Origin of the sequence: Mycobacterium sp. 3519A (assembly GCF_900240945.1) — a bacterium.
GTDB lineage: Bacteria > Actinomycetota > Actinomycetes > Mycobacteriales > Mycobacteriaceae > Mycobacterium.
Window position 1 is genome coordinate 515,328 of record NZ_OESG01000013.1, and the last position, 455,654, is coordinate 970,981.

The 455,654-nt window shown below is 66.7% G+C and carries 444 protein-coding genes, 5 pseudogenes and 2 riboswitches (2 of these 451 cut by a window edge); of the genes and pseudogenes, 257 read left to right on the forward strand and 192 right to left on the reverse strand.

All coding sequences use genetic code 11. The features are described 5' to 3' along the window. Positions 1-360, forward strand: partial view of a UDP-glucuronate decarboxylase gene (locus C1A30_RS10310; RefSeq protein WP_101948181.1) — the 3' portion only. The gene continues 1,947 nt to the left of window position 1, outside the view; only the last 360 of its 2,307 coding nucleotides appear in the window; its start codon lies off the left edge, out of view; its stop codon occupies positions 358-360. 60 nt (positions 361-420) lie between these two features. Beyond that, entirely contained in the window at positions 421-1,860 is a 1,440-nt protein-coding gene (locus C1A30_RS10315; protein WP_235009812.1) for a sugar transferase, read from the forward strand. A 77-nt stretch (positions 1,861-1,937) separates the two neighbouring features. Here the strand turns inward: C1A30_RS10315 and C1A30_RS10320 are convergent, their stop codons facing one another. After that, complete coding sequence (locus C1A30_RS10320; protein WP_235010043.1) at positions 1,938-2,699, reverse strand: WecB/TagA/CpsF family glycosyltransferase; 762 nt, start codon at positions 2,697-2,699, stop codon at positions 1,938-1,940. 41 nt (positions 2,700-2,740) lie between these two features. Then, positions 2,741-3,811 carry an NAD-dependent epimerase/dehydratase family protein gene (locus tag C1A30_RS10325; RefSeq protein ID WP_101948186.1) on the reverse strand — a complete coding sequence of 357 codons (1,071 nt, stop codon included), beginning with the start codon at positions 3,809-3,811 and terminating at the stop codon, positions 2,741-2,743. Between the two features lie 548 nt (positions 3,812-4,359). On the opposite strand from C1A30_RS10325, the gene C1A30_RS10330 reads away from it, so the two are divergent. Both C1A30_RS10330 and C1A30_RS10335 read left to right on the forward strand, forming a co-directional pair. Further along, entirely contained in the window at positions 4,360-5,349 is a 990-nt protein-coding gene (locus tag C1A30_RS10330) for a glycosyltransferase family 2 protein (protein WP_160112729.1), read from the forward strand. A 74-nt stretch (positions 5,350-5,423) separates the two neighbouring features. Further along, on the forward strand, positions 5,424-6,239 hold the full coding sequence (locus C1A30_RS10335; RefSeq protein ID WP_235009814.1) for a family 16 glycosylhydrolase: 816 nt from the start codon (positions 5,424-5,426) through the stop codon (positions 6,237-6,239). 51 nt (positions 6,240-6,290) lie between these two features. Here the strand turns inward: C1A30_RS10335 and C1A30_RS10340 are convergent, their stop codons facing one another. Both C1A30_RS10340 and C1A30_RS10345 read right to left on the reverse strand, forming a co-directional pair. Beyond that, positions 6,291-7,517 carry a glycosyltransferase gene (locus C1A30_RS10340; protein ID WP_101948192.1) on the reverse strand — a complete coding sequence of 409 codons (1,227 nt, stop codon included), beginning with the start codon at positions 7,515-7,517 and terminating at the stop codon, positions 6,291-6,293. A gap of 85 nt (positions 7,518-7,602) precedes the next feature. Beyond that, a complete protein-coding gene (locus C1A30_RS10345; protein ID WP_101948194.1) occupies positions 7,603-9,141 on the reverse strand; it encodes an oligosaccharide flippase family protein in 1,539 nt (512 codons plus the stop codon). Between the two features lie 343 nt (positions 9,142-9,484). Between C1A30_RS10345 and C1A30_RS10350 the strand changes: the two genes are divergently transcribed. Next, the gene (locus C1A30_RS10350; RefSeq protein WP_160112731.1) at positions 9,485-10,714 is read left to right on the forward strand and encodes an O-antigen ligase; all 1,230 of its coding nucleotides are present in this window, start codon (positions 9,485-9,487) and stop codon (positions 10,712-10,714) included. Between the two features lie 112 nt (positions 10,715-10,826). Here the strand turns inward: C1A30_RS10350 and C1A30_RS10355 are convergent, their stop codons facing one another. The 5 genes from C1A30_RS10355 to C1A30_RS10375 form a co-directional block, all read right to left on the reverse strand. Beyond that, complete coding sequence (locus tag C1A30_RS10355; RefSeq protein WP_101948198.1) at positions 10,827-13,559, reverse strand: LuxR family transcriptional regulator; 2,733 nt, start codon at positions 13,557-13,559, stop codon at positions 10,827-10,829. A 116-nt stretch (positions 13,560-13,675) separates the two neighbouring features. Continuing rightward, positions 13,676-13,999 (reverse strand): hypothetical protein, encoded by a 324-nt coding sequence (locus C1A30_RS10360; protein ID WP_101948200.1) that lies wholly within the window; start codon positions 13,997-13,999, stop codon positions 13,676-13,678. A 48-nt stretch (positions 14,000-14,047) separates the two neighbouring features. Next, positions 14,048-15,004, reverse strand: coding sequence for an endonuclease/exonuclease/phosphatase family protein (locus tag C1A30_RS10365; protein WP_101948203.1), 957 nt, complete (start codon positions 15,002-15,004; stop codon positions 14,048-14,050). Next, positions 15,004-16,227, reverse strand: coding sequence for an RNA polymerase sigma factor (locus C1A30_RS10370; protein ID WP_101948205.1), 1,224 nt, complete (start codon positions 16,225-16,227; stop codon positions 15,004-15,006). The genes C1A30_RS10365 and C1A30_RS10370 overlap by 1 nt, the downstream gene beginning before the upstream one ends. Positions 16,228-16,235: 8 nt before the next feature. Continuing rightward, complete coding sequence (locus tag C1A30_RS10375; RefSeq protein WP_101950110.1) at positions 16,236-16,937, reverse strand: YciI family protein; 702 nt, start codon at positions 16,935-16,937, stop codon at positions 16,236-16,238. Between the two features lie 154 nt (positions 16,938-17,091). Here C1A30_RS10375 and C1A30_RS10380 point away from each other — a divergent pair, with 154 nt between their 5' ends. Together C1A30_RS10380 and C1A30_RS10385 are read left to right on the forward strand one after the other, a co-directional pair. After that, on the forward strand, positions 17,092-18,663 hold the full coding sequence (locus C1A30_RS10380) for a PE-PPE domain-containing protein (RefSeq protein WP_101948207.1): 1,572 nt from the start codon (positions 17,092-17,094) through the stop codon (positions 18,661-18,663). A gap of 72 nt (positions 18,664-18,735) precedes the next feature. After that, positions 18,736-20,250, forward strand: a complete 1,515-nt coding sequence (locus C1A30_RS10385) for a PE-PPE domain-containing protein (protein WP_101948209.1) — start codon at positions 18,736-18,738, stop codon at positions 20,248-20,250. Positions 20,251-20,307: 57 nt separating this feature from the next. On the opposite strand, the gene C1A30_RS10390 is transcribed toward C1A30_RS10385, so the two are convergent. The 5 genes from C1A30_RS10390 to C1A30_RS10410 form a co-directional block, all read right to left on the reverse strand. Beyond that, complete coding sequence (locus tag C1A30_RS10390; protein WP_369974113.1) at positions 20,308-21,204, reverse strand: cyclopropane mycolic acid synthase family methyltransferase; 897 nt, start codon at positions 21,202-21,204, stop codon at positions 20,308-20,310. A 127-nt stretch (positions 21,205-21,331) separates the two neighbouring features. Next, positions 21,332-22,228, reverse strand: a complete 897-nt coding sequence (locus tag C1A30_RS10395) for a cyclopropane mycolic acid synthase family methyltransferase (RefSeq protein WP_101948212.1) — start codon at positions 22,226-22,228, stop codon at positions 21,332-21,334. Between the two features lie 164 nt (positions 22,229-22,392). Then, complete coding sequence (locus C1A30_RS10400; protein ID WP_101948214.1) at positions 22,393-23,262, reverse strand: cyclopropane mycolic acid synthase family methyltransferase; 870 nt, start codon at positions 23,260-23,262, stop codon at positions 22,393-22,395. 130 nt (positions 23,263-23,392) lie between these two features. Beyond that, positions 23,393-24,295 carry an alpha/beta fold hydrolase gene (locus C1A30_RS10405; RefSeq protein WP_101948216.1) on the reverse strand — a complete coding sequence of 301 codons (903 nt, stop codon included), beginning with the start codon at positions 24,293-24,295 and terminating at the stop codon, positions 23,393-23,395. After that, on the reverse strand, positions 24,296-25,642 hold the full coding sequence (locus C1A30_RS10410; RefSeq protein WP_101948218.1) for an AarF/ABC1/UbiB kinase family protein: 1,347 nt from the start codon (positions 25,640-25,642) through the stop codon (positions 24,296-24,298). A gap of 262 nt (positions 25,643-25,904) precedes the next feature. On the opposite strand from C1A30_RS10410, the gene C1A30_RS10415 reads away from it, so the two are divergent. After that, complete coding sequence (locus C1A30_RS10415) at positions 25,905-27,206, forward strand: MFS transporter (RefSeq protein ID WP_101950111.1); 1,302 nt, start codon at positions 25,905-25,907, stop codon at positions 27,204-27,206. 90 nt (positions 27,207-27,296) lie between these two features. Then, positions 27,297-27,572, forward strand: coding sequence for a hypothetical protein (locus tag C1A30_RS10420; protein ID WP_101948220.1), 276 nt, complete (start codon positions 27,297-27,299; stop codon positions 27,570-27,572). A gap of 63 nt (positions 27,573-27,635) precedes the next feature. Here the strand turns inward: C1A30_RS10420 and C1A30_RS10425 are convergent, their stop codons facing one another. Beyond that, positions 27,636-28,625, reverse strand: a complete 990-nt coding sequence (locus C1A30_RS10425) for an oxygenase MpaB family protein (RefSeq protein WP_101948222.1) — start codon at positions 28,623-28,625, stop codon at positions 27,636-27,638. A gap of 74 nt (positions 28,626-28,699) precedes the next feature. Between C1A30_RS10425 and C1A30_RS10430 the strand changes: the two genes are divergently transcribed. Further along, the gene (locus C1A30_RS10430; protein ID WP_101948224.1) at positions 28,700-29,296 is read left to right on the forward strand and encodes a TetR/AcrR family transcriptional regulator; all 597 of its coding nucleotides are present in this window, start codon (positions 28,700-28,702) and stop codon (positions 29,294-29,296) included. A 3-nt stretch (positions 29,297-29,299) separates the two neighbouring features. On the opposite strand, the gene C1A30_RS10435 is transcribed toward C1A30_RS10430, so the two are convergent. Together C1A30_RS10435 and C1A30_RS10440 are read right to left on the reverse strand one after the other, a co-directional pair. Beyond that, entirely contained in the window at positions 29,300-30,469 is a 1,170-nt protein-coding gene (locus tag C1A30_RS10435; RefSeq protein WP_101948226.1) for an acyl-CoA dehydrogenase family protein, read from the reverse strand. 57 nt (positions 30,470-30,526) lie between these two features. Continuing rightward, positions 30,527-31,447: an alpha/beta fold hydrolase gene (locus tag C1A30_RS10440; RefSeq protein ID WP_101948229.1), complete on the reverse strand. Its 921-nt coding sequence runs from the start codon at positions 31,445-31,447 to the stop codon at positions 30,527-30,529. Between the two features lie 107 nt (positions 31,448-31,554). Here C1A30_RS10440 and C1A30_RS10445 point away from each other — a divergent pair, with 107 nt between their 5' ends. After that, positions 31,555-34,698, forward strand: coding sequence for a TIM-barrel domain-containing protein (locus C1A30_RS10445; protein WP_200828234.1), 3,144 nt, complete (start codon positions 31,555-31,557; stop codon positions 34,696-34,698). Here C1A30_RS10445 and C1A30_RS10450 read toward each other — a convergent pair. Both C1A30_RS10450 and C1A30_RS10455 read right to left on the reverse strand, forming a co-directional pair. Next, positions 34,685-35,296 carry a DinB family protein gene (locus tag C1A30_RS10450; protein ID WP_101948231.1) on the reverse strand — a complete coding sequence of 204 codons (612 nt, stop codon included), beginning with the start codon at positions 35,294-35,296 and terminating at the stop codon, positions 34,685-34,687. The genes C1A30_RS10445 and C1A30_RS10450 overlap by 14 nt on opposite strands. Positions 35,297-35,298: 2 nt before the next feature. Continuing rightward, positions 35,299-35,829 (reverse strand): DinB family protein, encoded by a 531-nt coding sequence (locus C1A30_RS10455; protein WP_101948233.1) that lies wholly within the window; start codon positions 35,827-35,829, stop codon positions 35,299-35,301. Positions 35,830-35,890: 61 nt separating this feature from the next. On the opposite strand from C1A30_RS10455, the gene C1A30_RS10460 reads away from it, so the two are divergent. Continuing rightward, positions 35,891-36,844, forward strand: a complete 954-nt coding sequence (locus C1A30_RS10460) for a YafY family protein (RefSeq protein WP_101948235.1) — start codon at positions 35,891-35,893, stop codon at positions 36,842-36,844. Here the strand turns inward: C1A30_RS10460 and C1A30_RS10465 are convergent. Further along, positions 36,841-37,404: a nucleotidyltransferase gene (locus tag C1A30_RS10465; protein WP_101948237.1), complete on the reverse strand. Its 564-nt coding sequence runs from the start codon at positions 37,402-37,404 to the stop codon at positions 36,841-36,843. The genes C1A30_RS10460 and C1A30_RS10465 overlap by 4 nt on opposite strands. A 24-nt stretch (positions 37,405-37,428) precedes the next feature. Between C1A30_RS10465 and C1A30_RS10470 the strand changes: the two genes are divergently transcribed. The 5 genes from C1A30_RS10470 to C1A30_RS10490 all read left to right on the forward strand — a co-directional run bounded on the left by C1A30_RS10470 (position 37,429) and on the right by C1A30_RS10490 (position 45,355). Further along, on the forward strand, positions 37,429-38,196 hold the full coding sequence (locus C1A30_RS10470) for an endonuclease/exonuclease/phosphatase family protein (protein WP_200828336.1): 768 nt from the start codon (positions 37,429-37,431) through the stop codon (positions 38,194-38,196). 102 nt (positions 38,197-38,298) lie between these two features. Beyond that, positions 38,299-42,468, forward strand: a complete 4,170-nt coding sequence (locus C1A30_RS10475) for an NEW3 domain-containing protein (RefSeq protein ID WP_101948241.1) — start codon at positions 38,299-38,301, stop codon at positions 42,466-42,468. Then, positions 42,465-43,046 (forward strand): malonyl CoA-ACP transacylase, encoded by a 582-nt coding sequence (locus C1A30_RS10480; RefSeq protein WP_101950113.1) that lies wholly within the window; start codon positions 42,465-42,467, stop codon positions 43,044-43,046. The genes C1A30_RS10475 and C1A30_RS10480 overlap by 4 nt, the downstream gene beginning before the upstream one ends. Continuing rightward, entirely contained in the window at positions 43,046-43,966 is a 921-nt protein-coding gene (locus C1A30_RS10485; protein ID WP_101948243.1) for an ROK family protein, read from the forward strand. The genes C1A30_RS10480 and C1A30_RS10485 overlap by 1 nt, the downstream gene beginning before the upstream one ends. Before the next feature lie 105 nt (positions 43,967-44,071). Further along, a complete protein-coding gene (locus C1A30_RS10490) occupies positions 44,072-45,355 on the forward strand; it encodes a hypothetical protein (protein ID WP_101948245.1) in 1,284 nt (427 codons plus the stop codon). Here C1A30_RS10490 and C1A30_RS10495 read toward each other — a convergent pair. From C1A30_RS10495 to C1A30_RS10505, 3 genes are read right to left on the reverse strand one after another with little or no spacing between them, the layout of a single operon-like run. Continuing rightward, positions 45,297-45,908 carry a hypothetical protein gene (locus C1A30_RS10495; protein WP_101948247.1) on the reverse strand — a complete coding sequence of 204 codons (612 nt, stop codon included), beginning with the start codon at positions 45,906-45,908 and terminating at the stop codon, positions 45,297-45,299. The two genes, C1A30_RS10490 and C1A30_RS10495, sit on opposite strands and share 59 nt — an antisense overlap. Further along, positions 45,905-46,477, reverse strand: coding sequence for a hypothetical protein (locus C1A30_RS10500; RefSeq protein WP_101948249.1), 573 nt, complete (start codon positions 46,475-46,477; stop codon positions 45,905-45,907). Before C1A30_RS10500 ends, C1A30_RS10495 begins: the two co-directional genes overlap by 4 nt. Next, the gene (locus C1A30_RS10505) at positions 46,474-47,106 is read right to left on the reverse strand and encodes a hypothetical protein (protein ID WP_101948250.1); all 633 of its coding nucleotides are present in this window, start codon (positions 47,104-47,106) and stop codon (positions 46,474-46,476) included. Before C1A30_RS10505 ends, C1A30_RS10500 begins: the two co-directional genes overlap by 4 nt. Positions 47,107-47,516: 410 nt before the next feature. Here C1A30_RS10505 and rplJ point away from each other — a divergent pair, with 410 nt between their 5' ends. The 5 genes from rplJ to C1A30_RS10530 all read left to right on the forward strand — a co-directional run bounded on the left by rplJ (position 47,517) and on the right by C1A30_RS10530 (position 52,789). Beyond that, complete coding sequence (gene rplJ / locus C1A30_RS10510) at positions 47,517-48,089, forward strand: 50S ribosomal protein L10 (RefSeq protein WP_067804225.1); 573 nt, start codon at positions 47,517-47,519, stop codon at positions 48,087-48,089. 45 nt (positions 48,090-48,134) lie between these two features. Next, entirely contained in the window at positions 48,135-48,527 is a 393-nt protein-coding gene (gene rplL, locus C1A30_RS10515; RefSeq protein ID WP_101948252.1) for a 50S ribosomal protein L7/L12, read from the forward strand. 231 nt (positions 48,528-48,758) lie between these two features. Next, entirely contained in the window at positions 48,759-49,838 is a 1,080-nt protein-coding gene (locus C1A30_RS10520) for an ABC transporter ATP-binding protein (RefSeq protein ID WP_101948254.1), read from the forward strand. A 3-nt stretch (positions 49,839-49,841) separates the two neighbouring features. Then, positions 49,842-52,019 (forward strand): molybdopterin-dependent oxidoreductase, encoded by a 2,178-nt coding sequence (locus tag C1A30_RS10525; protein WP_101948255.1) that lies wholly within the window; start codon positions 49,842-49,844, stop codon positions 52,017-52,019. 2 nt (positions 52,020-52,021) lie between these two features. Then, positions 52,022-52,789 (forward strand): SDR family NAD(P)-dependent oxidoreductase, encoded by a 768-nt coding sequence (locus tag C1A30_RS10530; RefSeq protein WP_101948257.1) that lies wholly within the window; start codon positions 52,022-52,024, stop codon positions 52,787-52,789. Positions 52,790-52,792: 3 nt separating this feature from the next. Here the strand turns inward: C1A30_RS10530 and C1A30_RS10535 are convergent, their stop codons facing one another. Beyond that, complete coding sequence (locus C1A30_RS10535; protein ID WP_101950114.1) at positions 52,793-56,245, reverse strand: serine/threonine-protein kinase; 3,453 nt, start codon at positions 56,243-56,245, stop codon at positions 52,793-52,795. A 182-nt stretch (positions 56,246-56,427) separates the two neighbouring features. Here C1A30_RS10535 and C1A30_RS10540 point away from each other — a divergent pair, with 182 nt between their 5' ends. The 4 genes from C1A30_RS10540 (at position 56,428) to C1A30_RS10555 (ending at position 67,086) form a co-directional block, all read left to right on the forward strand. Beyond that, the gene (locus C1A30_RS10540; protein ID WP_101948259.1) at positions 56,428-58,098 is read left to right on the forward strand and encodes an alpha/beta hydrolase; all 1,671 of its coding nucleotides are present in this window, start codon (positions 56,428-56,430) and stop codon (positions 58,096-58,098) included. Between the two features lie 413 nt (positions 58,099-58,511). After that, complete coding sequence (locus C1A30_RS10545) at positions 58,512-61,997, forward strand: DNA-directed RNA polymerase subunit beta (protein ID WP_369974114.1); 3,486 nt, start codon at positions 58,512-58,514, stop codon at positions 61,995-61,997. Positions 61,998-62,049: 52 nt separating this feature from the next. Further along, entirely contained in the window at positions 62,050-66,003 is a 3,954-nt protein-coding gene (locus tag C1A30_RS10550) for a DNA-directed RNA polymerase subunit beta' (protein WP_101948264.1), read from the forward strand. Positions 66,004-66,123: 120 nt separating this feature from the next. Further along, positions 66,124-67,086, forward strand: coding sequence for a calcium/sodium antiporter (locus C1A30_RS10555; RefSeq protein ID WP_101948266.1), 963 nt, complete (start codon positions 66,124-66,126; stop codon positions 67,084-67,086). A 3-nt stretch (positions 67,087-67,089) separates the two neighbouring features. Here the strand turns inward: C1A30_RS10555 and C1A30_RS10560 are convergent, their stop codons facing one another. From C1A30_RS10560 to C1A30_RS10570, 3 genes are all read right to left on the reverse strand, one after another. Next, the gene (locus C1A30_RS10560; protein ID WP_101948268.1) at positions 67,090-68,028 is read right to left on the reverse strand and encodes an NmrA family NAD(P)-binding protein; all 939 of its coding nucleotides are present in this window, start codon (positions 68,026-68,028) and stop codon (positions 67,090-67,092) included. A 17-nt stretch (positions 68,029-68,045) separates the two neighbouring features. After that, a complete protein-coding gene (locus tag C1A30_RS10565; protein ID WP_101948270.1) occupies positions 68,046-69,026 on the reverse strand; it encodes a zinc-dependent alcohol dehydrogenase family protein in 981 nt (326 codons plus the stop codon). 108 nt (positions 69,027-69,134) lie between these two features. Then, positions 69,135-69,944, reverse strand: a complete 810-nt coding sequence (locus tag C1A30_RS10570) for an acyl-CoA thioesterase II (RefSeq protein ID WP_101948272.1) — start codon at positions 69,942-69,944, stop codon at positions 69,135-69,137. Positions 69,945-70,001: 57 nt separating this feature from the next. On the opposite strand from C1A30_RS10570, the gene C1A30_RS10575 reads away from it, so the two are divergent. From C1A30_RS10575 to C1A30_RS10605, 7 genes are all read left to right on the forward strand, one after another. Next, positions 70,002-70,577 (forward strand): TetR/AcrR family transcriptional regulator, encoded by a 576-nt coding sequence (locus tag C1A30_RS10575; RefSeq protein WP_101948274.1) that lies wholly within the window; start codon positions 70,002-70,004, stop codon positions 70,575-70,577. 38 nt (positions 70,578-70,615) lie between these two features. Next, the gene (locus C1A30_RS10580) at positions 70,616-71,368 is read left to right on the forward strand and encodes a deoxyribonuclease IV (protein WP_101948277.1); all 753 of its coding nucleotides are present in this window, start codon (positions 70,616-70,618) and stop codon (positions 71,366-71,368) included. Between the two features lie 77 nt (positions 71,369-71,445). After that, positions 71,446-72,540 carry a phosphatase PAP2 family protein gene (locus tag C1A30_RS10585; protein ID WP_101948279.1) on the forward strand — a complete coding sequence of 365 codons (1,095 nt, stop codon included), beginning with the start codon at positions 71,446-71,448 and terminating at the stop codon, positions 72,538-72,540. A 17-nt stretch (positions 72,541-72,557) separates the two neighbouring features. After that, positions 72,558-74,186: an acyl-CoA dehydrogenase family protein gene (locus C1A30_RS10590; RefSeq protein WP_101948281.1), complete on the forward strand. Its 1,629-nt coding sequence runs from the start codon at positions 72,558-72,560 to the stop codon at positions 74,184-74,186. Positions 74,187-74,274: 88 nt separating this feature from the next. Beyond that, the gene (locus C1A30_RS10595; RefSeq protein ID WP_101948284.1) at positions 74,275-75,213 is read left to right on the forward strand and encodes a crotonase/enoyl-CoA hydratase family protein; all 939 of its coding nucleotides are present in this window, start codon (positions 74,275-74,277) and stop codon (positions 75,211-75,213) included. 4 nt (positions 75,214-75,217) lie between these two features. Then, the gene (locus C1A30_RS10600) at positions 75,218-75,949 is read left to right on the forward strand and encodes a PaaX family transcriptional regulator C-terminal domain-containing protein (protein ID WP_101948286.1); all 732 of its coding nucleotides are present in this window, start codon (positions 75,218-75,220) and stop codon (positions 75,947-75,949) included. Next, complete coding sequence (locus C1A30_RS10605; protein WP_369974115.1) at positions 75,946-76,713, forward strand: crotonase/enoyl-CoA hydratase family protein; 768 nt, start codon at positions 75,946-75,948, stop codon at positions 76,711-76,713. The genes C1A30_RS10600 and C1A30_RS10605 overlap by 4 nt, the downstream gene beginning before the upstream one ends. On the opposite strand, the gene C1A30_RS10610 is transcribed toward C1A30_RS10605, so the two are convergent. Both C1A30_RS10610 and C1A30_RS10615 read right to left on the reverse strand, forming a co-directional pair. Then, the gene (locus C1A30_RS10610; RefSeq protein ID WP_101948290.1) at positions 76,710-77,108 is read right to left on the reverse strand and encodes a DUF3060 domain-containing protein; all 399 of its coding nucleotides are present in this window, start codon (positions 77,106-77,108) and stop codon (positions 76,710-76,712) included. The two genes, C1A30_RS10605 and C1A30_RS10610, sit on opposite strands and share 4 nt — an antisense overlap. 1 nt (position 77,109) lies before the next feature. Beyond that, positions 77,110-77,487, reverse strand: coding sequence for a DUF3060 domain-containing protein (locus C1A30_RS10615; RefSeq protein ID WP_101948292.1), 378 nt, complete (start codon positions 77,485-77,487; stop codon positions 77,110-77,112). An 87-nt stretch (positions 77,488-77,574) separates the two neighbouring features. Here C1A30_RS10615 and C1A30_RS10620 point away from each other — a divergent pair, with 87 nt between their 5' ends. The 10 genes from C1A30_RS10620 (at position 77,575) to C1A30_RS10665 (ending at position 87,919) form a co-directional block, all read left to right on the forward strand. Further along, positions 77,575-78,117, forward strand: a complete 543-nt coding sequence (locus C1A30_RS10620) for a DUF3558 domain-containing protein (protein ID WP_101948295.1) — start codon at positions 77,575-77,577, stop codon at positions 78,115-78,117. 2 nt (positions 78,118-78,119) lie between these two features. Next, entirely contained in the window at positions 78,120-78,653 is a 534-nt protein-coding gene (locus tag C1A30_RS10625; RefSeq protein WP_200828235.1) for a DUF3558 domain-containing protein, read from the forward strand. A 58-nt stretch (positions 78,654-78,711) separates the two neighbouring features. Further along, a complete protein-coding gene (locus tag C1A30_RS10630; protein ID WP_101948297.1) occupies positions 78,712-79,299 on the forward strand; it encodes a TetR/AcrR family transcriptional regulator in 588 nt (195 codons plus the stop codon). Positions 79,300-79,663: 364 nt separating this feature from the next. Then, positions 79,664-80,038: a 30S ribosomal protein S12 gene (gene rpsL, locus C1A30_RS10635; protein ID WP_007167812.1), complete on the forward strand. Its 375-nt coding sequence runs from the start codon at positions 79,664-79,666 to the stop codon at positions 80,036-80,038. Further along, positions 80,038-80,508, forward strand: coding sequence for a 30S ribosomal protein S7 (rpsG, locus tag C1A30_RS10640; RefSeq protein WP_066986953.1), 471 nt, complete (start codon positions 80,038-80,040; stop codon positions 80,506-80,508). The genes rpsL and rpsG overlap by 1 nt, the downstream gene beginning before the upstream one ends. Positions 80,509-80,580: 72 nt before the next feature. Further along, the gene (gene fusA / locus C1A30_RS10645) at positions 80,581-82,686 is read left to right on the forward strand and encodes an elongation factor G (protein ID WP_101948299.1); all 2,106 of its coding nucleotides are present in this window, start codon (positions 80,581-80,583) and stop codon (positions 82,684-82,686) included. Between the two features lie 88 nt (positions 82,687-82,774). After that, complete coding sequence (tuf, locus tag C1A30_RS10650) at positions 82,775-83,965, forward strand: elongation factor Tu (protein WP_101948301.1); 1,191 nt, start codon at positions 82,775-82,777, stop codon at positions 83,963-83,965. Between the two features lie 511 nt (positions 83,966-84,476). Further along, entirely contained in the window at positions 84,477-85,769 is a 1,293-nt protein-coding gene (locus C1A30_RS10655) for a hypothetical protein (RefSeq protein WP_101948303.1), read from the forward strand. A 113-nt stretch (positions 85,770-85,882) separates the two neighbouring features. Continuing rightward, on the forward strand, positions 85,883-86,839 hold the full coding sequence (locus C1A30_RS10660; protein WP_101948305.1) for a hypothetical protein: 957 nt from the start codon (positions 85,883-85,885) through the stop codon (positions 86,837-86,839). A gap of 147 nt (positions 86,840-86,986) precedes the next feature. Continuing rightward, complete coding sequence (locus C1A30_RS10665) at positions 86,987-87,919, forward strand: cutinase family protein (RefSeq protein WP_101948307.1); 933 nt, start codon at positions 86,987-86,989, stop codon at positions 87,917-87,919. 65 nt (positions 87,920-87,984) lie between these two features. Here the strand turns inward: C1A30_RS10665 and C1A30_RS10670 are convergent. After that, a pseudogene (locus C1A30_RS10670) lies at positions 87,985-89,115 on the reverse strand (MFS transporter); the annotation flags it as partial. A 133-nt stretch (positions 89,116-89,248) separates the two neighbouring features. Here C1A30_RS10670 and C1A30_RS10675 point away from each other — a divergent pair. From C1A30_RS10675 to C1A30_RS10690, 4 genes are all read left to right on the forward strand, one after another. Beyond that, positions 89,249-90,076: an SHOCT domain-containing protein gene (locus C1A30_RS10675; protein WP_101948308.1), complete on the forward strand. Its 828-nt coding sequence runs from the start codon at positions 89,249-89,251 to the stop codon at positions 90,074-90,076. A gap of 73 nt (positions 90,077-90,149) precedes the next feature. Next, entirely contained in the window at positions 90,150-91,592 is a 1,443-nt protein-coding gene (locus C1A30_RS10680; protein ID WP_101948310.1) for a basic amino acid/polyamine antiporter, read from the forward strand. 25 nt (positions 91,593-91,617) lie between these two features. Next, complete coding sequence (locus C1A30_RS10685) at positions 91,618-92,859, forward strand: arginine deiminase (RefSeq protein ID WP_101948312.1); 1,242 nt, start codon at positions 91,618-91,620, stop codon at positions 92,857-92,859. A gap of 67 nt (positions 92,860-92,926) precedes the next feature. After that, the gene (locus C1A30_RS10690) at positions 92,927-93,781 is read left to right on the forward strand and encodes a mycofactocin-coupled SDR family oxidoreductase (RefSeq protein ID WP_101948313.1); all 855 of its coding nucleotides are present in this window, start codon (positions 92,927-92,929) and stop codon (positions 93,779-93,781) included. On the opposite strand, the gene C1A30_RS10695 is transcribed toward C1A30_RS10690, so the two are convergent. From C1A30_RS10695 to ddaH, 4 genes are read right to left on the reverse strand one after another with little or no spacing between them, the layout of a single operon-like run. Continuing rightward, on the reverse strand, positions 93,778-94,659 hold the full coding sequence (locus tag C1A30_RS10695; RefSeq protein WP_101948314.1) for a universal stress protein: 882 nt from the start codon (positions 94,657-94,659) through the stop codon (positions 93,778-93,780). The genes C1A30_RS10690 and C1A30_RS10695 overlap by 4 nt on opposite strands. After that, the gene (locus C1A30_RS10700) at positions 94,656-96,191 is read right to left on the reverse strand and encodes an amino acid permease (protein WP_101948315.1); all 1,536 of its coding nucleotides are present in this window, start codon (positions 96,189-96,191) and stop codon (positions 94,656-94,658) included. The genes C1A30_RS10695 and C1A30_RS10700 overlap by 4 nt, the downstream gene beginning before the upstream one ends. An 18-nt stretch (positions 96,192-96,209) precedes the next feature. Further along, complete coding sequence (gene rocD / locus C1A30_RS10705; protein WP_369974116.1) at positions 96,210-97,484, reverse strand: ornithine--oxo-acid transaminase; 1,275 nt, start codon at positions 97,482-97,484, stop codon at positions 96,210-96,212. Continuing rightward, positions 97,457-98,269, reverse strand: coding sequence for a dimethylargininase (ddaH, locus tag C1A30_RS10710; protein WP_101948316.1), 813 nt, complete (start codon positions 98,267-98,269; stop codon positions 97,457-97,459). The genes rocD and ddaH overlap by 28 nt, the downstream gene beginning before the upstream one ends. Before the next feature lie 113 nt (positions 98,270-98,382). On the opposite strand from ddaH, the gene C1A30_RS10715 reads away from it, so the two are divergent. Together C1A30_RS10715 and C1A30_RS10720 are read left to right on the forward strand one after the other, a co-directional pair. Continuing rightward, positions 98,383-98,829 carry an Lrp/AsnC family transcriptional regulator gene (locus C1A30_RS10715; protein ID WP_101948317.1) on the forward strand — a complete coding sequence of 149 codons (447 nt, stop codon included), beginning with the start codon at positions 98,383-98,385 and terminating at the stop codon, positions 98,827-98,829. 56 nt (positions 98,830-98,885) lie between these two features. Continuing rightward, positions 98,886-100,061, forward strand: a complete 1,176-nt coding sequence (locus C1A30_RS10720) for an NAD(P)/FAD-dependent oxidoreductase (protein WP_101948318.1) — start codon at positions 98,886-98,888, stop codon at positions 100,059-100,061. Here C1A30_RS10720 and C1A30_RS10725 read toward each other — a convergent pair. The 3 genes from C1A30_RS10725 to mftR are packed head-to-tail and all read right to left on the reverse strand — an operon-like array spanning position 100,058 to position 102,537. Further along, the gene (locus C1A30_RS10725) at positions 100,058-101,350 is read right to left on the reverse strand and encodes a VOC family protein (RefSeq protein WP_101948319.1); all 1,293 of its coding nucleotides are present in this window, start codon (positions 101,348-101,350) and stop codon (positions 100,058-100,060) included. The genes C1A30_RS10720 and C1A30_RS10725 overlap by 4 nt on opposite strands. Further along, entirely contained in the window at positions 101,347-101,868 is a 522-nt protein-coding gene (locus C1A30_RS10730; RefSeq protein WP_101948320.1) for an RNA polymerase sigma factor, read from the reverse strand. Before C1A30_RS10730 ends, C1A30_RS10725 begins: the two co-directional genes overlap by 4 nt. A 42-nt stretch (positions 101,869-101,910) precedes the next feature. Next, a complete protein-coding gene (gene mftR / locus C1A30_RS10735) occupies positions 101,911-102,537 on the reverse strand; it encodes a mycofactocin system transcriptional regulator (RefSeq protein ID WP_101950117.1) in 627 nt (208 codons plus the stop codon). A 90-nt stretch (positions 102,538-102,627) separates the two neighbouring features. Here mftR and mftA point away from each other — a divergent pair, with 90 nt between their 5' ends. From mftA to mftG, 7 genes are all read left to right on the forward strand, one after another. Continuing rightward, positions 102,628-102,720 carry a mycofactocin precursor MftA gene (gene mftA / locus C1A30_RS10740; RefSeq protein ID WP_082965088.1) on the forward strand — a complete coding sequence of 31 codons (93 nt, stop codon included), beginning with the start codon at positions 102,628-102,630 and terminating at the stop codon, positions 102,718-102,720. Beyond that, complete coding sequence (gene mftB / locus C1A30_RS10745) at positions 102,705-103,010, forward strand: mycofactocin biosynthesis chaperone MftB (protein WP_369974117.1); 306 nt, start codon at positions 102,705-102,707, stop codon at positions 103,008-103,010. Before mftA ends, mftB begins: the two co-directional genes overlap by 16 nt. Next, a complete protein-coding gene (mftC, locus tag C1A30_RS10750) occupies positions 103,007-104,173 on the forward strand; it encodes a mycofactocin radical SAM maturase (protein ID WP_101948322.1) in 1,167 nt (388 codons plus the stop codon). Before mftB ends, mftC begins: the two co-directional genes overlap by 4 nt. Positions 104,174-104,176: 3 nt before the next feature. Continuing rightward, positions 104,177-105,370, forward strand: coding sequence for a pre-mycofactocin synthase MftD (mftD, locus tag C1A30_RS10755; RefSeq protein WP_101948323.1), 1,194 nt, complete (start codon positions 104,177-104,179; stop codon positions 105,368-105,370). Between the two features lie 135 nt (positions 105,371-105,505). Then, the gene (gene mftE / locus C1A30_RS10760) at positions 105,506-106,249 is read left to right on the forward strand and encodes a mycofactocin biosynthesis peptidyl-dipeptidase MftE (protein ID WP_101948324.1); all 744 of its coding nucleotides are present in this window, start codon (positions 105,506-105,508) and stop codon (positions 106,247-106,249) included. Next, entirely contained in the window at positions 106,246-107,658 is a 1,413-nt protein-coding gene (gene mftF / locus C1A30_RS10765) for a mycofactocin biosynthesis glycosyltransferase MftF (protein WP_101948325.1), read from the forward strand. Before mftE ends, mftF begins: the two co-directional genes overlap by 4 nt. Before the next feature lie 7 nt (positions 107,659-107,665). Further along, positions 107,666-109,087, forward strand: coding sequence for a mycofactocin system GMC family oxidoreductase MftG (gene mftG / locus C1A30_RS10770; protein WP_101948326.1), 1,422 nt, complete (start codon positions 107,666-107,668; stop codon positions 109,085-109,087). On the opposite strand, the gene C1A30_RS10775 is transcribed toward mftG, so the two are convergent. Beyond that, a complete protein-coding gene (locus tag C1A30_RS10775) occupies positions 109,077-110,648 on the reverse strand; it encodes an MFS transporter (RefSeq protein WP_101948327.1) in 1,572 nt (523 codons plus the stop codon). The two genes, mftG and C1A30_RS10775, sit on opposite strands and share 11 nt — an antisense overlap. A 95-nt stretch (positions 110,649-110,743) precedes the next feature. Between C1A30_RS10775 and C1A30_RS10780 the strand changes: the two genes are divergently transcribed. After that, a complete protein-coding gene (locus tag C1A30_RS10780; protein WP_101948328.1) occupies positions 110,744-111,364 on the forward strand; it encodes a TetR/AcrR family transcriptional regulator in 621 nt (206 codons plus the stop codon). On the opposite strand, the gene C1A30_RS10785 is transcribed toward C1A30_RS10780, so the two are convergent. After that, entirely contained in the window at positions 111,349-112,599 is a 1,251-nt protein-coding gene (locus C1A30_RS10785; protein WP_101948329.1) for a cytochrome P450, read from the reverse strand. The two genes, C1A30_RS10780 and C1A30_RS10785, sit on opposite strands and share 16 nt — an antisense overlap. 119 nt (positions 112,600-112,718) lie before the next feature. Here C1A30_RS10785 and C1A30_RS10790 point away from each other — a divergent pair, with 119 nt between their 5' ends. From C1A30_RS10790 to rpsQ, 13 genes are all read left to right on the forward strand, one after another. Next, positions 112,719-114,299 (forward strand): carboxylesterase/lipase family protein, encoded by a 1,581-nt coding sequence (locus C1A30_RS10790; RefSeq protein ID WP_101948330.1) that lies wholly within the window; start codon positions 112,719-112,721, stop codon positions 114,297-114,299. 5 nt (positions 114,300-114,304) lie between these two features. Continuing rightward, a complete protein-coding gene (locus C1A30_RS10795; protein WP_200828237.1) occupies positions 114,305-114,661 on the forward strand; it encodes a nuclear transport factor 2 family protein in 357 nt (118 codons plus the stop codon). A 561-nt stretch (positions 114,662-115,222) separates the two neighbouring features. Further along, a complete protein-coding gene (gene rpsJ / locus C1A30_RS10800) occupies positions 115,223-115,528 on the forward strand; it encodes a 30S ribosomal protein S10 (protein WP_003883485.1) in 306 nt (101 codons plus the stop codon). A gap of 12 nt (positions 115,529-115,540) precedes the next feature. After that, positions 115,541-116,194: a 50S ribosomal protein L3 gene (gene rplC, locus C1A30_RS10805; protein WP_101948332.1), complete on the forward strand. Its 654-nt coding sequence runs from the start codon at positions 115,541-115,543 to the stop codon at positions 116,192-116,194. Continuing rightward, positions 116,194-116,850: a 50S ribosomal protein L4 gene (gene rplD / locus C1A30_RS10810; RefSeq protein ID WP_101948333.1), complete on the forward strand. Its 657-nt coding sequence runs from the start codon at positions 116,194-116,196 to the stop codon at positions 116,848-116,850. The genes rplC and rplD overlap by 1 nt, the downstream gene beginning before the upstream one ends. After that, the gene (rplW, locus tag C1A30_RS10815; RefSeq protein ID WP_067804093.1) at positions 116,850-117,152 is read left to right on the forward strand and encodes a 50S ribosomal protein L23; all 303 of its coding nucleotides are present in this window, start codon (positions 116,850-116,852) and stop codon (positions 117,150-117,152) included. The genes rplD and rplW overlap by 1 nt, the downstream gene beginning before the upstream one ends. Before the next feature lie 23 nt (positions 117,153-117,175). Then, on the forward strand, positions 117,176-118,018 hold the full coding sequence (rplB, locus tag C1A30_RS10820) for a 50S ribosomal protein L2 (RefSeq protein ID WP_101948335.1): 843 nt from the start codon (positions 117,176-117,178) through the stop codon (positions 118,016-118,018). A 10-nt stretch (positions 118,019-118,028) separates the two neighbouring features. Then, entirely contained in the window at positions 118,029-118,310 is a 282-nt protein-coding gene (gene rpsS, locus C1A30_RS10825; protein ID WP_010908582.1) for a 30S ribosomal protein S19, read from the forward strand. Further along, positions 118,307-118,831, forward strand: coding sequence for a 50S ribosomal protein L22 (rplV, locus tag C1A30_RS10830; RefSeq protein ID WP_101948338.1), 525 nt, complete (start codon positions 118,307-118,309; stop codon positions 118,829-118,831). Before rpsS ends, rplV begins: the two co-directional genes overlap by 4 nt. Continuing rightward, positions 118,831-119,688, forward strand: coding sequence for a 30S ribosomal protein S3 (gene rpsC / locus C1A30_RS10835; protein ID WP_101948340.1), 858 nt, complete (start codon positions 118,831-118,833; stop codon positions 119,686-119,688). The genes rplV and rpsC overlap by 1 nt, the downstream gene beginning before the upstream one ends. A gap of 3 nt (positions 119,689-119,691) precedes the next feature. Continuing rightward, positions 119,692-120,108, forward strand: coding sequence for a 50S ribosomal protein L16 (gene rplP, locus C1A30_RS10840; RefSeq protein ID WP_067804081.1), 417 nt, complete (start codon positions 119,692-119,694; stop codon positions 120,106-120,108). After that, on the forward strand, positions 120,108-120,341 hold the full coding sequence (gene rpmC, locus C1A30_RS10845) for a 50S ribosomal protein L29 (RefSeq protein WP_067804078.1): 234 nt from the start codon (positions 120,108-120,110) through the stop codon (positions 120,339-120,341). Before rplP ends, rpmC begins: the two co-directional genes overlap by 1 nt. A gap of 2 nt (positions 120,342-120,343) precedes the next feature. Then, the gene (gene rpsQ / locus C1A30_RS10850; RefSeq protein WP_101948342.1) at positions 120,344-120,655 is read left to right on the forward strand and encodes a 30S ribosomal protein S17; all 312 of its coding nucleotides are present in this window, start codon (positions 120,344-120,346) and stop codon (positions 120,653-120,655) included. 48 nt (positions 120,656-120,703) lie between these two features. On the opposite strand, the gene zwf is transcribed toward rpsQ, so the two are convergent. Genes zwf through C1A30_RS10870 form a run of 4 tightly spaced genes read right to left on the reverse strand, consistent with a single transcriptional unit; the run spans position 120,704 to position 123,760 of the window. Continuing rightward, positions 120,704-122,209 (reverse strand): glucose-6-phosphate dehydrogenase, encoded by a 1,506-nt coding sequence (zwf, locus tag C1A30_RS10855; RefSeq protein ID WP_101948344.1) that lies wholly within the window; start codon positions 122,207-122,209, stop codon positions 120,704-120,706. Continuing rightward, positions 122,206-122,691, reverse strand: a complete 486-nt coding sequence (locus C1A30_RS10860; protein ID WP_101948346.1) for a nitroreductase/quinone reductase family protein — start codon at positions 122,689-122,691, stop codon at positions 122,206-122,208. The genes zwf and C1A30_RS10860 overlap by 4 nt, the downstream gene beginning before the upstream one ends. A 13-nt stretch (positions 122,692-122,704) precedes the next feature. Further along, on the reverse strand, positions 122,705-123,025 hold the full coding sequence (locus tag C1A30_RS10865; protein ID WP_101948348.1) for an antibiotic biosynthesis monooxygenase: 321 nt from the start codon (positions 123,023-123,025) through the stop codon (positions 122,705-122,707). Between the two features lie 39 nt (positions 123,026-123,064). Then, a complete protein-coding gene (locus C1A30_RS10870) occupies positions 123,065-123,760 on the reverse strand; it encodes a TetR/AcrR family transcriptional regulator (protein ID WP_101948350.1) in 696 nt (231 codons plus the stop codon). Between the two features lie 45 nt (positions 123,761-123,805). Here C1A30_RS10870 and C1A30_RS10875 point away from each other — a divergent pair, with 45 nt between their 5' ends. The 15 genes from C1A30_RS10875 (at position 123,806) to C1A30_RS35605 (ending at position 133,324) form a co-directional block, all read left to right on the forward strand. Further along, a complete protein-coding gene (locus C1A30_RS10875; protein WP_101948352.1) occupies positions 123,806-124,444 on the forward strand; it encodes a DUF2306 domain-containing protein in 639 nt (212 codons plus the stop codon). A gap of 29 nt (positions 124,445-124,473) precedes the next feature. Continuing rightward, positions 124,474-126,825: an arylsulfatase gene (locus tag C1A30_RS10880; protein ID WP_101948354.1), complete on the forward strand. Its 2,352-nt coding sequence runs from the start codon at positions 124,474-124,476 to the stop codon at positions 126,823-126,825. After that, entirely contained in the window at positions 126,825-127,514 is a 690-nt protein-coding gene (locus C1A30_RS10885; RefSeq protein WP_101948356.1) for a hypothetical protein, read from the forward strand. The genes C1A30_RS10880 and C1A30_RS10885 overlap by 1 nt, the downstream gene beginning before the upstream one ends. A gap of 5 nt (positions 127,515-127,519) precedes the next feature. After that, positions 127,520-128,395, forward strand: coding sequence for a formylglycine-generating enzyme family protein (locus C1A30_RS10890; RefSeq protein WP_101950119.1), 876 nt, complete (start codon positions 127,520-127,522; stop codon positions 128,393-128,395). 268 nt (positions 128,396-128,663) lie between these two features. Next, positions 128,664-129,032: a 50S ribosomal protein L14 gene (gene rplN, locus C1A30_RS10895; protein WP_015305035.1), complete on the forward strand. Its 369-nt coding sequence runs from the start codon at positions 128,664-128,666 to the stop codon at positions 129,030-129,032. Further along, complete coding sequence (gene rplX / locus C1A30_RS10900; RefSeq protein WP_101948358.1) at positions 129,033-129,350, forward strand: 50S ribosomal protein L24; 318 nt, start codon at positions 129,033-129,035, stop codon at positions 129,348-129,350. Between the two features lies 1 nt (position 129,351). After that, a complete protein-coding gene (rplE, locus tag C1A30_RS10905; protein WP_101948360.1) occupies positions 129,352-129,915 on the forward strand; it encodes a 50S ribosomal protein L5 in 564 nt (187 codons plus the stop codon). A 4-nt stretch (positions 129,916-129,919) separates the two neighbouring features. Continuing rightward, positions 129,920-130,105, forward strand: coding sequence for a type Z 30S ribosomal protein S14 (locus C1A30_RS10910; RefSeq protein WP_067804051.1), 186 nt, complete (start codon positions 129,920-129,922; stop codon positions 130,103-130,105). 91 nt (positions 130,106-130,196) lie between these two features. Further along, positions 130,197-130,595: a 30S ribosomal protein S8 gene (gene rpsH, locus C1A30_RS10915; RefSeq protein WP_101948362.1), complete on the forward strand. Its 399-nt coding sequence runs from the start codon at positions 130,197-130,199 to the stop codon at positions 130,593-130,595. Positions 130,596-130,608: 13 nt separating this feature from the next. Then, on the forward strand, positions 130,609-131,148 hold the full coding sequence (gene rplF / locus C1A30_RS10920; RefSeq protein WP_067804044.1) for a 50S ribosomal protein L6: 540 nt from the start codon (positions 130,609-130,611) through the stop codon (positions 131,146-131,148). A 38-nt stretch (positions 131,149-131,186) separates the two neighbouring features. Beyond that, positions 131,187-131,555 carry a 50S ribosomal protein L18 gene (gene rplR / locus C1A30_RS10925; protein ID WP_197518703.1) on the forward strand — a complete coding sequence of 123 codons (369 nt, stop codon included), beginning with the start codon at positions 131,187-131,189 and terminating at the stop codon, positions 131,553-131,555. Between the two features lie 25 nt (positions 131,556-131,580). Continuing rightward, a complete protein-coding gene (gene rpsE / locus C1A30_RS10930; protein WP_197518689.1) occupies positions 131,581-132,246 on the forward strand; it encodes a 30S ribosomal protein S5 in 666 nt (221 codons plus the stop codon). Between the two features lie 2 nt (positions 132,247-132,248). Then, on the forward strand, positions 132,249-132,431 hold the full coding sequence (rpmD, locus tag C1A30_RS10935; protein ID WP_101948365.1) for a 50S ribosomal protein L30: 183 nt from the start codon (positions 132,249-132,251) through the stop codon (positions 132,429-132,431). Beyond that, positions 132,428-132,868 carry a 50S ribosomal protein L15 gene (rplO, locus tag C1A30_RS10940; protein WP_101948366.1) on the forward strand — a complete coding sequence of 147 codons (441 nt, stop codon included), beginning with the start codon at positions 132,428-132,430 and terminating at the stop codon, positions 132,866-132,868. The genes rpmD and rplO overlap by 4 nt, the downstream gene beginning before the upstream one ends. Before the next feature lie 273 nt (positions 132,869-133,141). After that, complete coding sequence (locus C1A30_RS35605; protein WP_160112732.1) at positions 133,142-133,324, forward strand: hypothetical protein; 183 nt, start codon at positions 133,142-133,144, stop codon at positions 133,322-133,324. Position 133,325: 1 nt separating this feature from the next. On the opposite strand, the gene C1A30_RS10950 is transcribed toward C1A30_RS35605, so the two are convergent. Continuing rightward, entirely contained in the window at positions 133,326-134,258 is a 933-nt protein-coding gene (locus C1A30_RS10950) for an LLM class flavin-dependent oxidoreductase (protein WP_101948367.1), read from the reverse strand. A 63-nt stretch (positions 134,259-134,321) separates the two neighbouring features. Here C1A30_RS10950 and sppA point away from each other — a divergent pair, with 63 nt between their 5' ends. Together sppA and C1A30_RS10960 are read left to right on the forward strand one after the other, a co-directional pair. Beyond that, positions 134,322-136,118 carry a signal peptide peptidase SppA gene (sppA, locus tag C1A30_RS10955; protein WP_101948368.1) on the forward strand — a complete coding sequence of 599 codons (1,797 nt, stop codon included), beginning with the start codon at positions 134,322-134,324 and terminating at the stop codon, positions 136,116-136,118. A gap of 85 nt (positions 136,119-136,203) precedes the next feature. Beyond that, a complete protein-coding gene (locus tag C1A30_RS10960; RefSeq protein ID WP_235009817.1) occupies positions 136,204-137,457 on the forward strand; it encodes an IS30 family transposase in 1,254 nt (417 codons plus the stop codon). Between the two features lie 49 nt (positions 137,458-137,506). On the opposite strand, the gene C1A30_RS10965 is transcribed toward C1A30_RS10960, so the two are convergent. The 6 genes from C1A30_RS10965 to C1A30_RS10990 form a co-directional block, all read right to left on the reverse strand. Further along, complete coding sequence (locus C1A30_RS10965; RefSeq protein ID WP_101948369.1) at positions 137,507-139,135, reverse strand: cation acetate symporter; 1,629 nt, start codon at positions 139,133-139,135, stop codon at positions 137,507-137,509. Then, on the reverse strand, positions 139,132-139,485 hold the full coding sequence (locus C1A30_RS10970) for a DUF485 domain-containing protein (protein WP_101948370.1): 354 nt from the start codon (positions 139,483-139,485) through the stop codon (positions 139,132-139,134). The genes C1A30_RS10965 and C1A30_RS10970 overlap by 4 nt, the downstream gene beginning before the upstream one ends. 147 nt (positions 139,486-139,632) lie before the next feature. Then, a complete protein-coding gene (locus C1A30_RS10975) occupies positions 139,633-141,366 on the reverse strand; it encodes a cation acetate symporter (protein ID WP_101948371.1) in 1,734 nt (577 codons plus the stop codon). Beyond that, positions 141,363-141,731 carry a hypothetical protein gene (locus C1A30_RS10980; protein WP_101948372.1) on the reverse strand — a complete coding sequence of 123 codons (369 nt, stop codon included), beginning with the start codon at positions 141,729-141,731 and terminating at the stop codon, positions 141,363-141,365. The genes C1A30_RS10975 and C1A30_RS10980 overlap by 4 nt, the downstream gene beginning before the upstream one ends. Then, positions 141,724-142,509 carry a LytTR family DNA-binding domain-containing protein gene (locus C1A30_RS10985; RefSeq protein ID WP_101948373.1) on the reverse strand — a complete coding sequence of 262 codons (786 nt, stop codon included), beginning with the start codon at positions 142,507-142,509 and terminating at the stop codon, positions 141,724-141,726. Before C1A30_RS10985 ends, C1A30_RS10980 begins: the two co-directional genes overlap by 8 nt. After that, on the reverse strand, positions 142,506-143,711 hold the full coding sequence (locus tag C1A30_RS10990) for a sensor histidine kinase (RefSeq protein WP_101948374.1): 1,206 nt from the start codon (positions 143,709-143,711) through the stop codon (positions 142,506-142,508). The genes C1A30_RS10985 and C1A30_RS10990 overlap by 4 nt, the downstream gene beginning before the upstream one ends. A 123-nt stretch (positions 143,712-143,834) precedes the next feature. Here C1A30_RS10990 and acs point away from each other — a divergent pair, with 123 nt between their 5' ends. Further along, on the forward strand, positions 143,835-145,799 hold the full coding sequence (gene acs / locus C1A30_RS10995) for an acetate--CoA ligase (RefSeq protein ID WP_101948375.1): 1,965 nt from the start codon (positions 143,835-143,837) through the stop codon (positions 145,797-145,799). 1 nt (position 145,800) lies between these two features. Here the strand turns inward: acs and C1A30_RS11000 are convergent, their stop codons facing one another. Beyond that, entirely contained in the window at positions 145,801-146,646 is an 846-nt protein-coding gene (locus C1A30_RS11000) for an AraC family transcriptional regulator (protein ID WP_101950121.1), read from the reverse strand. A gap of 73 nt (positions 146,647-146,719) precedes the next feature. On the opposite strand from C1A30_RS11000, the gene C1A30_RS11005 reads away from it, so the two are divergent. Then, entirely contained in the window at positions 146,720-147,385 is a 666-nt protein-coding gene (locus C1A30_RS11005; protein ID WP_369974118.1) for a class I SAM-dependent methyltransferase, read from the forward strand. Here the strand turns inward: C1A30_RS11005 and C1A30_RS11010 are convergent. Both C1A30_RS11010 and C1A30_RS11015 read right to left on the reverse strand, forming a co-directional pair. Beyond that, complete coding sequence (locus C1A30_RS11010; RefSeq protein WP_101948376.1) at positions 147,382-148,038, reverse strand: L-fuculose-phosphate aldolase; 657 nt, start codon at positions 148,036-148,038, stop codon at positions 147,382-147,384. The two genes, C1A30_RS11005 and C1A30_RS11010, sit on opposite strands and share 4 nt — an antisense overlap. After that, positions 148,035-149,009, reverse strand: a complete 975-nt coding sequence (locus C1A30_RS11015; protein WP_101948377.1) for an NAD(P)-dependent oxidoreductase — start codon at positions 149,007-149,009, stop codon at positions 148,035-148,037. The genes C1A30_RS11010 and C1A30_RS11015 overlap by 4 nt, the downstream gene beginning before the upstream one ends. A 30-nt stretch (positions 149,010-149,039) precedes the next feature. On the opposite strand from C1A30_RS11015, the gene C1A30_RS11020 reads away from it, so the two are divergent. Further along, the gene (locus C1A30_RS11020) at positions 149,040-150,350 is read left to right on the forward strand and encodes an FGGY-family carbohydrate kinase (protein ID WP_101950123.1); all 1,311 of its coding nucleotides are present in this window, start codon (positions 149,040-149,042) and stop codon (positions 150,348-150,350) included. Here C1A30_RS11020 and C1A30_RS11025 read toward each other — a convergent pair. Genes C1A30_RS11025 through C1A30_RS11040 form a run of 4 tightly spaced genes read right to left on the reverse strand, consistent with a single transcriptional unit; the run spans position 150,326 to position 153,979 of the window. Next, positions 150,326-151,225 (reverse strand): class I SAM-dependent methyltransferase, encoded by a 900-nt coding sequence (locus C1A30_RS11025; RefSeq protein ID WP_101948378.1) that lies wholly within the window; start codon positions 151,223-151,225, stop codon positions 150,326-150,328. The two genes, C1A30_RS11020 and C1A30_RS11025, sit on opposite strands and share 25 nt — an antisense overlap. Before the next feature lie 9 nt (positions 151,226-151,234). Beyond that, positions 151,235-152,134, reverse strand: a complete 900-nt coding sequence (locus C1A30_RS11030; RefSeq protein ID WP_101948379.1) for an SAM-dependent methyltransferase — start codon at positions 152,132-152,134, stop codon at positions 151,235-151,237. 10 nt (positions 152,135-152,144) lie between these two features. After that, positions 152,145-153,047, reverse strand: coding sequence for a class I SAM-dependent methyltransferase (locus tag C1A30_RS11035; protein WP_101948380.1), 903 nt, complete (start codon positions 153,045-153,047; stop codon positions 152,145-152,147). Then, on the reverse strand, positions 153,044-153,979 hold the full coding sequence (locus tag C1A30_RS11040; RefSeq protein ID WP_101948381.1) for a class I SAM-dependent methyltransferase: 936 nt from the start codon (positions 153,977-153,979) through the stop codon (positions 153,044-153,046). Before C1A30_RS11040 ends, C1A30_RS11035 begins: the two co-directional genes overlap by 4 nt. A 279-nt stretch (positions 153,980-154,258) precedes the next feature. Between C1A30_RS11040 and secY the strand changes: the two genes are divergently transcribed. From secY to C1A30_RS11090, 10 genes are all read left to right on the forward strand, one after another. Next, the gene (gene secY, locus C1A30_RS11045; RefSeq protein ID WP_101948382.1) at positions 154,259-155,596 is read left to right on the forward strand and encodes a preprotein translocase subunit SecY; all 1,338 of its coding nucleotides are present in this window, start codon (positions 154,259-154,261) and stop codon (positions 155,594-155,596) included. Further along, positions 155,593-156,141, forward strand: coding sequence for an adenylate kinase (locus tag C1A30_RS11050; protein WP_101948383.1), 549 nt, complete (start codon positions 155,593-155,595; stop codon positions 156,139-156,141). Before secY ends, C1A30_RS11050 begins: the two co-directional genes overlap by 4 nt. Before the next feature lie 32 nt (positions 156,142-156,173). Further along, positions 156,174-156,971, forward strand: coding sequence for a type I methionyl aminopeptidase (gene map / locus C1A30_RS11055; protein WP_101948384.1), 798 nt, complete (start codon positions 156,174-156,176; stop codon positions 156,969-156,971). A 106-nt stretch (positions 156,972-157,077) separates the two neighbouring features. Continuing rightward, positions 157,078-157,572 carry a sigma-70 family RNA polymerase sigma factor gene (locus C1A30_RS11060; protein ID WP_232004651.1) on the forward strand — a complete coding sequence of 165 codons (495 nt, stop codon included), beginning with the start codon at positions 157,078-157,080 and terminating at the stop codon, positions 157,570-157,572. Continuing rightward, positions 157,569-158,309, forward strand: coding sequence for an anti-sigma factor (locus C1A30_RS11065; protein ID WP_101948385.1), 741 nt, complete (start codon positions 157,569-157,571; stop codon positions 158,307-158,309). Before C1A30_RS11060 ends, C1A30_RS11065 begins: the two co-directional genes overlap by 4 nt. Before the next feature lie 73 nt (positions 158,310-158,382). Next, entirely contained in the window at positions 158,383-160,038 is a 1,656-nt protein-coding gene (locus C1A30_RS11070) for a thiamine pyrophosphate-binding protein (protein ID WP_101948386.1), read from the forward strand. Continuing rightward, complete coding sequence (locus C1A30_RS11075) at positions 160,019-160,684, forward strand: SRPBCC family protein (protein WP_101948387.1); 666 nt, start codon at positions 160,019-160,021, stop codon at positions 160,682-160,684. The genes C1A30_RS11070 and C1A30_RS11075 overlap by 20 nt, the downstream gene beginning before the upstream one ends. Positions 160,685-160,691: 7 nt before the next feature. Continuing rightward, the gene (locus C1A30_RS11080; RefSeq protein ID WP_101948388.1) at positions 160,692-161,699 is read left to right on the forward strand and encodes a 3-oxoacyl-ACP synthase III family protein; all 1,008 of its coding nucleotides are present in this window, start codon (positions 160,692-160,694) and stop codon (positions 161,697-161,699) included. Beyond that, complete coding sequence (locus tag C1A30_RS11085) at positions 161,699-162,739, forward strand: histidinol-phosphate transaminase (protein ID WP_101950124.1); 1,041 nt, start codon at positions 161,699-161,701, stop codon at positions 162,737-162,739. The genes C1A30_RS11080 and C1A30_RS11085 overlap by 1 nt, the downstream gene beginning before the upstream one ends. A gap of 53 nt (positions 162,740-162,792) precedes the next feature. Further along, the gene (locus C1A30_RS11090) at positions 162,793-163,296 is read left to right on the forward strand and encodes a MarR family winged helix-turn-helix transcriptional regulator (RefSeq protein WP_101948389.1); all 504 of its coding nucleotides are present in this window, start codon (positions 162,793-162,795) and stop codon (positions 163,294-163,296) included. Here C1A30_RS11090 and C1A30_RS11095 read toward each other — a convergent pair. Both C1A30_RS11095 and C1A30_RS11100 read right to left on the reverse strand, forming a co-directional pair. After that, positions 163,293-164,516, reverse strand: a complete 1,224-nt coding sequence (locus C1A30_RS11095; protein ID WP_101948390.1) for a GAF domain-containing sensor histidine kinase — start codon at positions 164,514-164,516, stop codon at positions 163,293-163,295. The two genes, C1A30_RS11090 and C1A30_RS11095, sit on opposite strands and share 4 nt — an antisense overlap. Then, on the reverse strand, positions 164,513-165,178 hold the full coding sequence (locus C1A30_RS11100) for a response regulator transcription factor (RefSeq protein ID WP_101948391.1): 666 nt from the start codon (positions 165,176-165,178) through the stop codon (positions 164,513-164,515). The genes C1A30_RS11095 and C1A30_RS11100 overlap by 4 nt, the downstream gene beginning before the upstream one ends. A 106-nt stretch (positions 165,179-165,284) precedes the next feature. On the opposite strand from C1A30_RS11100, the gene C1A30_RS11105 reads away from it, so the two are divergent. The 3 genes and pseudogenes from C1A30_RS11105 to C1A30_RS11115 all read left to right on the forward strand — a co-directional run bounded on the left by C1A30_RS11105 (position 165,285) and on the right by C1A30_RS11115 (position 168,396). Next, positions 165,285-166,091: an HAD family hydrolase gene (locus C1A30_RS11105; RefSeq protein WP_101948392.1), complete on the forward strand. Its 807-nt coding sequence runs from the start codon at positions 165,285-165,287 to the stop codon at positions 166,089-166,091. 48 nt (positions 166,092-166,139) lie between these two features. Continuing rightward, positions 166,140-167,366 carry a serine hydrolase domain-containing protein gene (locus tag C1A30_RS11110; RefSeq protein ID WP_101948393.1) on the forward strand — a complete coding sequence of 409 codons (1,227 nt, stop codon included), beginning with the start codon at positions 166,140-166,142 and terminating at the stop codon, positions 167,364-167,366. Between the two features lie 50 nt (positions 167,367-167,416). Beyond that, positions 167,417-168,396 (forward strand): annotated as a pseudogene (locus C1A30_RS11115) (serine hydrolase domain-containing protein). Positions 168,397-168,405: 9 nt separating this feature from the next. On the opposite strand, the gene C1A30_RS11120 reads toward C1A30_RS11115, so the two are convergent. Next, entirely contained in the window at positions 168,406-169,221 is an 816-nt protein-coding gene (locus tag C1A30_RS11120; RefSeq protein WP_101948394.1) for an LLM class F420-dependent oxidoreductase, read from the reverse strand. 143 nt (positions 169,222-169,364) lie between these two features. Between C1A30_RS11120 and C1A30_RS11125 the strand changes: the two genes are divergently transcribed. Then, positions 169,365-170,792 (forward strand): HNH endonuclease signature motif containing protein, encoded by a 1,428-nt coding sequence (locus C1A30_RS11125; RefSeq protein WP_101948395.1) that lies wholly within the window; start codon positions 169,365-169,367, stop codon positions 170,790-170,792. Here C1A30_RS11125 and mmsB read toward each other — a convergent pair. The 7 genes and pseudogenes from mmsB to C1A30_RS11160 all read right to left on the reverse strand — a co-directional run bounded on the left by mmsB (position 170,789) and on the right by C1A30_RS11160 (position 176,872). Continuing rightward, positions 170,789-171,661, reverse strand: a complete 873-nt coding sequence (gene mmsB / locus C1A30_RS11130) for a 3-hydroxyisobutyrate dehydrogenase (RefSeq protein WP_101948396.1) — start codon at positions 171,659-171,661, stop codon at positions 170,789-170,791. The two genes, C1A30_RS11125 and mmsB, sit on opposite strands and share 4 nt — an antisense overlap. A gap of 8 nt (positions 171,662-171,669) precedes the next feature. Beyond that, entirely contained in the window at positions 171,670-172,836 is a 1,167-nt protein-coding gene (locus tag C1A30_RS11135) for an acyl-CoA dehydrogenase family protein (RefSeq protein ID WP_101948397.1), read from the reverse strand. Next, on the reverse strand, positions 172,837-174,354 hold the full coding sequence (locus tag C1A30_RS11140; protein ID WP_101948398.1) for a CoA-acylating methylmalonate-semialdehyde dehydrogenase: 1,518 nt from the start codon (positions 174,352-174,354) through the stop codon (positions 172,837-172,839). Positions 174,355-174,547: 193 nt separating this feature from the next. After that, a complete protein-coding gene (gene rfbC / locus C1A30_RS11145) occupies positions 174,548-175,150 on the reverse strand; it encodes a dTDP-4-dehydrorhamnose 3,5-epimerase (protein ID WP_101948399.1) in 603 nt (200 codons plus the stop codon). Continuing rightward, positions 175,147-176,142, reverse strand: coding sequence for a dTDP-glucose 4,6-dehydratase (gene rfbB / locus C1A30_RS11150; RefSeq protein ID WP_101948400.1), 996 nt, complete (start codon positions 176,140-176,142; stop codon positions 175,147-175,149). The genes rfbC and rfbB overlap by 4 nt, the downstream gene beginning before the upstream one ends. Positions 176,143-176,165: 23 nt before the next feature. Then, complete coding sequence (locus C1A30_RS11155) at positions 176,166-176,426, reverse strand: J domain-containing protein (RefSeq protein ID WP_101948401.1); 261 nt, start codon at positions 176,424-176,426, stop codon at positions 176,166-176,168. Between the two features lie 145 nt (positions 176,427-176,571). Continuing rightward, positions 176,572-176,872 (reverse strand): annotated as a pseudogene (locus C1A30_RS11160) (hypothetical protein). Between the two features lie 97 nt (positions 176,873-176,969). On the opposite strand from C1A30_RS11160, the gene C1A30_RS11165 reads away from it, so the two are divergent. Further along, a complete protein-coding gene (locus tag C1A30_RS11165) occupies positions 176,970-177,293 on the forward strand; it encodes a heat shock protein transcriptional repressor HspR (RefSeq protein WP_101948402.1) in 324 nt (107 codons plus the stop codon). Positions 177,294-177,297: 4 nt separating this feature from the next. Here the strand turns inward: C1A30_RS11165 and C1A30_RS11170 are convergent, their stop codons facing one another. Genes C1A30_RS11170 through C1A30_RS11185 form a run of 4 tightly spaced genes read right to left on the reverse strand, consistent with a single transcriptional unit; the run spans position 177,298 to position 182,239 of the window. After that, entirely contained in the window at positions 177,298-178,146 is an 849-nt protein-coding gene (locus C1A30_RS11170; protein ID WP_101948403.1) for an LLM class F420-dependent oxidoreductase, read from the reverse strand. 12 nt (positions 178,147-178,158) lie between these two features. Further along, positions 178,159-179,004 carry an LLM class F420-dependent oxidoreductase gene (locus C1A30_RS11175; RefSeq protein ID WP_101948404.1) on the reverse strand — a complete coding sequence of 282 codons (846 nt, stop codon included), beginning with the start codon at positions 179,002-179,004 and terminating at the stop codon, positions 178,159-178,161. Positions 179,005-179,032: 28 nt separating this feature from the next. Beyond that, positions 179,033-180,526 carry an ATP-binding protein gene (locus tag C1A30_RS11180; RefSeq protein ID WP_101948405.1) on the reverse strand — a complete coding sequence of 498 codons (1,494 nt, stop codon included), beginning with the start codon at positions 180,524-180,526 and terminating at the stop codon, positions 179,033-179,035. Positions 180,527-180,538: 12 nt separating this feature from the next. Then, positions 180,539-182,239, reverse strand: coding sequence for an FAD-dependent oxidoreductase (locus C1A30_RS11185; RefSeq protein ID WP_101948406.1), 1,701 nt, complete (start codon positions 182,237-182,239; stop codon positions 180,539-180,541). A 259-nt stretch (positions 182,240-182,498) separates the two neighbouring features. On the opposite strand from C1A30_RS11185, the gene infA reads away from it, so the two are divergent. From infA to truA, 8 genes are all read left to right on the forward strand, one after another. Then, positions 182,499-182,720 carry a translation initiation factor IF-1 gene (gene infA / locus C1A30_RS11190; protein ID WP_003418601.1) on the forward strand — a complete coding sequence of 74 codons (222 nt, stop codon included), beginning with the start codon at positions 182,499-182,501 and terminating at the stop codon, positions 182,718-182,720. Between the two features lie 31 nt (positions 182,721-182,751). After that, entirely contained in the window at positions 182,752-182,865 is a 114-nt protein-coding gene (gene rpmJ, locus C1A30_RS11195) for a 50S ribosomal protein L36 (RefSeq protein ID WP_003879483.1), read from the forward strand. Positions 182,866-183,042: 177 nt separating this feature from the next. Beyond that, positions 183,043-183,417 (forward strand): 30S ribosomal protein S13, encoded by a 375-nt coding sequence (gene rpsM, locus C1A30_RS11200; protein ID WP_101948407.1) that lies wholly within the window; start codon positions 183,043-183,045, stop codon positions 183,415-183,417. Between the two features lie 4 nt (positions 183,418-183,421). Continuing rightward, positions 183,422-183,835, forward strand: coding sequence for a 30S ribosomal protein S11 (gene rpsK / locus C1A30_RS11205; RefSeq protein WP_101948408.1), 414 nt, complete (start codon positions 183,422-183,424; stop codon positions 183,833-183,835). A 14-nt stretch (positions 183,836-183,849) separates the two neighbouring features. After that, positions 183,850-184,455 carry a 30S ribosomal protein S4 gene (rpsD, locus tag C1A30_RS11210; protein WP_067794477.1) on the forward strand — a complete coding sequence of 202 codons (606 nt, stop codon included), beginning with the start codon at positions 183,850-183,852 and terminating at the stop codon, positions 184,453-184,455. A gap of 76 nt (positions 184,456-184,531) precedes the next feature. Next, positions 184,532-185,584, forward strand: coding sequence for a DNA-directed RNA polymerase subunit alpha (locus C1A30_RS11215; protein ID WP_067794475.1), 1,053 nt, complete (start codon positions 184,532-184,534; stop codon positions 185,582-185,584). 76 nt (positions 185,585-185,660) lie between these two features. After that, positions 185,661-186,242 carry a 50S ribosomal protein L17 gene (gene rplQ, locus C1A30_RS11220; protein WP_101948409.1) on the forward strand — a complete coding sequence of 194 codons (582 nt, stop codon included), beginning with the start codon at positions 185,661-185,663 and terminating at the stop codon, positions 186,240-186,242. 7 nt (positions 186,243-186,249) lie between these two features. Continuing rightward, the gene (truA, locus tag C1A30_RS11225) at positions 186,250-187,119 is read left to right on the forward strand and encodes a tRNA pseudouridine(38-40) synthase TruA (RefSeq protein ID WP_101948410.1); all 870 of its coding nucleotides are present in this window, start codon (positions 186,250-186,252) and stop codon (positions 187,117-187,119) included. Here truA and C1A30_RS11230 read toward each other — a convergent pair. From C1A30_RS11230 to C1A30_RS11245, 4 genes are all read right to left on the reverse strand, one after another. Continuing rightward, positions 187,116-187,766 carry a cutinase family protein gene (locus C1A30_RS11230; protein WP_369974152.1) on the reverse strand — a complete coding sequence of 217 codons (651 nt, stop codon included), beginning with the start codon at positions 187,764-187,766 and terminating at the stop codon, positions 187,116-187,118. The genes truA and C1A30_RS11230 overlap by 4 nt on opposite strands. A 99-nt stretch (positions 187,767-187,865) precedes the next feature. Beyond that, complete coding sequence (locus C1A30_RS11235; RefSeq protein WP_235010049.1) at positions 187,866-188,516, reverse strand: cutinase family protein; 651 nt, start codon at positions 188,514-188,516, stop codon at positions 187,866-187,868. Positions 188,517-188,546: 30 nt separating this feature from the next. After that, positions 188,547-189,215: a cutinase family protein gene (locus C1A30_RS11240; RefSeq protein WP_101950126.1), complete on the reverse strand. Its 669-nt coding sequence runs from the start codon at positions 189,213-189,215 to the stop codon at positions 188,547-188,549. A gap of 25 nt (positions 189,216-189,240) precedes the next feature. Then, entirely contained in the window at positions 189,241-190,239 is a 999-nt protein-coding gene (locus tag C1A30_RS11245) for a DMT family transporter (protein WP_101948412.1), read from the reverse strand. A 75-nt stretch (positions 190,240-190,314) separates the two neighbouring features. Here C1A30_RS11245 and C1A30_RS11250 point away from each other — a divergent pair, with 75 nt between their 5' ends. Beyond that, positions 190,315-190,869: a CGNR zinc finger domain-containing protein gene (locus tag C1A30_RS11250; protein WP_101950127.1), complete on the forward strand. Its 555-nt coding sequence runs from the start codon at positions 190,315-190,317 to the stop codon at positions 190,867-190,869. Positions 190,870-190,874: 5 nt separating this feature from the next. Here C1A30_RS11250 and C1A30_RS11255 read toward each other — a convergent pair whose 3' ends face one another. The 9 genes from C1A30_RS11255 to C1A30_RS11295 all read right to left on the reverse strand — a co-directional run bounded on the left by C1A30_RS11255 (position 190,875) and on the right by C1A30_RS11295 (position 203,473). Next, complete coding sequence (locus tag C1A30_RS11255; protein WP_101948413.1) at positions 190,875-193,823, reverse strand: FAD-dependent oxidoreductase; 2,949 nt, start codon at positions 193,821-193,823, stop codon at positions 190,875-190,877. Continuing rightward, the gene (locus C1A30_RS11260) at positions 193,820-194,224 is read right to left on the reverse strand and encodes an SCP-2 sterol transfer family protein (RefSeq protein WP_101948414.1); all 405 of its coding nucleotides are present in this window, start codon (positions 194,222-194,224) and stop codon (positions 193,820-193,822) included. Before C1A30_RS11260 ends, C1A30_RS11255 begins: the two co-directional genes overlap by 4 nt. Continuing rightward, entirely contained in the window at positions 194,217-195,236 is a 1,020-nt protein-coding gene (locus C1A30_RS11265) for a hypothetical protein (protein WP_101948415.1), read from the reverse strand. The genes C1A30_RS11260 and C1A30_RS11265 overlap by 8 nt, the downstream gene beginning before the upstream one ends. Beyond that, positions 195,233-195,514, reverse strand: coding sequence for a hypothetical protein (locus tag C1A30_RS11270; RefSeq protein WP_101948416.1), 282 nt, complete (start codon positions 195,512-195,514; stop codon positions 195,233-195,235). Before C1A30_RS11270 ends, C1A30_RS11265 begins: the two co-directional genes overlap by 4 nt. Further along, positions 195,511-195,969, reverse strand: a complete 459-nt coding sequence (locus C1A30_RS11275) for a hypothetical protein (protein ID WP_101948417.1) — start codon at positions 195,967-195,969, stop codon at positions 195,511-195,513. The genes C1A30_RS11270 and C1A30_RS11275 overlap by 4 nt, the downstream gene beginning before the upstream one ends. After that, positions 195,966-197,150 carry a polyprenyl synthetase family protein gene (locus C1A30_RS11280; RefSeq protein WP_101948418.1) on the reverse strand — a complete coding sequence of 395 codons (1,185 nt, stop codon included), beginning with the start codon at positions 197,148-197,150 and terminating at the stop codon, positions 195,966-195,968. Before C1A30_RS11280 ends, C1A30_RS11275 begins: the two co-directional genes overlap by 4 nt. Beyond that, a complete protein-coding gene (locus C1A30_RS11285) occupies positions 197,131-197,949 on the reverse strand; it encodes a hypothetical protein (protein WP_101948419.1) in 819 nt (272 codons plus the stop codon). Before C1A30_RS11285 ends, C1A30_RS11280 begins: the two co-directional genes overlap by 20 nt. A gap of 78 nt (positions 197,950-198,027) precedes the next feature. After that, on the reverse strand, positions 198,028-202,329 hold the full coding sequence (locus C1A30_RS11290) for an AAA family ATPase (RefSeq protein ID WP_101948420.1): 4,302 nt from the start codon (positions 202,327-202,329) through the stop codon (positions 198,028-198,030). 136 nt (positions 202,330-202,465) lie between these two features. After that, on the reverse strand, positions 202,466-203,473 hold the full coding sequence (locus C1A30_RS11295) for a DUF4331 family protein (protein ID WP_101948421.1): 1,008 nt from the start codon (positions 203,471-203,473) through the stop codon (positions 202,466-202,468). Positions 203,474-203,566: 93 nt separating this feature from the next. Here C1A30_RS11295 and eccB point away from each other — a divergent pair, with 93 nt between their 5' ends. After that, complete coding sequence (gene eccB / locus C1A30_RS11300) at positions 203,567-204,925, forward strand: type VII secretion protein EccB (protein WP_101948422.1); 1,359 nt, start codon at positions 203,567-203,569, stop codon at positions 204,923-204,925. On the opposite strand, the gene mycP is transcribed toward eccB, so the two are convergent. Continuing rightward, positions 204,890-206,251 (reverse strand): type VII secretion-associated serine protease mycosin, encoded by a 1,362-nt coding sequence (gene mycP, locus C1A30_RS11305; RefSeq protein ID WP_101948423.1) that lies wholly within the window; start codon positions 206,249-206,251, stop codon positions 204,890-204,892. The genes eccB and mycP overlap by 36 nt on opposite strands. After that, positions 206,248-207,555: a type VII secretion integral membrane protein EccD gene (gene eccD / locus C1A30_RS11310; protein ID WP_160112733.1), complete on the reverse strand. Its 1,308-nt coding sequence runs from the start codon at positions 207,553-207,555 to the stop codon at positions 206,248-206,250. Before eccD ends, mycP begins: the two co-directional genes overlap by 4 nt. A 108-nt stretch (positions 207,556-207,663) precedes the next feature. On the opposite strand from eccD, the gene eccCa reads away from it, so the two are divergent. The 4 genes from eccCa to C1A30_RS11330 all read left to right on the forward strand — a co-directional run bounded on the left by eccCa (position 207,664) and on the right by C1A30_RS11330 (position 213,128). Beyond that, complete coding sequence (eccCa, locus tag C1A30_RS11315; protein WP_101948425.1) at positions 207,664-211,314, forward strand: type VII secretion protein EccCa; 3,651 nt, start codon at positions 207,664-207,666, stop codon at positions 211,312-211,314. A 38-nt stretch (positions 211,315-211,352) separates the two neighbouring features. Continuing rightward, on the forward strand, positions 211,353-212,411 hold the full coding sequence (locus C1A30_RS11320; RefSeq protein WP_160112734.1) for a type VII secretion-associated protein: 1,059 nt from the start codon (positions 211,353-211,355) through the stop codon (positions 212,409-212,411). 85 nt (positions 212,412-212,496) lie between these two features. Further along, positions 212,497-212,820: a WXG100 family type VII secretion target gene (locus tag C1A30_RS11325; protein ID WP_101950128.1), complete on the forward strand. Its 324-nt coding sequence runs from the start codon at positions 212,497-212,499 to the stop codon at positions 212,818-212,820. Positions 212,821-212,831: 11 nt separating this feature from the next. Continuing rightward, positions 212,832-213,128 (forward strand): WXG100 family type VII secretion target, encoded by a 297-nt coding sequence (locus C1A30_RS11330; protein ID WP_067794458.1) that lies wholly within the window; start codon positions 212,832-212,834, stop codon positions 213,126-213,128. Positions 213,129-213,195: 67 nt separating this feature from the next. On the opposite strand, the gene C1A30_RS11335 is transcribed toward C1A30_RS11330, so the two are convergent. Beyond that, positions 213,196-213,357 carry an excalibur calcium-binding domain-containing protein gene (locus tag C1A30_RS11335; protein ID WP_369974119.1) on the reverse strand — a complete coding sequence of 54 codons (162 nt, stop codon included), beginning with the start codon at positions 213,355-213,357 and terminating at the stop codon, positions 213,196-213,198. A 238-nt stretch (positions 213,358-213,595) separates the two neighbouring features. Between C1A30_RS11335 and C1A30_RS11340 the strand changes: the two genes are divergently transcribed. The 13 genes from C1A30_RS11340 to C1A30_RS11400 all read left to right on the forward strand — a co-directional run bounded on the left by C1A30_RS11340 (position 213,596) and on the right by C1A30_RS11400 (position 225,905). Continuing rightward, complete coding sequence (locus C1A30_RS11340) at positions 213,596-214,864, forward strand: GAF domain-containing protein (protein ID WP_101948428.1); 1,269 nt, start codon at positions 213,596-213,598, stop codon at positions 214,862-214,864. Positions 214,865-214,959: 95 nt separating this feature from the next. Continuing rightward, entirely contained in the window at positions 214,960-216,483 is a 1,524-nt protein-coding gene (gene adh / locus C1A30_RS11345) for an aldehyde dehydrogenase (protein ID WP_101948429.1), read from the forward strand. Positions 216,484-216,535: 52 nt separating this feature from the next. Beyond that, a complete protein-coding gene (gene adhP, locus C1A30_RS11350; RefSeq protein WP_101948430.1) occupies positions 216,536-217,597 on the forward strand; it encodes an alcohol dehydrogenase AdhP in 1,062 nt (353 codons plus the stop codon). A 163-nt stretch (positions 217,598-217,760) separates the two neighbouring features. Further along, on the forward strand, positions 217,761-218,204 hold the full coding sequence (gene rplM, locus C1A30_RS11355) for a 50S ribosomal protein L13 (protein WP_067794451.1): 444 nt from the start codon (positions 217,761-217,763) through the stop codon (positions 218,202-218,204). Between the two features lie 5 nt (positions 218,205-218,209). Further along, positions 218,210-218,668, forward strand: a complete 459-nt coding sequence (gene rpsI, locus C1A30_RS11360; RefSeq protein WP_197518505.1) for a 30S ribosomal protein S9 — start codon at positions 218,210-218,212, stop codon at positions 218,666-218,668. A 224-nt stretch (positions 218,669-218,892) separates the two neighbouring features. Beyond that, positions 218,893-219,315: a hypothetical protein gene (locus C1A30_RS11365; protein ID WP_101948431.1), complete on the forward strand. Its 423-nt coding sequence runs from the start codon at positions 218,893-218,895 to the stop codon at positions 219,313-219,315. Positions 219,316-219,644: 329 nt separating this feature from the next. After that, positions 219,645-220,202 carry a hypothetical protein gene (locus tag C1A30_RS11370; protein ID WP_142392589.1) on the forward strand — a complete coding sequence of 186 codons (558 nt, stop codon included), beginning with the start codon at positions 219,645-219,647 and terminating at the stop codon, positions 220,200-220,202. A gap of 112 nt (positions 220,203-220,314) precedes the next feature. Next, positions 220,315-221,652: a phosphoglucosamine mutase gene (glmM, locus tag C1A30_RS11375; protein ID WP_101948433.1), complete on the forward strand. Its 1,338-nt coding sequence runs from the start codon at positions 220,315-220,317 to the stop codon at positions 221,650-221,652. A gap of 44 nt (positions 221,653-221,696) precedes the next feature. Then, on the forward strand, positions 221,697-222,002 hold the full coding sequence (locus tag C1A30_RS11380; RefSeq protein WP_101948434.1) for a type VII secretion target: 306 nt from the start codon (positions 221,697-221,699) through the stop codon (positions 222,000-222,002). A 3-nt stretch (positions 222,003-222,005) separates the two neighbouring features. Continuing rightward, positions 222,006-223,349, forward strand: coding sequence for a hypothetical protein (locus C1A30_RS11385; protein WP_101948435.1), 1,344 nt, complete (start codon positions 222,006-222,008; stop codon positions 223,347-223,349). 24 nt (positions 223,350-223,373) lie between these two features. Further along, positions 223,374-223,943, forward strand: a complete 570-nt coding sequence (locus C1A30_RS11390; protein ID WP_160112735.1) for a DUF6624 domain-containing protein — start codon at positions 223,374-223,376, stop codon at positions 223,941-223,943. Between the two features lie 33 nt (positions 223,944-223,976). Then, positions 223,977-225,263 (forward strand): HNH endonuclease signature motif containing protein, encoded by a 1,287-nt coding sequence (locus tag C1A30_RS11395; RefSeq protein ID WP_101948437.1) that lies wholly within the window; start codon positions 223,977-223,979, stop codon positions 225,261-225,263. A gap of 36 nt (positions 225,264-225,299) precedes the next feature. Beyond that, entirely contained in the window at positions 225,300-225,905 is a 606-nt protein-coding gene (locus C1A30_RS11400; protein ID WP_101948438.1) for a DUF2878 family protein, read from the forward strand. On the opposite strand, the gene C1A30_RS11405 is transcribed toward C1A30_RS11400, so the two are convergent. Continuing rightward, positions 225,868-226,740, reverse strand: a complete 873-nt coding sequence (locus C1A30_RS11405) for a LysR family transcriptional regulator (RefSeq protein ID WP_101948439.1) — start codon at positions 226,738-226,740, stop codon at positions 225,868-225,870. The two genes, C1A30_RS11400 and C1A30_RS11405, sit on opposite strands and share 38 nt — an antisense overlap. A gap of 70 nt (positions 226,741-226,810) precedes the next feature. On the opposite strand from C1A30_RS11405, the gene C1A30_RS11410 reads away from it, so the two are divergent. After that, positions 226,811-227,527: an SDR family oxidoreductase gene (locus C1A30_RS11410; RefSeq protein WP_101948440.1), complete on the forward strand. Its 717-nt coding sequence runs from the start codon at positions 226,811-226,813 to the stop codon at positions 227,525-227,527. Here C1A30_RS11410 and C1A30_RS11415 read toward each other — a convergent pair. Together C1A30_RS11415 and C1A30_RS11420 are read right to left on the reverse strand one after the other, a co-directional pair. Further along, positions 227,524-228,561: an LLM class F420-dependent oxidoreductase gene (locus tag C1A30_RS11415; RefSeq protein ID WP_101948441.1), complete on the reverse strand. Its 1,038-nt coding sequence runs from the start codon at positions 228,559-228,561 to the stop codon at positions 227,524-227,526. The genes C1A30_RS11410 and C1A30_RS11415 overlap by 4 nt on opposite strands. 37 nt (positions 228,562-228,598) lie before the next feature. Next, positions 228,599-229,444, reverse strand: a complete 846-nt coding sequence (locus tag C1A30_RS11420) for a dienelactone hydrolase family protein (RefSeq protein WP_101948442.1) — start codon at positions 229,442-229,444, stop codon at positions 228,599-228,601. A gap of 55 nt (positions 229,445-229,499) precedes the next feature. On the opposite strand from C1A30_RS11420, the gene glmS reads away from it, so the two are divergent. Together glmS and C1A30_RS11430 are read left to right on the forward strand one after the other, a co-directional pair. After that, a complete protein-coding gene (gene glmS, locus C1A30_RS11425; RefSeq protein ID WP_101948443.1) occupies positions 229,500-231,368 on the forward strand; it encodes a glutamine--fructose-6-phosphate transaminase (isomerizing) in 1,869 nt (622 codons plus the stop codon). Then, a complete protein-coding gene (locus C1A30_RS11430; protein ID WP_235009819.1) occupies positions 231,368-232,249 on the forward strand; it encodes an alpha/beta fold hydrolase in 882 nt (293 codons plus the stop codon). Before glmS ends, C1A30_RS11430 begins: the two co-directional genes overlap by 1 nt. Here the strand turns inward: C1A30_RS11430 and C1A30_RS11435 are convergent. Then, positions 232,238-233,107, reverse strand: a complete 870-nt coding sequence (locus tag C1A30_RS11435; RefSeq protein WP_101948444.1) for an alpha/beta fold hydrolase — start codon at positions 233,105-233,107, stop codon at positions 232,238-232,240. The two genes, C1A30_RS11430 and C1A30_RS11435, sit on opposite strands and share 12 nt — an antisense overlap. A gap of 84 nt (positions 233,108-233,191) precedes the next feature. Between C1A30_RS11435 and C1A30_RS11440 the strand changes: the two genes are divergently transcribed. The 3 genes from C1A30_RS11440 to C1A30_RS11450 are packed head-to-tail and all read left to right on the forward strand — an operon-like array spanning position 233,192 to position 236,511. Next, positions 233,192-233,662 (forward strand): CGNR zinc finger domain-containing protein, encoded by a 471-nt coding sequence (locus C1A30_RS11440; RefSeq protein ID WP_101948445.1) that lies wholly within the window; start codon positions 233,192-233,194, stop codon positions 233,660-233,662. Positions 233,663-233,703: 41 nt separating this feature from the next. Then, complete coding sequence (locus tag C1A30_RS11445; protein ID WP_101948446.1) at positions 233,704-235,116, forward strand: NAD(P)H-hydrate dehydratase; 1,413 nt, start codon at positions 233,704-233,706, stop codon at positions 235,114-235,116. A gap of 12 nt (positions 235,117-235,128) precedes the next feature. Continuing rightward, the gene (locus tag C1A30_RS11450; protein ID WP_101948447.1) at positions 235,129-236,511 is read left to right on the forward strand and encodes a glutamate decarboxylase; all 1,383 of its coding nucleotides are present in this window, start codon (positions 235,129-235,131) and stop codon (positions 236,509-236,511) included. Here C1A30_RS11450 and C1A30_RS11455 read toward each other — a convergent pair. Next, positions 236,508-237,212 (reverse strand): TMEM165/GDT1 family protein, encoded by a 705-nt coding sequence (locus C1A30_RS11455; protein WP_101950131.1) that lies wholly within the window; start codon positions 237,210-237,212, stop codon positions 236,508-236,510. The two genes, C1A30_RS11450 and C1A30_RS11455, sit on opposite strands and share 4 nt — an antisense overlap. A gap of 351 nt (positions 237,213-237,563) precedes the next feature. On the opposite strand from C1A30_RS11455, the gene alr reads away from it, so the two are divergent. From alr to C1A30_RS11510, 11 genes are all read left to right on the forward strand, one after another. Continuing rightward, on the forward strand, positions 237,564-238,733 hold the full coding sequence (gene alr / locus C1A30_RS11460) for an alanine racemase (protein WP_101950132.1): 1,170 nt from the start codon (positions 237,564-237,566) through the stop codon (positions 238,731-238,733). Beyond that, complete coding sequence (locus C1A30_RS11465; RefSeq protein ID WP_235009821.1) at positions 238,730-239,851, forward strand: alpha/beta fold hydrolase; 1,122 nt, start codon at positions 238,730-238,732, stop codon at positions 239,849-239,851. Before alr ends, C1A30_RS11465 begins: the two co-directional genes overlap by 4 nt. Next, positions 239,844-240,311, forward strand: coding sequence for a tRNA (adenosine(37)-N6)-threonylcarbamoyltransferase complex ATPase subunit type 1 TsaE (tsaE, locus tag C1A30_RS11470; RefSeq protein WP_101948448.1), 468 nt, complete (start codon positions 239,844-239,846; stop codon positions 240,309-240,311). Before C1A30_RS11465 ends, tsaE begins: the two co-directional genes overlap by 8 nt. Beyond that, entirely contained in the window at positions 240,296-240,889 is a 594-nt protein-coding gene (gene tsaB / locus C1A30_RS11475; protein ID WP_101948449.1) for a tRNA (adenosine(37)-N6)-threonylcarbamoyltransferase complex dimerization subunit type 1 TsaB, read from the forward strand. The genes tsaE and tsaB overlap by 16 nt, the downstream gene beginning before the upstream one ends. Next, positions 240,886-241,338, forward strand: a complete 453-nt coding sequence (gene rimI, locus C1A30_RS11480) for a ribosomal protein S18-alanine N-acetyltransferase (protein WP_101948450.1) — start codon at positions 240,886-240,888, stop codon at positions 241,336-241,338. Before tsaB ends, rimI begins: the two co-directional genes overlap by 4 nt. Beyond that, a complete protein-coding gene (gene tsaD, locus C1A30_RS11485; RefSeq protein WP_101948451.1) occupies positions 241,335-242,360 on the forward strand; it encodes a tRNA (adenosine(37)-N6)-threonylcarbamoyltransferase complex transferase subunit TsaD in 1,026 nt (341 codons plus the stop codon). The genes rimI and tsaD overlap by 4 nt, the downstream gene beginning before the upstream one ends. Further along, entirely contained in the window at positions 242,357-242,818 is a 462-nt protein-coding gene (locus C1A30_RS11490) for a nuclear transport factor 2 family protein (protein ID WP_101948452.1), read from the forward strand. Before tsaD ends, C1A30_RS11490 begins: the two co-directional genes overlap by 4 nt. Before the next feature lie 182 nt (positions 242,819-243,000). Beyond that, the gene (gene groES, locus C1A30_RS11495) at positions 243,001-243,303 is read left to right on the forward strand and encodes a co-chaperone GroES (protein ID WP_015305122.1); all 303 of its coding nucleotides are present in this window, start codon (positions 243,001-243,003) and stop codon (positions 243,301-243,303) included. A gap of 78 nt (positions 243,304-243,381) precedes the next feature. Further along, positions 243,382-245,004, forward strand: coding sequence for a chaperonin GroEL (groL, locus tag C1A30_RS11500; RefSeq protein ID WP_101948453.1), 1,623 nt, complete (start codon positions 243,382-243,384; stop codon positions 245,002-245,004). 234 nt (positions 245,005-245,238) lie between these two features. Beyond that, on the forward strand, positions 245,239-245,499 hold the full coding sequence (locus C1A30_RS11505; RefSeq protein ID WP_101948454.1) for a cupin domain-containing protein: 261 nt from the start codon (positions 245,239-245,241) through the stop codon (positions 245,497-245,499). Positions 245,500-245,585: 86 nt separating this feature from the next. Then, positions 245,586-247,103: an adenylate/guanylate cyclase domain-containing protein gene (locus C1A30_RS11510; protein WP_101948455.1), complete on the forward strand. Its 1,518-nt coding sequence runs from the start codon at positions 245,586-245,588 to the stop codon at positions 247,101-247,103. Here the strand turns inward: C1A30_RS11510 and C1A30_RS11515 are convergent. The 3 genes from C1A30_RS11515 to C1A30_RS11525 all read right to left on the reverse strand — a co-directional run bounded on the left by C1A30_RS11515 (position 247,072) and on the right by C1A30_RS11525 (position 250,362). Next, a complete protein-coding gene (locus tag C1A30_RS11515) occupies positions 247,072-248,202 on the reverse strand; it encodes a M23 family metallopeptidase (RefSeq protein ID WP_235009825.1) in 1,131 nt (376 codons plus the stop codon). The two genes, C1A30_RS11510 and C1A30_RS11515, sit on opposite strands and share 32 nt — an antisense overlap. 77 nt (positions 248,203-248,279) lie before the next feature. After that, positions 248,280-249,218, reverse strand: a complete 939-nt coding sequence (locus tag C1A30_RS11520) for an alpha/beta fold hydrolase (protein ID WP_101948457.1) — start codon at positions 249,216-249,218, stop codon at positions 248,280-248,282. 13 nt (positions 249,219-249,231) lie between these two features. Beyond that, positions 249,232-250,362, reverse strand: a complete 1,131-nt coding sequence (locus C1A30_RS11525; protein WP_101948458.1) for a serine hydrolase — start codon at positions 250,360-250,362, stop codon at positions 249,232-249,234. 80 nt (positions 250,363-250,442) lie between these two features. Between C1A30_RS11525 and C1A30_RS11530 the strand changes: the two genes are divergently transcribed. The 3 genes from C1A30_RS11530 to C1A30_RS11540 all read left to right on the forward strand — a co-directional run bounded on the left by C1A30_RS11530 (position 250,443) and on the right by C1A30_RS11540 (position 251,983). Beyond that, positions 250,443-250,808, forward strand: a complete 366-nt coding sequence (locus C1A30_RS11530; protein WP_101948459.1) for a hypothetical protein — start codon at positions 250,443-250,445, stop codon at positions 250,806-250,808. Positions 250,809-250,984: 176 nt separating this feature from the next. Continuing rightward, on the forward strand, positions 250,985-251,425 hold the full coding sequence (locus C1A30_RS11535; protein WP_369974120.1) for a hypothetical protein: 441 nt from the start codon (positions 250,985-250,987) through the stop codon (positions 251,423-251,425). Between the two features lie 87 nt (positions 251,426-251,512). After that, positions 251,513-251,983 (forward strand): hypothetical protein, encoded by a 471-nt coding sequence (locus C1A30_RS11540; protein WP_101948461.1) that lies wholly within the window; start codon positions 251,513-251,515, stop codon positions 251,981-251,983. Positions 251,984-252,020: 37 nt separating this feature from the next. Here the strand turns inward: C1A30_RS11540 and C1A30_RS11545 are convergent, their stop codons facing one another. Beyond that, entirely contained in the window at positions 252,021-252,386 is a 366-nt protein-coding gene (locus C1A30_RS11545) for a cupin domain-containing protein (protein WP_101948462.1), read from the reverse strand. A 116-nt stretch (positions 252,387-252,502) separates the two neighbouring features. Between C1A30_RS11545 and C1A30_RS11550 the strand changes: the two genes are divergently transcribed. Continuing rightward, the gene (locus tag C1A30_RS11550) at positions 252,503-253,387 is read left to right on the forward strand and encodes a LysR family transcriptional regulator (protein ID WP_101948463.1); all 885 of its coding nucleotides are present in this window, start codon (positions 252,503-252,505) and stop codon (positions 253,385-253,387) included. A gap of 66 nt (positions 253,388-253,453) precedes the next feature. After that, a complete protein-coding gene (locus tag C1A30_RS11555; RefSeq protein WP_235009827.1) occupies positions 253,454-254,869 on the forward strand; it encodes a threonine/serine exporter ThrE family protein in 1,416 nt (471 codons plus the stop codon). On the opposite strand, the gene C1A30_RS11560 is transcribed toward C1A30_RS11555, so the two are convergent. After that, positions 254,847-255,293 (reverse strand): OsmC family protein, encoded by a 447-nt coding sequence (locus tag C1A30_RS11560; protein ID WP_101948465.1) that lies wholly within the window; start codon positions 255,291-255,293, stop codon positions 254,847-254,849. The genes C1A30_RS11555 and C1A30_RS11560 overlap by 23 nt on opposite strands. Before the next feature lie 91 nt (positions 255,294-255,384). On the opposite strand from C1A30_RS11560, the gene C1A30_RS11565 reads away from it, so the two are divergent. Further along, positions 255,385-255,909: a GNAT family N-acetyltransferase gene (locus C1A30_RS11565; protein WP_235009829.1), complete on the forward strand. Its 525-nt coding sequence runs from the start codon at positions 255,385-255,387 to the stop codon at positions 255,907-255,909. A 73-nt stretch (positions 255,910-255,982) separates the two neighbouring features. On the opposite strand, the gene C1A30_RS11570 is transcribed toward C1A30_RS11565, so the two are convergent. Next, complete coding sequence (locus tag C1A30_RS11570) at positions 255,983-256,273, reverse strand: WhiB family transcriptional regulator (RefSeq protein ID WP_015305128.1); 291 nt, start codon at positions 256,271-256,273, stop codon at positions 255,983-255,985. Positions 256,274-256,699: 426 nt separating this feature from the next. Here C1A30_RS11570 and C1A30_RS11575 point away from each other — a divergent pair, with 426 nt between their 5' ends. The 3 genes from C1A30_RS11575 (at position 256,700) to C1A30_RS11585 (ending at position 259,389) form a co-directional block, all read left to right on the forward strand. Further along, positions 256,700-257,479, forward strand: coding sequence for a hypothetical protein (locus C1A30_RS11575; protein ID WP_101948467.1), 780 nt, complete (start codon positions 256,700-256,702; stop codon positions 257,477-257,479). A 91-nt stretch (positions 257,480-257,570) separates the two neighbouring features. Further along, positions 257,571-258,149, forward strand: a complete 579-nt coding sequence (locus C1A30_RS11580) for a sigma-70 family RNA polymerase sigma factor (protein WP_101948468.1) — start codon at positions 257,571-257,573, stop codon at positions 258,147-258,149. After that, complete coding sequence (locus C1A30_RS11585; protein ID WP_101948469.1) at positions 258,142-259,389, forward strand: anti-sigma-D factor RsdA; 1,248 nt, start codon at positions 258,142-258,144, stop codon at positions 259,387-259,389. The genes C1A30_RS11580 and C1A30_RS11585 overlap by 8 nt, the downstream gene beginning before the upstream one ends. Before the next feature lie 8 nt (positions 259,390-259,397). Here C1A30_RS11585 and C1A30_RS11590 read toward each other — a convergent pair whose 3' ends face one another. Beyond that, entirely contained in the window at positions 259,398-259,802 is a 405-nt protein-coding gene (locus tag C1A30_RS11590) for a DUF5319 domain-containing protein (RefSeq protein ID WP_067794380.1), read from the reverse strand. Positions 259,803-259,949: 147 nt separating this feature from the next. Between C1A30_RS11590 and guaB the strand changes: the two genes are divergently transcribed. From guaB to phoU, 6 genes are all read left to right on the forward strand, one after another. Beyond that, the gene (gene guaB, locus C1A30_RS11595; protein WP_101950134.1) at positions 259,950-261,491 is read left to right on the forward strand and encodes an IMP dehydrogenase; all 1,542 of its coding nucleotides are present in this window, start codon (positions 259,950-259,952) and stop codon (positions 261,489-261,491) included. 25 nt (positions 261,492-261,516) lie between these two features. Beyond that, the gene (locus C1A30_RS11600; protein ID WP_200828240.1) at positions 261,517-262,644 is read left to right on the forward strand and encodes a GuaB3 family IMP dehydrogenase-related protein; all 1,128 of its coding nucleotides are present in this window, start codon (positions 261,517-261,519) and stop codon (positions 262,642-262,644) included. Positions 262,645-262,784: 140 nt separating this feature from the next. Then, positions 262,785-264,518: a GMC oxidoreductase gene (locus tag C1A30_RS11605; protein ID WP_101948471.1), complete on the forward strand. Its 1,734-nt coding sequence runs from the start codon at positions 262,785-262,787 to the stop codon at positions 264,516-264,518. Between the two features lie 107 nt (positions 264,519-264,625). Then, on the forward strand, positions 264,626-265,039 hold the full coding sequence (locus C1A30_RS11610; protein WP_101948472.1) for a hypothetical protein: 414 nt from the start codon (positions 264,626-264,628) through the stop codon (positions 265,037-265,039). Positions 265,040-265,096: 57 nt separating this feature from the next. After that, entirely contained in the window at positions 265,097-265,909 is an 813-nt protein-coding gene (locus C1A30_RS11615) for an alpha/beta fold hydrolase (RefSeq protein WP_101948473.1), read from the forward strand. 36 nt (positions 265,910-265,945) lie between these two features. Beyond that, a complete protein-coding gene (gene phoU / locus C1A30_RS11620; RefSeq protein ID WP_101948474.1) occupies positions 265,946-266,605 on the forward strand; it encodes a phosphate signaling complex protein PhoU in 660 nt (219 codons plus the stop codon). On the opposite strand, the gene C1A30_RS11625 is transcribed toward phoU, so the two are convergent. From C1A30_RS11625 to C1A30_RS36040, 6 genes are read right to left on the reverse strand one after another with little or no spacing between them, the layout of a single operon-like run. Then, positions 266,602-267,255, reverse strand: a complete 654-nt coding sequence (locus C1A30_RS11625; protein ID WP_101948475.1) for a DedA family protein — start codon at positions 267,253-267,255, stop codon at positions 266,602-266,604. The two genes, phoU and C1A30_RS11625, sit on opposite strands and share 4 nt — an antisense overlap. 31 nt (positions 267,256-267,286) lie before the next feature. Further along, positions 267,287-268,159, reverse strand: a complete 873-nt coding sequence (locus tag C1A30_RS11630) for a polysaccharide deacetylase (RefSeq protein ID WP_101948476.1) — start codon at positions 268,157-268,159, stop codon at positions 267,287-267,289. Further along, entirely contained in the window at positions 268,156-269,103 is a 948-nt protein-coding gene (gene speB, locus C1A30_RS11635; RefSeq protein ID WP_101948477.1) for an agmatinase, read from the reverse strand. Before speB ends, C1A30_RS11630 begins: the two co-directional genes overlap by 4 nt. Further along, the gene (locus tag C1A30_RS11640; RefSeq protein ID WP_101948478.1) at positions 269,100-269,864 is read right to left on the reverse strand and encodes an SDR family NAD(P)-dependent oxidoreductase; all 765 of its coding nucleotides are present in this window, start codon (positions 269,862-269,864) and stop codon (positions 269,100-269,102) included. The genes speB and C1A30_RS11640 overlap by 4 nt, the downstream gene beginning before the upstream one ends. Position 269,865: 1 nt before the next feature. Next, positions 269,866-270,537: an SDR family NAD(P)-dependent oxidoreductase gene (locus tag C1A30_RS36035; protein ID WP_235009830.1), complete on the reverse strand. Its 672-nt coding sequence runs from the start codon at positions 270,535-270,537 to the stop codon at positions 269,866-269,868. Beyond that, a complete protein-coding gene (locus C1A30_RS36040; protein ID WP_235009831.1) occupies positions 270,534-271,988 on the reverse strand; it encodes an amino acid permease in 1,455 nt (484 codons plus the stop codon). Before C1A30_RS36040 ends, C1A30_RS36035 begins: the two co-directional genes overlap by 4 nt. A gap of 249 nt (positions 271,989-272,237) precedes the next feature. On the opposite strand from C1A30_RS36040, the gene C1A30_RS11650 reads away from it, so the two are divergent. Together C1A30_RS11650 and guaA are read left to right on the forward strand one after the other, a co-directional pair. Further along, a complete protein-coding gene (locus C1A30_RS11650) occupies positions 272,238-273,737 on the forward strand; it encodes a PucR family transcriptional regulator (RefSeq protein WP_101948479.1) in 1,500 nt (499 codons plus the stop codon). A 29-nt stretch (positions 273,738-273,766) separates the two neighbouring features. Then, positions 273,767-275,326 (forward strand): glutamine-hydrolyzing GMP synthase, encoded by a 1,560-nt coding sequence (gene guaA / locus C1A30_RS11655; protein ID WP_101948480.1) that lies wholly within the window; start codon positions 273,767-273,769, stop codon positions 275,324-275,326. A 4-nt stretch (positions 275,327-275,330) separates the two neighbouring features. Here the strand turns inward: guaA and C1A30_RS11660 are convergent, their stop codons facing one another. The 5 genes from C1A30_RS11660 to C1A30_RS11680 are packed head-to-tail and all read right to left on the reverse strand — an operon-like array spanning position 275,331 to position 280,425. Beyond that, positions 275,331-276,230 (reverse strand): MerR family transcriptional regulator, encoded by a 900-nt coding sequence (locus C1A30_RS11660; RefSeq protein WP_101948481.1) that lies wholly within the window; start codon positions 276,228-276,230, stop codon positions 275,331-275,333. After that, complete coding sequence (locus tag C1A30_RS11665; RefSeq protein ID WP_101948482.1) at positions 276,227-277,690, reverse strand: NAD(P)/FAD-dependent oxidoreductase; 1,464 nt, start codon at positions 277,688-277,690, stop codon at positions 276,227-276,229. The genes C1A30_RS11660 and C1A30_RS11665 overlap by 4 nt, the downstream gene beginning before the upstream one ends. 1 nt (position 277,691) lies before the next feature. After that, complete coding sequence (locus C1A30_RS11670) at positions 277,692-278,609, reverse strand: reductase (protein WP_101948483.1); 918 nt, start codon at positions 278,607-278,609, stop codon at positions 277,692-277,694. Positions 278,610-278,617: 8 nt separating this feature from the next. Then, the gene (locus C1A30_RS11675) at positions 278,618-279,442 is read right to left on the reverse strand and encodes an SDR family NAD(P)-dependent oxidoreductase (protein WP_101950136.1); all 825 of its coding nucleotides are present in this window, start codon (positions 279,440-279,442) and stop codon (positions 278,618-278,620) included. 5 nt (positions 279,443-279,447) lie between these two features. Further along, on the reverse strand, positions 279,448-280,425 hold the full coding sequence (locus tag C1A30_RS11680) for an alpha/beta hydrolase (RefSeq protein ID WP_101948484.1): 978 nt from the start codon (positions 280,423-280,425) through the stop codon (positions 279,448-279,450). Between the two features lie 169 nt (positions 280,426-280,594). Here C1A30_RS11680 and C1A30_RS11685 point away from each other — a divergent pair, with 169 nt between their 5' ends. The 4 genes from C1A30_RS11685 to C1A30_RS11700 are packed head-to-tail and all read left to right on the forward strand — an operon-like array spanning position 280,595 to position 283,781. Further along, the gene (locus C1A30_RS11685) at positions 280,595-281,281 is read left to right on the forward strand and encodes a hypothetical protein (protein WP_101948485.1); all 687 of its coding nucleotides are present in this window, start codon (positions 280,595-280,597) and stop codon (positions 281,279-281,281) included. Between the two features lie 42 nt (positions 281,282-281,323). After that, positions 281,324-282,862, forward strand: coding sequence for a DNA polymerase Y family protein (locus tag C1A30_RS11690; RefSeq protein ID WP_101950137.1), 1,539 nt, complete (start codon positions 281,324-281,326; stop codon positions 282,860-282,862). A 53-nt stretch (positions 282,863-282,915) separates the two neighbouring features. After that, on the forward strand, positions 282,916-283,362 hold the full coding sequence (locus C1A30_RS11695; protein ID WP_101948486.1) for a MarR family winged helix-turn-helix transcriptional regulator: 447 nt from the start codon (positions 282,916-282,918) through the stop codon (positions 283,360-283,362). Beyond that, on the forward strand, positions 283,359-283,781 hold the full coding sequence (locus C1A30_RS11700) for an organic hydroperoxide resistance protein (protein WP_101948487.1): 423 nt from the start codon (positions 283,359-283,361) through the stop codon (positions 283,779-283,781). Before C1A30_RS11695 ends, C1A30_RS11700 begins: the two co-directional genes overlap by 4 nt. A 22-nt stretch (positions 283,782-283,803) precedes the next feature. Here the strand turns inward: C1A30_RS11700 and C1A30_RS11705 are convergent, their stop codons facing one another. The 3 genes from C1A30_RS11705 to C1A30_RS11715 all read right to left on the reverse strand — a co-directional run bounded on the left by C1A30_RS11705 (position 283,804) and on the right by C1A30_RS11715 (position 287,211). Next, positions 283,804-284,046, reverse strand: a complete 243-nt coding sequence (locus C1A30_RS11705) for a hypothetical protein (protein WP_101948488.1) — start codon at positions 284,044-284,046, stop codon at positions 283,804-283,806. Between the two features lie 84 nt (positions 284,047-284,130). Further along, complete coding sequence (locus C1A30_RS11710) at positions 284,131-285,120, reverse strand: nucleoside hydrolase (protein ID WP_235010052.1); 990 nt, start codon at positions 285,118-285,120, stop codon at positions 284,131-284,133. Between the two features lie 75 nt (positions 285,121-285,195). Further along, a complete protein-coding gene (locus tag C1A30_RS11715) occupies positions 285,196-287,211 on the reverse strand; it encodes an SDR family oxidoreductase (RefSeq protein WP_101948489.1) in 2,016 nt (671 codons plus the stop codon). Between the two features lie 79 nt (positions 287,212-287,290). On the opposite strand from C1A30_RS11715, the gene C1A30_RS11720 reads away from it, so the two are divergent. Together C1A30_RS11720 and C1A30_RS11725 are read left to right on the forward strand one after the other, a co-directional pair. Further along, entirely contained in the window at positions 287,291-288,160 is an 870-nt protein-coding gene (locus tag C1A30_RS11720) for a MaoC/PaaZ C-terminal domain-containing protein (protein ID WP_101948490.1), read from the forward strand. A gap of 49 nt (positions 288,161-288,209) precedes the next feature. After that, positions 288,210-289,097, forward strand: coding sequence for a universal stress protein (locus C1A30_RS11725; RefSeq protein ID WP_101948491.1), 888 nt, complete (start codon positions 288,210-288,212; stop codon positions 289,095-289,097). 11 nt (positions 289,098-289,108) lie between these two features. On the opposite strand, the gene C1A30_RS11730 is transcribed toward C1A30_RS11725, so the two are convergent. Then, the gene (locus C1A30_RS11730) at positions 289,109-289,672 is read right to left on the reverse strand and encodes a hypothetical protein (RefSeq protein ID WP_142392591.1); all 564 of its coding nucleotides are present in this window, start codon (positions 289,670-289,672) and stop codon (positions 289,109-289,111) included. A 293-nt stretch (positions 289,673-289,965) separates the two neighbouring features. Between C1A30_RS11730 and C1A30_RS11735 the strand changes: the two genes are divergently transcribed. Further along, positions 289,966-290,847, forward strand: coding sequence for a universal stress protein (locus tag C1A30_RS11735; RefSeq protein ID WP_101948493.1), 882 nt, complete (start codon positions 289,966-289,968; stop codon positions 290,845-290,847). Between the two features lie 33 nt (positions 290,848-290,880). Further along, entirely contained in the window at positions 290,881-294,174 is a 3,294-nt protein-coding gene (locus C1A30_RS11740) for an error-prone DNA polymerase (protein WP_101948494.1), read from the forward strand. Here C1A30_RS11740 and C1A30_RS11745 read toward each other — a convergent pair. Further along, a complete protein-coding gene (locus tag C1A30_RS11745) occupies positions 294,171-296,060 on the reverse strand; it encodes a cellulase family glycosylhydrolase (protein WP_160112736.1) in 1,890 nt (629 codons plus the stop codon). The two genes, C1A30_RS11740 and C1A30_RS11745, sit on opposite strands and share 4 nt — an antisense overlap. Positions 296,061-296,552: 492 nt before the next feature. On the opposite strand from C1A30_RS11745, the gene C1A30_RS11750 reads away from it, so the two are divergent. Next, positions 296,553-297,194 (forward strand): nitroreductase family protein, encoded by a 642-nt coding sequence (locus C1A30_RS11750; RefSeq protein WP_101948496.1) that lies wholly within the window; start codon positions 296,553-296,555, stop codon positions 297,192-297,194. On the opposite strand, the gene C1A30_RS11755 is transcribed toward C1A30_RS11750, so the two are convergent. After that, entirely contained in the window at positions 297,172-297,573 is a 402-nt protein-coding gene (locus tag C1A30_RS11755; protein ID WP_101948497.1) for a nuclear transport factor 2 family protein, read from the reverse strand. The genes C1A30_RS11750 and C1A30_RS11755 overlap by 23 nt on opposite strands. 51 nt (positions 297,574-297,624) lie before the next feature. On the opposite strand from C1A30_RS11755, the gene C1A30_RS11760 reads away from it, so the two are divergent. After that, positions 297,625-298,221, forward strand: coding sequence for a TetR/AcrR family transcriptional regulator (locus C1A30_RS11760; RefSeq protein ID WP_235009832.1), 597 nt, complete (start codon positions 297,625-297,627; stop codon positions 298,219-298,221). On the opposite strand, the gene C1A30_RS11765 is transcribed toward C1A30_RS11760, so the two are convergent. Beyond that, positions 298,218-298,682 (reverse strand): tRNA (cytidine(34)-2'-O)-methyltransferase, encoded by a 465-nt coding sequence (locus tag C1A30_RS11765; protein ID WP_101948498.1) that lies wholly within the window; start codon positions 298,680-298,682, stop codon positions 298,218-298,220. The two genes, C1A30_RS11760 and C1A30_RS11765, sit on opposite strands and share 4 nt — an antisense overlap. A 15-nt stretch (positions 298,683-298,697) precedes the next feature. Here C1A30_RS11765 and C1A30_RS11770 point away from each other — a divergent pair, with 15 nt between their 5' ends. The 6 genes from C1A30_RS11770 (at position 298,698) to C1A30_RS11795 (ending at position 304,218) form a co-directional block, all read left to right on the forward strand. Continuing rightward, positions 298,698-299,303: a bifunctional 2-polyprenyl-6-hydroxyphenol methylase/3-demethylubiquinol 3-O-methyltransferase UbiG gene (locus tag C1A30_RS11770; protein WP_101948499.1), complete on the forward strand. Its 606-nt coding sequence runs from the start codon at positions 298,698-298,700 to the stop codon at positions 299,301-299,303. A gap of 218 nt (positions 299,304-299,521) precedes the next feature. Beyond that, complete coding sequence (locus C1A30_RS11775) at positions 299,522-302,299, forward strand: ATP-binding protein (protein WP_101948500.1); 2,778 nt, start codon at positions 299,522-299,524, stop codon at positions 302,297-302,299. Beyond that, a complete protein-coding gene (locus tag C1A30_RS11780; protein ID WP_101948501.1) occupies positions 302,296-302,712 on the forward strand; it encodes a roadblock/LC7 domain-containing protein in 417 nt (138 codons plus the stop codon). Before C1A30_RS11775 ends, C1A30_RS11780 begins: the two co-directional genes overlap by 4 nt. A gap of 7 nt (positions 302,713-302,719) precedes the next feature. Next, on the forward strand, positions 302,720-303,094 hold the full coding sequence (locus tag C1A30_RS11785; RefSeq protein WP_101948502.1) for a DUF742 domain-containing protein: 375 nt from the start codon (positions 302,720-302,722) through the stop codon (positions 303,092-303,094). Further along, positions 303,075-303,656 (forward strand): ATP/GTP-binding protein, encoded by a 582-nt coding sequence (locus C1A30_RS11790; protein WP_101948503.1) that lies wholly within the window; start codon positions 303,075-303,077, stop codon positions 303,654-303,656. Before C1A30_RS11785 ends, C1A30_RS11790 begins: the two co-directional genes overlap by 20 nt. Positions 303,657-303,660: 4 nt before the next feature. Further along, positions 303,661-304,218, forward strand: a complete 558-nt coding sequence (locus tag C1A30_RS11795; protein ID WP_101948504.1) for a pentapeptide repeat-containing protein — start codon at positions 303,661-303,663, stop codon at positions 304,216-304,218. A 52-nt stretch (positions 304,219-304,270) separates the two neighbouring features. Here the strand turns inward: C1A30_RS11795 and C1A30_RS11800 are convergent, their stop codons facing one another. Further along, positions 304,271-304,699, reverse strand: coding sequence for a cupin domain-containing protein (locus tag C1A30_RS11800; protein ID WP_101948505.1), 429 nt, complete (start codon positions 304,697-304,699; stop codon positions 304,271-304,273). A gap of 314 nt (positions 304,700-305,013) precedes the next feature. Between C1A30_RS11800 and C1A30_RS11805 the strand changes: the two genes are divergently transcribed. The 3 genes from C1A30_RS11805 to C1A30_RS11815 are packed head-to-tail and all read left to right on the forward strand — an operon-like array spanning position 305,014 to position 307,564. Further along, on the forward strand, positions 305,014-305,373 hold the full coding sequence (locus C1A30_RS11805) for a hypothetical protein (protein ID WP_235009834.1): 360 nt from the start codon (positions 305,014-305,016) through the stop codon (positions 305,371-305,373). A gap of 53 nt (positions 305,374-305,426) precedes the next feature. Then, a complete protein-coding gene (locus tag C1A30_RS11810; RefSeq protein ID WP_101948506.1) occupies positions 305,427-306,701 on the forward strand; it encodes an amidohydrolase family protein in 1,275 nt (424 codons plus the stop codon). A gap of 35 nt (positions 306,702-306,736) precedes the next feature. Further along, complete coding sequence (locus C1A30_RS11815) at positions 306,737-307,564, forward strand: pyridoxamine 5'-phosphate oxidase family protein (protein WP_101948507.1); 828 nt, start codon at positions 306,737-306,739, stop codon at positions 307,562-307,564. On the opposite strand, the gene C1A30_RS11820 is transcribed toward C1A30_RS11815, so the two are convergent. Next, positions 307,557-308,141: a TetR family transcriptional regulator gene (locus C1A30_RS11820; RefSeq protein WP_101948508.1), complete on the reverse strand. Its 585-nt coding sequence runs from the start codon at positions 308,139-308,141 to the stop codon at positions 307,557-307,559. The two genes, C1A30_RS11815 and C1A30_RS11820, sit on opposite strands and share 8 nt — an antisense overlap. 86 nt (positions 308,142-308,227) lie before the next feature. Between C1A30_RS11820 and C1A30_RS11825 the strand changes: the two genes are divergently transcribed. Both C1A30_RS11825 and C1A30_RS11830 read left to right on the forward strand, forming a co-directional pair. Beyond that, positions 308,228-308,620 (forward strand): nitroreductase family deazaflavin-dependent oxidoreductase, encoded by a 393-nt coding sequence (locus C1A30_RS11825; RefSeq protein ID WP_101948509.1) that lies wholly within the window; start codon positions 308,228-308,230, stop codon positions 308,618-308,620. A gap of 31 nt (positions 308,621-308,651) precedes the next feature. Next, positions 308,652-309,818, forward strand: a complete 1,167-nt coding sequence (locus C1A30_RS11830; RefSeq protein ID WP_101948510.1) for an acyl-CoA dehydrogenase family protein — start codon at positions 308,652-308,654, stop codon at positions 309,816-309,818. Positions 309,819-309,876: 58 nt separating this feature from the next. On the opposite strand, the gene C1A30_RS11835 is transcribed toward C1A30_RS11830, so the two are convergent. Genes C1A30_RS11835 through C1A30_RS11845 form a run of 3 tightly spaced genes read right to left on the reverse strand, consistent with a single transcriptional unit; the run spans position 309,877 to position 313,891 of the window. Next, a complete protein-coding gene (locus tag C1A30_RS11835; protein WP_101948511.1) occupies positions 309,877-310,740 on the reverse strand; it encodes a hypothetical protein in 864 nt (287 codons plus the stop codon). 52 nt (positions 310,741-310,792) lie between these two features. Further along, on the reverse strand, positions 310,793-313,393 hold the full coding sequence (locus C1A30_RS11840; protein WP_101948512.1) for an FHA domain-containing protein: 2,601 nt from the start codon (positions 313,391-313,393) through the stop codon (positions 310,793-310,795). A gap of 54 nt (positions 313,394-313,447) precedes the next feature. Continuing rightward, on the reverse strand, positions 313,448-313,891 hold the full coding sequence (locus C1A30_RS11845) for a nuclear transport factor 2 family protein (RefSeq protein WP_369974153.1): 444 nt from the start codon (positions 313,889-313,891) through the stop codon (positions 313,448-313,450). Between the two features lie 75 nt (positions 313,892-313,966). On the opposite strand from C1A30_RS11845, the gene C1A30_RS11850 reads away from it, so the two are divergent. After that, the gene (locus C1A30_RS11850; protein WP_101948514.1) at positions 313,967-314,416 is read left to right on the forward strand and encodes a hypothetical protein; all 450 of its coding nucleotides are present in this window, start codon (positions 313,967-313,969) and stop codon (positions 314,414-314,416) included. Here the strand turns inward: C1A30_RS11850 and C1A30_RS11855 are convergent. Both C1A30_RS11855 and C1A30_RS11860 read right to left on the reverse strand, forming a co-directional pair. After that, the gene (locus C1A30_RS11855) at positions 314,399-315,028 is read right to left on the reverse strand and encodes a dihydrofolate reductase family protein (protein ID WP_101948515.1); all 630 of its coding nucleotides are present in this window, start codon (positions 315,026-315,028) and stop codon (positions 314,399-314,401) included. The two genes, C1A30_RS11850 and C1A30_RS11855, sit on opposite strands and share 18 nt — an antisense overlap. Before the next feature lie 30 nt (positions 315,029-315,058). Continuing rightward, positions 315,059-316,255 carry an NADH:flavin oxidoreductase gene (locus C1A30_RS11860; protein ID WP_101948516.1) on the reverse strand — a complete coding sequence of 399 codons (1,197 nt, stop codon included), beginning with the start codon at positions 316,253-316,255 and terminating at the stop codon, positions 315,059-315,061. 27 nt (positions 316,256-316,282) lie between these two features. Between C1A30_RS11860 and C1A30_RS11865 the strand changes: the two genes are divergently transcribed. Together C1A30_RS11865 and C1A30_RS11870 are read left to right on the forward strand one after the other, a co-directional pair. Continuing rightward, complete coding sequence (locus C1A30_RS11865) at positions 316,283-317,137, forward strand: bifunctional methylenetetrahydrofolate dehydrogenase/methenyltetrahydrofolate cyclohydrolase (protein WP_101948517.1); 855 nt, start codon at positions 316,283-316,285, stop codon at positions 317,135-317,137. Next, positions 317,134-317,427 (forward strand): DUF3017 domain-containing protein, encoded by a 294-nt coding sequence (locus C1A30_RS11870; RefSeq protein ID WP_101948518.1) that lies wholly within the window; start codon positions 317,134-317,136, stop codon positions 317,425-317,427. Before C1A30_RS11865 ends, C1A30_RS11870 begins: the two co-directional genes overlap by 4 nt. Before the next feature lie 65 nt (positions 317,428-317,492). On the opposite strand, the gene C1A30_RS11875 is transcribed toward C1A30_RS11870, so the two are convergent. Genes C1A30_RS11875 through C1A30_RS11885 form a run of 3 tightly spaced genes read right to left on the reverse strand, consistent with a single transcriptional unit; the run spans position 317,493 to position 318,840 of the window. After that, on the reverse strand, positions 317,493-318,134 hold the full coding sequence (locus tag C1A30_RS11875; protein WP_101948519.1) for a zeta toxin family protein: 642 nt from the start codon (positions 318,132-318,134) through the stop codon (positions 317,493-317,495). Positions 318,135-318,143: 9 nt separating this feature from the next. Then, entirely contained in the window at positions 318,144-318,494 is a 351-nt protein-coding gene (locus tag C1A30_RS11880; RefSeq protein WP_101948520.1) for a type II toxin-antitoxin system prevent-host-death family antitoxin, read from the reverse strand. Positions 318,495-318,528: 34 nt separating this feature from the next. Next, on the reverse strand, positions 318,529-318,840 hold the full coding sequence (locus C1A30_RS11885) for a hypothetical protein (RefSeq protein WP_142392593.1): 312 nt from the start codon (positions 318,838-318,840) through the stop codon (positions 318,529-318,531). Between the two features lie 130 nt (positions 318,841-318,970). On the opposite strand from C1A30_RS11885, the gene C1A30_RS11890 reads away from it, so the two are divergent. Beyond that, on the forward strand, positions 318,971-319,561 hold the full coding sequence (locus C1A30_RS11890; protein ID WP_101950140.1) for a TetR/AcrR family transcriptional regulator: 591 nt from the start codon (positions 318,971-318,973) through the stop codon (positions 319,559-319,561). Then, on the forward strand, positions 319,561-321,111 hold the full coding sequence (locus C1A30_RS11895; RefSeq protein WP_369974121.1) for an FAD-dependent oxidoreductase: 1,551 nt from the start codon (positions 319,561-319,563) through the stop codon (positions 321,109-321,111). The genes C1A30_RS11890 and C1A30_RS11895 overlap by 1 nt, the downstream gene beginning before the upstream one ends. Here C1A30_RS11895 and C1A30_RS11900 read toward each other — a convergent pair. From C1A30_RS11900 to C1A30_RS11910, 3 genes are read right to left on the reverse strand one after another with little or no spacing between them, the layout of a single operon-like run. After that, positions 321,080-321,811, reverse strand: a complete 732-nt coding sequence (locus C1A30_RS11900; RefSeq protein ID WP_101948522.1) for a class I SAM-dependent methyltransferase — start codon at positions 321,809-321,811, stop codon at positions 321,080-321,082. The genes C1A30_RS11895 and C1A30_RS11900 overlap by 32 nt on opposite strands. Next, positions 321,808-322,935, reverse strand: coding sequence for a homoserine O-acetyltransferase (locus C1A30_RS11905; protein ID WP_101948523.1), 1,128 nt, complete (start codon positions 322,933-322,935; stop codon positions 321,808-321,810). The genes C1A30_RS11900 and C1A30_RS11905 overlap by 4 nt, the downstream gene beginning before the upstream one ends. Then, complete coding sequence (locus C1A30_RS11910; protein WP_101948524.1) at positions 322,935-324,290, reverse strand: bifunctional o-acetylhomoserine/o-acetylserine sulfhydrylase; 1,356 nt, start codon at positions 324,288-324,290, stop codon at positions 322,935-322,937. The genes C1A30_RS11905 and C1A30_RS11910 overlap by 1 nt, the downstream gene beginning before the upstream one ends. 108 nt (positions 324,291-324,398) lie before the next feature. Beyond that, a riboswitch (SAM riboswitch) is annotated at positions 324,399-324,518 on the reverse strand. Positions 324,519-324,746: 228 nt separating this feature from the next. Between C1A30_RS11910 and C1A30_RS11915 the strand changes: the two genes are divergently transcribed. Together C1A30_RS11915 and C1A30_RS11920 are read left to right on the forward strand one after the other, a co-directional pair. Next, a complete protein-coding gene (locus C1A30_RS11915; RefSeq protein WP_101948525.1) occupies positions 324,747-326,984 on the forward strand; it encodes an NADP-dependent isocitrate dehydrogenase in 2,238 nt (745 codons plus the stop codon). A gap of 2 nt (positions 326,985-326,986) precedes the next feature. Beyond that, on the forward strand, positions 326,987-328,210 hold the full coding sequence (locus C1A30_RS11920; protein WP_369974122.1) for an NADP-dependent isocitrate dehydrogenase: 1,224 nt from the start codon (positions 326,987-326,989) through the stop codon (positions 328,208-328,210). Here C1A30_RS11920 and C1A30_RS11925 read toward each other — a convergent pair. Further along, entirely contained in the window at positions 328,203-329,057 is an 855-nt protein-coding gene (locus tag C1A30_RS11925; protein WP_369974123.1) for an alpha/beta fold hydrolase, read from the reverse strand. The genes C1A30_RS11920 and C1A30_RS11925 overlap by 8 nt on opposite strands. A gap of 65 nt (positions 329,058-329,122) precedes the next feature. On the opposite strand from C1A30_RS11925, the gene C1A30_RS11930 reads away from it, so the two are divergent. The 4 genes from C1A30_RS11930 to yhjD are packed head-to-tail and all read left to right on the forward strand — an operon-like array spanning position 329,123 to position 333,359. Next, positions 329,123-329,926: an exodeoxyribonuclease III gene (locus tag C1A30_RS11930; protein ID WP_101948526.1), complete on the forward strand. Its 804-nt coding sequence runs from the start codon at positions 329,123-329,125 to the stop codon at positions 329,924-329,926. Positions 329,927-329,935: 9 nt separating this feature from the next. Next, complete coding sequence (locus tag C1A30_RS11935; RefSeq protein WP_101948527.1) at positions 329,936-331,282, forward strand: NAD(P)/FAD-dependent oxidoreductase; 1,347 nt, start codon at positions 329,936-329,938, stop codon at positions 331,280-331,282. Between the two features lie 23 nt (positions 331,283-331,305). Further along, positions 331,306-332,319, forward strand: coding sequence for a tryptophan--tRNA ligase (trpS, locus tag C1A30_RS11940; protein WP_200828241.1), 1,014 nt, complete (start codon positions 331,306-331,308; stop codon positions 332,317-332,319). A 17-nt stretch (positions 332,320-332,336) separates the two neighbouring features. Beyond that, positions 332,337-333,359, forward strand: coding sequence for an inner membrane protein YhjD (gene yhjD, locus C1A30_RS11945; RefSeq protein ID WP_101948528.1), 1,023 nt, complete (start codon positions 332,337-332,339; stop codon positions 333,357-333,359). On the opposite strand, the gene C1A30_RS11950 is transcribed toward yhjD, so the two are convergent. Next, positions 333,356-334,063: a metalloregulator ArsR/SmtB family transcription factor gene (locus C1A30_RS11950; RefSeq protein WP_101948529.1), complete on the reverse strand. Its 708-nt coding sequence runs from the start codon at positions 334,061-334,063 to the stop codon at positions 333,356-333,358. The genes yhjD and C1A30_RS11950 overlap by 4 nt on opposite strands. Positions 334,064-334,145: 82 nt before the next feature. Between C1A30_RS11950 and C1A30_RS11955 the strand changes: the two genes are divergently transcribed. After that, positions 334,146-334,565 (forward strand): DoxX family membrane protein, encoded by a 420-nt coding sequence (locus C1A30_RS11955; RefSeq protein ID WP_101948530.1) that lies wholly within the window; start codon positions 334,146-334,148, stop codon positions 334,563-334,565. On the opposite strand, the gene C1A30_RS11960 is transcribed toward C1A30_RS11955, so the two are convergent. The 4 genes from C1A30_RS11960 to C1A30_RS11975 all read right to left on the reverse strand — a co-directional run bounded on the left by C1A30_RS11960 (position 334,558) and on the right by C1A30_RS11975 (position 338,324). Continuing rightward, positions 334,558-334,872, reverse strand: a complete 315-nt coding sequence (locus tag C1A30_RS11960) for a multidrug efflux SMR transporter (RefSeq protein ID WP_101948531.1) — start codon at positions 334,870-334,872, stop codon at positions 334,558-334,560. The two genes, C1A30_RS11955 and C1A30_RS11960, sit on opposite strands and share 8 nt — an antisense overlap. 14 nt (positions 334,873-334,886) lie before the next feature. Next, positions 334,887-334,954, reverse strand: a riboswitch (guanidine-III (ykkC-III) riboswitch). 90 nt (positions 334,955-335,044) lie between these two features. Beyond that, positions 335,045-336,256: a D-alanyl-D-alanine carboxypeptidase family protein gene (locus tag C1A30_RS11965; RefSeq protein WP_101948532.1), complete on the reverse strand. Its 1,212-nt coding sequence runs from the start codon at positions 336,254-336,256 to the stop codon at positions 335,045-335,047. 164 nt (positions 336,257-336,420) lie between these two features. Then, complete coding sequence (locus C1A30_RS11970) at positions 336,421-337,806, reverse strand: aspartate aminotransferase family protein (protein WP_101948533.1); 1,386 nt, start codon at positions 337,804-337,806, stop codon at positions 336,421-336,423. Further along, on the reverse strand, positions 337,803-338,324 hold the full coding sequence (locus tag C1A30_RS11975) for an Lrp/AsnC family transcriptional regulator (protein ID WP_067807227.1): 522 nt from the start codon (positions 338,322-338,324) through the stop codon (positions 337,803-337,805). Before C1A30_RS11975 ends, C1A30_RS11970 begins: the two co-directional genes overlap by 4 nt. Before the next feature lie 123 nt (positions 338,325-338,447). Here C1A30_RS11975 and C1A30_RS11980 point away from each other — a divergent pair, with 123 nt between their 5' ends. The 7 genes from C1A30_RS11980 (at position 338,448) to C1A30_RS12010 (ending at position 345,768) form a co-directional block, all read left to right on the forward strand. Further along, a complete protein-coding gene (locus tag C1A30_RS11980) occupies positions 338,448-339,953 on the forward strand; it encodes a gamma-aminobutyraldehyde dehydrogenase (protein WP_101948534.1) in 1,506 nt (501 codons plus the stop codon). A 44-nt stretch (positions 339,954-339,997) separates the two neighbouring features. Next, on the forward strand, positions 339,998-340,666 hold the full coding sequence (locus C1A30_RS11985) for a TetR/AcrR family transcriptional regulator (protein ID WP_101948535.1): 669 nt from the start codon (positions 339,998-340,000) through the stop codon (positions 340,664-340,666). 134 nt (positions 340,667-340,800) lie between these two features. After that, a complete protein-coding gene (locus C1A30_RS11990) occupies positions 340,801-341,652 on the forward strand; it encodes an ABC transporter substrate-binding protein (protein ID WP_101948536.1) in 852 nt (283 codons plus the stop codon). Positions 341,653-341,666: 14 nt separating this feature from the next. Continuing rightward, on the forward strand, positions 341,667-342,458 hold the full coding sequence (locus C1A30_RS11995) for an amino acid ABC transporter permease (protein ID WP_101948537.1): 792 nt from the start codon (positions 341,667-341,669) through the stop codon (positions 342,456-342,458). Further along, positions 342,455-343,219 carry an amino acid ABC transporter ATP-binding protein gene (locus tag C1A30_RS12000; protein ID WP_101948538.1) on the forward strand — a complete coding sequence of 255 codons (765 nt, stop codon included), beginning with the start codon at positions 342,455-342,457 and terminating at the stop codon, positions 343,217-343,219. The genes C1A30_RS11995 and C1A30_RS12000 overlap by 4 nt, the downstream gene beginning before the upstream one ends. 17 nt (positions 343,220-343,236) lie before the next feature. Continuing rightward, a complete protein-coding gene (locus C1A30_RS12005; RefSeq protein WP_235009836.1) occupies positions 343,237-344,823 on the forward strand; it encodes a gamma-glutamyltransferase family protein in 1,587 nt (528 codons plus the stop codon). A 9-nt stretch (positions 344,824-344,832) separates the two neighbouring features. After that, complete coding sequence (locus C1A30_RS12010; protein WP_101948539.1) at positions 344,833-345,768, forward strand: sigma-70 family RNA polymerase sigma factor; 936 nt, start codon at positions 344,833-344,835, stop codon at positions 345,766-345,768. Here the strand turns inward: C1A30_RS12010 and C1A30_RS12015 are convergent. After that, a pseudogene (locus C1A30_RS12015) lies at positions 345,707-346,321 on the reverse strand (carboxymuconolactone decarboxylase family protein); the annotation flags it as partial. The gene C1A30_RS12010 and the pseudogene C1A30_RS12015 sit on opposite strands and share 62 nt — an antisense overlap. Before the next feature lie 158 nt (positions 346,322-346,479). Between C1A30_RS12015 and C1A30_RS12020 the strand changes: the two are divergent. Beyond that, the gene (locus C1A30_RS12020; RefSeq protein WP_200828242.1) at positions 346,480-346,764 is read left to right on the forward strand and encodes a hypothetical protein; all 285 of its coding nucleotides are present in this window, start codon (positions 346,480-346,482) and stop codon (positions 346,762-346,764) included. Positions 346,765-346,801: 37 nt separating this feature from the next. Here the strand turns inward: C1A30_RS12020 and C1A30_RS12025 are convergent, their stop codons facing one another. The 4 genes from C1A30_RS12025 to sdhC are packed head-to-tail and all read right to left on the reverse strand — an operon-like array spanning position 346,802 to position 350,256. Continuing rightward, complete coding sequence (locus C1A30_RS12025; RefSeq protein WP_067807209.1) at positions 346,802-347,578, reverse strand: succinate dehydrogenase iron-sulfur subunit; 777 nt, start codon at positions 347,576-347,578, stop codon at positions 346,802-346,804. A 1-nt stretch (position 347,579) separates the two neighbouring features. Beyond that, positions 347,580-349,334: a succinate dehydrogenase flavoprotein subunit gene (sdhA, locus tag C1A30_RS12030; protein ID WP_101948541.1), complete on the reverse strand. Its 1,755-nt coding sequence runs from the start codon at positions 349,332-349,334 to the stop codon at positions 347,580-347,582. Positions 349,335-349,348: 14 nt separating this feature from the next. Further along, complete coding sequence (locus C1A30_RS12035) at positions 349,349-349,831, reverse strand: succinate dehydrogenase hydrophobic membrane anchor subunit (protein ID WP_101948542.1); 483 nt, start codon at positions 349,829-349,831, stop codon at positions 349,349-349,351. Continuing rightward, positions 349,828-350,256 carry a succinate dehydrogenase, cytochrome b556 subunit gene (gene sdhC, locus C1A30_RS12040; protein WP_101948543.1) on the reverse strand — a complete coding sequence of 143 codons (429 nt, stop codon included), beginning with the start codon at positions 350,254-350,256 and terminating at the stop codon, positions 349,828-349,830. Before sdhC ends, C1A30_RS12035 begins: the two co-directional genes overlap by 4 nt. A gap of 243 nt (positions 350,257-350,499) precedes the next feature. Between sdhC and C1A30_RS12045 the strand changes: the two genes are divergently transcribed. The 4 genes from C1A30_RS12045 to C1A30_RS12060 all read left to right on the forward strand — a co-directional run bounded on the left by C1A30_RS12045 (position 350,500) and on the right by C1A30_RS12060 (position 353,910). Further along, positions 350,500-350,925 carry a cytidine deaminase gene (locus tag C1A30_RS12045; protein ID WP_101948544.1) on the forward strand — a complete coding sequence of 142 codons (426 nt, stop codon included), beginning with the start codon at positions 350,500-350,502 and terminating at the stop codon, positions 350,923-350,925. Between the two features lie 81 nt (positions 350,926-351,006). Then, positions 351,007-351,492, forward strand: a complete 486-nt coding sequence (locus C1A30_RS12050; protein ID WP_101948545.1) for a DUF2231 domain-containing protein — start codon at positions 351,007-351,009, stop codon at positions 351,490-351,492. Between the two features lie 37 nt (positions 351,493-351,529). Further along, on the forward strand, positions 351,530-352,825 hold the full coding sequence (locus tag C1A30_RS12055; protein ID WP_200828243.1) for a thymidine phosphorylase: 1,296 nt from the start codon (positions 351,530-351,532) through the stop codon (positions 352,823-352,825). Next, positions 352,822-353,910 carry an adenosine deaminase gene (locus C1A30_RS12060; protein WP_101948547.1) on the forward strand — a complete coding sequence of 363 codons (1,089 nt, stop codon included), beginning with the start codon at positions 352,822-352,824 and terminating at the stop codon, positions 353,908-353,910. The genes C1A30_RS12055 and C1A30_RS12060 overlap by 4 nt, the downstream gene beginning before the upstream one ends. Here the strand turns inward: C1A30_RS12060 and C1A30_RS12065 are convergent. The 4 genes from C1A30_RS12065 to C1A30_RS12080 form a co-directional block, all read right to left on the reverse strand. Then, a complete protein-coding gene (locus C1A30_RS12065; protein WP_101948548.1) occupies positions 353,907-354,722 on the reverse strand; it encodes an alpha/beta fold hydrolase in 816 nt (271 codons plus the stop codon). The genes C1A30_RS12060 and C1A30_RS12065 overlap by 4 nt on opposite strands. Before the next feature lie 159 nt (positions 354,723-354,881). After that, a complete protein-coding gene (locus C1A30_RS12070) occupies positions 354,882-356,165 on the reverse strand; it encodes a primosomal protein (RefSeq protein ID WP_101948549.1) in 1,284 nt (427 codons plus the stop codon). A gap of 30 nt (positions 356,166-356,195) precedes the next feature. Continuing rightward, positions 356,196-357,425 carry an NRAMP family divalent metal transporter gene (locus C1A30_RS12075; protein ID WP_101950146.1) on the reverse strand — a complete coding sequence of 410 codons (1,230 nt, stop codon included), beginning with the start codon at positions 357,423-357,425 and terminating at the stop codon, positions 356,196-356,198. Continuing rightward, positions 357,422-358,267 (reverse strand): magnesium transporter, encoded by an 846-nt coding sequence (locus C1A30_RS12080; protein ID WP_101948550.1) that lies wholly within the window; start codon positions 358,265-358,267, stop codon positions 357,422-357,424. Before C1A30_RS12080 ends, C1A30_RS12075 begins: the two co-directional genes overlap by 4 nt. A 105-nt stretch (positions 358,268-358,372) precedes the next feature. On the opposite strand from C1A30_RS12080, the gene C1A30_RS12085 reads away from it, so the two are divergent. After that, a complete protein-coding gene (locus C1A30_RS12085; protein ID WP_101948551.1) occupies positions 358,373-359,350 on the forward strand; it encodes a hypothetical protein in 978 nt (325 codons plus the stop codon). 10 nt (positions 359,351-359,360) lie between these two features. On the opposite strand, the gene C1A30_RS12090 is transcribed toward C1A30_RS12085, so the two are convergent. After that, positions 359,361-360,236: a maleylpyruvate isomerase N-terminal domain-containing protein gene (locus C1A30_RS12090; protein ID WP_101948552.1), complete on the reverse strand. Its 876-nt coding sequence runs from the start codon at positions 360,234-360,236 to the stop codon at positions 359,361-359,363. 159 nt (positions 360,237-360,395) lie between these two features. Between C1A30_RS12090 and C1A30_RS12095 the strand changes: the two genes are divergently transcribed. Continuing rightward, complete coding sequence (locus C1A30_RS12095) at positions 360,396-363,713, forward strand: LuxR C-terminal-related transcriptional regulator (RefSeq protein WP_101948553.1); 3,318 nt, start codon at positions 360,396-360,398, stop codon at positions 363,711-363,713. A 7-nt stretch (positions 363,714-363,720) separates the two neighbouring features. On the opposite strand, the gene C1A30_RS12100 is transcribed toward C1A30_RS12095, so the two are convergent. Next, the gene (locus tag C1A30_RS12100; RefSeq protein ID WP_101948554.1) at positions 363,721-364,770 is read right to left on the reverse strand and encodes a C40 family peptidase; all 1,050 of its coding nucleotides are present in this window, start codon (positions 364,768-364,770) and stop codon (positions 363,721-363,723) included. Continuing rightward, the gene (locus C1A30_RS12105) at positions 364,770-365,069 is read right to left on the reverse strand and encodes a type VII secretion target (RefSeq protein WP_101948555.1); all 300 of its coding nucleotides are present in this window, start codon (positions 365,067-365,069) and stop codon (positions 364,770-364,772) included. The genes C1A30_RS12100 and C1A30_RS12105 overlap by 1 nt, the downstream gene beginning before the upstream one ends. A gap of 50 nt (positions 365,070-365,119) precedes the next feature. On the opposite strand from C1A30_RS12105, the gene upp reads away from it, so the two are divergent. Continuing rightward, positions 365,120-365,743 (forward strand): uracil phosphoribosyltransferase, encoded by a 624-nt coding sequence (gene upp, locus C1A30_RS12110; RefSeq protein WP_101948556.1) that lies wholly within the window; start codon positions 365,120-365,122, stop codon positions 365,741-365,743. Here the strand turns inward: upp and C1A30_RS12115 are convergent, their stop codons facing one another. From C1A30_RS12115 to C1A30_RS12125, 3 genes are all read right to left on the reverse strand, one after another. Further along, positions 365,744-366,715, reverse strand: coding sequence for a hypothetical protein (locus tag C1A30_RS12115; RefSeq protein ID WP_101948557.1), 972 nt, complete (start codon positions 366,713-366,715; stop codon positions 365,744-365,746). Positions 366,716-366,815: 100 nt separating this feature from the next. After that, positions 366,816-368,465 (reverse strand): phospho-sugar mutase, encoded by a 1,650-nt coding sequence (locus C1A30_RS12120; RefSeq protein WP_101948558.1) that lies wholly within the window; start codon positions 368,463-368,465, stop codon positions 366,816-366,818. Continuing rightward, complete coding sequence (locus C1A30_RS12125) at positions 368,462-368,914, reverse strand: MarR family winged helix-turn-helix transcriptional regulator (protein ID WP_101948559.1); 453 nt, start codon at positions 368,912-368,914, stop codon at positions 368,462-368,464. The genes C1A30_RS12120 and C1A30_RS12125 overlap by 4 nt, the downstream gene beginning before the upstream one ends. An 89-nt stretch (positions 368,915-369,003) precedes the next feature. On the opposite strand from C1A30_RS12125, the gene C1A30_RS12130 reads away from it, so the two are divergent. Next, positions 369,004-370,155, forward strand: a complete 1,152-nt coding sequence (locus C1A30_RS12130; RefSeq protein WP_101948560.1) for an AbrB family transcriptional regulator — start codon at positions 369,004-369,006, stop codon at positions 370,153-370,155. On the opposite strand, the gene C1A30_RS12135 is transcribed toward C1A30_RS12130, so the two are convergent. Continuing rightward, positions 370,062-370,856, reverse strand: coding sequence for a purine-nucleoside phosphorylase (locus C1A30_RS12135; RefSeq protein ID WP_101948561.1), 795 nt, complete (start codon positions 370,854-370,856; stop codon positions 370,062-370,064). The two genes, C1A30_RS12130 and C1A30_RS12135, sit on opposite strands and share 94 nt — an antisense overlap. Before the next feature lie 59 nt (positions 370,857-370,915). On the opposite strand from C1A30_RS12135, the gene C1A30_RS12140 reads away from it, so the two are divergent. From C1A30_RS12140 to C1A30_RS12150, 3 genes are all read left to right on the forward strand, one after another. Next, positions 370,916-372,097 (forward strand): M20 family metallopeptidase, encoded by a 1,182-nt coding sequence (locus tag C1A30_RS12140; RefSeq protein ID WP_101948562.1) that lies wholly within the window; start codon positions 370,916-370,918, stop codon positions 372,095-372,097. A 34-nt stretch (positions 372,098-372,131) separates the two neighbouring features. Then, positions 372,132-373,301: an amidohydrolase gene (locus C1A30_RS12145; protein WP_101948563.1), complete on the forward strand. Its 1,170-nt coding sequence runs from the start codon at positions 372,132-372,134 to the stop codon at positions 373,299-373,301. A gap of 145 nt (positions 373,302-373,446) precedes the next feature. Continuing rightward, positions 373,447-374,334, forward strand: a complete 888-nt coding sequence (locus C1A30_RS12150) for a DUF559 domain-containing protein (RefSeq protein ID WP_101948564.1) — start codon at positions 373,447-373,449, stop codon at positions 374,332-374,334. Between the two features lie 70 nt (positions 374,335-374,404). Here the strand turns inward: C1A30_RS12150 and C1A30_RS12155 are convergent, their stop codons facing one another. Then, a complete protein-coding gene (locus tag C1A30_RS12155) occupies positions 374,405-374,881 on the reverse strand; it encodes a gamma-glutamylcyclotransferase (RefSeq protein ID WP_101948565.1) in 477 nt (158 codons plus the stop codon). A 65-nt stretch (positions 374,882-374,946) separates the two neighbouring features. Between C1A30_RS12155 and C1A30_RS12160 the strand changes: the two genes are divergently transcribed. From C1A30_RS12160 to C1A30_RS12170, 3 genes are read left to right on the forward strand one after another with little or no spacing between them, the layout of a single operon-like run. Next, entirely contained in the window at positions 374,947-376,362 is a 1,416-nt protein-coding gene (locus C1A30_RS12160; RefSeq protein WP_101948566.1) for an NAD(P)H-quinone dehydrogenase, read from the forward strand. 55 nt (positions 376,363-376,417) lie between these two features. Next, a complete protein-coding gene (locus tag C1A30_RS12165) occupies positions 376,418-378,157 on the forward strand; it encodes a glycerol-3-phosphate dehydrogenase/oxidase (RefSeq protein ID WP_101948567.1) in 1,740 nt (579 codons plus the stop codon). Further along, positions 378,154-379,068, forward strand: a complete 915-nt coding sequence (locus C1A30_RS12170) for a pseudouridine synthase (RefSeq protein ID WP_200828244.1) — start codon at positions 378,154-378,156, stop codon at positions 379,066-379,068. The genes C1A30_RS12165 and C1A30_RS12170 overlap by 4 nt, the downstream gene beginning before the upstream one ends. On the opposite strand, the gene C1A30_RS12175 is transcribed toward C1A30_RS12170, so the two are convergent. Then, the gene (locus C1A30_RS12175; protein WP_101950147.1) at positions 378,989-380,809 is read right to left on the reverse strand and encodes a glycoside hydrolase family 2 protein; all 1,821 of its coding nucleotides are present in this window, start codon (positions 380,807-380,809) and stop codon (positions 378,989-378,991) included. The two genes, C1A30_RS12170 and C1A30_RS12175, sit on opposite strands and share 80 nt — an antisense overlap. Positions 380,810-381,299: 490 nt before the next feature. Between C1A30_RS12175 and C1A30_RS12180 the strand changes: the two genes are divergently transcribed. Both C1A30_RS12180 and C1A30_RS12185 read left to right on the forward strand, forming a co-directional pair. Then, complete coding sequence (locus C1A30_RS12180) at positions 381,300-382,208, forward strand: NAD(P)H-binding protein (protein WP_235009838.1); 909 nt, start codon at positions 381,300-381,302, stop codon at positions 382,206-382,208. A 5-nt stretch (positions 382,209-382,213) separates the two neighbouring features. Beyond that, complete coding sequence (locus tag C1A30_RS12185) at positions 382,214-382,984, forward strand: SDR family NAD(P)-dependent oxidoreductase (RefSeq protein WP_101948569.1); 771 nt, start codon at positions 382,214-382,216, stop codon at positions 382,982-382,984. On the opposite strand, the gene C1A30_RS12190 is transcribed toward C1A30_RS12185, so the two are convergent. Both C1A30_RS12190 and C1A30_RS12195 read right to left on the reverse strand, forming a co-directional pair. Next, positions 382,953-383,735, reverse strand: coding sequence for an enoyl-CoA hydratase/isomerase family protein (locus tag C1A30_RS12190; RefSeq protein ID WP_101950149.1), 783 nt, complete (start codon positions 383,733-383,735; stop codon positions 382,953-382,955). The genes C1A30_RS12185 and C1A30_RS12190 overlap by 32 nt on opposite strands. Before the next feature lie 10 nt (positions 383,736-383,745). Continuing rightward, positions 383,746-384,429: a TetR family transcriptional regulator gene (locus C1A30_RS12195; RefSeq protein WP_101948570.1), complete on the reverse strand. Its 684-nt coding sequence runs from the start codon at positions 384,427-384,429 to the stop codon at positions 383,746-383,748. A gap of 69 nt (positions 384,430-384,498) precedes the next feature. Between C1A30_RS12195 and C1A30_RS12200 the strand changes: the two genes are divergently transcribed. Together C1A30_RS12200 and C1A30_RS12205 are read left to right on the forward strand one after the other, a co-directional pair. Continuing rightward, positions 384,499-385,524 carry a ferredoxin reductase gene (locus C1A30_RS12200; protein WP_101948571.1) on the forward strand — a complete coding sequence of 342 codons (1,026 nt, stop codon included), beginning with the start codon at positions 384,499-384,501 and terminating at the stop codon, positions 385,522-385,524. A gap of 17 nt (positions 385,525-385,541) precedes the next feature. After that, complete coding sequence (locus C1A30_RS12205) at positions 385,542-386,639, forward strand: fatty acid desaturase (RefSeq protein WP_101948572.1); 1,098 nt, start codon at positions 385,542-385,544, stop codon at positions 386,637-386,639. A gap of 148 nt (positions 386,640-386,787) precedes the next feature. Here the strand turns inward: C1A30_RS12205 and nei2 are convergent, their stop codons facing one another. The 6 genes from nei2 to C1A30_RS12235 form a co-directional block, all read right to left on the reverse strand. Beyond that, positions 386,788-387,549, reverse strand: coding sequence for an endonuclease VIII Nei2 (gene nei2, locus C1A30_RS12210; protein ID WP_101948573.1), 762 nt, complete (start codon positions 387,547-387,549; stop codon positions 386,788-386,790). Next, entirely contained in the window at positions 387,542-388,474 is a 933-nt protein-coding gene (locus tag C1A30_RS12215; protein WP_101948574.1) for an SDR family NAD(P)-dependent oxidoreductase, read from the reverse strand. The genes nei2 and C1A30_RS12215 overlap by 8 nt, the downstream gene beginning before the upstream one ends. Continuing rightward, on the reverse strand, positions 388,471-389,424 hold the full coding sequence (locus tag C1A30_RS12220; protein ID WP_101948575.1) for a nitronate monooxygenase family protein: 954 nt from the start codon (positions 389,422-389,424) through the stop codon (positions 388,471-388,473). The genes C1A30_RS12215 and C1A30_RS12220 overlap by 4 nt, the downstream gene beginning before the upstream one ends. A 336-nt stretch (positions 389,425-389,760) precedes the next feature. Continuing rightward, on the reverse strand, positions 389,761-391,488 hold the full coding sequence (locus tag C1A30_RS12225; RefSeq protein ID WP_101948576.1) for a glycerol-3-phosphate dehydrogenase/oxidase: 1,728 nt from the start codon (positions 391,486-391,488) through the stop codon (positions 389,761-389,763). Positions 391,489-391,539: 51 nt separating this feature from the next. Further along, complete coding sequence (glpK, locus tag C1A30_RS12230) at positions 391,540-393,057, reverse strand: glycerol kinase GlpK (RefSeq protein WP_101948577.1); 1,518 nt, start codon at positions 393,055-393,057, stop codon at positions 391,540-391,542. A 38-nt stretch (positions 393,058-393,095) separates the two neighbouring features. Further along, positions 393,096-393,941: an MIP/aquaporin family protein gene (locus tag C1A30_RS12235; protein WP_101948578.1), complete on the reverse strand. Its 846-nt coding sequence runs from the start codon at positions 393,939-393,941 to the stop codon at positions 393,096-393,098. Between the two features lie 251 nt (positions 393,942-394,192). On the opposite strand from C1A30_RS12235, the gene C1A30_RS12240 reads away from it, so the two are divergent. Both C1A30_RS12240 and glpK (C1A30_RS12245) read left to right on the forward strand, forming a co-directional pair. After that, entirely contained in the window at positions 394,193-394,957 is a 765-nt protein-coding gene (locus tag C1A30_RS12240) for an IclR family transcriptional regulator (RefSeq protein WP_101948579.1), read from the forward strand. Further along, positions 394,954-396,477 carry a glycerol kinase GlpK gene (glpK, locus tag C1A30_RS12245; protein WP_101948580.1) on the forward strand — a complete coding sequence of 508 codons (1,524 nt, stop codon included), beginning with the start codon at positions 394,954-394,956 and terminating at the stop codon, positions 396,475-396,477. Before C1A30_RS12240 ends, glpK (C1A30_RS12245) begins: the two co-directional genes overlap by 4 nt. On the opposite strand, the pseudogene ligC reads toward glpK (C1A30_RS12245), so the two are convergent. The 5 genes and pseudogenes from ligC to C1A30_RS12275 all read right to left on the reverse strand — a co-directional run. Continuing rightward, positions 396,456-396,716 (reverse strand): annotated as a pseudogene (ligC, locus tag C1A30_RS36045) (ATP-dependent DNA ligase); the annotation flags it as partial. The gene glpK (C1A30_RS12245) and the pseudogene ligC sit on opposite strands and share 22 nt — an antisense overlap. A gap of 552 nt (positions 396,717-397,268) precedes the next feature. Then, positions 397,269-401,807, reverse strand: coding sequence for an ATP-dependent helicase (locus tag C1A30_RS12260; protein WP_101948581.1), 4,539 nt, complete (start codon positions 401,805-401,807; stop codon positions 397,269-397,271). Positions 401,808-401,839: 32 nt separating this feature from the next. Next, positions 401,840-402,850 carry a sulfotransferase gene (locus C1A30_RS12265; protein ID WP_101948582.1) on the reverse strand — a complete coding sequence of 337 codons (1,011 nt, stop codon included), beginning with the start codon at positions 402,848-402,850 and terminating at the stop codon, positions 401,840-401,842. A gap of 61 nt (positions 402,851-402,911) precedes the next feature. Further along, complete coding sequence (locus tag C1A30_RS12270) at positions 402,912-404,057, reverse strand: FAD-dependent oxidoreductase (protein WP_101948583.1); 1,146 nt, start codon at positions 404,055-404,057, stop codon at positions 402,912-402,914. Between the two features lie 216 nt (positions 404,058-404,273). After that, entirely contained in the window at positions 404,274-404,957 is a 684-nt protein-coding gene (locus tag C1A30_RS12275; protein WP_101948584.1) for a TetR/AcrR family transcriptional regulator, read from the reverse strand. A gap of 53 nt (positions 404,958-405,010) precedes the next feature. Here C1A30_RS12275 and C1A30_RS12280 point away from each other — a divergent pair, with 53 nt between their 5' ends. Further along, positions 405,011-405,925, forward strand: coding sequence for a ribonuclease Z (locus C1A30_RS12280; RefSeq protein ID WP_101948585.1), 915 nt, complete (start codon positions 405,011-405,013; stop codon positions 405,923-405,925). 1 nt (position 405,926) lies between these two features. Here the strand turns inward: C1A30_RS12280 and C1A30_RS12285 are convergent, their stop codons facing one another. The 6 genes from C1A30_RS12285 to C1A30_RS12310 form a co-directional block, all read right to left on the reverse strand. Then, positions 405,927-407,093, reverse strand: coding sequence for an RtcB family protein (locus C1A30_RS12285; RefSeq protein ID WP_101948586.1), 1,167 nt, complete (start codon positions 407,091-407,093; stop codon positions 405,927-405,929). A 32-nt stretch (positions 407,094-407,125) separates the two neighbouring features. After that, positions 407,126-409,507, reverse strand: coding sequence for a glycoside hydrolase family 65 protein (locus C1A30_RS12290; protein WP_101948587.1), 2,382 nt, complete (start codon positions 409,505-409,507; stop codon positions 407,126-407,128). Continuing rightward, the gene (locus C1A30_RS12295; RefSeq protein ID WP_101948588.1) at positions 409,504-410,247 is read right to left on the reverse strand and encodes a beta-phosphoglucomutase family hydrolase; all 744 of its coding nucleotides are present in this window, start codon (positions 410,245-410,247) and stop codon (positions 409,504-409,506) included. Before C1A30_RS12295 ends, C1A30_RS12290 begins: the two co-directional genes overlap by 4 nt. Positions 410,248-410,251: 4 nt before the next feature. Then, positions 410,252-410,677 carry a hypothetical protein gene (locus tag C1A30_RS12300; RefSeq protein WP_142392594.1) on the reverse strand — a complete coding sequence of 142 codons (426 nt, stop codon included), beginning with the start codon at positions 410,675-410,677 and terminating at the stop codon, positions 410,252-410,254. 67 nt (positions 410,678-410,744) lie between these two features. Beyond that, positions 410,745-412,319, reverse strand: coding sequence for an aldehyde dehydrogenase family protein (locus C1A30_RS12305; RefSeq protein ID WP_101948590.1), 1,575 nt, complete (start codon positions 412,317-412,319; stop codon positions 410,745-410,747). Then, complete coding sequence (locus C1A30_RS12310) at positions 412,316-413,548, reverse strand: 2-oxoadipate dioxygenase/decarboxylase family protein (RefSeq protein WP_101950150.1); 1,233 nt, start codon at positions 413,546-413,548, stop codon at positions 412,316-412,318. The genes C1A30_RS12305 and C1A30_RS12310 overlap by 4 nt, the downstream gene beginning before the upstream one ends. Before the next feature lie 30 nt (positions 413,549-413,578). Between C1A30_RS12310 and C1A30_RS12315 the strand changes: the two genes are divergently transcribed. Then, the gene (locus C1A30_RS12315) at positions 413,579-414,031 is read left to right on the forward strand and encodes an Lrp/AsnC family transcriptional regulator (RefSeq protein ID WP_101948591.1); all 453 of its coding nucleotides are present in this window, start codon (positions 413,579-413,581) and stop codon (positions 414,029-414,031) included. A gap of 52 nt (positions 414,032-414,083) precedes the next feature. After that, the gene (lat, locus tag C1A30_RS12320) at positions 414,084-415,409 is read left to right on the forward strand and encodes an L-lysine 6-transaminase (protein WP_101948592.1); all 1,326 of its coding nucleotides are present in this window, start codon (positions 414,084-414,086) and stop codon (positions 415,407-415,409) included. Here the strand turns inward: lat and C1A30_RS12325 are convergent. Beyond that, the gene (locus tag C1A30_RS12325) at positions 415,393-415,959 is read right to left on the reverse strand and encodes a restriction endonuclease (protein WP_101948593.1); all 567 of its coding nucleotides are present in this window, start codon (positions 415,957-415,959) and stop codon (positions 415,393-415,395) included. The genes lat and C1A30_RS12325 overlap by 17 nt on opposite strands. A gap of 92 nt (positions 415,960-416,051) precedes the next feature. On the opposite strand from C1A30_RS12325, the gene C1A30_RS12330 reads away from it, so the two are divergent. The 4 genes from C1A30_RS12330 (at position 416,052) to usfY (ending at position 418,238) form a co-directional block, all read left to right on the forward strand. After that, entirely contained in the window at positions 416,052-416,732 is a 681-nt protein-coding gene (locus C1A30_RS12330) for a PAS and ANTAR domain-containing protein (RefSeq protein WP_101948594.1), read from the forward strand. A 72-nt stretch (positions 416,733-416,804) separates the two neighbouring features. Further along, on the forward strand, positions 416,805-417,182 hold the full coding sequence (locus C1A30_RS12335) for a hypothetical protein (protein WP_101948595.1): 378 nt from the start codon (positions 416,805-416,807) through the stop codon (positions 417,180-417,182). Between the two features lie 44 nt (positions 417,183-417,226). Then, positions 417,227-417,853, forward strand: coding sequence for a flavodoxin family protein (locus C1A30_RS12340; RefSeq protein ID WP_101948596.1), 627 nt, complete (start codon positions 417,227-417,229; stop codon positions 417,851-417,853). 76 nt (positions 417,854-417,929) lie between these two features. Further along, entirely contained in the window at positions 417,930-418,238 is a 309-nt protein-coding gene (gene usfY / locus C1A30_RS12345) for a protein UsfY (protein WP_101948597.1), read from the forward strand. Positions 418,239-418,288: 50 nt separating this feature from the next. Here usfY and C1A30_RS12350 read toward each other — a convergent pair whose 3' ends face one another. The 6 genes from C1A30_RS12350 to C1A30_RS12375 all read right to left on the reverse strand — a co-directional run bounded on the left by C1A30_RS12350 (position 418,289) and on the right by C1A30_RS12375 (position 421,249). Next, positions 418,289-418,528, reverse strand: a complete 240-nt coding sequence (locus C1A30_RS12350) for a CsbD family protein (protein WP_101948598.1) — start codon at positions 418,526-418,528, stop codon at positions 418,289-418,291. 98 nt (positions 418,529-418,626) lie between these two features. Beyond that, a complete protein-coding gene (locus C1A30_RS12355) occupies positions 418,627-418,965 on the reverse strand; it encodes a PRC-barrel domain-containing protein (RefSeq protein ID WP_101948599.1) in 339 nt (112 codons plus the stop codon). Further along, positions 418,952-419,347 (reverse strand): hypothetical protein, encoded by a 396-nt coding sequence (locus C1A30_RS12360; protein ID WP_101948600.1) that lies wholly within the window; start codon positions 419,345-419,347, stop codon positions 418,952-418,954. Before C1A30_RS12360 ends, C1A30_RS12355 begins: the two co-directional genes overlap by 14 nt. Further along, positions 419,344-420,573 carry an Nramp family divalent metal transporter gene (locus tag C1A30_RS12365; protein ID WP_101948601.1) on the reverse strand — a complete coding sequence of 410 codons (1,230 nt, stop codon included), beginning with the start codon at positions 420,571-420,573 and terminating at the stop codon, positions 419,344-419,346. Before C1A30_RS12365 ends, C1A30_RS12360 begins: the two co-directional genes overlap by 4 nt. Beyond that, complete coding sequence (locus C1A30_RS12370) at positions 420,573-421,037, reverse strand: hypothetical protein (protein ID WP_235009840.1); 465 nt, start codon at positions 421,035-421,037, stop codon at positions 420,573-420,575. Before C1A30_RS12370 ends, C1A30_RS12365 begins: the two co-directional genes overlap by 1 nt. Positions 421,038-421,048: 11 nt before the next feature. Beyond that, a complete protein-coding gene (locus tag C1A30_RS12375) occupies positions 421,049-421,249 on the reverse strand; it encodes a hypothetical protein (protein ID WP_101948602.1) in 201 nt (66 codons plus the stop codon). A 143-nt stretch (positions 421,250-421,392) separates the two neighbouring features. On the opposite strand from C1A30_RS12375, the gene C1A30_RS12380 reads away from it, so the two are divergent. After that, on the forward strand, positions 421,393-422,379 hold the full coding sequence (locus tag C1A30_RS12380) for a glycosyltransferase (RefSeq protein ID WP_101948603.1): 987 nt from the start codon (positions 421,393-421,395) through the stop codon (positions 422,377-422,379). Further along, positions 422,379-423,608 (forward strand): glycosyltransferase, encoded by a 1,230-nt coding sequence (locus C1A30_RS12385; RefSeq protein WP_101948604.1) that lies wholly within the window; start codon positions 422,379-422,381, stop codon positions 423,606-423,608. The genes C1A30_RS12380 and C1A30_RS12385 overlap by 1 nt, the downstream gene beginning before the upstream one ends. A gap of 5 nt (positions 423,609-423,613) precedes the next feature. Here the strand turns inward: C1A30_RS12385 and C1A30_RS12390 are convergent, their stop codons facing one another. After that, on the reverse strand, positions 423,614-424,483 hold the full coding sequence (locus tag C1A30_RS12390; RefSeq protein ID WP_235009842.1) for a glycosyltransferase family 2 protein: 870 nt from the start codon (positions 424,481-424,483) through the stop codon (positions 423,614-423,616). Positions 424,484-424,532: 49 nt separating this feature from the next. On the opposite strand from C1A30_RS12390, the gene C1A30_RS12395 reads away from it, so the two are divergent. From C1A30_RS12395 to C1A30_RS12435, 9 genes are read left to right on the forward strand one after another with little or no spacing between them, the layout of a single operon-like run. Continuing rightward, complete coding sequence (locus C1A30_RS12395; RefSeq protein WP_200828245.1) at positions 424,533-425,513, forward strand: NAD-dependent epimerase/dehydratase family protein; 981 nt, start codon at positions 424,533-424,535, stop codon at positions 425,511-425,513. 10 nt (positions 425,514-425,523) lie between these two features. Beyond that, positions 425,524-427,137, forward strand: a complete 1,614-nt coding sequence (locus C1A30_RS12400) for a carbamoyltransferase C-terminal domain-containing protein (RefSeq protein WP_101948607.1) — start codon at positions 425,524-425,526, stop codon at positions 427,135-427,137. Further along, positions 427,134-428,624 (forward strand): HAD-IIIA family hydrolase, encoded by a 1,491-nt coding sequence (locus C1A30_RS12405; protein WP_101948608.1) that lies wholly within the window; start codon positions 427,134-427,136, stop codon positions 428,622-428,624. Before C1A30_RS12400 ends, C1A30_RS12405 begins: the two co-directional genes overlap by 4 nt. Further along, positions 428,621-429,643: a glycosyltransferase family 9 protein gene (locus tag C1A30_RS12410; protein ID WP_101948609.1), complete on the forward strand. Its 1,023-nt coding sequence runs from the start codon at positions 428,621-428,623 to the stop codon at positions 429,641-429,643. The genes C1A30_RS12405 and C1A30_RS12410 overlap by 4 nt, the downstream gene beginning before the upstream one ends. Further along, positions 429,636-430,205, forward strand: a complete 570-nt coding sequence (locus tag C1A30_RS12415) for an SIS domain-containing protein (protein WP_101948610.1) — start codon at positions 429,636-429,638, stop codon at positions 430,203-430,205. The genes C1A30_RS12410 and C1A30_RS12415 overlap by 8 nt, the downstream gene beginning before the upstream one ends. Continuing rightward, positions 430,198-431,553 (forward strand): D-glycero-beta-D-manno-heptose 1-phosphate adenylyltransferase, encoded by a 1,356-nt coding sequence (gene rfaE2, locus C1A30_RS12420; RefSeq protein ID WP_101948611.1) that lies wholly within the window; start codon positions 430,198-430,200, stop codon positions 431,551-431,553. Before C1A30_RS12415 ends, rfaE2 begins: the two co-directional genes overlap by 8 nt. 18 nt (positions 431,554-431,571) lie before the next feature. After that, positions 431,572-432,270: an SDR family oxidoreductase gene (locus tag C1A30_RS12425; RefSeq protein ID WP_101948612.1), complete on the forward strand. Its 699-nt coding sequence runs from the start codon at positions 431,572-431,574 to the stop codon at positions 432,268-432,270. Next, the gene (locus tag C1A30_RS12430; protein WP_101948613.1) at positions 432,240-433,208 is read left to right on the forward strand and encodes a glycosyltransferase family 9 protein; all 969 of its coding nucleotides are present in this window, start codon (positions 432,240-432,242) and stop codon (positions 433,206-433,208) included. The genes C1A30_RS12425 and C1A30_RS12430 overlap by 31 nt, the downstream gene beginning before the upstream one ends. Then, positions 433,199-434,494 (forward strand): UDP-glucose/GDP-mannose dehydrogenase family protein, encoded by a 1,296-nt coding sequence (locus C1A30_RS12435; protein ID WP_101948614.1) that lies wholly within the window; start codon positions 433,199-433,201, stop codon positions 434,492-434,494. The genes C1A30_RS12430 and C1A30_RS12435 overlap by 10 nt, the downstream gene beginning before the upstream one ends. On the opposite strand, the gene C1A30_RS12440 is transcribed toward C1A30_RS12435, so the two are convergent. Continuing rightward, entirely contained in the window at positions 434,491-435,507 is a 1,017-nt protein-coding gene (locus C1A30_RS12440) for a DNA topoisomerase IB (protein ID WP_101948615.1), read from the reverse strand. The two genes, C1A30_RS12435 and C1A30_RS12440, sit on opposite strands and share 4 nt — an antisense overlap. Before the next feature lie 268 nt (positions 435,508-435,775). Here C1A30_RS12440 and C1A30_RS12445 point away from each other — a divergent pair, with 268 nt between their 5' ends. Together C1A30_RS12445 and C1A30_RS12450 are read left to right on the forward strand one after the other, a co-directional pair. After that, positions 435,776-436,207 (forward strand): ATP-binding protein, encoded by a 432-nt coding sequence (locus C1A30_RS12445; protein ID WP_101948616.1) that lies wholly within the window; start codon positions 435,776-435,778, stop codon positions 436,205-436,207. A 62-nt stretch (positions 436,208-436,269) separates the two neighbouring features. After that, entirely contained in the window at positions 436,270-436,995 is a 726-nt protein-coding gene (locus tag C1A30_RS12450; RefSeq protein ID WP_369974124.1) for an RNA polymerase sigma factor SigF, read from the forward strand. On the opposite strand, the gene C1A30_RS12455 is transcribed toward C1A30_RS12450, so the two are convergent. Beyond that, complete coding sequence (locus C1A30_RS12455; protein ID WP_101950152.1) at positions 436,966-437,406, reverse strand: STAS domain-containing protein; 441 nt, start codon at positions 437,404-437,406, stop codon at positions 436,966-436,968. The two genes, C1A30_RS12450 and C1A30_RS12455, sit on opposite strands and share 30 nt — an antisense overlap. Before the next feature lie 264 nt (positions 437,407-437,670). On the opposite strand from C1A30_RS12455, the gene C1A30_RS12460 reads away from it, so the two are divergent. Beyond that, positions 437,671-438,207: an NTP transferase domain-containing protein gene (locus C1A30_RS12460; RefSeq protein ID WP_101950153.1), complete on the forward strand. Its 537-nt coding sequence runs from the start codon at positions 437,671-437,673 to the stop codon at positions 438,205-438,207. Here the strand turns inward: C1A30_RS12460 and C1A30_RS12465 are convergent. Beyond that, complete coding sequence (locus tag C1A30_RS12465) at positions 438,204-438,515, reverse strand: hypothetical protein (protein WP_101948618.1); 312 nt, start codon at positions 438,513-438,515, stop codon at positions 438,204-438,206. The genes C1A30_RS12460 and C1A30_RS12465 overlap by 4 nt on opposite strands. Before the next feature lie 16 nt (positions 438,516-438,531). Here C1A30_RS12465 and C1A30_RS12470 point away from each other — a divergent pair, with 16 nt between their 5' ends. After that, positions 438,532-439,227: an SDR family oxidoreductase gene (locus tag C1A30_RS12470; RefSeq protein ID WP_101948619.1), complete on the forward strand. Its 696-nt coding sequence runs from the start codon at positions 438,532-438,534 to the stop codon at positions 439,225-439,227. Here the strand turns inward: C1A30_RS12470 and C1A30_RS12475 are convergent, their stop codons facing one another. Beyond that, a complete protein-coding gene (locus C1A30_RS12475; RefSeq protein WP_101948620.1) occupies positions 439,228-441,027 on the reverse strand; it encodes an acetyl/propionyl/methylcrotonyl-CoA carboxylase subunit alpha in 1,800 nt (599 codons plus the stop codon). A 199-nt stretch (positions 441,028-441,226) separates the two neighbouring features. Here C1A30_RS12475 and C1A30_RS12480 point away from each other — a divergent pair, with 199 nt between their 5' ends. Further along, the gene (locus C1A30_RS12480; protein ID WP_101948621.1) at positions 441,227-441,913 is read left to right on the forward strand and encodes a DapH/DapD/GlmU-related protein; all 687 of its coding nucleotides are present in this window, start codon (positions 441,227-441,229) and stop codon (positions 441,911-441,913) included. Here C1A30_RS12480 and C1A30_RS12485 read toward each other — a convergent pair whose 3' ends face one another. Both C1A30_RS12485 and C1A30_RS12490 read right to left on the reverse strand, forming a co-directional pair. Then, positions 441,914-442,330 (reverse strand): SufE family protein, encoded by a 417-nt coding sequence (locus C1A30_RS12485; RefSeq protein WP_101948622.1) that lies wholly within the window; start codon positions 442,328-442,330, stop codon positions 441,914-441,916. A gap of 28 nt (positions 442,331-442,358) precedes the next feature. Next, complete coding sequence (locus C1A30_RS12490; protein WP_101948623.1) at positions 442,359-443,246, reverse strand: sulfurtransferase; 888 nt, start codon at positions 443,244-443,246, stop codon at positions 442,359-442,361. Positions 443,247-443,366: 120 nt separating this feature from the next. Here C1A30_RS12490 and C1A30_RS12495 point away from each other — a divergent pair, with 120 nt between their 5' ends. Together C1A30_RS12495 and C1A30_RS12500 are read left to right on the forward strand one after the other, a co-directional pair. Further along, on the forward strand, positions 443,367-444,716 hold the full coding sequence (locus C1A30_RS12495; RefSeq protein ID WP_235009844.1) for a nucleotide sugar dehydrogenase: 1,350 nt from the start codon (positions 443,367-443,369) through the stop codon (positions 444,714-444,716). After that, positions 444,709-445,689: an NAD(P)-dependent oxidoreductase gene (locus C1A30_RS12500; RefSeq protein WP_101948625.1), complete on the forward strand. Its 981-nt coding sequence runs from the start codon at positions 444,709-444,711 to the stop codon at positions 445,687-445,689. The genes C1A30_RS12495 and C1A30_RS12500 overlap by 8 nt, the downstream gene beginning before the upstream one ends. A gap of 61 nt (positions 445,690-445,750) precedes the next feature. Here C1A30_RS12500 and C1A30_RS12505 read toward each other — a convergent pair whose 3' ends face one another. From C1A30_RS12505 to C1A30_RS12520, 4 genes are read right to left on the reverse strand one after another with little or no spacing between them, the layout of a single operon-like run. After that, entirely contained in the window at positions 445,751-446,401 is a 651-nt protein-coding gene (locus C1A30_RS12505; protein WP_101948626.1) for a nucleoside triphosphate pyrophosphatase, read from the reverse strand. Beyond that, complete coding sequence (locus tag C1A30_RS12510) at positions 446,398-446,640, reverse strand: acyl-CoA carboxylase subunit epsilon (RefSeq protein WP_101948627.1); 243 nt, start codon at positions 446,638-446,640, stop codon at positions 446,398-446,400. The genes C1A30_RS12505 and C1A30_RS12510 overlap by 4 nt, the downstream gene beginning before the upstream one ends. A gap of 54 nt (positions 446,641-446,694) precedes the next feature. Next, positions 446,695-448,335: an acyl-CoA carboxylase subunit beta gene (locus C1A30_RS12515; protein ID WP_101948628.1), complete on the reverse strand. Its 1,641-nt coding sequence runs from the start codon at positions 448,333-448,335 to the stop codon at positions 446,695-446,697. Between the two features lie 57 nt (positions 448,336-448,392). Next, the gene (locus C1A30_RS12520) at positions 448,393-449,193 is read right to left on the reverse strand and encodes a bifunctional 2-polyprenyl-6-hydroxyphenol methylase/3-demethylubiquinol 3-O-methyltransferase UbiG (protein ID WP_101948629.1); all 801 of its coding nucleotides are present in this window, start codon (positions 449,191-449,193) and stop codon (positions 448,393-448,395) included. Between the two features lie 676 nt (positions 449,194-449,869). Between C1A30_RS12520 and C1A30_RS12525 the strand changes: the two genes are divergently transcribed. From C1A30_RS12525 to C1A30_RS12535, 3 genes are read left to right on the forward strand one after another with little or no spacing between them, the layout of a single operon-like run. Further along, a complete protein-coding gene (locus C1A30_RS12525) occupies positions 449,870-451,009 on the forward strand; it encodes a glycosyltransferase (protein WP_235009846.1) in 1,140 nt (379 codons plus the stop codon). A 14-nt stretch (positions 451,010-451,023) separates the two neighbouring features. Further along, positions 451,024-451,707 carry an acyltransferase gene (locus C1A30_RS12530; RefSeq protein ID WP_101948630.1) on the forward strand — a complete coding sequence of 228 codons (684 nt, stop codon included), beginning with the start codon at positions 451,024-451,026 and terminating at the stop codon, positions 451,705-451,707. After that, positions 451,707-452,819, forward strand: a complete 1,113-nt coding sequence (locus C1A30_RS12535) for a glycosyltransferase (RefSeq protein WP_101948631.1) — start codon at positions 451,707-451,709, stop codon at positions 452,817-452,819. Before C1A30_RS12530 ends, C1A30_RS12535 begins: the two co-directional genes overlap by 1 nt. A gap of 4 nt (positions 452,820-452,823) precedes the next feature. Here the strand turns inward: C1A30_RS12535 and C1A30_RS12540 are convergent, their stop codons facing one another. Then, positions 452,824-453,507: a hypothetical protein gene (locus C1A30_RS12540; protein WP_142392595.1), complete on the reverse strand. Its 684-nt coding sequence runs from the start codon at positions 453,505-453,507 to the stop codon at positions 452,824-452,826. 417 nt (positions 453,508-453,924) lie between these two features. Between C1A30_RS12540 and C1A30_RS12545 the strand changes: the two genes are divergently transcribed. Beyond that, positions 453,925-455,097 (forward strand): lipopolysaccharide biosynthesis protein, encoded by a 1,173-nt coding sequence (locus C1A30_RS12545; RefSeq protein ID WP_067807270.1) that lies wholly within the window; start codon positions 453,925-453,927, stop codon positions 455,095-455,097. Beyond that, on the forward strand, positions 455,042-455,654 hold the 5' portion of the coding sequence (locus tag C1A30_RS12550; protein ID WP_101948633.1) for a glycosyltransferase. It continues 518 nt past the right edge of the window; the window shows 613 of its 1,131 coding nt (coding positions 1-613); it begins with the start codon at positions 455,042-455,044; its stop codon lies beyond the right edge, outside the window. The genes C1A30_RS12545 and C1A30_RS12550 overlap by 56 nt, the downstream gene beginning before the upstream one ends.

Sequence of the window (455,654 nt, forward strand, 5' to 3'; positions counted from 1 at the left end):
CGCCGAATCGCTCTGCTCGGTTTGACCTTCAAACCCGGCACTGACGATCTCCGCGACGCTCCAGCCCTCGACATCGCTCGACGGCTGATCGCGGCGGGCGCCGTTGTCTCGGCGTTCGATCCGGTGGTGAAGACGCTGCCCGAAGAATGCAAGGCAGTGCGACTGACTCGCGACGCCTACGATGCGGCCGACCGGGCGGACGCAGTTGTCATCACCACCGAGTGGCCGGAGTTTCGACTCCTGAAGGCTGCCGGATTGCGTCGTGTCATGCGCGGTGACCTCATTGTCGATGGCCGGAATTGCCTGTCGGAAGCCGACTTCGCCGGATCCGGACTCCGACTGGTCGGATTCGGCTGGTAACAGGGCGCCGATGAATCGCTGGGGGACAACATGACGATCGAAGCAACACCATCGACCTCGGTGCCTGAGGCCCTGAGTCCGGTCGGGGCGAAACTGTCGCAAGCCGCACAGGACACCAAGCCTCTGCCGATCGCGCCAACGCTCGGACGTCGCCATCGCTACATCCTCGAGATCTCCGACACAGTCACCCTGACGGTGTCGGCGATCCTCGGCGCGGTGACGCTGGTTCTCGTCAGCCCCGTGCGGGCCGGCCACCTCGGCGTCCTCAGCGTCGCCCTCATGGCGGTCACAATGGCAATTGCACTGCACGTGCATGGTCGATACCGCCGGCCCGCCGCCCGGCTCCGGCCGAGCGAGTGGTGGGGCCCTCCAGAAATCGCGCGCTGCATGCCCACTGCCGTCGTGCTGGCCCTTGCTGTCGACACATTCGCCTTCGGCGGAGGGCGAATGACCCTGACTGCCGCCGTCTCAATGACGCTGCCCGCCATTGTGTTGGTCCCGTATGGACGCCGGTTGATGGTACGGATGTTCGACCCGACGATCACCCGCATTTTGGTGGTCGGCACGGGACCGATCTCTGATCGGTTGACGTCGAGGCTGAAAAGATGCCCGGACACACTGGTGGTTGGCCACGTCGACGACAACGCCGCACCGGGCACCCGCGTCCTCGGCGGACTCGCGGATCTATCCGACGTATGCGCCGACTATGCGATTGACCGAGTGATCGTTGCATTTCCGAACACCAGCGATGCCATAGTGCTCGAGGCGCTGCGCACCTTGGAAGGACAAGTGCCGGTTTCGGAGATCCCGCGCTATTTCGAGATGCATAACTGGCGCACTGAAGCCGAGGAACTGCACGGCCTTACTCTGATGCATCTACCCACCGCGTCATTAGCAGTGAGCGAACGAATCATGAAGCGGCTCATGGACGTAACGATCGCGAGTTGCGCTCTGGTGGTCGTGTCCCCCGTCCTGCTTCTCACTGCGCTGGCGATCAAACTCGACAGCCGCGGTCCCGTGTTCTTCCGCCAGGAGCGGATGGGCAGGGCAGGCAAGCCGTTCCGGATCTTCAAGTTCCGCTCGATGGTCGCTGACGCGTGGCAACAACGCGAATTGGTCGCACAGCTCAACGAGGTCGACGGACCGCTTTTCAAGATGGAGAGAGATCCGAGGGTCACCCGCGTGGGGGCTTTCATACGGAGAACCAGCATCGACGAACTGCCCCAGCTCATCAATGTGGTCCGCGGCGAGATGTCGTTGGTCGGGCCGCGGCCGCTGCCGACTGAAGAGGCCAAACGCATCGATGGCGCCGCGCTGGCCCGTCTCGACGTCAAACCGGGAATCACGGGACTATGGCAGGTCTGCGGTCGCAGCGACCTTACCTACGCCGATCTTCAGCATTTGGACATGGTCTATGTCCGGTCATGGTCGTTGCGGTGGGACCTGCGGATCATGGCCCAAACGCCGAATGCCGTGTTCGGCCGCAGGGGAGCGTACTGACCCTCAACCGGGCGAAGGACCGCGGCGAAAACGACCGCTTTGTCGCGTGATTCGGCGCACGAAGTGGACTAGCCGATCTAGACCGGAAAATTCGTGAGCGATCCGGTGTCGGGCGCGGCTGGGACCGGCCGCCATAGGCGCGTCCACTGAGCCGCAAGCCGGGCCAGGTAGGCGGGATTGAGCAGAATATAGCGGCGCCAAAGGCGACTCGGCTCCAGCGCTAACCGCCACAACCACTCCAAGCCATATCGTTGCATCCACGGTGGGGGCGGCCGCAACGTGCCAGCGTGATAGTCAAAGGCGGCGCCCACCGCGAGTACAGGCATGTCGAGCAGGGGACGCATTGCGTATGCGAACTGCTCCTGCCGCGGACAACCCAGCCCAACCAACACCAACCGAGCGTCCGTGCCGCCTATCCGTTCCGCAATTTCTTGCGGCTCGCCCGGAGCTGCGAGGCGAAACTTGGACGGTTCCTTGCCGGCGATCTTCAGCTCGGGTAGTCGCTGTGTCAGCGCTGTCGAGAGCAGCTCCAGAGTGTCCTCCGTAGACCCGTAGAGATACACCGGAAGTCCATCGGCGGCTACGCTTTCGAGCACCCGCAAGGTCAGGTTTGGTCCGTACACCCGGTCGGAAAGCCCGGCCCGATGTAACAGGTTTAGCGCCCATCGAACAGGCTGTCCGTCCGGCGTCGCGAGATCGAAGGAGTTGAGACGAGCCGCGTGGTCGGGATCGCTCACTCCCGTCATCACCCCGTGTACGGCCAACGCGGTTACCGCAAAGGACTGACGGTTTCGGGCGGCAGTCAGGATGCGCGCCCCCGCCGCCTCGTAGTCGACCACGTCGATCAAGACACCCAAGACATTTCGCTTTCCGGCGTCTATCACCGGCGAACCCACGTTTCAGCGTTGGCTTCGTAAATCTCGCGCAGAATAGTCGGTATGTCATAGCTTTGCCGCCACTGCGGGTAGTCCGACTGGAATTTGGCCATGCTGCTGATCCACCACTGATGATCACCGACCCGTGCCTCATCAACGTAGTTGATGACCGCCTGCTCGCCGGTGATCTCTTCGGCCAGCCGGAAGGCCTCGATGTGTGAGACGTTGGCAAATCGGCCGCCGCCCAAGTTGTAGACCGCGCCCGGGCGCGGGTGGCGGAAGAACGCCTCGAAGGCCGTCAAGACATCGTGGGAGTGAATGGCGTCGCGGACCATCTTTCCCTTGTAGCCGTAAAGGTTATAGGTGCGTCCTTCCATGACGCATCGCATCAGATAGGCGAGGAAGCCGTGAAGCTCAGCTGCCGAGTGAGCCGGTCCGGTCAACGTGCCGCCCCGGAAACAAGCAGTGTTCATGCCGAAGTATCGCCCGTACTCCTGCACCATGACGTCGGCCGCCACTTTGGACACGCCGAAGATCGAGTGGAGGGAGCCGTCGATGGACATGTCCTCGGTAATCCCTTGCTCGTAAGTGTGGTTGGGCTCGATTTCGTACCGCGTCGCCAACTCCTGGAGCGGAAGCGAGTTTGGGCGGTCTCCGTACACCTTGTTGGTGGAGCAGAAAATGAATGCCGCCTCCGGGCAGTACAACCGGGTGTTCTCCAACACGTTCAGCGCACCGACCGCGTTGACGTCGAAGTCGGTAAAGGGTTCCTTGGCGGCCCAGTCGTGGCTAGGTTGCGCCGCTGTGTGGATCACAACCGCGATTTCTCGGCCGTACTTTTGGAAGACCTGCGAGAGCGCGTCGCGATCACGGATATCAATGCCGAAGTGCGTGTAGGACTGGCCCAGGTCGGCGGTGAGCCGCCGCAGGCTCCAAGCCGTGCTGCCGTCGTCCCCGAAGAAATACCGCCGTAGATCGTTGTCGATTCCGACGACGTCGAGTCCCAGTCCACCAAAATGGCGGGCCGCTTCCGAGCCGATCAGCCCCGCAGACCCGGTCACCAGCGCAATACCCACTGCCCCCCCTCACGTCTCGATATGAAACGGCGCAATTCTACGGGACGGAGCGGCGCGCCACGTCGTTAGTGGAGGTCTCCAGGCTTTCACAGCGGGTTGTGGAAAGAGACTTTGCTGTTACGGCTGTATGGTCCGCTGTCGTCGACTGCTAGTTCAGTTCCAGGACAGGCACACACTCACCTCGCGTGTCATATGAGTGAAGAATTTCCGACCCAACATGACGAAAACCCGCAACTCAGCACTCGGCCATCAATTCTGGCTCCGAAACGTCTCCGAAGTCGAGATGAGGAGTCGTTTGAAGTGCTCGCAATCCCAGCGAACGCGGGACGGGTCTGTTATCTTCGTTGCTGTTCCTACATCAACTCGATTTTGAACGCGCAAGGGTTGGTGGGGAGGCGATTCTGCAAGTCGGGTTGCTACTAAATGTGTGTGCGAACGAACAGCTTGCATAGAGGATTGTCCGCTTGTTGTGGGGGTAGCGATGACACCGTCTAGCGTGACCGCACGGCGCAATGCCCGCGAGTCGCGATTCGTATGTGTGGTGCTGCGTGGAAAGTGAACAGCAACTAAGTTCCGACGCTGAGCAGACGACCCCGTCGCCGACTGTGTCGGTGCTGCTGCCTGCGTACAACGCGGCCGATACCGTCGAGAAAGCGGCGGAGAGCATCCTAACTGGCAATGATGTGCCGCTCGAGTTAATTGTCATCGATGACGGCAGCACCGATGGCACCCGCGAGGTTCTCGAGCGCATTGCCCGAGACCCACGAGTTCGGGTGATTTCGCACCAGAATATGGGCTTGGCTGCATCACTGAACAAAGGTATTGCCGCGGCCACCGCTCCGTTCATTGCGCGGATGGACGCCGACGATATATCCGCACCGGGTCGACTGGACCGACAACTTCAATTTCTCCTCGGCCATCCTGATGTGGTTACGGTCGGTGGTCAAATTAGGCGCGTGGTGAATGAGCAGCCTAGGTCCACTTCCGACCTTCCACTTGATCATAGAGGAATCGTAAATTCGTTGCTCCACGGCCAACATGCAGTGTGTCATGCCTCGACTATGACCCGGAAATCGGCGCTCGAAGCGGTCGGCGGCTACTGGGAACAGGGCGTTTCGGAGGATTGGGATTTGTTTTTGCGGTTGTCGGAAGTAGGGAAACTCGCAAATCTCAATCGACACGTGTATGACATTGTGTATCACGAAACTGGAATTAATGCATCCGGCATGAAAAACGTCCGGACGAATATTTGTCTTGCCATTTGCAACTACCGCCGGCGGAGACGAGGTCTGGAGGAATTAACCCGGGAAGAATACTTGGATAATCTCTCGGCGTGGGAACGTGTCCGCATAAACGCGCAAACTCGAAGTCAGCAGGCATATCGCTATTCGATGTTACAACAAACGTCCCACCCCGCCGCCGGGAAGTTCTTGCTCGCAACGGCGGCAATGCTGTGGCCACCATTCGCACTGCGACGGATCGCCCACGGAATGTCGCGAAAACTCCCTCTGGTGCGCCGCCACTCTCGCCCGGTGTAAAAGCGCTAATGCACATTCGCATCGCCCGATGGAGGTCATTCGCACAATTGCCGCCTCGCCTCATAAGGGGACTTGTGATCGGCGCCCTTGTAGCCGCCGTCCTGGCTCTGAATGGCGGTGCGCTGCCGGCCTCGTCAGCCCAGGACGGCTGGTACACGACTTTTGCCGACGAATTCGACGGCACGACCGGATCGCCAGCAATCACCTCGGTCTGGTTACCCGATGTCGGCGAGCCTGGACGGGCTCACAGCGAACTGCAGTACTACACCGCCCGTGGGAACACATATCTCGATGGCGAGGGGCACCTGGTCATCGAGGCGAGGGAAGGGTCCGATGGGCACACTTGCTGGTACGGCAAATGCAGGTATACCAGCGGTAGGTTAACCACCCACAACGGGCAGCGAACCACATTCTCGCAGCGATACGGAAAATTCGAGGCACGAATCAAGTCCCCCGTGGGAAGAGGCACGTGGCCAGCTTTCTGGCTGGTCGGCGACGACTTCGACCGTGCCCCCTGGCCAACACCCGGCGAAATCGACGTCATGGAGGCGTTGGGGCAACAGGCAAATATTGTGCAGCAGTCGGCGCACGGCCCACAACTGACCTTTACCCAGCCCTACACCCTTCCCGACGGGCAATCAGTAGCGGACTGGCATACGTACTCCATCGAATGGACAGCTGATCTCATCGAGTGGCAAGTCGACGGGAATACAACGCGCAGTCTGGCCAGGAATGAGGCGCGGGAGGGCTGGGTATTTGACCATCCGTTTTTCATTCTTCTCAACCTGGCTATAGGCGGAGATTGGGCTGGCGACCCGGACGCGACAACGATCTTTCCGGCTCGAATGCTCATAGATTACGTGCGCGTGTACCAGAATGGTAATTCATAATGTGCACTCATGACGCGCATTGGCCCGAGTCCTTGGCGTCGTGCTGTGCACCTATTGAGCGAGCGCGCTTATGAGTGGGTCGAACATTCTTTCCTCGGAGTACAGGCCGCAATAGGAGTAGGCCCGCTGCTCATAAGCGGCAAGCTTTTGGGCATCGCGCATGAAGGTCAGCATCGCCGCCGCGAACTCCATTGGGTCATCGGAAACGACATAAGGCGGTCGGGCGCTTGGAGCCAAACCGCTTGCACCCTGAGCCGTCGAGACCACAGGCAGCCCGTGGCTGAAATAATCAAGCATCTTGATCTTGAGACCACTGCCCGCCTTCAGCGGACAAATTGCGACGCTTGCGTCGTGATACCGCGAGGTGAGATCACGAACGCGACCGTGTAGTTTGACGCCCGCCGGCGCTACGGAAACACTTGCGCAGACAAGGCCATAGACGTCGAGCCGTGCTTCCGGCTCCGCCGCGCGGACATGCGGCCAGACCTGCGCCAGAAACCACTGCAGCCCATCTGCATTGTGAGCTCCGTCCGACCCCACGAATACAGCTGCACGCTGATTCCGCGGATGTGAGGCTGGCCGAGGCATTGTGTAGACCGGCATGCTCGCCTCGATAATCGCAGCGCCGGGCAGCATGGCCTGCAGGGACTTCTTGTCCTCGGCGTTGATCGCGACGAGCAGATCGGCCGGACGGAGCAACGCTGTCTCCTGCGCGCACGTGAACTCTGTCGGCTCGACCCTGATGCCGCGATCGATGAGCGAGGAGTGGCGCAGATGAAAGACGTCATGCGTGACAACGACCACCTTCGGTCTGGGTGCCTGGATATGGCGAATAACCGGGCAGCGGAACACCGTATCGAGAAAGACGACATCGGGCCTGCCCGCGGAGATTGCGCGCGCGGCCCAGTCCATCTGCTTGGCTGAATCGAACTTGCCCAGTATGTCGCTTGCCGCGGGCGCCCGCCCGGTTCTCAGTCGGCCCACAAAGTTCTGAACCGGCACCGGCGCGGTTTCGACGATTTGTTTGGCGGCGAGCTTGACGATCGCCTGTGGCCGAGTTGCGAATATGACGTTGCCGACGCTCGTGATGCTCGGTCCCTCAACCGTGATGTGCGGGTACGGGTTGACGACGACCGGTCCCGGCATCCGCGGTGCAGTGAGCAGAATCGTCACTTTGTGTCCACGTGCGAGCAGGGCATTGATCACTGCCATATTGACGAGGTGATGACCGGCCACCTTACGAATCGGCAGTTCCTGTAACACGAAAAAGGCGCGCATATCGCCCAATTCTGCACGCCCCAATCGTCGCGAAACCGACGCCGCGACCCGCGTCGGGCGTCGCACCTCCCGTGGTCGCCCGGACTCACTCAGGTGCGGAGCGGTCCTTGGGAGATCGCGAGACCAGTTTCAGGACCCAGATAGGACCCCGCCTCATCCAGCCAGGCGCGTGGGTAGCGAGGTCATCGATCAGGAATGGGTCCAACATCGGGATCACCGCAAAGCTACGAAGGGCAATTAGAAAGACGAGTACTGCGGCCAGGATGGCCGCTACTAGCGACAAGATCCCGCCGAACGTCGTTGTTATGACGTGAGCAACGACTCCTTGTATTACAGCGGCCAGGGTAATTCCTCCCAGCGCCCGATACGGCGGCGCGAACCCAAGCCTGCGAGTGGCATACCAGATCTCGATCGCGACAACCGACACCTGCACGATGACGCGCGACCACGCTGCCCCCATGAGTCCGAACCGCGGTATAAGGAGGAAACCCAACGCGACCGTGCCCACAAGACCAAGGGCGTTAGAAATCAGCAGGATCCCGTTCTTCCCAGTGCTGGAGATGAGGTAGGCCGCGGCAGCACCAGAGCTGCTCACCGCTGCCGCGATGAGCAACGCCGCTGCGGCAGGGGCCGCGCCGGCAAACTGCACACCGAAGAGCAGGGGCACAAGCAGAGGAGCGATCGACGCCATGCCGATGCACAGCGGCACCACAGCCAGTGCAAGCAGCCCAGTCATCGTCCGGTAGAGACGAAGCATACGGTCGCGCGCGCCGAGCCCGTGCTGTTCACTGAAATAGGGAAGTAGGGCCGAGAGAAGGAGGCCCGGCAGCTGCACCACCACTTCGGTCAGCGTCGCTGCCACCGCGAACAAGCCCACCACGCCGATACCGGCATAGTGCTCGAGGAACACAATTTCCGTCCGGCCAAACACAAGGCCACTGATCACCGCCACCGCCCAGCCTTTCAGCGCGAAGCTGACGACACGGCGCCTGAGTTCTTGATCTAGCGTGGGTTTCTTGCGCAACAAGCGTCGAAAACGGGTCGCTGGTACGACATAGCCGGCGAGATAGCCCGCGAGTGCTCCGGCGACGCCAAACAGCCAGGCGCCCAAGGCGATTACGACCACCCTGATCAACGCGGAGAGTGTCGTCAGCGTGGCAAATTCACCGAACCGCTGCTCGCCTTTCAGATAATTCAAGTAGACGTCGGCCAATCTCCAACAAATGAACCACGCCAGGACGAGCAGAATCAGTGCTAAGGGCGACGTCCGCGAAGATGCGTTGACGGCGCTGCTTCCAGGCCAGTACAGCCAGCAGAACAGCAGTAAGGCTCCCACAATCGCGGCCAACACTGACAAGCGTGTGGTGGCGCCGACCATTCCTTCGGCCTCGTCGTGTTTGCCCTCGGCGCGCAGGTTGGGGATGAACCGCTGCAACACCATACCGATTCCCAAGCCGGCGACCGTCGTCGCGACCGTCACGCACCAGACGGTGTAGGCGATGACACCCATCCCCTCGGACCCGAGTAACCGAGCGGCGACCGCACCCCCGACCAGTCCAGCCAACGACACAGCAGCACCAGAGATGAGGCCGAGAAACGTGTTACGGGCAAATGCTGGTGGCATCAGCGTTCAGGTAATCGCACGGGCAACGGACACGAACCGTCAGGCATCGGAACCACGAAATGCAGCAAATTCGTCCAGCGACATGGAGGCATCTTAGTGCGATGGCGCACGATGCAGCGCGTGCTTCGACCCATCCGCGGCATCACGCTCGCAGCAGAACTCTTTGCGACAGTTCCGATGCAATGCCCGAACTGAAGGGTTATCGTTCACGCGAATGTCTACGTCAAACGGTGGCCCGACCGCATCTCGAATACATCGAGTCGCATCTCGAGTACCTGGGGTGAGGTTTGCTCGCCACTCCAGATCAGCGGTGACGGGTAGCGATGAGCACGGCAGGGCGCTCGTGGTCCTGATCGTCGCAGTAGTACTGATGGCGATACTTCCTGACCTGGTGCAATACCTGAGCGTCGGGCATGTACCGGAAACAGATCGTGTTATGCCGCCGAGAATCTCACCTTCGAAAGCGGCCATTGCGGCGACCTATGGTGCGTTGTTGCTCGTTTGTGCGGTTCTGGTCCTTATGCGCGGATATTCAGGCCGGAAAATTGCTGCGCTGTCTATTCTTCTGCTCGGCGTCATCTTTCCATACATTGTTCCCCCCGTCTGGCCTGGAACCGCGGATGCCATCCGCGTTGCTGTGGCCGCAGCGGTAACCGTTGCAGCATGGAATATCGGGGCACCCGTCGGCGGACTGAAATGGCTGTCGATAACCGGATCGTTAATTGGTGCATCCGCGATTGTAGCTGGCCTAATAATTCCTGAACATGCGATGTATATGAAAGGTTCGTCAACAACCATAATTATGGGTTGGCAGCTGGCGGGCCCGTTCGCGCATAGCAACGTGCTTGGTATTTACTGCGTACTTGCGCTTGCCTTTACCCCCCTCATCGTGACTCTCCGCTGGAGAATCACCCACGGTCTTATACTATGCGCAGCAATTATGGCGTCGGCATCGCGGACTGCGCTGGTGGCGGTCGGTGTCCTGGTTCTGTGGTGGATAGTTTGTCGTTTTCGATCAGTTATTTCGGTTCGTCTTGCGGGTACAGTATTGGTCGGCGTTTGCACGGCCACTATGGTTGTGGTCCCATTTCTGAGCTGGAAAGGAGTCGCCTTTACCGGCAAGGCTTTGAGCGGGCGGGGGCATATTTGGGCAACGTGCCTCAGCGCATGGGATGATTCTCCCATCGTCGGTTTGGGTGTTGATTGGTTCAAAAGGTCAGAAAACATCTGGTCGATGCTGGGCGGTTTTATACCCCCACACGGGCACAATCTTGTTGTCGACACACTCGTAAGGTCTGGTCTTGTGGGTGTCTGCATTGTAGGGCTCGTGCTGTTGGCGGCGACCCATGCGATACGGGCGTTTGACGTCTCGCGGGATCAGATTGCCTGCTTTGGATATCTGATCATGTTCCTTTTTGTATCGATTACCGAGGCCATTTGGCTTCTGCCAAACATGCAGCTGTTTCCAGTTGTTGGCCTAGCTATCGCAGTTGTGATCGTCGCGAGGTCTGATGTTCAGGAACCAGCCGCTGAACAGCCCCCCCTCGGCGCAGATGGTGTCGAGCAAAATTGAACTATCGGTTTTGGTTCCACCTGGTTCAGGGTGGGGTCGGTGACTCCCAGTTTGGAAGGTTCTGGCGCCGGCGATGCCGCGAGACTAGATCGTCGAGTCTCGTGACTCCCATTCAGCTCTCACCGATCACCCTCCCCAGTTCCGCCCGCGTCCTGATCCCGAGCTTGCGGTAAATCCGCCCAAGGTTTGCCTCGACGGTCTTCGGGCTGATGAACAACGCGGCCGCGACGTCTTTGTTCGTCATGCCTGACGCCGCCAACTCGGCCACGCGCTGCTCGGACGGCGTCAGCGCGAGATCACGCGTAGGGGCCACCTCGGCCCGCGCCAGCTCGGCCTCCACCCGCTTCGCCCACAGCGGCGTCCCCAACTCCTGGAACGTCTGCAGTGCCTCACGCAGCGTCGCGCGTGAACCCTCCTTCTGCCGTTGCCGCCGCTGCAACTGTCCGAGCAACAACTGCGTACGAGCCCGCTCGAACGGCATCGGCAGCCGATCGTGGTGCGCCATCGCCTCCTTCGCAGATTGCGCCGCGCCCTCGACATCCCCCTTGGCCGCCAGCCACATGCTGCGGCACCGCCCGCCGACGGCCAGCATCCACGCCCGGTGGAATCTGCGGCCGTTGCGTTCCAGCCGACGGATCAACTGCTCCGCGTCGTCGCTGCGGCCAAGGGAGATCATCGCCTCGACCGCATCGGGGATGAACGACGCCGTCATGATCTCCGTGCCCGGAATCGCCTTGAGGACGCGGCGCATCGGCGCCAGCACCGCCAGCGCCTCGGCGTAGTTGCCGACCGACACCTCCAGGAAGCCCATCGCCGTGACCGGCCACTGCGCCAACCGCGGCGTGGACCCACGATTCGCGATGTCGATGGCTGCTGTGGCCGCGGCCCGCGAATCCTCTTCCCGCCCAAGGTAAGCCGTCGCCAACGCCCGCATCGACAACGCGATCGCCAACGAACCGCTGCCTTGTTCGGCCCGTTCCATCGCCTCGTCGGCCAGCTTCTCGGCCGCCACGAAATCGCCCCGCCAGATCTCGACCAACGCGTCGCAACTCGCGACCGCGGTGACGTCGTTCTCCGCGCCGCGGTCCGCGCACCGCCGTTGCACGGCCTCCATCCTGTCGTGGGCCTCGTCCAACCGCCCCGTCCAGGCGAACATCAAGCCCTCGATCATGCTGGCGCTGAACGGCGACAGTGCCTCGAGGTCGAAATCCTCCAGTTCGATCGCCCGACGCAGATCCTCGTGATCGACACCGTTGCCGAACATGAAGTTCAACTGCACCGACATCGCCAACGCCCTACTGGTCAGCGCCGGATCGCCGAGATGCTCGGCGTAGGTCACGGCCTTGCGCGCGTAGAACAACGAGTCGTCGTACTTCGACATCATCCGTTTGCCGAACGCCAGCAGCACAAGCGTCCGTATCAACAACGGCGGATTGTCTTCGGCGTCGTCGAGTGCGTGCTCGAGTGCCGCGACGGCGTCGCCCCAGTTGTCGTCGTAAAGATGGATGCCGGCCATCAGATTGAGGGCCGCCGCACGCAGCGCCCGCGGCGCAGGCCCGTTGAGTGTCTTTTCGGCCAATGCGCGGGCCCGACTGTGATCACCCGCATGGAAATGCTGCTCCGCCGCGCGGATACGGCGCTCGGGCGCATCGCCACCCAACCCGATCGCCAACTCGATCAACTCAGCCGCCGCGGCCGGCGCACCGCGCGCCACCGCTTCGGAGGCCGCGGCATCCAGCGCGCTCAGCGTGTCGGCGTCGGCCTTGGCTGCCGCCAACGCCATATGCCTGGCCTTCAGTTCCGGCAGCGTCACCGCCTGCGCCAACGACCGGTGCATCGCCCGGCGCTCACGCGCGGTCGCATCGGCATAGACGCTCTGCGCCAACAGCGGATGGGTGAACCGCACCACGTTGCCGTCGATCACGACGATCCCCTTGGCTTCCGCCTCACCGAGCGACTCGATCGGCACGCCAGTGACCGCAGCCAACAACTCCACGGTCGGATTCGCCGCCGATGCCGCCGCCAACAACAGCGTGCGCGCGTCGCGTTCCAGCCGTCCGATCCGCAGCCTCATCAGCTCCGCCAGCGAGCTCGGCAGCCCCGTCAGTGAATTCGACGGGCCCGCGTCGATCGCCCGGGCCAACTCGAGTGCGAAGAACGGGTTGCCGCCCGAGATTTCGGCGATGCGCACCATCGTCGGTCGCGGAAACGACCGGCCCAGACGCCCCGAGATCAGCACATGCAGCCCACCCAGGCTCAGCGGCCCGACCCGCAACCGATCGATGCCGTCGGGCCTGGACAGCTGCAGCCAGGACACCGTGCTGCCGCCGTCTGCCTCCGACCTCTCGGTGAACAACAACGCGACCGGACCCTTGAACCGTCGGGCCGCATAAGCCACCACGTCGTGGCTGGACCTGTCGAGCCATTGCACGTCGTCGATCGCGATCAGCACCGGGGAGTCACCGGCCAGGCGGTCGAACACCGCCGCGAACGCCGCGGCCACCACCCGCTGATCGGTGGCGTGCTCGTCGCTGCTCGCCCGCAGCAGCACGCGGTCGACGGCCAGCTTCTGCACATCGGGCAGTTCGGCGACGGTGTCGGCGTCGACGTCGCGCAGCAAATCCGCCACCGCGGCGTACGCCAGCCCCGACTCGGCCTGCCCCACCCGCGCGGTGTACACCCGAAAGCCACTTTGCCGGGCCTGCTCGACGGCCGATATCCACAGCGTGGTCTTCCCGATGCCGGCTTCACCTTCGATGACGAGCGCAGCGGGCTGGTGTGCTGCTGACCGCAGGAAGTCCGAAACCGCACGGATTTCCAGCGGCCGGTCCACCACGCCCGGCATTCACGACACCCCCAATCGCACCCAGCAACTGAGAGTACATCGCACTTGCACCACTCGCGCAGCAATGCGCAATAGCGTTTTCCAGCTGAATCGTCGGATTATCGACGAGATCGCAACTAAACAGCGGCGCTATCGGCAACTTCGGCGACGGGGCTCGGCTGGATCCGGGCGCCGACGTCACCGGAAATCCGCTGGAACGGGACCCCCGCCTGGTCGCACGCCAACGACACGATATCCGGCGACGTTGCGCCGAACACCCCGTACAACACCTCGTCGGTCGGCACGGACAGCGTGACGACGAGGCGGACCCGTTTTTCGGCGTTGCTGACCGCCGCCGCGGCGGCATCCAGTTTGGCCACCATCTCATCGACCGAGGTGGTGGTCATCTCAGGGAGATACCACTCGGCGAGGAAGTACGCCAAGTCGTCGGTGGCCTCCATGACTCCGGACGGTAATGCCGACGCGCTGTTCCGGAATCGGGTGTTTCCCTATAGCTTCATCACGGTTTGGTCATCGGGACTGACGACCGCCAGCAGGGCGCGATGGTCCGAACCGGGGATGGCCGCGGTGCGCACCGTGGTGGCCGTCGCGCCGCGCAGCAAAAGGTGGTCGACCGCGAACACCGGGGGCAGCGCGATGTCGGCCGGGTGTGTTCTGGTCAGTCCGCCCCCAGCCTGCTCGGCGGCGTCGCGGTGGCCGCCGCGCAACAGCCGCGGAACCTCGCGCGCGTCGGGTGTCGCGTGCAGATCACCCGCCACGATCACCGGGCCCGGCGCCGACGCGCCGATCTCGCCGAGCACCTCCGCGAGCCTCGCAAGGTCGTCACGCCAACCCTGCATCGGATCCGGCCATGGTGCCGACATGTGCGTGCTCGCAACCGTGGCCTGCGCATCCAGGCCGGGCACCTCGACCCGTGCCGTGATCAGCCCGAGCCAGAATTCGTCGTAGTCGCGGCAGGCCGAGAGCGGGTATCGGCTCCAGATACCGACACCCGCGGGGCCCTCGCGCGCCCGCAAATAGCGATGGGGCAGCAGCGCGCCGATGCCCGCGGCCTCGATCAGCTCCGCCTTCTCCGGCGTAAGTTCCTGCACCGCAAGGACGTCCGCGTTGTCGGCCAGTCGGACGACGCCGACCGCATCCGCGCGTCCGTAGCGCAGGTTCGCCGAGACGACCCGGACGCGGACATCACCATCGGTCTTCGCCGCCACGTACCAGCGCCACCGGACCCACACGCTCGCAACCGTCAACGCGACCGCCACAACCACCCCGGCCCAGTTGCGGGTGAGTCCGAACAGCACCGCGGCGACGGGCGCACCGACCGCCAGATACGGCGACAGTGCCGCGGTCGCCAGGACTGCGCGGTGCACACCTGGCAGGTACCGGCTGGCCAACGCAAACGCGGCCACAGCGGTGGCCGCGACCGCGATGACGTCGAGAACGTCCATCAAGCGGTGCCGCCGCACTCGACGAGGCGGCGCTGGAGGAACTCCTGGGCAGCGGGGGAGCCGTTGCGCTGTAACGCAACCCGATAGCACTGCACCGCGTCCTCGTAGCGGCCTGCGCGGCGCAGCAGGTCAGCGCGGATCGTGATCACCGTGTTGGTGCCCGCCAGTCGCGGATCGTCGGCGACCGCGTCGAGGGCGGCCAGACCCGCGCCGAATCCGTCGCGAAAGCCGATGGCCATCGCACGGTTGGCGCGGGCGACGGGGGAGTCGGTGATCTCGATCAGCCGGTCGTATGCGGTGCAGATCGTCGTCCAGTCGGTGTCGCGCCAACTCGGCGCCGTCGCGTGCAGCGCTGCGATCACCGCCTGCGGTAGATAGGGACCCGTCGCGCCCTCGGCGCGAGCGAGCCGCTCCAGCCCGCGCGCGATCCTGCCGCGGTCCCACTGGGTGCGGTCCTGCTCGTCGAGCGGCACCAGCGCCCCGTCCGTGCTGAGCCGGGTCTGCCGACGTGAATCATGCAGCAGCACAAGCGCTGCCAACGCGTGTGCGTCGCGCTCGTCGGGCATCAGCGCGCACAACTCACCGGCCAGCCGCACTCCCTCGTCGCACAACTCGTCGCGGATCACCGACGGACCTGCCGTCGACCAGTACCCCTCGGTGAACACCGAGTAGATGCAGGCCAACACGTGCGGGGTGCGCTCAGCTAGCAGTTCGGCCGGCGGCACCCGCAGCGGGATGTTGGCGTGTCGGATCTTGTTCTTGGCCCTGGTGATTCGCTGTCCGACCGCGGCTTGCGACTGCATCAGTGCCCGCGCGATCTCCGCGACCGTCAACCCGGAGATCAGCCGCAGCGTCAATGCCAGCTGGGAGGCCGGGTCGAGCGCCGGATGCGCGCAGGTGAACATCATCCGCAGCTCGTCGTCGCGCACGGGATGCACGTCGACCCGGTCGGTGCGGGCCCGGATGTCGTCCACCACGGCTGCGAGTTCCTTTCCCGGGCGCACTGATTCGCGTCGCAGTCGGTCCCGCGCCCGGTTGCGGGCCACTGTCAGAAGCCATCCGCCCGGATTGTCCGGCACACCGTCGCGCGGCCACACCCGCAGCGCCTCGGCGAAGGCTTCCTGGACGGCGTCCTCGGCGACGCTGAGGTCACCCGACCAGCGGGCGAGCGCCGCGACGGCTGGCCCCCATTCGCGTCGAAAGACGCCGTCCAGGTTGGTCATCGACGCGGTTACAGCCCCGAGACGCCCATGAGTTGCCGAAGCTCCACCGTCGTCCCCGGGATCATCGACGCGACCTTGACGGCCTCGTCGCGGTCGGAGGCCGACAGCAGGTAGAAGCCGGTGGCGATCTCGGCGCTCTCCGGGAACGGGCCGTCGGTCAGCAGCACCTTGCTGTCGCGAACACGCACCGTCGTCGCCGACGCCGGCTCGTGCAACGCGGCGCCGGCCACGATGTGGTCGCCTGCGGCAGCGGCGAATTCGCCGTGTCGGGCCGCTTCGGCCAGCCACTCGGGCGTGTCGGGGGTGTGCGCGGAGGCGGGTGGTTCCAGCAGCAGCGCCAACCATTGGGCGCCGGCGCTCGGCCACGCCGGATCGAAGGTGTGGTAGATCGGCCGAACCTCGACCGCGCCGTGTTGGGCGGCCGGGACATCGCGGGCCAACGCCAGCGCCTCGTCGAGGTTGTCGGCCTCGAATACGTAGTAGCCGCAGGCCACCTCGGCGCTTTCGGCGAATGGGCCGTCGGTCACTGTCGGTGCATCGGGGCCGCCGGTGATGCGCACACCCGTCGCCGACGGGGTCAGCGCATCGCCCGCCAGGATCGCCGACCCGGCCTTGGCGTGCAGCGCCTGATATGCCGCCATTCCGGCGGCCTGCTCGTCGGGGGTCAGCGGTGTGGTGGGCTCGCCGAGCAGCAGCGCTAGGTAGTGCATGAGGGTCACCTTCCTGTCGCGGAGCGGAGCCGTCTGCTCCACTCTCTACCCGTCCGACGAACGGCGCCGCGCGAATCCGACATCACAAAAACTTTTGCGGAAACAAATTCTTTGTTCCGCTACCGAGCCGCGCTAACTATGTGATCGTTTACCCATGCGTAAGACGGCCCGCGCCTTCGTTCTGGTTCTTCTCGCCCTGCTCACCTCGGCCGTTCTCGGCATCTCGTCGGCCTTCGTCGCGGCATTCGCCCTTGGCGCCACCACGGCACTCATCGTGCCGGGCACGGGCACGCCGAACGCGAACAACGTGACGAACTACATGGAGAACGCCCGAAGCCGATACCTGGCCCCGTTCACCACCTGCACCGACGCCTCGTGCACCCTGGACGGCATCAATTACCCGGCGTCGTTCTACCCGCTGGGCTTCATCGGCAACTGGTGTCCAGGGTTCAAGTGCGACACGTGGAACAAGTCGGTCGGTACGGGCGTGGCGAACCTCGACACTGCACTGAGGAACCTGCTCGACAACACGACCGACAACGTCGTCATCTTCGGCTACTCGCAGGGCGGCGCGGTGGTCTCCGATGAGTTGGGCAATCTCGGTGACCTCACGCCGGAGCAGCGCGCCCGCATCCAAGCGGTGACGATCGGGAACGCCTTCAATCCCGACGGCGGAATCTTCACCCGGCTGGGCTTCTTGCCGACGATCCCGTTCCTGAACATCACGTTCGGTCCGAAAATGCCGACCAATACCGGGATTCCGATCACCAGCATCGGGTTCCAGTACGACCCCGTCATGTACGCCCCGACATTCTGGGGCAACCCGTTCACGATGCTGAACGCGTTGGCCGCGTTCGACAGCGTGCACGGCTACTACCTGACGCCCAACGGGAACGGGCCGACCGATCCGATCGCGTATGGCTACACGGATGCGCAGCTGCAGGCCATTTTGGCCACGCCGTGCCCTGGCCCGAACTGTCGCGTCGACGCGAACGGCAACAAGTACTACATGCTTCCGGCGAAGAGCCTGCCGATCGTGAACGCGGTCATGGCAGCAGTTCCCGCCGCGCTGCAGCCGGTGGCCAAGCCGGTCGCGGATCTGGTCACGCCGGTGCTGAAGGTGCTGATCGATCTGGGTTACGACTTCAGCGGCGATCCGGGCAAGGAGCGGTGGCTTTCGCCGTTGCCGTTCAACCCAATTCAGAATTGGCCCGCGGTGGGCGTGAACCTGGTCGCCGCCACGGTGCAGGGCGTCCAGGCGTTCGTCAAGGACCTCGGCGGGCTGGTTCCGAACCTCACCCCGGCGGTGCAGGCGCCCGTCACACCCGCACCGGTGTCGACGCTGGCGGCAGCGAAGACCACCGAAACGACCGAGCCGACCGACAAGACGACCGACAAGAAGCAACTGACCACGAAGCTGACAGCGGTCAAGGACAAGGACACCGGCACGGCGGCACAGCAGTCGGCCGACGACCCTGAGAAGACGACGGCTTCGAGCGAGGAAAAGCCCGCGACGAAGCCGGAGTCGACGACGGACGAGAAGAAGGCCGACGAGGGCAAGGCCGACGAGGGCAAGGCGGACGAGAAGAACACCGACGACAAGAAGACTGACGAGAAGAAGACCGACAAGAAGAAGACCGACAAGAAGAAGACCGACAAGAAGAAGGCCGAGAAGTCTGAGAAGACAGCGGCCGACAAGTCGGACGAGGGCAAGGCGGCGGCCTGACCGACGCCGTCCCGGCAAACTTTTTGGACAGTTTCGGCCACTTAGCTGACTGCCGCGTGTGATGGTTGACGCATGCGTAAATCGGTGCGGGCAATTCTCCTCGTGGTGCTGGCTCTGCTCAGCACGGTCGTCCTCGGTGTGGCCGCGGCGTTCACGTCGGCCCTCTCGCTCGCCGCCTCGACAGCGACGGTGCTGATCATGGGCGGCACCGGGACTCCGGACCCCGATGCGGAGCCCGGCTACGTCCCGAATGTGCTGAATTACTACGTCCTGACCAACACTCCGTGCACGGACCCGACCGTGGACTGCGTGCCTCTCGCGGTCGTCACCCCCGAGACGGCGTGGCCGCTGTACGGCGGGTTGTCGGCCCTGACCTGGAAGGATTCGATCAACCAGGGCGTCGAGGACCTCGACGCGGAGGTGCAGCCGCGGCTCGCGACGTTGAGCGCCGACAACCGCCTGGTGATCTTCGGCTACTCGCAGAGCGGCGCCATCGTCTCCATCGAGAAGCAGCGCCTCGCCGAGCAGCTGACACCCGAGGAGCAGGAATTCGTCAAGTGGGACATCATCGGGAACGTGTCGCGGCCTAACGGCGGCCTCAACGGCCGACTCCCCTTGACGCTGCCGATCGTCGAATTCCCTTACGGCCCAGTGACACCCACCAACACCTCGATGCAGACCGACGACATCGCGTTGGAGTGGGACATCATCGCCGACGCACCGCTGGTCGTGACCAACCCGCTCGCAATGTTCAACGCCTTGATCGGCGGTCCGGGTCTGGGGATCAACCACGGCACCTATCCGAACCCTGAAGGCAATCCGCCGTCGGGCTTGGTCGGCGGCTGGACGCAGGAGCAGTGGCAGGCGATCATGGACAACCCTGAGGGCTACGCCGCGACGAACCCGGACATCGTCAACGTGCAGCAGTACAACGACACCAGGTACATCACCGTCGCCCCGCGGGTGCTGCCGATGTTGGTGCCCCTGCACATGATCGGCCTCGGTTTCGTTGCCGATCTGTTCGAACCCGCACTGCGGGACATCATCGAGCAAACCGGTTACGACCGCTCCATCCCGTATGGCCAGCCGACCACGTTCCGGCTGATCCCGATCTTCAACCCGATCAAGCTGGCCATCGATCTCGTCCAAGACATCCCGAAGGGAATCCAGCAGGCGCTCAACGGCGGACCGCCTCCGCTGAACCCGCCGGAGACGCTCACCACGTCGACGCTGGCGAGGACGCAGGAAACGACGGAGCCGGCTGTTGAGCCGGGGAACAAGCGTTCGGCGCCCAAGCTGACGTCAGTCAAGGACACGACTCCCGCCGTCGAGCAGACCACCGCGGTGACGGAGGCGAAGCCTGAGGCCGTGACCGACGAGAAGCAAGCCGACGAGAAGAAGACCGACGAGAACACCGTCGACAAGAAGGTCGACACCAAGAAGACCGACCACAAGAAGGCCGGCGACAAGAAGAAGGTCGAGCCCAAGAAGGCCGACGCGACCAAGGTCGACACGCCCAAGGTCGATAACGAGAAGAAGGCCGACGCCGATAACAATGAGACGGAAAAGGCCGACGCTGCGGCCTGACCGAATAAGCGAATCCCCCGTCACATCAGGCAGTGGCGGGGGATTTCCTTTGCGTGCTCAGGCTGCGGCGCCCGGCTTCAGGTACGTGACCAGATGGACGTCGATGTACTCGTCGGCGAACTTCTGCGCGCAGCCGCGCAGGTACTGCATGTAGTTCGCGTAGACCGTCTCGGACTGCAGTTCGATGGCCCGCGCTTTGTTGGCCTCGAGTGCATCCGCCCACAGCGTCAACGTGCGCACGTAGTGCGACCGCAGCGACATCACCTCGTCGACGCTGAACCCGGCCGCCTCGCCGTGGGTCCGCATCATCTGCGTCGACGGCAGGCGCGCGCCGGGGAAGATGTCCGTCACCATGAACTTGATGAACTTGAGCACGTCGATCGACAGCGGGATGCCGCGCGCCCGGAACTCGTCGGGGTGGTAGCTGATGTTGCTCTGGATGGTCATCCGGCCGTCGTCGGGCAGGATCGAAAAGCACTTCTTGAAGAACTCGTCGTAGCGTTCGAATCCGAAATGCTCGAACGCCTCGATCGACAGAATGCGGTCGACCGGCTCGTCGAACTCCTCCCAGCCGCGCAGCAATATGCGCCTGCTGCGGTCGGTGTCCATTTCGTCGAGCAGTTTGACGCTGGCCGCGTGCTGATTGCGGCTCAACGTCAGGCCGACGACGTTGACGTCGTGCCGTTCGATTGCGCGTTTCAGCGTTGAGCCCCAGCCACATCCGATGTCGAGCACGGTCATGCCGGGCTCCAACTGCAGCCGGTCCAGGTGCAGGTCGACCTTCGCGTACTGGGCCGCCTCCAGGCTCAGATCCTCGGGCTCGAAATAGGCGCAGGAGTAAATTCTGCTGGGATCCTGAAACAGCCCGAAGAAATCATCGGAAAGGTCGTAGTGGGCGCCGATGTTGTCGAAGTTCCTGCGCATCTTTTCTGAGATGACTGCCGAATCCGACACCGCCCGCTACCTCCCGTGACCTTGATTTCAAGGTATATAACCGCAAATCCCCCGAGCGCGCCACACGCCGGGGGATTTGCTAACGAGTCCGAAACTAGGCTGGGTTGTATTGCCCGACTCCTCGTCGTCAGGCTGCCGCGCCCGGCTTCAGATACGTCACCAGGCTGACATCGATGCTGTCGTCGATGAAGTAGAACTGGCAACCCTTCAGGTAGCGCATGTACCGGTGGTAGTTCTCCTCATCGGTCGCCGCGATCGCCGCTTCCTTGTTGCGCTCGAGGCGGTCCGCCCAGATGCCGAGGGTCTTGATGTAGTGGTTGCGCAGGGAGATCGGCTCCGGCACGACAAAGCCGGCCTTCTCGCCGTGCTCGACCATCATCTGGGTCGTCGGGATACGGCCACCCGGGAAGATCTCGGTGATCATGAACTTGATGAACCGGGCCAGCTCGAACGTCAGCTTCTTGCCACGCTCGGCGAGGTCGTACGGGTGGTAGCCGACGCTGCTCTGGATCGTCATCCGGCCGTCGTCGGGCAGGATGTCGAAGCAGGTCTTGAAGAAGTCGTCGTAGCGCTCGAAGCCGAAGTGCTCGAAGGCCTCGATCGACACGATCCTGTCGACCGGGTTGTGGAACTGCTCCCAACCCTCCAACCGCACGTCGAACGTCCGGTTCGTGTCGATCTTGGACAGCAGCTGGTCGCAGTACGCCTTCTGGTTCTTGCTCAGCGTCAGGCCGATGACGTTGACGTCGTACTTCTCCATCGCCCGCTGCAACGTCAGGCCCCAGCCGCAGCCGACCTCCAGCAGCGTCATGCCCGGCTTCAGATCGAGCTTGTCGAGGTGCTGATCGACGTTGGCGATCTGGGCCTCCGACAGCGTGACATTGGGCCCGGTGAAGTACGCGCAGCTGTACTTGCGGGTCGGGTCCTGGAACACGCCGAAGAAGTCGTCGGACAAGTCGTAGTGCGCCTGAATGTCCTCGAAATGCGGCGTCATGTCCTTGGTGCCGGATGAGTTGTCAGACATATTTCCCCTGCTTGGCCTTCCGTCGTGACCATTGGTGCTGCGGCAAGCAGCCGTTCACGTATCAGTATTGCTGCGACCGTACCCCTGGCACGGTCCATCGACGTGCGAACACGCGTCTCAAGCCTGACACCCTAACGTTTCGCAGGGTCAGGACTGAAATCCGGCTACTTCTGCAGGGTGAATTGGTTGACGTCGATGTAGCCGACCCGGAAACCCTTGGCGCAACCGGTCAAGTAGTGCAGATAGCGTTCGTAGACCTCTTCGGACTGCACGGCGATCGCCTCGTCCTTGTGCGCCTGCAGCGCCTCGGCCCAGCAATCCAGGGTCCTGGCGTAGTGCAGTTGCAACGACTGGCGCCGGGTCAACTCGAAGCCGGCCTTCGCCGAATGCTCCTCGACCTTCTCGATCGACGGGATCCTGCCGCCGGGGAAGATCTCGGTCAGGATGAACTTGACGAACCGGGCGACGTCGAAGGTGAGCGGAATACCGCGCTCGGCCATCTGGGGGAATGTCAGCCCCGTGATCGTGTGCAGCAGCATCACGCCGTCGCGGGGCAGCAGGGCGTACGCCAGCTTGAAGAAGTCGTCATAGCGGTCGAATCCGAAGTGCTCGAAGGCGCCGATCGACACGATTCGATCCACGGGTTCGTCGAACTGCTCCCAGCCCTGCAGGAGCACCCGCTTACTGCGCGGACTGTCAGACGCCGCGAAAACTGTTTGCACATGCGCCATTTGGTTTTCGCTCAGTGTTAACCCGATGACGTTGACGTCGTAGCGCTCGATAGCGCGCATCATCGTCGAACCCCAGCCGCATCCGACGTCGAGCAGCGTCATGCCAGGCTGCAGACCGAGCTTGCCCAACGCGAGGTCGATCTTCGCGAGCTGGGCCTCTTCCAGCGTCATGTCGTCGCGTTCGAAGTACGCGCAGCTGTACGTCTGGCTGGGGTCCAGCCACAGCCGGAAGAAGTCGTCGGACAGGTCGTAATGAGCCTGGACGTCCGCGAAGTGCGGCGTCAATTCGGCTTTGTCAGCCATGCGTAATGCCTTCCTGGCAGTTTCAGAACCCAACGGTCGCCGGTGACGGCATTCAAGCCCTGAAGCACTCGACGTCAAAGAGCGTACGCGCCCCAGGATCGTCCGGCTTACTGCGGAGGTGTGCCAACCGTTACCAGGCTTCGGCGAACGTGGTCTTCAGCTCGCCGACGATGTCGTCCCACAATTCGCGGGGAAGGTCGTGGCCCATGCCGTCGAACAGCACCAACCGGGCGCCTTTGATAGCGCGGGCGACGGCGCGACCGCCGAACGGCCGCATCAGCTTGTCGGCCTTGCCGTGGATGACGACGGTCGGGGCGCTGATCTGGCGGTCGTAGCCGAGCAGGCTGCCGCTGCCGAGGATCGCCGCGAAATGCCTGCCGACGCCTGCCGGGTAGTAGGACCGTTCGTAACCCTCGATCGCCTCGGCGCGGATGCGGTCCTCCGGCGCCGGATAGCCGGGGCTGCCGGTGATGCGCGTGACCCGGATCGTGTTCTCGACGATCGCCTCGCGCGTGGCCTCCTTGGGTTTCTGCAGGATGGCCAGCAACTGCCGGGTTCCCGGCGGTGGCAGCAGCGGCTGGTTGTTGCTCGAGAAGATGACCGCGAGTGTCTTGGTGCGCGCGCTGTGCGCCGCCGCGAACACCTGCGCGATCATGCCGCCCATCGAGGCGCCGACGATGTGCGCGCTGTCGATCTCCAGGTGGTCCAGCAGCGCCGCGGCGTCGTCGGCGAAATCCTCGAGCGTGTAGGGCGCCGGGCTCTTCAAGCCCAGGAAGGAGCGGGCCATCCGTTTCGGTAACGCCATGCCGGTCGGTTGATGACTGACCTTCGACGACAGGCCGACGTCGCGGTTGTCGTAGCGGATGACCCGCAGCCCCTGGTCGACGAGCTTCTCGCAGAAGTCAGTGCGCCACAACAACAATTGCGCGCCAAGGCCCATGATCAACAGGACGGCGGGGTCGTTCGGGTCACCCATGTCCTCGTAGTAGATGTCCAGGTCGCCCGATTTGGTAGTGCCGGAACGGATTTGCACTTAGGCCTCGACTTCTTCGGTATGTTCGCGGCTGACCTCGACCATGAAGTTGGCGAAGTATCCGGTCAACTGCGGGTCGGACATCATCTGCCACTTCGGCGCCAGCAGCTTCATATAGCGCTCGACGTAGAGGAACTGCTTGCCGATCAGCACCAGCTCGCGGGGCAGCTTCACGTCGTACGCGTCAGCCAAAGCCGAGAGCTGGCGCCCGATTTCGGCATAGCTCAGGTCGCCGAGCGACTTCATTGTCAGCGGGGTGGCGAACTTCTCCAAGTCCTTGGCGGCCTCCGCCTCCGGCTTCATGGTGCCCACCGCGCCCATCAGCACGACGATCTTGCCCGCCGCGGCGTGGTCCTTCTTGACCAGCAGCGCGTACACCAATTCCCTCAGCAGCCAACGGGTCCGCGGGTCGATGCGGCCCATGATGCCGAAGTCGAAGAACACGATCTTGCCGTCGGGGTCGACGTACAGGTTGCCCGCGTGCAGGTCACCGTGGAACAGTCCGTGCCGCAGTCCGCCCTCGAAGACGCTGAACAGCAACGCCTTGACCAGTTCAGTGCCGTCGAAGCCGGCCTTGCGGATGGCGGCCGCGTCGTCGATGCGGATGCCCTGGACGCGCTCCATCGTCAGCACCCGCTCGCTCGTCAGATCCCAATAGACCTGCGGTACCCGGATGTTCTTGCCCAGCGGCGACGCGTGCATGTGCGACACCCAGGCGTCCATGGACTGCGCCTCGAGCCGGAAGTCCAGCTCCTCGGCCAGGTTGTCGGAGAAGTCGGCGACGACGTCCTGCGCGGACAGCCTGCGACCCAGCTTGGCCAGCTCGACGATCTGCGCGCCGCGCTTGAGGATCTGCAGGTCCGCGGCGACCCGGCGGCGGATGCCCGGCCGCTGGATCTTGACCACCACCTCTTCACCGCTGTGCAGCGTCGCGTAGTGCACCTGCGCGATGGAGGCCGACGCGAACGGCTTGTCCTCGAAGGTCTTGAACAGCTCGCTCGGCTCTTTTCCGAGTTCCTCGCGGAACAGCTTGTGGACTTCGTCGGCGTCGGCGGGCGGGACGGCGTCGAGCAGGCTGCGGAACTCGCGGCTCATCTGTTCGCCGAACGCGCCCGGGCTGGACGCGATGATCTGGCCGAACTTGACGTAGGTGGGACCGAGGTCGGCGAATGCCTGCGGAATCTCCTTGATGATCTTCTGCTGCAACGAGCCCTTACCGGCGAGCTTGGTGACGACTCGCGCGCCGGTGCGGGTTATCTGCCAACCCGTCGCGCCGATCCGGGCGGCCTCGACCGGCAACGGCACCCGGTCCAGCTTGGCCACCTCGCGGTGTTTAGTCGTACTCATGGTTGCAGTGTCTCAAACGGCGGGTTGACGAGTCTAAATCGTGTGCAGCGGCTCACAGTCCCCCCTTCCGCCGAAACGGCATTCCGGTACGCCTCTTCTCGCACTTTCCGTCCCGGAATGCCGTTTCGGCGGAAATGCGCAAAACCTCGAGAACGCTGGTTACCCCGGGCAGTGAGCACAACCGCGACGTGGCGGCAGCTGATCCATAGCTTCGGACGAAAACTACGTCTGAGGAGCAAATATGGCCACGCTGATCCCGGGTATGCGGCGGGTCGCGGCCGCGAGTTTCGTCGGGTCCGCCATCGAGTACTACGACTTCTACATCTACGGCACCGCCGCCGCGCTGGTGTTTCCCAAGGTGTTCTTCCCGCATCTGGGCACCGCCATGGCCACGGTCGCCTCCATGGCGACCTTCGCCGCGGCGTTTGCGTCCCGGCCGCTGGGCGCGGCGTTCTTCGGGCACTTCGGTGACCGCCTCGGCCGCAAGTCCACGCTGATCGCCACGTTGCTGACCATGGGTCTGTCGACGCTGACCGTGGGCCTGGTGCCCGGCACCGCGACCATCGGCATGGCCGCACCGCTGATCCTGCTGACCCTGCGCCTGGTGCAGGGTTTCGCGGTCGGTGGCGAATGGGCCGGCGCCGCGCTGTTGTCGGCGGAGTACGCCCCGGCCCACGCCCGCGGCCGCTACGGGATGTTCACCCAGATGGGCGTCGGCAGCGGCCTGGTGATGAGCAGCCTGCTGTTCCTGGCGGTGAACAAGACGATCGGGGAGTCGAGTTCCGCCTTCCTCGAATGGGGCTGGCGCATCCCGTTCTTGTTCAGCGCGGTGCTGATCGCGATCGCGTTGTACGTCCGGTTGAACGTCGCGGAGACGCCGGTGTTCGCCGCACAGGAGCCGCAGCGGGGCACGCCGTTGACGGCGCTGCTGACCGAACAGCGCCGCGAGGTGGTGCTGGCCGCTGGAAGCATGATCGGGTTCTTCGCGCTCGGCTATATGGCCAACGCCTACCTGATGAGCTACGCCCATACCCAAGTTGGCTTTTCGCCGGACCTGATCCTCGCGGTCGGCCTGCTCGGCGGTGTCGTCGTGGTGGTGTTCAACGCGCTGAGCGCCGTGCTGAGCGACACCTTCGGCCGCCGACGGGTCATCGTCGCCGCGCTGGTCGTCGGCGTTCCGTGGGCGTTTCTGGTGCTGCCACTGATCGACACGGGTAATCCCGCGTTGTTCGCGCTGGCGATGGCTGGCACGTACGCGGTCGCCGCCAGTTCCTACGGCCCGATGGCGGCGTTCATCCCGGAGATCTTCGGCACGCGGTATCGCTACAGCGGTGCCGGCCTGTCGCTCAACCTCGCCGGGTTGGTCGGCGGCGCGGTGCCGACCGTTGCCGCCGCGCCCCTTCAGGCGGCGTGGGGTGTGCCCGCCGTTGGCGCCATGATGGCCGCTGTCGTGGTGGTCAGCCTGGTGTGCGCGGCCTCCCTGCCGGAGACGAAAGGTGTTCCGCTGCAACAGGTGCAAGCACAATGCGCAAAACGTGGAGATCGCCTACAGCGCGGGTTGTGAGCACAACCGCGACACCGACACCCCCGGTCCGTAGTTTCGTTGATGTGACACCGTCACAATCCAAACACCAACTCACACAGGAGAATTCAAATGAACACCACCACCACCAAGTCCCGCTTCTTCACCCGGTTCGTCGTCGGCCCGATCGCCGCCGCAGGCATCCTGGGCGGTGCCGCAATGGGATTGGCCGCCGCCGCCAATGCCGACACCGGCCCATCGGATCACCCCAGCGGTGGCTACTCGACGGAGTACCGGCCCAGTCACGACTCGCGCGATTTCTACCGCGAGTTCCGCCCCTTCTTCTGGGATTTCTGGGGCTGGCACCACCACCGCGATCACGATTTCGGGTGGCGTCACGGCAGCTGATGCGGGCACACACACTGAACCCCTTCTCGACGTATCGAGAAGGGGTTCAGTGTGTTTGGCGTATCAGGCGAAGGTCAGCTCGACCTCGTCGCGGCTGCGCACAGGGTCGCTGCCGGGCACATGCGTCGGCACGGTGTGCGGGACGGTGGTGCCCGCCTTGACCCGCGCCTTGGCTTCCGCGAACTCCGGTGTCGGGCCGGACACCGCGCTCAGCCCGTTGATCACCGACCACACCGCCGCCCGGCGTGCGGTGCGCTCGACGACATTGGGGTCGCGATGCTGGATGAGTTGCTTGGCCCACCTTGGCATGGTGTCGCGGATCGCCCAGTCGATGACGCTGTGCGGCAACGGCACATTCGGGCCGGTGGCCATCGCGGTGCCATGAGTGACGGCCAGCCGGGGCAGGTAGGACTTCAGGCAGTCCAGCGTCTCGGCCTTGGTGGCGGGCAGGTCGGTACCACCGAGTGCGTGGCCGACCCGGACGAACTCGCCGTAGTACCGGTCGAGTTTCTTGCCGCGCAACGGGTTCGGGTGATACAGCTCGTGTGCGGTGGCCAGCCCCCACACCACCGTCGCATAGTTCCAGCGCAGCCACTCCGGATCGTCGGCGTCGTAGCGGGCGCCGTCGGGCCTGGTGCCCTTGATGGTGTGGTGCATGGCGCGCACGGTCTGCGCCAGCCGTTCGGCGGTCTCCGTCGACCCGTACGCCGTGCCGATGAAGAACGCCACCGAATGGCCGAGGCGCACCGCGGCACCCTTGGGATCGATCTCCGGTATCGCGGTGCCGTCGTCGTCGCGCTTCACCAGTCGCGAGTGGTGCATGCCCATCCAGTAGATCGACGGGTCGAGCCGCTCCAGGTAGGCCGCGCACTGCAACCCGAAGATCAGCGCATGCATGTGGGAATGCACGTGCCAGACGGCGCTGCCGGGACCGAACCATCCGGGGTCGCCAACCGGCGCGGCGAACTCCATGCCCCGGAAGAAGTTCTTGCGGACGGTCTGGTCGAACCGGTCGTTCAGCAGTTGCCCGACGAATTGGTGCGGAAGGAACACGTCAACCCTTTCTGGTCACAGCTGTAGCCAGAATACATTTTGGATACAGCTGTGACCAGATCTAGGCTGGAGGGATGTCGAGCCCGACCCGGTGGGCAGGCGTGCCGATCAAGGACCGCCGCGCCGAACGGCGTGTGTTGCTGGTCGACGCGGCGTACCGGTTGTTCGGCGACGGGGGCGAGGCCGCGGTCTCGGTGCGCTCGGTGTGCCGCGAGTCCGGGCTCAATAGCCGTTACTTCTACGAAAGTTTCTCCGGCACAGACGATTTGCTTGGTGCGGTATACGACGACGTGAGCGCTCAACTCGCGGTGGAGGTCGAGGCGGCCATCGGTCAAGCGGGTGACTCGCTGCGGGCCCGCACCCGCGCGGGCATCGCAGCGGTCCTCGGGTTCTCGTCGGCCGACCCTCGACGGGGCCGGGTGCTGTTCACCGACGCCAGGGCAAACCCGGTGCTGGCTGCGCGGCGGGCGGCGACGCAGGACTCGCTGCGTGAGAGCGTGCTGACGGAGGGTTTCCGGTTGCATCCGGGTTCGGATCCGGTGGCCGCGGAGGTCACCGCGGCGATGTACACCGGCGCGATGGCCGAACTGGCTCAGCAGTGGCTTGCCGGGCAGTTGGGCGACGACCTCGATCGCGTCGTCGCCCATGCCCTCGACTTCGTCCTGCGGTAGGCGTCAGACCATCATGCTGATGCGCTCGTCAACGTCGAGCAGGGCCTTGCCGTAAATCTCGTAGCCGACGAATTCGTTCAACCCGGCATGGCGTGCGGCGGTATTGGCGTCGCGCCAGTACTGCTGCATCAGGCTGCTTTCGGCGAAAGAGGCTGCGCCGTGGACGTTCAGCAGGATTTGAATGGCCTCCAGCACCTGCTGTGCGGCATAGCCGAACTGGGCTCGCGCCCGCGCCCGGTCCTCGTAGGAAAGATCGAACCGTTTGGCGACGACCTCGTCGAGGTCATCGGCGACGCCGAAGGCATGCAACTGGGCGGTTTTGAGCTTCAGCGCTGCTTGCGCCATCTGGATCTGTACGCCGACCGAATCGCTCCGTCGGGCAAAGACCGTGTGGTGCATCGACTTCAGCGGCGCCTGCTCGGTGGCCAGCGTGAGAGCCGCGCGCCCGACCCCGAGCATCGTGCCGGCCAGCGGCAATATCGCGACCTGCCCGAACGGCAACTCACCGCTGGCCGACCCCTCGGTCAGCGCGGCCAGCGAGATCAACCGGTGCTGGGGCACGAACACGTCGTTCGCGACATACGTATTGCTGCCCGTGCCACGCATCCCCACGGTGTGCCAGGTGTCCTCGAGCCGAAGCTCCGCGACGGGCACGATGCAGAAGTACGGTTCGGGCGGCTGATCGGGGCCGTCGGTGACCGCCGCCGCCAGAGCCGCCCACGTGGCGTGCGGAGATCCCGATGCGTACCCCCAGCGACCCGTCAAGCGCAGGCCGCCGTCGACCCGCTGGGCAGGACAGGGCATGCCGCTGCCTGCGAATCGGGCGTCGGGATCGGCGAAGATCTCCTGCTGCACCGCTTCCGAGCCGTGGGTGGCTGCCCATGCGGCGGTGGAGGCCAGCCCCACCACCCACCCGGCCGAGGCGTCGGCCTCGGCGAGGACTTCGGTGATCCGCAGAGTGGTCCGCAGATCGATCGGGTATCCACCGAATCTGCGTGGCTTGTTGAGTCTGAAGAAGCCGGCGGCGGTGAGCGCCGCGATCACCTCATCAGGTTGCTTGCGCTGAACTTCGCTGTCGGCGTGGGCTTTTCGCAACAGCGGCTGCAACTCCACCGCCCGGGCCACGAGTTCGCCTTGGGTGGGGTGGGCGTCGCGCTCGATCGTCGTCGTCATGCTCGGGTAAACCCTGACAACGTGTGTGCGCGTTCAATCAGGCCGTAGTGACATCCGTCACGATGCCGACGCCATGTTTTCTGTGAGGGCCTCGACGATCGGCCGCCACACCGGCGCGGGCAAATCGTGGCCCATGCCGTCGACGACCACGTAGCGGGCGCCCGCGATGGCGCGGGCGACGGTGCGGCCGTTGCGCGGACGCACCATCGGATCCTCCGAACCGTGCAGGACGACGGTGGGCGCGACGATGCGCCGGGTGTAGCGCATCAGGTTGCCGGTGCCGAGGATGGCGTCGAACTGGCGCAGCATGCCTTGCGGATAATGGCTGCGGGCGGTCAACTCCTCGACGCGGCGACGCAAATCCTGCTCTGGGGGAAGGAAATTCGGCCCATTGAAGATCGAGATGTTGCGTACCTCGCTGGCCAGCCTCTCCTCGGCGGGGGCATCGGTGCCTGGCGTGTCGAACGCCAGTTTGATCACCCGCCACTTCGGAATCGCCGACATCGGGCTGCCCGCGCCCGTCATGATCAGGCCCAGCGAGCGCACCCGATCGGGACGGCTGCCCGCAAGCACCTGGGCGATCATCCCGCCCATCGATGCGCCGACGACATGTGCGCGCTCGATGCCGAGATGGTCGAGCAGACCGGTGACGTCGCCGGCCAGGTCGACAAGCGTGTACGGGACCGCGCTGCCGCGACCCAGCAGGTACCGCAGCACCCGCGGATAGACCGAGCCATCGGCGCGCAGTCCGTGCATCTTGGTGGACAGGCCGGTGTCGCGGTGGTCGAACCGGATCACCCGGTAGCCGCGGTCGAGCAACCGCGCACAGAAGCCGTCCGGCCACATCGGCAATTGCGCGCCCACCCCCATGATCAGCAGCACGGGCGGATCGCCGAGGTCACCGAGGTCTTCGTAGTAAAGCTGCACCGGAGCCGACGGGCCGCCGCATTCGGCTTTGCCAACTCTGCGCTCTACCATCCAATGTCCTACCGTAGTTTGCTGATACACCGACAAAATCGGGCCCGTTGTGTCTAGGCTTACTTATTTGCTGTATTTGAAGCTTCTTGGGGAGGGAGGCTACCGCAGTGCGGACCCGTCCCGCCGCCCTGGCCATCGTGATGAGCGCCGTGCTCATACTCGCATTGGCGTGGGCCGCGGGATGCGCGGTGCGTCGCACCAACGGCGAACAGCACCATCGGATTCCGACCGTGACGTCGGGATCCGCCCGTTTCCAGGTGTTGTCCCCGACGCTGATCCGCACCGAGTACGCCAGTGACCGCAAGTTCGTCGACGGGCCGACGTTCAATGTGGTTGGCCGCAACGCCTTTCCGGTCACCGCGTACACAACGACTTCCGTCGACGGATGGCTGACGATCGCCACCAGCGCGATGACACTGCGCTACAAGACCGATTCCGGACCCTTCACGCCGCGCAACCTGATCGTGCATCTCAAGGCGGGCGGCCAAGACGTCACCGCCACCCCGTGGCAGCGACCGACCTGCGTCGTCGGCGTCGTCTGCGAAGCGGAGGACTTGACGCCCGTCGGCGCCCAAGCGGCCCACGACCACCCCGGCTATTCCGGCGCCGGTTACCTCGCGGGCGACGGGCTGGAGGCCGACGTCGACATCGAATCACCCGGCCGATATCAGTTCATCGTCCGCTATGCGAAGGCCGGCGTCGGCGCATTCACGCTCGGGGTCGATGGATACCCCGCCCAGACAACGAATTTGGCGCCGACCGCCGACTGGGCCACCGCCGCGGTTCCCCTCGACCTCGCCAAGGGTCACCACCAGTTGAGCCTGTCCGACTCCGGCCCGGTCGCCATCGACTCCGTCGCGCTGGTCGCCCCTGGCGCGCCCCCTCCGACGATGGTTCGGCATCCCCTCGTCGACTGCCAGTTCAACGTCACCTGTGAGGCCGAACGCCTCGGACGCAGCGGTGCCGCCGCCGTCGCCGGCGACCGGCCCGGCTACTCCGGGACAGGATTTGTCACGGGCCTGAATCCCAACTCGGACTTGTTGATTCGCGCCGTCGGCGTGCCGTCGGACGCGCGGTACACGCTGCACGTCCGCTACGCCAACGGCGGGCCCGTGACGCTCACCGTCGGCGGAGTCACCAGAACCGTTGCGCTGCCACCCACAGACGACCGGACCACGTGGGGCACCGCCAGGATCCCCGTGACCTTGCGGGCGGGCACCAGCGACGTCGCGGTCGGCTGTCCGGATGCCGAGGGCTGCGGTGTCACCGTCGACGCGGTCGCTGTCACGTCCGAAGGGGCGGGCATGCCTGCGCCGCACATCCCGCTTGGCGGGTACCGGCGCAGCCTCGATGGGGTGAACGGCGACAACGGTGCCCCGCTCACCACGCCCGGACTGTTGCACCGCGACGGCTGGTACCTGCTCGACGACTCGGCGTCTGCATTGTTCGACACGACGACCAACGAGCTTTCGCCGCGGCCGCAGAACCGCGGCGCGCATCTGGACGGATATCTCTTCGGCTACGGCGCCGACTACAAACGAGGTCTCTCCGACCTCGCGACCCTGACCGGTCCGCCCGCGCTGCTGCCGCCGTGGGCGTACGGCGTGTGGTACTCCGAGAACATCGACCGCACCGCCGACGAACTGCAGAACGACGTCGTGTCCCGCTTTCGGTCGGAGGGCGTACCGCTGGACGTGTTGGTCGTCGACACCGACTACAAGACGCCCGACCACTGGAACGGCTGGCAGATCGACACCGGGAAGTTCCCCGATCCCGAGGGCTTCTTCGACTGGGCCAAAACCCAAGGGCTGCAAACCGTTCTGAACGTGCATCCGAGCATCTCGAAGACCGATCCGCGATTACCCGAGGCGCAGGCCACCGCGCACAACCGGTTGCGATCCGCCGACTGTCCGGCGCCTGGCGGACGGCAGTGCTATGTGTTCGACTGGGCTGACCCCGACCAGTTGCAGGCCTACCTGAACCTGCAGCAGACGATGGAGCGGCTGGGCAACCACTATTGGTGGCTGGACTGGTGTTGCGAGGGCGCCGAGGTCTCGCCGCTGGGCGCGACGCCCGACGCGTGGATCAGCCAGCAGTACGCCGAAACCGCGGAGAAGGGCGGCAGGCGCGGTTTCGTGCTGTCGCGCACCTACGGCTCACCGCGCAGCGGTGCGTCGGGCATGCCGACAGGGCCGTGGGCGGACAAACGCACCACCATTCATTTCACCGGCGACACCTACTCGACATGGGGCACGCTCGCCGGCGAAGTCGGTTGGACACCAGCGGAATCCGTGGCGACCGGGCTGTCGGCGGTCAGCCACGACATCGGCGGGCAACTCGACACCGGTGGTCTGGCCGGATCCGAACTCGAGGCATACGGCCGACGCACCACGAAACTTTCGGATGACCTGTATGCCAGATGGGTGCAACTGGGCACCTTCCAGCCGATCGACCGGTTGCACGGAGACCACAGCGACCGCCTGCCATGGCAGTACGGCCCCGCTGCGCAGGCATCGGCGAAAAAATTCCTCAACCTGCGCGCGAGATTGGTGCCCTACCTCTACACCCTGGCCGACGCCGCGAACCGCACCGGTCTGCCCGTCGTTCGGCCGCTGTACCTGGAGTACCCGGACCAGCCGCAGGCGTACGCCTTCGCCGACACCGAATATCTGTTCGGCCCAGACGTTTTGGTGGCGCCGGTCACCACACCCGGCGACAGGGTGACCAGGACGGTGTGGCTGCCGCCGGGACAGTGGACGAACTTCTTCACCGGCGAGACGTTGCAGGGCGGCACCACGCATCAGGTCAGCAGCGGCCTCGACACGATGCCCGTGTTCGTGAAATCGGGCGCCGTCATTGCGACCCGAACCGACGACACCGCGAACAGCGCCGCGCCGTTGACAGGCGTCACGCTGAACGTCGCAGAAGGCGCGCCAGGGACCTTCACGCTCTACGAGGACGACGGCACCGGCGGCCGCAACCGCCGCGGAGCCACCACCAGGATCGACTACACCGAGTCGCCGGACGAGCACACCATCAGCATCGGCTCCACCGACGGCAGCTTCCGCGACCAGGCGGGCGAGCGCCAGTGGACCATCTCGGTGCTCAACACCGCCGCGCCGACCTCCGTCACGGTCAACGGGTCCGAGGTGGCGCCGTCCGACTACGCCTGGAACGGCGCCACCCGCAACCTGCGAATCACGCTGCCGGTCAGCAGCATTCAGGAGGCGGTGACCGTCAGCTACCGGTGACGTCGGCGGTCGGCCGCCAGCGCTTGATGAAATCGGTCTCCGGCCACTGTTCGTAGGCGGCCATCAACTCGTACATCGTCGCGCGGTCGATCGATTCGCGGATGATGTCGGCGTGCCCCGCGTGCCGGGTCAGTTCCTCGATCAGGTGCAGCGCGACCCAGCGCACCGACCAGTGGTCGATGTCCTGCGGGAACCACGGCACCTCATGCGGCACCGGCACCGGCGTGTCGAGATCGGCCTCGGCGAACACCCGCAGCGTCTCCTCGTTCTGCGCCCGCAACGCGTCGAGCAGGTCGGTGAGGGTGTCGTCGTCGTGCATCACGTACTGGTCGGCGTACTCGGCCATGATCTCCTCCATCGGACGGTCGTCACGCGGCGGGAAGTCCGGCGCGGCCGCGGCCCGTTGCACCCAACCCTTTTGCACACTCGTGGCGTGCTTGATCAGGCCGCCGATGGACAGCGAACTGACCGACGGGGTCGACCGGGCCTGCTCGTCGGTCAGCCCGTACGCCACCGAGAAGAACGCGTTCTGGTTGAACTTCAGGAACTCGAGCAAACTCTGCCGCTCGTCGGAGGCGGGCGGAGGCATTCCTGGCATGGCTACTTTCCCTCTCTTTTGGTGGTGTGCGCGTAAAGATCTCTAATACAAGCAATTTCGGCACCGTGGTGGATGGCTTCGCGATTGATGTGCAGAACGAGTTCGGCCATCGGGTGCTCGGCCCATGGGCCCTCCGCAGGGCCGATCGGGCGCGCCAGAGCCGCTGCGTCCAGTCGCCGCACTCCTGTGATCCATCCTTTGTACGCGTCATCGAGTTGCTGCAGGGCCGTCTGCGCATCGGTGGCGTAGTCCCACGACTGGTAGTCGGCGGCGGGCCCGCCGAAGTGCGAGTGGTTGCGCATCGCGAAGACGCCGACGATGACGTGGGCCAGCCGCCACGCGATGGTGGTGAACGGCGCGGGCTGCGGCGCGGGGTAGGCGAAGTCGATCGAGCCATCGGGGTGCACGGTCCAGCAGTCCGGGACCGGTTGCCAGAAGTACTCGTCGTCGGTCAATCCGTCGAGCCGGGGACGCAGTTGGTGCGTCCAGTGGTAGTCGAGTTGGTCGGCCAGTTGGGTCGTCACGTCACTCATGGGAACAGCGTGACATCCATATAGGACAGTTTCTGTCCTATAACTGTGTCAATCTGATCGGGTGTCCGAAACGACGAGCCGGCTGCTGCAGCTCCTTGGCTTGCTGCAGTCGCGCCGGGTATGGACCTCCGAGGAGCTCGCCCAGCGGCTGTCGGTGACCACCCGCAGCGTGCGCCGCGATGTGGAGCGGCTGCGGGACCTGGGCTATCCGGTGCACGCCAGCAAGGGGCACGGCGGCGGCTATCAACTCGGGGCGGGCGCGGCACTGCCGCCGCTGCTGCTCGACCCCGACGAGGCGGTCGCGATGGCGGTGTGCCTGCGCGTGGCCGCGGGCGGCAGCGTGGCCGGGGTCGGGGAATCGGCGTTGCGCGCGCTGAGCAAGCTCGACCAGGTGATGCCCGCCCGGCTGCGGTCGCAGGTGGCGGCCGTGCACGAGGCGACCGTCACGCTGCCGTCGAACTACTCGGACTCACCGGTCGAACCGGACGTGCTGATGACGTTGGCGCGCGCGTGCCGCGATCACGAACACGTCAACTGCGGCTACGTCGACATCCGCGGTAACGCCACCGATCGGCGCCTCGAGCCCTATCAGCTGGTGACCACCGGCCGGCGCTGGTATCTGCTGGCCTACGACCGCGACCGGCAGGACTGGCGCAGCCTGCGGCTGGACCGGATGGCCGACGTGCACGCGCTCGGCACCACGTTCACCCCGCGGGGGGCGCCCGACGCGGCCGCCTATGTGCGGCGCTCGATCAGCTCGTCGCCGTACCGCTACGTCGCCCGAGTGCGCTATCAGGCTCCCGAACATGTTGTGGCGCAACACTTTTCTGCCGCGTCGGTGACCATCGAACCTGATGGTCCCGACGCCTGCATACTGACCGCCGGTGCGGACGACCCCGACCGCATGGTTTTCTACCTGGCGCTGCCGGACTGCGAATTCGAAGTGCTCGAGCCGCCGGAGGTGATCAGGGCGGTGGGCGCATTGGCCGAACGACTGCGGCGCGCGGCGGGCTAGGCGGTGATCCCGAGCCGGTCGGTCAGGACCAGGAACGCGACCGCGAAGTCGTTGTCGGCGGTGCTTTCGCGGACCTGATTCCAGTTCACCTGCTCGCGGACGGCGCGCACGCCGGGCAGCAGCGCGGCGAAGTCGCAGTGGTGTTCGTTGAGCGAGGTCAGCTTCTCGGAGACCACCAGCGTCGGCGCCAGCACCGGCATCGCGATGGCGAGCACCTCGATGACCTCAGCGCCGCTGATGATGGCCGGGGTGACCGGCACGTCGTTGAGCCGATGCAGCACGTCGACGACGACGTCGTCGACGCAGGCCTTGAACAGCCAGTCCTCGGGCGGGCGATCCACCCGGAAGCCGGCTTCCGCCAGCGTCTTGGCGGCCGTTTCGGCGTCGTCTTCGGCGACGACGAAATCCACGTCGTGCACGGGTTCCGGGGCCCCGTGCACCCACAGCGCATAGCTGCCCGCGAGGGCGAAGTCGGGGCCCTGCGCCTTGAGGGCCGACGCCGCGCGCTTGAGCGCGTCGCGCAAATCGTCATTGCGGCCAAGCACATCGGAATCCGTCATCGTGGGTATGGAGTACCCATGGGGATCCGAATGGCCACCTTCAACATCCTGCACGGGCGCAGTGTCCACGACGGGGCGGTGCACCTGGACAGACTCGTGGCCGCGGTCAAGGAACTGGACCCCGACATCCTGGCGCTGCAGGAGGTCGACTGCGATCAACCGCGCTCGGGCATGGCCGACCTCACTGCGGTCGCCGCCGAGGCGATGGGCGCGGTCAGTCACCGGTTCGTCGCGGCGATCTCCGGAACCCCGGGCGCCACCTGGATGGCCGCCACCGGACGTGAGCAGCCCGGCACCGCCGCATACGGCATCGCGCTGCTGTCCCGCTACCTCGCCGAGAGCTGGCAGGTGGTGCGGCTACCGCGGATCCCAATGCGGTTCCCGATGTACCTTCCCGGCCCACGCCGCGTGCAGATCGTGCACGAGGAGCCGCGGGCGGCGATGGTCGGGCGGTTCGACACCCCGCTGGGACCGCTGACCGTCGCGAACACCCACCTGTCCTTCGTGCCCGGCTGGAACCGGGTGCAGTTGCGGCGGCTGATCCGGGATCTGCGCGGGTTTGACGGCCCGCGGTTCTTGATGGGTGACCTGAACATGACGCCGCCGACGCCGCGCCGGTGGACGCGGATGCGCCCGCTGGGGGAGGCGGCGACGTTTCCTGCCGACGGGCCGTGCAATCAGCTCGACCACATCCTGACCGACGATGCGTCGGTGCGGGTCGAGGAGTGCGCGGCGCCGAGGTTGCCCATTTCCGACCATCGGGCACTGGTTGTCGACATCTCGCAGGCGTGAGCCTGCGTTCAGGATTCCGTTCTGTGGATGAGCAACTCGCTGAGATCAAGGATCTGATCATCGAGGGCCGTAACAGCCGCTGAGCGCCGTAGTGTTGTTGGCGTGCAGGTCATCTCCGCGGAGTCGACGGAGCTATTCGTCGGTCCGGCCGACGATCCGCTGCAGATAGTGCGCGTCGGGTACACCGGCGGTGGCGGTGAAATCCTCGTCGAGGGCGACGGTCTCACAGGTCGCGTAGAAGTAGCGGCCGGCGACGGCAGCGTCGAGATCCCCGTCCGTGTCGACTCGCCGACGCCAGGAGAGCAGCGGCCGGCCCGCGCCGGTGACGCGTCGTTCGTGTTCACCGTCGCCGAGCCCGGCTGGACGCTGTACATGATCAGCCACTTCCACTACGACCCGGTTTGGTGGAACACCCAGGCGGCCTACACCAGCGTCTGGAGCGAGGATCCACCAGGCCGCTGCCGTCAGACCAACGGGTTCGAGTTGGTGCGCGCGCATCTGGAGATGGCCCGCCGGGAGCTGGAGTACAAGTTCGTGCTGGCCGAGGTCGACTATCTCAAGCCGTACTGGGACACCCACCCCGAGGACCGCGAGGATCTGCGCCGGTTTCTCGCCGACGGCCGCATCGAGGTGATGGGCGGCGCGTACAACGAACCGAACACCAACCTCACCAGCGCCGAGACCACCATCCGAAACTTCGTGCACGGCACGGGCTTTCAACGCGACATCATGGGCGCCGACCCGGCCACCGCATGGCAGCTGGACGTCTTCGGCCACGACCCGCAGTTCCCGGGGATGGCCGCCGACGCCGGGCTGACATCCAGTTCGTGGGCCCGCGGCCCGCACCATCAGTGGGGCCCGGTCGCCGGTGGTGGCGACCCCCGGCGCATGCAGTTCTCCAGCGAGTTCGAATGGATCGCGCCGTCCGGGCGCGGCCTGTTGACGCATTACATGCCCGCGCATTATTCGGCGGGCTGGTGGATGGACTCGTCGGCGACGCTCGCCGAGGCCGAGCAGGCGACCTACGAGTTGTTCGCCACGCTGAAGACGGTCGCGCTGACCCGCAACGTGCTACTGCCCGTCGGCACCGACTACACCCCACCCAACAAGTGGGTCACCGACATCCACCGCGACTGGAATGCCCGCTACACCTGGCCCCGGTTCGTCTGCGCGCTGCCCCGCGAGTTCTTCGCCGCCGTGCGCGACGAACTCCAGCAGCGTGGTCTGGCGGCGTCGCCGCAGACCAGGGACATGAACCCGATCTACACCGGCTGTCACGTGTCGTACATCGACACCAAGCAGGCCAACCGCGCCGCCGAGGACGCGGTGCTGGATGCCGAACGGTTCTCGGTGTTCGCCGGCCTGCTCGGCGGGGCGACGTATCCGCAGGCGGCGATGGCCAAGGCATGGGTGCAGTTGGCCTACGGCGCGCACCACGACGCGATCACCGGATCGGAATCCGATCAGGTGTACCTGGACCTGCTCACCGGATGGCGCGACGCGTGGCAGCTCGGCGTTACCGCGCGGGACAACGCGCTGCGGCTGCTGTCCGCGGCTATCGACGCGCCGGTGGTGGTGTGGAACCCGTTGGCGCACAAGCGCTCCGATGTGGTGACCGCTCGGCTGCCCCGCGCGCTGGCCGAGGGTGTTCGAGTGCTGGACGCCGACGGCACCGAGTTACCCGTGCAGGTCGAACACGGCGGCCGGTCGGTGAGCTGGCTGGCCCGCGACGTGCCGTCGGTCGGCTGGCAGTCCTATCGGCTGGCCTCGGGTGGCGGGTCCTCGGGCTGGGAACCGTTGGCAGGCACCAGCATTGGCAACGAGGCCTACCGGCTGACCGTGGATCCAGCCCGCGGCGGCGGGGTCAGCTCTGTCGTCGAGGTCGACTCCGGTCGCGAACTGATCGCCGACGGACGAGTCGGCAACGAACTTGCCGTGTACGACGAGTATCCCGCGCACCCGGAGGCGGGGGAGGGGCCCTGGCACCTACTTCCCAAAGGACCGGTCGTCGCGTCGTCGGCCGACCCGGCCTCGGTGCAGGCCTACCGCGGGCCGCTCGGCGAGCGGCTGGTGATCCATGGTCGCATCGGAGATCTGCTGCGCTACAAGCAAACCGTGACGCTGTGGCGGGGCGTGGCCCGGGTGGACTGTCGCACCACCGTCGACGAGTTCACCGGCGCCGACAAGCTGCTGCGGCTGCGGTGGCCGTGCCCTGTGCCTGGCGCGCTGCCGGTCAGCGAGGTCGGCGACGCGGTGATCGGCCGCGGATTCGGGTTGACGCATGAGCGGGGCGCGCTCGACGCGGTGGACGCGGCGCAGCATCCCTGGACGCTCGACAACCCGGCGTACGGTTGGTTCGGCCTTTCGTCGGCCGTACGTGTGCGCGTGGGTGCGGACCTGCGTGCAGTGTCGGTCGCCGAAGTGGTGGCTCCGACGGAATCGGTGTCGGCGCCGTTGGCGCGTGGCCTCATGGTCGCGCTCGTCCGTGCCGGTGTCACCGCCACCTGCAGCAGCGCGAACAAGCCGCGATACGGCGACCTGTCCGTCGACTCCAACCTGCCGGACGCGCGGATCACCCTCGGCGGCCCTGACGAAAACGATTTCACCGCAGCAGTTCTCGCGGACGCCGATCCGGTCTATGCCGAAGACCTGAAGCGGCAACTCGACACCTGCGGCACCGCCAGGGTGTGGGTGCCTGCCGTATCGCCGCTGGCGGACCAGTGGGTGCCGAGCGCCGATCTGCGCGCAGTGCGTGCGCTGCCGGTGCTGATCGTCGCTGGCGCGGCGCTCGAGGACGCCGTCGGCGCCGTCGTCGACGATCTCGCCGACTTCGAGATCGAGGTGAGCCAGACCGCGCCATCGGCGATCGAGCGGTTCGCGGATCGCACCGTCGCGGTGCTCAACCGCGGTATGCCCGGCTTCGCCGTCGATTCCGACGGCACGCTGCACATGTCGCTGATGCGCTCGTGTACCGGATGGCCGTCGGGCACCTGGATCGACCCGCCGCGGCGCACCGCACCAGACGGTTCGAACTTCCAATTGCAGCACTGGACACACACATTCGAGTACGCGGTGGTCTCAGGTGACGGAGATTGGCGGCAGGCCGATATTCCTGCTCGAAGCGCGGAGTTCTCCCGTCCGCTGCTGGCGGTGGCCGACAACGACCGACCGTTCGGCGGTCTGCCAGCGTGGGGGTCGCTGCTCGAGATCGAGCCCGCGGGCAAGGTGGCACTCGGGGCGCTGAAGACTGCGGGCAACCCGCTGGCGGCGGGCAGCGGGCAGCATGTCGACCCCGCGGACGGCGTCGCGCTGCGGCTGGTCGAAACATGCGGAGCCACCACCGATGTCGTGGTCCGTTCGGGGCTGAGGCGGATCACCGCGGCGTCGCGCGTCGACCTGCTCGAGCAGCCCCGACTGCAGGAGATGGCGTCGGATTCGTTGACGCTGCACGGCTATGAGATCGCCACCGTCCTGGCCCGGCTGAACATGCCGCGGGTGCTCGAGGCCGACCACGCCGAACTTGCCCCTGAGGCGGAAGCCGCGCAGCCGCTGTACGCCAGGTATTGGCTGCACAACCGTGGCCCCGCCGCCGTCGGCGGTCTGCCCGCCGTCGCGCACCTGCACCCGCAGCACGTCGACCTGTCACCGAATTCGGCAGTACCGCTTCGCCTTACGGTGGTCAGCGACAGCAGCGACGCGGCGCTGCACGGCAAGGTCCGGGTGCTGTGCCCGACCGGATGCAGCGTGGAACCTGCCGATCTGCCGTTCGTGCTGCCGCCCGGGGAGCACCTCGACGCCGAACTCACGCTGAGGGTGGCACCGGATGCGCCGCGCGGATTGCTGCCCGTGCGTGCCGAACTGGCCGTGACGGGCAGCGACGCGGCGACGATACCCCCGTCCTGGCGGCAGCTGGTCGAGGACGTGTGCGTGGTGTCGGTCGATGCCTCGGACGATCAACTGCTGAAATTGGTCAGCGATCCGGAGCCGGTGGAGTTGTCGCCGGGTGACACCGGGCGGCTGGCGGTCACCGTCGGCACCGACGCCTATGCCGATTTGGCGGTGGAGGCGCATCTGATCAGCCCGTGGGGAACCTGGGAGTGGATGGGACCCGCAGCGATCGGCCGCGAACTGCCCGCCCGCGGGACGCTCGAAATCGGCTTCGACGTTGCGCCCCCGGCGGGGCTGGAACCCGGCGAATGGTGGGCGCTGATCCGGGTCGGCTGCGCGGGCACACTGCTGTACTCGCCGGCGGTGAAGGTGACGGTGCGATGAGTTCAGCGAGAAGTGCAGACGGATCGCGCACATCCATCGCGGCGACGGTTGGGGGCGTGCCGGTGGCGATCGCCGAGGTCGACGCCCGCGAGGACCTGCTGCGCCGGTCACGGATCGCCTCGGCGCTGCCCCGCCGCGGCACGAGTGAGGGTCGACAGTTGCGCCGCTGGCTGACTCAGCTGCTCGTCACGGAGCGGGTGGCCGTGGCGGAGGCGGCGGCGCGTGGGCTGACCGCCGACGACGCGCCCGCCGAGGACGCGTTGCTGCCGGACACGACCGCACGGCTGGAGATCGGCAGCGTCGCGGCCGCCGTGCTGTCGCACCCCGCGGCGCGTGCGTTGTTCGTCGACGTGACCGCGTCCGTCGACATCGCCGAGGCGCAGGTGCGCGACTACCGTGACCACAACCCGCGGCGGTTCAGCAGCGACGCCGAGGTCGCCGACCACCTGCTCGGCGCCGCCCGGCGTCGCGCATTCCGGTTGTGGCTGGATGGGCGATGCGCCGAATTGGTCGAGCTTGCACCGGGTTACGAGCATCCCGGCGACCCCCGTCAGCCCGACAACACCCACCGGCACTGATGACGCTGGCACTCGTGCTCGACATCGGTGGCACGAAGATCGCGGCCGGGCTCGTCGACGGGGACGGGACGCTGGTGCACCACGCCAAGCTGCCGACACCGGACGGGGACGCCGAGGCGGTGTGGACGGTCGTCGAGGTGTTGGTCACCGAAACCCTCGCCTCGGCCAGGGGAGACGTGCGAGGCGTCGGGATCTCGTCGGCCGGTCCGATCGACCTGCCGAGCGGAACCGTCAGCCCCATCAATATCACGCAGTGGCAACGCTTTCCGATCGTCGACCGGGTGATGGCCCTCACCGGTGCGCCGGTCAGGCTCGGCGGCGACGGGCTGTGCATGGCCCTGGGAGAGCGGTGGCGTGGCGCGGGCCGCGGCGCCCAGTTCCTGCTCGGCATGGTGGTCTCCACCGGCGTCGGCGGTGGCCTCGTCCTCGACGGCGCCCCCTATGACGGGCGGACCGGCAACGCCGGCCACGTCGGCCACGTCGTCGTCGACCCCGACGGTGGCCCCTGCTCGTGCGGCGGCCGCGGCTGCGTCGAGACGATCGCCGCAGGACCGCGGATGGCCCACTGGGCTCGCGAAAATGGTTGGGATGCACCGGAAGAGGCTGACGCGAAGGAACTGGCGGACGCCGCCAATGCGGGCGACCCGGTGGCACTGCGCGCCTTTCGCCGCGGCGCGACGGCGGTGGCGGCGATGATCGCATCCGTCGGGGCGGTGTGCGACCTCGACCTCGTCGTCATCGGCGGCGGGGTGGCCAAGTCCGGCGGGTTGCTGTTCGACCCGGTCCGCGAAAAGTTGACCACCCTCGCCCGCCTCGACTTCATCCGCGATCTGCGCGTGCTGCCCGCCGAACTCGGCGGCGAGGCGGGCCTGGTCGGCGCGGCGGCGCTGCTGGACGCCTCGGATCAGCTAGCTACCTGACCACCACACCGACCTAACTCGGCCATCGGTTCTGATGGCCAGTCCATAATTCCATTGCGTTACCAAAACGTTATCTTGGCGTCGGCTGGCCTATACTCTGGCGACGTGAGCTCAGCGCGGGAGTTCGTGCGAGACGCCGGCGACCTGTTCGTCACTGCGGGACGGCTACTGGGTCGTCACTGGCCGGTGCTGCTCAGCCTGGCGCTCGCCGGTATGGCGTTCCGTGGCGCGGCGCTCTGGGCGGCCGTCGAGGTCAGCGATCACGTCAACTGGTTGGGCCACGGGTTGGTGATCCTCGCCCCGCTCGGGTTCCTGGTCGCGATGATCGTGATGTTGCGGGTGTTGCGCCGTGACCTGCCGAATGCCGAGCGAGTGCTGTCCAGCACCGCGCCTGCGGACGCGACGACCGGACGCGAACGCCGCCTGATCGACGTCACCACCTCGATGGTGGTGCCGTTCTTCGCGGTCTACGTCAGCGCCGGGTTGTTGAGCCAGGACGTCGCGCAGTTTCTCAACGAGGCCGGTGTCGACGAACTGAATCAGATCGACTTCTACGGCACGGGTACGGGCCCGGATTTCAGTCGCGTGTTCATCAACAGTGTGTACCTGGTGGCCGGCCTGGTGCTCGCGGCGTGGGTGCTGCGGTTCGCGATCGGTCGCGTCGAAAAGCGCTGGAAATTCCTCGGGTTCGCGGTTCTGGGCGCGCTGGTCGAGGTGTACTGGTCGGCGAATGTCGCCGGCTACATCGATGGGCAGAAGGCGGCGGTCAAAGACTGGCTGCAGAGCCGCGTCGCCGTCGCGCAGGTGACCGACGTCTACGACGGGGTGATCGATCAGTTGGGCCCGCTGTCCCACCCGGTGGATGCCGTCACGACGTGGCTTGTCGGACTTCTGGATTCGATCGACGCGGTGGTGATCCTGCCGTTGGCGTGGATCACCGTCGGCGCGGTGGTGCTCGGTCACAAGCTGGCCCCGCCGCCGCGTTTCGAGCATCCGTGGCTCGATCGGGCCAAGCGGGTGCCGAAGCCGGTGGTGAACACCATCGGCGGGGTAACCGCCGACGTCAGTTCACGTTTCACCGCCCTGTTCGAGGCGCTGCGCACGATGGCCAGGGCCGGTCTGGTGCCGATGCTGCTGTTCGGGCTGGCTTCGCTGGTGGCGCTTCGGATTCCTTACTTCGTCAGCGCGGTGTGGCGTGCGGTGGCCGGTCCCGTCAACAGTGACACGTACACGGCGTGGGCGCCGATCGAAGGCGCCATCGAGGGTGCGCTGATGTTGACGGTGTTGGCCGTGTTGCTGGCGGCCGGTGTGGATCGGATGCTGAAGGCCGTCAGTCCAGCTGCACCGCAAGGTAATTCGGGTTTTCCCACCACAGCAGCACCTGTGTGATCTGCGCGGTGCGTGGCACCACCACGACGGGTTGGGTGGTCCAATTCGGCGGCCGCTGTTCGCCGGGGAGCACGGTTCGCGGTTCGCCGGCGCTTATCGAGGGCGCCGGCCCGGGATGACCCTCCGGCACGCAGGGCCAGATGTTCTGGCTCAGGCCGTTGACGATCGGGCGGTACAGATAGCGGTTGCCGTCCGTGTCGAGCAGCGCCATCCTGCAACCGAACAGCACCTGATCGGGTGCCGCCTCGAAGTCCATGGTGACCCGGATGCCGGTGAGTTCGGACGGCAGTTTGAGCTTGGCCACCTCACCGCGGTCGGGCGGGTCGGTGGCGGTCACCTTGACGCGAAAGCTCCGGGTGCTCTCACCTGTGGCGTCGGAGAAGGATCCGGTCCACGTCACCCACTGGTCGAGGTCACCTGTGGCGGCGGCGTGCCGCAGGTCGGCATCCCACCAATAATCCTGCAGCCGTTGAGCATTCGCGCTGACGGCGAGCACGGCGGTGATCGGCAGGGCGATCAGGCCCCACCGGTTGCGGCGAAGCCAAGCCCTCACGACGCGTCCATCCCGGCCTGGCGGATCTCGACCGTCTCGACGGTGTCCCAGAGGCGTTCGACGTCGCCCGCTCCGATGCCGAGATCGATTCGCGCCACGTCGTCGCGGCGGCGGTCGTCGGCGCTGCGGGCGACCACCAACGTCGCGCCCTGCAGTCCATCTTTCGGCACCTCGAACGGCATCTGCACCCGCCACGGCACCCCGGTCGGCGCCGACTCCCAGCCGTAGCCCGACCTCGGGTCGATCAGGAAGGTGCGGCCGTGGGTGTCCTCGAGCGAGATCCCGGGTTTGGCCAGCGGGCGGCCGCGGGCCACCACGGTGGCGTCGACGATCAGCCACCGGCCCGGTGTGCCCACCTTGCCCCGCGGCGTGTCCAACGACTTTGCGGCATGCACGCCGTCGACGGTGACGTCGGCGTAGACCATGTGCACCCGGTCGCCGACCCCGGCGGAGTGCTCGAACGGCCTCGTGTCGGTGCGGTCGATGGGCAGTGCGGAGTCGATCGCCTGCCCGGCTGCGAGCACGGCCAGCACAGCGACGCCGGTGCCGATCCGAAGCGGCCAGCTCACGACGTTTCCTCGGTGGCATCCGCGACGGGCAGCGTCACCGTCGCGGCTTCGTCGGGATCCTGCCAAGCGAGTTCGTCGGGTGAGATGGTCTCGCCGCGCAGCGTCAACTCGGCCACGCCCAGGCGAAGCTGCCGCGGCGGCGGCCCGCTGAATTCCCATACGGCCGCAAGGTGATAGCTCAGCCCCGGGCTGAGCGTCGAGACGGCGACGTTCGAGTCGGCGTCATACACCGACGGTGTCGCGGGCGCCAGGGCGTCGTCGAGCGCCACCAGATTCCGGTTCAGGTACGACTTCGCGCGCGGCACCGGCGCCAGGTAGTAGGCGCCGACGGACTGGTCGCTGAGGTTCTCGGCGTCGAGGAGCAAGACCATCAAGTGATTGCCTGCGGTGAGCGGTTCGGCCACACCCTCGATCTCGTCGACTGCGACGGCCCGCTTGACGGTCAGCTTGAACGGCTGCGCGGTGATTTCGGTGCCGGGCTCGACGTCGTCGACCCGGTCGGCCAGCGGCACGTGGTCGAGTCCACCGAAGAAACCGGAGACACCCAGCAGTACCGCCGCGATGGGGACGCCGACGCGGGTCGCGGGGCTGGCGGCCAGCCACCGCGTGACGACCCGTCGCGCCCTCACAGCCTCATGACACCAAAACATTTGCGTTTTCACAAACGTCTGTCAGCGGCCCCAGAGACTCGTGAGCGACCGCAAAATGCCGCATTTTCGCGGCGTGTCGCTGTGCAGACACGGTCACTCGCGGGTGAAGAGCGGCCAGGGAGGCGCTGTTTTGGCTGATCGCGACGTGGTCCGCTATTCTTGACCGGTTCCACCAAAGACCGTCGGTCACCGAGTTATCGGTTGAAGGTCCGGACGTATCTGTTGTTCTTCGCGCAAGCGGCTCATCAGATACCCGGCGGCCCACGCAGGAGGACGAGGCTAGTAGCTGTTTCTGCGCGCCCCGACCTGTCTGCGTCGGGGCGTTCGTCATTTCCGGCCACCTTCGGTTGTAGGCGGGACAACCCGATACCAACACGAGGAGGCAATGCATGGCCAAGGCTGACAAGGCCACCGCGGTCGCCGACATCGCCGAGCAGTTCAAGGATTCGACGGCCACCCTGGTCACCGAGTACCGCGGGCTGACCGTCGCCAACCTCAAAGACCTGCGCCGCTCGCTCGGTGATTCCGCCACCTACACGGTCGCCAAGAACACGCTGGTCAAGCGTGCCGCGGCGGAGGCGGGCATCGACGGGCTCGACGACTTGTTCGTCGGCCCGACGGCGATCGCGTTCGTCAAGGGTGAGGCCGTCGACGCCGCCAAGGCGCTGAAGACCTTCGCCAAGGACAACAAGGCGCTGGTCATCAAGGGCGGCTACATGGACGGCCGCGCCCTGAGCGTCTCCGAGGTCGAGCGGATCGCCGATCTGGAGTCGCGTGAGGTGCTGCTGGCCAAGCTGGCCGGCGCGATGAAGGCGAACCTGTCCAAGGCTGCTGGCCTGTTCACAGCCCAGCAGGCGCAGGCAGCCCGGCTGTTCGCGGCACTGCAAGAGAAGAAAGCCGCCGAGGCACCCGCCGAGGCCGCATCCGAGAGCCCGGCGCCGTCCGACGACGCTGCCGAATAACCCGACCACCAACCCAGCACGTAAGTAAGTAAGGAAGGACCAATCATGGCCAAGCTGTCCACCGATGACCTGCTCGACGCGTTCAAGGAATTGACGCTGCTCGAGCTCTCTGAGTTCGTCAAGAAGTTCGAGGAGACCTTCGAGGTCACCGCCGCCGCCCCGGTCGCCGTTGCGGCTGCCGCTCCCGCCGCAGGTGGGGCCGCCGCCGAGGCCGCCGAGGAGCAGTCGGAGTTCGACGTCATCCTCGAGGGTGCCGGCGACAAGAAGATCGGCGTCATCAAGGTCGTCCGCGAGATCGTCTCCGGCCTGGGCCTCAAGGAGGCCAAGGACCTGGTCGACAGCGCTCCCAAGCCGCTGCTCGAGAAGGTCGCCAAGGAGGCTGCCGAGGAGGCCAAGGCCAAGCTCGAGGCCGCAGGCGCGACGGTCACCGTCAAGTAAGGGCAAACCCTTACGTCGGCTGAGCCGACAAAAACCCTTAGGGTGTGGGGCGGATCTGGCAAACAGGTCCGCCTCACATTCGTCTATGCGGGGTGGTTACGGTTCATCTAGAGACCATCACAATGTGACGGCAGACGTGTGTCGTGGTCAGAAGGCGTAAGCTACAGTGACTCAAGCCACAGGCGGGAGGGCATGTGGCGGGCAGCGTAATACTTGGCGGAAGGATCGCGCGTGGGCATCGGAATTCAAGTTGAGGGACTGACCAAGTCCTTCGGGGCCCAGCGAATTTGGGAAGACGTCACCATGGAGATCCCGGCCGGTGAGGTCAGCGTCCTGTTGGGCCCGTCGGGTACCGGCAAGTCGGTCTTTCTGAAGTCCCTGATCGGCCTGTTGCGCCCGGAGCGCGGCAAGATCATCGTCGACGGCACCAACATCATCGAGTGCTCGGCCAAGGAGCTCTACGAGATCCGCACGCTGTTCGGCGTGATGTTCCAGGACGGCGCGCTGTTCGGCTCGATGAGCCTGTATGACAACACTGCTTTCCCCTTGCGTGAGCACACCAAGAAGAAGGAAAGCGAGATCCGCAACATCGTCATGGAGAAGCTGGAACTCGTCGGCTTGGGTGGTGACGAGAACAAGTTCCCCGGCGAGATCTCCGGTGGTATGCGCAAGCGCGCCGGTCTGGCCCGCTCGCTGGTGCTCGATCCGCAGATCATCCTGTGCGACGAGCCGGACTCCGGTTTGGACCCGGTGCGTACCGCGTATCTGTCGCAGTTGCTGATCGACATCAACGCCCAGATCGACTGCACGATCCTGATCGTCACGCACAACATCAACATCGCCCGCACGGTGCCCGACAACATGGGCATGTTGTTCCGTAAGCACCTGGTCATGTTCGGTCCGCGTGAGGTGCTGTTGACCAGTGACGAGCCCGTCGTCCGCCAGTTCCTCAACGGCCGCCGGATTGGGCCGATCGGGATGAGTGAAGAGAAGGACGAATCGACGATGGCTGAAGAGCAGGCCATGGTCGACGCTGGTCATCACGACGGCGGTGTCGAGGAGATCGAGGGTGTGCCGCCGCAGATTCAGGCGACACCCGGTATGCCCGAACGCCAGGCCGTTGGTCGTCGTCAGGCACGGGTGCGCGAGCTGATGCACACGCTGCCGCCCAAGGCACAGGCGGCGATCCGCGACGACCTCGAGGGCACCCACCAGTACTCGGCGTCGGAGTTCGGTAATGAAGCGACCGCGCGGCACCGCAACATCGACGACGACGCCCCGACCGGGGCGATCCCTCGAGTCGAGAGGTAGCCGTTGACGGCAGAGCAAAAGATCACGTTCTGCCGTATCTGCGAGCCGCTGTGCGGCATGGTCGCGACCGTCGACGACGGTCGGCTGGTGTCGCTGCGCCCCGACAAGGACCATCCGCTGTCCGCCGGTTTCGCCTGCCAGAAGGGCATCGCGTTCACCGAGGTGGTCAGCGACCCCGACCGCGTCACGACGCCGCTGCGCCGCGGGCCCAATGGCTTCGAACCGGTCGGCTGGGACGAGGCGATGACCGACATCGCCGCCAGGCTGACCGACATCCACCGCAGGCACGGCGCAGGCGGTGTCGGCTGGTACTACGGCAATCCCGGTGCGTTCAGCTATTCACACACCCTGGGCCTGAACACCTTCATGCTCGGCCTCGGGCCGCACATGCACGTGTTCACCGCAGGCTCCCAGGACGTCAACAACCGCTTCGTCGCCAGCCAGCTGCTGTACGGCTCGCCGCTGGCGCTGCCGGTGCCCGACGTCCTTCGCACTGATCTGCTCGTCGTCATCGGCGCGAACCCGGTGGTGTCGCACGGCAGCGTGCTGACCGTGCCACGGATCAAGGACCGGATGCACGACATCGTCAAGCGCGGCGGCCGGGTGGTCGTCGTCGATCCGCGCAAGACCGAGACCGCCGCGCAGTTCGAATGGCTGGGCATCATTCCCGACGGGGACGCCTTCCTGCTGCTGTCGCTGTTGCATGTGCTGTTCGGCGAGAACCTCGCCGACCGCGCGACTCTGGGCCGCCAGGCCGACGGGGTGGCGTGGCTCGAGCAGTTGGCCGCGCCGTTCAGTCCGGAGGCCACCGAATCGCGCACCGGCATCGACCCCGACACCGTGCGCGCACTGGCCCGCGACCTGGGCCGCACCCCGCGGGCGGCGGTGTACGGCCGCGTCGGCACCAGCACCGGCGAAAACGGCACGCTGACAACGTATTTGCTCGACGCAGTGAACCTGGTCGCGGGCAACCTCGACCGGCCAGGCGGCAGCATGTTCGGCACCTTCGGCATGCCGGGGGAGCGTTGGGCGATGAAGGCCCTCGGCGCGCTGCTGCGAACCACCTACACCCGCAGACGGTCCCGGATCGGCGGCTTCCCGTCGGTGCTGCTGTCCGAGCCCGCAGGTGTGATGGCCAAGGAGATCACCACACCCGGCCGCGGCCAGGTGCGGGCGTTGTTCGTCAGCGCGGGCAACCCGGTGCTGTCGGTGCCCAACGGCGATGAACTGGAGACAGCGCTGGATTCCCTCGAGTTGATGGTCGGCATCGACCTCTACGTCAACGAGACGCTGGCGCACTGCGATTACGTGCTACCCGCCGCGACCATGTACGAACGCGATGACTTCCCGCTGCCGTTCCAGACGTTGCAGCTCACCCCGTTCCGCCAGGCCACCGAGGCCGTCGTCGCGCCTGCCGGGCAGGCCCGCGCCGAATGGCAGGTGATCGACGACCTGAGCCGCCGGATGTGGCGCCGCACGCCGGGACTGGCCGCGTTGGCGGTCGCCCGAAAGATGTTCGGGCTGTTCGGTGTTCGGCTGACGCCGCGGGTACTGGTGGACGCGGTGATCCGGTTGAGCGAGGGCGGCGACCTGTTCGGGTTGCGCCGCGGCGGGCTCACCTTCTCCCGGCTGACGGCCGAGCATCCGCACGGCAAGGTGCTGGCGCGCAACCTGCGCGACGGTGTGCTGCGCAAGGTCGTCGTGTATCGCGGCGCGAAGATGCGGCTGCGCCACGACGAGATCGCGGCCGAGGTCGCGGCGCTGACAAGCAGGCAGGTTCCCGACGGCTATCCCATGCGGCTGATCGGCATGCGCGAAACACGTTCGGAGAACACGTGGATGCACAATGCGCCGCTGTTGATGCGTGGCGAGCGCATCCAAGCCGCGCGCATGCACGTCGACGATGCCGCCGCGGCCGACATCGTCGACGGTGACAGGGTGCGGATCGCCTCGCCGCACGGTGAGATCGAACTGCCCGTCGTGGTCACCAAGGACATCGTCGCGGGCGTCGTCGCGGTGCCGCACGGCTGGGGCCACAAAGGCACCGGCGGTTGGCGCGTCGCCAACGCGGCGGGCGGCGCCAACGTCAACCGGCTGATGTCGAGTGCGCCGGAGGATCTGGAGAAGCTGGCGGGGATGGCCCGGTTGACCGGCGTGCCCGTACGGGTCGATCGCGCGTAGCCGTGGCCGCCGGACGCCTTGACGGTAAGTCGACCGTGATCACCGGCGCTGCGTTGGGCATCGGCAGGGCGACCGCCGAGGCCTTCGCTAGGGAGGGCGCACGGCTGGTCCTGACCGATGTGCAGGAGCAGCCTCTGCTCGGCCTGGGCGACGAATTACGTGCCCGCGACGCACAAGTCGAGACGGTCGTCGGCGACGTCTCGGTCGAGGCGGACGCGCGTCGGATGATCGCCGCGGCGGTCGATCGATTCGGTCGCCTCGACGTGTTGGTCGCCAACGCAGGCGTCATCCCGCTTGGCGACGCGTCGGAGATGACGACTGCCGACTGGGACAACGTGATGGCCGTCGACGGCCGCGGCATGTTCCTCACCTGCAAGTTCGCGATCGAGGCGATGGCGGCGGCCGGCGGTGGCGCCATCGTCTGCCTGTCGTCGATCTCCGGTGTGGCCGGGCAGAAGCGGCAGGCCGCCTACGGGCCTGCGAAGTTCGTCGCCACGGGGCTGACCAAGCATCTGGCCGTCGAATGGGCCGACCGCGGCATCCGGGTCAATGCCGTTGCCCCTGGCACGATCCGCACCGAGCGCGTCAGGCAACTCCGCGACGAACCGGGCGGCGCTGACTATCTCGCGCAGATCGAGCGGATGCATCCGATGGGCCGCATCGGCGAACCGGCCGAGGTCGCCAACGCCGTCGTCTTCCTCGCCTCCGCCGACGCCTCCTTCATCACCGGCGCCGTGCTGCCGGTCGACGGTGGCTACCTCGCACAGTAGCCGTCAAATTCGTTGTGCGACAGCGGCTTCCACCGCACGATCAAGGAATTCCTGCGGCACCTCCTGCCATTCGGTGCGCCACCAACCGGAGCGTTGGTCGGCTTGCAGTTCGGTCAGCACCGTGGCGACGTACGGGCCGCCGTCGACGAGGTAGCGCAGCATCTGCAACTGGGCGCACTGGGCGGCGACGGCAGCGATGACGACCTTGGCTTCGTCGACGTGGCCCGCCGCGGACAAGGCCGCACCGAGCAGGCGACGCGCGCGCAGCAGCGCCTGCGGCCGGTTGGGTGACGACGTCCGGTCGACCCACTCCTGCGCCCACCGGCAGGCCCGCTCCTTCGAGTCCTGATCGTCGGCGGCCATCAACACCCGGATCGCCGACGCCTCCTCGAACTGGACGGTGATCTCGTCGATCGCATCGACCGGTTGCCTGCGGTGTTCGTAGGAGGTCGCGGGCCACGGGGCGGCATCCGGAAGCGACACCAGCCCGAGGCGGGTGCGCTCGTGTTCGGCCATCGCGCGCAACCGGGGCAGCGAAAGGGTGCGGCCGATGCGGATGGCCTCGTCGAGGCGTTGCGACGCCGCATGCCGGTCGCCCTGCAGCGCCTTGATCCTGGCGGCGATCACGTAGCGCGCGATCTTGAAGTCGACCGAGCCACCCTCGGGACCGAGCTTGTAGCCCTCTTCCAGGAGGCGGTCGGCCTCCTCGAGATCGCCTCGCTCGTAAAGCAATTCGCCCAGCGCCGAGCTCGCCAACCTGGCGGTGTAGGAATGGCTGCCGCCTGACCGCTTCGCGATCTTGAGCGCCTTGCGGAAGCAGGCTTCAGCGGTCGGGTTGTCGAGCATCAATCGGTGCGCGAGCCCCGTGTAGCAGAGGCCGTGCACCAAGTTGAAGGTGTCGCCTTTGCGTTCGGCGTACGGCGCCGCCCACGCCTGGATCCGGTTCACCTCGTCGAGGTTGTAGTGATACGCCGCGGCGAAGGTCGACACGGTGGCCGCCACCCCGACGGCGAACGGGCGCTGGCTGTCCCGGCGCGCCAGACACAATGCGATGTGCTCGTCGATACCCGCGAGCCGGTCCGAACGCAGGTCGGCGACCCCGCGTACGACGCCGGCTTCCGCGCGCAGATCCGCGATCTCCTCGTCGCCGAAGCCACACTTCGTCAGCCCGGCTTCCATCAGCTCCAGCGCCTGGTTGGCCGCCGGGATCCGGTGCAGCACGATGTTCGCCCACGCCAGCGCCAGCTGCAGCCGCGGGTCGGTGCGCACTATCGCGGCGGGCAGCTTGCCGATCAACCCGATCAACGTCGCCATTTGCGAGTTCGCCACCAGATCGATGCCGTCGTTCTCGACGAGCTGCACCGCCCGCGCGTCATCACCGGCCGCCAACGCGTGATCGACTGCCTCGCTGACCATCTGGTGCTCGGCGAACCACGTCGACGCCACGGTGTGCAACCGGGTGACCCGCGCCGGATCGTCGCGGCTCAGCCGGTGCCGCAGGAAGTCGCCGAACAGTTGGTGGTAGCGAAACCATTGATCGTCGAGCCGACGCAGGAACAGGTCGCGCTCCTCGACCTGCTCCAGCATGGCCTGGCCGTCCGGCACACCGGACAACGCCGACGCCAGGCCGCCGCAGATCCGTTCGGTGATCGAGGTGGCGAGCAGGAAGTCGAGCATCGACGGTTCGAGGGTGTCCAGCACGTTCTCCGCGAGGAACTCGCTGATCGCGTGGTGGCGGCCCGTCATTGTGCCGATCAGTTGGACCGGGTCGTCGCGGCCGCGCAGCGACAGCGTCGCCAGTTGCAGCGCGGCGACCCAGCCGTCGGTCTTCGCGGTCAGCTCCTCGACGTCGGCGCGGTCGAGATCCAGCCCGCCCAGCTCCACCAGGAAGTTCTCCGATTCGGCCACGTCGAAACGCAGTGCGGTGGCGTCGATTTCGAGCAACTCGTCCTGCATCCGCATCCTGCTCATCGGCAAACCGCTCTGGCTGCGGCTGGTCACCACGACCGACAGGTCGTCGGAGGCATAGACGAGCAGGTACAGCAGCGCCCCGATGGTCGCCGGGTCGGTGACCCGGTGCCAGTCGTCGATCACCAGGGTCATCCGGGCGCCACTCTGGTGGATCTCGTTGATCAGCGACGTCAGCACGTACCTTTCGGCTTCGTCGCCGTGCTCTTCCAGCACCTCGCCCAATTCGCTTGCCAGCGTTGGCGTTACCGTGCGAATGGCCTCGATGAGATGAGACAGGAACCAGACGACGTTGTTGTCGTCGTGGTCGACGGTCAGCCACGCCACGTCCACACCCTCGGCGGTCAGCTGCTTGGCCCACTGCGCGGCGAGCGTGCTCTTCCCGAAGCCGGTCGGGCCGTGAATCACGGTGAGCTTCTTGTGTCGCCCGGCCCGCAACGCCTCGATCAGCCGGGCGCGATGGACCAACTCCTTCGTCGACACCGGCAGCTGGAACCGGGTGGCAGGCGCGGGTGGGGTCAGTACGCGCGCCGGGTAGCTCGGCGTGCCCGTCGAACGCGCCGGGTTGTAGCGGATGATCGGGGCGGGCGTCGGCACCGGCATGTCGTCGACGGGCAGGCCGTGCATCCGCTGCACCTCGCGCAACTGTTCGCCGAACGCCTCGGCCGTCGGCGGCCGATCCTCGATGTTGCGCGACATGGCCTGCTCGATCACCGCGCACACGTCGGTGGGCAGGCCGGAGTCGCGCAGGCTGGGCATCGGGTGCCTGGTGATCCGTAGGAACTGCGCGACCATCTGCTCGCCCTTGCGACGTTCGAACACCGCGTGGCCCGTGCCCGCGCAGAACAACGTCGCCGCCAGACTGTAGACATCCGACGTCGCGTCCGGTTGCTCCCCGAGCAGCACCTCCGGTGCGGTGTAGGCAGGCGAACCCATCACCGCACCGTCGCCCGTCTCGAATCCGCCGACGATGCGGGCGATTCCGAAATCCGTCAACGCCGGTTCGCCGTACTCGGTCAGCAGGATGTTCGCGGGTTTGACGTCGCGGTGCAGGGTTTCGCGTCGGTGAGCGGTTTCCAACGCGCCCGCGACCTTGACGCCGAGGTGCAGCGCGTCGGCCCACCCGAGCGGCCCGTTGTCGTGGATCTTGCCCTCCAGCGAACCGTGCGGGTGGTACTGCATCACGATGTACGGCCTGCCGGTGGCGGTCGTGCCGACCTGAAAGATGGTCACGATGTGCGGGTGCCCGGACAGCTTGCCCATCGCGACCTGTTCGCGCATGAACCGCTCCAGGTTGTCGCGCTCCAGATCCGCGGTCAGCACCTTCACCGCGACGACGCGATCCAGTTCGGGCTGACTGCAGCGATAGACGACACCGAAGCCGCCGCGGCCGATCTCCACGGGATCGGAGAAACCGGCAGCCATCAATTCCGCCGGCACCCCGGCGTGCACATCCCCCTGTGTTGGCAGTGGGTCGTTCGTGACCATCGGTCGTCCCGGTATCGGCGCCGCCACGACGTCGTCATGGCCGGTGACCTGAGCATAAACCGATCCGACCCGACCCGACCGAGGATGAGATAACGCCGGCTACGCAGTTGCTTCTGCAACAAACCGGCCCGCCGTCTGACAACGCGCGTTACCTTTGCGCGGACGGGGACAGGAGGCCGACGATGTCAGACCGGGTCCGCATGTGGTTGACCGCAAGCATGGTGAGCGTCGGGGTCGTCGCGGCACTGTTCGCCGGGGCGGGCACGGCGGCCGCCGACGATGCGCCCGGCAGCGACGACAAGGGCACCTCGTCCTCCGAACCGGCGAAACCCGCTGAGAACAAAGCAGATTCGGACACTGAAAGCGGCGCAGCCAAACCGAAGCCCGCGGACGACGAGACGTCGGAAGCGACCGAGCCCACCAGCGAGCCGTCCGCGCAACCAGCTGAGAAGAAGCCGACCACCGGCAAGAAGTCCAAGGCGACCAAGAAGGCACTGCCGAAACCGACCAAATCCGCCGCGGTAGCCGAAAAGCCGGCCGCCGCGCCGTCGGCCGAGCAGGCGGAGCCCGAAGCCGAAAAACCCGAACCTGTAAAACCGGCCACGGCCGACGCACCGGTCGCCGAGGTCTCGACGGCCGCCATACCGCTGACCCGCACCGCGACGAAGGCCAAACCCGTCGAATCGGCCGCGGTGGCGTTCGCGACTCCTGCCGCGGCTGAGATCACGTCGACAGCGAAAGCCTCTCCGCTGTCCGGGCTGCTCAGTGCGATCGGCACCATCGTGTTCAGCATCTACGGCCTGGCCACCCAGATTTTGGGCGGCCCGCCGATTCTGCCGCCGGGCAGCACCGTCACCGTCCGCACGTCGACACTGCACCTCGACTGCGGCTGCAACCCCGGCGACGGCGTCGACGTGCAGGCCGACTGGTACGTCCCGAAGACAGCCGAGGGCGCGCCTGCACCGGACCGGCTGATCTACCTCCAGCACGGGTTCCTGGCCCGTGGCCCCTGGTACAGCTACACCGCGGCGGCGCTCGCCGAGCAGACCCACAGCATCGTCGTCGCGCCGTCGATCACGTCGAACTTCCTGGCGGCCGATGCGTGCTGGCTCGGCGGCAGCGCGATGCACGAGTCGATGGCGCGACTGTTCGACGACGGCAACACCGCGCTCGCCGACAGCGCCGCGGCTGCCGGTTACGCGGGCGCGATCCCGGACCGCGTCGTGCTGATCGGACACTCGCTGGGCGGCGGCGCAGTGATCGGTATCGCGGGCGCGATGGCGGGCAAGCCTTCCGAGCAGAAGCTCGCCGGGGTCATCATGCTCGACGGTGTCCCGTTCGACCCCAAGGCCGCGGAGAAGATCGGGGACGTCGACGACAGCATCCCGATCTACAACCTGGCGGCGCCGCGGTACTTCTGGAACCAGTTCGGCGTCGGCACCGACGCGCTGCTCGCGGCGCGGCCGGGGAAGTTCATCGGCGTCACCCTGGTCGGCGGATCGCACGTCGATTCGATGCGTGGCGGCAACCCGCTGATCCAGTTCGGCCAGGAACTCGTCGCCGGGTTCGTCCGACCGGCCAACGGCGACGCGGCGCAGATGCTGATGATCGACTGGGCCAACGAGATGTTCGACGGCATCCAGCGGGACCCGATCACCGACCCGTTCACGATCGACACCCCGTCCGGCGTGGCCACCGCAATGCCGCTGCCCAACTCGTTGACCAAGCCCTTCATCCTCAATCCGTTGCAGTCGCTGGTGTCGCTGGGCACCGGTTACTTCACGATCGAACCTGCCTGCGTGCGGGAGTCGATTGCCGCGAGCGCCTGCACGTCGGAATCGGTCGCCGCATGACGAGTTACCGCTGGGGGGCGTACCAGACCCAGGTTTTGGCGTAAAACCTCACAGCAACACGGCGCTATCTCTTGACGGAAAGGGGTAAACGAGCCAATCTGTTGGGCAGCAATGTGTGTATGGGTTAGTGATCGAGTCGCCAGCCAGCGCCCGGTGAGTCCTGCATGCAGTGGTTGAGGAATACGCCGTCCTGCGGTACTGTTGGACGTTGCGCTGGCTGCATCCTGCCCACCTAAACCCGCACCTGACACCGATGTCCTGGCCTGAGCCCCGCTCAGTGACCTAGTCGCGTGCCGTGCGTTCGGGGAGTTTGTGGTCGAGAGAGGCCAGCCAAACCGACGCAGATAGCGACTATTCGGATAGGGCAAAGCCTGGCACCGAAACCGTCGCATGAGGTGCTGGAAGGATGCATCTTGGCAGGGTCCCGCCAGATCAAGTCAGCAGTAGCTAATCCCAATAACTCCGTTCCCGGAGCACCCAACCGAGTTTCTTTCGCCAAGCTTCGTGAGCCTCTCGAGGTTCCGGGGCTGCTTGACATCCAGACCGAGTCGTTCGACTGGCTGGTCGGCTCAGACTCGTGGCGCGAGAAGGCCAAGGCCCGCGGCGACGTCAGTCCCGTCGGCGGCCTCGAAGAGGTGCTGGCCGAGTTGTCGCCGATCGAGGACTTCTCCGGCTCGATGTCGTTGTCGTTCTCAGACCCGCGCTTCGACGAGGTGAAGGCTCCGGTCGACGAGTGCAAAGACAAGGACATGACGTACGCGGCTCCGCTGTTCGTCACGGCCGAGTTCATCAACAACAACACCGGTGAGATCAAGAGCCAGACGGTCTTCATGGGCGACTTCCCGATGATGACCGAGAAGGGCACGTTCATCATCAACGGCACCGAGCGTGTCGTGGTGAGCCAGCTGGTCCGCTCGCCGGGTGTGTACTTCGACGAGACCATCGACAAGTCCACCGAGAAGACGCTGCACAGCGTCAAGGTGATCCCCGGCCGCGGTGCGTGGCTGGAGTTCGACGTCGACAAGCGCGACACCGTCGGCGTCCGCATCGACCGTAAGCGCCGTCAGCCGGTCACCGTGCTGCTGAAGGCGCTCGGCTGGACCAACGAGCAGATCGTCGAGCGCTTCGGCTTCTCCGAGATCATGATGGGGACGCTGGAGAAGGACAACACCGCAGGCACCGACGAGGCGCTGCTGGACATCTACCGCAAGCTGCGGCCGGGTGAACCGCCCACCAAGGAGTCCGCGCAGACCCTGCTGGAGAACCTGTTCTTCAAGGAGAAGCGCTACGACCTGGCCCGGGTGGGCCGCTACAAGGTCAACAAGAAGCTCGGCCTGCATGCGGGTGAGCCGATCACCAGCTCGACGCTCACCGAAGAGGATGTCGTCGCCACCATCGAGTACCTGGTGCGCCTGCACGAGGGCCAGACCACGATGACCGTCCCCGGCGGTGTCGAGGTCCCGGTGGAGACCGACGACATCGACCACTTCGGCAACCGTCGTCTGCGTACCGTCGGCGAGCTGATCCAGAACCAGATCCGGGTCGGCCTGTCCCGCATGGAGCGCGTCGTGCGCGAGCGCATGACCACTCAGGACGTCGAGGCGATCACGCCGCAGACCCTGATCAACATCCGTCCCGTCGTGGCGGCGATCAAGGAGTTCTTCGGCACCAGCCAGCTGAGCCAGTTCATGGACCAGAACAACCCGCTGTCGGGCCTGACCCACAAGCGTCGTCTGTCGGCGCTGGGCCCCGGCGGTCTGTCCCGTGAACGCGCCGGCCTCGAGGTCCGCGACGTGCACTCCAGCCACTACGGCCGGATGTGCCCGATCGAGACGCCGGAAGGCCCGAACATCGGCCTGATCGGTTCGTTGGCGACCTACGCGCGGGTCAACCCGTTCGGGTTCATCGAGACGCCGTACCGCAAGGTCGTCGACGGTGTGATCACCGACCAGATCGACTACCTGACCGCCGACGAGGAGGACCGCCACGTCGTGGCGCAGGCCAACTCGCCGATCGACGAGAACGGCCGCTTCGTCGAGGAGCGGGTGTTGGTCCGTCGTAAGGGCGGCGAGGTCGAGTTCGTCTCGGCGACCGAGGTCGACTACATGGACGTCTCACCGCGCCAGATGGTGTCGGTCGCGACGGCGATGATCCCGTTCCTCGAGCACGACGACGCCAACCGTGCCCTGATGGGTGCCAACATGCAGCGCCAGGCGGTTCCGCTGGTGCGCAGCGAGGCTCCGCTGGTCGGCACCGGTATGGAGTTGCGCGCCGCGATCGACGCGGGTGACGTTGTCGTCGCCGACAAGGCGGGCGTCATCGAGGAGGTCTCGGCCGACTACATCACCGTGATGGCCGACGACGGCACCCGGCACACCTACCGGATGCGCAAGTTCGCCCGGTCCAACCACGGCACCTGCGCCAACCAGCGTCCGATTGTGGACGCCGGGCAGCGTGTCGAGGCGGGTCAGGTCATCGCCGACGGGCCGTGCACCGAGAACGGTGAGATGGCGCTTGGCAAGAACCTGCTCGTGGCGATCATGCCGTGGGAAGGACACAACTACGAGGACGCGATCATCCTCTCCAACCGCCTGGTAGAAGAGGACGTGCTCACCTCGATTCACATCGAGGAGCACGAGATCGATGCCCGCGACACCAAGCTGGGCGCCGAGGAGATCACCCGGGACATCCCGAACGTCTCCGATGAGGTGCTGGCCGACCTCGACGAGCGCGGCATCGTCCGCATCGGCGCCGAGGTCCGCGACGGCGACATCCTGGTCGGCAAGGTCACCCCGAAGGGTGAGACCGAGCTGACCCCGGAGGAGCGGCTGCTCCGCGCGATCTTCGGTGAGAAGGCGCGCGAGGTCCGCGACACGTCGCTGAAGGTGCCGCACGGTGAGTCCGGCAAGGTCATCGGCATCCGGGTGTTCTCCCGCGAGGACGACGACGAGCTGCCCGCCGGCGTCAACGAGTTGGTCCGCGTGTACGTCGCGCAGAAGCGCAAGATCTCCGACGGCGACAAGCTGGCCGGACGCCACGGCAACAAGGGCGTCATCGGCAAGATCCTGCCCGTCGAGGACATGCCGTTCCTGCCGGACGGCACGCCGGTCGACATCATCCTGAACACGCACGGTGTGCCGCGACGGATGAACATCGGCCAGATCCTGGAGACCCACCTCGGCTGGGCGGCGAAGGCCGGCTGGAAGATCGAGGGTTCCCCGGACTGGGCGGCCAACCTGCCCGAGGACATGCTGGAGGTCGAACCGAACAGCATCGTCTCGACGCCGGTGTTCGACGGTGCCCGCGAGGCCGAGCTTCAGGGTCTGTTGGCGTCGACGCTGCCAAGCCGCGACGGCGAGCAGTTGGTCGACGAGGACGGTAAGGCGAAGCTGTTCGACGGTCGCAGTGGCGAGCCGTTCCCGTATCCGGTGACGGTCGGCTACATGTACATCCTCAAGCTGCACCACCTGGTGGACGACAAGATCCACGCCCGTTCCACTGGTCCGTACTCGATGATCACCCAGCAGCCGCTGGGCGGTAAGGCGCAGTTCGGTGGCCAGCGGTTCGGTGAGATGGAGTGCTGGGCCATGCAGGCCTACGGCGCGGCGTACACGCTGCAGGAGCTGTTGACCATCAAGTCCGACGACACCGTCGGTCGGGTCAAGGTGTACGAGGCGATCGTCAAGGGCGAGAACATCCCCGAGCCGGGCATTCCGGAGTCGTTCAAGGTGCTGCTCAAGGAGTTGCAGTCGCTGTGCCTGAACGTCGAGGTGCTGTCCAGCGACGGCGCGGCGATCGAGATGCGTGACGGTGACGACGAGGACCTGGAGCGCGCTGCGGCGAACTTGGGAATCAACTTGTCGCGCAACGAATCTGCCTCCGTGGAAGATCTTGCGTAGTGGATTTGTCCTTCGAATTTGTTACTAATCCCGAAAGGGGAAAGGGAGTTACGTGTTAGACGTCAACTTCTTCGATGAGCTCCGGATCGGTCTTGCCACCGCCGACGACATCCGTAACTGGTCGTTCGGTGAGGTCAAGAAGCCGGAAACCATCAACTACCGCACATTGAAGCCGGAGAAGGACGGCCTGTTCTGCGAGAAGATCTTCGGACCGACTCGCGACTGGGAGTGCTACTGCGGCAAGTACAAGCGCGTCCGCTTCAAGGGCATCATCTGCGAGCGCTGCGGCGTCGAGGTGACTCGCGCCAAGGTGCGTCGTGAGCGGATGGGCCACATCGAGCTGGCCGCGCCCGTCACGCACATCTGGTACTTCAAGGGCGTGCCGTCGCGGTTGGGCTACCTGCTCGACCTGGCGCCGAAGGATCTCGAGAAGATCATCTACTTCGCGGCCTACGTCATCACCGCGGTGGACGACGAGATGCGGCACAACGAGCTGTCCACGCTCGAGGCCGAGATGGCCGTCGAGCGCAAGGCCGTCGAGGATCAGCGCGACGCCGACCTCGAGGCCCGGGCCCAGAAGCTCGAAGCCGATATGAAGGAGCTCGAGGACGAGGGCGCCAAGTCCGACGTCAAGCGCAAGGTGCGCGACGGCGGCGAGCGTGAGATGCGTCAGATCCGCGACCGGGCCCAGCGTGAGCTGGACCGGCTCGAGGAGATCTGGAACACCTTCACCAAGCTGGCTCCCAAGCAGCTCATCGTCGACGAGGTGCTCTACCGCGAGCTCGTCGACCGCTACGGCGAGTACTTCGAGGGCGCCATGGGCGCGGAGTCGATCAAGAAGCTCATCGAGACCTTCGACATCGACGCCGAGGCCGAGAACCTGCGCGAGGTGATCCGTAACGGCAAGGGCCAGAAGAAACTTCGTGCTCTCAAGCGGCTCAAGGTGGTTGCGGCGTTCCAGCAGTCGAGCAACTCGCCGCTGGGCATGGTGCTTGACGCGGTTCCGGTGATCCCGCCGGAGCTGCGTCCGATGGTGCAGCTCGACGGTGGCCGGTTCGCCACGAGCGACCTCAACGACCTGTACCGCCGCGTGATCAACCGCAACAACCGGCTCAAGAGGCTGATCGATCTCGGTGCGCCGGAGATCATCGTCAACAACGAGAAGCGCATGCTTCAGGAGTCGGTGGACGCGCTGTTCGACAACGGCCGCCGCGGCCGTCCGGTCACCGGACCGGGCAACCGCCCGCTGAAGTCGCTGTCGGATCTGTTGAAGGGCAAGCAGGGCCGGTTCCGTCAGAACCTGCTCGGCAAGCGCGTCGACTACTCCGGCCGTTCGGTCATCGTGGTCGGCCCGCAGCTCAAGCTGCACCAGTGCGGTCTGCCGAAGCTGATGGCACTCGAGCTGTTCAAGCCGTTCGTGATGAAGCGTCTGGTTGACCTCAACCACGCGCAGAACATCAAGAGCGCCAAGCGGATGGTCGAGCGTCAGCGCCCGCAGGTGTGGGACGTCCTCGAAGAGGTCATCGGCGAACACCCGGTGCTGCTGAACCGCGCACCGACGCTGCACCGCCTCGGCATCCAGGCCTTCGAGCCGCAGCTGGTGGAGGGCAAGGCAATTCAGCTGCACCCGCTGGTCTGTGAGGCGTTCAACGCCGACTTCGACGGTGACCAGATGGCCGTGCACCTTCCGCTGTCGGCGGAGGCGCAGGCCGAGGCTCGCATCCTGATGCTGTCGTCGAACAACATCCTGTCGCCTGCGTCGGGCCGCCCGCTGGCCATGCCGCGTCTGGACATGGTGACCGGCCTGTACTACCTGACGACGATGATCGAGGGCGACACCGGCGAGTACACGCCTGCCGCCAAGGATCGGCCGGAGACGGGCGTGTACAGCTCGCCTGCCGAGGCGATCATGGCGATGGATCGTGGTGCGCTGTCGGTGCGGTCCAAGATCCGGGTGCGGCTGACTCAGCTGCGTCCGCCCGCCGACGTCGAGGCCGAGTTGTTCGGCGATGCGGGTTGGAAGCCGGGCGACGCGTGGACTGCAGAGACCACGCTGGGCCGGGTGCTGTTCAACGAGCTCCTGCCGCTTGGGTATCCGTTCGTCAACGAGCAGATGCACAAGAAGGTGCAGGCCCGGATCGTCAACGATCTGGCCGAGCGCTACCCGATGATCGTGGTTGCGCAGACCGTCGACAAGCTCAAGGACGCCGGCTTCTACTGGGCCACGCGTTCGGGTGTGACGGTCTCGATGGCCGACGTCATCGTGCCGCCGGAGAAGCAGGAGATCCTCGAGCGTTACGAGGCCGAAGCGGACCGGATCGAAAAGCAGTACCAGCGTGGTGCTCTCAACCATGAGGAGCGCAACGGTGAGCTGGTGAAGATCTGGCAGAAGGCCACCGAAGAGGTCGGTGACGCGCTGCGGTCGCACTACCCGGCAGACAACCCGATCATCACGATCGTGGACTCCGGCGCGACGGGTAACTTCACCCAGACGCGAACGCTGGCAGGCATGAAGGGTCTGGTGACCAACCCGAAGGGTGAGTTCATCCCGCGTCCGATCAAGTCCTCGTTCCGTGAGGGCCTGACGGTGCTGGAGTACTTCATCAACACCCACGGCGCCCGAAAGGGTCTGGCCGACACCGCTCTTCGTACCGCCGACTCGGGTTACCTGACCCGTCGTCTGGTGGACGTGTCGCAGGACGTCATCGTGCGCGAGACCGACTGCGAGACCGAGCGCGGCATCACCGTCACGCTGGCCGAGTTGCAGGACAAGTCGCTGGTGCGCGATCAGCACATCGAGACTTCGGCCTACGCGCGGACATTGGCGGCCGACGCGCTGGACGCGAAGGGCAACGTGGTCGTCGAGCGCGGCCACGACCTTGGCGACCCGGCGATCGAGGCGCTGCTCGCGGCGGGCATCACCGAGGTGAAGGTCCGCTCCGTGCTGACCTGCACCACCGGTACCGGCGTGTGCGCGATGTGCTACGGCCGTTCGATGGCGACGGGCAAGCTCGTCGACATCGGCGAGGCGGTCGGCATCGTCGCCGCGCAGTCCATCGGTGAGCCCGGCACACAGCTGACCATGCGTACGTTCCACCAGGGTGGCGTCACCGGCGGTGGCGACATCGTCGGTGGTCTGCCTCGCGTGCAGGAACTGTTCGAGGCCCGCGTGCCGCGTGACAAGGCGCCGATCGCCGACGTCAGCGGCCGGGTGCGCCTCGAAGAGGGTGAGCGCTTCTACAAGATCACCATCGTCCCTGACGATGGTGGCGAAGAAGTGGTGTACGACAAGCTGTCTCGTCGTCAGCGCCTGAAGGTGTTCAAGCACGAGGACGGCACCGAGCGGCTGCTGTCGGACGGCGACCACGTCGAGGTTGGCCAGCAGCTGATGGAAGGCTCCGCCGACCCGCACGAGGTGCTGCGTGTCCAGGGCCCCCGCGAGGTGCAGATCCACCTCGTCAAGGAGGTCCAGGAGGTCTACCGCGCTCAGGGTGTGTCGATCCACGACAAGCACATCGAGGTGATCGTCCGGCAGATGCTGCGTCGCGTCACGATCATCGATTCGGGTTCGACGGAGTTCCTGCCCGGATCGCTGACCGAGCGCTCGGAGTTCGAGTCGGAGAACCGTCGGGTGGTTGCCGAGGGCGGCGAGCCCGCGGCGGGTCGCCCGGTGCTGATGGGTATCACGAAGGCGTCGTTGGCCACCGATTCGTGGCTGTCGGCGGCGTCGTTCCAGGAGACCACTCGCGTGCTGACCGATGCGGCGATCAACTGCCGCAGCGACAAGCTGATGGGTCTGAAGGAGAACGTGATCATCGGCAAGCTGATCCCGGCCGGTACCGGTATCAACCGGTACCGCAACATCCAGGTGCAGCCGACCGAAGAGGCGCGGGCCGCGGCGTACACGATCCCGTCCTACGAGGATCAGTACTACAGCCCCGACTTCGGCCAGGCCACCGGTGCCGCGGTGCCGCTGGACGACTACGGCTACAGCGACTACCGGTAAGCAATACGGAATTGCCCCCGCCTCGCGCGGGGGCTTTTTCGTTGGCTGGTCAATGCGCCGAACGTGGGTTACCGGCACGGTTCGCGTCCATTCCGCGTGATAGAAGCCCACACTCGACGGGTGGTGGCGAACGCGGCATGGTTCCTTGCGGGGTTGGCCGCGCTGGTCGTCGGCGCTGAGGTGATGGTGCGCGGAGGCGCGCGAGTCGCCGCGCGCTTCGGCATCAGCCCGATCGTCGTCGGTCTGACCGTGGTGTCGATCGGCACGAGCATGCCCGAGCTGGCGGTGGGTGTGGTCGCGGCGCTCGATGACAACGGCGCGCTGGCGGTCGGCAACATCACGGGCACCAACGTCGTCAACCTGCTGCTGGTGCTCGGGCTGAGCGCCTTGCTCGTGCCGCTGAGCCTGCAGATTCGCACGCTGCGGTTCGAGTTGCCGGTGATGGCAGGCGCGGCGGCGCTGCTGTGGCTGTTGGCGGCCGACGGTGTGCTTTCGCGATTCGACGGCCTCGTGATGGCCCTCGGCGCAGTCGTCTACACCATCGCGGTGGTGCGTGCGGCCCGACGTGAGAATCAGGATGTGACAACCGAATTCACCGAGGCCTTTTCGAAAGCGCGGTCAGAGCGCACCGGGTTACACGTCGGCATGACGCTGATAGGCATTGTGATCATCGTGCTGGGCGCCGAACGGCTTGTCGACGCGGCAGTCGGCATGGCTCGCGGTTTCGGGGTGTCCGATGCGTTGATCGGGCTCACAGTGGTAGCCGTCGGGACCTCCGCGCCCGAACTGGTCACCACCGTGGTGTCCACCGTGCGCGGTGAGCGTGACATCGCCATCGGGAACCTGCTCGGCAGCAGCATCTACAACATACTGCTAATCCTCGGCGTCACATGCCTGGTTCCCGCGCACGGTCTGACGTTGCCTCCGGAGATGGTGCGCATCGACATCCCGATCATGGTGGCCGTCGCCCTCGTCTGCGTTCCGATCTTCGTGTCGGGCCGACGGGTCAGCCGTTTCGAGGGCGGCGCGCTGGTCTGCGCGTACGCTGCATTCCTGGCCTTCCTGCTCCTGACGCAGACGTGACGATCAGATCGGTTGCCGCACTTGCGCGGTGAAGCCGTCCAGGTTGGCCTCGAGGAACTCGCGCATGGTGACCGGCTCGCGGCCGATCAGCGCGGCCAGCGCGGCGCTGTCGGCGGGCAGCGTACGCCCGGCTGTCGCGACCGTATGTCCGACCGCGGAGATGTGTTGTGCCATCGAAAGATTGACTACGTCCTGGCCGCCCGAGCGGGCCAATTGCTCGAGGTCGTAGCGCCATTCCTCCAGCGTGACAGGCTCGAACCGAACGCGGGAATCGGTGAGTTCGGTGAGCAACTCGGCGATGTCGGCGTGGCTGAACAGCTCCGACCCCTTCGCGTAGTAGATGGATTCGGCGAACCGCTCGGGATGCAGCAGCGCCGCCAGCCCCAACTCCGCGGCATCGCGGCCACTGATCCAGGCGACCTCGCCGGGACCGAACGAGTTGCGAATCAGTCCCTGTTGGCGGACCGAATCGCTGTGTAGGACAACAAGGTTCTCGTGGAACAACGCCACGACGCGAAGGATCAGCAGATCGAGGCCGGCCCACTGCAGAATCTCCTCGGCCAGCCACTGCGCGCGACCGAGACTGCTGAGGCTGCCGGGTTGGGCAGGCCCCATCGACATCACGACCGTACGGGGTTGCCGTCCCACCTCACGGACAGCCGCGGCGTAGTTGGCGGCGGCCGGGATGATGCCTGCGTCGATCGGATACGTGAAGTAGGCGAGGTCCACATCGGCCAAGGCGGGCAACAGTGTTCGGCGGTCGTGCAGATCCCCGATGACGATCTCGGCGCCGAGTTCCGCGAGCCGCTCGGTGCGCTCGCTGAGCGTGCGGGCCAGCACCCGCACTGGTCGGCCGTGCTCACGCAATCGTCGCACCAGGAATTCGCCGGTACCGCCGTGGCGCCCCGTCGCGCCGGTCACCAGAATCGGATTGTCAGCCATGCATCTCGTCTTTCGTGTCAGTCGAAGGTGAACAGAACTTTGCCGCCGCGCTCGGTGGTCTGGGCGTGCTCGAAGGCCTTGCGGTAGTCGCTCAAGTGATAGGTCGCCTCGACGGGCACCGACAATTCGCCGTCGGCCACCAAACCCGCGAGGTGGGAAAGCGTTGCGGCGACTTCCCGCCGCGGCGCGCGGGCATACCAGTTGCCCAGCCAGAATCCGGTGAAGCGAATTTCTTTGGAGAAAAGCGCGGCCGACGACGGGCCGGTCGGCGCGCCTGTCAACGAGGCGTACGTGACGGCCGTGCCGCCGAACTTCAACGCGCCGAGCAGATCCGAGGCCAGAGTGCCGCCGAGCGGATCCAGCACCAGGCTCAGCTGTTCGCCGTCGAGTGTGCTTTCGATGTCGGCGGCCAGGGTATCGCCACTGACCAGCACGACATCGCCTCCGGCGCTGCGGATCTCGGCCGCCGCGTCTTCACGGCGTACCACGTTGAGCGTCTTCAGTCCCCGCCGCTTGGCCAGCGCCACCACCAGCCTGCCGACCGCCGAGTTCGCCGCGGTCTGCCCGACCCAGTCGCCGACCTTCAGATCGGCGCGCTCGAGCAACAGGTGCGCGGTCGGTGGGTTGATGCTCACCATCGCCAACTGCAGCGGATCGGCGTCGGGCACCTCGACGATGTCGTTCGCGGCCACGATCACCTGTTCGGACCAGGTGCCGTATTGGTAGGTGGGGAGCACGATCACCCGCTTGCCGACGACGCCGCCGTCGACGCCGGACCCCGCAGCGTCCACGATGCCGACGCCCTCCGCGCCGACGGTCGCAGGCGGCGTAGGCCGTGCGAGGTATTTGCCTTGCACCAGCAGCAGATCGGACGGGTTGATCGCGGCGGCCTCGAGGCGAACCGACACCTGGCCGGGCCCTGGCGCCGCGTCGGAGCCGTCCACCAGGTGGACGGACGTGTCAGGTTGCCCGAATTCGGTCAGGACAAGGTGGCGCATGGAAACCTCCTACTTCGATGCTGCGCATCAAAGTACACCGATCGGTATCCAGAGCGCCAGACCTGGTGATATTCACGATATTCGGGAATACCGCTCGGTGTCGGGTAGTCAGCCGAAGGAGTTCTTGTAGTAGACGACCTGGTTGGACGTGGCCAGCAGGGTGCCGCTGCGCGACCACAGTTGGGCCCGCTGGTCGAAATAACCGCGCGCGAACTGCTGGCCCTGCGCGGTGGCCAGGATGTAGTCGTCGCCCACGTCCGCGAGTTCAGCGGCGTCGACGTGGAGGTACGTCGTCATCGAGATCGTGCCAGCCGGCACGGGCATGCCCCGACGCAGAAACACCCGCGGATAGAAGATATCGGACAGCGCGGCCAGGCCGCTGAAATCCAACTTCCGGGCGGGATCGTCGCGCACCCAGAGCGTGGTCGTCGACGATGACCTGGCGATGCCGTCGGCCGGCGGTGGACCGCTGACGAAGCGAAGGTCGAAGTTCTGCAGGAACACCACGCCTTCCGGCCCGGGCACCCGCTCGACGGACTCAGGCTGTGGCACATCGGGCAGCACCGCCTCGGTGCTCGACCAGGCATTGCGGCGGGTTCCGAAAACCGCTGTGGCGGTTGACATCACACCAGCAGACTGGGTGAGTGAGGCCGTCCAGTGCTGGTTGGAGCGGTTAGCGCGCACCAGTGTCGTTTCGATTCGGAAATCGCCGTCGGCGATCGGTGCGGCGAAGTTGACGGTGAGCGCCACCGGATCGCCGACCCGGTCGGGCTGCAACTCCATGGCGTGCAGCAGCACCGCCGCAGTGGTACCGCCGAAGGGGCCCACCGCATTGCCGTACTCGGGGATGGTGCGGCCGAGCATCACCCGCTCAGAATCTGGCTCGAGTCGGATCGCCGCGTCGAACGAGTGGACCATCAGACCGTCTCCTTCGTCGTCATCCGACGAAGGGTACCGATCGGTATACTCGGCGGCATGACCAGGGAGGCGGCCACGCGCAGCGGTGGCAGGGGAGCGCGCGAGCGGTTGGCCGCCGCAGCCGCCAAGCTGTTCTATCGCAACGGCATCAACGCCACCGGCATCGAGACCATCATCCAGCACGCCAAGGTGTCCAAACGGACGCTGTACCAACACTTCTCGACCAAGACCGAACTCGTCGAGAACTACCTCCGCACGCTCGATGAGTCGGGCACACCGATGGAGCATCCACTGGACCGGGCGGACCTGGCGCCCTGCGAGCGGTTGCTGGCGGTCTTCGACGTGCCACCGGTGGAACGCTTCCGCGGCTGCCCGTTCCACAACGCCGCGGTCGAATCGGCGGGCACCTGGACCGGCGTCGACGAGCTGGTCCGGTCGCACAAGCGCCGCTTCACCGAACGGCTGATCGCGGTGGCGCAGGAAGCCGGGGCCCGCGACCCGTACGCGCTCGGCAATCACCTGATGGTGCTGTTCGAAGGTGCGACGGCGTTGGCGACATCGCTCAACGACACCGCCGCGCTGCTGCACGCCCGATCCGCCGCCGCACAACTGATCGACGACGCGTGCCGCTGACCTGAGCGGTGTCGGGTGGCCCGCCTAGACTCGACCATGTGTTGATCGGTTCGCATGTGCACGGAGACGACCCCCTGGCCGACGCCGCGGCCGACGGTGCCGACGTGGTGCAGTTCTTCCTCGGCAACCCGCAGAGCTGGAAGAAGCCGAAGCCGCGGGAAGACGCCGCGGTGCTGAAGGCGTCGACCGTGCCGCTGTACGTGCATGCGCCCTACCTGATCAATGTCGCCTCGGCCAACAACCGGGTGCGCATCCCCTCGCGCAAGATCCTGCAGGACACCTGCGATGCGGCGGCCGAGATCAACGCCACCGCGGTGATCGTGCACGGCGGACACGCCGACGACAACGACTGGGAGGCCGGCTTCGAGCGCTGGCGCAAGGCGCTGGACTACCTGGAGACCGACGTACCGGTGTATCTGGAGAACACCGCGGGTGGCGACCACGCGATGGCCAGGCATTTCGACACCATCGCCCGGCTGTGGGACCACATCGGCGACAAAGGCATCGGGTTCTGCCTCGACACCTGCCACGCCTGGGCCGCGGGCGAAAAGCTCATCGACGCGGTCGAGCGGATCATGAGCATCACCGGCCGCATCGACCTGGTGCACTGCAATGACTCTCGCGACGCCGCGGGCTCGGGCGCCGACCGGCACGCCAACTTCGGCACCGGGCAGATCGATCCCGAACTGCTGGTCGCCGTCGTCACGGCCGCCGACGCGCCGGTGATCTGCGAAACCGCAGATGAAGGCCGCAAGGACGACATCGCCTTTCTGCGCGAGCACGTGGGATAGTCCGGCCCAAGGCACGGTTCGATAACCGAACGGTCACCTAACCTGCGGTAACCCCTCGGTGAACTACGCTGCATTGAGTGTCGGCAGTCGATGACTCGCCAATTGCCTTGGTCCGCCTCCAGGAAGCGGACCGTACGCGCAACCGCCGATTGACCATCGTGCGCCGCATCGCCGTCGCGATATGGGCCGCGGTCGTCGTCTATCGAACAATCACAACGGGTTTCGCGTTCAACCGCGAACTGCTGCTGCTGTACATCTGCACCGGGCTGCTGGCTGCCAGCATCGGTCAGGGTCGCCGCATGCTGTACGTCATCCGCGACTGGCTGCCGTTCGCGCTGGTGCTTGTCGCGTATGACCTGAGCAGGGGGGCGGCGACGCTGATCGGGCGGCCGACGATGTGGCATTGGCAGGTCGACGCGGATCGCTGGCTGTTCTTCGGCACGGTCCCGACGGTGTGGCTGCAGGAGCACCTGAAGCAACCGTTCCCGCCCTGGTGGGAAATCGTGATCAGCACCGTCTACATGTCGTTCTTCATCCTTCCGTACATCGTCGCCGCGGTGCTGTGGCTGCGCGATCGAGAAGAGTGGAAGGCGTTCGTCCGATTGTTCGTCGGGCTGTCGTTCACGGCGCTGCTCATCTACGCGCTGCTGCCCGCCGCACCACCGTGGGCCGCGGCCAGATGCACGGCCGCCGACGTCGACGGTGGTCCTGCGGGCCCGCGGTGCATGTTCCGGTCACCCCGTGGCGTGCCCGACGGCGGCCTGCTCGGCGCGATGCACACGACGCAGAACGGTGCCAACGACTGGGTCGAGCGGATCGTCGGCCGGGGCTGGGGCAAGCTCAACCTCCAAACGGCCAGCGCGTTGATCGACCAGGGGCAGGCCAGCGTCAACCTGGTGGCGGCCATCCCGTCGCTGCATGCGGGCCTGACCGCCGCGATCGCCGCGTTCCTGTGGACCCGGGTCTCACGCAAATGGCGTGCTCTGCTGGTGGCATACGTGCTGGTGATGGCGTTCACGCTGGTCTACACCGCCGAGCACTACTTCGTCGACATCCTGCTCGGCTGGCTACTGGCCGCCGTCGTGATGAGCGCCCTGCGGTGGTACGACTCCCGGCGGAGACGGCCTGCCGAACCGACGGCGGATGTTACAACTCTTGAGCAGCTGTCGTAAAACTGTAATATGAGGGCATGCCGGATACGCACGTCGTCACCAACCAGGTCCCGACCCTGGAGAACTACAACCCCGCAACCGCACCGGTCCTGACCGAGGCGCTGATCCGCGAAGGCGGTGAATGGGGGCTCGACGAGGTCACCGAACTCGGAGCGCTGTCGGGCAGCAAGCAAGCGGTGCGTTGGGGTGAATTGGCCGACCGCAACCAGCCGATCCTGCACACCCACGACCGCTACGGCTATCGCGTCGACGAGGTCGAGTTCGACCCCGCCTACCACGAGTTGATGCGGGCGGCCATCGGCCATGGCCTGCATGCCGCGCCGTGGGCCGACGACCGGCGCGGCGCTCACGTCGTGCGCGCGGCCAAGATGTCGGCGTGGACACCCGAACCCGGCCACGTCTGTCCGATCTCGATGACGTACGCCGTCGTGCCCGCACTGCGCCACAACTCCGAACTCGCGGCGATCTACGAACCGCTGCTCACCAGCCGCGAATACGACCCTGAGCTGAAGGTGCCCGACACCAAGGTGGGCATCACCGCCGGCATGTCGATGACCGAGAAGCAGGGCGGATCCGACGTCCGCGCGGGCACCACGCAGGCCACGCCGAACGGCGACGGCAGTTACTCGCTGCGCGGGCACAAGTGGTTCACGTCGGCACCGATGTGCGACGTCTTCCTGGTCCTGGCTCAGGCGCCCGGCGGCCTGTCTTGTTTCTTCCTGCCGCGGGTCCTGCCGGACGGCAGCCGCAACCGGATGTTCCTGCAGCGGCTCAAGGACAAACTCGGCAACCACGCCAACGCCTCCAGTGAGGTCGAATACGACGGCGCCACCGCATGGTTGGTCGGCGAGGAGGGGCGCGGCGTGCCGACCATCATCGAGATGGTCAACCTCACCCGGCTCGACTGCACACTGGGCAGCGCCACCAGCATGCGCAGCGGGCTGACCCGCGCCATTCACCACGCCCAGCATCGAAAGGCGTTCGGGCAGTATCTGATTGACCAGCCGCTGATGCGCAACGTGCTGGCCGACCTCGCCGTCGAGGCCGAAGCCGCCACCATCGTCGCGATGCGGATGGCGGGTGCCACCGACGCCGCGGTGCGCGGCGACGAACGCGAAACGCTGCTGCGTCGCATCGGCCTTGCGGCCAGCAAGTACTGGGTGTGCAAGCGCGCCACCCCGCACGCCGGCGAAGCGATGGAATGCTTCGGTGGCAACGGCTACGTCGAGGAGTCCGGGATGCCGCGGCTGTACCGCGAGGCGCCGCTGATGGGCATCTGGGAGGGTTCGGGCAACGTCAGCGCGCTGGATACGTTGCGCGCCATGGCAACTCGTCCAGAATGCGTCGACGTGCTGTTCGACGAACTCGGCAGGACCGCAGGCCAGGACCCCCGCCTGGACGCCCACGTCGCGGCGCTGCGGCCCGCGCTGGAGGACCTGGAGACAATCCAGTACCGCGCCCGCAAGATCGCCGAGGACATCTGCCTGGCCCTGCAGGGTTCGCTGCTGGTGCGCCACGGCCACCCCGCCGTCGCGGAAGCGTTCCTGGCCACCCGCATGGGCGGTGCCTGGGGCGGCGCGTTCGGGACCATGCCGACGGGGCTGGATCTCGCGCCGATCCTCGAACGTGCGATGGTCAAGGGCTGAGTTTCCACTGCCGAGCAGACGCAAAGTTGCCCATTTTGGCGGCTTTTAGGGCAACTTTGCGTCTGCTCGCCGAACCAGGGAGCGTTACATGACACACGCGATCAGGCCCGTTGACTTCGACAACCTGAAGACGATGACCTACGAGGTCACCGATCGCGTCGCCCGCATCACGTTCAACCGGCCCGAGAAGGGCAATGCGATCGTCGCGGACACGCCGCTGGAGTTGTCGGCGCTCGTCGAGCGCGCCGACCTCGACCCGGCAGTGCACGTCATCCTGGTTTCCGGTAGGGGAGAGGGCTTTTGCGCGGGCTTCGACCTGTCGGCGTATGCCGAGGGCTCGTCGTCGGCGGGCGGCGGCAGCCCGTACCAGGACACTGTGCTCTCCGGTAAGACGCAGGCGATCAATCACCTACCCGATCAGCCGTGGGACCCGATGATCGACTACCAGATGATGAGTCGGTTCGTCCGCGGGTTCTCCAGCCTGATGCACGCCGACAAGCCGACGGTGGTGAAGATCCACGGCTACTGCGTCGCAGGCGGCACGGACATCGCGTTGCACGCCGACCAGGTCATCGCGGCGGCCGACGCCAAGATCGGCTATCCGCCGACCCGGGTCTGGGGTGTGCCCGCGGCAGGTATGTGGGCGCATCGGCTCGGCGATCAGCGAGCCAAACGCCTTCTGCTGACCGGTGATTGCATCACCGGTGCCCAGGCCGCGGAGTGGGGGCTCGCGGTCGAGGCGCCGGGCCCCGACGACCTCGACGAGCGCACCGAGCGACTGGTAGAACGCATCGCGGCGGTCCCGGTCAACCAGCTCATCATGGTCAAACTCGCGATGAACTCCGCGCTGTACAACCAGGGCACCGCCAACAGCGCGATGATCTCCACCGTCTTCGACGGCATCGCCAGGCACACCCCCGAGGGGCATGCGTTCGTCGCGCAGTCCCGTGAGCACGGCTTCAGGGAGGCGGTCCGGCAACGCGACGAACCGTTCGGCGACTACGGCCGGAAGGCATCGGGAGTCTGAGGACATGCCCAGCCTGTCGCGGATGACGGCCCGATCGGTGGTGCTGAGCGTGCTGCTCGGCGCTCACCCGGCCTGGGCCACCGCGAGCGACCTGATCAAGCTGACAGCCGATTTCGACATCCGCGAGCCGACGGTGCGGGTCGCGTTGACCCGGATGGTGAGCGCCGGTGACCTCATCCGCTCCGAAGACGGTTACCGGCTCTCCGACCGACTGCTGGCCCGGCAACGCCGCCAGGACGACGCGATCAATCCGCGCAAGCGTAAGTGGGACGGCGGCTGGACCACCCTGGTGATCACCAGCATCGGCATCGACGCCAGGACCCGCGCGGCGCTACGAACCACCCTGCAGGAAAACCGGTTCGCTGAATTGCGCGAAGGGGTCTGGCTTCGGCCGGACAACCTGGACATCGAGCTGGGGCAAGATGTGTGCGACCGGGTGCGGGTGCTGCAGTCCCGCGACGAAGCGCCCGACGAGCTGGCCGCCCAGCTGTGGGATCTGCCGGACTGGATGCGGGTCGGCCGTGAACTTCTCGACGAAATGGCTACGGCCACAGATGTTCCCGGGCGGTTCGTCGCTGCCGCAGCTATGGTGCGCCACCTGCTGACCGATCCGGTGCTGCCCGACGAACTGCTGCCCGACGATTGGCCGGGCGACGCGCTGCGCAAGGCATATACGGACTTCGCCGCCGAACTGGTCGCGCGGCGCGATGGTGTCGAACTGATGGAGGCAACGTGACGAGTGGTGGCGTGCGCGTCGAACGCAATGGGCCGGTGACGACGGTCATCATGAACAGACCGGAGGCGCGCAACGCCGTCAACGGCGCGGCGGCGGCGGAGTTGTACGCCGCATTCGACGAGTTCGACAAGGACGATTCGGCGTCCGTCGCCGTGCTGTGGGGTGACAACGGAACATTCTGTGCCGGAGCCGATCTGAAGGCGATGGGCACACCGGAGGCCAACCCGGTGCACCGCAGCGGACCCGGTCCGATGGGTCCGAGCCGGATGGTGCTGTCCAAGCCGGTGATCGCCGCGGTCAGCGGCTACGCGGTCGCGGGTGGACTGGAGCTGGCGATCTGGTGCGATATGCGGGTGGTCGAAGAGGACGCGGTGTTCGGCGTCTTCTGCCGGAGGTGGGGCGTGCCGCTGATCGACGGCGGCACAGTGCGACTGCCGCGGATCGTCGGCCACAGCCGGGCAATGGACATGATCCTCACCGGCCGCCCCGTCGACGCCGCCGAAGCGCTGGCCATCGGGCTGGCCAACCGTGTCGTGCCGAAAGGTCAAGCGCGGCAACGGGCCGAGGACTTGGCCGCTGAACTGGCGAAGCTGCCCCAGCAGTGCATGCGATCCGATCGACTGTCGGCGTTGAACCAGTGGGGACGCTCCGAAGCCGACGCGATGGACTTCGAATTCGCCAGCATCTCGCGCGTGGCAGCCGAATCACTGCAGGGCGCAGCACGATTCGCCGACGGCGCAGGCCGCCACGGCGCGAACGCCTAGCCCTTGCTGATCTTGTTGTTCGACCCGGTGTCGTTGATCTTCGGGTCACCGTCTTTGTAGGTGACGGTGTTGTTGAGGCCGACGACGGACAGTTCCTTGTCGACCTTCTCGAAGGTGATCTTGTTGTCCGCGCCGCCGATGTTCACGTTGGCGCAGGTGCCTTTGACCGTCAGCGTGTTGTTCGAGCCGCCGACGTTGAGCGACTTCCCATCGGCGCAGTCGAGGTCGCCGGTGGTCCCGAACGACCCGTAGTTGATGGTGTTGCCGATCTCGATCTGCGCGCCTGACGATCCCGCGGTGGCCGTCGGCGAGTTGGTGTCCTTGCTTTCCGACCCGCAGGCAGCCAATCCGAACGCGACGACGGCGCAGCAGACGATGGCGGGCGCGACGCGCATGTCAGGCGGCGACCCTGTCGATGCGGTTGACCATGCCCAGTTCGCGGCCGCGGTCCCACACCACCGGATCCCCACTCTTGTAGAACACGCTCTGGTCGTTGCCGTACACGATGACGTTGTCGACGATGTTGTCGGCGATCACGACGTTCGAAGATCCTTGCAGCGTCACCGCCCAGCAGCTGCCCACGGCGTAGATCGTGTTGGCCGTGCCGTTGACGATCAGCGTCGACTGATTGCAGTCGATGGTCTGGTTGATGCCCTGTCCCGTGACGTGTGTATCGCCGTTGGCCGCTTGCGCCGCAGGCGCCCCGAGGCCGAACGCGACCGGGATTGCGAGCGCGCATGCCGCCAGCGTCCGACCCACAGCCTTCGATGTCATGCAGGGAGCCTACGACGGGCATCGGCGCTCGGGACAGTGGTTCGCATGAGTCGCTTCGGTGACAGTGCTGGGTTAGCGTGAGCACCGATGCGTTGGCGTGCCCGTTATTTTTCCGCGGTGGCCGCTGCCGCGGCCACAATGGTGGTGGCCGTTGCAGGGTGTGCTCAGACCGTCGACGGAACGCCGATTCGGGCGCAAGCGGATGTGCCCGATCCCGATCGCAGCTACGGCTATGTCAATGACCGGTGCGGCCTGTTGGTCGACGGCTCGATTCAGCAGACGATGGGCGCCGACCACATCGTCCGGCCGTACAGCGGTGCGGTGTGCCAGTACGTCCTCTCCCGCGGATCGGCCTTGGTGGACGTCACCTTCTCGTGGTACGAGGCGGGCAGCCTCGATCGCGAACGCGCGCTGGCGGCCGAGCGCGGCGCCACCATCACCGACAAGATCGTCGAACGGCATCAGGCCTTCCTCGCGCGTCGCGACACCACCGGCGCCGCCTGCTCGGCCACCGCAGCGGCAGGCACCGGGGTGCTCAGTTGGTGGGTGCAGTTGCGCGGCCAACGCAACGGCGACCCGTGCCCCGACGCCGAAAAACTGCTCACCGCCACCCTGCAGTCGGACCTGTGATCGTGGCGGCCAAAAACCCCGTCGTGGCGTGTGTTGCGGTCGCGGTCGCGGCGTTCGCGGTGGGCTGCGGTCCGGCGGATCAGCCCGCGCCGTCCACAGCGGCCTCGGCGCCGCCACCCGCAGGGGGGTTCCGCAGCGCCGACTGCAACGGTGTCACCGATGCCGACGTCGTCAAGGCCGTCGGCTCGTCGATGTTCACCAAGACAGTCGTCAGCGACGCCGGGTGCTTCTGGCAGGAGAACACCGTCCTCGGCACCTTCGGCCAGGGCATGGGCATCTCGACGTGGTGGTATCGCGGCAGCGACATGGACACCGAACGGACGCTCGAACAGCAGGCGGGCCGCACCCTGACCGAGTTGTCCGTCGACGGCAACAAGGGTTTCAAGGCGTACGACGCCAACGCCTGCAGCATCTACGTCGCCAAGGGCACCGACGTCATCACGTGGTCGATCCAGACGATGAATCCGGCGATGCTGCCCGATCTGTGCGCGATCACGGGGCAACTCGCCGCGCTCAGTCAAGAGCGCGTCAACTGATGCCTGGGAAACTAGAGGTGTTAGTTTTCCCTGATCAGTTCGACCGAAGGAGGGCGGCATGGCAGCTCCGCAGTCAGCGAGCGGCCGACGCCCCGCCCGGCTCAGCCGCGATTCCATCGTCAACGCTGCGCTGACGTTCCTCGACCGGGAAGGCTGGGACGCGTTGACCATCAACGCGCTGGCCGCCCAGTTGGGCACCAAGGGCCCGTCGCTGTACAACCACGTCCAAAGCCTGGAGGACCTGCGCCGCAGCGTGCGGATGCGGGTGGTCGGCGACATCATCGAGATGCTCAACACCGTGGGCCAGGGCCGCACTCGCGACGACGCGGTGATGGTGATGGCCAGCGCGTACCGCAGCTACGCCCACCACCATCCCGGCCGCTACTCGGCGTTCACCCGGATGCCGCTCGGCGGCGACGACCCGGAGTTCACTGACGCGACGAGGGCGGCCGCCGCCCCGGTCATCTCGGTGCTGGCGTCGTACGGCCTGGACGGCGAGGCGGCGTTCTACGCCGCACTCGAGTTCTGGTCGGCGATGCACGGTTTCGTGCTGTTGGAGATGACCGGCGCGATGACCGGGATCGACGCGGACGCCGTGTTCACCGACATGGTGATGAAGCTGGCGGCCGGCATGGAGCGGCGATGAGCGCTTGCGCGAAGAGCAGACAAGGCGGATGAGCGCTTGCGCGAAGAGCAGACAATGGCGATGAGCGCTTGCGCGAAGAGCGGGTAGCTTGAGCTAGGCCTGACCTGCGGTTAGGCCACCTAGCATGAGTTTGGAGGGGCTGCGGCCCTGCTGGTATTGTGGACGATCGTGCCTGGCAGATAAGGCGCTTGTCGACGTGAAACTCACAGGCATGCCTGCACGCCGGGCCAATTCGCGTGTCCACGAAGCCTAGTGAAAATCTAGCGGCGGGCGCATGCGACACACCCGATCGCGGGGTACGCGAATGGGTCATAACTGCAGTACAGAGACTTAAAAAAGAAGAAGCAACACAGAAAGCCGGTAGATGCCAACCATTCAGCAGCTGGTCCGCAAGGGTCGCCGCGACAAGATCGCCAAGGTGAAGACCGCGGCCCTCAAGGGCAGCCCGCAGCGTCGCGGAGTGTGCACTCGCGTGTACACCACCACCCCGAAGAAGCCGAACTCGGCGCTTCGCAAGGTCGCGCGCGTCAAGCTGACCAGCCAGGTTGAGGTCACCGCCTACATCCCCGGTGAAGGCCACAACCTGCAGGAGCACTCGATGGTGCTGGTGCGTGGCGGTCGTGTGAAGGACCTGCCGGGTGTCCGCTACAAGATCATCCGCGGTTCGCTCGACACCCAGGGTGTGAAGAACCGTAAGCAAGCCCGCAGCCGCTACGGCGCCAAGAAGGAGAAGAGCTGATGCCGCGCAAGGGCCCCGCACCCAAGCGTCCGTTGGTCAACGATCCGGTCTACGGGTCGCAGCTGGTCACCCAGCTGGTCAACAAAGTTCTCCTGCAAGGGAAGAAATCGCTGGCTGAACGCATTGTTTATGGTGCGCTCGAACAGGCTCGGGACAAGACCGGCACCGATCCGGTGGTCACCCTGAAGCGCGCTCTCGACAACGTCAAGCCCGCCCTCGAGGTCCGCAGCCGCCGGGTTGGTGGTGCGACCTACCAGGTTCCCGTCGAGGTGCGCGCCGACCGTTCCACCACGCTGGCCCTGCGTTGGCTGGTCAGCTTCTCGCGGCAGCGTCGCGAGAAGACCATGGTCGAGCGCCTGGCGAACGAGATCCTCGACGCCAGCAACGGCCTGGGCGCCTCCGTCAAGCGGCGTGAGGACACCCACAAGATGGCCGAGGCAAACCGCGCCTTCGCGCACTACCGCTGGTGATTCAGTCGCCCGGGGCAGTGCTGCACCGGGCGTAAAGACAACAGCAACGATCAAGCGAAAGAGAAGACTTCTGTGGCACAGAAGGACGTGCTTACCGACCTGAGCAAGGTCCGCAACTTCGGCATCATGGCCCACATCGATGCCGGCAAGACCACGACGACCGAACGCATCCTCTACTACACCGGTATCACGTACAAGATCGGTGAGGTTCATGACGGCGCCGCCACCATGGACTGGATGGAGCAGGAGCAGGAGCGTGGTATCACCATCACCTCCGCTGCGACGACGACGTTCTGGAAAGACAACCAGCTCAACATCATCGACACGCCCGGACACGTGGACTTCACCGTCGAGGTGGAGCGCAACCTGCGCGTGCTCGACGGTGCCGTTGCCGTGTTCGACGGCAAAGAGGGTGTGGAGCCGCAGTCCGAGCAGGTTTGGCGCCAGGCCGACAAGTACGACGTGCCGCGCATCTGCTTCGTCAACAAGATGGACAAGATCGGCGCCGACTTCTACTTCTCCGTGCGCACCATGGAGGAACGCCTTGGCGCCAACGCGATTCCGATCCAGTTGCCCATCGGCGCCGAGGGCGACTTCGAGGGCATCGTCGACCTGGTCGAGATGAACGCCAAGGTGTGGCGTGGCGAGACCAAGCTCGGTGAGACCTACGAGACCATCGAGATTCCCGCCGATCTGGCTGAGAAGGCCGAGGAGTACCGCACCAAGCTGCTCGAGACGGTCGCGGAGACCGACGAGGCGCTGCTCGAGAAGTACCTTGGCGGAGAAGAGCTTTCGGTCGAGGAGATCAAGGGTGCGATCCGCAAGCTGACGATCTCGTCCGAGATCTACCCCGTCCTGTGCGGCAGCGCGTTCAAGAACAAGGGCGTGCAGCCGATGCTCGACGCGGTTGTCGACTACCTGCCGTCGCCGCTGGACGTGCCGGCTGCCACCGGTCATCTGCCTGGCAAGGAGGACGACGAGGTGGTGCGCCACGCGACCACCGACGAGCCGTTCGCGGCGCTGGCGTTCAAGATCGCCACTCACCCGTTCTTCGGCAAGCTGACCTACATCCGGGTTTACTCGGGCACGGTCGACTCGGGCTCTCAGGTCATCAACGCGACCAAGGGCAAGAAGGAGCGGCTGGGCAAGCTGTTCCAGATGCACTCCAACAAGGAGAACCCCGTCGAACGGGCCTCCGCGGGGCACATCTACGCGGTGATCGGCCTGAAGGACACCACCACCGGCGACACGCTGTCGGATCCGAACCAGCAGGTCGTGCTGGAGTCGATGACCTTCCCCGATCCCGTTATCGAGGTGGCCATCGAGCCGAAGACCAAGAGCGACCAGGAGAAGCTGGGCACCGCGATCCAGAAGCTGGCCGAAGAGGATCCGACCTTCAAGGTGCACCTCGATCAGGAGACCGGCCAGACCGTCATCGGCGGCATGGGCGAGCTTCACCTGGACATCCTGGTGGACCGGATGAAGCGCGAGTTCAAGGTCGAGGCCAACGTCGGCAAGCCGCAGGTCGCCTACCGGGAAACCATCAAGCGGCCGGTGCAGAACGTCGAGTACACCCACAAGAAGCAGACGGGTGGCTCCGGTCAGTTCGCGAAGGTCATCATCAACCTCGAGCCGTTCACCGGCGAGGACGGTGCCACCTACGAGTTCGAGAACAAGGTCACCGGCGGCCGCATCCCGCGTGAGTACATCCCGTCGGTGGATGCCGGTGCGCAGGACGCCATGCAGTACGGCGTGCTCGCCGGCTACCCGCTGGTGAACCTGAAGGTGACGCTGCTCGACGGTGCCTACCACGAGGTCGACTCGTCGGAAATGGCATTCAAGGTCGCCGGCTCGCAGGTGCTGAAAAAGGCTGCGCAGCAAGCACAACCGGTGATCCTGGAGCCGATCATGGCCGTTGAGGTCACCACGCCCGAGGACTACATGGGCGATGTGATCGGCGATTTGAACTCCCGCCGTGGTCAGATCCAGGCCATGGAGGAGCGGGCAGGTGCACGCGTCGTCAAGGCGCATGTGCCGCTGTCGGAGATGTTCGGCTACGTCGGAGACCTTCGGTCGAAGACCCAGGGCCGGGCGAACTACTCCATGGTGTTCGACTCGTACGCCGAGGTTCCGGCCAACGTGTCGAAGGAAATCATCGCCAAGGCGACGGGTCAGTAACTGACCCGCCGTTCTGGCGGGACCACACAACTGCAAAGATCAACACTGCTTTACAACAAGCACCAACACAGTCCAGGAGGACAACACAGTGGCGAAGGCGAAGTTCGAGCGGACGAAGCCGCACGTCAACATCGGGACCATTGGTCACGTTGACCACGGCAAGACGACGCTGACCGCAGCAATCACCAAGGTTCTGCACGACAAGTACCCCGATTTGAACGAGTCGCGCGCATTCGACCAGATCGACAATGCGCCTGAAGAGCGTCAGCGCGGCATCACGATCAACATCTCCCACGTGGAGTACCAGACCGAGAAGCGTCACTACGCGCACGTCGACGCCCCCGGTCACGCCGACTACATCAAGAACATGATCACCGGTGCCGCCCAGATGGACGGCGCGATCCTGGTAGTCGCCGCGACCGATGGCCCGATGCCGCAGACCCGCGAGCACGTGCTGCTGGCCCGCCAGGTCGGCGTGCCCTACATCCTGGTCGCCCTGAACAAGGCCGACGCCGTCGACGACGAGGAGCTCATCGAGCTCGTCGAGATGGAGGTGCGGGAACTGCTCGCCGCCCAGGACTTCGACGAGGATGCTCCGGTCATCCGCGTCTCGGCGCTCAAGGCGCTCGAGGGCGACGAGAAGTGGGTCAAGAGCGTCGAGGAGCTCATGGATGCGGTCGACGAGTCGATCCCGGATCCGGTCCGCGAGACCGACAAGCCGTTCCTGATGCCCGTCGAGGACGTCTTCACCATCACCGGCCGCGGCACCGTTGTCACTGGTCGTGTGGAGCGTGGCGTCGTCAACGTGAACGAGGAAGTCGAGATCGTCGGTATCCGCCCCTCGACCACCAAGACCACGGTCACCGGTGTCGAGATGTTCCGCAAGCTGCTCGACCAGGGCCAGGCCGGTGACAACGTCGGTCTGCTGCTGCGCGGCATCAAGCGTGAGGACGTCGAGCGCGGTCAGGTCGTCGTGAAGCCCGGCACCACCACGCCGCACACCGAGTTCGAGGGTCAGGTCTACATCCTGTCCAAGGACGAGGGTGGCCGGCACACGCCGTTCTTCAACAACTACCGTCCGCAGTTCTACTTCCGCACCACCGACGTGACCGGTGTGGTGACGCTGCCGGAGGGCACCGAGATGGTGATGCCCGGTGACAACACCGACATTTCCGTCAAGCTGATCCAGCCCGTCGCCATGGACGAGGGCCTGCGCTTCGCGATCCGCGAGGGTGGCCGTACCGTCGGCGCCGGCCGGGTTACCAAGATCATCAAGTGATGATCTGATCTAGTACCGCGAAGCGGCGCTCACCTTCGGGTGGGCGCCGTTTTCGTATGCGCGATCCCGCGTCCAGGCCGGATGCGCCACCCTACTCGGTGCCGTCTGAGTTAACAACGGATTCGACAATTCTCGTCACGATCGCGAAGAAATTATATCGTCCTGTTAATTTGCTTGTGTAACAATTGACACACCCATAACGCAGCCGCAGAGGCGCCCTTGGCGCTATCTGTCCACGTCAACAGTGCTTTCGGCGCTGTTACGTGCTCTCAATTAGCTGGTGGTTGGTCATTCGCTCCTTAGCTAGTTCTGCGCAAATCGGATCGTTGCAAACCGCGTGTGACGCTTGACACAGTTGCTAGCAAAGTTTTAACGTGTCCGTCAAGCAACCTAGATCTTCCACTTCGGGTACGCGGAGGGAGGACATGGAATGAATCCAGGTTCAGGTGGCGGCAAGGGTCCGCTGCAAGCGAGGACAGCTGCCCACCGGCGGCCACAGAAGCGATCTCCGTTGACGCGCGTCGTCGTCGCCGGGGGCGCGGTCATCTGCATCGGCGCCGCTTACGAGGTGACGGCGCCCGCGGTGCATGCGTTGTCCATCGTGTTCCGTGCCCCGGACGGGAATGGCCACACGAACGAGACGCGGATCAACGTCTTACAGGGCAACATCTTCGATCCGCAGTTGGGGATTCTCGGCAGCAACGTCAGTCACAACTCGACGAGCGCCAACGGGACAACCAGCACGCTGAACAATCCGCTCGTCAACAACATCATCTTCAACAATCCGGTCACCCGGCTGGTCAACTCGGTGCTCAACTTCGAGCTCGTCATCGGCAGCGCGGCGTCGGGTCCGATCAACAACTCGATGCAGATCAGCTTCCTGTCGTTCAACATCTTCAACCCGCAGGCGAGCATCTTCGGCGGGAACCTGAGCAACAACACCGCCAACACCAACATCGCGTCCGGGTACGGCAACGGCGTCAACAGTTCGGTGACCAGCGTCCCCAACCTCTGGACGAGCTGGTTCGGCGGGATGGCCGGCAACGGAAACGTCATGCAGTTCGCGTTCTTCTCCGGCAACATCTTCAACCCGCAGTTCAGCATCTTCGGCCCCAACGTCAGCAACAACACCGCCATCACGAACTCCGCGACCAACAACGGCAACTACAGCCAGGCCAGCGGGGCGCAGCCCGGTGGCCTGCTGGGGGCGGTGGTCCGGCTGTTTCTCGGCGGCATGACCGGCAACGGCAACACCACTCAAACCGCGGTCGGTACCTCGAACATCACCAATCCGCAAGTGAGTCTTGGCGGTTCGAACCAGAGCGGCAACACAGCCGTCACCAACGAGGCCGCCGGTAACGGTAACGGCAGCCAGACCACGACCGGCGGAGTGGCGATCGGGACCACCGGCAACGGCAACACCACCCAGACCGCGGTCGGATCGACCAACATCGAGAACACCCAGGTCAGTGTCGGGGATATCGGATTGTCGCCTCGGCCAAGTGAACTCAGTGGCAGTCAGTCCACAACTCAGGTCACGTCCACCAGCACTACTCCGACCACCAGTTCGGTCAGCGCGACGCAATCACGGACCACAAATGAGGTGGGCACGTCCGGCGTAACGGGCTCCACCGGAACGTCTGCGCTTGAAACAGGGAGCGGCACAACGGGTTCCAACGGTGCTACCGGCACCAGCGGCACGACGGGCACCAGCGGTACGACGGGCACCAGCGGCGCTGGCGGTGCCGGAGAACCCGGTGGCTCCGGTGATCCAGGCGGTTCAGGGGGCTCAGGAGATGGATGAGGTGGGCAGGAGGTGCGAATGAGGTGAACGGAATGGGCAGTGTCGCCGCTCGGTGTCGCACTGCATCACATTCGACAACCGAAAGATACGTCGACACGAGAGGGACTTCAGGAATGAGTAAGTATCGCAGGGCGCGCAGTAGGACGATCGCGGTCAGCGCAATCGCCGGTAGCGCCATAGGATTTGGTGCGCTGTCGATGGTGGCCTCGCCGGCGGCGCACGCCGACTGGTGGTTGTTGAGTGGCAACGACACGTTGGGGCACAACAACACAGTGCTCGGTCAACAGGGCAACGGCAACAGTAACCAGTTTGCGCTCGGCACCGGCATCATCGGCAACGGACAGGTCAACCTCTTCAGCCTCGGCATCGCCACCGTGGTGAATGCCGCACCGGCGGTTGGCGGCGCCGCGGTGGGCGGCAGCGGTTTGAGCACCGCCGTCGAAGCGGGTGTACCGGTCGGCGGGTTGGCGCTCGGCGGCGCAGCGGTCAACCCGGCGGTCGGCATCAACCCGGCGCTGGGCGGTATCGGAGGACTCGGTGCTGCACTCGGTGGCTCGAACCTCAACGGGGCTACGGCAGGTGGGGCGACGATTCCGATCGCGACCGGTGGCATTGCCACAGAAGTCGCGGCAGCCCTGCAAGCCGCCAACCTGGGTCCGGTGGGCAACGCCGCTGCTGGCGGCCCGAACAGCGCCACGGGTGGCACGACCGGAACGGCCACCGGCGGTGAGGCTACGACCGATCAAACCGCAGGCGACGCGGACGCCACCGGCGGCGAAGGCGGCGAGGCGACCAGCGGCGATGTCACCAGCGGTAGGGCCACGGGTGGCAACGCAACGGGTGGTTCGGCCACCAACCGCGGCAGCGCCACCAGCGGACGCGCGACCGGTGGCACCGCCATCGGCGGCAACGCCACCACCAGCGCTTCTGGCGTCGGATCCGGCAATCTGTCGAACAACCACTCGAGCACGAACACCTCGAGCGGCAATGGGAACTCGTCGAGCACCAGCAACGGCGGAACCAGCGACGGCAGCAGCAGCGGCGGCAGCAGCAGCAACAGCGGCGGCTAGCCACAGATAACCACAGTCCGCGCTGGGCCGTCGACCGTACCGTCGGCGGCCCAGCGCCCCTTTTCTGCCGCGCGGTGTAACAGATGCGGCGAATGTGGCGATGAACCCCGCGTAGGTCCTGGTAGGGACCGAAGAAGGGTCGGGTTCATGTTTCGTCAGTTCACCACTGTCGCCTGCGCCACCGCGGTGGCCGGCGCCGCATTCGTCGGTCTGTCCACTGCCACCGCGTCCGCGGATCCCGCGTGCCCCGACGTGCACTGGATGGGCGCGGCCGGGTCCGGGGAGCGCACCGGCACCGATCTGACGACCTACAACGGCATGGGCCGGGTGGTGAACGAGTCGTTCAACGACCTGTCCACGCAGCTACAACTCGACGGCCGGACGATGACCGCCGAGGCGGTCGATTATCCGGCGGTGCCGGTGCCCGACGAGAACGGTGGTGTCGGGGCCTGGCTCGGATTCATGGGCAGCGTCGATGAGGGTGCGAAGGCGCTGGGCGAGCAATACGCGACCTTCGTCGCGCAGTGTCCGACCTCGAAGGTTGTGCTCGCCGGCTACTCACAGGGCGCAATGGTGGTCCACCGGAACCTGCAGGCGCTCGGCGCAAGCCCGAACCTGGCCGCCGTGCTGCTGATCGCCGACGGCGACCGGCGACCCGACGACCCCACCCTCAACCTGGGTACCGCGAGCGGGATCCCCGAGCGCGGCAAGGGCGTCGCGCAGGATTGGCCGATACTCGCGCACGCGCCCGCACCGCTGACCCCGGAGATTGGCGCCCGCACCATCAGCGTCTGCAATCTCAACGACGAGGTCTGCGACTACGACGAGGACGCCGACGACTCCGCGCCTGCCTACGCGCGGCGGGTGGCCGTGCACACCAGCTACGGTCTTGGCCAGACACAGAAGCTGGACTGGACGGGACCACTGTATTTCCTGCTCGGACCTGCCCCTCAGCCCTCGGCTTCCGAAATCGATACTCGCGCCGTGAACAGCACCACCGCCCCGGCGGACAGCAGCAGCGCCGCGAGCACGAACACGATGGCGTCGACGGCGCCCGCCGGCGACATCCCTTCGCGCTGAAGCATTTCCAGCACGGTTCCCGATACCGCGACACCGACCCCGGCCAGCGTCACCAAAGCGGTGAGCGTCACGCCTGCGGCCTCACCCGCCCGCTCAGGCCGGACGACCGCCTGGGTCGCAACCGTCGTGAACGCATAGACCAGGCCGAGTGTGAACCCGCACGCGGTCAGCGCGGGCAGGTACACCGCCCAGCCGTTCGACGCCGCCAGCGCCGCCAATGACACCGCAGCGGCAACGGTCACGGTGCCCATCACCAGCACCGGCGGCCTGCTCGCGGCGAGCCGGCCTGCCAACACGCCGCCCAGCGCGGCTCCTGCGGACGGCCCGAGGAACGCCAGGCCCGCTGTGAGCGGATCCAGTCCGCGCACCTGCTGCAGGTAGATTGTCGACAGGAAAATCATCACACCGTAGGCGACATTGGCCACGACGCCCGCGACGACGAGCGTGGTGAACCGCGGGTTGCGCATGAGCGACAGGTCGACGAGCGGCCACCGGACGCGGGCCTCGACGACGACGAACGCGACGAGCACCGCAACCGAACAACCGAACGCGACGACGGTCGGCCCCGACACCCATCCCCACGTAGGCGCGCGGTCAAATGCCAACGTGAACAAGCCGATTCCGACGGTGATCAGCGCCAGCCCTGCAATGTCGATGCGACGCGGCACGGACTCGTCAAAGGATTCCGTGACGTAGCGTGCGCCGATCGCCAGCACGCCCAGCGTCAGTGGCACGTTCAGCCAGAAGATCCACCGCCAGCCGACCGTTTCGGTGAGCAGTCCGCCAACCAGGGGACCGGCCGCATTGCCCAAACCCGCTATGCCGTAAGCCAACCCGATCGCGTGGCTCGCACGCACGGACGGAAAGGCGTTCGTCAGGACACTCACCGAAACCGGAAAGATCAGCGCGGCGCCGACGCCCTGCAGGGCACGAAAGGCGATGACGAGCGCGGCGGTGGGGGCCAACGCGCACAGCGCCGACGCCAGCCCGAACAGCGCGATGCCCGCGAGCAGCGCGCGCCGGCGGCCGAAGATGTCGCCGATGCGTCCGGCGGGGACCATGAACGCGCCAAGGGCCAGCATGTACACGCTGATCACCCATTGCAGATCAGGTGTGGTGGTGCCGAGGTCCAGCGCCATCCGCGGCAGCGCGAGATTCATGGCGAAGTAGTCGAGTTGGACGCAGAACAGCGCCATCGACACGCCCGCCAGGATCCACCGGGAACGCACAGGCTCTTCCGTAGCGGTCACGGCCTGACGATACGGCTCGCAACCGCCGGTTTGGCGCTAATCTGACACGCGTAGCTGGCAAACGACAGGAGCGTGGCAGATGTTGGCGCGATACCTCAAGGCCCAAATCATAGTGCTCATCTGTGGCGGTCTCGTCGGGCCCATCTTTTTGGTGGTCTACTTCGCCACGGGGCAGAGCACGTACTTGAAGTGGATGTTCTTCGTGGGCCTGCTCATCACCGCCGCCGACGTGCTCATCGCGTTGGCGCTGGCGAACTTCGGCGCAAAGTCCGCGGCCAAGACTCAGGCGCTCGAACAGCACGGCGTGCTGGCGCTGGCGCAGGTCGTCGGCATCCACGAGACCGGCACCCGCATCAACGAACAGCCGTTGGTGAAAATCGACCTGCAGATCTCCGGCCCCGGCATCGCGCCGTTCGCATCCCAGGACCGTGTCATCGCTTCGATCTCACGGTTGCCGATGATCACCAACCGTAAACTGGTGGCTCTCGTCGATCCCACCACCAACGAATACCAAATCGATTGGGAGCGAAGCGCATTGGTAGCCGGCGTGATGCCAGCGAACTTCACCATCGCCGAGGACAACAGGACCTACGACCTCAGCGGACAGGCTGGGCCGCTGATGGAGATCCTGCAGATCCTGAAGGCGAACGGGATCGGGCTCGACAACATGATCGATCTGCGCTCGAATCCCTCGGCGCGCGCGCAAGTGCAAGCCGTTGTCCGGCGTGCCGCGGCGGCCCAGCAAGCGCCCGCGGCCCAAGCGCCTGCGGGGGCACCCGCATACGCTCCTCCGCCCGAACCGAGCACGGCGCAGCGCCTGCAGGAACTGGAAACGCTGCGCGCCACCGGCGCTATCTCGGAGGACGAGTACAACGCCAAGCGCCAACAGATCTTGTCTGACCTTTAACGTCCAAACCGCAATGCGGTTCACCCGCAGTCGCATAGGCTTCGTGCGACCCCAGTGAATGCGGTGACGAATCGTGACGGCAACGGAGCAGCCTGAAAAGGTAACCGAAAAGGTCAGTCTGCCAACACTGACCGCGATGGTCGTCGGGTCGATGGTCGGGTCCGGTGTCTTTCTGCTGCCGCGCCGGTTCGGCGCCGAAACCGGCGTGCTGGGCGCCATCATCGCCTGGACTATCGCAGGCACCGGAATGTTGATGCTGGCCTTCGTCTTTCAGCGGTTGGCGATGCGTAAGCCGGACCTGGATGCAGGCATCTTCGCCTACGCCAAGGCGGGATTCGGCGACTACATGGGCTTCAACTCGGCGATCGGCTTCTGGGCATCGGCGTGTGCAGGCAACACCTCGTACTGGGTGCTGATCACCGCCACGCTCAGCGCGCTGATACCGGGCTTCGGCGCAGGCGATACCGTGCTCGCGGTCGTGGTATCGGCTGTGGGGGTGTGGCTGTTCGCCTTCCTCGTCATGCGCGGGGTCAGGGACGCGGCCGTGATCAACTACATCGTCACCATTGCCAAGGTGGTGCCGATACTGGTGTTCATCGTGATCGTGATCGTCGCGTTCAAGGCCGACGTCTTTGCGGACAACTTCTGGGGCGACAAGGATTACTCGTCGGCGTCCGTATTCGACCAGGCGACCGGCACCATGCTCATCACGGTGTTCGTGTTCCTGGGCATCGAAGGCGCGACCGTGTACTCACGGATGGCGCGCAAGCGTGAGGATGTCGGGCGGGCGACCGTCATCGGATTTCTCAGTGTGCTCGCCGTTTTCGCGATGGTCACACTGGTGTCGTATGGCGTGCTGCCCCAGGGCGAACTGGCGGGGGTGAGCCAGCCGTCCATGGCATCGGTGCTGGAGTCGATCGTCGGGCCGTGGGGGTCGATATTCATCCGCGTCGGCGTCATCGTTTCGGTGTTGGGCGCCTATCTCGCATGGACCCTGATGGCCGCCGAAATCCTCTACATTCCCGCCAAATCCGAGGATATGCCGCGATTCCTGGCGCGCACCAACAGTCACGGCGCACCGGTGACCGCGCTCGTCATGGCTGCGGGCCTGGTTTCACTGTTGTTGGTCGCGCTGCTGTTCGCTGCGGACGCGCTCGACTTCATGCTGGATCTGACCGCAGCGCTATCCCTCATTCCGTATTTCCTGGCTGCAGCCTACGCACTGAAGTTGACGCTCACGCGTGAGACTTACGGCGACAAATCCTCGCTTGTGCCGGACATGATCGTCTCCGCGGTGGCCACGGCGTACACGCTGTTCCTGCTCTACGCGGCGGGCGTCGACAAGTTGCTGCTGTCCTGCATCCTCTACGCACCGGCGGCCGCACTCTATTTCAAGGCGCGCCGCGAACGTGGTCTGCGAGTCTTCACCGTCACCGAGGCGGTGCTGTTCGGCGTGATCGTCCTCGGGGCGGTGGCGGGTGTGGTGTCTTTGGCAACCGGCGCGATCGAGATATAGCGCTTAACCGCGGGAAGGAGCGACGGTGACGAATGCGGCTGCCGCGTATGGCGTTCACTCTGAAGTCGGCAAGTTACGCAAGGTTCTGGTGTGCTCGCCCGGCCTGGCGCACGAGCGGCTCACCCCGACCAATTGCGACGACCTGTTGTTCGACGACGTGCTGTGGGTGCAGAACGCGCGTCGCGACCACTTCGATTTCATCGACAAGATGCGGGAGCGTGACGTCGAGGTCGTCGAACTGCACGATGTGCTCACCGAGACGATGGAGGATCCCGCCGCCAAGGCGTGGTTGCTCGATCGCAAGATCGTGCCCAACGAGGTGGGGCTCGGACTGGTTGACGACACCCGCGGCTACCTGGACTCACTTGCGCCGCGCCAACTCGCCGAGTTGCTGATCGGCGGGATGTCGACCCGCGACCTGCCCAAGGAACTACAGTCCGGCTACCGCGCACTGGCTCGCGAAAGCACCGGCGTCACCGAGTATCTGATGCCGCCGCTGCCGAACACGCTGTACACCCGCGACACCACCTGCTGGATATACGGCGGCCTGACGCTCAACCCGCTGTTCTGGCCTGCGCGCCACGACGAGACGCTGCTGATGAAGGCGATCTATGAGTTCCATCCGGACTTCGTCGGCTCCGAGGTCTGGTGGGGAGATCCCGAAACGCAATGGGGGATGGCCACATTCGAGGGTGGCGATGTGCTGGTGCCCGGCAACGGCGTGGTGATCATCGGGATGAGCGAACGCACATCGCGTCAGGCGATCACACAGGTGGCGTCGAGGCTGTTCGCGGAGGAGGCCGCGACTCAGGTGATCGTCGCGGGCATGCCGAAGCTTCGGGCGGCCATGCATCTGGACACCGTCTTCACCTTCGCCGACCGTGATGTGGTGACCATCTATCCCGGCATCGTCGACGCGCTGCAGACGTTCGTGCTGCATCCCAGCGACAACGACATCAGCGTCGAGGTGGAAGAGGCGACCAAACCGTTCGTCGAAGTGGTGGCCGCCGCACTTGGGGTCGGCAAACTACGGGTCGTCGAGACCGGCGGAACCGCCTACGACTCCGAGCGCCAACAATGGGACAGCGGCAACAACCTCGTCGCCGTCGAACCCGGGGTGGTGTTCGCCTACGACCGCAACACCCACACCAACACGCTGCTGCGCCGGGCCGGGATCGAGGTGATCACCATCGTCGGCGCCGAACTCGGCCGTGGGCGCGGCGGCGGCCACTGCATGACCTGCCCGCTGATCAGGGACCCGGCCTGACTCGACGTACTAGAACACGTTCCAGTTCTGCTGTTAGCCTGTCCGCAGGCTCACGAAAGGAACAGCGGTGACGGGTTCGAACGGCAGCCTGGACGGGCGAGTGGCATTCATTACCGGGGCGGCGCGCGGCCAGGGGCGGGCGCATGCGGTTCGGCTGGCCACCGAGGGGGCCGACATCATCGCAATCGACGTGTGCGGCCCGATCTCGGAGACCATCACCTATCCGCTGGGCACGTCGGAGGAGTTGGCCGAGACGGTGGCGGCTGTGGAAGCCACCGGCCGGAAGGCGCTGGCCAGACAGGTCGACATCCGCGACCTGGCCGCTCTGCAGCAGGTGGTCACCGACGGTGTGGAGCAGTTCGGCCGCCTCGATGTGGTCGTCGCCAACGCCGGCGTGCTGAGCTGGGGCCGGATGTTCGAGATGTCCGAAGAGCAGTGGGACACCGTCATCGACGTCAACCTCAACGGCACGTGGCGGACCATCAGGGCGGCGGTGCCCGCGATGATCGAAGCGGGCAACGGAGGGTCGATCATCGTCGTCAGTTCGTCGGCGGGTTTGAAGGCCACGCCGGGCAACGGCCACTACTCCGCGTCCAAGCACGGGGTGGTGGCGCTGACCAACGCGTTGGCGATCGAAGTGGGCGAGTTCGGAATTCGCGTCAATTCGATCCACCCGTATTCGATCGACACGCCGATGGTCGAGAAGGACGCGATGATGGCGATCTTCGCCAAGTATCCGCAGTACCTGCACAGCTTCGCGCCGATGCCCTACCACCCGGTGAACCACGAAGGGAAGAAGGGGCTGCAGGAATTCATGACCGCCGAAGAGGTGTCCGATGTCGTGGCGTGGTTGGCCGGTGACGGGTCAAGGACCATCTCCGGTAGCCAGATCGCCGTCGACCGCGGCACCATGAAGTACTAGCCCGGCAGCACCAGGACCGGGACGGGGCTGTGCCGCAGGATCTTCGAGCCCCGCGAACCCAGGAACACCCGCGCGATGCCACCCGCCGGCGACGTGCCGATGGCGAGCAGGTCACCGTCCTGCCAGTCGGCCGCGTCCAGCGCGTCGGCCCAATTGTTGCCGGTGACCACTTGCAACTCGACGTTCTCGCCGACCACACCGTCGGTCTTCAACTGCGCCAACGTCTTCCGGGCATGTGACGCCAGTTGTTCGAGGATGGAGTCCTCGGCGCTCAGCCCGACCTCCGGCGGATACATGGTGCGGCCGCGAACCGCGAACGTGACTACCCGCATCGGCACATTGAGTCGCTCGGCGAGCGCCGCTACGCGTTCCACGACGTGCAGTGTCTCCGGGGTGCCGGGATACGCCGCTGTGATCCGCGTCAGCCCACCGGATTTCGAGCCGCGGTAACCCCGGGGAGCGATGGCCATCGGCACCGGCGACGAGTGCAACAGGCTGTCGGCCGTCGATCCGATCACCACCTGGCCGAGCCTGCCCTCGGACGCGGAGCCCAGCACGAGCAACTCCGGCGCGAGTTCGGCCGCCGCCTCCAACAGCCCGCCGGAGGCGGAGCGGTGGGCCACCACATGGTAGTTGACATCGACACCGCGGCCGATCGCACCGATGAACTCTTCCGCCTGTTTCGCCGAGTCCATCGCCAATTGCTGCGCGTACTGGGAGTATTCAGCGTCGACGCGGGCCAGCGACGGAATCAACCACGGTCGCGGTACGACGGTGACGATGGTCAGCGTCGTGTTCAGCGTCCTGGCCGCCTCGACGGCCAGGTGCAGCGGTGCGCGGCCGCTCTTTCCCGCGAGGTAGCCGACGGCGACGCTCACGGCTCATCCTTGTGCGGGGTGACGTAATGGTGATCCGCCGGATGATCGACGAACATGACGTCGTCGTCGCCCGGCACGGCGGTGGGGATATAGCCGTCCGCGCCACCGGCATTGAGCGCACTGTGGTGGCGTCCCCAGGCCAAGTAGTACAGCAGCACGGCACCCACGCAGCCGCCGAACACCAGCCACGTCTCCCAGCGCAGACCAGACAGGATCCACACGCACGCGGCGACGGCGAGTACCGGCGTCACGGGATAACCGGGAACCTTGAACGGCCGCTCCAGATTCGGCTCGCGTACCCGCAGGATGATCACGCCGATCGACACCACGCTGAACGCGACCAAGGTGCCGATCGACACCGCATCCAGCAGCCAGTTCAGCGGGATGAACCCGGCCAGGATCGCGGTGACGATCGCGACGATGATCGTGTTGTTCACCGGGGTCATCGTCCGCGGGTTCACCTTGGCGAACATCGAGGGCAACAGTCCGTCGCGGCCCATCGCGAACAGGATCCTGGTCTGGCCGTACAGCACGACCAGCGTCACGGAGAAGATCGAAATCACCGCGCCCGCAGCCAGAACTGTGCTTGCCCAGGTGCCGCCGGTGATGTTCTCGAGGATCACCGAGAGCCCGGCCTCGGCCTGTTCGTCGGAACCGAACTCCGCTGCGTCCTGGGTGCCGAGACCCGCAAACGCCACCAGGATGTAGAAGGTCGTGACGATGATGAGGGCGGCGATGATGGCCCGCGGCATCGTCTTCTGTGGATTCTTGACTTCGTCGCCTGCCGTCGAGACGGCGTCGAGACCGATGAACGAGAAGAATATCATGCTCGCCGCCGCGGTGATGCCCGAGAAGCCCTTGTCCCAGAACCCTTGGAAGTGGTCGGCGTTGAAGGCCGTCAGCGCGATGACGATGAACATCGCGAGCACGCCCAGCTTGATGACCACCATGATGCTGTTGACGAGGGCCGACTCGCTGGCACCGCGGATCAGCAACAGCGCGCACATGAATATCAGCAGGACGGCGGGCAGGTTCACGACGCCGGGCGTCGAGTCCCATGGCGCCGCCGTGAGCGCCTGGGGCAACTGCCAGCCGAACAGGTTGTCCATCAACTTGTTGACGTATCCGCTCCAGCCCACCGCGACCGCGGAGATCGAAACGCCGTATTCGAGTAGCAGACATGCCGCGACGCCCATCGCGACGAACTCGCCGAGCGTCGTGTACGCGTACGAATAGGTGGACCCCGATACCGGTACCGAGGAGGCCATCTCGGCGTAGCAGAGCGCCGAAAGACCGGCGGCGATCGCGGCGATGACGAACGAGATGAGCACGGCGGGACCCGCTTCGGGCACCGCCGCCGACAGCACGAAGAAGATGCCGGTGCCCACCGTCGCGCCGACGCCGAACATCGTCAGCTGAAATGTGCCGATACTTCGCTTGAGGTGATCGGAGGCGCCGTGTGCGACCGGGGCGCCGGCAATGGGCCTGCGCCGCAGCAGTTGCTCGGAGAGGCTTAACGATGGAGCGGTCATGGCGCCTCCTGAGGGAGCCTAGATAGAACTACGGGTCAAGTGTGGACCTGTGTCCGCCAAAACGTCGGCGAACTGATCAACCGCCCAATCGATTTCCTCGGCCGTGATGACAAGCGGCGGAGCAAACCTCAGCGTCGAGCCGTGCGTGTCCTTGACCAGCACGCGGCGCTCGGCCAACTTCATGCTGATCTCTTTGCCGGTGGCCAGGGACGGGTCGATGTCGACGCCCGCCCACAGGCCCATGCCGCGTACCGCGATCACGCCATGGCCGATCAGCGCGCGCAGCCGTGCGTGCAGCACCTCACCCAATTGCGCTGCACGGGCCTGGAATTCACCGCGCTGCAGCATGCCGACAACAGTCGTTCCGATCGCGGCCGCCAACGGGTTGCCCCCGAACGTCGAACCGTGCTCGCCGGGGTGCAACACCGAAAGGATGTCCCGGTTTGCCACCACCGCCGACACCGGAACCACGCCGCCGCCAAGTGCTTTGCCGAGCAGATACACATCGGGAACCACCGACCAGTGGTCGCACGCGAACGTGCGTCCGGTGCGGGCCAGGCCGGACTGGATCTCGTCGGCGATCATCAGGACGTTGCGCTCGGTGCACAGTGCGCGCACCCGCGGCAGGTAGTCGTCGGGGGGCACGACGATGCCCGCCTCGCCCTGGATGGGCTCGATCAGCACGGCGACGGTGTCGTCGTCGATGGCGGCGGCCAGCGCGTCGGCGTCACCGAACGGCACCGCACGAAAGCCGGGGGTGTAGGGACCGAACCCGCGGCGCGCGGTCTCGTCGTCGGAGAAGCTGATGATCGTGGTGGTGCGACCGTGGAAGTTGTTGTGCGCCACGATGATGTTGCCCCGGCCTGCGGGGACGCCCTTCACGTCGTGACCCCATTTGCGGGCCACCTTGATGCCGCTCTCGACGGCCTCGGCGCCGCTGTTCATCGGCAGCACCATCTGCTTGCCGCACAGCGTGGCCAACGCCTCGCAGAACGGTCCAAGCCGGTCAGAGTGGAAGGCCCGGCTGACCAGTGTCACGGCGTCCAGTTGCGCGTGCGCGGCCGCGATGATCTCCGGATTGCGGTGCCCGAAGTTCACCGCCGAATAGGCGGCCAGGCAGTCGAGATAGCGGCGGCCCTCGACGTCGGTGATCCACGCGCCCTCGGCGCTGGCCGCCACCACCGGCAGCGGCGAGTAGTTGTGCGCGACGTAGCGATTGTCGAGATCGATCGCGGTGTCGGTCGCCGTCATGGAATCCAGAATGGTCACGGATGTACCTCCAGCGTGCAGCATTTGACGGACCCGCCGCCCTTGAGCAGTTCGGATAGATCGACGCCGACGGGCCGGAAGCCGGCGTGACGCAGTTGCTCGGCGAAGCCGGTGGCGGCGGCGGGCATCACCACGTTCAGACCGTCGGACACCACGTTGAGGCCCAGCACGTCGGCGTCGGCGTCGGCGACCTCGATCGCGTCGGGGAACAACTCGCGCAGCTTCGCGCGGGCGGCGGCGCTGAACGCGGGCGGGTAGTAGGCGATGGTGGTGTCGTCGAGTACCGCGAGCGCGGTGTCGAGGTGGTAGAAGCGCGGATCGACCAACTCGAGGCTCACCACCGGCATCTGCACCTGTGTCGCGATCTCGGCGTGGGCCTCGAGTTCGGTGCGAAAGCCGTAGCCCGCCAACACGATCGAGCCGACGACGAGCAGGTCGCCCTGCCCCTCGTTGACGTGCCGGGTGTGCGCAGGCTCGAAGCCGTGGCGCGTCATCCACTCGGCGTAGGCCGCCGACTCACCCGCGCGTTGCGGATAGGCGAACTTGGCGACCACTGCTTTGCCATTCACCAGCAGGCCGCCGTTGGCGGCGTAGACCATGTCCGGGAGACCGGAGACGGGCTCGACCAACTCCACGGTGTGGCCGAGTTCCTTGTACGTCTGCCGCAGGGTTTCCCACTGGTTCATGGCGACGTGGGTGTCGACGGATGTCGAGGTGTCCATCCACGGATTGATGGCGTACTCCACCGCGAAGAAGGTGGGCGCCGTCATGGCGTAGTGGCGAGGGCGTGCCGCGCGCGAAGTCGTCATGATTCAACGGTATAAGCAGCGCATTTTGCAAGCAATCGCCGTTTATTGCGTGTCGACCAGCGATCTGTTGTGCCAAACTGGGAATTGCGTCGGTTTGTTGTGCGGAGGTGGTCATGGAGCGGTTGGACGAGACGGACGAGCGGATTCTCGCTGAGTTGGCCGAGGATGCCCGGGCCACGTACGCCGAGATCGGCCAGCGGGTGAACCTGTCCGCGCCCGCGGTGAAACGGCGGGTCGACCGCATGTTGGACAGCGGGGTCATCCGCGGGTTCACCACCGTCGTCGACCGCAGCGCGCTGGGCTGGAACACCGAGGCCTACGTCCAGGTGTTCCGCCACGGCACGATCGCCCCCGACGAGTTGCGCAAGGCCTGGATCGACATTCCCGAGGTGGTCAGCGCCGCAACGGTGACCGGCACCGCCGACGCGATGCTGCACGTGTTGGCCCGCGATATGCGGCATCTGGAGGAGGCGCTAGAGCGGATCCGGTCGGCCGCCGACGTCGAGCGCAGCGAAAGCATTGTGGTGCTCACCAACATCATCGACAGGATGCGCGGCTAAGAGGTCAACCACAGGGTGGCGGACACAACGGTAAGGGCATCGTGTAAGAACTGCCCATGAGCATCAGTGGGGGCATCGTGATCGTCGGTGGCGGACTGGCCGCCGCGCGCACCGCCGAGCAACTGCGCCGCTCGGAATACACCGGAGAAATCACCATCGTCAGCGACGAGGACCACCTGCCGTACGACCGGCCCCCGCTGTCCAAGGAGGTGCTGCGCGCCGAGACCGACGATGTCACCCTCAAGCCCGCAGAGTTCTATGCCGAACAGAACATCACCCTGCTGCTCGGCAACGGCGCCCGCTCGGTGGACACCGAAGCAAAGACGGTGACCCTGGCGGACGGCAGCGTCGTCTCCTACGACGAGGTGATCATCGCAACGGGGTTGGTGCCCAAGCGGATTCCGTCGTTCCCGGATCTGCGGGGCATCCACGTGCTTCGGAATTTCGACGAGAGCCTCAAGCTGCGCAAGGAAGCCGACACCGCCCGCACCGCCGTCGTGGTCGGTGCGGGTTTCATCGGCTGCGAGGTGGCGGCCAGCCTGCGCAAGTTGGGCGTCGACGTCGTCCTCGTGGAACCGCAACCGGCGCCGTTGGCGTCTGTCCTCGGCGAGCGGATCGGCGAGTTGGTGGCGCGACTGCACCGCGCCGAGGGCGTCGACGTGCGCTGCGGCGTCGGGGTGGCCGAGGTGTTCGGCACCGCGAAGGTCGAGAAGGTCAGGCTCAGCGACGGCACGGAACTCGATGCGGACCTCGTCGTCGTCGGCATCGGCTCCCATCCGGCCACCTCCTGGCTGGAGGGCACCGGCATCAAGGTGGACAACGGCGTGGTGTGCGACGAGCACGGCCGGGCCAGCGCAGCGCACGTGTGGGCGATCGGCGACGTCGCGTCCTGGCGTCATCCGGTGGGACACCAAGTGCGCGTTGAGCATTGGAGCAATGTCGCCGATCAGGCGCGGGTGCTGGTGCCCGCGATGCTTGGTCAGGATGCACCGGCCACCGTCTCGGTCCCGTACTTCTGGAGCGATCAGTACGACGTGAAGATCCAATGCCTCGGGGAACCGGAGGCCACCGACACCGTGCACGTCGTCGAGGACGACGGGCGCAAGTTCCTAGCGTTCTACGAACGCGACGGTGTGGTCGCGGGCGTCGTCGGCGGCGGCATGCCCGGCAAGGTGATGAAGGTGCGTTCCAAGATCGCCGCGGGCGCGCCGATCGCCGACGTCCTCGGTTAGAACTCGCCGAGGTAGAAGCGGGTGCCCTGGTCGTCGGTGCACTGCGCGGACTTGCCGTAGGACTGCTGCGACGGTTCGTCGATGACCGTGCCGCCGGCTTCGCGAACCCTGGCCACCGCGGCGTCGATGTCGGCGACAGTCCACATCGGCACCGTCACCGCGGCGTCGCTGCCACCGGCGACGCCCGCCATCGGGTGCGTCTGCGCAATGGCCCACCCGTCCTCGATGCGGCCGGGTTCGAACGTCCAGTACAACACCCGACTGTAGAACACCTTGAAGGCCGTCGAGTCTGGCACCTCGTAGGTGATATACGAAAGTTCGCCTGGCCCAGTGCCGTTGAGCGCCGGCCGCGGCTGGCCGGACTTGGGTTGGTAGACGGCGAACGACGTGCCGTGCGCATCCGTCGCGCCGCACAACGTGCCGAAGTCGAACTGCTCGAGTTGGTCGACCGTTCCGCCGCCGTCGACGATCGCCTGCCGTGCGCCGGCGAGGTCACCCACCGCATACGCGCAGAACAGGGTCGGCGGAACGTCGACGGAGAAGATCCCGATGCGTTGTGTGGTATTCGTGACCTGATGGGTGGCGGGGTCGTAGGTCCAGCCCAGCACGTGGCCGTAGAACGCTGCGGCCCGATCGGCATCCGGCGTCCACACCGAGACATAGCCGACGTCGCCGTGCTGAATCTGCAGCGGCGCGCCGGTGATTGGCCCACTGAGCATCCAGCGATGCCCGAACGGGTCGACGATCGTCGCGTTGCGCGCGCCGTGGTTCTCGTAGGGTTCCCGTTGTACCTGCGCGCCATGCTCGCGGGCACGTTGCAGCGTCGCGTCGGTATCGACGACGTGCAGCATCAGGCTCACTGAGGTCGCCTGTGGGGCAGGCGCTTTCAAACCCAACTCGGGATACTCGTCGGCGAGGTAGAGCACGCCGTCGCCGATCGCAAGCTCGGCATGTCCGATGCGGCCGTCGTCCATCTCGAACGGCTTGCCGAGAACAGCTGCGCCGAAGACATCGGCGTACCAGGCGATGGCCTCCCGCGCATTGCCGACCGACAGGTACGGCAATGCAGCGGGGCGCGGGGCGGCCGGCGTGGCGGCGGGCGGGTTGAGTTCGGCGATGGCGGTATCGGTGCCACTCATGACGACTCCTTGCGTTCGATTGGGTTGTGCCTCAAACAAAGTCACCGCGTCTTCCAGGCGTGCCCGCAGTCGGGCCGCGAACGCCGCGTCGGGCTGGACCGGAGTCTCGTCGCCATGCAGCACGGTCAGCGGATCGCGGCTGTTGTTCATGGCTGCCCTCCTTCCGGCTCCGGATAGTGCGATCTGAACGCGCGCCTGGCCCGCACCAGCAGCGCCTCGGTGGCATGCACGGTGCGACCGATCAACTCGGCGCATTCGGGCACCGAGCAGTCGTCCATGTAGCGCAGTGCCAGCACCGTGCGGTGCTGCTCGGTTAGCCTGGCCAGGACGCTCTCGGCGACGATGCGGTCCAGCGCGGCGTCCCAGTCGTCGGTGGGGACCGGTTCGGGCAGCTCGGCCACCGGGATGCTGAACCGGTCGTGTCGACGCCGGTAATGGTCGGCGAGCTTGTGCCGCGCCACGCCGAGCAGCCACGGCAGGCTGATCGGCGGCGGAGTGTCCTTGCGGGCGGCGTCCATGGCCGCCAGAAAGGTCTCCGACGTCAGGTCCTCGGCCGTCCCGCGGTCGCCGCAGCGTCTGACGAAGTAGCCGTACACGACCGGCAGTGCATCGTCGTACAGCGCCAGCAGGGTCCGCGGAGCGTCGTTGCCATCCGGTTCGGCGCTCACACCCTTATCGTCGTCGCACGGGCGTGAACTCCGACGCCTGACTCAAGAATTTCTTCGGCGGATCCCTGCCTCCAGGGCCGAGAGCCCGTCGCTGACGGTGTCGAACGCCTGCCCCAGTGCCTCTGCCAGCGAGACGGACTCGTCGGCCAGCCAGTGTTCGTACGCCGACAGCGCCACGCCGAGCATCGTCCACGCCACCGTCTGGGGGACCAGGTCTTCGGCCCTGGTGCCCAACCGCTTTGCGACGAACGCGGCGACGACCGCCCGCCAGCCGGCGTACATCGTCATCGAATAGGCCTGCAGCGCGGCAGTTTGCAGGATCACGCGCATCCGCTGCCGATGCCGGGCCGTCTCCTGCTCGTCAAAGCTGTTGAACGCCAACAGTGCTGTGCGTAGCGCCTCGTCGATCGGCACATCGGGGTCCAGGTGGTCGAGCAGGTCGCGCATGTGAGCCAGATGCGCGTCGAAGTCGCCCCACGGCAATGCGTTCTTCGACGGGTAGTAGCGAAACAAGGTGCGGCGGGCGATTCCGGAGGCCTCGGCGACATCGTCGACGCTGACCTCGTCGAAGCCTCGGTCCGCGAACAGATCGATGGCCACGTTGGAGATGTGGTCGGGCGTCGTCGAGCGCCGCCGGCCCACCCGGTGTCGGGATTCCTGCCTCGCCACCACCCCACCCTTCCATTTCGGCACTCGATGCCATATTCTTGCGATCTCGCTCACAATTGTCGAGACACTGTGACTGGAAAGGCGCACTTGATGGAACCGAATCAGCAGGTTGAAACCGAAGAGCTCGTCACCGAGACCCTGGTCGAAGAGGTGTCGATCGACGGGATGTGCGGGGTCTACTGACCGTGGCGACGCCTGTCGCGGGGTTCGATCCGGACCTGAGCTGGCGGTTGCACCACCAGGTGGCGGTGCGACCCGAGCCGTTCGGCGCACTCCTGTACCACTTCGGGACGCGCAAGCTCTCGTTCCTGAAGAACCGCACGATCGTCGAGGTGGTCAAGTCGCTTGACGACCACCCCGACGCTCGGGCGGCGTGCCGGGCCGCCGGAATCGACGACGCGCGGCAGGCGCCGTATCTCCACGCACTCGGCGTGCTGGCCGAGTCCAAGATGCTCGTATCGGGAGAAGCATGACAATCGCACCCGTACCCCGGCTGGTCGAGCAGTTCGAGCGTGGCCTCGACGCGCCGATCTGTTTGACGTGGGAGCTCACGTACGCCTGCAATCTGGCGTGTGTGCACTGCCTGTCGTCGTCAGGCAAGCGCGACCCGCGTGAGCTGACCACCCGGCAGTGCAAGGACATCATCGACGAGCTCGAGCGCATGCAGGTGTTCTACGTCAACATCGGTGGCGGCGAACCGACTGTGCGGTCCGACTTCTGGGAGCTCGTGGACTACGCCACCGCGCATCACGTGGGCGTGAAGTTCTCCACCAACGGCGTCCGGATCACTCCGGAGATCGCAAAGCGGCTTGCCGCAAGCGATTACGTCGACGTGCAGATCTCGCTGGACGGGGCGACCGCTGAGGTCAACGATGCCGTGCGCGGCCATGGGTCGTTCGCAATGGCAACGCGGGCGTTGGAGAACCTCGCCGATGCCGGCTTCAAAGACGCGAAGATCTCGGTCGTCGTGACCCGGCACAACGTCGACCAGTTGGACGAATTCGCAGCTCTTGCAGCGCGTTACGGCGCGACGCTGCGCATCACCCGATTGCGGCCGTCGGGTCGTGGCGCCGACGTGTGGGATGAACTGCATCCGACCGCCGAGCAGCAGGTGCGGCTCTACGACTGGCTGGTCGCCAAGGGCGAGCGGGTGCTCACCGGCGACTCGTTCTTCCACCTGTCAGGCCTTGGCGAGCCGGGCGCGCTCGCCGGACTGAACCTGTGCGGCGCGGGGCGCGTGGTCTGCCTGATCGACCCGGTCGGTGACGTGTACGCGTGTCCGTTCGCCATCCACGATCGCTTCCTGGCCGGAAACATCCTGTCGGACGGTGGTTTTCGCAACGTCTGGCAGAACGCGCCGCTGTTCCGTGAGCTGCGCGAGCCGCAGTCGGCAGGTGCCTGCAGCAGCTGCGGACACTATGACAGCTGCCGAGGTGGCTGCATGGCCGCCAAGTTCTTCACCGGTCTGCCGCTGGACGGGCCGGATCCTGAATGCGTGCAGGGGTACGGCGCACCCGCATTGGCCCAGGACAGGGTCAAGCCGAAGTCAAGCGTCGACCACTCACGCAGCCAGCCTGTGATGCTCAAACTGTTGACCAAGCCGCCCGCCCGGCCGTGCAATGAAAGTCCGGTGTAAGTCATGGCTCGCGACACATGGTTCGAAACCGTCGCCATCGCGCAGGAGCGCGCGCGCAAGCGCCTCCCCAAATCCGTCTACGGGGCGTTGGTCGCAGGCAGTGAAAAGGGCTTGACCGTCAACGGCAACGTCGACGCGTTCGGCGAACTCGGCTTCGCCCCGCATGTCATCGGCGCGCTCGAGAAGCGCGATATGGCGACAACGGTGATGGGGCAAGAGATTTCGATGCCGGTGGTGATTTCGCCGACGGGGGTGCAGACCGTCCACCCCGATGGTGAGGTCGCCGTCGCGAGGGCGGCAGCGGCCAGGGGCACCGCGATGGGGTTGTCGTCGTTCGCCAGCAAGCCCATCGAAGAGGTCATCGCCGCAAACCCGAAGCTGTTCTTCCAGGTGTACTGGCTGGGTGGTCGCGACGCGATCGCCGCGCGGGTGCAACGCGCGCGGGAGGCGGGCGCCGTCGGTCTGATCGTCACCACGGACTGGAGCTTCTCGCACGGTCGCGACTGGGGCAGCCCCAAGATCCCCGAGAAGATGAGCCTGCGCACCGTCGTGTCGATGCTGCCCGAACTGGTCAGCAGGCCCCGCTACTCGATGCAATGGGCCAAGAACATCCGGCCGCCGGACCTCTGTGTGCCCAATCAGGCAGCGCGTGGCGAGAGCGGGCCGCCGTTCTTCCAGGCCTACGGCGAGTGGATGGGCACGCCCCCACCCACCTGGGAGGACATCGCGTGGCTGCGTGACCTGTGGGGCGGTCCTTTCATGCTCAAGGGCGTGATGCGGGTCGACGACGCCAAACGTGCTGTGGATGCCGGTGTTTCGGCTATCTCGGTGTCCAATCACGGCGGTAACAACCTGGACGGCACGCCCGCGTCAATAAGGGCGCTGCCCGCGATCGCCGAAGCGGTCGGCGGGGACGTCGAGGTGCTGCTGGACGGGGGCGTGCGCCGCGGCAGCGATGTGGTCAAGGCGTTGGCGCTCGGTGCGCGGGCCGTCATGATCGGTCGCGCCTATCTCTGGGGGCTGGCCGCCAACGGTCAAGCCGGGGTCGAGAACGTGCTCGACATCCTTCGCGGCGGCATCGATTCGGCGTTGAGGGGGCTGGGGCGCGCGTCGGTCCACGATCTTGTTGCCGACGACGTGCTGGTGCCGCCGGGGTTCACCCGAGCGCTCGGCGTCCGCCCGGCGTCCGACTCCTGACGGGCGAACCGGGTCAGGGCCGAATGCCCTGGTACAGGCGTGGCGCAGGGGGCTGGCGTGGCTGAGCCCCCGCCGGCTAGGAAAAAATCGCGGAAATCAATTGCTGCGCATGCGCCAACAATTGGCGCACGCCAGGTGAATTCGGCCTACCATCGGCGGGTGGCTTTCCTCACCGAGCTCGCGAACTCCGCGTCGAGGCAGCTTCAGGGCACGTCGCCCGCGTTGATCATCCCGGTGGGTTCGGTGGAACAGCACGGACCTCACCTTCCGCTGGACACCGACACGCGCATCGCCGCCGTCGTTGCCCGCTCGGTTGCCGACCGACTGTCGAGATCGGATGAATCCAACTGGGCGCTGGCGCCCGCGATCGGGTACGGGGCCAGTGGTGAGCACGAAGGCTTCCCCGGAACGGTGTCCATCGGCACGTCGGCGCTGCGGCTGCTGCTCGTCGAGTTCGGCCGGTCCGCGTCGCGATGGGCGTCGCGCCTGGTCTTCGTCAACGGCCATGGCGGCAACGTCGAGGCGCTCGCGGCCGCGGTGGCGTTGCTTCGCTACGAGGGTCGCGACGCGGGCTGGTGTTCGTGCACCGCGAAGAACGCCGATGCACACGCGGGCCACACCGAAACGTCTGTATTGCTACATATTTCGCCGGCAGATGTGCGCATCGAAGAGCGGTTGGCCGGCAACCGGGAGCCGTTGTCGCAGTTGATGCCGCAGCTGCGCGACGGCGGTGTCGCGGCCGTCAGCGAACTGGGCGTCCTCGGTGACCCGATGACGGCCACGGCCGAGGAAGGTGAACGGATCCTCGCCGAGATGGTGGACGCGTGTCTGCAACGCATCATCCGGTGGGCGCCGGACCGCGACGGGATGTTGACATGACAGGACCGCGTCTGCCCGACGGCTTCGCCGTCCAGGTCGACCGCCGGGTGAAGGTGCTCGGTGAGGGCTCTGCCCTCCTCGGCGGCTCGCCGACCCGGCTGCTGCGGCTCGCACCGGCCGCCCAGACTATGCTCAACGGCGGCAGGCTGGAGGTCCACGACGCGGTCAGCGCGCAACTCGCGCGCACTCTGCTCGACGCCACCGTCGCCCATCCCCGCCCGGCAAGCGGTCCGTCGCACCGTGATGTCACCGTGGTTATCCCCGTGCGGGACAACATAACCGGCTTGTTGCGACTGGTCGGCACACTGCGTGGCATGCGTGTGGTGGTCGTGGACGACGGCTCGGCCACGCCGGTGCAGCACAGCGACTTCGCCGACATGCACTGTGACATCCAGGTGCTGCGGCACGCCCGCAGCAAGGGCCCTGCAGCGGCGCGTAACACCGGCCTGACGGCCTGCAGCACGGACTTCGTCGCGTTCCTGGACTCTGACGTGGTACCGCGGCGCGGGTGGCTAGAAGCGCTGCTGGGGCATTTCTGCGACCCCGCCGTCGCGCTTGTCGCACCGCGGATCGTGGGTCTGCGGCAGGCCGACAACCCGGTGGCGCGTTACGAGGCGGTGCGCTCGTCCCTGGACCTGGGATTGCGTGAAGCGCCGGTGGTGCCCTACGGGACCGTCTCCTACGTGCCAAGTGCCGCCATCATCTGCCGGCGCTCGGTGCTGAAGGAGTTGGGCGGCTTCGACGAGACGCTCAAGTCCGGAGAAGACGTCGACCTGTGCTGGCGCTTCATCGAAGCAGGCGCGCGGTTGCGGTACGAACCGATCGCTTTAGTAGCCCATGATCACCGCACGCAGGTGCGAGATTGGTTTGTGCGCAAGGCTTTTTACGGTGAGTCGGCCGCGCCGCTGTCGATCCGGCACCCCGGCAAGACCGCGCCGCTGGTGATCTCCGGATGGACGCTGGTGGTATGGATACTGCTCGCGATGGGCTCAGGCATCGGCTACCTGGCGTCGATGATCGTCGCGGCCATCACCGGCCGTCGCATCGCCAACTCGCTGAGCACCGTCGAGACGGAGCCCAAAGAGGTCGCCGTGGTCGCCGCGCACGGCCTGTGGTCGGCCGCCCTGCAGTTGGCCTCCGCGATCTGTCGGCACTACTGGCCCGTCGCGCTGATCGGCGCACTGATGTCCCGGCGATGCAGGCAGGTGGTGCTCGTGGCGGCGGTGATCGACGGCGTCGTCGACTGGATCACCCGCAACGGCAACGTCGACGACGACACCAAACGGGTCGGGTTGCTCACCTATCTGGTGCTCAAGCGACTCGACGACATCGCCTACGGCGTTGGACTGTGGACTGGCGTGGTGCGCGAACGCCACCTCGGTGCGCTCAAGCCCCAGATCCGGACCTGACGCGACATTGCAGATTGACGTCCTGATCGTCGGTGCCGGCAGTGCTGGATCTGTTCTCGCCGAACGCCTTTCCGCCGATGAGCGATGCCAGGTGACCGTTGTCGAGGCCGGCCCGCCGCCGTCGGATCCGCAGGTGCTGGCGCAGATCAGTGACGGCCTGCGTCTGCCGATCGGCACCGCGAGTTCGGTGGTGCGCCGGTATCCGACCACCCTGACGGAGGCGCCGAAACGCCACGCCCAGATCATGCGCGGCGCGGTGGTCGGCGGATCGGGGGCGGTGAACGGCGGCTACTTCTGCCGGGGGTTGCCTTCGGACTTCGACGGCTGGGGCCTGCCCGGGTGGGCCTGGGCCGACGTGCTGCCGCACTTTCGGGCCATCGAGACTGATCTGGACTTCGACACCGCGTTGCACGGTTCGGACGGTCCGATATTTGTTCGGCGGATGCCGGAATTCGACGGCTGCACAGCCGCTTTCGTGCGAGCCGCGGGCAATGCCGGGTATCGGTGGCTCACCGACTTGAACGGCGCCACAGCCGGCGATTCGTTGCCGACCGGCGTCGGTGCGGTGCCCCTGAACATCAACGGCGGGACGCGGGTCGGGCCCGGCGGCGCATACTTGAATCCCGCGATGGGGCGCACCAACCTCACGCTGCTGACCGGCACACATGCCACGCGGGTGCGGATGAGCAGGGGCCGCGCTGTCGGCGTGGACTGTGTCGGGCCGGACGGCGAGTTCGAGCTGGCTGCTGATCGAATTGTGTTGTCTGCAGGCGCAATCGGGTCGGCACAGCTACTGATGGTGTCCGGTATCGGTCCGGCACAGTCGTTGGAGGCCGTGGGGATTTCGGTGATGGCCGATCTGCCCGTCGGCACGGCCTGTGTCGACCATCCCGAACTGGTGCTACCCGTGGACTGGTCGGCAACTCACGATCTGCCTCCGCTGGAGGCCGTGCTGACCACCGACGGCCTCGAGATCCGGCCCTATACCGCGGGATTCCACGCGATGATCAGCGGCCGCCGTGACGACCCCGCCGACCGGCCGCACATCGGCGTCGCATTGATGCAGCCACAGTCTCGCGGCCGCATCGCACTGGCCTCGGCGGACCCTGCCGTCCCGCCGGCCATCGAACACCGCTACGACAGCGAACCGGCCGATGTCGCCAAGCTGGCAGCCGGCGCGGAATTGGCGCGCGAATTAGCCGGTGCCACAGCGGAAGTCGCCCGATTTTCCTGGTCCACATCGCAACATCTGGCGCGGACCGCACCGATGGGCGTCGGCGGTGATTCCGTCGTCGACCCGCAATGCCGTGTGCACGGCGTGGACAACCTATGGGTGGTCGACGGATCGGTGCTTCCCGCGATCACCAGCCGCGGCCCGCACGCGACGATCGTCATGATGGGTCATCGGGCTGCCGAGTTCATCGCCTGACCCGCCGGATGAAGTCGAACTGCTGGCCGTCGCGGCCAGGCGACCACACCGCGACGAACGCGGCCGCCACCATCAGACTGGCCGACATCACCAGCAGCGAGAGGTCCATCGACTGGATGAACGCGTTCTCGGCAAGTTCTGCGAGTCGCGTTCCCTGCGGGCCCATTTGGTCGGCGACGGCCAGCGCGTTGGCCAGCGAATCGAGCGCGTGCTGGCGCACCTGTTCGGGGAATCCGGCGAGCGCCGGAGCGAGGATGTTGTGATACTGCGCCGCCAGCACCGAACCGGCGACCGCGATTCCCACGGCGGCGCCGACCTCCCTGGTGGTGTCGTTGACTGCGGAGGCGACACCCTGCTTCTCGTCGGGAACCGCGTTCATGATCGCGGAAGTCGTTGGCGCGACGCATAATCCGATTCCGGTGCTGGTGATCAGCAGAGACCAGACGAGGTCGAGGTAACTCGACCCGGCATCGAGAAACCGCATCGCGAACAGGCCGACTCCGATCAGGAAGAGGCCCGATGCCACGGTCACCCGCAGGCCGATCTTCGGCAGGTACAGATGCAGCGTCGCACCGAGCACCATGATCGGCACCGCCAGCGGTGTCAGCGCGAACGCCGTCTGCAACGCGCTGTAGCCGAGGATCAACTGCATGAATTGCATTTCCACGAAGAAGAATCCGAAGTTCGCGAAGAAGAGGAACGTGATGCCGATCGACCCGACGGCGAAGTCGGGCCTGCGGAACAGCCGAACATCGAGCAGTGGATGTCGGCGGCGCAGTTCGACCACCGCGAACACCGCGGCCAGCACCACGCCCGCGACCATGCAGCCCCACACCATCGGATGCGTCCACCCGCGTGCCGGCGCTTCCACGACCCCGAAGACGAATACCGCGACAGCACCGCCGATCAGCACGGCGCCCACCCAATCAAGCGGTGTCGCGGTTTCGTCCTTCGACGAGGTGATCGTGCACGTGCAGATGAACAGGGCAATGCTGGCCGCGGCGAACCCGTAGAAGATGGACTCCCATGAGAAGAACTTCAGCAGTAGGCCGGTGCCCATGAAACCGAAGACGGCGCCCGAACTCGCGACGCCCGCCCAGATACCGACGGCCTTGTTGCGCTCGCTCTTCGGGAACGCGGCGGTCAGCAGCGACAGCGTCGCGGGCATGATGAACGCCGCGCCGAGACCCGCGACCGCGCGGGCGATGATGATCTGAACGGGACTGTTGAACACCGTCGGCGCCAGCGAGGCGACGGCGAAGACCGCAAGGCCCAGCAGCAGCGCCCCACGCCTGCCGTACCGGTCGCCGAGCGCACCCGCAGGCAGCAGCAGGCAGGCAAGCACCAACGTGTAGCCGTCGACGATCCACGTCAGCTGGGTCTGGGTCGCCGAGGTCTGCACCGCGATGTCCGGCAGCGCCGCATTGAGCGCGACCATCGACGCGATGACCAACAGGACGTCGACCGCGGCGACGGTCAGCAACCAGGTGCGCGCGCGGTTCGACAGAGAGCCGACGTGGCCGTCGATATCCTGGTCGGATCGCGCGAGGGTGTCGACCATCGGGTCGTCTCCTTTGGGTGGAATATTTTTGAGACTAACAGTATCGGTCCGAGACCGATAGTCTTGTTTTCCCCGTCGGAGGTGATGTAAACGAGATGACGGCCACAAGTAGCGATCCACGGCCTGCCAGGTCGCGGGCCCGGTTACTGGACGCCGCAACGACGCTGCTGCGATCGGGCGGGCCGAGCGCGGTCACGATCGAGGCCGTCACCCGTAGTGCCAACGTAGCGAGAGCGACCCTGTATCGCCACTTCGGCAGCGCCAACGACCTTCTGGCTGCGGCGTTCGCGAGTCTGCTGCCGCCCGCACCGATGCCGCCGGCGGAGGGAAGCCTGCGCGATCAGTTGATCGCGGTGGTGGTGGGGTGGGCGGAATCCATCGCCGAGGTGCCCGCGATGCTCACGGCGATGACCTGGCTCGCATCAGGGCCGGACGCCGTCTCGACCGATGTGGGACAACACGATTCGGACGCCGTCGGCACCCTGCGGTCGCGGATCATCCAGCTGTACTCGGCGCCGTTCCAGGCGCTGTTCGAGACACCGCAGGCCGCCGCTGAACTCGACGAGGTGGACCTCATTCAGTCGATCGCCCTGTTGATCGGTCCGCTGATCCTCGGCCGGCTCTCCACGTTCGCCGACTTCGACTACCGCAGCTGCGCTGAGGCTGCCGTCGACGGGTTTTTAGCCACCCACGCCAAGAATCACTTGAGCGAGTAGCGAATCGGCAGGTGCTTGAGCCCGCCGACGAACGTCGTTGCGGAAAGCTCTGGCGTGCCTGCCAATTCGATGGACTCCAGCCGCGGGATCAACTCGGTGAACAGGCTGTTCATCTCCATCCGTGCCAACGCCGCGCCGAGGCAGAAGTGCACCCCGTACCCGAACGCGACGTGCCGGTTCGGGTCGCGGCCGACGTCGAACCGGAACGGATCGACGAACACCTCCTCGTCACGATTACCGGAAACGTAAGCGAGATAGACGGATTCGCCCTTGGCGATCTTCACGCCGCGCACTTCGGTGTCCTCGGCCGCGGTCCGCATGAACTCCTTGACCGGGGTGGCCCAGCGGATCATCTCCTCGACCGCCGTCGGCATCAGGTCCATGTTCTGGCGCAACCGGTCGAGTTCGCCGGGGTTCTCGATCAGCGCAAGCAGCCCCCCGGAAATCGCGTCCTTGGTGGTGTCGTGCCCGGCGCTCGCGACGATCACGTAGTAGGACAGCGTGTCCATGTCGGACATGTACTCGCCGTCGATGCGACCGTTGGCGATCGCGGACGCCAGATCCTCGGTGGGAGTGGCCCGGCGCGAGGCCGTCAACGCCGAGAAGTAGTTGAAGAAGTCGGCCAGCACCGCCAGCAGGTCCTCGGTCGAACCGCCGCGCTGATGTTCCTCGTCGTCACCGCCGAACATCTCCTGCGTCAGTTTCATCATGCGAGGAAAGTCGTCCTCGGGCAGGCCAAGCAGTGAAAGGATCACGTAGAGAGGGAAATTGACCGCAATTGCCTCAACGAAGTCGCACTCGGGCCCGATGTCGCGCATGGTGTCGACATAGCGTTTGGCCAGTTCGTCCACCCTGACCTTCAGATCACGCATCGCCTTGGGCCGGAACCAGTCGGCGCCGATGGCACGCACCTTGCGGTGGTGAGGATCGTCCATGTGGATCAGCGTGCGGATGCCCATGCCGGCCTCCTGCTGCGCCTTGAGCACGTCGTCGGCCTCCGCCCGCGCGAGCAGCGGGCGCGGTTCGGACAGCCAAAGCTCGTTGTTGCGCTCGATGGCCATGATGTCGGCGTGCTTGGTGATCGCCCAGAACGGCCGGTACGGCGGGTTGTCCACCCAGGCGACCGGGTTGTTCGCCCGCAGATGGGTCAGCGCCGCGTGCAGTCGCGCGTCGTCGGCATAGCCCTTCGGATCGGCCAATACCTTCGCGGCGTCATCCATCGTCGGCGTGCTCATTCGGGCTCCTCACTGCCGGGCTGCGGCGGAACTTGACGGGTGTCAAATCCGGAGTGTATGTGACGCGGGCCACCGATGGGAAGTGGGGCGGCATCAGGTCGCCACTAGGCTCTGTCGCTGTGGCCTGTCGATCGCTTCACCGCCTGTTGGCGCTCGCATTCAGCGTGGTGCTCGCGGTCGGTTGCGGACGCGGCGGAACCGAGCCGCCGAAGACCGCCAGGCCCTCGGATCCCGCGACGGTACATACGGCCGCAGGCACGGTACGCGGCCTCGTCGCTCCCGATCATCGACTCTTCGCCGGAATCCCTTATGCCGCACCACCAGTAGGCCCGCTGCGATGGCGACCACCCGAGCCGGCCGCCGCCTGGCAGGGGGTGCGCGACGCCACCCGGTTCGGGCCGAGGTGCCTGCAGGACCCTGGCGGCGACCCGGAATTCGGGCGGCAGACCGACGAGGACTGTCTGACGCTCAACGTGTGGACACCGCCGACTACCAGGGCCGACGAGAAGTTGCCTGTGATGGTGTGGATCCACGGCGGCGCGTTCATCAACGGCAGCGCGAGCGTCTACGACTCGCGGTGGCTGGCCAACCGGGGCGACATCATCGTCGTCACCGTGAACTACCGACTGGGCGCGATGGGCTTCCTGGCACACCCGGCGCTCGGCGCACCGGGCGACGTCGGCAACTACGGTCTGGCCGACCAGCAGGCGGCGCTGCGGTGGGTGCGCGACAACATCGCCGACTTCGGCGGGAACCCGGACAAGGTCACGCTGGCGGGTGAGTCCGCAGGGGGGATGTCGGTGTGCGACCACCTGGTGGCACCGGAGTCGGCCGGGTTGTTCAGGGCGGCGATCATCCAGAGTGGCCCGTGTCAGGCGCAACTGGCGCTGCCCGCCGCGGAGCAGGCCAGTCGCGACTACGCGGCCCAACTCGGTTGCGGCGACGTGCAATCCGCTGCACAGTGCCTGCGCGCATTGCCGGAAGGAAAACTGCGGGAGCCGGTCTGGTACTACCGCATCGGTGAAGACGCGCTGAGTGGTCCGGTGACGGGAACGTCGCGGCTGCCGGTCGATCCGATGGCTGCGCTGGGGGAGGGGCGCGCGACCAGGGTGCCGGTGTTGATCGGTAGCAACCGCGACGAGTTCACACTGTTCGTCGCGCTGCAGTATCTGCGCAAGGGTCCCTACACCCACGAGCAGTATCCGCAGCTGCTGGCCGAGACGTTCGGCGCCGACGCCGCCGCGGTCGAAGCGCATTATCCGCTGCAGAGATACGGCCTTGTGCCGGTTGCCTATTCGGCTGCGGTCACCGACGGGGTGTTCGCCTGCCCGACCGCTCGGATGAGCGACGCCATGGCGCGGACCGGGCCCGTCTACGCCTACGAGTTCAACGACCGGGATGCGCCGATGCCCGAACCGATGCGCACGCTGCCGTTCCCGGTGGGCGCGAGCCATTCGCTGGAATTGCGGTATCTCTTCGACGTCGGCGGTGCGCCGCCGCTCAACCCGACCCAGCAGGCATTGTCCGACCAGATGATCGACTACTGGGCGCATTTCGTCCGCACCGGCGAACCGGGTGCGCAGTGGCCCGGCTTCGGCGCCGACAAAAAACGGTTGTCGTTTCAAGCGGGCACGAGCACAGTGACTACCGACTTCGACGATGTTCACCAGTGCGCGTTTTGGGCAGGCCGGAAAGGTTGACCGCGATGCCGACTCCGGATCCGAACGGCTATGTCGAAGCGTGGGTGCGGGCCTGGAATGCGCACGACATCGAAGCGGTGCTCGCGCACTTCCACGACGATGTGCTGTTCACCTCACCGGTCGCGGCGCGGGTCGTGCCCGAGAGCGGGGGAGTGGTGCGCGGTAAGGCCGCCCTGCGGGATTACTGGACGGCGGCGTTGGCCAAACAGCCTGATTTGCAGTTCGCGGTGGTCGGCGTCTACCGCGGCGAATCGACGCTGGTGATCAACTACCGCAACCACCGCGGTGAACTGGTCAACGAGGTGCTGACCTTCGACGGCGGCCTGGTCCGGGAAGGCCACGGGACGTACCTGTCGGATTAGGTCTCACGTCACCAGGCCCTGTTCGCGCAGCCACTGCCGTGCGACGATCGCGGAGTCTGCGCCGTCGTTGTCGACCTCGGCGTTCAATAGATCTCGATGGGCTCCGGGTGGGCGTCTGAACGAAGTCCGCGACCGTGTTTCGGACGGTCAGTTGTTCGTTGTGTGTCTCAATTCTTTGTCGGTAACGGATCATGTAGCGATCATTTTGTGCCGGGCTGAAGCTCCGCCCGTCGAGCTTCCTTACTCTGGAGTAAGAAAGCCGCCCGTTCGGCGTGGCCAGGGATTTGGCTGACGTCGCGTTTTAGGGCATACTGTTCGGGTTGCCTTGAGCCGGGTACGCCTGGCCGGGGCATCCGACCAGCGCCCGTACGGGCGCATCCGGTACCCACCTCGATCGCGACATTTTCCGCCGCGGCTGAGTGTGCGTGAGGGCGACACGCCCGACCGCGGGGATCGGTGGACCACAGACAGATGAACAGCGGCGGCATACCAGCGCGAAGCGAGTGCGCCGAACGGAACGCGGTCCCGACAGGGGCCCTGTAGGAGTGAGGTAGGAGAAGCGTGGCGGGACAGAAGATCCGCATCAGGCTCAAGGCCTACGACCACGAGGCGATTGACGCCTCGGCGCGCAAGATCGTGGAGACGGTCACCCGTACCGGCGCCAGCGTGGTTGGTCCTGTGCCGCTGCCGACTGAGAAGAACGTGTACTGCGTCATCCGGTCCCCGCATAAGTACAAGGACTCGCGGGAGCACTTCGAGATGCGTACGCACAAGCGGTTGATCGACATCCTCGACCCGACGCCGAAGACCGTCGACGCGCTCATGCGTATCGACCTTCCGGCCAGCGTCGACGTGAACATCCAGTAGGAGACCCAAGAAATGGCACGTAAAGGCATTCTGGGCACCAAGCTGGGCATGACGCAGGTGTTCGACGAGAACAACAGGGTCGTGCCGGTGACGGTCGTCAAGGCCGGCCCCAATGTCGTGACCCGTATCCGGACGCCTGAGCGCGACGGATACTCCGCTGTCCAACTGGCATACGGCGAGATCAGCCCCCGCAAGGTGAACAAGCCGGTCACCGGTCAGTACGCCGCCGCGGGCGTCAATCCCCGCCGCCACCTCGCCGAGCTGCGGCTCGACGACGAGGCCGCCGCGAGCGAATACGAGGTCGGTCAGGAACTGACCGCCGAGATCTTCGCCGACGGCACCTACGTCGACGTGACCGGCACCAGCAAGGGCAAGGGCTACGCGGGCACCATGAAGCGCCACGGTTTCCGCGGCCAGGGCGCCAGCCACGGTGCCCAGGCGGTGCACCGTCGTCCGGGCTCGATCGGTGGCTGCGCCACCCCGGGCCGGGTGTTCAAGGGCACGCGCATGTCGGGCCGGATGGGCAACGACCGCGTGACGACGCAGAACCTGTTGGTGCACAAGGTCGATGCCGAGAACGGCGTGCTGCTGATCAAGGGCGCCATCCCCGGTCGTACCGGTGGGCTGGTCGTGGTCCGCAGCGCAATCAAGCGAGGCGAAAAGTAATGGCTACCAACAAAATTGACGTTCACACCCCGGCAGGCAAGAAGGACGGCTCCATCGAGCTGCCCGCCGAGCTGTTCGACGTCGAGCCGAACATCGCGCTGATGCATCAGGTCGTCGAGGCGCAGCTCGCCGCGAAGCGGCAGGGCACCCACGCGACCAAGACGCGCGGCGACGTCCGCGGCGGCGGCAAGAAGCCGTACCGCCAGAAGGGCACCGGTCGCGCCCGTCAGGGTTCGACGCGTGCACCGCAGTTCACCGGCGGTGGCACCGTGCACGGCCCGCAGCCGCGCGACTACAGCCAGCGCACGCCCAAGAAGATGATCGCCGCCGCACTGCGCGGGGCGCTGTCGGACCGGGCGCGCAACGGCCGCATCCACGCCGTCACCGAACTCGTCGAGGGCCAGACCCCGTCGACCAAGAGCGCCAAGGCGTTCCTGGCCACGCTGACCGAGCGCAAGCAGGTGTTGGTGGTGATCGGCCGCACCGACGAGACCGGTGCGCTGAGCGTGCGCAACCTTCCCGGTGTGCACATCCTGTCGCCGGATCAGCTCAACACCTACGACGTGCTGAAGGCCGACGACGTGGTGTTCAGCGTCGAGGCGCTGAACAGCTACATCAGCGCGAACACCAAGACTGCCGAGGAGGTTTCGGCCTGATGGCGACCGTGACTGACCCCCGCGACATCATCCTGGCTCCGGTCATCTCCGAGAAGTCGTACGGACTGATCGAAGACAACGTGTACACGTTCGTCGTGCACCCCGACTCGAACAAGACGCAGATCAAGATCGCGATCGAGAAGATCTTCAACGTCAAGGTCGCGTCGGTGAACACCGCCAACCGACAGGGCAAGCGCAAGCGCACCCGCGCCGGTTTCGGCAAGCGTAAGGACACCAAGCGCGCCATCGTGACGCTGGCCGCGGGCAGCAAGCCCATCGACCTGTTCGGAGCGCCGGCCTAGCCGGCAGAGGGACTTAAAGAATCATGGGAATTCGCAAGTACAAGCCGACGACCCCCGGTCGCCGCGGTGCCAGCGTCTCCGATTTCGCCGAGATCACTCGCGACCACCCGGAGAAGTCGCTGGTTCGTCCGCTGCACGGCAAGGGCGGTCGCAACGCGCACGGCCGAATCACCACCCGGCACAAGGGCGGTGGCCACAAGCGTGCGTACCGCGTGATCGACTTCCGTCGCCACGACAAGGACGGCGTCAACGCCAAGGTCGCGCACATCGAGTACGACCCGAACCGCACCGCCAACATCGCGCTCCTGCACTACCTGGACGGCGAGAAGCGCTACATCGTTGCGCCGCAGGGTCTTTCGCAGGGTGACGTGGTGGAGTCCGGCGCCAACGCCGACATCAAGCCAGGTAACAACCTGCCGCTGCGCAACATCCCGTCGGGCACCGTGATCCACGCGGTGGAGCTGCGGCCCGGCGGCGGCGCCAAGCTGGCCCGCTCCGCAGGCGCGAGCATCCAGCTGCTCGGTAAGGAAGGCACCTACGCCTCGCTGCGTATGCCGTCCGGTGAGATCCGCCGCGTCGACGTGCGCTGCCGCGCCACCGTCGGCGAGGTCGGCAATGCCGAGCAGGCCAACATCAACTGGGGTAAGGCCGGCCGCATGCGGTGGAAGGGCAAGCGCCCCACCGTCCGTGGTGTCGTGATGAACCCGGTCGACCACCCGCACGGCGGCGGCGAGGGCAAGACATCCGGTGGCCGTCACCCGGTCAGCCCGTGGGGTAAGCCCGAGGGCCGTACCCGCAAGGCCAACAAGCCAAGCGACAAGCTCATCGTCCGACGCCGGCGCACCGGCAAGAAGCACCACCGGTAGGAGATAGCCGATGCCACGCAGCCTGAAGAAGGGTCCGTTCGTCGACGACCATCTGCTCAAGAAGGTCGACGTCCAGAACGAGAAGAACACCAAGCAGGTCATCAAGACCTGGTCGCGGCGTTCGACCATCATCCCCGATTTCATCGGGCACACCTTCGCGGTGCACGACGGCCGCAAGCACGTTCCGGTGTTCGTCACCGAGGCGATGGTCGGGCACAAGCTGGGCGAGTTCGCGCCCACCCGTACGTTCAAGGGTCACATCAAGGATGACCGGAAGGCGAAGCGCCGGTGAGTATCACGACTGAATACCCGTCTGCGGTCGCGAAGGCGCGCTTCGTGCGCGTCTCGGCGACCAAGGCGCGCCGGGTCATCGACCTGGTTCGCGGCAAGAGCGTCGAGCAAGCCCTCGACATCCTGCGGTGGGCGCCGCAGGCCGCCAGCGAGCCGGTCGCCAAGGTGATCGCCAGCGCCGCGGCCAACGCGCAGAACAACGAGGGACTGGATCCGTCCACCCTCGTGGTCGCCACCGTCTACGCCGACGAGGGGCCGACCGCCAAGCGCATCCGGCCGCGCGCACAGGGTCGCGCGTTCCGAATCCGCAAGCGCACCAGCCACATCACGGTGATCGTCGAGAGCCGTCCGTCACGCGAGGACCGTCGCGGTCAGTCGGCCAGCTCGACGCGCGCCCGCCGTGCCCAGGGCAGTAAGGCGGCCGCGGCCAAGCAGGCACCGGCCAAGAAGGCGCCCGCCAAGAAGGCGGCCCCGAAGAAGACGACTGAAGCTTCCGCCGAAGCGAAGGAGGGCTCGGAGTAGTGGGCCAGAAAATCAATCCCCACGGCTTCCGGCTCGGTATCACCACCGACTGGAAGTCCCGGTGGTACGCCGACAAGCAGTACAAGGACTACGTCAAGGAAGACGTGGCGATCCGCCGACTGCTTGCCACGGGTCTGGAGCGCGCCGGCATCGCCGACGTGGAGATCGAACGGACTCGCGACAGAGTTCGTGTTGATATCCACACCGCGCGCCCCGGCATCGTGATCGGCCGCCGCGGCACCGAGGCCGACCGGATCCGCGCCGACCTGGAGAAGCTGACCGGTAAGCAGGTTCAGCTGAACATCCTCGAGGTGAAGAACCCGGAGTCGCAGGCGCAGTTGGTGGCTCAGGGTGTGGCAGAGCAGCTCTCGAACCGCGTGGCGTTCCGTCGCGCGATGCGCAAGGCCATCCAGTCGGCCATGCGTCAGCCCAACGTGAAAGGCATCCGGGTGCAGTGCTCGGGCCGCCTCGGCGGCGCTGAGATGAGCCGCTCGGAGTTCTACCGCGAGGGTCGGGTGCCGCTGCACACGCTGCGTGCCGACATCGACTACGGCCTGTACGAGGCCAAGACCACCTTCGGCCGGATCGGCGTGAAGGTGTGGATCTACAAGGGCGACATCGTCGGTGGCAAGCGCGAGGCGACCGCGACGGTTCCTTCGGGCGCCGATCGTCCGCGCCGCGAGCGGCCGTCGGGCACCCGCCCGCGTCGTAGTGGTGCGTCGGGTACCACCGCGACGAGCACCGATGCCGGTCGCGCCGCCTCCGGTACCGAAGATGCGCCGGCCGTCGCCGAAGCGACCGGCGGCACCGAGGCCGCCGCTGCCGAAGCGCCGACCACGGAGACAACGGAGAGCTAAGAAATGCTGATTCCCCGCAAGGTCAAGCACCGCAAGCAGCACCACCCCCGTCAGCGCGGCATCGCCAGCGGCGGGACGTCGGTCAGCTTCGGTGACTACGGTATCCAGGCGCTGGAGCATGCCTACATCACCAACCGGCAGATCGAGTCCGCTCGTATCGCCATCAACCGGCACATCAAGCGTGGCGGCAAGGTGTGGATCAACATCTTCCCGGACCGCCCGCTGACCAAGAAGCCCGCCGAAACCCGCATGGGTTCGGGTAAGGGTTCGCCGGAGTGGTGGGTCGCCAACGTGAAGCCCGGCCGGGTGCTGTTCGAGCTGAGCTACCCCGATGAGAAGACCGCACGGGATGCGTTGACCCGCGCGATCCACAAGTTGCCGATCAAGGCGCGCATCGTGACTCGAGAGGATCATTTCTGATGGCAGTGGGAGTGACTCCTGGCGAACTTCGCGAACTGACCGACGACGAGTTGAAGGACAAGCTGCGCGAGTCCAAGGAAGAGCTGTTCAACCTGCGCTTCCAGATGGCGACCGGTCAGCTCGCCAACAACCGTCGGCTTCGTACGGTGCGTCAGGAAATTGCGCGTGTGTACACAGTGCTGCGCGAACGTGAATTGGGCCTGGCGTCCGGGCCCGCGGGTGAGGAATCGTAAAAATGGCAGAAACACAGGCCTCCAAAGACAAAGGGCCGAAGCACACTCCGCGCGCGGAGAAGCCGCGCGGGCGGCGCAAGACCGCTATCGGTTACGTCGTGTCGGACAAGATGCAGAAGACGATCGTGGTCGAGCTGGAAGACCGTAAGAGCCACCCGCTCTACGGCAAGATCATCCGGACCACCTCGAAGGTCAAGGCGCACGACGAGAACGGCGACGCCGGTGTCGGCGACCGCGTCTCGCTGATGGAGACTCGTCCGCTGTCGGCCACCAAGCGGTGGCGGCTGGTCGAGATCCTCGAGAAGGCCAAGTAGCCCCAAGCAGACACGACAAGCCCCCGCCACGGCGGGGGCTTTCGTGCGTCAGCTGTCGCTCTTGGCCTCGCGCCAGGCTCGTTCGAACGGCAACCGCCATGCATTCGGCGCGATCAATTGGTGAATGGCGTTGGGGCCCCAACTGCCCTGCGGATATGACTTGGCGGGCGGCGGGTCGGCGAGCAGGTCGGCCGACCGCTCCCACAGCGACTCGATGCCTTCGGCGGTGGTGAACAAGGTGTGGTCGCCGCGCATCGCGTCGAGCATCAGACGTTCGTAGGCCTCCAGCACGTCGGTGCTGCTGCCGACCTCCTGCGTCGAGAACTGCATCGACAGCTTCTCCAGCTTCATGCCGGGGCCAGGGCGTTTGCCGTAGAACGACAGCGACACCTTGGAATCCTCGGCGAGGTCGAAGGTGAGGTGATCGGGCCCCTGCGCGCCGACACCCGAACCGGGCGCGAACATCGACCGCGGCGCCTCCTTGAACGCGATCGAGATGATGCGCATGCCCTCGGCCATCCGCTTACCGGTGCGTAGATAGATCGGCACCCCCGCCCACCGCCAGTTGTCGATGCCGACCTTGAGCGCGATGAACGTTTCGGTATCGGAATCCCTTGCCACACCTTCTAATTCGCGGTAACCAGTGAACTGGCCGCGCACCACGTTCTTCGGGTCGACCGGCAGCATCGACCTGAACACCTTGTTCTTCTCCTCGCTGATGGCGCGGGGCTCCAACGCCGTCGGCGGCTCCATCACCACGAAGGCCATCACCTGGAACAGATGGGTGACGACCATGTCCTTGTATGCGCCGGTGCTCTCGTAGAAGTTCGCACGCTCGTCCAGACCGAGCGTCTCGGGGATGTCGATCTGGATGTGGTCGATGAAGTTGCGATTCCAGATCGGCTCGAACAGTCCGTTTGCAAAGCGGAACGCCAAGATGTTCAGCGCCGCCTCTTTACCGAGGAAGTGGTCGATGCGGAAGATCTGATCCTCACGGAACGTCTCGTGCACAAAGTCGTTGAGCGCCACGGCACTTGCCAGATCGGTGCCGAACGGCTTCTCCATCACAACGCGCGAGCGGTCCACCAGGTTCGCATCACGCAGCGTCGCGATCACCGCGTGCGCGGCCTTCGGCGGCACCGACAGGTAGTGCAGCCGGCGTACGCCTTGGCCGAGTTTCTTCTCCGCGTTCTCGACCGCGGCGGCCAGCGCATCGGGTCCCGCGCTCTGTGGCACATAGGTGACTGTTTCCGCGAACCGCCGCCATTGCTCGGTGCTGAGTTTGTGGGTGCCGAAATCCTCGATGGCCGATTTGGCCACTTCGAGGAACTCGTCTCGGGTGAGGTCTTCCAGCGAGGTGGCGACGATCTCGATGTGGGGGGCCAGCTCGGATTGGTCGAGATACGCCAGCCCGGGGATCAGTTTGCGTCTCGCGAGATCGCCTGTCGCGCCGAACAGGACGACCACATGGGGATCGACCGCGATGTCCTCCTGGCGGTACGGACGTGAGCCGGGAGCGGGATAGGAGATCGTCTGCGGCTTGCTGGTCGTCACTGTGGGCATACTTCCAGCCTAAACACCGGGTGTGTGTGCGCTGCCCGGACGAATTCGTCGTCCGCCGAGTCCATGCCGACGTCGAGATAGGGCAGGACGAAGAACCGCCGGAACACGGCCACGATCGGGCGCGGGATACCGGGCGGACCGGCCAGCAAGCTGGCGCGCAGCACGGGTCCGGCTTGTTCGGCGGGCAGCTCGACGGCGCAGATCTGCTCGACGTCGCCGCCGCGGCGCAGTTCGGCCGTGCCATCGGCGGCGCGCAGGTTGCGCACCCAGTTGACGATGCCGTACGACGCCACCAGGTACTCGCTGTCGCCGTGACCGAAGACGACAAGCGGAACGCTCACCGGCGTGCCGCTCTTGCGACCGCGCACGGTAAGCACGGCGAAGGTTCCGATCCGGACGCCTGCGCGGATGAGTGCCCGCATCACGGCGTTGTTGAATCGGACAAAGACGTTGACTCGGTACGCTTTCGGCATCGTCAGGCCTGCGTCAGTCCGCGGTGGCTTCGATGGCGACTCGGTAGATCGCGGGATGAGCGGTGACGGCGAATTCCTGCATGGACCGCTGCGCGCTCTGCTGGAAGAAGTCCTGCGATGTTGCGGCGTGGAGTGCTTCCGCGCTGTCCCACTCCGCGACATTGACCAATTGGTATCGGGTGTCGGGGCTCAGCGCGCTGTGCAGCCGCAGTGACCGGAAACCGGGTTGCCTGCTCAAAAAGGCCGCGCGTTCCTGCCAGCCTTGGACGAAGGCGTCGACCTCGGTCTGCGGGATCTCGAAGATGTTGATCAGCGTGATCGGTTCACTGTCCATACCTCTATGACGCAGCGCGGCGGCCCGACATGACAAGGGCTATGGCATCTTCGCCGCGATGCCGTCGAGAAGCTGATCCAGGCCGGCGCGGAACTCGGCGACGTGGTCGTCGTCGGAGTCGTCGAACACCCCCGCCGCGACAGCCGCCGCCAGCGCGGGGAAGCGCTCGCCGTCCACCAGACGCCTCAGCAGTCCGGCATAGTTCGGGCCTTCGGCGGCGGCCTCGATGTCCAACGCCGCGGCACCGCGCACGTAGTGCAGCACCGCCATCACCGCTGCCAGCTTGTCCCGTTCGGTCAGCCCGGTCGGGCCCAACGCGGCCAACCCGGCGTCCAGCCACGCCAGTTGTCCGGGATCCAGCGGCGGGCCTGCCGTCGCGGTCTGCAGCACCCACGGATGGCGGTGGTAGACGTCCCACAGCCCATCGGCCCAATTCGCAAGCGCGCCACGCCAATCCGACGGATCGCGGGGGGTGGGTGGGGGATCCGGTGCCGTCGACAACATGAACGTCAACAACTCGTCCTTGTTCGCGACGTGGCGGTAAAGCGACATGGTCCCGCAGCCCAACCGCTCGGCCAGCCTGGCCATCGACAGCGCGTTGAGGCCCTCCTGCTCGACCAACTCGATCGCCGCCCCGACGATCGTCTCCCGGTTCAGGCCGCGACCGCGGCGCGTCGATGGCTTGTCGCGCCAGAGGATCTGCAGCGCCCTCGGCAGCGGCTCGTCGGTCGTCATCGCACCCCAGCGTATACCTATGCGTATGCAGTACGCTTTGTGCGTATGACATACGCATCGCGTGCGCTGGCCGTCGTCGTCGTCGCCTTTCTGGCGTACTCACTGCCGCCGTATTTCACCGGCGGCACCCGGGTGCCCTCGACGTTTGCGTGGCATTACCCACTGCTGGTGGCGCATGTGCTGTTCGCCAGTGCCGCGATGGTGTGCGCGGTGGCGCAGATCTGGCCGGGACTGCGCGCCGCCAGACCTGTGCTGCACCGCCTGCTGGGCCGGTTGTACGTCTACACCGCGGTGCCTGCGGCGCTCTGCGCCATGGTGATCGGGGCGGCCACCCCGTTCGGTCCTTTCCTCGCCGTCAGCAATGTGGCGCTGGCATCGCTGTGGCTGTGGTTCACGATCAACGGCTACGTCGCTGCGCGGCAACGGCGGTTCGCGCAGCATCGCAGGGACATGGTGCGCAGCGCGACGTTGGCGCTGTCGATCATCACCAACCGGATCTGGACGCCCATTTTGGTCATCGCATGCCAACCGTTGCGGGACAGCGTGTTTGGAGGCAGCGAGGAACACTTCGTGTGGTTCGTGGCAGGTGCGGGTGCGTGGTTGGGATGGTCGATCCCATTCGTCGTCGTGCAGCGGTGGCTGAACCGGCAACCCGGACTGGCGCCGTCGTCAATTTCCGGCTAACCGATGCGCGGCGGGTGTAACCTCCGGTCGTGGCGAAGGAATTCAACGGCAAGATCGAACTCGACATTCGGGATTCCGAACCGGACTGGGGCCCGTACGCGGCGCCGACGGCGCCCAAGGATGCCCCCAATGTGTTGTACCTGGTGTGGGACGACACCGGCATCGCAACCTGGGACTGCTTCGGCGGTCTGGTCGAAATGCCCACGATGACCCGCATCGCCCGACGGGGTGTGCGGCTGTCGCAGTTCCACACGACGGCGCTGTGCTCGCCGACCAGGGCGTCGCTGCTGACCGGACGCAACCCGACCACCGTCGGCATGGCCACCATCGAGGAGTTCACCGACGGCTTCCCCGGATGCAACGGGCGCATTCCCGACGACACCGCACTGCTGTCGGAGGTGCTCGTCGAAAACGGATACAACACCTACTGCGTCGGCAAGTGGCATCTCACTCCGCTGGAGGAGTCCAATCTTGCCGCCACCAAACGACATTGGCCACTGGCCCGCGGATTCGAGCGGTTCTACGGCTTCATGGGTGGCGAGACCGATCAGTGGTATCCCGAACTGGTTTACGACAACCACCCCGTCGCACCGCCGGGAACGCCCGAAGACGGCTACCACCTGTCGAAGGACCTGGCCGACAAGACCATCGAATTCATCCGCGACAGCAAGGTGATCGCGCCCGACAAGCCGTGGTTCTCCTACGTGTGCCCCGGCGCCGGGCACGCCCCGCATCACGTCTTCAAGGAATGGGCCGACAAGTACGCCGGAAAGTTCGACATGGGTTACGAGCGCTACCGCGACGTCGTGCTCGAGAACCAGAAGAGGTTGGGCATCGTTCCGCCCGACACCGAACTGTCCCCGATCAATCCCTATCTGGATGTCAAGGGCCCCAACGGCGAATCGTGGCCGGCGCAGGACACCGTTCGGCCGTGGGATTCGCTCAGCGACGACGAGAAGCGATTGTTCGCGCGCATGGCCGAAGTGTTCGCCGGCTTCCTGTCCTACACCGACGCCCAGATCGGCCGCATCCTCGACTATCTCGAGGAATCAGGTCAACTGGACAACACCATCATCGTGGTCATCTCCGACAACGGCGCCAGCGGCGAGGGCGGTCCGAACGGCTCGGTGAACGAGGTCAAATTCTTCAACGGCTACATCGACACCGTCGAGGAGAGCCTGAAGCTGATGGACAACCTCGGCGGGCCGGAGACCTACAACCACTATCCGATCGGCTGGGCGATGGCGTTCAACACGCCGTACAAACTGTTCAAGCGGTACGCGTCCCATGAAGGCGGCATCGCCGACACGGCAATCATCTCCTGGCCCAAGGGAATAGCGGCGCACGGTGATGTTCGGGACAACTACATCAACGTCTGTGACATCACGCCGACGGTGTACGACCTGATCGGCATCACCCCGCCCGCCACCGTGCGCGGCATCCCGCAGAAGCCGCTCGACGGCATGAGTTTCAAACTGGCCCTTGATGATCCGTTGGCTCCCACCGGCAAGGAAACGCAGTTCTACACCATGCTGGGCACCCGAGGCATCTGGGACAAAGGCTGGTTCGCCAACACCGTCCACGCGGCATCGCCTGCCGGCTGGTCGAACTTCGACAAGGACCGCTGGGAGCTGTTCCACATCGAGGCGGACCGCAGCCAATGCCACGATCTGGCCGCCGAGAACCCGGAAAAGCTCGAAGAACTCAAGAAGCTGTGGTTCAGCGAGGCCGACAAGTACAACGGCCTGCCGTTGGCTGACTTGAACATATTGGAGACGATGTCGCGGTACCGGCCCTACCTGTCGGGCACCCGCGAGTCGTACACCTACTACCCGGGCACCGCCGACGTGGGCATGGGTGCCGCCGTCGAGATTGGCGGCCGGTCGTTTGCGATCATCGCCGAGGTGACCGTCGACACCACCGGTGCCGAGGGAGTGATCATCAAACACGGCGGTGCCCACGGGGGACACGTGTTGTTCCTTCAGGACGGGCGGCTGCACTACATCTACAACTTCCTCGGAGAGCAGGAGCAGGCGCTGTCGTCGGCCGACGCGGCGCCACTGGGCAGGCACACCTTTGGCGTTGCGTTCACCCGCACCGGCACGGTCGAGGGCAGTCACACGCCGCTCGGCGACGTCGGCCTCTACATCGACGACGCCGAGGTGGCGTCGCTGTCCGGGATGAAGATTCATCCCGGCACGTTCGGGCTGGCAGGCGCCAGCCTCAGCGTCGGAAAGAACACTGGGTCGCCGGTGTCACGGACCTACAAGGCGCCATTCCCGTTCACAGGTGGCAGCATCATTCAGGTGAACGTTGACGTCTCAGGCAAGCCGTACGTGGATTTGGAACGCGAGTTCGCGCGGGCTTTCGCGAAAGACTGATGAAGCGCCTCGCAGCGGTGACGCTCGCGGTGGTTTGCGTGGCGACGGCGTGCGCGCGGACCAGCGACGGCGTACCGGTCGCCGAACCGGGCGGCTTGGTCGCGGTGCAGCCTTCCGCGCCGCAAGCCACCAGCGGCGCTGCCCCGCCGACCGAATCCGGCTTCGGCGTCGTGCCCACCACGCGGGTACCGGTACCGGCCAGCAGTGTCGTGTGCTCGCAGGCGCTCAAGCCGAGCGTGCGGATGACCGCCGAAGTCGACGACCCGCAGGCGCCGAAGATCACGGTGGGCGTGCCTGACAAATGGTCGATGACCGCGGGCACCGGCGATGTCGGCGGCCAGTTGGACGGTCCCGGTGGCATGCAGGCGACCGTCACGATCGCGCCCACGCAGCTGGAGCCGGGTGAGGCCTTCAGGAAGTACGCCGACGACCTGATGGCCGAATCATCGGTCAGCTCGGTCAGCGTGCTTCCTGGCGATCTGTGCGGTTACAGCGGGCAGAAGTTGATGGGTGCGTGGTCGGAGACGACGCAGAACGCCGTCGTCTACGAAGACCGAATCGCCCACATCTGGACCAATGGCGGCAACAACTATCTGGTCTCCGTGCACGTGCAGGCGCCGCCGGGAACACCCGGCTTCGATTCGGCCGCGGCACTGCTGACCGAGGACTTCGAGATCCTCATCCCGTGACCGCAGTGCTCACCGAACTCGTCGCGCTGCCGGGCGGGTCATACCGGATGGGCTCGACCCAGTTCTATCCGGAAGAAGCTCCGGTGCACACCGCCACCGTCGGTGCGTTCGCCGTCGAACGCCATCCGGTGACCAACGCGCAATTCGCCGCGTTCGTCGCCGAGACCGGCTACGTCACCGTCGCCGAGCAGTCCCCGGACCCCGCGCTGTATCCCGGCGCGTCGGCGCAGGACCTGGTGCCGGGAGCGCTGGTGTTCAAGCCCACCAGCGGCCCGGTTGACCTGCGGGATTGGCGGCAGTGGTGGCACTGGGTGCCCGGCGCCGACTGGCGCCACCCGTGCGGACCGGACAGCACGATCGACGACCGACTCGACCATCCGGTGGTGCAGGTCGCCTATCCGGATGCCGCGGTGTACGCGAAGTGGGCAGGAAGGCGACTGCCCACCGAGGCCGAGTGGGAGTACGCCGCCAGGGGCGGCACCAGCACGACGTTCGCGTGGGGTGACGACGCCGCGCCCGACGGCCGGTTGATGGCCAACACCTGGCAGGGCCGGTTCCCGTTCCGTAACGACGGGGCGCTGGGCTGGGTCGGCACGTCACCGGTCGGCACGTTCCCGCCGAACGGGTTCGGGTTGGTCGACATGATCGGCAACGTCTGGGAGTGGACGACGACGCAGTTCTCGGCGCACCACCGGTTGGACGGCCCGGTCGAGTCCTGCTGCGCCCCGTCGACCGCCGACCCGTCGGTGACGCAGACGCTCAAGGGCGGATCGCATCTGTGCGCACCCGAGTACTGCCTGCGGTACCGGCCCGCGGCCAGGTCGCCGCAGTCACAGGACAGCGCGACGACGCACATCGGGTTCCGCTGCGTGGCGGGGTGAGCAGTGACCAGCGGCGACCAGCGGCGAATGTGGGCTTGTCGCACGTTCGAGCGGCAAAGCGCGTGCGGGTAACCCACGTTCGCGCGAGAAAAAAAGGGTGACCAGCGGCGATTTGGTTCCTCGCAGGTCGTCACCTAGAATCAAACGGTTGCCTTGGGCAGACCTCGGTTTTTCCAGAGAAGACCCTGCGTGCCCTTCGGAAACAGCAAGACCGCGCATGTCAGGTCGGAATCTGCCATGCACACATTAACCAGGTCGAGGAGATCGAGTGATTCAGCAGGAATCGCGGCTGAAGGTCGCCGACAACACGGGCGCCAAGGAGATCTTGTGCATCCGCGTGCTCGGCGGTTCGTCGCGGCGCTACGCCGGCATCGGCGACATCATCGTGGCCACCGTCAAGGACGCCATCCCGGGCGGCAACGTCAAGCGCGGTGAGGTGGTCAAGGCCGTCGTCGTGCGCACCGTCAAGGAACGCCGCCGCGCCGACGGCAGCTACATCAAGTTCGACGAGAACGCGGCCGTCATCATCAAGGCCGACAACGATCCGCGCGGCACCCGCATCTTCGGCCCGGTCGGCCGCGAACTGCGCGAGAAGCGCTTCATGAAGATCGTCTCGCTTGCCCCGGAGGTGTTGTAGATGAACGTCCACAAGGGCGACACGGTGCTCGTGATCTCCGGTAAGGACAAGGGCGCCAAGGGCAAGGTCCTGGTGGCCTACCCGGATCGCAACAAGGTGCTCGTCGAAGGCGTGAACCGGATCAAAAAGCACACCCCTGTTTCGCGCACCGAGCGCGGGGCGTCCTCGGGCGGCATCGTCACCCAGGAGGCGCCGATCCACGTCAGCAACGTGATGTTGCTCGACTCCGACGGCAAGCCCACCCGCGTCGGGTTCCGCCGCGACGACGAGACCGGCAAGAAGGTCCGCGTCGCCAAGACCAACGGCAAGGACATCTGACATGACTACCGCTGAAAAGACTCTGCCGCGCCTCAAGCAGCGCTACCGCGAAGAGATCCGCGAGGCGCTCCAGAAAGAGTTCGGCTACGCCAACGTCATGCAGATCCCCGGCGTTGTCAAGGTCGTCGTGAACATGGGTGTCGGCGACGCGGCCCGCGACGCCAAGCTGATCAACGGCGCGGTCAACGACCTGTCGCTGATCACCGGCCAGAAGCCGGAAATCCGCAAGGCGCGCAAGTCGATCGCGCAGTTCAAGCTGCGCGAGGGCATGCCGATCGGCGCACGAGTCACGCTGCGCGGCGATCGGATGTGGGAGTTCCTCGACCGGCTGATCTCGATCGCGCTGCCGCGTATCCGCGACTTCCGCGGGCTGTCGCCCAAGCAGTTCGACGGCACCGGTAACTACACCTTCGGGCTCACCGAGCAGTCGATGTTCCACGAAATCGACGTGGACTCCATCGACCGCCCGCGCGGCATGGACATCACCGTCGTCACCTCGGCGACGAACGACGACGAAGGACGAGCGCTGCTGCGGGCTCTCGGCTTCCCCTTCAAGGAGAACTGAACGAATGGCAAAGAAGGCTCTGGTCAACAAGGCCAACAAGAAGCCCAAGTTCAAGGTGCGCGCGTACACGCGGTGCAGCAAGTGCGGTCGCCCGCACGCGGTTTACCGCAAGTTCGGGCTGTGCCGCATCTGCCTGCGCGAGATGGCACACGCCGGCGAACTGCCCGGCGTGCAGAAGTCCAGCTGGTAACCAGCATTCAGATCAACTAACAACAGGTTGCGGTAGGCCCCCCAAAAATTGGGCACAGTGGAACCGCCGCGAGGAAGGTGAACCGGCTGTCATGACCATGACGGACCCGATCGCAGACTTCTTGACACGTCTGCGCAACGCCAATTCGGCGTACCACGACGAGGTGACCCTGCCGCACAGCAAGATCAAGGCCAACATCGCCGAGATCCTCAAGGCGGAGGGCTACATCACCGACTACCGCACCGAGGATGCCCGCGTCGGCAAGTCGCTTGTGGTGCAACTGAAGTACGGCCCGAGCCGTGAACGCAGCATCGCGGGCCTGCGCCGGGTGTCCAAGCCCGGTCTGCGTGTCTATGCGAAATCCACCAACCTGCCGCGGGTGCTGGGTGGCCTCGGCGTGGCGATCATCTCCACGTCTTCAGGTCTGCTCACCGACCGTCAGGCAGCACGACAGGGCGTGGGCGGCGAAGTCCTCGCGTACGTGTGGTGAGGGAGACGTAGATATGTCGCGTATTGGAAAGCAGCCGGTCCCGGTGCCATCCGGGGTCGATGTGACGATTGACGGTCAGAACGTGTCGGTCAAGGGACCGAAGGGCACGTTGGAATTGGCGGTCGCCGAGCCCATTTCGGTGTCGCGCGACGACGACGGTGCCATCGTGGTGAGCCGGCCCGACGACGAGCGGCGCAGCCGTTCGCTGCACGGGCTGTCGCGCACGCTGGTGGCCAACCTCGTCACAGGTGTGACCGAGGGCTACACCATCAAGATGGAGATCTTCGGCGTCGGCTACCGCGTCGTCGCCAAGGGCAACAACCTCGAGTTCGCGTTGGGCTACAGCCATCCGGTGCTGATCAACGCTCCCGAGGGCGTCACCTTCGCGGTGGAAACCCCGACGAAGTTCTCGATCTCAGGTATCGACAAGCAGAAGGTCGGCCAGATCGCGGCCAACATCCGCCGCCTGCGGAAGAGCGACCCCTACAAGGGCAAGGGCATCCGCTACGAGGGTGAGCAGATCCGCCGCAAGGTCGGAAAGACAGGTAAGTAGACATGGCTGCTAAGACTGAGGGCTCGACCCGTAAGCCGGTGGGCCAGAACGTTTCTGCGACCCGGCGGGTCGCACGGCTGCGTCGGCACGCCCGGCTCCGCAAGAAGATCGAAGGCACGGCCACCACGCCGCGCCTTGTGGTGAACCGTTCGTCGCGGCACATCCATGTGCAGCTGGTGGACGACCTCACCGGCACCACGGTGGCCGCCGCCTCGTCGATCGAGGCCGACGTGCGTGCCGTCGACGGTGACAAGAAGGCTCACAGTGTGCGGGTCGGTCAGCTCATCGCGGAGCGCGCCAAGGCCGCAGGCATCGAGCAGGTCGTGTTCGACCGCGGTGGTTACACCTACGGCGGTCGCATTGCGGCACTGGCCGACGCGGCGCGCGAAGGCGGGCTGAAGTTCTAATGACCAATAACGAGAGGACTGCATGATGGCCGAGCAGGCTGGCGCCGCTCCGGCGCAGGACAATCGCGGCGGTCGCGGTGACCGCGACGGCCGGGGGCGACGAGACGATCGCGGTGGCCGTGGCGGCCGCGACGGTGGTGAGAAGAGCAACTATCTCGAACGTGTCGTCGCGATCAATCGCGTCTCCAAGGTCGTCAAGGGCGGTCGGCGGTTCAGCTTCACCGCGCTGGTGATCGTCGGCGACGGCAACGGCATGGTCGGTGTCGGCTACGGCAAGGCCAAGGAAGTTCCGGCCGCTATCGCCAAGGGCGTCGAGGAGGCTCGCAAGGGCTTCTTCCGGGTGCCGCTGATCGGCGGGACCATCACGCACCCGGTCCAGGGTGAGGCCGCTGCGGGCGTGGTGATGCTGCGTCCGGCGAGCCCCGGTACCGGTGTGATCGCAGGCGGTGCGGCCCGTGCCGTGCTGGAATGCGCTGGCGTGCATGACATTTTGGCCAAGTCGCTGGGTAGCGACAACGCGATCAACGTGGTGCATGCCACGGTTGCCGCGCTGAAGCTGCTGCAGCGTCCGGAAGAGGTCGCGGCCCGTCGCGGGCTGTCGATCGAGGACGTGGCTCCGGCAGGCATGCTGCGGGCACGTCGCGAGGCGGATGCGCTCGCCGCGTCGGCCGCACGTGAAGGGTCGGCATAACCATGGCAGAGCTCAAGATCACGCAGGTGCGTAGCACCATCGGTGCGCGCTGGAAGGCCCGCGAGAGCCTGCGGACGCTGGGGCTGCGGAAGATCCGTCAGTCCGTCGTCCGCGAGGACAACGCGCAAACGCGCGGCCTGATCAAGGCCGTGCATCACCTCGTAGAGGTTGAGGAAGTCTCATGACTATCAAATTGCATGACCTGAAGCCGGCCCCCGGTTCGAAGACTGCCAAGACCCGCGTTGGTCGCGGTGAAGGCTCGAAGGGCAAGACCGCCGGCCGCGGTACCAAGGGCACCAAGGCCCGCAAGAACGTCCCCGCGACGTTCGAGGGTGGTCAGATGCCGATCCACATGCGGCTGCCGAAGCTCAAGGGCTTCCGCAACCGGTTCCGCACTGAGTACGAGGTCGTCAACGTCGGCGACATCAACAAGCTGTTCCCCAAGGGCGGCGACGTCGGTGTCGACGAGTTGGTGGCTGCAGGCGCGGTGCGTAAGAACGCGCTGGTGAAGGTGCTCGGCGACGGCAAGCTGACCGTCAAGGTCAACGTCACCGCGCACAAGTTCAGCGGCAGCGCTCGTGAGAAGATCACCACCGCGGGTGGATCCGCGACCGAGCTGTAGACAACGCATTGGGCCCCGCACGCTAAACGGCGGGGGGGGGCCCTTTTGCGTTCCTGGCCCCAGTTGAAGCAGCCGACGCCGGGTCCGCCGCCGCCGCCCCCCCCCGGCCCGCCGTGACCGCAGACACCGGCGGCAGTGCATCCACCGCCACCGAGCGGGCCGCCGCTGCCGCAGGTGCCGTCGGCGGTGCACCCGCTGCCGCCGCCCGCGTCTCCGCTACCGCAGATCCCGTTGTAACAGCCGTCGCCGCCCGGGCTTTCAGGCGCGAACTGGATGATCGACGTGCTTGTCAGAGCCGCGATGGACTCCGCGGCGGCCACGGGCGCCGCAGCGATCGCGGTCGCGGCTGCACCCGCCATGACCAGCGGGGCGAGGAATTTCAGTTTCGCCATCATGCCTCCGGTTTACCACCAAGATCACAAACTTAAAACAGCTAATTTTCAGCAAAAGCTGTGAATCAGCTGAGCTGCGGGATCACCTCCGCAGCAAGCCGTTCCATCTGCTCACGGTCTTCAACGACGTCCCTGCCGACAGGGTTCAACAAGATCATCTCAGCTCCGGCGTCGATGACCTCACGCAGCCCACGGACCACGTCGTCGACGGTGCCCGCCACCGGGACGTCGCCAAGGCGGGAGGCGAGGGGGTCGCCGTAGATGCGGTGCAGACCGGCGAGCACCCGCTCCCTGGCACGGGCCGCGTCGTCGTCGACGGTCAGGTAGACACGCTTGGCGATCCTGAATCTTGTTGCGTCCTTGCCTTGTTCGTCGAGTTCGCGGCGCACCACCTGCACTGCTTCGGCGAAACTCTCGGTGGTCGACGAACCGGCACCCATGAACGCGTCACCAAGCCGTACCCCGCGGGCCAAGGCTTTGGGGGCGCCCCCGCCGAACCAGAGCGGCGGGTGCGGCCGCTGCACCGGCTTCGGCTCGATCAGCAGACCGTCGACATCGCGGAAGCGGCCGTGGAACGTCACGGTCGGATCGTCGGACCACGCGGCCTTCATCAACGCGAGGCCTTCGGTGAAGTAGCTCACGAACGTGTCCTTCTCGACGCCGAACGCCGAAAACGGCCTGGAGTTGCCGCCGTGGCCGACGCCGACATCGAGCCGACCGTGGCTGAGCTGGTCCGTGGCGGCGATGGCCGTCGCGAGTTGCAGCGGGTCGTGCAGCGACGTGATGAGCACGGCGACGCCCAACCGTAACCGGGTGGTGTGCGCGGCGGCCCACGACAGCAGCTGCAGAGGTGCGAGAGACGGTGCGGGCCCGACGATTTGCTCCAGCGTCCAGCCGCCTTCGAACCCCAGTTCTTCGGCCCGCTTCAGGAAGTCGCGGGTGCCGTCGGCGTCGAAACCGTCCGCTGCCCGCTGAGGAATGGAAATCGAGAATTTCACACGTACACGGTAGGCGGGTGCGGGACTTGGTGTGCGGTGGCGGGGCGTCGGTACGCTCGGAAGATGTTTGCTTTCCTGTCTGGTGTTCCCGGCGTCGACGACCTGCGCAACCTGGCCAAGCGGGTGGACACCGCACGGCACCACGGCGTGCCGGACGGGTGCGTGCTCGAACTGGATTTGCAGGCGATGCCGCAGGAGACCGGCGGCTTCGATCCGTTCGCGATGATCGCCAGCGGCGGCAAACCGTTGGTGTTGCGCGAAACCGTCGCCGCCATTCACCGCGCCGCCGAGGATCCGCGGGTGGCCGGCCTGATCGCCCGGGTGCAGATACCCGCCGCCGCGCCAGGTCCGGTACAGGAACTGCGGGACGCCATCGTGGCGTTCAGCGACGTGAAACCGTCGCTGGCGTGGGCCGAGACCTATCCGGGCACGCTGTCGTACTACCTGGCGTCGGCCTTCCGCGAGGTGTGGATGCAGCCGTCGGGCACGGTGGGCCTGGTCGGCTTCGCCACCAATGCGATGTTCCTGCGTGACGCGCTCGACAAGGCAGGTATCGAGGCGCAGTTCATCGCGCGCGGCGAATACAAGTCGGCGGCAAACCTTTTCACACAGGACCGCTACACCGACGCGCACCGAGAAGCGGACAGCAGGCTGATCGAAAGCCTGCACGGCCAGGTGTTGCAGGCGGTCGCCGCCGCACGGCATCTCGAGGCCCCCGAGGTCGACACCCTCGCCGACAAGGCGCCGCTGCTGCGCGACGACGCCGTCACCGGACGCCTGGTCGACCGCATCGGCTTCCGCGACGAGGCGTACGCGCGCATCGCCGAACTCGTTGGTGCGCCCGGGATTTCACCCGAAACGGGGGATGCCGATTCCGACGACGCGCCGCCACGGCTGTACTTGTCCCGGTACGCCAGGGCCACCGCGTCGCGGCCCATGCCGCCCACCCCGCCGATTCCCGGACGTAAGGCGAAGCCGAAGATCGCCGTCGTGACGCTGCACGGTCCGATCGTCAGCGGGCGCGGCGGCCCGCAGGTGTTGCCGTTCGGCAGTTCGAGCGCGGGCGGCGACACCATCGCCGCGGCGTTGCGTGAGGCCGCCGCCGATGACGACGTCTCGGCGATCGTGTTGCGGGTGGACAGTCCGGGCGGTTCGGTGACCGGCTCGGAAACCGTTTGGCGCGAGGTGAATCGGATCCGTGACAACGGTAAGCCGATAGTGGCGTCGATGGGCGCGGTCGCGGCATCGGGCGGCTACTACGTGTCGATGTCGGCCGACACGATCGTCGCCAACGCAGGCACCATCACGGGTTCGATCGGTGTGGTGACCGGCAAGCTGGTGGCCCGAGAACTGAAGGACCGCCTCGGTGTCGGCTCCGACTCGGTGCGCACCAACGCCAACGCCGACGCGTGGTCGATCAACCATCCGTTCACCGACGATCAGCATGCACACGTCGAGGCCGAGGCCGACCTGTTCTACACCGATTTCGTCGAGCGGGTGGCCAAGGGGCGCAAGATGACGGTCGAGGCCGTCGACGCGATCGCCCGCGGCCGGGTCTGGACGGGCGCCGATGCGTTGGAGCGCGGGCTGGTCGACGAACTCGGCGGACTGCGCACCGCGGTCACGCGGGCCAAGGTGCTCGCCGGCCTGGAACCGGACACCGACGTGCGCGTCGTGAGCTATCCGGGGTCGTCGCTGATGGACATGTTGCGGCCGAAGGCGTCGTCTGCGCCTGCCGCAGCTTCGCTGCCGGACGCGCTCGCAGCGTTGGTGGGCCGCTCGGTGGCCGGTGCGGTCAGCCAGGTCGAGCGGTCGTTGACCGGCGTCAGTGCGCTGTGGCTGGGCGAATACCGCTTCTAACCGACGGCGAACGGCCAGTTATGCCACGCATTTTTCGCTCAGGTTCAAGGGGTGATTGCAACGGCTCCTAGCTGAGGAGTTGTTGATGCGTCCGTCGCGTTATGCCTGTGTTGGTCGTCAGTTCTGGGGTCATGTCGGCGATGGCACGTCGGTGGTGGAGGCGGCGCAGGCAGTCGGTGTGTCGGTGCGCACCGGCTGGCGCTGGTTTGCCGATGCTGGCGGGGTGAGACCCAAATTTCCTGATGAGACCGGTGTGCGGAAGTGGTCGCGGCTGGGCGAAGACGAACGTAACGAAATTCAAGACGGCATTGCCAGAGGGGAAAGCATTCGGCAGATCGGCAGGCGGCTGGGCCGCCCGGCCTCGACGGTCATGCGTGAGATCGACCGAAACGCGTTCTGCCGTGGACGATATCGTTCGCGGTACCGGTTCGGGGCGCAACGGCACGGCGGCTGGGATGCCACGCCGAGGTATCGGGCCGGCGTCGCACAGGCGCGTGCTCACGCGCGGGCTCGACGCCCGAAACCGCGCAAGCTGGCCACCAATGAACGGTTGCACCTTGAGGTGCAGAATCGGCTGCTAGACGACCACAGTCCTCAACAGATCGCCAACCGGCTGCCGATCGAATTTCCCGACGATGCGGAGATGCGGGTGTCCCACGAGACCATCTATCAGTCGATCTACGTGCAGGGTAAAGGAAATCTGCGCCGTGAGCTGCACAAATGTCTACGCACTGGGCGGGCGTTGCGCAAGCCTCAACGACGCGGTAACCAGCGCCGAGGGCAAATCCGCGACATGGTCAACATCAGCGAGCGTCCACCGGAGGTCGAAGACCGTGCCGTACCCGGCCACTGGGAAGGTGACCTGATCATGGGTAGCACCGCATCGGGTTCGGCGATCGGCACCGTGGTCGAACGCATGACTCGGTTCGTGCTGCTGCTGCATCTGCCTGACGACCACGGTGCCCTGGCAGTGCAAGAGGCCATCGTCGCGAAAATGGCTCAGCTGCCGGCGATTCTGCGTAAGACACTGACCTGGGATCAAGGCAAAGAGATGGCCAATCACGCCGCTATCGCCGCAGCGACGGAATTAGATATCTACTTCTGTGATCCGCACTCACCATGGCAGCGCGGGACCAACGAGAACACCAACGGACTGCTGCGCCAATACTTTGCTAAAGGCACCGACTTGTCGATCTTCCCGGCAGACTATCTGGACTACGTCGCCGCCAAGCTCAACAACCGGCCCCGGCAAACCCTGAGCTGGAAGACCCCAGCCGAAACCCTCGACGAACTACTCTCAAACCCGTCAAAACCACCCGCTGTTGCAATCACAGCGTGAAACCGCCTCGCGAAAACGTGTCATAACTGGCCACTCGCGCCATCCGATCTCAGTGTGCGGCAGCCTCTTCCGCTCCCACTCCGGTCAGCGCCCGCACCTCGAACTCCGCGTTGACGTCGGGGTCGCCGCGGTCGGGTGAGGTCAGCGTGCCGACGATGCCGAGCAGGAACGCCAGCGGAATCGACACGATGCCCGGGTTGGCGAGCGGGAACCACGCGAAGTCGGCGCCAGGGATCATCGCGGTCTTGGCGCCGGAGACGGCGGGGGAGAAGACGATCAGCACGATCGTGGAGATCAGCCCGCCGTACATGCTCCACAGCGCGCCGCGGGTGTTGAACCGCGGCCAGTACAGCGAGTACACGATGGTCGGCAGATTGGCCGCCGCGGCGACCGCGAACGCAAGCGCCACGAGGAACGCGATGTTCTGCCCGTTGGCCAGGATGCCCAACCCGATCGCGAGCACACCGAGCACCACAGCGGTGATACGGGAAACCCGCACCTGCTCTTCACCGCTGACGGTGTGGTTCTTCATCACACTGGCGTACACATCGTGTGCGAACGAGGTCGACGCCGTGATGGTCAGGCCCGCGACCACCGCGAGGATGGTGGCGAACGCGACCGCCGAGATGACACCGAGCAGGATGACACCGCCGAGTTCGTAGGCCAGTAGCGGCGCGGCGGAATTCTGCCCGCCCGCTGCGGCGAGAATGCGGTCGGGACCGACAATCGCCGCTGCGCCGTAACCCAGTGCGAGCGTGAACAAATAGAAGGCGCCGATCAGCCCGATCGCCCACACCACCGATCGGCGCGCCTCTTTCGCCGTCGGCACCGTGTAGAACCGCATCAGCACGTGCGGTAGACCCGCGGTCCCGAGCACCAGCGCCAGGCCGAGCGAGATCAGGTTGATCTTCGACGTGACCGATCCGCCGTACTGTGCGCCGGGCGCCAACACGTCGCGACTGGCGACGGCTTCACTGGCCGACCCCGAGATCGCCTGTTGTGCCGATCCAAGGATCGCCGAGAAATCCAGCCCGAACCTCGCCAGCACCATCACCGTCATGATCGCCGCACCGGTGATCAACAGCACCGCCTTGATGATCTGCACCCATGTGGTGCCTCGCATGCCGCCGATCAGCACATAGACGATCATCAGCACGCCGACGACGGCGATGACGACGCTCTGGCCGGTCCTTCCGTTGATGTCGAGCAGGAGCGCGACCAGTCCACCCGCGCCCGCCATCTGCGCCAGCAGATAGAACAGGGACACCGTCAGCGTCGAGGTGGCGGCGGCCATCCGGACCGGCTTCTGCTTGAGCCGGAAGCTCAGCACGTCGGCCATGGTGAAACGGCCCGTGTTGCGTAGGAGCTCGGCGACCAGCAGCAGAGCCACCAGCCACGCCACCAGGAACCCGATCGAGTACAGGAAGCCGTCGTAGCCGTAAACAGCGATCGCTCCCGCGATACCGAGAAAGCTTGCCGCGGAGAGATAGTCGCCTGCGATTGCGATGCCGTTCTGCGGGCCGCTGAAGCCGCGCCCGCCCGTGAAGAACTCGTCGGCCGTGGCCTTCCTGCGGCCGGCACGGATGACGACATACAGGGTGATGCCGACGAACAGCGCGAAGATCGCGATGTTGGCCACCGGATTGCCGACCGTTTGATCGGCGGCGAGGTACGTCATGCGTGCTCTCCCTGCAGGTCCGCGCGGATCGCCTCGGCACGCGGGTCGAGTTCCTTATTGGCGAACCGCACATACAGACCGGTGATGACGAACGTCGTCACGAACTGGCCCAGCCCGATGAGCAAGCCCATGTTGATGTTGCCGAACACCTTGACCGCCATGAAGTCGTGTGCGAACGCACCGAGCAGCACGTAGCTGGCGTACCAAACCAGGAAGAAGGCGGTCATCGGGAAAGCGAACCGGCGCAGCGCTTTTCGCAGCTGCGCGAACTCCTGGCTCTGCTGGCATTCGACGTAGTTCGGTTGATGCGTCGTCGACGCGCTGCGTGGGGGACTGTCGGTAGGTGACACCGGTCGGCTCCTGACTCCCTGTGACCCGGCTGTTGCCGGCGGCTGACTGAGACCTTGCTCACAACCGGCGCCGGTGTCGACGCCGATACGGCCAAGCCGCCAAGCGCTGCGGTGAGCGGTCGATCGGCGACGACGAACGGCGAGCGGTCAGCCCCGCGGAACCCGCTCGACGCCCATGCCGAGGCGTTCGGGCACATGCATGCGCGCGAAGATCCGCGAGGTGTCGTCAGGCGCCCTGGTGACCTTGCTGACCAGCACCATCGTGATGAAGGCCAGCGGAACGCTGACGGCGGCGGGATAGCCGACGAGCGCCGCGGGCCATCCCGCGAGGACGTTGTCGTCGACACCGCCCGCGAGCGCCAACGCCGCAGCGGCGCCGGACACCGTGCCGCCGGCGGCCAGCCCGCACATCGCTCCCACCGCGGTCAGGCCCCGCCACCAGATGCCGAGCAGCAGAAGTGGGCACAGCGTGGAGGCCGCGACCGCGAACACCAGGCCGACGTTGCGCGACAGACTCAATTGCGACGCCGCCAACGCCAGTGGCATGGGTATCAGTCCACCGATGAGGGCCGCGATCCGGAAGTCTCGAACACGCCCGCGCAGCACGTCGGTGGCCAACGCGCCTGCGATGCTCACCAACAGCCCGGACGACGTGGCCAGGAACGCGGCGATGGCGCCTGCGGCCGCGAGAGCGGCCAGCAACTGTCCCACCGGACCGGCGAACGCGGCCTGCGGCATCAGCAACACCGCGGCATCGGTGTCGCCGGTGACGAGCAGCGCGGGCACGTGCAGGCGGGCGAAAACGCCCATCAGCGTGGGGAATACGTAGAAGAGGGTGAGCAGCGCGATCACCGTGAGGGCGGTCCGCCGTGCCGCTCTGCCGTCGGGGTTGGTGTAGAACCGGACCATCACGTGCGGCAGCCCCATGGTGCCGAGAAATGTGGCGACGATGGTGGACAGCACCTGGAACAACGGATGCGCACCGCCCAGTCCGCCGCCGGAGGCGATCCACTCCGCGCCCGTACTCGGTGCGCCAGCCACTACCGGCGTGGCCGTCCCGGCGGCCAGCGTCAGCGTGGTACCTGCGCCGAACGTGTGCTCGCCGCTCGACGGGACTGCGGCGTCGTGTACCGGCCGACCGTCCATGGTCCCGGTGACTGACAGCCCGGCGGGGGCGTCGACCTGGAGAACCACCGCGGTTTCGATCGAGATCGTGGTGTGTTGGCGGACCGTCGGCGGCAGCGGCTCGCCGAGCGGTGCGGGGCGCGCGAAAAAGAGCGCCAGCAGCGCGAGGGCAGGCACCGCGATCGCCGTGAGCTTCAACCAGTATTGGAACGCCTGGACGAACGTGATGGACCGCATCCCGCCGCCGACGACGTTGGCGATCACGATCAGCCCCACCGCCACCGGTCCGACCCAGAACGGCAGGCCCAGCAGGATCCTCAGCGTCAGTCCGGCTCCCTGGTACTGAGGAACGAGATAGAGCACACAGATCACGACGACGAACAGCATGGTCATCATGCGCAAACGCGAAGAACCCAGCCGGAATTCGGTGAAATCGGGCACCGTGTACGCCCCGGATCGGCGTAGCGGTGCAGCGACGAACAGCAACAACCCCAGATAGCCTGCCGTGAAGCCGATCGGGTACCACAACGCGTCGGCGCCGTACTTGGCGACCAGACCTGCGACCCCGAGAAACGATGCGGCCGAGAGATATTCGCCCGAGATCGCTGCGGCGTTCCAGCGGGGGTCGACGCTGCGGGAGGCGACAAGGAAGTCCGACGTGGTGCGCGACAACCGTCCGCCGTATACACCCACCACCACGGTCGCGACCGCAGCGGCCAGCAGCGCCGCCCCCGTCAGCGCCGCCGATCCTGTCACGGTTCGGCGTCCACGACGCGGATGAACTCGCGCTCGGCCTGTTCGGCGAGCCGGACGTACAGCCTGCCGACGCCATACACCACCGGAAACAGCAGCCCGAGCACCAACCAATTCAGCCGGATGCTCAACACCGACGCGGTGGCCAAACCAGGAAACAGGCTGCCGCTCAGCGGGATGGCGACAGCCACCCCGACCACGACGGCGGCCAGTCGCAGCGCGAGCCCCAGTTGGGCCCGCACCAGCCCGCGCACCAGGGCGTCGCCGACCTGGGTCTGCTCCTGCACCTCGACGCGGGTGCGCACGATCCTGGCGCCTCGACGGTGGGCGAGCACCACCCGCTGCCGCGGCGGCTTGGGACTAGTCATCGCCGGGCACCTGACGGTAGCCGCGCAGCGGATCGCGGATCAGCCGGTCACGCAGCTCCCGCACCTGTCGGCGGCTGACCGGAAGTTCCACGGCGGGTGACTTCCCGTTGGCCCTCAGGCGCACCGTCACCGAACCGCCCTTGGTGCGCACACCCGTCACCAGACCGAGCGACACCAGATACGAGCGGTGCACTCGCTGGAAACCCGCATCGGCCCAACGGGATTCGAGCGTGCTCAGCGGGATGCGCACCAGGTACGAGCCGGACGCGGCATGCAGGCGGGCGTAATCGCCCTCGGCCTCGACCCAGCCGATGGAGTCCCGGGGGATCAGGTTCGTGACCCCGCCGATCTCGGCGGGCACCACGTCCATCCGCTGATCGGGTTCGCCTGCGGCCGTGGCGTCGGGTGTTCGGTTGGTCGTCAGCCTGCGCACCGCCTCGTCGAGACGGTCGCGGCGGATGGGCTTGAGGAGGTAGTCCACGGCGCCGACGTCGAATGCCGCCACCGCCTTGTCGTCGTGCGCGGTGACGAACACGACCGGGGGCGGTTCGGCGAAATTCGCCAGCACAGAAGCCAATTCGAGGCCGGAGAGTCCGGGCATGTTGATGTCCAGGAAGACCGCGTCGACACCGCCCTCGCGCAATTGGCGCAGCGCCGACGTCGCGTCCGCCGCGCCGAGCACCCGGCCGATCGCCGGGTGCTGCTGCAGCAGGTAGGTCAGCTCGTCGAGGGCGGGCGCTTCGTCGTCGACGGCAAGCACGGTCAACTCCTGCGTCACGCCAGGTCACCTCCGCTGGCCCGGACTCCGGACCGGAACTTGGGTACGCGCATCACGACTTTCGTACCTGCGCCCACCGCCGTCTCGACCACCAGACCGTAGTCGTTGCCGAACGCCGCGCGCAGCCGATGGTCGACATTGGTCAACCCGACGTGCGCCGAAGGACCGTCGGAATCGGAGGCGGCCAGCGCGTCGGCGTGTGCGGTGCGCAGCACGTCGGGATCCATCCCGGCGCCGTCGTCCTCGACGGTGATCACACAGTCGGATCTCTCGTCGCTGGCCACGATCTCCACCAGACCGCCGCCCCGGCCGGCCAGCCCGTGCCGCACCGCGTTCTCGACCAGTGGCTGCAATGCCAAAAATGGCACGACGACGTTGAGCACCTCGGGCGCGACCTGCAGTCTCACCACCAGGGATTCGCCGAATCGGGCCCGCTCCAGACGCAGGTAGCGGTCGATGTTGTGCAACTCCTCAGCGAGGGTGGTGAATTGGCCTGCGGCGCGGAACGAGTACCGGGTGAAGTCGGCGAAATCGAGGATCAGTTCGCGTGCGCGGTCCGGATCCGTGCGGACGAACGACGCGATCGTGTTCAACGCGTTGTAGACGAAGTGCGGACTGATCTGCGCCCGCAGCGCCAGCACCTCGGCGCGGTCCAGCCGGGCCCTCGACGCATCCAACTCGGCGAGTTCGATCTGGCTCGACGCGTAGCGGGCCACTTCGCCGACGGCGCCGAGCATCCCTGGTCCCGGCGTCTGCGTCGTCACCACCGCGAGTACGCCGATGACTCCCGAGCCGTCGGCGAGCAGCGGTTGGGCGATGACCGCAGGCTGCCCACCCGACATCACCCGACGTTGGCCGGTCATCGAATCATGCGCAGCGCGTTGGCTTTCCGCGAGCACGTCTTCCGACCAGACCGCGGCGTCGACGGGATCGCGCACCAGCACCCGACCTTCGGCGTCGAACACGACGACGGCGTCCGCGCCGGTGAGCTTCCGCAGATGCGGCGCCGCAGCGCGTGCCGACTCGTCATCCAGGCCCTTACGCAGCGCACGCGCCGCCAGTGATGCGGTATGAAGTGTCTCGTGTACCGCGCGTTCGGTCGGCGTCGCCACCACCCGTCGGCTCCTGACGAGGTACGCCGTGGCGGCCAGAGCGGCCGCCACCAACGCCGCGACGACCACCGTCAGGACCGCGCCGGACATTTCACCTCACTGCACGACCGTTGGGCCGACGTCACAGACCGGTCGGCGCGGGGTTCGCGCCGCTCGCAGACCAGTGTGGCGCACGACCGTCTGAGGCCGATTTGGTGATTACGCTCACCCTGCATGAGTCAGACATACACCGAGACTCCGTCGCTGTATCCGCCTTCCGACGAGTTCGCCGAGCAGGCCAACGCGACCGCTGACCTCTATCGGCAGGCGGCGGCCGACAGGTTGGGCTTCTGGGCGTCGCAAGCACAGCGGTTGTCGTGGGAGACCCCGTTCACCGAGGTGCTGGACTGGTCGGACGCGCCGTTCGCGAAGTGGTTCGTCGGCGGCAGGCTCAACGTCGCCTACAACTGCGTGGATCGGCACGTCGAGGCGGGGCACGGCGACCGGGTGGCAATCCACTGGGAGGGCGAACCGGTCGGCGAGCGCCGCGACATCACCTACGCCGCACTCAAGGACGAGGTGTGCCGGGCGGCGAATGCGCTGGCCGCACTCGGGGTCGTCGCAGGCGACCGCGTGGCGATCTACCTGCCGATGGTGCCAGAGGCGATCATCGCGATGCTGGCCTGTGCGCGGCTGGGCGCAATGCACTCGGTGGTGTTCGCCGGCTTCTCCGCAGCGGCGCTGCGGGCCAGGATCGAGGACGCGAAGGCGAAGGTCGTCGTCACCGCCGACGGCCAGTACCGGCGCGGTCAGGCGGCGGCGCTCAAACCCGCTGTCGACGAAGCCATCGGCGACCTAGGCGACGCCAGCCCGGTCGAGCATGTGGTGGTGGTCCGGCGCACCGGCTCCGACATCGGCATGGTCGACGGTCGAGACCTGTGGTGGCACAGCATCGTCGGTGCCGCGTCGACGCAACACGATCCCGAGGCCTTCGACTCCGAACAACCGCTGTTCTTGCTGTACACCTCTGGGACGACGGGCAAACCGAAGGGCATCGTGCACACTTCGGGCGGCTACCTTACCCAGGCGGCGTACACCCACCACTACGTCTTCGACATCAAACCGGAGACCGACGTGTACTGGTGTACCGCAGACATCGGCTGGATCACCGGCCACTCGTACATCGTGTACGGCCCGCTGGCGAACGGCGCCACCCAGGTGGTGTACGAGGGGACGCCAGCGTCGCCCGACGAGCACCGCCACTTTCAGATCATCGAAAAGTACGGTGTGACAATCTATTACACGGCGCCGACGCTGGTGCGCACGTTCATGAAGTGGGGCCGCGACATCGCGTACGACCACGATCTGGCCAGCCTGCGTCTGCTCGGTTCGGTGGGTGAGCCGATCAACCCCGAGGCGTGGCGGTGGTACCGCCTGGTGTTCGGCGGGGACGAGACGCCGATCGTCGACACCTGGTGGCAGACCGAGACCGGCGCGGCGATGATCTCGCCGCTGCCCGGTGTGACGTCGTGCAAGCCCGGGTCGGCGATGCAGGCGCTGCCGGGGATATCGGCGAAGATCGTCGACGACGACGGTCGTGAACTGTCACCCACGCACGACTTCGGCGAGCACACAACCGGTTACCTCGTGCTCGACGAGCCGTGGCCTGCGATGCTGCGGGGCATCTGGGGCGATCCGGAGCGGTTCAAACAGACCTACTGGTCGCGGTTCGCCGAACAGGGCTGGTACTTCGCGGGCGACGGGGCGCGCTACGGGGAGGACGGCGAGATCCGGGTGCTCGGCCGCATCGACGACGTGATGAACGTTTCCGGGCACCGCATCTCGACGGCCGAGGTCGAGTCCGCGCTCGTCGGACATGCCGGCGTCGCGGAGGCGGCGGTGGTGGGCGCCTCGGATCCCCATACCGGACAGGCGATCTGCGCGTTCGTCATCCTCAAGGCGCACCACGCCGACATGTCGCGTGAGCAGATGATCGCCGAACTGAACGCCGAAGTGGCCCGCGAGATTTCGCCGATCGCAAAGCCGCGGGAGATCCATGTGGTGCCTGAGCTGCCGAAGACCCGCAGCGGCAAGATCATGCGTCGGCTGCTGCGCGACGTCGCCGAGGGCCGTGAGCTCGGCGATACGTCGACCCTGCTGGACGCCGGGGTGTTCGAGGCGATCCGCAAGGCCAAGTGAGTCAGGCGCGGCCCCGCCAGGTCCTCGGCGAGGTGCCGTGCGTGCGGCGAAACTGCCTGCTGAAGTAGCCCGGATCGGAGATACCGACGCGTCTGGCGACTTCCGCGACGGAAAGTTCCGTGCTGGACAGCAGGCTGCGCGCCTCCGCCATCCGGCGCTCGATGATCCACTCCTGCACCGTGCGGCCGGTGCGGCGGCGCACGACGGTCGTCAGATGCCCCGGCGTGACACCGAGTTCGCCGGCCACATCGCGCAGCGACAGCGGTTCGCCGCGGTGCCGGTCGATCACCGAGAACACCTCGGCCAGCAGGGGTTCGCCGCTGCGCCGAAGATCGCCGACCACGTCGTCCGCGAGCCGCGCGACGTCGATCAGCAGCAGCGTCAGATGCGCCAATGCCGCTTGCCGGTAGCCGTCTCTGCGTTCCGCCAGTTCGGTTTCGATCGACGCGATGGCCGCAGACCACACCGGTCGGCGCGCTTCAGGCACTGTGAGTTGCAGCAGTCCGCTGGATTTCCCGTGCACGAATGGGAACAGCAGCGGGTGTGCCCGCCACGACGGCCACGGTGATCGCGCGTCACCGTCGAGCGCCGCGGGATCGAAGAACACGCCAAGCCCGCTGTCGCGATGAGGCACCCGGTTCGGGTCGACGGCCACGCCCGGGGCGACGACGTACACCACGCCGGCGGCTGCGGAGTACCACAGCACCGGAAAATCGTGGATGTGTACTTCATGGACGAGCATGCCGTCCGCTCTGACCACCGACACCGGAGGAGTGTCGGAGTCGGCCCGGTACTGGTAGACCGGCAGGCCGTCGCGCAGACTCACCAGCCGCGAAGGTGACACCATGGGCCAAAGATAGTCCATCTACCGCCGATGATCACCCAACATTGGTGCGCCCTAGCGGGTGATGATGAACAGCATGACCGAACATCGTCCACATACCGCCACCCATCAGCATGACTACATCCCTGCGTTCGGCAAGGATGCGCTGCTACCGTTCTACGACCTGCTGACCAGGGCGCTCGGCATGGGCCGCAACTACGATGCGCTGGTCGCGCAGGCCGATCTCAGCGACGGGTCACGGGTACTGGAGATCGGCTGCGGTACCGGCAACGTGACCACCCGCATCAAGCGTGCGGCGCCGGGCGCAGACGTCGTCGGCACCGACCCAGACCCGCTCGCGCTCGCCAGGTCGCAGCGAAAAGTACAGGGCCTCAACGGTGTCCGCTTCGAGCGGGCGTATGCGCAAGAGCTGCCGTTCGCCGACGGCGAGTTCGACCGCGTACTGTCCTCGATGATGCTGCACCACCTGGACGACGACGTGAAAGCCGCTGCGGCAGCCGAAATCTTCCGCGTGCTGCGCCCTGGCGGTTCGGTGCACATTCTCGATATCGGTGGCGCCATGACCGCCGCCGACGGCTTCGCGGCGCGACGGATGCTGCGCAGTCCGCACGTCACCGGCAGCCTCGGTGACGCGATCCCGCGGCTGCTGCGGTCAGCCGGGTTCGACGCGGGTGTGGTGGCTTCGCGACCGCATCGCTTCGTCGGCAGGCTGACGTTCTACCGCGGCATCCGCGGCGCCTAGAGCGGGTTCTGGCGCAGGTAGCCGTACACCGCGCCGAAGTTCTTGTTGACCTCGTCGGGGATCGGCACAGGTCCACCGAGAGCTCTTGCACCCCAGACGATTTGCGCGGTCCGTTCGACCAGCGCGGTGACGTGCAGCACCTTGTCGGGCCGCGGGCCGACCGCGACAAGCCCGTGGTTGGCGATCAACGCGGCCGCGCGGCCCTCCAGCGCCTTGACTGCGTTGGTGCCGACGTCCGGGGTGCCCGATGCGGCGTAGTCCGCGCAGCGGATGTCGCCGCCGCAGTACACCGCGAACTCGTCGACCGCTGCGGGTATCGGCTGGTGCGCGACCGCGAACATGGTGGCCCACACCGGATGGCTGTGTATCACGCTGCCGATGTCGTCGAAGGCCTGATAACACGCCAAATGCAACGCCATCTCCGACGACGGTGCCCTGCCGTCCTTGGCGGCCACCACCGCGCCGTCGGGGTCGACGACGACGAGGTCGTCGAGCGCCATGTCGGCGTAGTCCACCGACGACGGCGTGATGACGAGGTTGCCGTCGTCGCGGCGGGCCGAGATGTTGCCTGCCGTGCCCTCGACGAGACCGCGCCGCAGCATGTCCTTAGCCGCGGCCAGCACCGCGTCCGCCGCGTTCTCGACGAATCTCATTTCAGCACCTCCGGGTTGGCGATATGCGCGGGCGCTTGTCCGGACAGCAGTGCGTCGAGGCCGTCGGCGACCATCTGCGCTTGCCGGGCCTCAGTGTTCCACGTCGCCCCGCCGATGTGCGGTGTCAGGACGACGTTCGGCATGACGGTCAGCGGATGGTCGACCGGCAGCCACTCGCCGACGAAGTGGTCGAGGCCTGCCGCGGCCACCTTGCCGCTGCGCAGCGCGTCGACCAGCGCGTCGGTGTCGTGCAGTTGTGCCCGTGCGCTGTTGACGAAGACCACGCCGTCACGCATCGCGGCGAACTGGGCGGTGCCGACCATGCCCACGGTCTGTCCGGTGACGGGGGCGTGCAGCGAGACGATGTCCGCCTCGGCGAGAAGTTCGTCGAGGCTGTGGGTGGCATCGTCGCAATACGGGTCGCAGGCGATGACGTTGACGCCGAGTCCTTCCAGCCGCCACTGCACCGCCCTGCCGACGGCGCCGAGCCCGATCAGGCCCGCGGTCTGCCCGGCCAGCTCCCACGCCCGGAACCGCTGATACGGGATCGTGCCGTCGCGAAAGGCCTGACCTGCCCGCACGTCCGCGTCGGCGGTGATCAGGTGTCGGGTGGCAGCCAGCAGCAGGGCGAGCGTCATCTCGGCGACGGCGTCGGCGTTGCGGCCGGGAGTGTAGAGCACCGGGACGCCCGCCTTCGTGGCGCCAGGGATGTCGACGTTGTTGGGATCGCCGCGCGTGGACGCGACGGCCCACAGTGGCAGGTCGAACACCGGGCCTGCCACCGAATCACTCTCGACCACAAGCAGATTCGCGCCCTCCGCCGCGGTGCGTTCGGCCAATTGGTCGGCGCTGTAGATGCGCAGCGGCGTCTGGTCGATCCACGGGTCGTAGACCACGTCGGCCAATTCCCGGAGTTTCGCGAGGCCGGCACCGCGCAGCGGGGCCGTGACAAGCGCTCGAAGTTCTGTCACGACTGATCATGCTGGCGTACGGTGACGGCCGTGTCAGGCAAAGACGTCACAATCGGCATCGACATCGGCACAACCGCCGTGAAAGCCGTCGCTGCCGACGCCGACGGCACCGTGGTCGCCAGGACACGGATTCCGCACCGGCTGCTGGTGCCTGCGCCGGACCGCCTCGAGCACGACGCCGAGGGCGCCTGGCGCCGGGGACCGCTGGCGGCGCTGGCAGAACTCGACCGAGGTGACGTGAAGGCGGTGGCGGTCACGGCGATGGTGCCGTCGTTGACCGCCGTCGACGAAATCGGCAGACCGCTGACCCCTGGGCTGCTGTATGGCGACAGCAGGGGCAGGGGAGCGGGCGGCGTGAGCACCACGTTCCTGTCCGGCGAATCGGTCGAGTTCCTGCGCTGGACCGCGCAGCAGGCCCCCGACGCCAAGGGCTACTGGCCCGCGGCCGCGGTGGCCAACCACGCGCTCGCCGGTGCGGCCGTGGTCGACGCGGCCACCGCGAGCACCATGTATCCGTTGTACGACGGCACCGGGTGGAGCGATGACCTGTGCGCGGAGTGCGGTGCGACCGCCGACCGCATGCCCGCCGTCGCGCAGACAGGTGAGGTGGTCGGCCAACTCGGCGACGCCGTGCTGTCCGCCGGTTCGGTCGACGCGCTGTGCGAACAGCTCGTCGCAGGCGCCGAGGAGGACGGCGATGTCGTCGTGCTATGCGGCACGACGCTGATCGTGTGGATCACGATCGGTGAGTACCGCGAGGTGCCCGGTCTGTGGACGCTGCCGCACGGCACGCAGGGCAAATTCCAGATCGGCGGCCCGAGCAACGCCGGTGGGTTGTTCCTCAATTGGGTCAACGGCCTTGTGGCGGAGGATGATTCGACAGTTCAACCTGGTGGCGTGCCGGTCTGGTCGCCCTATGTGCGCGGTGAGCGGGTGCCGTATCACGATCCGGATCGACGGGCCGTGCTTCACGGGTTGGATCTCACCCACGGCGGTGCCGCGGTGCGCCGCGCAGGTTTCGAAGCGTCCGGTTTCGTGGTGCGCCAACTGATCGACCGCAGCGGCGCGTCACCAAGCAGGATCGTGGCGACCGGTGGTGGCACCCGCGTCCGTCCGTGGATGCAGGCGATGGCCGACGCGACCGGGCTGCCGGTCGCGGTGTCCGCGGTCCCGGAAGGCGCAGCGCTGGGTGCCGCGTTCATCGCCAGAGTCGCCGCAGGCCTCGAGACGTCGACCGCCGACGCGGTCAGGTGGGCGTCGACGGAACGCGTGGTCGAGCCAGACCCGTTGTGGGCCAACGCAATGGCAGACCGCTATCAGCGCTTTACCGCGGAGACGTAGTTGAGCCCCGAGAAGAACCCGATCGTGTCGTCTTCGGGGAACTCGAACCCGTTGGCCGCGTACGCCTCCCGCATCGACTGCACGGTGACCTCCCAACCGTGTGCCGCCAGGTAGTCGGTGACGTGATTGCGTTCGCCGTGGTAGATCAGGTCCTTCATCTCGATGTCGCTGCCGTACTTCTTGAGCCGCTCGGTGATCTGCTGTGAGCGCTCGTCGGCGAACATCGTCATGTCCGGGATGTGCTCGGTGGCGACGCAGCTACCGGGGGCGCTGAGCTCGTTGATCCGATCGAACAGCAGATCCTGCGCGTCCGGCGGCAGATAGATCAGCAGACCTTCGGCGATCCACGCGGTGGGCTTCGCGGCGTCGAAGCCGTTGTCCAGCAGCGCCTTCGGCCAATCGTTGCGCAGGTCGATCGCGATGGTCCGGTGCTCCGCCTTCGCTTCGGCGTCCAGCCCGGCCAACGTCTGGGTCTTGAACGCGATGACCTCCGGCTGGTCCAGTTCGTAGACCGTCGTGCCGTCCGGCCAGTCCAGCCGGTACGCCCTGGCATCCAGACCGGCGGCGAGAATCACCGCCTGGCGCACCCCCGCGGCGGCGGCGTCGGTGAACAACTTGTCGAACCAGCGGGTGCGCACGGTCATGCTCTCTGCGGCCCGGCGCATGTTGAACTCCGGATCGACATCCTCGAAATTGATGTCGCCGTCGAGCGTCCTGGTGAAAAAGTCCAACCCGACGGCGCGCACCAGCGGTTCGGCGAACGGATCGTCGATGAGGCCGTCCCGGCTGGCCAGTGCCCGTTGCGCTGCCACCATCGTGGCGGTGGCCCCGACGCTGGAGGCCAGGTCCCAGGAATCGCCATCTGTCCGTGCCATGTAGACCTCCTAGTCGAGGATCGCCGAGAGATACCCGGAGTCGCCGGCGAGCTCAGTCAGCTCATCGGTGGGATACTCGAATCCGTTGAGCGCAAATGCTTTCCGTGAGGAGCGGACGGTGACCTTCCAGCGCTTGGCCGCCAGGTACTCACCGGCCGCGGTCCGGTCACCCGTGTAGAACAACTCCGTGAAGTCGAGATTTGATCCCATCCGGCGTGACCGTTCGTTGAGTTTATCGGTCCACTGGGTCGCCGAACCACCGAACACCATGTGCTCGGTGGCCAGCCGACTGCCTGCCGCGCTGAGCGCGGTGATGTTGTCGAACAGCCGGTCCTGCGCGTCGGGCGGGAGGTAGATCAGCAGCCCTTCGGCAATCCACGCGGTCGGTATGCCCGGATCGAACCCGTGCTCCCGCAATGCGGTCGGCCAGTCGTCCCGCAGATCGACGGCTACCGCGCGCCGATCGGCGGCCGGGGCGGCGCCGAGCGCGGCCAGTGTCCTGCTCTTGAATTCGAGCACCTGTGGCTGGTCGATCTCGAACACCACGGTGTCCCGCGGCCATGCTAACCGGTAGGCGCGGGTGTCCAGTCCGGAGGCCAGGATGACCGCCTGCCGTATCCCTGCCGATCCGGCGCTGATGAAGAAGTCGTCGAAAAACCTTGTGCGAACGGCGATCTGCTCACAGATGTGCTGGCGGCCGAGCACCGGATCGTCGTCGAAGTCGAGGTCGCCGTCGGCCAGCTTGTCGAAGTGCTCGAGGCCGACGGCCTTGACCAGCGCATCGGCGAACGGATCGGTGATCAGCGGATCGGGCTGTTTGGACGCCAGCGCACGCGCCGCCGCGACGCTTGTGGCGGTCGCACCAACGCTTGACGCCAAATCCCAGGTGTCTCCTTCGATTCGGGCCATGTGTTGTCTCCTAAGTGCGTGTCGCGACGACCGCGAGCGATGCGCTCAGCGGCGCCACCTCGTCGCTGACCGGGAACTCGCGGCCGTAGCCGGCGAACACCTCCGGTCGCGTCCTGGTGGATACCTGCCATCCGTGCGCGGTCAGATAGTCGCCGACGTGCGCCCGCTCGCCGGCGTAGAACAGTTGCGACAGGTCGACGTCGAACCCGTGCTCGCGCCACTGGCCGCCCAGCTTCTTCGTCCGTTCGGCGACCGCGGCGCCGGCGTCCGGGTGGTACTCGGTGGCTAGTTGGCTGCCGGGTGCGCTGAGCGCGGTGATGTTGTCGAACAGCCGGTCCTGCGCGTCGGGTGGCAGGTAGATGAGCAGCCCCTCGGCGCTCCACGCCGTCGGTTTGGTCGCGTCGAATCCGCTGGCGCGCAACGCCTCCGGCCAGTCGTCGCGCAGGTCGACGGCGACGGTGCGCCGCTCGGCGGTCGGCGTCGCCCCGATCGAAGTCATGGTCGCCGTCTTGAACTCGATCACCTGCGGCTGGTCGATCTCGTAGACGGTGGTGCCCGCGGCCCACGGCAACCGATAGGCCCGTGCGTCCAGCCCGGACGCCAGGATCACCGCCTGCGTGATGCCCGCCTTACCCGCGTCTACGAAGAAGTCGTCGAAGAACTTCGTCCGCACCGCGATGACGCCTGCCATCAACCGGGGGCCGTTCCCGTCGAGCGCGGTCAGCGGGATCTCGCCGTCCACCAGTCGGGTGAAGAAGTCGACGCCGACGGCGCGCACCAGGTCGGCCGCGAACGGGTCGACGATCAACGGCTCCGGTTCACCGCTGGCCAGCGCCCGCGCCGCGGCGACCATGGTGGCCGTCGCTCCGACGCTGGACGCCAGATCCCAGCTGTCGGCCTCCGAGCGCGTCATTTCAGCACACCGCTGACGTACTGCAGTTCGCCGAAGTCGACGGCGTCCTCCTCGCTGTCGGTGACGATCGGTGGCAGACCGTTGGCGGCGAACAGTTCGCCGACGCTGCTGCGCTTCAGTTGCCAGCCGTGATCGCCGAGATAGGCCGCGGCCTCGTTGCGGTCGCCGAGGTACACCAGTTCGGCGAAGTCGAGGTCGAAGCCGTGCTGGCGCCACTGCTCCGAGGCGGCCTGCATGCGCTGGATCGCCTTCTCGTGGTCGTCCGGGTTGATCGTCGGCACGCTCTCGACCGCGATCCGGCTGCCGGGCGCGCTGAGTTCGGTGATGGTGTCCAGCAGCCGGTCCTGCGCGTCGGGCGGCAGGTAGCCCAGCAGCCCCTCGGCGCTCCACGCCGTCGGCTGCTTCGGGTCGAAGCCCTCTTCGATCAGCGCGGACGGCCAGTCGTAGCGCAGATCCATCGCGACCGTGCGGCGGTCCGCGGTCGGCTCGGCGCCCAGGTCGGCCAGCGTCCTGGTCTTGAACTCGATGACCTCGGGTTGGTCGATCTCGTAGACGGTGGTCCCCGCGGGCCATGCCAGCCGGTAGGCACGGGCGTCCAGGCCCGACGCGAGGATCACGGCCTGCCGGATGCCGGCCCGCGTCGCGTCGAGAAAGAACTCGTCGAAGAACTTCGTTCGCACCGCCATGTTGTCGGTCATCCGCTGCATGCCGACCGTCTGGTTGTCGGTGTCCAGATCCTCGGGTCGAAGCTCACCGGTGACCAGTCGGGTGAAGAAGTCCACGCCGACGGCGCGCACCAGCGGATCGGCATACGGATCGTTGATCAACGGTTCCTCGGCGGCAGTGGCCATCGCGCGGGCTGCTGCCACCATGGTGGCGGTGGCCCCGACACTCGATGCCAGATCCCACGTGTCGTTGTCCGTACGTGCCATTTCCTCGACCCCTATTCGACTGGTACACGGTGTTACTTAGGCCATGTAACGACCCGGCGCCGACTGTACGCTTCGATTCTGGATGCAAGCTTGTTCGAGCTTGCCCGCAAACGGATGCGGGGCGGGGGAACCTCAACTGTTAGTCTCGTAGACTGTTTGACGCGTGACTTCGCAGGCTGCGCGCCTGTCGACCGTCCGCGCAGGACTTAAACCAAGACGCTGGTCAGACCAGCCCCATTCGCACGCCGGGATCTACAGGTCGGCTGCGCAGGAGGAAGAGTGCTCTCGGCTTTCATCTCTTCGCTCAGGACAGTAGACCTGAGGCGAAAGATCCTGTTCACGCTGGCCATCGTGATTCTGTATCGGGTCGGCGCCTCGATCCCATCGCCAGGCGTCAACTTCCCGAACGTGCAGAAATGCGTCGCGCAGGTCAGCGGCGGTGACTCCGCGCAGATCTACTCGTTGATCAACCTGTTCTCCGGCGGTGCGCTGCTGCACCTGACCGTGTTCGCGGTCGGCGTAATGCCCTACATCACCGCGAGCATCATCGTGCAGCTGCTGACGGTGGTGATCCCGCGTTTCGAGCAGCTCCGCAAGGAGGGCCAGTCTGGCCAGGCGAAGATGACGCAGTACACGCGTTATCTGTCGATCGCCCTGGCGATCCTGCAGGCCACCAGCATCGTCGCGCTGGCCGCCAACGGCGGCCTGCTGCAGGGCTGCACGCTGGACATCATCCAGGGCCAGAGCGAGGGCCTGAACATCTTCACGCTCGTCGTCATCGTGCTGGTGATGACCGCAGGCGCAGCGCTGGTGATGTGGATGGGCGAGCTGGTCACCGAGCGCGGTATCGGCAACGGCATGTCGCTGCTGATCTTCGCAGGCATCGCCGCCCGCATCCCGGTCGAGGGCAAGACCATCCTCGACAGCCGCGGCGGCCTGGTCTTCACCGCGGTGTGCGCGGCCGCGCTGGCGATCATCATCGGCGTGGTGTTCGTCGAGCAGGGCCAGCGGCGCATTCCCGTGCAGTACGCCAAGCGCATGGTCGGCAGGCGGATGTACGGCGGCACGTCGACGTATCTGCCGCTGAAGGTCAACCAGGCCGGCGTCATCCCGGTGATCTTCGCGTCGTCGCTGATCTACATCCCGCACCTGATCACCCAGCTGGTCACCAGCGGAAACCCGAACGCAAGCAACGGCTGGTGGCCGCGGTTCGTCGCCAACTACCTGACCAACCCCGCCGACCCGGTGTACATCGCCATCTACTTCGGCTTGATCATCTTCTTCACGTACTTCTACGTGTCGATCACGTTCAACCCCGACGAACGCGCCGACGAGATGAAGAAGTTCGGTGGCTTCATTCCCGGTATCCGGCCGGGTAAGCCCACCGCCGACTACCTGCGTTACGTATTGAGCCGCATCACGCTGCCCGGCTCGATCTACCTGGGTGTGATCGCCGTGCTGCCGAACCTGTTCCTGGAGATGGGCAACAGCGGCGGCGTCCAGAACATCCCGTTCGGCGGAACCGCGGTTCTGATCATGATCGGGGTCGGGTTGGATACGGTCAAGCAGATCGAGAGCCAGCTGATGCAACGCAACTACGAAGGGTTCCTGAAGTGAGACTCGTTCTACTCGGACCGCCCGGTGCGGGCAAAGGCACGCAGGCCGCGAAGCTGTCCGAGAAGCTCGGCATCCCGCAGATCTCCACAGGCGACCTCTTCCGCAAGAACATCAGCGAGGGCACCCCGCTCGGCGTCGAGGCCAAGCGCTACCTCGACGCGGGGGATCTGGTGCCAGCCGAGTTGACCAACAAGCTGGTCGAAGACCGCATCGAGCAGCCCGACGCCGCCGACGGCTTCATCCTCGACGGCTATCCGCGGTCGGTGGAGCAGGCCAAGGCGCTCGACGAGATGCTGAAGAACCACAACACCAAGCTCGACGCGGTGCTGGAGTTCGCCGTCTCCGAGGAGGAACTACTCGCGCGGTTGAAGGCGCGCGGCCGCGCCGATGACACCGAAGAGGTCATCCACAACCGGATGCAGGTGTACCGGGACGAGACCGAGCCGCTGTTGGAGTACTACAGCCACAACAACCTGCAGACGGTCGACGCCGTTGGCTCGCTCGACGAGGTGTTCGCCCGGGCGCTTAGGGCGCTCGGTCGGTGAACCGACCGTCAAGCCGGAGCAAGTAGCACTCGATGATCGGCCTTCCCGGGCTGCGCAACCGAAAGGTCGTCGCGCAGCGCACCGCCGGTGAACTGGACGCGATGGCCGCGGCCGGTTCGCTCGTCGCCTCCGCCCTGCTCGCTGTTCGGCAGGCGGCTGCGCCAGGGGTGTCGACGCTCGCGCTCGACGAGATCGCCGAATCCGTGATCCGCGACGGCGGAGGCATTCCGTCGTTCCTCGGCTACCACGGCTTCCCTGCCAGCATCTGCGCATCGGTGAATGACCGTGTGGTGCATGGCATTCCATCGGCCGGCGAGATCCTCGCCGCAGGCGACCTCGTCTCGATCGACTGCGGCGCGATCCTCGACGGCTGGCACGGCGACTCCGCCGTGACGTTCGGCATCGGTGCGCTGATCCCCGCCGACGAGATGTTGTCCGAGGCGACTCGAGAATCCATGGAAGCCGGGATCGCCGCGATGGTGCCCGGTAACCGGTTGACCGACGTCTCGCACGCGATCGAGGCAGGCACCCGCGCCGTAGAGCGCCGCTACGACCGCAAGTTCGGCATCGTCGCCGGTTACGGCGGGCACGGCATCGGCCGCCAGATGCACATGGATCCGTTCCTGCCCAACGAGGGCGCGCCCGGCCGCGGGCCATACCTCGCGGTGGGCTCGGTGCTGGCCATCGAGCCGATGTTGACGCTGGGCACCACGAAGACCGTTGTGCTGGAGGACGAATGGACCGTCGTCACCGCCGACGGCTCGCGCGCCGCCCACTGGGAGCATACTGTCGCCGTGACCGACGACGGCCCGCGAATCCTCACTCTGTGAGTTTCCTGCGCCAGGGCGGTTATTTAGCCCGGCGCAGCAATGAACCCGATCGCCCCCACCGTCGTATCTAATACGGAGGTTGGTAGTGGACGATCCAGAAGCCGCCATGATGCGGGTGCTGTATGACGAGCACGCCGCAGCTTTGTGGCGCTATGCCCTGCGGCTTACTGGCGATCAAGCGCGCGCTGAAGACGTGGTCCAGGAGACGTTGCTTCGAGCGTGGCGTCACCCCGAGGTGACCGACGAGGTGGAGCGGTCCGCCAGGGCGTGGCTGTTCACCGTCGCGCGCAACCTCATCATCGACGAGCGCCGCAGCGCGCGATACCGCAACGAGGCGGGCACGCCAGACCTCGAGCAGGTCGCCGACCGCGCGGGACCCGACGAAGTGGACTCGGCCCTGGACCGCCTGCTGCTGGGCACCGCCTTGAGCCAGTTGTCCGAGGAGCACCGCGCGGTGATCCGCCGGTCTTACTACCAGGGTTGGACAACCGCACAGATCGCGAAGGATCTGTCGATCGCGGAAGGCACGGTGAAATCCCGGCTGCACTACGCGGTTCGGGCGTTGCGGTTGAATCTGCAAGAGATGGGGGTGACACGATGACACAATTCGGTTTTCCCCTAGGCGGTGATCTGTTGGACGGCGATCGTTACGTGACCTGGGACGCGGCCTATGTCCTCGGTTCACTGACGAGCAATGAGCGTCGCGAATACGAGGCCCACCTGGAAACCTGTGAGCGGTGCCGGTCGGCGGTGGCCGAGATCAGCGGCGTACCCGCCCTGCTGGCGATGCTCGACCTCGAGGACGTGCGCGCGTTGGACGAGGACGCGCCGGAAACTCCGCCGCTGCGGCCGCAAGTGCTCGACTCGATCCTGGACAAGGTGCGGTGGCGCCGCAGGCGGTCGCGGTGGCTGATGTCGGCCGCGGTCGGGGTGGCCGCCGCGCTGCTGGCGGTCGGCGCGGTGATCGCCGTCCGTCCGGAGATCGTGGGTCTGGAGAACAGCCCGCCGCAACAAACCACCCAGGCGTTGGAGATGGCGAAGGTGTCGGAGACTCCGATCAACGCCTCGATCACCTTGACCGGCTACGGGTGGGGCACGCGCATCGACATGGCCTGCTCCTACGGCGAGTGGGGCCAGAGCGGCAGCATCCCTCCGCAGAATCTCGGCATGGTCGTGGTGGGCCGCGACGGCAGCCACACACAGGTGGCGACATGGCTCGGTATCTCGGGGGCGACCGCGCTGCCGAGTGCGACCACACCGATGCAGAAGGGCGATATTGCTGCGGTGCAATTGGTTTCGCCCGATAACGGAAAGGTCCTTCTCGAAACGCAGCTGTGAGTCCGACCGTCGAGTGAACCCAACTCCATCGTGAGTCGTGTCACTAACAGGTCGGGGGAGAAGCGAGTGAGAGATGGTCAGCAGGCATCGCGTCGTCGATCACATCGTCGCGCATCTGGCGGCGAGCGGGGTCGACTACATCTTCGGTGTCGACGGCGCGAACATCGAAGATGTCTATGACGCCGCGTTCGTGCGTGACGACATCACCGCCGTCCTGGCCAAGCACGAATTCTCCGCTGCCACAATGGCTGACGGGTACAGCCGCAGCGGCGCAGGCCTCGGCGTGGTGGCCGCGACGTCGGGCGGCGGCTGCCTGAACACGCTGCCCGGGCTCGGCGAAGCGTTCGCGAGCCGGGTTCCGGTGCTGGCGCTGATCGGCCAGCCGCCGACCACCCTCGACGGCTGCGGCTCCTTTCAAGACACCAGCGGCCGCAACGGTGCGCTGGACGCACAGGCACTGTTCTCCGCGCTGTCCGTGTACTGCCGACGCGTCACCCGGCCGGAGGACATCGTCACCGCACTGCCGGATGCCGTCGCCGCCGCGCGTACCGGAGGACCCGCAGTCCTGCTGTTGCCCAAAGACATTCAGCAGGCAGACGTGAGTGCCAACGGGGCACGGGCCGTGCCGGCAGCGAGAATCCCCGGCGATCCGGCAGCGCTCGCATCCGCGCTGCGGCGTGCCGACGGGCCCGTCACGATCATCGCGGGCGAACAGGTGGCTCGCGACGACGCGCGCGCGGAACTCCAAGCGCTACGGGCGATCTTGCGCGCCGACGTCGCCACGGTGCCCGACGCCAAGGACGTCGCAGACTCAGCGTCGGTCACCGGGGTGATGGGTCATCCAGGTGTCGCCGATGCCATTGGCCGCAGCGCGGTGTGCCTCCTGGTGGGCACGCGGATGGGCGTGACCGCCCGCGCGGGGCTGGATCAGGTGCTGGCGTCGGTTCCGGTGTGGTCCATCGGGTCGGCAGCACCCTATGTGCCGTGCACGCACACCCACACCGACGATCTGCGTGCCACGCTGACCCTGCTGACGGCGGCGCTGTCGGGGAGGCCGGGTGTGCAGGCGCCAGGTCGAACGCCGCGGGGTCAGTTGCGGCCGCCACCGCTCAGTGGCCCCGGAGTCAGGTACCGCGACGCGATGACGACGTTGGACGCGGCACTGCCCGACGGCACCGACATCGTGGTCGATGCGGGGAACATCGGTGCGTCGGCCATCCACTACCTGCCTGCCCGACGCGACGGGCGGTTCATCGTCGCACTCGGTATGGGCGGCATGGGCTACAGCTTCGGCGCCGGCGTCGGCATGGCCTTCGGGCGCCGCCGTCGAACGATCGTGATCGCGGGCGACGGATCCTTCCTGATGCACGGCATGGAGATCCACACCGCGATGCAATATCGGCTTCCGGTGACGTTCCTGATCTTCGACAACCATGCGCACGCGATGTGCGTGACTCGCGAGCAGATCTTCTACGGCGATCGGTACAGCTACAACCGTTTCGGGCCAAGCCGGTTCGGCGCCGGCCTCGCCGCGATGTTCCCCGGACTGCACGCGGTCGACGTCGACGACATCGACGCGCTGGGCGATGCACTCCACATTGCACTCGACCCCGACGGCCCCTCGGTGGTCAGCATCAAATCCCCCGCCGACAAAATCCCGCCGTTCGCAGCCTTTCTCAGCCCGCCCGCCCCGAAGGAGAACCGTTCCCATGTCACTGCCCGCACTTGACGACATCACCGCCCACCGGGGCACCGCCGATCCGATCGACGATGTGGTCCGCATCGAGACCGCGCCCCGCGAGAAGGCGACCCCGATCATCATGGAGATGATGCGGTCGGTCTACCCGCACGACCAGGTGTTCGGTGAGTTCTGCACCGTCAACACCTACATCGACTGCCCACCGGACGAACTGTTCGACTACATGTCCGACACCCGCTGCCTCGAGGAGTGGACATACAGCCTGCGCGGCTTCACCACGACCGAGGAGCCCGGCCTGTGGCTGGCGTATGACCGGCTGGGTTCGGAGACAAGGATTTTCACCCGTACCGTGACGAACAGGGCCGCGGGGACGGTCGACTACCACTGCGCATGGGATCAGGGCAAGCACCTGTGGATGATCTATCTGATGCGCATCGTGGACGCGCAGACCGTCCTCGACAAGCCGGGTTCGGTGGTGTTGTGGACGAACTGTCACCACCCGTTCTACGACCGCAACCCGTATCCGGAGGCCGCGCCGCCGGAGCGGCCGGTGTGGGTCGGCGACTTCTGGGACATGTTCGGCGCCGGCCATCTGCTCGAACTGAAGAACCTCAAGGCGATCGCCGAATACCGGCACCACAACGGCCTGCCCGTCACACCGGCCTGGATGAGATGAGAATGCGATGACCGTCAGCCTGATGGACGTTTCGACGTATCTACCCGGTGAGCCGCTCGGCGCCGACTATTACGCCCAGTTCGCCGACTCCGACGATCTGCGTGACAACCTGATGTTCCGCGCCCCGAAGTTCCGCCATCACGTGGCCGAGGACGAGACGGCCATCGACATGGTGGAGCGCGCCGCCGCGGGCCTGATCGAGCGCCACGGTCACGACGTCATCGCGAACGTCGACGTGCTGATCACGCACACCCAGGTGCCCGATATGCCGTTCTACGGTGGCGGCGGGGGGATGGCGCATCGCCTTGGCATGAAACCGAATTGGGTGCTGGACATCCACAACGGCGGATGCGCGGCGTTCGTGCTGGGATTGCAGATGGCCCGCCAGTTGCTGTCGTCGGGCGCCGGGCGGACCGCGCTGATCGCGATCGCGCAGAACGCCGCGGGCCAGGTGTTCGACCAGCCGACGGTGCGGCGCAAGGCCCAGGCCTCGGTGCCCGGTGACGGCGCCGCCGTCGGACTGGTGACACTGTCGGAGGTGTCCCCGATCCTCGACGTCGAGTGCCGCACCTACGGTGAATTCGCAGGCGACATGACGATCGAGATGGACCCGCCGCGCAAGTGGTGGCAGCCGGGACCGGGCGAGGGCTACATCGGCTTCACCGAGAGCAAGATCACCAAGGTGCTGGCCAGGGGCAACCGTCAGGTGCCGGAGGTCGCGTACGCGGTGTGCGACCGAATCGGCATGCAGCCCAAGGACCTTGACGTGCTCGTCACCAATCAGCCCAACCGGGTCTTCCTGCGGAACTGGCGCGAGGCGCTCGAACTGCCCAAGGAGCGCCACGTCGACACGTTCGACCAGTGCGGGAATCTGTTCGGCGCAGGCATCCCGATCAACCTCGATCGGGCCATCACGGACGGCACGCTGAAGGCGGGTGACGTCGTGATGATGGCGGCGTTCGCGCACGCAGGCGACTTCGCGGGCGCCGCCGCGGTCAAGTGGGGCGGCCGCTGATGGCCACGCTCAAGCGCGAGGCGGCTGAAGCGGTCGGTGCGCTGCCCACCGCGCTGGACCCACTGGCGTTGTCGCTCAACGAGAATCCGTTTCCGCCATTGCCAACGGTGCGCTCGGCGCTGATCGCGTCGATCGACGCGGCCAACCGGTATCCGGAGTTCCTGCCCGAGAAGTTGCGGTCCCTGATCGCGGGGCGGGTCGGCGTGCGCGATGAGCAGGTGGTGATCGGCGCGGGAGCCACCGGGGTGATCCTGCAAGTGCTGCAGGCGGTCACCAGTCCCGGCGAGAAGATCGTGATGCCGTCGCCGACGTTCGACGGCTACCCGATCTTCGCGAAGATGGCGCGGTTGGATGCGGTGACCGTGCCGCTGGATGCCCATGGCCATCACGACCTCGACGCGATGGCCGACGCCGCCGCCGAGGCCCGGGTCGTGGTGGTCTGCCGACCGCACAATCCGACCGGGACCTTCGAGCCTGCCGCGGACGTCGAGCGGTTCCTGCGCCGAGTCCCTGCCGACACGGTCGTGCTGCTCGACGAGGCCTACGTGGAGTTCCTGTCGCCGGAGCACCGGATCGACGCGCCCGCGTTGGTGGACCGGTACCCGAATGTCGTGGTGCTGCGTACGTTTTCGAAGGCTTACGGACTGGCCGGGCTACGCGTCGGCTACGGCTTCTGCGCGGCGGACCTGGCCCGCCGGTTGTGGGCGATGCAGGCCCCGTTCGGCATCGGAAACGCCAGCCTGGTCGCGGTGGCAGCCTCCTACGACGCGGAAAACCAGCTACGGCAACGTATCCGGGTGATCGCATCGGAACGGCGACACCTGCGGATGCGGCTGAGGTCGATGGGCGTGTACAGCGCCGACGCGCACGCGAACTTCGTCTACCTGCCGAAGTGGCGCCGGCCCTGGCGGGAGGTGTTCGAGGGGACTGGCTTACAGGTACGTCATTACGCCGACGGCGGCGTGCGGATCACCGTCGGCAACCGACAGTCCACCCGTGCGGTGCTGGCTGCGGTGGCGTCCTTGGCTGCCACCGGCTGACGCACTCGGTGCCAATTGCCGACCGAGGTCCCCTGCGTGCGGTAAGAAAGGGCGTGCCCTCGGAATCCGACGAACGTGATCCGATCGCGCTGGCGCGCGCCAATTGGGAACGGGCGGGTTGGGGCGACGTCGCAGACGGCATGGTCGCCGTGACGTCGGTGATGCGCGCCCATCAGATCCTGCTGGCCCGCGTCGAGACGGCCCTGCGGCCGTATGACTTGAGTTTTTCGCGCTACGAACTGCTGCGGCTGCTGGCGTTCAGCCGCTCAGGCGCGCTGCCGATCACCAAGGCCTCCGACCGGTTGCAGGTGCACGTCACGAGCGTCACCCACGCGATCCGACGACTGGAGGCCGACGGGCTGGTCGAGCGGATACCCCACCCCACCGACGGCCGCACCACCCTGGTGCGGATCACCGACCTCGGCCGCTCGACGGTCGAGGACGCCACCGTCACGCTGAACAACGAGGTGTTCGCCGATATCGGCATTTCCGACGAGCAGTCCCGCGCGCTCGCGGATTCGATCGAGACGCTGCGCCGCAATTCCGGCGACTTCTAGCGCGCGCTCGACTCGTCGCGCGCGGGTAGCGGAATCGTCGCCGTCACAGCCGTTCCCGATCCCGGCCGCGACCGGATGTTCAGCCTGCCGCCGACGATCTCGGCGCGTTCGGCCATCGACAGCAGCCCGTATCCGCCCATCTCATCGCCGCCAAGCGGATGCTCGAAGGTGTCGAAACCGACTCCGTCGTCGACGATTTCGAGGCGGGCGGTGTCGCTGGTGACGAAGAAGGTGAGCCGCGTGCGCTTGGCGTTGGCATGCTTGACCACGTTCTGCAGGCATTCCTGCGCGATCCGGTACAGCGCCAACTCGATGTGGTCAGGCAGTCGGGTGTCGGCGAGGTCGACCTCGATGTCGATCTGCGGGATCGAGCGGGCCAGGCTGGCCAGCCCGCCGGACAACCCGAGGTCGTCGAGGACCGGCGGCCGCAGCCCGCTGATCGCGGCTCGCGCTTCCTGCAGTGTCAGGTCGACCAATTCGCGGGCCTTGGTCAACTGCTCGGTCATCATCTCGGGGTCGTCAACGGCTCGAGTGGCCGCGTCCAGTCGGTAGGACAGGGTGACCAGACGCTGCGAGATGCCGTCGTGGATGTCGCCCGCGAGCCTGCGCCGCTCGATCTCCTGGGCCTCGATGACCTGCTCGACGAAGTTCTCGTGCGCGCGCTCTCTGGCCACCAACTGCCGGTGCAACCGGGCCTGATGCAGCGCGCCCGCGATCAGCCTGCCAATCACCAGCAGCAGTTCGACGTCGCGTGCGGTGAACTCACGCCGTTCGACGGTGTGCACGTTCAGCACGCCGACCAGCCCGCCGGGATCGGTCTCCATCGGCACCGACACCATCGACGTGAAGTCCTTGCCGCGCAACGACTCGAACGGCATGTACCGCGGGTCGGCTTCCTTGTCGTGACTGATCACCACCGGCTCGCGGTGACTGGCCACCCACCCCGAAATGCCCTGCCCCAGCGGCAGCCGCACCTGGCCGACCGCCGCGTCGAACGGCGGCGTCGCCCCGGCCAGCGTCAGCGACCGGTCGCTGTCGTCGAGCACGTGCACGAAGCAGACGTCGCTTGCGGTGGCGGCGGTGATCATCCTCGCCGCGGCGGCGGCCAGCGGTTCGACGCCGGGTCCCTTCGACGCGGCCTGGATCAGTTCGCGCAGCAGGGCGAGTTCGCGGTCGGCATCGACGAGATCGCGAACGGCGTTGGGCGGCCGAGGTTTCACTGGTAGATCCCCTCGCGCAGTGCGGTCGCGACGGCGCCGGTGCGGTCGCTGACGCCGAGCTTGCGGTAGATCGACCGCAGGTGCGACTTCACGGTCTCGTCGCCGATCACCAACTTGGCGGCGATGGCCCGGTTGGACAGGCCGTTGACGACGAACGAGAGGATCTCGCTCTCGCGCTGGGTCAGGCCTTGGCGGGCACCCGGCCAGAACTCGTCGCGCTGCAGTCTCGCCGCGGTGTCGACGGCCCGCGCCGCCATCCCCGGATCGATCGCGGTCTCGCCGCTGTGTACGAACTCGAGTTGGCGCACCAGTTCGTCGCTGCTGATGCTCTTGAGCAGGTAACCCGATGCGCCGACGCGCAACGCCTGGAACAGGTACTGCTCGTCGTCGTACACCGACAGCATCACGACCTTGCGGTCCGGATCGCTCTCGCGAAGCTCCAGGCACAGGTCCAGACCGCTGGCACCCTGCATGCGCACGTCGCACAGCACGATGTCGGGGTCGAGTTCCTGGATGACGCTGAGCGCCCGCTCAGCACCGACGGCCTGGCCGACCACCTCGACCCGGTCGGAGAACGCCGCGAGCATCGCCTTGAGACCCTCGATGACCATTTCGTGGTCGTCGACCAGCACAAGCCGGACGGGAGCCCCGTTGGACGTCATGGCACCACCTTAGAGCTGGGATTTTTCCTGAGGTAGAACAACTTGGCCTGCCCGATCCCCCAATTGGGGGAGGACCGACGCCTGTGATGTGGGCCACCCTATCTGCATGCCTCTGACGCAGGAGAAATCATGGCGCGCGGGTCGCTTCTGGTGGGATGCCAGCGCGCCCGCGCGAAGTGCGGTGTATCCGCTGCGCGCCGTGATCTTTGACCTCGACGCCCTGACCGACATTGAATGCGACGGTCACCGCATGGCGTTCAACGCCGCGTTCGCGGCGCATGGCCTTGACGTCGCCTGGTCGGTGGGCCGCTACCGGCAGCTGCTGGCCCTTCCCGACGAGCGGCAGCGCGTGTCGGCGGAGCTTCGCAAGCGCGGCATCGCGACCGAGTGCGACGTGTTGACCGAGCTGCTCGCCGACGAGATCTACGCGACCAAGACGATCATGTTCGACGAGTTGATTCACGACGCCGACCTGGCGCCCCGGCCGGGCCTCGTCGACCTCGTGATGGACGCATTCGCGGCGGGTGTCTGGGTGGGCGTCGTCGCCAACGGTGCACGTAGCTGGGCGCAGCCGCTGATCCGGCAACTCGTGGGCGACGGGCTGGTGGAGACGGTGGTGACCGCCGACGACGTGAAGAAACCGGTGCCGGACCGTGAGGCGTTCCAGAGTGCGCTGTGGGAGCTCGGGATATCCGCCGAGAACGCGTTGGCCGTCACCGGCTCGGCATCGGGGCTGCGCTCTGCGGGGTGCGCGGGCCTGGCCACGGTCGTGATCACCGGCGACGGCACCCCGGACATTCCTGCGGCGGTCGCGGTCCGCAGCGACTACAGCGGCGACTCGCCACTGTCCGTCGCGGAATGCCAACGCCTGCACGGCAGCTGGTGGGCCGCTCACAAGAAGTCCGCTGCATAGCTTCGCAAAAGCGCGCGCACAGCCGGCGCGATTACTATTCGCGCTCATATGGCTGCCAAACTCAAGATCTCACCCGGACTCATCGGTGGTGACGCCGAAGAGGGCTACGGGAAAGTCGCCGACGCGTTCCGCCGCAACCTGCAGAGCGGTCGCGAATTGGGCGCCGCGGTCGCGGTGTTCCGAGACGGTCGTAAGGTCGTCGACCTGTGGGGCGGCTACCGCGACACGACCGCGACGGCGCCGTGGGAGCGCGACACCCTGGTCACGGTGTTCTCGGCGACCAAGGGTGTCTCCGCGCTGACTGTCGCATTGGCGGCATCGCGTGGGCTGATCGACTACGACGCCAAAGTCGCCGATTACTGGCCGGACTTCGCCCAGGCGGGCAAGGGCGCAATCACCGTGCGGCAGTTGCTATCTCACCAGGCCGGCCTCGTCGTCATCGATCCACCGCTGACCTTCGACGACCTCACGAACCCGGCTGCGATGTCGGCGAAACTCGCGGCACAGGCCCCGCTGTGGTCACCAGGCACGCGCCACGGCTATCACGCGCTGACGTTCGGATGGTATGCGTCGGAACTGATCCGTCAGACCGATGCGCAGGGCCGCACCATCGGGCAATTCTTCGATCAGGAGATCGCGCAACCTCACGAGTTGGACTTCTACATCGGATTGCCGTCCGACATCGGCCGCGACCGGGTGGCCGACATGGTCACACCCAGAAAGATCACGGCGCTGCGGCAACTGGTGAAGTTGTCGCCGCGTCAGGTGTTCGCATTGGTGAACCCGTTCGGCCTGGGTAAGCGGGCCATCGCGCTCGCCGAGGGCTACGAGGACGTCGACATCAACAGCGACGAGATACGCGCGCTGGAGATACCGGCAGGCAACGGCACCGGCACCGCTCGGTCGCTTGCCAAGCTGTACGGCGTCGCCGCGACCGGCGGGGCGGAGTTGGGGCTGACCCCCCGCGTGGTCGACGCGTTGAAGCGGCCCGCGGAGATGCCCACCGGCGGGGCCCGCGACTTCGTGGGCTGGGCCGACACGTCGTACGTGCTGGGTTTCAACAAGCCGACGTCGGAGTGGGTGTTCGGGTCGTCGAGCACCGCGTTCGGAACACCCGGCGCGGGAGGATCTTTCGCGTTCGCTGACCCGGATACCGGAGTCGGGTTCGCCTACCTGATGAACCGGATGAACGTGTATCCGTTCAGTGATCCGCGTGAACTCGACCTGCGGCAAGCCCTTTTTCGCGACGTGCTCGGGGTACGGCCGCAGCGCTGACCTGTTCGTTTCCATCCATGCCGGTGTTGGCGTAGCTAACATCGCCGGATGTGGGGGCCCGCATCACAATTCCGCCTGACCTGGTCGGCGGCGACGTGGACGAGGGTTACGGTGCCGGTCTGTTGGGGTGGCTAGCGCAACCGCGACACTCGGACACCGTGGCAGAACGACACCATCGTCACCGTCTTTTCCACCACGAAAGGCGTTGCTGCCCTTGCCTTGGCGGTCGCCGCGTCCCGTGGCCTGATCGACTACGACGCGAAGGTGGCCGACTACTGGCCGGAGTTCGCACAGGCAGGCAAGGGCGACGTCACGGTGCGGCAGTTGCTTGGTCACCAGGCAGGCCTGCCCGTCATCAAGCCGCCGCTCACGCTTGCTGATATAGCCGATCCCGAAAGGCTGTCGAACAGGATCGCTGCTCAAGCTCCTCAGGCATGCGGACCCCGAGGGGCGCACCCTCGGCCGGTACTTCGCCGATGAGATCGCGACGCCACTCGGGGTGGACTTCTATATCGGGTTGCCTGCCTCGGTGGACCGTGACCGCGTCGCGCACTTGCACCCGTTCACCAAACGTGATCTGTTACAGGGTTTTACGACGGTGCCGCGCCGGCTAGCGGCCGCGTTCCTCAGCCCGTTCAGCTTGACCGCGGGTGCTTCAGTCCTCGCGGCCGGCGTCCGGGACCGGGTCGAGTTGAACCAAGACGAGTTGCGAGTGCTCGAGATGCCCGGCGTGAACGGAACGGGAAGCGCGCGGGCGGTCGCGAAGCTGTATGGCAGCGCTGCGACGGGAGGACCCGAGCTGGGCCTGAGCTCCGCCGTCCGAGAAGCACTGGAAGGTCCCGCGGTGTCGCCGACCCGGGGACTGCGCGACAAGGTCATGCATTTTCGATACGTCGTACTCGCTCGGATTCGGCAAGCCGACGGCCACATTCGTGTTCGGCTCGTCAGATCGCGCCTATGGATGGCCTGGCGCGTCGGCCTGCGCCAGGCTCTGTTTCGCGACGTGCTTGGCGCGCGGCCGCAGCGCTGAACGGTTGGCTCAGCGCTTCGTGTCGCGCCAGTCGACCAGTTTCTCCACCGTGCTGAGGTCGTACTTACCCTCCGACGCGCGGATTTCGGTGTGGAACAACGTGGCGCCGGCGGACAGGAAAGCGTCGGCCGACTGTGGATCGGTCCACAGCGTCGAGCGTTCGATGTCGCTGTCGGCGCGGCCGAATCCGGCGGCCAATTCGGCGACGCGTGCGCTGGCCTCGCGGTAGGAGTCGATGGGCAGGAAGGTGTGCCAGATGTCGGCGTGGCGTGCGACGGCGGGCAAGGTCCGCTTGGGTCCGGAGCCGCCGATCAGGATCGGGATCTTGCGCAGCGGTGCGGGCTGCAGCTGCTCGAACCGGCGCTCGATGCGCAGCAACCCCTCGTCGAAGAGGTCCGCCCGCGATTTGACCGTTCCGAAGTCGAAACCGTAAGTGGTGTAGTCCTTCTCGTACCAGCCGGCCCCGACGCCGAGGATGGAGCGCCCGCCGCTGATGTGGTCGACCGTGCGCGCCATGTCGGCAAGCAGATCGGGGTTGCGGTAGCCCATGCCGGCCACGAGCAGGCCGAGTTCGGCGCGTGTGGTGATCTCGCCCCAGGACGCCAGCGCGGTCCAGCCCTCGAAGTTGTTCACGTCGGGCTGCACCTCGGCCAGGACCGGTTTCGCGTCGGCGATCGACTCGATGAACGGCGCATGGAAGTGGTCGTAGCCGAAGATGACATCGACTCCGATGTTTTCGGCATCAAGGACAGCCTGCCGCCAGGTGGCGTAGTCAGGCGTGTCAGCGGGCTGAATTTGGACGGCGACGCGTACGGGGAAGCTCATCTACGCGACAAGTAGCAGCCGTTGGAAATTTATTCCTTGCCCGCCGTGTCAAGCCCAAACGCGTTGCGGTGCCAAATCTGTGGATGAATCCGCGCTTGTGGATAATTGTCCCGCCCGTCGGCGCGACGGGCATAATCGAAACTATGTTCGACTCGGAATTCTCGAAGGCGGATGACGCGACGGTCGTCGCCGCCATCGAGGAGGGTACGCGCGCGGAAGCTGCCGCCGGCGCTCGTCGGCTGGCTGCCATCGCCGAACTCGCCCGTCGCCGAGTCGATGATGACGACGAGCAGGCGAAGTGGGCGTTCGACGGCTGGGCGTCAGCGGCCGCCGAGGTCGCGGCGGCCATGACGGTGGGGCATCGCCGCGCGTCGGCGCAGATGCGCATCGCGGTCGCACTGCGTGACCGTCTGCCTCGTCTCGCGGCGCTGTATGCGCAGGGCACGGTCAGTTCACGTGTGGTTTCCGCGATCACGTGGCGCACCCAACTGGTCGAAGACCCCGATGCGTTGGCTCTCATCGACGCCGCCGTTGCCGAGGGAGCTACCAGATGGGGCCCGCTCTCGGAGGAGCGACTCGACAAGGCGATCGACGCGTGGATCTTCCGATTCGATCCTGCGGCCGTGCGCCGCTCGGAATCGTCCACGCGCAGCAGGGACTTCGTGGTCGGAGATCTCGACGATCCGGCCGAAACCACCTCGGTGTGGGGTCGGCTGTTGAAACCGGACGCGGCGGTGCTCAAGCGCCGTGTCGCAGAGATGATTCAGGGAGTCTGTGAAAACGATCCGCGCTCCATGGGGGAGCGCCGAGCGGATGCGGCGGGCGCCATCCTCACCGGCAATTCACATCTGTCGTGCCAATGCGGTTCTCAGACATGCCCAGCACGTGACGTACCGAGTTCCTCCAACGTTGTGATACGGGTCTTGGCGGAACAGTCAACGGTGGAAGCGGCGACTGCGATAAGTGGCGCTAAGCAGGAAAAGACCACTGCGTCACCGGCACCGCCGCCGGCACTGATCGTCGGGGAGGGCGTGGTACCCACGTCGGTGCTGGCGCAGCTGGTCCGCGACGGCGCCAAGGTTCGGCCGATCTCCATGCCCAGCGAGGAGCCGGAACCGCATTATCGACCGTCGGCAGAGTTAGCCGAATTCGTCCGGATGCGAGATCTGTACTGCCGCGCACCCGGCTGCGATGTACCGGCGGATCGTTGCGACATCGACCACACCATCCCCTATCCGATCGGGCCGACGCACGCGTCGAACCTCAAGTGCCTGTGTCGAACCAACCATCTGATGAAGACATTCGGCGGATGGCATGACATTCAGTTGCCTGACGGGACGGTGATATGGATTTCGCCCAGCGGCAGGGAGTACGTCACCAAACCTGGCAGCCGATTGTTCTTCGAGACGTGGGACATCACGACCGCCGACCTGCCTCCGCCGTCGACTGCGGTGCCGAACACCGGTGACCGCACGCTGATGATGCCCAGACGGCGTCGCACCCGCGCCGCCGAATACGCGGCATGGGTCAAGGCCGAACGTGCGCGCAACCAAGAGGCCGCGCCGTTCTAACCGCCGCGGATCATTTCGATGACGGCGCTGAAGTCCTTGTCCGCATGGTCTTCGGCGAACTTGGCGTAGATCTCGGCGGCGTGGCTGCCGAGCGGCGCCGCCGAACCGGTCGACTTCACCGCGTCCATGGCCAACCCGATGTCCTTGTTCATCAACGCGGTCGCGAAGCCTGGCTTGAAGTCGTTGTTTGCCGGTGACGTCGGAACCGGCCCCGGCACAGGGCAATTGGTGTGAATGGCCCAGCAGTTGCCCGTCGCGCCGGTGATCACGTCGAACAGCGACTGCGCGGACAGCCCCAACTTCTCCGCCAGCACGAACGCTTCGCCCGCCACGATCTGCTGCACAGCCAGCACCATGTTGTTGCACAGCTTGGCGGCCTGGCCCGTGCCCGATGCCCCACAGTGAATGATCTTGCCCGCCAACGGCTCCAGCACGGGCCGTGCCCGCTCCACGGCCTCGTCCTCACCGCCGACCATGAACGCCAGCGTCCCCGCCGTCGCGCCCTTCACGCCGCCGGAGACCGGCGCGTCGAGTTGGGCCAGGCCGCGGTCGGTCGCCTGCTTGTGAATCTCGCGGGCATCGTCAACGGAGATGGTCGACGTATCGATGAACAGCGCACCCTCACGGGGGGCGGACAGCACCTCGGCGTACACCGCCTTCACGACGGCGCCGTTGGGCAACGACGTGATTACCACGTCGGCCTCCGCTACCGCCTCGGCGCCGCTGTCGAAGACCTGCGCGCCCGTGTCGGCGGCGGCATCCTTGAGCGCGGCCACCGGATCGAACGCACGCACGGTGTGCCCGGCCGCGACGAGGTTCGCCGCCATCGGGCCGCCCATGTGGCCCAACCCCAAGAACGCGATGTTCATGCTTCTCCTTACGCGGACGCGCGGGCCCGGGCCGCCGCGGCCCGGCCGATGACCACACGCATGATTTCGTTGGTTCCCTCGAGGATTCGGTGCACACGAAGATCGCGGACGATCTTCTCCAATCCATACTCACGCAGATAGCCGTAGCCGCCGTGCAACTGCAGCGCCTGGTCGGCCACGTCGAAGCAGGAGTCGGTGACATAGCGCTTGGCCATCGCGCACAACTCGACCTTCTCCGGGTGGTTGTTGTCCAACGCGGTCGCCGCGCGCCACAACAAGGTGCGCGACGTCTGCAACGCGGTGGCCATGTCGGCCAGGGTGAACCTGATGGTGGGTTCGTCGAGCAGCGAGCCGCCGAATGCCTGGCGGTCCGCCAGATAGCTCGACGCCTTGTCATACGCGGCCTGGGCGCCGCCGAGCGAACAGGCGGCGATGTTGATCCGACCGCCGTTGAGCCCGTTCATCGCGATACCGAACCCGGTGCCCTCACCCTCGGCGCCACCGAGCATTGCGTCCGCGGGTACCCGCACGCCTTCGAAGACGACCTGCGCCGTCGGTTGGGCGTTCCAACCCATCTTCTGCTCGTCGGCGCCGAAACTCAGTCCGGGCGTTCCCTTTTCGACGACGAATGCAGAGATGCCGCGCGGACCGTCGGCGCCGGTACGGGCCATCACCACGTAGACGTCAGATGTGCCTGCGCCGGAGATGAACTGCTTGACGCCGTCGATGACGTAGTCGCCGCCTTCGCGGACCGCCTTGGTGCGCAACGCACTGGCATCGGATCCTGCGCCGGGTTCGGTCAGGCAGTAGGAGGCGATGGCCTCCATCGAAGCCATCCGCGGCACCCAGGTTTTGCGCTGGGCATCGGTGCCGAACGTGTCGACCATCCACGCGCACATGTTGTGAATGGACAGGAACGCCGCGATGGTCGGATCGGCCTTCGCGAGTTCCTCGAAGATGCGCACCGCGTCGAGTCGGCGCAACTCGCTGCCACCAACGTCGTCGCGACAGTAGATGACCGCCATGCCGAGTTCGGCGGCCTCACGCAGCACGTCGGTGGGGAAGTGGTGCTTCTCGTCCCACTCCAATGCGTATGGCGCGAGGCGCTTCTCGGCGAACGCGGCCGCCGTCTCGGCGATCACGCGTTCGTCGTCGTCCAGCCCGAAGTAGTCCATTTACTTCATGGTCGGGATGACGAACTCCGCGCCGTGGCTGCCCGCCGGCCAGCGCTGCGTCACCGTCTTGGTCTTGGTGTAGAACATGATCGACGACGGCCCGTGCTGGTTGAGGTCGCCGAATCCGGACCGCTTCCAACCGCCGAAGGTGTGGTACGCCACCGGCACCGGAATGGGCACGTTCACGCCGACCATGCCGACCTGCACCCGGGACACGAAGTCGCGCGCGGTGTCACCGTCGCGGGTGAAAATCGCGACACCGTTGCCGTATTCGTGCTCGGTCGGCAGGCGCAGCGCCTCTTCGTAGTCCTTGGCCCGCACGATGCACAGCACCGGCCCGAAGATCTCGTCGGTGTAGATCGACATGTCGGGGGTGACATGGTCGAACAGCGTCGGGCCGATGAAGTAGCCGTTCTCCAGGCTGTCGTCGCCGAATTGCAGGTCGTCGCTGGCACGTTCGCGCCCGTCGACGACAGCCTCGGCGCCCGCCTCGATGCCCTGGGCGATGTAGTCCTTCACTCGGGCCAGCGCGGCCTCGGTGACCAGTGGGCCGTAATCGGCCTTCGGGTCGAGGCTGTGGCCGACGCGCAGTCCGTTCACACGCTCGATCAGCCTGGCGCGCAACCGGTCTGCGGTCTGCTCGCCTACCGGAACGGCAACGCTGATCGCCATGCAACGCTCACCGGCGCTGCCGTAGCCCGCGCCGATCAACGCGTCGACCGCGTTGTCCATGTCGGCGTCGGGCATCACGATCATGTGGTTCTTCGCACCGCCGAAGCACTGCGCCCGCTTGCCGTTGGCGGCCGCACCGGAGTAGATGTACTGCGCGATATCGGAGCTACCGACGAAGCCGACGGCCTGGATGACCGGATGCTCGAGGATCGCGTCGACGGCCTCCTTGTCGCCGTGCACCACCTGGAACACCCCCGGCGGCAGGCCCGCCTCGAGGAACAACTCCGCCAGCCGCACCGGCACTGACGGGTCACGCTCGCTGGGCTTGAGGATGAATGCGTTGCCACACGCCAGCGCTGGCCCCGCCTTCCATAGCGGGATCATCGCCGGGAAGTTGAACGGCGTGATACCCGCGACGACGCCGAGCGGCTGACGCATCGAGTACACATCGATGCCGGGGCCCGCGCCCTCGGTGTACTCGCCCTTGCTCAGGTGCGGGATGCCGACCGCGAACTCGATGACCTCGATGCCGCGCTGGATATCGCCTTTGGAGTCGGCGACCGTCTTGCCGTGCTCGAGCGACAGCGTTTCGGCCAACTCGTCGACGTTCTGGTTGACCAGGTCGATGAAGCGCATCATCACGCGCGCCCGGCGCTGCGGATTCCACGCCGCCCATTCTTTTTGCGCCTCGGCTGCGCCGGCGACGGCGGCATCCACGTCGGCTGCCGAGGCCATCGGCACCTTGGCCTGCACGGCGCCGGTGCTGGGGTTCATCACATCGGCGGTGCGCGTGGACTGGCCTGCTGTGCGCTTGCCATTGATGAAGTGCGAAATCTGTGTGGTCATGAGTTAGTCCCTCGCCCGAACGGCTGAATACTAGGACATCCTAGTATTAGCGTCTCGGCGTGTGCAAGGCCCCTCGTCGCGGTCAGCGGGGCTTGCCCGTCAAAGGGGTTGGCCCCCGGTCTGGGCGGCTTCGCGGGTAGGAGCAACCGCGGCAGTGTGCTTTCACACTTTTTCGAAAATGGCCGGAAGTTTTTTATCGTCGCAGGCCGGCGATGAAATTTCGGGTGTCGTCCCAGGTGGGAAGCAGACCCGCGGCCTGCACCTGCGCCAGTGACGGAGCCTCCCGGTCGCGGTCAGACATGATCGGTTCGCCATCGACCGCAGGCCACGCGATGTCGAACGCCGGGTCGAGCGCATTGATGGTGTGCTCGCGGCCTGGCGCATAGTCGGCCGAGCACAGGTACATCACCGTGGAGTCGTCCTCGAGAGCGAGGAACGCGTGGCCCAGGCCCTCGGACAGGTAAACCGAGCGACGCTCGCGCGTGTCCAGCACCACGGCGTCCCATTTGCCGAAGGTGGGCGAGCCGACCCGAATGTCGACCACCACGTCGAACACCGATCCGGACAGGCAGGTCACGTATTTGGCCTGGCTCGGTGGAAGCTGCGCGAAATGCACCCCGCGCAGCACACCTGCCGCGGACACCGAGCAGTTGGCCTGCCGCAGATCCAGACGGTGCCCCGCGAACTCGGTGAACGCCGAGTCGGTGAACCATTCGAAGAACAGCCCCCGGGAGTCGGTGTGCACCTGCGGCGTGATCTCCCAGGCGCCGGGGACAGACAGTTCGCGAACCTTCACTGACCCCGCTCCTCGTAACCGGCCTCGACGGCGTCTTTGAGTGGCCGCCACCAGGATTCGTTGTCGCGGTACCAGCCGATGGTGGCCCGCAGGCCTTCCTCGAAGTCGGTGTGCTTCGGGCTCCAGCCGAGTTCGGAGTACAGCGGTGTCGGATCGATCGCGTACCGCAGGTCATGCCCGGCGCGGTCGGTGACGTGGTCGAAATCGGCGGGGTCGTGGCCCATCAACCGCAGGATCGTCTGCATCACCGACAGGTTGTCTCGTTCCCCTTCTGCGCCAATCAGATACGTGCGGCCGATCTGGCCGTCGGTCAGGATTCGCCAGACCGCGCTGTTGTGGTCATCGACATGGATCCAGTCCCGGACATTGGCGCCGGTGCCGTACAACTTGGGCCGTCGTCCGGACAACACATTCGTGATCTGCCGGGGGATGAACTTCTCCACGTGCTGATATGGCCCGTAGTTGTTGGAGCAGTTCGAGATGGTCGCAGCCACCCCATAGGACCGCACCCACGCGCGCACCAGCAAGTCGGCCCCTGCTTTTGTCGACGAGTACGGGCTGGACGGGTTGTACGGCGTCGATTCGGTAAACCGTTGCGCCGAACCCAATTCCAGGTCGCCGTACACCTCGTCGGTCGACACGTGGTGCAGGCGGACACCGTGGTGGCGCACCGCCTCCAGGATCGTGAAGGTGCCGACGACGTTGGTGTGCACGAACGGCTCGGGATCGGCCAGCGCGTTGTCGACGTGCGTCTCCGCGGCGAAGTGCACGACGGCGTCAGACTCGGCGACGAGCTTGGACACCAACTCGGCATCGGTGATGTCGCCCTGGACCAGGCGGATGTCGTCTTCGACCTGCGCGAGTGATTCGCGGCTACCCGCGTAGGTCAACGCGTCGAGCACCGTCAGGTGAATGTCGGGGTGCTCGCGCACGCTCGCATGCACGAAGTTGGCGCCGATGAAACCGGCGCCACCGGTGACGAGCAACCGCATGGGTAGAACCCTAGCGGGCTTCGTCAGCGTGGGCGGCCGTGCCTGACCGGTATGCGGACAGGGCCGGAACGCGGTGTCCGATCGGCCGGCCGCGTGCGCAGGGCGGCATAAGCGGCCATGATTCGCCGAAGCTGTTCGTCGGCGGCCGGATCCGTCGGCGCCGCGTCTCTGGTGTCCGGATGCAACGCCCGCAGCTTGCGGCGGTAGGCACGAGTGATCTGCTCGCGGCTCGCCGTCACCGGGACGCCCAACACGGCGTACGGGTCGAAGGCGTCGTCATCCATGGCTTCCACGTTTCCGCGCTGACAAAGAGACAACGTGCCAGCAGTTCCCCGTGCCATCATCGCTGGCTCGCGTGCGTCTCGTCGGATGACGCCGTCACAATGGGAACTGTTCTAGCACAACGGTTCTGAGAGTCCGAAGTACTCCTCAGTGCATCACCTCCCCTGAGTCGGTTGCGGTGGTGGTCATCGACGACCACCAAGCGGTGATCGGCACCTTTTCGTCGCTGCGGCTGACTTCGATGCGGCGAGGCTTGGCGTGTCCGGCAATCGGAATGGTGAGCCGCAATACGCCGTCCTGACTGAACACCCCATGCGGGCGTTCAGCGGCAACCATGTCCGTGTCGTCGCCCGGCGCGGGTCGGCATGACCGCGGGCCTCGGTGCCGTGCCGAGCACCTGCTGCGTCCAGCGATCGAATTCGCGGAATGGGTCCGTGCGCATCAACATCTTGTCCACCTCCTACGTCAAATGCGCCAGATCTATGTCTATTGCTATAGATTTGTGATAGCACTGACGAGAAATCTTGGCAAGGAGAGTTCTGGGCATGACTGAGTCGACGGACGGCAGGTCGGTGCGCGCGGTGTACAGCATCTCGGTCACCGCGGAATTGTCCGGTCTCGGCCCCCAGACGCTGCGCCTCTACGAGCGCCACGGGCTGCTCACCCCGCACCGAACCGACGGAGGCACGCGCCGCTACAGCGACCGGGACCTCGCCACGCTGCGCCGCATCACCGAACTCACCGACGACGGGGTCAACCTGGCCGCCGTCGCGCGCATCCTCGAACTGGAAGCGCGCAACGCGGCCTTGGAAGCCGACAACACCAGACTCGAGGCGCGCGTCGCCTCGCTGCAGGCCGAACAGTCCTGAGGCCCTAGCGGGCCGGTGTCAGCCCGAGTGGTCCCGCCAGTTCGGTCAACGTTTCCAACAGCTTGTCCGGGCCGCCGAGCACCTGGATCAACACCGAATCGGCGCCGGCGTCCAGATGCTGGTTCAGCCGCTTGGCGATGTCGGCGGCGCTGCCGTGCGCGACCACGGCATCGATCAGCTTGTCGCTACCCGGCTTTGCGATGTCCTCGTCGGTGAAGCCGAGCCGCTTCCAGTTGTTGAGGTAGTTGCTCAGACTCAGGTAGAAGTCCACGGTCTCGCGGCCAATCGCGCGGGCCTGCTCGGCATCGCTAGTCAGCACCACCTTGTGCTCGGGCGCCAAATACACTGTCGGCCCTATCCATTCGCGCGCCAGCGCGGTGTGCTCCGGCGTCGTCAGGTACGGATGCGCGCCCGCGCTGCGCTTCGCAGCCAACTCGTGCACCTTCTTGCCGAGCGCGGCGATCACCCGGCGGCTGGTCGGCACCTTGTTGGCGTCCAACACGTCGAGATACTCCACCAACGCGTCGTATGGCTTGCGGTACTCCTGGGTGTGTTCGGGGTGGCCGACCCCGACGCCCAGCAGGAAGCGACCAGGGAACGCCTTCTCGATGCGGTGATACGACTCGGCCACCTCGCCGGCGTCTGCCGTCCAGATGTTGACGATGCCGGTGGCCACCTGCAGCGTCTGCGTCTGCTCCAGGATCGGCTCGACGAACGCCAGATCCCCCTTGGGTGAACCGCCGACCCACAGTGCGCCGTAGCCGAGCTTTTCGATCTCGGCGGCCTGCTCCGGTCCCGGCGATCCGAAGGTCCACACCCCGTAGCGGCCGAGGTCCGGTTTGAGTTCGGTCATGTCCAGTTCCCCTTACTTCAGTCCGAGCGGTCCGGCCAGTTCGGCAAGCGCAGGCACCAACTTGTCCGGCGAGGTCAACACCTGCACCGGCACATGGTCGGCGCCCGCGTCCACGTGCTCCTTGAGTCGCGCCGCGATCGCGTCGACCGTGCCGTAGGCGACGACCGCGTCCACCAGACGGTCACTACCCGGTTTTGCGACCTCTTCATCACTGAACCCGAGACGTTTCCAGCTGTTGAGGTAATTCGTCAGGTTGAGGTAAATCTCGAGCGCCTTGCGGCCGACGGCGCGCGCCTTTTCGGCGTCGGTGGTCAGCACGACCTTGTGCTCTGGCGCGATGAACGCGTCGGGGCCGAGGAGTTCGCGGGCCTGCGCAGTGTGCTCGGGCGTCGTCAGATAGGGGTGCGGGCCCGCGGCGCGGCGCGCGGACAGCTTGAGCACCCGGGGTCCCAACGCCGCGACGACCCGGCGGTCTTTTGGAACGCCGTGCTCGTCGAGCTTGTCCAGGTACTCCACCAGCGCGTCGTAGGGCTTGCGGTACTCGTGGCCCGCCTCGGGGTGGCCGACGCCGATACCCAACAGGAAGCGGCCCGGGTAGGCGGCGTCGATGCGGTGGTAGGACTCGGCGACCGGACCTGCGTCGGCCGTCCAGATGTTCACGATGCCCGTGGCGACCTGCAGCGTGGTGGTCGGTTCCAGAAGTGGCTCCACCCAGGCCAACTCGGCGGCGGGCGACCCGCCCGCCCAGATCGCGCCGTAGCCGAGCGCTTCGATGTCTTTGAGTTGCGTCGGACTGAGTTGTTGCCACAGCTGGTGGTGGCCGAATACGCCGTAGGGACCGAGATTGGGCTTCGTCATGGTCGGGTTAACTTCGACCGGGTCGCCGCTATTCCAGTCCGGCAGGAAGCTCCGTCGGTGTCGGAAGTTCGGGTGCGGGCGCCTGCAGTGGCAGCGTCACGATGAACTTGGTCTCGCCGGGCTTTGATTCCACGCGCAGATTGCCGTGATGCTTTTCCACCACGATGCGCCACGCCAGGTCGAGGCCGAGGCCGGTGCCTTCGCCGAACGGCTTGGTGGTGAAGAACGGAGTGAAGATGCGGTCGATGATGTCCTCGGGGATGCCGGGGCCGTCGTCGCCGATCTCGACGCGGATCATGTCGTCGCCCTCGCGCGCGGTTCGCAGCGTCAGCGTGCCGTGGCCATCCATCGCCTGAATCGCGTTGTCGATGATGTTCGTCCAGACCTGGTTGAGATCGCCTGGGTAGCAGAGCAATTCGGGCAGCGACCTGTCGAGGTCCTTGACGCATTTGATCGGGCCCTCTTTGTTGTTGATCTTCTCGCCGAACATCATCAGCGTGCTCTTCAACAGATCGTGGATGTCGGCCGACTGATACGGCGCCCTGTCCATCTGCGAGTACTGCTTGGTGCCCGCCAGCAGCGCCGAGATCCGCTTGCTCGCCTCGGCGATCCGATTCACCGAGAGTTCGGTGTCGATGGTGTATTTCAGCCAGCCGATCGCGCTTTGCAGCGTGGCTGAGCAGTCGACATCGTCAATCGACGCCTCGACGCGTTCCAGCCAGTCGATGTCCAGGCCGGCCTCGACGAACGTCGGCGCATAATCCCACCCGCTGGCGATGCCGTGGTCCTCCAGCCAGTCGCCGATCTCGTCCTCGCGGTCGGAGGTCTCCAGCGGACTGAGTTCGTGCGTCTTGGCCTTGGCCACCTGCTCGGCCACCTCGTCCTGGATGGACACCAGCACCCGCAGCGCCTCGGGGGTGAACTTGCCGTCGGCGAGCATCGACAGCTTGTGACGCATCTTGCCGACGTTCTCGCGCAGGTCGGATACGTCGCGGGAGATGGCGGCGGCCGGATTGTTGAGCTGGTGGGTGAGGCCCGCGGTGATGGTGCCCAACGCGAGCAGCTTCTCCCGCTGTCCGATGATCTGGCGCTGGCGCAGGCCGCCGACCATGTGCCCCTCGAGCAGATGCACCGCCATCGGGAACTGGCTGCGCATGAAGGTGGCGAACGCTTCGGCGTCGAGCACGAAGAACCGCGACGGCTTGGTCACCCGCACCGAGGCCTCGTAGAGGTGTTCCTCGGCGGGCACATACGCCGACCACGCACCGCAGTAGACGCCGCGCTGCGACGTCCGGCCCGTCACGATGTCCATACCTGCGGACCGCTTGGACATGATCAGCTCGCCGTCGAGCAGAACGTAGAAGCAGGTGGCCGGTTCGCCTTCGACGACGATCGGGCCGGGCTCGAAAGACTCGATATGGCCGTTTTCGCACAGCATCTGCAGCTGGTCGTCGGTCAAAGCCTCGAACAGGAACAGCGTCCGCAGCTCGTCAGGCAGGCATTTGCTTCCGGTCTCGCCCATGTCGACTTCTTCCTAAGTTTCCGCTAGGTAGCGGTGCACCAACATCACCGCCATCGACCCTTCGCCGACGGCTGCTGCCACCCGCTTGGCGGATTCGGCTCGCACATCACCTGCAACAAACACACCCGGCACACTTGTTTCCAAATGGTGCGGCGGGCGATCCAGCGTCCACCCGGAGACGTCCTTGAGGTCCGGACCGGACAGGATGAAACCGTGGTCGTCCTTGGCCACCACGTCGAGCCAGTCGGTGCGCGGCTCGGCGCCGATGAAGCAGCACAGCCGGTCGGCGTTGACTGTTTCCTTCTCGCCGCTCTGCTTGTTGTGCAACACCAGGCCGGTCAGGTGGTCGTCCTCACCGATGGTGTCGACGACCTCGGTGCATACCCGGACCGAGATCTTGTCATTCCTCTCGATCTGCTGGATGAGGTAGTAGGACATCGACGCCTCCAGCGACGGGCCACGCACCAGCATCGTCACGTGTTTCGCGGTCTTCGACATGAACATCGCCGCCTGGCCCGCCGAGTTGGCGCCGCCGACGATGTAGACGTCCTCGCCCTCGCACTCGCTGGAATCGGACACCGATGCGCCGTAGAACACCCCGCGGCCGATGTAGTTGCAGGCGCCGTCGTCCGGGTCGTCCCAACAACCTCGGACGCCCTGCAGCTGGCGGTAGGAGACGCCGGTGGCCAGGATGACGGCCTGCGCGGCGATGGTGCTGCCGTCGGCGAACTCGATGGTGCGCGCAGTGCCGCTGTCGCCGGCGTGCAGCGCGACGGCTTTGCGGGTGGTGATGACCTCGGCGCCGAAGCGCTCGGCCTGCCTGCGCGCCGACGTCGTCAACTCCGCACCCGAGATGCCCATCTCGAAACCGAGGTAGTTCTCGATCCTGGAGCTGCGGCCGGCCTGCCCGCCGGTGGTGGTCTCCTCGATGAGCACGGTCTTCAGGCCTTCCGAGGCGCCGTACACCGCGGCCGCCAAACCTGCGGGGCCGCCGCCGATGACCGCGAGTTCGTACATCTCCAGCGACGGGGTGGTGGACAGGCCGAGCATGCCCGCGAGTTCGGCGTCGGTCGGTTCGACGAGTGTCTCGCCCTGCTCGGTGATCACGACGGGAAGCTGGAAGCCGTCCAGGCCCGCCGCGTCCAGCAGCTGTTTGCCTTTGGGTTCGTCGGCGTTGAACGAGCGGAACGAGTGCTGGTTACGGGCCAGGAACTGGCGCACCTCCCAGGACCGCTCGTTCCAGCGGTGGCCGATCACCTTGGTGTGCGGGATCGCGCGGTCGCCGGTGGCGTGCCAGGCCTCGAGCAGGCCGTCGATCACCGGGTACAGCTTCTCTTCCGGCGGATCCCACGGCTTGAGCAGGTAGTGGTCCAGGTCGACGACGTTGATCGCGTCGATGGCGGCGTGGGTGTCGGCGTACGCGGTCAGCAGCACGCGGCGGGCGAGTGGGTAAATATCCATCGCCTCTTCGAGGAACTCGATGCCGCTCATCTGCGGCATCCGGTAGTCGGCGACGAACACGGCGACGGTGTCGCCGCGCAGCTTGAGCTCGTTGAGGGTTTCCAGGGCGTCCAGGCCCGTTTCGGCGCGCACGATCCGGTAACGATCGCCGTAGTGGCGGCGCAGGTCGCGCGCGACGGCACGCGATACAGCGGGGTCGTCGTCGACTGTCAGCAAGACGGGTTTACGGGGCGTAGAGACCGGTGCAGTCATCGGTTATCAGTATGCTCCCGTCGTCCAGCGGTTATCAGCCTAGGATGGCCCCGCTGGCCTGGGCCTTCAGCGATTTTGGGGCACGCCGCCGAACGGGTATCATAGATCGACGGTGCGGTTTCCGCGCCGGCTCCTGCGTGCTCTCTGTCCTCGACAAGCTGGAATTTCTGGCTACAGGCCCACGTTTTGTAGTCGGACGAAAGCTGCGCCGACGCCGGCGCCAACGATCTACAGGGACACGGAGGATCTCCGAAACATAATGGCCAAGAAAGACGGTGCCATCGAGGTCGAGGGCCGCGTGGTCGAACCTCTGCCCAATGCGATGTTCCGCATTGAGCTGGAGAACGGTCACAAGGTGCTCGCCCACATCAGCGGCAAGATGCGGCAGCACTACATCCGCATCCTGCCCGAGGATCGCGTCGTGGTGGAGTTGTCTCCCTACGACCTGTCCCGGGGCCGCATTGTTTACCGGTACAAGTAAGACGACAGAACGAGAAGGATCGACGACAGCCGTGAAGGTGAACCCGAGCGTCAAGCCCATATGCGACAAGTGCAGGGTGATCCGTCGGCATGGGCGGGTCATGGTGATCTGCTCAGATCCGCGCCACAAGCAGCGCCAAGGCTGATCAGCGCAAGCTGCCGACAACTGAATGATGAAACCCCAGTACCACTGAGTTGCCCGGCGCGTCAGCGCCAAAAAGACGAATCAGCGCCGCTCAATCACGTCCGGCACGGAGGCCGGACCCCACTACGAGGGAACGGACTGGGACCAGACCTCCGCATAGAAGAAGGAACACCGCCTGATGGCACGTCTCGTGGGCGTCGATCTTCCGCGCGATAAGCGCATGGAGATCGCGCTGACCTACATCTACGGCATCGGCCGTACCCGCTCCCAGGAGATCCTGGAAGCCACCGGCATTGACCGGAACCTGCGCACCAAGGACCTGACCGACGATCAGGTCACCCAGTTGCGCGACTACATCGAAGCCAACCTCAAGGTCGAGGGCGATCTGCGCCGCGAGGTGCAGGCCGACATTCGCCGCAAGATCGAGATCGGCTGCTACCAGGGCCTGCGGCACCGCCGTGGCCTGCCGGTGCGCGGCCAGCGGACCAAGACCAATGCGCGCACCCGCAAGGGCCCGAAGCGCACCATCGCCGGCAAGAAGAAGGCCAGGTAAGCAAATGCCACCAGCAAAAAAGGGTGCCGCGGCGAAGAAGGGGCAGAAGACCCGCCGCAGGGAAAAGAAGAACGTCCCGCACGGCGCCGCGCACATCAAGAGCACGTTCAACAACACGATCGTGTCGATCACCGATCCGCAGGGCAACGTCATCGCCTGGGCGTCGTCGGGTCACGTCGGCTTCAAGGGTTCGCGTAAGTCGACCCCGTTCGCCGCACAGTTGGCCGCCGAGAACGCTGCGCGCAAGGCGCAGGAGCACGGCGTGAAGAAGGTCGACGTGTTCGTGAAGGGCCCGGGTTCGGGCCGCGAGACCGCCATCCGGTCACTGCAGGCCGCCGGCCTCGAGGTCGGCGCCATTTCCGACGTCACGCCGCAGCCGCACAACGGTTGCCGTCCGCCGAAGCGGCGCAGGGTCTAGGAGGAATCTGACTTATGGCTCGTTACACGGGACCCGCCACCCGCAAGTCGCGCCGCTTCGGCGTCGACCTGGTCGGCGGCGATCAGTCGTTCGAGAAGCGCCCCTACCCGCCCGGTCAGCACGGCCGTGCGCGGGTCAAGGAGAGCGAGTACCGCCAGCAGCTGCAGGAGAAGCAGAAGGCCCGCTTCTCCTACGGCGTGATGGAGAAGCAGTTCCGCCGCTACTACGAAGAGGCCAACCGGCTGCCCGGCAAGACCGGTGACAACCTGCTGCGCATCCTCGAGAGCCGGCTCGACAACGTGATCTACCGTGCCGGCCTGGCCCGAACGCGTCGCATGGCGCGGCAGCTGGTCAGCCACGGCCACTTCACCGTCAACGGCGTCAAGGTGGACATCCCGAGCTACCGGGTGTCGCAGTACGACATCATCGACGTCAAGCCGAAGTCGCTGAACACGTTGCCGTTCGAAGTCGCACGCGAGACCGCGGGCGACCGTCCGATCCCAGGCTGGCTGCAGGTGGTCGGCGAGCGTCAGCGGATCCTGGTGCACCAGTTGCCGGAGCGCGCGCAGATCGATATCCCGCTGCAGGAGCAGCTGATCGTCGAGCTGTACTCGAAGTAAGACTTCTTTCGCGGTAACCGCCGCGGGAGAACCCAAACGGCATCAAATAGCGGGTGCCGAGGAGGAGAAGAAGAAAATGCTGATTTCTCAGCGACCCACCCTGTCCGAAGAGGTCAAGTCCGAGAACCGGTCGCAGTTCGTCATCGAGCCGCTGGAGCCCGGATTCGGTTACACGCTTGGCAATTCGCTTCGGCGCACGCTGCTGTCGTCCATCCCGGGCGCGGCGGTCACCAGCATTCGCATCGACGGTGTGCTGCACGAGTTCACCACCGTCCCCGGGGTCAAGGAAGACGTCACCGACATCATCCTGAACCTCAAGGGTCTGGTCGTGTCGTCCGAGGAGGACGAGCCGGTCACCATGTACCTGCGTAAGCAGGGCCCGGGTGAGGTCACCGCGGGTGACATCGTTCCGCCTGCCGGTGTGACGGTGCACAACCCCGAGATGCACATCGCGACGCTGAACGACAAGGGCAAGCTCGAGGTCGAGCTGGTCGTCGAGCGCGGCCGCGGCTACGTGCCAGCCGTGCAGAACAAGGCGTCGGGTGCCGAAATCGGCCGCATCCCAGTCGATTCCATCTACTCGCCGGTGCTGAAGGTCACCTACAAGGTGGAGGCCACCCGCGTCGAGCAGCGCACCGACTTCGACAAGCTGATCCTCGACGTCGAGACCAAGAGTTCGATCACCGCTCGGGACGCGCTGGCGTCGGCGGGTAAGACGCTGGTCGAATTGTTCGGTCTGGCACGCGAACTCAACGTCGAAGCCGAGGGCATCGAGATCGGCCCGTCGCCTGCCGAGGCGGATCACATCGCCAGCTTCGCGCTGCCGATCGACGATCTGGACCTCACGGTGCGGTCGTACAACTGCCTCAAGCGCGAGGGTGTGCACACGGTGGGCGAGCTCGTGGCCCGCACGGAGTCCGATCTGCTGGACATCCGCAACTTCGGCCAGAAGTCCATCGACGAGGTGAAGATCAAGCTGCATCAGCTGGGTCTCTCGCTGAAGGACAGCCCGGCCACCTTCGATCCGTCCGAGGTCGCCGGTTACGACGTTGCCACCGGCACCTGGAACAGTGACGCCGGCTACGACCTGGACGACAACCAGGACTACGCCGAAACTGAACAGCTCTAAGAAGTAATCCGTCCCGGCCCTACCTGATACGGGGGTCGGCCCCACATAGGAGAAGTCGCAATGCCTGAGGTTCAAAATGCCTAAGCCCACCAAGGGCCCTCGCCTCGGCGGGTCGTCCTCGCACCAGAAGGCGATTCTGGCCAACCTGGCCACGTCGCTGTTCGAGCACGGCCGGATCAAGACGACCGAGCCCAAGGCTCGGGCCTTGCGGCCCTATGCGGAGAAGCTGATCACCCACGCCAAGAAGGGTGCGCTGCACAACCGGCGTGAGGTGATGAAGAAGATCCGCGACAAGGACGTGGTGCACGCCCTGTTCGCCGAAATCGGGCCGTTCTACGCCGACCGTAACGGCGGCTACACCCGCATCATCAAGGTCGAGAACCGCAAGGGCGACAACGCCCCGATGGCGGTCATCGAACTGGTGCGGGAGAAGACGGTGACCGACGAGGCCAACAGGGCGCGTCGCGCCGCCGCCTCGAAGAAGGCCGCGCCTGCCAAGGCCGAGCCTGTTGCCGAGGACGCTGCTGCCGAGGACGCTGTGGTGGAGGACGCTCCGGCCGAGGTTGCGGAGTCGGTCGAGGAGGTCAAAGCGGAAGACGCGGCCATCGAGGACGCTCAGACCGCGGAGGCCGAAGCTGAGGCCGACGACGCCAAGTAGCGAAGCCATGAACGGGCCCGCCATCGATTCCGGTGGCGGGTTTGTTCGTCTTCGGCTCGATATCGCTTACGACGGAACCGAATTCGCCGGGTGGGCACTACAGGCCGGGCAGCGGACCGTCGCGGGCATTCTCGACGACGCACTGTCGACGGTGTTTCGCGTGCCTGTTCAATTGCGGGCGGCCGGACGCACCGACGCGGGCGTGCATGCGACGGCTCAGGTGGCGCACGTCGACGTTCCTTCCGACGCCCTGCCGAATGCGTCCCCGCGTACGACGCGCGAGGGGGACAGCGAGTTCCTGCCGCTGGTGCGTCGCCTTGCCCGGTTCCTGCCCGCCGATGTCCGGGTCCTCGGCATCAGCCGTGCGGCACCGGGTTTCGACGCCCGATTCTCGGCGCTGCGCAGGCACTACGTCTACCGGTTGTCGACCGCCCCGTACGGTGTCGAGCCTCAGGAGGCGCGGTTCGTGACGGCATGGCCCCGACCGCTGGACGTCGACGCGATGTCCGCGGCGTCACGACATCTCGTGGGACTGCACGACTTCGCCGCCTTCTGCCGACAGCGGGAGGGCGCCACCACGATTCGCGACCTGCAGCGGCTGGACTGGAAAAGGGACGGTGACCGGGTCACCGCCTACGTCAGCGCCGACGCGTTCTGCTGGTCGATGGTGAGGTCACTGGTCGGCGCGCTGCTGGCGGTCGGCGAGCATCGACGCGAACCAGACTGGTGCGCAGGGCTGTTGACCGTCACTCAGCGGTCCAGTGATTTCGCGGCGGCGCCGGCGCACGGCCTGACGTTGGTCGGGGTGGATTATCCGCCCGACGATCAACTGGAGGCGCGCACCACTGTCACACGAGACCTGCGCGTCATCGACTAGATGCGGCCAGCGACGAAATCCGCGGCCTGATTCGCCATGCCGGCACCGATGTACGCGTTGGCGAGGTGGGCGGGCCAGTTCGCTTCCCACGTATCGGGATCGGCCGGATTGCAGATCGGATCGGCACCGTGACACAACTCGATGGTCCTGTCGCGGTAGATCGGGTTGAAGTTGGTGATCGGGCCGACCCAGGCGACACCGTTACCGAACAGCGCGACGGCGGCGATGTGCTGATCCGCGCCGGGTGGCAGCGGGTTGTCGAACCCGAAGAACTCGAACGGCACCGCCAGCACGACATCGGTGACCGCCGCGCCCAGCGAGTACCCGCCCAGCACCAGTCGCGTATCGGGACAACTGTTGATCATCGATTGGATGTGGGCGCTCATGTCGTTGGCCCCGACATCGACCTGATTGTCGGCGGGATAACGGACCGCATAAACCGCGATGTTCTTGTTGGTCTTCGACCGCAGCGCGTTGACGAACGCGTTGCCCAGGACACCGACGCCCGGCGACTCCAGTCGGCCGCGGGCGAAGATCACCTCCACCGCTGGGCAGGCCGCAGCTGCCGACGGGATGGCGCCGCGGGTCGGTGCCAAGGCCGGCGCCATCAGACCGGTAGCAGCGAGAATCGCTGCACAAGCGACTATTAGACCTCGTCGGACCCGTCGGCGAGGGTCAAGATCAATCCCCACTTAGCCGATCCTAAATGACAGTGCGGACCTTCGCGTCAATATGAGGCCGGCTACTCACAGCAGACCTGCGACGAAGTTCGCCGCCTGATTGGTCGGCCCGCCCGGATAGGCCCGGTGCGCCGCGACGCTTTCCCCGTCGGTCTGGCAGATCGGGTCATTGGCATTGCACAGGTCGATGGCCCTGCCGCCGTAGACCGGGCTGACGGTCAGCGGGAGCCCCAGTTTCGCGGACGGGTTGCCGAACGCGGCGATGGCTGCGACGTGGTCGGGCACGTTCGCCGGCAGCGGGTTGTTGAAACCCAGCACCGGCATCGGCACCGCGCTGATGACGTCGATCACGGCTGCGCCCTGCGAATAGCCGCCGAGCACCAACCGGGTGTTGGGGCAGTTGTTGATCATGTACTGGATGTGCGCGCTGGCGTCGTTGGCGCCGTCGGCTGCCGCGAGGAAGTCGAAATTGGCGGGGTAGTTCACGGCATACGCGCCCACCGACCGGCCGCCGACCTTGTCGCGCAATGCGGAGACGAACGCGTCACCGACGTTGCCCAGGCCCGGTGCGTCGTTGGTGCCACGGGCGAACACCACTTCGATGTCAGGGCAGTCGTCGGCCGAAGCGACCCCAATTGGCATGGGCGACACCGTTGTTGCGAGGACACCGGCGCAGGCCGCGGCAGCGGCGACGGCGAGGCGGCGAATTCGATTCACAGGCACGACAAATGATAGCCGATAGCTGGGCTAAATGATGCCCGCGACGAAGTTCGCGGCCTGGTCCGTCAGCCCTGCGCTCACGTAATCGCTATGGGCGAACGGGTTCCGGCCGCGCGAGCAGATGGGATCGCCGTCCTTGCAGAGGTCGATGGCGCGACCGCCGAAGACCGACGAGGTGATCGGATTGCTGAACTTCGTCGCCGGGTTACCGAACACCGCCACCGCCGCGACATTGGGCACCAGATTGCTCGCCAGCGGCGGCGCGGACCCGATGTCACCGATCTTGTTGCCCAGCGGCGGGACGCCGGCCAGCATGTCGACCACGGCCGCTCCCTGCGAGTAGCCGCCGAGGACCAGCTTCGTCGAGGGGCAGGAGGCAGCCATCGTCGCGATGTGGTTGGCGGCGTCGGTGGCGCCGGTCGCCGCCTCGAGGAAGTCGTAGCTCGCGGGGTAGTTCACCGCGTAGGTGTTGAGGGTGCGGCCGCCGACGAGCCCTCTGAGCGTGTCGGCGAAGGCCTGCCCGGGATTTCCCAGCCCTGGTGCGTCATGTGTGCCGCGGGCGAAGATGACCTCGATGTCGGGGCAGGGATCCGCCGCTGCCGCCGGGGCGACCGCCAGCGTCGTGGCCGCGCCGACGAGGGTGGAGATGATCGCGGACAACCGGGCCGTTATGCGGAGCGAAGTCACGCCGGTCATCTTCACATATCTCGATCAACTGCGGCTAACCCTTTGCTCCTAACGCGGATCCGCTGACGGGGGCGTCAGGCCAGGACGCCTCGGCCAGCTTCTCGCTGCGATCGCCCTGTCGGGCCAGGGTCAGCCCGACGAGAACGACGATGCCGCCGACCGCCTGGCTCAGTGTGATGGCCTCGCCCAGCAACACCCAGGCCGCGAGCACGGCGAACATCACCTCGGACAGCCCGACCAGCGACGCGAACCGCGGCTGCAGCCGGGCGATGCCCATGATGCCCAGCGTGTAGGCGATCGCGGTCGGGATGAGTGCCAACGCGATGACGGGCACCAACCAAGATGTCGTCATCCCGGCGACCACCGCCGTGTTGGTGGTGAAGGTCAACGGCATCACGCCGGTGGCGCCGAGGACAGCGACAGCGGCCGCGCCGACGATCAGGCCTGCGGCCGACAAGGTGATCGGGTCGAGGCCGTCGCCGTCGGTGGCCACCGACGACGACATCACGAAGTAGCAGGCCGCGCAGACGGCGGCCGCCAGTGCCCAACCGACACCGATGAGGTTGATGTGTGCACCTGCAAACACGTTCAGCACCAACATGATTCCCGCGATGGCCAGTGCTACGCCGGTCAGCGTGAGTCCACTCGGCCGACGTCGCGTGGTGGCCCACACCCATCCGACCACCAGGATCGGCGCGGTGTATTCCAACAGCAGCGCGACACCTACCGACAGGTGCGCGACGGCGTTGAAGTAGCACAACTGTGCGCCTGCGATCGGGATCAGGCCGTAGGCGACGACGGTCTTGCCGTGGTGCAGCGCCTCGCTGACCCAGTCGCGCTTGACGATCGTCGCGAAGATCGCCATCAGCAGCGCCCCGCCCGCGAGCCGTGCCGTGACCGCCGCCGTCGGGCTCCAGCCGGACTCCATCAGCGACTTGGCGAACGGCCCTGAGGACCCGAAGGCGAAGGCGGAGCCGACCGCGAGCAACAATCCGAACCGGAAGTGGTCCACCGTTGACTGAGTCGTCGCCATGGCTGCACCTCCGGGATGTAATGAGTAAAATTCGCTTTGGTCGTGACGTTACGTCCAGAAGGGGTCATGGGTCAAATGCTTTTCAGTCATGACACCGAGCTCACACTGCGCGCTGCATGTGGGCTGGTCAACAGCGATCGGGTGGACGGTGAGTGCCTCGGCGACTTGGCCGCCCTCGACGCCTTCCTGGACGGCTACGGCTGGACCGGCCGCCGCGACCACGACGACGCCGAGTTGGCCTCGATTCATCGGCTGCGGGAGCGGCTCGGCAAGATCTGGGACGCGGCCGACGCCGAGGTGCGCGCCGTCGAGCAGGTGAACGCGCTGCTGAGCGACACCAAGGCGTCGCCGTGGCTGACCCGGCATCCCGAACAGCCGGAATGGCATCTACATCTGGCGTCGGTGCACGATCCGTTGTGGCAGCGCATGGGCGCCGAGATCGCGATGGCGCTGGCCGACTTGATCCGCATCGGGGAGTTGCGCCGGCTCAAGGTGTGCGCGGCGCCGGATTGCGATGCCGTGCTGGTCGACCTTTCGCGCAACCGCTCCGGCAAGTTCTGCGACACCGGCAACTGCGGCAACCGCCAGCATGTGGCCGCGTATCGGGAGCGTCGCGCGAAAGAGGGGTAGCGACGCTACTTGCTGCCCTGGCGCCCGGCAGCGCGCGGGACCGTGCGGGCGGCGGAGATCGAGTAGAGCGACTTGGGCACGGATTGCGCCGACGGCTTGGCAGCTGACTCCCGGACAGCCGCGGCTTCCTGCCGCATCGAGGTTTCGGGCCCGCGCCGGAGTCGCTCGATCTGATTGCCGAAGTCGTAAGTGGGCGCTGTCCATACTTCACGCTCCCGCGGCTTCCGGTTGAACAGGCTCAGGTCTGCAGGGCCTTGGCTGCCGCCGTGGCTCTGCGGCGCGAGTGCCACCACATCGGGCTCCGGCGGCGGCGTCGGGCTCGAGCCCTGATGTGTGACGGCTTGAAAATTCCTTCTGCTGCCGTCATCTCTGTCCGGTGGGATGGGACGGTGTTGACTGCTTTGGCCGGTCGAACCGGTGTCGTAGTAGTAGGGGGGTTGACCAGTCGGTGGCTGGCCCAGGCCTGGCCGTGCACCCGTCATCTGCTCGAGGTACTGCCGCCAGGCCTGCAGATAGCCGAACAACTGCTGGGTGTAGTCGGCCGGGGCGGGCGGCATCGGTGAGGCGGGTGGCATCGTCGGCATGACCGGCGGCGCCGTGGGCATCCCGGGCGTCATGGTCATCCATTGCTCCAAGAGCCGCTGCCAGGTCTGCAGAAAGCCGAGCAGCTGCTGGTTGTAATCGATTGGGGGCGTGAACATTTGTTGACCTCCAGCGAGTAGCGGGACGGAAGACGGTAGAGCCGGTGTGTCCAGCGGGTGGGGCAGCGACTGCTGGGTGAACTTCGAATCCAGTGTTCGCAGTGCGCGAGTGTCGGCGGGCTCCCGGTTTTCGATGTCGAATACGTAGCAGTAATCACCGGCCGGGGTGGGCAACCGGATCGGGCTCGACAGCCCCTGATCGAGGAAACCGTACGGGAACTCCCACCTGAGCGTGGTTCTCTCGCGACGATCGACACCGCCGGATTCCACCCAGATGTAATGGTCCAGAATGGCATTCACGGCGTGACGGCCCGACTCGCACGCGGCCTCCATCGATGTCATCCTGGTGAACGTCTTGTTCCAGGTGCCCGCGAAAACCACCGAATTGTTGTGCACCTGATAGCCGCCGTGACGGGCCTGCCAGACGTTTCGCTGCTCGAGATCCTTGAGCCAGCCGGCCTCCGACGGTGCGCTACTCCACGACGTTCCGTGCGGGTTCCACGGGTCGCTGCTGGGGCGATTGACCCAATCCCCAACGATCGGAACGAGATACGGCGTCTCGTTGCGGACGATGCGGCCTTGACCCTGCCCGGGTCCTATCTCCATGACCAGGCCGCGGTCCAACGCGTACCAAACCGGCCACGGCATGACCTCCTGCGGGGCGGATTCGGCATTGCTGGTCAGTGCGGCGACGATCTGGCGCCACACCTCGGCAGCGATCTCGTCGGGCGTGCAGTCACGGGCCGCCTTACCGCGGCCGAACTCGTCGACGAGATGGCGCGACGGGGTGTTGAAATCTCCGATATCGACTGAGAGCACCGAGACGTGGCCGTCGCGGTCCAGTATCGGTCGCCTTTCCCACATTCCGTGCTGGTTGATCGACGACAGGCCCCACTCCGTGCCCGCGTAGTACATGTGGCCCCGGAGCAGTTGGAACTCCGTGTCGAAGTAGTACTGGATGCCGCACAGTGTTTGGAACCGGTCCCACGGCACCCGGCCCAGTTGATCCATGGCATACGGATCCCGGCGAGATGTCGACCGCGTCTCCTGCGGTTGGAACGGCCCGTCGGGCGGGGGTGGGGAGGTGGCGAAGCCGTCCAGCCTGGCGACCGTGCCGCCCGTGCCCGCGGCCCGCAACGCGGAGGTGAGGTATTCGGCGGCCGGCGCGTCAAGGGCAACCACGGCGTAGTCCGGGTTGATCTGGGTACCGTCGGCCAGCGTGATCTGCGTGCGCGGTCTGAGGTGAGCTGGCCGGCCGGGGTCGAAGACCGGTGGATCGAGACATGTGGCCGCGGCGTGAACAAAGCGCACACCCAGCGCGGTGAGGTGGCGGTACCAATGGTCGAACCACGCCTCTGTGGTGGGACCGTTGAGCACGCCGTCGGCCTTGTCGTCGCGCCGCCCCATGTTCAGGTACAGCTGCAGGTAGGTGGTGATGTTGGTCCGCGCGTCTCCCCAACGTGGGTCGAACGCTGCCAGGACTCTAGGCATTTCGCGCAGCAGCGAATCGAAATTCTGGGTGTAGGAGTACCGGTTGATTCCGGTCCGGCTGTCGCGTCCGACGAAGAAGTCGTAGGACGACATGTTCTGCAGTTCCCGTGCGCGACGCAGCGGGCTGGTGACGAGGTAGCGCAGCAGCCTGCTTTGGAAGGTCGCGACATCGCTTGCGGTGAAACCCAATCCGGCGAGCTGGCTGAGGATGCTGAGGAATTCAGCAGGGCTGCGGGGTAACTCGCGGGGGAAGACCAGCGACGGCTTGCCCTCGACCGTGGTGCCCTGGGTGACCACTCGCCGGACGTTGTCCATGATCGTGCGCGAGGTCGGTATCCACTCCGTCGTGCCGTCGGCGGTCTCCATCGGTTCGTAGACCGGGATTCGGTTGAACAGGTCCCAGATGTGGAGGTAGTACGCCGGAAAGAACCGGAAGCCGTGTTCCCCTGCAACGGCTCGGCTAGGTGGGCGTGGCTGGCCACGCCGGCCAGGGAAGGGGCGCAACTCGGCTCGGCTTCCGTCGCGCGTACCCATCGTCGAGTACTGTGACGCGGCCAGGCCACCGAGCTTCACCGGCGGATATGTCCCCGCGGGTGCGGATCCGAGGCCATTGCGCTCGTCCCGTCGAGCTTCGTAGACCGTGACGACGAAGCCGCGCTCCGCGAGTTCGTGTGCGGCGGTGAGGCCTGCGATGCCGGCACCGAGGACTGCCACCGTGGGCCGGCGTTCGCACGATGCCGGCGTCGTTATGTGTTCGCTCATGGTGCCCCCGCCCGGAGTTCGGCCAGCAGTGCCGGCTGCGAGGACGCGCGGACAGCGGCGTGGACGTATGCCAACAGCGAGTCGTGAGCCTGCTGGACGTCATCGAGCGAGCCTCGGACGGTCACCGCGTCGGCTTCGACGGCCTCGCCGAGGCCCGCCCTCGCATCGATCACATCGAGAATCGCTTGCCGTGAGGTGCCGATCTGGACACCGGACATCTCGGCCGCGCCTACCGAGACCTGAACCGCGTCCCCGCCGCTCAGCGAGAAGACCTCGCCGTCGACGTCGATTTCGATCACCATCGGACCCAGCTGGTCGGCCAGCAGGCGATAACTGTCGGGCACCTCGTGGGCCAGGTGCTCGATCGATCGTCGAAGTAGCGACGAAACTCGTTCAGCCATAGAGGAACTCGAATACTCCCGTGCCGACTAAGTCGACGGGCTCGCCGTTGATCGACCCGCTGGCTCGTGCCGTGCCGCTTGTTTCACAGAGCACGGTCGAGCGGTTGAGCGACACTTCGCTCGGATGCGCCAGGCGGGCGTAGGACTGCGACCGAAACTCGGCGTGCACCGTGTCGCCTGCGCGTGTCGCTGCGATCTCGATGCGCTTGGGTACTCGCGGCACCTCGCCGTCCAGGAGCAACCGCATCGGTGGCGGCAGGGTGCAGTCCGGTGCGCGGTCGAGCAGGCCGTGTGTGCGCGTCTGCACCGCGGCGTGCCGGAATATCGCGGCGGGCTCGTCGTGGTGCCAGACGTAGAGCGCTTGGGACAGATAGCGCAGTCGGCTGCGGTCGGTCATCTGAAGGAACACCATCGACCACGGATCCTCATGTCCAGTAGGCAGAATCGTTCCCCAGGTCCACCCGAAGTCGTCGCCCCACCAGAACCGGCCCCAGTTGTGGTCGTGGTAGGCGAGATCGCCTTGGATGAGACGTTCCTGACCTCGGATCCGCAGCCATCCCTCAGCACGCAGCCTGGGCACGAAGAGCCAGCACATCCGGCCGTCTCCCACCGGTTGGTTGTTGACCACGAACGGCCGACTCGCCGAGGTGAAGTACACCTCACCGCGAATGTCGTGCTCTGACAAGTTGATTGCGACTCGGTAACCATCGGGCAGCACGGTCATCTTATTGTGGCCGATGGTTAGTTCGCCGAGATCGGCGGAGACGTCGAGTGCGTTGCCGAACCGCTCGATGGCGCCAGTCCACTTCTGGTCGTGCGCGATCACGATGACGCGTGGCGCAAGCCGCACCTGGTCGGCGCCGAACCTCTCGTTGGTGAGGCTGAAGTTGATGAGCAGCCGGAATCCGCGCCCGTGGATCACGAAGTGATGCCATTCCTTGAAGCCCGGGGGCCGGGCAGCCGAAAGGACGGGAGCGCGAAGGAAGTCACTGCCTGCGAGTGTCGCGGTCATCGCAGCCACCGCACATCCGGCGATTCGGGTGACGGCGTTTCGCTCGTCGAATCTATTTGCGCAGGAGCATGACTGGCCAGTCGTTCGACACCGTCGCCAAGGCGCGCCACGCCGAGCAGCAGGTGCACGAAGTCGCTTGGTTCGGCGGAACTCCCGGCCACGCGATTGGGATCGGCGGCCAGTGAGTGAACCAGCCTGCCCAACGCCGCCAGGCCAACCAGGTAGCTGATGAAGTTGCTCTGGTCGGCCAGCGCCTCACGCGGATCAGTGAGCGTCATGCGAACCCCTCGGGCCGCAGTCGGGAAAGGATCGAATCGTCGAGGCCGTGCCCGATGACAGCGTCGGCCAGCAGATCCGCCCAAGCGTCGGGCGCGGCGTTGGGCCCGGTGGGCCCGTCAAGAACGTTGAGGCTGACCGTTTCCCAAATGCGCCGAAGGTTTTCCACCGCTTCGGACGCCGCCAATGCGTCGCGCAATTGGGCCCCCTCGGGGGTTTCCGCGTAGCGGCGGCCCTCGGCGACCAGCAGGTCGTGCAGTCCTCGCGCGGCCGCGGGGTTGCCGAGAACTGCGCGGCGCGCGCCGAGCAACAGGTCGAAGATCGTCCGCTCTGTGCCGTCCGCCTCGTCCGGCGGGGCGGGCAGCAACCGCGGGGTCTCCTGCTCGATGAGGTTGAGCGTCAGTTCGCGGATGCGTTCGAGTTCCGCCAGCATGCTGATCAGGGTCTCCGGAGTCATCGGGTCCGCCCGTGCACGTAATCCACGAGGTTGGCCAGCGCGTCCCGGTGGCGGCTGTGCGGCAACCAGTCGAGATCGCCGAGCGCAGTTGCCGCTTGCCGCGCATGTCCAGCGGCGACGTCCCGGGCATGCTTGAACGAGCCGACGCGGTGCATCAGTTCGTATAGCCATCGAATATCGTTGAGGGTCTTCAGCTCTGACGGATAGTGCCCCTGCAGCCGAGCCGCGATTTCGTCCCGACCAGTCTGGGAGAGTTGGCCGCGGGCGGTGAGCCGGTCCAATAGTTCGGTCAACCCGAACTCGCCGTCAGCGCCAGGGCGCCGCTTGGCCAGGATCTGCAGCGCGCGCTCACGGTCGTTGGGTTCGGCGCATCGCAAGGTGTGCAACAACATCAGCGTCCGCTTGCCCTCCCAGAGGTCGCCGCCGATCTCCTTGCCGTACTCCTCGGGGTCCGCGCGCAGGTTCAGCAGGTCATCGGTGATCTGGAACGCCGCGCCGAGGTGTCGCCCCAGCGACTCCAGCGGTGCCAATCGCTCGGCATTGGCGCCGGCGGCGATCGCACCGGCCTGCAACGGCGTGATGAACGAGTACCAGCTGGTCTTGAGTTCCACCATCGCCAGGTAGTCGTCGTCGTCGAGCCGCCAGGTGTTGGACCGGACCCACTCGAGTTCCATCGCCTGCCCGTCGACGGTGAGGCGGGTCATCTTGGCGACAGCGCGCAGGATTCGCAGGGCGGCCCCGAGTCCGACGCGCTCGACGTTGTCGAGCAGTGGTTGCAGTGAAAGCGACAGCATGGCGTCGCCGACGTTGACGGCGATCGGCACGCCATGGTCGATGTGCAGTGTGGGTTTTCCTCTGCGCCACCAGGATTCGTCTTCGATATCGTCGTGAATGAGGAATGCGTTGTGGTACAGCTCGAGTGTGGCGGCGGTCGGCAGGATCGCCTCGAGGTGACCGCCGAGCCCGAGGCACATCGCGATGCTCAGGGCAGGCCGCAGCGCTTTGCCGCCGCGCAGCGGATAGTCGAGGATCAGGTCGTAGAGGGTGTTCGACTTCTGCTCGCTCGGCCCGTAGAGGCGTTTGATCTCGCCGTCGCACGCGTCCTTGCACGAGGCGAGGTAGTCGTCGAGGACTTCCGAGGCGGTCGGAACCGAACTTCGTTCAGGTGATTTTCTTGACACCGATGACGCCGTACTTATCTTTGATCCTTGGCGCGAAGCTGATGCGAACGGCGAGTTCGATAGCACCGGCCTGGGTTTCACCCACAACCTCAAGGCTCGGAGGAACGCTGACCGCGATGTCCACCGGTTCTTCGCCGGGCGACGCCGCAGCGGCGTCTCCGTGCGCTATCCGTTGACGCCGGCCCAGAAGGATCAGTGTTGCTTTGTCCCCGTCCGTGAGCTTGTCGGCGCGGTGCAACGAATTGACATTGGCCGCGGTGAGCAGCGGTTCGAGGACGGAATATCCACTGTCTAGCTGATTGAGCTTCGCGAGCCCGACCGTGTTCGTCAACAAGCACGACGGTGCCCGATATCCGTATTTCTCGGCCACCACTCGAGCATCGATGAGCGCGGTGAGAAGCTTGGGAACGGTTGCGGACTTGTTGTCCTCGGGGGCCGGTTGTGCTGCTGTTATGAGGTCGCCGATGACCTTGTCGTCGACGGCATTGGCGAGGTACACCGTCCGCGCGATCACGGCGGCAAGTAGCGAATCAGGCGTCGGCGCAGTTGCCTGCGCGAGCGTCACCAGAAACGAGACAGATAGCGGAGTGATAGGTACGGGATTTCCGCCAAGGGGGTTCGGATCTGGCGTAGTCGGCGGCGTGGTCTGCACCAACGACGCGACGTCGCTTCGAACCTTCGTCTGAGCTGGATCGCCGGTGTCCCAGCATGGGATGGCCTGCCAGGCAACACTGGACTGCTCGAACGTTTCCTGCACTGTTTGGTTGACAAGTGCCAAGCGCTCGGCGCTGAGATACATGACTACGACCCCCGACCTCGTAGAGATATGGCCTAGATCATCGCAGACACGATCAGCATGGGCTGCTGTTTGAGGCGACTATTTCTGCAGCAAGACGACGTCTTGGCCGGGATCCATCTCGCCACGGGCCACGGCGCCGCAGTGGGCCAGGTGCAGGGGAGCGACCGGGTCGTCGGGCAACAGCTGCCGGCAGCGTTCGAACGCGGCACGCGCGCGGCCGATATCGCCTGCGTCAAAAAAGGCGAAAGCCTCGTCGAACGCGGGCTGCGCGGCACGCTTCGCGTCCCGCATACCAGCCGAATCCTCGTTGTACACCTCGTAAATCGTCACCGGTCGGCGTCGGTTGACCACCATCACGCGTTCCATGCGACGGATGTCGAACTCTTCTGGATTCGTCAGCCCCGCACACGTCGCGTCGGAGATCAGCAGCCCCGACCCGTAGCGCTTGTTGGTGCTCTCGATGCGGGCGGCCAAGTTGACGGCGTCACCGATGGTGGTGAGCACCATCCGATTGACCCCACCGACGAGCCCGACTCCCACCGGGCCGGTATTGATGCCGATGCCTACTTTCAATTCCTCCGCACCCTGCGCGAGTCGCTCCTGGTTGTGCTCGCTCAACGATCGCAGCATGGCCAGCCCGGCCCGCAGCGCATCATCGGGCTCCGTGTCGAAGACCGCGACGATCTCGTCTCCTCGGACGTCCTGGATCATGCCATTGCAGCTGATGATCGGGACCTCCACCGTGCGCAAGAAGCCCGTCGCCAGATTGCTCGCCTCTGACACGCTGATGTCTTCAATCATCGTCGTGTAGCGCCGAATATCACTGATGAGCACCGTCATCTCGCGCTCGACTCGGTAGCCGCTGCGGACTCGGCTCAGGTCGTCGACGTCGAGGATGCGGAGCAACTCGTTGGGCACGAACCTCGACTGCGCGTCCATCAGGGACTGCCGGTGTTCGTCCGCGGCCCGCAGCCGTTCCTCCAGCTGGAAGTTCCACATCGGCGCGGCAGCCTGGGCGCACAGAAAGCCGACCGTCTCCTCGTCTTTGGCGCCGAACTTTCTGCCGGGCTGGTTGTGCTCGGCGTAGATCATGCCGATTGTTCTGGCCTGCACGCGAATCGGAGCGGCGAGAACAGCGGAGGTCGCCGCGGCGACGATGACGGGGGAGCCGCTGTCCGTGGCACGGCGGACGATGTCGGCGTCGTATGGCACCTCCGTCCACGGCCCTTCGACAATTGCGGTGCCGCCGCGCTCGCGGACAGCGCGTACCGAGAGATTGTCCGCATCTCCGGTGAAGAGCAGCACACGCGCTGCGCCGGTCGTGTCGGCGGCCGAGCCAACGATGATGGTGGCCAAGCTGTCCGGACTGCGCGCTGCCGACAGCGCGCGCAAGAGATGATGCGCACCGACCGGGTCGACCCCCGCCGAGTCCACTCCGACCAGGTCGCGGCTGGCGAGAAATGGATGTTCGCGGGCGAGCCAGTCCGCCCGCGTGGCCAAACCGATTCTCAACCAGCGCTCGTGGGCCCACCGCAGCATCTGCTCGCTGAGCAACCCGCGACCGGTTTCGGCGTAGAGGGCTGCCGCCTCTTCCTGGGCCCGCGCGCTGATTCCCGGCAGTTGGTTTTCCTCCGCCACTTTGATGGCCTGGTGAAGGAGGCGTTCCGCCTCGGTGTGGTGCCCACGCACGCGTTCCCACGCTCCCCGCACCAATGCGTAAGGAGCTCCGTAGTTTTCCGGTGAGCTCGACGCGGACTTGCGAAGCAACGTCAGTGTCTTACGGACGAAGCGGACCGTCGAACGCTCTCGCGGCGCGCACTGCATCATGCTCAGCGCGCCGATCATGTAGATGTACTGCGAGATCGGGGTGCCCGCCATACCGCCGATGTGTTCGATGGCGTCGTCAGTCAGAGCGACCGCGCCGGCGTCATCACCAGACCAGAAGTACAGTCCCTGCTTCATGGTCGCGACGGCACTGAGCGTCACCTCGTCGCCCTCGCGCTGTGCCGCGGGCACCACCTCCCGCTCGTCGTAGCCGGTTTCGCCGGCAAGCAGCATGGGGTCCTCACTGCGGCCCATCAAGTTCAGTGCCATCTGCTGACTGCCCTGGCAGAGCCTGCTCGGCACGGGTTGGGACCGGATCTGCGGGATCAGGGATTGGGCCAGGGCGTCGATCTCCGACATCGGGCGGCCCATGTAGAACGACTGGGAAATGAGCGACGCGACGAGGAATCCCGCGTACTCCTGGTCGCCTTGGTCAAGTGCCTGCTCGACGGCGGTGCGCAGCAGCTCTACACCGTCGCGAAGAGGATGGCGCCAGTGGCGGATGAAACTCGCATACATGAAAAGCGTCTGCGGGCGGGACTCCCTGAACTCCTGCCGCTCCGCTAGCTGCATCCCCACCTCGCCGAAACGTTGGCTGCCGCTGTGATCGCCGAGCATCACCAGCAGCAGTCCGTAACTCGCCAACACCAGCGGTGAGGACGGCGTATGACCATGCGCCAGAGTCAAATTCAGCTGCTTGTGGACCAGCAGCGGGAACAGGTTGGGCCGGGCGATGTACGACATGCTGCGCATCTCGGTGAGGATCCGCTGCATCTCGCCGACGATCGGGTCGTCGCAGTCCGGTAGCGCCAACAGACGTTCATTGCTCCAGCGGCGCATCGTCAGACGCATCTGGATCAGCGCCTTGCCCATTCGTGGCTTGCCCGCATCGGATGGCAGCGGCTCACCGAGTTCGTCGAGCGCGGCCAACCCGATGTCCATCGCGTCCTGAAGCCGATCCTCCGCAACCCGACCCTTGAGCCGGAGGTAGGCCAGCCGGGCGCGGTCAGCGGGATCGGCGAGGACCTCCGCGGCCTCGTCGATGAGCGCGTGCAGCACCGCGACGTCGCCGACGAGCAATGCGGCCTCGGCGGCGTCGAGCTGCAATTCGCGGCTGATCGCGAAGTGGGCGGCCCAGCGCTGGGCGCCGAGTAAGCCCAACGCGTTGCGGCAATAGTCAAGAGCCAGCGGGAACGACGCTTGGGCACGCGCCTTCCTGGCGGCACGCCGCAGCACGTCGATGAACCGGAAGCGCTCATCATCGGGCACTCCGTAGCCGCCGATGCCCGCGTGACGGGCCGCTTCGAACAATCGGTCGTCACCGAGCCCGACCAACCTCCGCGCGATTCGAAGATGCGTGTCACGCTGCGCGTCATCGGACAAGCCGACGCGCGCTGCCTCTGCCACCCGGTCATGGCTGAAGCGGTACCGGGCCTCGCGGCTGATCGCGTTGGCGATCCGTTGGCCGCGGCTGTCCACGGCCTCCAGCAGACGAAGTTCGAGAGCCGACCAAACTGCTTGAGCCACAACGTCAATCGGCCGACCCGCCGCTGCAGAGCCGTCGGCGAGGTCGAACTCACTGCCAATACACGCCAACGAACTCAACACCGCCCGGTCCGTCAACCGCAACTGATCGAGGTAGCTCCCGAGGAACTCGGCGGCCGTGCTACTGACTTCGATCGACGACAAGACACGTAGGTCCCAAGTCGGCCGCCCGCCGGTGCCAACCGGATCGAGTGCGCCTTCTCGTTGCGTGCGGTACAGCAGCTGACGAACCTGCAGCGGATTGCCCCCGGTCCGGCGGTGGAACTCGGTGGCGACGTCGCTGAGTTCCACTGCGCGACCGCACACGGCGGCAAGAAGCTCCTCGAGATCGTCGCGTGGCAACGGCTCCACGTCGATGCGGCGCAGGCCCGCGGTCGCGAAGCCCGCCGATTCCGGGTCGAACTCACCGGCGCGATGCGCACCGACGACCAGCACGTTGCGCATTGACACCGTCAACAACTCAGACATCAACAGCAGCGAGCCCTGATCCGCCCACTGCAGGTCATCGATCGCCAGGACCACCGGACGGTACGACGCGGTGATGGAGATCAGGCGGATCGCGGCACGCTGCAGTCGTCTGCGTGCGTCGGCGGCATCGAGGTCGGCTCCGTGAGGTGCATCGCCAAGCACGCGAGCGAGATCGGGCACCAGCTCGCCGAGGGCGCCGGCAAGCGTGGACATTCCGCTGACGAGGTCCGCTCGCCACTGGTCACGTTCCGCCGGGGCGGTGGCCTCCATGGTGCGGACCAGCGAGCCGAGCGCATCTCGCAACGCCGAATACGGCGCGGGTGCGCCGTCCCGGTACCGCCCGTAGGCGAACAGACAGCCGCGGTGGGAGACCTCGGCGCCGAATGCCTGCAGAACCGTCGACTTACCGACGCCGGGAACCCCGCTGATCAGCGCACATGTGCCGCCCTCGCGTCCAGCCGCTTCCACAGCGGCGCGGAGCTCGATCATCTCCTCACGGCGACCGACCACGCGGCCGTCGAGGTCGAGCACCGGAGCCGTCATGGCGTGCGGCCCGCCGACCGCGACGTGAAGCGCACTTGTCCCCCTCCAACCCCGAACTGTTCACTGATCGTAATGACCAGTTCCGCGAAAGGCGCGCGAGTTTATGCAGATCGGGTGGGTGATTCCCGGCGCTACGTCACTGGTGCGGCGGGCCCAGGTACGGGAATTCGGTGAGCGTGTCGGTATGCGGGCTCAGGCCAGAGGGTGGACATTCGCCCTTTGTCAGAAACGCCAACCGGTAGTCGATGACGTCGTCGGTGAAGACCCGTCCGTTCGGATACTTCGCCGGCTTGGAGGGGTTGAACGTCAACATGTCGGGCAGGGTGCCCTCGGTGTCGATCGCCTTGATGGCTTCGGCCCGCGAGTAGCCGCCGGTGTGACCGAGTTGGTGGATGAACATGTCGATCCAGCGCTCGCGGTCGTTGACCGGTTCGGTGGCGTTGTACTCCTCCTTGGTGTCGTCGGTGTTGAAGAAGCTGCAGACCGATGGATGACCTGCGCGGTCGACGTGCACCAGCTTGCCGTCCCTGCGCACGCTGCAGCGGCCCCAGATCCTGATGTCGGGGTCTGCGCCAAGGAAGCTGGTCGGCATTTCGATGGCCGTGGAGAAGACGTTGGCTGCGATGTTGGAATCGACACCGGTCCAAGGCGATTCGCCGGGCAGTGTCAGGTCGGTGAAGTTGCGCTTTCCCGAGGTGTCGAACAGGTTCTTGATGCCGTCGTAGTCGAAGAAGAACGCGTCGCTGCGGGCGCCCGCGAAGAACGTGAAGTCACCGGACGTCGCGATGTGTGGCTCGTCGCCGACGAACGACACCGGGACGTTCGAGAAGATCACTTCACCGACGGCCTCGGGTTCCTCGGCCTCGTCGTTGGCCGCCAGATAGACGTCGACGGTCTGCTTACCGTTGACAGGTTCGGAGAACACATAGCTGAAAGCGATGTCGTTCAACAGGTCTCCGTCGTTGTCGATCGCCACCCGGTAGATCGCGTCCGGGTGCAGCGCGTCGGCGAGCGGGTTGGCGTTCATGATGATCACCGTGCGAGTGGGGTCGGACGGCGAAACGAACGTGTAGAGATCGCAAAGATCGAGTCGTTGGTCGCCAAGCGGCGGCCCGAGGCTGAGCCCGGTGAAGTGGTTCGACATGGTGCAAAACGTACATCGCTGTCGAGGAGCGCGCCGAGGAAATCGTGACCCGAGGCCCCTGCGGCCGACGCTAGGCTGGCTGCTGGGGGACTGATGGCTGGGCACTCGACGAAGCTGCAAGTCAGCGGGTACCGGTTTCTGCTGCGCCGGTTGGAGCACGCGTTGGTGCGCGGTGACATCCGGATGGCCGATGATCCGATTCGCGCACAATCGCTTTCGTTCACCGCGGGCGGTGTGATCGCGGCGATCATCGCCGCGGTCTGCGTCGTGCTGGCGTTCCTTCGCCCGCCGGGTACGCTCGGCGACGCGCAGATCGTGATCGTCCGCGAATCGGGTGCGTTCTACGTGCGGGTGGGCGACCTTGTGCATCCCGTGCCGAACCTCACCTCGGCCCGGTTGATCGTAGGCGCCCCGGCGAATCCCGAGGCGGTGAGCGCTACGGCCGTCGACAACGCCAAGCGCGGCCCCCTGGTCGGCATCCCGGGCGCGCCCGCCGGAGTTTCCGCACCGCTGCGTGGCGACGAATCAGGCTGGGCTGTCTGCGACGAGAAATCCAGGACCACCGTGGTCGCCGGACCATTGTCGGGCAGTGCGACTGCTGGCGTCCTGGTCACGCCGCGGTCCGAAAGCGCGGCGACCACCTATCTGCTGTACGGCGGGTGGCGCGCCCAGGTGGATCTGCGCGACCGCGCGGTCGTGCGGGCCCTGCGGCTGGACGGCGTTGTCCCGCGCCCCGTTTCGCCCGCGCTGCTGGACGCGACGCCGGAGGCGCCACCTCTGCGGGCACCCCGTATCGCTGGGGCGGGCTCACCGAGTCCGGTGCGCGGAATGCCGGTTGGAACGGTCGTGCGGATCATCCGCGCCGATGCCGAGGAGCATTACGTCCTGCTTGCCGAGGGCGTGCAGCGCATCAGCCAGGTGGTCGCGGACCTCATCCGGTTCGCCGACTCTCAGGACGATCGGGACATCGCCACCGTGTCACCCGATTCCATCGCGGCGCTGCCCATTCTCGACACGGTGGCTGTCGCAGACTTCCCCGAGCGCACTGGGGTGTCCGATGGGGCCATCGTGTGTACGCGGTGGCAGCCCGGCGCGGCAGGAGCCGAATCCAGTGTGGTGTCGGTTGATTCGCTGCCGATAGGCGCGATGTCCCTGGCGCAGGCTGATGCGGAGGGCCCGTCCGTTGACGCGTTCGCGATGACGCCGGGCCGCAGTGCGTACGTGCGGGCGACCGGGGTCGGCGGCGAAGGGACGAATTCCGGTGCGCTGTACTACGTCAACGACTCAGGTGTTGTCTTCGGCCTTGCCGACGAGGACACCGCGGAGCACATCGGTCTGGGCGGTGCGCCCGTGCCCGCGCCGTGGCCGGTGCTGTCGTGGTTGCCGCGTGGACCCGAACTGAGCAAGAGCGCCGCATCAGTCGAGCGGGACAGCATCGCGGGATCGCCGTAGCCGCGCCGTCGCCGCCGTCATCGCAATCGTCGCCGCGGACACAGCGAGACAGACCGCGGCACCGCCGACGGCGAATCCGAAATCCCGACCGTCGTCAGGCCGTGCGGAGGGGTGCGACAGGGGCCGCTCGAGATGCTGGGTGCGCGGGGACGTCGCGCCGGTGCTGAGCGCCGCGAGCGCGTCGACGACGCCGTGTCCGACGACAGGATCCCATCCGGATGCCGGGCGACGCGCGGTCGTCTCGATGCGCCGCATGATTTGTCGCGCCGTCAATTCGGGCGCCCGTGACCGCATGAGCGCGACGATGCCGCTCACCACCGGCGCCGCATAACTGGTACCCGAGATGGGCGTCGGGTCACCGGATGTGGTCATGCTGCTGATCAGACCCTCACCGTCCGGGTCCAACGAGACGACGCCTTCGCCGGGCGCTGCGACGTCCACCCATGGGCCGGCCAGGCTGAAGGACGAGGGCGTCCCGTCGGGGTCAACCGAACCGACGGTCAACACGTAGTCGTCGTACCAGGCGGGGCTGACCACCACGCTGACGTGATCCCAATCCGCTTGGCCGGGCCGCGCCGGATTCTGCGTGGGGCATTGGCCTGCGCCGCCGACATTTCCGGCGGCGGCCACCACGACAGCGTTCTTGACATCGACGGCGTAGGCGAGCGCAGCGCCGAGCGGACGGTCGTCCAATCCACCCTCGGCGGACAGGCATGCGACCGACGACACGTTGATCACGGTGGCTCCCAGGTCGGCGGCGGTGCGGATGGCGCGGGCGAGTGTGTCCACGTCGCCGAATCCGCTGCCGGTCGGATCGTCGGTGGCGCGAAACTTGTTGCTGGACTGACGGATGCTGATGATGGTGGCGTCGGGTGCCACCCCGCTGAAGTCCGATCCGTCGGGATCGGGTTCCGCGCCGATGATTCCCGCGACCACCGTGCCGTGCCCATCACAGTCCACGGTGCCGTCTGAGGTGTTCACGTAGTCGCCGCCGGGGATGAGGTGGGGGAGCAATCGGTGTCGGGTGACGCCAGTGTCGATGACCGCCACGGTCTGCCCCGCGCCGCGGCTCAACCGCCAAAGCTGCTGCAGGTTCAACCCTTCCAATTGTCGGGCCTTCAGGCCGGCTTCCTGCGTGGGGGCCGCGGTCGCGCACCGCTCCCGCTGCTCCGTCGGCAGTGGCGGCGTCGGCGGTCCTGGCTTGGGCAGCATCGAATCGTCGACCGCGGGCGGCGTGACCGCGACTGCGGCAGGTGCGGTACCCACCGGCATGCCGACCAGCGCGCACGCGGTGCACAGCCGTGCGATCCGATCGACCAGTGTCATGACAGGCTGAGCGCGCGGATCAACGAGTAAGCGCCACCGACCCAGCACGCGGTGGGAACCACGGCGGCAAGCGCGGCATACTCCAGCACGTCGACGGTGCGGCGGACAAGAGGATTAGCTGCCGCAGACGGGCGACAGAGCATGGCGGCCACCGTCACCGCGGCCAGTAGGCATACCCACTGCGCGCGGTGCGGCGCCACAGCAACGACGATTGCGCAGCCGGCGGTGAAAGACACTGCGCCGCACACGATGAGGCCAGCGCGGCGGACGACGTCGATGTGCGTGCGTGCCCGCAACGCCAACACCAGCGCGACCACCAGTGCGAAAACGGCGGCACTCGACCGGCGCTCGGGAATGCTGTCCAAGACGACGAGTCCGGCACCGACCGCTGTCGCAGCGGCCGACCCGACGACCAGCCCCGTCAGCGCGCGCTGCGCGGCACGTGCTCGGGGTTCGACGGTGTGATCGTCTCCTGCATCGGGATCGCCAAGGCGCGGCGTCAAACCCGTTGCCGCAATGGATAATCTGGGCGCCACCCCGAGTGTGACCAGTGCCGACGTCGCGAGCACCGCGCCCGTCGCGGAGACCGGGATCGGCCCGGCTACACCGCACGCCGCGGCCACACTGGTCAGGGTGCCCGTCGTGGCCGTTGCCGACAGCAAGACGTCAGCGCAGTCAGCGACGCGCCGAAGCAGGATGGACACGGTGGCTGCGAGGGCCGATGCGAGTAACAGCCTGGCGGGCAGCGGAGAAGAGGGAACGGCGAGTAGACCCGCGGCGGTGCCGAACATCACGGCGATGGCGGCCAACACGGCACCGCGAAGCGGATCGCGCCGCAGCATCACCGCGCCGACCGCTGCCCCGGTGGTAGTGATGCCTGTGGCGACGACGTGGCCGACCGCATCGCCAGTGAGGCCGCCCCACATCGATGCCGCGACACCGAGCAGCGCCACGCACAGAGACGCCGCCGCGGTGGTGACATCGGCGGGTATGGTGTGCTGCTCGGCGGCCGCGGCGGTGAGCGCTTGGGCAGGCCCGTCGGGCAATTCCGCGGGCGGCGGGATGTCGGCGGCGGTCAGCAACAGCAGTTCGCCGTCGTGAACGGCGTTGTCGCGCAGGCTCATCGCCTCGTCCAACCGGGGCAGGCCGACCCGCGACAGATGCCATCGGCGCCCCTCGACCGACGCGCCGACGAGGTCGACCACGGCGGGCAGGAGCACGCCAACAGGCGCATCAGTCGGCAGCGCCAGATCTACGCACCGTGAGTCGTGCGCAACGGCCAACCGGCACATGGAATCAGGCATCACATCACCCCCCGGCCCTGACCGTAACGCGCGTCGGGCACCCGGGGACGCGGCAATTCGACGGCCTGTGGATGGAACCGAGTCGCCGTGTGCGGCGTCCATCAGACGATGGAGTTTTTCCGCGAGCCCCGACTGCCCGCACCACCGATGGCCGAAGGCGACCTCACGGTGGATCCGCCGCCCGCGCTTCCGAAAGCCGCACCGGCCAACGCCATCGCCCGGCTGCTGCCGGTGGCCATGCTCGTCGCGGCGGGCGGCATGATGCTGCTTTACTTCACGTCGGGCGGCGCGTCAGCGGGCCGCGGCCCGATGTTCATGTTCTTTCCGGCGATGATGGCCATCTCCGTCATCGGCTCACTGGCGTACAACGCCAGGACCGCCAACCACACGGCGCAACTCAACGACGACCGTCGAAGCTACCTCGAATACCTGGAGGGCCTGGACAGGACGCTAGCCGGAACCGCTGCCTCGCAGCATCATTCGCTGCACTGGACGTATCCCGACCCCGCCACACTGTGGACGCTGGTCGGCAGCCGACGAATGTGGGAGCGCAGCCGGCAGGATCCCGACTATTGCCAGGTCCGCATCGGCGTCGGCGAACAACCGCTGTGCACGACACTCATCGCGCCCCCACTGGGGCCGGTCGAGACGCAGGATCCGGTGACGTCAGCGGCGCTGGGGCGGCTGACGCGCCGCAGGGCGGTCGTCGCGGACGTGCCGGTCGTCGTGTCCCTGCGGACGGCGTCGGCGATGACGGTGGGCGCGGATCCCGACGTCGCCCGCGCATTGCTGCGCGCGATCGTCTGCCAGCTGGCCGTCTTGCACAGTCCCGACGACGTCCGGATCGCCGCGGTGGTGGCTCCATCGGCGGCAGCGGACTGGGACTGGTTGAAATGGCTTGCTCACCATCATCATTGGCGGCTGGCCGATGAACTGGGACCCTCAAGAATGACGTACCACAGTCTGCCGGAGGCCATCACCGCCTGCCGACCGCAGGACGAGGGTGCGGCGCCACACGTGGTGGTTGTCGTCGACGACGGCTCGGCGCCAATGATCGAACAGCCCTTCACCGATGGTCCGCGTGCGCACGTGGACGACAGCACGCGACTGGACGGGCTGACGGTTCAACAGGCGGCGCTGTGCGCCCGCCGGCTGGCGCCGCACCGGCACAGCTCGGACGACGCCGACCCGACCGCGACCATGGGCTGGCTCGATCTGATGGGCGTGCGCGAACTCGACTCCATCGGCCCCGCGGAACAGTGGAGTCAACCGCAGCGGCTGCGAGCGCCCATCGGCGTGTCCGAGCAGGGCGATCCGGTGGTGCTCGACATCAAGGAGGCGGCCAAGGGCGGTATGGGCCCGCACGGCTTGTGCGTCGGCGCCACCGGATCTGGGAAGTCGGAGTTCCTGCGCACCTTGCTCCTCGGCATGGTGGTGGCTCATCCGCCGGATGTGCTCAACCTGGTCCTCGTCGACTTCAAGGGCGGCGCGACGTTTCTGGGCATGGACCGGGTTCGGCACGTGTCAGCGGTCATCACGAATCTGGCCGAGGAGGCGCATCTCGTCTCACGGATGCGGGACGCGCTGGCCGGTGAGATGAACCGCAGGCAGGAAATGCTCAGGGCGGCAGGACGGTTCGCCAGCGTGGCCGACTACGAGCAGGCGCGCCGCCGAGGGCTCACGATGCCGCCGCTGCCTGCGTTGTTCATCGTCGTCGACGAGTTCTCCGAACTGCTTGCCCAGCATCCCGAGTTCGCCGATCTGTTCGTCGCGATCGGTCGGCTCGGCCGTTCGCTGGGCATGCACCTGCTGCTGGCCAGCCAACGCCTCGACGAAGGGCGGCTGCGCGGGCTGGAGAGCCACCTGTCCTACCGGGTGTGTCTGAAGACGTTCTCCGCCAGCGAGTCCCGAGCCGTGCTGGGCATCCCCGATGCATACCACCTGCCCAGCTCGCCCGGTGCCGCCTACTTGAAGACGGCCGACGGACAAACGATTCGCTTCCAGACCGCGTATGTATCTGCGCCAGAACGAGTGTCGCCACCACCCGGATCTGGTCCCTCGCCCGCACCGCAGGTGTTCACCGCGGCGGCCGCCGGTCCGGTGATGGCGCGGCCTGAGCGAGCACCTGCTGTGGGGCGTTCGCTGATGGATACCGTGTTGGATCGGATGGCCGACCACGGCGTGGCGGCGCATCGGGTCTGGCTGCCGCCGCTGCGAAAGTCGCCTGCACTGGACGCTCTGCTCGCCTGCGGGCCGGAGGAGCAGTCGCTGTCGGTGCCGATCGGCCTGATCGACGCCCCTTTCGACCAGCGGTATGATGTGTTGACGGCCGATTTGGCAGGCGCCGCAGGCAATGTGGCCATCGTCGGCGCGCCGCAATCGGGCAAGTCGACCGCGTTGCGCACACTGCTGACGGCCCTCGCCGCGTCCAACGACCCCTCGACAGTCCAGTTCTACTGCCTGGACTTCGGCGGCGGCGCATTGACATCGCTCGGCGCAATGCCGCACATCGGTGCAGTCGCAGGGCGGTCCGATGCCGAACTGTGCCGACGCGTCATCGCGGACATGGAAGCGGTGCTGCGCTCGCGAGAGGCACGGTTCAGGCGTGCGGGCATCGATTCGATCACCGATTACCGCAGAATGCGGCACGATGACGATCCATTCGGTGACGTGTTCCTGGTCGTCGACGGCTGGGCCACATTTCGGCAGGAGTTCGACGCTCTCGAACCGCGGGTCATCGGCATTGCCGCGCAGGGACTCTCGTTTGGTGTCCACCTGGTGCTGACGGCGACCCGATGGGCAGAGCTGCGACCGTCGCTGAAGGATCAGATCGGCACCCGCATCGAGCTGCGGCTCGGCGACCCCGCGGACTCCGAGATGGACCGCAGGCGGGCGCGCCAGCTCGGTGATCTGCCGCCGGGCCGGGGGATCACCCGCGACGGCAAGGAGATGGCCATCGCGACGCCCACTGCAGCCGTCGTCACGAATGCCGGGTCGGGGCGGCGCGCACCTCGCGTCGAGCTTCTGCCGTTGCAGGTGTCGCATGACTGCGCCGATTCTGGTGCGGAGATCGTCATCGGCATCGGAGAAGCCGAGTTGAAGCCGGTCGCGCTGGATCTCGTCGAACAGCCGCATCTGATCGTGTTGGGTGAGGCGGAGTGCGGTAAGACGGCGACGCTGCGGTTGCTGTGCCGAGAGATCATGCGCGTCAACGATTCCGGCCGTGCGCAGATCGAGATCGTCGACTTCCGCCGGACGCTGCTCGGTGCGGTCGAGTCCGATCACCTCAGTGGATATTCGATGTCGGCCGCGGCGTTGACGGCGCGTGTGGGTGCACTGCTCGAGCGATTGCGGGCGCGGATGCCGGACGAGGATGTGACGCAGCAACAACTGCGCACTCGCTCGTGGTGGTCGGGTCCGGAGATCTACCTCGTGGTGGACGACTATGACCTGGTGGCCGGTGCCACCGGGAACCCGCTGACGCCGCTCGCCGACTACCTGCCACACGCCAGGGACATCGGGTTGCATGTCATCGTGGCAAGGCGCTCGGGCGGCGCAGCCCGGGCGATGTTCGACCCGGTGTTGGCCCGGATGCGCGATCTCGGCTGCATGGGGCTGATGATGAGCGCAGGCCAGGACGAGGGTGTGCTGTTGGGTTCTGTCCGCCCGTCGGCGCAACCGCCGGGGCGGGGTACGTTGATCACCCGCGGACAGCCGGACCAACTGATTCAGGTCGCCTGGACCGATCCGCCGCGATGACCGCCGTGGTCGAAGTGGGGCCGGCAACTGTTCGAGGCGTGTGTTACCCACGCGCGCAATGCGTTTCGGCGGGCATCGAGGCCATCGACGATGATCTGGTGTTGATCGACGAGCATCCCGTCGACGTGGTGGAGGTGTGGCGGACGATCATGCGCGATGCCGTCGGCGGATCGGTCGACAGGGTCGTGTTGGTGTTCCCGACGTGGTGGCACTCGGTGCGGGTCGAGCGGGTGCGTGCGGCAGCCGAGACCGTCGCGAGCGACGTCTGCGTGATGCGGCGTGCGCAGGTGCTGCCCGATGACCGGACCGTACTGGTGGAGGCCGCACCGGAATTCGTCGTCGTCTCGGCGCCCTCGGGGGTGGTCGCGGTGGTCAATGACGTCGAGAGGCTTGCGGCGGCGATTCCACCGGGCGCCCGCGTCGTGGTGGACCTCTCGGAGGATCAGCATGCAATCGCTGATCGGTTGCGGCGTAATGGTGTTGACGTCACGATCGCCGCAGCGGACTGGATCGCAGACGCGCTGGCGGAGGATTTCGGGCAGGAGCAGGCGGATCAACCGAAACGCAGGCGCGGCGTGACGGCCGTCGTGGCCGGAACCCTGTTGACGGCCGCCGCGCTGTGCGGCGGGTATGTCGCGCGCCCCGATGCGCCCGCGCCCGCCGTTCCGACGACGCTGTTGGTCGAGGGGCGCCTCGGCGTGATGGTGCCCGCGCGATGGCCCGTCGAGCGCATCACCTCGGGCCCGGGATCGGCGCGGCTGCAACTCGTTTCGCCCGAGGACCGCAACCTGGCGCTGCACATCACGCAGTCACCGCTCGCGCCGCGGCAGTCACACCAGCAGGTCGAGGACGCCCTGCGACGAGCCTTGAGTGAGGCACCCGACGGCGTGTTCGCCGACTTCGAACCTGCGGGAGATCGAGCGGGCCGCGCCGTGCTGACGTACCGCGAGATCCGCGCGGACCGGCACATCGAGTGGTTCGTGGTGATCGACGAGTCCTTACGGATCGCGATCGGGTGCCAGAGCGCGCCGGGACGCGCGGCGGCGGTGCGAGAGGCCTGCGACGAGGCGATTCGATCCGCCCACGCGGTGTTTTGAAAGAAGTTTCCCGGTCGACGGAACCGGCGCCCGCCTGCGCGCGTCCAACCTTTCAGATCGGGCAAAACGACATGAAGGGATGCTGATGACGACACCTGGGGGTGGACCGCTCGCCACCGACTTCGACCTCATGTCGGCCGTCGCGGGCAGGACCGACAGCCGCAACGAGGAGATCCGGGCGATGCTGCAGTCGTTCATCGGCCGGATGAACAGCGTCGCGCCGTCGGTGTGGGGAGGGGTTGCCGCCGCGCGGTTCCGCGACGTCGTGGAGCGGTGGAACGCAGAGTCGATGAAGCTGCATGCGGCGCTCGGTCGGATCGCCGAAACCATTCGGTACAACGAACGCACGCTGCGGGAAGCCGGCGAAGGCCATTCGCATCAAATCGGCTCTGCCGCGAGCAACTTGTAGGGGCTCGACACATGGATCACGTGCTGACATACAACTTCGACGAGATCGAGTACGCGGTGCGCCAGGACATCCACGCGACGTCCGCCCGGCTGAATGCCGCGCTCGACGACCTTCGAGCGCAGATCGCGCCGCTTCAGCAGGTCTGGACGCGGGAGGCGGCCGAGGCCTACCGCATCGAGCAGACGCGGTGGGAACAGGCCGCCGCGGCGCTCAACGAGATCTTGGTCAACCTGGGTAACGCCGTGCGCGACGGCTCGGATGAGGTTGCGGCGACCGATCGCCGCGCCGCGAACGCGTGGGGCTACTGAGCGCCACCGTCATGAGGCTCTGTGCGGTCTCACCTGGAGGGGAGCCGGGTGGGACCGCACAGTCTCATCAGGACTCGCAGGCGATGCCGTCCTTGTCGCGATCGCCGCCCGGCCAGTAATCAGGGTCGCCCTGCGGGATGTCGTAGCGGCCGTCCGCGTGCGCCTGCGAGCAGTTTGCGTACGGACCACTGGCATTGACGATCGGCGCGGCACCGATGGCGGCCGTCAAGCAAATGAACCCTGCAGCGATGAAGACACGAAACATTCGAACTCCGTTGTGATCTTGAACTTCGGGGAGACGGTCCAGGAAACTCCGGAGACGTCACAACGGAAGCTAGTTTGATTCCCTCGGCAACGAATCAGGTGTTTCCCTACGTTTGCTGGAAACCGCAGGCCAAAAGGCACTGCACGGCACTTAGAAGATTGGGTTATCGTGGCCGCCACGCGTGCGAGGAGCGTGATCGCCGGTGGGAATCTCGAAGACGCCGGGCGGCCGGGCGTCGACCCGTCTGTCGCCTTCGTCGTTGCGCGCCGTCCATGAACTCTTCGTCTCCGGCCAGGTCGATCTCGACTGCACGCCGGTGCGCCCCGTGGTCGCCGACAGTTGGCGACGCAGCCTGGCCACTGGTGTCGACCCCGACATCCCCGGCGCCAGGCCCGCCGCGCAGGTCGCGCTTGATCGCATGCGCGCTTGTCATCCGCTCGCCCCCGCCCTACCCGTCATCCGCCGTCTTCTGGTCAACGACGCCGCAGACGCCGGTGTCGTCGTCGCCGTCTCGGCGGCCGACGGCACCCTGCTCTGGGTGGAGGGCGACCTCAGGGCCTGCCGCAAGGCCGAGCGGATGAACTTCGTGCCCGGCGCCGACTGGAGCGAAAGCGGCGCGGGCACCAACGCACCAGGGACGGCGCTTGCACTCGACGCTGAACTGCAGATCCGCGGCACCGAGCACTTCTCCCGAATCGTCCAGCCGTGGAGTTGCACCGCGGTGCCGCTGCACGACCCGGCCACCGGGATACTCATCGGTGCCATCGATCTCACCGGCGGCGCCCAGGTCGCGTCGCCGCAGACGCTCGCCTTGGTCCGCGCGACCGCCGTCGCCGTGGAGAACCACCTCGCGCTGTTACAGCTCAATCAGCCGACCTTCGACGTGCGGACCGCCGCGCGGCTGACGGTGCTCGGCGTCAACCGGCCGCGCTGGCGAACCGAAACCGGCACCACCACCCTGACTGGTCGGCACGCCGACATTCTGGTGCTGCTCAGCCGCCACCGCGAAGGGCTGAGCGCTGATCACCTCGCGATGCTGCTCGACGACAAAGACCTCGACGTGGTGACGGTCCGCGCCGAGATGTCGCGGCTGCGCCGCGTCATCGGAGCCGACTACATCGACTCCCGGCCGTATCGTCTGCTCAAGCCGGTCGCCAGCGATTACGACGACGCTTGCGACGCCGTACACGCCGGCGACGTCGACCGCGTACTGACGCACTACACCGGTGAGCTGCTGCCGCAGTCGGTGTCGCCCGGAATCGCGCGGCTGCGCACGGAGCTCAGCGCGAGCGTGCGCGGCGCGGTCCTGGCGTCGGGAAACCTTGTGCTGCTTCGGCGTTGGCTCGATCTGCCGGAGGGGCGCGACGACCAGGACTGCTGGCGGGTGCTGTACAACCATGCCGCGCCGGGCTCCGCGATGCGGTCCGAGGCCCGCGGTCGCCTCGCCGGGTTTGATCTGGACCTGGCGTAGCCCGCGCCGGTTGCAACGTCGTGCAACCGTGCTGCAACGGTCGCAAACTTACCTTCAGTGACGTCCGACACACTCACGTCGCGAGGAGGAATTCCATGACCGTGTACGCACGACCGGGGACTGAGGGCTCGGTGATGAGCTTCCGATCCCGGTACGGGAACTACATCGGCGGCGAGTGGGTTGCGCCCACGGCAGGCCGCTACTTCGAGAACGCCAGTCCGGTCACCGGTCAGCCGTTCTGCGAGATCCCCCGTTCCGACGAGGCAGATATCGAGAAGGCGCTCGACGCCGCGCACGCGGCCGCGCCGGCCTGGGCCAAGACGACCGCCGCGGAGCGGGCGGTGATTCTCAACAAGATCGCCGACCGCATCGAGCAGAACCTGGAGTCGATCGCTGTCGCCGAGTCATGGGACAACGGCAAGCCGGTGCGCGAGACGCTGAACGCTGATATCCCGTTGGCCATCGACCATTTCCGGTACTTCGCGGGCGCAATTCGCGCGCAGGAAGGGTCGCTGTCGCAGATCGACGACGAGACGGTGGCCTATCACTTCCACGAACCGCTGGGTGTGGTGGGCCAGATCATTCCATGGAACTTCCCGATTCTGATGGCTACGTGGAAGCTTGCGCCCGCTATCGCCGCCGGAAATGCCGTGGTGCTCAAGCCGGCCGAGCAGACGCCCGCGTCGGTGCTCCATCTGTTCTCGTTGATCGGTGACCTGCTGCCGCCGGGTGTGGTCAACATCGTCAACGGCTTCGGCCTCGAGGCGGGCAAGCCGCTGGCGTCTTCGAAGCGGATCGCCAAGATCGCGTTCACCGGTGAGACCACCACCGGCAGGCTGATCATGCAGTACACATCGCAGAACCTCATCCCGGTCACGCTGGAACTAGGTGGCAAGAGTCCGAACATCTTCTTCGCCGATGTCCTTGCGCACAACGACGACTATCAGGACAAGGCGCTGGAAGGGTTCACGATGTTCGCCCTGAACCAGGGCGAGGTCTGCACCTGCCCGTCGCGCAGCCTGATCCAGGCCGATATCTTCGACGAGTTCCTCGAACTGGCTGCGATCCGTACCAAGGCTGTCCGGCAGGGTGATCCGCTGGACACCGAGACGATGATCGGTGCCCAGGCTTCCGAGGATCAGATGGAGAAGATCCTGTCGTATATCGAGATTGGCAAGCGCGACGGCGCGAAGCTGGTCACCGGCGGCGAACGGGCCGAGCTCGGCGGCGACCTGAGCGGCGGATATTACATCGCCCCAACGGTTTTCACCGGTGACAACAAGATGCGCATCTTCCAGGAGGAGATCTTCGGACCGGTGGTCGCGGTGACATCGTTCACCGATTACGACGACGCGATCGACATCGCCAACGACACGCTGTACGGCCTCGGTGCCGGGGTGTGGAGCCGCGACGGCAATGTCGCGTACCGCGCGGGTCGCGACATCAAGGCGGGCCGGGTGTGGACCAACTGCTACCACGCCTATCCGGCGCACGCCGCGTTCGGCGGCTACAAGCAGTCGGGCATCGGCCGAGAGACCCACAAGATGATGCTCGACCACTACCAGCAGACCAAGAACCTGCTTGTCTCCTACAGCAACAAGGCCCAAGGCTTCTTCTAGGCCGGGACCAAAGACCCTTCAAAGAACCGGCTTTCACGATTGGAATATTGAAATGACACAGACCATTGGCGCGCCCGCCGCGCCCACGAGCACCGATAGCATGCGTGCCGCCGTCGTCACCGAATTCGGTGCACCGCTACAGGTCGAAGAGCTCGAGCTGCCCACGCCCGGGTACGGCGAGGCCCTCGTCAAACTCGAGACCTCCGGTGTGTGCGACACCGATCTCCATGCGGCACACGGAGATTGGCCCGTCAAACCGCAACCGCCGTTCGTCCCAGGGCACGAGGGCTACGGCACCGTCGTCGCGGTCGGCGACGGCGTCGACGACCTCGTGGTCGGCGACAAGGTGGGCAATGCCTGGCTCTGGTCGGCTTGCGGCACTTGCGAATACTGCCGCACCGGGTGGGAAACCCTGTGCGAGAGCCAGAAGAATGGCGGCTACAGCGTCAACGGCAGCTTCGGCAGCTACATGCTGGTGAACGCCGCGTATGCGGCACGCATCCCGGAGGGCGCCGACCCTCTCGAGGTGGCGCCGATCCTGTGTGCGGGCGTCACCGTCTACAAGGGCCTCAAGGTGACCGACACCCGTCCCGGTCAGTGGGTGGCGATATCGGGTGTCGGCGGGCTGGGCCACGTTGCGGTGCAGTACGCCCGCGCGATGGGCCTACGGGTGGTGGCCATCGACATCGACGACGCGAAGCTCGCGCTGGCCACCCGGCTCGGCGCGGAGGTCGCCGTCAACGCCCGGACGTCCGACGTCGTCGCCGAGGTGCAGAGGGCCACGGGCGGCGTGCACGGAGTGCTCGTCACGGCCGTGCACCCGCAGGCGTTCGGTCAGGCGATCGGGTTGGCGAGGCGCGGCGGCACGATCGTGTTCAACGGCCTCCCGCCCGGCGACTTTCCGGCGCCGATCTTCGACATCGTGCTCAAGGGTCTGACGATCCGAGGGTCGATCGTCGGTACCCGCCAGGACATGGCCGAGGCGCTGGACTTCTATGCCCGCGGCCTGATCCACCCGACCGTGGAAAGCGCGCGTCTCGATGACATCAACGAGGTGTTCGGCCGGATGGAGCGCGGCCAGATCGACGGTCGCATCGTCATCGACTATCGGTGATTGCGTTTTGACCTGCGAGGACGCCCGCAGGTAAGCTGCTCCGGTTGGCGTGCGGTGACGCACGGGTCCTCGGGTCAATGTCGGTCGCCGAGGGATTCCCACCGAAACGCCTGACCGGCACCCGGGTCACCGGGATCCAACCCGAATAGAGAAGGTAGACGCTGTGCCTACATATACGCCGAAGGCGGGTGACACCACGCGGTCGTGGTACGTCATCGACGCCACCGACGTGGTGCTCGGCCGGCTCGCCGTCGCAGCAGCCAACCTGTTGCGTGGCAAGCACAAGCCGACGTTCACGCCGAATGTCGACGGTGGCGATTTCGTCATCGTCATCAACGCTGACAAGGTCGCCATCAGCGGCGACAAGCTCCAGAACAAGTACGCCTACCGCCACTCGGGTTACCCCGGCGGTCTGCGCAGGCGCACCATCGGTGAGCTGATGCAGAAGCACCCTGACCGGGTCGTCGAGCAGGCGATCGTCGGGATGATTCCGCACACCAAGCTCGGCCGTCAGATCCAGAAGAAGCTGAAGGTCTACGCCGGGCCCGACCATCCGCACGCTGCCCAGCAGCCGGTGCCGTACGAGATCAAGCAGGTGGCCCAGTGACCGAGATCGTTGAAAACACTGAAACCACCGACGCGGTGGTCGAGACCGAGGCCGCTCCGCGTGAGCCCGTCGTGATCGACCGCCCGATTCAGACCGTCGGCCGCCGCAAGGAGGCCGTGGTGCGGGTGCGCCTGGTGCCGGGCACCGGCCAGTTCCACCTGGACGGCCGCACGCTCGAGGATTACTTCCCGAACAAGGTGCACCAGCAGCTGATCAAGGCTCCGCTGGTGACCGTGGACCGGGTGGACAGCTTCGACATCTACGCCCACCTCGACGGTGGCGGCCCGTCCGGTCAGGCCGGCGCGCTGCGGCTGGCCATCGCCCGTGCGCTGATTCTCGTGCAGCCCGAGGACCGGCCCGCGCTGAAGAAGGCTGGCTTCCTCACGCGCGACCCGCGTGCCATCGAGCGCAAGAAGTACGGCCTCAAGAAGGCCCGTAAAGCGCCTCAGTACAGCAAGCGCTGATCGATTCACCGGGACGCCGGGTGTGCCTATGCACGCCCGGCGTTTCGCATTTTGTCCAGAAGAATTCGTCACATCGAGTTTGAGACTCGCCGTGATTGGGGAGCCCACACGTCGGGAGCACGGGCGCCACAGTGCGTTCGACAGACGATCTGTCGTCGATACGGGTCACTCAGCCAGCTCGTTGGGGGATCGGCCGTTGCTTCCTGACTGAAAGGGATAGATAGATGCATAACCGTGTGAAGCTTGCGTCCGCGGGCGCCGTTCTGGGCGGAGCCCTCCTGGCAGCTGGCGGCCTTGGACTCGCGCACGCCGCTCCGCCGGCAGAGTCCGTCGTCAACGACGCCAAAATCAACGTCACCGTGACCGCAGACGGTCAGCAGGTGGGCACCCTGCAGGACGTGTCGCTGGCCAGCGCGGAGGCCTTGGCCGCCTCTGCCTGCCCCAGTGCCGGAATCACCACCCAGGCCCTGCAGGCGCTGGACGTGAGCGGAACGCCGGTGCCGGGCAGCTGCGCGGCCGCTGAGGGTGGTCTCACCTTCACGTTCGCCCAGAACAGCCCGGGACAGTCCGAGAACGCGCCTGGTCAGAACGAGCTCGAGCCGTCGAGCCCGACGACCGCGGCTCCGACCACCACCACCGCTAGGTAGGTCGGTCTAAGCGAACCTCACCGCCCGCATCCTCTGGGTGCGGGCGGTGAGTCATTTTCGGAGATTGTCTTCGGGCTGCAGTAAACGCGGCGATCGGAACTGAACAGCAACTTATTGACCGCCAAGCTAATTAGACCTGGGAAGGGTATTGACGCCGTCAGAAATTATTCTGTGATTTTCGGTTTGGGAACCCGCTTGATCGAGGAAAGAACGCTGCGGAAGCACGGGTGCTAATCGCGCAAGCGAGCGCTCCCATCTCCGGTGCGACGTCACGGAGCTGGTCGGGGGACCGGTTCACTGGCTTCCCCGAACAGGAATGGAGTATTTCTATGACGTCACGGCTTATGCGGCTACTTGCCCTGATGGTCGCGGTGGCGACCCTCGGGCTCTTCGGAGGGATCGGCGCCGGGACAGTCGGCGCGGCCCCGCCGGAGGTCGTCGGCAAAAAGACCGTGCAGGTGCGCGGCACGGCTGACGACGGGTCGAAATTCAACGGCCAATTCACGGTGACGCAGTTCCGCCAGGCTGCTGCCGGCGCACCGACACCCGTGGAGGCGGTCGGAGACCTCACCGGCAAGCTGATCCACCCTGGCCAGGGCGTCGGTGCCCAGGATGTATCGCGGTCAGGTGTCGCCATGCCTGCCGCGGTTGCCCAGGCCAGCTGCGAGATTCTCGATCTCGTGCTTGGGCCGCTGGACTTGAATCTGCTCGGCCTCGAGGTGCACCTCGACACGGTGCATCTGAACATCACCGCGGTGCCAGGGGCGGGGAATCTGCTCGGCAACCTGCTGTGCGCAGTGGCCGGTCTGCTCGATCCGTCAGGTGCCATCACGGACCTGCTTCAGTTCGTGAACCTGCTGAATCAGCTGCTCGGCTTGCTCGGCTAACCGGAAAGGCCCTCACCGCCCGCATCACACCCGAGTGCGGGCGGTGAGCTTTTTCGGTCGTCTCCGCCTGGCAGTTGGCTCTCCGGCCGCCATTTATGAGAAGTTTGTCGGCATGGCTCGACTGTTCGGCACCGACGGGGTGCGCGGCGTCGCCAATCAGGATCTGACCGCTGAGCTGGCGCTCGGCCTGGGTTCCGCGGCGGCGCGCCGCCTCGGCAGCGTCGGTGGGCACGCCCGCCGGATCGCCGTGGTGGGCCGCGATCCGCGGGCCAGTAGCGAGATGCTCGAGGCCGCGGTGATCGCCGGGATCACCAGCGAGGGTGTCGATGCGCTCCGGGTGGGCGTGCTGCCGACGCCCGCGGTGGCCTACCTGACGAACGCGTACGACGCCGACTTCGGCGTGATGATCTCGGCGTCGCACAACCCGATGCCCGACAACGGCATCAAGATCTTCGGCCCTGGCGGCCACAAGCTCGATGACGCCGCCGAGGACCGCATCGAGGAACTCGTCCATCAAGGACCCGGCAGCCGCCCCACCGGTGCAGGCATCGGCAGGGTCGTCGACGCCGAGGACGCCCTGGACCGCTACCTGCGCCACGCCGCGAAGGCGGTCACCACGCGACTCGACGGCCTGACCGTCGTCGTCGACTGTGCGCACGGGGCCGCATCCGCCGCCGCGCCACGGGCGTACCGAGCGGCGGGCGCCGACGTCATCGCGATCAACGCCGAGCCCAACGGGCTCAACATCAACGACGGCTGCGGCTCGACACACATGGAGCAGCTGCAGGCCGCGGTGGTGTCGCATGGCGCAGACCTCGGCCTGGCGCATGACGGCGACGCCGATCGGTGCCTGGCGGTGGACGCCGGCGGCCGCGTCGTCGACGGCGACGCAATCATGGTCATCCTCGCCCTCGCGATGCGCGACGCCGGTGAGCTCGCGTCGAACACGCTGGTGGCGACCGTGATGAGCAATCTCGGGCTGCATCTGGCGATGCGCGCCGCGGGCATCGAGGTCCGCACCACCGGCGTCGGCGACCGTTACGTGCTCGAAGAGCTTCGCGCAGGCGAGTATTCGCTCGGCGGCGAACAGTCAGGCCACATCGTGATGCCCGCGCTCGGGACCACCGGCGACGGGGTGGTCACCGGATTGCGGCTGATGTCGAGGATGGCGCAGACCAGGTCGACGTTGGCGGCGTTGGCTGAGCCGATGCACACTCTGCCCCAGGTGTTGATCAACGTCGAGGTGGCGGACAAGGCCACCGTGGCGGACGCGCCGTCGGTGCGGTCAGCGGTGGCCGAAGCCGAGGCACAGCTCGGCGATACGGGCCGAATCCTGTTGCGGCCCTCGGGAACCGAGCAGGTCGTCCGCGTGATGGTCGAGGCCGCCGACGAGGACACCGCTCGACAGGTGGCCGTTCGCGTCGCCGAATCGGTCAGCGACCACCGCTGAAACGCGATGGAACCGGCGCGGCCTCGCCGGCGTCGTAATCAAACATGGGAGAACGCAACGCGGCCCGTGTCGACGTTGTGGCGCTCTACGGTGCTGCGCGGGGATACGACGCCGCCGCAGACACCGTGGACGCCGCAGTGCGGACGCATCTGACCGGATTGGCCTTCGACGGTGGCACCGCGGGGCGCGACCATGTCGCGAGCGGAGATGCGGTGCGCATGGCGGTCGACGACGTCGTCGACCGATTGCCGCAGTGGTCGCGGGCCGCTCGGGAGATCGCCGCCGCGCTTCGCGCGTCCGCCGACCGCTACACCGACGCCGACGCACGCGCGGCGAACCGTCTGGGGTGAGCCGTGGCCGAAAAGTTCGATGTGGCAACGCGGTTGGCCGAAGGCGCGGCCGCGGTGGACGACGTGCAGAGCTACGTGTCGGCGTGCCGCTCGCTCGGCTACCAGGACCCGGACCTGACGCTGAATGCGCAGCAAGTCCGCGACTGGTACGGCAGCGAGGACGGGCTGGATCTGCGGGCGCTGGACGCGGACTGCGCCGCGCTCGAGGCGGTGGTGGCGGCCGTCGAGGATGCCCGGACACAACAGGAGCAGCACCTCGCCGCGGTGTCGGCAGCATGGCAGGGCAGCGGCGCTGAGGCGTCGCGAGAGTTCCTGCGGCGACACGGCGAGGCGGCCACCGCCGCGGCGGCGTCCACTCGCACCGCTGCCGATGCGATGGCCGCGTTGCGCGACGACCTGTGGCATGCGGTCGACGGGAAGGTCGCTGCGGCGCTGGCGATCGCCGATCGCAGTGCGGCGCGTCGGGCGGACTGGTTGGCGGCCGCTCAGACGGTGACGACAGGGTCGGGTGATCGGGCGGCGGCCAGTGAATTGGTCGACCAGGAGATAAAGCCGTTCATAGACAACGACATTCGGCAGGACTGGTTGACCGCAATGCGTTCAGCCTCAGCCGCGGTGACCGATGCCTACGACGGCGCGACGGCCACGCTCGGTGCCGAGCCTGCGCCGACGTTCGCGGTGCCCGGCGACCTCGGACCGGTGTGGACGCCGCCGCCCGCGGAAGCGGTTGCGACGACGCCGGCATCGTTCGTGGCATCACCGTCACCATCGCCGGTTGGCAGTGCACCGCCGTCATGGGGCGGGGCATCGCCGGGATTTGCGGCATCGCCGCCACCACCGGAACCCCCACCTGCGCCCGCCGCGTTGCCCGATCCCGCACCGGCCGCACCGATGGCATCGCCGGGGATGCCCGCGATGGGTGGACTGCCTGACGTGGGTGGCGGGTTGTCCGGCATCGGGCAGCAGCTCGCCGATGCGTTCGGCGGTCTGCTCGGATCGGCCGGTGATGAGCTCGCCGACCCGCCCGAACTCGACGAGCCTGATGGGCTCGACGACGAGGAGGCCGACGAGCCGAAAGACGAAGAGGCAGAAGCTGATTCCGACGAAGAGCCGCTAGCCGCCGAAGCGGACCGCTGTGAGACCGGTGGCCCACTCGAGGAGGGGCCGCCGTTGAGTGAGCCGCCGCCGGACGATCCGCCGCCACCGGTTGAGCCGCTCGTCCCCGCGGCCGAGCCTGCGCCGACATCCCCACCGCCACCACCACCGCCCGAGCCTGAGCCGGAACCGGTTGCGGGCGAAACGCCGTGTGAGATCGCGGCCGACGAACTACCGCAAGTGGGGGAGTGAATGGTGAGGGCGAAGCCGCCGCTGATGAATGACGTGGACTACGAACTGGTGGACATGGCGGAGAAGGGACGCGCAATCTGGGCGTACGTATCCTCAGAAGACCCGCTGTTCTACGGCCATCACCGGTTGATGGAAGAGCCTTGCCGGCGAAATGCCGAACGGCTCAATGGCATCTTCGACTCTGTCGGATGGCCGAACAACTGGGCTGCTGATTGGTTGCTGTACCACTCGATCTGGTCGCCGAACGTGATGCGAAGAGGTCTCGGGCTGATGCGGGCAGCGGAGCGGCGAGGTGAGACCGAATCCCTCTATGTCGCGCTCCTCGAGGACCGGATCTCGATGCTGGAGGGAAAGCCGCAGCAGTACGGAACTCAGCTGGATTGGGATTCCGATGGCTTAATCAGTCCCCTTCCGATTGCCGACGCCGCGGATGTCGACGTGCGCCGGGCGGCAGTTGGGCTCGGTCCGCTGGCTGTGGAACTCGAGGAGATCCGGGCGGAGGCGCGAAAGCATCGCGAGGTGGCGCCCACCGATCGAGAGGCACGCAACGCAGCCGTGGATGCGTGGGCTCGGTCCGTCGGTTGGCGAAGCTGACTCTTGTCGTGGGGTGGTGGTAGTGTCGAACATATGTTCGAGTTCAGGGTGTTGGCGGAGGTGGATCCGCGGGCTGATCAGGGGGCCTTGGTCGAGCAGATCGCGTGGTTGGAGGCGGTGAAGTCGGCTGCGGCGGCGGGGCAGGCCCGCGCGGCGGCGGCGTTGGCGACGGCGCGTCGGGCGGCGGAGGTGGCGGCGGGGGTGCCCAAGTCGCGGCAGGGTCGTGGGTTGGGCAGTGAGGTCGCCTTGGGGCGCCGCGAATCGCCGAATCAAGGTGGTCGGCTGTTGGGGGTGGCGCAGACGTTGGTCGAGGAGATGCCGCGCACGCTGGCCGCGATGGAATGCGGGGTGCTCTCGGAGTGGCGGGCGACGTTGATCGCGCGCGAGTCGGCGTGTTTGGCCGTGGCGGATCGGCGGCTGCTGGACGCTGGGATGTGCGGTGATGTCTCGGCGTTGGAGGGGCTCGGTGATGGCCGGATCAGCGCCAAGGCCAAGGAGATCGCCGCCCGGTTGGGTTCCGCGGCGGTGGTGGATCGGGCGGCCAAGGCTGAGGCGGATCGCAGCGTGACGGTGCGCCCGGCGCCCGATTGCATGGCCCGGGTGACGGTGTTGTTGCCGATGCGTCAGGGGGTGGGGTTGTGGGCGGCATTGAAACGCCAGGCTGACACCACCTTTGATGGGCGTTCGCGGGGTCAGGTGATGGCTGATACCGCCTATGAACGCATCACCGGCTGTCCGGCGGTGCAGCCGCAGTCGGTGGCGTTGAATTTGGTGATGACCGATGCGGCGTTGTGGGGCAGCGACAATGCCCCGGCGATCCTGGACGGTTATGGGCCGGTTCCGGCGCCGCTGGCCCAACAGTTGGTCGGCGATGCGGTCGCTGATGAGCGGGCGCGGGCCAGTCTGCGGCGGTTGTATCGGCACCCGCGCGGTGGGGCGTTGGTGGCGATGGAGTCGCGGGCGCGGGTGTTTCCCAAGGGGTTAGCGAAATTCATCGGGGTGCGGGATCGCACCTGTCGTACTCCGTATTGTGATGCCCCGATCCGGCATCGTGATCACGCCATACCGCGGCATCGCGGTGGTCCGACCAGCGCCGGCAACGGGTTGGGGGCTTGTGAGCGGTGCAACTACGTCAAAGAAGCAGCCGGTTGGCGGGTGTCCACCGCGCTGGACAACGGCACCCACAGCGCCGAATTCGTCACCCCGACCGGCAAGACCTACCGCTCCACCGCACCGCCGCTGCCCGGGGCCCCACTGATCACCATCAGCGAACTCGAAATCCGCATCGGCGTCGAACTCACCGACCTACACGCAGCCTGACCCGAGGGCGGGTGGTGCGGCGTACCCTCTCACTGCGTGAGACTGGGCATACCGGAATTCGCGTTGCTGTTCACGCTGGGCGCCGCCGCGTCGCTGATCGGCGACCACAGCCATGTGGCCACCGGGACGACCGAATACCTGACTGACGCTGTGCCTTTCATCTGGAGCAGTCCGATCTGGTTTCCGCTTCTCGTCGCGTTCGCGACCGTGTCGCTTGCCGAGTTGCGGTTGCGGATGCGGGCTCCGCGGACGACCGTCACCGTGCGCCAGGGCCTGGGTGGTGTCGCGGCTGTCGTCGGGATCTACATCACCACCGCGCTCGAGCACACGGCGCCAGCCGTTCCGGTGACGGTGCTGATCTACACGCTCGCAGCGATTATGTGGTGCGTACTGGGCGACGGCCCTGGTGCCGTGTGCGGTGTGGTCGCGGCAATTGTCGGCCCGATCATCGAGGCGGTGCTCGCCGCTGCCGGCGTGTTCCGCTATGCCGACGACTCGGACTCGCTGCTCGGGGTGGCCCCGTGGTTGCCGGCGCTGTACTTCGCGTTCGGTGTCGTCGTCGGCGTGCTCGCCGAGATCGCCGCCAAGGACCGGCAGCCGACCGTCAAACAGTCTGCTCCCGGCACGCCAACGCCGCGGTGACAAAGGCGTCGCGGGCCGGATTGTCAGTCGCCGCATCCCAGATCAGCGTGACCTTGCTCGGGCCGAGGTCTTCGATCGGCAGCACCCGCACATCGGGCCTGCGGTAGTACGCCGCGGTCGATTGCGGCAGGATCACGACACCCGCACGCGCGGCGACCTGTTCGAGCTTCTCTTCGACGGTGTGCGCTGTCTGGCCGCCGCGACGAAACTCGGGCAACGCGATGTCATACCACTCCGGCACCGTGGCCGGATCCTGCAGCAGACGCCTGCTCGCCAAGTCGGCCAATCGGATGGCCGGCTTCGTGGCGAGCGGATCGCCCGCGGACAACGCGACGACTCGCGGCTCCTCCAGCAGCGGCGCGCTGCCCAGCCCGCGGTGATCGATCGGCTCGCGCGCATAGACCACGTCTGCCTCGCCGCGCCGAATGACCTCGATCTGGTCCGGCCACCCGACCTGAAAGACCACGGCGCGCCGCGTCGGGTCTTCGGCCTCGAACGCGGCCGCAGCCGCTGTCGCCAACAGACCGGGCATCACGGCTACCGTCACCGTCACCGTCTGATCGGCGACCCGAGATAGCCTCTGCCGCAATGCAGTTGTCTCGGCGAGCAGAAAACGGGCATCCTCCAGCAGCTGCTTGCCCGCGATGGTCAACTCGGTGCCGCGCGAGTCGCGGGCGAACAGTTGCACCCCGAGTTCGCCTTCGAACGAACGAATCTGCCGCGACAACACCGGCTGCGCGATATGCAGCCGCTCGGCGGCGCGACCGAAGTTCAACTCCTCGGCCACCGCCACGAAGTAGCGGAGCTTGCGCAAATCGAGATCGGATGCCGCCATACCGCAAGGGTATCGCCGAGCGGCGAAAAGAGTGTTGGACGCGGCCCCGAACCGTCCCGACAGTGGAGACATGAGCTTGAAGAACGCAAGAGTCCTCGTCATTGGCGGCACCTCGGGTATCGGCCTGGGTGTCGCATCCGCAGTGGCCGAACGCGGAGCCACCCCGATCGTCGTATCGCGCCAGCAATCCAGTGTCGACCGCGCCCTCGCCCAACTGCCGGACGGAGCCCGCGGCGCCACCGTCGACCTGACGGACCCCGACTCGCTGAAGGCACTCGCCGCCGACGTCGGCGACATCGAACACCTGGTCTTCACCGCAGGCGAGTCACTGGCACTGGTATCGCTGGACGAACTGACCCCCGCGATCATCGACCACTACTACCGGACCAGGCTCAGCGGCGCGCTGAGCGCGATCAAGGTGTTCCGCCCCCGCATCACGGACGGCGGCTCGATCACACTGACCAGCGGCACCGCGGGCGAGACACCGAGTTTCGGCGCCATGCCGGTCAGCATCTGCGGAGCGATGAACGCGCTGACCAAGGCGCTCGCGTTCGAACTGGCACCGATCCGGGTCAACGCCGTCGCTCCTGGCGTCGTGCGCACCCCGCTGTGGGACTCGTTCAGCGAGACCGACCGGCAGGCGCTGTATGAGCAGACGGCACAACAGCTTCCGTTGGGTCGTATCGGCGAGGTCGCCGACACGGCGCTGGCCTACCTGTACTGCATGGAGCAGCAGTGGGGCACCGGCGTCGTGCTGACCGTCGACGGCGGCACCCTGCTCGTCTAGAGCATGCCCTGCAATTCCTCGACGAACCGCACAGATTCCCGACGGTCACCCGAAAGTGGTTGCAGCAGAAGCGTGGTCGCGCCGCCCGCGGCGAATGCGGCCAACCGCTCCTTGACGTAGGCGTGCGGCCCGACCAGCGAAACACTGCGCACCAGTTCGTCGGGGACCGCCGCGATCGCCTCTTCCTTCTTGCCGCCGAGGTAGAGGTCCTGGATGTGGTCGGCCACCTCGCCGAACCCGTAACGGGTCGCCAGGTTGTGGTAGAAGTTGCGGCCGCGGGCGCCCATGCCGCCGATGTAGAGCGCCAATTGCGGCTTCACCCAAGCCAATCGGTCGTCGACGTCGTCCCCGATCGCCAACGGCGCACTCACCATGATGTCCAGCGGACGCAGTGACGGGTCGCGTTTCGCATACCCGGCGCGCAATGACTCGCCCCATACGTCGTCGGCCTTCTCCGGATAGAAGAACACCGGTTGCCAACCCTCGGCGATCTCGGCGGTGAGTTCAACGTTCTTCGGGCCCAGCGCGGCAATGGTGATCGGAATGCGGTCGCGGACAGTGTGATTGATCAGATGCAGCGGCTTGCCCAGCCCCGTGCCGCGGTCGGCGGGCAGCGGTATCTGGTAGTACTTGCCGTCGTAGCTGACCCGTTCGCGGCGCCACACCTGCCTGCAGATGTCGACCACCTCCCGCGTGCGGCCGAGCGGCGCGTCGAACGGCACGCCGTGGAAGCCCTCCATCACCTGCGGACCGGAGGTGCCGATGCCCAGCCGGAAGCGGCCGTCGGAGACGTAGTCGAGGCCAGCGGCGGTCATCGCAAGCAGCGACGGCGTGCGGATGTAGATGGGCACGACACCGGTGCCGAGTTCGATCGTGGACGTCTTGGCCGCCAGAAAGCCCAGCTGACTGATCGCGTCGTACGAGTAGGCCTCGGCCACCAGCGCGATGTCGACCCCGATCTTCTCCAGTTCGACGACCTCGTCGACCGCCTCGAGAAAGCCGCCCGCATAGTTGAGAAAGATCCCGGTCCGCATTACGAAGTTATACACCCAACCGGTTGGTTGGCCCGCGTCAGGGCTTCAACAGCGCGACGACCTTGTTCTCCAGGTCCACCGGATCATCGGCGAACGGGTCGACCGCAGGCGCCTTCGGCAGGTCGGCTTCGGGGTCGGCGAAGTCGGCGTAGGCCTTGTCGCCGGTCAGCGTGTGCAGCAGATAACCGGTCAGCAGCGCCCGCACCACCTTCTGCGTGCTGCGATCGGCACCGGGCAGCCCCACCACCCGCGCCAGTCGCCTGCCTTCGATCAGGCCGCCCGCCTTCGCCTTGTGCACGGTGCGAAGCGTCGCGTTCTTCCACACCCGCGTCAGCTCAACAGCGTTGGAGCGCAACGTCATCGGGTCGCCCGGCGCCGTCAGCACCAGCCCTGGCACCGCCAGCGACGCGGCGGGTTCCTCGGCGGGCGGCTTGGTCACGGTCGGGAACAAAGCCGCCACCGCCTTCGGCTTCACCGGCAGGCCCGCGGCCGCGAACACCGCCGCCGAGCCACCGAAACCGTGCCCGACCAGCCCGAGCTTGTCCGGGTGCACGCTGATCTTTCCCTGCCCCAGTCGCACCCCGGCAATGATGTCCAGCGTCGTGCCGAGGTCGAAGGCCAGATTCAGCACCGACGGCGCGACGCTGCGCTCTGTGTCGGGGGCCGCGGCGACAATGCCCCACGACGCCAGGTGCTCCAGCGTGCCCTCGTAGCGATCGGCTCTGGCCAGCCACTCGTGAGCAAATGCCACACCCGGCAGATTGAGCCCGGTTTCCGGCGTGTAGACGATCCCCGGCATCCCGGCGAAGGCCAGGTCACCACGCAGAACGCGGTGCGGTCCGCGGCGGGTCAAAGCGGTGAAAAGCTTCTTCGTGCGCGCCACCATCGAACCGTAGCGCAGCAGGTGTGACCCAGCTCTTGCACTACCCTGAATGGCTATGTGCGGAATCGTCGGATACGTCGGGCAGCGTCCTGCCTGTGACATCGTCGTGGACGCACTGCGCCGGATGGAGTACCGCGGCTACGACTCGGCAGGGGTGGCGCTGTTCGACGGCCGTGGGGGCATGACCGTGCGCCGAAAGGCCGGTCGGCTCGCCAACCTGGAGGCCGCGCTCGCCGAAACGGACGACGTCTGCCTCGCAGGCAGCACCGGACTCGGCCACACCCGGTGGGCGACCCACGGCAGGCCCACCGACCGCAACGCGCACCCGCATCGCGACGCCGCAGGCAAGATCGCCGTCGTCCACAACGGCATCATCGAGAACTACGCGCCGCTGCGCGCCGAGTTGGAGGCGGCGGGCGTCGAGTTCGCCAGCGACACCGACACCGAGGTCGCGGTGCACCTGGTTTCTCGCCAGTACCACCACGGCGACACCGCAGGCGACTTCGTGGCCTCTGTGCTGGCGGTGCTGCGCCGGCTCGAAGGCCATTTCACGCTGGTCTTCGCCAACGCAGACGCGCCGGGCATGATCGTCGCGGCCCGCCGCTCCACGCCGCTGGTCGTCGGGGTCGGCGAGGGCGAGATGTTCATCGGCTCCGACGTGGCCGCGTTCATCGAGCACACCCGCGACGCCGTCGAACTCGGCCAGGACCAGGCGGTCGTGATCACTCCTGACCGCTACGAGATCTTCGACTTCCACGGCAACGCCGACGAAGCCAACGCCCGCCCCTTCCACATCGACTGGGACCTGTCGTCCGCCGAGAAGGGCGGCTACGAGTACTTCATGCTCAAGGAGATCGCGGAGCAGCCCACCGCGGTCGCCGACACCCTGCTCGGCCACTTCGCAGGTGGCCGCATCGTGCTCGACGAGCAGCGGCTCTCCGACCAGGAACTGCGCGAGATCGACAAGGTTTTCGTGGTCGCGTGTGGCACCGCCTATCACTCCGGGCTGCTGGCCAAGTACGCCATCGAGCATTGGACGCGGCTGCCCGTCGAGGTCGAGCTGGCCAGTGAATTCCGTTACCGCGACCCGGTTCTGGACAGCCACACGCTGGTCGTCGCCATCTCGCAGTCCGGCGAGACCGCCGACACGCTGGAGGCGGTGCGGCACGCCAAGGAGCAGAAGGCCAAGGTGCTGGCCATCTGCAACACCAACGGCAGCCAGATCCCGCGCGAGTGTGATGCGGTGCTCTACACCCGCGCCGGGCCGGAGATCGGCGTCGCGTCGACCAAGACGTTCCTCGCCCAGATCGCGGCGAATTACCTTGTCGGACTCGCCCTTGCCCAGGCCAGAGGCACCAAGTACCCCGACGAGGTGGAGCGCGAATACCGCGACCTGGAGGCGATGCCCGAACTGGTTTCGCGGGTGCTGGAGACCGCCGAACCGGTCGCCGCACTGGCGCATCGGTTCGCGCAGTCATCGGCGGTGCTGTTCCTCGGCCGCCACGTCGGCTATCCGGTCGCCCTTGAAGGCGCGCTCAAGCTCAAGGAACTGGCGTACATGCACGCCGAAGGCTTCGCCGCCGGTGAGCTCAAGCACGGTCCGATCGCGCTGATCGAAGACGACCTTCCGGTGATCGTCGTGATGCCGTCGCCGAAGAACGCCCCGACGCTGCACGCCAAGCTGCTGTCGAACATCCGGGAGATCCAGGCGCGCGGCGCCATCACCCTGGTCATCGCCGAGGAGGGCGACGACACCGTCCGTCCCTACGCCGATCACCTGATCGAAATCCCGGCGGTGTCAACGCTTTTCCAGCCGCTGCTGTCGACGATCCCGCTGCAGATCTTCGCCGCCGGTGTTGCCCAGGCCCGCGGCTACGACGTGGACAAGCCGCGTAACCTGGCGAAGTCCGTCACCGTCGAGTAGTGCCGCGCGTCGGACGCTTCAAGAACCGGCGAGCCCGCGCGCACTTCGAAGGCGTGTACGAGGCCGCGATGGCGCAGCTGCCCGCAGCCGAGTCTACCGATGTGCCAACGTCGTTCGGCACCGTGCGGACGTACCGGTTCGACGGCGCAACGGCCGCTCCGCCAGTCGTCGTGCTGCCAGGACGCAACGCATCGACACCCATGTGGCGCAGCAACGTTGGCGCGCTACTCGAACATCGCACGGTCATCGGCGTCGACCTGCTCGGTGAGGCAGGAATGTCGGTGCAGGACAAGCCGATCACCGGTCCCGACGACGAGGCGGCGTGGCTCGACGAGGTACTCGCCGGGCTCGGGCTCGAGCACGCGCATCTGATGGGCGTGTCCATCGGGGGATGGACCGCGGTGAACTACGCCGTGCGACGGCCGGGCCGCGCCGCGTCGCTTGTGTTGCTCGACCCGGTCATCACCTTCGCGCCGATTCCGATGAAGACAGCGCTGGTGTCTGCGGCCATGTTCTTGCCCGTTCCCGAGCCGTTGCAACGCCGGGTGTTCAGCTGGATCGGCGGCGGAGCCGATGTCGACGACTCGGTTCCCGAGGCCGCGCTGATCTCGGCCGCAGCCAACGATTTCGTCATCCGTAAGGCGATGCCGAAGATGTTCACCGACGAGCAGTTGCGTTCGCTGGACGTGCCGGTGCTGGCGCTGATCGCCGGCCGAAGCGTGATGCACGACGCCGCCCGCGCGACGGCACGGGCGCGAAATCTGCTATCGAGCGGACATGTAGAGCTGTGGCCCGACGCATCGCACGCCATCAACGGCGAGTACCCGGCCGAGATCGCTAAAACCGCGGCAACGTTCTGGGACGGCGTGTCAACCGACTAGGTGCCGCTCCAGGAAGGGGCGGACCAGGGCGACGACTTCGGCCAGTCGGCTCTCGAGCAGGAAGTGGCCGCCGTCGAGCAGGTTGATCTCGGCCGTCGGCAAGTCACGTGCGAACGCCACTGCGCCGTCGGGTCCGAAGATCTGGTCGTTGCGCCCCCACACCGCCAGCAGCGGCACCTGCGAGGTACGGAAGTATTCGTGCACGCTTGGATACAGGTCGACGTTGGAGCTGTAGTCGGCGAACAGTTCGAGCTGTGCGGCCACCCGCTGCGGGCTGCTCGCCACCGCCCAATGCGCGTTCACCCAGGCATCGGGATCGACCACCGAGGGATCCGAAACACCATGCGTGAACTGCCATTTGACCCCGTCGGGGCTGATGAAGAACAGCAACGGCGCGGCGTTGGCCTCGGACCGCTCCCGGCCATAGGTGAACAGCGGCTCCATCACGTCGCCGACGAAACCCTCGACGTAGGCATTGCCGTTCTGCGTGATGATCGCCGCGATGCGGTCGGGGTGGCGCAACGCCAACCGCCAGCCCACCGGGGCGCCGTAGTCCTGGACGAAGATCGCGTACCGGCGCAGGCCGAGGTGATCCAGCAGCGCGTCGACATGGTCGGCGAGGTTGTCGAAGGTGTAGGAGAAGTCGTCGACGTCCGGTACCTCGGAGTGCCCGAAGCCGGGGTAGTCGGGGGCAATGACGTGATAGCGGTCGGCGAGCGCCGGAATGAGGTTGCGGTACTGGCTCGAACTGTTCGGGGTGCCGTGCAGCAGGACGACGGCCGGCGAGGACGGTGAACCCGCCTCGCGGTAGAAGATCGTGCGCCCGGCGATCCCGGCGAAGCGATGACGAGTGACCATTTCTAACCCCTTCGAATAGGTATGATGGTTAGACGAAAGTAACATCCTTGAACCTAACCTGTCAATATCTTTATGATGGTTAGCATGAGCGTGACAGTGGACTGGCAGATCGTGCTGCTCGACCTACTCAACACGACGCCGGTGGTCGACGGTGAGATGGTCGATCTACTCGACGGGCGCTGGCTTCGCGCGCACGGCGGACCCAAGGACGTCGATGAGGTTCGGACCGTGCGCGACGATCTGCAGCGAGTCGTCCGGATGGAAGCCGACGCATCGGTGCTGCGCCGCTACCTCGCCGATGCGCACAAGGTGCCCGACATCGGGCCCGACGGGGTCCAGTGGTCGCTGGAGGCCGATTGGCCGGCACGCGTCGTGCTGGCATGGGGCGAACTGGAGCGGGAGATGCCCGGGCGGTTGCGCCCGTGCGCCAACGACGACTGCAGGCTGTTCCTCCTCGACCGCTCCCGCGCCGGCACCGCCCGCTGGTGCTCGATGAGCGGATGCGGCAACCGGATGAAGGCGCGTCGCCACTACAACCGGACCCGCCGGGGCTGAAACGTCGCTGTCAAAGTCCCAGTCATGGAATCCTGGCTGGGATGCGGCACTACTACACCGCCGACGAGATCCGCGAAGCCGAAGCGCCGCTGCTCGCGTCGCTGCCAGAGGGTGGCCTCATGCGTCGGGCCGCGTTCGGGTTGGCCACCGCGATCGCCCGCGAACTGATCCTGCTGACCGGCGGCATCGCGGGCCGCCGGATTTGCGCCGTGGTCGGTTCCGGTGACAATGGCGGCGACGCGCTGTGGGCCGCGACCTTCCTGCGCCGCCGCGGCGCCGCCGCCGACGCCGTGCTGCTCAATCCCGAGCGTGCGCACAAGGCGGCGCTCGCCGCGTTCACCCGAGCCGGCGGCAGGCTGGTGGAAAGCGTCTCAGCGACAACCGATCTGGTCATCGACGGAGTCGTCGGCATCTCCGGCTCCGGACCGTTGCGAACGGCTGCGGCCGAAATCTTCGCCGACGTGCACGCCCCGGTCGTCGCCGTCGACATCCCCAGCGGCATCGACGTGCACACCGGTGCCACCGACGGTCCGCACGTACACGCATCCCTGACGGTGACCTTCGGTGGGCTGAAACCCGTTCACGCATTGGGTGAATGCGGTCGCGTCGAGTTGGTCGACATCGGACTGGATCTGCCGTCCACCGACATGCTCGGATTGGACGCCGCCGACGTCGCCGCACTGTGGCCGGTACCGGGACGCAGCGACGACAAGTACACCCAGGGCGTCACCGGCGTCCTGGCCGGCTCGGCCACCTATCCCGGCGCAGCGGTGCTGTGCACCGGGGCCGCCGTCGCCGCCACGTCCGGCATGGTCCGTTATGCCGGATCCGCTGGCCCGCAGGTTCTTTCGCAGTGGCCCGAGGTCATCGCCGCGTCGACCCCACAAGCATCGGGCCGAGTGCAGGCGTGGGCTGTCGGCCCTGGCCTCGGCACCGACGAGACCGGGGCGGCCGCGCTGTCCTTCGCTCTGGCCACTGATCTGCCCGTCATCGTCGACGCCGACGCGCTGACCATCCTGGCGGCGCACCCCGAACTCATCGACGGCCGCGCAGCGCCGACCGTATTGACGCCCCATGCAGGCGAATTCGCACGGTTGGCCGGATCGCCGCCAGGCGCGGACCGGGTGGCCGCCACCCGCGCACTGGCCGACAGACTCGGCGCCACGGTGCTGCTGAAGGGCAACGTGACGATCGTCGCCGAACCCGGGGGACCGGTCTACCTCAACCCGGCCGGCCAATCCTGGGCCGCGACTGCGGGATCCGGTGACGTGCTGTCGGGCATCATCGGGGCACTGCTGGCCGCGGGGCTGCCGACCGGGCAGGCCGCCGCCGCGGCCGCGTTCGTACACGCACGCGCCGCCAATCTGTCCGCCGCAGATCCCGGACCGCGTACCGCGCCGACGTCGGCGTCGCGCATCCTCGCTCATGTTCGTGCCGCTATCGCCTCGCTATAGAAAGGACTTGCCATGCCGCGCAAGCTGACTCACGCCCCAAGCATCACCCCCGCCTACACCGGGCGACTGGCGATGGCGCCGGTGCCGTCGCTACGGCTGCCCGACGACGCGATGGATCCCGATGCGGCATACCGCTTCATCCACGACGAGCTGATGCTCGACGGCAGCAGCAGACTGAACCTCGCGACGTTCGTCACCACCTGGATGGACCCTCAGGCCGAGCGGCTGATGGCCGAGACCTTCGACAAGAACATGATCGACAAGGACGAGTACCCGGCCACCGCCGCGATCGAGCAGCGTTGCGTCTGCATGGTGGCCGACCTGTTCCACGCCGAAGATCTGCGCGACGACGACCCGTCCAGCGCGGTGGGGGTGTCGACCATCGGATCCAGTGAGGCGGTGATGCTCGCGGGCCTGGCGATGAAGTGGCGGTGGCGCGAACGCGTCGGTAACGACTGGAAGGGCCGCACGCCGAATCTGGTGATGGGCGCCAACGTGCAGGTGGTGTGGGAGAAGTTCTGCCGCTACTTCGACGTCGAGCCGCGCTATCTGCCGATGGCCGAAGACCGCTACGTGATCACTGAAGAACAGGTGCTGGACAACGTCGACGAGGACACCATCGGCGTGGTGGCGATCCTGGGCACCACCTTCACCGGTGAGCTGGAACCGATCGCCGAGATCTGTGCTGCGCTGGACAAACTCGCCGCCGACGGCAGCAGCGACATCCCGGTGCACGTCGACGCGGCCAGCGGCGGTTTCGTGGTGCCGTTCGTGCACCCCGATCTGGAGTGGGATTTCCGGCTGCCGCGGGTGGTCTCGATCAACGTCAGCGGGCACAAGTACGGCCTGACCTACCCGGGCATCGGATTCGTCGTGTGGCGCAGCAAGGAGTACCTACCGGAGGACCTGGTGTTCCGGGTCAACTATCTCGGCGGCGACATGCCGACGTTCACGCTGAACTTCTCCAGGCCGGGCAACCAGGTGGTCGGCCAGTACTACAACTTCCTCCGGTTGGGCCGAGAGGGTTACAGCCAGGTGATGAGCTGTCTGTCGACCACCGCACGCTGGCTGGGTGATCAGCTGCGTGCGAGTAGACACTTCGAGGTGGTCTCCGACGGTTCGGCGATTCCGGTGGTCAGCTTCCGGCTGGCCGGGGACTTCGGCTACACCGAGTTCGACGTCTCGCACGCGCTGCGCGCCTACGGCTGGCAGGTGCCCGCCTACACCATGCCGACGGGCGCGGAGGACATCACGATGCTGCGCATCGTGGTCCGGGAGGGCTTCTCCGCCGACCTGGCCAGGGCGCTGCACGACGACATGACCACCGCGCTCAACCACCTCGACGAGCTCAAGCCCGGTGGCCACTTCGACGAGGTGCAGCCCTTCGCGCACTAAACCTCGACGGTCTCCGCGGGCCGGGGGCGCATCACCGCGGGCCGCCAACGCGGCGGCAACGCGAACAGTGCGGCCGCTGTGACCGCCACGGCGCCGAGGGCAATGCCGCCGATCACCGGTGCTGGGGCCGTCCGGAACACGCCCTCACCAAGCAGGTAGGCGCCGAAGAACAGGAACAACCCGGCCGCCGCGAGCTGGATGGCCCGCTCGGGAAGATGTTTGCCTGCCAGCGCGCCCACCACGATGGCGAGCGCGTCTGCGGCCACCATGCCGAGGGTGGAGCCGATCCACACGCCCACCCAGTCGTGGTCCGCGGCGAGCGTCACGGTCGCCAACATGGTTTTGTCGCCCAACTCGGCAAGCAGGAAGGCCGACGTGACCGCGAAGAACGCCGGTGCGGTGGACCGCTGGGCGCGGGTGGCCTCGTCATCGGAAAGGCTGTCGCCGCGCAATGTCCACAAGCCGAACAGGACGAACGCCACGCCGCCCAGCAGGCCCAGCAGGTGTGTCGGCAACGCTGCGCCCAGATAGTGGCCGACCGCGACGGAAATCAGGTGCACCGCGGTGGTGGCGACGGTGATTCCGGCAAGCACCACCCACCAGCGGTGACGCAGCGCGAAAGTCATCGCCATCAGCTGAGACTTGTCGCCCAACTCCGCGACGAAGATGACGGCGAAGCTCAACAGCAGGGCGGCGAACACCAACAACTCCTCGGTCGGTGGCTGGCGCCCGGAGGAATCGGGAGACACCTCCGGCCGACAACCGAAACGGTCATCCGGCCGAAGGTCTCGCCCACCGGTGGTGGTGCCGGTCCGGGTGACCGGGCCTGAGCCGAAGCTGCAAAGCCAGTATGTCGATCACCCGATTCGGGGCTACTCCCCTTCGTTGCAGCCATGCTACGCAGGGCGCGGAGGTCGATGCAACTCGGGCCGGTTCCAAAGCCGTTCTGGCCCAATAAGTTTGGGTTACGACGCAGAAAAGTTTGGGTACCCTTATTTCGTTGTCAGCCCGACCGCGACCGCTGGTGCCGCGGGTCTGGGACAATGGCGACGATGACCCGAACCACCGAGCTTTCGACGACTCCGATCGCGGCCGCCGAGGCCGTGGTCGATCTCGACGCGATCGCTCACAACGTCCGCCTGCTGCGGGAACGAGCCGGATCGGCCCAGGTCATGGCGGTCGTCAAGGCCGACGGCTACGGCCACGGCGCCGCCCACGCCGGCCGCGCGGCGCTGGCCGCAGGCGCCGCCGAACTGGGCGTGGCCACCATCGAGGAGGCGCTCGCGCTGCGCCGCGACGGCATCTCCAGTCCCGTGCTGGCCTGGCTACACAGGCCCGGCGCCGACTTCGGTCCCGCCCTGCAGGCCGACGTCGAGATCGCCGTGTCCTCGGTGCGCCAACTCGAAGACCTCCTCGACGCCGCACAGCGGACCGGCCACCCGGCGACCGTCACCGTCAAGGTCGACACCGGCCTGAGCCGCAACGGCGCCAGCGCTGCGGAGTATCCCGAGATGTTGCCGATACTTCGTCGCGCACAGGCCGACGGCGCGGCCCGGCTGCGGGGCATCATGTCGCACCTCGCCCACGGTGACGATCCGGAGAACCCCTTCAACGACGTACAGGCGCAACGGCTCACCGACATGGTGGCGCAAGCCAAGGAGCAGGGGGTGCGCTACGAGCTTGTGCACCTGTCCAACTCGCCGGCCGCGCTGACCCGCCCTGACCTGGCGTTCGACATGGTCCGGCCCGGCATCGCGGTGTACGGGCAGACGCCGATTCCCGAGCGCGGCGATATGGGGCTGCGGCCGGCCATGACGCTGAAATGCCCTGTCGCACTGGTCCGCCCGGTGCGCGCCGGCGACGGGGTGTCCTACGGCCACACCTGGGTCGCGGAACGTGACACCACGGTGGCGCTGCTGCCAATCGGCTACGCCGACGGGGTGTTTCGGACGTTGAGCGGACGGATTGACGTGCTGATCAACGGTCGACTGCGGCGCAATGTCGGCCGCATCTGCATGGACCAGTTCGTGGTCGATCTCGGTCCCGGCGACGTCGACGTCGCCGAGGGGGACGACGCCATTCTGTTCGGCCCCGGCGCCCACGGCGAGTCGACCGCACAGGACTGGGCCGACCTGCTCGGCACCATCAACTACGAAGTGGTTACCAGTCCCCGCGGCAGGGTCACCCGGAAGTATCGCGGAGCGGCGGGCCAAAGTCGTTGACTGACAACGAAATCACGCCGCCACGCAGCCGACGGTCTCCGGCGCCCTGGTTGGCTGGCGCCGCCGGGTTGACAGCGGTCGGCTCCGCGGCGGGCGTCTCCGTCGCCAGGTCGCTGCGCCGACGGGTGATGACCGATGATCCCTACGAGAACGAGGACTTCGAACTACTCGAGGCCGACCGCAGCCACATCGTCACCACCCCCGACGGCGTGGACCTCGCGGTGCGTGAAGTCGGCCCGCAGGACGCGTTCGTGACGGTCGTCTTCGCACACGGTTTCTGTCTGCGGATGGGCGCCTTCTACTTTCAGCGCGCACGACTGGCCGAGCAGTGGGGCAGGCAAGTCCGCATGGTGTTCTACGACCAGCGCGGCCACGGCCACTCGGGTCAGGCGTCACCCGAGTCCTACACCGTCGAACAACTGGGCCGGGACCTGGAGACCGTGCTGGCGGTGATGGCGCCGCGCGGGCCCGTGGTGCTGGTCGGGCACTCGATGGGCGGGATGACCGTGCTGTCGCACGCCAGGCAGTTTCCGCATCGCTACCCGACGCGGGTCGTCGGCGCCGCGATCATCGCCTCTGCCGCTGAAGGGGTTTCGCGGTCGCCGCTCGGCGAGATCCTGAAGAATCCCGCCCTCGAAGCGGCTCGGTTCGCCGTGCGCTACGCGCCGAAAACGGTGCACCGCACCCGCGGCGCCGCCAAGTCGGTGATCGCGCCCATCCTGCGGGCCGCCTCCTACGGCGACGAGAAGATCAGCCCGAGCGTCGTCGCGTTCTCCGAGAAGATGATGCACGACACCCCGATCGCCACCCTGGTCGAGTTCCTGCATGCGCTGGAAGTCCACGACGAGACGGCAGGGCTGGCGACGCTGGCGAAGGTGCCCACGCTGATCGCGTGCGGCGACCGCGACCTGCTCACGCCGATGGAGTATTCGCAGCACATGGCGGCCGCGTTGCCCAAGTCCGAGCTGGTGATCGTCGGCGGCGCAGGGCATCTGGTGCAGCTCGAGCAGCCGGAGGCGATCGACGACGGTCTGGGGAGGCTGGTCGAGCGGGCCCCCCCGTCCAAGTTGGTCGCGCTCCCCCGCCGTGTGCGAGAACGGGTACGCAACCATGGCTGAGCGCCCCTCTGGCACCGCCGAACTCGCCACTGCCGACGACACCATCGCGCTGGGTGCGCGACTTGGCACGGATCTTCGCGCAGGCGACGTGGTGGTGCTCTCCGGCCCGCTGGGGGCGGGAAAGACGGTGTTGGCCAAGGGCATCGCCACGGCGCTGGATGTGGAAGGACCGGTGATCTCGCCGACGTTCGTGCTCGCGCGGGTGCACCGCGCCCGGAAAGCCGGTGCTCCGGCGATGATTCACGTCGACCTGTACCGGTTGCTCGACCACGGCTCCGTCGACCTGCTCGCCGAACTCGATTCGCTGGACCTCGACACCGATCTCGACGACGCCGTGGTGGTGGTCGAGTGGGGTGAAGGCCTTGCGGAACGGCTCTCGGACAGCCACCTCGACGTCCGGCTCGAACGTGGACCCGACACCGAAGTGCGGACCGCGATCTGGCATTGGAGCCGGCGGTGACCATTGTCCTGGCCATCGACACGGCCACGCCCGCGGTGACCGCGGGGGTGGTCCGACTTGACGGCGTGCATGTCCTCGGCGAACGCGTCACAGTCGACGCCAGGGCGCACGCCGAGCAGTTGACGCCCAACGTGCTCGGCGCGCTGGCTGATGCCGGCCTGACCGTCGCCGATCTCGATGCCGTGGTAGTCGGTTGCGGCCCAGGGCCTTTCACCGGCCTGCGGGTCGGCATGGCCACGGCCGCGGCGTACGGTCACGCGTTGGGCATTCCGGTGCACGGGGTGTGCAGTCTCGACGCGATCGGCGTTTTCACCGCGGGGGACGCGCTCGTCGTCACCGATGCCCGCCGCAGGGAAATCTATTGGGCGCGCTACCGCGACGGTGTCCGCGTCGAGGGCCCTGCCGTCAACGCACCCGCCGATGTGCCCGGCGCGGAACAGGAATTGACCCGCCCACCGGTGTATCCGACCGTGTCGGGTCTGGTGCGCGCGGTCGCCGACTGGGCGGCCGAGCCCGCGCCGTTGGTGCCGCTGTACCTGCGCCGCCCCGATGCCAAACCGTCGGTGGTGACCAAGTGAACGTCGTCTACACCGCGTTGACTCGCGACGACGTGGCCAGGTGCGCTGAGTTGGAGGCGCAACTGTTCGAGGGCGACGATCCGTGGCCCGCCCGGGCGTTCCTCGCCGAGTTGGCCGCCAAGCACATCCACTACGTGGCCGCGCGAGTCGACCAGAAGCTCGTGGGTTACGCAGGCATCTCGCGGCTCGGCCGAAAGAAGCCGTACGAGTATGAGATTCACACGATCGGGGTCGACCCTGCCTATCAGGGCCACGGCATCGGCAGGCGAATGATGACCGAACTGCTCGAGTATGCCTCGGAAGGAACGGTTTTCCTGGAGGTCCGCACGGACAACCTGCCCGCGATCGCACTGTACGAGAGCCTGGGATTCGTCAACGTCGGCCTGCGCCGGCGGTACTACCGGGCCAGCGGCGCCGACGCATACACCATGAGACGGGATCCGCAATGACGACCATCCTGGCCATCGAAAGCTCGTGCGACGAAACAGGTGTCGGCATCGCGCGACTCGACGGGGACGGCGCCGTGACGCTGCTCGCCGACGAGGTGGCGTCCAGCGTCGACGAACACGCCCGGTTCGGCGGCGTCGTGCCAGAGATCGCGTCGCGCGCCCACCTCGAGGCGCTCGGACCCACCATGCGGCGCGCGTTGCAGGCCGCCCAGATCGACAAACCGGACATCGTCGCCGCCACCATCGGCCCTGGGCTGGCTGGCGCGTTGTTGGTGGGGGTGGCTGCGGCCAAGGCCTATTCGGCCGCGTGGCAGGTGCCGTTCTACGCCGTCAACCATCTCGGCGGCCACCTCGCCGCCGACGTTTACGACCACGGCCCGCTCCCGGAGAGCGTGGGCCTGCTGGTGTCCGGCGGGCACACCAACCTGCTGCACGTGCGGTCGCTGGGCGAGCCGATCGTCGAACTCGGCAGCACCGTCGACGACGCCGCGGGGGAGGCGTACGACAAGGTCGCGAGGCTGCTCGGGCTGGGCTATCCCGGCGGGAAGGTGCTCGACGACCTGGCACGGACGGGTGATCGCGAGGCCATCGTGTTCCCGCGGGGCATGACCGGGCCTCGCGACGACCCGTACGCGTTCAGCTTCTCGGGGCTGAAAACCGCTGTCGCCAGGTATGTGGAGAGTCATCCCGACGCGCCGCAGGCCGACGTGGCTGCCGGCTTCCAGGAGGCGGTGGCCGACGTGCTGACGCTCAAGGCCGTGCGCGCCGCGAAGGAACTGAACGTGTCGACGCTGCTGATCGCGGGCGGGGTGGCCGCCAATTCGCGGTTGCGTGAGCTGGCGCAGCAGCGGTGTGAGGCCAACGGGTTGACGCTGCGGATTCCGCGACCGCGGCTGTGCACCGACAACGGTGCGATGATCGCGTCGTTCGCGGCGCATCTGATCGCGGCGGGGGCGTCGCCGTCGCCGCTCGACGCGGCCAGCGACCCGGGGCTGCCGGTGGTGAAGGCTCAGGTCGCATGAGCGACAAAGTGGAGATCGCCGAGCTGCTGTACCGCTACGCCGAGCTCATCGATGCCGGCGACTTCGACGGGGTCGGGCAGTTGTTGGCCCGCGCGAGCTTCGGCGGAACGGGTCCGCAGGGCGTCTCGGGGGCCGAGAACATCGCCAAGCTGTTCGCGACGACCACGCGTCGCTACCCCGAGCACGGCAACACCCCGCGCACCCGGCATCTCGTCCTGAATCCGATCATCGAGGTCAGCCCGCAGCGAACCGCCACCGCCAGGTCCACCTTCTGCGTCGTCCAGCACACCGAGACCGTGCCGCTGCAGCCGATCGTCGTCGGTCGCTACTTCGACCGGTTCAGCTGCTCCACCGATGATCCAGCCGGCTGGTACTTCACCGAGCGCAAGGTCGACGTGCAGATGATCGGGGACGTGTCCGCCCACCTGATGGTCGATCCGACGGGCTTGGAGAAGTAGGCACCGGGGTGACCTTGAGTGCTAGCACTCTCCTGTATAGAGTGCTAGGTGGCAGGCGGCCAAACCCTGCTCCGGCACCCGCGACGACGGCGCGAGGGCGCGGACGCATGCCGAACACCTGTAATGCTGGCATCCGGGGGTTGGCTCCGGATCAACAACCCGAACTACTGGAGGGCTCCATCGTGGCGAGCGTGAACATCAAGCCACTCGAGGACAAGATCCTCGTACAGGCCAACGAGGCCGAGACCACAACCGCATCCGGTCTGGTCATCCCCGACACCGCCAAGGAGAAGCCGCAAGAAGGCACCGTCGTCGCAGTTGGCCCAGGCCGCTGGGATGAGGACGGCGAGAAGCGGATTCCGCTGGACGTCTCCGAGGGCGACGTCGTCATCTACAGCAAGTACGGCGGCACCGAGATCAAGTACAACGGCGAGGAGTACCTGATCCTGTCGGCCCGCGACGTACTGGCTGTCGTCAACAAGTAGGCACTCGTGTCCCGCCCCGGAGATCCCCGTACCCACGGGTGATGTCCGGGGCGGAACGCGTCATACCGGAAGACTTTTATGAGCAAGCAGATTGAGTTCAACGAAACTGCGCGCCGCGCAATGGAAGCCGGCGTAGACAAGCTCGCCGACACGGTTCGCGTGACGCTGGGGCCCCGCGGCAGGCACGTCGTGCTGGCCAAGGCGTTCGGCGGCCCGCAGGTCACCAACGACGGCGTCACGGTCGCCCGCGAGATCGATCTCGAGGATCCGTTCGAGAACCTGGGCGCGCAACTGGTCAAGTCGGTGGCCACCAAGACCAACGATGTCGCGGGCGACGGCACCACCACCGCGACCGTGCTGGCGCAGGCGATCGTGAAGGCCGGCCTTCGGCAGGTCGCCGCGGGTGCCAACCCGATCGCGCTCGGCTCGGGCATCAGCAAGGCCGCCGACGCCGTGTCGGAGGCGCTGCTGGCCGCCGCCACGCCGGTGTCCGACAAGAAGGCGATCGCTCAGGTCGCGACGGTGTCGTCGCGCGACGAGCAGGTCGGCGAGTTGGTCGGCGAGGCGATGACCAAGGTCGGCGCCGACGGCGTCGTCACGGTCGAGGAGTCCTCGACGCTGAACACCGAATTGGAGATCACCGAGGGCGTCGGCTTCGACAAGGGCTTCATCTCGGCGTACTTCGTCACCGACTTCGACTCGCAGGAAGCGGTGCTCGAGGACGCGCTGGTGCTGCTGCACCGCGAGAAGATCAGCTCGCTGCCGGACCTGCTTCCGCTGCTCGAGAAGGTCGCCGAGGCGGGCAAGCCGCTGCTGATCGTCGCCGAAGACGTTGAGGGCGAAGCGCTTTCGACGCTGGTGGTCAACGCGATCCGCAAGACGCTGAAGGCCGTCGCAGTCAAGGCGCCGTTCTTCGGTGACCGCCGCAAGGCGTTCCTCGATGACCTCGCCGTCGTGACCGGCGGCCAGGTGGTCAACCCGGACGTCGGCCTGTTGCTGCGTGAGGTCGGCCTCGAGGTGCTCGGTAGCGCCCGGCGCGTCGTGGTGGACAAGGACAGCACGGTCATCGTCGACGGTGCAGGCACCAAGGAGGCCATCGAAGCGCGTAAGGCGCAGTTGCGCGCTGAGATCGAGGCGACCGACTCCGACTGGGACCGTGAGAAACTCGAGGAGCGGCTGGCCAAACTGGCAGGCGGCGTCGCGGTCATCAAGGTCGGCGCGGCCACCGAGACCGATCTGAAGAAGCGCAAGGAGGCCGTCGAAGACGCCGTCTCAGCGGCCAAGGCTGCTGTCGAAGAGGGCATCATCACCGGCGGCGGCGCCGCGCTGGTGCAGGCCCGCAAGGCGCTTGCCGCGGTGCGGGAATCCGTGACCGGCGACGAGGCGGTGGGTGTCGACGTGTTCGGCGCGGCGCTGTCGGCTCCGCTGTACTGGATCGCCGCCAACGCCGGGCTGGACGGCTCGGTGGTGGTGAACAAGGTCGCCGAACTGCCTGCAGGTCAGGGTCTGAACGCCGCCACGCTCGAGTACGGCGATCTCGTCGCCGGCGGCATCGTCGACCCGGTTAAGGTCACCCGCTCGGCGGTGCTCAACGCCGCTTCGGTGGCCCGCATGGTGCTGACCACCGAGACGGCCGTCGTGGACAAGCCGGCCGAGGAGGACGAGCACGCCGGCCACGGTCACCACGGCCACGCGCACTAGCAGTTTCCGACGAAGCACCCCTGGTCGCGAGGCCGGGGGTGTTTTGTTTCGGCGTGAGCGCGATGAAGCGAAGCCAACCCGGGTGAGGTGTACTGACGGCATGGACGACCGCGATCCCGTCGGGGAGAATCTGGTGCTGCAGGAAAACGACCGTCAGATCACTGAGTGGAATGACCGCCGGGTCACCTCACATTTCGCACGCTATTTTCGGCCGACTCAACCGCCACGGGGTGTTTGGTCACTGGGGTTGCGGAACTTCCAGGAGACGGATACCTCGCCCTCCATCGCCATGCGCAGGCGGAAACCTATTACGTGTTGTCAGGAGAAGGTGTCGTCACCCTCGGCGGCACCGACTACCGGGTGCGCCCAGGCTCCAGTGTCTTCATTCCCGGCTCCACTGAGCATGGCATCAGGAACACCGGGTCGCTGACGCTGCGATTCTTTTATGCCCTTGCGGCCGACGCCTTTACCGACATCGAGTACGTCTTCTCCTGACGGCTGCACTTCGCCACCACCGACCAGGCGCACAAAGTTGAGACGAAACACCCCCGGCCCCAAGGCCGAGGGTGTTTTGTTTCGGCATGGACCGCATCTGGCAATGGACGTGGGATCGGTACGGGCCGAGCTATTCGTGGGCGATCTGCGCACTCATGTTCGTCCCGATGCTGCTGTCGTATGTTCTCTTGTCGTCGGTGGTCGTCGCTTTCGAGCGGTCAAGTCACTACGTCGAAGCCATCGTCTTCACCATGGCCGCCGTGGTGGTAGACGCGTATGTGGTGATTCTCCCCGGTAGCACCCGATTCCGCCTGGTGCAGCGGTGGGCGGCCGGTCACGAGGTCGACCGTGCGGAGGCCTTGAAAGACACATACACCTGGACTCGCACGGCAGGTGTTCGGGCGTTGTGGTTCCAGCCCGTTTGGACGGCCGCGCTGTTGCTGGGCGTCGGGGCGATCTCGGCAGCAAGCGGGGCGCGGCTGATCGAATACGGGATTTTGGGCGGCGCCTTGGGAATTGCCATGGCGTTGATGGGTTTACACACATCGGTGCAAGGAATGTTGCGGCCCGCCAGGGTGGCTCTCGCAGGAGACACGGATATCGGTGACGCGCTTGCGCGCTCTCGCCCGACCTTCGCCGCGTGGTTGAACCTGGCGATTCTGGGCGCCGTATTCACCTTCGCGGTCGGCGGAGCGCTGCTGGCAATGGTGTTGAACCGATCCACGCAATTTCCAGTGCTGGCCGTTGTGGCGACCGCGTGTGGGTGGACGGCGTTGGCGTTGCCGATCACTGTGGGCCAGGTCATCGCACCGTCGTTGAGGCCCCTTCGCGACCTCGCTGAAGGGACTGAACGTGTTGCAGCTGGGGACTATTCGCAGCGCCTACCGGTGGTCCAGGACGACGACCTCGGCGCGCTGGCGGCATCGTTCAACCGGATGCAGGCGGGTTTGGCTGAGCGGCAACGACTTCAGGCGGCATTCGGCACGTATGTTGACCCAGCGTTGGCGGCCCGGCTGCTGGAGCAGGGCGATGACGTGTTCACCGGCGAGCGTCGCGAGGTGACGGTGATGTTCGTCGACGTCCGCGATTTCACGCCGTTCGCCGAGGCCAACCCCGCCGAGGATGTCGTCGCGCGGCTGAACGCCTTGTTCGAAATCGTCGTCCCCGCTGTCGTCGACGCCGGCGGACATGTCAACAAGTTTCTTGGCGACGGCGCCCTCGCGGTATTCGGCGCCCCAGCGGATCTCGTAGACCATGCCGACGCCGCAGTTGACGCCGCGGTGCTGATTCACCGGCTCGTCGCCGACCGATTCGGGGAAGAGCTTCGGATCGGGATCGGAATCAACACCGGTGTGGTGATCGCAGGCACCATCGGCGGAGCAGGTCATCTGGAGTTCACGTTGATTGGTGACACCACGAATGTCGCCGCCCGTGTCGAGCAACTCACCAAGACCACCGCTGACGCCATCCTGCTCACCCAGAACACCGTCGACGCCCTGGTTACCCCACCGCACGGACTGACCGACCGAGGCGCCTACGCCCTGAAAGGCAAATCCGCGCCCGTCCACGTCTTCAGCCTCGATCCGGTGCGGGAAAGGTCATGACATCGCGCCCGAGCGGCAACTGGTCGTGGCGTGGCCCAACGTCATTGGCCCTCAGCGGAATCCGCTCGAGCGTTTCGTATCGCTTCAGCACCTCGGGCAACGGCGGGGTGCGCCCGGTGAGGTCGAACTCGTCGAAGACGAACGGCAGTCCGTCGGCAACCACGACCGAGGGGTGGTCGACGATCAGGAAGTGCAGGTGGGGTCCACCTCCGGTGCCGGAACTGCCCACATCGGCGATGTGGCGTCCGCGCGTGACCTTGTCGCCCACCTGTACCAAGATGCTGTCCTTGTGCAGGTGGGCATAGACCGCGAAGCGCCCGCCGCCGATGTCGATCGCCACCCGGTTGCCGCCCGCGGTTTCAGGCGTGGGATCCGCGCGGGCTGCGTTGACCGGTAGATCCGGGTTGCCGTCCACGGCGGCGACGACCGTCCCGTCGGCGACCGCGTACACTGGCTGGCCGAACGTCGGGAAGCTGCTGGGCGACAACGGGTCTCCCACTCCGGGCCGGTCTTGCGGATCCAGTTGATTGAAGTCGATGGCGAACCGCTGAGCGAGAAACCATCTGCCGTCGACCGGATATGGGGCACGTCGATGCGGACCGTCACAACAGCTGCCGAGGGCGACCCACTTGGGCCCGGTCAGTGGAGCGGCGATGGCGACCGGCGGTTCCTGGTCAACCTCCACCGCGCGTGTGCTGAACGTCCAGCCGATGCCTGACGTCGGGACACCGGCTGGGGGGTCGACGGCGATGCGGTGGGTGACAGCTGACGGGACGCCGGCGCTGCCGAGCACGATGTCCAGCCACACCACGCCGAGCGATGAGGACGGCAGCGTGGCCGTGGGTGTATCCGCCGATGCGGCAAGAGAAGTCGCCGCCAGCAGTGCGTCACCGGTGAGACGAGTCAGCAACGCTCCCGAGTCGGCATCGTGTACCTCAACGGCGTTGACGGTGACGCCCGCCGGGATGACGTTGGTGAGCAGCAACTCGTACACCAGATGCGCCTTGCCGTCGGTGCCGGTGAACCAGCGCGGCGACGACAGCGTGCTGGCCAGCAGCGGTGTGAGTTGCTCGCCGACCGCCGGTTGTTCCTCCGTCATTGGGGGACTCGGCGGGGCAGAGCAAGCGGTGAGTGCCAACGCGCTCACAGCCAGTACGGCTATGACGCGCGACCACTTCATGAAACCAAGTCGACGACGTCGCGGATCGCGTCGACGACCAGTGCGGGCCGGTAGAGGTAGATGTCGTGTCCGCTGTCGGTCGCGGTGACCGGCACGACGCCCAGCGCGGCGGCCAGCTGTCGCTGCGCGGCAAGCCAGTCGGCGAAGGTCACCTGCTCGCCCTGGGTCGCCTCGGGCGGCAGCAGATCCGTGCGCCACGGTCTGTCGGCCGACAGCACGGCAGCGGGCATTGTCGGAAGTGGTGGCGCGGCATTGATTTGCGCGAACGTGTCGACGAGGCGCACACCCTCGGGTACTTGCGGTGACGTTTTCGCATTGGTGGCATCCCAGTTGGCGAGCTTGGCGGGGCCGACGATGTCCTCGATCTGCTCACTCACCGCGTCGACCATCACCAGACCGGCGACAGACTGCGGATAGGAGCGCGCATACAGGGTGGCCACCAGGCCGGCGTACGAGTGGGCCACCAGGACATACGGGGCGGGCTCGTCGAGTGCGGTGAGCAATGCGTGCAGATCGCCGACATCGAGATCCACCGTGTGAGGCTGCGCGCGGGGTGTCGTGATGTCGACACCGTCCGTCCGGACGTCGGGACGGTCGTAGGCGCAGACCCGGGTGAACTGCGCCACCGACGGCAGCACCGCGTCGTCGCTGCGCATCAGATGTCCGCCGAAGGGCAGGTCGTCGCCGGGGGCGTTGTATGCAGGGTCGGCCGGGTCGAGTATCTGCAGCCAATCCTCGGCGCCGTTTCCCTTGCCCGCCATCAGAATCACGGTCGGCGATCCCGTGCCGCGGCATTCGACGAAAATGCCACGCCCGCCGCCGATTTCGACCCGCCCCGACACATCGTCGACGTCAGCGGCTGCGGTAGGGGCGCCGCACAGGACCACCATCCACAACGCGCAGACCCCGCTGGCAACCGAAGATTTGTCAAACATGGCTGTGCATCCGTCAGCGGTAGACGTGCTCTGGGGTGATGATCGCGGTGATCGCACTGGCCAGGGCCGTGCCGACGTCGTGCGGCGCGTCGGTGTTGGCGAACACCGCAAGTGTGGTCTGCTCCTCCGGAAGGCCGACCACTACGGTCTCGAAGCCCGGCGTGACGCCGCTGTGGCCGATCCATCCGCTCGTTTCGAAGACGCCGACACCGTATCTCGCGGTTTCGCTCATCGGCAGGGCGCTGCGGAACCGCTCGCGCTGCATCTCCTCGGAGATCACCTCACCGGAGGACAGCGCCCGCGCCCAGATCCGCATATCGTCCAGCGTGGAGATCATGTTGCCGTCCGACCACGCCCAAGACGGGTTCCAGTCGGTGGTGATTCGGTCGGTTCCGTCCAGGACGGTGTAACCCTGCGGATGCGGACCGGGAAACGCCGACGTCGTGGGGATGCTCGTGTGGGTCAACTTCAGCGGGACGAGGATCTGCTCGCTGACGTAGTCCCCGAGGCTCCGGCCGCTGACCTTCTCGACCACCAGACCGAGAAGGACGGTGTTGGTGTTGCAGTAGTCGTACTTTGTTCCCGGCGGAAACTGCAGCGGCTCGTCGAGCGCGTAGTCCAGAAGTTGTTGAGGAGTGAAAGTTCGTTGCGGGTCGGCGAGAAACGCGGCCTCGAACGCCGGCACGCCGTCGTAAGTGACCAGCCCGCTTTGCATCTGGGCCAGCAACCGCAACGTGATCACCTCGCCTGACGGCACGCCAGGAATGTACTTCGCGATCGGGTCGTCGAGGCCCAGCTTACCCTGATCGATCAGCATCAGCAGCGCTGTGATGGTGAAAGTCTTTGTCACGCTGCCTATTCGCGTGTACATGTCGGTCTGCATGGGGGCTCGGGACGCTTTGTCGGCGATGCCGAACGCCCCGACGTAATCGTCGTCCGGTCCCCAGATGCCGACGATCGCTCCCGGGATCGACTTGTCCGCCATGACCCGCTGGATCGCCGTGTCCAAACGGTCAGACAACGCCGACCCCTCGGTCGAACTCGCGTCCGATCCGCACGCACACAGCGCGGCGACCACTATGGCCGTGACAGCCACGCCGTTGACCACCCGATGAACTCGGGCGCTCCGACGCAAAGTGCGCATCGACTAACGATACGGCTCACCACCAGCCGAGACGGACGAAATTGGGATCGGTAGCGACGCAAGCGCGTAATACTTCCGCCATGCCCAACACCGGGAACCGCGTGGCGGTCGGACTCGTCGCCGTCGGGGCCGCGATCGCGTTCGCATCCCCGGCCGGCGCCGCGCCGGTGGACCCCGTACCCGGTGAAGGCTTCTTCCGCGTCGGGCCCGACATTGCGCCGGGCCTGTACCACACGGACGGGACGGCATCGACGTGGCAGATCTTGATAAACGATGTGCCGACAGAGGATTCGATGTGCCGGTGGTTCACCTACAGCACACCGGATGCGAACAAGGACCATGTCGTCGCGACGAATATGTCGGTCGGGCCGATGTACGTGACCATCAACCCGACGGTGCAGGCTTTCGAGTCGCACAACTGTGAACCCTGGACGCGGGTCAGCTGAACGGATCGGGTTACTAAGCACTCGGGTTGAGGGCAGAAGGTCCCTACTGCGCGAGCCGTAACCGGCGCGACACTCCAGTGATGATTACCCGACGGGTAGCTCTCGCCGCCTTCGGAACACTGGCCGTAGCCGGTGTTCTAGGTCTCGAGTACGCACGCCGCTCGCACGTGCCGCACGTGCCGCTCGCCGACGGTCCAGGCGGGGGAATGATGGGCGTCGATCCGGTCGACATGCAGACCTACATGGAGATGTTCAGCCGCCATGCCGAGATCAATCGCATTGTCGATGAGATCCCGGGCGGCGTCCGCACGACCACGGAATCGACGTCGCCCGACCTGGTCGCAAAGCTTCAGGCGCACGTAACGGCCATGTACTCGCGCCTAGGAAACGGAACGGAGGTGACATGCATGAGCTCGAGCTTGCCGACGCTGTTCCGCGCCGCCGACGGTTACCGCCGCCAGCTCACCATCATTCCGACCGGGGTCATCGCCGAAGAAACCGCCGAAGATCCCGTCATCATTCGAGCAATCCGCGAACATGCCCGCGAGGTCACCGGATTCGTCCGCGACGGGATGCCGGCCATGATGGGACCCGGCGGCATGATGGGCCCGCGCTGATTCGGAATCCGCGGATCCGTGCCAAGGATCCGCCAAGACGTCCAGTCCACTCTTGGGACCAACACGTCTCGGAGAGGACCGATCATCATGAAGAGCAAACTGCTCGCCGCGCTGTCGATCGCGGCCGCAGCCGCGCTGCCCGCTGCGGCCATCGCGAACGCCTGCGGCGGCGGTGGCGACATCCCCCCGAGCGCCGAATTCGTGACTCCGTCGGGGAACATCGTCTGCGACATCTACGGGGACGGCTCAGGCGCGAACTGCGAAGTCCGCGAACACGTTTGGTCGGTACCCGCATCCACCCGTGGCCCGGAAGGCAGGGCGTGCGACTTCACCTTCGGAGGTTTGGAGTTCTACGTCAGCGGAGGCAACTCGGGCAGCCTCGGGTGCTACGAGGGCGTCAGTGCGTTCAACCGAAAGGGCCTGAAGACACTCGACTACGGCCAGACCCGGTCGCTGGGCCGAATGACGTGTGCCAGTGCGCAGTCCGGCGTGACATGCACCGACACAGCTACCGGTCACTACTTCCGGGTCTCCCGCGAGGACTACCAGTTGGGCTGACGGGCGCCAACCGTCTCGAAACCCGTTGTGCCAGTTACTAATCGGTGGCGACGTGCGGCGGGTCGTAGATCACGAGGAACACCAGGTCATCGTCGCCGGTGTTCGTCAGGCCATGCACTGAATTGGCGGGCACCTTGACCAGCGTGCCCGGCTTGACATCCCACCTGCGCCGGTCGATTCGCACACAACCGCTACCCCTCAAGAAGTAGAACGCGTGGTTGTAGTCGTGGTGGTGCAACGGAGTTCCGCCGCCGGGGCCGAACATCGTCAGTTGCGCGCTGAACAGCGTCGAGTACTGGCCGCCGACCAGATCGTCGCTGATCCAGAACTTCGCGCCGAGGTCGGTCTTGTGCCAGACGATGTCTTCCGGCGCGATCACATTCGGCAACGTGCCCTCACTCATCGGATTCTCCTTTCTCTGCCCGCTGACTGCGGCCTACGATTACTACAACGCTTTGACAACACAGATCGGCATAATGGTTCAGTTATGACCGATCACCCGGTCGATATGGAGGGTCGATGCCGACCGAGTGGCAACTCACGACCTTCATCACGGTCGCCGACCACGGCGGCTTCACCGCCGCAGGCCGACGGCTCGGGTTGACCCAACCGGCCATCAGCCGGGCCATCGCCGCGTTGGAGAACGAACTGGGGCTGCCGCTGTTCGCGCGCCGCCGCGACGGGCTCTCGCTGACCGAAGCCGGTTCCGTCGCACTGACGTACGCCCGAGAAGCCGTCCGGCAGTTGACCTTGATGCGCACCGAGGTCGCCGGTTTGGCCGGTGACGTCACCGGGACGCTGCGCGTGGCCAGCCTGCCGACCGCCACCGCCACGTTCGTCGCGCCGCAGCTGGAAACGTTCGCCCAGCGACACCCTGCGGTCAGCATCCGGTTGCTCGAGGGCAGCGAGGAGGAGGTGCGCGACTGGCTCGACCAGGGTGTCGTCGAGGCCGGTGTGGTCAGTCTGCCCATCAAAGGCCTTGAAGCGGCGCCGCTCGGGGACCAGGTGCTGGTGGCGGTGGTGCCCGCCGACAGTCGACTGGCCGCGCAGGAAACCGTCACCTATCCGGACTTGGCGGCGGAGCCCTTCGTCCGCGGCACCGGCGGTCTGGCCGACGTGTTCCTGCCGATCGCACGCAAGGCCGGTGTCGAGTTCGACCTGGCTTTCGACGCGCGGGAAATCGCGGCGGCGCTCGAGATCGTGCGGGCAGGTCTCGGGGTCAGCATTCTGCCGAGCGCCGGTCTACCTGACGTCGCGGGTGTCGTGATTCGACCGCTGGCACCGCGCACGGTGCGTCGCCTCGGCGTAGCCGTCTCGGCGAGCGCATCGGCACCCGCGCGCGCCTTCCTCGACCACGTCGCCGCGCTCGGTGTGAGCGAAAACACCACCGGACCTGGGCGGTAACCGGAACCTTCACCGGCGTTCGCGCGTTGCGTGAACCGAGTCGAAGGTGGATTTGGAGGCATTGCTGTGCAGTTGACCCGTGGCCGCGCGGGCCAGCCGTGGGGGGTGCGTCGACGCGAGATGTTGACGCGCATAGTCCGGGAAACCGACCCACCGACGGACACGTTTGCCCGGATCACCGATCCGGTACGCGACGAAGGCGACGCCGCTTACCGCGAGCGCGTCGGCGAGGTGCTCGACGTCGCAGGCAACATCGGCGCAATCCTGATGGCCTCGGGTACGCCCGCGACGGCCACGATGGAGCAGGTGCGCGCCATCGCCGCGGCCTACGGCATCGACCGGTGCGAGGTCGATGTCATCAACACGACCATCCACGTCGCCGCCTACCGCGGACCGACGTCGCCCGCCGCGAGCACGTTGCACATCGTGCGGTACCGATCCATGGATTTCAGTCGGCTGGCCGCCGTCGACCGGTTGATCGCCCGCATCCGCGCCGGTCAGGTGCCGCCGTCGCAGGCCCGCGACGAACTGAACACCATCATCACCGCGCCGCACCCGTACAAGCGCTGGGTCGCCACCCTGGCATGGGGTGCGTTGGCGTTCGCCACAGCGGGAACCCTCGGTGCGGGTCTGTTGGTGTGCCTGGTCAGCGCGTTGAGTGCGATGACAATCGACCGGGTCAACCGGCGACTCAACCGGCACGGTCTTCCGTTCTTCTTTCAGTACGCAGTCGGTGGCGCGATCGCGACGGCGCCTGCGATCGTCCTGTACGCATTCAGCCCCAAGCTCGGATTGCACTTCGATCCGACGGTCGCGATCGCTGCCGGACTGGTCGTGCTTCTTGCCGGACTGTCGTTGGTCGGTTCGGTCGGCGACGTCATCAGCGGCGCTCCTGTCACCGCGGCGGGCCGATTCTTCGAGTTGGTGATGATGACGGCGTCGACGATTGCCGGCGTGGCAGTCGTGCTGCACCTCGCCAGCCGGTTCGGTGCACCGTTCGTCGCGATCAGCGCCAACGCCCCACCGGCGCTCGCGGAGTTCCCTGCGCGCGTGGCCTTCGGCGCGGCGAGTGCGGCGGCCTTCGCGTTGGCCTGCTACGCGGAACGATCCGCGGCGATGGCCGCGGCATTCGGCGGTGCGGCGGGCACCATCGCGTTCCTTTTGGCGCAGGGCGCGGGTTTGGGCCCGGTTGTGGCTTCATTCATCGCGGCGGTCCCGATCGGCCTGGTCGGCCGTCTGATGGAACGGCGTAATCTGGCTCCGCCGCTTGTGGTTTCGATCACCGGTATCGTTCCGCTGCTGCCGGGCTTGGCGTTGCTGCACGGCATTTACGCGATCCTCAACGACCAGCACGCGGTCGGATTCGGTTCGGTGTTGGGGGCCCTCGCCATCGGTACCGCCCTCGCCGCGGGTGTCACCCTGGGCGAGTGGAGTTCGTGGAAGGTTCGGCGGCCTGTCTCTAGGCGTCCCGCAACACGGTAGCGATGTCGATCTCCGACACCAGCGTTTGATGCACGGGGCAGCGTTCGGCGATCTGCAATAACCGTTGCCGCTGCGCATCATCCAGATCGCCGATGAACGTGACCTCCTTGTCGATATGGTCGATCAGGCCCTTGGTGGTTTCACAATGAGCGCAGTCTTCGGCATGAATACGGTTGTGCCGCAACGTTACTCGGACGTCTTCCAGCGGCCACCCTTTGCGGTCGGCATACATCCGTACCGTCATCGAGGTACACGTCCCGAGCGCGGCGAGTAGCAGATCATATGGGGTGGGCCCCGCGTCGGCGCCGACCGGCGCCGGTTCGTCGGCGACCAGGTGATGGGCCCCTGCGGTGATGTGCTGTGTGTACGACCCCGGGCCCGTGCCGGAAATGGTCACCGTGCCCTCGGCTTCTTGTGTCGTCATGTCATCAGCATTGCGCATACGGGCAACGACCGGGGAGCGACCCCGCATGCACGCCAGACGATTTCGGCGTGGCGGGGCTATTCTGAGGGAAGTGATCACCCCGCTGCCGCCCTCCTCCGCCGACGACGCTGCGCTGATGTCAGCGGTCACCGAGTTGGTCAACCGTGTCTACAAGGAAGCTGAGCGTGGGCTCTGGCAGGACGACGCGGCACGGACCAACTGCGAGGAATTGATGGCCATCACCCGTGCCGGTCAGCTCGTAGTGGCAACCGACGGCGATCGGCTGACGGGTGTGGTGCGGGTCCAGCGACTCGACGAGCACACAGGCGAGTTCGGGATGCTGGCCGCCGATCCGGCCCTGCGCGGCCGAGGCATCGGTCGTGACCTCGTCCGCTTCGCGGAAGACGCCAGCCGGGCCGGCGGCTGTCGACACATGCAACTGGAACTTCTGGTGCCGCGCGACTGGGTGCTGGACTCCAAGGAGTTCCTGGCAGCCTGGTACGACCGGTTGGGGTACCGGCTGCAACGCGTCGGCCACATCGAGGAGGCCTACCCGGAGTTGGCGCCGTTGTTGTGCACGGCGGCCGATTTCCGCATCTACCGCAAGACGCTCTGACTCGCGCACGAAAAAAGCCCCAACCCGGATCGCGGGGCTGAGGCTGTTTCCGATGGCTGTTTTCGATTTCGCGTTACGAGGCCCTGCGGATGCCCCGCTTGAGCAGAAGTTCACGCTCGGACTCGGACAGACCGCCCCAGATGCCGTACGGCTCACCTACGGCCAGTGCGTGCGCGCGACACTGTGCGACCACTGGGCACTGGCGGCACATCTCTTTGGCGCGCATCTCACGCTGAGCGCGTGCACGGCCACGTTCGCCGTCCGGATGGAAGAACATAGCGGAATCGACGCCCCGGCACAGGCCTGACATCTGCCAATCCCAAATATCAGCATTAGGTCCGGGTAGCTGCTGCGGCTGTGGCATGGAAAAACCCTCTCTACCCACCCTTTTCGCACGCGAACGGGTGCGTGAGTTGTGGAACCGATCCGAGCGCAAGTCGCCGATGACTACTCGTGCACACAAACTAGGGGCGCTCACGAAATTTCGTCAATAGCCCGAACATGTGCTCACCCGCATCGCCGCAGGCCCAGAATTTACATCACGTTCATCATTGCGATGCACTGGCAACGACGGCGGTGGTAACAAAACGTCGTCGATGCGATGACGACTTGTGTTTTAGCAGTTCGCTTCTCGTCGTGTCGCAAACATTTCCGTTCGTCCGGATGACCCCGTTGACACTGCATTAACACGGCGACCATGAACTGTTAACGGATGTCGAATTGGCCATATGACGAATGCGTGCCCCGCGGTACCGGATATTGCGCAATACATTGATAGCGTCGCGAACCGATGAGCATGCTGGCCACCATCGCGTTCGGCGATGAACCGGGCCGCTGGCCGCTGCCCGCGGCCGCGACGCCTCGCGACCTCTGGCTGCGCGCCGTCGCCGCGGGCGGCCAGGGTCACTACGGCAGCGCGATGGCCGACCTCGACGTCCTGTGCCGGCGTCAGCGCGACGGCGCACTGGTGTCCCTGGCGCACAGCACCCGCGCGTCGTTCCTGCGTCAACTGGGCTGGCACGACAGGGCCCGCCGCTGGGACGGCCGCGCGCTGACCCTGGCCGGGGCCGACGTCGAAGCCGGCGCCGACGCGCTCATCGGACTGGCCGCCGACGCACTCGGCGTAGGTCGGTTCGCGGCGTCGGCCGCGGCGCTGCAGCGCGCGGCTGTGTTGCTGGCCGAGCAGTCGTCCCCGAGGCTGCCGGTGCGGCTTGCCTGGGTGACCGCTGAGCTGGCGATGGCCAGGGGCGACGGTCAGGCGGCCGTGCCGCACGCGGAGCGGGCCGTCGAACTGGCCAAGGCGCTGGGATCGGCGCGGCACGTCGTCAAATCCGACGTCGTGAAGGCCGCGGCGCTGTGCAGCGCCGGGGACGTCGACGCAGCTCGGCGGGTGGCCGACTGCGCGCTAGCGAAGGCAGGCCGGCTGGGAATCATCCCGCTGCGCTGGGCGTTGGCCTGCCTACTGGCCGACATCGGCAGCGGTCGCCACGACACAGCAGATGTACTGAGGATTCGTAACGAATGCGCAGCTACGGTGCGTCGCCGGGGAGGCGACCTGGCCGATCGCTGAGAATGGTCATGCCACTGTGATCGTTATTGTTTAGCTGACGTCCACACTTCGGGGACGTGTCCCTCACGTAACGCTGGAGAAGCCACTCACGATGACATTTTCGGGAGAACGTCTCGATGCTGTCGTTGCTGAGGCGGTGGCTGGCAACAGGGACGCGCTCCGGGAGGTGCTGGAGATCATTCGCCCGATCGTGGTGCGGTACTGCCGGGCCCGGGTTGGGGCGACCGAGCGAAGCGGTCTTTCAGCTGATGACGTCGCACAGGAGGTGTGCTTGGCCGCCATAACGGCGCTGCCGCGCTACAAGGATCAGGGACGACCGTTCCTGGCCTTCGTGTACGGCATCGCCGCGCACAAGGTAGCTGACGCTCACCGCGCGGCCGCCAGGAATCGTGCCGACCCGACGGATGCGGTGCCGGAACGTTATTCGCTGGAAGCCGGTCCCGAGCAAATGGCACTGGACTCCGAATCGGCAGCGCGGATGAACAAGCTGCTGTCCGTGCTGCCCGAGAAGCAGCGCGAAATCCTGATCCTGCGCATCGTCGTCGGCATGAGCGCCGAGGAGACCGCGGAGGCCGTCGGCTCGACGCCGGGTGCTGTCCGCGTCGCGCAGCACCGCGCGCTGGCGCGGCTCAAGAACGAGATCACGGCGACGGAGCACGGCCATGCCTGACTTCGGACGCTGGAACAACGGGGGCGATCCGTCGCTCAACGAGATCAACCGCACGGACCGGTTCATCGACGCGCTGGCCAACCAGCAGCCCGTGTACTCGACCGACCCTGGTGAGGGCGAACTCGCGCACCTGCTGGCCGGTTGGCGTGACGAGATCCGCACCCCACCGCTGATGCGGCCGGTCACGCCGCGCGACGCGGCCGCCGCACTGACCCGCGCCATCGAAGCGCGCAAACGCACGCGCACGTCGTTCGCGGTGGTCGGCTCCATCGCCGCAGCCGTGCTGTGCATCGGCGGATTCGGCGCGGTCGTGGCGGGCGCCGGACCGGGCGATGCGCTCTACGGCCTGCACACCGCGCTGTTCGGCGAACAGACCCGCACCGATCAGGTGACGCTCGCGTCGCAGCAACTGGCGGAGGTGCAGCAGCTGATCGACCAAGGGCAGTGGCAGGCCGCCCAGGACAAGCTGCAGGCGGTCACGACCACCGTCGCGACGGTCGATGACGTCGAGCAGAAGCAGGAACTGGTGTCGCAGTGGCAGCAGCTGACGGTCAAGGTCGACGCGAAGGACGCCAACGCGACGCTGCCGCCCGGGGAGCCGCCGCCACCGATGCCCGAGCCGGTCGTCGTCGCGCCGGACTCCGGTACGTCGACCTCGACGTCGTCTGAGACCGACGGCGCGACGTCATCTCCGTCGTCGTCGTCGGAGACCAGCACGTCGACCTCGCCTTCGGAGACGACACCGTCGAGCGCCACGTCGACGAGTTCTGCGACGCCGAGTTCGCCGACGGCCGAGCCGCCCCCGCCGAGCGGCACGCCGACGACCACCACGCCGCAGCCGCCGACGAATACGAGCACCGAGACCACGACGACGCACGCGGTCACGACGACCACCACCACGACGCAGCAGTTGCCGCCGGTCGCGGGTCCGCCCGCGGGCGGCGGCGAGGCGCCGAGTGTGGTGGGTGACGCGCCCGCGGCGGGCACCGGTGTCCCGCCCGCAGGCGGCGGTGCGCCCGTTGGCGGGAGTGCGCAAGTCGCGACGCCGCCGACGACCGTGCCGCAGGAGGTGCCGCGTCAGCAGGCGCCGGAGCCCAAGGCCCCGGAGCCCAAGGCCCCGGAGCCCAAGGCGCCTGAGCCTGAGCCTGCGACTAAGCCTGCGCCGGAGGTGACCGCGCCGGTCACGACCACGCTGGAGATGCCGCAGCCGAAGAAGCGCAACGGCGGCGGCGGGGAGTAGTTAAGCCCTCAGCGATAACCTTCGGTGTCCGACGTCGCCTCGTTGAGCGACGCGTCGGCGTAGCCGCGGCAGTAATCCCAGGTCACGTAGGCGTCGGGTTCGGGGTCGTAGGCCGGCTCGTGCGGCCGCACAGTGCCATCGACCAGCAGCTGCAACAGGTTGGCGCGCAGCATGTCCCAGTCGTGGTAGTGATCCTGCTGGCATTCGTCGCAGCACACGACGAGACCGCGAATCCCCTTGTGCGCCAACAGCGCCTCGTAGACAGCCAGGTCGGCGAGATCCGCCTCGACCGCGGTCCGCTCCTGCGGGTCCAGGGGCTGGCCGGGCTCGAGCGCATCAAGCGCCGCCGAAGGGTCGCACGGGTCATCGGCGAACGGATCGGGCGGCAAACCCGGTGGCAGGTGATCACGCACGAGTCCACACTACGCAGCGGCACTGGCATCGCGCCAGCCGTTGGCAACGTCGTCAGGTGCGTGTCCGCCAGGCAGCGTGGGGCCGAAGCGGTGTCGTGAATGCCGATAAGATGAGTATCTAGCTCGACGCTGATGGAAGGCCCGCCCATGTCGATTGCTGAAAGCAGCATTCCCATCGCCGTTCCGGTGCCCACCGGTGGCGATGACCCGACCAAAGTGGCCATGCTCGGGCTCACTTTCGACGACGTCCTGCTGCTGCCCGCCGCCTCCGATGTGGTGCCCGCCACAGCCGACACCTCCAGCCAGCTCACCAAGAAGATCAGGCTGCGGGTGCCGCTCGTCAGCTCGGCGATGGACACCGTGACCGAAGCCAGGATGGCGATCGCCATGGCCAGGGCGGGTGGCATGGGCGTGCTGCACCGCAACCTGCCCGTCGCGGAGCAGGCCGGCCAGGTCGAGACGGTCAAGCGGTCCGAGGCCGGTATGGTCACCGACCCGGTCACCTGCTCACCGGACAACACGCTCGCCGAAGTCGACGCCATGTGCGCCCGGTTCCGCATCTCCGGGCTGCCGGTGGTCGACGCCGACGGCGCGCTCGTCGGCATCATCACCAACCGCGATATGCGCTTCGAAGTCGACATGGGCAAGCCGGTCTCCGAAGTGATGACCAAGGCGCCGTTGATCACCGCGCAGGAGGGCGTCTCGGCCGAGGCGGCGCTAGGCCTGTTGCGCCGCAACAAGATCGAGAAGCTGCCCATCGTCGACGGGCACGGCAAGCTGACCGGTCTGATCACGGTCAAGGACTTCGTCAAGACCGAGCAGTTCCCGTACGCCACCAAGGACAGCGACGGCAGGCTGCTGGTCGGAGCCGCCGTCGGTGTGGGCGACGATTCGTGGACGCGCGCCATGACGCTCGTGGACGCCGGCGTCGACGTGGTGATCGTCGACACCGCGCATGCGCACAACCGTCTGGTGCTCGACATGGTGCATCGGCTCAAGACCATGGTCGGTGACCGCGTCGAGGTGATCGGCGGGAATGTCGCCACCCGGGCTGCGGCCGCCGCGCTCGTGGATGCGGGCGCCGACGCGGTGAAGGTGGGCGTCGGTCCCGGCTCCATCTGCACCACGCGGGTCGTCGCCGGCGTTGGCGCACCCCAGATCACCGCGATCCTGGAAGCCGTGGCCGCGTGCTCACCGAAGGGTGTGCCGGTGATCGCCGACGGCGGACTGCAGTACTCCGGCGACATCGCCAAGGCGCTGGCGGCAGGCGCGTCCACCGCGATGCTGGGCTCGCTGCTGGCAGGCACGGCCGAATCGCCCGGCGAGCTGATCTTCGTCAACGGCAAGCAGTTCAAGAGCTACCGCGGGATGGGGTCGCTCGGTGCCATGCAGGGTCGCGGCGGCGGCAAGTCCTATTCGAAGGACCGCTACTTCCAGGACGACGCGTTGAGCGAGGACAAGCTGGTGCCCGAGGGCATCGAAGGCCGCGTGCCGTTCCGCGGTCCGCTGTCGACGGTGATCCACCAGTTGACCGGCGGCCTGCGCGCCGCCATGGGCTACACCGGATCGGCCACCATCGAGCAGTTGCAGCAGGCGCAGTTCGTGCAGATCACCGCGGCGGGGTTGAAGGAAAGCCATCCGCATGACATCACGATGACGGTCGAGGCGCCCAACTACTACACCCGCTGACAAGGGGAGCCCCACCGTGCGCGACATGGTTGAAATCGGCATGGGCAGAACCGCCCGCCGCACCTACGAACTCGACGACATCAACATCGTTCCGTCCCGGCGGACACGGTCCAGTCAGGACGTGTCGACGGCCTGGCAGTTGGACGCATACCGATTCGAGATCCCGGTGATGTCGCATCCGACCGACGCGTTGGTGTCGGTCGAATTCGCCATCGAACTGGGGCGGTGCGGTGGCCTCGGCGTGCTCAACGGCGAGGGGCTGATCGGTCGGCACGCCGACGTCGAAGAGAAGATCGCGCAGGTGCTCGAGGCCGCCGAGAAGGAGCCCGAACCCTCGGCCGCGATTCGGCTGTTGCAGCAATTGCATTCTGCGCCACTGGATCCCGATCTGCTGGGTGCTGCGGTGGCGCGCATCCGCGAGGCGGGCGTGACCACGGCCGTTCGGGTCAGCCCGCAGAACGCGCAGTCGCTGACGCCGGCGTTGGTGGCGGCGGGCATCGACCTGTTGGTCATCCAGGGCACCATCATCTCGGCTGAGCGCGTCGCGCAGGACGGTGAGCCGCTCAACCTGAAGACCTTCATCTCCGAGTTGGACATACCGGTGGTCGCGGGCGGTGTGCTCGACCACCGCACCGCGCTGCACCTGATGCGCACCGGCGCGGCGGGCGTCATCGTCGGCTATGGGTCGACGTCCGGGGTGACGACCACCGACGAGGTGCTGGGCATCAGCGTGCCGATGGCGACGGCCATCGCCGACGCGGCCGCCGCCCGCCGCGAATACCTCGACGAGACCGGCGGCCGCTACGTGCATGTGCTGGCCGACGGGGACATCCACACGTCCGGTGATCTGGCCAAGGCCATCGCCTGCGGCGCGGACGCGGTGGTGCTTGGCACGCCGCTGTCGACGGCCGCCGAAGCGCTCGGCGGCGGCTGGTTCTGGCCTGCCGCGGCGGCCCACCCGTCGCTGCCCCGCGGCGCGCTGCTGCAGGTGGCGATCGGTGAGCGGGCGCCGCTGGAGCAGGTGCTCAACGGCCCGTCCGACGATCCGTTCGGCTCGCTCAACCTGGTCGGCGGGCTGCGCCGGTCGATGGCCAAGGCCGGATATTGCGACCTCAAGGAGTTTCAGAAGGTCGGCCTGACGGTCGGCAGCTGACCTCTTCCGCGAGCAGACATAGAAACGTGTAATCAGCGCCGGTTTCGTACGTTTCTGTGTCTGCTCGCCGAGAAACCGCGCTTTACAAATTAGGCCCCCCTGTCTAGAACTAGGCGAGCGCTAAGTCCATACTGGGGAGCATGAAACCTGACTATGACGTTCTGATCATTGGTTCGGGGTTCGGGGGGAGTGTCACCGCGCTACGCCTGACAGAAAAGGGCTATCGCGTCGGGGTGCTCGAAGCGGGCCGCCGGTTCAACGACGAAGACTTCGCCAAGACCTCGTGGAACCTGCGGAAGTTCCTGTGGGCGCCGAAGCTCGGCATGTACGGCATCCAGCGGATCCACCTGTTGCGCAACGTCATGATCCTGGCGGGCGCGGGCGTCGGCGGCGGATCGCTGAACTACGCCAACACCTTGTACGTGCCGCCGGAGCCGTTCTTCAACGATCCCCAGTGGAAGAACATCACCGACTGGCGCGCAGAGTTGATGCCGCACTACGACCAGGCTCAGCGCATGCTCGGCGTGGTGGAGAACCCGACGTTCACCGACGCCGACCGCGTCATGAAAGAGGTCGCCGACGACATGGGCGTCGGCGACACGTTCGTGCCGACGCCCGTCGGGGTGTTCTTCGGCCCTGACGGGCAGAAGACGCCAGGCAAGACAGTCCCCGATCCGTACTTCGGCGGCGCAGGCCCGGCGCGCACCGGCTGCATCGAATGCGGCGAGTGCATGACCGGGTGTCGGCACAACGCCAAGAACACGTTGGTGAAGAATTACCTGGGTCTGGCGGAAAGAGCTGGGGCAGAAGTCATTCCGCTGACGACCGTCACCGGATTCGAGCAGTCCTCCGACGGATTGTGGCAGGTGCGTACCGCCCGAACGGGCTTGCTGCCTCGTAAGCGGCGCACGTACACCGCCACGCATGTGGTGCTGGCCGCCGGGACGTACGGCACGCAGAAGTTGCTGTTCAAGATGCGCGACAAGGGCAAGCTGCCGAGGCTGTCCGACAAGCTCGGCGTGCTGACGCGGACCAACTCGGAGTCGATCGTCGGCGCGGGCCGGTTCACCGTCGCACCCGACTTGGACCTCACGCACGGCGTCGCGATCACCTCGTCGATCCATCCCACGTCGGACACGCACGTCGAACCGGTGCGGTACGGCAAGGGCTCAAATGCCATGGGACTGCTGCAAACCCTGATGACCGACGGGGACGGACCGGAGGGCTCAGACGTGCCGCGCTGGAAGCAGTTCTTCCAGCAGGCCGGTGAGGATCCGCGCGGCATGCTGCGGTTGCTCAACCCGCGACGCTGGAGCGAGCGGACGATGATCGCACTGGTGATGCAGCACCTCGACAACTCCATCACCACTTTCACTCGGCGCACGAAGTTCGGCTTCCGCCGACTCGACAGCAGGCAGGGCCACGGTCAGCCGAATCCGTCGTGGATCCCGGCTGGCAACGAAGTGACCCGCCGGATCGCTGAGAAGATCGACGGGGTTGCGGGCGGCACGTGGGGTGAGTTGTTCAACATCCCGCTCACCGCCCACTTCCTCGGCGGGGCCGCGATCGGCGACACCCCGCAGACCGGCGTCATCGATCCGTATCAGCGGGTGTATGGATACCCGACCCTGTCGGTGCACGACGGGGCCGCTGTGTCGGCGAATCTCGGTGTGAATCCGTCTCTTTCGATCACCGCGCAGGCCGAGCGGGCGGCGTCGCTGTGGCCGAACAAGGGCGAGGCGGACCAGCGTCCGGAACAGGGCCAACCGTACAAGCGGCTGGCGCCGATCCCGCCGGAGCATCCGGTGGTGCCCGCCGACGCACCGGCGGCGCTGCGACGGTTGCCGATCCAGCCGGTCAGTTCAGCGGGCTGACAGCAAGCTCTACGTAAAGCCGCACCGGTGATTCTGGTGGCAGTCACCTGGGCGCAGGTATGAATCTCGCTGTCTTGTCGTGAGTTTGCGAGGAAAGCGAGATTCCGTTGTCGTTGACCACTGCCCACATCCGTAAGCGGGCATCCTTTTCCGTCGGTGTCGCCGCCGTCGCGGTCGGCATGCTGTCGGTTGCGTGTAGCTCCCACGGGACGCCCGCGCCGACATCGACGACCTCGACGACGACAACGACGTCCTCGGCCAGCCACCACGACAAGCACGAGCAGTCCGGCGGCTCGTCGAACAGCGGCGGCGGCGGTGGGGGAGCGGCGCCCGTTCAGACGGAGACGGAGACCGTGGCGCCCAGCACGGTGACCAACACCGAGACGGACGTGCAGACGACGGTGCAGACGTCGGTGGCCACCCAAACCCAAACGGTGACAGCCACTCCGACGTGGCAGCAGCACGAGCAGAACGGCCGCAACGACAATCGCGACCAGTTCGGATCCCGGCAGCAGCATTGATGTCACTACCCGCGAGGTAATCGACACGGGGCCGATCGGGCGGTCAGCATTTCGGACATGCCGAGAATGCTGACCGCCGACCGCGCCGAGTGCTTCTACACCGATCAGGGGGACGGGCCTTGCGTCGTCTTCACCCACTCCTGGGCGCTGAACTCTGACCAGTGGACCTATCTCGTCGCGGCTCTGCTCGACGCGGGGCACCGTTGCGTCACCTTTGACCGACGCGGTCACGGCCGATCCGACCGGCATGGCGGCGGTTGGAGCATGGACCTGCTCGCCGACGATCTCGCGCAACTCATCGAACATCTCGACCTCAAAGATGTGACGCTCGTGGGACATTCGATGGGCTGCAGCGAAATCGTCCGGTACGTCACGCGGCACGGCGACAGCCGGATCTCGGGTGCGGTGTTCCTCGCGCCGATCCTGCCGCTGCTGGTGAAGACCGCAGACAACCCCGACGGCGTCGACAACTCCCACCTCGAGGCGTCGCTGGACCTGCTTCGCCGCGACGTGCCGCAGTGGTGTGCGGACAACGCGCCCCCTTATTTCGGTGTGAATCCCGGCGTTTCGGCGGGGATGACCGAATGGACCACCAGGCAGATCATCGACACCCCGGTCAAGACGCTGGTCGACACGCTGAGGTTGGGCGCCGAGACCGATTTCCGTGCCGAGTTGCCGCCGTTCGACGTGCCCACGCTGATCATCCACGGCGATGCCGACGCCTCCGCGCCGATCGAGATCACCGGCCGCAAGACCGCTGCGTTGCTGCCCGACGCGGCGCTGATCGAACTGCCAGGGGTGGGCCACGGCCTGTACGTCACGCATGCGTCTCTGATCGCCGAAGAGGTCGCCAAGGTCGCCGTGTCGTGAGTTTGCAGACCGGGTGTGCGGGGTACCTGCGACCACATGCGGACGATGTACCACGAGGAACTGTCCGCCTTGTGCAGCCGGGTCGCCGACATGTGCGGGCTCGCCGCCGACGCGATGGAACGCGCGACGCAGGCGTTGCTCGGCGCTGACCTGTCGGTCGCCGAGCAGGTGATCGCCGACCATGAACGCATCGTCGCGCTCAGCAGGCAGACCGAGGCGTCCGCGCTCAAACTGCTCGCGTTGCAGCAACCGGTCGCCGGCGACTTGAGAAGCATCCTGACCGCGATACACGTCGGGGCGGACACCGAGCGGATGGGCGCGCTGGCGGTGCACGTCGCGAGCATCTCGCGGCTGCGTCATCCCGAATGCGCGCTACCCGACGAGGTGCGGGCAAGTTTCGCCGAAATGGGCTCGCGGGCAGTCAATTTGGCGCGCACGGCCAAGGAGGTGCTCGAGTCGCGGGATCCGGCCGTTGCCGCCACCCTGCGCGCGGACGACGATGCCGTCGACGCCGCGCACCGGCACCTGTTCACCCTGTTGATCGATCGCAAGTGGCAGGACGGGGTCTGCTCCGCTGTCGACGTCGCGCTGCTCGGCAGGTACTACGAACGGTTCGCCGACCACGCGGTGGAGATCGGTAAGCGGGTGATCTTCGAGGCGACCGGCGGCCTGCCGGACCACAAGAAGATGGCCTAGTGCCGCCGCAGCGACTCCCAGTCGTGTTTGTCCTCCAGATGGGCGATCGCCTTGGCGGTGCGCTCGCGTAGCAGCAGCGTCATGCCGATGCCGACGAGCACCGCGACCACCAGCGCGATCCACGAGAACCGCGACAGCCACTTCTCGGCGGCCAGGCCCAGGTAGTACACCACCGCGGTGGTGCCCCCGGCCCAGAACAGCGCGCCGGTGGCGTTGGCGGCCAAAAACCGCGGATAGCGCATCTTCAACGCGCCCGCCAGCGGGCCAGCCAGGATGCGCAACAGCGCGATGAACCGCCCGAAGAACACCGCCCACACCCCCCACCGGTGAAACAGCTGCTTGGCGAGGGCGACGTGACCCGTGCCGAAATGTTTCGGGAAACGGTTGCCCAACCGTTCGAACAGCGACATGCCGTAGCGGTGGCCGATCGAGTAGCCGATGGTGTCCCCGACGACCGCGCCGATCGTGGCCGCCGCGCCCACCGCGACCGGGCTGATGTCCAGGGTGTGGCGCGACGCCAGCAGCGCGGCGCTGACGAGCACGATCTCTCCCGGCAGCGGGATGCCGAGGCTCTCGATGCCGATGACGGCACCGACGAGGAGATAGATGGCAATCGGCGGGACCGTCTGCAGAATCGCGTCCACGTTCACGCCGCTAAGAATGCCCTATCTCGGGCCGGTGCTAGAAGTCCCGTTCGTCAGGTTTGTCGACACTGCGCGGGGTCAGGCCGAGACTGCGGACGTGCGCAGCGATTTGGTCCAGGCTGGCGACCCAGACGTCGTCGTGGGAGCACACGTAGGAGATCAGGCCCTCCAGCGCCTTCGCCCGCGACGGGCGCCCCGACAGGAACGGATGATTCGTCAGCACGAAGCAGGCGCCGGCCTCCCGTACCGCATCGAACTCCAGCTTCCACATCTCGACGGCCTTGACCGGACTCTCGATCAAACCCGATCCGGAGAAGTCCGGCACATAGCAGTACTGTTCCCAGTCGTCGAGCGCCCACTGAATCGGGATCTCGACCAACGGGCCGCCGCCGTCGACGGCGAGCTCATAGGGGTGGTCGGTGTCCATCAGGCTGCTGTCGTAGGTGAATCCCCTGTCCCGCAGCAACTTCGGTGAATGCCAGTTCAGCTCCCACATCGGCGCGCGGTAACCGGTGGGCCGCACACCTGCGACGGTGTCCAGCGCCTCGAGGCCGCGGTCCAGGATCGCCGCCTCCTGCTCCTCCGTCAGCCCGAACATCGCTTCGTGCAGATAGCCGTGGTGGGCGACCTCATGGCCAGCGCCCACGATCGCCTTGATCACCTCCGGGTAGCGCAGCGCGGTGTAGCCCGGCACGAAAAAGGTTGATGTGACACTGTTTCTGGCGAGGATGTCGAGCAGCCGCGGCACACCGGTGAGCGGCCCGTACGCCTGGTGACTGATCGCCGACATCCTGGCGGCATGCGTGGTGGACACCCCGAGCATGGCCGATTCAGCGTCGACGTCGAAGCTGAACGACACCGCGCAGCGCGCACCGTTGGGCCACGCGATCGGCGTCGCCGGGACGCTCATCGGCTGGATTTCTGCGCCAGCAGCGACACGAACTCGTATGCCAGGTACGCCGCGGCGATGCCGGTGATCTCGGCGTGGTCATAGGCGGGCGCGACCTCGACGATCTCCGCGCCCACGAGGTTGAGCCCCTCGAAACCACGTACCAACCCCAGCAATTCGCGACTGGACAGCCCGCCGATCTCGGGGGTGCCGGTAGCGGGGGCGTGCGCAGGGTCGAGCACGTCGATGTCGATCGACACGTACAGCGGATGGTCGCCGATGGTCTCCCGCAGCTGCTCGACGACGTCGTCGACGGTGCGTTTCTGGAACGCCGAGCAGTGCACGATGGTGAAGCCCAGTTCCGCATCGTCGTCGAGGTCGTCGGGGGTGTACAACGCCCCGCGGATACCGACGTGCGCGCTGTGGCCCGCGACGAACAGGCCTTCCTCCGCGGCGCGCCGGAACGGTGTGCCGTGCGTCAGCGGCGCGTCGAAATACGTATCCCAGGTGTCGAGGTGGGCGTCGAAGTGCACCAACGCCACCGGCCCGTAGCGGCGATGGTGGGCGCGCAGCAGCGGGTAGGCGATGGTGTGGTCGCCGCCAAGGCTGACGATCTTGGCGCCGCTGTCGATGAGCGCCGACGCATGTTCTTCGATCTGGCGTACTGCGGTCGCAATGTCGTACGGCGTGCAGGCGATATCGCCGGCGTCGACCACTTGCTGGCTCGCGAACGGGGACACGTCCAACGCCGGGTTGTACGGCCGCAGCACCCGGGAACACTGCCGAATGTGGGAGGGGCCGAAGCGGGCGCCGGGCCGGTAGCTGACACCGGCGTCGAACGGGATGCCCACGACGGCAACGTCATAGCTGTCGACGTCCTCGATTCTCGGCAGCCGCCCGAAGGTTGTCAGCCCTGCGTACCGGGGTACCACACGGCCGTCGACCGGCCCGATCGGTTCACTCATACTCGACTCCTCGTCGTCCCGCCGTTCACCTGAATCGTCTGGCCCACCAACGCGCCAAGGTCTTTGCGCGCCAGCAGCGCTACTGCAGAAGCGATTTCGTCAGGCCTTCCGATCCTTCCGATCGGTATGCCGCGGCTGTATTCCTCGTGCATCTCGGCCAAACTCACCTTCGCGTTGTCGGCGTCCACCTGTAGTTGCGGGGTGTCGATCACCCCGGGCGCGACAGCGTTGACGGTGATGTTCTCGGGAGCCAGTTCTCGCCCAAGGGTTTTCGTCAACGCGATCAGTCCCGCCTTCGAGGCAGAATAGGCGCTGGATTCCGGCCACCCGGTGACACCCCATTCCGAGGCGATGATCACGATGTTGCCGCCACCGGTCCTGCGCATGCCTGCCAGCACCGCCTGAATCAGGTAGACCGTGCCGGTGAGGTTCGTGTCGATGACCTTCCACCAGTCCTGTTCGTCGTGCTCGACGAACGGCGCCATGGTCATGTAAGCGGCATTGCACACCAGGATGTCGATCGGTCCGTGGGTGGTTTCGGCGGCGCCGACGAGGCGCTTGACCGCGTCGGGGTCCGAAATGTCGCCGACTGCTGGGAAACCTCTGGTTTCGGCGACTACGGCGCTCATCCGCTCATCGTGTGTGAGCCCGTTGACGCCGACGGTGGCGCCGTCGCGCGACAGTCTGCGCGCGATCGCCGCGCCGATCCCCTGGGTGGCGCCGGTGACCAGCGCGATGCGTCCTTGCTGTGGGCCTGCCATCTCAGATCACCGCCCCGCCGTTGGGCGAGAGGACTTCGCCGACGAAGAAGTCGGCGTCGTCAGTCAGCAGGAATCGCACGACTTCGGCGATCTCGTCGGGTCTGGTCAGCCGCCGGTTGGGGATCGTGGCCAGGTAATCCGGTGCGCGCCACGGCGAGTCGGCGTCCAACAGCGGGGTGTCGGTGGGGCCCGGTGCGACAGCGTTGACGCGGACACCGCGACCCGCGACCTCGGCCGCGAGGCTACGCACCAATCCGATGATCGCGCCCTTGGCCGCCGCGTAGTGCGCGTCACCGTCGCCGCCGCCGATCGCCAACTCGGACGCGATCGCGACGATCGAGCCGCGGCCGCGGTCGAGCATCGACGGCAGCACGCTGCGGGTGATGTTGCGCAGCCCGCCGAGGTGGACACGCAGCATGCGGTGCAGCTGCTGGCCGGTGATGTCCGCGATCGGGATCATCTCGTAGTGGCCTGCCGCGGACACGACGGCGTCGACCGGCCCGATCTCGTCGACAACGCGCGCCACCGCGGTCGCGTCGGATACGTCGACGACATACGTTGCGGCCGAATCGATGTCGAGACCGGCCACGGTATAGCCGTCGTTCGTCAGCGCTGCGGTGACGGCGGCCCCGATCCCGGAAGCCGACCCGGTGACGATGGCGGTGGGAGTCACGAAGCGTCGGCGCCCAGTCGATGGGCGATCGGATCCTCCATGCGGTTGCGCACCGTCAGGAAGATGGCCAGTCCGATCACCGCGAGCGCCGCGGTCGTCAACACGCTGGCCCAGTTGATGTACCACGGCTGGTCCGGCTGCGTACGCGGCCAGGCGACGTTGACGGTCTCGAAGATGATCCACAACGAGGCCAGATACGTCACTGGCGCGCCCCACCGGCCGAGGTTGAACGGTCCCGGCCGCCACTTGCCGGTCAGCCGCGCGATCGCGGCACCGATCACCGGAACACCGAACGCGATGTAGAACCCGATGATGTTGAAGTTCACCAGCACGTTGTAGAACTTCGTGCCCGCGAGCAGAACGAACACGACGGCGACGACCCCGGTGAGCGCGATGGCGTAGACGGGCAGCCGTTCGGGGCCTGCCAGTCCGCCGAGAATCTTCGAACCGGGCAGAGCGCGATCGCGCGCAGCGCCCCAGATGCAGCGCGACACCGCGGCCTGCACCGCGAGAAAGCTTGACACGAAACCGATCACGAACATGGCCAGCAGTGGTTTGGTGATGCCCGCGCCGAGGTGGGCGGTCAGGGTGTCGGCCACCACGTCGCCCGACTGCGACTGCACCACCGAGGTGAGATTGGGGATGGACAGGATCAGCGCCGCACTGGAGAACATCACCACCAGGCCGACGAGCAGCAGCGCCAAGATGATCGCCTTGGGCACATTGCGTTCCGGTTTGTCGACCTCCTCGGCGATTGAGCCTGCGGCCTCGAACCCGAGGAAGGACCAGCCGACGTAGGCGATCGCGAGCAGCATCGGACCGGATGTCCACGCCTCGGCGCCGGGAATGCCCGCACTGGAGAACAGCACCGAGAACGGGTTCTCTCGATAGAACAGCAGCAAGATCGTGCCGAGGCCGAGCGACCCGACGATCTCGCACGTAATGCTCACCGCGACAACGATCTTCAGGCCCTGGCGGCCGATCATGTTGATCAGCGTGCTGGCGGCGATGATGCAGATGGCGACCACGGCGATCTGCCAACGATCGGGTTGCGCGACCCCGAAGATCTGCAACAGGAAGCCGCTGGCGGCGTACGACAGCGTGCCGAGGGCCAGCGTCAGGCCCCACATGTACGCCCATGCGGCGGCCCAGCCCCAGCTGGCACCGCGGACGTGGCGCGACCATTGGTAGACGCTGCCCGCGTACGGCCATCGCGAGGCCAGCTCGCCGAACACCGCCGCGACCAGCAGCTGACCGATGAGCACGATCGGGAAGGCCCAGAAGAACTTCGGCCCTGCGGCGAACAGCCCGAGCGTGAAGATCGCGTAGACCGCGGCGATCGGTGACACGTCGGCGAACGCAAGTGACAGCGCCGATCGGAAGCTGAAGCCGCGCAGCAGCTGCGGCGGACGGTCGTCTGAAGCTGGTTGGGTGTCCAGCGGCTGGGCCATAGCGCCTCCCGTGGTCAGTGGTATTGAGGCATCACTGTGGGCTTGTCGCCGCGCGAACAGAAGTAGATGTTCGTACAGAGGAAGTGCTGAAAGTTAGATGATGATCTAACGTTGATCGGTGCAGTGCCGAGGTTCCGATCCCATCAACCGTCGCGCATACGACCTGAACAGGCGGTTTCGGTGGCGAACCGAGTCGCAACAGCCACGTAACCGCACATTGCGGCGACGTGAACTTCCCGGGAGGCGCTGATGGTCTATCGCGTCGCGGATCTGGTCGACACCCCGCATCTGCGCGTCCAGGTGCGCGCCGGGGCCGCCGGTTTGGACCGACCGGTCTCATGGGCGCAGACCTCCGACCTCGAGGAGCCGTGGTCGTACCTGGCCGGCGGCGAGTTGCTGATGAAGAACGGGCAGACGCTGCCCGAGTCGGCCCGCGGTCAGACCGCGTTGATCAGAGGCCTGGCGGAGAAGGGGATGTGCGGTCTGGTGATCGGGTTGGACGCGGCCACCCCCGAACTCACCCCGGCGGCGATCGCATTGGCCGACCAGTTGCGCTTCCCCGTCATGGTGGTGCCGTACTCGATCGGCTTCGGCGCCATCGGGCGCGCGGTGGCCGACGCTGACGCCGACAGTGGACGGGTCGTCACCACCGAACGCGTGTACAACGTCATCCGGCAGTCGGTGACCCAGTCCACGCGGTCAAACGTGTTCAGCCAGTTGGGCCGTGACCTGTCCTGCCGACTGGCAGTGCTCGACGCGGCCACCGGGGAGGTGGCCCTCGACGGCTCCAAACCGGTACCCGGACAGTTGCGTCGCGCCGTCATCGACGAAATCGCGGAACGGCGAGGCGCGGTGCCCGGCGTTCTGCACGTCACGGCCGAAGGCACCCGGGCGCTGGTGGTCGAAGTGCCGGACGAGGAGCCGACCGTGCTTGTCACCTATGACTTCCACGGTCCCGCAATCGATCTCGTTCACCTGCAGCACCGCGCATCGGCGGTGGCGGTGCTGCTCGCGCAACAGAACGTGCGACTCGAACACGAACGACGCATCGGCGCTGAGGTGATGGCCCAACTGTGCGACGGCAGGATGACCGCGCGGGAGGCCGACCGGGAACTGGCGGAGCGGGGGCTCAAGGCGTCGGACTGTTCGATAGTGGCGGCGGGCGGCGTGCTGCCCGCCGGTGAGCGGCAACTGCACCTCAACCTCGGTCGACGATCCGTGCCGCATCTGCTGCTGCGGCGCGGCGACCTGCTGTATGCGCTGATGCCCGTCACCGATCAGTCGTTGGCCGCGCTGCGCCAGCGACTCGGCGCTGCGGCCACGGTGGGGATCAGCGAGCCGCTCGCCAGACCGGGCCGCGCCCCGACGGCGGTGCGGGAGGCGACATGGGCCGCGCGCGTCGCCGAGACGGCGCCCGACCGCATTGCACGGTTCGCCGACGCGACGATGTTCTCCGTGCTGCGAGACACCGACGAGGCGCAAGTGGTCGTCGACCGGGTGCTCGGCCCGCTGATCGGTTATGACGCGCGACACTCCGCCGAGATGGTCAAGACGTTGGACACCTTTTTGCGGTGCGACAGATCCTGGGTGCAGACGGCGGCGGCGCTGAACGTCCATCGGCAGACCGTGGTGTACCGCATTCAGCGCATCGAGCAGATCACCGGCCGCCCGATCTCCGAGACGGCGGCCATCGCCGAGTTCTGGCTGGCGTTGCGGGCGCGCGACCTGCTGGCGTCGCCACGTCCGTAGCGCCTGCCGTCGCCAACTAGACTGACCCAGTGGAATCAGCATCGCCCCGCCCCGTCCTGGTGGTCGACTTCGGCGCCCAGTACGCCCAGCTGATCGCCCGCCGCGTGCGTGAGGCACGGGTGTACTCGGAGGTCATCCCGCACACCGCCAGCGTCGAGGACATCAAGGACAAGGACCCGCAGGCCATCGTGCTGTCCGGCGGGCCCGCCAGCGTGTACACCGATGGTGCGCCGCAACTCAACCCGGCCGTGTTCGACCTCGGCGTTCCGGTGTTCGGCATCTGCTACGGCTTCCAGGCCATGGCGCAGGCGCTCGGCGGCACGGTCGCCAAGACCGGCACCAGTGAATACGGCCGCACCGAGCTGAATGTGTCTGGCGGACAACTGCATTCGGACCTGCCCGCGCGGCAGCCGGTGTGGATGAGCCACGGCGACGCGGTGACCGCCGCGCCCGACGGGTTCGACGTGGTGGCCACCAGCGCAGGCGCGCCGGTGGCGGCGTTCGAGAACAGGGCCCGTCGACTGGCCGGTGTGCAGTACCACCCCGAGGTGATGCACACCCCGCACGGTCAGCAGATCCTGAGCCGGTTCCTGCACGAGTTCGCCGGCATCGACGCATCCTGGACGCCCGCGAACATCGCCGACTCGCTGGTCGAGCAGGTCCGCAACCAGATCGGCAACGGACGCGCGATCTGCGGACTGTCCGGTGGGGTGGACTCCGCGGTGGCCGCCGCGCTGGTGCAGCGGGCCATCGGTGACCGGCTGACCTGTGTGTTCGTCGACCACGGATTGCTGCGCGCCGGTGAGCGCGCCCAGGTGCAGCGCGACTTCGTCGCGGCCACCGGGGCCAACCTGGTCACCGTCGACGTGGCCGATAAGTTCCTCGAAGCGCTGTCCGGGGTCACCAATCCGGAAGGCAAGCGCAAGATCATCGGGCGCCAGTTCATCCGTGCGTTCGAAGGCGCGGTGCGCGACATCGTCGGCGACGGCGGCGGCGAGGTCGAGTTCCTGGTGCAGGGCACGCTGTATCCGGATGTGGTCGAGTCGGGCGGCGGCACCGGCACGGCCAACATCAAGAGCCATCACAATGTCGGCGGCCTGCCGGACGACCTGAAGTTCAAGCTCGTCGAGCCGCTGCGGCTGCTGTTCAAGGACGAGGTGCGCGCGGTGGGCCGCGAGCTCGGCCTGCCGGAGGAAATCGTTGCGCGCCAACCATTTCCGGGACCCGGGCTGGGTATTCGGATCGTCGGTGAGGTCACTGCCGACCGACTCGATACGCTGCGCCGCGCCGACGCGATCGCCCGCGAGGAGTTGACGTCGGCGGGGCTGGACCACCAGATCTGGCAGTGCCCGGTGGTGCTGCTGGCCGACATCCGGTCCGTCGGCGTGCAGGGCGACGGCCGCACCTACGGACATCCGATCGTGTTGCGGCCGGTGTCCAGTGAGGACGCGATGACCGCCGACTGGACGCGGGTGCCTTACGAGGTGCTCGAACGCATCTCGACGCGCATCACGAACGAGGTGCCCGAGGTGAACCGGGTGGTGCTGGACATCACCAGCAAGCCGCCCGGCACCATCGAGTGGGAGTGACTTTTTAGCGCGAGTCCTGCTCGCCGGGGTCGGCCGCCACGTAGTCGGCGAGGATCTGGCTGACCAGTTCCTCGATCGTCGACTCGATCGACGACGCCAGTGTCGCGGTGACCGCCGCCACCGCCTGCGTGCGGAACCGCACCAGCATCGTGATCAACTCGGCGACTTCGGTGTCGTCGGGCAACCCGACGCCGGGTTTGATCCTGTCCTGCACATGCTCGGCGCCCGCCTGCACCAGGATCGCGCTGATCTGGTCGACCAGTGGCAGCACCTGCTCGTGGATGTCGATCAGCTTGTCGATGGATACCCCGTATTCGCGGATGTCGTTGAAGGCCTCGATCAGCTTGGGCCGCACCACGATTGCCTCGTCGTTCTCGATGCGGACCAGCCCCGAGCCGACCAGTCGATCGAAGGCGGCGTCGTCGTTGATCAGCCGCCGCGCCTGGGAAACCGGCATCGTCTGCGGCTTCTCCGCCGCCCAGGTGCCTGCGATCGCCGACTCGAGCCCGAGCACCGAACCCAGGTCCTTGCCCTGCTCCCACGCGCTGAGCATCTCGTGGACGTGGGCGATGTTGTAGCCGCGGTCGAGCAGCGACGTGATCAGCCGCAGCCGGGTCAGGTGCGTGTCGTTGAACAACGCGATCCGCCCGACGCGCAGCGGCGGGTGCAGCAGCCCCCGGTCACGGTAGACGCGGATGTTGCGGGTCGTGGTGCCCGCGAGCCGGGCCAGATCGTCGATGCGGTATTCGCCCGACGCCGCCACCCCGTGCGGATGCACCGCGGCGTCGAACAACTGCGATACGGCGGTTTCGATGACGTCGCGCGAACCACGCTGAACCCGGCGGCGCAGGCCCTTCAACACCGTCGAGATCGCGCCAGGCTGCTGGCGCGGACCGGCGGTCATGCCACCGCGGCGTAATCGGTGTACCGGAAGTCCCGCATCTGACGAAGATACTGCGTCGCAAAGCCCGGGTACATCGCCGCGTTGAAACCGTCGGCCGTCAGGTACCAGCTGCTGCAGCCCGACATCCACGTCGTCTTGGTCAGCCGCTTCTGAATCCGTTCGTTGTAGCGCCGCTGCACGTCGGCGCGCACGTCGAGGTAGCGCAGGTGTCGGCCGAGGATCGTGGTGATGCCGCGGACGGCGTAGTCGATCTGCCCCTCGACGTACACCAGCAGCGAGTTGTGCCCTGGACCGGAATTGGGTCCGGTCATGAAGAACAGGTTGGGGTAACCGTTGGCGTTGATGCTCTTGTAGGCCTGCGCCCCGGTGGCCCACTCCTCGCGCAGCGAGCGTCCGCCGATGCCGAGGACCGGGTACGGCGGGCCGGTCAGGTGCACGTCATAGCCGGTGGCGAAGACGATGCAGTCGAGGTGATGCTCGATCCCGTCGCTGGTGCGGATGCCGACCGGACTGATGGTGGCGATCGGCCAGTCGATGAGTTTGCAGTTGTCCCGTTGCAGCGCCGGGTAATAGTCGCTGGACACCAGCATCCGTTTGCACCCCGGTGTGAAATCCGGTGTCAGCTGGCGGCGCAACCACGGGTCCTTGACCTGACGGTGCAGGTGCGCCTTGCCCAGCCGGGCCACCAAACCGGTGAGCGGGGTGTCCCACACCAGTGCGGTCGCCGAGATCTCGTGCCCCCAGAACAATGCCTGTCGGGCAAGCTCCTGTGCCGCAGGCACTTTCGCGAACAACGCCTGGGCGGCGGTGGGCATGGCGGTGTCGAGGCGGGGCAGCACCCAGCCGGGTGTGCGCTGGAAGACCTTGACGAAGTCGGCCTTCTCGACGAGTTCGGGGATGATCTGCACCGCGCTCGCGCCGGTGCCGATGACCGCGACCCGCTTCCCGGCGAAGTCGTAGTCGTGATCCCAACGGGCGCTGTGGATCTTGTGCCCCCGATAGGTGTAAAGACCGCGGATGGCCGGCCAGTCGTGGTCGGGCAGCGGGCCGGATGCCAGCACGACGGTGCGAGCATGAAAAGTAGTGGAGCGCTTGCCTTTCGCCCGCACCGTCCACACGCCGTCGGCCTCGTCGAACTCCAAGCCGGTGACCTCCACACCGAACCGGATGCGACGCCGCAGGTCGTGCGCGTCGACCATGTCCTCGATGTGCTGGCGGATCTCCTCGGCAGGGGAGTACGCGCGTGACCACGCCGGGTTCTGCACGAACGAGAACGAATACAGCAGCGACGGAATATCGCATGCCGCACCGGGATAGGTGTTGTCACGCCAGGTGCCGCCGACGCGGTCGCTGCGGTCGACGATGACAACGTCGTCCACACCGGCCTGGATCAGCTTGATCGCCGCGCCGATGCCGGTGAATCCGGCGCCGACGATCAGGGTGTCGTGTGGTGCGGTCATGTCAGGCCGCCGGCTCGTGGGTGACTTCCTTGACCCAGGTCGGTACCGACGGCAGCAGCGGCCGCGGATACCGATCCGACAGCCACACCATCGAATTGGCCAGCAGGTGATAGGGATGGCGAGGGTTGGTGACCACCCCGGCGTAGCGCCGCAGGAACCGGTAGGTCGGTACCCGGCTGGTGTATTCGCCGCGGTCGCCGAGCTCCTTGAACCGCTTGACGGCGCGGTAGAGCCGTTCGGGTTCCATGCCCATGGCGGTGATCTCGTTGCGGATCCTGTTGATCAGCGGGGCGCCCATGATGGCGCCGATGATGAGGCCGGGGGTGGCGTGGTGGCCGACGAAGTCGATCAGCAGTCGTCGGATCTTGGCATGCCCGATCATGTCGAGAACTTCGAAATCGACGACGAGGTGCCGTGATTCGTCGTTGTTGATCTTCTCGAAGACCTGGTGGCACACCGGATCGTGGACCTCGTCGAGCAGGAACTTCAGCAGCGCGCCGTCGAGTGCGACTTCGAGCATCGGGATCACGGTCCCGAGCAGCGACAGCGGCATGTCGTCGGCCCAGCGATCCAGCCAGTCGATGGCCAGCCGGATGTTGACGTTCGGTTCGGGGACCTCGCCGTCGGACAGCATGCCCCAGCGCTTCATCAGCGCCAGTTCGGCGTTGGCGTGCCGCTGCTCCTCGGCGTGGAAGTAGCGGTAGATCTCGGCGATCGTCGGCGTCGGCGCCTTCTTGGCGAGTGCGGCGAAGCCGCGGGCGCCGATGTTCTCGATCCAGCACAGGTCGGCCATGAACGCCTTCAGCTGCGGTCGTTGCTCGTCGGTGATCAGCTCCGCACCGGGTGCGGCCCAGTCGATGTCGGCCAGGGCCCATTGGCGATCCTTGATCTTGTCGAGCATCGCATCCATGTCGATCATGGGTCCTCCTACGTCGTCACGCGGTTGGCCAAACCGGCGGCGCGGGTGTACACCGTCGGGGTGAAACGCTTGATGCCCCAGCCGATTCGGGCGTCGGGCTGCGGCATGCAATACAGGCCGCCACGGTCATGTGTGTCCAGGCACATCCGCGCCACCCGCTCGGGTGCGAACCCGGTCCAGCGCATCAGCCGCTCGGCGAGCTGACCGGATTGCGCTGTGATGCGGCCTGATTCGACGATATTGGTCTTGACGAACGTCGGGCACAACACGGTTACGTGCACGCCGGTGCCGCTCAACTCCGCGGCCAGCGTCTCGGACAGCGACAGCACGCCGGCCTTGCTGACGTTGTAGGCGGCCATCCCTGGTGCGGCACCGAACGCCGCGGCCGATGCGACGTTGATGATGCCGCCATACCCTGTCTCACGCAGAATAGGTGCGAATACGTGGCAGCCGTGGATCGGTCCCCACAGATTGATGCTCAGGACCCAGTTCCAGTCGTCCAGATCCGCGTCACCGATCGCCTTGCCGCCCGCCCCGACGCCCGCATTGTTGATGACGAGGGTCGGTGGGCCGTCGAACCAGGCCTGCGCCTTGGCGGCGAGTCCGTGCATGTCTTCGATCTCGGTCACGTCGCAGCGGACGGCGGCGGCGTGTCCACCGTCGGCGATGATCGCGTCAGCCGTTGCGCGGGCGGCGTTTTCGTCGACGTCACTGCAGACGATCCGGCCGCCGCGGTGAGCCAATTCGGTGGCGAACGCCGCGCCGATGCCGCTGCCCGCACCGGTGATGACGGCCGCGGCGTCGCGGCTGCGCTTCTTTGACGCTCCGAACATCCCGATCACCCCGTGGCCTGGTCGAGGGTGCGCTGGCGTAGCACGTGTGCGATGAAGCCGGCGATGTGCCGCATCGCGGGGGTGGCCTCGGGGCTGATGCGCGGCAGGGCTTGGAAGACGTGTGCCTGGTCGGGCCAGATCTGCAACTCGCACTGCCCGCCCGCGGTCTGGATGTGGTCTGCGAGTGCGATCGCATCGGCGGCCAGCATCTCTGCGCCACCGGCCTGGATGAGCGTCGGCGGCAGGGTGCGACCGGTCGCGACGTCGAGCTTCAACCGCGGATGGGTGGAATCGACGTCAGCGCAGTACAACTCGAGTAGGCGGAGGGCGTCGCGGGAGCGGATGGCCGGATCGCGACGAAGCCGCTCGCGGGCGCGGGCGAGCGTGAACGTCAGATCCAGTACAGGGGAGAGCAGCACCGCGCCCGCCGGATGCGCCACGTCGGACTGCAGCAGCAGGTCGACGGTGAGGTGCCCGCCCGCGGAGTCGCCTGCGATCACGATGCGTTCGGGCGGCAGCCCGTGGTCGCCGACGAGCCAATCCCAACCTGACCGGACATCGTCTGCGGCAGTGGGGAATCGGTATTTCGGCGCCAAGCGGTAGTCGATGCTGAACACCGGGAGACCCGTCAGTCGGGAAAGCCACGAGGTCAGTCGGCGATGGGTGCGCGGCGAGCACAACACGTAGCCGCTGCCGTGCACGAAGTAGATCGCGGCGTCGGTCCGATCGCTTGGCACCCCAACGCCGTGCACCCATTCACCGACGACGCGGCGACCGTCGGAGGTCCTGATGTCGACCGGGGTGACGTGGGTGCCTGCGAGCGACGGACCGCAGGTCTCCATGACGCCAGCAATGATCTGGCGAGACAGCCAAATCCCCCATGCCGGCTCCGAGGGAATGACGGTGGCGATCTGCCGAAGGGTCAGGCTGGCCAGTGCTGCGGCACCACGGGAACGGAGCGATCCGCGCTCGTCATTGAGCATCGCTGGAGTACAGCACCAACTGATGACATTTGTCAATGTCACTATTGATCAATGGGAGGCTTTCAGCGCCGTCCCGGCAGCTTGACGGTGTCGGTGGGTGGGTGTTTACTCGGGACATCGAACATACATTCGAAAACAGGATGATTCTGATGATGCAGGAGGTGCTGCTGTGACAGTGGCAACGAGCCTGGAGCAGCGCCGGCTCGACCGCGCTGAACAGGTGGAACACCTGCGTCGCAAGATAGCAGCGGTGTCCGGCAAGGTCGGCGCCGGGCGTCGCGGGCCAGCGCCGTCGACCGACCCGCTACCGGACTCGGAATCTTTGCTGCCGGTACCCGAAACCCTGGCCGAACTGCTTCCCACACCGTTGCCCCGGGGCACCGTGGCGGTGTTGTCGGGTGCTCGCTCGCTGCCGTTGAGCATGGTGGCGGCGGTGACGGCGGACGGCGGGCACGCCGCGATCGTCGGCCAACCCGACGTGGGTCTGCTGGCGGCGGTCGAGATGGGCGCGGATCTGAGCAGGATCGCGGTCATCCCCGAACCGGGGGCCGATCCGGTCGAGGTGGCCGCCGTGCTGATGGACGGCATGGATCTGGTGGTGCTCGGCCTCGGCGGCCGGTCGGTGCCTGCGGGCCGGGCGCGGGCAGTGGTGGCACGGGCGCGGCAGAAGGGGTGCACCCTGCTGGTCACCGGCGGGGACTGGCAAGGCGCATCCACTCGACTGGAGGCCAGGGTCTGTGGATATGAGATCGCCGGATCCGGGTGCCCCGGTTTCGGCCGGATCAGCAGAGTGCGGCTGGCCATGCGGGCCGCGGGCCGATCATTCGGCGGCCACGTGCGTGCGGTGGGCGGATGAGTGTCATCCCGGTCTGCTTCGCGTGTGCTGGCCGTGTGGTGCATGGACTGGCCGGCCGTCGCCGCGCTGGCCGCGGCGGACCTTCCTGCGACGGCGCCGGCCGCGGTCACCCTGGCCAACCGGGTGATCGCCTGTTCGGCGTCGGCCAGGGCGACGGGGGTGCGACGGGGGTTGCGCCGCAGGGAATCCCAGGCACGGTGTCCGGAACTGCATGTCGTCACCGCCGATCCCGCGCGCGATGCCCGCCATTTCGAAGCCGTGACGGCCGCGGTCGACGACCTGGTGCCCCGGGCCGAGGTGCTGCGGCCCGGCCTGCTGGTGTTGTCCGTCCGCGGCGCGGCGCGGTACTTCGGCTCTGAAGAAGCCGCCGCGGAGCGGCTTGTCGATGCGGTGGCCGCGGCGGGCGCCGAATGTCAGGTCGGCATCGCCGATCAGTTGGCCACTGCCGTGTTCGCCGCACGGGCGGGCCGGATCATCGAACCGGGCAAGGATGCGCTGTTCCTGTCCGCCCTGTCGATCCGGCAACTGGCCACCGAACCCAGCCTGGCCGCACCGGGGCGGGAAGACCTGGCAGACCTGTTGTGGCGCATGGGGATCCGCAACATCGGTCAGTTCGCCGCGTTGTCTCGAAGCGATGTGGCGTCCCGGTTCGGCGCCGACGCCGTCGCCGCCCACCGGTTCGCCCGTGGCGAGCCCACCCGTGGCCCGTCGGGACGCGAACCGCCCGAGGAACTCGACGCGGTGATGAACTGCGACCCGCCGATCGACCGTGTCGACGCGGCGGCGTTCGCCGGCCGGTCACTGGCCAGCGCACTGCACCGCAGCCTCGAGGCCGCGGGCGTCGGATGCACCAGACTGGCTATTCACGCTGTTACCGCCAATGGTCAAGAACTGGAACGGGTTTGGCGATGCGCCGAACCGCTGACCGAGGACGCCACCGCCGACCGGGTGCGCTGGCAGCTGGACGGCTGGCTGAACAAGCGCAATCCGAACGACCGGCCGACCGCTCCGGTGACGCTGCTCCGGCTCCGGCCGGTGGAGGTGGTTTCGGCCGAGGCGCTGCAGCTGCCGCTGTGGGGCGGCGTTGGTGAAGAGGACCGGCTGCGCGCCCGCCGCGCGCTGGTGCGGGTGCAGGGCCTGCTCGGACCCGAGGCGGTGCAGGTGCCGGTGCTGTCCGGCGGGCGCGGGCCCGCCGAGCGCATCACCTTCACCCCGCTGGGCGATGAGCCGGTGCCGCGCGCCGATCCGAGTCAACCGTGGCCCGGTCAGCTTCCCGAACCGTCGCCGACGGTGCTGCTCGACGATCCGGTCGAATTGCTCGACGCCGACGGCAACCAGGTGCGGGTGACCGGTCGCGGCTTGTTCTCCGCCGACCCGTCGCGGCTGAGTGCACCCGGCAGGAAGGGCAGGTTGTCGTGGTGGGCGGGACCATGGCCGGTCGACGAGCGGTGGTGGGATCCCGAGCAGTCCAAGGCAGGCCGTACCGCGCGGGCACAGGTGCTGGTGGACGGGGACCCGGCGCAAGCCCTGCTGCTGTGCTATCGGCAGCGGCGATGGTACGTCGAGGGGGTCTACGAATAGATTCGGCATAGAGTTTAGTTGTGCACAATTGAATTGTGGGCTACAGTTCTGGCATGGCCATGCTGACCCTCGACCGACAGCTCTGCTTCGCCTTGTATTCGGCGTCGCGGGCGATGACGGCCGCATACCGGCCGATCCTGACCGAGCTGAACCTGACCTATCCGCAGTACCTGGTGCTGCTTGTGCTGTGGGAGGAGGGCCGGGTCACCGTCGGCAGACTCGGTGAACGGCTGCAGCTCGACTCGGGAACGCTGTCGCCGCTGCTGAAGCGGTTGGAGGCCAACGGTTTCGTCCGCCGCGAGAGATCGGCGGAGGACGAACGCCTGGTCGATGTGACGCTCACCCCCGCCGGGCGTCGACTCGAACGCAAGGCGCAGTGCATCCCGGAGCAGCTGTTCGGCGCGACCGGAATGACAGAAGAACAAGCCGCGGGCCTGCGCGATGCGGTCCGTCACCTGACCGATGCCCTCAACGCATCGCTACGAAAGGAATCCGCATGAAGACCCTCTACACCGCCGAAGCGCTGGCCACCGGCGAAGGCCGCGACGGCCACGGCCGCACCTCGGACGGCAGGCTCGACCTCGACCTCGCCATCCCGAAGGAGATGGGTGGCAGCGGTAACGGCACCAACCCCGAGCAGCTCTTCGCCATCGGCTACGCCGCCTGCTACCACTCCGCGCTGCGGCTGGTCGGCCGTCAGGAGAAGGCCGACGTCTCGGATTCAGCTGTAGGAGCGCGGGTTTCGCTCGGCCAACTCGACACCGGCGGCTTCGGTCTCGCGGTCGAACTGGAGATCACCCTGCCCAATCTCGACCACGACGCCGCGGTGCAACTCGCCGAGAAGGCGCACCAGGTGTGCCCGTACTCGAACGCGACACGGGGCAACATCGACGTCAAGATCGTCGTCACCGACGACTGAGTCCCCGCTGTTTCGGCGCAGGCTAGATGCAGGCGCCGAACAAGCAGAACCCGCCGTCGGGTTCCCAGCCACCGTTCCACGTGCCCGGTGGTTGGGCAGGCGGCGGTGGCGGTGGCGGCGGCCCCCAGTCGTGATGGTCGCGGTCATGACCGGGGCCCGGCGGCGGCCAATCGGCGAACGCCACACCGACGCCTACCGTTCCCATCGCACCGACAGCGACGCCACCCGCAATGATCAGACCGGCGATGACCTTCAACGGCTTCACTCGTCGTCTCCATTCGTCGTTCCCGAGAATCTTCGACGGCGAACTTGTGAAAGACCTGCGACCAAGCTGTATTTGGCTGTGGATTCAGCCCAGCCGCCGGGCGAATGCCCCCACCCGCGTAATGAACCGGTCGAAGAACACTGCCGGCTCGACTTCGACACCGACGAGCGCATTGGGCTGTTTGCCCCAGTGCCCGCTCCAGTCCGCGATGGTCATGCCGCGGGTCAGCGTGCCCGTCAACTCGACGTCGACCGCGGCGGCGCGGCACTGCACCAGATCGGGATCCAGGGCCACCGCGGCGGCAAGCGGATCGTGCAGATGGGCGAGATACCCTTCGCCCTGGTCGAAGTGGAACTCGAAGTAGAACCGCATCGCGTCCTCGAGCACGCGGATCAACGGATTGGATGCCGGTGATCTGGTGCCGCGCGCGTCGAGCACACTCATCGGAACAGACGACGACCCCGCCTCCGCCGCCAGCCTGCTCAAGATGGCCGGCGTCATCGCGATGTTCTCGGTCAGGTTGAGTCCCAACAGGATTGGAATGTGCTTCGGGGCCTGGAGCCCCCACGCCGCACCCCACACCGCGAACACCTCCGCGGCGGCCTCGGGATCGACGCTGACGTTCCATTCCGCCACCGGCGTGGTGTTGCCGCGGTAGTCGAACGCGCCACCCATGATCACCAGGCGGCGCAGCAGCTTGGGCAGTGCCGGTTCGAGGCGCAACGCCAACGCCAGATTGGTCAGCGGCCCCGTCGCGATGCCGACCAATTCGCCGGGGTACGCCTGTGCGGCGAGCACCCACGCCTCGGCGGCGTCATGGCCGGTGAGCTGACGATCGGTGGGTGGCAGCTCGGCATAGCCAAGGCCCTCCGGCCCGTGCGTGTCCTCAGCGGTGCGCAGCGGCGTACTGAGCGGCTGCTCCGAACCCTTGGACACCGGCACACCGCTGATGCCGCACAGCTCCAACAGCGCCAGGTTGTTCCGGCAAACCTGATGCACCCCAACGTTTCCCGCGGTCGAGGCGATGCCGACCACGTCGGCGTCTTCGCTGGCGAACAGATACGCCAGCGCCATGGCGTCGTCCACGCCCGTATCGACGTCGACGAACACCGGCAGCGCAGTCACCTCGCCAACGATAGGACCGACCACCTACCAGTGCACGCCGGGTACCAGTCGCACCGCCCGTTTCACCGGACGGGTGACGGGCCGCAGCGCCCGCAACGGCGCGACGCCGGTCGCGGGGCGCTTGGGTCGTCGCGGCGTGCGCTGCTGTGCGGGTTCGGCGTCCAGTCCGCGGGCGGCCGCCGAGTCGGGGTAGCCGAGGTAGATCTGGTGCAGCACCCGGCGAGACAACTTCGGCGTGAAGTACATGCCGATGTCGGCGAGCGTGCCGACCGGAGTATCGATGCGCGCCGGTTTCTCCACCAGGCCCCGCACCACCATCGCCGCCGCGTGTTCCGCGGTGATCGGCGGCATCGGGTCGAGCCGACGGGAGGGCGCGATCATCGGCGTCTTCACCAGCGGCATATGAATGTTGGTGAAGGTGATGTGGTCGGACAGCGTCTCGGTGCCAACGACTTCGGCGAACGCGTCGAGCGCGGCCTTGCTCGGTACGTAGGCGCTGTACTTCGGGCTGCTGGCTTGAACGCCGGCACTGGACACGTTGACCACGTGTCCGAATCGGCGTTCGCGCCAGTGCGGCAGCAGCGCCAGTACCATCCGGACCGCGCCGAAGTAGTTGACCGCCATCACGCGTTCGTAGTCGTGCAGGCGGTCGGTGGACGCGGACACCGAGCGGCGGATCGACCGGCCCGCGTTGTTCACCAGATAGTCCACGTGTCCGAACCGGCCGAGGATGTCCTTGACGGTGTGCTCGACCGACGTCGAGTCGGTGACGTCGCACGTGAACGCGTGCGCCTGACCGCCGGCGGCCCGGATCTCGGCGACCAGGTCGTCGAGCGCATTGGCGTTGCGCGCCAACGCGAATACCGTGGCGCCGCGTTCGGCGACGGCGACAGCGGAAGCACGCCCGATGCCACTCGATGCCCCGGTGATGATCACGTGCTTGCCGACCAGCGGGCCCGCGGGGTGGTCGCGGCGGGCCCGGTCGGGGTCGAGATGCGCCGCCCAGTACTGCCACAGTTTGGGTGCATACGAGGCGAACTCAGGAACCGTTATCCCGGTGCCCCGCAACGCTTCTGCGGTGTTGGCGGCCGTGAAGGTGGGCGCCAGATCGACGACGTCGAGTATCTCGCCGGGGATGCCGAGTTGGGTGGCCGCCATGTTGCGGACGATCTTCGCGCGCCCGCTGACGCGCAGGAACGGGGTGGCGGCCGCACGCGGCAGTGACCCGCGCAGCGGCGGTAGGCCAGCCACGGCGGCGACACCGCGGTAGATGCCCCGCAGTCCAACTGTTTTAGGCGCGGTGAGATGGAAGGTCTGGCCGTCGCGGTCGTCGGCGTGCATCAACTCGACCAGGGCGGCCACCACATAATCCACCGGAACGATGTTGGTGCGACCGGTGTCCGGCAGCACCATCGGCGTGAACCGCGGCAGCACGGTCAGCTTGGCCAGCAGGGGAAAGAAGTAGTACGGACCGTCGACCTTGTCCATCTCGCCGGTGCGCGAGTCGCCGACCACGACGGCGGGCCGATACACCCGGTAGCGCAGTCCCGGTGCGGACCGGACCAGCATCTCCGCCTCGAACTTCGTCTGGTGATACGGCGTCGGCAGATCCTGCGCGACGTCGAAGTCGTCCTCGGTGAACTCGCCCCGGTAGGTGCCCGCGACGGCGATCGACGAGACGTGATGCAACGTCGCGTCGAGCCTGCGGGCCAAGTCGATCACCGCGTGCGTGCCGTCCACATTGGCCGACCGCTGGCGCTGTTCGTCGGCGGTCATGTCGTAGATCGCACCGCAGTGCACGACGTGGTCGACGGTGCCCAACTCGGCGACGGCCTCCTCGCTGAGCCCAAGGCCATCCGCGGTCAGGTCGCCGACCAGGGCGTGAGCCCGGTCCCCCCAGTCCGTGGCCAGTCGCTCGAAGGTGGCCAGCGAACTTCGTCGGACCAGCACCCACACCTCGGCGGCCTGCTTGCGGGCCAGAATTTCCGACACCACCCGGCGTCCGATAAACCCGGTACCGCCGGTAACGACATAACGCATGCGAGCCATGGTCACCCCCTGCCCGCCGAAGGTCAACCATGTGTGACGTGGTCGTCGGCCCACCCGTTATCGTCCGTCTATGCCGATTGACCCCAACGCCATAGGCGCCAAAACCGAGCCGAGCATCTTCGAGTGGACCGACCGCGACACGTTGCTCTATGCGCTGGGTGTCGGTGCGGGTACCGAGGATCTGGCGTTCACCACCGAGAACAGCCACGACATCACGCAGCAGGTGCTGCCGACGTTCGCCGTGATCGCCTGCCTGCCGTTCGCGGCCGCAGGCAAGATCGGCAGCTTCAACTTCGCCATGCTGCTGCACGGTTCGCAGGAGATCCGGCTGTTCAAGCCGTTACCGCCGGCGGGCAAGCTGAGCGTCGTCGCCGAGGTCGCCGACATTCAGGACAAGGGCGAAGGCAAGAACGCGATCGTCATGTTGAAGGCGACGGGTAGCGATCCCGACACGTCCGAGGTCGTCGCGGAAACCCTGACGACCGCGGTGATCCGCGGTGAGGGAGGCTTCGGCGGCCAGCCGGGCCAACGGCCGGCCGCCCCCGAGATTCCGGACCGGGAGCCCGACGCCCGAATCGCCCTGCCGACGCGCGAGGACCAGGCCCTGATCTATCGGCTGTCCGGTGACCGCAATCCGCTGCACAGCGACCCGTGGTTCGCCCAGAATCTGGCCGGCTTCCCGAAGCCAATCCTGCACGGGCTCTGCACATATGGTGTCGCGGGTCGTGCGCTGGTGCGCGAACTCGGCGGCGGCGACGCCACCAAGGTCACCCAAGTCGGCGCCCGGTTCACCTCACCGGTGTTCCCCGGCGAGACGCTGACCACCTCGATCTGGCGCACCGAGGCCGGCCATGCGGTGTTCCGTACCGAGGCGTCCAGCCCGGACGGATCCGACGCCCGGCTGGTGCTCGAGGACGGCACGGCGGAGTACACCGACTGATTGCTTGGAACTGCCGATAATCCCGATCCCGGGTTGACAGGATGTCGGCATGAAGCTGGTCGTTGGATATCTGGCCACCCCGGGCGGCGCCGACGCGATGGCGCTCGGCGTGCGGCTTGCCAGGACGCTCGGTGCCGAAATCGAGGCGTGCATCGTCCTGCCCGCCGAACGGGGACTGCCGAGCCTCTCCGGCACGCGGGCCTACGAGGCGAAGCTGGGCGAGCAGGCCGAGAAGTGGCTGGCCGACGCGCTCGCGACAGTGCCCGACAATCTCACGGCGCACAGCCACGTCACGTTCGACGAATCGTTCGCCGACGGGCTGATTCGGGAAACCGCGCGGGTTTCCGCCGACCTCATCGTGGTCGGCGGGTCGGGTGGCGGCCTCGCGGGTAGCTATTCCTTGGGGTCGGTGGTCAACGAGCTGTTGCACTCGTCACCAGTGCCGGTGGTGGTTGCGCCACGCGGCATCCGGGACTCGAAGGTCGACCGGGTGCGCGAGGTCACCTGTGCGATAGGGGAGCGGGCGGGCGCGGATCTGCTGTTGGAGAAGGCGGTTCGGTTCAGTGCGGCGGCGGGCACGCCGCTGCGGCTGGTGTCGCTGGTAGCGCTCGACCCGACGTTCGGCTCGTTGCGCGCCGACGAGGAGGCGGTCCGCGAGCGGGCGCTCGCACACGCCCAGCACGTCCTCGACACCGCGAAAAGCTCGCTGCCCAAGGATTTCCCGGTGAGCTCGACGATCGTCGAGGGGGAGACCGTCGAGGACGCGGTGCGCAAGCTCGAGTGGCATGACGGCGACCTGATCATGGTCGGGTCGAGCCGGCTGAGCGCACCGCGCCGGCTGTTCCTCGGCTCGACTGCAGCCAAAATGCTTCGCGTACTTGACGTTCCGATGATGGTCGTGCCGAGAGACCAACTCGGCCCAGCCGATCTGCCGTGAATCGGCGATTATTAGTTGGGAATGTAGACCGAAGGCGGTCCCCACGCCGGGTCGGTGAAACATTGCTGTCCGTACAGTGCCGCGCACTGCGTGATGTCAGCCGGAACCGGGGGCGGTGTCGGCGGTGTCGGGCTGGGCCAGTCGAGAGGCTTGGCCTCGACGGCGAGCCTGATTCCCCGATTGAAATACGCGGTGACGCTGTAGCCCTGCGCGATCTTCGGGCCAGTCTCGACAACCACATTCCAATGTTTGTCGCGCACTGCCGCGTTGGCCACCCAGTATCCTCCGTCAGGCAACTTCGGCCCGACGAGGACAACGACATCGTCGACGTCGTGTGCGGCCCAACCGGACACGGTAACCTCGGATCCCGATTCGTTTGATTTCACCTTTTCGACCGCGCCGAGCGGAGACTCCTGAACTTGTGCGCCGTCGACGCCCGGCGTGGAGTCATCGAGGATCCAGCCCCCCACCGCGACCGCGATCGTCGCAGTTGCCGTGATGATCGTGCCGATCAACCCAATCCTGGCAATGGACCGACCCTCGGACGGAGTGTTGCCCTCTACTGCTGATGTCATGATGTTTGATCCCCCACCTGAACCTGCGTGAAATTCGCCTCCGGTTGGCGAGCTCACGTCGCGTGACTAGTTTTCGGGCGGTTTCACCAAACTTCGGCGTGTACCAATGTTGGCTCCAAACCGGACCTGATACGTGAGTAGGTAAGTACTCGATTTCCGTTGACGATGACCCGCGGTGGGCGTGAGTAGTGCCCGAGCAGGGCCATAAGCCCGACCGAGTAGGGACCAACGGCCATCCCGTTGTCGGGTGCCTGCTCATACGTTGGTGCACAGACAGTCCAGAGGAGGTCACGATGTCCGATTCGGTTGTGCACCGCGGGATCCTGGTCGGTGTCGACGGCTCGCGGGCCGCCACCGCGGCGGTCGCCTGGGCCGCGAGGGACGCGGCCATGCGCAACACGCCACTGACGCTGGTTCACGTCATCACCCCGGTGCTGGCCACCGGGGCGCTCCCGGATTTCCCGGTGGACTTCTTCGAGTGGCAGGACGAAGAGGCCAGGCGGGTGCTCGCGGCCGCCCGCGAGACCGTTGCAGAAAGCTGCGGTGCCTCCGCGCCGCCGATGGTCCACAGCGTGGTGTTGCACGGCGGGACGGTCGGCAACCTCGTGGACCTGTCGAAGGACGCCGACATGATGGTCGTCGGCTCATCCGGCAAGGGCGCGTTCAGCCGGGCGCTGCTGGGATCGGTCAGCACGGGCCTTGTCCACCACGCGCATTGCCCTGTCGCGGTCATCCACGACGACGCTCCGGAGCTGCCCGCCCACGCGCCCGTCGTGGTGGGCATCGACGGTTCACCCGCTTCGTCGACCGCTACCGAGATCGCCTTCGACGAAGCCTCGCGACGCGGCGTTGAGTTGGTGGCCGTACACGCGTGGCAGGACGGCGGCGCCATCGAGTTGCCCGGGCTCGACAGGTCGACGCTCGAAGTGCAGGCGCAGGAGGCGCTGGCCGAGCGACTCGCCGGTTGGCAGGAACGCTATCCCGACGTCGCGGTGCGCCGGGTGGTGGTATGTGACCAGCCGGCCAAGCAACTGGTCGAACAAGCCAAGACCGCCCAACTGGTGGTCGTCGGCAGCCACGGCAGGGGCGGTTTCGCAGGCATGCTGTTGGGCTCGGTCAGCACGGCCGTCGTGCACGCCGTCAAAACGGCGACGATCGTGGCCCGCCAGGGGTAGCAGTATCGAACATCCGTTCGATATCGTGGTGCGGTGAGCTGGTTCACCGGGCCGCCGAGCTGGACGGAAATGCAGCGGGTGCTCAACAGCAAGCCCCGCCGCGCCGGCTGGCCCATCGACCAGCCGAACGGTGACGGCGGCGACAGCCCGGCCTGGTCGAGCAAGCGGGGCGAATACCAGCCGCTCGATGTGGAGCGGCCCAGGTCGTCGGTGCCGTACGCCGAATTGCACGCGCACTCGGCGTACAGCTTTCTCGACGGCGCCAGCACACCGGAGGAACTCGTCGAGGAGGCCGCCCGCCTCGATCTGCGCGCCATCGCACTGACCGACCACGACGGGCTCTACGGGGTGGTGCGGTTCGCGGAAGCCGCCAAGGAACTGGACATGCAGACGGTGTTCGGCGCCGAGCTGTCCCTCGGCGGCGGCGACCGCACCGAGGACCCCGACCCGCCGGGACCGCACCTGCTGGTGTTGGCCCGTGGGCCGGAGGGCTACCGGCGGCTGTCGCGGGAACTCGCCAAGGCGCACCTGGCTGGCGGGGAGAAGGGCAAGCTGCGCTACGACTACGACGCGCTGACCGAGGCGGCCGGCGGGCATTGGCACATCCTGACTGGGTGTCGCAAAGGCCATGTCCGCCAGGCACTTTCCTCAGGCGGCCCCGAAGCCGCAGGCAGAGCGCTCGCCGACCTGGTGGACCGGTTCGGGCGGAGCAGGGTCAGCATCGAACTGACCCATCACGGCCATCCCCTCGACGACGAGCGCAACGCCGCGCTTGCCGAACTCGCGCCGCGATTCGGTGTCGGCGTGGTGGCCGCCACCGCAGCCCACTTCGCCGCGCCGTCGCGGGGCAGGCTGGCCATGGCGATGGGCGCCATCCGGGCCCGCAATTCGATCGACGAAGCGGCCGGTTACCTTGCCCCGCTTGGCGGTTCGCACCTGCGGTCGGGGGAGGAGATGGCGCGGCTGTTCGCAGGTACTCCCGAGGTGGTGACGGCGGCGGCCGAACTCGGTGAGCAGTGCGCGTTCGGGCTGGCGCTGATCGCCCCACAACTGCCGCCGTTCGACGTTCCCGACGGCCACACCGAGGACAGCTGGCTGAGGCACCTGGTCATGCAGGGCGCGCGGGACCGGTACGGCCCGCCGGAGCGGGCGCCGCGGGCCTACGCCCAGATCGAGCATGAGCTGAAAACCATTGAACAGCTGACGTTTCCGGGCTACTTCCTGGTGGTGCACGACATCACCCGGTTCTGCAAGGAGAACGGTATCCTCGCCCAGGGCCGTGGCTCGGCGGCCAACTCGGCGGTCTGCTACGCGCTCGGGGTCACCAACGTCGACCCGGTCGCCAACGAGTTGCTCTTCGAACGGTTCCTGTCCCCGGCGCGCGACGGGCCACCCGACATCGACATCGACATCGAATCCGACCTGCGCGAGCAGGCGATTCAGTACGTCTACGACCGCTACGGCCGTGACTACGCCGCGCAGGTCGCCAACGTCATCACCTACCGCGGTCGCAGCGCGGTGCGTGACATGGCCCGCGCGCTCGGCTTCTCGCAGGGGCAGCAGGATGCGTGGAGCAAGCAGATCGGCCAGTGGGGAAATCTGGCCGAAGCGCCCCACGTCGAGGACATCCCGCAACCCGTGATCGACCTGGCCATGCAGATCTCCAACCTGCCCCGGCACATGGGCATCCATTCCGGCGGCATGGTCATCTGCGACCGGCCGATCGCCGACGTGTGCCCGGTGGAGTGGGCCAGGATGGCGAACCGCAGTGTCCTGCAATGGGATAAAGACGACTGCGCGGCAATCGGTTTGGTGAAGTTCGACATGCTGGGCCTCGGCATGCTCTCGGCGCTGCACTACTGCATCGACCTGGTGGCCGAGCACAAGGGCATCGAGGTCGACCTGGCGAAGCTGGACCTGTCCGAGCCCGCGGTGTACGAGATGCTGCAGAAGGCCGACTCCGTCGGCGTGTTTCAAGTGGAGTCGCGTGCGCAGATGGCCACCCTGCCCCGGCTCAAACCGCGGGTGTTCTACGACCTGGTGGTCGAGGTCGCGCTGATCCGTCCTGGGCCGATCCAGGGCGGGTCGGTGCACCCCTACATCAAGCGGCGCAACGGCGTCGAGCCCGTCACCTACGACCACCCGTCGATGGAGCCTGCGCTGCGGAAGACGTTGGGGGTGCCGCTGTTTCAGGAGCAGCTCATGCAACTGGCGGTCGACTGCGCAGGCTTCTCCGCCGCCGAGGCCGACCAGTTGCGTCGGGCGATGGGGTCCAAGCGCTCCACCGAGCGGATGCGACGGCTGCGCGGCCGGTTCTACGACGGCATGCGCGAACGGCACGGTATCACCGGCGAGGTGGCCGACCGGATCTACGAGAAGCTGGAAGCGTTCGCCAATTTCGGTTTCCCAGAGAGTCATTCGCTGAGCTTCGCCTCGCTGGTGTTCTACTCGTCGTGGTTCAAGCTGCACCACCCCGCGGCGTTCTGCGCGGCGCTGCTGCGGGCGCAGCCGATGGGCTTCTACTCACCGCAGTCGCTGGTGGCCGACGCTCGCAGACACGGGGTGAGCGTGCACGGTCCCGACGTGAACGCCAGCCTGGCGTACGCCACGCTGGAGAACGCGGGTACGGAGGTGCGGCTGGGTTTGGGGGCGGTCCGTCACATCGGTGACGAGTTGGCCGAGCAGATCGTCGAGGAGCGAAAGGCCAATGGGCCGTTCGCTTCTCTTCTCGACTTGACGGGTCGCGTGCAGCTGTCGGTCCCGCAGACCGAGGCGCTGGCCACCGCAGGAGCGCTGGCCTGCTTCGGGATCACCCGTCGCGAGGGGCTGTGGGCGGCCGGTGCGGCCGCCAGGGAGCGCCCCGACCGGCTGCCGGGGGTGGGGTCGGCGACGGGGGCTCCCGCCTTGCCCGGCATGACCGACCTGGAGTTGGCCGCAGCCGATGTGTGGGCCACCGGCATCTCACCGGACAGCTATCCGACCCAGTTCCTGCGGGAAGACCTCGAGGCCATCGGCGTGGTACCCGCCGATCAACTGCTGTCGGTGCCCGACGGAACGCGGGTGCTGGTAGCGGGTGCGGTGACGCACCGGCAGCGGCCCGCCACCGCGCAGGGCGTCACGTTCATCAACCTCGAAGACGAGACCGGGATGGTCAACGTGTTGTGCGCACCGGGGGTGTGGGCCCGGCATCGCAAGCTCGCGCAGACGGCGTCGGCGCTGCTGATCCGCGGGCAGGTGCAGAACGCCACCGGTGCGGTGACGGTCGTCGCCGACCGAATGGGCAAGCTCACCTTGAAGGTCAGCTCGAAAAGTCGTGACTTCCGCTAGCTTTCGTCGCTCGCGTCGGATTCGCTCGACGACTCGCTGTCGTCAGTGGTATCGGTCGTCGGGGTGCTCGCCTTCTCGTCATCGCTGGTGGTCTTGCCCGGTTTCACAGCGCGGTCAGAGCCGAGCTTCGTCGGCCTGGCCACGAGTCCGGTGCGGACCGGTTCGCGTGATTCCACCTTGGCGACATCGCCGAGATCGTCACTGCCGGTGTCCGTCGAGGCGGTTGTCGAGTCTGTGTTGACTGACTTGACGTCGTCCGTGTCGACCGTCTTCGACTCCGGCGCAGCGGTCTGCTCGGCAGCCGCGACCTTCTTCTCGTCGTCGGCGGCGGCAACCGGGGTGTCAGGCGAAGTGTCAGGTGACGTGCCGGGCGAAGGGTCCGGCGACGAACGATCCTGCGCGATCGCCCTACTCTGCGCCGACGTCACGGCCAAACTCGTTGCGCCGGCGACCTCGTCCTGCAACGCTGCGGGCACTGTCCGCAGCGCGGCGCCGCCAGGGTTGAAGATCCTGGCCACCGCCTGGGCGATCGCATTGACGAAACCGGTGACCGAACCGACCAGGCCCTGAACCGTTGCTTGGACCTGGTGGAACAACGCCGCCAGCGCCTGCGTCAGTTGCTGAACAAGGTTCGGCGGGCTCGCCGGACCAGGCGGATCGGTCGGGTCGGTCGGATCGGCCGGATGGGCGTCGATGAAGTCCTTGATGACCTGGGCGGCCGCCTTCATCACCCAATCATTCAGATCTGCAGCGTATTTGAAGACACCCAGCGATCCCTGCTCGGTCAGCTCAGCGCCGAGGCGATCGCGAAGGGAGTAGATGAACGCCGGACCGGTGAAGGACATGCTCGACCACTTGTCGAGGAAGTCTGCGATGAACGCCGCCTGCGTCGCTTCGGTGACCGCGTTGGGGCCGCCGGTGGGCAGACCGAATTCGCTCGCCCAGATGCGCAGCGCCTGATCCTGGTTGGCGATCATCAGCTGTCTGATCTCGAGCAACTGGTTCAGCGGGGAGAACTTGTTCCACGGCTTGAAGATCGAATATGTGCCGTCGGAGAACTTGGTCTTGAAGTTGTACGGGTGATACGACAGCGCGTCGAAGTAGCCCTTCGCGCCGTTTGCGTACATCTTGCGGACGAAATCGACGGTGTCATACGTGATCCCGGCAAAGCCGGCCACCGAGCCAAGCACGCCGCCGACCACCAACGCGTTGGGATCGGCGCCGTCGTTGGGATCGTTGGGATCACCCTTGATCGCGGTGTAGACGGCCTTCAACACGTTCGTGTAGGCGACGGGATCGGGGGTGGGCAGCCAGGACTTGATGTAGTTCGGTTCGTTCCACACCTCGTAGGCGGCGACTTTTCCGGCATACCGTGCCGCGGCCAGCCCCGCGAAGGCCGCGAACTTGGTGGGGTCGGGCGCCACCCCAGGGCAACCGATGCAGCCGGTACCGTTCTGTCCGCCCCAATACGGCGTCGCGCTCAGCACGCCCAGCACCGCCATATTGCGGTTGACCGCCTGCTGCACAATGAAATCCACCTTGGACCAGTCCGGCGGAGCCAGCACCTCCAACGGGCTGCCCGGCGGTACCTTCTGGATATCGCCCCAGGGAATCAACACACGGATGGTGTTGACCCCCAACGCCTGCATGTCGTTCAACGAATCGATGATCTCGGCGTTCGATCTGCCATACAGATCAGAGTCGGCAACGCCGACGGTCGTCGACGATTGGTCGATCGACACCACGGGCATGACGTCAAGCGCGACCGGCGCCGGCTTCGGGTTGAGCAGGTACGTCATCGCCGCGCACATCGCGGCGAGCGGGATCACGGCGATCACGGCTGCGATCGCGTAGCGCCGGATTGTGTGACGTGTGCTAAGCCTCATATCGGCTCCCCTCATCCCGTTCGGTGAGCGATCACCATCTGGTGAGAGAAAATTAACGCATGCGATAGTTGATTTTGCCGGATTTCGGATATTGCTGTTTCGTCGGCTAATTCCAGCAGTGGCACAGAACGAAGCGGTAGCGCGACAATAGCCGTTCAAAACAAGATCAAATTCGACATGGAAAAGTAAATTCAGCAATACCTCGAACAATGTTGTCAACTATTAACCAATCCGGCCACACCGTGCTCGACGTTCGTCTGAAATGCCAGCTACAGCACATAGCGGACTTGACAGACGGGCTATCAAACCTTCACCAAGATGCTGCCTTCAGTGCACTGCAGCGCATACAGCAACTTAGGCGGCTGGAAATTGTCGGCGGCTCGTCCGAAAAACGTCATGGCCCCGCACCCGGCGGGTTCATGGATGGCGCATGATCCGACGACGACAGGTTTGCCGGAGAGGGTCGCTACCTGTGGCGGTAGTCTCGGCGAAATGACCTTGAACTTGTCCGTCGATGAAGTCCTGACCACCACGCGCTCGGTGCGCAAGCGGCTCGATCTCGAGAAGCCGGTGCCCCACGAGGTGCTGATGGAGTGTCTGGACCTGGCGCTGCAGGCGCCGACGGGCTCCAATCATCAAGGCTGGCAATGGATGTTCGTCGACGACCGGGCGAAGATTACTGCGCTGGCCGAGATCTACCGGACCAACGCGACCCCGTACCTCGACCTGCCCAAGCCCGAGTACGGCGACGTCCGTGATGAGCAGCGGCCACGCGTGTACGAGTCCGCGAAGTACCTCAACGAACACCTCCACGAGGTGCCCGTCATGTTGATCCCATGCCTGGAGGGCCGACCCGACGGCGCACCGGCGGGCATGTCCGCGTCGTTCTGGGGCTCGCTGCTGCCCGCGGTGTGGAGCTTCATGTTGGCGTTGCGCTCCCGCGGTCTCGGCTCGGCGTGGACGACGCTGCATCTGCTCGGCGACGGCGAGAAGCAAGCCGCCGAGATCCTCGGCATCCCGCATGACAAGTACAGCCAGGCAGGCCTGTTCCCGATCGCCTACACCAAGGGCACCGACTTCAAGAAGGCCAAGCGGCTACCGGCGGAGCAGGTCAGTCACTGGAACAACTGGTGACCGCCGGCGCCAGTAGCGCCCTGTCGAAATAGACGTCGTTACGGCTCAGCCGGTCACCGTCGACGACGGCCAGATCCATCCCGTCGACCTCCACCTCGGTGTCGCCGTGCTGCTGCCGCAGCGTGGCAGTCCACAGCACCGCGGCGCCGTCGACGTCCCGCAGCGGATACGCCTCGCGCAACTTCCAATGCATCTGCCAGCGGTCGAAAAGCCTTGTCAGGTAACGGCGCAAAGCATCCGAGCCGGTGACGGTGCCATGTGTGTTCGGGTCGCGATAGCGAACGTCCGGCGTGTAGCAGCCGATGACCTCTTCGACGTCCTGCGAGTTCCAGGCGTCGAGCATGCCCTGGGCGACCTCGATCGCGCGCTCGTGATTCATCAGGACCTCCTAGAGTGGCACTCCAATGTGCTAGAGCGCTACTCTAGCACCGTGCCTCCCATCGACACCCGCGCGGCGATACTGAGTGCGGCCCTCGAGCGCTTCCTTGCCCAAGGCGTCGCGGCTACCACCCTGAAGCAGATCCAGCGCGACGCTCAGGTCAGCAATGGCAGCTTGTTCCACCATTTCGCCGCCAAGGAGGCGCTGGCAGGGGCGGTGTACGCGGATTGCGTCGGGCGCTATCAGCGCGCATTCGTCGATGAACTCGGCCAACACGAAGACGCCGAGGATGCGGTGCGGGCGATCGTCCGGATGCACCTGCGCTGGTGCGTGAAGCACCCGGACATGGCACGGTTTCTCGTCACGATGGTCGAACCGGCAGTCCAGACGGCTGCCGAGCCTGAGCTACATCAGCTGAACAAAGGCTTCGAGGCGGCGGTTCGTGCGTGGTGGAAACCCTTGGCGCACTACGGGATACTGCGGCCGCTCACACCTGCCCAGAGCAATGCGCTGTGGCTGGGCCCCGCCCAGGAACTCGTTCGTGCGTGGCTTCTCGGTGTCGCTGCAGACCCGCCCGCCGATGCCGACGGAGACGTGCTTGCCGACGCCGCGTGGCGCTGCCTGCGAGCGGATCCACCGAAGCGTTAGACCGCGCCGCGGAAACCGTGCTGCCGCCACGCCTCGTAGACGGCGACGGCCGCGGCGTTCGACAGGTTCAGTGAACGCCTGCCCGCCAGCATCGGGATCCGCACCTGCCCGCTGATGTGCGGGTCGGTCAGCGTCGCAGCATCGAGGCCCGTCGGTTCCGGGCCGAACATCAACGTGTCGCCCGGCCGATAACCGACGTCGGCGAACGACGCCTCGGCATGTGCGGTGAACGCGTAGACCGTCGTCGGCGCCAGCGCCTCCCACGCCGACGGCAGATCGCGGTGCACGGTCACCGACGCCAGATCGTGGTAGTCCAGGCCCGCGCGACGCAGTTTGGGTTCGGACAGGTCGAACCCCAGCGGCTGGACCAGGTGCAGTTCACATCCCGTCGCCGCCACCATCCGGATCGCGTTGCCGGTGTTGGGCGCGATGCGCGGCGAAAAGAACAGCACCTTGAACACGGCGATAATGCTTACATGGTCGAGCGGAGCATCTGGATGCAGAAGGTTGCTGCCAACCCCGGACATTCGAACTGGTACATCGAGCGCTTCCGGGCCATGGCGCGCGCCGGGGAGGACCTTGCAGGCGAGGCTCGATTCGTCGACGCGATGGCGCCGCGGAAAGCGCACATCCTCGATGCCGGCTGCGGCCCAGGCCGGCTGGGCGGGGTGCTGGCCAAGGCTGGGCACCGGGTGATCGGCGTCGACGTCGACCCGGCGTTGATCGAGGCCGCCGAGCAGGATCATCCCGGCCCGCGGTGGCTCGTCGGCGACCTCGCCGAACTCGACTTGCCCGCTCGCGGCATACGCGAACCGTTCGACGTCATCGTCTCCGCGGGCAACGTGATGGCGTTCCTCGCCCCGAGCACCCGGGTGCAGGTGCTCGGCCGACTGCGCGCGCACCTCGCCTCCGACGGCCGCGCGGTGATCGGATTCGGGGCCGGCCGTGATTATGAGTTTGGCCAGTTTTTCGACGACGCGGCGCAGGCCGGATTCGCGACGGATCTGTTGCTTTCCACCTGGGATCTGCGGCCGTTTCGCGACGACTCCGACTTCCTTGTCGCGGTCCTTCGGGGCGCCTAATTCATTTGCTCAGACGGTACGAAACAGCTCGTCAGAGCAGTTACCAACTCTGTCTGTTCAGTAAGAATTGTGGAATCGGCTGCACATGGCTGGCATACTCGACCAATTGCCAGGCGTAGAACGCGCGCCCATCGGTGGGCGAAATCAGCAGGAAGCCTTATGAACCACGCTCCATTACTGAATTGCGGGCAGGCGGCCGATCGCAGCGGCGGGCGCCCATGACCGCGTTCTCGCAGCTGAAAAAGGCCGATGGCACGGTCGTCGATTTCGAGCCGAAACAGCCGCCGCCCGCCAAGAGACCGTCGCGGTGGTCGATCGCCAACTGGCCGGTGCGCTGGAAAGTGTTCGCCATCGTCCTGGTGCCGTTGGTGCTTGCGGGCACGTTCGGCGGGTTACGCATCTATTCGAGCGCGACGCAAGCCGCCGACCTGCGCCGAGCGGCCGACCGCGCCGAGATGGTGCCCGCGATCGAAAGCTATATGGCCGCGCTCGACGGGGCGATGCTGGCGAGTTCGACCGGCGGCGACGCCCAGGCGGCGCTGACCAAGTTCGACAGCAGCAGGCAGGAACTGCAGCGACGGCTGACCGACACCGACGTCGCCCCCGACGTGCGCAAGGGCGTGCAGACCATGGTCAGCGCCGGCCAGGGGCTGATGGACAAGGTCACCGCCAACAGCATCGGGCTGCGAGACCGCGTGCAGGCCTACACGCCGATCCTGCTGACCGCCGAGGACGCCATCAACGGCTCGGTGCGCGTCGACGACGAACGCATCCGCGCCGAGACGCTCGGCCTGAGTCGCGCCGTCGGCGCCCGCGGCCAGATGATGATCCAGCAGCTGCTGGTGAACCTCGGCGGCGAGCTGCCGGACCCCGAACTACGGCTGTCGATGACCACGGTGGCGGGCACCGAACCGTCGACCCTGTTCGGCATGAGCCAGGTGCTCGGCGTCGGCTCGCCTGAGGCGCAGAAGCTGCAGGGCGAGTTCGTCAAGCGGATGGCGATCATGTCGGATCCGGCCGCCGCACTGGTCAACAACCCGGACCTGAGCGCGTCGATCCAGGCCACCAACCAGATCGCGGACAAGATGGTCGCCGACACCTCGCGCGCGGTGACCGCCGCGGTGGAGGCCGACGCGGCAGCGCAGCGCACCGCCGCGATCCGCGACGCCGCGATCGTCGTCGGCGCACTACTGCTGGCGCTGCTGCTCGTCATCCTGGTGGCGCGTTCGCTGGTGCGCCCGCTGCGCAGCCTGCGGGACAGCGCGCTGAAGGTGGCGCACGAAGACCTGGCCCGCGAGATCGAACGGGTCCGCGCCGGCGCGGAGGCGAGCCACGTCCAGCCCATCCCGGTCTACACCTCCGAAGAGGTCGGCCAGGTCGCGCACGCCGTCGACGAACTGCACGAGCAGGCGGTCCTGCTGGCCAGCGAGCAGTCGCAGATGCAGCTGCAGATGAGCGACATGTTCGAGACGTTGTCGCGGCGCAGCCGGTCGCTTGTCGACCAGCAGTTGTCGCTGATCGACCGCCTCGAGCGCAACGAAGAGGACCCCGACCGGCTGGAGAGCCTGTTCCGGCTGGACCATCTCGCGGCCCGGATGCGCCGCAACGGCGCCAATCTATTGGTGCTCGCGGGTGCCAAGGTGCCGCGCGATCAGGCCGAGCCGGTGCCGGTGTCGGCGATCATCAACGCCGCGGCCTCCGAGGTGGAGGACTACACCCGGGTGGTCACCGCGACGGTGCCCGACAGCGAGGTCATCGGCGCGATCGCGGGCGACCTGGTGCACCTGCTGGCCGAGCTGCTGGACAATGCGCTGCGCTATTCGCCGCCGATCTCGCAGGTGCGGGTGTCGGCCGTGCACACCGGTAATGGCGGGCTGGTCATCGAGGTCAGCGACATCGGCATCGGCATGACCGAATCCGATCTGCGGGTGGCCAACACCCGGTTGCAGTCCGGCGGCGAGGTGAACCCCTACACCGCCCGGCACATGGGTCTGTTCGTGGTCGGCAGGCTGGCCGCCCAGCACGGCCTGGTGGTCCGGTTGCGCAGCACCATTGCCGGAGAACCGAATTCGGGCACCACCGCCGGTGTGTTCGTGCCGGGTACGTTGCTGGCGGTCGCGGGCGGGCCCGACCAGTTCGGCGAGCCGGACTACGGCCTGCCGGCGGACGCGCACGCAGGCATCCACACCGCCCTGGCGCTGGACGAGGATCACGACTACGCCGATCACGTCGAGGAGCCCGGGCACGAGTACACCAACGGGCACGGCGACGTGCCGGTGGCGTTGCTGCCGCAGCGCAACCCCGGCGCCAGCGGTATTGCCGACCTTCCTGCGTCGCTGGCGCAGCCGGAGCAGCCGCCGCAGGACGAGTGGCCCGCCGAGGAGTCCTGGCCCGAGGATTCGATGCCTGCGCAGACCGAAGAGCACCCGCCGTGGGGACAGCCGTTGGCGCCGCAACCGGAGGAGGCCGACCGCGCGCCTGTCGACACGTCGGCGTTCTTCGCGTCCCGCGCGCAGGCCGCCAGCAATGGCGTCGCCCACGAAAACGGGGCCGAACCGGCGCCGCCCGCCCAGCACACCGCCGACGAGCCGTCGGCGACAGCGGGCGCCGACGACGCGATCTATCAGAAGATGTTGTCCGAGTGGCTCGTCGACCCGACGGACCTGGCCAAGAGCGAGGACCTGAACTGGCAGTCGGTCTGGGATCACGGCTGGTCAGCGGCGGCTGCCGCGGACGAGGCGCCCGTCACCGAGCACACCGAGGAAGGCCTGCCGGTGCGCCAGCCCGGGGCGCGCCTGGTACCGGGCGCCGTCGACGCCGCAGGCGGCCCCAACGGCGGCGAGCAGGTAGCATCGGCGGCTGAGTTCGGCACCGGCGGAGGACCTCTTCCATCGCGCGACCCGGACGCGGTCCGTGCAAGCATCAGCAACCATTTCGGTGGGGTGCGCGCGGGTCGATCACATGCCCAAGAGAGCAGAGGAACAGATCGCGAATGACCCACCCGTCACGTGCGACGCAGCGGGATTCGCTCGACTGGTTGGTCTCGAAGTTCGCACGCGAGGTGTCCGGCGTCTCGCACGCCGTGCTGGTGTCCGCTGACGGGCTGCTGATGGCCGCCAGCGAGCACATGCCGATCGAGCGTGCCGACCAACTCGCCGCAGTGGCGTCCGGCCTGGCGAGCCTGTCGACCGGTGCCGCGCAACTGTTCGACGGCGGGTACGTGCTGCAGTCCGTCGTCGAGATGGAGAACGGGTACCTGCTGCTGATGCGTGTCGGCGACGGCTCCAACCTCGCGACGCTGGCGACCCGCAACTGCGATATCGGCCAAATCGGTTACGAGATGGCCATTTTGGTGGAACGAGTCGGCGCCGTGGTCCAATCGGGACGGCGCGCCCCTCAGCACTCGTGAGCCGCCTATGGACTTCTGGGAATCAGACGATACGGACGAGCCGCAGCTGGTTCGCCCGTACACGTTGACGGCCGGTCGCACTGATTCCCGCGTCGACCTGCCTCTCGAGGCCCCCGTCGAAACGGTGCCGGAGCCACCGCGACCGCCGCGCTGGCCGGGCAACGACGTCCATGGCCAAATCCTCACTTTGTGCGCCGAGAGCCCCTCGGTGGCCGAAGTCGCAGCTGTCTTATCGCTGCCACTCGGCGTGGCGCGCGTGCTAATCGGTGACCTCGTGACGCAAGGTTATCTACGGGTGCACACCACCATCGGTGAGTCCACCACCATCGACGAACGACGTGAATTGATAGGAAGGACCCTGCGTGGCCTACGAGCGCTCTGAGGGGCGGGACACCGCCTCGACGAAGATCGTCATCTCCGGTGGCTTCGGCGCCGGTAAGACGACGTTCGTGGGTGCGGTATCCGAGATCATGCCGCTGCGCACCGAGGCCCTCGTGACCAACGCCTCGGCCGGAGTCGACGGACTCGAGATGACCCCGACGAAGAACACCACCACCGTGGCGATGGACTTCGGCCGCATCACGCTCGCCGACGACCTGGTGCTGTATCTGTTCGGCACACCGGGGCAACGCCGCTTCTGGTTCATGTGGGACGACCTGGTCCGCGGCGCGATCGGCGCGATCATCCTGGTCGACGTCCGTCGGCTGGCGGACAGCTTCGCAGCCGTCGACTTCTTCGAGGCGCGCAATCTGCCCTTCCTGATCGCGATCAACGAATTCGACGGGGCGCCAAGGCATCCCGCTCAGGCGGTGCGCAAGGCGCTGGCGCTGCGCGAGGACATTCCGATCATCGCCGTCGACGCCCGCGACCGGCATTCGGCGAAGGCCGCGCTGATCGCCGTCACCGAGTACGCCCTGAACAGCCTCACGCCGCTGCACGGCTGAGCCCGTGGCCGACGAGGTCTGGACCGAGCAGGAGTTCGACGGCCGCGACTTTCGTGACGAGGATCTGAGTCGGCTGCGCACCGAGCGTGTGGTGTTCACCGAATGCGACTTCAGCGGCGCCGACCTGTCGGAATCCGAACATGTGGGCACGGCGTTCCGCAATTGCACATTTCGCCGGACTTCGTTGCTGCACAGTAACTTTCGCCACAGCAGCTTCCTCGGCTCGGTGTTCACCGAATGCCGGATGCGGCCGGTCACCTTCGTCGAGGTGGATTTCACACTGGCCGTTCTCGGCGCGGCGGATCTACGTGGCGTCGACCTGTCCGACTGCCGACTGCGTGAGGCGGGCCTGGTGGACGCGGATCTGCGCAAGGCGGTGCTGCGGCGGGCCGACCTGTCCGGCGCACGGACGCAGAACACCAAGCTGGATCAGGCCGATCTGCGCGGTGCCCGGGTGGACCCGACGTTGTGGACGACGGCGGCGTTGCGCGGGGCGAAGGTCGACATCGAGCAGGCGGTGGCTTTCGCGGCCGCGCACGGTCTCGACATCCACGGCGGCTAATCGCACGACGCCTCGCAGCTGAAGTGCTTGTCCGGCAACCTGATTAACGGCGTCAGATCCTGCGCAACCAGGGCGCGGAAGGGTCGATCCAGGTCTGATCGACGGGTCCGATACCGGTGACGGCGATGACGGCCGGTTCCGAGGCGTCGGGAAGTGCGCCGTCGTAGTGAGGGGTGCCGGCCACCCGCTTGACGAACGAGCCTGCCTGCGCCGGAACGGCTTGCGCCGGATCGAAGTCGGGCCCACTGTTGCACCACCAGACACCTGAGATCACCACACACAACCGATCGGTGCGGTAGAAGTGCGGTGCACTCATGTAGCCGGGATACCACTTCATCAGCACCAGGTACTGGCCGCTTTCGTTTTCACTGCCCGCGAGCACTGCCTGCGCGACGGATTCCGCGGGCGCGTCAGGCGGTGTCCGCCAGACGATTTCGTCGGGCAGCCCAATAATCGTCTGCGTCGGGTCCAGTCGGCCCATGGTCGGTCCTGTCTTCCTGCCAGCTATCCAGAGGAGGCGAACTTGAGTGGCTCAACTCGTCGCGGGAGCGTTGCTGCTGCGGCAGTTTCCGGCGTCCTGAACTGCGCTTATTCACGTTCAAAGGCGTCCTAACCGCGTCTTGAATCTGACTTTACGGCAGAAGATGGAGAGCGACAGCAGAAGTCGTACGCGTATCGGGTACCGGGCGCCGTGCCGCCGTAGACCCGTTGTTGGGATCGGTAGCTGTGGACCGGCGGTGAACTTGCTTCAACGACGGCGCCGATTGTGGCGTCGCAGAAGCAAAGGAACACGACATGACCAGTTCCACCGCGAAGCGGATGCTCACCGGGGCGTTGGTGTCGGCCGGTGTCGCGGCCGCGGGTCTCGGTCTGAGCGCGGGTACGGCCGAGGCGGGCACCCCGCCCGGCGGGCCCTACACGTGGTGCCCGGGCGATCCACCCGTCGCGACCGGCAACATCCGGGTCAACCCGGTGATCTGGGACAACAACATCTGCCACACGTACTACTACGTGTATCACGGCCAGGGCAACGTGGCGCAGAACATCTGGGACGGGCCGAATCCGCCCGGGCCGCCGCCGCCTCCGCCCAACCTGACCCCGCCGCTTCCGCCGGGGTGGTGCTGGTCGCTGTTCATCCCGACGCCCTGCCCGTAGGGCTACCCCGCAGTTTCGCAGCGCGGCGGCCCGCAGGCGATCAGGATGGGGCGATGGCAGACACCTGGGACAGCATCGATCGCTACGTCGTCATCTCGACGGACACTCACGCCGGCGCCGATCTGTACGACTACAAGCCGTACCTGCCGACCCGGTTGCACGACGAGTTCGACGCGTGGGCGAAGACCTACGTGAGCCCGTTCGACGACCTCGTCGTCGCCACCGCGCAGCGCAACTGGGATCACGAGATGCGGATGTCGGAGATGGACGCCGATGGTGTGGCCGCCGAAGTGCTGCTGCCGAACACCATCCCGCCGTTCTTCCCGACCACGCCCAACATCACGATCAGCCTGCCGCGCACCCGCGACGAGTTCGAGAAGCGGTGGGCGGGGGTGCAGGCGCACAACCGGTGGCAGGTCGACTTCTGTGCGCTGGCCCCGACGCGGCGACGCGGACTGATCCAGATCTTCCCCAACGACATCGAGCTGGCGCTCGACGAAATCCGTTGGGGCGCAGAGCAAGAGTGCTTCGGCGGGGTGCTGGTGCCCGCCGTGTCGCCCGGTGATCCGGATGTCGCACCGCTGTTTCACACCCGCTACGAACCGATCTGGGCGCTGTGCGCCGACCTCGACCTCACCGTGGTGCAACACGCGGGGGCCGGTAGTCCGCTGATGCCGATGGATCAGCCGGCGTCCAACGCGGTGCTCGTCACCGAGATGGCGATGTGGGCGCAGCGCACCGTCTCGCATCTGATCCTCGCGGGTGTCTTCGAGCGCTACCCCACGCTGCGGTTCGTGCCGACGGAGCAGGGCACGCTGTGGCTGCAGCAGCAGATGATGCTGCTCGACGTGATGGTGCCGAGCATGAAGACCGAGGCGCACAACCGCACATACGGGATGTTCGGCGGTTCGTCGATCGACGAGCTGAGGCTGGCGCCCAGCGAGTACGCGAAACGCAACTGCTACCTGGCGTCCGAACTCACCCCGTACGAGTCGTCGATGATCGACTACATGGGCGCCGACCACATGATGTGGGGCAGCGACTACCCACACGAGGAAGGGTTCGCGCCGCACTCCAAGTTGGCCATCCGGTGGGCCCTGCACAGCCAGTCAGAGGACACCTGCCGCAAGATCCTCGGCGGCAACGCTGGCCGGCTGTACCGGTTCGATCTGGATGCCCTCACCCCGGTCGCGGCCGAGATCGGCCCGACGGTCGCCGAGGTGCACACGCCGCTGGGCGACACCGGCTACGTCGCACCGCCCGCGTTCGGTTTCCGGCCGTTCGAAGGGGGCCTCGCGCTGAAACGACTGGCCCCGGCACGCAGCTAAGGGAATAACCGACTCCCGTGGGGGTTGACGGTGGCATGGCCGACCAAGGTTTCCACGACGGCGAACTCGCCGTGCAGGAGCGTGCAGGCGTGCGTGCCCAGGCGGCGCGCCTCGGTGGCGCGATGCTGGCCGTGCCCGATCTCAACGGCGGCATCAGCAACTTCCTGGCCGATCGCGACTTCGCCGTCATCACCGCGCGCGACGTCGACGGCCGACTGTGGGTTTCGCCGCTGTTCGCGGCGCCCGGATTCCTACAGGCACACGACCGCACGCTGCGCGTCGGCACCACGCCGGGTAGCGGTGATCCGTTGCACGGCCTGCCTGCGGGGCAACCCGTCGGGATGCTCGCCATCGAATTCGCCATCAGGCGAAGGGTTCGCGTGAACGGCACCCTGATCCGCTCGGATCCCGACGGTATGGAACTGTTCGTCGACCAGGCATTCGGCAACTGCCCCAAGTACATTCATCCGCGTCACCTCGACCACGTCGAGCGGGGCGCCGGCGGGGCCGAGCGTTTGGACCACCTCACTGCCGAGCACGTCGCGCTGATCGCACACGCCGACACGTTCTTCCTCGGCACCGTTCATCCGACCAGGGGCGCCGATGCGTCGCATCGCGGCGGCCCGGCCGGTTTCGTCCGCGTCGAGGACGGTGCGTTGTGGTGGCCGGACTACCCGGGCAACAACATGTTCAACAGCTTCGGCAACATCGAGGTCGATCCGACGGCAGCATTGTTGTTCATCGATTTCGACAGTGGCGCAAGGCTTCACGTGTCGGGCACCGCAGCGGTCGAATGGGATGTCGGGCGGGGGGTGAGATTCACCGTCGATTCGGCGGTGTCCGTCACGCCCTCCGTTACCTGACCCCGCTCAGATGGGCGGCGATCACCGGCGCGACCCGTTCGATGAGGACGTCCACCGGCGTCGATGCGATCGGTTCCACCCGCAGGATGTGGCGCAGATAGGCGATGCCCAGCAGTTGGCCCATCGCGAGATCGATCCGAAGCTCAGCGTCGGGTTGAGCAAGGCTCCCCGCGATCTCTGAATACACCTGTCCCTGGATGAACTGGCGGACCAGGTGCGCGGACTCGTCATGGGTGGCCGCCCCGCGAAGGATGGCGAGCAGCGGCGCGCGTGACTCCGGCTGCTCCCACGCCTCGAAGAACACCCGGGTCAGCCGTACGCCGATGTCGCGTCGAGCGCCGCCGGTGACTCGGGCAGCGATCGCCGCAGGCTCGAACGGCCAACCCATCGTCGCCCGGAACAGTTCGGCCTTGCTGCCGAAGTAGTGCCGGATCATGGCGGGGTCGACGCCCGCGGCCGCGGCGACGTCGCGTACCGAGGTCTTGTCGTAACCGGCATCGGCGAACAGGCGGCGCGCGGCCGCGAGTATCACGTTGCGGGTATCCGTCTTGCCGCGCGGTCGTCCGATCCGGGCCATGGTGCTGAAATTCTACAGTCGTTGACTTTCCCCGCGGCGCCGAGTTAGCGTGAAAACCGAAATTCCACAAGTGAGGAGTTTTCGATATGCCAGCACCTCGATGGGTCGCCAAGGCCAACAAAGTCGGGCTGAACCGCCTCACCAAGTTCGTCGCTCCGTGGGCGCCGGGATGGGCGGTCGTCATACATCGCGGGCGGAAGTCCGGCAGGACGTTCCGGACGCCGCTGTGGGCCTTCCGGCGTGGCAACGGATATGTGATCGCGTTGACCTATGGGCCCGACGCGGACTGGGTGCGCAACGTTCTCGCCGCGGGTGGCTGCGAACTCGAGAGCCGACGACGGCGCTACCAGCTCGGGGCTCCGCGGCTGTACCGCGATGAGAACGCTTCCGACATGCCGGCGTTCATTCGGTTCATGCTGCGTCGCGTCATCAAGGCGCCCGAATTCCTCGGTCTCGACATCGTCGGCAATCAACCGTGACCGCAGCAGCTACCGCGTACGGTCATCGACCATGGGAAGTCAGGTTGTGGCGCGGGCCCGCGGTATGCGCGAAGTGGTGATGGCCGAGGCCGAGGAGTCGGAGCGACTGCGCACCTTGACGCCAGGGATCGTCGAGCAGATGTGGGCCAGCGGACTGATGACGTCGTTCAACCCCGTCGCCGCGGGCGGAGTCGAGCCGTCGTTCGCCGAGATGATCGAGACGTGGATCGAAATGGCTTGGCAGGACGGCTCATTCGGCTGGTGTGGGATCGCTAACCTGCCGTCGACGTTCGCCGCGGCGTCGTATCTGCCCGACGAGGGCTTCGCCGAGGTGTTCACCGCCAACGACAACCGCATCACGATGGGCGGGCAGTTCTTCCCCAACGGCCAGGGGCACGCGGTGGACGGCGGCTACCGGTTGACCGGGTCGTGGAGCTTCGGCTCGGGCACCGGGCATGCGGAGTACATCGCGGCCGGCTTCATGCCGATGGACGACGGCGAGGTCCGCTGGGTCAGCGAGAGCCTACCGGATATGCAGGTGGCGATCGTGCCGCGCTCAGACGTCACTTTCACCGACGGCTGGTTTGTCCAGGGACTCAAGGGAACCGGGTCCTACGACTACAACGCCGCGGACGTCTTCGTGCCGGGGTACCGGACGTTTGCATTGTTCGCCCGTGAACCGCACCGCGGTTCGTCGCCCGCGACCAGGATGGGGCTGATGCCCGTCACCGCAGCGGGGCACGCGTCGTGGGCGCTGGGGGTGGCCAAGAGCATGCTCGACGACGTCGAGGAGTTGGCCGCCACGAAGTTCCGGATGAGCGACATGGCCTCGCTGGCCAGTCGGCCGACGTTCCAGAAAGGGTTGGCGCATCACGTCGCATCGTGGCGGGCCGCCCGGCTGCTGGTGCTCGACGCGTTCACGACCGCCGAGGCGGCCGTCGCCGCGGGGGAGGAACTGACGCCGGCGTTGCGCGCGGATATGCGGGTGGCCGCCGTCTACGCCACCGACGTCGCACGCGCGTGCGGCGAGTGGGCGCACCTTGTCGCGGGCACCAGTTCGATCCGCGAGGGCAGTCGCCTGGAGCGGGCCTTCCGCGATCTCTACACTGGAACGCAGCACGCCTTCATCAGCGAGAAGGTGGCCATCGACGCAGCCCAAGTCTGGCTCGGCATCATCGAAGACCAGCCAGGCCTGTAGCCGTCCTTGCCGCGAGGCTGTAGTTATCGCGGGAAAGTGCGAGTGGGTCGCACGGTAACTACAGTTTCGCGGACGACGGGCGCCAACCGCGGGATACCAACGCCCTGCGCGCCCGCTCGACGATGTCGTCGGGCCTGTCTTCCTTGACGACTTGGTCGACAATCCAGCCGAGAGCCCGCGCTCTGCGCAGCGAGTTGATGTCGTTGACGTACTTGCGACGGTTGGTTTGATGTAGTTCTCCGTCGTACTCCGATACCACGAAGAAGTCCTCCCATCCCATGTCGGCCATCCGAACCAGGCGGCCGCGCCCCTCGACGATGGGTATTTGCGTTGTCGGCCTTGGCAATCCGGCGTCGATGTAGAGCAATCGCAGCCAGGATTCCTGCAGCGACGCGGCGCCGCCGTCGACGAACGGGAGCACAGCGCGCAGTGCCTTCAGGCCGCGTGCGCCTCGGTATCGCTTGGCCAGCACCAACACGTCCTCGGTCGAGAAGACCTGCGAGTGCATCAGGGCGTCGAGTCGCGCGACGGCCTCGCCCCGCGGCAGATAGCGGCCCAGGTCGAACGCCGTCCGAGCCCGCGTCGTCACCGGCACGCCTGCCACCTTGGTGATCTCGTCGTCGGCCAGTTTCTCGTCGCGAGCCACGAGCCCGGCGGGGGAGCGGCTTCTGTTCCAGATCAACTCGATCGGGATGTCGACGTCAACCCACTGCGCGCCGTGCAACGCAGAGGCCGCCACTCCCGCGATGACGCCGTGGCGGCCGGATCGCAACCACGCGCCCTCGATCCGGTCGAGCAGCGTCACCTGATGCCGCTTCGGGACGTACACGTCGCGAAACATCCGCTGATGCCAGAACCGCAACTCGTGCTCGGTCAGCTCCCCCGCTGCCATCGCCTCGCTGCCGAGAAACACCTGCCGCATGCCGGGATGCTCGCACCCCGCGACGACATGTCCGCGAGGCAGCAGCGAAAACTCAGCCGCCCTTGAGGCGGATCTTCCACCGCACGAAGCTGACGTAGCCCACACAGATCGCTGCGAGCATCGCCATGTTGAACCACCACGCGCCCGGCGTGTGCCGCCAATGCGAATCCTGTGGTGTGAGTGGACCGGGCACTAGTCGCAACAGGTCGATCGTCGACGCGGTGCTGGCGAAACCCCAACGGGCAGGCGTGATCCACGACAACTGGTCCAACACGATGCGGCCGGTCACCGGGATCATGCCGCCCTGGAACACCAACTGCGACATGATCGCGATGACCAGCAGTGGCATGATCTGCTCGTTCGACTTGGCCAGCGCCGAGAGCGCCAGGCCCGTCATCGCCGCCGCCACACAGCAGGCCGCCACGTCGACGTACAACTCCAGCGTGCGTGGCGGTATCACCGCGCCGTGTTCGGTGGCCCCGGGACCCCACTTCTTGCCCCACACGTTGATGCCGACCACGATCGCGGACTGCAGCAACGCGAATCCGGCGAACACGAACACCTTGGCCAGGATGTACGCGGTCGTGGACAGCCCAACTGCCTGCTCGCGCAGGAAGATCGCCCGCTCGCCGATCAGCGCGCGGATAGTCAATGCGGTGCCCATGAAGATCGCGCCGACGTTGAGCAGCACCAGGATCTGCCCCGGCTCGTTGGGCGCCTCACCGCCCTTGATCGCCGGTACGGGCACACCGAAGCCGACGTCGCCGGGCACCGAAAGCGACAGCACACCCATGATGAACGGCAGGAACGCCAGGAAGACGAAGTACCCGCGGTCGGACACGATCAGGCGCATCTGGCGCCGCGCGATCGTCGAAAACTGCCGTCGCAGACTGGTTTTCGTCGGCTGGCCGAGATCGGTCGGTTTCTGGGCGGGCGGCGGTGGTGGCGGCGGACCGTGCTGCGCGAGGAAGCGTTGGTTCGCGGAGTCCGGATCGCCCGCGACGGTGCTGAAGATGTCCGCCCAATTGGTGGTGCCCATCGACGGGCCGATCTGGCTGGGCGGACCGTAGAACGCCGTCATGCCGCCGGGCGCCAACAGCAGCACCTGGTCGCACACGTCCAGGTACGTCAACGAGTGCGTGACCACCAGCACCACACGGCCCGCGTCGGCGAGTTGGCGCAGCATCGTCATCACCTGACGGTCCAGCGCCGGGTCCAGGCCGGAGGTCGGCTCGTCGAGGATCAGCAGCGACGGGCCGGTGAGCAACTCCAGCGCCACCGACGCGCGCTTGCGCTGCCCGCCCGACAGCTTGTCCACGCGGGTGTCGAGGTGTTTGGTCATCTCGAGTTCCTCGAGCACCTCGTTGACCACCTGTTCGCGGTCGGCCTTGTTGGTGTCCGGCGGCAGCCGCAGTTCGGCGGCGTACATCAGCGCCTGCCGGACGGTCAGCTGGCCGTGTACCACGTCGTCCTGCGGCACCATCCCGATCCTGGACCGCAGCGACGCGTACTCGGCGTGCACGTCATGGCCCTCGAACGACACCGTGCCCGTCGTCGGGTGGGTGTACCCGGCCACCAGACGCGCGAACGTCGACTTGCCCGCACCCGACGGCCCGATCACCGCGGTCAACGTGCCCGGCCGCGCCGACATCGAGATGTTGTTCAGCAGCGTCTTGTTGCCCTCGATGGTCCACGTGACGCCGTGCACCTCCAGGCCGCCGGTGCGGGTCGCGGCCTCGGTCTCCGTGCGGCGCACCAGGGTTCCGCCACGGAACACCATGTCGATGTTGCCGATGGTGACGGTGTCGCCCTCGTGCAGCACCGCCGAGTCGACGCGGGCGCCGTTGACGAATGTGCCGTTGATGCTGCGGTTGTCGACGATCTCGGTGCCGCTCGGGGTGGACACCAGGGTCGCGTGATGACGCGACGCCAGCACGTCGGGAATCACGATGTCGTTGTCGGTGGCCCGGCCGATCTTGATCGACCCCGGCGGCGCCTTCGGGGCGCCCCCCGGCCGCAGGATCTTGAGCATGCTCGTCGCGAGGTTGCCCTCGCTGGTGCGTGGTGCCGCCGTCGGCCCCAACTGGGTGACCGACTCCAGATCGGGGGAGGCGATCGACGCCTGCGACACCGGGGCAGGCCTGCGGACCGGCTGCGACGGACCGCTCGGATATGACTGCGGAGCCGACGGATAGCGCGCCTGCGTTCCCGACGGATACATCGGCTGGTGCGGCGGAACCGCGGTGGGCGGCCGCGTCGTCGGCCCCTGCGGCGGGTAGTTGGGAGCGGGCCGCGGCGCGACGGGCACCGACGTGGTCTGCAGCGGTGTCCCCGCCGAACCCTGATGCCTGCCAACCTCGAACGTCAGCGCCGGACCGTCGGGATTGCCGACGTTGACCTGCATGCCGTCGTGGATGTCGGCGGTCGGCACCCGGCGGCCATTGGCGTACAGGCCGTTGAGGCTGCCGTTGTCGATCGCGACCCACCGGCCCTGGTCGAACCGCAGCACCAGGTGCGCGCGCGAGATCAGCGGGTTGCCCACACGGACGTCGGCGCGCAGATCGCGGCCGACGACGACATCGTTGCCGGGCGCGAACGTTCGCGTGGAGCCCTCGTACCGAACGGTCAGCGCGGGCGGATTAGGTCGGCTCATCGGGACCGACTCTATCGGGGTTGCGGCCGAATGCGGTGCTGGTCTGCTGGCGCGTCAGGACGCCACGCCGACGCGCCACCGGGCGGTGTCGGTGATCTGTTGCAGCGCGGCGATCCGCCGGCCCCGTGTGGTGATGACGTGGGCGAAGGTGGCGTCGACGGCGGAGCCCCCGTCGCGGGCCGTGCCCCGGTACCGGCCGAGCACCACGACGCGCTCGTCGTCGACGCACAGGTACTCCTGCGGATCGACGTGGATGTCGTACTCGGTGGCGATGCGCCCCCACACGCTGACGATCATGTCGGCAGCGCCGCGGTGCTCACCGCCGACCCCGTGCGGCATGCCTGCACTCACCGTGCCGACGAAATCGTCTGTGAGCAAACCGAATAGAGCTTCGCCGTCGGCGTGAGCCATCGCATCGTAGAGCCGTTGCGCCGTTGCAATGGGAGTGGACCCCGCGAGCGCCGAGGAGATCGTCGAGCAGTGCGCGCGGGCGCTGATACCGGCTGGTTAACTTTTCGACTTCGCTACGGCGCGTCGAGCGGCCCCGCGCTTGCATTCGTGATCTGCTGAGGCATGCGGTCTGTGAAAGCCACCGCATGGCGGCACGGCAAACTGGGACGAGCGGTGCTGCTGGTGTGCGCGGCGCTGATCGTCCCGCCGGCGACGGCGAGTGCGGAGCCGGGCGGCGCCATCGGCACCGACGACCGCGGCTTCATCGACAAGGCGGCCAGGTGCGACGCGCCGAAATCCGCCCTGGCCCTCGGACGCACCGAACAGTCGCTGGTCGCGATCTGCGTCGACGACAGCGGCCACTACGAATACCGCGGGATGCGCGTCAAGGACGACTACGCGCTCAAGGTGCCCGGCGCCGTGATGCTGGCAGGCAAGTACGTGGCGCGCAACGCCAACTTCACCTACATCTTCTCGCCGAAGGAACTGATGATCCTGCAGGGCTGGGGATGGGTGATCCGCAAGGAGCCGATGGTCGCGTTCGTCGAGCCGCGACTACCCGTCGGCGGATAGGCGATCGGGCGCGCTCATGTCACCGGTTGCGGGGACGCCGTCGGCGAGTGCGTAGCGCAGGAACACGGTGCCCTTCGCGCTGGCGGCCGGCGGTTCGAGCAGGGTGAGGTTGGTGGGCACCGCGCCGCCGTCGAACACCTTCTTGCCGACGCCGAGGACGATCGGGTGCACCCAGAGGTCGAGGCGGTCGAAGAGCTTCTCCCGCAACAGGGTCTGCACCAGATTCAGGCTGCCGACCACCCGCACCTGCTCGTGCCGGTCACGGATCTCGCGCACCGCGGCGGCCAGATCCGGGCCGAGTTGCGTCGACCCGGCCCACGCGAGGTCGGGCGTGCCGCGGGAGGCCACGTACTTCGGGACGCGATTGAACAGGGTGCCGAACTCGTCGTCCTGATGCGGCCAGTAGGCGGCGAAGATGTCGTAGGTCCGCCTGCCCAGCAGCAGCGCATCGGTGCCCTGGTAGGCGGCGTCGATCTGGGCGCCGACGGCGTCGTCGATCAGTGGCGCCTGCCAGCCGCCGAACGGGAAGCCCGCCGGGTCCTCGTCAGGGCCGCCGGGCGCTTGGCCGACGAAGTCGAGGGTGGCGAACAGTTCGATCTGAATGAGTCCCATGTCGAGGTAGACCTGGCGCGGGCCGCGGACTCATCGCAGCGGCAGCAGCCAGTCCGGTGATCCGGTCACCACGCAGTGGGTGTGGCTGTAGATCGTCGACATGCAGATGTTGCAGTGCGTGCACGCCGAGCGCACCGCGCTGTCGGCCTGGATCCTGTTGATCAGATCGGGTTCGGCCAACAGCGCGCGACCCATCGCGACGAAGTCGAACCCTTCTGCCATCGCGAGGTCCATGGTCTCCCGGTTGGTGATGCCGCCGAGCAGGATCAGCGGCATCTTCAGTTCGGCGCGGAACAGCTTGGCGTCGCGCAACAGGTACGCCTCGCGATATGGGTACTCGCGGAAGAACTTCTTGCCGGCCATCCGGATGCCCCACCGCAGCGGCGGCTTGAACGCGCCGGCGAACTCCTTGACCGGCGCGCCGCCGCGGAACAGGTACATCGGGTTGACCAGTGAGCTGCCCGCGGTCAGTTCGATGGCGTCGAGGCCGCCGTCTTCTTCGAGCCACTTGGCCGTCTGCAGCGACTCGTCGGTCGAGATGCCGCCGCGCACGCCGTCGGCCATGTTGAGCTTCGCGGTCACCGCGATCTGGTCCTTGACGACGCGGCGGACCGCGGTCACCAGGCCGCGCGCCACCTTGGCCCGGTTCTCGAGTGAGCCGCCGAATTCGTCGGAGCGCCGGTTGATCAGCGGGCTGAGGAACGAGCTGGCGAAGTAGTTGTGGCCCAGATGGATTTCGACCGCGTCGAAGCCGCAGTCGATGGCGTAGCGGGCGGCGTCGGCGTGCGCTTTGATGATGTCGGCGATGTCGTCGCGGGTGGCCTTCCTGGCGAAGCGCATCGACAGCGGGTTGAAGAACCGCACCGGCGCGTACGCGGGCGCCTGCGTGGAGCGGGCGTTGGCGACCGGGCCGGCATGGCCGATCTGCGCGCTGATCGCGGCGCCCTCGGCGTGGATGGCCTCGGTCAGCTTCTTCAATCCCGGCAGGGCCTCGGGTCGCCACCAGACGGCGTTGCCCTCGGTGCGCCCACCCTTGGACACGGCCAGGTACGCCACCGTCGTCATGCCGACGCCGCCCGCGGCGGGCAATCGGTGATAGGTGATCAGGTCGTCGGTGACGAGCGCGTTCGGCGTCGACGCCTCGAACGTCGCGGCCTTGATGATCCGATTGCGCAGCGTCACCGGGCCGAGTTTGGCCGGGGTGAACACATTGGGCTGAGTGTTCATGCAGGGGAGCCTGCCACAATGTGATCCGTGGGTGCGATCACACTGGACGGTAAGGCCACGCGCGACGAGATCTTCGTCGACCTCAAACATCGGGTTGCGGCCCTGACCGCGGCAGGCAGGACGCCCGGACTGGGCACGGTTCTGGTCGGCGACGACCCCGGATCGCAGGCCTATGTGCGCGGTAAGCACGCCGACTGCGCGAAGGTCGGCATCAACTCGATCCGGCGCGACCTGCCCGCCGACATCAGCCAGGCCAAGCTCGACGAGACCATCGACGAACTCAACGCCAACCCGGAGTGCACCGGGTACATCGTCCAGTTGCCGCTGCCCAAACATCTCAACGAGAACGCCGCGCTGGAGCGTGTCGACCCGGGCAAGGACGCCGACGGACTGCATCCGACCAACCTCGGCAGGCTGGTTCTCAACGAGCCAGCGCCGTTGCCGTGCACACCGCGCGGTATCGTGCACCTGTTGCGCCGCTACGAGGTGGAGATCGCGGGCGCCCAGGTGGTGGTGATCGGGCGCGGCGTCACGGTCGGCAGGCCGCTCGGCCTGTTGCTGACGCGCCGGTCGGAGAATGCGACGGTGACGTTGTGCCACACCGCAACTCGGCATCTCCCTGAGCTGGCGCGCGAGGCCGACATCATCATCGCCGCGGCCGGGATGCCACACATGGTGACCGCCGAGATGGTGCGGCCAGGGGCCGCCGTGGTCGACGTCGGGGTGTCGCGCGACGCGGAAGGCAAGCTCGTCGGCGACGTGCATCCCGACGTGTGGGAAGTCGCGGGTCATGTATCGCCCAATCCGGGCGGGGTGGGCCCGCTGACGCGGGCGTTCCTGCTGACCAACGTCGTCGAGCGCGCCGAAGCCTTGGCCAAGTGACCCTGAAAGAGTTCACCCGCAAGGTGTTTGGCGGGCAGTGGCCGATCCTGCTCGTCGGCGTGATCATCATCGCGGCGTTCGGTCTGGTGGTCGCGGGTTATTGGCGACGCGGGGCGCTGGTGCTCGCCATCGGTGTCGGCGTCGCGGCGGCGTTCCGGCTGGCGCTGCCCGAAGACCGGGTGGGGCTGCTCGCGGTGCGCAGCAGGACCATCGACTTCGTCACGACCGCGTCGGTCAGCGCGGCGATGCTCTACGTCGCGTGGACGATCGACCCGCTGGGCACCAGCTAGCTTCTCAGCGTCGAATGGCCTGTTATGGCACGCTTTTTCGCGGTTTCCGTGTCATAAGTGGCCACTCAACTCAATTTCAGTGCGGCCGCGACGATCGGCTTGGCCCACTCCGGCGTCTGCGAAAGATCCTGCGGGCCTTCGATTGCACCGTGGTCGAGGTGCAACACCAACACCGGTCGCGGCGCGCGTCCCGCGGCGGGGTCGGCGTCGGCGGAGTTGTCGTAGACCTTCAATTCGGTCAGATGCGGCAGCAACTCGATCAGGTTCAGTCTGCTGTGCCGCCAGCGGCGGCGGATGCTGGATTCCGGGATGTCGTGACCGCCGGCCTGCACCCGGTGGCGGACCCGTTCGATGTGCAACTCCGGGCTGGCCAAGCCGACGTAGAAGACGCGGACCTCGAAGCCCTGCGACGCCGCCTCGGCGAGCAGGCGCGGCATGGTGGCGCCGCCAAGCGTGGACTCGAAGGCAAAGTCCTTGCGCTCCAGGATCGCCCGCTCGAGCAGGCGCCGGCCCTGATGCCAGGCCGTCGCATTCGCCTGCACCTGGTCGAGTCCCGGGTTCGTGGCCATCAACTGGCGCGCCGCTTCGTCGGGATTGAAATAGTCGGCGCCCGACGCGCGAATCATGGCGCCGCCGATGCTGCTCTTACCCGCGCCGTTGACGCCGGCCAGGACGTAGAGGCGCGGAGCTGGGGCCTTGCGGGCCATGCGGTGCGGTCAGCGCTTGGCGCGGGCTGCCTTGACCGCGGCGCGGCCCAGTTGTTCCGGTGACGCGTCGAACGCCGACGCCATCGCCGACCTGGCTTTCGGCGTCTGCATCTTCTCCAGCAGCCGGTCGAAATCCTCGGACAGGTCGTCGAGGGCGGGCGTGCTGGCCTTTGTCAGCGCCTCGAATTCCGCGTAGGACAACAACACCGCCTTCGGAGTGTTGTGCTTGGTGATCGCCACCGCGCCGCCGAGGGAGGCCTGCTCGAAGATCGTGCCGAACTCGTTCTTGAAGCGGGTGGCGGCGACGGTCGGGACGTCGACCAGCTCGCCGTCGCGGTTTCGGAATGTCAAGGTCGCCATGTGGCCATACTAGCCATTCTGTGCGAAATAGCCATTATGGCCGGGGGCACCCCAGGAACTGGCATGTGACGTTGGTGTCCTCGCCTGCGACCAAACGCCAGCTGCCGCCGATGGCGCCGTCTTGGACCTTCAATCCAACGATCTGGGGCGGATACCCGCGGGACATCGCGTAGTAGTTGTGGCAGACCGTCCAGTCCCAGTCAACCTCGACGAAGCCTCCTGGGACGGGCTGGCCCGGACACCAGGTCTCCGCTTGGGCGATACCGGCACCGAGGCCGAGCGCCGCCAGACTCATCCCAGCCGACACGAGTGCCGCGGCTGCCAGGCCTGCGATTTGTCGTTTCATGAGAACCCCCTGTGTGTGTTGGTGATCACAGCGTGCGCTCGGGCGCTTGGCGAATCCTTGGAGTTCCAAAGTTTGCCCACTGGGCAATTTTGCCTATTATGCAGGATTCAGTTAGCCTGGCTGAGTGACCATGGGACTGCGTGAGCGCAAGAAGCTCGGCACCCGCTGGGCGCTCAGCAATGCCGCGTTGGAGCTCGCGCTCGAGCGGGGGCTCGAGAACGTCACCCGCGAAGACATCGCCAACCGGGCCGGCGTATCGCTGCGTACTTTCAACAACTACTTCACGGGCAAGTACGAGGCGGTCGCGTTCCGCCAGGTCGACCGGACCCGGCAGAGTCTCACGATCTTTCGTCAGCGGCCAGCCGACGAGCCGTTGTGGTCGGCGATCACCGAGTCGATGCTTGCGCCGCTGGAAGCCGCGGGCGCCACCGACGTCCGGCCGACCCCCGCAGAGTTGGCCGTCATTCGCGAACTGCTGTCGGCGCGGGACATGCGGGCAGCGCTGACGCGAGAACTGTTCGCCGACTGGGTCGATGCGGTCGCCGAACGCACCGGGCTGGACCCGGTGCGCGATATGTATCCGCGGTTGGTCGTCGCCGTCGTCAGGGCGGTCGGCGAAACGGCGATGGAGACGTACGCCAACGCCGATCCGCCGGTGGCCTATACCGAGTTGCTGCGTCGCGGCCTTGCCGATGTCGCCGCTGGACTGCCTGAAAGGTGATGTCGATGTCCGAAAACCAAGTGGTCATTTCCGGGGCAGGCCCCAACGGCTTGATGGTGGCGTGCGAGCTTGCGCTGGCCGGTGTGCGGCCCGTCGTGCTCGAGCGGCTGTCCGCGCCCAGCGACGAACCCAAGGCCAACGGCATGATCGGCCAGGTGGTGCGGCTACTCGACATGCGCGGGCTCTACCACAGGTTCACCGGGTCCGACGAACCGCCAAAACCGATGTACGAGTGGATATTCAGCGGTATGCGGGTGCCGTTGACCGGGATGTCGGACAGCCCGATGTACGGTCTGCCGATCCAGCAGCCGCGCCTTGTCCGGTTTCTGCTCGAACGCGCACAGGACCTGGGTGTCGAAGTGCGATGGGGGCACGAGTTGATCGGGGTGGACCCGCGCTCCGACGGCGTGACGGTCACCGTGTCCACCGCTGACGAGACATACCGGATCGACGCCACCTACCTGGTCGGCGCCGACGGTGGCCGCAGCACCGTGCGCAAGCTGGCGGGGATCGACTTTCCCGGCCATACGTCCGACATGGTGGCCCGGATCGCGCACGTCGGTGTTCCGCCGGAAATGCATTCCGCCGCAGGCGGAATCGACGTGCCCGGCTTCGGTCCCGTGCCGTTTGGCCATAACCGTCTGAACAACGGCGGCATCATCTTCGCCGAGATGGAGCCGGGCAGGCCGCTGGTCGGGACCATCGAGTTCAACCAGCAGGCCGACGATTCGGCTCCGATGACGCTGGACGAGTTACGCGACAGCGCGCGACGCGTGCTGGGCGTCGACCTGCCCGTCGACCCGCCGCGCGGCGACGGCCCGCATGCGTTGCGTCGCATCGCCGGACAGAACACCCGGCAGGCGGACCGGTACCGGGTGGGCAACATCTTCCTGGTCGGCGACTCGGCGCACGTGCACTCCGCGATGGGAGGCCCCGGCCTGAACCTCGGCATGCAGGACGCCATGAACCTCGGCTGGAAACTGGCTGCCGCAGTCAACGGGTGGGCCCCTCCCGGCCTGCTCGACACGTATCACAGCGAGCGGTTCCCGGTCGGCGAGCGCGTGATGATGCAGTCCTTGTCGCAGACCGCGCTGTTCCGGCCAGGGCCCGAGATCGCCGCGCTGCGAACACTTTTCGCTGAGTTACTGCAGTTGCCGGGTGTCGGCGCGCACATGGCGCACCTGCTGGCTGGTTCGGACGTCCGCTACGACACCGGCGACGGGCATCCGCTGTCGGGCCGCCTCGTGCCCGATCTGACGCTCGACGACGGACGCCGGGTGGCCGAACTGCTGCACTGCGGGCGTCCCGTCCTGCTCGACCTGTCCGGCTGTGTGGGTGACGCCGCCGACGAGTGGGCCGACCGTGTCGACGTCGTCACCGGTTCCACCGCCGACATCGACGCGATGGCGATCCTCATCCGGCCTGACGGCTATGTCGCCTGGGCCGCAGACACTTTCGACGCGGATGACGGCGAGCGGTTGCGCGAGGCGCTGCGGCGATGGGTCGGCGAGTTGGCGACTACGCGAGTGTCGCCCGGATGCCGACCGTGACGTATGGCAGCGCCAGGCCGTTGGTGTTGGCCAGCGCCGGATGGGTGGCCAACAACTCGCGCACCTGCTCGAGGGTGCGGGTGCGCACCTTCTCCGGTGAGGTGATGCAGTAGCTGCGCGAGGCGACCAGGTCGATCAGCGCCTGCGGCGTCAGGTAGCTGGTCCACTCGACGTGGTGGCGCTCGACGTCGGTGAACGACGCGGGCAGCGTCACCTTGTGGCTCAACGGGTCTTCTTCGTGGCCGATGATGCGGCCCAGGTCTTTGACCCAGCCCAGCCGTTCGTCGCGGGTGTTCCACACCAGGCCAAGCCGGCCGCCAGGCCGCAGCACGCGGGCGATCTCCTTCGCCGCGAGTTCGGGGTCGAACCAATGCCAGGCCTGCGCGACCAGCACCGCGTCGACGCTGTCGTCGGGCAGCGGGATCTCCTCGGCCGTGCCAAGCAGCGCAGGCGTATCAGGCAGCGAATTGCTCAGCAGCTCCAGCATTTCCGGGATCGGGTCCACGGCGAAGACATTGAGGCCGCGTTCGACCAGCCGGGTGGTCAGCTTTCCGGTGCCCGCACCCAGGTCGAGCACGTCGACCGCCCCGTCGGGCAGCAGCCAGTCGATGGCTTCGGGCGGGTAAGACGGCCGCCCCCGCTCGTATGCCGCGGCCTCCGCGCCGAACGACAGTGAACGCTGCTGCCTGGAATGGCTCACCGTTCGGCCAACTCCAACGTTCGACGAATCAGCTTGCCCACCGCCTCGGTCTCCAAGAGAAAGCCGTCGTGGCCGTAGATGGAGTCGACCACGTTCAGCTCGGTACAACCGGGCAGCAGCTCCGCCAATTCCTCCTGCAGCCGAATCGGGTACAACCGGTCCGACGTGATGCCACCGACGACGACGGGCACGGGGCAGCCGCGCAGGGCCGCTTCGACGCCGCCGCGGCCGCGGCCCACGTCGTGGCTGGACAGCGCTTCGGACAGCGCCACATAGGTGCCCGCATCGAACCGCTTGAGCAATTTGCGGCCCTGGTGTTCCAGGTAGCTCTGCACCGCGTAGCGCCCGCCGGTCGAAGGGTCCTCGCCGCCCTGCGGATCGTTGCCGAACCTGGCGTCGAGTTCGTCCTCGCCGCGATACGTCAAATGCGCGAAGCGTCGCGCGATCTCCATGCCGACATCGGGTGAGCGCCCAGTGCCGTAGTAGTCGCCGTCGCACCAGTTCGGGTCGGACTTGATGGCCGCGATCTGGGTGCTCTGGGTGCCGATCTGGTCGGCGGTCGCGCGCGCGCCGACCGCCAGCACCAGCGCGGCGCGGACCTTGTCGGGGTAGCCGACGATCCACTCCAGCGCCCGCGCGCCGCCCATCGAGCCGCCGACCACCGCCGCGACCTCGGTGATGCCGAGCGCAGCCAGCGCGGCCACATCGGCCTCGACCTGATCGCGCACCGAGACGAGAGGGAACCGCGAGCCCCACGGCTTTCCGTCCGGCGCAACAGAACTCGGGCCCGTCGAGCCGCGGAAGCCGCCCAGCACGTTGGTGGCGATCGCACACCAGCGGTTGGTGTCGATCGGCGCACCAGGCCCGGCGACGCCTTCCCACCAGCCCTCGGTCTCGTCACCGGGACCGGTCGGGCCGGTGACGTGGGAATCGCCGGTCAGCGCGTGCAGCACGACGACCACGTTGTCGCGGCTTGGCGACAACTCGCCCCACCGCTGCACCGCGATCGTCACGTCGTCGATCACCGCGCCGTTCTCCAGCGTCAGCGTGCCGATGTCGACATGGCCGACTTCGCCTTCTGCGGGCAGCGGTGCCACGTCAACTCTCACTTCGGACAGTGTCATCAGAACGCCGCCGTCGCTTTGGGGTCCGCCGAACCCGAGGAGTTGAACGGCTTCGCGGCCGCGAAACCCTGTTCGAGGTCGGCCAGGATGTCGTCGATGCCCTCGATGCCGACCGCGAGGCGGACCAGTCCCGGCGTCACGCCGGTGGCCAACTGCTCCTCAGGAGTGAGCTGGGCGTGCGTGGTCGACGCCGGGTGGATCACCAGCGACCGCACGTCGCCGATGTTGGCGACGTGGCTGTGCAGCGTCAGCGCGTTGACGAACGCCTTGCCCGCGTCGATGCCACCGGCCAGCTCGAAAGCCAGCACCGCGCCGGTTCCCTTGGGGGCCAGCTTCTTTCCCAGCTCGTACCACGGCGACGTCGGCAGCCCGGCGTAGTTCACCGAGATGACATCGGGATGACCGGCCAGGTATTCGGCCACCTTCTGCGCGTTCGCCACGTGCCGCTCAACACGCAGGCTCAACGTTTCCAGGCCCTGTGCGACGAGGAACGCGTTGAACGGCGCGGCGGCCGAACCGAGATCCCGCAGCAGTTGCACGCGGGCTTTCAGCGCGAACGCGGGCGGGCCGAGTTCGGCGAACACCACACCGTGGTAGCTGGGGTCCGGGGTGGTGAAGCCTGGGAACTTGCCGTTGGTCCAGTCGAAGGTGCCGCCGTCGACGATCACGCCCGCGATCGCCGCGCCGTGTCCGCCCAGGTACTTGGTGGCCGAGTGCACGACGATGTCGGCGCCGTGAGCCAGCGGCTGGACCAGGTACGGGGTGGCGACGGTGTTGTCGACGATCAGCGGTACACCGGCGTCGTGCGCGACGGCCGCGACGTTGGGGATGTCGAGGATGTCGTTCTGCGGGTTGGAGATGGTCTCGCCGAAGAACGCCTTGGTGTTGGGCCGCACGGCCGCCCGCCAGGAGTCCAGATCGTCGGGATCCTCGACGAAGCTGACCTCGATGCCGAGCTTCGGCAGCGTGTAGTGGAAGAGGTTGTAGGTGCCGCCGTACAGTCGCGGGCTCGACACGATGTGGTCGCCCGCGTTGGCGAGGTTGAGGATCGCGAAGTGCTCGGCAGCCTGGCCGGAGGCCAGGAACAGCGCGGCGACCCCGCCCTCGAGCGCGGCGATGCGCTGCTCGACGACGTCCTGGGTCGGGTTCATGATCCGGGTGTAGATGTTGCCGGGCTCGGCGAGGCCGAACAGCGCGGCCGCGTGCTCGGTGCTGTTGAACGTGTACGACGTGGTCTGGTAGATGGGCAGCGCCCTGGCGTTGGTCGCGATGTCGGGGGTCTGGCCTGCGTGGACCTGTTTGGTCTCGAATGACCATCTGGCCTTCGGGTCGTCGAGGGTGTTTTCGGTGCTCATGGGGTGTTCTCCTGATGTGATGGGCCTGGCTGGGGTGCGGTCGACGCACTCAGCGACAACTGCGCACGCCGGACCTCCGCCTGTCTTCTCTGGGGGCCCGTCACAACGGACCCGCGCTTGCCGGTAGCCGGTGGCGGCTACTCAACCTGGTCAATCACCCGGGGCACCCCACCGCGGTTGGAGGGTTGCCGGCCAGCAAGCCGGGGCTTGACGCTGGCACTCATGACCGCACAGAAGCGTATCTCATGTCGCTGACCGGGTGCCAGCGCCGTCTGCGGCCGATGTGATCGTCGCGCCGGCGTCGCCTCGGCGGCATCGGGAGTAGCTCCCCATCTTCCGCGGTTGGTGAAGCTACTGGTCAGTAGGCGAAGCTGGCCCCTCGTGTGCGCAGCGGCGCTTGTAGTCTGGCGCGCGATAGGACATATAGAACCGAAACTGACGCCGGGAGAAGACCACATGAGCGCCGAGCAGCCGACCATCATCTACACGCTGACCGACGAGGCGCCGATGCTCGCGACGTATTCGTTTCTGCCGATCGTGCGGACCTTCACCGAGCCTGCGGGGATCAACGTCGAAAGCAGTGACATCTCGGTGGCCGCGCGCATCCTGGCCGAGTTCTCCGACCGGCTGACCGAGGAGCAGCGCGTGCCGGACAACCTGGCCACGCTGGGCGAGCTCACCCACCACCCCGACACCAACATCATCAAGCTGCCGAACATCAGCGCGTCGGTGCCGCAGTTGCTGGCCGCCATCAAGGAGCTCAAGGCCAAGGGGTACGACCTGCCCGACTACCCGGGCGAGCCGAAGAACGACGAGGAGAAGGCGATCAAGGAGCGGTACGCCAAGATTCTCGGCAGCGCCGTCAATCCCGTACTGCGCGAAGGCAATTCGGATCGACGCGCGCCCAAGGCGGTCAAGGAGTACGCCCGCAAGCATCCGCACAGCATGGGGGAATGGTCGCAGGCGTCGCGCACCCATGTCGCGACCATGAAGAAGGGCGACTTCTACCACGGCGAGAAGTCGATGACGCTGGACACCGACCGCAAGGTCAAGATGGTGCTGGAGACCACGAGCGGCGAGACGGTGGTGCTCAAGCCGGAGGTGGCCCTCGACGCGGGCGACATCATCGACAGCATGTTCATGAGCCGTAAGGCGCTGTGCGACTTCTTCGAAGAGCAGATCGAGGACGCCTACAAGACCGGCGTGATGTTCTCGCTGCACGTCAAGGCCACCATGATGAAGGTGAGCCACCCCATCGTGTTCGGCCACGCGGTGAAGGTCTTCTACAAGGAGGCGTTCGCCAAGCATCAGGAGGTGCTCGACGAACTCGGCGTCAACGTCAACAACGGGATGAGCGATCTGTACGACAAGATCGCCACGCTGCCCGCCTCACAGCGTGAGGAGATCATCCAGGACATCCACGCCGTGCACGAGCACCGCCCGGAACTGGCGATGGTGGATTCGGCCCGCGGCATCACCAACTTCCATTCGCCCAGCGACGTGATCGTCGACGCGTCGATGCCCGCCATGATCCGTCTCGGCGGGAAGATGTACGGCGCCGACGGGCGCACCAAGGACACCAAGGCGGTCAACCCGGAGTCCACGTTCAGCCGCATCTACCAGGAGATGGTCAACTTCTGTAAGACGCACGGCCAGTTCGACCCGACCACGATGGGCACCGTCCCCAACGTCGGGCTGATGGCTCAGCAGGCGGAGGAGTACGGGTCGCACGACAAGACGTTCGAGATTCCGGAGGACGGCGTCGCCAACATCGTTGACGTCGACACCGGCGAGGTGCTGCTGACCCAGAACGTCGAAACCGGCGACATCTGGCGCATGCCGGTGGTCAAGGACGCCGCGATCCGCGACTGGGTCAAGCTCGCCGTGACCAGGGCGCGGGCCTCGGGCATGACGGCGCTGTTCTGGCTCGACACGGAGCGGCCGCACGAGGTGGAACTGCGCAACAAGGTCAAGGAGTACCTGAAGGACCACGACACCGAGGGCCTCCACATCCAGATCATGCCGCAGGTGTGGGCCATGCGGTACACGCTGGAGCGGTTGATCCGCGGGCAGGACACCATCGCGGTGACCGGAAACATCCTGCGTGACTACCTGACTGACCTGTTCCCGATCCTGGAGCTGGGCACCAGCGCGAAGATGCTGTCGATCGTGCCGTTGATGGCCGGTGGCGGCATGTACGAGACCGGGGCGGGCGGTTCGGCGCCAAAGCATGTCCATCAGCTGGTCGAGGAGAACCACCTGCGCTGGGATTCGCTCGGCGAGTTCCTGGCTCTCGGAGCGTGTTTCGAGGACATCGGCCGCAAGACCGACAACAAGAGGGCCACCCTGCTCGGCACCACGCTGGACTCCGCGATCGGAAAGCTGTTGGACAACAACAAGAGCCCGTCGCGCAAAACCGGCGAGTTGGACAACCGGGGCAGCCAGTTCTACCTCGCCATGTACTGGGCGCAGGAACTGGCGGAGCAGACCGAGGACAAGGAACTGGCCGACCACTTCGCGAAGCTGGCCAAGACCCTGGCCGACAACGAGGACGCCATCGTGTCGGAATTGGCGCAGGTACAAGGCAAGTCGGTGGACATCGGCGGCTACTACTACCCCGACCGGGAGAAGACCACGGCGGTGATGCGGCCGAGCAAGACGCTGAATTCGGCATTGGAGTCGGCAAAGGTCTGACGATGGCCAAGATCAAGGTCGAGGGCACCGTCGTAGAACTCGACGGGGATGAGATGACCCGCGTCATCTGGAAGATGATCAAGGACAAGGTCATCCTGCCCTACCTGGACGTCAACCTGGACTACTACGACCTCGGCATCGAGCATCGAGACCAGACCGACGACCAGGTCACCATCGACGCTGCCGAAGCCATCAAGCGTCACGGTGTCGGCGTGAAATGCGCGACCATCACGCCCGACGAAGCCCGCGTCAAGGAGTTCAACCTCAAGAAGATGTGGCTCTCGCCCAACGGGACCATCCGAAACATCCTGGGCGGCACCATCTTCCGCGCACCGATAGTGATCGAGAACGTGCCGCGGCTGGTGCCGGGCTGGACCAAGCCGATCGTCATCGGCAGGCACGCGTTCGGCGACCAATACCGCGCCGACAACTTCAAGGTCGACAAGCCAGGCACCTTCACCGTCAGCTTCACCCCGGACGACGGCAGCGAGCCGATCGTGCACGACGTCGTGCACATCCCCGAGGGTGGCGGCGTGATGATGGGGATGTACAACTTCAAGCAGTCGATCCAGGACTTCGCCCGCTCGTCGTTCAACTATGGGCTGCAACAGAAATACCCGGTCTACCTGTCGACCAAGAACACGATCCTCAAGGGCTACGACGGGATGTTCAAGGACGAGTTCGGCCGCATCTTCGACGACGAGTACAAGGACAAGTTCGAGGCCGCGGGCCTGACCTACGAGCACCGACTGATCGACGACATGGTCGCGTCGTGCCTGAAGTGGGAGGGCGGGTACGTGTGGGCGTGCAAGAACTACGACGGCGATGTGCAGTCCGACCTCGTCGCCCAGGGCTACGGCTCACTGGGCCTGATGACGTCGGTGTTGTTGACGCCGGACGGCAAGACCGTCGAGGCGGAGGCCGCGCACGGCACCGTCACCCGTCACTACCGGCAGTACCAGCAGGGCAAGCCCACGTCGACGAACCCGATCGCGTCGATCTTCGCGTGGACACGCGGGCTGGCGCACCGCGGCAAGCTGGACAACACGCCCGACGTCATCAAGTTCGCAAATACGTTGGAGCACAGCGTGATCGGCACCGTCGAAGGCGGTCAGATGACCAAGGACCTGGCGCTGCTGATCGGCGACGACCAGCCGTGGCAGACCAGCGAGGAGTTCCTCGACAGCATCGCCGTCGACTTCAAGAAGGCGCTCGATGCTAGCTGATCGCCTCGCGCGGCGGTGGTGACGCGTAGCGGTCGACGAAGCCGACGATCAACTCCGCGATCCGTTGCGGCGCTTCGAACATCGGGATGTGCCCGACGTCGTCGAGATGGGTGATCTCGGTGCTGCCCGACAGGTGGGCGGTGAAGTGCCGGGTGAACCGTGGGTGCGGCAGCACGTGGTCCTTCTCGCAGATGACCAGATGCGTCGGCGCGGTGCCGTGGGCCAGCTCCATCAACCCGGGCATCAGCAGCGACTTCACCAACAGCTGGTAGTACGCCGGGCAGTGGGTGACGTCGTCGATGATGTCGCGCCACTGCTCGTCGGTGAGGCGGTCGGCGCGCGCGCTGATCGGCACGTAGCCGAGTTGACGGACGTACGGCAGTCGCAGCGACCGCTGGCCGAGCGCCTTGGCGACCAGCCACACCGGCAGACCGGCCACGAACTTGCCCACGATCTCGAACTTGGCGAGCGTGAAGTGGCTCCACCCGCCTGCGGGCGCGATACCCGTCAGCGTGCGGGCGCGGCCGCGGCGTTCCAGCTCGAACGCGACCCAGCCGCCCAGCGAGTTGCCGACGATGTGCGCGGTGTCCCAGCCGAGGGCGTCCATCCGGCGTTCCATGTCGTCGGCCAGTTCGGCGGTGTCCAGGAAGAAGCGGCCCTTCACGCCGCCGTTGTGGCCGGGCATGGTGGGCGCGAGCACCTCGTAGCGACCCGTGTCAGCAATCAGTGGAGCGACGTCTTTCCACACGTTCTGCGACATCATGAACGGATGCAGCAAAAGCATCGGCTCGCCGGAGCCCAGATGAATGGGCGCGCGCAGCGACGTTCCTGTCATGTGCCCGACCATAAAGGTGATACCGGCGGTATCGCAAGCCCGTCCCCTTTTGGCAGGCTCGGGTACGGTCAGCCCCCGTGATCGTCACGACCATCAACGTCAACGGTGTGCGCGCCGCGATCAAGCAGCGCTCGGCGACCAACCTGGGCCTGCTGCCGTGGCTGGCCGAAACGAAGGCCGACGTGGTGTGCCTGCAGGAAACCCGCGCCGACGACGACCAACTGGCCGCCGCATTGGCCCCCGCGCTGTCCGGCGGCTGGCATCTGGCGTCGGCGGGCGGAGATGTCAAGGGCCGCAACGGGGTTGCGGTGCTGAGTCGGCATGCCATCAAGGAGGTTCGCGATCTGGGCGTCGACGAGTTCGCGCTGCACGGCCGCTACATCGAGGTCGACTTGGGATTTGGGCCTGACGGGGTGACCGTCGCCAGCGTCTACGTGCAGACCGGTGAGGCGGGCACCGACCGGCAGTTGGAGAAGGAACGGTTCATGGCCGCCCTCGCACACCGGATGGCGACGCTGACCGACCGCGATGCCGTGGTGTGCGGCGACTGGAACATCGCGCACACCGAGAACGACATCAAGAACTGGAAGGGCAACGTCAAGAAGTCGGGGTTTCTACCCGCCGAAAGGCAATGGCTCACTGAACTTTTGGCTGCGGGCTGGGTCGACGTGGTCCGCGTGCTGCACCCCGATGTGGCAGGGCCGTACTCGTGGTGGTCGTGGCGGGGCAGGGCGTTCGACAACGACGCCGGATGGCGCATCGACTATCAACTGGCCACCCGCACGCTGGCGGCGCGGGCGCGTACCGCGCGGGTGGAGCGGGCGGCGGAATATGCGTTGCGGTGGTCCGACCACGCGCCGGTGACCGTCGAATACGGTTAGGGTCAGCCGATGACCACCGCCCGGCGCCATCGCGTCGTCATCATCGGTTCGGGTTTCGGCGGGCTGTTCGCCGCCAAGCACCTCAAACGCGCCGACGTCGACGTCACGCTGATCGCGAAGACCACCCACCACCTGTTCCAGCCGCTGCTGTACCAGGTGGCAACCGGCATCCTGTCGGTCGGCGAAATCGCGCCCGCGACGCGAATCATCTTGCGTAAGCAGAAAAATACGCGGGTGCTGCTCGGCGAGGTGGTCGGCATCGACCTGACGAACAAGACCGTCACCTCGAAGTTGCTCGACTGGGAGCGGGTGATCGAATTCGACAGCCTGATCGTGGCCGCTGGCGCGCAGCAGTCGTACTTCGGCAACGACCAGTTCGAGGCGTTCGCGCCAGGCATGAAGACCGTCGACGACGCGCTGGAGTTGCGCGGCCGCATCCTCGGCGCGTTCGAGGCCGCCGAGGTGACCACCTCCGAGCAGGAACGCAAGCGCCGGCTGACCTTCGTCGTGGTCGGCGCGGGTCCGACCGGCGTCGAGGTCGTCGGGCAGATCGCCGAACTCGCCGACCGGACCTTGACCGGCGCCTTCCGCACCATCGACCCGGCCGAGGCGCGGGTCATCCTCGTGGAGGCCGCGCCCGCGGTGCTGCCGCCGATGGGCCCGAAGCTCGGGCTCAAGGCGCAGCGCAGGCTGGAGAAGATGGGCGTCGAGGTGAAGCTCAACACGATGGTCACCGACGTCGACTACATGGGCCTGACGGTCAAGGAGAAGGACGGCGAGCAGCACCGCATCGAATGCGCGGTCAAGGTCTGGTCGGCCGGTGTGCAGGCCAGCCCGCTGGGCAAGCTGATCGCGGAGCAGTCCGACGGTAGCGAAACCGACCGGGCGGGCCGGGTGGTCGTCGAACCCGACCTGACGGTGAAGGGCCACCCGAACGTGTTCGTCGTCGGCGATCTGATGAGCGTGCCCGGCGTGCCGGGCCAGGCGCAGGGCGCCATCCAGGGCGCGGTGTACGCCACCAAGCAGATCAAGGCCGGGCTCAAAGGCGACGACCCAGCCGCGCGAAAACCGTTCAAGTACTTCGACAAAGGCAGCATGGCGACGGTGTCGCGGTTCTCCGCGGTGTGCCAGATCGGCAAGCTCGAGTTCGGCGGCTTCCTGGCCTGGCTCGCGTGGTTGGGCCTGCACCTCTACTACCTGGTGGGTGGGCGCAACAGGCTCGTCGCGGTCATCTCGTGGTTCATCACCTTCCTCGGCAGGGGCCGTGGCCAGATGACGATCACCGAGCGCTGGGTGTTCGCGCGCCGGGCGCTCGAGCAGTCCCGGGAGCAGAGCGCCGACAAATCCGTTGGCTGAGGGCGTGCGAAAATCGACCCATCATGAGCAACTCCCGCCCCGTCGTCTTTTCCGGTGTCCAGCCCACGTCTGATTCCCTGCACCTGGGCAACGCGTTAGGCGCGATCAAGCAGTGGGTCGGCATGCAGGACGACTACGACGCGTTCTTCTGCGTGGTGGACCTGCACGCGATCACCATCCCGCAGGACCCCGAGCAGTTGCGGCGGCGCACGCTGGTGACGGCCGCGCAATACCTGGCGCTTGGCATCGACCCGGCGCGCAGCACCGTGTTCGTGCAGAGCCACGTGCCCGCGCACGCCGAACTCGCCTGGGCGCTGGGCTGTTTCACCGGTTTCGGGCAGGCGTCGCGGATGACGCAGTTCAAGGACAAGTCGCAGAAGGAAGGCAGCGAAGCCACCACCGTCGGGCTGTTCACCTATCCGGTGCTGATGGCCGCCGACGTGCTGCTGTACGACACCGAACTCGTCCCGGTCGGCGAGGACCAGCGCCAGCATCTGGAGTTGGCGCGCGACGTCGCGCAGCGGTTCAACGCGCGGTTCCCCGACACCTTCGTGGTGCCCGACGTGCTGATCCAGAAGGCCACCGCCAAGATCTACGACCTGCAGGATCCGACGGCGAAGATGAGCAAGTCGGCGGCCACCGAGGCAGGGCTGATCAGCCTGCTCGACGAGCCGAAGGCCACGGCCAAGAAGATCCGCTCCGCGGTGACCGACAGCGAGCGCGAGATCCGGTTCGACCAGGCGGCCAAGCCGGGGGTGTCCAACCTGCTGACCATCCAGAGTGCGGTCACCGGCACCGACGTCGACAAGCTCGTCGAGGGTTACGTCGGCCGGGGCTACGGCGACCTGAAGGCCGACACCGCTGAGGCCGTCGTCGAGTTCGTCACGCCGATCAAGGCGCGCGTCGACGAACTGCTGGCCGACCCCGCCGAACTCGAGTCGACCCTGGCCGCAGGCGCGGAGCGTGCTCGCGACGTGTCTGCGAAGACCCTCAAGCGGGTATACGACCGGTTGGGTTTCTTAGCGCCACGCGCGTAACGCTTCGGGAGGTCGGAATGACCGAGCCGGACAAGCCGGGGATGCTGGATCGTCTGCGCGCCAGATACGCCTGGTTCGACCACGCGATGCGGGCGCAGCAGCGCTATCAGGACAGCAAGGGCGACTTCTACGCGGCGGGCATCACTTACTTCACGGTCTTCGCGCTGTTCCCGTTGCTGATGGTGGGATTCGCGATCGCCGGCTTCGTCCTGGCCAGCCAACCGGACCTGCTCGCCGAGATCGAGGACAAGATCAAGTCGACGGTGTCCGGCGGGTCGGGCCAACAGCTGGTGAAGTTGATGGAATCGGCCATCGACTCGCGTACCTCGGTCGGCATCATCGGGTTGGCCACCGCGGCGTGGGCCGGGCTCGGGTGGATGGCGAATCTGCGTGAGGCGCTGTCGCAGATGTGGGGTTTGATGCGCCACGATTCACCGGGCTTTCTGCGCACCAAGCTGTCCGATCTGCTCGCGATCACGGGTTTGTTCGCGGCGATCGTGGTGACGATCGCGATGACTGCGCTGGGCAGCTCCGATGTGATGCGACATGTGCTGGAATGGTTTGGGCTGCAGGATCTTCCAGGCGTGAGTCTGGCCCTGCGGGCGGCGTCGTTGGTGGTCTCGGTCCTGGTTTCGTGGCTGTTGTTCAGCTGGATCATCGCCCGGTTGCCGCGTGAACGAGTGAGCTTCCGCAGCGCGCTGCGCGCGGCACTGCTCGCCGCGGTTGCGTTCGAGATCTTCAAGCAGGTGGCGTCGATCTACCTGCGGTCGGTGGTGACAGGCCCGGCGGGCGCGACGTTCGGACCGGTGCTGGGCCTGATGGTGTTCGCGTACATCACCTCGCGGCTCATCCTGTTCGCGACGGCGTGGGCGGCGACGGCGACCGAGAACCTGGTCGAGGAGCCGATCGAACCACCCGCGCCGGCGCAGATCACTCCGCGTGTGCAGTTCCGCGAGGGCCTCGGGGTGGGCGGCGCGCTGGCCGCGGTGGCTGCGGGAGCCTTTGGGGCGCTGACGTTTTCGCGGTTACGCAGGCACTAACCTTTGCCTGCCGCGGTCAGCACCACGCAGCAGCGGTCGGGCGCCGGGTCCAATTCGGGGATCGGCGCGTGCGGTCCGAGCGCGCCTGCCAGCCCGTCGATCAGGGCGTGGTTCATCTTGCAGACGAGTTCGGTCTGCGCCCGCGCCAGCGTGTGAAACGGGCAGTTGGCCATCACGACTCGCGCGTCCTGGTGGCGCGGTTCGTAACCGTTTTCGGCGAGGGTTCGCACGGCCAGATCAAGTGCCGCGCTGACGGTGCGCGGAAGCTGATCACCCACGGCGGCATCGCCGAGGCGACGGCCGTAGGAGTGGGCAAGGCGGTCCAGCGCCTCGATGACAGGGGTCCCCGCATCGGTCGACTCGGCGATTGCGTCGGCCATCAACCTGCCGGCAAGTTGGTACTGGCGTTCGGGAAGTGAGACTGCGATCTCCCGGTCGGTGCGTCGATACAGCTTCGCGGGCCTACCCGCGCCCGGGCCAGTGCGACCGCTCACGCGCGCATAGATCGTGTCGAGCAATCCGTCACGTTCGAGACGGTCGAGGTGAAACTTCACCTGGTGCGCCGCAACGCCAAGGCGCTCGGCCGCGAGCTCGCGACTGACGGGATCGGGTTGGGCGCACACGAACAGATAGAGGCGACGGCGAAGCGGGTCGGAGAGCGCGCCGATGCCGGCGGCGTCGCGGTCGGCGAACGGTTCATGCACCCTTCTAACGTACAAGACTATTGACGATAGAAGTCGCCAGTTCTAACGTGAGAATTATTATTCGTTAGAAAGGAATGGAGACATGGCTACTGCTGCTTATGTCGATCGCACCCGCCTGGCTGACCCGTCCTACCAGGCATTTCTGCTGTTGCGCACGGTCTTCACGGTGGCGCCCATCCTGTTCGGGCTGGACAAGTTCTTCAACGTGATGACCGACTGGCCGAAGTACCTGGCCCCCTGGATCGACGGCATCCTGCCCGGATCCGCCCAGACCGGGATGTACATCGTCGGGGTGATCGAGATCGTCGCGGGCATTCTGGTGGCCGTCGCGCCTCGCATCGGCGCCTACGTCGTCGCCCTGTGGCTCGCCGGCATCATCGTCAATCTGCTGACCGGACCTGGCTTCTACGACGTCGCGCTACGCGACTTCGGCCTGTTGGTCGGCGCGCTGGCGCTCGGCAGGCTCGCGGAAGGCCAGCGCGCGCCGCGGCGGCTCAGCTGATCGCCTTCAGGCCGATCACGCAGCCGACGATGCCAGTGATCAGCACCAGCTTGACCGCCGAGGCGCTCTCGTGCCCGGTGAGGATCGCGTACCCGACCGTGAGCGCGGCGCCGATACCGACCCACACCGCATAGCTGGTGCCCGGCGGCAGGCTGCGCATCGCGATCGCCAGCCCGGCCATCGAAAAGAACAGGGCGACAACGAAAATCACCGAGGGAACGAGTCGGGTGAAACCGCTGGAGCGACTCAGGGCCGTCGCCCACACCGCTTCCAGCACACCCGATGCCATCAAGATCACCCACGCCATGGCGCACCTCCGTGCATGCGCCGTCTTGTCGCTGGCCGGGTACGTCGCCCCTCGTCCGGTGTCACTCGCTGACGGGTCCGACGGTAGCAAATGAAGTGCTGCGGCGAGACTACGGGTTATGACGGGAAATCAGGCGAAATCCGTCACAAACCGTAGCTTCGGCGATCCGACGTCAGTGCTGAGGCCGCCGGTTCAGCGATCGTGCGCCGAGGATCAAGCCGAAGACGATGATCGCGCCGACGATGCCGACCCCGACCCGGACCGGCATCGCGTCGATATCGGGCAGCGACGCCGCGGCCTGCGCCGCCGCGGGGTTGGCCGCCGTGGTCGGTTCGGGTGCGAGCAACGAGGGATCGGGTTCGATCAGCGTGCCCACCTTGGTGCCCGGCGCCGTCGCGAACCCGTAGTCGAGCAGGTGCGCCGCCTGCTCCCACGGCGCGATCGGCTGGCGAGTTCCCTTGAGCAGTACCGCCATCAGTCGTCGGCCGTCGTGGTTGGCGGCACCGACGAAGGTCTGGCCCGCGTCGTCGGTGTAACCGGTCTTGCCGCCCATCGCGCCGGGGTAGTGGTAGAGCAGTTGATTGTCGTTCTCCACCGGGTAGCCGGCGTCGCCGCGGCCGGGGAAGTCGAAGCTCTTGGTCGCCACGATGTCGGTGAAAACCGGGTTGTGCCAGGCATATCGGTAGAACAGGCCGATGTCGTACGCCGACGTGCTCATGCCGGGTCCGTCCAGACCCGACGGGGTTGCGGCGCGGGTGTCCCTGCCGCCCAGCTTGGCTGCGAGGTCGTTGATCTTCTTCACCGCGGCGTCCATCCCGCCGAGTTGCATGGCCAACGCATGCGCGGTGTCGTTGCCGGAGTGCATCAGCAGCCCGTGCAACAAGTCGTTGATCGAGTAGAAGCCGTTCTCGCCGACGCCGACCTTGGTGCCTTCGGCGTTGGCGTCCTCCTGCGTGCCTGCCACCACTTTGTGGATGGGCAGGTCCCTGATCGCCTGCATCGCGATCAGCACCTTGATGATGCTCGCGGGCCGGTGCCTGCCGTGCGGGTCGCGGGCGGCGATGACGTCGCCGCTGTCGACGTCGGCGACCAACCACGCCTCGGCCGAGATGTCGTCGGGCACGGGCGGTGTGCCGGGGGCGGTGATGATGCCGCAGCCGGACAGCGCGTCGCCGCCGAGCGGCTTCGCGGGCACCGGTAGCGGCGCGGGCGGATCACCCGACTCCGGCACCTCGGAGGAGTCGACGGCAGGTGGCGTGGTCTCCCGGTACGGGCACACCGGTGCTGCTTCGGGTTCGGCACCTGCCAGCGCAGGAGCTGCCGTCAGGAACAGCGCTACCGCCAGCGCCGCGGCGCGTGGAAACACGACTCGAATGTTCGCCATCGTGAGCGCAGATTAGGTGGTCCGCCCCCCGAATCCGTGGAGGCGCGCTGTGACTGATGAGGTTGAAGTTGCGAATGTGACTCCCCTAGTGCGCCGAAACGGCATTCCAGCACGCCTCTTCTCGAACTTTGCGTGCCGGAATGCCGTTTCGCGGGAAAGACGGGCTAGAGGCGGCGGCCCGCTTCGCTGAGCACGCCGTGCAGGATGTCGTAGATGGCGTCGAATTCCTTCTGCCCGCTGATCAGCGGCGGCGCCAACTGCACGACTGGGTCGCCACGGTCGTCGGCACGGCAGTACAAGCCGGCCTCGAACAGCGCCGGGGTGAGGTAGCCACGCAGCAGGCGCTCGGACTCCTCGTCGTTGAACGTCTCCTTGGTGGTCTTATCCTTGACGAGTTCGATGCCGTAGAAGAAGCCCTCGCCGCGGACGTCACCGACGATCGGCAGGTCGTAGAGCTTCTCCAGTGTCGCGCGGAAGGCAGGCGCGGTTTCCTTGACGTGGTTGTTGAGGCCCTCGCGTTCGAAGATGTCGAGGTTGGCCAACGCGACCGCGCTCGACACCGGATGCCCGCCGAACGTGTAGCCGTGGGCGAACGTGGTCTTGCCGTCGTTGAACGGTTCGAACAGCCGGTCGGAAGCGATCATCGCGCCGATCGGCGAGTAGCCCGACGTCAAACCCTTTGCGCACGTGATGATGTCGGGCACGTAGCCGAAGTCGTCGCAGGCGAACATCGAGCCGATGCGGCCGTAGGCGCAGATCACCTCGTCGGAGACCAGCAGAACGTCGTACTCGTCGCAGATCTCGCGGACCCGCTCGAAGTATCCGGGCGGCGGCGGGAAGCAGCCACCGGCGTTCTGCACGGGTTCGAGGAACACCGCCGCGACGGTGTCGGGACCCTCGAACTCGATGGCCTCGGCGATGCGGTCGGCGCAGTACTGCCCAAATGCCTTGACGTCGTGGGCGTAGATCTCCGGTGCCCGGTAGAAGTTGGTGTTCGGCGCGCGGAACCCGCCGGGAGTCAACGGCTCGAACGGCGCCTTGAACACCGGCAGGCCGGTGATGGCCAACGCGCCCTGCGGCGTGCCGTGGTAGGCGATCGACCGCGAAACCACCTTGTGCTTACCGGGTTTGCCGGTCAGCTTGAAGTAGTTCTTGGCCAGTTTCCACGCCGACTCGACGGCCTCGCCGCCGCCGGTGGTGAAGAACACCCGGTTCAAATCGCCTGGCGCATAGTTCGCCAGGCGTTCGGACAGTTCGATCGCACTCGGCGTGGCATAGGACCACAGCGGGAAGAACGACAGCGTCTCGGCCTGCTTGGCCGCGGCCTCGGCCAGCTCCTTGCGGCCGTGGCCCACCTGCACGACGAAAAGCCCTGAGAGGCCGTCGATATAGGCCTTGCCCTTGTCGTCGTAGATGTATACGCCCTCGCCGCGGGTGATGATCGGCGGCGTGATGCCCTCGCCGTGCCGCGCGAAGTGACCCCACAGATGCCGGGCGGCTTTTGCTCCGAGGTCGGTTGAAACTTCTTGTGTGATATCGGTAGTTGTCATCTAGTACCCCAATTGTATTGCTGCTTAACAAGTCTCAAATAAACGAGCGTCTCTGTGGATATCACTCCCGGCAATGCGCGAATTTGGGTATTGAGTAAGTCGAGAAGATCGTCGTCGTCCTCGCAGACCACCTCGACGATGGCGTCGAACGAGCCCGCGGTCAGCACGACGTAGTCGACCGATTCGATGGCCGCCAACTTCTCGGCCACCCGGGTGGTGTCCCCGGTGCATCGGATGCCGATCATCGCCTGGCGGGCGAAGCCCAACTGCATCGGATCGGTGACGGCGACGATCTGCATGACGCCGGCGTCGACCATCCGCTGCACGCGCTGGCGCACCGCGGCCTCGGACAGCCCGACCGCCTTACCGATGCCGGCATACGACCTGCGGCCGTCCTGCTGCAGTTTCTCGATGATCTGCTTCGACAATTCGTCGAGTTGGAACGCCGCGCCAGGTCGAGACTGGTTGACGCGGAACGAGACGGGGCCCATCGGTTGCGTAGCACCCGGATTAGCCATGCCAGAGATTGTGCACGGAATCCGTCGTTACAAGCAACCATGACCATGAATTCCCTCGTTTAGAGGGCCCTGCGCGGAAGGAATGCGTAGCCGAGCGGTTGCGCGTCGGCTAGCGTTTGAGCCATGACTCTGCTTCCTTCCAAAACCGTAGCTACCAGCGTGGCAGGCAGCTGGATCGATGGCGCCCCGGTGGTCACCGGCGGCAGCCTGCATCAGGTGATCAACCCCGCCACCGGGGAGGCGACGGCCGAATACGCGCTGGCCGCCCCCGCCGATGTGGACCGTTCCGTGGCGTCCGCGCGCGCCGCCCTGTCCGAGTGGGCGACGGCGACGCCGGCGGACCGGTCGGCCGTGTTGGCCAAGCTCGCCAAGCTCGCCGACGATCACGCCGACGACCTGGTGGCCGAGGAGGTGAGCCAAACCGGCAAGCCGGTCCGGCTGGCCACCGAGTTCGACGTGCCGGGCAGCGTCGACAACATCGACTTCTTCGCGGGCGCGGCCCGCCATCTGGAAGGCAAGGCCACCGCGGAATACTCCGGCGATCACACGTCGAGCATCAGGCGTGAGGCCGTCGGCGTGGTCGGCACCATCACGCCGTGGAACTACCCGCTGCAGATGGCGGTGTGGAAAGTGTTGCCCGCCTTGGCCGCAGGCTGCACCGTGGTGATCAAACCCTGTGAGCTCACGCCGCTGACCACCCTGACGCTGGCACGGTTGGCCAGCGAGGCCGGGTTGCCCGACGGCGTGTTCAACGTCGTCACCGGCGCCGGTTCCGACGTCGGCACGGCGCTGGCCGGACACCGCGACGTCGACGTGGTGACGTTCACCGGGTCGACGGCGGTGGGCCGCAAGGTGATGGCCGCCGCGGCCGTGCACGGCCACCGCGTGCAACTGGAACTGGGCGGCAAGGCGCCGTTCGTGGTGTTCGACGATGCGGATCTGGACGCCGCGGTGCAGGGCGCGGTGGCCGGATCGCTGATCAACACCGGGCAGGACTGCACCGCCGCCACCCGCGCGATCGTGGCCCGCGAACTCTACGACGACTTCGTCGCCGGGGTGGCTGAGGTGATGGGCAAGGTCGCCGTCGGCGATCCGCATGACGCCGACACCGACCTCGGCCCGCTGATCAGCGAGGCGCACCGCGACAAGGTCGCGGGCATGGTGGCCCGCGCACCCGGCGAGGGAGGCCGGATCGTCGCAGGCGGCGCCGCACCCGACCGGCCGGGTTCGTTCTACATGCCGACGCTGATCGCCGATGTCTCCGAGCAGTCGGAGGTCTACCGCGACGAGATCTTCGGTCCGGTGCTGACCGTGCGGTCGTTCACCGATGACGACGACGCGATCCGGCAGGCCAACGACACCGACTACGGCCTGGCGGCGTCGGCCTGGACGCGCGACGTGTACCGCGCGCAGCGCGCGTCGCGCGACATCAAGGCCGGTTGCGTGTGGATCAACGACCACATCCCGATCATCAGCGAGATGCCGCACGGCGGCCTCGGCGCCTCGGGCTTCGGCAAGGACATGAGCGACTACTCGCTCGAGGAGTACCTGACCATCAAGCACGTGATGAGCGATATCACCGGTGTCGCCGACAAGGATTGGCACCGAACGATTTTCACCAAGCGCTGAGGCCGTCGTCCGGCCACAGATCGACTCGGTGACACAATCGAGCCGTGAAGTACGGGCAGGGTTGGCAGCCGCCTCCCGTCGACTGGGCGTCGACGAGGGGCCGCATCCTGCTTGCGGCCTCCGGGTTGTTCGCCCGCCGTGGTTACTTCGGCACCTCCACCCGTGACATCGCCGACGCGGTGCAGATCAGGCAACCGTCGCTGTTCCATCACTTCGAGGCCAAGCACGAAATCTTCCGCACGCTAGTTGAATTGGACCTCGGCCCATCGATCGACCGGGTCCGCAGCCGCATTGCCGAGGATTCGACGTGGGCGGAGAAGCTTCACTTGACGATCGCGTGCGACGTGCACGAGGCGCTGGTGCAGCCGTTCGACGCCCGCGGCCTGTATCAGGACGCCGTGCTCGGCCTCGACGAATTCGCCGACGAGCGCACAGGTATCGCGCTGTTTCACGAGTTGGTCGAGCGACTGATCACCGGCGGCCGGGAGGCCGGTGAGTTCGTGGTGTTCGAGCCGAGCTTCGTGCAGCGTGCGGTGAACGGTGTGCTGTTCGAAACGGTTCGGGAGCAGGGCGGCCCCGGCGGTCGCATCAGGGCGCACCGGCCGATGCAGGCCGCCGACTTCGTGGTGCGGGCGCTGCTCGTCGACGGGACGAGGCTCGACCAGATCCGCGGTGTCACGCAGCAGCGTCTCGGTGAACTCGCGACCCGTTAATTCTGTGCAACAAAGCGGACCGAACCTGGCAACGGGCTGGCCTATCAGCCGATAGGAGCCTATCGTTTGATAGGCCAGCGTGTGGCGAGCGTCACTCTGACGCCTCGCCGAACCGCCCCAGTCCAGGAGGAACCGTGAAGAAGTCCGCCCTTGCCGGTGTCATCCTCGGCGCCGTCGCCCTCGCTCTGACCAGTTGTTCGTCGTCGTCCGAACAGGCGGCATCGACTCCCACCGGACCCGCCAAGGTCGCCCCGCCGGCGATCCTGCAGGCGGGCACGCTGAAGATCTGCACCGAGAACGACGGCACGCCGCCGAGCGTCTACCACGACGAGACCGGCGCCCTGGTGGGTAGCGAGGTCGATCTGGGCAAGGCCATCGCGGGCAAGCTCGGGCTCACCCCGCAATTCGTCGAGTCCGCGTTCGCCGCCGTCATCCCGACCCTGCAAGCCAAGCAGTGCGACGTGATCATGGCGCAGCTGTACATCAAGCCCGAGCGCGAGAAAGTCGTCGACTTCGTGCCCTACATCTGGTCGGGCACCGGAATCGCAGTGTCGAAAGCACATCCGGCCGCGATCACCGGATTGGACGACAGCATGTGCGGCAAGAAGGTGATCGTCGCGGTCGCGACGACGGCCGAATCGCTATCGCAGGAGCAGTCCGACAAGTGCACGGCCGCAGGCAAACAAGGGGTCGACATCACCCGCAACAGCCACGCCGACGTATCCATCCAACAAGTGCAGAACGGCCAGGTCGACGCCTACCTGGACACCGCCGAGTCGCTGGGGTACTACGCGACCAAGACCGGCGCACAGATCCAGATGGCGGGCCAGCCCTTCGGCACCATCAAGATCGGCGCGGCCACGCTGAAGGGAAACACCGAGCTGCACAACGCAATTCAGGACGCGCTCAACCAACTGGAATCCGACGGCACGTACAACAAAATCCTGGGGCAGTGGGGGCAGACCGACCTGAGCATCAACAGGTGATCGGCGGGTCGTAGATGCACTTCGATTGGCCGTTCTTCTGGAAGAGCCTGGTGACGCCCAGTGCGCCATTCCTCAACGGGCTGCTGCTCACCATCGTGATCTCGGTGGTGGCAATGCTTTTGGCCACCGCCCTCGGACTGATCATCGCCCTGATGCGACGGTCGCGCTACGCGGTTCTGCGCTGGTGCGCCAGCGTGTACATCTGGGTCATCCGCGGCACGCCGCTGCTGGTCCAGTTGGTGCTGATCTACACCGGGCTGGCCGCCGTCGGCCTCTACCAGTTCCACGATGTCTCGCTGGTCGGCTTCTCCGTCAAGGCAGCGGTGCAGGCCGCGATCCTCGGGCTGATGATCAACGAAAGCGCCTACATCGCCGAAATCATCCGTGCCGGACTGGATTCCGTGCCGAAGGGACAGTTCGAGGCGGCGGCGTCGCTGGGGATGAAGCCCGGGAAGGTGATGCGGTGGATCATCGTGCCGCAGTCCCTTCGGGTGATGGTGCCGCCGCTGGGCAACTCGTTCAACGGCATGATGAAGACCACGTCGGTGTTGTCCGTGATCGGCGTCAGCGAGATGTTCCTGGTCACGCAGTCGATCAGTTCGTACACCTTCCACACGTTCGAGATCTTCATCGTCGCAGCGATCTACTACCTTGCGCTCACCACGATCTGGACCTTCATCCAGGCTGACATCGAGAACCGGTTGGCCCGCCAGTTGGGCATCGAGCAGCGGGTCAGGATCACACAACGGCTTCTCGGCGCCCGCCGCGCGGCAGCCTCGACCCCGGTCCTGCAGGTGCACGGATGAGCGCGACGGCCCCCATCGTGTCGATCCGGCAGGCGTCGTGCACCCTGGGCGGACGCAAGGTGCTCGACGACGTCTCACTCGACGTGATGCGCGGACAGGTTGTCGTCCTGATCGGACCGTCGGGTGCGGGCAAGACGACGCTGCTGCGGTCAGTGAACCACCTGGAAACCGTTGACAGCGGCGAGATCCTGGTCGACGGCGTGCCGATCGGGCACCGCGACAGCACCAGCAAGAAGAAGGTCAGCACCAGTGAGCTCGCCCGGCGCCGTCGCGAAATCGGCTTCGTGTTCCAGCATTTCAACTTGTTTCCGCACATGACGGCCGTCGAGAACGTCTGGAACGGCCCCGTCCGAGTGCTCGGGACGCCGAAGGACAAGGCGCGTCAGGACGCATTGGACCTGCTGGAGCGGGTCGGCCTCGCGGACAAGGCCGAGTCGAGACCCAGCCAGCTCTCGGGTGGTCAACAACAACGCGTCGCGATCGCGCGGGCATTGGCGATGCGGCCCAAGGTGATGCTGTTCGACGAACCGACCAGTGCGCTCGACGTCGAGATGGTCGGCGAGGTGCTCGCGGTGATGCGGGAACTGGCCCAGGAGAACATGACGATGATCGTCGTGACCCACGAGATGCGGTTCGCCCGCGAGGTGGCCGATCGCATCGTCGTGATGGACGCGGGCCGCATCATCGAGGACGCCCCGCCCGCGCAACTGTTCGGCCACCCCGAGCACGAGCGCACCAAGGCGTTCCTGTCCACCATCTAGTGAGGAGTCCATCCAACGTGTCCAGTCCGTCGACGTCGTTCACCGGTGCGCTCGCCAGCCCCCACGCGTTGGCGACCGAGGCTGGCATGCGGACATACCGCGACGGCGGCAACGCGATCGATGCGGCCATCGCCGCGGCCGCCGTGCTCACGGTCGTGTACCCACACAACGTCGCGCTCGGCGGTGACCTGATCGCGCTGGTGCGTACTCCGGATGGGGCAATCGAGTGTGTGAACGCATCGGGTTGGGCGGGCGCCGCGACCGATGCCGCCGGTCTGCGGGCACGGCACGGCGACTGGTTACCGGCCCGCGGCGCCGACGCGGTGACGGTGCCCGGCGGCATCCGCGGTTGGGAGGCGTTGCGCCGCTTCGGTGCCCGGCTGTCGTGGGAGCACACCCTGCGCGCGGCGGAGGAGACGGCGAAGACAGGTGTCGCGGTGGCGCCGTCGCTGGCCGCCCACATCGCCGATGCCGAGAATGCCGACCTGCATGGCAGCGAGGATTTCGACAGGGTCTTCCGGCCAGGTGGTCGCAACCTACACGCCGGTGACGTCCTTGTGCAGCATGCGCTGGCCGACTCGTTTGCAGAACTGCGCGACGTCGGTCCGGACACGTTCTACGAGGGCGCACTCGCCGAGCAGTCGGTCAGGTATCTGCGGTCCCACGGATCCGTGCTGACGGTCGACGATTTCGCAGAATTCCAACCGGAGACGGCGCCGCCGATCACGGCGGATTTCGGCGGCGTGACGGTGGTGACGAGCCCGCCGAACACGCACGGTTTCCTGTTGCTTCGCGCGCTGCGGGCGGTGGAGGAACTCGGCATCGCCGATCCACTCGGCGACGGGCTGGGGGCGTTGATGCGAATCTTCCACCGGGGCAACGCGTTACGTGCAACGGAGTTGGCAGATCCGCGGCACGTCTTCGTCGACGTCGACGCGCTGGTGAACAAGGGCCTCGACGAGTCCGCGGAGATCGGTGCGGCACAGACCTGCCCGCCGTTGGTGCCGCACGGCGACACTGTCGGTGTGGCGGCGGCCGACGCCGACGGCTACGCGGTGTCGTTGATCCAGAGCGTGTACCACGCTTTCGGGTCGGGCCTGGTCGACCCCGCCACCGGGATCCTGTTCCACAATCGGGGCACGAGTTTCTCGTTGGACGATACCTCGCCGAACGTGATCGCGCCGCGTAAACGGCCCGCCCACACCCTGATGCCGGTGATGACGACCGATCGGGGCAAGTTGCGTCACGTGCTCTCGACGATGGGTGGTCAGGGCCAACCGCAGATCCTCGCGCAGGTGTTGTTGCGTGCGCTCGCGGGGGAGGCCGCCGAGTCCGCGGTCAGCGCGCCCCGTGCCGTGGTCGGGCTGCAGGCCGACGGCGGCACAATGGATTCGGTGATCGCAGAAGCCGATCTGCATCCCGCGGGGGTGGCCGCCGTCGAGCGCGCAGGCCTGACGCCGACGACCGTGGCCGCGCACACCGAGAACCTCGGCCAGACCAACGTCGTGTTCGTCGACGACACCGGTGCGATGACCGCGGCATCGGATCCCCGGTCGGACGGCGCCGCGGTCGTCACGCACTACCCGCGTTTCACCAAGCCATAGACTCGGTGCATGACCGCAAGCACGCGGGTCGACGAGTTCGAGGAGTTGCGCCCGCACCTGCTGGCCGTCGCGTATCGGCTCACCGGCACGGTCGCCGATGCGGAGGACGTCGTGCAGGACGCCTGGCTGCGGTGGAGCGGCGCGTCGGAGGCCGTCAATGACCTGCGGGCGTGGCTGACCACCGTGGTGAGCCGGCTGGCGTTGGACCGGTTGCGCTCGGCCGCCAAGCGCCGCGAAACCTATGTCGGCGAATGGCTGCCGGAACCGGTGGTCACCGGGCTGGAGGGCAACGATCCGCTCGCGGCGGTGGTGGCCGCCGACGATGCGCGGTTCGCGGCGATGGTGGTGCTCGAGCGGTTGACGCCGGATCAGCGGGTGGCGTTCGTGCTGCACGACGGCTTCGGGGTGCCCTTCACCGAAATCGCGTCGGTGCTCGGCGTCAGCGACGCCTCGGCCAGGCAACTGGCGTCGCGCGCCCGTCGTGCGGCGGCGTCCGCACCGCCCGCGGTGCCCGACCCGACCCACAACGAAGTCGCAGGCTCACTGATGGCGGCGCTCGCCTCGGGCGACATGGAAGCCGTTGTCCGCCTGCTGCATCCGGAGGTGACGTACACCGGCGATGCGAACGGCAGGGCGCCCACCGCCGCGCGGGTCATCGCCGGACCCGACAAGGTGGCCAGGTTCCTGTTCGGGCTGGCCCGCCGCTACGGACCGAACTGGCTGGCGGGCGCGCAGCTGGCGCTGGTCAACGGCCAGGTCGGGTCCTACACCGAAGGCGCTCCGGCCCGCGAGGGTTATCCGGCGCTGACGCCCAGGGTCACGGCTATGACGGTGCGCGACGGAAAGGTCTGCGCCATCTGGGATATCGCCAACCCGGACAAGTTCACCGGCTCGCCGCTGCGTCCTGATCAGCCCACGGAACCCGGCACGCGTCCCCCGAGTTGAAGCCCTGCTCGGTGATGCCAAGCGCTGAGTACATGCGGGCCCGCATGTTCTCCACGCCGATCTGGTAGGTCAGCTCGATGACGCCGTCATCGCCGAAACGCCGCCGAAGATCGTCGACCTGCTCGTCGGTGATGGTGTGTGGATCGGTCGTCATCGCGTTGGCGTAGGCGATCGCGGCGCGCTCGTCGTCGGTGAAACGCGGTGACGTCGCGTAGTTGTCGATGTCCTTCAGGCGGTCGACGTCGAGGCCGTCGAGCCGCTGCAGCATCGACCCGAAGTCGACACACCACGAGCAGCCGACGGTGCGGGCGGTCCAGAACACCGCCAACTCCCGGACACTGGCGGGCAGCTTCTTCGACCCGGACTGCAGCAGCGTCTCGTGCACGGCGTTGGCCACCAGCAGGCGGGGGTGATGCGCCGCGACGGTGAACGGTTCTGGCACCTCGCCGAAGCGGCGCCTGGCGAACCGGTACATGACGCGGGTCAGCAGGCCGGCCTGCTTGGGCGCGACGGGAGCGATGCGGGTTTTCTGTGTCATACCCGTTAGACGAGATAGCGCCGCGATATGTGACATCGCTGGTAACGACTCTGCCCGGCCGCCGATAATTCAGATGAGTGAGATCAAGTCTGGCCAGGCATCGGACTTGGGCGGACACGCTGGGAGTTGACCTCCTCTTTTCCTGATGGTGTCAAGGAGACGAGGAGTGGTGGATGAACATCAAGCAGGTGGTGGCGCAGGGCTCGATCGCGGCTGTGCTTGCGGTGGGCGCGATCGGGGCGGCCCCCGCAGCGGGCGCGGACCCCGACTGGGACTGGCATCCTCGCGACGAGTGGGTGTGGAACAACTGGAACGGCAACGACTGGAACCAGTGGTGGCGGGTCAACAAGTGGCGCAACGACGACCGCCCGCCCTGGGGCTGGGGCGGGCCGCCTGCCGTGTACTGGCGCGGCGGGATACCGCACGACCTGGACTACTGTGTAGCGATTTGGGTGTGACGAGTCGCGGACAGCGCGACCGTACACACCGAAATCGCTAACGCGCGAACATCAGTGCGCGCTTGACCTCCTGGATGGCCTGCGTCACCTGGATGCCGCGCGGGCAGGACTCCGTGCAGTTGAACGTCGTGCGGCAGCGCCACACGCCGTCCACCTCGTTGAGGATGTCCAGTCGCTCGGCGGCGCCCTCGTCGCGGCTGTCGAAGATGAACCGGTGCGCGTTGACTATCGCGGCCGGCCCGAAATACGAACCCTCGCTCCAGTACACCGGGCAGCTGGTGGTGCAGCACGCGCACAGGATGCACTTGGTGGTGTCGTCGTAGCGCATCCGGTCGGTCTGGCTCTGAATGCGTTCGCGGGTGGGCGGATTGCCGCTGGTGATCAGGAACGGTTTGACGGCGCGGTAGGCGTCGAAGAACGGCTCCATGTTGACCACGAGGTCCTTCTCGACGGGCAGCCCACGAATCGGCTCGATCGTGATGGTGAGCTGCTTGCCGGGCTTCTTCGGCAGCATGTCGCGCATCAGCACCTTGCACGCCAACCGGTTCACGCCGTTGATCCGCATCGCGTCGGACCCGCACACGCCGTGGGCGCACGACCGCCGGAACGTCAGCGTGCCGTCCAGATACCACTTCACGTAGTGCAGCAGGTTGAGCAACCGGTCGGTGGGCAGGCACGGGACGCGGAAGCTCTGCCAACCGGCGGCGTCGGGGTCCTCCGGGTTGAAGCGGGCGATCTTCAGCGTGATCATCACCGCACCCTCGGGCACCGGCGGTGCGGCGCCCTCCGTGGTGTCGACAGCTGGTGCGCTCATATCAGTACTTCCGTTCCATCGGCTCGTACCGCGTCATCACCACCGGCTTGTAGTCCAGCCGGATGTCGGACAGCAGCTCGCTGCCCTCCTTGTAGGCCATGGTGTGCCGCATGTAGTTGGTGTCGTCGCGGTTCGGGTAGTCCTCGCGGGCGTGTCCGCCGCGAGATTCCTTGCGGTTCAACGCGCCGACGACCGTCACCTCGGCGAGCTCGAGCAGGAAGCCCAGCTCGATCGCCTCGAGTAGGTCGCTGTTGTAACGCTTGCCCTTGTCGTGCACCGTGATTCGGGCATATCGCTCCTTGAGCGCGTGAATGTCCGTCAACGCCTGCTTCAACGTCTCCTCGGTGCGGAACACTGCGGCGTTGTTGTCCATCGACTGCTGCAGGGCGGTGCGGATGTCGGCGACGCGCTCGTTGCCGTGCTCGCTCAAGATGTCGCCCACCCAGCTGACCACCATGCCCGCCGGATCCGACGGCAGGTCGACGTGGTCATGGCCCAGCGCGTAATTCGACGCCGCGATGCCTGCCCGGCGGCCGAACACGTTGATGTCCAACAGTGAATTCGTGCCCAGCCGGTTGGCGCCGTGCACTGAGACGCAGGCGCATTCGCCCGCCGCGTACAGACCGGGCAGCGGTGTGGTGTTGTCGCGCAACACCTGTCCGCTCACCGTCGTCGGGATGCCGCCCATCACGTAGTGACACGTGGGGTACACCGGCACCAGTTCCTTGACCGGGTCGACGCCAAGGTAGGTGCGGGCGAACTCGGTGATGTCGGGCAGTTTGGTGTTGAGTACGTCCTCGCCGAGATGGCGGACGTCGATGTAGACGTAATCCTTGTGCGGGCCTGCGCCGCGGCCCTCGAGCACCTCGCGCACCATCGAGCGGGCGACGATGTCGCGTGGCGCCAGGTCTTTGATGGTCGGGGCGTAGCGTTCCATGAACCGCTCGCCCTCGGAGTTGAGCAGGATGCCGCCCTCGCCGCGCACCGCCTCGGAGATCAGAATGCCAAGGCCCGCAAGGCCTGTCGGATGGAACTGGTGAAATTCCATGTCCTCCAACGGAAGTCCTTTGCGGAACACGATGCCGAGGCCGTCGCCGGTCAGCGTGTGCGCGTTGGAGGTGGTCTTGTACATCCGGCCCGATCCGCCGGTGGCGAGCACGATCGCCTTGGCGTGGAAGACGTGGATGTCGCCCGTTGCCAGTTCGTAGGCGATGACGCCGGTGGCGACGGGGCCCGCGGCGGTCTCCGTGAGCGCCAGGTCCAGTGCGTAGAACTCGTTGAAGAACTGGACGTCGTGCTTGACGCAGTTTTGGTACAGCGTCTGCAGGATCATGTGGCCGGTGCGGTCGGCGGCGTAACAGGCCCGCCGCACGGGCGCCTTGCCGTGGTCGCGGGTGTGCCCGCCGAACCGGCGCTGGTCGATGCGGCCCTCAGGGGTGCGGTTGAACGGCATCCCCATCTTCTCGAGGTCGAGCACCGCGTCGATGGCTTCCTTGCACATGATCTCGACCGCGTCCTGGTCGGCGAGGTAGTCGCCGCCCTTGACGGTGTCGAAGGTGTGCCACTCCCAGTTGTCCTCTTCGACGTTGGCCAGCGCGGCACACATCCCGCCCTGCGCCGCGCCGGTATGCGAACGCGTCGGGTACAGCTTGGTCAGCACCGCGGTGCGCACGCGCGGACCCGCCTCGACGGCCGCGCGCATACCCGCGCCGCCTGCGCCGACGATGACGACGTCGTAGCGATGTTCAATCAGCATTGATCAGCTCCCCGTCACGAGATGTTCGCGTCGAAGGTCACCAGCACATAGGTGCCCAGCACCAACGTGAAACCTGTCACCAGCAACAACAGCGAATTCAGATAGAACTTGGTGATGTTCTTGCGGGCGTAGTCGCCGATGATGGTGCGCATCCCGTTGGCGCCGTGCACCATCGCGAGCCACAGCAGCGCCATGTCCCAGATCTGCCAGAACGGCGACGCCCAGCGCTGCGCCACGTAATTGAAGTCGATGCGGTACACGCCGCCGTCCCAGACGAGCCCGATGAACAGGTGGCCCAGCGCGAGCACCACCAGCGCGACGCCGGAGAACCGCATGAACAGCCACGCGTACTTCTCGAAGTACGGGATGCCCCGCGGGCGACGCGGCGCGCGTGGGTGGTCGAGGCTGGCCGGCCGGTCGTGCTCTTTCTCCTGAACGGGAGCCAGGCGGCCCTCGCGGTGGTGAGGGGTCCAGGTCGTCCCCGATGTGTCGGTCATAGGAATCGCTCCGCCATGTGCATGCCGATGACGCCGAGCGTCGGGATCATCACGGCGAGCCACACGCCCGCCACGATCCACAACATCAGCTTTTGATAACGCGGTCCGTGCTGCCAGAAGTCGATGAGGATGACGCGGATTCCGTTGAGGGCGTGGTAAAGCACCGCCGCCACGAGGCCGATCTCCATCAGACCGACGATCGGAGTCTTGTAGGTGTTGATGACCTCGTTGTAGGACTCGGGGCTGACCCGCACCAGCGCTGTGTCCAGCACGTGCACCAGCAGGAAGAAGAAGATGGTGGCCCCGGTGATGCGGTGCAGCACCCAGGACCACATGCCCGGATCACCGCGGTACAGGGATCGTCTGCGCGACGGATGGGGAACCGGCGCAGGCACCGCCGGTGTCGCGGGTGTCGCAGTACTCATCTGGCCTCCAACGCCATCGGTGGACGCTTGGGCTCGGAGCCGTACCGGCGGCGACGTCCGGCTCGGCTGAAAAGAACCTGCCCAAACCTCGGGGCGACTCTAAACCCACTTCTACAGCTAAACGAACTACGGTTTAGCCGTCTACATGGTCAAAAACGCGAAAGTTAGGGTTACCTATTCCGGACGGCGGTCGGCGGGCCACATTTTCGGAATGCATTCAGAATCGACCCCTGCGAGGTTGCGATGACATCCGAGATCGACTGGAAAATGTTGCGGCACAAGGCAACTGAAGCCTCAGCTCACGCCTACGCGCCGTATTCCGGGTTCGCGGTCGGTGCGGCCGCGCTGGTCGACGACCACCGATTGGTGGCGGGCTGCAATGTGGAAAATGTCTCATATGGCCTAGGTCTCTGTGCCGAGTGCGCTGTGGTTTGCGCGCTGCATTCCAGCGGCGGCGGACGGCTGATCGCGCTGTCATGTGTGGACGCGACCGGCGAGGTGCTGATGCCCTGCGGGCGCTGCCGGCAGGTGCTTCTCGAGCACGGCGGAGCCGAACTGCTGATCGATCATCCGCTCGGTCCTCGGCCGCTGAGCGTGCTGCTTCCCGACGCGTTCGGCCCGCAGGACCTGGCCCGCGTCAACGAGCCCGCACACGAAGAAACACCGTGACCGGCTTCATATTTAGCCCGTTTGAGGCGGCCACACCCGGGTAGTCCTGTGCCGTCACTCATGCGCATAAGGAGGCGACACATGGAGAGTCGGGTCAAGGCGTTGGGGCACGCGATTCATCCCATGCTCATACCGTTCCCGCTCGGCCTGCTGGCCACGGCGGTGGTGTTCGACATCGTGTATCTGGTGACCGACCGGCCCGGATTCGCGGTCGCGTCGGGCTACATGATCGGAGCGGGGATCATCGGCGGATTGTTGGCGGCGCCGTTCGGCTGGATCGACTGGTTCAAGATCCCGGCGGGCACCAGGGCCAAGAGCATCGGGCTGGTGCACGGCCTTGGCAACGTCGTGGTGGTGGTGTTGTTCGCGGTGAGTTGGCTGCTGCGGGTCAGCAACGGCTGGGATCCCACGGCGTGGGCGCTGGCGTGCAGCTTCGTGGCAGTGGTGCTGGCCGTCGCGACCGCGTGGATGGGCGGCGAACTGGTCGAGCGTCTTGGCGTCGGTGTCGACGAGGGTGCGGCCATCGACGCGCCGAGCTCGCTGAGCCACCGGCACGTGACCGCGTAGCCGAATTCCGTTGCCCGTCACCGGTAACGTAGCGCCGGTGACGGCGTTTGATGCTCCGACCGTCATCCGGACCAAGCGCGACGGCGGTGTGCTCTCGGATGATGCGATCGACTGGGTGATCGACGGCTACACCAACGGCCGGGTGGCCGACGAGCAGATGTCGGCGTTGTTGATGGCGATCTACCTGCGCGGCATGACGGGTGCCGAAATCGCCCGCTGGACCGCCGCGATGGTGAACTCCGGTGTGCGGTTGGATTTTACGGATCTGCGACGGGACGGCAAGCCGCTGGCGCTGGTGGACAAACATTCGACGGGCGGGGTCGGCGACAAGATCACCATCCCGTTGGTGCCGGTCGTGATGGCGTGCGGGGGAGCCGTGCCGCAGGCGGCCGGACGCGGCCTCGGGCACACCGGCGGCACCCTCGACAAGCTGGAGTCCATCGCGGGTTTCACCGCGGAAATCTCCAAAGCCCAGATTCGCCAACAACTTTGCGATCTGGGCGCGGCCATCTTCGCCGCCGGTGAGCTGGCGCCCGCCGACCGCAAGATCTATGCGCTGCGCGACGTCACCGGCACCACCGAATCGCTGCCGCTGATCGCGAGTTCGGTGATGAGCAAGAAGATCGCGGAGGGGACTCGCGCGCTCGTGCTCGACAGCAAGGTCGGCAGCGGCGCGTTCCTGTCCACCGAGGCCGAGTCCCGCGAACTGGCCCGCACGATGGTGGAACTGGGCACCGCGGAGGGCCTGGTGACCCGTGCGCTGCTGACGGACATGGAGACGCCACTGGGCCGCACGGTCGGCAACGCCGTCGAGGTCGAGGAATCGCTGGAAGTGCTCGCAGGCGGGGGACCCGCCGACGTGGTGGAGCTGACGCTGGCGCTGGCCACCGAGATGCTGGACGCGGCGGGCCTGGACGGCGTCGACCCCGCGCAGACGCTGAAGGACGGGTCGGCAATGGACCGGTTCCGTCAGCTCGTCGCCGCGCAGGGCGGAGATTTGTCCCGACCGCTGCCGATCGGTGCGCATTCCGAGACCATCACCGCGCCGCGCGATGGCACGATGGGACTCATCGACGCGATGGCGGTGGGTCTTGCGGTGTGGCGGCTCGGGGCGGGCCGCTCCGTGCAGGGCGAGCGGGTCCAGTTCGGCGCGGGGCTGCGCATCCACCGGCGGCCAGGGGAGCCCGTCGCCGCAGGTGAAGCCGTGTTCACCCTGTACACCGACACACCGGAGCGGTTCGAGGGAGCGATGTCGGAACTCGACGGCGCGTGGAACGTCGGCGACGACGCGCCGCCGGACCGGCCGCTGATCATCGATCGGATCGTCGGATGACCACCCCGCTGAATCTCGAGTCGATCAGGCAGGCGCCGAAGGCCCTGCTGCACGACCACCTCGACGGTGGCCTGCGGCCCGCTACGGTGCTGGAACTCGCCGGGACCACGGGTTACGACGAACTGCCCGCCACGGACGTGGACCAGCTCGCCGCGTGGTTCCGCACCGCCGCGCACAGCGGGTCGCTGGAACGCTACCTCGAACCGTTCGCACACACCGTTGGGGTGATGCAGACACCGGAGGCGCTGCATCGGGTGGCCTACGAGTGCGTCGAGGACCTGGCCGCCGACAACGTCGTCTACGCCGAGATCCGGTTCGCCCCCGAGTTGCACATCGACCGCGGGCTGTCGCTGGACGCGGTCGTCGACGCCGTGCTCGCCGGATTCGCCGACGGTGAGAAAGCCGCAAGCGCGGAGGGTCGCGGCATCACCGTGCGCTGTCTGGTGACCGCGATGCGGCACGCGGCACGCTCACGCGAGATCGCCGAACTGGCCATCCGGTTCCGCGACAAGGGCGTCGTCGGCTTCGACATCGCGGGCGCCGAGGCGGGATATCCGCCGACGCGGCATCTGGACGCGTTCGAGTACATGCGAAGCAACAACGCGCGCTTCACAATTCACGCCGGCGAGGCGTTCGGCCTGCCGTCCATCCACGAGGCCATCGCGTTCTGCGGTGCCGACCGGTTGGGCCACGGCGTGCGGATCGCCGACGACATCACCGTCGGACCCGACGGCGTCGCGCACCTCGGTAGGCTGGCAGCGCTGTTGCGGGACAAGCGAGTTCCGTTCGAGATGTGTCCGTCGTCGAATGTGCAGACCGGCGCCGTCGGCAGCATCGCTGAGCACCCGTTCGACCTGCTGGCCCGGTTGCGGTTCCGGGTGACCGTCAACACCGACAACCGGTTGATGAGCGACACCACCATGACCCAGGAGATGCTGCGTCTGGTCGAGGCGTTCGGCTACGGGTGGAGCGATCTGCAGCGGTTCACCATCAACGCGATGAAGTCAGCGTTCATCTCGTTCGACGAGCGACTGTCGATCATCGACGACGTGATCAAACCGCGCTACGCCGTGCTCGTCGGCTAGCCGAGCACGCTCCGCAGCCTGTCGGCGAATTCCGTTGGTGCGCCCATGAATCCGCCGTGGTCGCCGGGAAACTCGACCGGCGCGACACCGAGCAGTCCGGCCACCGCTATCGAGGTGCGGTAGGTCAGCAGTTGACGTGAGTCGACGCCGATGCCGATCACCACGCGGGTCGGGCCACTCCTCAGCGCGTCGACGTCGGGCACGAACCGCGTCGTTGGGCGCAGGTCGATCTCGAAGAACCGGGTGTTCTCGCGGATCTCTCGATCGGACGGTGCTTTCTCGGGCGGGGCGTCGCCGGGATCCAGGCCGAATCCGGCGTTGCGCATGAAATGGGCCCAGGCGGCGGCGAACCCGTCGCGGTGAAAGGTGTCGACGATCGCCTCGGTGGCCGCCCGCTGTTCAGTGGCGTCGGGCAGCAGTTCCAGCAGCGGGGGTTCGTGTGCGACGAGGGTGCGCACGCGTCCCGGATGCCGGGCGACCAACGCCAGGCCGGTGACCGCACCGCCGCTGGACCCGAACACGTCGGCCGATTCGGCGTGCAGGTCGTCGAGGATCGCGATGAGGTCGTCGGCGCGCTGTTCGACCGTCGACGCCGCGTGCTGGTCCTCGACCGGGCTGTCGGCGTAGCCGCGGGGATCGAAGGTGACGACGGTGTGGTCGATGGCCAGGCCGTCGGCCAGCGGCGCGAACTCTGCGGACGCCATCGGCGAACCGGCGACGAGCACCAGCGGGCCGCTGCCCCGGACCTCGTAGTGCAGACGGGCGCCGGGGACGGTGACGGAATGGACGGTGGGAGTGCTAGGCAAAGTCATACCGGTGCAGACCGTGGCCGACCCAGGAACTCATCGCGACGGGCTGGGTACTCATCATCGGTTGGCTAGGGGCGAGATCGACACCATGGCCACGGATTGACGCCCAGAGCCCCCTTCGACAGCCGTCACGTCGAAAACGGCTGTAGCACGCAGAAGACCCTATTCCTGGCGCAGCCGCGATTCGACGAACGCCTCCAGCGCCTCCCACTGCTGCACCGCCTCGGCGTACGGCGGCTTCGGCCGGCCGACGGTGTCCGGGTCGAGCACGTGCGCGATCAGGTGACCCAACGGCTGGTCGGGGTCCAACGACTCGTCGACCGTGGTGTCCTCGGAGTATTCGCCGATGTCCCTGAGGAATTCGACGGCGAGCTCCAGCTGGTCGCGGTCGATCGCGTCGGGGCCGTCCGCGAGGTCGTCGACGATGCCGGTGAGCACGTAGACGTTGTCGTCGTGGACGTCGACCCGCAGGGAGCCGTCGGTGGCCGCGGTGCGGATGTCGTCGTAGGTCGCGAGGTCGGACAGGTCGTGGTCGTGCTCGTCGGCGAGGTAACGCGCCAGCGCGCCGCCGGAGGTGAACACGCTGACGCGCCCGTTGCGGCCCAGGAAGATCGGTGTGTCGTCGAGGTAGCAGCGCAACGTGTAGTAGGTGCCTGCGCTGGTCATGATCCGCACCGGGTCGATGCCGACCTTGAGCCAGAAGTCGTCGTCGCTGCCCAGCACCAGTCCGGCGGCGTGGTCGGCCAGATCGCTGGTCTCCTCGGCGTCGGTCTGCTCGCCCTCGGTGTTGTCGGTGTCCTCGGCGCCGTCGGCGTCGGTGACTTCCTCGACTTCCTCGGGTTCGGGGGCGGGCTCGGCGAGTTGCGCCTCGGCCTTCTCCGCAGCCGCCTTGTCGACGTCGGGGATGGTGACGATCTCGTCGATCGCGTCGACCACGTTGTCCCAGCCGCGGCCGATCACCGTCTCGATCTCGGCCCAGCGCTTGCGGCCCGCGCGGCCCGCGAAGGCCTCGATCCCGCCGCCGACGGTGCCGAGCACCGGATTGCCGTTGAAAAACTTGGTGATCGCGGGCATCTCACACACCGAGCCGATGGACGACACGATCGCCAGCGTGCGGTGTAGCTCCTTGACCGTCTCCTCGCTGGGCTTCTCGGCGACCAACTCTTCGAGGCTGACGAGGTCGTACTGGCGTTCCTCCGGCGGGTCGAACGTATGCGCATTCGCCTCGGTCAGCGCCTGCCACGCGGGGTGGTCGACCAGGTCGTTGTCGGTGTTGGTCCGCACGAAGGCCGCCAGGTCGGCGACCGACTCGAAGGCGTACAGATCCTCGTCCTTGCCGAGGAACGCCTCCCACTCGTCACCCGCATCGCGCCAGCGTGGAGCCCACAATGTGTACAGGTCGCCCTTGGTCAGCGCGAGCCGGATCGGCACGATGTCAGCAGCCATGGCGCACAGCCTAACGACGGCGGCTGGCCACTAAGCCATCAGGGACGTGACTCCAAGCACTACCACGCACAGCAGCACCACCCCGGCGGTCAGACCGTATACCGCGGTGCCCGCCCTGCCGACCGCGAAGCGACCCATCAGGTCCCTGTCGCGACCGATGCCGATCATCGCGAACAGCAGCGGGATCAGCAGCACCGCGTTGAGCACCTGAGTGGACACCAGGATCGTCACCAGCGGGACCTTCGGGATCAGCACGACGAGCGCGCCCAGCACGATGACGAATCCGTACGTCAGGTAGAAGGTCTTGGCCTCGTCGTAAGGGTCGTCGAGTGCAGCCTCGACTCCGGCGTACTCGCACACCGAATATGCAGTCGACAACGGCAATACTGAGGCAGCCAGAAGCGCGGCGCCGATGAGCCCCACCGCGAACAGTGTCGCCGCTGCATCCCCCGCCAGTGGTTGTAGCGCGACGGCCGCATCGGCGGCGTCATTGATCGAGCGGCCGTCACTGTGCAGCGTCGCGGCGCAAGCCACGACCACGAAGAAGCCGATGACGCCGGTGAGCACGGCGCCCGTCACCACGTCGACGCGCTCAAACGGCAAGTCTTCGGTGCGCAGCCTCTTGTCCACGGCGTACGACTGGATGAAGGACAGTCCCCACGGCGCCAGCGTGGTTCCTACGGTGGCGGTCACGATGGTCACTGCGTCAGCGTTGACGGGCATGGTCGGAACGAGAAGACCACGCAGCCCTGCGTTCCAGTCGGGATCAGCGAGGATCCCGGAAGCGATGTAGGCCAGGAACACCGTCGATACCAGCAACAGCACATGCTCGACCCGGTGGAAGCTGCCGCGCAACACCAGGAATGAAACGACAGCTGCTGCAGCCGGGACACTCGCATAACGACTGATGCCGAAGAGTTCAAAACCGGCTGCTATTCCGGCGAATTCGGCGCAGGTGGTGCCGATGTTTGCGACCACGAGAGTCGCGAGCACGGCTCCGCCCAGTCGGACGCCGTAGCGTTGGCGCACTAGACCGATCAGGCCTTGGCCGGTGATGACGCCCATGCGAGCGGCGAGACCATGAAACAGCACGAGTGCGACGGTCGACAGTAGGAGCACCCACAAGAGCTGGTAGCCGTGGTCGGCGCCCAGCACGGAATACGTCGTTATGCCTGCGGGGTCGTCGTCTGAAAGGCCGGCGAGCAGACCAGGTCCGACCACCGCCAGCAGCGCACCGAAGGTGAACCGCTTGGTCTTCACCTGGCGGCTCTCGTGGGGCTGTGGCGGCGACGTGGCCACACATGCGAACGGAGCAACCGCCGTCCGCGCAATGCCGGTGCGCGTGCGAGGCGGTGCTGCCACCGTGTCGCGTGCTCGGTGGGCAGAGCGGCGACGATCTCGGCCACCGCTTCGTCGGGCATCGCCCGCAGGACTCGTTCTGCGACCACCGGATGGCTGACGCGCACGACCTGTGCCGCGACGTCAGGGGCCTTGGTGGCCAATATCTCGGTCGCCGACTGCGTGTCGAGCCGGCTGATCACAAGGGCGAGTCCGCGAGCATCGAGTAGATGAACCGCCGAGCGAGGCGTCGCGAGTTGCACGGCACGGCCGCGGTCGGAGGTGAGGTGCAGCTCGCCCCACGCGACGGCGTCACCGCGGGCCCGCGTTGCCAGCCTGCCCAGTCCCAACCGTCGCAGCACGGCGCCGAATCCGACTTCGACGCCCACCACTTCGAGGCGTCCGTCGGCGGTGCGGGCGAGCACGACGTCGGCGACACGGGCGAGACGCTGCCCCGCGATGTCGACCACTTGGGTATCCAAAACGTCACGCGCCAAGAGGATTTCGTCGACAGCGAACGCGTCCTCGAGAGATTGAACCGTGAAGCGGTCGGGGGCGTCGTCGAGCATGATGGCGTCGTGCTGAGCCGATCCGACTGCCGTCGACGGCACCAGCACGTCGGAGGTTCGGCGACGCCGCACCAATATCCGTTCGACGCGCCCCGAACCTCGGCGCAGGCCCACTGTCAGGTCGGCAAGGCGGCCGACCAGCGCGCCGTCCGGACCGAGGACGGTGCGGCCGATGAGCCGGCTGAGAAGCAGCACTCCAGGAGCATGCCGGAACACCCAAGGCTCGGTGTGGACAATGTTGGGTTCGGTAGTCGCCCGTTACCGAATACTTCCCGGCATGAGTGTTGACGAGGATCGGCGGTGTCGCGCCAATTCGTCGCGTTCGCCCCGTCCATTTCCACCCAGGTGAACGAGTTCTTCAGCGGGACGCGGAAGGTCATCTTCTACGCTTTGTACGCCGTGCTCGCGGCGGCGGCGTTCGCGCTGACGATGGTGAAGCCGTTGAGGCCGTGGATCGCCTGGTCCTTGAGCGCGGTGAGCGCGGTGATCGTGCTGGGTTCCCTGGTGTGGCCCGCCTACATGTGGTGGCGTTCGCGGCGAAAGATTCTCATCACCGTCACGAGCGACGGCGTGGCCGTCGATCATTCTCCCGGCAAGGTGTTTTCGCTTGCGCACGCCGAACTGGGCCCATGGGTGACGATGGGCGTGGCGCTTCACCTGCATTCCGGCTCGCATCGCTTCGTCCTCGGCGGGCGAGACAGCCGGATTGCTTCGGAGATGCGACTCGACGCGCCGCCGGTGTCCGGCGTCGACGCGTGGGTGTGGGCCTCGGAGTTCGAGGAGGTCCTCGCACTGGGCGAGCGTCGGCCTGCGCCGGAGGGAGCGACCAGGTGTCTGCTGTATCCGAACCCGTACTTGGCCGAAGAGGTTGGGCCGCTTGGTTTTCGGAAGCACCTGCATACCCAGCCAAGCCTGTTTCTCGACGTTGGCGACGACGCGATCCGGATCATCGACCCGAGCAGCGATGTGATGAGTGCCTCGGCGGCTATGGCACAGGTCGCCGCAACACCGGCGGCGTTTCGGCCGGAAGGCGCCGTCAGCGGCGACGGCACTGCACATGGCTACCCGGTGATCACCGGCCTCGTCATCGGTGTGCCGGGTGCGCAGCCGCTCACCATCGGATGTCTCGACCTCGTGCGGTCGGAATTCCGGTTTTCCTGGGGTGTGAATGCGGCAAGGCCGAACGAGCGCCCCGCGTATGTGGTCTCCGGGGGAGACTGGCTGACGCTCGTTGAGGCGTTCGGGTTGACCGCGCAGTTGCACGACAGCCGCGGCTAGCCAGGCCGATTCAGGGGTTGTAGAACAGTTCCTTGAAGCGAAGGCCGAGCCACGGTCGGCGGCCCATCGGCACAATCCCGCCGCGCAGTAGCGCTCGAAACACCGGCATTCGCCCGTAGGTAACCAGCAGGTATGTCACCGGATCGGCGGACAGCACGCAGTCCACGGGCCCGTCTGCGGCCCGCACCTCGGCCGTCCCGTCAGCCACTCGAATGACATATCGGGGCCCATTACCCCTCAGCCGAATCTCATACGTTGCGGGCACATCGCGTGCCGCGTCGGGTCGCACCACCAGTGGCGACATCTGAGGGCACACCGTGCCGACGATGAGTTTGGCGTGCGCCGCGGAGATCGGCCACGGCCGATCCGTTCCTCTGGCGATGTCATATCCGTGCACCGTCAATTCTCCAAGCGCCAGCGCGGTAAGGCAGTCCACGGAGCGGGTTCGATTCGCGCCATACCACGGCGTCTCACACTCCATGGTCGGGTCGGCCGTCGTCGCGAGTCGTAAAAACCGTTGTGCGCCCTCGGCGATCAGCTCCGCGACCCGTCCCGCATCAGTGTGGTCGACCGTAGCGATGGTGGAGGCGTTGCACGCCGCCAGCCGGGTAGGGAAGTCTGCGTCCAGGTACTGCTTCGCGCTAAGCACTTGAGGCTGCGCGGTTATGGCCGCAGTGAAGGCGTTGAGCACGATGAGAACATGGGCGGCGGTCTCGCCGACGCTCCAATCAGTACCGGCGGCCCGGCGTTGAGTGTCGTCGACCTCCCGCAGCAGTGCGGTGAACCGCTCCGTCGCCGTCTTGATCGCCGACCGTGCCGCTTCCCGGTCCAGTTCTGGTACCGCGGATTTGCAGTCGCCCCTTGCTGGGCTGGGGTGAACGCTCATCGTGGCCTCCTCGGGTGGTTACAAGTCGAGGATCCGATGTCGTCGGCGCGAGATCGTCGGCGAGAACGCGTAAATCAGCGCGGTGCCGGGTCGCATATCCGCGCCGCAACCGAGGCAATCTACGCGGTTCCGCTGATGTTTCACGGTATTGGGCACTGCATGCTGGCTAACATGAACGGAACTGGGCCGAAGGCGGATACGCCACGGTTGAACTGGAGCGATCTGGGCGTGAGCGAGCTGCCGACGGGGACGGTGACGCTGTTACTGGCCGACATCGAGGGTTCAACGCGGTTGTGGCAATCCGAACCGGAGGCGATGACGGCTGCGATCGCGCGGCTGGATCACATCATGTGCGACATCGTCGCGATCCACCATGGCATACGGCCCGTCGAACAGGGCGAAGGCGACAGTTTCGTCATCGCCTTCGCGCGTGCCAGTGACGCGGTGGCGTGCGCCCTGGAATTGCAGCGGGCACCGCTGGCGCCGATCCGGCTGCGCATTGGCGTGCACACCGGTGAGGTGCAACTGCGTGACGAAGGCAACTACATGGGGACGACCATCAACCGGGCCGCCCGGCTTCGCGACCTGGGACACGGTGGGCAGACAATCCTGACTGGGGTCACCGAAGACCTGGTTGCCGATCGGCTGCCTGCCGATACCTGGCTGATCGATCTCGGCCTGCATCAACTGCGCGACTTCCCGCGCCCAGAACGCGTGGTGCAGTTGTGTCACCCCGACCTGCGCAACGAGTTCTCTCCGCTGCGAGTTCGGCAAACCATTGCACCCCAACATCTTCCAGAGCAGTTCACGAGTTTTGTCGGCCGCCAGACCGACCTCGACGATCTGCGCGGGCTCCTTGCCTCCACCCGTCTTGTGACGCTGACCGGGGCAGGCGGTATCGGCAAGACTCGTCTGGCGATCGAGATGTCGTCAAGACTCGCTGACGAATTCGACAGTGGTGTGTGGGTCGATCTCGCCGCAATCACCGATCCGAACCTGGTGCCTGTCGCAGTGATCCGCGCGCTCGGCCTACCCGACCAGAAGGGCAACTCCACGATGGACTTGCTCGTGCGGTTCATCGCAGACCGGCGGATGTTGTTGGTGCTGGACAATTGCGAACACTTACTGGATGCGTGCGCGGCGCTGGTGGTCGCGGTGCAGGGCGGATGTACTGCGGTGACGATAGTGGCCACGAGTCGCGAGCCGATAGGGGTACCCGGCGAGGTGAGTTGGCGCGTGCCGTCGCTGTCGCTGACCGACGAGGCAATCGAATTGTTCACCGACCGGGCTCGGCACGTCCGGCCCAACTTCCGCATCACCGATGAGAATTCGGCGGTGGTGACAGAAATCTGCCGTCGCCTCGACGGGGTGCCGTTGGCGATCGAGCTGGCGGCGGCACGGGTGCGCGTCTTGTCGTTGACCGAGATCCGCGACGGTCTTCACGACCGCTTCAGATTGTTGACCGGCGGTGCACGCACGGTCGTGCGTCGCCAGCAGACGCTACGGGCGTCGGTGGATTGGTCCCACGCGCTGCTGACTGCCCCAGAGCGGGTCGTATTCGCCCGGCTGGCGGTGTTCATGGGTGGGTTCGATCTCGACGCCGCAGCGGCGGTCGCTTGTGGCGGCCCCGTCGAACGATTTCAGGTCCTGGATCTGCTCGCGCTTCTGGTGGACAAGTCTCTCGTTGTCGCTGAAAGCACAAACAGCTCAACGCGATACCGACTACTCGAGACGGTGCGTCAGTATGCGTTGGATAAGCTCGGTGAGTCCGGTGATGCCGACGATGCGCGAACTCGGCATCGCGATTACTACACGGCTATGGCAGCAGCGCTCGACGCTCCGGCAGTTAGCAGCCACGAGCGTCGCCTCGAGCAGGTCGACAGCGAAATCGACAACCTGCGGGCGGCTTTCGCGTGGAGCCGGGAGAATGATGACTTCGAGAGCGCGTTGCAACTGGCCTCTTCCTTGCAAGCGCTGTGGGTGCTGCGGGGCCGCTTACGAGAAGGGCTGGCGTGGTTCGACGCAGTACTCACTGACCAACGCGCAGCGCTGGCTGACCTGAATCCCGCAGTGCGCGCAGCTGCGCTCGCCGACTATGCGGTGCTCGATGCTTATACGGGCGCCACCGCCCGCCTCGACCAAGCCCGCGAAGCCCTGGCGATCGCACGGGAAGTCGACGATCCCGCATTGGTTGCACGAGCCCTCACCGCTTGCTGTGCGAGCGCGGTCTACGACCCGCAGGTGGCCCGATCCTATTTCGAGGAGACAATCGGCCTGGTCCGTTCGATAGGCGACGCCTGGCGGCTCAGCGACGTCCTGGGCTGGCAGGCGCTTGGGGCGATCGCGACGGGCGAACCGTTGGCCATTCGGGCTCCCGCCGAAGAGGGACGCGCCATCGCCGAGTCCATCGGTGACTGGACAATCTCGCGGCGGTGTCGTTGGGCCGTCGGAATCGCCCTGTTGATGGCCGGTGAGATCGACGACGCCGTGGCACAACTGCGCGAGGTGGTCGCGGAGTGCGACGAGGCTCACGATGTGGTTTGGCGATGTTCGGCTCTCTTCATGCTGGCACTCACGCTGGCGCACCACGGGGAGCCCATCGCGGCCAGGAAGGCGGCATGCGCGGCGATCGACGACGCCGCCGACCTTCCGGGGTTCTACTCGGGTCTTGCCCATGCCGCGTTGACCGCCTCGGCTCTTGCAGCCGGTGACGTTGCCGCAGCGGACGAAGCAATCGCGGCGGGCTGGCACTTGCTCGCTGTGCAACCCAACATGATGGCGATCTGGAACATCTTCCCGGCCCAGGCTGCGTTGGCGCGCGGCGACCTGACCGCTGCGCGGCGCCAGGCCGACCATATCGTCGCAACGACAACCGGTTTGCACTTGTCGCTGGCACTGACCACGCGTGCCGGGTTGGTGTTATCGCAGGGTGACCCCGATCAGGCAGATCGAGACGCGCACGACGCGCTCGCGATCGTCGCCGCGGTGGGGGCCAATGGAGGTGTTCCCGACAATCTCGACATTCACGCCTTGATTGCTGTGGTCGCCGGTAGGCATCGCGAAGCGGCGCGGCTGTATGGCGCCGCAGATGGTGTACGGCAGCGCAACGCTCAGGTCCGCTTCAAGATCTTCGACTCCGTTCACGAAGCCGCAGTTGTTGCGCTCCGTGAAGCAATGGGCGACAGGGACTTTGATTCCGCGTGGGCCGAGGGGACGGGATTGTCGACCGGTGAGGTGATCGCGTACATACAGCGCCGCCGTGGCGAACGGAAGCGGCCCGCAAGTGGCTGGGCGTCACTGACACCCGCCGAGCGGGACGTCGTCCGATTGGTCGGTGAAGGCCTCGCCAACAACGACATCGCCGCGAGGCTGTTCATCTCTCCGCGCACTGTGCAATCCCACCTCACCCACGTCTACACCAAACTAGGGCTCACTTCGCGCGTGCAACTGGCTCAGGAAGCGTCTCGGCATGACTGACGACCGGTCACCCGGTCGGTCGCCAGAAGCCCTGAAAACCTTGGCCCGCGTTCGTCGTTCGGATCGGTGACAGCTGAACGGGATCGCCTGCCTCGATCATGGTCCCGTTCCCGACGATCATGGCGACGTGGCCGTCCCACACCGCCAGGTCGCCCGGCCGCAGCGAACCGCCGTCGACGGCCGCCCCGATGTCCTGTTCCTGCGCCAGCCGCGGGATGTCCAGGCCCGCTTCGTGATAGGCCCACTGCGTGAGTCCGCTGCAGTCCAGCCCGACGCCTGGCGCGGTGCCGCCCCACTGATACGGCACGCCGAGTTGCGTAAGCGCGTGCCGAACTGCGCTGGCCGCTACCGGGTTCGGCGCCATCGCGGTGCTGCCGTCGGGCAACCGGACCGCGAACCCGTCGCCGAACACCGCGGCATCCGGTAGCGGCGCCGGATGCGACGCGAGCTTGGCGAGCTCGCCGAAACCGCCCGACGATGTCGGCGGCGGCGCCGCCGTACCGGGCATAGGGCTCATCGGCGGGATGGACGGGCTGGCCATGCCCGCCGGCGTGGTCGCCGGCGCCGCCGAGGCCGGGCTGCTCAGTGTGGTCGCGTGCCCCCGCAACTCTGCGCGCAGTTCCTCGACCACCGCGACGGCCTCGGCGAGCGCCCGCTGCGCCTCGGCAAGCAGTTCTTTTTCCACTGCAGGCGAGTCGAGGTAGGGCTCCAGAGCAGCGGCCCGCGCCTCGAATCGCTCGACGATGTCCTCTAGCCGGTCGTTGGCACGGGCCACCGCCGCGCCCGCGGTCTGCGTGACCACGCTGAGCTGCTGCACCCTGTCGGCCAGCGCCTCGGTGGCGATGACCGTCGCCGCCGCGAACTGTGCCGCGGCGTCCGCGCCTGCGCCCGACCACGTCTGCCCGGCATGCAGCCACGCGCGGCCGGACGCCGACGCGATGTCGGTCAGCGACTCGTGCGCCGCGGCCAGCCCCAGATCGCCCGACCAGCCCGCGCCGATCAGCGACTGCACCTCACGGATGGGAGCCGTCAGCGCCAACACCAGTGCACTCGGCATCAGTACACCCCGGACACTCGCGTCCCCGCCTGCGCGTCGGCGCTGTCGTAGGAGCCCGCCGCGTGGTGCGCTGTGCGACAGGCGGTCTCCATCCGGTCGGCCAACGCCGTCACCGCCCGGGAAGCCTCGGTGGTGGCCTCGGTCAATGCGGCCAGGAACCGGGTGCCGACGGGCCCCAGCATCGTGTCCGACGCGGCGTTCGGTGTGGACGCCAGGGCGGCCGCGACCGCGGCGAGGTCCACCGCGTGGGCCGAGTTGGCTGAGCCGAAGGCGCGGACGGCATCGGTATCGGCGAACATGCGTGTTAGGACGTCCGCGGCGGCGGTTCGGTTCCATTAGGGTTCCGCGCATGGATGTGCGCCTCGTCGACCACCCCCTGGCCGCCGCGCGGCTGACCACCCTGCGCGACGAGCGCACCGACAACGCCGCGTTTCGCGCCGCGCTGCGCGACCTGACGCTGATGTTGGTGTACGAGGCGACGCGCGACGCCGCCTGCGACACCGTCCCGGTCCGCACACCACTGGCCGAAACCACCGGATGCCGACTGGCCAATCCGCCGCTGCTGGTGCCCGTGCTGCGCGCCGGGCTCGGCATGGTCGATCAGGCGCATGCGCTGATCCCGGAAGCGCGGGTCGGGTTCGTCGGAGTGGCCCGCGACGAGGAAACCCACCAACCCACACCGTATTTGGAGTCGCTGCCCGACGACCTGAGCACCCAGCCGGTGATGGTGCTCGATCCGATGCTGGCGACGGGCGGTTCGATGGCGCACACGCTGCGCCTGCTGCAGTCCCGCAACGCGGTCGACATCACGGCGCTCTGCGTCGTCTGCGCACCGGAAGGCATTGCGGCACTGGAGAAGGTGGCGCCGAACCTGCGGTTGTTCACCGCGACCATCGACGAGAAGCTCAACGACGTCGCCTACATCGTGCCGGGTCTCGGCGACGCGGGGGACCGCCAGTTCGGCCCGCGTTGACTAGCCGTTGTCCTTGGACGAGATGCCGTTGAGCACCTTCTGCGCCTGACGGTCGACCAGGCCGGTGATGCCCTGCTGTGATGCGCCGAGAAGCAAGGCGTAACCCATCACGTGCGTCTCGTTCAAGGCGGTCAGCGTCGGGCCCGCGACGCCCGCCTTGATCATCAGCACTCCTGCGACCGCCGTCAGCGCACCCGCGGGAAGTTTGAGCAGCATCGTCGCCATCGGCACCGAGTACGCGGTGGACGTACCCTGCATCCGTCGAAGTGCCAGCGCCCCAACCAGACTCGCGCTGACCAGACCCAGCAGCTCGATCACGAGAATGCTCGGAGCGCCTGCGCTCGTCATCGGATCCGACAGACCCCAACGCCCGCGTGACGCGAAATCGACGCACGCGACTGCGAGTGCGATCACCGCCAGCGCCAGCGTGCCGCCGAACAACAGATTGCGGAAGCTGCGCAACCGCATGTTCTCGCTGTCGGATGCGTCGTACACCGCCTTGACGCTGTGCACGATGGTCTCTCGGGCGTGGCTGTCCCAATCGGCTTGTGTGGCGAGTTCGCGCAGCGTGACGACGCGGGGGTGATCGCTGCCGAGCAGTTCCGCCCCGTCGGCCACGATGCCCGGCAGCTTCGCCCTGACCACTTGCGGTCTGGCGAAGCGGATCACCGCGGTGTCCACCGCGTGGATGCGAAACCAGGTGGCCTGGATGTCGATGCCGTTCCACATGCTTCGCAGCCGCGGCGCCGCATCGATGATCTGCAGTGCCTCGTCGAGTTGCCGTCGCGCCTCGCGACAATGACTGTCCGACTTCGGGCCCGTCTCCAACTCGTCGAGTTGTACCCGAAGGTCGGCCAGTCGGCTACGCGCCTGCTCCCGCCACACCGAATACGGCCTGGAATTCGTCGACTGATCCACCGCCGTGATCACGCCGACGTGCGGGCGCTGCAGGGTCAGGGCGGGCATGGCCATCACTACCTCCCATGCGTGACGGATCGAGTATCTCCAGGCTGACTCGCCGCCGGGGGCTCTGCATGAGTAGTGAGGTACCTGCTTTTACCAGCACCGGGCCTCAGAACTGCGCAGCGATGGCCACCAGTTTGTCGCGAAGCTTCGCCGCCCTGGCGCGGGCACCCTTGAGGTCGGAGGAGTTTGCGCAGCGAACCTCGATGTAGGACTTGAGCTTCGGCTCGGTGCCCGAGGGCCGCACGACCACCCTGACCCAGTCCTGCTCATCGCCGCCGAAGAACACCAGCCCGTCGGTCGGCGGCCGCCACGCCTTCAGGTCCGTCACCGCCACCTCGAAGCCGGCCAGCCGATCGGGCGGCGTCGCGCGCAGTCTGGCCATCACCGCTTCCGCCTCGCCGACGTCTGCGACGTGTCGCGTCACCGCCGTCGTGGTGTGCACACCGTGCCTGCGCGCCAGGCCGTCCAGCGCATCGAGCACCGTGCGGCCGTCATCCCGCAGCGCGACAACCAGATCGCACACCATCACCGCAGCGCTGATGCCGTCCTTGTCGCGGACCGCACCGGGATCGACACAGTGGCCGATCGCCTCTTCGTACGCGTAGACCAGCGTACTGCCCGGTCGGTCCACGTCGGCCCGGGCCAACCACTTGAATCCGGTCAGCGTCTCCACGTGCTTGGCACCGTGGTCCTCGGCGATGGCCGCCAACATGCGTGACGACACCACGGTGCTGGCCACCAATGTGGCCTCGGAGACCGGGCCGGGCTCGGTCTGCGTGAGGATGTAATCGCCGAGCAGCCAACCGGTTTCGTCACCGGAAAGCATTCGCCAGCCGTTCGGGGTCGGCACCCCGACGGCGCACCGGTCCGCGTCGGGGTCCAGCGCGATGGCGACTTCGGCGTCCACCTCGGCGGCGAGCCGCAACAGTGCGTCGACCGCGCCAGGCTCCTCCGGATTGGGCAACGCGACGCTGGGGAAGTCCGGATCGGGCGCGAACTGGCTCTCGACCACATGGATGTCGGTGAACCCGGCCCGCACCAACGCGTCCATCGCGAACTCGCCACCCACCCCGTGCAGCGGCGTCAGCGCGATCCGCACGTCGCCGTGGGTGAGCCGGTGCCGTCCCGCCCGCTCGATGTAGTGCTGAACCACATCGACGCCGGACGGCTGAACCGGTTGGCGCGCGATCTCGTCGGCGGGCGGCGCGTCGGCGGCGGCCCGCTCGATGTGCTCGTCAATGGGCGGCACGATCGGAAACCCGCCCTCGAAGTAGACCTTGTAGCCGTTGTCGGACGGCGGGTTGTGCGACGCGGTGATCTGGATGCCCGCCGCCGCGCGGTTGTGCCGCACCGCGAACGCGAGGACCGGCGTCGGCACCGCAACGAACATCAAGGTCACCGAAAAGCCCTCGGCGGCAAGCACTTCTGCGGCCGCCAAGGCGAAATCCTCCGACTTGTGCCGAGTGTCTCTGCCGACGATCACCGGTTTACCCGCCAGTCCCCGTTCCTTGAGCACCTTGGCGACCGCCCACGTGGTGCGCAGCACGACGGCCAGGTTCATCCCATTCGGCCCGCCGCGCAGCGGGCCACGCAGACCCGCGGTGCCGAAGGTCAACGGCTTGGCGAACCGCTCGTCGAGTTCATCCTCGCTGAGCGCCGCCAGTTCCGCGGCGGTGTCCGGATCGGGGTCGTGCGAGATCCACTCCTGCGCAACCGAGGACGGCGCCATACTCGGCTGGTGCCGCGACGAAGTCATGCGGTCAGTGTGCCCGCTTTCACGTCGCTGTATGCCAGCTTGCGGAGCACAGGCGCGACGAGCATCAGCAGGTCGAATTCCAGCGGTGTGAGGTTGTCGCGCATCGTCGCATGCAGCCAGGCATCCCGTTCCGCGCGGTCGGCATCCAGCAGCGCGACGCCGTCGTCGGTGAGTTCGATGAGCTGGCGGCGCCGGTCGTGCTCGTCGGGGCGGCGCGCGATCAGGTCGCGGCTGAGCAGTTCGTTGATGCTGTCGGTCAGTGACTGCACGCGGACATGCAATTGGTTCGCGAGCTCGGCGGGCGTGGTGACGCCGGCACGGCTGATCTCGCTGAGCAGCTCCATCTGGCTGAGCGTCAGGCCGTGGTCGAGCCGGTGCCTGCGCATCTGCCTGGCGACGGCCATCATCGATTCCCGCAGCTCGGTCGCCGGTGAATCTGTACGCGCCATAACCAAGTTATACCTTGGTAGTTGCTGACTGTCACGCACCTCACCGCATGTTGCAGTCGCGATTTACCAAGGGCATACTTGTAAACGATATGATGCGGATGCTCCGGTGGGCCTTGCTGATCGCGACCACAGTCGCGGTCACCTACCCGCTCACCCGCATCGGTGTGCCGTCCGCCGCACTGTTCGCCGCCCTCGTCGTCGGGGTCGTGCTCGCGCTGACATCGCTGGCTCCTAGTCGGGTACCCCGTATTGCAGGCATCGCCGCACAAGGCGTGCTCGGCGTCTACATAGGGACGATGGTCCATCAGGATGCTGTGGGCGCACTGGGCAAGGACTGGCCGGTCGTCCTCGCGATCGCCGTCGCCACCCTGCTGCTCAGCATCGTCGCGGGTGCGCTGCTCGGACTGCACCGCGACGTCACCCCGCTGACGGGATCGCTCGCGCTGGTGGCGGGCGGGGCGTCCGGTCTGGTCGCGATCGCCCGCGAACTCGGCGGCGACGACCGCGTCGTCTCCGTTGTGCAATACCTGCGCGTCGGCCTGGTGACGGCGTCGATGCCCGTCGTGGTGACCTTGATCTATCACGCGGACAGATCGCATGCGTCCGCCTCCGTCACGCAAAGCCGCACCGCCCCTTGGTATCTCAGCGTCGTCATGTTGATCGCGCTCGTGCTTGTCGGCGCGACGGCCGGCAAGCTGATCCACCTGCCCGGCGCCGGTCTGCTCGGCCCGATGGCGCTGACCGTGGCGCTGGAGGTCACCGGCTTCTCCTTCGGGTTGTCCGTGCCTGCGCTGCTGGTGCAGGCCGGTTACATGGTGATCGGCTGGCAGGCCGGGTTGGCGTTCACCAGGGAATCGCTGCGCGCGATCGGCCGGATGCTGCCCGCCGCGATCGGTCTGATCGTCGCGCTCGGCGTCGCGACGGCCGGACTGGGTGTGGTGTTGGCCCACTTCGCCAAGCTCACCCCGCTCGAGGGCTACCTCGCGACCAGCCCCGGTGGGGTGTACGCCGTGCTGGCGACCGCCGTCGAGACCGGATCCAACGTGACGTTCATCATCGCCGCGCAGGTGGTGCGCATCCTGCTGATGTTGTTCGCGGCGCCGTTGATGGCGCGCAGCGTGGTGTGGATCAGCAAGCGGCTGACCCGTCAGACCCGCGCGATCACCGCGCCGAGCAGAGAGCCCATCCGCGTCGCGGATCGACGGCCCGCCTCCAACACTTCGTCGTGGCTCAACGGCTGACCGGTCATACCGGCCGCGAGGTTCGTCACCAGCGATACGCCGAGCACCCGCGCGCCCGCGGCGCGGGCGGCGATGGTCTCGTGCACGGTCGACATGCCGACCAGATCGGCGCCCAGCGTGCGCAGCATCCGGATCTCGGCGGGAGTCTCGTAGTTCGGGCCTGGCAGCGCGGCGTACACGCCCTCGGAAAGCGAGGGATCGATCTCGCGGGCCAGTGTCCGCAGCCGCGGCGCATAGGCGTCGACCATGTCGACGAAATGCGCGCCGACGAGTGGGGATCTGGCCGTCAGGTTGAGGTGATCGCTGATCAGCACCGGCTGCCCGACGGTGTAGTCGTCGCGCAGGCCGCCCGCGGCGTTGGTCAGCACCACGGTGTGCGCACCCGCCGCGCACGCCGTCCGGACGGGGTGCACGACGTGGCGCAGGTCGTGTCCCTCGTAGGCGTGGATGCGGCCGACGAACACCAGCACCCGGTGCTCGCCGATGTGTACCGACAGCAGCTGCCCGCCATGACCCTCGGCGGTCGGCGGGGTGAAGCCAGGCAACTCGGCCATCGGAACCACCGCCACCGGTTCACCCAGTTGCGCCGCGGCGGGGGCCCAGCCCGAGCCGAGGACGACGGCGATGTCGTGGGTGCGGACGCCGGTGCGCTCGATGATCGCGGTCGCCGCTTGCTGCGCCGCCGCTTCCGGGCTCGTCACGGTAGGGCAGCTTATAGCCGTCGGCCGGGCGGCCGTCGGGACAGTGAGATACTGCTGAGATGCCCACCGCGACCGCGTCGACAAGCGTCGAAGACGCCGTCAACCGGCGCAGCGGCGATCTGGTCGAACTGTCGCACTCGATTCACGCCGAACCCGAACTCGCGTTCGCCGAGTATCGCAGCTGCGCCAAGACGCAATCGCTGGTCGCCGAGCGCGGGTTCGCGGTCACCGGGGCCGTCGGCGGCCTGGACACCGCGTTTCGTGCCGACTACGGCAGCGGCCCGCTGGTGATCGGCATCTGCGCAGAGTACGACGCGCTGCCCGAAATCGGACATGCGTGCGGGCACAACATCATCGCCGCATCGGCTGTCGGCACCGCGCTGGCACTGGCCGACGTCGCCGACGACCTCGGCCTGACAATCGCGTTGGTCGGAACGCCCGCCGAGGAGGCCGGCGGCGGAAAAGCGTTGCTGCTCAAGGCTGGAACGTTCGACGACATCGCGGTGACGGTGATGCTGCATCCCGGGCCCGTCGACATCGCCGCGGCGCGCTCGCTGGCACTGTCCGAGGTGACGGTGCGCTACGCAGGCCAGGAATCACACGCCGCCGTCGCGCCGTTCCTCGGTGTCAATGCCGCCGATGCGGTCACCGTCGCGCAGGTCGCGATCGGCCTGTTGCGCCAACATCTGGCTCCGGGGCAGATGGTGCACGGCATCGTCACCGACGGCGGGCAGGCGACCAATGTCATTCCGGCGCGTGCCGAACTGCGTTACACGATGCGCGCGGCCAACTCCGAGTCGCTGCGTGACCTCGAGGACAAGATGGCCGGCTGCTTCGCGGCCGGTTCCGTCGGCACGGGTTGCACGCACACGGTGACCGAGACCGCGCCCGCCTATGCCGAGTTGGCGCCGGACGAGTGGCTGGCGTCGGTGTTCCGCGGCGAGATGGTCCGGTTGGGCCGCACTCCCGTTCCGGAAAGCGTCGAGGCCACGTTGCCGTTGGGCAGCACCGATATGGGCAACGTCACGCAGGTGATGCCGGGCATCCATCCGATCGTCGGCGTCGAGGCGGGCGGTGCGTCGATTCACCAGCCTGCATTCGCCGCCGCGGCGGCAGGGCCCAGCGCGGACAAGGCGGTCGTCGAGGGCGCGATCATGCTGGCCCGCACCGTCGTCAGCCTGGCCGAGACGCCAGCCGAGCGGGATCGGGTGCTCGACCTGCAGGCGAGGAGGGCGTCATGAGCCTCTGCGAGCGAGTAGCGGAGGCGGATCGCGCATGAGCCTCTCCGATGCCACCGAGTTGTGGCTGGACGCCCACTACGACGACCTGGTCGCCTGGCGCAGGCACATCCACGCCCACCCGGAGTTGGGCCGCCAGGAGTTCGCGACCACCCAATTCGTCGCATCCCGATTGGCCGACGCGGGGCTGAACCCGAAGGTGCTGCCCGGCGGAACCGGGTTGACGTGCGATTTCGGGCCGGAGCACGGCCCGCGGATCGCGCTGCGCGCCGACATGGACGCGTTGCCGATGGCCGAGCGCACCGGGGCGACGTACGCGTCGGTGGTGCCCAACGTCGCGCACGCCTGCGGCCACGATGCGCACACCGCGGTGCTGCTCGGCGCGGCGCTGGCGATGGCGTCGGTGCCCGAACTGCCGGTCGGCGTGCGGCTGATCTTCCAGGCCGCCGAGGAGCTGATGCCGGGCGGCGCGATCGACGCGATCGCGGCGGGTGCGCTGACCGGGGTGTCACGGATCTTCGCGTTGCACTGCGACCCGCGACTGGCTGTCGGCAAGGTGGCGCTGCGGGCCGGGCCGATCACGTCGGCCGCCGACCAACTCGAAGTGACGCTGCAGTCGCCCGGTGGGCACACGTCGCGTCCGCATCTGACCGGCGACCTGGTGTACGGGCTGGGCACACTGATCACCGGCGTGCCCGGCATCCTTTCGCGGCGCATCGACCCGCGCAACAGCACGGTGATGGTGTGGGGTGCGGTGAACGCGGGCGTGGCCGCCAACGCCATCCCGCAGACCGGCACGCTGGCGGGCACCATCCGCACGGCCAGCCGCGACACCTGGGATTCGCTGGAATCGATTGTGCACGAGATTGTTTCGTCGTTGCTGGCGCCGCTCGGCATCGAGCACACGCTGCTGTACCGGCGCGGTGTGCCGCCGGTGGTCAACGAGGAGATCTCGACGCGCATCCTCACCCACGCCATCGAGGCGATCGGCTCCGACGTCCTGTGCGACACCCGCCAGTCCGGTGGCGGCGAGGACTTCTCGTGGTATCTCGAAGAGGTGCCCGGCGCGATGGCCCGCCTCGGCGTGTGGTCGGGCCGAGGCCCGCAACTCGATCTGCATCAGCCGACGTTCGACCTCGACGAGCGCGCGCTGGCGGTGGGGGTGCGGGTGCTGGTCAACATCATCGACCAGGCCGCCCAGTTCTGAGTTGACGCTCCTTGGCGCGAGCGACCGTGTCTGCACATCGACACGCCGTGTACCGCTGGCATTTTGCGGTCGCTCGCCGCGGGTTATCCACAGGGCGGTCGGTTGGCGCTCCCGCCGGGTGAGTCCGCGGGTGACGATCTGAGGTGTGCATCCAGAGCTCGACGCGTTGTTCGACCGTCAGAACGGGATCGCGAGCAGCGGCCAAATTCTGACGCACCTCAGCAGGCGGAAATTCGAAGCCATGGTTAATTCCGGTGTGCTGGAACGGATGTGGCAAGGCATCTACTGCCGAGGCGAGCCGGACGACCTGACCCGATTGCGCGGGTTGGACTTCGCCTGCGGTACCCCTGTTCCGGTCTGCCTCTCCACGGCGGCGGCACTTCACGGCTTCGATACCGAACAGCCCGCCGATCTGCATGTGCTCAGTCCGCCCGGTTCGCGGTTGCGCAATGCGGACGGCCTCGTAGTTCACCGGCGCGACGGCGCACCGTTGGTCAGAGTAAGTGAGCGTCTCGCCACGTCGCCAGCGTGGACGGCCGTCGAGGTGGCTCGCAGTGTTCACCGGCCTCGCGCTTTGGCGACGTTGGACGCCGCGCTGCGCAGCGGGACATGCCAGCGCGCCGATTTGTCGCAGGCCGCTGCCCAGCAAGCGGGACGGCGCGGCATCGTCGCCGTCCGCGAGTTGATTCCGGTTGCGGACGGCCTGGCCGAATCACCCATGGAGAGCGAAGCCAGACTGAAGATGATCGACGGTGGGCTGCCGCTGCCGGTGCTGCAGCACGAGATCCTCGACGGCAACGGCGAGTGGCGTCGCGTCGATTTCGCCTGGCCGGAGCAGCGCCTGGCGGTGGAATACGACGGCGAGGACTGGCACAGCGGCCCCGAGGCGATGCGACGAGACCGCCGACGTCAGGCCGCCCTGCAGGACGTCGGATGGACCGTCTTCGCGATCGTGTTCGAAGACGTCAGATACCGGGCGTGGGACTTCGTTGGCCGCATCGACAGACACCTTCGTCATGCCCGCGCGGCGTGAGCGACCGCGAAATGCCAACAAACCGCCGCGTGTCGATGTGCAGACACGGTCGCTCGCCGGGGAGACCGGGCTAGGTTGTGCCCGGGCCGATGTTGCGGGCCGGGCGGGTGCGCAGATCGTGCACGTATTCCGCTGGCGCACCGGCGATTTCGGCGGCGTCAGCCATCACACCGAGGTAGCGCGCCGACGGGATGCCGCCCTCCCAGGCGTCCACCACGTACAGCCACGCGAGCACCGGTTCGAAGCTGGTGTCCGACGATGTCCGGTCGACGCGGCACCGGATCTTCTTGTGGATGCCCAGCTCTGAACCTTCCCAGCGGTCGAGGTTCTTTTCGTCTTCCTTCGTCATGTCGTAGAGCACGACGAACACCTTCGACGAGGGATCCTCGACGACGGTGGCCAGCGCGCCGTCCCAACCGATGTCCTCGCCGCCGAACGTCAGCCGCCAGCCGTGCAGCCACCCCGTCCCCGCCATCGGTGAGTGGGGAGCGCGCTCCAACATCTGCTCCGGATGCATGTTCGATCCGTAGGCGGCGTACAGCGTCACGGGGAAAGCCTAAGGCTTCGCCCAGTGGCTGGGCGGCCAACCTCTGGCTTCGTTAGGTTAGGGCGGTGGCAACCCGCATCGTGATCATCGGCGGCGGACCCGCCGGCTATGAGGCGGCGCTCGTCGCGGCCGCACGGGGCCGTGAGGTGGCTGAGGTCACCGTCGTCGACTCCGACGGCATCGGAGGCGCCTGCGTGCTGTGGGACTGCGTGCCGTCCAAGACGCTGATCGCGTCGACGGGAGTGCGCACCGAACTGCGTCGCGCGTCGCCGCTCGGCTTCGACATCGCGATCGAGGACGCGAAGATCTCGCTGGACCAGATCCACAACCGGGTCAAGACGCTGGCGAAGTCGCAGTCGACCGACATCGGTCATCAACTGCTGCGCGCAGGCGTCAACGTGGTGGCCGGTCGCGGCGAACTGGTCGACGACACCTCCGGGCTGGCGCAGCACCGGGTGAAGGTCACGACGGTCGACGGCAGGGTCGCGACACTGAAGGCCGACGTCGTGCTGATCGCCACCGGCGCCAGCCCGCGGGTGCTGCCCAATGCGGTGCCCGACGGGGAACGAATCCTGAACTGGCGTCAGCTCTATGACCTTCACGAGCTGCCCCAGCACCTCATCATCGTCGGCTCCGGCGTCACCGGTGCCGAGTTCTGTAACGCCTACACCGAACTCGGTGTCCCGGTGACGGTGGTGGCCAGCCGCGACCAGATCCTGCCGCACGAGGACTCTGACGCCGCCGCGGTGCTGGAGGAGGCGTTCGCTGAACGCGGCGTCAAGCTCGTCAAGAACGCGCGGGCCGAATCGGTGACGCGGACGTCCGATGGAGTGCTGGTGAGGATGGCCGACGGGCGCACCGTCGAGGGCAGCCACGCGCTGATGACGGTCGGTTCGGTGCCCAACACGTCGGGCCTTGGTCTGGAAAAGGTCGGCATCACGCTCGGGCAGGGCAACTACCTGACCGTGGACCGGGTGTCACGCACCTCGGCGGCGGGGATCTACGCCGCCGGCGACTGCACCGGGCTGCTGCCGCTGGCGTCGGTGGCCGCCATGCAGGGTCGCATCGCGATGTATCACGCGCTGGGCGAGGCGGTCAGCCCGATCCGGTTGCGGACGGTGGCGGCCGCGGTGTTCACCAGGCCGGAGATCGCCGCGGTGGGCGTTCCGCAGTCGCGGATCGACGACGGCACGGTCGCCGCGCGCACCCTGACGCTGCCGCTGAACACCAACGCGCGGGCCAAGATGTCGCTGCTGCGGCTGGGCTTCGTGAAGATCTTCTGCAGGCCGGCGACCGGCGTCGTGATCGGCGGTGTGGTGGTCGCGCCGATCGCCTCCGAACTGATCCTGCCGATCGCGCTCGCCGTGCAGAACAACCTCACGGTCACCGACCTGGCGCAGACGCTGTCGGTCTACCCGTCGCTGTCCGGCTCCATCGTCGAGGCGGCCCGCAGGTTGATGACACACGACGATCTCGACTAACCCGTAACCTGTGAATGGACAACCGTACCGACGAGTAACAAGGGATCCATTCGAAGTGAGCGACCCGACCACGGTCAATGGTGAGACGTTGCTCGGCCCGGAGCAGCGCAAACAAGCGTGGCAGCGGCTCGGCACCGAGCAGTTCGACGTCGTCGTGATCGGTGGCGGCGTGGTCGGCGCGGGCGCCGCCCTCGACGCGGCGACACGCGGTCTGAAGGTCGCGCTCGTCGAGGCCCGCGACTACGCGTCGGGCACGTCGAGTCGCAGCAGCAAGATGTTCCACGGCGGGCTGCGCTACCTCGAACAACTGGAGTTCGGGTTGGTGCGCGAAGCGCTGCACGAGCGGGAACTGTCGCTGACCACACTCGCGCCGCATCTGGTCAAACCGTTGCCGTTTCTGTTCCCGCTCACCCATCGATGGTGGGAACGGCCCTACATCGCCGCGGGCATCTTCCTCTACGACCAGTTGGGCGGCGCGAAATCCGTTCCCGCACAAAAGCATCTGACCCGCGCCGGCGCGCTGCGGTTGTCGCCGGGACTGAAGCGGACGTCGCTGATCGGCGGCATCCGCTATTACGACACCGTCGTCGACGACGCGCGTCACACCATGATGGTGGCCCGCACCGCGGCCCACTACGGCGCGGTGGTGCGGACCTCCACCCAGGTGGTGTCGCTGCTGCGCGAGGGTGACCGGGTGATCGGCGTGCGGGTCCGCGATTCGGAGAACGGCGACGTGACCGAGGTGCGCGGCCATGTCGTCGTCAACGCCACCGGGGTATGGACCGACGAGATCCAGGCGCTGTCCAAACAACGCGGACGGTTCCGGGTGCGGGCCTCGAAGGGCGTGCACGTGGTGGTGCCACGCGATCGCATCGTCAGCGAGGTGGCGATCATCCTGCGCACCGAGAAGTCGGTGCTGTTCGTCATCCCGTGGGGCACGCACTGGATCATCGGCACCACCGACACCGACTGGAACCTCGACCTGGCCCACCCGGCGGCCACCAAGGCCGACATCGACTACATCCTCGGCCACGTCAACACCGTGCTGGCGACGCCGCTGACGCACGACGACATCGACGGCGTCTACGCCGGCCTGCGGCCGCTGCTGGCGGGGGAGAGCGAGGAGACCTCCAAGCTGTCGCGCGAGCACGCGGTGGCGGTGCCCGCCCCTGGCCTGGTCGCGATCGCAGGCGGCAAGTACACCACCTACCGGGTGATGGGCGGCGACGCGATCGACGCGGCCGCCGAGTTCATCCCCGCCCGTGTCGCGACCTCGATCACCGAGAGGGTGCCGCTGATGGGCGCCGACGGCTACTTCGCGCTGGTGAACCAGACCGAAAGTGTGGGTGCGCATTACGGTCTGCACCCGTACCGGGTGCGCCACCTGCTCGACCGCTACGGTTCGCTGATCGGCGAGGTGCTCGCGATGGCCAAGGGCAGGCCCGAACTGTTGACGCCGATCACAGAGGCGCCGGTGTATCTGAAGGTCGAGGCCTGGTACGCCGCAGCGGCCGAGGCCGCGCTGCATCTGGAGGACATTTTGGCCCGCCGGATGCGGATCTCGATCGAGTACCCGCACCGCGGCGTCGACTGTGCCAGGGAGGTCGCCGAAGTCGTTGCGCCCGTGCTGGGTTGGAGCGCCGAGGACGTCGACCGCGAGGTGGCCACCTACATCGCGCGGGTCGACGCCGAGGTCCGCTCGCAGCAGCAACCCGACGACGAGTCCGCCGACGCGCTGCGCGCCGCCGCTCCCGAGGCGCGCGCCGAGATCCTCGAGCCGGTTCCGCTGAATTGAGACCGGCACCGCTTCCGGTGCGCGACGGCCTCGGCCCGGCGCGGGTGCGGTTGCGCGGCGGCCTGGTGGTGGACGAGTTCCTGGCCCGCTGGGGAGCCGACGCCGCGGCGAAAGTGCTTGCCGGAGAAGTGGTTCTGCCCGACGGCACCGTCGTCACCCCGACCACCGCACTGCCCGCCGGTTCGCATGTCTACTTCTACCGCGAGCTGCGCGACGAGGTCCCGGTGCCGTTCGACATACCGGTGCTCTACCGCGACGACGACATCGTCGTGGTCGACAAACCACACTTCCTGGCGACCATGCCGCGCGGCAGACACGTCGCGCAGACGGCGGTGGTGCGGTTGCGGCGTGAACTCGACCTACCGGAACTGTCGCCTGCGCACCGGCTGGACCGGCTCACGGCGGGCGTGCTGCTGTTGACCACACGGCGTGAGGTTCGCGGCCGGTATCAGACGCTGTTCTCGCGCGGCGAAGTCCGCAAGACGTATCTCGCGCGCGCGGACGTCGATCCGAGCCTCGACTTCCCGATCGTCGTGCGCAACCGAATCGTCAAGCGGCGTGGGCAGTTACAGGCAGTAGCCGAGCCGGGGGAGCCGAACGCCGAGACGCTGATCGAGCACGCAGGCGACGGGCTGTATCGGCTGACGCCACGCACCGGCCGCACCCATCAGCTTCGTCTGCACATGGCCTCGCTGGGGCTGCCGATCCACAACGATCCGCTGTACCCGGACCTCGTCGAGGTGGCGCCCGACGATTTCTCGCGGCCCTTGCAACTGCTGGCGCACCGCCTCGAGGTCGCGGGTCGCGAATTCGTCACCCGCCGCGCGTTGGTCAGCGACGGTCGCCCGGATCCGTCCCCGTCGCGATCACCGCGCGATTGCGATCGGCGATCACCGCAAGAGGCATCTTGATCACCCGGCGGTCGTAACTCATGTACCCGTTGACCTCGTTCTCGACGTCGGTCGTCTGGGTGTAGATCGCACCCGACAGGCCGCCGTTGCGGATGACGTCCTCGAGTTCCTGGCTGATCTTGACGTAGCGCTCGGTCAATTTCGCTGCATCCGGGGCCATCTCGTAGGCCTCCGGTGGTCCGGGCCACCGATTCTGGTCGAGCACCATCCCGAGCCCGCCGTACTCGCCGAGCACGCGTACCCGGCGGTCGCGGTCGTCGGCCATGGGCGGATGGCCGGGACCGACGTAGGTGTGGTCGTCGTAGATGTCGCCCGCCATGCTGTCGGGGCGCGACTTGCAGCAGTTCACCCCGCTGTTCGCGTCGACCATGCGGGTCGGGTCGGCCGCCTTCACCGCGCCCGCGATCCTGGCGGTGTCGTATTCGGCCCAGCCCTCGTTGAACGGCACCCAGCCGACGATCGAGGTCACGCTGCGCAACTGGTCGATCATCGCCATCAGTTCGCGTTCGAAATTGGCCTTCGCCTCCGGCGGCGGATCCGGCAGCGGGCCGACCGGTATGTCGAGCGACACGTAAAGCGACGGCATGTCCTGCCACACCAGCAGTCCCAGCTTGTCGGCCCAGTAGTACCACCGCGCCGGTTCCACCTTGGCGTGCTTGCGCACGAAGTTCATCCCGAACGCCTTGGTCTGCTCGAGGTCGAACTTCAGTGCATCGTCGGTGGGTGCGGTGTAGAGCCCGTCGGGCCAGTAGCCCTGATCAAGCGGTCCGTGCAGGAACACCATCTTGCCGTTCAACGCGATTCGCGGTCTGCCCTTGGCGTCGTTGACAGTCCCGATGGTGCGCAGCCCGGCATAGCTGGACACCTCGTCGACGACCTTGCCCGCCGGACTGACCAGCCGGACCTTGATGTCGTAGAGGTACGGATCGTCCGGGGACCACAGGCGCGCGTTCGGCATCGGCAGGCGCACCGCCTGCCCCGCCTCACCGGTCGCCATTGACGCCACCGCGCCACCGGGTGCGGAGACCACCACCTCGGCGCGCTCGTTCTTCTTGCCGGTGACCCGGGGCGTCACCGTGAGGCTCGTCAGGTCGGGGGTGATGTCGAGCTTGTCGATGTGGGTGGCGCGCACCGGTTCGATCCACACGGTCTGCCAGATCCCTGACGACCCGGTGTAGAACAGCCCCTTGGGCGCGTTGCGCTGCTTGCCGACCGGGAACGCGTTGGACTCGTTGCGGTCGTCGACCCGCACGACGATCTCCTGTGCGCCTGGGAAGCGCAGCGCCTTGGTGATGTCGGCGGTGAACTCGGTGTATCCGCCTTCATGGTGGGCGACTTCGTGGTTGTTGACCCACACCGTGGCGATCTGGTCGACGGCACCGAAATGCAGGAGCACGTGGCGTCCGAGCCAGTCGCTGGGCAGCTTGAACACCTTGCGGTACCACATCTGTTCGTCGTGACGCTGGATGCCGGACAGCGCGGACTCCGTCGGATAGGGGACCAGAATCCGCTCGGTGTAGTCGTTGGGGGCGGGCGGGGCAGGCAGCGCGTTGCGTGCGGATCTGCCGGTGTAATCCCAGACGCCGTTGAGGTTGCGCCAACGGGTCCGCGTCATCTGCGGGCGTGGGTAGTCGGGCAGCGCGTTGTCGGGTCCGACCAAGTGAGTCCACGGCGTAGTCAGCGGCGGCGTCATGGGCTGATGCCAACCGACGACGGCGCCCGCGGGCGCATTACACGTCATGACGACAGCTAACAGTGCACACGCCAGCGCGGCGAGGCTGATGCGACACCACTTCTTGATGCCAGCGGACACGACAACCCTCACGTAGAAACCGGACAACGCAGGTGCGCATCGCATGCCCCCTGCACACCATCAAGTAGCAAACGCATCGACCCGGTCGGCGATCTGAGGATGCGGCGGGTCCCGCTGAGAGTCGCGCCGAGCACAGATCCGGTGAGTGTGGTTGCCGATGGCAATCTAACCGAGCTGTATCAAGATCGCTACAAAATACGAAATCCTTTTCCCACAATCATTTTTCATCCCCGATGTGACCAATCAGACAACGTTGCCATGAGCCGGAGGGCACCCCCGGCAACCCAGGTTATCGCCGGTATCGCCGTCGTCGTTACATGCATCCGGGATCGTGGTCCTTGCCGATGGAGCAAAACGAATTCGGCCAGCTGGCCGGCTATCGACAGGCCGAAAAACGAAGTGCTGGCAGGATGGGCTGGTGAGTGCCACATATCTGATCACCGGAGCAGGTGGCGGCATCGGCAGCGTCAGTCGTCGTGTCGTGCAGTTGCTGCTCGAGGACGGCGCGCAGGTGCGGGCCATGGTGCACCGCGACGACGAACGCGCCGACCAGCTGCGGGCGACGGGCGCCGAGGTGGTCGTCGGCGATCTGCCCCGCGCCGCCGACATCGTCGACGCGATCGCCGGTGTGCAGCGGATGTTCTTCAACATGAGCGTGTCGCCCGACTACCTGCGGGCGACGACGGAGGTGTGCGCGGTGGCACTTGACCGCGGCCGACTCGACGCGCTCGTGAACATGTCGCAGATGACGGTGTCGCAGATGACGTTGACGAGCACCGACGAGTCCAACCAGCACCGGTTGCATTGGCTGGCCGAGCACGTCCTGAACTGGTCGGGTCTGCCGGTGATCCATGTCAGGCCAACCACTTTCCTCGACAACCCGCTGTTCACGATGCTGGCCAAACCGGGGCTTCGCGAGCGTGGCGTGCTGGCGCTGCCGTTCGGGACCGGGCGCACCTCACCGGTCACCGCGGACGACGTCGCCCGCGTCGTCGCCGCCCTGCTGCGCGACCCGTCCGACCGGCTCGGCGGAGTGGTCGAACTCACCGGCCCCGAGGCGCTCGACGTCGACGGGCTCGCCGAGCAATACGGCCGGGCGCTGGGCCGCCCGATCACGGGCCAGGATGTCCCGCTCGACGCATGGGAACGCGACGTGCTCGGGCCCGCCGGCCTTCCCGACCATGTCCGGCAGCACCTCGCCACCATGGCCCGGTTGCACCGAGACGGTCGCTACGACCGGGCCACCGACGACGTCGAGCAGATCACCGGTCGGCCCGCACAAACCGTCGAGCAGTACGTGGCCGCCAATCCGGATCTGTTCTACTGAGCGGCGTGAATCGCGAAGCGTTCGACCGTCTTTTCGACATGACCGGCCGCACTGTCATCGTGACGGGTGGCACCCGGGGAATCGGCCTCGCACTGGCCGAGGGCTATGTGCTCGCAGGCGCGCGGGTGGCGGTGGCCAGCCGGAAACCCGACGCCTGCGAACAGGCTGCCGAACATCTGCGTTCCCTCGGCGGCGAGGCCATCGGCGTGCCGACGCATCTCGGCGATCTCGACGGGCTGCGTGCGCTGGTGCAGCGGACGGTCGACGAGTTCGGCGGCGTGGACGTCGTGGTCAACAACGCCGCGAACCCGCTGGCCCAACCGCTCGGCCAGATCGACGCCGATGCGTTGGCCAAGTCGTACGACGTCAACGTGCGCGGTCCGGTGTTCCTGGTGCAGGAAGCGCTGCCGCATCTGAAGGCCAGCGAGCACGCCGCGGTGCTGAACATGGTGTCGATCGGTGCGTTCATCTTTTCGCCGATGCTGTCGATCTACTCGTCGGCCAAGGCGGCGATGATGTCGTTCACCAGGTCGATGGCCGCGGAGTTCGTGCACTTCGGCATCCGCGTCAATGCGCTCGCCCCTGGGCCGATCGACACGTACATGATGCAGCAGAACCCGCCGGAGGTGATCGAAGGGATGGTCGGCGGCACGCTGATGAGGCGGTTGGGCACGCCCGACGAAATGGTCGGCGCTGCTTTGCTTTTGACCTCCGACGCCGGCAGCTACATCACCGGTCAGGGCATCATTGCCGACGGCGGGGCAACACCGCACTAGCCGCCCCGAGCATCTCGCCGCTGGTGGACGCCAGGATCTGGCTGCGGTTCTCGACATGCAACGCGGCCTCGAGGCTGGCGGCCTCCAGGTTGGCCCACAGCACCTGTTTGGTCGATTCGACGCCGAATTTGCCGTAGCTGCAGAGTGTTTCGGCGATGGCCAGCGCCTCGTCGAGCACCGGGTCGCAGATTCGCGAGACGATGCCCAACCGCAGCGCCTCGTCGGCGTCGACCGCTCGCGCGGTGAGGATCAGGTCGAACGCCTGCCCGGCACCGACGATGCGGGGCAGCGTGTAGCTGACGCCGATGTCGCAGCCGCCGAGGCCGAGCTTGATGAACGGCGTGCAGAACCGGGCCGTCGCCGAGGCCAGGCGGATGTCGCACGCCAGCGCGATGCCGAAACCGCCGCCGTACGCGGGACCGTTGACCGCCGCGATCACCGGTTGCCGCAACCGGTGGATCTTCGCGGTGAGGTTCGCGATGCGTTCCTGCCAGCGCATGCCCGACCGCGGGAACTCGATGCCGCCGCCCGCCCGCGCCGGATTCGGGTCGGTCAGGTCCAGGCCCGAGCAGAATCCGCGTCCGGCACCGGTGAGCACCACGACGCGGCATTCGTTGCTGGCGCCGATGTCGTCGAGGGCCGCGTGCAGTTCCTCGACCAGATCGAAGTTCAGCGCGTTGAGCTTGTCGGGCCGGTTCAACGTCAGCACGGCGATGTCGGGACGCGGGTAGGTCAATTCCAGGTGCGACATGCGCCTCACGCTAGCCGTCGCTGCGCCACCCACTGACGCCGACGGCGATCATCCGCAACTGCTTGACCGCGGTGCGCTTGATCTCGTCGATGGCCGCCGGGTCGTTGGCGTCCTCGATGGCTTCGGCGATCACGATCATCGCGTTGACGAACAGGCTGGCGAGGATGTTGAGGTCCTCACCGCTCCACGTGTTCAGCCCGGGGAACCTGGCCAGATCGATCGCCAACTCGGAGGTGATCAACCGGATTTCGGTGCGGATCGCGTACCGCAACACCGTCACGCCACTGGAGCGCTCACGGCCGATGAACCGCCAGTGTTCGCGGTCGGAGTTCACGCCGTCGATCAGGATGTCGACCGAGGACTCGATCACCCGGTTCGGGTCGAGCCTGCCCGTCCTTGCGCTGCGCAGCATGTCGCGCAGCCTGCGGAACGACTCGTCGATCAGCACCAGGCCGAGCGCCTCCATCGACTCGAAGTGCCGATAGAACGCCGCGGGCACGATGCCGGCTTCCCTGGTGACTTCGCGCAGGCTCAGTGCGGCGAAGCTGCGGTCCTCGAGCAGCTTCATGGCCGCCGTGACGATGGCCCGCCGGGTGGCCTCCTTGCGCTCCTCGCGCGACAGGGTGTCGCGGGAACGCGACTTACCCGAACGAGAAGATCGACTCGTTCGTGAACTGGGCGTACGACTGTTCACTATGTGAAACCTACCACAAGCTGCTCGAATTGGTTGACGCGATCCGCTGGCGTCACGCACGGTGTACACATGTTCACCCAACTGCTCGATCTGCTGACCGGCCCGCATGGCGTGGACCGGTACACCGAGCTGGTCGTTCCGACTTGGACCGCGGGCGACGCCCGGGCCGAGATCGTCGCGGTGCGCAGGCAAACTCCGCGCAGCGTCACCCTGACTCTCGAGCCCAACCGGGCGTTTTCCGGCTTCCGCGCCGGCCAGCACATCAACCTCACTGTCGAGATCGACGGTCGTCGCCGGAGGAGGCCCTACTCACCTGCGAGCGCCGAGGGCGCCTCACACATCGAACTGACCATCGGCCGGCACGACGGCGGGTTGGTGTCGACCTACCTCTGCGAGCACGCCCGGCCGGGCATGGTCGTCGGGCTGGATTCGGTTGGCGGCGACTTCGTGCTGCCCGATGCGCTGCCGCGGCGCATCCTGTTCGTCTCCGGCGGCAGCGGCATCACGCCGGTGATGTCGATGCTGCGCACGTTGCGGACCACGGGCTTCACCGGCGAGATCGCGTTCATCCACTTCGCACGTTCGGCCGACGAAGCGTGCTACCGCACCGAACTCGCGGCGATGCGAGGCGTGCGTGTGCTGCACGGCTACACCAGGGCGACGGCGGGCTCGGACCTCGACGGCCGATTCGGCCCCGAACACCTGGCTGCCGCGATGCCCGACCCCGAGGCGGTGTTCGTCTGCGGCCCACCGGCTCTGGTCGATGCGGTGCGTGCGCATTGCCGCAACGTGCACTCGGAGAGCTTCGTGCCGCCGGTGTTCGATACGGCGGCGCAGGCGTCCGGCGGTCGGATCTCGTTGACCGACAGCGGCGTTGAGCTCGTCGACGACGGGCGGCCGCTGCTCGAGCAGGCCGAGTCCGCCGGGCTCACACCGGAAAGCGGATGCCGGATGGGCATCTGCCACAGCTGCACCCGCCGCAAGACCCGCGGCGCGGTGAAAAATCTGATCACCCAAGCGGTGTCGAGTGCCGAGCAGGAGGACGTGCAGATCTGCGTGACCGTCCCCGTCGGCGACGTCGACATCGCGCTCTAGATCCCGAGGAGCTGAATATGACTGCACCAACCGTGACTCAACCCAGAACCGTGACGAAGACCGTCGCAGGCACGACCGTCACCATGACCCCCGAGCGGGCCGAGGCGTTCGGCCGTGAACTCGACGCGCTGCGCGAGCGGGTGATCGCTGACCTCGGCGAGCGTGACGCCACCTACATCCGTCGAATCATCAAGGCGCAGAGGGCACTCGAAGTCAGCGGACGGGCGCTGTTGTTCTTCCCGCCGTTCTGGTTGGCGGGCACCGCGATGCTGGGCCTTTCGAAGATCGTCGACAACATGGAGATCGGCCACAACGTGATGCACGGCCAGTACGACTGGATGGGCGATCCGGCGATCTCCAGTCGGGGTTTCGAGTGGGACACCGCATGCCCGGGTGACCAGTGGCGGCACTCGCACAACTACATGCACCACACCTATACGAACATCGTCGGGATGGACCGCGACATCGGGTACGGCATCCTGCGGATGAGCGAGGACCAGAAGTGGCGGCCCTACTTCCTCGGCAACCCGGTGTACGCGTTCTTGTTGATGGTGCTGTTCCAATACGGCGTCGCGCTGCACGAACTGGAGACCGAGCGGATTCGCGCCGGCGAGATCACCCTTGCCGACAAACGCGAGATCCTGGAGGGCATCTGGCGTAAGACCAAGCGCCAGGCGCTCAAGGACTACGTCGCCTTCCCGCTGCTGGCCGGGCCGTTCGCGCCGTGGGTGTTCGCGGGCAACGTGACCGCGAACCTGATCCGCAACGTCTGGTCGTTCATGATCATCTTCTGCGGGCACTTCCCCGAAGATGTGCAGGAGTTCTCCATCGAGGAGACCAAGGCTGAGACTCGCGGGATGTGGTACTTCCGGCAGATCCTCGGATCGGCGAACCTGACCGGCGGCAAGCTCTTTCACATCCTGAGCGGCAACCTGTCGTTCCAGATCGAGCATCACCTGTTCCCCGACATCCCTGCGCACCGGCACGCCGAGATCTCCGAAGAGGTGCGCGAGATCTGCCGACGTTACGGCGTGCCGTACAACACCGGCCCGCTGCCGAGGCAGTTCGCCACGGTGGTGCGCAAGATTGTGCGGCTGGCGCTGCCGCGCCGGTGACCGCCCGCGCCCCCCGCCCCTGCCGCGCCGGTGACCGCCCGCGCCCCCCGCCCCGCGCCCCCGCCCGCCCCGCGCCCGCCGAGACTACGGTTTCTGATGCAAAATCGGCCGAAATCCGTCACAAACCGTAGTCTCGGCGCATGCAGGCTCAGGTTTGACAGACCGGGCACCAGTACGTGACACGGTCACCGGTGCGGTCCGACCGAATGAGCGTTCCGCATCTGCGGCACGGCTTCCCTTCGCGGCCGTAAACCCACATGTCCTGACCGTGGCGGGTATTGCCGGTGGTGGTGCGGTTCCAGCGAGAGCGGTTCAGCCACAACATGTCCCGGGCCCGCTGCACCATCCGCAGCGGGTCCTTGACGTTTCTGACCGGAGCGGTCGGCAGGTGGCCGGTGACGAAGCACAGTTCGTTGCAGTAGACGTTTCCGACTCCGGCCATCACCCGCTGGTCGAGCAGCGTCTCCGACAACGGCCGATCGGGATCGGCCACCAGGTTCGCGGCCGCGGTGTGCGGTTCCCAGTCGTCGCCGAGGAGATCGGGTCCGAGATGGTCGACGACGTCCATATCGTGATCGCGGTCGAGCACCTCCAGCACGCCCAGATCGATACCGGCGGCCTGAATGTCGGTTGTTTCCAAGATGATCCGGATCCGGTACCCGGCCCTGCTCGGCTTGCCGACCGGGTTGACCTTCCAGCTGCCCTCCATCTTCAGATGCGAATGGATGCTGGCCGGGCCGACCCGGATGAAGAGATGCTTGCCGCGACTGATCACCTCGTCGACCACGTGCCCGGTCAGGTCGACGGTCGCGTACTTCGGCACCCGGACGTCGCACCGCGTCAGCGTCTTACCGACCAGCGCCTCGCGCAGGATGGCGGCGGTGTGCCAGACGGTGTCGCCTTCAGGCATCGGCGACCATCCGCAGTGAGAGTTCCCACAGCCGTTCGGCATTGGCGGGATCGAGCGCATACGGCGCGACGCCGCCCGACCCCGGTGCCCCGCGCCTGCTGACCAGTTCGGCCTCGTTGCAGTTCTCGAAGTAGCGGCCGCCCACACCGTCCAGCAGTGGGGAGGCGGCCAGCAACACCGATGTCGCCGCGCCCTGTTCCACCGTCTTGATCGCCCGCTGGCCCCGCATCGCGGCGGCGGCCTTGCCCATGTCGACGTGGCGGCCCAACTGAGTGACGATCGCGCCGGGCATCAGCGCGTTGGCGACGATACCGTCGGCGGCCCACCGCCGCGTCGCCTCGACGGCGAACAACACGTTGGCCGTCTTCGACTGTCCGTAGGCGCCGAACGGGTCGTAGTCGCGGAACGCGTAGTCGATGTCGTCGAACACGACCGGCGAGCGCAGGTGCCCGCCCGAACTCACCGACACGATGCGCGCCGAGCCTGCCGCCGCCAGCGCATCGCGCAGCGCCAGCGCGAGCGCGAAATGCCCCAAATGGTTTGTCGCGAACTGCATTTCGTGTCTGCTGGCCGATATGGTCAGCTCCGGGATCGCCATCACGCCCGCGTTGTTCACCAGGATGTCCAGCGCCCCTGTCCACGCCGCGGCGAACGCGTGCACACTGGCCAGGTCGGCCAGTTCCAGTGCGCCGACGGTGACCGCGTCGTTGCCGGTGTTCGCTTTGATGTCGGCGGCAACCCGTGCACCGGCCTGCGTATCGCGCACTGCGAGCGTGACCGCTGCCCCCGCTGCCGCCAACGCGCGCGCGGTCTCGACGCCGATTCCCGAGGACGCGCCGGTGACGATCGCCCGCTTGCCGGTCAGGTCGACACCCGCGATGACCTCCGCAGCCGTCGACGAGGCGCCGAACGGTGTGGTGATCACGCCAACGCCCCGGCGATCGCCGACTCGGCCTGCGCCGCGACGCGCGCGACGACCGTGCTCGCGGAATCCATTTCGGCGACCAGGTCGACGGCTTCACCGGCCCAGATCGGCAGGTAGTCGCGGTCACCGCGGGCGGCGGCGGCATCGAACTCCGCCATCGCAGCTTCGTCGGATTCCAACTCGGCTTCCCGTCCCTGCCAGACATCGGTGAAGCGGTTGCGCAGTGTGCGCGCCGGATAGCGGGCAGGCCAACCCGCGTGTGTGGCGATGTCCAAGACGCGGCCGCGGACGGTGTCGGACGCGTGCGCCGCGGTGATGGCCTTCACCTCGTCGGGGTCGAGCAACGCCTCGGGGGTGGCCTCGAACCTGGTGCCGATCATCGCCCCCGCGGCGCCGAGCATCAGCGCGGCCGCCAGTCCGCGGCCGTCGGCGATACCGCCCGCGGCCAGCACCGGCGTCGCGCCGGCAATGTCCACCACCGCGGGCACGAACGGCAGCGTCGCCCGGCCTCCGCCGTGCCCGCCTGCCTCCGAGCCTTGCGCCACAATGACATTCGCACCGACTTCCAGTGCGCGCCGCGCTTCGTCCAGGGACGTCACCTGCACCATCAGCGCGACGCCCTCGGCGCGGATCATCGGCGCGAACGGCGCGGGATCGCCGAACGACAGCATGACGGCCGCCGGTGACCAGTTCAGGGCCGCCTCGACCGCTCGTTCGTCGATGGCCCATGTCAAAAAGCCGATGCCCCACGGCCTCGACGTCGCCGCCTTGGCCAGTTCACATTCCCGGTCCAGCCACTGCACATCGCCGCGGCCCGCACCGATCAGGCCGAGCCCTCCGCCCTCGGACACCGCGCCCGCCAACGCGCCGCCCGAGACCCCGCCCATCGGGGCCAGCACGACGGGATGGTCGATGCCGAAGATTGACGTCAGTGCCGTGCGCAGCGCCATGTGTCGAACTGTAGGCGTCGCGGCTAGATGGTATGGGGGTTGACTCGAGGTTAAAGGCCTCGGGCTGGAATCGGACGTGGGTTGCCTTGGGTGGGTGAAAGCATAGAGATGTTCCACGTGGTCGTCGCGCCGCCGTCGTAGAAGGTGTAGTCGCCGTCGAGGCGATCGTCCGCCCATGCGGGGCACGCCCAATCCGACGGCGGTGCAGGCGGCGGCGACGACGGCTGCCAGCGCACGAGTTAACGCCATCGTGGCCGTAGCCCCGCTCGTCGACGGCCCGGCACGATATCGCCGAGATTGAGGTCAGCTTCCCTCCATGGGCTGAGCCGATGCGGATCACAATGGACCGACGGGCACGATCTCGGCCGCGCCCATCCGGGCACCGTCGGCGGTCTCGTCGTCGGGCATGGTCTGGCTTTCCCGCTCGGCCGCGACCCGCGCGAGGTAGTGGCTGATTTCCAGCGCCTTATGCTCGTCGGACCATCCCAGCAGCGGCGACATCAGATCGGCGACCTCCCGACAGGAATCGGTGCCCCGGTCGAAGGTCTCTATCGAGATCCGCGTCCGGCGGCACAACACGTCGTCGAGATGTAGCGCACCCTCGTGGGTGGTGGCGTATACCACCTCTGCGCGTAGGTAGTCATCGGCAGCGGGCAGGGGGGAGCCCAAGGCCGGGTCATCGCGAATGAGGCCGAGTACCTCGCCGATCATCGATCCGTGCCGGTTGAGCAGATGGGCGATCCGCGGCTCGCTCAGACCCGAGTTCGCGGCCAGCTGGTGGCGGGCGTTCCACAGCGCGTGGTAACCGTCGGCACCCAGTAGCGGCACGTTCTGCGTCATAGAGTTCGGGATCCTGCGGTCGAAGGCCTGCCCCAAACCGTGCACGGCCTCGTCGACCGCATCCTTGGCCATCACCCGGTACGTGGTGTACTTGCCGCCCGCGATCACCACCAGGCCAGGGACACTGTGACCGACGGCGTGTTCCCGCGACAATGTGGAGGTATCCGCGGATTCACCGGCAAGAAGCGGGCGCAGACCCGCGTAGACACCCTCGACGTCGGCTTCGGTCAGCGGTGCCCGCAGCACAGCGTTGACCTGGCCGAGCAGGTAGCGGATATCCTTCAGGCTGGCCGCCGGATGTGCCTTGTCGAGCGACCATTCGGTATCGGTGGTTCCGATGATCCAGTGTCGGCCCCACGGGATGACGAACAGGACCGACTTCTCGGTCCGCAGGATGATCCCGGTGGAAGACCGTATTCGGTCACGAGGGACGACCAGATGAATTCCCTTGCTCGCTCGGACATGGAATTGTCCGCGCTCGTTGGCCAGCCCCTGCGTTTCGTCGGTCCAGACGCCGGTGGCGTTGATCACCTGGCGCGCCCGCACCGGGTAGGTGCGATTCGACTCCAGATCGACGACGCGGACCCCGGTGACGCGTTCACCCTCGCGGATGAGATCCACCACCCGGGTGCGGGTCGCGATCCGCGCGCCGTATGCGGCCGCGGTGCGCGCGATCGTCATGGTGTGCCTGGCATCGTCGACCTGGGCGTCGGAGTACACCAGTGCGCCGACAAGCGCATCCTTGCTCAGGGATGGAGCCGCTCGCAACGCGCCGCGACGGGTGAGGTGCCGGTGCAGCGGGATCCCGGCTCCGTGTCCGGACGCCTTGGACATCGCGTCGTAGAGCGTGAGCCCGGCGGCGGTGTAGATGCGCTCCCATCCCCGATGCCTGAGCGGGTAGAGAAATTTCACGGGCTTCACCAGGTGTGGCGCCAGCTTCTCGAGCATCAGCCCGCGTTCGGACAGCGCCTCGGCGACCAACCGGAAATCCAGCATCTCCAGGTAGCGAAGACCGCCGTGGATCAACTTGCTCGACCGGCTGGAGGTGCCCGAGGCGAGATCGCGGGCTTCGACCAGCCCTACTTTCAAGCCCCGGGTGGCCGCATCGAGCGCGGCGCCAGCACCGACGACCCCACCGCCGATCACCACGATGTCGAGCGGGTTGGCCGCGAGGTCCGCCAGTGCGGCCGCGCGATTGGCAGGGGAGAGCGCCACCGCCTCCATATCGGTACCTTGTCTTTCGTATTCGTCTGGGGCGCTTACGGATTGCCGGCGTCAGCCGACGTCGACCCAGTCCAGCGTGCGCTCGACGGCCTTACGCCATTGCCCATACCCCGTCTCGCGTTGTTCGTCGGACCAGGTCGGTTGCCAACGTTTGTCTTCGAGCCAGTTCTTGCGCAGTTCGTCGGTGTTCTTCCAGAAGCCGACGGCCAACCCGGCCGCGTACGCCGAGCCCAGCGCGGTGGTTTCGGCAACGACGGGCTTGACCACGTCGACGCCGAGCACATCAGCTTGGATCTGCATGCAGAGGTCGTTGGCGGTGATACCACCGTCGACCTTCAAGACCTCCAGGTGTACACCGGAGTCCGCCTCCATCGCATCGACGACGTCGCGGCTCTGGTAGCAGATCGCCTCGAGCGTCGCGCGGGCGACATGGGCGTTGTTGTTGAACCGCGAAAGTCCGACGATCGCGCCGCGCGCATCCGAGCGCCAATAGGGTGCAAACAGGCCGGAAAACGCCGGCACGAAGTAGACCCCTCCGTTGTCGGGGACTTGTCGGGCCAGCGTCTCCGATTGTGCTGCGCCACTGATGATTCCCATCTGATCACGCAACCACTGCACTGCTGACCCCGTAACGGCGATCGATCCCTCCAGCGCATACACGGCGTCGGCGTCGCCCAATTTGTAGGCAACCGTGGTCAAAAGCCCGGCTTTGGAACGCACGATGTCGGTTCCCGTGTTGAGTAACATGAAATTGCCTGTGCCGTAGGTGTTCTTGGCCTCACCGGGTGCGAAACACACCTGCCCGACGGTGGCAGCCTGCTGATCGCCGAGCGCGCCGGTGAGCGGTACTTCACCGCCGAGTGGGCCGTCGGCGAGGGTGACACCATAGGGTTCGGGCGACGACGAAGGCACGATCCTGGGCAGCATCTGCCGGGGGATGCCGAACAAAGCCAGCAGTTCGTCGTCCCAATCGAGGGTTTCCAGGTTCATCAACATGGTGCGACTGGCATTGGTCACGTCGGTGACGTGTGTGCCAACGCTGGCGCCGCCGGTGAGGTGCCACAGCAGCCACGAGTCGGTGTTGCCGAATAGCGCGTCACCGTTCTCGGCGGCCGCGCGGACGCCGTCGACGTTGTCGAGGATCCACTGAATCTTGCCGCCGGAGAAATAGGTGGCCGGCGGCAGACCGGCCTTGTGCCTGATGGTCTCCCGATGGCCGTCGGCGTCCAATGCGCTGGCGATGCGGTCGGTTCGGGTGTCCTGCCACACGATGGCGTTGTAGTAGGGCCTGCCGGTGTGCCTGTTCCACACCACCGTCGTCTCGCGCTGGTTGGTGATGCCCAGAGCGGCCAGGTCGCTGCTCACCAGCCCGCTTGTGCCCAGCGCGGTCTGGATGACCGACGATGTCCGCTCCCAGATCTCGACGGGATTGTGCTCTACCCAACCGGCTCGCGGCAGGATCTGCTGGTGTTCGAGTTGGTGCTGGGCGACGACGTTGCCACCATGGTCGAACACCATGAAGCGCGTGCTGGTGGTTCCTTGGTCGACGGATCCGACGAAGTCGGGCATAGAAGAACTCCTGTGTCTGCGATGGGGTGAGCGGACGGTCAGCTGTTGGTCATTGCGGTGGGCTCGGCGACACTGACTTCCTGGGGCAGTTCCAACGCGGTGGGCAGGTATCGCTCGATCCCGAAGACGAACACCGCGCCACCGATCAGACCACCGATGACCGGGGCGATGATCGGCACCCAGAAGTAGAGTTCAGGACCGTTGGCCGAGAACATGGCGTCGTTGTAGCCGGTGATCCAGGACGCCAGCCGCGGACCGAAGTCGCGCGCGGGGTTGATCGCGTAACCGGCATTGGTGCCCCACGCCATGCCGATGCCGACCACCAGGAGCCCGATGATCAGCGGTGCCAGGTTGGCAAGCGGCGGGTTGTTTCCTGCGGTGGTCACCGCGAGGATGACGATCACCAGTACCGCGGTTCCGACGATCTGGTCGGCAAAGGCAGTGGCGGTGGACACGCCCGTACCGGGCGAGGTCGAGAAAATCCCCTGAGTTGCCTTGGTGTGGCCGGGATCGACGGTGGCAATCTGGTCGGCATAGACGAATCTGACGATCAGCGCACCGACGAAGGCGCCCGCGAACTGAGCGCTGATGTAGGGCAGCACTTTGCGCCTGTCGAAACCTTTGAACACCGTCAACGCCACCGTCACTGCGGGATTGAGATGGGCACCGCTGAGCCGACCGGCGACAAAGACGGCCATCGTCACGCCCAGGCCCCACCCGAAGGCGATCGAGTTGTGGTCGCCTGCTCCAACGGACTTCGGGAATCCGCCCGCGATGACCTGGGCGACCACCCCGCAGCCGAAAAGAATCAAAATCGCGGTGCCCAGGAGTTCGGCGGACAGTTCGCCGATGAGAGGATGCTTGGTCCGCGTCGATGCTTTCATTGCTCACTTCCTTGTGCGCTTGTGCTGATGGGACTTTCGTGCTTTGGCACGAGGCGCGACGGTGCACTGCACCGCGGTGGCCGTGCCGCACTGTGAGATGGTGCGAAGCTATGTGGGAATGTGACGGCCATCAATGGCGGTTGTTCGACAATGTCGAACGTTTCGTGGCGTGACGACGAGATCGGGATGGATGACGTGCTCCGCCTGTGATATTCGTCGCGTAGCGCCACCGAGAGTGAGGAGTGGGCCCGATGCCCGGATCTATCCAATCGATCGAACGCGCCGCAGCCATAATGGATTTGATCGAGCAAAGCGACAGGCCCCTTCAACTGCGCGACATCGTCCAGGACATGCAACTGTCCAAGGCGACGGTTCACGGAATCGTGCGCACTCTGGTCGAGGTGGACTACCTCCAGCAGGATCCCGACACGGGCAGTTATTCGCCAGGGCCGCGCGCATATTCACGCGAAGGCGTGGAATTGGATGGAAATGACCTGCGATCGATCTCGATGGTCTGGGCCGACGCACTCGCGCTGTCTTCGGGATTCGAAGTGCTGATGACATTGCTGAACGGTCACGAGGCCGACGTCGTGCACCATGTGTTCCGACCCGACGACACTGCTCAAACGCTGCGTGTCGGGGAGCGGATACCACTGCACGCGACCGCGTGCGGCAAACTCGTACTGGCGTATTCGCCGCGCCGCGAACGTATTTTGCGCAACCTCCGGCTCGAACGCTTCACCCTCAGGACGTCGGTGAACCGCGCACGACTGACCGACGAGATCGAACGGGTCCGGCGCTCCGGCGTGGCGTCCGCCAGCGGCGAATACGATCCCGACCTCGCGGGTGTCGCGGTGCCGGTCCATGGGCGGAGCCGGTCGAGTGTCGCGGCCATGGCGGTGCTCGGGTCACCGGAATCGCTGCTTGGCCGTGACGGCTCACCCGATACCGATGTCCTCTCGGAGCTGCGGCATGCCGCCGCGGCAGTGATCCACGCGCTGCAGCCAACACGGTGACCGAACAGCGCGTGGTCGCTGCGATCGACCTGGGCACCACCTCGGCTCGCTGCATGTTGTTCGATCACCGCGGCCGCATGGTGGCGATCGCGCAGCGTGAGCAGCGGCAGTCCTTCCCGCGGCCGGGCTGGGTCGAGCAGGACGCGCTGGAACTGTGGCGCAATGTGTGCCGGATCGTGCCCGATGCACTGCGCGCCGCTGGGTTGGAGGCGTCCAATGTAACGGCCATCGGGATCGCCAACCAACGCGAGACGACTGTGGTGTGGGACCGCCGCACCGGCCATCCGCTGGCCCCCGCGATCACGTGGCAGGACACCAGGACGGGTCCAGTGGTGGACCAGATAAGTCCCGACGCCGAGGTGTTTCGACGCATCGCGGGATTCCGACCGGCTGCGTATTTCGCCGCACCGCGATTGCGCTGGCTGCTCGACAATGTCCGCGGTCTTGAGTCGCGGGCACGAGCAGGAGAAGCACTGTTCGGCACGCTCGAGTCGTGGTTGATCTGGAACCTCACGGGCGGACCCAGACACGGGATCCATGTCACCGACGTGACCAATGCCAGCAGAACGCTGTTCATGGACTTGCGGTCGATGCAGTGGAGCTCCAAACTCCTTGGACTGCTGGATATCCCGGAGCCGATGATGCCCAGGATCGTGTCCAACAGTGAGGTCTACGCTCGATGCTCGGTCGTGTTGCCGGGTGTGCCGATCGCAGCTGCCATCGGCGACCAGCAGGCTGCGTTGTTCGGCCAGATGTGCTTCGACCCCGGCGACGCCAAATGTACGTACGGCACCGGCGCGTTCCTGTTGATGAATGTCGGCACCTCGATTGTCGAGTCTCCGCACGGTCTGCTGCCGACGGTGGCCTATGCAGCGCCGGGCCGTGCCCCGATGTACGCGCTGGAGGGGCCGATCGCGGTGGCTGGTTCGTTGGTTCAGTGGTTCCGCGACTCGTTGGGTGTGATCGCCACCGCACCGCAGATCGAGACGCTGGCGCGCAGTGTCGACGACAACGGCGGTTGCTACATCGTGCCGGCATTCTCCGGACTGTTTGCGCCACATTGGGATTCGGAAGCCAGAGGTATCTTCGTCGGGCTGACGTCCTATATAACCAAGGGCCACTTGGCGCGGGCCGTGCTCGAAGCGACGGCGTGGCAGACCTGGGAAGTGGTGAACGCGATGACAATCGACTCCGGGGTGCCGCTCGCGCGGCTGGCGGTCGACGGCGGCATGACTTCCAATCATCTACTGATGCAATTCAACGCCGACGTCCTCAACGTTCCGGTGGTGCGGCCGTTCGTCTCTGAAACAGTGTCACTGGGCGCAGCGTACGCCGCTGGTCTCGCCGTCGGTTACTGGCCGGATGTCGCGGCACTACGCGCCAACCGCCACGTGGCCGCGGCATGGTATCCGAGAATGGAAGCCCGCGTCCGCAGACGCGAGGCCGCTGGATGGACCGCAGCCGTCGCGCGCGCTCTGACCAATGGCGGAGAATGGCGTCATCCGGCAGAGCCTGGCTGACGGCCGAGGCCGGGCACGATATTCCCGAGGTCCAAGGTCGCCGGGCGTTCCAGTTGGCCGAAAGTGCACGACGTCGGCTCGCGGTCGGGGCGCTACCGGTTGAACTGCGCTGTGTGGCGCAACCTTTCACCATCCATGTAGTCGTATTTGACTTCGACGACGCGTTCGGGTCGCAACGGGACGAACAACAGGCCCTTGCCCGCGTTCCAGCGCGAGCCGCCCTCGTACCGACGGGAAGCGCTGTCGGCGGGTACCTGCGCGCCCCAGTCCGACCGTAAGGTCGAGATACCGTGCTATCTATGCGATCCCGACGGATACATCGTCGAAATCGGACAGGCCGGCTGAATGCTCCACGACGTTTTCGCCGACCAGCCAGCCCAGGACTACTAAACTCCGGCCGGTTGGTGGGCGCGGTACCCGGCATCAGGTCCACGCCGCCCGCTCGGTGCTGCGGACTACGAGACATCTGGTCGTGTTGCGCGTTGACTGGGAGTGACATCACGAGGTCTACTTGCGGCGCGCCGATAACGGCGCCCTCTGACATCGGGATTGACGCTGTGACAACCAGTTTGACAACTGACAGCCGCCGCAACCGTCGCTCCGCGCGCTACCCCCTTCGAGCTAGGTGTATTCATCCATCAGCCGACTGCGACCAACCTGATGGCTGAATACGTCTGATATGTAGGCATGGTTTGTCAATTGGCTCTACCCCGGCGAGTTTTCGCCCGCCCAAGGCAACCCACGTCCGATTGCAGCCCGAGGCCTTCGGCCTCGAGTCAACCCCATATCGGCTAGCGCAACCGAAGGCCCCTCGGGGTGCGGGCGAACCCGGCGCCCAGCAGCGCCTCCTGCGCCGCGGCGCGCTCGCCCTCGCCGACCGGTTCCAGCACCGATACGCCGTTGATCTTCTCGACGAGCAGCGAGCCGATGCGCCCCGCGGCGACCAGATCGGTGAGCGCGGCCGCGGCCGTCGCGTGCGCGTCGGCGTCGCCGGTGAAGCTCAGCAGCGAGCGGCCGCCGCGTTCCAAGTACCAGGCCAGCTCCCCGTCGACGATCGCGACCAGCGCACCGGCCTTGCGTCCCGGCCGGTGCGTGACGTCGTCGTCGGCGCTGGTGCGCGTCGGCCACGGCAGCGCCGCGCCGTACGGATTGGCGGGATCGGCGGCCGCGAGGACGACCGCGTGATATTCGCGGCGCTCCTGGTCGACGCCGTCGAGGTAGGACCGCAGGCGGTCCACCGTCGAGGCGACGGCGAACTGCGCCCCGCCCAGCGACTCGACGAAGTAGCCACGCTGACAGCGGCCCGCCTCTTCGAACGCGGTCAGCACCTTGTACAGCATCGCGAAGCCACCCGGCACCTCCTCGGCCCCGACCGCACCCTTGGTGAGCACGCCGTGCCTGCCGAGCAACAGCTCGGCCTGGAAATGCGCCCGCACCGTCGACTCCGGTTCGGCCGCGGGCAGCGCCGACCACCGGCCCGCCACTGTCGGATCGGACTGCCGCGCCGCGGCATGCGCGACGCTGTAGCGGCTCAACCGCGGCGGCCGCTGGCGTTGCCGGTGCGCCGGCGCGCCGCGGCGCCCCGTCGACCGACGGCTGCCAGCCAGCATCGCGCGCACCGGTGCGAACGTGTCGCCGGTGACCCAGCCGGCCCAGATCAGTTCCCACAGGGCCTGTTTGAGCTGCTCGGCTTCGCCACCGCCGGCGAGTTGGCGGAAGAAATACGCACCGCCCGCGCCGAGGGCGTCCATGATCGCCCGATGCGTGTCGGTGAACTCGAGTTCGGTGGGCGCAGCCAAGGTCAGTGGCGCCGACTCGGCGGGATGGAAGGCGATCCAGCCGTCGCCGCCGCCGATCTGACCGACACCCGACCAGGTGACCTCCCCGGAGGCGAGCAGTTCGTCGAGCATCGCCGGTTGGTAGTCACGCACCCGCTGCCCGAACACCAGCGACTCCACCGCCGATGCGGGCACCGGCACACCGGCCAACTGGTCGATCACCGACGCTAGGCCGTCGATACCGGAATTGTGTGTGCCCACCTGCTGCCACGACGGCAGGAACCGGCCGTAGGCCGCCGTGCTGACCGGCTCCACCTGCGCCCGCAACGCGGCCAGCGACCTGCGCCGCAGGATCTTCAAAACGTCTGCGTCACACCACTGCTCGCTGTCCCCATGCTCAAAAACGGGGATATCCGTGAACTCGCCCCGGATCAGCTTGCCGTCGATGGCCATCCTGCCCAGCACGTCGGCGGTCACCCGCAGGCCGAGGCCGAACCGTACCGCCGCGTCACGCGTGGTGAACGGTCCGTGGGTGCGCGCGTAGCGGCCCAGCAGCTCACCGAGCGGGTCGTCGACCGATTCGGTGAACGCCGTCGGCACCCCCACCGGCACCGCCACGCCGACGCCGTCGCGCAGCAGACCGATGTCTTCGATTGCCGCCCACCAGGTTTGGTCGGCGAACGACACCCGCAGCGCCCGCTTGGCGGCTTGCAAACCGTCCAGCCAGCCGCCGACGTCCCTGGTGGTGCAGCGGTCGGCGATCTCCTGCTCGGTCAGCGGGCCGAGCACCCGCAACAGGTCGGCGACGCCCTCGGCGTCGCGGGCCAACCGGTCGGCGGACAGGTGCTGCAGTTGTCCGGTGGTGGTGGCGATGACCTGCGGGTCGAGCAGTTCGCGCAATTCGACGCGGCCGAGTAGTTCGGCCAGCAGCACGCTGTCCAGTGACAGGGCGGCGGCGCGACGCTCGGCCAGCGGGCTGTCGCCCTCGTACATGAAGGCGCCGACGTATCCGAACAACAGCGACGCCGCGAACGGTGACGGCGTCGAGGTCTCCACCTCGACGATCCGCAGCCTGCGCTGCGCCACCCGGTGCATCAGCTCGGTCAGCGCGGGCACGTCGTAGACGTCCTGCAGGCACTCGCGAACCGCCTCCAGCACGATGGGGAAGTCCGGGTACTTGCGGGCCACGTCGAGCAGTTGCGCGGCGCGCTGCCGCTGATGCCACAGCGGCGACCGCTTGCCCGGATGTCGCCGCGGCAGAAGCAAAGCGCGGGCGGCACATTCGCGGAACCGCGACGCGAACAGCGCCGAGCCGCCCACTTCGGCGGTGACGATCGGTTCGATCTCGTCGGCGTCGAAGACGAACAGGTCGGCACCGGGCGCGGCGTCTTCGGTATCGGGTAGCCGGACGATGATGCCGTCGTCGGAGGCCGTCGGCTTCTCGTCGATGCCGTAGCGCTCCCGCAGTCGCCGGGACACGGCGAGCGCGAGCGGGCCGTGTACCCGAAGGCCGTAGGGGGAGTGCAGGATCACCCGCCAGTCGCCGAGTTCGTCGCGGAAGCGTTCGACCATCAACGTGCTGTCGCTGGGCACGGTGCCCGTCGACTGCCGCTGGTCGTCGAGCAACTGCCACAGGTTGTCGGAGGCGAACTGATCGAAACCCATTGCCCGGCAACGTTCGATGAACTCATCGTGGCCCAGACGCGCCAGCTCACCGGTGAACGCACCGACCGCGGCGCCCAACTCGGCCGGCCTGCCGACGCCGTCGCCCTTCCAGAACGGCAGCCGGGCAGGTTGACCCGGCGCCGGAATGACCAGCACACGGTCGTGGGTGATCTCGGTGATGCGCCAACTGGTCGCGCCGAGCGAGATCACGTCGCCCGGCCGTGACTCGTAGACCATCTCCTCATCGAGTTCGCCTACCCGCGAAGGCTTTTCGGAGTCGGTAGCCAGGTATACGGTGAACAGGCCGCGGTCTGGGATGGCGCCGCCGGAGGTGACCGCCAGCCGCTGCGCGCCGGGCCGTCCGGTCAGCGTGCCCGCATCCCGGTCGTACACCAGCCGCGGCCGCAGTTCGGCGAATTCGGTGGACGGGTACTTGCCCGACAGCAGATCCAGCGTCGCCTCGAATGCGCTGCGCGGCAACGTCGCAAACGGTGCGCTGCGCCGCACCGCGTCGAACCAGCGGTCGGCGTCGATGGGCTCCAGCGCGCACGCCGCCACCGTGTGCTGGGCCAACACGTCGAGCGGATTGGTGGGCACGTGCATGGTCTCGATCTCGCCTGCCAGCATCCGCTTGACCGTCACCGCGCAGCCGATCAGGTCGGTGCGGTGCTTGGGAAACAGCACGCCCTGCGAGATCTCACCGACCTGATGCCCGGCCCGCCCGATCCGCTGCAGCCCGCTGGCCACCGACAGCGGTGCCTCGACCTGGATCACCAGATCGACGGCGCCCATGTCGATGCCCAACTCCAGGCTGGACGTCGCGACGACGGCGCGTAGGCGCCCGCTCTTCAGGTCGTCCTCGACGAGCGCGCGCTGCTCCTTGCTGACCGAGCCGTGATGCGCGCGGGCCAGCAGGGTGGGTGCGCCCTGCGACTGACCGCTGGCCATCAGCTGGGCAGGGGAGCCGCCGCCGACTTGTGGATTGCGCCCGTCGGGCAGTTCGATGCCGTTGCGTTCGGCGTGGATCTCGTTGAGCCGCGACGTCAGTCGCTCGGCCAGCCGCCGCGAGTTCGCGAACACGATCGAACTGCGGTGCGCCTCGATCAGATCGACGATGCGCGCCTCGACGTCGGGCCAGATGGAGTTGTTCTCCAGGTTCGCCATATCCGGCACCGGCACCTGCACCGACAGGTCGAACGTCTTGGCCGCAGGCGGCGCGACGATGGTCGTCCTGGCCTGCCCGGACAGGAACCGCGCCACTTCCTCGGGCGGCCGAACGGTCGCCGACAGCCCGATGCGCTGCGCGGGGGTGGCCAGAATCTGGTCGAGCCGCTCCAGCGACAGCGCCAGATGCGCACCGCGTTTGGTGCCGGCCACCGCGTGCACCTCGTCGACGATGACCGTCTGCACCTCGGCCAGCGTCTCGCGGGCCGAGGACGTCAGCATCAAAAACAGCGACTCCGGCGTGGTGATCAGGATGTCCGGCGGATTGCTGATCAGCGCCCTGCGCTGGGCGGGCGGGGTGTCCCCGGACCGGACCCCGACGCTGATGGACGGCGCGGTCAGCCCGCGACGCTCCGCGATCCGGCCGATGCCGATCAGCGGGGTGCGCAGGTTGCGCTCGACATCGACGGCCAGCGCCTTCAGCGGCGATACATACAGCACCCGCGTGCCGGTGCCCCTGGGGTCTGACGATGCCAGCTGGTCGATGGCCCACAAAAACGCGGCCAGCGTCTTACCGGATCCGGTCGGGGCGATGACCAGCGTGTTGTCGCCGTCGGCGATGGCCGACCAGGCCTGCGCCTGCGCCGCGGTGGGCTCGGCGAAGGTGCCCGTGAACCACTCGCGGGTCAGCGCGCTGAAGCGCTCGAGCGGATCAGAGGTCATCCAGCCATGGTGCAGCAGCCCACCGACAAGTTTCAGCCAAGCCCGAGAGCCTGCATGCCGGGGCGGCACGCAGCGGCCAGCGCGTCGCGGTCCGGTGGGCTGAGCTGTCGCGCCGCACCGCGTCGGGTGCGGTCGATGCGATCGACGCCAGCGCGGACCCAGTCGGGCGTGGCGGTGACTCCGACGTACTCGGCGAACCTGACCAGCTCGCGCTCGGGGTGATCCAGCAGATCCTCGTAACGCAGGTCGAGGCGTCCGGGCAGCCCGTCGAGGTCAGCGAGGCCGCACCGGACGGCTTCGGACCACATTGCCCCGAAGTCCACCAGCGGTAACGCCCGCTCCATGACCAGCGTGCGCATATCGGAATCGGGCCCGAGCAGCGCGCCCAACTCGGCGGGTAGCAGGTCGGCGTGCTCGGGCCGAAGGTCGTCGGTGGAGCGCAATCCCAACATGTCCCGCATGCGGTTCTGCAGCAGGATCAGCCGAAACGCGGGATGCCGTGACATGGACAGCGCACAGTCGGGACCGTTGCGGTACAGATGCACAAAGCGTGCTTCGGGAAACGCCGCGCGCATCCGGCGCACCGCGCTGATGGAGTAGCCCGAACGCTCGACGGCGACCGAACGGCCAGGGCCGAGCAGACCGAACAGTGCGCGCCAATGGTCGGCAAGCGGGCGCACCGGCCATGACGGCACCACACGGTCCAACTCGTCGAAGATCGCGTCCGGGTCGCTGCTCAGGTGGGCCAGGGTCACCACGCAGAGCGGCGGCACACCGTCCTCGGGTCGAAATCTCCCGGTCGTCTGAAGATAACGGAATTCGGGCGTCGCGATCCCGGCTCGGAACATCGCAGTCAGTACCGGATTCGGGGTGGCAAGACGCATCCAGAAATCGGCACCCGACACCGGGGTCACATCGATCATGTCGAAGCCGACCATCGCCCACAACTCGCTGATGCTCAGTACGTCGGGATGGGTGCCCAGGATCTCCGACAGGACAGTGGAGCCGTTGCGGCCACTGCCGACCACGAAAACGATGTCCACGTTTCTGCTCCGATTTCATGTCGAGAAATTATGGCGACGGCAATCCGCGAATACGCATTTGCTAGAAAGTGCGACCACCCAACCGCTGCGCAATCTTAGCCGCGGAAACGACCGCGCTCTCCTGCGAATCCACGTCGAAAGTCCACGACCCGGCAAACCACAAATCGTCGCGCCCCTGGATCGCCTCCAACCGCTGCTGGGCACGCACGGTGTCCGGCGTGATCACCGGATGCCAGTACTCGGCGGCGGCGATCACCTCGGTCGGTTGGCGGTCCCGGAAGGTCGTCCAGCTTTTGAAGACCTGTTCTGTTGTCCCGCGCAGCCCGCCGTACCAGATCGACGCCTCGCAGTGCTCGCCTGTTCGCACCGCGTTGAACGCCCGCCAGTCCCGCCGTCGGGCGGGCATGTAGATCGGGTCGGTGTGGATTGCCATCGTCGCGCGGATCTCTCGGAATCCCGACAGATCCCGGTCCAGGACACCGGTCAGCAGCTTGCGGGCGACCGATGCGGGCACCGCGAGCACCAGGACGTCGAATACCTCACCGCGCAGGTGGAAGCCCTCTGGTGAGCGCGATATCCGGGTGATCTCGGTCGACGTCCGCACGTCCGAGATCGCCAGCCGGTCAGCGATGACGCCGAGGCCGTCGACGGCGTTGTAGTACGTCATCGAGGTGAGGGTCGCCGCACGCTGCATGAATGCCAGCGCCGCCATCGCCGAGGTCTCCAGTGCCACGGGGATCACGCAGTTGCCGAACGCGGCGATCCACGGCAGCACGACGTCGTTGCGCGTGGCGGCGGGCAGCCAACGCAGCCGCCTGGACACGAACTCCGAGACTGTCATGTCCCAGGTCCGATTCGTCCGCCCGGCCGCCATCATGGCGCCCAGCGCCGCGGCGCCCAGCGGTGTCCGGTGCGGCTGGGCGGAATCGAGCAGTCTGCGCGGGTCGGTCAGCGCGGCCGTGTTACGGATGCGCTCCATCTTGATGGCGAGCACCTCGTTGGCCAGCCGCCAGTAGGTCGGTTGGACGGCTGGCGAGACGAACTGCGCCGCCAGGTCGTACCCGCCGTCCACGGTGTGCGCGTGCCCGCCGAGGCGGGCGTTGCGTTCGAACAGCACCACGTCGTGCACAGGGTCCAGCAACCATGCCGTCACCAAACCGGCCACGCCACCACCGACTACCGCAATCCGTTTGCGGAGAAAAGTCACAAGCCAGGGACGCTACCGCACTAATTCGATAAACGGCGCGCAATAGATAATATCTCCGACGCCATTTATTGGACGTAAATTATGCACTTTCGACAATTAAACGGTATTCGTCAAAACAGGCAAATGAAGTGCTCCCGAATAGTGCGGCCGCTATCGACGTGGTTCCGCGCCTTCAGCGCCTTCACAGCAATGTGCGACTGTCTCGGCCGGGCAGATTCAGCGATGCTCGGGCGCGACGGCCTCGCTCAGCGTGGCCGGGATGCCGGGGACCCTGCCGATCGCGTCGAGCAGGGCGTGCGCACAGCAGTCGCCGACGTAACCGGAGTCCAGTGACGGGTCGAGCAGGCGTTGGCGGCACATCTCGAACGTGAATGCCAGCCAGCCGTAGATGGTGACGCGCAGGTCGCGTTCGACCTTGGAGTCCATCTCCTCGCCGACGGCGCCGGTGACACGCTCGATGATCCGGTCGACCTGCCGGTTGTTGTCGACGTCCTCGATTCCCCGCAGCACCGGATCGGAACTGCCGCTGCCGACGTGGGCCGCCCACGCGCCGTGCGGATGCTCCTCGTCGTAGCGCACATACGCCAGCACGCCCTCGCGCACCTGGTCGAAGAGGCTCTGCCCGGGCTTCGGCGGGGTGCTGGTCGCCTCGAAGAGGCGGTCGCCCTCGGCGCGGACCACCTCCGCGAAGAACGTCCGCTTGTCAGGGAAGTAGTGGTACATCAGCGCCCGCGACACGCCCGCCCGTTCGGCGATCTCGTCGATGCGGACCTCGTCGTACGGCCGCTCACCGAACACCTCGGCGCCGAGCGCCAGCAGTTCGTTGCGACGATCGTCGGGCGACAGCCGCCGCCGGGAGGGCGACGAGCCGCTTGCGCGAAGAGCGTCAGGCCCAGCCATACCGCCATTCTAGTTAACACACGTACAACAGCCTGCGGCTTAGTGTCACAGACGTGTCCACACGTGAGTTGGTCGTGCTCGGGACGGCGAGCCAGGTGCCGACCAGGCATCGCAACCACAACGGCTATCTGCTGCTGTGGGACGGCGAAGGCCTGCTCTTCGACCCTGGCGAGGGCACGCAGCGCCAACTCCTGTTGGCAGGCGTCGCGGCCAGCAGCATCACTCGGCTCTGCCTCACCCACTTCCACGGCGACCACTGTCTCGGCGTACCCGGTGTGGTGCAACGCTTTTCGGCCGACGGGGTGGCGCACGAGATGCGCGCTTACTTTCCCGCCTCGGGCGCCGAGTACTTCGCCCGGCTGCGCCACGCCTGCTCGTTTCATGAGCGCGCGAACGTGATCGAGGTGCCCGTCGACGCGGACGGGCCGATTGCGCAGGGCGGTTTCGGGGCGCTGGAGGCGATGCGCCTCGAGCACTCGATCGACGCCTTCGGCTATCGGCTGATCGAGCCCGACGGTCTGCGCTTCGCGCCCGACCTGCTGGCCCGGCACGGCATCGCGGGGCCCGCGGTCGGCGAATTGCAGCGCACCGGTTCGATCCGGGTGAACGACCGCACCGTCGCCTTGGCCGACGTCAGCGCGCCGCGGCGCGGACAGCGGTTCGCGTTCGTGATGGACACCCGGTTGTGCGACGCGGTCTACGAACTGGCCGACGGTGCCGACATGTTGGTGATCGAGGCGACGTTCCTGAACGACGATGCCGACCTGGCCACCCGGTACGGCCACCTGACCGCGGCCCAGGCCGCCCGCGTCGCGCAGGAGTGCGGAGTGCGCCGACTCGTACTCACGCATTTCTCCCAGCGGTATCCCGACCTGGGCCGCCACCGCGACGAAGCGGCCGCGGTGTTCGGCGGCGACGTGGTCGTCGCCGAGGATCTGATGAGGATCCCGGTGCCGAAGCGCCGCTGAGTCAGGTGCCCTTGACGTTGACCACCTGACGCAGCGTGGTCACCACCTCGACGAGGTCCGCCGAATCGGCCATCACCACGTCGATCGACTTGTACGCGTCGGGAATCTCGTCGACCCATGCCTCACCGTGGCGGTACTCGATGCCCTTCATCCGCTCGGCGAGGTCGTCGGCGGTGAACCGGCGGCGCGCCTCGCTTCTGGAGAAACGGCGGCCCGCGCCGTGCGGTGCACTGCACAGGCTGTCGGGGTTGCCCCTGCCGCGCACGATGTAGGAGCGGGTGCCCATCGACCCCGGGATGATCCCCATCCGGCCCCGGTGCGCGTCGACGGCTCCCTTGCGGGTCACCCAGACTTCCTTGTCGCCGTGCCGTTCTGGCGTGGTGTAGTTGTGATGGGTGTTGATCCGTTCGGTCTCGACGTCGTCGGCGTCGACCTGCATCCAGTGCGCGAATGCCTGCCGGAAGCGGTCCATCATCTCCTCGCGGTTGGCCAGCGCGAAGGCCTGGGCCCACCGCAATTCGGCGATGTAGCTGTCGAATTCGGCAGTGCCCTCTTCCAGGTACGCCAGGTCGGCGTTGGGCAGCGCGACGCCCTTGTCGCGGCACTGCTGCTTGGCCACGTTGATGTGCCGGGTGGCGATCTTGTTGCCGACGCCGCGCGACCCGGAGTGCAGGAACATCCAGACCGCGTCGTCTTCGTCGACGCACAGCTCGATGAAATGGTTTCCGCCGCCGAGGGTTCCGAGCTGGTGTCGCCACTTGGGCGAATGGGACAGGTCGACGTCGCCGTCGCGCGCCAGCGCATCGAGGTGTTCGATTCTGGCGGCGGTGAATGGGTACCGCTTCAGCGACTTGTTGTAGTTGCCTGCGCTGAGCGGAATGGCGGATTCGAGCGAACGGCGAAGCCGCGCCGTGTCCTTGCCCGCGATGTCGGCTGCCGTGAAACGGGTACGGGCCGCGATCATTCCGCAGCCGATGTCCACGCCGACCGCGGCCGGGATGACGGCGCCCAGCGTCGGTATGACGGTGCCGACCGCCGCGCCCTTGCCCACATGAGCGTCTGGCATCAACGCCACGTGCGGGTACACGAACGGCAGTGCCGCGGTCTGCGCGGCCTGCTCGACCGTGCCCTGGTCGATCTCGCTGGCGAAGTTGACGACGTTGACCATGGTGTGACGCTCACCCCCGAGGTCGAGGGTAGTCAGTGGCCGTCGCTGGTGGCACCTGATTTATCGCCCCGCCGGTGTAGCGGCGCGCGCCCCGGCGGTTGGCACGGCGGGCCGAGCAGCGGCTCACGCCGTTGCAGCGAAACCGTTGTCGGGGAGTCGGTGCTCAGTTCGAGCGCCTCGCCCGCATGGCGAATGGTCAGCCGGTGGTCCGGGCCGTCCCGCAAACCGTATGTCACGTCGTCGTGTGTGACGTCGACGGTGAGCCGGAAGTTTCTCCATCGCAGCCGGAACCGCAGCCGTGAGATACCGTCCGGCAATTGAGGATTCAAGTCGAGCTCCCCGTCGTGGTCACGCAGGCCGCCGAGCCCCGCGACCAGAGCGATCCACGCGCCTGCCAACGACGCCATGTGCAGGCCGTCGCGGGTGTTGTGGTGTAGGTCGCGCAGATCGATCAGCGCGGCCTCGTACAGGTAGTCGTGCGCCAACTCCAGATGGCCCACCTCGGCGCACATCACTGCCTGCGTACACGCCGACAGCGACGAGTCTCTGGTGGTGCGCCGTTCGTAGTAGTCGACGTTGTGCGCCTTCTGCTCAGCCGTGAATTCGCCACTGCACCAATGCATCGCGAGCACGAGGTCGGCCTGTTTGATAACCTGCGACGGGTACAGCCGCACATATGGCTCGTTGAGCAGCAGCGGATACGCGGTGTTGTCCGAGAAGTTCCACTCGCGAAGTGTCGTGAAGCCCTCGCACTGCTGGTGAACGCCGAGTTCCTTATCGAACGGGACGTGCACCGCCGCGGCCGCGTCGCGCCACGCGGCTGTCTCCTCGGGTCCGACGCCCAGCGCCAGCGCGCCGTCAGGGTGCCGGTTGCAGGCGGCCGCCGCCGTCCGAAGATTGTGTGCCGCCATCAGATTGGTGAATACGTTGTCCCGGACGACGGCGGTGTACTCGTCGGGACCGGTCACGCCGTCCAGATGCCAGACCCCGTGCCGGTCGTGGTGGCCCAACGACATCCACAGCCGTGCCGTTTCCACCAGCACGGTCAGACCGCATTCCGACTCCAGCGAATCATCGCCTGTGACAATGCGATACTGCTCGAAGGCCATCGCGATGTCGGCGTTGATATGCCAGGCGGCCGTGCCCGCGGGCCAGTAGGCCGAGCATTCCTGGCCGCGGATCGTGCGCCACGGGAACGCGGCGCCCGCCAAATCGAGTTCCTCCGCGCGGTCGCGGGCCAGATCCAACGTCGAAGCCCGCCAGCGTAACGCGTCCGCCGCGGCATACGGCGCCGTGTAGGTCAGTACCGGAAGGACGAATCCCTCAGTGTCCCAGAAGGTGTGGCCGTCGTAGCCGGTACCGGTCAGACCCTTCCCGGGGATCGCGCGGCGTTCGGCCCGCGCGCTGGCCTGCAAGACGTGGAACAACCCGAAGCGCACGGCCTGCTGGCAGTCCGCGTCGCCCTCCACCTCGACGTCCGCGCAGTCCCAGAAGTCGTCGAGGAAGTCGCGTTGCGCCTCGAGCAGCCCTTCCCAGCCGCAGTACTGGGCGCCGGCGACCGCGCCGAGCACCTGGTCGCGCAGCGCGGGTCGGGACCGCAGACTCGACCACCCGTAGGCGAGGTACTTCACGATGCGCAGCTTCTGTCCCGGCCTCAGCCCGCAGATGATCGTCGTCCTGGCCCAGTCCTCGCCGGCACTGGTGTCGACTTCGACACGGCCGGGCACGTCGATCTGGTGTTCCATCGACGCGGCCATCATCAATCCGCTGTTGCGGGTGCGGTGTACGAGCAGTGCGCCCTGGTTGTCGGCGTCGTGCTGCACCGCCTGCAGCGGGTTTCGCAGTAGCACGGCGACCCGCGGATCGTCCGACGGCGTTGGCTGGTCCTCGTTGGCGACGAGCTCGGATTGCACTGTCATCCGCGCGAATTCGTCGACCGCCTCCACGATGTATTCGATAGCCGCGACGCCGCGTTGCACCAGCGACACCAGGCGTGTCGAGCGCAACTTCATCCGTCTGCCCGCGGGCGAGGTCCAGGCCGCATGCCGCGTCAGCGTGCCTGCCCGCATGTCGAGGACGCGTTCGTGGGACTCGAGGTTGCCGTAGCGAACGTCGAACGGTTCGTCGTCGACGAGCAGGCGCAGGATCTTGCCGTTGGTGACGTCGACGACCGACTGGCCGTCTTCTGGATAGCCGTATCCCGCTTCGGCATACGGCAGCGGGCGTGTTTCGTAGAACGAGTTGAGGTAGGTGCCGGGCAGCCCGTACGGTTCGCCTTCGTCGAGGTTGCCGCGCAGGCCGATGTGCCCGTTGGACAACGCGAACACCGACTCGGACTGCGCGAGCAGGTTGAGATCGAGTGTGGTCTCGCGCACGCACCACGGTTCGACGGGGAAGGTCTGTTCAGTGATCATCGGTCCGCCAGCAATTCGGCCAGATCGGTCACGACGATCGTTGCGCCGCTGCGGCGCAACGCATCTGCCTGCCCGACGCGGTCCACACCGACCACGCAGCCGAAGTTGCCGCGTCGGCCCGCCTCGACGCCGGCCAACGCGTCTTCGAAGACCGCCGCTTCGGCGGGTTCGACCCCCAGCAAGTCGGCTGCGCGCAGGAACGAGTCCGGCGCAGGCTTGCCGGGGATGTGTTCCTCCCGCATGGTCACGCCGTCGACGCGCTGTTGGACGAACTTGTCAAGCCCGGTCATTTCCAGCACTTCTCGGGTGTTGGCGCTGGACGACACCACCGCGATCGCCAGTCCGGCGGCGTCGGCCTGCTCGAGATAGCGCCGCGAACCTTCGAACACCTTGACGCCGTCCTCGCGCAGCGTGTGATGGAACAGTTCGTTCTTCCGATTGCCGAGGCCGTACACGGTTTCGGCCGACGGGTCGTCGTCGGGCGTGCCGTCGGGAAGCGTGATACCGCGGGAGGCCAGAAACGACCGGACGCCATCCTCGCGCTTCTTGCCGTCGATGTAGGTCAAATAGTCCGAGGCGATGTCGAATTCGACGAACTGTGCACCGGTCCGCTCGGCCCGCTCGCGCAGGAACGCGTCGAACATTGCTTTCCAGGCCTTCTTGTGCACGCTTGCGGTGTCGGTCAGCACGCCGTCGAGGTCGAACAGGCAGGCGCGCACGGCGTCCGGTAGCCCGAGCATGGTGCTAATTGTGCTGAAATTTCCCGGGCATTGCGAAGTCCGCTGTTCGGGCGGGTACGAGACGCAGCGCCAGCAGGCCGAACACCAACACGCACAACGCTGGGCCGCCGAACAACACGACCGCCAGCAGCAGGCCCGTCGTGGACCCGGACAGGGCTGTCGCGAATGCGAACGCAGCGATCACCCACGACACGACGCAGGTGATGACGGCGGTGACCACCGCGACGACGCAACTGGTCAGCGCGCCGTAGTAGGCCGCACCGCTGACCGCCAGCACGACGAGGACCGGGATCCCGATGATCGCCGCTGCCGCCAGCGAGCCCGACGCCGAACCGAGTTGGCGGGCGGCGGGCATCACCAATGCGCCCGCCGCTATCGCGGCGACAACCACGCCGACCACTGCAAACACACGCGGATTGCTGTTTTGCATGGTCATAGAGTGACCCGCTGGCGCGGTATCAAAACGCCCACAGGTCTGGGAGAGACCTGGCAGGCCGCTACCCGAAGTGCACCCCTTGCGCCAGCGGCAACTCGGACGAGTAATTCACCGTGTTGGTGGCCCTGCGCATGTACGCCTTCCACGCATCGGAACCCGACTCGCGGCCCCCGCCGGTCTGCTTCTCGCCGCCGAACGCGCCACCGATTTCGGCGCCCGAGGTGCCGATGTTGACGTTGGCGATGCCGCAGTCCGAGCCGTCGGCCGCCATGAAGCGCTCGGCCTCACGCACGTCGAGCGTGAAGATCGCCGACGAAAGACCTTGCGGCACCGCGTTGTTCAACGCAATCGCCTCGTCGAGGTCGTCATAGGTCAACACGTAGAGGATCGGCGCGAACGTCTCCGAATGCACCACCGCGGTCTGCGACGGCATTCGCACCACCGCAGGCGACACGTAGTACGCGCTTTCGTCCCCGACGTCATGACGCTCGCCGCCGATCACCTCGCCGCCGTCGGCGCGGGCCTGCTCCAACGCCCGCACCATGTCGCGATACGCGGTCTCGTGGATCAGCGGGCCCACCAGCGTGCCGTCGGCGGCCGGGTCGCCGACCGGCAGCTGCCGGTAGGCGTTGACGATCCGGCCCACCAGTTCGTCGGCGATCGAGGTGTGCACGATCAGCCTGCGCAGCGTCGTGCACCGCTGTCCCGCGGTCCCTGCCGCCGCGAACACGATACCGCGCACGGCCAGGTCGAGATCGGCCGACGGGGTCACGATCGCGGCGTTGTTGCCGCCGAGTTCCAGCAGCACCTTGCCGAACCGCTGCGCCACCCGCGGTCCGACCTGCTGACCCATCCGCACCGAACCGGTCGCACTGAGCAACGTCACCCGCGGATCGTCGACCAGCCGTTCGCCGACCTCGCGGCCGCCCTGCACCAGCCGGGACACCGCTTGCGGTGCGCCCACCTCGTCGGCCGCCCGTTCGATCAGCGCCTGGCACGCCACCGCCGTCAGCGGTGTCAGCTCCGAGGGCTTCCACACCACGGTGTCCCCGCACACCAACGCGATCGCGGTGTTCCACGCCCAGACCGCGACGGGGAAGTTGAACGCCGTGATCACCCCGACCACGCCGAGCGGATGCCAGGTCTCCATCAAACGGTGGCCCGGTCGCTCCGAGGCGATCGTCTTGCCGTACAGCTGGCGCGAAAGGCCGACCGCGAACTGGCAGATGTCGATCATCTCCTGCACCTCGCCGAGGGCCTCGGAGGTGATCTTGCCTGCTTCGATGGTGACCAACGTCGCGAGGTCGGCCTTGTGCTCGACGAGCAGTTCACCCAACCGGGCCACCAGCGCACCGCGGACCGGCGCAGGTGTGGTCCGCCATGTGGTAAACGCTTGTGCGGCTTCGGCTATCGCCGCGTCCGCCTGCTCCGGGGTCGACTCCGGCACGGCGAACAGCACCTCGCCGGTGATCGGCGTGCTGGCCTGCAATCCGGGGTGGGATGTCGCCGGCCCCCCGGCTCCGGCGCCGCCCGGCGCACCGAGCGCGGTGCGCGCGCCGACGGCACTCAGCGCGTCGCGGGCCTTGGTGCGCAGTTCCTCGGCGGTCGGAAGCTTCGTGGACTGAATCGTGGTCATGAGGACGCGACTTTCTCGTAGATCTCGTAGGGGTCGTGGATGTGGTGGCCGATCTGACCGGCGAGCCACTGCAGGCTGTACTGCGAATTGTCCGCGGTATCTGCCGCCTGGCTGTCGGTATCGAGGTTGGAACGGAAGATGCCTGCCGCCGAGGCGGGCAGGAAGTCTTCGTAGACAACGGGTTTCGCCGGGTCGCCGCCGTGGTAATAGGCCAGCCCCTCGGCCGCCATCGCCTCGTCGGTGGCGGGGAAGTAGTCGGCCCATACGGCGGCGGGATCCGGTGTCGCCATCGCGGCGTCGTAGCGATGCCTGCCCAGCGGGGTCAAGGCCACCCCTCGCGCCTCGACCTCACCGAACCGCACCCGCAGCGTGTCGTGCGACACCGAGCCGTCGGCCTCACGGAACCGTCGTGGCTCGGCCAGCGCACGAAATGACGTCTGCCGCAACAAGACCGCGGGCCCGTGCCAGGCCGGCGGGCCCTGGATGGCGTCGATCATCGTGACGCCGCGCGCGGTCATCCGCCGATACAGCTCGTCGATGTCGAGCACCCTCGGTGTCAGGTGATTGATGTGGGTGGTGCGCACCCCGGCGATGTCGGCGGCCACCGCCGACACCTTGACGAGTTCGTCGTGCCAGCCGCGGTCGATCGGCTCACGCGAGAGCGCGAACGCCGACACCGCGGCGGCCACGAACCGTTGCGCGCGCGCACCGTCGGCTCCGCCGTCGGCGGCGATGTGTCGCGCCTCGGCGATCAGCGCCGGGTCGAACAACTGCCGCGCCTCGAGGAACCGCTCGACGCGGGTCCGCAAATCCGGTGAGAAGAACCGCTCGTCCGCGGTCGCCAACATCGACGTGAAGACCCGGAACGGGTTGGCGGCCAGTTGGTCGGTGTCGATCGGACGGAACGCGGTCGACACGACCGGGACCGGCGATGCCGCGTCGCGCAGGTCGTAGAAGCCGACCGGGAACATCCCGAACGCCGCGAACAGATCCGCGACGTCGGCGAGTTCGCGGGCGCTGCCCACCCTGATCGCGCCGTGCCGTTCGGCCGTCACCCGGTCCAGCGAACCGAGCCGCTCGTCGCCACCGCCCACGTCGCGGTTCACCGTGGTGCTGACTTCGACCAGCGTGTGGTACGCCGGAACCTCGGCGCCGTAGAGGCGCGACAACGCGGCCGCGAATTCGGCGCGAAGCCGCGAGGTCTGCCAGAAATCGGAGCGCCGGGTCATTTCTGTGACCACCTTGGATACAGTGCCGCCATGAGCGAACCGCTCGACGAGATCGATCGCACCCTCGCGCGTGAACTGGTGGCCGACGGACGCGCGACGCTGGCGCATCTCGCGGCGGTGGCCGGGCTGTCGGTGTCGGCTGTCCAGTCCCGGGTCCGGCGGCTGGAGTCGCGCGGCGTGGTGACCGGGTACTCGGCCCGGATCAACCCCGAGGCCATCGGGCACATGCTGTCCGCGTTCGTGGCCATCACTCCTCTTGATCCTTCCCAACCTGATGATGCGCCCGCCCGGCTCGAACACATCGCGGAAATCGAGTCCTGTTACTCGGTCGCAGGAGAAGAGAGCTACATCCTGCTGGTGCGTGTCGAATCGGCGCGGGCGCTCGAAGATTTGCTGCAACGGATCCGGACGGCGGCGAACGTGCGGACCCGAAGCACGATCATCCTACAGACTTTTTACGCTGGACGCGAGTTCATACCGTAATAGTTCCGGTCGCAGGACATAACCACCGTAAATAATCTGTTAAGATGGTCTCATGACTGCCGTGCTGACCTCTGCTGCCCTGCGCCCCGACGACGTCCGTGACGTGCTGGCCCGCAGCATCCTGGCCGATGGGCTCGACTTCGTCCTTGACATCGACCGCTCATCGGGGTCGTATCTGGTCGACGCCCGCACCGGCGAGCGTTACCTCGACATGTTCACGTTCTTCGCGTCGTCCGCGCTGGGCATGAACCACCCGGCGTTGGCCGACGACGAGGACTTCCGCGCCGAACTGGCGCAGGCCGCGGTGAACAAGCCGAGCAACTCCGACGTGTACAGCGTGCCGATGGCCCGCTTCGTCGACACCTTCGCCAGGGTGCTCGGCGATCCCGCGCTGCCGCATCTGTTCTTCGTCGACGGGGGAGCGCTGGCCGTCGAGAATGCGCTCAAGGTCGCGTTCGACTGGAAGAGCCGACACAACCAGGCGCACGGCAGAGACCCCGAACTCGGCACCAAGGTGCTGCACCTGCGCGGCGCCTTCCACGGCCGCAGCGGCTACACGCTGTCGCTGACCAACACCGACCCCAACAAGGTGGCCCGGTTCCCGAAGTTCGACTGGCCGCGGATCGACGCGCCGTACATCCGCCCCGGCGCCGACATGGACGCGCTCGAAGCCGAGTCGCTGCGCCAGGCGCGTGCGGCGTTCGAAGCCAACCCGCACGACATTGCGTGCTTCATCGCCGAACCGATCCAGGGTGAGGGTGGCGACCGGCACCTCCGTCCGGAGTTCTTCGCCGCGATGCGCGCACTGTGCGACGAATTCGATGCGCTGCTGATCTTCGACGAGGTGCAGACCGGTTGCGGATTCACCGGAACCGCCTGGGCCTACCAGCAATTGGGGGTCACGCCGGACATTGTTTCGTTCGGGAAGAAGACGCAGGTGTGCGGGATCATGGCCGGCGGCCGCGTCGATGAGGTCGCCGACAACGTGTTCGCGGTCAGCTCCCGGATCAATTCGACCTGGGGCGGCAACCTGGTCGACATGGTGCGGTCCCGCCGCATCCTCGAGGTCATCGAGTCTGACGGATTGATGATGCGCGCCGCCGAGGCGGGCCGTTATCTGCTGGATCAGCTGACCGAATTGGCCGACGAGTTCCCCGGCCTGGTCTTCGACGTGCGCGGGCGAGGCTTGATGTGCGCGTTCAGCCTGCCCAGCGGCGCAGAACGGGACGAGTTGATCCGCAGGCTCTGGGACCGCCACGTCATCATGCTCGCCAGCGGTCCGGACAGCGTGCGGTTCCGCCCGGCGCTGACGGTGTCGCGTGAGGAGATCGACACCGCCGTCGCGGCGGTGCGAGGGGTGCTCACGCAGATGCGGTGAGGCGGCGGATCGTCGACCGGAGCCGGGGTAGTTCGGCGCGGCCGACGAGTTCGCAGCCGTGCAACTCCGCGAGTTTGCGTGCGGCAGGCGTGAATTCGTGGTTGGTGACCACCATGGTCTTGACGCAGTCCTGCATGGGCGCTCCGGCCACCACCTCCTGGATGGCACTGGTGCCCACCGGACGGGACTGCCGTTTGCACTGAATCGCAACACGATTCGGTCGCCTGCCGACGATGATGTCGACGCCCCAGTCGCCGGTGACCGACGTCATGATCACCGGGACCCCGCAGGACCGGACCACCCGCGCCACGTAGTCCTCGAACTCCGTTCCCGACATTTCGGCGGCGACGTCGTCGCGGGTGCTGACCCCTGACAGCACTCCGCGCAGGAAGACAGGCACGGCCGCGGCGAGCGCGGGCGCGACCGCGCCGACTGCCAGGCTCCACACCGGGGACGCGCCGAGAAGGTATGCGGCGATGCCGGATACGACGCCCGCGACCGCGTACAGCTTGAGCCTCACGGGTGGGATGCTAGGGCCCCGCCCCGACATCAGCGATCACACCGATGCTGCCGATATCCCCGAAACGAATACCTGATCAGCTTCGATGCCGTGACGTATTCAGCCGAGCTAACCTGCACACCATGACCGACGAGTTGACCGCCCTCGAGGGGCAGACACCCGTCGAGCACGCATTGGCGGGCGGCGAGCCCCAACGTGTCGGTTGGTTCCGGTTCTACTTCGCCGACGAGCGCTGGGAATGGTCGCCTCAGGTGGAGCGGATGCACGGGTATGAGCCGGGCACGGTGCAACCGACCACGAGACTGGTGCTGTCACACAAGCATCCCGACGACTACGGTCAGGTCGCCGCGACGCTGGACGAGATCCGCCGGACCGCTGGCGCGTTCTCCACCCGGCACCGCATCATCGACACCAAAGGCGAGGTCCACGACGTCGTGGTCGTCGGTGACCAAATCTTCGACGACGCCGGCGAGGTCGTCGGCACCCACGGCTTCTATGTCGACGTCAGCCCGTCGGCGACCAGCCCCCACGAGGAGCGATTCAGCGAGGCGGTGGCCGAGATCGCCGAGGCCCGCAGCGGCATCGAGCAGGCCAAGGGGATGCTGATGCTGATCTACCGGATCAACGCCGACTCGGCGTTCGAGTTGCTGAAATGGCGCTCGCAGGAGACCAACACCAAGTTGCGCGCGCTGGCGGAGCAGGTCGCCAAGGACTTCCTTGACCTGCCCTACGACGAGGTCCTGCCCGCCAGATCGGTGTACGACAGGTTGCTGCTGACCGCCCATCTGCGCGTCGAGCCGTAGAGGTTTATTCGTTCGCCGGACAGGGAAATCTCCCCCCGCATTGCACTGAACACGTCTGAGCAGGGAATTCGGGTGGCTGTGTATCACAATCCCAACGACTTACGGCACGACAAAGCCAACGTGCGCGATGCGGTGCGCTTCGGCTCGATCGTCGCGGTGGCCGGGCTGGCCTTTCTGGTCTTCGCGACGCTGTGGCTGAGCACCTGCCATGGCGCCACCGCCGACAGCGTGGCCTGTGGGGTGCCCCAGCGGACGTTGCTGTCAGTGGGCGCGCCGCTGATCTTCCTGGCCGGCGCGGTGTGGGCGTTCGTGCGTACTTATCAGACGTGGCGCAACCGTGAGACCTGGTGGGCGTGGCAGGGCGCGGGCTGGATCCTGTTCACGTTGATGCTCGTGGTGGTGGCGATGAGCATGCCGTCGTTGGCGGGCCCCGTCCTGTTCGGCGGCTAGCGCGAGGATCGTTTGACCGCTCGCCGGCCGGGTAGCCCTGGCGCATGCCCGAAACCTCTTCAGGACCGTTGCGCGCTGTCGCGCTCGTGTGCAGTCTGAAACCGAGCCCTGCCCCGTCGAGCAGCGCCCTGATGGCCGAACACGTGTGCCAGGGGTTGCGGGAAGCCGGGGTGAAGACCGAATCGCTGCGGATGGTCGACTACGCGATCCACCCGGGTGTGGAGGCTGATATGGGCGATGGCGACGAATGGCCCAAGATCCGCCAAAGCATCCTGGACTCCGACATTCTCGTGCTCGCCACGCCGATCTGGGTCGGCCACCCGTGCAGCATCGCGCAGCGGGTCCTCGAACGCCTCGACGCCGAGTTGTCGAATACGGACGACGCCGGGCGGCCGGTCATGGTGGGCAAAGTCGCGATCGTCGCGGTGGTGGGCAACGAGGACGGGGCGCACAAGGTCATCGCCGACATGTTCCAGGGCCTCAACGACATCGGCTTCTCCATTCCCTCGCAGGCCGGAACGTACTGGACCGGCGAGGCGATGCAGTCGAAGAACTACGACGACCTCGACCAAGTCCCCGAACCCGTCGCCAAGACCACGGCGTCGGCCGCCCGCAACGCCGCCCATCTCGCCGCGGTGCTGCGCCGCGAGCAGTATCCGCCGAACACGTGACTGCGCCGCCGGGGAGTCCTACCGTTGAAATCAGCCCAGTTTCGGCGGGTGTAGGTATGCCGAGAGAGGAGTACCGATGAAGGGCCCGAAGGATCCTGTCGACCACGCGCGGACGACGCGGCCGCACGCAGGCGAGTCGATGAAGGACAACAAAATCATGCCGGGGCTGATCGTGATCGGCGTCGCCCTTGTGCTTTTCGTTTCCGCACTGGCCGCGCACGCCTCGGCGCATCACAACGTCGGGATCAGCCTCGGGATCACGTCCCTTGTGCTGTTCCTCATTGGAGGAGGCTGGCTGCTCGTCGAGCATCTGCGGGTTCGGCGCATCGAAGAGCGTTGGTACGCAGAGCATCCCGATGCCCACCGGCAACGCCCGAGTAGTTGAGACGCAAAGAGGCCCAGCCGATCGGCTGGGCCTCTTTGTCATGTCAGCGCTCAGCGCTGCTCGGATTCCTGACGCCGCTCGGCGGCATGTGCGCCAGCGCGAGCGGATTCCGCTTCGGCTTCCTTCTTGGCGGCGTCCTTCTGGGCGTCGGCCTTGTCCTGCTGGGCCTTGCCCTCGCGGGTCAGATCGTCACGGCCCGTGACGGTGCCGACCGCTTCCTTCGCCTTGCCCTTGACGTCTTCGACGGCGCCCTTGATGCCTTCTTCCGGGCCACTGTTCTTCTCGGTCATGCTTACCCTTCCGCAGTTGACTTGGATCGGGGGGCCCTGAGGGCCGACAAGAGGAATCTCCCCTCGCTGCGGGGTGGCATTCCCGTGGCCCGGAATGGCTAAACGCCCCCGTCGCGCAGCACGGGCGAATACCGGGTGAAACCGGGGCGCAATCTGACCAGGTCAGAGCCGATACGGGCGACGTCGTCCCAGGCGGCGACGAAGGTGCCGCGATGCCGCCACCGCATCAGTGCGGCGATCATCACAGGGGCATTGGCCGCGGAACGCTCGTAGCCGAGAAACGACGATCTCGTGCGGGGGCTGATCACCAGGCCGAGAACCCGCGGCGTCGCCGGATCGAGCGCCTCTGAGGTCGTCAATCGGACGTCGACCACCGTGCCCACCGGATGGTTCCCGGCATCGACGACGCGCAACCCCAGCACCTCACTCAGCAGCATGTCTGCCTCCCGGGATGTGCTTGATGATCCGATCGCACAGCCACCTCTCCATCCAGCCGCTGTCGAGGGCCACATCAGTGGGTTTCAGCGTCACCACCACTGACACCGAGGCGACCAGATCCCACGGGATGGCCTGCAGGCGGGACCGAGGGGGCATGCCGCCGAAGATCCGGGTCGCCACGACGTGACCGGACAGCAGCGAGGTGACCTGCGGGGCGTCGCTGCCTTCCGCGATGTCCTTGTCGAACTCCACTCCCGACAGTTCGAGGTCGTCGACGATGCCCGCAGGATCGCCGGCGTCGTCGAGCAGTTGGCGGTCAAGCAGATGCAAGCGAGCGTCGAGCACTCGGCCACGGTGTGACTGGATGGGAAGCTCGCTCATTGACCGGCTCCTGTCACGATCATCAGCGGGATCGCGGCCAGCGACGCCGCCAAGATGATCACCAGATACACGGAGGCGAAGACGTTCGTCACCCTCCCGTTGGTGTCCGCCCCCATGTACTGGGAATCGTTGGCCACGATCAGGATTGGCAGATACGTCAGCGGCAACGCGATGGCAGAGAACACGACCGAATACTCGGTGACCATGATCGGGTCGACGCCGGTGTAGAGCACTGCGGCGCCGACGACGATCGTCACGATCATCACCACGTGAAACCGCGCGGCCTGTGCCGGCCGCCGGAACTTTCCCCACGGCCAACCAAGGAATTGGGCCAGGATGTAGCCGCCGGACAACGCGGTTTCCAGCGCGGCGCCGAACGTCGCGGCGACGATCCCGACGATCGCGAAGGCCAGGAACAGCTTTCCGCCCGCGGCCACGACCGGCATCACCGTCTCCGACAGTGTCGTGACTTCGATCTGGTTGGGCAGCAACACGAGTGTCGCGCATGCGGCGATCGCGATCGACAACATCCCGCCGAGCGGGAAGCCGACCAACACGTTGAGCCGCGATGTCCCGAGATCCTTCTTGGTCCAATGCTCCTCCACCGCTCCTGAGGAGAAGAAGAACACCTCGTACGGTGTCATCGCGGCACCGAACAGTGCGACCGCGAAATACCAGTAGGTCGCCGCCGACTCCTTCTCCGGTATGACCGGCGACGTGACCTGATGCGCGAGGTCGCCCCAATTCGGCTGCAGCGCAAACACACTGACCGCGAAGATGATGAGGAACAGCCCGAGCAGCCCGGTCACGTTCTCCATGATGGAGAACTTGACGCGCCACACCACCACCCACACTCCGAACGCCGCGACCGGGATCCACATCGTCGGTCCGACGTCGGTGGCCAGTTGCAGTGCCAATGCGACGCCGCCGATCTCGGCGGTCAGCGTCATCAGGTTGATGAAGAACGACGCGGACAGGTTCGCCGCCGCGGCGCGTGGGCCGAGGCGCTCGCGGATGATCTCGAATGTCGCTCTGCCGCTGACGGCGGCGACTCGTCCGGCCATGTTGGCGTACAGACAGATGCCGACCACGCCGACGATGACCACCCAGACCAGCGCCATGCCGAATCGCGAACCGACGACGGTGTTGGTCACCAGATCGCCGATGTCGACGAATCCGCCGATGGCGGTGAGGATTCCCAGAGCGACTGAGAAGAGCTTCTTCATCAGTGGTACGCGCTCTCGAGAGCGTCGGCCGCCGCGCGCAGGTCGTCACGCGCCTGCTGGGCGGGCGGCACTTTGGTGACGTCACGAATCGTCGCGCCGGCCGCGTTCAGTTGCGCGATGATGTCGGTCATCGATTGGGTCAGCATGCGCTGGCGGTCGACGTCGATCCGATCCTGCGCCCGCAATTCGGCAATTCCCTTGTAGGCCTTGACCACCTCGTCGCGCGCATCGGTGAGCGCAACGCTGGTGAATTGGGTGGTGGACCGCCGCTGCAGCCACATATCCAGAGCCAGCGCACCGCTGCGGGCCGCGCCGGTGGACTCCTCCATGGACTGAGCCAGTTGACCCGGCATACCGTCGCGGTTGGCCGGACAGCGGGTCAACAGCAGGCCGAGGGCGACGAAGAATGCCGCCAGGAGAACTCCGGCCCGCCAGCGGCGCGGGCGTCCACTCTGTTGTGCCACGGCGACTCCCGTCAGCCCACGTCGTCGTCCTCGGGGTCGATCTCGACGATCTCGAGCTGTTCCTGCCAGTCGGCGGGTGCCGTCTCGAGCGGCGGAGTGTCCGGCGGTTCGGCGGAGGCCTCTTCGTCGAGCGCAGGCTCTCTCGCAGGCCGCGTTTGCTCGACGGCGTCGGCGACAGGCACGTCGTCGGGAAGGTGTTCGCTGTCTGGCATGTCGATCGGATACCCCCTCTGATCTTGCCGAAAACCGGGCCGCGGGCTGCCTACCGGTCCGGTTTACGAACGTAGGGTAGTCACTTCGCGAAGAGTCGATGACTCGACCTTTACCGCAGAATGGCTTCGGGTAAGCGGTTCGCATGTCGGGACCGCAAGCCACTCGTTCGGTGTTGGTGTGGCATGTGCATGGGTCCTGGACGGAGGCGTTCGTCGCGGGCAGGCATCGTTGTGTACTTCCCGTGAACGAGAATCGGGACGCATACGGACGCGGTCTGTGTGGTAGGAAATGGCCTCGCGCCGAGGAGATTTCGTCGTGCCAACTGCGCGCTGAAGAGATCGACATGGTGATCTTGCAGCGGCCCGATGAGATCGAGTTGGCGACACGCTGGTTGGGCCGCAGACCAGGTGTCGACATCCCGGCGGTCTACGTCGAGCACAACGCGCCTCGGCCCTTCGCCGTCGACAGCGTGCACCCGCTGGCTGGGCGCGACGACATCCCGCTGATCCATGTGACCGACTTCAACCGATTGATGTGGGACAACGGCAAGGCGCCCACCAAAGTGATCAACCATGGCATCGCCGATCCCGGATTTCTGTATACCGGCGAGATTGCGGCCGCGGCCACCATGATCAACGAGCCGCGCAGGCGCTGGCGCACCGTCGGCGCTGATTTGCTGGACGAATTGTCGCGACACGCGCGGATCGATGTGTGGGGCATCGGCAGCGAGGCGATGTCCACGCCGCCCCGACTCTGCGGAAAAGGTGATGTACAGGCGCCGCGACTACTGCACCAGGTGGCGCGGCGGCGGGTGTATCTGCACACCGCTCGGTGGACCTCACTCGGGCTTTCGCTCATCGAGGCGATGTTTCTGGGCATGCCGGTGGTGGCGGTCGCGTCCACCATGACACCGCTGGTGGTGCCGCAGGAGGCGGGCGTGGTCAGCGCTGACGTCGCGACGCTGGCACATGCGCTGGAGGGTTTCGTGACCGACGCCTCCGCCGCCTCCGCGGCGGGCAAGGCCGCCCGCGACTTCGCCACCACCCATTTCGCGCTCGACCGGTTCCTCGCCGAATGGGACGACGTCATCCAGACCACATGTGGACAGCGCTCGAAGGAAGGGTCCTGATGAAGGTCGCGATGGTCTCCGAACACGCCAGTCCGCTGGCAGTGCTCGGCGGCGCCGATGCAGGCGGACAGAACGTGCATGTCGCGGAGCTGTCAGCGGCGTTGACGCGCCGGGGCCACACGGTCACGGTTTACACCCGGCGCGACGAGCCCGATCTGCCGGAACGCGTCGACATGCCGCAGGGATACACGGTCGTGCATGTGCCCGCAGGACCCGCCGAACACCTCCCAAAGGACGAATTGCTGCGCCACATGGGTTTGTTCGCCCAATTCCTGGACGCGCGGTGGAGCGCCGACCGCCCGGACGTGACGCACGCCCATTTCTGGATGTCAGGCGTCGCAGCCCAATTGGCGGCCCGCCATCTGGAAATCCCTGCTGTACAGACTTTCCACGCGCTCGGTGTGGTGAAGCGTAGGCACCAGGGTGCCAACGACACCAGCCCCAAGGAGCGCCACCAGCTCGAGGCGATGGTGGCCCGCTGCGCCTCATGGGTTGCCGCCACCTGTACCGACGAGGTCTTCGAATTGGTCAGGATGGGCCGATCCCGGACCAGGATGTCGGTCGTGCCCTGCGGGGTGGATGTGGACGTTTTCACACCCGACGGCCCTGTGGCACCGCGCGGTGACCGGCACCGCGTCGTCAGTGTCGGAAGGTTCGTGTCCCGCAAGGGTTTCGACGTCGTGGTGCGGGCATTGCCCGCAATACCCGACACCGAACTCGTCATCGTCGGTGGTCCGAAGAAATCCAAACTGAAGTCGGATCCGGAAGCCCGCCGATTGTTGAAGCTGGCCGACGAACTCGGGGTGGCCGACCGTGTCCATCTCTACGGATCCGTCGAGCGCGCTGACATGCCGGCGATACTGCGGTCAGCCGACGTGGTCGCCTGCACACCGTGGTACGAGCCGTTCGGCATCGTTCCGCTGGAAGCGATGGCCTGCGGTGTGCCGGTGGTCGCGGCCGCCGTCGGCGGCATGCTCGACACCGTCGTGCACGACGTCACCGGTCGCCTTGTCAAGCCGAACAGCCCGGCCCATGTGGCCGCAGCGATCAAACAGTTGGTGCGCGACGACTTTCTGCGCCAAAGCCTCGGCGCCGCGGGCCGCGACCGTGCGAAGGCCCGCTACACCTGGGACCGGATCGCCGCGGATACGTTCCGGATCTATGACCGGCTGGTCCCCGCCGAGCAACCCGTTACGGCAGCGTCGGCGTCGAAGCTCTCGTTGGGATGACCGGTTCACTGCGACTCCAGCACTGCCAGCGCATGTTCCACGCTGGCGGGCAGCGGCCTGCGCTCGTTGACGACATCGGGCAGCCGCCGAACAGCCTCGACGGCGGCGCGCGCATGTTCACGATCTTTCAGCGCGCCGGCGAACAGCGCGCCGGCGGCTTTGAGGCAGTGGGGCATTGGACGCCGCATCCACGTGGTCAGCACCGCGTTACGCAGTGTTCGAGCGTCCTGCGCCGCTGCGCTTTTACGCACAGCGGACGGCTGGTGGATGGCGACGAGATCCGGGCAGTAGCACAGATCCCAGCCCAGCGCGGCCATGTCGACAGCGAGCAGTTCCTCTTCGCCGCGGAAGTGCAGGATCTCGCTGAAACCCCCTGCCGCCTCGAACGCGTGCTTACGCACCATCGAGGCACAGCTCATGAACCCGAGGACCGACGGCCCCGGCAGATCGGAACGCTGACCGAGCGGACTCGCTGCCAGCTGCGCACAGAACGGGTCCTCCCGGTGCTGCGGCCACACGATCGTCCGCGCGGCAACCAGGCCCAACGACGGGTGCCGGTCGAACAACGCGGCGCCGATCGCCGGGGACTCAGGCGTCCACCACGAGTCGTCGTCGCAGAACGCGACATACGGGGTTTGCGACGCGGCCACCCCCACGTTGCGGCCCACTGCCCCCATGTTCTCCGTCAGCTCGATGACCCGCAGACGACCCGCGGCCTTCGCCGCGAAACGGTTCATGATTGCCACGGAGTCATCGCGGGAATCGTTGTCCACGAAGATGATTGGGCAACACGTGCTGTCGAGCAACCTGGCCACCGTGGTGACCAGCTCATCAGCACGGTCGCGGCTGGCGATGACGAACGACGTGCGTGCCATGGCATCCATAACGGTGCCGCCTACCCACGGCAGCGAAGGACAAACACCTATGCATGAACTCAACCGCGTGATGGTGACCGGCGGCGGCGGTTTCATCGGCGCACACCTGTGCGCACGCCTGCTCGACGACGGCGCGGAGGTGTTCTGCGTCGACGACATGTCGACGAGCGCTCCGACAGCGGCCAATGCGCTTCTCGGCAGGCCCGGCTACCACCTCATCCGGCACGACATCAGTCACCCGCTACGGGTGCACGTCGATGTCGACACGGTGCTGCACCTGGCCTCACCGGCGTCACCGGCGGATTACCTGCGTCTGCCGGTGCAGACAATGCGCACGGGCGCGCTGGGCACCGCCAACGTGCTCGACATCGCGGAACGCTGCGGCGCCCGCATGGTGTTGGCGTCCACCAGTGAGGTCTACGGCGACCCGTTGCAGCACCCGCAGCACGAAACATACTGGGGCAACGTCAATCCCATCGGACCGCGAAGCGTGTACGACGAGGCGAAACGGTTCGCCGAAGCCTTGACGTTCGCCTATCGGCGAGTGCGCTCGGCCGACGTGGGCGTGGCGCGCATCTTCAACACCTACGGGCCGGGCATGCGCTCCGATGACGGCCGCATGGTCCCGACGTTCTGCAACCAGGCGCTGGCAGGAGAGCCGATCACGGTGACCGGCACCGGCCAGCAGACCCGCTCGCTGTGCTATGTCGACGACACGGTCGACGCACTGATCGCGCTCGCCCGCTCCGACTATGCGGGACCGGTCAACGTCGGAAACCCCGCCGAACTGTCGGTGCTGCACATCGCCGAACTCATCCGCGACCTCGCGGGCAGCCGGTCCCCGATTCATTTCGTGCCCGCGGTCGAGGACGACCCGCAGCGCCGCTGTCCGGACATCACAGTCGCGCGTGCACACCTGGACTGGCGACCGCTGGTGGACTACCGGACCGGACTCGACGCCACCGTGCAGTGGTTCCGAAATCAGCGCGACGCGGATCTCTCGACATCGGCTGCCCTGCAGGGAAGTTAGGAGACCCCTCGTGCGCATACTCGGAATCAACGCGGTCTTCCACGATCCTGCTGCGGCGCTCGTCGTGGACGGTCGGATCGTCGCGGCGGCGGAGGAGGAGCGATTCTCGCGGCGCAAGCACGGTAAGCAGGCGGTGCCGTTCTCCACGTGGGAACTGCCGATCCAGGCGGCGCAGTGGTGCCTCGCCGAGGCAGGCCTGCGACCGTCAGACCTCGATGCGGTGGGCTACTCATACGACCCACGGCTGATGGCCGAAGTCGATGTGACGGCAGGCGGTTTCGACCAGGACTGGGAGTACCTGCGCACCATGTACGCCGAGCGGGCGCCGCGGTTTCTGCAGGCCGCGTTCCCAGGACTGGATCCCGCGATCGTGCGGCACGTCCGCCATCACGTGGCACACGCCGCGTCCAGTGCGCTGGCGTCACCGCACCCCGACTGTGCGGTCCTGGTGGTCGACGGCCGCGGCGAGCGGGCCTCGATGTTGGCGGGCAGTTTCGCCGACAGCAAGATCGACGTGCTGGCCACCCAGGCGCTGCCGCATTCCCTCGGCCTGCTCTACGAAGACCTCACCGAGCATCTGGGCTTCAAGCGCTCCAGCGACGAGTACAAGGTGATGGCGATGGCGTCCTACGGGACGCCATCCTTCGCCGACCGGTTCCGTGAACTGGTCTACACCACCGGTGACGGCGGTTTCCGCACCGAACCGGTGGACTGGACCGAGTTCGGCCCGCGTGGGGAACACAATTTCGACCTGGCCTGCAGCGTGCAGAAAGTGCTCGAGGAGGTTCTTCTCGACCTGGTCCGCTGGCTGCGCGACCACACCGAATACGAAAGCCTGTGTCTGGCAGGGGGAGTGGCGCTCAACTGCGTGGCCAACTCGAAGCTGTGGAAACACGGCGGATTCAGGAACGTCTGGGTGCAACCCGCCGCGGGGGACTCCGGCACCGCGCTGGGTGCCGCGCTCGCCCTCGCGGGTGAGGCAGGCGAACCGATCATTCCCATGCCGACCGCCCAACTGGGCCGCGGATTCTCCGACGACGAGGTCGAGTCGGCTCTGCGTGAGGCCGCGGTGCCCTACGAGCGTCCCGTCGACTACGCGGCCGCGGTCGGTGACGCGCTCGCCGACGATCTGCTGGTGGGCTGGTTTCAGGGCCGCGCGGAGTTCGGGCCGCGTGCCCTCGGCGGCCGCTCCCTGCTCGCAGACCCACGCAACAGCGCAAACCTGGAGCGACTCAACACTGTCAAAGGCCGCGAGCAGTTCCGTCCGGTCGCCCCGATGGTGTTGGCTGAGCGCGCCCGCGAAATCTTCTCGGGCGGACCGATTCCCAGCCCGTACATGCTGTTCGTGCACGACGTCGCCGAAGAGTGGCGGCCGAAGATCCCTGCCGTCACCCACGTCGACGGCACCGCGCGGGTGCAGACCGTCGACCGCACCGACGCGCTGCTGTACGACACCCTCAACAGGTTCGCCGAACGGACCGGCGTTCCGGTGGTTGTCAACACCAGCTTCAACACCTCGGGCCGACCGATGGTCGACAGCCCCCGCGACGCATTGGAGTGCTTCGGCAGCGCACCGATCGACGTGTTGGCGATCGGCCCGTTTGTGGTGAGGCGGCCCCGATGACGGACTACGCCATCGTGATACCGACCATCGGGCGGGACTCGCTGCACCGCCTGTTGGCAGAACTCGACGGCTCTGCGGGGCCACGGCCTGCAGAGGTGATCGTCGTCGACGACCGAGCCGACACGACGATACCGTTGCGAGTTGCGTCGAAGCTGCCGGTGCGGGTATTGCGCAGCGGTGGCCGCGGTCCCGCCGCCGCCCGCAACGTCGGATGGCGTGCCACCCGCTGCCAGTGGATCAGCTTCCTCGACGACGACGTGCTCCCGCAGGCCAATTGGTTCAGCGCGCTGGCCGACGACCTCGACGCGGCCGAAGAAGCAGGCGCCTCGGGCTCACAGGCGGTCATCGAGGTGCCGCGAGTGGCGGGCCGCAGGGCCACCGACGACGAGCGTCGCACCCAGCGGCTGTCGGACGCCAAGTGGATCACCGCCGATATGGCGTATCGGCGTTCGGCGTTGGTGGCCGCCGGCGGATTCGACGAGCGGTTTCCGCGCGCGTATCGCGAAGACTCGGACCTTGCGCTACGAATCGCCATGTCGGGCAACAACATTGTGAACGGCTCCCGGCGATGCACGCATCCGGTGGCCAATGCGACGCTGTTCAGCAGCGTCCGCGCGCAGATCGGCAACCGGGACAACGCGCTGATGCGCCGCAAACACGGCAGGGCCTGGCGGACCGCCGTCGGTGAGGGCCGCGGGCGGATGCCTGCCCACGCATTGACCTGCCTGTCGGCCGCCACCGCGCTGATCGCATCGCTGTCCGGTCGCAGGCGCCTGGCGCGACGCGCGGCGGAACTGTGGTGCGCACTGACAGCCGAGTTCGCGGCGCGCCGATTCTGGGCTGGTCCGCATACGCCCATCGAGGCCGGCCGAATCGGATTGACCAGCATCCTGATTCCGGTGGTCGCGGTGGCGCATCGCATCCACGGGGAATGGACTTTCCGGGCGGCGCGCCGCGACCCGCCGCTGGCGGTGCTGCTGGATCGCGATGACACGATCATCGAGGACAGCCCCTATCTCAACGATCCCGACGGGGTCCGACCGGTGCGCGGCGCACTCGATGCGTTGGGCCGGTTACGCGACCGCGGGCTGATGCTGGCGGTGGTGACCAACCAGTCAGGCGTCGCGAAGGGGTTGATCACCGCCGACCAACTCGAGGCCGTCAACGCGAAAGTCGATGCGGTGCTTGGGCCGTTCGACTCCTGGCACATCTGCGTACATGACGAAGGGGACGATTGCCGATGCCGCAAGCCCGCGCCGGGCATGGTGCGGGCGGCCGCCGACGCGCTCGGCGTTGACCCCGCGCGCTGCGTGATGATCGGCGACACCGGCGGCGACGTCGAGGCGGCGCTGTCGGCGAACGCCGACGTGGTGCTCGTGCCGACGCGACGGACCCGACGCCGCGAGGTGCTCGACGCAAGGGCCCGCGCCCGCGTCGCCGAAACGTTGAGCGACGCGGTGTCGCTGGTGCTGAAGGACTGCCGATGAACCGCGCAGTGGTGGCCAGACTGGACAGCGCAGGCGACGTGCTGATCACCGGACCAGCGGTGCGCGCCGTCGCAGCAGCGCACGACGGGGTGACATTTCTGGCTGGTCCGCGCGGCCGTGCCGCCGCCGAATTGCTGCCCGGGGTCGACGACATCATCGAATGGCAGGCACCATGGGTCGATTTCGACGCGCAGGAACTGACTGCCGCACACGTGGATTCGTTGGTCAAGCTGCTTCGCGACGTGGCGCCGGGTCGGGTGTACATCTTCACGTCGTTTCACCAGTCGCCGCTGCCGCTCGCGCTGATCTGCCGGATGGCCGACGTGCCGTGGATCGGGGCGATCAGCGAGGACTATCCAGGCACATTGCTCGACCTGCGCCACCACGTGCAGGGGGGACTACCCGAACCGGAGCGGGCCCTGTCCCTCGTCCGCGAGGCCGGTTGCGAGCTGCCGTGGGGAGACGACGGTGGGCTGGCCGTGCGCGAACTCCCTGAACTGCCCGACGACATCGCCGAAACCATCGGTGACGCATCCTTTGTCGTGTTCCATCCCGGGGCGGCGGTGCCGGCCCGCAGGCCGACGACCGCGCGCAGCGCGCAGATGGTCGCCGCGCTGACCGCCGCGGGGCACCGCGTCGTCGTCACCGGCGACGTAGCCGAAAAGCCACTCACCGCGGCGGTGGCGGGTAGCGACGCTGTCGACCTCGGCGGCCGAACCACGCTGGCCACCCTCGGGGCGGTGTATGCGGCGGCGCGCGTCGTGGTGGCGCCCAATACCGGACCCGCGCATCTGGCCGCCGCGGTCGGCGTAGGTGTGGTGTCGCTGTTCGCGCCCGTCGTACCCGCCTCGCAGTGGAGTCCATACGGCCGCAACGTCATCCGTCTCGGCGATCAGGCTGCCCCGTGCCGAGAAACCCGCGCCCGCGACTGCCCGGTGTACGGACATCCGTGTCTGGACCAGATCACCGACGCCGAACTGGTGGCAGCGGTCGACCGATGGGAGACACATCGTGATTGAAACCCATATCTCCGCCTTGGCGAACGCGGTCGGGCAGATCAGCGCGGAGGCACCACGCCTGCAGGCGTGGGGCAGTCGACTGGCGGACGTGCTGATCGGCGGCGGCCGACTGCTCGCCTGCGGCAACGGCGGCAGCGCCGCTGAGGCTCAGCATCTGACCGCAGAACTGGTCGGTCGGTTCCGCGATGAGCGGATGCCGTTGTCCGCCATCTCGTTACACGCCGACACCTCGGCGCTGACAGCGATCGCCAACGACTACGGCACTGACGACATGTATGCCCGAGGAGTGCGGGCGCACGGCAGGCCCGGCGACATCCTGGTGGCCTTGTCGACCAGTGGCACCAGCCCCAACGTGCTGTGTGCCGTCAAGGCGGCACACGAAACCGGACTCACCGCGTGGGCGTTGTCCGGGCCGGCGCCCAACCCGCTGGCGGCCATGTGCGACGACGCCGTCTGCGTCGAAGCCTCCACCACCGCGACGGTGCAGGAGATCCACCTGCTGCTGGTCCACGCTCTCTGCATCGCGGTCGACGATGTGCTGTTGGGAGCCGGTCATGAGTAAACCGATTGTGATCGTCGGTGATTCGATGCTCGACGTCGACATCGAAGGAAGCGCAACCCGGCTCAGCCCCGAGGCGCCGGTGGCCGTCGTCGACACGAAGCGGGTCTGGCACCGGCCCGGCGGGGCCGGCCTGGCGGCGGTGCTGGCCGCCCGGCTGGAATGCGACGTGGTCCTGGTGACCGCTCTGGCGGACGACCCCGACGGGCAGGCGCTGGACCGCCTGCTCACCTCCGCCCGTGTCACCGTCGTCCGGCTGCCGCTGTCCGGTAACACCGTCTGCAAGACCAGGATTCGGGTGGCCGGCCATTCGATGCTTCGACTGGATCACGGCGACGGGACAGCCGGTGGTGACTCGATACCCAGGCGCGCCGCCGAGGCGCTGCAGAATGCGAAAGCGATCTGCGTGGCCGACTACGGCCGGGGTGTCGCCTCGCATCCAGGCATCAGGGACGCGCTGACCGCCGCGGCGAAGCGTGTGCCCGTCGTCTGGGATCCACATCCGCGCGGTGCCGCGCCGGTGCAGGGGTGCTGGCTGGTCACGCCAAACGAGGCCGAAGCCCGCGAGGACAGCGGTGATGCACTGCGCAAGCGGTGGCATGCCAAGGCCGTCAGCGTGACGCTCGGATCCCGCGGCGCGGTACTCGCCACCGCACAGACCAACACGTTCATCCCGACACCTGCCGTTCCCGCGTCCGCGGGCAGCGACACCTGCGGCGCCGGGGACCGGTTCGCGGTCGCCGCCACCCTCGCGCTTGCCGCAGGCCAGGACATCGAGGGGGCGGCCGCCGCGGCGGTCGACGCGGCCAGCCGATTCGTCGCTGCAGGCGGCGCTGCAGGCGTGTCGAGTTCGGCGTCTGTCGGCGCAAGCCACTCGGCCGTCGGCGAATTCGACGCCATCACCGGTGACGCCGCCACCGTCCGCGACAGGTTGCGCAGCCGCGGCGGGACATTGGTCGCGACCGGCGGCTGCTTCGATCTGCTGCACACCGGCCACGTCCGACTGCTGCGCGACGCGCGACACCTCGGTGACGCGTTGGTGGTGCTGCTCAACTCCGACGCGTCGGTGCGGGCGCTGAAAGGCCCGCGGCGACCGGTGATGCGGGCCGAAGACCGGGCACGGGTGCTGTCCGCGCTGGCGTGTGTCGATGCCGTCATCGTGTTCGACGAACACTCACCCGAACGGGTATTGGAACAACTGCGGCCCGACGTCTGGGTCAAGGGTGGCGATTACGCCGAGGCCGACCTGCCGGAGGCCGAGGTGGTCCGCCGTCACGGCGGCGAAGTCGTGCTGTTACCGACCGTATCCGGCTATTCGTCGTCAAAGCTGATCGCCGCCGCGCGGTCGTGACAAATGAGGGGACTCGTAATGGAATTGGGCTTGAAACCAGGCAATGTGATCATCACCGGCGGATCGTCCGGCCTCGGTGCGGCCACCGTGCAAGCTGTCATCGCACACGGCGGCACCCCGCTGGTGATCGACCGGAAGGTTCCGCCCGCCGATGTGGCCTACGCGCAGGCGGATCTCGCGGACACCGACGCCGTTGATGCGGCCGTGCGTACGCTGGCCGACCGCGTCGACGGGCAGGTGCACGGAGTCTTCACCGCGGCAGGCATCGACTGCTGCGGCAAGCTCGCCGACGTGCCTGCCAAAGACTGGGAGCGCGTCGTCCACGTCAATCTGCTCGGCACCGCGGCGGTGATTCGCTCGGCGCTTCCGTATCTGAAGGCCACCGGAGGCACCATCGTCACGTGCGCGTCGACGCTGGGGATCAACGCGGTGAGCGACGCAACCGCCTACTGCGCATCGAAATTCGGCGTCGTCGGACTATCCCGTGCGCTGGCCGCCGAACTGGCGGGCGAGGTCGGGGTGACGATGCTGATTCCCGGCGGCATGCACACGGCATTCTTCGATGACCGTGACGAACAGTACAAGCCGCCGCCCGATGCGAAGCTGAACAAGCCCGAGAATGTCGCCGAGACCGTGGTGTTCGCGTTGTCTCAACCCACCGGTTGCGAGGTTCGCGAGATGGTGGTGTGCGCGTCGACGGAGTCGTCGTGGCCGTAAACCGGTCACAGGACACCGTTCTGGTGCTGCGCGCGCTCGGACTCGGTGACCTGTTGACGGCGGTGCCCGCGCTGCGCGGCCTGCGCCGCGCGTATCCCGACGCGCGTATCGTACTGGCGGCACCCGAACGGTTCCGCCACTTGGCGCTGGCCTCCGGTGCGGTCGACGACGTCCAACCCACCCCTGGGCTTGGCCGGTTGCGCCCGCAGCCCGTACTGCCCGCACTGGCGGTGAACCTGCACGGCAGCGGGCCGGAGAGCATCGCGGACCTCGTCGCGGTGCGGCCACGGGCCCTGCTCACCCATCGGCACCCCGCCTACCCCGACCTGCCCGGCCCCCCGTGGCGCACCGAGGTCCACGAGGTGGACCGCTGGTGCGGTCTGCTGGAATGGGCCGGAATCGAATGTCACTCAAAGGATCTCGCGATTCCACGGCCACCCGGCTATCGTGACCGGTCCGGTGTGGTGGTGATCCACCCCGGCGCCGCGTACCCGGCGCGGCGGTGGCCGGCCGAGCGGTTCGCACAGGTGGCCGCGGTGCTGCGGGACATGGGTCACGAGGTGCTGATCACCGGGGACGCCAACGAAGTCGATCTCGCCCATACCGTGGCCGCCGGTGCCGGCCTCCCTCGAACGGCCGTTCTGGCAGGCACTGTCGGGCTGCTCGAACTGGTCGCGTTGATCGCCGACTGCCGGCTGCTGATATGCGGTGACACCGGCGTCGGTCACGTCGCCACCGCGACCGGCACACCGTCGGTGCTGATCTTCGGCCCGACCCCGCCGAGCCGTTGGGGGCCAAGGGGTTCCGGTCCGCACATCGCGGTGTGGGCCGGTGACCGGGGAGACCCGCACGCCGACCGACCGCACCAAGGACTGCTGCTGATCACCGTGTCGCGAGTGCTGGATGCGACCAGGAGTCTGCTGAGGGAATGCGCGTGAGTCGGCTTCGGATCGGAGTCATCGGCGCCGGCTACGTCGGTCTGACCACAGCGGTGTGCCTGGCCGAGCGCGAACACGACACCGTGTGCGTCGACGTCGACGCCGACCGCGTGGAGCAATTGCGCCGCGGCGTTGCGCACATCGACGAACCCGGCCTACCGCTGCTGCTGCGACAGGGACTCGAGCACGGGACACTGAGATTCAGTTGCGACGACACTGATCTCGCGGACCGCGATGTCGTGTTCGTCTGTGTTCCCACCCCGAGCGGTTCGGACGGATCGGCGGATCTGCGCGCCGTCGATGGCGTGGTCGAGCGACTCGGGTCGGTGTTGCGCCGCGGTGCCGTCCTGGCGCTGAAGTCGACGGTTCCCGTCGGCACCACGCGGCGGATCGATCAGAAGCTGCCCGCCGACATTCGCGCGGCCTCGGTGCCCGAGTTCCTGCGTGAAGGCCATGCGGTCTACGACTTTCGCCATCCGGAGCGCATCGTGATCGGCACCGACGACCAGCGTGCCGCCGACATGCTCGGCGTGGTGTTCGGCGCCGGGGCCGCGATGCTGCGGATGACGCCGGAAAGCGCGGAATTGGCCAAGTACGCCAGCAATGCGTTCCTGGCCGTGAAGATCTCCTACGCCAATTCGCTTGCCCGGCTGTGCGCACAGGTCGGCGCGAACGTCGCGGATGTCACCCGGTGCATGGGCGCCGATGTGCGCATCGGCCAGCATTTCCTGCAACCCGGCCCCGGCTGGGGTGGCTCGTGTCTGCCCAAGGACACCGCCGCGCTGCTGCACACTGGACGGACCCACGGCGTCGCGCTGCCGGAGGTGGAGTCGGCGCGGTGCACCAACGCCGCGCAACCTGGCCGGATCGCCGCCGCGTTGAACCGCTGCTTGTCGGTTCCACTGCACCGGGCCCGGATCACCGCGCTCGGGCTGACGTTCAAGGCGGGCACCAGCGACGTGCGGGACTCGCCCGCGTTGACCATCTGCGCCGAACTGGCAGGTGCCGGCGCGCAGATCACCGGATACGACCCGCGGCTGGCGGCCATCGAGCCCGCACCGGTGCGCCGGTCGGCGATCACCGCGGTCGACGACCCGTATCTGGCCGCCAAGGACGCCGACGCGATCGTGGTGCTCACCGAATGGCCCGAGTTCCGCGACCTGGACTGGCCACTGATCGCCGAACAGGCGCCGGGCGCGGTGGTGGTGGACACCCGCAACCTTCTCGACGCGGCCGCGGTGGGCGGGCTGACCTACCTGGGCAACGGAACGCCGACGGGTTTCTAGCCTTTCGCCACCTTGCGAATGAGTCGCGCGGTGCTGCTTTCCAGAATCGCCTGCCGTTCAGCGGGTTTCTTACTGCGGTTGGCCCGCCGCACGCCCGCGGCGATGGTCAGGCCGGCCTCGTAGCCTTGCACCACCCGTGGGTCCACATACGACGACCGGGCCACTGCGGGGGTATTGCCGAGTTCCTCGGCGACCTCCTTCATCACCGCGGATTCGACGCGTTTGATCACCGTCTTGTTGGCGGGCGGGTCCGCGTCGACGAACGCGGCGGCGCCGAGGACCGTGCCGTGCCAGGTTCGCAGATCCTTGACCGTGTAATCCTCGCCGACCAGTTCCTTGAACCGCGCGTTGAGGTCGTCGGCGTGCAGGTCCACCCAGCCGGAACCGTTGCGGCACACCAGGAATCGATCGGACTCGCGGCGGCCGCGCAGCAGCGCGCGCGCTGAGCGGGCCACCTCGTCGTCCTCGATCAGCAGCGTCCGACGCACCCCGCTCTTGGCCGGGTAGTCGAATTCGACGGCGTGCTTCTGCAGGGCAACATGCTCGCAGAGCAGGGTGGCGATTCCGTACGAGTTGTTCTCCTCGGCGTACTGCTCACCGCCTGCCCGGAAGTAGCCCAGGTCGAGCAGCAGCAGGGCCAGCGCGAGCACCCGGTCCCGTTCCAGGCCGCGGGCCCGCAGGTCGGCGGTGATCTGCCGTCGCATCTCGGGAAGTGCTGCCGACATCTCCAGCACCCGGTCGAACTTCTCCTCGTTGCGTTCCTCATGCCACTGCTGGTGGTAGAGATACTGGCGGCGACCCGCCGCGTCGGTGCCGACCGCCTGGATGTGGCCGTTCGGGTGCGGGCAGATCCACACGTTCTTCCACGCGGGCGGGATCACCAGTGCCTGGATGCGTTCCAGGGTGGCCTGGTCGGTGACCGGTGCGCCGTCGTGATCCTGGTACGAGAAGCCTTTCCCGCGGCGCACCCGACGTATCCCAGGACCGCTGACGGAGCTACGACGAAGTTTCATGTTTGGTGAGCAACAACGAATGGGTACTGAATCTCCACCATGGTGAAAAGGAAAGCGATGGGCGCTGCGCGGGATATCTCGACATCGGCGTCACTGCGTCATCAACGTCGTCAGCGCCAGTGCGGGGTGCCGCCAGAAGTCCTGCATGACGGGGTATTACCCCGCCACCAGTGCCGTCACACGTACTCACTAATCTGCCGTCGGAGCGTTGATGGCTAGCTCAGATGCGGCCTGGGGTAGTGTCGCGAAAAAATTCCCGGGAGGTCAGATGGCCGACGCGAGCACAGACATTCCACGGCAGCGAAGCGACCGATCCGTCGAGCTCCGGGTCGCCGCAAAGCTGGAGAATCTGGCGGTGCTGCGCACCTTGGTGGCCGCCGTCGGCACCTTCGAGGACCTCGATTTCGACGCCGTCGCCGACCTGCGACTGGCGGTCGACGAGGCATGTACCCGGCTGATTCGATCCGCCGTTGGCGGCTCGACACTGCTGCTGGTGGTCGAGCCGAGGGACGATGCGGTCGTCATCAATGCATCGACCACATGCAAGAGCCCTGACATCCTCGCGCCAGGCAGCTTCAGCTGGCACGTACTGAGTTCGCTGACCGACGAGGTGTCGACGTTCCAGGACGGGCAGGGCCCCGCGGACCAACAGGTGGTCGGAATCTCGATGACGACGAGGCGAGCGAGTTCGCTGCAGTGAGCCCGTCGTCGGCCCAGGGTTCGCCTTCGCGTTCGAACTCTGAATACGCGGACGTTGCCGACATGTTCCGCGAACTCGAAGGACTGCCGGAGGCCTCTGCGCAGTTCCAACGCCAGCGCGACCGGATCGTCGAGCGGTGCCTTCCGCTTGCCGACCACATCGCCCGTCGGTTCGACGGGCGCGGCGAGCCACGCGACGACCTCGTCCAGGTGGCCCGCGTCGGACTGGTCAACGCGGTGATCCGGTTCGACGTGCACGCCGGTTCGGACTTCGTGTCCTTCGCCGTGCCGACCATCATGGGTGAGGTTCGCAGGCACTTCCGCGACAACAGCTGGTCGGTCAAGGTGCCGCGCAGGCTCAAGGAACTTCATCTGCGGCTGGGCGCAGCGACCGCCGAACTGTCTCAGCGACTCGGCCGGGCGCCGACCGCTACCGAACTGGCCGCCGAGTTGGACATGGACCGCGACGAGGTGATCGAGGGTCTGGTCGCAGGCAGCTCCTACAACACGTTGTCGATCGACAGCGGCGGCAGCGGCGGCAACGAGGATGCACCTGCGATTGCCGACACGCTCGGCGACGTGGATCTGGGTCTCGATCAGATCGAGAACCGAGAAGCGTTGCGGCCCTTGCTCGCTGCCCTACCTGAGCGCGAGCGGACCGTGTTGTTGCTGCGGTTCTTCGAGTCGTTGACACAGACGCAGATCGCCGAGCGAGTGGGCATCTCGCAGATGCATGTGTCCCGCTTGTTGGCGAAATCGCTAGCGCGACTTCGGGACCAGCTGCAGTAGCCGGCGGGGTTCACCCTGTACGGCGGCGAGCGCCGCATCGACGCTGTCGCAGATCGGCAACGTCGAGTCGGGATCGCAGATCCGCATCAGTCGCACGACGGCGGGACTGGGCGCCATGGCCCAGTCGACTTTCTCCGCGGCGCAACGGACGTTCAGGGTGTGCAAGGCCGAAAAGCCTGCGGTACCGAAGAAGTCCACGCCGGAAAGGTCCAGCACGAGGCGGTCGAGATGGGCGGCATGCCGCAGGGCGTAGTCGACGAACTGCTGCGCGTTGGCCGCGTCGAGTTCGCCGTGCGCTGCGATGACGGCCATCGTCGGTTGCAGCCACCTCGTGGCGAAGTGCGCGGTGTGGCAATCGGTGGGTTCGATGAGAGAGCCCGGCGTAGCCGGACCCGTTTCGGGGGTAGACATTGTGAGTGACTCCATCAGTCGGAATGCGTGATTCGTACTGTGGTTCACGTCAAATAATTAGGCCCTGCGTCCTCAAAGCCTCGCTACAAGGCGGGTTTTTCGACCCTGTGCGTCGTCTGACGCTTCCAGTGGGCTGTGAACTCAACCTGGTTTGACCTTACGCCCGTTCGCTCTCGCATCGCAATTGAACGGTCAGGTTTCTCAAAACCCCAGGTCAAATCGCAAATCTCAAATCCGGGCATGCCCGTGCTTCACAATGGCCACATGCCCAACAGCGTCGCGGGCGTGCTGCTGGCCGCCGGCGCAGGCACGCGCTACGGCAAGCCGAAAGTGCTTGCCGACGACGGCCGGTGGCTTCGGTCATGCGTCGCCGCGCTGGCGGAAGGCGGATGCGACGACGTGGTCGTGGTGCTGGGTGCCGCGGTCGTCGACGTCCCGGCCCCGGCCAGGGCGGTGGTCGCGGACGACTGGGAGCTGGGGCTCAGCGCATCGGTGCGGGCGGGCATCGACGCCGTCGACGCCGACTACGTGGTGTTGCACGCGGTCGACACCCCCGACGTGGGCGCCGACACCGTGCGGCGGGTGCTCGACGCGGCGCGGTCGTCGGTCGCGGGGCTGGCCAGGGCCCGCTACGGCGACCGGCCGGGGCATCCCGTCGTCATCGCGCGCAGGCACTGGCAGGCGCTGGTTTCCCAACTGCACGGCGACGAAGGCGCCCGGCCGTTCCTGGCCGGGCGGCCCGACGTGACCGCGGTGGACTGCGCTGATCTGGCGTCGGGGCAGGACATCGACGTGCGTTAGAGGCTGTCGGCGAAGCGGCGCACCGCATCGCCCGCTGCCTGCGCGGCCTCGGCGTGGCCTGGCCGTGCGCGCAGGCCGATGTTCCCGGTGGCGGGATCCAGCGTCACCTCGGCGAGCAGTTCGCCGGTCGTCGGCTCGCACACCGCCCACGAGTACGTCGCATCCGATTCCCATTGGGCTGCGCGCCGCGCGACGTAGCCCGCGTCGGTTTCGCCCAGTTCCGCCAGCGCGGGCCGGTCGTCGATGCGGTCGTCGGCCCGCACCGCACGCAGATACCAAGCACCGGCATTGATTTCGACGGGCTCCACGCGTCTGATGGTAGGCATGAAGATCACGGTTATCGGCGCAAGCGGGCTCATCGGCGCGAAGGTGGTTGAACTGTTGACCGCCGACGGCCACGATGTCGTGGCCGCGTCGCGTCAATCGGGTGTCGACGTGCTCACCGGCGACGGCCTCGCCGACGCGCTCAGTGGCGCCGATGCGCTCGTCGACGTCGTCAATTCGCCGTCGTTCGAAGACGATCCGGTGATGGAATTCTTCACGAAGTCCACCACCAACCTCGTCGTGGTGGCGGCACGCGCGGACGTCGGCCATTACGTCGCGCTGTCGATCGTCGGCGTCGACGATTTGCCGGACAGCGGTTACATGCGGGCAAAAGTGGTGCAGGAGAAGATCATCACCGAATCCGGGCTGCCGTATACCATCGTGCGGGTCACGCAGTTCGCCGAATTCACCGACGCCATCACCGATTCGATGACCGCAGGCGACGAGGTGCGCGTCCCCGATGCGCTGATCCAACCGATCGCCGCCGCCGACGTCGCAAGGGATGTCGCGCGCGCGGCGGTCGCCGCGCCGCTCAACGCGGTGGTGAACATCGGTGGGCCGCAGAAGATTTCGTTCGAGCAGATGGCCCGTGACTCGCTGGCCCGGCGGGGCGACGACAAGACGGTCGTCGTCGACCCCGACGCGCGCTACTTCGGTACCAAGTTGTCCGAGCGCAGCCTGGTCACGCCCGACTGATCACTTGATTTCGGCGAGCACCGTGCCCTGGGTGATCGCGGCGCCCGCCTCGACGGCGAGGCCGGTGATCGTGCCGTCCTTGTGGGCGGTGACCGGATTCTCCATCTTCATCGCCTCGAGCACGACCACGAGGTCGCCCGCGGACACCTGCTGGCCTTCTTCGACGGCCACTTTGACGACGGTGCCCTGCATCGGCGCGGTCACCGCATCACCCGACGCCGCGGCGCCTGCCTGTGCGCCACGCTTGCGCGGCTTGGGCTTCTTGCGAACGACGTTGCCGCCACCCGCGGGCGCGCCGCCGCCGCCGATCGCGAGGTCGCCGGGCAGCGACACCTCGAGTCGGCGGCCGCCGACCTCCACCACGACGGTCTGCCGCGGAATGGTGTCCTCTTCCTCGATCGGGTCGCCGCCGGTGAACGGTTCGACGGTGTTGTCCCACTCCGTCTCGATCCACCGGGTGTGCACCGAGAAGCCGTCACCGTCGCCGATGAACGCTGGGTCCGAGACGATCGCCCGGTGGAACGGGATGACGGTGGCCAGACCCTCGACGTTGAATTCGGCAAGCGCGCGGCGGGACCGGGCCAGTGCCTCCTCGCGGGTGGCGCCGTAGACGATCAGCTTGGCCAGCATCGAGTCGAACTGTCCGCCGATCACCGAACCGGTCTCCACGCCGGAGTCCAACCGCACGCCGGGGCCGCTCGGCGGCTCGAACTTGGTCACCGGACCGGGGGCGGGCAGGAAGCCGCGGCCCGCGTCCTCGCCGTTGATCCGGAACTCGATCGCGTGCCCACGCGGAACCGGGTCCTCGGTGATGTCGAGGGTCTCGCCGTTGGCGATCTTGAACTGCTGCAGCACCAGGTCGATGCCCGCGGTCTCCTCGGTGACCGGGTGCTCCACCTGCAGTCGGGTGTTGACTTCGAGGAACGAGATCAGCCCGTCCTGGCCGACCAGGTACTCGACGGTGCCCGCGCCGTAGTAGCCGGCCTCCTTGCAGATGCGCTTGGCCGACTCGTGGATCTCCTTGCGCTGCGCGTCGGTCAGGAACGGCGCCGGCGCCTCCTCCACTAGTTTCTGGAAGCGGCGCTGCAGCGAGCAGTCGCGGGTGCCCGCGACCACGACGTTGCCGTGCTGGTCGGCGATCACCTGCGCCTCGACGTGCCGCGGCTTGTCCAGGTAGCGCTCGACGAAGCACTCGCCGCGGCCGAATGCGGCCACCGCTTCACGCGTGGCCGACTCGAACAGCTCAGGAATCTCTTCGATGGTGCGGGCCACCTTCATGCCGCGGCCGCCGCCACCGAACGCCGCCTTGATCGCGACCGGCACGCCGTACTCCTCGGCGAAGGCGACCACCTCGTCGGCGTCCTTCACCGGGTCCGGGGTGCCCGGCACCAGTGGCGCCTGGGCGCGCGCAGCGATGTGCCTTGCAGTCACCTTGTCGCCGAGGTCGCGGATCGACTGCGGGCTCGGGCCGATCCAGATCAGCCCGGCGTCGATCACCGCCTGCGCGAAATCGGCGTTCTCAGAGAGGAATCCGTAGCCAGGGTGGATCGCGTTGGCGCCGGACTTCTCGGCGGCGTCGAGCAGCTTCTCGAAAACGAGATAAGACTCCGCCGACGTCTGGCCGCCGAGCGCGAACGCCTCGTCGGCCAGCCGTACGTGCGGGGCGTCGGCATCAGGTTCGGCGTACACGGCCACGCTGGCCAGCCCGGCGTCCTTGGCTGCCCGGATCACCCGGACCGCGATCTCCCCACGATTGGCGACAAGCACCTTGGAGATCTTCGAGCTGGCGTGACTAGGCACTTCGCCTCCTGATGGCAGGTTCTCTAAGAAACGTCTTTAAGAATGTAGCGTCTCGCAGTTTAAGCGGCCTGACCGCCCGGCCCATCCGCGGGTGCGGCGCGGTGCGAGCAAATTCACGGCGTGTTTGGAAGGTTGACCGCCGCCAGAGTTAAGGTGGCTGCTGATCGGAGAGTTAGCTGAGGCTATTGAGGGAGCACTCTTGTTCGTTGAACCGCAAGCGTCCGACCCTGAAGTGATCGCCCGCAAGCGCGAAGTAAACCCCAATGTGCGCATCCCACCGAAGATGGAGTGGGTCACCGAGCCCGATGGCCGCATCGTCAATTACAAGCTCGCGGGCGAGACCCTGTTCCACCGGATCCGCGATGTCTACGTGGCGTACTTCTACAACACGGTCGTCACCTACATCCCGTTCCACTTCATCCGGCTGGGCTATCTGCGCCTGTTCGGCGCGAAGATCGGCAAGGGCACGGCGATTTGCCGGGGCACCGGTGTCTGGTTCATTCCCTACATCGTGATCGGCGATCGCGTGTCGATCGGATTCCGCTGCCTGCTGGACGCCAGGGCGGGCATTGCGATCGGTGACGACGTCGTCATCGCCAGCGACACGCAGATCATCGCCGGCGGCCACGACATCAACCACCCCAACTTCGTCCCTGCGCCCAACCCGCCCGACCCCATCGTCATCGACGATCACGTGTGGATCGGCAGCCGGGCGATGATCCTGCCGAGCCTGATCGGCCGTGGCGCCGTGGTGGCCGCCCACTCGGTGGTCAACAAGGAGGTGCCGCCGTTCGCGATCGTCGGCGGGGTGCCCGCCAAGGTGATCGGCGAGCGCAACAAGGACGCGCTGCAGTACAGCGGCAAGTACAAGCTGCCGTTCTTCTGATCAGTTCTCGCGCAGCCTGCGCTTGATCCGCGCCAGCATCGCCGACATGCCCCGCAGCCGCAGCGGACTGATCAGCGCGGCCAGCCCGAGATCGGAGTAGAAGTCGTCGGGCACGGCCAGGATGTCGTCGACCGACTGCTTGTCGAGGCCCGTCGCAAGGATCGCGGCGAACCCGCGCGTCGTCGGCGCCTCCGCGGGAGCGCTGAAATACAGCCGCACCTTGTCACGGTCGGCCGCGTCGACGTGAAGGAACAGCGGCGACTGGCACTCCGGCACCGGCTCCATCGCCGCCTCTTCGAGATCGGCTGGCAGCGGGGGCAATTCGTTCGCGAACTCCAGCAGCAGGGCGAGCTTGTCCTGTCCCTGCACGTCCTGGAAATCCGATACGACTTCGGCCAGCGCGGCCGGCATGCTCATCGGCTCATCGTTCGCTCGCAAGCTTCGCTCATGGAGCGCTTCCGGGCTCTTCCCCGACCGCGACCGGCACCCGCACCGCGTTACCCCATTCGGTCCACGAGCCGTCGTAGTTGCGCACCCCTGGCTTGCCGAGCAGGTGGGTCAGCACGAACCAGGTGTGGCTGGACCGCTCCCCGATGCGGCAGTAGACGACGGTCTTGTCGTCGGGCTGCAGGAAGCCATACAGCTCCTCGAGTTCCTCGCGGTTGCGGAACCGGCCGTTGTCCTGTGCGGCCTTGGCCCAGGGGATGGAGCGGGCGGTGGGGATGTGGCCGCCGCGCAGCGCACCCTCTTCCGGGTAGTCGGGCATGTGGGTGCGTTCGCCGGTGTATTCCTGCGGCGAGCGGACGTCGATCAGCGGTTGCTTGCCGAGGATCTCGAGGACGTCTTCCCGGTAGGCGCGGATCGGCGCGTCGTCGCGGTCGACGACCGGGTAGCCGGTGCTCTGCTTCGACGGCACGTCCAGCGTGGTTTCGCGGCCGTCGGAGATCCACAGGTCGCGGCCTCCGTCGAGCAGTCGCACGTCGGGATGGCCGAACAGGGTGAACACCCACAGCGCGTAGGCGGCCCACCAGTTGCTCTTGTCGCCGTAGATCACGACGGTGTCGTCGCGGGCGATGCCCTTGCGGTTCATCAACTCGGCGAACTGCTCGCCGTTGATGTAGTCGCGGACATGGGGATCGTTGAGGTCGGTATGCCAGTCGATCTTCACGGCGCCGGGTATATGGCCGGTGTCGTAGAGCAATACGTCTTCGTCGGATTCGACTATGGCAAGCCCAGGGCGGCCCAGGTTGCCCGATAGCCAGTCGGCGGTGACCAGGCGTTCGGGATGGGCATACGACTGCAGGGCGGGGTCTGGATCAGCAGGCAGCGGCACACCACGAGCCTACCCAGGCGGCATCCGAAACAGCACATGCCCACTGCTGCAAATGCCGGGCGGCGACGTATTGTGATCACTTGTCGTCGCAACGTCTTCGCGCTAGGAACATGAGGAATGATGGCTGATCCAGCAAAGTACGACGTGGGGATCGTCGGACTCGGTTTTGTGGGGCTGACTTTGGCGACCGTTCTCGCCGAATCGGGCATCTCGGTGATTGGCGTCGAGAAACGGCCAGAGATCGTCGAGATGACCAATGCGGGCACCCCGCACTTCACCGAGACCGGTCTGCCCGACGCATTGGCCGGCGTGACGAGGTCCAAGAAGTTCGTGGCCGTTGAGCAGTTCGACGACAGCTTCACCTGCGACACCTACATCATCACCGTCGGGACGCCGCTGTCGGCCGACGGGGTGGCCCGCCTGGACATGATCGAGGCGGCCGCCCGCGACATCGCCGGGAACATGCGCGACGGGGCGCTGGTGATCCTGCGGTCGACGGTGAAGGTGGGCACGACGCGCGACGTGGTGGCCCCGATCCTGACCGCGAGCGGTAAGAAATTCGATATCGCGATGTGCCCGGAACGCACGCTGGAAGGCAAGGCGCTGCAGGAATTGCGTGAATTGCCGCAAATTGTCGGAGCCGACGATCCGGCCGTCGCCGATCGCGCCGCCGCGCTATTTCGGCGGCTCACCATTTCGATAGTCCAGGTCGCCGATATCGAGACCGCCGAGATCATCAAGCTGGTCAGTAATACCTTCCGCGATGTGCAGTTCGCGTTCGCCAACGAGGTCGCGCGGGTGTGCGACGCGTTCGGCGTCAGCGCACACGAGGTCATCTCCGCGGGCAAGCTCGGCTACAACCGCACCAACATCCCGTTGCCGGGCCTGGTCGGCGGGCCGTGTCTGGAGAAGGATCCGCACATCCTGATGGAGAGCGCGCGGTCGCGCGGCATCGAGATGGAGATAACGACCGCGGGCAGGCTGGTCAACGAACGTCAGCCGCTGGAGACCGCGCAGTTCATCAGCAGCGAGATCAGGCGCCGCAATCTGGCGGCCGCGGGTCCGTTGCGGATCAACATCCTTGGCATGGCGTTCAAGGGGATTCCCGAGACCAGCGACCTGCGCGGGTCGATGTCGATCAAGGTGCTCGATGCGTTGAAGAAGGCACACCCGGAAGCCGAGATCGGGGTGTACGACCCGATCACCTCTACGGAAGTGCTCGCCGCCGAGTTCCCCGACGAGAAGGTGTTCAACAGGTTCGGCGACGCGGTCAGCGGGGCGTCGGTGGTGGTGATCGCCAACAACCATCCGTCGCTCGGCACGATCGGGCCGCGCACCATCACCGAGTTCATCAGTCCCAACGGGTTCGTCTTCGACTACTGGAACCACTTCAGCCACCTACCCACATCGGAACTGGGCGACTCGTACTTCGCGGTCGGCCGCAGCGGATGGGCGCCGATCGATGGCTGAGCGCGTAGTCGTCACCGGCGGTGGCGGTTTCATCGGCGCCTACCTGGTCAAGCGTCTGGTGCGCGACGGGTGGGACGTCGCTGTGGTCGACAACATGGTTCGCGGCGACGCCAGCCGATTCGCCGAAGTCGCTTCGGACGTCGAGCTTTTCACGTGCGACGTGCGCGACCAGGGTGCGCTGGAGAAGGCGTTCAAGGGCGCCGAGGTGGTCATGCACCTGGCCGCCGTCAACGGCACCGAAAACTTCTACAAGAAGCCGGAACTCGTGCTCGAGGTGGGCATGCTGGGCATGTTGGCGGTCGCCAATGCGGGCCGCAATGTCGGCGTGCCTGATCTGGTGGTGGCGTCGACGGCCGAGGTGTATCAGACGCCGCCGGTGATACCGACGCCGGAGACCGTTCCGCTGATGCTGCCCGACAGCCTCAACCCGAGGTATTCCTACGGCGGCGGCAAGATCGTCAGCGAGCTGATCGCGTTCAACTACGGCCAGGACCATTACCGTCAGGTGCAGGTTTTCCGGCCGCACAACGTGTTTGGGCCCAACATGGGGTGGAAGCATGTGGAGCCGCAGTTCATTCTGCGGGCGCTGGCGTGTCAGGAAGCCGGCGACGGGACGTTCCCGATTCAGGGCGACGGCACCGAGACGCGGTCGTTCTGTTATGTCGACGACGTCGTCGAAGGCATTCTGACGATGTACGAAAAGGGCGGGCACCGCGAGATCTACCACATCGGCAGCGATGAGGAGCTCACCATCCGCGAACTCGCCGCGCGCATCGGCAAGATCGTCGGCATGGACTTGGACATTCAGCCCGGCGCGCTGCAACAGGGCGGCACCAAGCGTCGGTGTCCGGACATCTCGAAGATGCGTGCGCTGGGCTGGTCGCCGGTCGTCGGACTCGACGATGGCCTGGAACGCACGGTGGCGTGGTACCGCGAGAACCGCGACCTGGTGCCCGCCAACGACCTGATGTAGCGCGAAACTGGAGTTACCGCGGGGAAGTTCGAGTGCGGCGCGCGATAACTACAGTCTCGCGCTAAAAAGGCCCGGTGACCGGGTTGGCGGTCCACAGGTCGCGTATCGACAGCCCGGCCAGCGCCAGCAGTCGGCGCGTCAACGGCAGACCGATGCCGATCACCGCCGACGGGTCACCGTCGACACCCTCGATGAACCAGCCGCCGAGTCCGTCGAGGGTGAATCCGCCTGCCACCGCGAGCGGTTCGCCCTGCGCGACGTACGCATCGAGGTCGTCGGCCGACGGGACGCCGAAGTTGACGGTGGTGCGCGTCGCGTCGGCGGCGCGATAGGTGATCGTGTTGTCGCGCAAGCGGATAACGCAGTGCCCGGTATACAACTGGCCGGACGTGCCTGCCATCTGCCGCCAGCCGTCCAGCGCCGCGGCTGCCGACGCCGGCTTGCCCATCAGCTCGCCGTCCCGATACAGCATCGAATCACAGCCCACCACAACGCAATCCGCAGCGACAGTCGGATCGAGAGCATGGGCGACGGCGTCGGCTTTCGCCGCCGCCAACGCAGTGGTGACGTCTCCGGGTGTGGCCTCCGGGTCCAGCCCCGCGACCACGGCGTCCTCGTCCACGCCTGAGACGATGACGAGCGGGTCTATTCCCGCCTGGCGCAACACCTTACGACGACCGGATGAGGCCGACGCAAGCACCAGCCGGGTCATTTCCGCATGTGCGTCCGCTCCAGCAGCGTCACCCGCTGCCAACTGAAGACGTTGTAACGGAGTCGGTCCACCGGATGGCCCCAGAGGTTCTGCTCCTGCTCGCGCGGCTCTTCGGGCGTTCCGGAAGCCGCCGCGAACACGGCGATCACCGCAGCCAACTCTTCCTCGCTCGGCTCGCCCTTGACGACCTTGATGTGCGCCTCGTGGGCGTGCGGATCGACAACCTGCTCTTCGCTCATCTGTTGTTGGTTCGCTCTCTCGCTACGTTCGCTGCGCGAACTGCGCTCGGCCGCTCACAGTGGAATGTTCCCGTGCTTCTTCGGCGGAATCTGAGTGATCTTGCGCTCCAACAGCCGCAGCGCCGTGGCCACATACCCGCGGGTGTGCGACGGCGGGATCACCGCGTCGACATAACCGCGCTCGGCCGCGATGTACGGATTGACCAAGGTGTCCTCGTAGTCCTGCTGCAGCTTCAAGCGCAGCGCGTCGACGTCCTCGCCGTTCTTCGCGGCCTCGGTCAACTGCTGGCGGTACACGAACCCGACGGCACCCGAGGCGCCCATCACCGCGATCTGTGCCGTCGGCCAGGCCACCACGACGTCAGCGCCCATGTCCTTGGAGCCCATCACGCAGTACGCGCCGCCGTAGGACTTGCGGGTGATGACGGTGACCTTCGCGACCGTCGCCTCGCCGTACGCGTACAGCAGCTTGGCGCCCCTGCGGATGATGCCGTTGTACTCCTGGTCGGTGCCCGGCAGGAAGCCCGGCACATCCACCAGCAACACGATCGGGATGTTGAAGCAGTCGCAGGTGCGGATGAACCTGGCGGCCTTCTCCGAGGCGTTGATGTCCAGGCAGCCCGCGAACTGGGTGGGCTGGTTGGCGACGATGCCGACCGTGCGTCCCTCGACCCGGCCGAAGCCGACCACGATGTTGGTGGCGTAGCCGGCCTGCACCTCGAGGAACTCGTCGTCGTCGAGGATGCGGGTGATCACCTCGTGCATGTCATAAGGCTGGTTCGGCGAATCCGGAATCAGCGTGTCCAGCTCGAGGTCCTCGTCGGTCAGGTTGTCCTCGATGGCGCCGGTCGGCACCACAGCCGGGTAGCGCGGCGGATCGGCGTAGTTGTTCGACGGCAGATAGCTCAGCAGCTCGCGCACGTAGTCGAACGCGTCCTGCTCACCCGAGGCGACGTAGTGTGCGGTGCCCGACTTGGCCATGTGCGTGTGCGCGCCGCCAAGCTCCTCCATGGTGACGTCCTCGCCGGTGACGGTCTTGATCACGTCGGGGCCGGTGATGAACATCTGGCTGGTCTGGTCGACCATGATGACGAAGTCGGTCAGCGCGGGGGAGTACACATGCCCGCCCGCCGCGGCACCCATGATCAGCGAGATCTGCGGGATCACGCCCGACGCCATGATGTTGTTGCGGAAGATGCGGCTGTACAGACCGAGCGAGACGACGCCCTCCTGGATGCGCGCGCCCGCGCCGTCGTTGATACCGATCAACGGTCTGCCGGTCTTGGTCGCGAGTTCCTGTACCTTGACGATCTTCTCGCCGTACACCTCGCCGAGGCTGCCGCCGAACACCGTCGCGTCCTGGCTGAAGATGCAGACCTCGCGGCCGTCGATGGTGCCGTAGCCGGTCACCACGCCGTCGCCGAGCGGGCGCTTGTCCTGCAGTCCGAAGTTGGTGCTGCGGTGCCGCGCCAGTGCGTCGAGTTCGACGAACGAATCCTCGTCCAGCAGCGCCAGGATGCGCTCCCGCGCGGTCAGCTTGCCCTTGGCGTGGGTCTTCTCAACGGCGGCCTCGCCGACCGGATGTAGGGTCTCTTCGGTCCGCCTGCGCAGATCGGCCAGCTTGCCGGCGGTCGTGTGGATGTCGATCTCGTGCTCGGCGGCCGCCTCAGCCTTCTGCTCGGAAACGCTCGTCATGGTGGTCGATGCTAACGAACGGCCTTAAAGTCTTCTTAGGCAGGCGACAAAACGTGTCTAGCCCGATGCGTTTCTGATCGTCTTCTCGGTCACCGCGGCGGACGCCGATGCCGCCCCGGATTCGTACCCGACGTGCGGCTTCCGCAGGATCACCACCATGAAGCTGGCCATGTAGGGGACCGGATGGCGGTGCAGCATCTTCATCTTCAACTGCTCGAGCGCGTGCAGTGGCGGGATCCGGCGGTAGTAGCCGTGGCCGAACGTGGCGTTGATTCGCTCGACCTCGAATCCAGCGCTTTCATACCGCTTTGCCGTGCGTTCGGACGGGCCGAGGCACCAGCGGTAATAGGCGGGGAACTTCTGCTGCTTGGGGTCGGCGATTCGGGACGGCTGGAAGAACCTGACCAACGCGTGCGCCTGCTTCTCCGGGATCAAGTGGTTCACCAGAATCGGCAAGCTGTGCAGCGTCGGGAAGAAATGCACCGAAAGTCCGCCCGGGCGGAGCAGTTTGAAACAGTTCTCGTGGAATGCGACAGGGTCGGGCAAATGCTCGACGAGCATCTTCGAGAAAACCATGTCGTAGGAGTTGTGGCCGTCGTTGATCGGCTGGCAAAGGTCCGCGACCCTGGTCTCGACTACGCCTTCGCCTTTGGCAAGTTCCTGGGCGGAGATGTCGACCACCACGCGCTGGGCAAGGAAATCCCAGTTCGAATCCGCGACAATCGGGTTTGCCCCGCCGCCGAGTTCAGCGACGGATTTTGCGCCTTCCCGCTTCGCGAGATCGACGAGTAAGTCCTCGTATCCGTTCCACAGCTCGTCGATATCCATGTAGACGACTTTGCCGGGGGGGATGGCCATGTATGCACTCCAAAAGGTTGTGGTGCCGGTCGCGATTGAATTGTCATTTCCCCCGGTATTTGCCGGCAAACTCGAATTCCTCGACAAGCCCCCCAGGCTACCGAGTCCAACTTACAAGTAGCTTAGTGTTGAGTGCAAGAACTCTGAGTACACCGCGCACTTCACCAGCTAATTCTCACGACGTCAAACCATCGGACGACACCTCGTCGTGCCTGGTGCCGCGAACAGGCGAAGTCGGCTGGGTTGCCACCTGCAGACGCCGGTCGGCAAACATCCCGTCGCCGCACTTTTGTAGCGGCAGGTGCCGATGTCGACGCCGTTGACGAACCATCGCCTCGGCGCAACCTACCCGACCCCGGCTAGTCGCCGCAAGGCGCGCAGCGAACTTGCTGGCGGAAACGGAAAAGCGCCGTCAACAGAACTTACTGCGCCGAACTCAATTCGCTATCTGGACAGAGATCTGCGCCGCTGCGCGTCGTGTTCCTGCCCGTCGACGTGGCCACAAGGTGGCCCCAAAACGGCGGATATGCGTTTTGCCGGGATTTGCCGCGGCGATGTTTGGCCTCGGTTGTCCAGTGCGGTACGTTTGCAGTCCTAATGGAATCGGCGGGTCTGGTCGCCAGTCCGACCGACTCGCATCCGAGCGTCAGCGCAACCTTTCGAGGGGATTACCAGCGTGCAATCAGACCGCAGGTACGACGGTGTCGACGGGCCGAAGGTGGCGATCGCCCACGACTACCTCACCCAACTCGGCGGCGCGGAAAAGATGGTTCTGTCGATGAGCCGCGCCTTCCCGAACGCACCGATCTACACGTTGCTGTATGACCCGGCGCTGACGTATCCGGAGTTTGCCGAGCGTGACATTCGGGTGTCGGCGGCCAACAAGGTCGGACCACTGCGTAAACATCATCGCGTCGGCCTGCCGATCTGGCCGCTGGTGGCCAATTCGGTGTTCGTCGACGCCGACGTGGTGCTGACCAGCAGCAGCGGCTGGGCGCACGGGTTCCGCACCAGGGGCCGCAAGCTCATCTACTGCTATTCGCCCGCGCGCTGGCTGTACCTACCCGACAAATACCTCGGCGAGGACGCCGGCCTGGCCAAGCGCATCGGGCTGGCCGCCACGTCGCCGTATCTGAAGGCGTGGGACCGCCGACAGGCCCGCTCCGCCGACAAGTATCTGGCGATATCGACGCTGATCAAGGGCCGTATCGCCGACGCGTACGGCATCGACTCCGACGTGGTCTTCGGGCCCGCCGAAATGTCGAATCTCGCTGCGGCCGAGACCATTCCCGCGCTGGGCGGCACCGGCACGGAAAACGGCGGTTTCTATTTGTGCGTGTCCCGGCTGCTGCCGTACAAGAACGTCGACGTGGTGATCCGCGCGTTCGCGAACACCGACCGGCAACTGGTCGTGGTGGGCCGCGGACCGGAGGCCGAGCGGCTGCGCAGCATCAAGACGTCCAACGTGCACATGCTGTCCGATCTGACCGACGGCCAGATCTCCTGGCTCTACGAGAACTGCAGAGCGCTGATCGCGGCCAGCTACGAGGACTTCGGCCTGACGCCGATCGAGGCGGGGATGCGGGGCAGGCCCACGGTCGCGGTGCGCTGGGGTGGCTTCCTGGACACGGTCGACGAAGGCCTGTCCGGAATCTATTTCGACGAGCCGGAACCCAGGGCCATCGCCGAGGCGCTCGACCGATTCGAGCAGATGGAGTTCGATCCGGACAAGATCCGTCGCCACGTCGAGCAATTCGACGAAGAGCACTTTGCCAAGCGCCTCTACGCCGAGGTGGACAAGTTGGCCGGCAGCTGAGAGGAGCAGGACCCATGTGGAAAGAACCGCAGAAGCCCGATCCCGAGGACATCGCCCGCAAGCGCGAACTGGCTCCCGATCTGGTTGTCGTCCCAGGGCCGACGTGGGTGCTGTCCGAGGACGGCGAGAAACTGGTCAGCTACAAGATGCAGGACCTGAGCTTTCCGCGGAAGGTCCGCAACCGCGTCGCCACGCTGCTGTACAACATGTTCATCACCTACATCCCTTCGCACACTGTGCGATTGGGCTTCTTGAGGCTGGCGGGCGCCAAGATCGGCAAGGGCTCGTCGATCATGCGCGGCACCACCATTTTGGACCCGGAGTTCCTGCGGATCGGGACCAACAGCACCATCGGCATGCGGTGTCTGATCGACGCGCGTGCCAGCGTGTGGATCGGCGACAACGTCACCCTGGCCAGTGATGTGCACATCGTCGGCGGCGGCCACGACATCAACCACCCCGACTTCCTGCCGGTGCCGGGCATCCCCACCGTCATCTGTGACTACGCCTGGATCGCAAGCAGGGCAATGACATTGCCCTGCATCATCGGCCGCGGCGGTGTCGTCGCCGCGCACTCGTTGGTCACCAAAGACGTCGGCGAATGCGAAGTGGTGGGCGGCGTTCCGGCCAAGGTGATCGGCAAGCGTGACCCCGAGGCGCTGAAGTACAGCGCCAGTTATCGACCGCTCTTCCACTGATGGTCGACCTCGCGGACTACCGTCTGGTCTTCGTCGCGCCTGCACGCGGCAGGACCGCGGTCGGCGACTACTCCGAAGACTTCATCACGCCGGTGCGGCAGCATTTCGGTGAGGTGGTCGAGGTGCGGTGCGGGTCGCCGGGTGACGACGGGATCGCCGAGGCCCGACGCGCCCGCAAGGCCGTCAGGGACCACGTCGCCACCGCTCCGGCAGGCCGGGTGCTGGTGCACGCCGAGTTGGCGGCAGGGGGCTTCGTGCCGTTCTGGTCGATCGTCGGGCTGCGCGGGGTACCGGTGACCGCGACGATTCACGATCCGCCGCAAGGGGTTTGGTGGCCGTGGTCGGCGAGGTTCATGCACCGCAGCCGGCTGCTCTTCCACGGCGTGCACTTCCCGACGCAGCGCGTCACCACCGCGCTGGAGGGCCGGGTCTACACCGGCAGGACGTTGGTAGCGCTGACCGAAACCGGCAGGCGGTCCATCGAACAGAGATACCCACACCTGTCCGCGGTGCACATCCCGCACATCGTGCGGGACCGGCCGACGATCCGGCCCGCCCAGGACCGGCCGAAGGCGATCGGGTTCTTCGGACATGTCTACCGCGGCAAGGGATTCGAGCAGATCGAAGGCATCCGTAAGCAGTTGCCGGACGACGTGCTGATCCGGGTCGCGGGCCGCGGCACCGAAGCGCTGCCCCGTGAGGACGGTATCGAGGTGCTTGGCGCAGTGGACGGTCCTGACGAGGACGCGTTCTTCGAGTCGGTCCGCGCGATCGTGGTGCCCTACGGCAAGCGGCACTGGCAGGACGTCACCTATCCCGCCTCAGGTGTCGTCGCGCACGCGATGGCGTACCGCACACCGATCGTGACGACCGGATACGGCTCGCTGGCCGAACTCGGTACCGAGACCGGAGCGGTCGTCGTCCCCGTCGATCACGACGAACCCGAAACCGTCGCAACAGAATTGGCGCGCACCATCACCGAGCTGGTGAACGATCAGGCGCGCCTGACTGAACTGGGCGAGTACTCCGAGAAGACCCGTCAGGACCGCTCGGGGCCGCGCACCGCCGAGGCGTTCGCCGCGGTCTGGTCACGGATTCTCGCGCAGCCGTAGGCAGTTACTCCGGGTCGATCTCGTATTTGCGGATCGCGGACTCGAGCTGCTCGCCGCTGAACTCCTTGAGCGACGTGATCACCGCCATCCGGCCACCGACGAGACGGTCGATGTTGGCGAACTCATCGATGGCCTTGTAGTGCGGACGGTCGCCGTAGTCGTCCATCGCGATGGTCCAGCCGCGTTCGTTCTGCAGCATGCGGATCGCCTTGAGCACGCACGCGACCCGGAAGCGCCCGTCGACCAGTACGAAGTCCGGTGTCCGCCCGCCCTCGAGGCACTCCGGCGGCGGATCGGAGTAACGCCGGAACTTCTCCAGCCTGCCCGCAGAAGGACTGCGCAGGCCGATGGGGCGTCCCCAGTGTCCGGTCAACCCGATGTCGCCGTACTTGTAGGTCTGGCCGGTCGGTTGCGCCAGGCCGGCGTTGGCGATCTTCTTGCGGACGCTTTTCAGGAAGTACGGATCCGAGTCGACCGCAATGAATTCGATCCCGTGTTTGGCCGCCAGATACGTGGAGCCGCCGGTTCCGTATTCGAGATAGCGCTTCGATCCGGTGAGCGTCTCGAGGAAAAAGGCGAGCCCTTCATCGCCCTTGCCGTCGGTGCCGTAAAAAAACGGACTATCGGGGACGGGGAAGTCCATGACCCGCTGAAGAACCAGAAATTTCAGGGTTCCAGCAATACTCACGCGTTACTCCTGCAAAAGGCGAACGACTGTCGGCACAGCCTACTCGATGCGCTCAGCAACCGCCTCCAGGGCCCGGGTTTCGGCCAGGCGCAGGGCCGATCGTGTACGTGGCCGGTGCGGCCGCGCCACTTCTCGTCGCAACGGGGTCTCGCCGGACCGGTGCGCGGCGTACCTCCCAGCAACTTCACCGAAGTGACGTGGCCAGCGCAAATGGCGATGCCCGTAGAGCCTGGCTTGTCACCATGACGAGTTTGCGGTTCCATCTAGTTCGAAAAAATAATCCGCACTTGCGGAACACGGACCGAAAACGGCCGCCACCGCCACTCAAAAGGATTGTCAGCGTGATATCAGCCTGTACTGAAGGGTCTTGAGCTGTCCACGCCAGAAGCCGGCACCCGCCGCTCCATCAAGACGCTGATGTCGCTGATGTTCGTCTACGGCGGCAGGGCAGCAGGCCTGCTGTGGACGCTGGCGATGATCCACCAACTCGGCATCAGCCAGTACGGCCTCTACAGCCTGGGCTTCGCGGTCACCTCGGTGCTCGGCCAGACCCTGAACAACCCGTACGTGGTGCGCGCAGCGCGCGAACCCGAAGAGGACTTCGTCCGGGAACGCGCCAGTCGCTACCTGCTCGGCCTCGCGCTCATGCTGCTCGCGCAGGTTTTCCTGCCGATCAACTACATCCTCTGGTTCGGCATCCTCGCGGCGGGCGGTGAACTGTGCGTCGGCGCGTACAAGGCGCGTGCGCTGCGGGAAGGCGACCCGCACCGCACCTCCCGGATCGACACCAGCCGACAGATCGGCAGCGTCGTCGCGGGCTGCGCCTACCTGTTCGGCACGCACATCGCCGGACTCGGCGAGCCGACACTGCTCGGCGCGAGCATTGCCTACTGCGTGCCCTACGTGGTGGTCGCGGTGCTGGCGGCATTCACTGTTCGTGGCCACCGGCCGCAATGGCCGGGACCGATCCGGACCATCCTCGTGTTGTCCGGTGAGATGCTCGGCACCGCCGCGTTCCTGCAGGGCGATGTGCTGCTTCTCGGTTGGCTGACCGACACCACCGTCGTCGGGTACTACAACCTGACGTGGGTGCTCGCCTCGGCGATCGGCTATGTGGGCCAAGCGTTCGGCGCCACCTACACCCAGCCACTGCGGGACAGCGGCGGCGACGTGAAGACCGGTCCGCCGCTGAAGCTCACCGTCGCAATCGGTTTGGCCGGCGGGCTGATCGTTCTCATCACGGGCATCGTGCTGCTGTTCACGCCGGTGCCGCATCAGCTCGCGGTCGCGATGGTCGTCATGTCGGCGTACGCCACCTTCCGCACGATCATCATGGTGTTCACGTTCATCCTGTACGCCCAGCGGCGTGATGTGATCCGGCTGACCTCCGTGATCGGTTTGGTGCCAGTAAAATTCGGCATCCTCGCCGCGTTGGCGGCGCCGCTGGGTGCGGTCGGCGCCGCGATCGCCACATCCGTCAGCGACTTCCTGCTGCTGGTGATCTTCACCGTCGCGATCTACGGGAGGAGGTGGAATGCCAAGGGCGACGTTCCTGTTGTCGAAGGACCCGCTGACCGAGCGGGCGGGTGATGTCGAGCTTGGCCGGCTGATGATGCAACTCGCCGCCGACGCCTATGACGTCTCCGCGATTTGCCTGTCGGAACAAACCGGCGCGGCGCAGTTGCCCGGCGGCATTCCGGTGACCCGGATACCCAAGCCGCAGATCCGGCCCGCCCAGTTGCTTGTCGACGCGGTCCGCAAGCGGCGCAGCCTGGTTCACGTCCGGTTCGACACCTCGGCACTGGTGGCGGCGATCGACGGAGTGAACGCCGACGTGTTCGTCGCAGAGCACAGCTACATGGCCGAATCATTCCTGCGCAGCAACAAGTTTCGCAAGTCGGCGCTGGTCGTCAACACCAACGTCAGCGAGGCCCTGGTGTGGCGGGCCACTCGCGGGACCCTCGGCAGGCTGGAGGCCCCCCGGTTGCGGAGGGACGAAGTCCGCGTCGCCAGGGCGGCGAATGCCGTTGGCACATACGACGAACCGGAGGCGCAGTTCTACCGGGCCAACGGGGTGCCCCGCGCCCGCTGGCTGGATCTGACCTTGCCGCCGGTGCCGCAGGTGGACGTCGCGACCTCGCCGCGCC

Excerpts from the sequence above, each read along its gene's own strand:
- C1A30_RS10340 (WP_101948192.1), bottom strand. The coding sequence starts at position 7,517 with ATGCGCGCCTTTTTCGTGTTACAGGAACTGCCGATTCGTAAGGTGGCC.
- C1A30_RS10345 (WP_101948194.1), bottom strand. The coding sequence starts at position 9,141 with ATGCCACCAGCATTTGCCCGTAACACGTTTCTCGGCCTCATCTCTGGT.
- C1A30_RS10355 (WP_101948198.1), bottom strand. The coding sequence starts at position 13,559 with ATGCCGGGCGTGGTGGACCGGCCGCTGGAAATCCGTGCGGTTTCGGAC.
- C1A30_RS10360 (WP_101948200.1), bottom strand. The coding sequence starts at position 13,999 with ATGGAGGCCACCGACGACTTGGCGTACTTCCTCGCCGAGTGGTATCTC.
- C1A30_RS10365 (WP_101948203.1), bottom strand. The coding sequence starts at position 15,004 with ATGGACGTTCTCGACGTCATCGCGGTCGCGGCCACCGCTGTGGCCGCG.
- C1A30_RS10370 (WP_101948205.1), bottom strand. The coding sequence starts at position 16,227 with ATGACCAACCTGGACGGCGTCTTTCGACGCGAATGGGGGCCAGCCGTC.
- C1A30_RS10375 (WP_101950110.1), bottom strand. The coding sequence starts at position 16,937 with ATGCACTACCTAGCGCTGCTGCTCGGCGAGCCCACCACACCGCTGACC.
- C1A30_RS10380 (WP_101948207.1), top strand. The coding sequence starts at position 17,092 with ATGCGTAAGACGGCCCGCGCCTTCGTTCTGGTTCTTCTCGCCCTGCTC.
- C1A30_RS10385 (WP_101948209.1), top strand. The coding sequence starts at position 18,736 with ATGCGTAAATCGGTGCGGGCAATTCTCCTCGTGGTGCTGGCTCTGCTC.
- C1A30_RS10395 (WP_101948212.1), bottom strand. The coding sequence starts at position 22,228 with ATGTCTGACAACTCATCCGGCACCAAGGACATGACGCCGCATTTCGAG.
- C1A30_RS10400 (WP_101948214.1), bottom strand. The coding sequence starts at position 23,262 with ATGGCTGACAAAGCCGAATTGACGCCGCACTTCGCGGACGTCCAGGCT.
- C1A30_RS10410 (WP_101948218.1), bottom strand. The coding sequence starts at position 25,642 with ATGAGTACGACTAAACACCGCGAGGTGGCCAAGCTGGACCGGGTGCCG.
- C1A30_RS10415 (WP_101950111.1), top strand. The coding sequence starts at position 25,905 with ATGCGGCGGGTCGCGGCCGCGAGTTTCGTCGGGTCCGCCATCGAGTAC.
- C1A30_RS10420 (WP_101948220.1), top strand. The coding sequence starts at position 27,297 with ATGAACACCACCACCACCAAGTCCCGCTTCTTCACCCGGTTCGTCGTC.
- C1A30_RS10430 (WP_101948224.1), top strand. The coding sequence starts at position 28,700 with ATGTCGAGCCCGACCCGGTGGGCAGGCGTGCCGATCAAGGACCGCCGC.
- C1A30_RS10435 (WP_101948226.1), bottom strand. The coding sequence starts at position 30,469 with ATGACGACGACGATCGAGCGCGACGCCCACCCCACCCAAGGCGAACTC.
- C1A30_RS10440 (WP_101948229.1), bottom strand. The coding sequence starts at position 31,447 with ATGGTAGAGCGCAGAGTTGGCAAAGCCGAATGCGGCGGCCCGTCGGCT.
- C1A30_RS10450 (WP_101948231.1), bottom strand. The coding sequence starts at position 35,296 with ATGCCAGGAATGCCTCCGCCCGCCTCCGACGAGCGGCAGAGTTTGCTC.
- C1A30_RS10455 (WP_101948233.1), bottom strand. The coding sequence starts at position 35,829 with ATGAGTGACGTGACGACCCAACTGGCCGACCAACTCGACTACCACTGG.
- C1A30_RS10465 (WP_101948237.1), bottom strand. The coding sequence starts at position 37,404 with ATGACGGATTCCGATGTGCTTGGCCGCAATGACGATTTGCGCGACGCG.
- C1A30_RS10480 (WP_101950113.1), top strand. The coding sequence starts at position 42,465 with ATGAGTTCAGCGAGAAGTGCAGACGGATCGCGCACATCCATCGCGGCG.
- C1A30_RS10485 (WP_101948243.1), top strand. The coding sequence starts at position 43,046 with ATGACGCTGGCACTCGTGCTCGACATCGGTGGCACGAAGATCGCGGCC.
- rplJ (WP_067804225.1), top strand. The coding sequence starts at position 47,517 with ATGGCCAAGGCTGACAAGGCCACCGCGGTCGCCGACATCGCCGAGCAG.
- rplL (WP_101948252.1), top strand. The coding sequence starts at position 48,135 with ATGGCCAAGCTGTCCACCGATGACCTGCTCGACGCGTTCAAGGAATTG.
- C1A30_RS10535 (WP_101950114.1), bottom strand. The coding sequence starts at position 56,245 with ATGGTCACGAACGACCCACTGCCAACACAGGGGGATGTGCACGCCGGG.
- C1A30_RS10540 (WP_101948259.1), top strand. The coding sequence starts at position 56,428 with ATGTCAGACCGGGTCCGCATGTGGTTGACCGCAAGCATGGTGAGCGTC.
- C1A30_RS10560 (WP_101948268.1), bottom strand. The coding sequence starts at position 68,028 with ATGGCTGACAATCCGATTCTGGTGACCGGCGCGACGGGGCGCCACGGC.
- C1A30_RS10565 (WP_101948270.1), bottom strand. The coding sequence starts at position 69,026 with ATGCGCCACCTTGTCCTGACCGAATTCGGGCAACCTGACACGTCCGTC.
- C1A30_RS10570 (WP_101948272.1), bottom strand. The coding sequence starts at position 69,944 with ATGGTCCACTCGTTCGACGCGGCGATCCGACTCGAGCCAGATTCTGAG.
- C1A30_RS10575 (WP_101948274.1), top strand. The coding sequence starts at position 70,002 with ATGACCAGGGAGGCGGCCACGCGCAGCGGTGGCAGGGGAGCGCGCGAG.
- C1A30_RS10590 (WP_101948281.1), top strand. The coding sequence starts at position 72,558 with ATGCCGGATACGCACGTCGTCACCAACCAGGTCCCGACCCTGGAGAAC.
- C1A30_RS10595 (WP_101948284.1), top strand. The coding sequence starts at position 74,275 with ATGACACACGCGATCAGGCCCGTTGACTTCGACAACCTGAAGACGATG.
- C1A30_RS10600 (WP_101948286.1), top strand. The coding sequence starts at position 75,218 with ATGCCCAGCCTGTCGCGGATGACGGCCCGATCGGTGGTGCTGAGCGTG.
- C1A30_RS10610 (WP_101948290.1), bottom strand. The coding sequence starts at position 77,108 with ATGCGCGTCGCGCCCGCCATCGTCTGCTGCGCCGTCGTCGCGTTCGGA.
- C1A30_RS10615 (WP_101948292.1), bottom strand. The coding sequence starts at position 77,487 with ATGACATCGAAGGCTGTGGGTCGGACGCTGGCGGCATGCGCGCTCGCA.
- C1A30_RS10620 (WP_101948295.1), top strand. The coding sequence starts at position 77,575 with ATGCGTTGGCGTGCCCGTTATTTTTCCGCGGTGGCCGCTGCCGCGGCC.
- C1A30_RS10630 (WP_101948297.1), top strand. The coding sequence starts at position 78,712 with ATGGCAGCTCCGCAGTCAGCGAGCGGCCGACGCCCCGCCCGGCTCAGC.
- rpsL (WP_007167812.1), top strand. The coding sequence starts at position 79,664 with ATGCCAACCATTCAGCAGCTGGTCCGCAAGGGTCGCCGCGACAAGATC.
- rpsG (WP_066986953.1), top strand. The coding sequence starts at position 80,038 with ATGCCGCGCAAGGGCCCCGCACCCAAGCGTCCGTTGGTCAACGATCCG.
- C1A30_RS10660 (WP_101948305.1), top strand. The coding sequence starts at position 85,883 with ATGAGTAAGTATCGCAGGGCGCGCAGTAGGACGATCGCGGTCAGCGCA.
- C1A30_RS10665 (WP_101948307.1), top strand. The coding sequence starts at position 86,987 with ATGTTTCGTCAGTTCACCACTGTCGCCTGCGCCACCGCGGTGGCCGGC.
- C1A30_RS10675 (WP_101948308.1), top strand. The coding sequence starts at position 89,249 with ATGTTGGCGCGATACCTCAAGGCCCAAATCATAGTGCTCATCTGTGGC.
- C1A30_RS10700 (WP_101948315.1), bottom strand. The coding sequence starts at position 96,191 with ATGACCGCTCCATCGTTAAGCCTCTCCGAGCAACTGCTGCGGCGCAGG.
- rocD (WP_369974116.1), bottom strand. The coding sequence starts at position 97,484 with ATGCTGCACGCTGGAGGTACATCCGTGACCATTCTGGATTCCATGACG.
- ddaH (WP_101948316.1), bottom strand. The coding sequence starts at position 98,269 with ATGACGACTTCGCGCGCGGCACGCCCTCGCCACTACGCCATGACGGCG.
- C1A30_RS10715 (WP_101948317.1), top strand. The coding sequence starts at position 98,383 with ATGGAGCGGTTGGACGAGACGGACGAGCGGATTCTCGCTGAGTTGGCC.
- C1A30_RS10720 (WP_101948318.1), top strand. The coding sequence starts at position 98,886 with ATGAGCATCAGTGGGGGCATCGTGATCGTCGGTGGCGGACTGGCCGCC.
- C1A30_RS10725 (WP_101948319.1), bottom strand. The coding sequence starts at position 101,350 with ATGAACAACAGCCGCGATCCGCTGACCGTGCTGCATGGCGACGAGACT.
- mftA (WP_082965088.1), top strand. The coding sequence starts at position 102,628 with ATGGAACCGAATCAGCAGGTTGAAACCGAAGAGCTCGTCACCGAGACC.
- mftC (WP_101948322.1), top strand. The coding sequence starts at position 103,007 with ATGACAATCGCACCCGTACCCCGGCTGGTCGAGCAGTTCGAGCGTGGC.
- mftD (WP_101948323.1), top strand. The coding sequence starts at position 104,177 with ATGGCTCGCGACACATGGTTCGAAACCGTCGCCATCGCGCAGGAGCGC.
- mftF (WP_101948325.1), top strand. The coding sequence starts at position 106,246 with ATGACAGGACCGCGTCTGCCCGACGGCTTCGCCGTCCAGGTCGACCGC.
- C1A30_RS10775 (WP_101948327.1), bottom strand. The coding sequence starts at position 110,648 with ATGGTCGACACCCTCGCGCGATCCGACCAGGATATCGACGGCCACGTC.
- C1A30_RS10780 (WP_101948328.1), top strand. The coding sequence starts at position 110,744 with ATGACGGCCACAAGTAGCGATCCACGGCCTGCCAGGTCGCGGGCCCGG.
- C1A30_RS10785 (WP_101948329.1), bottom strand. The coding sequence starts at position 112,599 with ATGAGCACGCCGACGATGGATGACGCCGCGAAGGTATTGGCCGATCCG.
- C1A30_RS10795 (WP_200828237.1), top strand. The coding sequence starts at position 114,305 with ATGCCGACTCCGGATCCGAACGGCTATGTCGAAGCGTGGGTGCGGGCC.
- rplC (WP_101948332.1), top strand. The coding sequence starts at position 115,541 with ATGGCACGTAAAGGCATTCTGGGCACCAAGCTGGGCATGACGCAGGTG.
- rplD (WP_101948333.1), top strand. The coding sequence starts at position 116,194 with ATGGCTACCAACAAAATTGACGTTCACACCCCGGCAGGCAAGAAGGAC.
- rplW (WP_067804093.1), top strand. The coding sequence starts at position 116,850 with ATGGCGACCGTGACTGACCCCCGCGACATCATCCTGGCTCCGGTCATC.
- rplB (WP_101948335.1), top strand. The coding sequence starts at position 117,176 with ATGGGAATTCGCAAGTACAAGCCGACGACCCCCGGTCGCCGCGGTGCC.
- rpsS (WP_010908582.1), top strand. The coding sequence starts at position 118,029 with ATGCCACGCAGCCTGAAGAAGGGTCCGTTCGTCGACGACCATCTGCTC.
- rplP (WP_067804081.1), top strand. The coding sequence starts at position 119,692 with ATGCTGATTCCCCGCAAGGTCAAGCACCGCAAGCAGCACCACCCCCGT.
- rpmC (WP_067804078.1), top strand. The coding sequence starts at position 120,108 with ATGGCAGTGGGAGTGACTCCTGGCGAACTTCGCGAACTGACCGACGAC.
- rpsQ (WP_101948342.1), top strand. The coding sequence starts at position 120,344 with ATGGCAGAAACACAGGCCTCCAAAGACAAAGGGCCGAAGCACACTCCG.
- C1A30_RS10860 (WP_101948346.1), bottom strand. The coding sequence starts at position 122,691 with ATGCCGAAAGCGTACCGAGTCAACGTCTTTGTCCGATTCAACAACGCC.
- C1A30_RS10865 (WP_101948348.1), bottom strand. The coding sequence starts at position 123,025 with ATGGACAGTGAACCGATCACGCTGATCAACATCTTCGAGATCCCGCAG.
- C1A30_RS10870 (WP_101948350.1), bottom strand. The coding sequence starts at position 123,760 with ATGACGACCGACGAGCCGCTGCCGAGGGCGCTGCAGATCCTCTGGCGC.
- C1A30_RS10875 (WP_101948352.1), top strand. The coding sequence starts at position 123,806 with ATGACATACGCATCGCGTGCGCTGGCCGTCGTCGTCGTCGCCTTTCTG.
- C1A30_RS10885 (WP_101948356.1), top strand. The coding sequence starts at position 126,825 with ATGAAGCGCCTCGCAGCGGTGACGCTCGCGGTGGTTTGCGTGGCGACG.
- rplX (WP_101948358.1), top strand. The coding sequence starts at position 129,033 with ATGAACGTCCACAAGGGCGACACGGTGCTCGTGATCTCCGGTAAGGAC.
- rplE (WP_101948360.1), top strand. The coding sequence starts at position 129,352 with ATGACTACCGCTGAAAAGACTCTGCCGCGCCTCAAGCAGCGCTACCGC.
- C1A30_RS10910 (WP_067804051.1), top strand. The coding sequence starts at position 129,920 with ATGGCAAAGAAGGCTCTGGTCAACAAGGCCAACAAGAAGCCCAAGTTC.
- rpsH (WP_101948362.1), top strand. The coding sequence starts at position 130,197 with ATGACCATGACGGACCCGATCGCAGACTTCTTGACACGTCTGCGCAAC.
- rplF (WP_067804044.1), top strand. The coding sequence starts at position 130,609 with ATGTCGCGTATTGGAAAGCAGCCGGTCCCGGTGCCATCCGGGGTCGAT.
- rpsE (WP_197518689.1), top strand. The coding sequence starts at position 131,581 with ATGGCCGAGCAGGCTGGCGCCGCTCCGGCGCAGGACAATCGCGGCGGT.
- rpmD (WP_101948365.1), top strand. The coding sequence starts at position 132,249 with ATGGCAGAGCTCAAGATCACGCAGGTGCGTAGCACCATCGGTGCGCGC.
- rplO (WP_101948366.1), top strand. The coding sequence starts at position 132,428 with ATGACTATCAAATTGCATGACCTGAAGCCGGCCCCCGGTTCGAAGACT.
- C1A30_RS35605 (WP_160112732.1), top strand. The coding sequence starts at position 133,142 with ATGATCGACGTGCTTGTCAGAGCCGCGATGGACTCCGCGGCGGCCACG.
- sppA (WP_101948368.1), top strand. The coding sequence starts at position 134,322 with ATGTTTGCTTTCCTGTCTGGTGTTCCCGGCGTCGACGACCTGCGCAAC.
- C1A30_RS10960 (WP_235009817.1), top strand. The coding sequence starts at position 136,204 with ATGCGTCCGTCGCGTTATGCCTGTGTTGGTCGTCAGTTCTGGGGTCAT.
- C1A30_RS10965 (WP_101948369.1), bottom strand. The coding sequence starts at position 139,135 with ATGACGTACCTCGCCGCCGATCAAACGGTCGGCAATCCGGTGGCCAAC.
- C1A30_RS10980 (WP_101948372.1), bottom strand. The coding sequence starts at position 141,731 with ATGACTAGTCCCAAGCCGCCGCGGCAGCGGGTGGTGCTCGCCCACCGT.
- C1A30_RS10990 (WP_101948374.1), bottom strand. The coding sequence starts at position 143,711 with ATGTCCGGCGCGGTCCTGACGGTGGTCGTCGCGGCGTTGGTGGCGGCC.
- acs (WP_101948375.1), top strand. The coding sequence starts at position 143,835 with ATGAGTCAGACATACACCGAGACTCCGTCGCTGTATCCGCCTTCCGAC.
- C1A30_RS11000 (WP_101950121.1), bottom strand. The coding sequence starts at position 146,646 with ATGGTGTCACCTTCGCGGCTGGTGAGTCTGCGCGACGGCCTGCCGGTC.
- C1A30_RS11005 (WP_369974118.1), top strand. The coding sequence starts at position 146,720 with ATGACCGAACATCGTCCACATACCGCCACCCATCAGCATGACTACATC.
- C1A30_RS11010 (WP_101948376.1), bottom strand. The coding sequence starts at position 148,038 with ATGAGATTCGTCGAGAACGCGGCGGACGCGGTGCTGGCCGCGGCTAAG.
- C1A30_RS11025 (WP_101948378.1), bottom strand. The coding sequence starts at position 151,225 with ATGGCACGGACAGATGGCGATTCCTGGGACCTGGCCTCCAGCGTCGGG.
- C1A30_RS11030 (WP_101948379.1), bottom strand. The coding sequence starts at position 152,134 with ATGGCCCGAATCGAAGGAGACACCTGGGATTTGGCGTCAAGCGTTGGT.
- C1A30_RS11035 (WP_101948380.1), bottom strand. The coding sequence starts at position 153,047 with ATGACGCGCTCGGAGGCCGACAGCTGGGATCTGGCGTCCAGCGTCGGA.
- C1A30_RS11040 (WP_101948381.1), bottom strand. The coding sequence starts at position 153,979 with ATGGCACGTACGGACAACGACACGTGGGATCTGGCATCGAGTGTCGGG.
- map (WP_101948384.1), top strand. The coding sequence starts at position 156,174 with ATGATCGGCCTTCCCGGGCTGCGCAACCGAAAGGTCGTCGCGCAGCGC.
- C1A30_RS11060 (WP_232004651.1), top strand. The coding sequence starts at position 157,078 with ATGATGCGGGTGCTGTATGACGAGCACGCCGCAGCTTTGTGGCGCTAT.
- C1A30_RS11065 (WP_101948385.1), top strand. The coding sequence starts at position 157,569 with ATGACACAATTCGGTTTTCCCCTAGGCGGTGATCTGTTGGACGGCGAT.
- C1A30_RS11070 (WP_101948386.1), top strand. The coding sequence starts at position 158,383 with ATGGTCAGCAGGCATCGCGTCGTCGATCACATCGTCGCGCATCTGGCG.
- C1A30_RS11075 (WP_101948387.1), top strand. The coding sequence starts at position 160,019 with ATGTCACTGCCCGCACTTGACGACATCACCGCCCACCGGGGCACCGCC.
- C1A30_RS11080 (WP_101948388.1), top strand. The coding sequence starts at position 160,692 with ATGACCGTCAGCCTGATGGACGTTTCGACGTATCTACCCGGTGAGCCG.
- C1A30_RS11085 (WP_101950124.1), top strand. The coding sequence starts at position 161,699 with ATGGCCACGCTCAAGCGCGAGGCGGCTGAAGCGGTCGGTGCGCTGCCC.
- C1A30_RS11100 (WP_101948391.1), bottom strand. The coding sequence starts at position 165,178 with ATGACGTCCAACGGGGCTCCCGTCCGGCTTGTGCTGGTCGACGACCAC.
- C1A30_RS11105 (WP_101948392.1), top strand. The coding sequence starts at position 165,285 with ATGCCTCTGACGCAGGAGAAATCATGGCGCGCGGGTCGCTTCTGGTGG.
- C1A30_RS11110 (WP_101948393.1), top strand. The coding sequence starts at position 166,140 with ATGGCTGCCAAACTCAAGATCTCACCCGGACTCATCGGTGGTGACGCC.
- C1A30_RS11120 (WP_101948394.1), bottom strand. The coding sequence starts at position 169,221 with ATGAGCTTCCCCGTACGCGTCGCCGTCCAAATTCAGCCCGCTGACACG.
- C1A30_RS11125 (WP_101948395.1), top strand. The coding sequence starts at position 169,365 with ATGTTCGACTCGGAATTCTCGAAGGCGGATGACGCGACGGTCGTCGCC.
- mmsB (WP_101948396.1), bottom strand. The coding sequence starts at position 171,661 with ATGAACATCGCGTTCTTGGGGTTGGGCCACATGGGCGGCCCGATGGCG.
- C1A30_RS11135 (WP_101948397.1), bottom strand. The coding sequence starts at position 172,836 with ATGGACTACTTCGGGCTGGACGACGACGAACGCGTGATCGCCGAGACG.
- C1A30_RS11140 (WP_101948398.1), bottom strand. The coding sequence starts at position 174,354 with ATGACCACACAGATTTCGCACTTCATCAATGGCAAGCGCACAGCAGGC.
- rfbB (WP_101948400.1), bottom strand. The coding sequence starts at position 176,142 with ATGCGGTTGCTCGTCACCGGTGGCGCCGGTTTCATCGGCGCCAACTTC.
- C1A30_RS11155 (WP_101948401.1), bottom strand. The coding sequence starts at position 176,426 with ATGGATGACGACGCCTTCGACCCGTACGCCGTGTTGGGCGTCCCGGTG.
- C1A30_RS11165 (WP_101948402.1), top strand. The coding sequence starts at position 176,970 with ATGACTGAGTCGACGGACGGCAGGTCGGTGCGCGCGGTGTACAGCATC.
- C1A30_RS11170 (WP_101948403.1), bottom strand. The coding sequence starts at position 178,146 with ATGACCGAACTCAAACCGGACCTCGGCCGCTACGGGGTGTGGACCTTC.
- C1A30_RS11175 (WP_101948404.1), bottom strand. The coding sequence starts at position 179,004 with ATGACGAAGCCCAATCTCGGTCCCTACGGCGTATTCGGCCACCACCAG.
- C1A30_RS11180 (WP_101948405.1), bottom strand. The coding sequence starts at position 180,526 with ATGGGCGAGACCGGAAGCAAATGCCTGCCTGACGAGCTGCGGACGCTG.
- C1A30_RS11185 (WP_101948406.1), bottom strand. The coding sequence starts at position 182,239 with ATGACTGCACCGGTCTCTACGCCCCGTAAACCCGTCTTGCTGACAGTC.
- infA (WP_003418601.1), top strand. The coding sequence starts at position 182,499 with ATGGCCAAGAAAGACGGTGCCATCGAGGTCGAGGGCCGCGTGGTCGAA.
- rpsM (WP_101948407.1), top strand. The coding sequence starts at position 183,043 with ATGGCACGTCTCGTGGGCGTCGATCTTCCGCGCGATAAGCGCATGGAG.
- rpsK (WP_101948408.1), top strand. The coding sequence starts at position 183,422 with ATGCCACCAGCAAAAAAGGGTGCCGCGGCGAAGAAGGGGCAGAAGACC.
- rpsD (WP_067794477.1), top strand. The coding sequence starts at position 183,850 with ATGGCTCGTTACACGGGACCCGCCACCCGCAAGTCGCGCCGCTTCGGC.
- C1A30_RS11215 (WP_067794475.1), top strand. The coding sequence starts at position 184,532 with ATGCTGATTTCTCAGCGACCCACCCTGTCCGAAGAGGTCAAGTCCGAG.
- rplQ (WP_101948409.1), top strand. The coding sequence starts at position 185,661 with ATGCCTAAGCCCACCAAGGGCCCTCGCCTCGGCGGGTCGTCCTCGCAC.
- truA (WP_101948410.1), top strand. The coding sequence starts at position 186,250 with ATGAACGGGCCCGCCATCGATTCCGGTGGCGGGTTTGTTCGTCTTCGG.
- C1A30_RS11240 (WP_101950126.1), bottom strand. The coding sequence starts at position 189,215 with ATGACCGGCGTGACTTCGCTCCGCATAACGGCCCGGTTGTCCGCGATC.
- C1A30_RS11245 (WP_101948412.1), bottom strand. The coding sequence starts at position 190,239 with ATGGCGACGACTCAGTCAACGGTGGACCACTTCCGGTTCGGATTGTTG.
- C1A30_RS11250 (WP_101950127.1), top strand. The coding sequence starts at position 190,315 with ATGCTTTTCAGTCATGACACCGAGCTCACACTGCGCGCTGCATGTGGG.
- C1A30_RS11255 (WP_101948413.1), bottom strand. The coding sequence starts at position 193,823 with ATGAGCGAACACATAACGACGCCGGCATCGTGCGAACGCCGGCCCACG.
- C1A30_RS11260 (WP_101948414.1), bottom strand. The coding sequence starts at position 194,224 with ATGGCTGAACGAGTTTCGTCGCTACTTCGACGATCGATCGAGCACCTG.
- C1A30_RS11265 (WP_101948415.1), bottom strand. The coding sequence starts at position 195,236 with ATGACCGCGACACTCGCAGGCAGTGACTTCCTTCGCGCTCCCGTCCTT.
- C1A30_RS11270 (WP_101948416.1), bottom strand. The coding sequence starts at position 195,514 with ATGACGCTCACTGATCCGCGTGAGGCGCTGGCCGACCAGAGCAACTTC.
- C1A30_RS11275 (WP_101948417.1), bottom strand. The coding sequence starts at position 195,969 with ATGACTCCGGAGACCCTGATCAGCATGCTGGCGGAACTCGAACGCATC.
- C1A30_RS11285 (WP_101948419.1), bottom strand. The coding sequence starts at position 197,949 with ATGTATCTCAGCGCCGAGCGCTTGGCACTTGTCAACCAAACAGTGCAG.
- C1A30_RS11290 (WP_101948420.1), bottom strand. The coding sequence starts at position 202,329 with ATGACGGCTCCGGTGCTCGACCTCGACGGCCGCGTGGTCGGTCGCCGT.
- C1A30_RS11295 (WP_101948421.1), bottom strand. The coding sequence starts at position 203,473 with ATGTCGAACCACTTCACCGGGCTCAGCCTCGGGCCGCCGCTTGGCGAC.
- eccB (WP_101948422.1), top strand. The coding sequence starts at position 203,567 with ATGGCTGGGCACTCGACGAAGCTGCAAGTCAGCGGGTACCGGTTTCTG.
- mycP (WP_101948423.1), bottom strand. The coding sequence starts at position 206,251 with ATGACACTGGTCGATCGGATCGCACGGCTGTGCACCGCGTGCGCGCTG.
- eccD (WP_160112733.1), bottom strand. The coding sequence starts at position 207,555 with ATGCCTGATTCCATGTGCCGGTTGGCCGTTGCGCACGACTCACGGTGC.
- eccCa (WP_101948425.1), top strand. The coding sequence starts at position 207,664 with ATGGAGTTTTTCCGCGAGCCCCGACTGCCCGCACCACCGATGGCCGAA.
- C1A30_RS11325 (WP_101950128.1), top strand. The coding sequence starts at position 212,497 with ATGACGACACCTGGGGGTGGACCGCTCGCCACCGACTTCGACCTCATG.
- C1A30_RS11330 (WP_067794458.1), top strand. The coding sequence starts at position 212,832 with ATGGATCACGTGCTGACATACAACTTCGACGAGATCGAGTACGCGGTG.
- adh (WP_101948429.1), top strand. The coding sequence starts at position 214,960 with ATGACCGTGTACGCACGACCGGGGACTGAGGGCTCGGTGATGAGCTTC.
- adhP (WP_101948430.1), top strand. The coding sequence starts at position 216,536 with ATGACACAGACCATTGGCGCGCCCGCCGCGCCCACGAGCACCGATAGC.
- C1A30_RS11365 (WP_101948431.1), top strand. The coding sequence starts at position 218,893 with ATGCATAACCGTGTGAAGCTTGCGTCCGCGGGCGCCGTTCTGGGCGGA.
- C1A30_RS11370 (WP_142392589.1), top strand. The coding sequence starts at position 219,645 with ATGACGTCACGGCTTATGCGGCTACTTGCCCTGATGGTCGCGGTGGCG.
- glmM (WP_101948433.1), top strand. The coding sequence starts at position 220,315 with ATGGCTCGACTGTTCGGCACCGACGGGGTGCGCGGCGTCGCCAATCAG.
- C1A30_RS11380 (WP_101948434.1), top strand. The coding sequence starts at position 221,697 with ATGGGAGAACGCAACGCGGCCCGTGTCGACGTTGTGGCGCTCTACGGT.
- C1A30_RS11390 (WP_160112735.1), top strand. The coding sequence starts at position 223,374 with ATGAATGACGTGGACTACGAACTGGTGGACATGGCGGAGAAGGGACGC.
- C1A30_RS11395 (WP_101948437.1), top strand. The coding sequence starts at position 223,977 with ATGTTCGAGTTCAGGGTGTTGGCGGAGGTGGATCCGCGGGCTGATCAG.
- C1A30_RS11405 (WP_101948439.1), bottom strand. The coding sequence starts at position 226,740 with ATGGCGGCATCCGATCTCGATTTGCGCAAGCTCCGCTACTTCGTGGCG.
- C1A30_RS11410 (WP_101948440.1), top strand. The coding sequence starts at position 226,811 with ATGAGCTTGAAGAACGCAAGAGTCCTCGTCATTGGCGGCACCTCGGGT.
- C1A30_RS11415 (WP_101948441.1), bottom strand. The coding sequence starts at position 228,561 with ATGCGGACCGGGATCTTTCTCAACTATGCGGGCGGCTTTCTCGAGGCG.
- glmS (WP_101948443.1), top strand. The coding sequence starts at position 229,500 with ATGTGCGGAATCGTCGGATACGTCGGGCAGCGTCCTGCCTGTGACATC.
- C1A30_RS11435 (WP_101948444.1), bottom strand. The coding sequence starts at position 233,107 with ATGGTCACTCGTCATCGCTTCGCCGGGATCGCCGGGCGCACGATCTTC.
- C1A30_RS11440 (WP_101948445.1), top strand. The coding sequence starts at position 233,192 with ATGAGCGTGACAGTGGACTGGCAGATCGTGCTGCTCGACCTACTCAAC.
- C1A30_RS11445 (WP_101948446.1), top strand. The coding sequence starts at position 233,704 with ATGCGGCACTACTACACCGCCGACGAGATCCGCGAAGCCGAAGCGCCG.
- C1A30_RS11450 (WP_101948447.1), top strand. The coding sequence starts at position 235,129 with ATGCCGCGCAAGCTGACTCACGCCCCAAGCATCACCCCCGCCTACACC.
- alr (WP_101950132.1), top strand. The coding sequence starts at position 237,564 with ATGACCCGAACCACCGAGCTTTCGACGACTCCGATCGCGGCCGCCGAG.
- tsaE (WP_101948448.1), top strand. The coding sequence starts at position 239,844 with ATGGCTGAGCGCCCCTCTGGCACCGCCGAACTCGCCACTGCCGACGAC.
- tsaD (WP_101948451.1), top strand. The coding sequence starts at position 241,335 with ATGACGACCATCCTGGCCATCGAAAGCTCGTGCGACGAAACAGGTGTC.
- C1A30_RS11490 (WP_101948452.1), top strand. The coding sequence starts at position 242,357 with ATGAGCGACAAAGTGGAGATCGCCGAGCTGCTGTACCGCTACGCCGAG.
- groL (WP_101948453.1), top strand. The coding sequence starts at position 243,382 with ATGAGCAAGCAGATTGAGTTCAACGAAACTGCGCGCCGCGCAATGGAA.
- C1A30_RS11510 (WP_101948455.1), top strand. The coding sequence starts at position 245,586 with ATGGACCGCATCTGGCAATGGACGTGGGATCGGTACGGGCCGAGCTAT.
- C1A30_RS11515 (WP_235009825.1), bottom strand. The coding sequence starts at position 248,202 with ATGACGGAGGAACAACCGGCGGTCGGCGAGCAACTCACACCGCTGCTG.
- C1A30_RS11520 (WP_101948457.1), bottom strand. The coding sequence starts at position 249,218 with ATGTTTGACAAATCTTCGGTTGCCAGCGGGGTCTGCGCGTTGTGGATG.
- C1A30_RS11525 (WP_101948458.1), bottom strand. The coding sequence starts at position 250,362 with ATGCGCACTTTGCGTCGGAGCGCCCGAGTTCATCGGGTGGTCAACGGC.
- C1A30_RS11530 (WP_101948459.1), top strand. The coding sequence starts at position 250,443 with ATGCCCAACACCGGGAACCGCGTGGCGGTCGGACTCGTCGCCGTCGGG.
- C1A30_RS11540 (WP_101948461.1), top strand. The coding sequence starts at position 251,513 with ATGAAGAGCAAACTGCTCGCCGCGCTGTCGATCGCGGCCGCAGCCGCG.
- C1A30_RS11545 (WP_101948462.1), bottom strand. The coding sequence starts at position 252,386 with ATGAGTGAGGGCACGTTGCCGAATGTGATCGCGCCGGAAGACATCGTC.
- C1A30_RS11550 (WP_101948463.1), top strand. The coding sequence starts at position 252,503 with ATGCCGACCGAGTGGCAACTCACGACCTTCATCACGGTCGCCGACCAC.
- C1A30_RS11560 (WP_101948465.1), bottom strand. The coding sequence starts at position 255,293 with ATGACGACACAAGAAGCCGAGGGCACGGTGACCATTTCCGGCACGGGC.
- C1A30_RS11570 (WP_015305128.1), bottom strand. The coding sequence starts at position 256,273 with ATGCCACAGCCGCAGCAGCTACCCGGACCTAATGCTGATATTTGGGAT.
- C1A30_RS11575 (WP_101948467.1), top strand. The coding sequence starts at position 256,700 with ATGAGCATGCTGGCCACCATCGCGTTCGGCGATGAACCGGGCCGCTGG.
- C1A30_RS11580 (WP_101948468.1), top strand. The coding sequence starts at position 257,571 with ATGACATTTTCGGGAGAACGTCTCGATGCTGTCGTTGCTGAGGCGGTG.
- C1A30_RS11585 (WP_101948469.1), top strand. The coding sequence starts at position 258,142 with ATGCCTGACTTCGGACGCTGGAACAACGGGGGCGATCCGTCGCTCAAC.
- guaB (WP_101950134.1), top strand. The coding sequence starts at position 259,950 with ATGTCGATTGCTGAAAGCAGCATTCCCATCGCCGTTCCGGTGCCCACC.
- C1A30_RS11600 (WP_200828240.1), top strand. The coding sequence starts at position 261,517 with ATGGTTGAAATCGGCATGGGCAGAACCGCCCGCCGCACCTACGAACTC.
- C1A30_RS11605 (WP_101948471.1), top strand. The coding sequence starts at position 262,785 with ATGAAACCTGACTATGACGTTCTGATCATTGGTTCGGGGTTCGGGGGG.
- C1A30_RS11615 (WP_101948473.1), top strand. The coding sequence starts at position 265,097 with ATGCCGAGAATGCTGACCGCCGACCGCGCCGAGTGCTTCTACACCGAT.
- phoU (WP_101948474.1), top strand. The coding sequence starts at position 265,946 with ATGCGGACGATGTACCACGAGGAACTGTCCGCCTTGTGCAGCCGGGTC.
- C1A30_RS11630 (WP_101948476.1), bottom strand. The coding sequence starts at position 268,159 with ATGAGCGTCCCGGCGACGCCGATCGCGTGGCCCAACGGTGCGCGCTGC.
- speB (WP_101948477.1), bottom strand. The coding sequence starts at position 269,103 with ATGAGTGAACCGATCGGGCCGGTCGACGGCCGTGTGGTACCCCGGTAC.
- C1A30_RS11640 (WP_101948478.1), bottom strand. The coding sequence starts at position 269,864 with ATGGCAGGCCCACAGCAAGGACGCATCGCGCTGGTCACCGGCGCCACC.
- C1A30_RS36040 (WP_235009831.1), bottom strand. The coding sequence starts at position 271,988 with ATGGCCCAGCCGCTGGACACCCAACCAGCTTCAGACGACCGTCCGCCG.
- C1A30_RS11650 (WP_101948479.1), top strand. The coding sequence starts at position 272,238 with ATGGTCTATCGCGTCGCGGATCTGGTCGACACCCCGCATCTGCGCGTC.
- C1A30_RS11660 (WP_101948481.1), bottom strand. The coding sequence starts at position 276,230 with ATGACCGCCGGTCCGCGCCAGCAGCCTGGCGCGATCTCGACGGTGTTG.
- C1A30_RS11665 (WP_101948482.1), bottom strand. The coding sequence starts at position 277,690 with ATGACCGCACCACACGACACCCTGATCGTCGGCGCCGGATTCACCGGC.
- C1A30_RS11670 (WP_101948483.1), bottom strand. The coding sequence starts at position 278,609 with ATGATCGACATGGATGCGATGCTCGACAAGATCAAGGATCGCCAATGG.
- C1A30_RS11675 (WP_101950136.1), bottom strand. The coding sequence starts at position 279,442 with ATGTTCGGAGCGTCAAAGAAGCGCAGCCGCGACGCCGCGGCCGTCATC.
- C1A30_RS11680 (WP_101948484.1), bottom strand. The coding sequence starts at position 280,425 with ATGCTCAATGACGAGCGCGGATCGCTCCGTTCCCGTGGTGCCGCAGCA.
- C1A30_RS11690 (WP_101950137.1), top strand. The coding sequence starts at position 281,324 with ATGGACTGGCCGGCCGTCGCCGCGCTGGCCGCGGCGGACCTTCCTGCG.
- C1A30_RS11695 (WP_101948486.1), top strand. The coding sequence starts at position 282,916 with ATGGCCATGCTGACCCTCGACCGACAGCTCTGCTTCGCCTTGTATTCG.
- C1A30_RS11700 (WP_101948487.1), top strand. The coding sequence starts at position 283,359 with ATGAAGACCCTCTACACCGCCGAAGCGCTGGCCACCGGCGAAGGCCGC.
- C1A30_RS11710 (WP_235010052.1), bottom strand. The coding sequence starts at position 285,120 with ATGGCGCTGGCGTATCTGTTCGCCAGCGAAGACGCCGACGTGGTCGGC.
- C1A30_RS11715 (WP_101948489.1), bottom strand. The coding sequence starts at position 287,211 with ATGCGTTATGTCGTTACCGGCGGTACCGGGTTTATCGGACGCCGGGTG.
- C1A30_RS11720 (WP_101948490.1), top strand. The coding sequence starts at position 287,291 with ATGCCGATTGACCCCAACGCCATAGGCGCCAAAACCGAGCCGAGCATC.
- C1A30_RS11725 (WP_101948491.1), top strand. The coding sequence starts at position 288,210 with ATGAAGCTGGTCGTTGGATATCTGGCCACCCCGGGCGGCGCCGACGCG.
- C1A30_RS11730 (WP_142392591.1), bottom strand. The coding sequence starts at position 289,672 with ATGACATCAGCAGTAGAGGGCAACACTCCGTCCGAGGGTCGGTCCATT.
- C1A30_RS11735 (WP_101948493.1), top strand. The coding sequence starts at position 289,966 with ATGTCCGATTCGGTTGTGCACCGCGGGATCCTGGTCGGTGTCGACGGC.
- C1A30_RS11745 (WP_160112736.1), bottom strand. The coding sequence starts at position 296,060 with ATGAGGCTTAGCACACGTCACACAATCCGGCGCTACGCGATCGCAGCC.
- C1A30_RS11750 (WP_101948496.1), top strand. The coding sequence starts at position 296,553 with ATGACCTTGAACTTGTCCGTCGATGAAGTCCTGACCACCACGCGCTCG.
- C1A30_RS11755 (WP_101948497.1), bottom strand. The coding sequence starts at position 297,573 with ATGAATCACGAGCGCGCGATCGAGGTCGCCCAGGGCATGCTCGACGCC.
- C1A30_RS11770 (WP_101948499.1), top strand. The coding sequence starts at position 298,698 with ATGGTCGAGCGGAGCATCTGGATGCAGAAGGTTGCTGCCAACCCCGGA.
- C1A30_RS11775 (WP_101948500.1), top strand. The coding sequence starts at position 299,522 with ATGACCGCGTTCTCGCAGCTGAAAAAGGCCGATGGCACGGTCGTCGAT.
- C1A30_RS11780 (WP_101948501.1), top strand. The coding sequence starts at position 302,296 with ATGACCCACCCGTCACGTGCGACGCAGCGGGATTCGCTCGACTGGTTG.
- C1A30_RS11785 (WP_101948502.1), top strand. The coding sequence starts at position 302,720 with ATGGACTTCTGGGAATCAGACGATACGGACGAGCCGCAGCTGGTTCGC.
- C1A30_RS11800 (WP_101948505.1), bottom strand. The coding sequence starts at position 304,699 with ATGGGCCGACTGGACCCGACGCAGACGATTATTGGGCTGCCCGACGAA.
- C1A30_RS11805 (WP_235009834.1), top strand. The coding sequence starts at position 305,014 with ATGACCAGTTCCACCGCGAAGCGGATGCTCACCGGGGCGTTGGTGTCG.
- C1A30_RS11810 (WP_101948506.1), top strand. The coding sequence starts at position 305,427 with ATGGCAGACACCTGGGACAGCATCGATCGCTACGTCGTCATCTCGACG.
- C1A30_RS11815 (WP_101948507.1), top strand. The coding sequence starts at position 306,737 with ATGGCCGACCAAGGTTTCCACGACGGCGAACTCGCCGTGCAGGAGCGT.
- C1A30_RS11820 (WP_101948508.1), bottom strand. The coding sequence starts at position 308,141 with ATGGCCCGGATCGGACGACCGCGCGGCAAGACGGATACCCGCAACGTG.
- C1A30_RS11825 (WP_101948509.1), top strand. The coding sequence starts at position 308,228 with ATGCCAGCACCTCGATGGGTCGCCAAGGCCAACAAAGTCGGGCTGAAC.
- C1A30_RS11830 (WP_101948510.1), top strand. The coding sequence starts at position 308,652 with ATGGGAAGTCAGGTTGTGGCGCGGGCCCGCGGTATGCGCGAAGTGGTG.
- C1A30_RS11835 (WP_101948511.1), bottom strand. The coding sequence starts at position 310,740 with ATGCGGCAGGTGTTTCTCGGCAGCGAGGCGATGGCAGCGGGGGAGCTG.
- C1A30_RS11840 (WP_101948512.1), bottom strand. The coding sequence starts at position 313,393 with ATGAGCCGACCTAATCCGCCCGCGCTGACCGTTCGGTACGAGGGCTCC.
- C1A30_RS11850 (WP_101948514.1), top strand. The coding sequence starts at position 313,967 with ATGCGGTCTGTGAAAGCCACCGCATGGCGGCACGGCAAACTGGGACGA.
- C1A30_RS11855 (WP_101948515.1), bottom strand. The coding sequence starts at position 315,028 with ATGGGACTCATTCAGATCGAACTGTTCGCCACCCTCGACTTCGTCGGC.
- C1A30_RS11860 (WP_101948516.1), bottom strand. The coding sequence starts at position 316,255 with ATGAACACTCAGCCCAATGTGTTCACCCCGGCCAAACTCGGCCCGGTG.
- C1A30_RS11875 (WP_101948519.1), bottom strand. The coding sequence starts at position 318,134 with ATGGCCCGCAAGGCCCCAGCTCCGCGCCTCTACGTCCTGGCCGGCGTC.
- C1A30_RS11880 (WP_101948520.1), bottom strand. The coding sequence starts at position 318,494 with ATGGCGACCTTGACATTCCGAAACCGCGACGGCGAGCTGGTCGACGTC.
- C1A30_RS11885 (WP_142392593.1), bottom strand. The coding sequence starts at position 318,840 with ATGAAACGACAAATCGCAGGCCTGGCAGCCGCGGCACTCGTGTCGGCT.
- C1A30_RS11890 (WP_101950140.1), top strand. The coding sequence starts at position 318,971 with ATGGGACTGCGTGAGCGCAAGAAGCTCGGCACCCGCTGGGCGCTCAGC.
- C1A30_RS11895 (WP_369974121.1), top strand. The coding sequence starts at position 319,561 with ATGTCGATGTCCGAAAACCAAGTGGTCATTTCCGGGGCAGGCCCCAAC.
- C1A30_RS11905 (WP_101948523.1), bottom strand. The coding sequence starts at position 322,935 with ATGACACTGTCCGAAGTGAGAGTTGACGTGGCACCGCTGCCCGCAGAA.
- C1A30_RS11910 (WP_101948524.1), bottom strand. The coding sequence starts at position 324,290 with ATGAGCACCGAAAACACCCTCGACGACCCGAAGGCCAGATGGTCATTC.
- C1A30_RS11915 (WP_101948525.1), top strand. The coding sequence starts at position 324,747 with ATGAGCGCCGAGCAGCCGACCATCATCTACACGCTGACCGACGAGGCG.
- C1A30_RS11920 (WP_369974122.1), top strand. The coding sequence starts at position 326,987 with ATGGCCAAGATCAAGGTCGAGGGCACCGTCGTAGAACTCGACGGGGAT.
- C1A30_RS11925 (WP_369974123.1), bottom strand. The coding sequence starts at position 329,057 with ATGGTCGGGCACATGACAGGAACGTCGCTGCGCGCGCCCATTCATCTG.
- C1A30_RS11935 (WP_101948527.1), top strand. The coding sequence starts at position 329,936 with ATGACCACCGCCCGGCGCCATCGCGTCGTCATCATCGGTTCGGGTTTC.
- trpS (WP_200828241.1), top strand. The coding sequence starts at position 331,306 with ATGAGCAACTCCCGCCCCGTCGTCTTTTCCGGTGTCCAGCCCACGTCT.
- yhjD (WP_101948528.1), top strand. The coding sequence starts at position 332,337 with ATGACCGAGCCGGACAAGCCGGGGATGCTGGATCGTCTGCGCGCCAGA.
- C1A30_RS11955 (WP_101948530.1), top strand. The coding sequence starts at position 334,146 with ATGGCTACTGCTGCTTATGTCGATCGCACCCGCCTGGCTGACCCGTCC.
- C1A30_RS11960 (WP_101948531.1), bottom strand. The coding sequence starts at position 334,872 with ATGGCGTGGGTGATCTTGATGGCATCGGGTGTGCTGGAAGCGGTGTGG.
- C1A30_RS11965 (WP_101948532.1), bottom strand. The coding sequence starts at position 336,256 with ATGGCGAACATTCGAGTCGTGTTTCCACGCGCCGCGGCGCTGGCGGTA.
- C1A30_RS11970 (WP_101948533.1), bottom strand. The coding sequence starts at position 337,806 with ATGACAACTACCGATATCACACAAGAAGTTTCAACCGACCTCGGAGCA.
- C1A30_RS11975 (WP_067807227.1), bottom strand. The coding sequence starts at position 338,324 with ATGGCTAATCCGGGTGCTACGCAACCGATGGGCCCCGTCTCGTTCCGC.
- C1A30_RS11980 (WP_101948534.1), top strand. The coding sequence starts at position 338,448 with ATGACTCTGCTTCCTTCCAAAACCGTAGCTACCAGCGTGGCAGGCAGC.
- C1A30_RS11995 (WP_101948537.1), top strand. The coding sequence starts at position 341,667 with ATGCACTTCGATTGGCCGTTCTTCTGGAAGAGCCTGGTGACGCCCAGT.
- C1A30_RS12000 (WP_101948538.1), top strand. The coding sequence starts at position 342,455 with ATGAGCGCGACGGCCCCCATCGTGTCGATCCGGCAGGCGTCGTGCACC.
- C1A30_RS12010 (WP_101948539.1), top strand. The coding sequence starts at position 344,833 with ATGACCGCAAGCACGCGGGTCGACGAGTTCGAGGAGTTGCGCCCGCAC.
- C1A30_RS12020 (WP_200828242.1), top strand. The coding sequence starts at position 346,480 with ATGAACATCAAGCAGGTGGTGGCGCAGGGCTCGATCGCGGCTGTGCTT.
- C1A30_RS12025 (WP_067807209.1), bottom strand. The coding sequence starts at position 347,578 with ATGAGCGCACCAGCTGTCGACACCACGGAGGGCGCCGCACCGCCGGTG.
- sdhA (WP_101948541.1), bottom strand. The coding sequence starts at position 349,334 with ATGCTGATTGAACATCGCTACGACGTCGTCATCGTCGGCGCAGGCGGC.
- C1A30_RS12035 (WP_101948542.1), bottom strand. The coding sequence starts at position 349,831 with ATGACCGACACATCGGGGACGACCTGGACCCCTCACCACCGCGAGGGC.
- sdhC (WP_101948543.1), bottom strand. The coding sequence starts at position 350,256 with ATGAGTACTGCGACACCCGCGACACCGGCGGTGCCTGCGCCGGTTCCC.
- C1A30_RS12045 (WP_101948544.1), top strand. The coding sequence starts at position 350,500 with ATGACATCCGAGATCGACTGGAAAATGTTGCGGCACAAGGCAACTGAA.
- C1A30_RS12050 (WP_101948545.1), top strand. The coding sequence starts at position 351,007 with ATGGAGAGTCGGGTCAAGGCGTTGGGGCACGCGATTCATCCCATGCTC.
- C1A30_RS12060 (WP_101948547.1), top strand. The coding sequence starts at position 352,822 with ATGACCACCCCGCTGAATCTCGAGTCGATCAGGCAGGCGCCGAAGGCC.
- C1A30_RS12065 (WP_101948548.1), bottom strand. The coding sequence starts at position 354,722 with ATGACTTTGCCTAGCACTCCCACCGTCCATTCCGTCACCGTCCCCGGC.
- C1A30_RS12070 (WP_101948549.1), bottom strand. The coding sequence starts at position 356,165 with ATGGCTGCTGACATCGTGCCGATCCGGCTCGCGCTGACCAAGGGCGAC.
- C1A30_RS12090 (WP_101948552.1), bottom strand. The coding sequence starts at position 360,236 with ATGAGCGTTCACCCCAGCCCAGCAAGGGGCGACTGCAAATCCGCGGTA.
- C1A30_RS12095 (WP_101948553.1), top strand. The coding sequence starts at position 360,396 with ATGCTGGCTAACATGAACGGAACTGGGCCGAAGGCGGATACGCCACGG.
- C1A30_RS12100 (WP_101948554.1), bottom strand. The coding sequence starts at position 364,770 with ATGCCGAGTGCACTGGTGTTGGCGCTGACGGCTCCCATCCGTGAGGTG.
- C1A30_RS12105 (WP_101948555.1), bottom strand. The coding sequence starts at position 365,069 with ATGTTCGCCGATACCGATGCCGTCCGCGCCTTCGGCTCAGCCAACTCG.
- upp (WP_101948556.1), top strand. The coding sequence starts at position 365,120 with ATGGATGTGCGCCTCGTCGACCACCCCCTGGCCGCCGCGCGGCTGACC.
- C1A30_RS12115 (WP_101948557.1), bottom strand. The coding sequence starts at position 366,715 with ATGGCCATGCCCGCCCTGACCCTGCAGCGCCCGCACGTCGGCGTGATC.
- C1A30_RS12120 (WP_101948558.1), bottom strand. The coding sequence starts at position 368,465 with ATGACTTCGTCGCGGCACCAGCCGAGTATGGCGCCGTCCTCGGTTGCG.
- C1A30_RS12125 (WP_101948559.1), bottom strand. The coding sequence starts at position 368,914 with ATGGCGCGTACAGATTCACCGGCGACCGAGCTGCGGGAATCGATGATG.
- C1A30_RS12130 (WP_101948560.1), top strand. The coding sequence starts at position 369,004 with ATGATGCGGATGCTCCGGTGGGCCTTGCTGATCGCGACCACAGTCGCG.
- C1A30_RS12140 (WP_101948562.1), top strand. The coding sequence starts at position 370,916 with ATGCCCACCGCGACCGCGTCGACAAGCGTCGAAGACGCCGTCAACCGG.
- C1A30_RS12145 (WP_101948563.1), top strand. The coding sequence starts at position 372,132 with ATGAGCCTCTCCGATGCCACCGAGTTGTGGCTGGACGCCCACTACGAC.
- C1A30_RS12175 (WP_101950147.1), bottom strand. The coding sequence starts at position 380,809 with ATGACGTGTAATGCGCCCGCGGGCGCCGTCGTCGGTTGGCATCAGCCC.
- C1A30_RS12190 (WP_101950149.1), bottom strand. The coding sequence starts at position 383,735 with ATGTCGCACCTGGAATTGACCTACCCGCGTCCCGACATCGCCGTGCTG.
- C1A30_RS12200 (WP_101948571.1), top strand. The coding sequence starts at position 384,499 with ATGTTCACCCAACTGCTCGATCTGCTGACCGGCCCGCATGGCGTGGAC.
- C1A30_RS12205 (WP_101948572.1), top strand. The coding sequence starts at position 385,542 with ATGACTGCACCAACCGTGACTCAACCCAGAACCGTGACGAAGACCGTC.
- nei2 (WP_101948573.1), bottom strand. The coding sequence starts at position 387,549 with ATGCCTGAAGGCGACACCGTCTGGCACACCGCCGCCATCCTGCGCGAG.
- C1A30_RS12220 (WP_101948575.1), bottom strand. The coding sequence starts at position 389,424 with ATGGCGCTGCGCACGGCACTGACGTCAATCTTCGGCATCGACCATCCC.
- C1A30_RS12225 (WP_101948576.1), bottom strand. The coding sequence starts at position 391,488 with ATGGAGGCGGTGGCGCTCTCCCCTGCCAATCGCGCGGCCGCACTGGCG.
- glpK (WP_101948577.1), bottom strand. The coding sequence starts at position 393,057 with ATGCCCGACTTCGTCGGATCCGTCGACCAAGGAACCACCAGCACGCGC.
- C1A30_RS12235 (WP_101948578.1), bottom strand. The coding sequence starts at position 393,941 with ATGAAAGCATCGACGCGGACCAAGCATCCTCTCATCGGCGAACTGTCC.
- C1A30_RS12240 (WP_101948579.1), top strand. The coding sequence starts at position 394,193 with ATGCCCGGATCTATCCAATCGATCGAACGCGCCGCAGCCATAATGGAT.
- C1A30_RS12260 (WP_101948581.1), bottom strand. The coding sequence starts at position 401,807 with ATGACCTCTGATCCGCTCGAGCGCTTCAGCGCGCTGACCCGCGAGTGG.
- C1A30_RS12275 (WP_101948584.1), bottom strand. The coding sequence starts at position 404,957 with ATGGCTGGGCCTGACGCTCTTCGCGCAAGCGGCTCGTCGCCCTCCCGG.
- C1A30_RS12285 (WP_101948586.1), bottom strand. The coding sequence starts at position 407,093 with ATGGTCAACGTCGTCAACTTCGCCAGCGAGATCGACCAGGGCACGGTC.
- C1A30_RS12290 (WP_101948587.1), bottom strand. The coding sequence starts at position 409,507 with ATGATCACTGAACAGACCTTCCCCGTCGAACCGTGGTGCGTGCGCGAG.
- C1A30_RS12295 (WP_101948588.1), bottom strand. The coding sequence starts at position 410,247 with ATGCTCGGGCTACCGGACGCCGTGCGCGCCTGCCTGTTCGACCTCGAC.
- C1A30_RS12300 (WP_142392594.1), bottom strand. The coding sequence starts at position 410,677 with ATGCAAAACAGCAATCCGCGTGTGTTTGCAGTGGTCGGCGTGGTTGTC.
- C1A30_RS12305 (WP_101948590.1), bottom strand. The coding sequence starts at position 412,319 with ATGACCACGATTCAGTCCACGAAGCTTCCGACCGCCGAGGAACTGCGC.
- C1A30_RS12310 (WP_101950150.1), bottom strand. The coding sequence starts at position 413,548 with ATGACCCGGCGCTCCGATTTCTGGCAGACCTCGCGGCTTCGCGCCGAA.
- C1A30_RS12315 (WP_101948591.1), top strand. The coding sequence starts at position 413,579 with ATGAGCGAACCGCTCGACGAGATCGATCGCACCCTCGCGCGTGAACTG.
- lat (WP_101948592.1), top strand. The coding sequence starts at position 414,084 with ATGACTGCCGTGCTGACCTCTGCTGCCCTGCGCCCCGACGACGTCCGT.
- C1A30_RS12325 (WP_101948593.1), bottom strand. The coding sequence starts at position 415,959 with ATGTCGGGGCGGGGCCCTAGCATCCCACCCGTGAGGCTCAAGCTGTAC.
- C1A30_RS12330 (WP_101948594.1), top strand. The coding sequence starts at position 416,052 with ATGACCGACGAGTTGACCGCCCTCGAGGGGCAGACACCCGTCGAGCAC.
- C1A30_RS12340 (WP_101948596.1), top strand. The coding sequence starts at position 417,227 with ATGCCCGAAACCTCTTCAGGACCGTTGCGCGCTGTCGCGCTCGTGTGC.
- usfY (WP_101948597.1), top strand. The coding sequence starts at position 417,930 with ATGAAGGGCCCGAAGGATCCTGTCGACCACGCGCGGACGACGCGGCCG.
- C1A30_RS12350 (WP_101948598.1), bottom strand. The coding sequence starts at position 418,528 with ATGACCGAGAAGAACAGTGGCCCGGAAGAAGGCATCAAGGGCGCCGTC.
- C1A30_RS12355 (WP_101948599.1), bottom strand. The coding sequence starts at position 418,965 with ATGCTGCTGAGTGAGGTGCTGGGGTTGCGCGTCGTCGATGCCGGGAAC.
- C1A30_RS12360 (WP_101948600.1), bottom strand. The coding sequence starts at position 419,347 with ATGAGCGAGCTTCCCATCCAGTCACACCGTGGCCGAGTGCTCGACGCT.
- C1A30_RS12365 (WP_101948601.1), bottom strand. The coding sequence starts at position 420,573 with ATGAAGAAGCTCTTCTCAGTCGCTCTGGGAATCCTCACCGCCATCGGC.
- C1A30_RS12375 (WP_101948602.1), bottom strand. The coding sequence starts at position 421,249 with ATGCCAGACAGCGAACACCTTCCCGACGACGTGCCTGTCGCCGACGCC.
- C1A30_RS12380 (WP_101948603.1), top strand. The coding sequence starts at position 421,393 with ATGTCGGGACCGCAAGCCACTCGTTCGGTGTTGGTGTGGCATGTGCAT.
- C1A30_RS12385 (WP_101948604.1), top strand. The coding sequence starts at position 422,379 with ATGAAGGTCGCGATGGTCTCCGAACACGCCAGTCCGCTGGCAGTGCTC.
- C1A30_RS12390 (WP_235009842.1), bottom strand. The coding sequence starts at position 424,483 with ATGGCACGCACGTCGTTCGTCATCGCCAGCCGCGACCGTGCTGATGAG.
- C1A30_RS12395 (WP_200828245.1), top strand. The coding sequence starts at position 424,533 with ATGCATGAACTCAACCGCGTGATGGTGACCGGCGGCGGCGGTTTCATC.
- C1A30_RS12405 (WP_101948608.1), top strand. The coding sequence starts at position 427,134 with ATGACGGACTACGCCATCGTGATACCGACCATCGGGCGGGACTCGCTG.
- C1A30_RS12410 (WP_101948609.1), top strand. The coding sequence starts at position 428,621 with ATGAACCGCGCAGTGGTGGCCAGACTGGACAGCGCAGGCGACGTGCTG.
- rfaE2 (WP_101948611.1), top strand. The coding sequence starts at position 430,198 with ATGAGTAAACCGATTGTGATCGTCGGTGATTCGATGCTCGACGTCGAC.
- C1A30_RS12425 (WP_101948612.1), top strand. The coding sequence starts at position 431,572 with ATGGAATTGGGCTTGAAACCAGGCAATGTGATCATCACCGGCGGATCG.
- C1A30_RS12435 (WP_101948614.1), top strand. The coding sequence starts at position 433,199 with ATGCGCGTGAGTCGGCTTCGGATCGGAGTCATCGGCGCCGGCTACGTC.
- C1A30_RS12440 (WP_101948615.1), bottom strand. The coding sequence starts at position 435,507 with ATGAAACTTCGTCGTAGCTCCGTCAGCGGTCCTGGGATACGTCGGGTG.
- C1A30_RS12445 (WP_101948616.1), top strand. The coding sequence starts at position 435,776 with ATGGCCGACGCGAGCACAGACATTCCACGGCAGCGAAGCGACCGATCC.
- C1A30_RS12450 (WP_369974124.1), top strand. The coding sequence starts at position 436,270 with ATGTTCCGCGAACTCGAAGGACTGCCGGAGGCCTCTGCGCAGTTCCAA.
- C1A30_RS12455 (WP_101950152.1), bottom strand. The coding sequence starts at position 437,406 with ATGTCTACCCCCGAAACGGGTCCGGCTACGCCGGGCTCTCTCATCGAA.
- C1A30_RS12460 (WP_101950153.1), top strand. The coding sequence starts at position 437,671 with ATGCCCAACAGCGTCGCGGGCGTGCTGCTGGCCGCCGGCGCAGGCACG.
- C1A30_RS12470 (WP_101948619.1), top strand. The coding sequence starts at position 438,532 with ATGAAGATCACGGTTATCGGCGCAAGCGGGCTCATCGGCGCGAAGGTG.
- C1A30_RS12485 (WP_101948622.1), bottom strand. The coding sequence starts at position 442,330 with ATGAGCATGCCGGCCGCGCTGGCCGAAGTCGTATCGGATTTCCAGGAC.
- C1A30_RS12495 (WP_235009844.1), top strand. The coding sequence starts at position 443,367 with ATGGCTGATCCAGCAAAGTACGACGTGGGGATCGTCGGACTCGGTTTT.
- C1A30_RS12500 (WP_101948625.1), top strand. The coding sequence starts at position 444,709 with ATGGCTGAGCGCGTAGTCGTCACCGGCGGTGGCGGTTTCATCGGCGCC.
- C1A30_RS12505 (WP_101948626.1), bottom strand. The coding sequence starts at position 446,401 with ATGACCCGGCTGGTGCTTGCGTCGGCCTCATCCGGTCGTCGTAAGGTG.
- C1A30_RS12510 (WP_101948627.1), bottom strand. The coding sequence starts at position 446,640 with ATGAGCGAAGAGCAGGTTGTCGATCCGCACGCCCACGAGGCGCACATC.
- C1A30_RS12515 (WP_101948628.1), bottom strand. The coding sequence starts at position 448,335 with ATGACGAGCGTTTCCGAGCAGAAGGCTGAGGCGGCCGCCGAGCACGAG.
- C1A30_RS12520 (WP_101948629.1), bottom strand. The coding sequence starts at position 449,193 with ATGGCCATCCCCCCCGGCAAAGTCGTCTACATGGATATCGACGAGCTG.
- C1A30_RS12530 (WP_101948630.1), top strand. The coding sequence starts at position 451,024 with ATGTGGAAAGAACCGCAGAAGCCCGATCCCGAGGACATCGCCCGCAAG.
- C1A30_RS12535 (WP_101948631.1), top strand. The coding sequence starts at position 451,707 with ATGGTCGACCTCGCGGACTACCGTCTGGTCTTCGTCGCGCCTGCACGC.
- C1A30_RS12545 (WP_067807270.1), top strand. The coding sequence starts at position 453,925 with ATGTCGCTGATGTTCGTCTACGGCGGCAGGGCAGCAGGCCTGCTGTGG.